Here is a 454,676-nt window from a genome sequence, read left to right on the forward strand (position 1 = left end):
CGCGCACCGGGCGGGAGTCCTTGGCGTCGGAACCGGTCACGGTGGCGCCGCGGTCTAACAGGATGTGCGCCACGCCGGACATCCCGGACCCGCCGATGCCGATGAGGTGGACGCGGGAGAGATCTGTCATTTTGTGTCCTTTCCAGCAGCCGCTGCGATGCGCGCGGCAAGGTCCTCGGCAACACTGCCAGCGCCCGAATCCTTAAGCGCCGCGCGCATCGTCGCGCGTGCCTCTGGTTCAACCAGGGGCAGCAGCTTATCGACGAGCACGTCGCCGCTCAGCGCCGCATCGTCGATACGCAGGGCCGCCCCGGCGTCGACAAGGTGGGCGGAGTTGAGCCCCTGCTCGCCGTTGCCGTGTGGCAGGGGGATGTAAATGGCGGGGATGCCGGCAGCGGAGTTTTCCGCGACCGTCATTGCGCCGGAGCGGCACACGACCACATCGGCGACGGCGTAGGCGGCCTCCATGTCGTCGATGTAGGGCACGGCCGTGTAGTGGTCGTGGGTTGCGGGCGCGTCGTTTTTGCGGCCGTAGGCGTGCAGGATCTGAAACCCCGCGCCGGTGAGCCGCTCGACGGCGTCTGCCAGTGCAGCGTTGATGCTCACCGCGCCTTGGGAGCCGCCAGTGACCAGAATGGTCGGGCGGTCCTCCTGAAGGTTCCACGTGCGCAGGCCCCGCTCGCGCTTCGCGCCGTCCGGGTCCACGCCCACGCCGGGGCGCACCGGCACGCCGACGACCTCGCCGTCCATGCCTGAATTCGGCACCGCGTTGAACCCGGTGCCGCCAATCTTGACGCCCAACTTGTTGGCCATGCCGGCCAGCGCGTTGGTTTCCAGCACGAAAAACGGCAGTCCGAGTTGTTTGGCGGCCAGGTACGCCGGGCCGGAAACGTAGCCGCCGGTGCCGAAGACGGCGGCGGCACCGCAGCGCTTCATCGCCTGCTTGGCTTGGCGCACACTGCGCGCCAGCTTGAACGGCACGGAGGCGAGCTTCCACGGCTTTTTGCGCGGGATCGGCACTGGGTCGATCAGGGAGAGCTCGAATCCGCGGGCCGGCACGATGATGGTTTCAAGGCCGCGTTCGGTGCCGAGGGCGACAACGTTGGCCCCGTAGGCGTCGCGAAGCACCTCGGCGACTGCGAGGGCGGGCTCGATATGGCCCGCGGTGCCGCCGCCTGCGATGACGACGCTGAAGTTCTGGGAAGTCATGGCTCTCCTAACGGCGCGGGGTCCGGCGGTGCGGGGGCCTATGGTAGGCCGCGGCGACCGGCTGGGTCACCGGCGTGCCGTAGCGCTCGCGGCGCGGCGCGGCGGTTGGCGCCTGGCGGCGCTGTTTGAGCGCGCGAGGCTCGGCGATGAAGAAGATGCGGTCGAACACGGGGCGACCGTAGTTCTGCATGGACGAGATCGCGTCCGGCTCGTGGCGCGCCACGGACGCCAACACACCCATCGCGCCGAGGGTGAACACAGCCGAGGACCCGCCGGCGGACAGCATGGGCAGCTGGATGCCGGTGACCGGCAGAAGGCCCACGACGTAGCCCATGTTGATGAATGCCTGGGAGACCACCGCCGCGGTCAGCGAGGCGGCCATGAGCGTCTGGTACTGCGTCTGGGCACGCAGCGCTGTGCGCATGCCGAAGAACCCGAGTAGCGCGAACAACGCGATCACCAGGGCGCCGCCCCACAGGCCGAGCTCCTCGCCGATGACGGCGAAGATGAAGTCGTTGCGCGCCTCTGGCAAGTAGAACCACTTCGCGCGGGACTGGCCCAGGCCGACGCCGAAGATGTGGCCGTCCGCCAGAGAGAGGAAGCCCTGGTGGGACTGGAACGCGACACCCCGGGTGTCGTCGAAGTGGCCGTGCAGCGCGTCGAAGTAGACGTGGAAGCGGTCGGAGCGGAAGCTACCGGAGAGGAAGATCACCACCAGCGCCACAATGCCCGAGGCGGCCACCACGCCGACGGCCTTCAAGGACACACCCGCAAACAGCAGGATGAACGCCACCACGACGGCGAAAGACAGCGCCATGCCCATATCGCCCTGCATGGCAATCAGCAGCACGCAGAGCAGGGAAACAGAGATAAACGCGGCAAACCCGTTGTCCGGGACGAACAGGCGGCGGGGGTCCTTGTTGGACAGGATCTTCGCGCCCCACATGGCGATGGCCACGCGGGCGAACTCGGACGGCTGCAGTCGCAGCGGGCCGGCGACCAGCCAGGACTGCGAGCCCACCTCGGCACGGCCGGTGCCCAGCGGCGTGAGCACGGCGATGAGCAGCAGGACAGCGATGACCATCAGCCAATTGCTCAGGCTCCGCAGCCGCTCGGGCGGGGTCTTCAGCGCCGTCCAGAAAGCGATCATGCCGAGGATGACCATCACAAACTGGCGCACGGCCAAAGACCACACGCTGGCACTGGCGGCGAACGAGGTCGCCATAGAGGAGCTCATCACCATGACCACGCCGAGGCCGGCGAGGAAGATCACGATGCTGCGGATCATGGTGTAGTCGATCAACGGCCGGGAGTCGAGCGCCTCCTGAATGCGCCTGACCCCTGCGCTGAGCTTCGATGGGGCGTCCGGCCGTGGTGCGCGTTGCCGGGGTGCGCGTTGAACCGTCATGCTGCCCTTTCGATTGGAACCGCGGAGGAAAACCTCAACCTTTAGTTGAGCTTACTTGTTGTGCGGGTTCCAGTGTCGCATTGCAGCGGCCGCGAATGCGTCGCCACGCGCAGACATGCCGGAAAACATGTCCAAGCTCGCCGCCGCGGGCGCCAAAAGCACGGTGTCGCCCGGCTGCGCCTGCGCGACCGCCCACGCGACGACCTCGTCCATCGCCTGCGACGGGTCCTGCGCGTCGGAGACGAACACGGGCACCTCCGGCGCCACCTGCTGAAGCGAGGTGCGGATCAGCTCCCGGTCCACGCCCAGAAGCGCCACCGCACGGAACTGCTCGGCGTGGGCCTTGACCACAGCGTCCACGGACGCGCCTTTGAGCTGCCCGCCTGCGACCCACACCACGGTGCCCGCGCCGGTAAGCGCCGAATCCGCCGCGTGCGGGTTGGTGGCCTTGGAGTTGTCCACCCAGTCCACCCCGCCACCGGAGTGCACGAGCGCGCCGCGGTGGCCCGCCACCTGGTATGCGTCCAGCGCGCGCTGGACGTGCTCGGGCGTGGCCCCCTGCGTCAGTGCTACCGCGGTGGCGGCCAGCGCGTCCAGCACTCCAGCGGCACCGGCGGGCTCGATGCCGTCAGCCGATGCGACATCCACCGTCGCACCGTCAAGCTTTGCGACGATGCGTCCGCCCACCACACCAACCTGACCGTCCGCCGGCACGCCGAGCGTGAACCCGACGATGTCGGTGCGTCCCATGTCGGCGGCGATCCGCGCCACCTCGGTGTCGTCGACGCCCGCCACCGCCACAGGCGCCTTGAGCACCTTCGCCTTCGCCGCGGCGTACTCGGCGAAACTGCCGTGCCAGTCGATGTGGTCGTCCGCTAAGTTCAGCAGCACGCCCGCATCCGGCACGAGCTGGGAGGACCAGTGCAATTGGAAGCTGGAAAGCTCCGCCACCAGCACATCCAGGCGCTCGGGCGCGAGCATCGCCTCCCCCACCGCGACGCCGATGTTGCCGCAGGCGCCGGCTCGCAGGCCGGTGTCCTTGCCGGCCTCAGTCATCATCTGCGCGAGCATGCCGGTTGTGGTGGTTTTGCCGTTGGTGCCGGTGACCACCAGCCATGTGCGGGGCTTGCCGAAGACTCCGGCGCGGTCCAGCCGGAAGCACAGTTCGACGTCGCCGATGACGTCGATGCCGGCGGATGCGGCGTCGACAAGCAAGGGCGTATCCGGCCGCCACCCGGGCGAGGTGACCACAAGCCCGACCTCATGGAAGCGAGCGCGCGCTTCATCGCCGGTGCAGGCGTCGTAGCCGGCAGCCGCGGCGCGGGCGCGGCCGGCATCACTGTCGTCCACGACGGTGAAGCGGGCGCCGGCGTGCTCGAGAAGCTGCGCCGCCCCAAGGCCAGACACCCCGGCGCCAGCGACCAGGCTGTAGTCCGGCAGAATCGGCTGCGTCACAGGTTCGCCCCGTTCAGCCACTCGCCGTAAAACACAGCCAGGCCGAGCATGAAGGCCATGGCGGAGATGATCCAGAACCGCACCACGACGGTGGTTTCGTGCCAGCCGCCGCTTTCAAAGTGGTGGTGGAACGGCGCCATGCGGAACACGCGCTTGCCGGTGGACTTAAACGACGCCACCTGAATGACCACCGAGAGCGCCTCGAGCACGAACAGCGCACCGATGATGATCATCAGCAGCTCCGTGCGCGAGCCCACGGACAGGCCAGCGACCAGGCCGCCAAGCGCGAGCGAGCCGGTATCGCCCATGAAGATTTTCGCTGGGGCGGCATTCCACCAGAGAAAACCCACGCAGGCGCCGAAGCCTGCGGACGCCAAGATGGCCAAATCCAGCGGGTCGCGGACGCTGTAGCAGCCGGCGGCCGCCACGGACTCGCACGAATTGCGGAACTGCCAGAAGGTGATGCCCACGTACGCCGCCATCACCAGCGCGGTGGTGCCGGAGGCGAGCCCGTCCAGGCCGTCGGTGAGGTTCACCGCGTTCGACCACGCGGCCAGCAGAATGTAGATGAAAATGAGGAAGAAGATCGTGCCGATCGTCCCGCCGCCGAAGGTCAGATCGATCGTTTCAATATCGCGCACGAAGCTTAAAAACTGCGAGCCCGGGGTCAGCCCGTTCTCGTCCGGGAAGCGCAGGATGAGCCAGCCGAAGATGAGCGAGATGGCCAGCTGCGCCACCAGCTTCGCGGTCTTATTTAGGCCCAGGTTGCGCGACATGAACAGCTTGATGCCGTCGTCCGCGAAGCCGACCAGGCCCAGGGACAGGGTGAGAAACAGCACGATCAGACCGGTGGCTGTGAACGCTGCGTGGCCTGTGACCAGGGCGACGAGGCTGCCGCCGAGGTAGCCCATGGTGATGCCGACGAGGATAGCGATGCCGCCCATCGTCGGGGTGCCGCGTTTGCGGGCGTGGGACGCCGGACCATCCTCGCGGATCTCCTGGCCCATGGCCCGCCGGTTGAAGTACCGGATGAGCGCAGGGGTGAGGAATATCGAAACCAAAAAGCTGATGATTCCGGCGCAGATAACTTGAACCATGGAAGTTGTACCTTGCTATTTCTCTACGTCGAGTGTCTACCTAAGCGTATGCCCTTGCAGGAGCGCCTCCGCCACCACCCATAGCCGGGCAGCGTTGGAAGCCTTGACCAGCACAACATCCCGGTCGTCGCGCTCGCGCCAATTCTCCTCCCCTGCTGGCGCGGACGACAACAGCTCGCGCACGGCCTGCGCGGCTTCGTCGGTGTCGGTGACGGCGGTGGTGTGGATGCCTCTGTCCCCGGCACGCTGAGTCAGCGCTGCCATCGCGTCGGACTTGCCGACGGCCACAAGGTGCGTCACCCGGTAGCGCGCCAACTCGTCCGCGAGCAGCGCATGCTCCTGCGTGGCGCCCGCGCCAAGCTCGCTCATCTCGCCGAGCACGGCCACCGAGCGCACGCCCGGACGGGCAGCGGCGGTATAGCCCAGCGCAGCGATGGCCGCGCGCATGGATTCGGGGTTGGCGTTGTAGGCGTCGTTGATCACGGTCACGCCGTCGGCGCGCGTGTTGACGTCCATGCGGTTGACGGACACCGAACTCGCCGCTGAAAGCGCCTCGGCCACGGTGGCTGCGTCCATGCCCAGCTCCGTGCCCACGGCCGCCGCGGCGAGCGCGTTGCCCACCTGGTGCGCGCCGAACACGCCAAGCGTGACGCGCTGCGGCTGCCCGTTCGGGGTGTGCATAGTAAAGGACGCGCGAGCAACCGCGTCGAGCTCGACGCCCGTAGCGTAGTAGTCTGCGGCCGTGTTGCCGGATTCGGAGAAGGTGACCACGCGCGCGTCCGTGCGGTCGGCCATGCCGGCGACGAGCTCGTCGTCCGCGTTGAGCACTGCGACGCCGGTGTCAGGCAGCGCCTCCACCAGCTCCCCCTTCGCCTTTGCGATGTTTTCGCGGGAGCCGAACTCGCCGATGTGCGCGGAGCCGACGTTGAGTACCACGCCGATCTTCGGCGGCGCGATGGTGGCCAAGTGCGCGATGTGGCCGATACCGCGCGCCGACATTTCCGCGACCAAAAAGTCTGTGTCTTCGGTGCAGCGCAGCACCGTGTACGGGTGGCCGATCTCGTTGTTAAAGCTGCCCGGGGGCGCCACCGTCTCGCCGGCGCGCGAGAGCACAGCCGCGATGAGGTCCTTCGTCGACGTCTTGCCCGCAGACCCCGTCACACCGACGATGGTCAGCCCGTGCGCGGCCGTCAGCTCTCGCGCGACAGCGGACGCCAGCTTGGACATGCCCGCCACCACGCCCGCCGCGGAGCCGTCCGGGTCATTCGCCGCCAGGTCCGAGTTATCGCCTTCGCGGGGCGGAAGCTTCTCGACGATCACCGAAGGCCTGCCCACCTCCCTCGTCGTCAACGACGCGGCGGCGCCGGCCTCGGCGGCCTTGTCCACGAAGTCGTGCCCGTCCACGCGCGCGCCCGGGAAGGCGACGAAGAGCCCGCCGGGGCCGATTTTGCGCGAATCGAACTCCACAAACCCGGTGACGTGCGTGTCCGGGTCTGCTTCCGGGCTCAAGCGCCCGCCGGTGATCTCGGCGATGCGCGCCAGCGTCATGTCGATCATGCTCGAGATTGCCTTTCTGTGATTGCCCTGCGCATCTCTTCGCGGTCGTCGAAGTGCAGTTTCTCGGTGCCTACGAGCTGGCCGACTTCGTGGCCCTTGCCCACCACGATCACGGCGTCGCCTGGTTGCGCCCACTCGACGAGCGCGTCGATGGCCTTGCCGCGGGGGCTGACCTCGACAATTTCAGCGTCCGCGTCGGCTTCGCGCGCGCCAGCGAGCACTGCGGCGCGGATGGCGGCGGGATCCTCGGTGCGCGGGTTGTCGTCGGTGACCACCACGAAGTCTGCGCTCTTGGCGGCCTCGGCCCCCATCAGAGGGCGTTTGGAGGAATCCCGGTCGCCGCCCGCGCCGACGGCCACGCCGATGCGGCCTTCAACCTGTCCGCGCAGGGTAGCCAGCACCGCGCCGATGGCGGCCGGCTTGTGGGCGTAGTCCACGACGGCGACGAAGGGCTGCCCTTCGTCGATACGCTCCATGCGCCCCGGCACTGCCGCTTGCTCCAGGCCGTGCAAAAACGGTGCAAGTTCCACACCAGCGGTTGTCGCGACCGCCGCTGCGAGTGCCGCGTTGGCCACGTTGAACGCGCCGGGCATAGGCAGGGTGAACTCGTAAGTGTCGTCGGCGGTGAGCTGGATGCGTTGGCGGCCTTGGTCGTCGATACGCACAAGCTCGGCGGTCACATCAGCGTCGCCGGTCGTGGCGACGGTGACCGGCGCCTCGGCGAGCTCGGCCATGCGCTGGCCCCACTCGTCATCGACGCAGACGACGCTGCGCTTGGCGCACATCTCGCTGCCCGGTTCGAAGAACAGCGCCTTCGCCTGGAAGTAATCCTCCATGGTCGGGTGGAAATCCAAATGGTCCTGCGAGAGGTTCGTAAACGCCGCGACGTCGAAGTCTGAACCGGTGACGCGGCCCAGCATCAGCGCGTGCGAGGAGACCTCCATGACCACGTGCGTGACGCCCTCATCACGCATCTGTGCGAACAGCCGCTGCAGCATCGGCGCCTCGGGCGTGGTCAGTTCCGTGGCCACGTCGCGGCCCATGATTTTCGTGCCGGTGGTGCCGATCAGCCCCACCTTGCAGCCGGCAGCGGTCAGCCCCTTTTCCAGCATGTACGTGGTGGTGGTTTTGCCGGAGGTGCCGGTCACACCGAGGAGCGTGAAGCTTTGCGACGGCTGCCCGTACACCTCAGCCGCCACATGCCCCAAGATGGCCCGCACGTCATCGACCACTAGCACCGGGCGGCGGTCGGCCGTCTGCTGGATAATCGCCAGGCCGGCCTCGTCGGTAAGTATGGCTCCCGCGGCGGAGTCAAACGCGTAAGTCGCGCCGTGCACCCGGGTGCCGGGCAGCGCGGCGAACAGGCCACCGGGCTCGACGTTCTGCGAATCCAGGCCCACGAACGTCACCGGCGCATCCGAGCTCGGCGGGTTAACAATGCGCGCGCCAGCGATGTCGGCGAGTTGCTGCAAGCTTGTCATGTTTTTCAAACCTCCATCTGTCTACTGGCCCTGCAACGGGTACGGCTCCGCCGGCGGGCTCAGCGGCACGTTCTCACGGTTGAGCAACCATCCCGAAATCTGCTTGAAAATCGGGGCTGCGGACTGCCCACCGTTGCCGCCCTCGAGCACGCCGCGCTGTGGCTCGTCCAGCATGATGGCGACGACGAAGCGCGGGTCGTCCGCGGGTGCGACACCGGCGAAGGTGATCCAGTAGGCGCTGTTGGAATACGCGCCGGTGTCCGGATTGACCTTCTGTGCGGTGCCGGTCTTGCCGGAGAACTGGTAGCCCTCCAGGTTGTTGCCCTGGGCAGTTCCGTTGTTGACACCTGCCGGGTCCTCCTGGAACGTGGCGCGGAACATATCCAGTGTGGTGTGCGCGGCCTCCTCGCTGATCACGCGGGTGCGCTGCGGTTCCTCCTGCGGGATCTCTTCGCCGTCCGGGCCGGTGATCTTGTGGATGATGCGCGGCTGGATGCGCTCGCCCTCATTCGCGATGGTCTGGAACACCCCGGCCATTTGCAGCGTGGTCCAGCTCATGCCCTGGCCGATGGGCAGGTTGGCAAACGTGCCGCCGGACCACTGTTCCAGCACAGGAAGCAGGCCCGCGGACTCGTTGGGCAGCTCAATGCCGGTGCCCTGGCCGATGCCGAAGCGGTTCAGGTAATCCCAAAACCTCTCCTCCCCTAGGCGCTGGGCCAGCTGGAGCGTGCCCACGTTGGAGGACTTACCGAAGATACCCGCGGTAGTGTACGGCACCACGCCGTGATCCCACGCGTCGCGCACCGTAATGCCCGCCATATCGATGGAGCCCGGGACTTGGTGCACCTCGAACGGGTCGGTCAGCCCCTGGTCAATTGCCGCGGCTGCGGTGATCACCTTTGCCACGGAGCCGGGTTCGAAGGGGTGCGACACGCTCGGGTTTTCAAAGTCCTTGCCTTGCTTCACCTGCTGGTCCACGTTGCCGTTCGGGTTGATCGTGTCGGTGTTGGCCATCGCCAGCACTTCGCCCGTGTGGGTGTCCAGGACCACCGCCTGGGCTTCCTTCGCCAGTGAGTTGGCCTTGGCCTGTTCCAGGGTCTGCTGGACGTAGGTCTGCAGGTCCAGGTCGATAGTCAGCTCGATCTGCGCACCGCCGACGGCCGGGACGACGTCGCGAAGCGAGCCCGGAATCGACTGGCCGTTCGCGGACACGTCCTCGGTGGAACGGCCGTCGATGCCTGTCAGGTCCGCGTCGCGGGAGGCTTCCATGCCGAACTGCCCCTGGCCGTCCATGGAGACCTTGCCAATGATGTTCTCGCCGACCGCGCCATTCGGGTACTGGCGGATGTCCTGGTGGTCCGCCGCGATGCCGTGGAATGCCTCCGCGACGGTTGCGGCCACGTCCGGGTCGACGTTGCGCACCAGCACCTCGTAGCTGGAGTCCGCATGCAACTTGTCCAGGATCTCCTTGGCGCTGACCTGGCCGACCTTAGTGGTCGGATCGCCGGTGGCGGTGCTCGCTGGGGCGTCACGCACCACTTCTCCGTCGCCGATCATCCCCGGGATCTCGTTCGCCATGGTGCGCAGCACGTCCTCGACGCGTGCGTCCACCTGGGCTGCAATCTCCTCCGAGGACAGCCCGTCCACACGCATCTCTAGTTCCTGCTGCTCTTTGAGCTCCCTGCGCAGTTGTACGGGGGACACGGTCAGGGAGCGGGCTTGCATGGTGTAGGCCATCTTGTTGCCGTCGCGGTCTAAGATCTCGCCACGGCGCGCACGGTCCACGTAGGTGCGGCTGCGCTGGTCGTTAGCTTGCTCACGTAGTTCGTCGCCGATAATCACCTGCACCCAGAACAGGCGGCCAATGAGCAGGGCTGCCACCGCCAAAAAAGCGATGCCGAGCCAGTACACACGCTTACCCGTAATCTGCTTCTGTGAAGCCTGCGCAGGATTCGTCCCCTTTTTCTCTGGCTTTACCTGCGCATTCGCGCTAGTGCGTGGCACTGCTCACCTCCCATGTCCACTGACTGGTACCCGCCGTTAACGTCGACAACCATCATGCCCCGCCCCCGGGCAGATACCTAGGTGCGCCACGCCAGCTGTCAGGGCCGGGCCGCAACGTTTGCCTGGTACGGCGCAAGATTGTCAATGCGCGGTGCGTTCGCGGTGCGGCCCGGGCGCTGCGTCAGCGCATCCTCGAGCTCCTTCGTCGCACGGTCGTCGGAGGATGCGCGGGAAGCCGGGCGGCCATCGCCGTTGACGTCCACCAGCTTGGAGGCGGACTCCGGGTTATACGGGCGCTGCTCCTCAGCGTGGCCCTCTTCATTGACCGCTACAACACCCGGCTCGCCAGCGAGCACCATGCCCATGGAATCCGCGCGCTGCGCAAGAGCTGCCGAGGAACGGCGGTCCTCCAGATCCCGGTTGAGGGACTCGACCTCGTTGACCAGCTGCTGCTCCTTGGCCTGCAGCTTCTGGATTGCGAAGGTCTGCGTGGTGGCGATGCCGGAGAGGATCATCGCTGCGGCGATGCCGATGACCAGCAGCGGCAACGCGATCTGGGACAGCGAGGAGAACTTCGAGCGCACCCGTGTGGTGGCCACGCGGCGTCCGCGGACGGACACCACCTGGTTGGACCCCAAACGGCCGCGGGACCGCGGGTGCTCCACATGTGGCTTCACGCCAGGCATGGTGCGGCGGGCTGTGCGGGTCTGGTTACGTGTCAGCGTTGCCGATCGCGTTGCTCGTGCGGCCATGGTGTCCGTCCTTTGTCGGGCTTAGAGGGTGGGTTGGGATGGGCTGAGTTTTTCAATGCAACGCACCCTTACGGGCGCGGCGCGGGGGTTGCGTTCGATTTCGTATGCCGGGGCCTTCTCCGCGCCGCGGGTGACGGTACGGAACTCCGGTTCGGTGCCCGGCAGATCCATCGGCAGTCCAGCCGGGGTCTTCGATGTGGTGAGCTCGTTGAACGCGGCTTTGACAATCTTGTCTTCCAGGGACTGGTAGCTCATGAACACCGCACGCCCGCCGACACCAAGCAGGTTGGTGATCACGGGCACGACGTTTTCCACCGCCTCGAGCTCGCGGTTAACCTCGATGCGCAGCGCCTGAAATGTGCGCTTGGCGGGGTGGCCGCCGGTGCGCCGGGTCGCCGCCGGGATGGTGGCGTACAGCAGCTCCACCAAACGCGCGGCGCGGTCGAAAGGCTCGCGGTCACGCTCTGCGATGACGGCGGATGCGATCTTGCCGGCGAAACGTTCGTCGCCATACGTCTTCAAAATCCGAGCCAGATCGCCGTGGCTGTAGGTATTGAGCACCTCGGCCGCGGTAATGCCCTGCGTTTGGTCCATGCGCATATCCAGCGGGGCGTCGCCGCGGTAGGAAAAGCCGCGTTCCTGCTGGTCCAGCTGCATGGAGGACACCCCTAGGTCGAACAGGGCGCCCGCGATGCCGTGCTCGCGGGCGGTGTCGAAGATCTCGCCGGTGTTGTTCGCCACCACCTCGTCGACATGGTCGAAGCGGGACTGCACTGCGGTGAAGCGATCTTTGAAAGGCACCAAACGTTCCGACGCCTGACGCAACGCGTTCGGATCCCTGTCCACACCGATCACGCGGGCGTTCGGGAACACGTTGAGGAAGTGCTCTGTGTGGCCTCCGGCGCCGAGCGTGCCGTCGATAAGCACTGCATTTGCCCCGAACGCCTCGACGCTGGGCGCGAGCAGTTCAGCCATGCGGTCGCGCATGACGGGGACGTGACCGTGCGGGTCGTCAGCGAGCGTGAAGTCCGCCATGCCATGCCCTCCGTGTCCCTCGTAGTGTCCCTAGCTCGTGCGGTGTGTCAGCGTTATCAGCGCGGGGAGCGCATAGGGCCCTGCCCGGGGCGGCTGTTCTGATGTCGGGGAAGTACACCAGAACGCTTCTCGCCCCGGACAGAGTCCGTACACGCTCTCCGTAGTCGATGCCTGCTGCCGGGTAGTCAGCCCTACAGCAGACCGGAGAGAATGTCGTCGTCATCCGCCGCGGAGAACGCGGCTTCAGTCTCTTCTTGATACTTGTTCCAGGACTCGAGGTCCCAGATCTCGAGAAAATCCACCGAACCGATGACCACGCACTCCTTGGAAAGGTTCGCGTAATCGCGGTGCGCCGGAGACAGGGTGATTCGCCCAGACCCGTCGAGCGTTTGCTCATCCGCGCTGGCGGCCAGGTTGCGGATAAATGCGCGCGCCTTGGGGTTTGTGCGGGATGCCGCTGCGGCCTTGCGGGCGCGGGCGGCGAACTCATCGCGCGGGTACACCGCTAACGAGTGATCCTGCCCCTTGGTCACCATCAGCCCGTCCGCGAGGTCCTCACGGAACTTCGCAGGGAGCGTTAATCGACCTTTGTCGTCGAGCTTGGGAGTGTAGGTTCCCAGAAACATCCGGCGACCTACCTTCCTTCGCTTTCAGACGTTGGCTGTGAAATTTTCTCGGCTTCGTTCCGTACCGCGCACGTAGTCAAGATGCGCGCCACGTCACTCCGCTGGGCCCCACTTTAGCCCACTCTCCCCCACAAACGCCACACCTCGGCGATAATTTGTTTCCTTTCGTTCTGTTATTGCAGTTCAAAGGATACTTTTCGCTGTGGGGAGTTTACCCGTAATGTCGCACACCACCACTCACACATGCCACTTGAAACTTCGTTATCCCCACACATCACGCGCTAAATGAGGCGCTGATTCCCCACTTTCGACGCCTATGGGGCGCCAGTGGGGAGAAGTGGGGGATCTGAGGAGGACACGAAAAAACGCCTTCCCGCTCTAACGGGAAGGCGTTTTCTATGCGCGAAGCTTAAGCCTTACTGACGGTCCTCAAAACGCCGACGGAAGCTCTCCTCCATGCTTGCGCTGCGCTGGGTGCGCGGCTTCGCTGGCCGCGACGCACGGGCAGACGAGGACGGCTGCTGCGTCGGAGTACGCAGGGCCATGATGCCGCCGAAGAGCATGACGGCGAAGCCGATGATGCTCAGCACAATCGTCCAGGTGCTCAGGCTCGCCAGTGCTACGCCGCCGAGCAGCAGCACGAGACCTAAGACAATCAGCGCGACGCTGCGCATGGTCAATTGGCCGGTCTTGGGTGCGGAACCGAAGCCAGATTCAGTCACGACACTGCTGCCGAACTTCGGGTCGTCCGCGAAGAGAGACTGCTCAATTTCGCGCAACGCCCGCATTTCCTGCTCAGATAGAGACACTGCTCACTCTCCAAATACCGATGGCGGACTGACATTATCCGTATAACGGCCATGGTACGCAGATTGTTCCCGTGCCCCACATCCATCCCACTAGGCAGCCATCGGCATCTCCCCTGCCCGGGTAGACAGATAGAACTCCTCCGCATCCGAGAGCAGCCGGTGCACCACAGCCGCACCTGGATCAGTTTCAATGCCGGACGCCACCCTGCCGCGTTGCGTCGAATAGCGCTTGAACACAGTGGCCCAATGCACCCCATTTTTACCCGTGAGCGCCAGTTTGTCCCACGCGCTTGTGGGAAGGCGTTTGCGCTTGCGCACGATCGGCGAGCTCACATTACGCGCCCCGGCAACCCGCAGCGCCGCACGATATGCGTTTTCCATTGCCACGTCGTGGCGGCCCGCTTCGAAGTCATCGTGCGCGAGACCGATCAGCTCCTCGGCGGCCGCCAGGAATTGGTCGGCCTTACTTATACGAGCACCCCGCCCGTACACTGCGCCGGTTGTTGCTGAAACTACGCTTCCCATCATTGTGTCCTCCTGCGGAAACATCGCTTTTGTCTAAGTGATGGGCTCACCCTAAAACACCCGTTCGACACCACCCGACACCCATGGGAACACTCGTTCGAACCAATCTTAGGGTTCTTGCCACGCCAAGGACCCGCAAGTGATTCCATAGAGGGGTGACTGCAACCATCCAGCGCCTCACGGCAGCCGAGTTCCTCATGATCACCCCGACACTCGTAGACATCTATATAGAGGCCATGGGGTACCCGAGGGCCATGCGCCGACAACGCATCCAGGTGTGGAAGGGCGAGGTGCGCTCCCCCGGTTTCACCGCGGTCGCGGCGATCGAGACAGGCCAAGTCGTGGGCATCGCCTACGGCTTCATCGGCACCCGCGAGCGCTGGTGGGACCGTCAGCTCGTGCGCGCGATGAACGCCAACGGCGGGATCACAGACCAGGACCGGGACATGCTGCGCAGCTACTTCGAAGTCGCCGAGGTGCACGTCTCCCCCGCTCTGCAAGGCAAGGGCCTGGGCTCCCGCCTGCTCACGGAACTGCTACGGGAGGCACCGACACGCTGGGCGCTGCTGTCCACGCCGGAAATTGCAGGCGAGGCGAACAACGCTTTCGCTCTCTACCGCAAATTCGGGTTCACGGACGTGGCGCGCAATTTTCTCTACGAGGGGGATAAACGCCCCTTCGCCATCCTCGCCCTCGAACTGCCCAACCGCACTGAGTAGTGTTGCGGGAAGAGGAAAGATTTCAGGCACAAGGAGCGTGGGCGTGACAGATCTTGGGCTCAAGGACGTACCGGCACAGGTAGGTCAGCACCTGGAAGCGTTTTTCAACGAGCGCGCAGCTGCTATCGAGACCATTGGTGAGCCTGTCGCCCAGGCGGTCAGCCACCTGCGGCGCTTCGTCCTCGGCGGCGGCAAGCGCGTGCGCCCCACCTACGGCTGGGCAGGCTTCGTCGGCGCGGGTGGCTTACACGGCACCGAGGACCCCGAGGCGGTGCTTCGTGCGGTGAGCTCGCTGGAGCTGATTCAGGCGTGTGCGCTGGTGCACGACGACATCATCGACGCCTCCGACACCCGGCGCGGCAACCCCACGGTGCACCGCGCGATCGAGGCGGAGCACCGCAGCGAGGGCCTGCTCGGCTCCGCAGAGGAATACGGCATAAACGCCGCGATTTTGCTCGGCGACCTCGCCCTTGCCTGGGCCGAAGACATGTGGCGCTACTCCGGCGTCTCCCAGGACGCGCTCGCTCGCGCCGCGGAGCCGTGGGTGGGCATGCGCACCGAGGTCATCGGCGGCCAGTTGCTGGACATCATGCTGGAAAGCCTGGGCAGTGAGTCGGTGGAGATGGCGAACCGCGTCAACCGGTTCAAAACCGCGGCCTACACGATCGAGCGCCCACTCCACCTGGGTGCGGCGCTTGCGGGTGCGGGCGAGCCGCTAATCCGCGCATTCCGCGGCTACGGCCGTGACATCGGCATCGCCTTCCAGCTCCGGGACGACCTGCTCGGCGTGTTCGGCGACCCAGCGGTCACCGGCAAACCAGCAGGCGACGACATCCGTGAGGGCAAGCGCACGGAGCTGTTCGCTACCGCCCTTGAGTTGCTCGACCAAGCCAACCCGGCAGCCGCGCAGGAACTGCGCGACGGGATTGGGAATACGGAGGATGAGGCGGAGCTGCGTCGATTAGCAGAGCTCATTCGCTCCAGCGGCGCAGAAGACGCGGTGGAGGCGCGCATTGAGGAACTCACCGCCTCCGGCCTGGGCTTTTTGGACGGCGCTGGCATCGACGACGCCACCGTGGAAGCGCTCACTGGGCTCGCGCACAAGGCCACCGACCGGCGGATGTGATGCGTCCGCAGAGTTTGGGCGTAGCCGCCTGCGCGCTGATTGCCGTGGGGTCCTTCGGCGCCGGCGCGACCCGCTACCGCGGCGGCCTGCTGCGCGCCGCCGGCCTCGAGCACCTGTCCTACGGCCACGGCCGCGCGCTGATGGACGTGCTGCTCACCGCCGGCATTTTCGGCCTAGTACTGTCGTGGGTGCTGCTGTGGAAGACCCGTCCCAGCCTGACGCAGGTGCGCCGCAGCGTGTGCTGGTGGGCGGGCATCCTCGCGCTGTCTGCGCCGATCCTGTCGCGCGACGTGTACTCCTACCTCATGCAAGGCGCGATGCTTCGCGACGGCTTCGACCCCTACTCCGAAGGCGCCGCCGTCAACCCTGGCCCGTACCTGTGGGAGGTCTCCCACGACTGGCGCAACACCACCACCCCGTACGGGCCGCTCCACCTTGGTATGGGCAAGGCAGTGACGTGGCTGGTCGGCGAGAACGTCACGTTAGGCCTGGTGGTCTACCGGCTGATCTCGTTGGCCGGGTTCGCGCTGATCATGTGGGCCCTGCCGCGCATTGCCAAGCAAGTCGGCGGCGACCCCGCGCTCGCTTTGTGGCTGGGCGCGGCCAACCCGGTGATGCTGCTGCACCTCATCGGCGGCATGCACAACGAGGCCGTCATGGTCGGTCTGGTCAGCGTGGGGCTGTTGTGGTGCCTGCGCAGCCGCTGGTGCACCCCCGGCATCGCGCTGATCGCGCTGGCGGTGTCGCTGAAAGCCACCGCGGCGGTGGCCCTGCCGTTCGTGGTGTGGCTGATGGTCAAGCGCCGCAGCGCAACCACCCTCGGCGCCGCCGGCATGCTTGTGGCCTGCGGCGCGTGGGCGCTCGCCGTCAACGTCGCGGTGATCCAGCTGGTCACATGGGCGTCCGGCACCACCTGGGGGTGGCTCGAAGAGATCACCGGCAACTCGAAGGTGATCAATCCGCTCGCCGGCCCCACCCTCGCCACCGAACTCATCACGCCGGTGCTCCAGCTTTTCGACGACACGTTCCGCTACAACACCGCCCTCACCTGGACCCGCACGATCTTCTCCGCGCTCATGCTCGTGGGCCTGGCTGTCGTGTGGTGGATCTTCCGCCCCCGCCGCGGCGAGGACTACGAACGCCGCGCCGTCGCCGGTACCACCGCCGCCTACGCCGTGGCGTTTGCCACCAACGCGGTGACGCTGCCCTGGTACTACGCCTCCGTCATCTCGCTGGCTGGCACGTTTAAGCCGCCGGCTTGGGTGGTGCGGGTGACCGTCGGGGCGTCGATAGTCGTGGCACTGGCGTTCAAGGGCAGCGGCAACCACCGCCTCTACGACATGTGGTTTCTCACCCTCGCCGCCATCGCCGCCGTTGTGGCGGTGGAGTGGCTGTTCCGGGACCCGGCTAAAACGCCATCGCCTGCGCGCGGCGGATCACTTCGCGCGCCTTTTGGCCGTGCAGCGCGTCCACAGGACGCCCCGGCAGAGACTCATCCGGCGTGAACAGGAACGCGAGGATCTCGGCGGCGTCGTAGCCGCCGTCGGAAAGCACGGTGATCGCGCCGGAGACGAACTTGCTCAAGCCGTCCTCGCCGAGCAGGCGCGCCGGCACGACCTTCTTGCCGTCCTTGACGTAGTGCACCAGCTTCTTCGCGCCGATGTAGTCGTGCACCTTGGTCACCGGCACGCCCAGCCTCTCGGCGACATCCGGGAACGGCAGCAGGGTTTCGTCGATAAGCAATTGCTCAAGATTCGTTTGTGCGCTCACGGTCCGCGATTCTACTCTGGTGCACATGGCAACCTTGCGCGCAGGCACGACTCTGGACGGGCGTTACGTTGTCGACCGCCCAATCGCACGCGGTGGCATGGCAACCGTCTACCGCTGCGTCGACGCACGCCTCGGGCGCGAAGTGGCGGCGAAAGTCATGCTCGAGCAATACGTGCACGACGAAGTTTTCCGCGAACGCTTCCGCCGCGAAGCACGCGCAATGGCCCAGCTCAGCCACCCAAACCTAGTCAACGTCTACGACTTCTCCGCATCCGGCGGGGAAGTATTTTTGATCATGGAACTGATCACCGGCGGCACCCTGCGCGAACTGCTCGCCGAACGCGGCCCCATGCCCCCGCACGCCGCCGCGTCCGTGATGCGCGGCATGCTCACCGGCCTCGCTGTCGCGCACGCGAAAGGCATGGTCCACCGCGACATCAAACCGGACAACGTACTCATCGACGCCTCCAGCCGCGTCAAACTCTCCGACTTCGGCCTCGTGCGCGCCGCCGCCGAAACCACCCAATCCACCGACCAAATCGTCGGCACCGTCGCCTACCTCTCGCCCGAACAAGTCGACGGCGGCGCACTAACCGCGGCCTCAGACGTCTACTCCGCCGGCATCGTGCTCTTCGAACTACTCACCGGCCGCACCCCCTTCGGCGGCGATACTCCCCTGGCCCACGCGTACGCCCGGTTGCGTTCCGATGTGCCCGCGCCGTCGTCGCTGATCGCGGGGGTGCCAAAGCTTTTCGACGAGCTCGTGGCCACCGCCACCGCCCGCAACCCGCAAGACAGGTTCCACGACGCCGCAGAATTTTTGGCGGCGCTGGACGACGTGGCCAGCGAGCTGCGACTGCCCGCCTACACCGTGCCCGCCCCACGCAACTCTGCCGCGCACCGAGCCGCCGAACACCCGACCAATTTTGGGCTGGCTGCAGGGGTTGGCGGTGGTGCCGGTGGTGCTGGCCCGAGCGCCGCCCACCAGCGCCTTTTCCCCGGCGACGACGCCCCCACCCGCGTCTCCCCCTCTCCCGCCAGGCCCGCCCAGCCAGCACCCGGCCCGGCGCGCGGCCAATGGCCCGCGGCTGGTCCCGTACCTGGCCCGGCCGCAGGTCCCACACCTGTTCAGAGACCTGCTCCGAGGCAGATCTCGCCCAACAACCCGGATGTTCCTCCCACCCGCGAGCCCGCTTCCCAGCGTCCCGTCGTTAAGCCAGTGTCGAACCGTTCCCCATTCGCCGTGGCTCTTTACACCGTGTTCGTGATAATCGCGATCATCGCCGTGGCGCTGGGGGCTTGGTGGTTCGGCTCCGGCATGTACGGCGAAATCCCCGAGATCATCGTACCCCAGGCATAGCCGGGCGACTTCCACTATGCAGCTGCATAGTGTTACTGGGTGCGAACCAACTATTGGTGCCAGCTGAATTGTCCACAAAGCGAAGTCCGCAAGCGCCCCTTCGGCCCGGGAACCTCGGCTTCTCGTAAGATCTGACGACCGCCTGACATTTCCGCAGATCGCGGAACGCCAAACTCGGCGAAATGTCAACTTTTGCGAGAGCGGCCACCCAACCACTATGCAGCTGCATAGTGTTACTGGGTGTGGACCAATTATTGGCCCCAGCTGAATTGTCCGCAATGCAGAGACCGCAAGCGACCCGCACGAATGGAAGACGACGCCGCGGGCGCCGTCAACAACTAATAGCGCAGCATCTCCGCGACAAGGAAGGACAGCTCGAGGGCCTGCTCGGTGTTGAGTCGGGGGTCGCAGGCAGACTCGTAGCGGCCCGGCAGGTCGACATCGGTGATGTCCTGGGCACCACCGAGGCATTCGGTGACGTTCTCGCCGGTGAGCTCGATGTGGATGCCGCCCGGGTGGGTGCCCAGTTCGCGGTGGACCTCGAAGAAGCCCTGCACTTCGTCGATAATTTTGTCGAAGTGGCGGGTCTTGTAGCCGTTCGAGGAGGTGAAGGTGTTGCCGTGCATCGGGTCGGACTGCCAGACCACCTTGTGGCCGGAAGCTTCGACGGCCTTGACGATGCCCGGTAGCACCTCGCGGACCTTGTCCTGGCCCATGCGGATAACCATGGTCAACCGGCCCGGCACGCGTTCCGGATCGAGCTTATCGGCGTAGGCGACGGCCTCCTCGGGCGTGGTGGTCGGGCCGAGCTTGATGCCAATCGGATTAGAGATCAGGGCGGCGAAGTTGACGTGGAAGTCGTCGATGCCGCGGGTGCGCTCGCCGATCCAGAGCTGGTGGGCGGACAGGTCGTAGAGCCTGGTGTCGCCGTTGGAGTCGGTAGCCAGGCGCAGCATGGCGCGCTCGTAGTCCACCAGCAGCGCCTCGTGGGAGGCGTAGACGTTGGAAGTGCGCAGGTTGTCGTCGCGCACGCCGCAGGCGTCCATGAAGGCCAGGGAGCGGGAGATCTCGCGGCCGAGCGCTTCGTAGCGAGCCCCCGCTGGGGAGTTGGTCACGAACTCGCGGTTCCAGTCGTTGATGTTGTGCAGGTCGGCGGTGCCGGACGCAGTCAGGGCGCGGACCAGGTTCATCGCCGCGGACGAGTTGGCGTAGGCGCGGACCATGCGGGCCGGGTCGTGGCGGCGGGCCTCCTCGGTGGGCTCGACGCCGTTGACGATGTCGCCGCGGTAGTTAGGCAGGCCGTTCGCGTCCAGGTCTGAGGAGCGCGGCTTGGCGTACTGGCCGGCGATGCGGGCCAGTTTCACCACCGGCATAGACGCGCCGTAGGTCAGCACCGCGGCCATCTGCAGCAGGGTGCGGACGTTGGCGCGGATGTGCGGCTCGGTGTTGGACTCGAAGGTCTCTGCGCAATCGCCGCCCTGCAGCATGAACGCCTTGCCGTTGGCGACGTCCGCGAGCTGGGTCTTCAGCTCCTCCACCTCGGGGCCGAGCACAACAGGGGGCACAGACTCGAGGATCTTGCGCACATACTGCGCCTGGTTGGGGTCCCAGGCGGGTTGCTGCTTCGCGTCGCGGGAGAGTGCGTCCTGGAACTGCTCATTCAGGTCGCCCGGCAGCGGGGGCAGGTCCGGCAGTACGTCTTTAGGGATGTCGATTGTCCAACTCACCCACTTAGTAGTAGCACGAATCCCCTCGCACTACAACCGTTGTCACCTGCAATTTCCCAATATATGAAGAACATATCTCACTGTTTGGACACGGAGCCGGAGGCGTCGATAGGCAATGCCTCCATGCACACGCGGAATTTACGCAGGTTGTGGCGCGCATCCACGAGCGCGTCGTGGTTGCCGTCCGGCACCTTGGGTAGACGCGGGCGCCCCGCCATCTGCCAGTACTGCTTGAGCTCGCGCGTGTAGCGCGGCAGGTCCTTTGGCAAGCCGGCCATATCGCCCCAGAGCTGGGCGAACACGACGTGATCGTAGGCGCCGACCCAAGCCCACAGCTCCGGCTTGCCGCGGCCGGCGGTGAGAAACGCGTGGGCTTCGTCGCGAATCTGCTGCAGCGGCTTCCACGCCGGGTGCGATGCGCGCGGCAGCTTGTTCAGCACGTTCTCCCGCACCCATTCGTTGGCGTTAGAAGCATTAAACTCCGTGCTCACGGCGTAATATTCGCGTCCGTCTTCGGCGACGATGCCGATGGAGACGAGCTCGATGGTGGAGCCGTCCTCGATAAATTCAGTGTCGTAGAAATACCGCATCTACTTGCGCTGCTCCGACCGGATGTCGTCGAGAAGCTCGCGTCTCGACGGCCCCTTCGGACCACCGCCGCGGCGGGGCCAGAACATCACGGCGGCCACCGCCAGCACGGCAAGAGGCCCGGCCAGTTTCGGGTACCAGCCAGCCTCGGAGGCGACCAGGTAGATCGCCACCACAACCGCCACCAGCGCAAAACGGATAATCAGCGGTTTGTTCACGGGCGTGCCTCCTCCGGGTACTCCCCCGTCTCCGCCAGCGACTTCTTCACGTCCGAGGCGTAGACGTCCACGTAGTCCTCCCCCACCATGTCCGCGAGGCGGCGCATGCAGTAGTCCGTGAACGGACGCATGACCTCGCGCGAGCCGGGGTCGAAGCCGTGCTCGGCGGCCCAGGCGTGCGGGTAGATCTGCTCGGAAACCTTGATGCGCACCTTCACCGGCCGCGGGACTGTCGTGCCAATCGGGTTCGCTTTACCGGAGCCGATCATGCCGATGAGCACGATCGGTGCGCCGGTGGCCATGGCCACGCGCGCCATGCCGGTGCGGCCCTTGTACACGCGCCCGTCCGGGGAGCGGGTGCCCTCCGGGTAGATGCCGAACAGGTCGCCTTTGTCCAGCACGCTTTCCGCCGCGGTCTGCATCGCGGCGCCGGCGTCCTTGGCCCCGCGGTCCACGGGAATTTGGCCGACCGAGGAGAAGAAGAATTTCTGGATGCGCCCGGACAGACCCGTACCGGTGAAGTACTCCTTCTTCGCGGGGAAGGCGATTTGGCGCCGCACCATCAGCGGCAGGTAGAACGAGTCCAGCACGGCCTGGTGGTTGGACGCCAAAATCGCGGCGCCTTCACTGGGGATGTTCTCCGCGCCCTCGATGGTGGGTCGGTTCCACACCAGCAGCGGCGGCCCGAAAATGACCTTGAACAGGGAATACCACTTGTTGTTCATCGTTTACTCGCCTTCTACAGCAGTTCACGGGCCAGATCAGCGACCCCGATCATACCCGCCCGGGATCCCAGCTCAGCGCACAGGATCTCCGGCTGCGGGCGGTAGCCGGCGCCGACGATGTTGGCGGACATGGACGCGCGGGCATCGTCCAGGTACAGGTCCGCGTCCTCGCTCACGCCGCCGCCGAGGACGATCTGTGCAGGGTCCAGCACGTCGGCGACGATGGCCAGCCCGCGGCCGAGCCAGGTGGAGAAGCTGTCCAGGGCGGCTTGCCCCAGCGGGTCGCCCGCGCGAGCTGCGGCCATGATGTCGTGTCCACTCGCCCGCTTCTCGACGACCGCCCGGTACACCGACGAATCCCGAAAGCTGCCCTTGGTGGCGATCTCAATCGCGCAGTCCACAAGCGACGTGCCGGAGGCGTAGCGCTCCAAGCAGCCCTGCTTGCCGCAGGAGCACACGCGCCCGCCGGGGACCACGGTGATGTGACCGAACTCGGGCGCGGTGCCGAACGCGCCGCGGTAGATCTCCCCGTGGTGCATCAACGTCGCACCGATGCCGGTGCCGACGGCGAAGAACACCCAGGTGTCCAGGTCGCGGCCGGCTCCGTAGCGGTACTCGCCCCACGCGGCGGAGTTCGCGTCGTGCTCCAGGCGCACCGGAAGGCCCAGCGCCTGCTCGAGGTCGCGGCGCACGGGCTGATCGTCGCGCCAGGCCAGGTGCGGCGCGAAGCGCACGATCTCGCAGTCCGGGTCCAAAAAGCCCGCCACGGCTACGCCCACGGCGCCGATGTCGTGGGATGCGCGCAGCTCGCCGACCATCTCTACGATCGTGCGGGTGAGCCCCTCCGCGTCGTGCGGCGTGCCGGTGCCGATCGAATCGACGATCACCCCGTCAACGTCCACCACTGCTGCGCGTGCGTTCGTGCCGCCAATGTCGAATCCGACGGTCATCGGTGAGTGAGCAACCATGGAAACGCAGTCTAGTCCCGCCGCGTTTCAGCGCCGCATAGCGCAGCCAGCCGCGCCCCGAGCACGTCCCAGGAGAAGTGCTCGGACACATGCGTGCGTCCGGCGCGGCCCATGAGTGTGCGCCTTTGGTCGTCGAGAAGCAGCTGCGAAATCGCCCTGGCGACGGCACCGGTGTCGCCGCCGTCCACCGCCACCCCGGTTGCCGTGGTGACCGTCTCGGGCGCGCCGCCGGACTCGCCCGCGACGACGGGCACGCCGCACGCCTGCGCCTCCAGGTAGACAATGCCCAAGCCCTCGACGTCGAGACCGGCCAGGCGGGTGCGCGCGGGCATGGCGAACACGTCCGCGGCCGCGACGATGTCGCGCAACCGCTCCCCCGGCACCGCGCCCGTGAATGCTACGCCCTCGCCCGCCATCGCCCGCAACTTCCGCCCGTACGGCCCGGAGCCGACGATGACCAACCGGGCGCCTTTTGCCTGTCGACGAACCTCCGGCCATCCCCGAATCAGCACATCTTGCCCTTTCCTGGCCACCAGCCGCGAGGAGCAGACCACCAGCGGGTCGTCGCCGACCCCTAGACTCTGGCGAGTGGCGGCGCGCTGAGACGCGCTGGCGGGGCGGAAGAACTCGGTGTCGACGCCGGACGGCAACGCCACAAACCGGGGTCGAGTGCCGAGTGCCGTCAGCCGACACCGGGTGTAGTCGGAGATGTAGGTGACAGTGTCAGCGCTGTGGCCGATGAAGCTCAAGACCCGGCGGGCGACGGGCAGCATGCCCCAGCCGACTTCGTGGCCGTGAGTGGTGGCGATGACGTTGGTGGCTCCCGCGCGCTTCGCGGCTGCGCCCATCAGCGCCAGCGGTGCCGCGGCACCGAACCACACCGTTGCAATACCGTGCACGCGGATCAGGCGCTGCACCTCCCGCGCCGTGGCCGGGGTGGGAAACATGACGCGGCGCGGCCAGCGAACGACCGTGTAGGGCACGGAGGCATCCCACTGGTGTGCAGCCTCGGCGTCCTGCGTGGAGGCGAACACCACGAGGTTCTCCGGGCCCACACGGTTTGCAAGCTCGGCGGCGAAGTCCCGCAGATACGACTGAATCCCGCCCACGGTGGGCGGGAAGTCGTTGGTGACCAGCAGCGTCCTAATAGCGGACTGCACCTTGGACCGGCATGGAGTTCAGCGGCACCACCTGGATCGGGATGCCGTAGTCCGAGGAATGGACCACCATGCCGTTGCCGACGTACATGCCGACGTGCGTCACACCCGGGTAGTAGCCGATGATGTCGCCGGGCTGCAGGGCGTCCATGGACACCGGGGTGCCGCCTGCGAGCTGCGCCTGCGAGGTGCGCGGGATGCCAATGCCGTTTTGGGCATAGGCCCACACCATCAGACCCGAGCAGTCGAACGCGTCCGGGCCGGCAGAGCCCCAGCCGTACGGCTTGCCCAACTGCGCCATGGCAGCGCCGACGATGCCGGAGTCCACGCCCGGAAGGGACGCGGAATCCACCGGGTTGTCCTTGTTCATCCAACGCTGGCGGTCCGCCTCGCTCAGGCTGTCCACGCGGCGCTCGATGTCGGCGACGCGCAGCTCGAGCTCCTCGCGCTCCCCCTCGAGCTGCTTGCGCTTGCCGTCCAGCTCGTTGCGGGCGTGCTGCGCCTCAGCCACCGCCATGCTGGCCACGCTTGCGCGCTCGCCGGCAGCACGGTTGGCGTCCTCCAGCTCCGTCAGCGCACGCTGCGAGTTGCGCCCGAGAGCAGCCAGGTATGCCGAGCGGTCGATCGCCTCCTGCGGGTTGCCGGAATCCAGGGTGGTCAGAATAGCGTCGGACTTCGGGATGCGGTAGCGGGACTGCGCGATGTCGCCGACATTCTTGCGCTGCGCATCGGAGACGCCGCGCAGAGACTCCAGCTGCGACTTGGCCTCAGCCGCGCGCGCATTCGCCGACCGCAGCTTCGCCTCGGACTGGGCGATCTCGTCTTCCAGTTCCTTGATCTCCTCTGATTTCGCCGTAGCGTCGTGGGAGACGGACTCCATTTCCTCAATCAACGCGTCAACGTCGTCCGCGTGCGCAATGGGAGCCACCGTTGTGGCGATGACGCCACCAGCGACGGCGGCCGCAAAAACAGCGCGGGGGCGGTTGGAGTGCAGCGAGTGTTTACCCACGTTGGACACCTCTTTAGATTTCGGCGAGACCGAACAAACTATAGCTGCTCCGGAGTCCGCAGCCAAGCAAAATGCTCAACGTGTGATTTGAGTGATCACTGAGGTAAAAGAGAAAAAATGCCCCGTCCGCGCGATGCGGGACGGGGCAAAAAGTCTGCTGTTAGAAGCGGACCACAGAGTGGATCGGCATCATGTGCAGATCGCGGTAGCCGACAGGGATACCGGAGTTCAGTGCGTCGATGATCTGGCCGTTGCCGGCGTAGATAGCGACGTGGGACGCGCCACCGTAGTAGGCAACGATGTCACCCGGCTGAATATCGCTCAGAGCGACCTGCTGGCCGGCGGCGGCCTGAGCCTGGGAGGTACGCGGAATGGACTTGCCAGCCTGAGCGTAAACCCAGGAGGTGAAGCCGGAGCAGTCGAAGGCGTTCGGGCCGGAAGCGCCGTAGACGTACGGGGAGCCGATCTTGGACTGCGCGATGGAAACGATGCGCTCGCCAGCGGACGGCTCCGGAGCCGGCGCTGGAGCAGCGACCGGTGCGGAGTAGGTCTGCTGGACCGGAGCCGGAGCCGGAGCTGCCGGGCGGACCTGCTGCTCAACGTTTGCGAGGAACTGGCTGAACCCCGGAACGTTAGCGACGCCCGGCATTGCCTTCACGGAAGCGATAGCGTCCTGAACGTTGCCGCTTGCAGGTGCGCCTGCGAGCGACGGGATCCAGGCGTCGATGCCCGGAATGGAAGTGATACCCGGGACATTCTCAATGCCCGGAACCTGGGCGGAAACCGGAGTGTTGGGAACACGGACCTCTGCTGCGGAGGATGCGGCCGGCGCGACCAGTGCAGCGCCTGCTGCGACGGCTACGGTAGCCGCTGCTGCGCGTGCTGCGGTGTTGTTCTGGCGACGGTGCTTTGCCACGATAGTTTTCTCCATATCTTCTCTTCGCCAACCGGGTTAGCTGTCGGGCGGGGTGCTGAGAAATGGCCCTGCGCCCCAAGGAAGCATTTGACTCCCCTTTGGTTCCCCGGTCCCCGTGGCGCGCGTTCCGCGGGTGCGGATCGCCGCTTCGGGTTACGGCTCATATGTTGTTTTTCGGTACATGCTGCCAACGGCTGTTGTTGCAATGTCTCGAACAGGTTACGAAACGGCAACAACGGTGTCCACCCGCCACGCCGTTACAGTTCCGTTACCAAGAAAAAATGCGTGTGACGCGTCCGCATCTCAGCTTTTTTCATCTGACACTCAGTCACCCCAAACTGCCCCATTTACCCATATTGCGCTGCATGTTCACACCGTCACGACGCCGAACATACCGGCGCCCGCAACTTGCACGCTGCCACAACCTGAAAATCTCTGTGGTCTTTGTCACATTCCCTTGTTTACGGGTTTGTAATCAAGAAAAAGCCCCTTCCCCGAAGCCGGGAAAGGGGCTAAATCGCGACCGCTAAGGCGTTATATCTACTCCGCGTTCTCGTTGGTGGCGTCGCGGTCGGAGCGGTCCTTCGTGGCCTCGAGCGCGCGCAGCGTCTCGACGGCCTCGTGGTGCTTCTGCTCCTCTGCGTCGCGCACACGCTCGGTGACACCGAGCTCTGCCGGGGAGAACTTGCCGACGGTGTCGGAGTCCGCGAAGCCGAGCTGGTTCATCTGCTTCGGCACGCGGGCGCCGGCGTAGTCCAGCGGCACCGGGTGGCCGTGCTCGTCCACCGGGCCCAGCGGCTGGTGGATCTCCACGAACGCACCGTTCGGCAGGCGCTTGATCACGCCGGTCTCGATGCCGTGCTCCAGTACCTCACGGTCGGAGCGCTGCAGACCGATGCATAGGCGGTACGTGATGAAGAAGGCCAGCGGCGGCAGCACGATCAGGCCGATGCGGCCGACCCAGGTCATCGCGTTGAGCGAGATCTCGAAGAAGTGCGCCACGTGGTCGTTACCACCGGAGATTGTCAGCAGCAGGAAGAAGGTCAGGCCCATGACGCCGACACCGGTACGTACAGGAACGTCACGCGGACGCTGCAGCAGGTTGTGGTGGGCGGTGTCGCCGGTGACCTTCTGCTCGATGAACGGGTAGGTGATCAGCAGGACAACCATCAGGCCACAGAGCAGTGCCACCCAGAATGCACCCGGGATGGTGTAGTTGCCCAGGTAGAGCTCCCACGCCGGCATGACACGGGCAGCGCCGTCAGTCCACAGCATGTAGATGTCCGGCTGGGAACCTGAGGAGACCTGCGACGGGTTGTACGGTCCGATGTTCCAGATGCCGTTGATTGTGGTCAGACCAGCCATTGCGGCCAGGACCGCGAACACGACCATCATGTAGCCGATTGCCTCGGTGGCGAACACCGGCATGATGCGCACGCCGACAACGTTGTTCTCGGTGCGGCCCGGGCCCGGGAACTGGGTGTGCTTCTGGAACCAGACAAGTGCGAGGTGAGCTGCAACCAGGGCGAGGATGATGCCCGGCAGGATCAGCACGTGGAGGATGTAGAAGCGGTCCAGCATCAGGTCCGACGGGAAGTCGCCGCCGAAGATCGCCCAGTGAATCCAGGTGCCGATGATCGGCAGGCCCAGGATGATGGCGGACATGATTCGCAGGCCGACGCCGGAGAGCAGGTCGTCCGGCAGGGAGTAACCCATGAAGCCCTCGATCATGCCCAGCAGCACGAGGGTGACACCGATGAGCCAGTTGGCCTCGCGCGGGCGACGGAACGCGCCGGTGAAGAACACGCGCATCATGTGGGCGAACATCGCCATCATGAACATCAATGCGGCCCAGTGGTGCATCTGGCGGACAAACAGGCCGCCACGCACGTCGAAGGAAATATCCAGCGCGGTTGCGTATGCGCGGGACATCTCGACGCCGTTGAGCGGCAGGTACGCACCGTCGTAGATGACCTTCGTAATAGAAGGGTCAAAGAACAGTGCCAGGTAGATACCGGTCAGCAGCAAGATGATGAAGCTGTACAGCGCCATCTCGCCGAGCATGAAGGACCAGTGGGTCGGGAAGACCTTGTTCAGCTGCGGGCGCAGGACGCCCGAGATTGTGTAGCGCGAATCAACGTTGTCCGCGACTTGCTCAAGTTTAGTGCTCATTAGGACTGACGCTCCCAGAATGCCGGGCCGACGGGCTCAATGAAGTTCCCGTTGGCGATGAGGTAACCGTCTTCGTCAACAGTCACAGGCAGCTGCGGCAGTGCACGAGCGGCCGGGCCGAAGACCGGCTTGCCGTACTGCAGAGCATCGAACTGCGACTGGTGGCACGGGCACAGGATGCGGTTGGTCTGAGCCTCGTAGAGCGAGGTCGGGCAACCGATGTGCGTGCAGATCTTGGAGTAGGCGTAGTAGTCGCCGTAGTGGAAGTCCTCCTGGCCCTCACGCTCGATCGCCTTCTTCGCGTCCTGAGAACGCAGACGAATGAGCATGACAGAGTTGCGCGGACCGTGGAGGGAGTGCATGTGGTGCTCGTAGACATCGCGCTCAGGGTCGTAGTCTTTGCCGTCGTTGACGTCCTCCGGGTAGAGCGGGAACACCGTCTCCATGGCACCGGCCGGAAGATCCTCCGGGCGCATACGCACCAGGCGGGACACACCAGCGGTGGTGTAGTGGGAACCCGTCTGGCCCTCGTGCAGCTCGGCGATAGCGCCGGTGTCGCGGCCGAGGTAGACCTTCACGCCCTTGTCCTGAATGGTCCAACCGTGGGTCCACAGGGTGCCGTCGCCGTGGTAGTCCAGCTCGTGGCGGACCTTCCACGGGTTCTTGATCATGCCGCCGAGCGGAGCGATGACCATCAGACCGGCGAGAACACCCGCGGTGCCCAGCAGACCCTTCAGCGCCGAGCGGCGGCCCAGCGTCGAGGTCTCCCACGCGTCGTTCAACAGCGCGGTGGTGGTGCGGCGGTCCAACTCGCTGGAGCGGCCGTCGTGGCGACGCTGCACCGCGATCTCTTCCGGCACGAACTTCTTCACGTATTGGATGATGGCGACGCCGAGGCCGCAGAACGCCAGCGCGGCGGTCAGGCCGAGCAGCGGCGTGTAGAGGGTGTAGATAAACAGGCCCTCATCGCCGTGGAACTTCGGCTCCCACGGCCAGAACAGGTAAACGCCGAGGAAGGCCAACGCCGAGATGATCGAGATGGTCAGCCAGATACCAATGCCGGTGGCAGCGGACTTCTCGCGCGGGTCGCCCTCGACCGGGAAGCGCTCCTTGCGGTACGCCACCGTGACGTCGTCGAGCTCGGTGCCCAGGGCGGCCAGCTCCGCATTGCTCATGCGGTCCAGCTCTTCCTTCGTGTAATTCTTCTTCACATCACTCATGAGCGAGATCCAATCCACATAGCAGCGGCAGCGACCAGGGTCACGCCGATGATCCACATCGCCATACCTTCAGAAACCGGGCCGAGGCCACCGAGGGCGTAGCCGCCCGGGGACGGGGTTTCCTTGGTGGACTTGATGAAGGCGATGATGTCCTTCTTCTCGTCAGCGGAGAGCTGACGGTCAGAGAACTTCGGCATGTTCTGCGGGCCGGTGAGCATGGCCTGGTAGATCTCCTGCTCGTTGGCCGGATCAAGCGGCGGCGCGTACTTACCGGACGACAGTGCGCCGCCGCGGCCGGTGAAGTTGTGGCAGGACGCGCAGTTCAGGCGGAACAGCTCGCCGCCGCGGGCGACGTCTGCTTCCTGGATGTTGCCGTCGTAGTCCTTGCCACGCAGCTCTTCCATGGCCAGCGAGCCGTCCTCGTTGTACACCAGCTCCGGGCCGCCGCCGTTGGCCGCAACGTAGGCGGCGAGGGCGAGAGCCTGCTCTTCGGTGTAGCGCGGACGCTTGCGTTCAGCCTGAGCGTCGTTGGACATCATCGGCATACGGCCGGAATTGACCTGGAAGTACACGGCGCCTTCGCCGGTACCGATGAGCGACGGACCACGGTCCTCGACGCCCTGCAGGTTCGCGCCGTGGCAGGTGATGCAAGCGACGTCGTAGAGGTCCTTGCCCTCCTGGATCAGTGCCTGGTCATCACGGGCCGCCGTTGCCACCTGTGAGTTCGGGGTGAGCGCGGATGCGAGCAGACCCGCACCGGTCAACCCCAGCGTCAGGGCTGCTGCGCCAGCGAGCGTGCGCTGCGTCTTGCGTCCCTGGCGCTTCTTCTTGGGTGTGTTTTCCATTGTGTTCCCTTTATCGACTTTTCAGAATTTTTCCGCTCCCCCAGGCAATCGCCTGGAGGCGCACTACTGAACGAGGTAGATGGTGATGAACACGCCGACCCAGATGGCATCGACGAAGTGCCAGTAGTAGGAAACTGCCATCGCGGCGGTTGCCTGAGCCGGGGTGAACTTCGACTTGGCCACGCGCAGCAGCACCACGATGAACGCGATGATGCCGGCGGTCACGTGGGCCATGTGGAAGCCGGTGATGATGTACACCACCGAACCGAAGACGGAGGACTGCGGCGTTACGCCGGCCATGACCATCTCGGTCCACTCAAAGGCCACCAGGCCGAGGAAGATGACGCCTAGCACAACGGTCACAGTGAACCACTTGCGCAGGCCGAACACGTCACCCCTCTCGGCGGCGAACACACCGAACTGGGAGGTGAAGGAGGACGCGATCAGCACGACGGTGATAATTCCGCCGAACAGAATGTTGAGGTGATCGGTCTGAGTGCTCCAGTCACCGTTGGCGAGGCCGTTTGCGCGCGACGTGAAGTACATCGCGAACAAACCGGCAAAGAACATGAGCTCTTGGGCGAGGAACGCAATCGTGCCCACGCTGACCATGTTCGGACGGTTCAGCGCTGGGACGCGATTCTGCGGCGTCGCCATATCTTGGTTTGTCATTGCGGTCGTCACGGATGAGATTATCCCCTATTTCGTCCTGATATTCATCTCACTCACCCCCGAGATTTTCCTGTGAACCTGTGCGCCACCAGCGTCTTTTGCATACACACGTATGACAGAAAAACTTTTTTATTTTTTCGGGAACTTTTCTGCCCCAAATCCGACTAGATCAATGCTGGTCATCGCGTCAGGCGGCGATCCCCCTCCCCCACCGAGAGATTCGGCCCGCATTTTCGCGCATTTTTCCGCGGGCGGTGAAGTTCCCAAGTGTGCCTGATCTCACACCCTCTGTGGTCCGACTCGGCGGGCTAAATGGGGGACAAACTTTCGGATGATCGGAACCTAAACTGCACCATAACGACAGAAAAATCCCCCGTCGCGACCGTTCGCGGCGGGGGAGTTTTTCTTCAGCGTCTAGTGCTTCTCACGCGGAATACCGTACTGCAGGCTCAGCATGGCGGTGGCCCAAATCAGGAACACTGCACCAAGGACGAGCAGCCACAGTTGCCAGAAGGCAATGCCCAGGCCGAGCACGCAGATGGCGACGGACATCGTGAACGGCCAGATGGAGCTCGGGGAGAAGAAGCCGAGCACGCCGGCGCCGTCTTCGATCTCCGCCTCTTCCCAGTCCTCCGGGACGATATCCATGCGACGCTCGGTGATGTCGAGGTAGCCGGCGAGCATGAAGGACATGACAGCAGCCAGCACGAGACCAACAGCGCCGACCCACTCCACACCGAAGAGGTACGCGTCCTCACCGATCCAAGCGGTGGCGAGGATGTAGAACACGGCCATCAAAGCAAGGAAGGTGCCGATGGCGTAGAAAACCTTTGATCCAGTTCCCATGGCTTCGCTCTCTCTTTCTTAAACGTTCGCGTTCGGGTCGACAGAGTTGTTGCCGTCGCGGGTGTCAGTGCGGCCCGAGACGAACGGACGGGTGGAGGTGGCGTACGGGTCCTCGCCGATGGACTTCAGCGCCTCCGAGTTCGGGGCACCCGGGTTGTCCCGGCGGAACTGGATGTACTGCTCGAACTTCTCCGGGCTCACAGCGCGGACCTCGAAGTTCATCATTGCGTGGTAGGTACCGCACATCTCAGCACAGCGGCCGACGAAGGCGCCCTCTTCCTCAATGCGCTCAATCTGGAACGCGCGCTGCTGCTGGTTGTTCTCCGGGTGCGCGTAGACGTCGCGCTTGAACAGGAACTCCGGAACCCAGAACGCGTGGTTCACGTCGCCGGACGCGAGGCGGAACTCAATCGCCGTGTCGGTCGGCAGCACCAGCACCGGCACCTCTTCGGTGGAGCCGATGGTCTCGATCTCGTTGAAGTTGAGGTAGGACTGGTCGCCCATGGACGTGCCGTGGATCGGGTTCGCGTTGTGCATGTCCTCCGGGTCGAACTTGGTCTCCTCGGCGAGCGCCTGACGTTCGGCATCCAGACCGTCGTAGTCCTGGCCGTCCGCGGTCAGGTCGCCGGCAACGTTGGCGTAGCCGAACTTCCAGTTCCACTGGTAGCCGGTGACGTCGACGGTCACCTTCGGATCCTTGTCCAGGGCGGTGGTCTTCGTCTGCGCCTGAACGGTGAAGAAGAACAGCACCATGACGATGATGATCGGCAGGACGGTCAGCCCCAGCTCGAGGCCGATGTTGTACTGCGTCTGGCGCGGGAACTCGCCGGCGCCGCTCTTCGCGCGGGCCTTAGAGTTCCAGCGGACGATGGCCATGATGAACAGCCCCCACATGATGATGCCGATAATCCAGGCGGCAACCCAGGTCCAGACCCAGAAGTTGTACATCTGGGTGCCCTCAGGGGTGACTGGGTCCGGCCAGCCCATGTCGAGGATGTTTGCGACCGCCTCCGGCGCAGCGACGTCACAGCCAGCGAGCCCGAAGCTGCCGAGCAGGAGTGCTGCCGCGACGCCGGCCTTCTTGGCGAAACCGCGGTTTACTTCCTTATCCACGTGTGTCTGCCTTCCTGTCCACACTAAAAACACTGAATGTTCATGTTCGTGACAGAACATTCCTACGGGGCCAGAATAGTTCATCCGGCCTGGCCCATCGGAATCTTGAAAGTGGAGGCTGCGGTGGGGGCCGGAGGTTTGTCGATAAGCAAGTGCTTAGCGACGATAACGCTTCGCTAAGCAAACGAGACCGCGAAAAAGTTCATCCTTAAGTTGGCCCCCTTATGGGGCACGGCGAAAGTTGGGCGGTTCCGGTTCACGAAAACGGGGTGCAAAACCTTATTGTTGAGGGGACTTCCCGCCGCGTGAAAACGGCGCACCTTATATATACGGAGAGGTTTGAGTATGTGTGGCCTTCTTGCCCTGCTAACCGCGGACGCAAACGCAGCCAAGTTCGTTGATTCTGTCGAGCGCGCCCTGCCGTGCATGTACCACCGCGGCCCGGACGCGGCCGGCACCTGGAACGACGACTCGGCCGTGTTCGGGTTTAACCGCCTGGCCATCATCGACCTCGAGCACTCCCACCAACCGCTGCGTTGGGGCCCAGCAGACAACCCGGAGCGCTACGCGCTGACCTTCAACGGCGAGATTTACAACTACATCGAGCTGCGCGAAGAACTGCAGGCCGCTGGCCACACCTTCAACACGTCCGGCGACGGCGAGCCGATCGTGGTGGGCTTCCACCACTGGGGCGCGAACGTTGTGGAGCACCTGCGCGGCATGTTCGCCTTTGTCATCTGGGACACCGAGACGCAGACGATGTTCGCGGCGCGCGACCAGTTCGGCATCAAGCCGCTGTTCTACGCCACCACCGATAAGGGCACGGTCTTCGCCTCCGAGAAGAAGTCCATCCTGGAGATGGCGCCGGAGCTCGGTCTAGGCCTGGATCTTGACCGTCGTGCGATCGAGCACTACGTGGACCTGCAGTACGTGCCCGAGCCGGAGAGCCTCCACAAGGAGATCCGCCGCGTCGAGTCCGGCTGCACCGTCACCTTGCAGCCGGGCGGAAAGGTGCACTCGGACCGCTACTTCAAGCCGCACTTCAAATCCCAACCAGTGCCGAAGGGCAAGGAGCAGGACCTCTACGACCGCATCGCGCATGCGCTTGAGAATTCGGTGGAAAAGCACATGCGTGCCGACGTCACCGTGGGCTCCTTCCTCTCCGGCGGCATCGACTCCACCGCGATTGCCGCCCTGGCGAAGCGCCACAACCCGAACCTGCTCACCTTCACCACCGGTTTTGAGCGCGAGGGCTACTCCGAGGTGGACGTGGCCGCCGAGTCCGCCGAGGCGATCGGTGTGGAGCACATCGTGAAGATTGTCTCCCCCGAGGAATACGCGGACGCCATCCCGAAGATCATGTGGTACCTGGACGACCCGGTGGCGGACCCGTCCCTGGTGCCGCTGTTCTTCGTGGCGCAGGAGGCCCGCAAGCACGTCAAGGTGGTGCTCTCCGGCGAGGGCGCCGACGAGCTGTTCGGCGGCTACACCATTTACAACGAGCCGCTGTCGCTCGCGCCGTTTGAGAAGCTGCCGGGTGCACTGAACAAGGGCCTGAACCGTTTGAGCCGCGTGCTGCCGGAGGGCATGAAGGGCAAGAGCCTACTCGAGCGCGGCACCACCCCGATCGAGGACCGCTACTACGGCAACGCCCGCTCCTTCAACTTCGATCAGCTCAGCCGCGTGCTGCCGTGGGCGAAGCGCGAATGGGACCACCGCGAGGTCACCGCCCCGATCTACGCCGCCTCCACCGAGATGGACCCGGTGGCGCGCATGCAGAACCTGGACCTGTTTACCTGGATGCGCGGCGACATCCTGGTCAAGGCCGACAAGATGAACATGGCCAACTCGCTGGAGCTGCGCGTTCCCTTCCTGGACAAAGAAGTCTTCGAGGTCGCCCAGACCATCCCGTTTGACCAGAAGATCGCCAACGGCACCACCAAGTACGCCCTGCGCAAGGCGATGGAGCAGATCGTGCCGCCGCACGTTTTGCACCGCAAGAAGCTGGGCTTCCCGGTGCCGATGCGCCACTGGCTGGCGGGCGACGAACTCTACGGCTGGGCGCAGGACACCATCCGCGAATCCCAGACCGACGACATCTTCGCCAAGGACCAAGTCCTGGAGATGCTCAAGGAGCACCGCGACGGTGTCTCCGACCACTCCCGCCGCCTGTGGACGGTGCTGGCGTTCATGGTCTGGCACGGCATCTTTGTCGAGCACCGCATCGACCCGCAGATCGAGCACAAGGACTACCCGGTCCAGCTCTAGGTAGTGCCTGCACTACCTCAAACGTAGAGCCAGGGGTGTTGTGCTGCGCCCTGCGCGCCGGTTGGATGAGATGCATGTCAAAAGCACGCAAAGTTCTTCTCACGGTCGGCGGCCTGATGGTCGCGCTCATTCTCGCAGCGGCTACCGTCTTGTACGTCTACGGTCCCGCTGCCACCGCCATGTACACCGGCACCGCTCGGTTCTTTGGCACGGACACCCCGAAGCGCTACACCTCTACGGTGCTCGACCTCGCCGGCCAGGGCATCTACGCGGATTCTGCGGAGTTTGCGGAGGCCAGCGCGGCCGCTCGAGAGGAAGCGAAGCATGCGGAGACGCTCGAGGACATCCGTCCCGCACTCAACAAAGCGGTCCACGCCGCCGGAGGCAAGCACTCCAAACTGATCGCACCGGTCACTGGCGACGATGACGAGGTTGCTGAAACGGAGGCCGCCAGCGTAGCGGTCAGAAACGGCGTCGCGGTTGCGACAGTGCCTGGAATCGACCGTCACGCTGACCTCCAGGCATATGCGGACACCCTCACCAGCGGCCTGATCCAAGCCCGGGATGATGGGGCTTGTGGGGCTATCGTGGACCTGCGCGGTAACTACGGTGGCGATATGGGGCCGATGCTCGCAGGGCTCTCGCCTCTACTTCCAGACGGTGAGGTACTCGAATTTGTCACAGCCGGCGGCTCGATGCCGGTCAGCGTCAGTGGTAACGCGGTCAACGGCGGAGGAAGCGCTGTGGAAACCGCGGGTGGCAAATGGGACGCGCCTACCGCTGTGCTTGTAGACGAACACACCGCCTCGTCCGGTGAAGCAACGATGTTGTCGTTCCGCGGCTTGGAACGCTCACGCAGCTTCGGTGCACCGACGGCCGGCTATGCCTCGGCCAACATGGTCTACGACTTTCCCGACGGAAGCAGCCTGATGCTCACCATTGCGAAGGACCGCGCCCGGACCGGCGAAACGTTCGCGGAGGATCCCATCCGTCCCGATGCTGGGGGTGGTGAAGCAGACGCGCTGGCGTGGCTCGCCGAGGAGCATGGCTGCCGGTAGGACACGAAAAAGCTCCGCACTGTTTCACGGTGCGGAGCTTTAGTCGTCGATAAGCAGGAAGTGCTTAGTTGAAGCTGTCGCCGCAGGCGCAGGCGGAACCGGCGTTCGGGTTATCGATGGTGAAGCCCTGCTGCTCGATGGTGTCCGCGAAATCGATGGTGGCACCCATGAGGTACGGCACGCTCATCTTGTCCACGACCAGGCGCACGCCGCCGACCTCGTCGGCCTTATCGCCGTCCAGGTCACGGTCGTCGAAGTAGAGCTGGTAGCGCAGGCCAGCGCAGCCGCCCGGCTGGACAGCGATACGCAGGGAAAGGTCGTTGCGACCCTCCTGGTCAAGCAGCGCCTTCGCCTTCGCTGCGGCGGCCTCGGTCAGGTTCACGCCGGTGGTAGAGGTAGGGGCAGTCATTGCAGTCTCCTTCGTGCGTCGACTTCAAGCTTCGATGTGGAGTGGCGCCCATGCTACGCGCCACTGGCTACAGACTGTGCAACCGCCCGCCCCGCCGGTCTATTCCACTTGGGCTCGCGCGCCTTGTAGCCTAAAGAGCGTGAAACTTCCCTGGCAGAAATCCGAGCACAACGCCGACGCAGCGGGCGCGGCGGGCTCCACGAAGGTTGAAATGCCCGACGCGAAGCCTGAAGCAGAGCAGGCGGAGAAGAAGCTCCCCAAGGGCTACACCCCGCCGAAGGGCCGCCCGACGCCGAAGCGCATCGACCAAGAGATCAAGCGCGGCGTGGTGCGCGACCCCAACGCCGCCACCCCGGCGCAGATCCGTCAGCGTGAAAAAGAGCTGAAGAAGACCATGTCCAAAGAGGAGTGGAAAGCGCACAAGAAGCAGGTGCGGGAGGAAAACCGCGCCCGCAACCGCGAAATCCAGGCCCGCATGGACGCCGGCGACGAGCGCTACCTCACCGAGCGCGACCGCGGCGAGGTGCGCGAGTTCGTGCGCGACTGGGTGGACTCCAAACGCTTCTTCAACAACTACGTCATGCCGGCGGCGCTCGTGCTGCTGCTGATCATGCTGATTGGCACCTGGTTGCCGCGCGTGTCTGCAGTGCTGTCGCTGCTCAGCCTGCTGTTCATGCTGACCATCTTCATCGAGGGCTTCATCATCGGCATCCGCGCCAACCGCGCGGTGCGCGAGAAGTTCCCGCAGGCCGACACCGGCTTTGGTCTGGGCATGTACGCCTTCTCCCGCGCTACCCAGCCGCGCAACTGGCGCACACCGAAGCCGCGCGTCGCCGTGGGCGAAAAGGTTTAGGCCATGCAGTTTCCGCCGGTTGAAGCCCCGAAGCAGTCCCACGGCCACGCCGTCGCCGACGCGTTGGCGGGCTCTGCCACAGGGCTGGCGCTGGGCAGGCTCGGCTCGCTGGCGTCCTGGACCGCCTCCGTGCAAGGCAAGGACATCCCCGCCCCGTTCGTCCGCCCGCGCGTTGTGGTCGTGGCGGGCAAGCACGGCGTCGCCGCGCGCGAGGTGTCCGCGTGGACGCAGGACGCGGGAGACGCCCAGGCGCAGCAGCTGCGCGCAGGCGGCGGCCCGGCCCACGCCGCGGCGCGGCTGACGGGTGCGACGGTGCGGTTCATCGACGACTACCTCGACGCCCCCACCGGCGCCATCGACGTGGAGGCCGCCACCTCCCCCGAGGTGTTCGACGCCGCGCTTGCCGCCGGTGCGGAGGTGGCCGACAACGAGATCGATTCGGGCGCGGACCTGCTCATCCCCGGCGACATCGGGGTGGGCAACACCACCGTCGCGGCGGCCGTCTACGGCGTGTTCACCCGCACCGAGCCGGTGAAGGCCATCGGCCGCGGCTCCGGCATCAACGACAAGGTGTGGAAGGTGAAAGTCGCCGCGGTGCGCGACGCGATGTTCCGCGTGCGCGGCTTCCACGAGGACACTGAGCGCGTCTGCGCCGAACTCACCGGTCCGGACTTCGCCTTCCTGGTGGGCCTGATCTCCCAGTCGGCAGCGCGACGCACCCCGGTGCTGCTTGGCGAGGTCTACCCCACCCTCGCCGCCTACGTGGCCGAGCGCCTCGCCCCCGGCACGAAGGACTGGCTCATCGCTGGCCAGTCCACCGCGGAACCGGCCCACGCCGGCTGCCTTGAGGCGCTCGGCCTCACGCCGGTGTTGGCGCTGGAAATGAAAACGGGCCAGGGCGCAGGGGCCCTGGCCGCGCTCGGACAGCTCAACCTCGCCGCGGAGTTGGCGGGTGAGGTGCTGGCCGAAGGGGCGTCGACAAGCAACTAGCCCTCAATGAGCACGGTGTTCCAGCCGTGGGTGTCCTCCACCTCGCCGGTCTGGATGCCGCGCAGGCGCTCGCGCATGGCCATGGTGATCTCTCCGGCCTCGTTGTTGTTCACCGTGAATTCGCCCTCGTTGGATTTCACGGTGCCGACCGGGGTGATCACGGCTGCGGTGCCGCACGCCAAGGTCTCGGTGATGGTGCCGTCTTCCACGCCGGAGCGCCACTGTTCGACGGTGATCCGGCGCTCCTCCGCCTCATAACCTAGGTCCTTCGCCACCTGCAGCAGCGACTTGCGGGTGATGCCCGGCAGCAGCGAACCAGTCAGCTCAGGGGTGATGATCTTCGCGTTCTCGCCCGAGCCCTCGACGAACATGAGGTTCATGCCGCCCATCTCCTCGATGTACTTGCGCTCAATCGCATCCAGCCAGACCACCTGGTCGCAGCCCTTCTCCGCCGCCTGCTGCTGCGCGAGCAGGGACGCGGCGTAGTTGCCGGCGAACTTCGCGTCGCCGGTGCCGCCGGGAGCGGCGCGAACGTAATCCTCGGAGATCCACACGCTGACCGGTTTCACGCCGCCGGAGAAGTACGCGCCGGCCGGAGAGGCGATGATGTAGAAGCTGTAGCTTGTCGACGGCTTCACGCCCAGCGTCTTTTCCGTACCGATCATGAACGGGCGCAGGTAGAGCGACGCCTCGCCGCCGGCCTCCGGGACCCAGTCGGAATCAATGTCCACGATCTGGCGCACCGCCTCCAGGAAGACCTCCTCCGGCAGCCTTGGCATCGCCATGCGCTCGGCGGAGTTGTTCAGGCGCTTCGCGTTCTGCTCCGGGCGGAACGCGGTGATGCTGCCGTCAGAGTGGCGGTATGCCTTCAGGCCCTCGAAGATGGCCTGACCGTAGTGGAACACGTTGGAGGCGGGGTCCAGCGAGACCGGCTCATAAGCGCGCACCTGCGCGTTGTGCCAGCCTTCGTCCTCGGTCCACTCGATGGAGACCATATGGTCCGTGAACTCCTGCCCAAACGCTGGGTCTGCCAGGATCTTCGCGCGCTCCGCGTCGGGGGTGGGATTCTCAGTGGGGGTGATTGTGAATTCGATCTCAGACATATGGCCCAGGGTACTCCCTATTTCAGTACGCTCCCAGGGTGTAATTGCCCGCACAACGAAAGGACATCCATGGCCTTCGAGATCAGCCTCCCTGCCCGCGGCACGACGGTGCGCACAACCCTCAGCGAAAGCGCTCCGTCCGGCGCGGCGCTGCTCGTCCCCGTCGCCCACGGCGAGGACGGCATCGAGGTTCCCGTCACCGCACTCGCCCCGAAGGGCCTGCTGGAGGCGCTGGTTGCGGTCGGCGCCAAGGGCACCGAGGGCGAGGTGACGCGCCTGCTTATCGACGGCCACCTGGTCACCGCATTCGGCCTCGGCGACGCCTCCGAGATCGACGACGAAGCTGTCCGCCGCGGCGTGGGTGCGGCCGCTCGCGCCTTGAACGACGTGGAGCGCGCCGCCATCTCCGCCGAGTTCGGCGTCGCACCTGTGGTGGAGGGCCTGCTGCTGGGCGGCTACACCTACACCGGCCTGAAGTCCCAGGCCGAGGTCCAAGACGACGAGAACTCCGATGCCGAGACGCCGCAGACCACCGAGGTCACCGTCGTCGGCGCCGACGAGGCCGAGTACAACGCCGCGGTGATTGTCGCCGAGTCCGTGAACTTGGCCCGCGACCTGGTCAACACCCCTGCGAACTACCTCTACCCGGAGTCCTACGCGTCCGTCATGGGCGAGGTCGCCTCGACAACCGGCCTGGACATCGAGGTGCTGGACGACACCGCGCTGGAAGAGCAGGGCTTCGGCGGCATCCTGTCCGTGGGCCGCGGCTCCTCGCGCCCGCCGCGCCTGGTGCACCTGACCTGGGCGCCTGAGGGCGCATCGACGAAGGTCGGCCTGGTGGGCAAGGGCATCACCTTCGACACCGGCGGTATCTCGCTCAAGCCCGGCTCCGGCATGGAGGACATGATCTCCGATATGGGCGGCTCCGCAGCACAGCTCGCCGTCATCGCCGCGGCCGCGCGCCTTAAGCTGCCGGTGCGCATCGACGCCTGGCTGCCCCTGGCGGAGAACATGCCGTCCGGCACCGCCACCCGCCCGGGCGACGTCATCACCCACTACGGCGGCATCACCAGCGAGGTCATTAACACCGACGCCGAGGGACGCCTCGTGCTTGCCGACGCCGTCGCCCGCGCCTGCGAGGATGACCCCGCCTACCTCATCGAAACGGCGACGCTCACCGGCGCGCAGTTGGTGGCGCTGGGCAACCGCACCGCAGGCGTGATGGGCTCCGATGAGCTGCGCGACCTCATCGCCGAGACCGGCCGTGGCGTGGGCGAGCAGGCCTGGGCCATGCCGCTACTGGAGGAACAGGAGGACGAACTGAAGTCCCCCATCGCCGACATCCGCAACACCCACAACGCGCGTACCGGCGGCATGTTGTTCGCCGGCCTGTACCTGTCTCGCTTCGTGCCGGAAGACATCGAGTGGGCGCACATCGACATCGCCGGCCCCGCCTGGAACGGCGGCACCCCCTACGGATACACCCCGAAACGTGCCACTGGCGCGCCTGTGCGGACGATTGTGGAGACGTTGTCGCGCCTCGTCGATAAGCAATAGCGCTCTCGCAAAACTTTACATGCGCGCCCGACAATAAGCCCCTGACCCGCAGGTTAAGATCTGCTAGTTCGGGGCTTCTGTCAGATTTTGCGAGTTTCGTTTACCTGCTGGGGTCGCCGTAGGGGTTTTCGCCGCGCTCGAACCGGGCGCGGCGCTGCTTTTGCTCCTCGCGTTTGCGCAGGATGCGCTCCTGCTCGATTTTCCGACGCATACGGTCGGGGTAGCCGGTCTCCTCGACGTCGTAGAGCATGATGCCCAGCATGTCGGCCACCTGGTCGATGCCCTTGGGCCCGCCGATGCGGCGGCGGGTGTAGTTGCCTTTTTCGTCCACGAGGACGACGGACATCTCGTTGACCATCGTTTCCGGCTCGACAAAGCCCTCCACGTACGCACGGCCGGTGACCCAGTCGCGCAGGTATTGCGCATCGTCCGGACGGATCGTCTCCCCCGGCGCGCGGGGTGGTTTAAACGTCGTGGACTTCTTGCCTTTGCCGAACAGGTTGAACACGTCCCACATCATACGGTGCGCCTCGGGCAGGAAAGGTCACCCCTTGGGCAACGTGCGGGGCCTGTTACAGGTACGCTTTGTGCCTGTATAGCTTCCAACGTTTCAATGAGGAGACTTAAGAAATGGCGCACTCAGTTGAGATGCCCGAGCTGGGCGAATCGGTCACCGAAGGCACGATCACCACGTGGCTGAAGGAAGTCGGCGACACGGTCGAGGTGGACGAGCCGCTGCTCGAGGTCTCCACCGACAAGGTCGACACCGAGATCCCGTCCCCGGTTGCAGGCGTGATCCTGGAGATCAAGGCCGACGAGGACGACACCGTTGAGATCGGCGACGTGATCGCCATCATCGGCGACGAGGGCGAGGAAGCAGACTCCTCCTCCGAAAAGAAGGAAGAGAAAGCCGAGGCTGAGGAGCCGGCCGAGGAGAAGGCTGAGGCGCCGAAGAAGGAAGAGAAGCCCGCCAAGAAGGCTTCCGGCGACGCTACCGACGTGGAGATGCCGGAGCTGGGCGAGTCCGTCACCGAGGGCACCATCACCACCTGGCTGAAGGAAGTCGGCGACGAGGTTGAGGTCGACGAGCCGCTGCTCGAGGTCTCCACCGACAAGGTCGACACCGAGATCCCGTCCCCGGTCGCAGGCACCCTGATCGAGATCCTGGCCGAGGAGGATGACACCGTCGAGGTCGGCGATGTCATCGCCCGCGTCGGCGACGCTGATGCCGCTGCAGCTTCCGACGACGCCGACGATGCTGATGACGCCGACGAGGCCGACGCAGAGGAGCCGAAGGAAGAGGCCAAGGAAGAGAAGAAGGCCGAGCCGAAGAAGAAGTCTTCCGGCGGCGCAGGCACCAAGGTTGAGATGCCGGAGCTGGGCGAGTCCGTCACCGAGGGCACCATCACCACCTGGCTGAAGGAAGTCGGCGACATGGTCGAGGTGGACGAGCCGCTGCTCGAGGTCTCCACCGACAAGGTCGACACCGAGATCCCGTCCCCGGTTGAGGGCACCATCCTGGAGATCCTCGCCGAGGAGGACGACACCGTCGAGGTCGGCGATGTCATCGTCATCATCGGCGATGCCGACGCCTCCGTCGAGGAAAACGACGCCGACGAGGCTGAAGAGGCTGAGGAGCCGGCCGAGGAGAAGGCTGAAGAGAAGCCGGAGCCGAAGGAAGAGAAGAAGCCGGAGCCGAAGAAGGAAGAGCCGAAGGCCGAGAAGGCTGAGAAGGATGAGTCCAAGAACGCTTCCGCGAAGGTGAACAACGGCGGCAACGTCCCGTACGTCACCCCGCTGGTGCGCAAGCTCGCCGACAAGCACGGCGTTGACCTGAACTCGGTTGAGGGCACCGGTGTCGGTGGCCGCATCCGCAAGCAGGACGTCCTGGCAGCTGCCGAAGGCGGCAAGGCCGAGGGCAACGCAGCTGCTGCGGCGAAGGGCGACGAGAAGGCGGCTCCGCAGGGCCCGCGCGCCAACTGGTCCACCAAGTCCGTGGATCCGGCGAAGGCGGAACTCATCGGCACCACCCAGCGTGTGAACCGCATCCGCGAGATCACCGCCGCGAAGATGGTGGAGTCCCTGCAGACCACCGCTCAGCTGACCCACGTGCAGGAAATCGACGTGACTCGCGTTGCGGAGCTGCGTAAGAAGGTCAAGCCGGCATTCGTCGAGAAGCATGGCGCAAACATCACCTACCTGGCCTTCTTCATCAAGGCCACGGCAGAGGCGCTGGTGTCCCACCCGAACGTCAACGCGTCCTACGACGCTGACGCGAAGGAGATCACCTACCACTCCGACGTCAACATCGGCATCGCCGTGGATACCCCGATGGGCCTGCTGGTGCCGGTGATCAAGAAGGCGCAGGACATGAACCTGGCCGACATCGCGAAGGCGATCACCGACCTGGCGTCCCGCGCGCGCGACAAGAAGCTGCGTCCGGACGACCTGTCCGGTGCAACCTTCACCGTGACCAACATCGGTTCCGAGGGCGCGCTGCTGGACACCCCGGTGCTGACCCCGCCGCAGGCCGGCATCCTGGGCACCGCCGCGATTGAGAAGCGCCCGGTCATCGTGACCGAGGACGGCATCGACTCGATTGCGATCCGCCAGATGTGCTACCTGCCGTTCACCTACGATCACCAGCTGATCGACGGTGCGGACGCGGGCCGTTTCGTCACCACCATCAAGGACCGCATCGAGGAGGGCGATTTCGAGGCTGACCTCGACATCTAACCCCTGAACGCGCTGAACCCGGCACCGTTTTTCGGTGCCGGGTTTCGTCCTTTTTGGCATACAGTGGTGGCATGCCTGACACGTTCAAATCATTTCGTAACGCCACCGACCACTTCATGCGGTAGGCCCTCGGCGGCCTTGTCGCCGCGCACCCGTGCGCGCAGTGGCACGACGAGGGCTTCGTGGGGCTTTTGCTTGACGACGCCACCAAAGGCGACCAACGAGTAGCCGTCATCTCCGGCGGCGGGTCCGGCCACGAGCCGATGCACGCCGGCTCTATCGGCTCCGGCATGTTGGATGCGGCCTGCCCGGGCCTGTTGTTCACCTCCCCCAACGCGGTGCAGATCGGCGTGGCCACCGAGTGGGCGGACCGCGGCAAAGGCGTGGTGCACGTGGTGAAGAACTACACCGGCGACGTGATGAACTTCACCGTGGCGGCGAACCACGCCGGCGTCGAGGTGGCGCAGGTGCTGGTGGACGACGACGTGGCAACCGAGATCGACAACGACGATTCGCCAGGCCGCCGCGGCACCGGAGCGACCGTGATTGTGGAGAAGATTGCTGGCGCGGCCGCCGCGCGCGGCGACGACCTGCAGGCGGTAGCAAGGGTTGCCCAGCGCTCGGCGGATCAGTCCCGCAGCATGTCGGTAGCGCTGCAGCCAGGCCACTCCCCGACCTCGGACCGGGCCACGTTCGACTTGGCGGACGGCCAGATCGAGATCGGCGTGGGCATCCACGGCGAGCCGGGCGTGGAGCGCCGCGACATCGCCGGCGCGCAGCTCACCGCGGCGGCGCTCGTGGAGGAGCTGCTGGACGGCATCCTCGGCTCGCATGGCAACCCCAACGGCGACGTGATGCTCTTCGTCAACAGCCTCGGCGGCACGAGCCAGCTGGAGCAGGACTTGATCTTCGGCGAGGCGCTCAAGCAGCTGACGGACCGCGGGCTGAAGGTGCGCCGCGGCATGCGCGGCGCGCTGGTGACCTCGCTGAACATGGCGGGCATCTCGCTCACGCTCACCGTGCTCGACGACGAGCTCATCGAGCTCATCGACGCCAAAACGTCCGCCCCCGCCTGGCCCGGCACCGTCAACGACCCGGAGTATGCCGAGGCGATCCTGGTGGACAACGAGACCCAGCCGGACAGCGGCGAGGAAAACGCGTGGCTGACCCGCTTTGTCGAGCGTCTCGCCGCCAGCTACGACGACCTGACTGCCCTTGACCGCGAGGCCGGCGACGGCGACTTCGGCCAGAATATGGAGGCGGCCTTTGGTGACGTCGTCACGCCTGTGCGTGGCACCGACGCGGACGTGCTGAACTTTTTCGCCCACCGCATGCTGGTGCGCGCAGGCGGCACCTCGGGCGCGGTGCTGGGCACCTTCTTCCGCCAGATGGCCGACGCGTTCGCAGGCGTGGATTCGCGCGACGCGGACGGCAGCGCATTTGCCGAGGCGCTCGCGGAGGGGCTTGAGCGCGGCGTGGACGCCATCACACAGCTGGGCGGGGCGAAGGAGGGCGACAACACACTCGTCGACGCCCTCGCCCCCGCCGCACGCGCCGCGAAGGACGCCTCCGGCAGCGTCGACGAGGTACTCGCGCAGGTCTTCGCCCCGGCGGTCGAAGGTGCGAAGGCGACCCGCGGCATGCAGGCGACAAAGGGCCGCGCTTCCTACCTCGGCGAGAGCGCGAAACACGTGCCGGATCCGGGCGCGATCGCGGTGACGTGGCTGTTCGGTGAAGCGGGTGTGGACGAGTTCTAAAACGGGCTTTCAGCGGCTGAGAACCAGCTAAGCTGTCGCGTGGTTATCACAACCCGATTTTTCAAGGAGCCCTCTTTTGGATTACATCTCCCGTCATATCGGCCCAGACCAGGCAGAACAGCAGAAAATGCTGGATGCGCTGGGCTACGATTCCATCGATGCGCTGATCACCGCGGCGGTGCCCTCCGGCATCCTGGCGCAGCAGCCGCTCGACCTGCCGGAGGCGTTGACGGAATACGAGGCCCAGGACCGCTTGCGCGAACTCGCAGACAAGAACACTGTGCTGCGCGCGTTTTACGGTCAGGGCTTCTCCTCCACCCTGACCCCGCCCGTGATCCGCCGCGGTGTGGTGGAGGACGCCGGTTGGTACACGGCGTACACGCCGTACCAGGCTGAGATTTCGCAGGGCCGCCTCGAGGCGCTGCTGAACTTCCAGACCATGGTGCAAGATCTCACCGGTCTGGACATCGCAAACGCATCGCTTCTCGACGAAGCATCCGCCGCCGCCGAGGCAGTCGGGCTGATGTCCCGCGTGGTGAAGAAGGGCCGCCGGGTGCTTCTGGATTCGCGTTTGCACCCGCAGGTGATCACAGTCGCCTCCGAGCGCGCCCGCGCGATCGACCTGGAGGTCGAGGTAGCCAACCTGGCCGAGGGCGTGGTCGGCGAAGACCTCGTCGGCGCGGTGTTCGCCTACCCGGGCACCGAGGGCGACATCGTGGACCCGCGCCCGGTGATCGAAGCGATCCACGAGCGCGGCGGCCTGGTCGCCGTCGACGCCGACATCCTGGCCCTGACGCTTCTGGAGTCCCCCGGCGAGTTCGGCGCGGACATCGCAATCGGCACCACCCAGCGCTTCGGCGTGCCGCTGTTCTACGGCGGCCCGCACGCGGCCTACATGGCGGTGCGCGAGAAGCTGCAGCGCCAAATGCCGGGCCGCCTGGTGGGCGTGTCCAAGGACACGGAGGGCTACCCCGCATACCGCCTGGCGCTGCAGACCCGCGAGCAGCACATCCGCCGCGAGCGCGCCACCTCCAACATCTGCACCGCCCAGGCACTGCTTGCCGTGACCGCGTCCATGTACGCCGTCTACCACGGCCCGCAAGGCTTGACCGAGATCGCGCGCGCGGTCCACCAGCGCGCCGCGGACTTCGCGGCGTCGCTCGAGGCCGCCGGCGTGGCAGTCAAGCACGCCGAGTTCTTCGACACGGTGGCGGTGGAGGTTGCGGGGGCACCGGAGGTCGTCGCAAAGCTGGCGGATGCTGGGTACCTGGTCCGCGCAATCGACGAGACCACCGTCGGCGTGTCCTTCGGCGAAGACACCACCGACGCCGACGTCGAGGCGCTGCTGGCTGGCTTCGGCGCTTCCGTCGCCGAGGGCACCGCGCGCATCCCCGCGGCGCTGGAGCGCACCACCGAGTTCCTCACCCACGAGACGTTCAACCGCATCCACTCCGAGACGCAGATGATGCGCTACATCCGCATGCTCGGCGACAAGGACCTGGCGCTGGACCGCACGATGATCCCGCTGGGCTCGTGCACGATGAAGCTCAACCCCACCGCCGGCCTGGAGGTGATCACCTGGCCGGGGTTCGCCAACGTGCACCCCTACACCCCCGACGAGTACACCGAGGGGTGGCGCGAGCTTATCGACGAAATCCGCGCCTGGCTGGTGGCGATCACCGGGTATGCAGAGGTGTCGGTGCAGCCGAACTCCGGCGCAACCGGCGAGCTGGCCGGCCTTTTGGCCATCCGCGCGTACCACGTGGCCAACGGCGACGCTGAGCGCGACATCTGCCTCATCCCGGCCTCCGCGCACGGCACGAACGCGGCGTCGGCGACGCTGGCGAACCTGCGCGTCGTGGTGGTCAAAACCGCGGACGACGGCTCCATCGACCTGGCGGACCTGGATGCGAAGCTGGACAAGCACGCCGACTCCGTGGCCGCGATCATGCTCACCTACCCCTCCACGCACGGCGTGTACGAGGAGGACGTGCGCGTGGTTTGCGACAAGGTGCACGCGGCCGGCGGGCAGGTCTACATCGACGGCGCGAACATGAACGCGTTGACCGGCATCGCCCGCCCGGGCGACTTCGGCGGTGACGTCAGCCACCTGAATCTGCACAAGACGTTCACCATCCCGCACGGCGGCGGCGGCCCGGGCGTGGGCCCGATCGGCGTGGGCGAGCACCTGATCCCGTTCCTGCCCGGCGACCCGACCGCGGCTGACGGCGAGGGCGGCGCGCCGGTGACCTCCACCCTGTACGGCTCGGCGGGTGTGCTGCCGATTTCGTGGTCCTACATCGCCATGTCCGGTGCCGCCGGCCTGCGCAGCGCCACCGAGCACGCCGTGTTGGGCGCGAACTACATCGCGCGCGAGCTGAACGATTCCTACCCGGTGCTCTACACCGGCAACGACGGCCTGGTCGGCCACGAGTGCATCCTGGACCTGCGCGAGCTCACTGACGCCTCCGGGGTCACCGCGGCGGATGTGGCCAAGCGCCTGATCGACTACGGCTTCCACGCCCCCACCCTCGCCTTCCCCGTCGCGGGCACGCTGATGGTGGAGCCGACCGAGTCCGAGGACTTGGCAGAGCTGGACCGCTTCGTCGAGGCGATGCGCGCCATCCGCGCCGAGATCCAGGAGATCATCGACGGCGAAGTGGAGTACGAAAACTCCGTCGTGCACAACGCGCCGTACACCGCCGAGAGCGTGATCCGCTCCGAGTGGCCGTACGAGTTCACGCGCGAAAAAGCCGCATACCCGGTGGATTCGCTGGTGCACGGAAAGTACTTCCCGCCGGTGCGGCGTATCGACGAAGCCTTCGGCGACCGCAACTTCCAATGCTCCTGCCCGCCGCCGGAAGCCTTCGACACCGAAACCGAATCCTAAGGAGGAACACACATGCCACAGACCCCGCTGCACGCCACGCACGAAAAGCTCGGTGCGAGCTTCACCGATTTCGGCGGCTGGGAGATGCCGCTGAAGTACGGCTCGGAGCTGGAGGAGCACCGCGCGGTACGCACCGACGTGGGCATTTTCGACCTGTCCCACATGGGCGAGATCACCATCCAGGGCCCCGATGCCGCCGCGTTTTTGGATTACGCGCTGATCTCCAACTTCACCGCGCTCAAGGACGGCAAGGCGAAGTACTCCATGATCGTCGCCGAGGACGGCGGCATCATCGATGACCTGATCACCTACCGCTTCAGCGAGAACCACTTCATGGTCGTGCCCAACGCCGCGAACACCAACGCGGTGTGGGCTGCGTTTGAGGCGCGCCAGGGCGACTTCGAGGTGCAGCTCACCAACAATTCCGAGGCGTTCGCGCTGGTTGCGGTCCAGGGCCCGCGTGCGATCGAGGTGTTGGAGCCTCTGCTTAGCGACGACGCCTCCGCCCTCTCCTACTACTCCGGCGCGTGGATGACCCTCGACGGCGTTGAAACGTTCGTCGCTCGCACCGGCTACACCGGCGAGGACGGCTTCGAGCTGTTCTGCACCCGCGAGGACGCGCAGAAGGTGTGGGACGCCGTCATCGATCAAGGCACCCCGTGCGGCCTGGCGGCGCGCGACTCGCTGCGCCTGGAGGCATCCATGCCGCTGTACGGCCACGAGCTGACCGCCGAGATCACCCCGGTGGAGGCCGGCATGGGCCGCGCGTTCGCCAAAAAGGAGGCGGACTTCGTGGGCAAGGACGCGCTAACCGGCCGCGAGCCGAGCGTGGTCATCGCGGGCCTGATCTCCGAGCAGCGCCGCGCCGCCCGCGAGGGCGCCGAAGTGTTCCTGAAAGACTCCGACGACAAGATCGGCGTGGTCACCTCCGGCCAGCCGTCGCCGACGCTGGGCCACCCGGTCGCGCTCGCGCACCTGGACCCGGCGCATGCTGTGGAGGGCACGGACGTGGACATCGACATCCGCGGCCGCCGCTACCCGTTTACTATTGCACCGACCCCGTTTTACTCCCGAAAGGACGCATAACCATGGAGCTGAAGCAGGACTTCTACTACTCCGAGGATCACGAGTGGATCAACGCCACCCCGGACGAGGCCGCCGGTAAGACCGTGCGCGTGGGCATCACCCACGTCGCTGCTGACCGCCTCGGCGAGGTTGTCTTCGCGGAGCTTCCGCAGGTGGGCGACACCGTCACCGCCGGCGAGACCTGCGGCGAAATCGAGTCCACCAAGTCCGTCTCCGACCTGTACTCCCCGGTCACCGGCACGGTCACCGCGGTCAACGAGGACATCGACGGCGCCTACGAGGCCATCAACAACGACCCGTACGGCGAGGGCTGGCTCTTCGAGGTGGAGGTCGAGGAAGTCGGTCCGCTGATGACCGCCGACGAGTACGCCTCCTCCAACGGCGTGTAGTTCCGGCCGGGGACTAGGGTTGAGGGGCATGACTGCCCCGCGCGATCCGTTCTTCCCCGCCGACAAATCCATCCGAGCCTCAGCCTCGCCCATTGATGTGCGCGAGCTGGGGCTCGTGGACTATCAGGATGCCTGGGACCTCCAAGCAGACATTGCTTCGCGACGGGCCAAAGGCGAAGTGCCCGATACAGTGCTAGTGCTGGAGCACCCCTCCACCTTCACCGCCGGCAAGCGCACGCAGCCGGAGGACATGCCCGACCCCGCCTACCCCGTGCCGGTGGTGCCGGTGGACCGCGGCGGGCGCATCACCTGGCACGGGGAGGGCCAGCTGGTGGTCTACCCGATTATCAAGCTCGCCGAGCCGGTGGACGTGGTCGACTACGTGCGCCGCTTAGAGGAGGCGCTCATCCAGGTCGTGCGCGACGCGGGCGTGACCACGGCGGGCCGGGTCGACGGTCGCTCCGGGGTCTGGGTGCCGGAGGAGACGAAGGCGGTGGCCCCGGAGGCGTCGTCACGCGAGCGCAAAATTGCCGCCCTGGGCATCCGCATCACCCGCGGCGTGACCATGCACGGCCTCGCCTTGAACTGCAACAACACCCTCGAGCACTACGAGCACATTGTCGCCTGCGGCATCGACGACGCGGATGTGACCACCCTGTCACTCGAGCTCGGCCGCGACATCACCCCGGCCGATATGGCCGCCCCGATGGTGCGCGAGCTGGAGCGGGCGCTGTCCGGCGAGCTGGTCGTGGCGGACCACACGTTTGCCACCCGACCGGACCCCTCGAAGGGTTTGACACGGAAGGTACGGTAAATAGCGTGACTGTAGCACCAGAAGGCCGCAAGCTCTTGCGCGTTGAGGCGCGCAATTCCGAAACACCGATTGAGAAGAAGCCGCGGTGGATCCGCAACTCCGTCAAGACCGGTCCCGAATACGAGGACATGAAACAAAAGGTCAAGGGCGCGGGCCTGCACACCGTGTGCCAAGAGGCGGGCTGCCCCAACATCCACGAGTGCTGGGAATCGCGTGAGGCGACCTTCCTCATCGGCGGGTCCCGCTGCTCCCGCCGCTGCGACTTCTGCGATATCGCCTCCGGCCGCCCGGACCCGCTGGACCGCGACGAGCCGCGCCGCGTGGCAGAAGAGGTGCAGAACCTCAAGCTGAACTACTCCACCATCACCGGTGTCACCCGCGACGACCTCGATGACGAGGGCGCCTGGCTCTACGCCGAGATCGTGCGCAAGATCCACGAGCTCAACCCGCACACCGGCGTGGAGAACCTCACCCCGGACTTCTCCGGCAAGCCGGACCTGCTCCAAGAGGTCTTCGAGGCCCGCCCCGAGGTCTTCGCGCACAACGTGGAGACCGTCCCGCGCATCTTCCGCCGCATCCGCCCTGCGTTCCGCTACGAGCGCTCCCTCGATGTCATCCGCCAGGCCCGCGACTTCGGTCTGATCACCAAGTCCAACCTGATCCTGGGCATGGGCGAGACCCGCGAGGAAGTCCTCGAGGCGCTGCACGACCTGGTGGACGCAGGCTGCGACATCATCACGATTACCCAGTACCTGCGCCCCGGCCCGACCTACCACCCGATCGACCGCTGGGTGAAGCCGGAGGAGTTCATCGAGTACCGCGACGCCGCCTACGAAATGGGCTTCGGCGCCGTCATGTCCGGCCCGCTGGTGCGCTCCTCCTACCGCGCCGGCAAGCTCTACGTCGAGGCGATGGCGCACCGTGGTCTCGAGCTGCCGGAGAACCTGAAGCACCTGGCGGAGACGTCGCAAGGCGACACTGCGCAAGAAGCCTCCACCCTGCTGGAGAAGTACGGCGCATCCGCCGACCACCCAGTGGAGACCCGCTAGGGTCTTTGGCCCGCGTCTTAGCTGTGGCATACAGTTATGTCCATGGCTAAGACGCAGGACAAGGAAGCGGCGAAAGCCGCCAAGAAAGAACAGCGCGCCGCGAAGCGCGCCAAGGGCAAAGCAACGCGGACGCAGCTCAAGCAGGCGTTTGACCTCCAGCGCAAGCGCGACAAGGCGCTCATCCCCATCATGCTCGCCTGCGTGCTGGGCGGCGGGCTGCTGTTCTTCCTCCTCGGCCTGTGGTGGGGCGCGAAGTGGTTCTGGCTGATCATGGGCCTGATCCTGGGCGCCGTGCTGGCGATGTTCATCTTCTCCCGCCGTCTGGAAAAGTCCATGTACGACGAGGTCGGCGACACCCCCGGCGCCGCCGGCTGGACGCTGGAGAACATGCGCAACACGATGGGCATCGTGTGGCAGACCAAAACCGGCGTGCAGGCCAACACCCACATGGACACCGTGCACCGCGTCGTGGGCAACCCGGGTGTCGTGCTCGTCGGCGAAGGCAACCCGAACCGCCTGAAGTCCCTGATGAGCAAAGAGCACAAACGCGTGGAACGCTTGCTTGCGGGCGTGCCCGTCTACGAGGTCTACGCCGGCGAGGGCGAAGGCCAGGTGCGCAACCGCGACCTGCAGAAGCACCTGCTCAAACTGCCGAAGAACTACCAGAAGAACGAGGTCTACAGCCTCGCCGCAAAGCTCGAGGCGATGGATTCCCGCGGCCACGGCGCCCAGGCCGCCGGCCTGCCGGGCGGCCCGCTGCCGAAGCAGGCCCAGAACATGGCGGGCATGAACCGCAAGATGCGCCGCATGCAGGAGCGCAAGGGCGGAAAGTGATCGAGCCCAACCCCGGCATGGACGCCGAAGCGAACACCTGTCTTCGCTTCGGCGTCTTGTTGTTGTCTGCCGGCGCGTCCGGCTACCGCGTGATCCGCGCGGTGAAGCGCTGCGCCCGCTCGGTGGGTTTCGACGAGGCCGATGTCATCGTCGGCTTCAACACCATCAGCTGCACGTTCCACCGCGGCCTGCAGTTCCGCACCGTCGTGTCCGACGTGCCGCTGCCGGGTGTGAACACCTCGCGCATTGAGGCGCTGGAGACCGCGGCGCACTCACTTCTGCAGAGCTACCGCACGCCCGAGGTCATCGATGCCGTGCTCGACGAGATCGAGCGCATCCCGTCTCCACGCTGGGGCCTTTGCCTATCGACGTTCGCCGCCGGACTCGCCTGCGCCGGATTCGCAGTACTGAACCAGTTCGGGCTCGCCACCGCTGCGCTGGTGTGCCTGGCGGCGATGCTGGGCCAGCTGGTGCGGGCGTTTCTGCACAAGGCGCACTTCAACCTGATCGGCATCACGATGGCGGCGTCGTTCGTCGCCTCGTCGGCGTTCTTGCTGCTTGACCGGGTGCTGCCGCTTGCCAGCGTGGTCTCCCCCGGCTTCATCGCCGCGGTGCTGTTTCTCATCCCCGGCTTCCCGCTATTTACCTCGTTTGTGGACCTCGCCCGCTTCGACTTCACCGCCGGCATCCCGAGGCTGTTTTTCGCCCTCGAGATCATCGTGGTGATCATGCTGACCGTCTCCGTGGTGGCGATGCTCTCCGGCACCCCGGAGCTGCCGTCGGCGGCGGTGCCGACGTCGGCGGAGTTCATGGTCGCCGGGGCGCTGGCGAGCTTCGTCAGTGTGGGCTGCTTTGCATTGCTGTTCAATTCGTCGAGACGCATGGCGCTCATCGCCGCCACGCTCGGGATGGCAGCCAACGTCGCACGGCTCGCCCTGCTTGCGGACGGGGTGCGCTCGTATCTGGCCGCCTTCATCGCCGCCCTGATCATCGGCGTCGCCGGCGGGCTTTTGGGCCGGGTGGCGAAGGTGCCCCGCACCACCGTGACCATCCCGGCGGCGGTGGTGATGATCCCTGGCCCCGTCATCTACGCCGCGGTGCACAACTTCGCCGAGGGCGACATTCTCAACGCGCTTTCGAAGTTCACCGAGGTGTCGTTCGTGGTGCTGTTCATCGCCGGCGGGCTCGCCGTGGCGCGCATGCTCACTGACCCGAACTGGGCGATGTACCGCTACATCGACTTCGACCACGAACTCGTCGGCGAGGAACGCCCCATCAACAACTAGGTGCGGATCACCGTCGTGGTGGTGGCGCGATCGTGCATGCCGCGCCCGTTGGCGTCCACAAGCGCCGCCGGCAGCACAAAACCGGTGAGGATTGTGCGCACCGCTGCGCGCCACAGCCCCACCGAGGCCTCCTTGTCCACGCGCGCCACACCCATGCCCAGCGCCGCCATGCCCGGAGTGCGGGAGAACAACCAGCCGCACACGATGCCCAAAACGATCCACAGCAGGTACGTCGCGGTGTAGCGGTCTCCCAACGCCGACGTGTTCGCCGTGATCAGCGACGCAGCCACCGCACACAACGCCCAGTCAATGAACACCCCGCCCATGCGGCGCAGCACCGACGCCTGCGAGCCCGTCCCCTCCTTCGGCATCCCGAGATACTGCCCCGGGTACTCAGGCAAGGTGTCCTCGCCGGAGAATTGGTTCGGGATTTCGGGGCCGTCGTGCCAGTTTTGTCGTCGAGAAGCAGCCATGCCTTCCGAGCGTAGTGTCACGCGCGCGTAGACTTGAAACCGTTATGTCCTACACACAACGAGGAGTACCACCCGTGTCCTTCGACAACATCGAAGATGTCAAAAAATTCATCGCTGACGAGGAGGTGGAATTCGTCGACGTACGCTTCACCGACGTGCCCGGCATCGAGCACCACTTCTCCATCCCGGCGTCGATGTTCGACGAAGACGTGATGGAAGAAGGCCTCGCCTTCGACGGCTCCTCCATCCGCGGCTTCACCACCATCGAAGAATCCGACATGACCCTCATGCCGGACCTCGCCACCGCCAAGCTCGACCAATTCCGCGGCTCCAAGACCCTGAACGTGAAGTTCTTCGTCAACGACCCGTTCACCCACGAGCCGTTCTCCCGCGACCCGCGCAACGTGGCCAAGAAAGCCGAGGAATACCTCAAGTCCACCGGCATCGCCGACACCTGCTCCATCGGCGCCGAAGCCGAGTTCTACCTGTTCGACTCCATCCGCTACGAAGTGGAGGGCCACTCCGCGTTCTACGAAATCGACGCCGAAGAAGGCTGGTGGAACCGCGGCAACGAAGTCGAAGCCGACGGCTCGCCGAACCTCGGCTACAAGAACCGTTGGAAGGGCGGCTACTTCCCCGTCGCCCCGCACGACAAGACCGTCGAAGTGCGCGACGCGATGGTGCACAACCTCGCCGCCGCCGGCTTCGACATCGAGCGCTTCCACCGCGAAGTGGGCAACGGCGGCCAGCAGGAAATCAACTACCGCTTCAATACCCTGCTGCACGCGGCAGACGACCTGCAGGACTTCAAGTACATCATCAAAAACACCGCCACGCTGTACGGCCAGACCGTGACGTTCATGCCCAAGCCGCTCGCCGGCGACAACGGCTCCGGCATGCACGCCCACCAGTCGCTGTGGAAGGACGGCGAACCGCTGTTCTACGACGAGTCCGGCTACGGCGGCCTGTCGGACATCGCCCGCTGGTACATCGGCGGACTGCTCGAGCACGCCGGCGCGGTGCTGGCGTTTACCAACCCGACGCTGAACTCCTACCACCGCCTCGTGCCGGGCTTCGAGGCGCCGATCAACCTCGTGTACTCCCAGCGCAACCGCTCCGCCGCGATCCGCATCCCGATCACCGGCGCGAACCCGAAGGCCAAGCGCATCGAGTTCCGCGCTCCGGACCCGTCAGGCAACCCGTACCTCGGTTTCGCGGCGATGCTCATGGCCGGCATCGACGGCATCAAAAACCGCATCGAGCCACACGCCCCGGTGGACAAGGACCTCTACGAGCTTCCGCCGGAGGAGGCCAAGGACATCCCGCAGGCACCGACCTCGCTGGAAGCCGCGCTCAAGGCGCTGGAGGTGGACCACGACTTCCTCACCGAGGGCGACGTGTTCACCGACGACCTCATCGAGACCTACATCAAGCTCAAGTACGACAACGAGATCACCCCGGTGCGCCTGCGTCCCACCCCGCAGGAGTTCGAGATGTACTTCGACTGCTAGGTTTGCATAGCCTGACCTGCGCTAAGTCAGGCCGAACTTCCTTGCGGGGGTGATCCGGCAGGGTGATGATTGGATCATGACTGATCTGATGAACCGCCCCCACCCCGACTGCCCCGCGGATTGTCCGGGTACGGCGGAACGGGGCGTCGATAGGCAGGAGCCCGGCACCGGCGAGCGGCTGAACCGCCTGCGTGCCGCGGTGTTGGGCGCGAACGACGGCATCGTCTCCACCGCCGCCGTTGTCGTCGGCGTGGCGGGCGCGACGTCCGACCAGACCACGATCGCGATGTCTGGCCTGGCCGCGGTGATCGGCGGCGCGGTGTCGATGGCGTTGGGCGAGTACGTCTCGGTCTCCTCGCAGCGCGACTCCGAGCGCGCCATGGGGCTCGCCAAGGAAATGCAGGTCAACCCGTGGTCTGCGGGCGTTGCGTCATTCCTGTCGTTCTTGCTCGGCGCCGCACTGCCCTTTGCGACGGCGCTGCTCGCCCCCGCGTCCTGGCGCATCGCCGCGATCTTCATGCTGACCCTGGTGGCACTTGCGTTGACGGGCGCGCTGTCCGCGAAACTCGGCGAGGCCCCGGTCGCACGCTCGGTGGCCCGCATCGTGGTCGGCGGCACAATGGCGCTTGCGGCCACGTTCGCCATCGGCTCGCTGTTCGGGGCGAACGTGGGGTAGCCGCGTTGGCGAGCAACACCTCGCAGGTAAACCGTGAACTTCGCGACAACTGGCGGGCCGGATGAGCACCTTTGCCAAAAAGGGATTACCATGCGCTGAGTGACTGACAAGTTCCGCCAACTGCCACCGCCCGGCCCCGCGTGGGGCGGCAGCCTCATGGGCACCTCAATCGTGTCGCGTCTGCTCGTGGAGATGGACCACCAGTTCTTCTCCGCCGCCTTCGCCGCGATCGCGTGCTTCATCCTCGTTGTGCTCGTCTTCGGGTTCGCGCGCTACCGCCACCCCAGCTTCGAGCGCACCACCATGGCGGAATGGTCGATGTTCTTCATCGGCATCCTCGCGCTCGGCGCGGCGCTTTCCGGGCTTACCGACGAGGGCGTCTACCGCCTCATCGGCTTCTGGATCGGCGCCCCCGTCACCGCAATCACCTGGGCCATCCAGCTCACCCGCTTCGACGGCGCGCCGAAGTTCACCTGGGGCCTGCCGTTGGTCGGCCCGATGATTTCCGCGTCGGTGGCCGGCTGGCTCGCCCGCGACTACGGGCAGTTCTACCACGTGCTCGGAACCGTGTTCTTCCTGATGTCCCTGTTCACCGCTGTGCCGACGTTCGCCCGCGTGTACTGGGCAGCATGGCACGGCAAGGTGGACCTTACGGGGCCGCTGTCGGCGACAGCTTGGGTGCCCCTGGGTGTGATCGGGCAATCCACCACCGCGATGCAGATTCTCTACCCGGGCAAGGTTTCGATCTACTACGGCTACGTCGCGCTCGTGTTGGCCATCCCGCTGGGCATCTGGGCGATGTGGAACTTCTACCCCAATGTCGCGCGCTGGGTGGAGTACACACCTGCCTGGTGGGCGTGCACCTTCCCACCCGGCACGGTGAGCATGGGCGGACACCAGGTGGCGCTTGTCAACGGCTCGCACTGGCTCGACGTGGTGGCGCTAACCCTCCCGTTCTTGCTCATCGTGCACTGGTCGCTCTGCTCCGGCCGCTTCCTCAGCTGGGTGCTAGAGGGGCGACGCTAAAAACGGCATGCCTGTATGGCCCGCCCGGGTGGGGCGGGGTGTTGGGGGTGGGTTTTAGTCGAAGAGCAGCTCCATCGCGCCCGGGGTGGTCATGGGGACTTGTGTGCCGTTGGGGGCGACCCAGCGGATGCGGGCGTTGGGGTTATCGATGTAGCCGAACGGGCCGTTTTTGTTGTCGGCGTTGACCCCGTTGTGGAACGGGCACAGTTCGGCGAGGTTGTCCATGTTGGTCATCCCGCCGTAGCGCCACGCGTTGATGTGGTGTGTTTGGGTGGTTTCCGCGGAGTGTTTGCAGTCGGGAAACGCACAGGCCGGGCAGAGCAGCTTCGACATGGTCTTTTGTTTTGGGTTGGCGCAGCGCTTTGCGTGGTAGAGGTTGACCGGTCCTTCTTGGGGGTGGAACGCGGCGACTTCGAGGATGTCGCCGAATTCGTGCTCCATGTATTCGGCCCCTGTCATGGTGGTCCCGTCGGTGCAGATAAGCGTGACCTCATCGCCGGTGCCGGATTGGATGCGGGCCCAGTCGGCGATCGGCACCAGGATGATCGGCCGGAAGCTCGCCTTCGGTATGCCTTTGCCGTCGCGCAGGATGCTGATAAGCGTGTGGGCCATTTGGGCGGCGGCTGGGTCGTCGGCGTCGATGAGTTTGCGCAGCAGGTGCTCAAGATCGGCCAGGTCGCGCTCGTTGTAGGTCAGGATCATGGTGCGCATGCCCGCCTTCGAGCGGGAAAACCTGCACGAGGGTGGGGCTGGTTTAACGGGCTGTTTGACCAGCCGCTTGATGCGCTTGGTCAGTGCCCTATAGGAGCCGCGGTGGCGCACCAGGTCTAAGCGGATGCGCCAGCGTTCCGCGGCCCCTTCGACGGCGAGCAGCTTCTTCTCGATGTGCACGAGCTGGTCGACCGGTAAGCCCTCGGCGGCAGCCAATGCGTCGCGTTGTTTGCGGGTGAACTGGGTCGGCCCGTAATACGCGTGGTGCACCCGCGCCAAATCGCGGACCCGGCCGGTGGACAGGCCGGCGGCCATGGCTATGTCGCGGTCGAAGTCGGCGAGCATGCCCACGCCTGCGGTGACAAAGTCGGTGAAGTTCATGGCCCAGAAGCTAAGGCAGCGCAACCCCCAAAACGAGCCCCGCGGCGAATTGTGGATAACTTAACCTGTGAAATTCACAATCCGCAGGTCAGCGCGCCAAATTTAAATCGACTTCCACCCCGTTGACGCGCCCGCGGGAGGTGAACTGCCACACCGTGGGCTTTGGGAAGCCGAGGGGGCGCGGCCAGTCCCCCAGCTCCGGCAACGCAGCAACGTCCACGACTGGGTTGGTGCCCCACTGCGCCAGCCACAGCGCGCCGAACTCGGACACAGAAGCAAACAGCATGTGCCGGCGCCAGTACCAGGCGCTCGTGTAGATCCCCGCCACTTCGACGCCTGCGGAGGTGAAGGCGTGGTGGGCGGAGTGGACGTCGAGAAGCGAAAGCCCCGCGGGGGACTCGACGTCGAGCCACATAGGCAGGCGGCGATCCCCTAAAACCTCGAGCGCAGCGGCAACTTGCGAGGCGATGGACGTGCCTTCGGACGGGGCGCGCAGGAAGTGGTACGCCGCCGTCGTGTGCGGGGCGAACGACGAAAACGCCGCGTCCTGGTAGGTGCCGTCGGTGGTGCGGGCGATGACGAAGTCGAAGCCGGAAACGTCCAGCCCGGCCTGGTGCTCGGAAACGTCGAGCCCCAGCCTCACCGCTTGGTCAGCCCCATGCGCGGCGCGAAGCTGCCTGGGTGGCGGCGCTGCGAGGCGGCGTCCGCGATGGCCAGGCGCCACTTCGGGTCCGTCACCGGCATCTGGGAGATGGGGAACCAGCCAGCCTCGGTGTTTTCGTCGTCGCCGACAACAGGATCCACGGTGGGGTCGAGCGGCTCGCAGCGCAACTGCACCGTCATATAGCTGGCCTTGTCCCCGTTCGTGTGGGTGACCGGGCCGTGCGCGCCGACACCCAAAATCGCGGCGGCGGTCACGCGCACGCCGGTTTCCTCCAGCACCTCGCGCACAGCCGCGACGTGCGGCTCTTCACCCGGGTCCGCGATGCCGGTCACGGGGGTCCACTCGCCGTTGTCGGCGCGTCGCACCAGCAGCACTTCGGGGACGGCCCACGGGGAGGCAACGGTGGCGTCGCGAAGCACGACGGCGCACACGGCCGGCACCCACATCAGGTCGGTACCGATCTTCTTGCGGGTTTCCACGATGAACTCCGGGATAGGCATGGTGGCAAGTGTACAATCCCCAGAATTATGAGCACCGCCGTTTCCGACACGCAGCCCTGGGTCAGACGCGTCCCCGCTCCCCTGTTCGTCGCGGTGTACGGCGCGCTGGTCATCCTGGTGATTTTCGGTGCGGCGATGGCGGCGAGCCGCACCACGGCGAGCACCCCGGCGGACGCGGAGTTGCCGCAGCCGGAGCGCCCGTTCAACCCGGCGCCGGCGGATCCATCCAACGTCGCGGCGAGTATTCGCCCCCACCTGATCGAGAACGTGCGCGTGGGTGAGACGAACACAGGCGCGATGATGCGCGGCGACGTCGTGGTCGGCGCCCTGGACGACTCCACTGAGATCGCGGGCCATCTGTCGCGTCTTTTGGAGCAGAATTGTTTGGACACGGTGACGTTGACGTCGAAAAGTGGTATGCGTTTTAACTTCTGGGGCTTTTGCTTCTCGACGCTCCCTCCGGAGACCATCGCCCAGTTCATCGATTTCGGCGTGGCTGAGGGCGCCGATTCCGTGTCGTTTGTCGACTACGCGTCGCACAACCACTTCCGCGTAATCACCCTGAACTGGATGGATGCGGATGACGCCGACGCGCTGTCCGAGCGCTGGCTGGACGTAGAGCGCCCCGACGAGATCGACCGCGTGACGTTCAACGGCTACACCGACGACGAAGTCGTGGTGGTGGACAACGACAAGGAAACCGGCGAGCAACTCAAGCGCTGGCCGCTGCTCACCAACGCTGAGGAATAAACTCCGCGTCCGGCACGGCGTGCCGGATCACGGCCATGACCTGCTTGACGTTGGAGTAGCTCATCAGGTGCGGGTCCTCCATGCCCTCGTAGCACTCCTCGCCCGCGCGGCCGGCTTCCGTGCCGGAGACGACGCCGATGACGGTGGCGCGGCCAGTAACGTCCGCGAACACGGGCCCGCCCGAGTCGCCGGAGGCGGCGCATACGGCGGCGATGTCGCCGAACGTTTCGTCCTCCACGCCGGGGTCGAGGTTGACTATCTGCACCCGCTCGGTGGCCTCGAAGGTGCCGCAGGTGTAGCCGGTGGTCGCCCCCGTTTTGCATAGCCTATCGACGGGCCCAAGGCCCTCCCCGATCCCAGTCGGAATCGGCGCACCGACCACATCCATGAACCGGTCGGGATCTGTGATCTCAATGATCCCCACGTCCGTGCCCTCCGTGGCCGGGGTGTGCTGGGAGTACAGCCCGGAGAAGATGAAGTGGCCGACCTCGGAGGCGTAGTCGATGGCCGTGGACGCGTTGGTGGGCCACACCAGGTCGCCCTCGCGGCCGCAGTGCCCGGCGGTCACCGCGTAAGCGCGTCCGTCCTTGCCGGTGAACGAGAACGCCGCGGTGCACGACTGCGCCGTGAAGTGCTCGCCGGGCGCCGGGCGGTGGTCCGTGGTCTGGATCTTCGTCCCCGGCGCCCACGGGGCGAACGCGGGCACGAGCACGTTGTTTTCGCTGTCCGGCGCGGGTGAGGCATCGCCAGGCGTTTGCACCTCGGACAGTGCCTCGCGCTCCTCCACGGTGCCGGTGGGCACCCTGGATGCGTTCAGGCCCAGCCACACCACGATGCCCACAATCATCGCGGTGGCGACGATCACGGTGATCCACCCGCCCGTTTGCAGCCCGCTGCGGCGCGCGGGCTGGACCGGCTGCGGCGCGGGCATGTCCGGGAACTTCAGCGGGTGCTGCGGGTACTGCTGCTGGGGTTGCTGCGCGGGCTCGCCCGGCATGTCCGGGAAGCGCCACTGCTGGCCCTGCTCGGGCTGGTAGCGCGTCGCTGAGCTGGGCCGGTGTGGCTGGTTACTCGGAGGCGTCAACCGCCGAGCCCTCGTCGCCGGACTCGTCGTCCTTTGCTTGGTGCTTCTCTTCGGCCATGATCTTCATGTCCCGGATGAACTTCTCCGGGTCGAAGTCGGTGTAGTGCTCCGGGCCTGCGAACTGCTCCTGTGCCATGGTGCGCGCGCTCCTTTCTGTCGCCCTAGACGTTAGTGCCCTCGATGGCGTCGGCGATAAACGCCTTGACGGCCTCGGCGTCGTTAGGCAGGTCGGTCACGTGGCGCTCGGCGTCCATGATGTCCGCGAAGCGCTCCGGCACCTCCGGGGCCTTCCCGATGGCCTCGGCGATGGTGTCGGCGAACTTCACCGGCAGCGCCGTCTCCAGCACCACGATCGGGGTGTCCACCTCGCCGGCGAGCTGCTCGACCACGTACACGCCGTCGGCGGTGTGCGGGTCCACCAGCACGCCGAACTCGTCGCTCACGCGCTTGATGGTGGCCACGCGGTCGGCGTGGGTGGAGGTGCCGGAGGCGAAACCGAACTCGCCGCGGATGCGCTCCATCACCTCTGGCCCACCCAGGTCGGAGGCGGAGAAGCCGCCGTTTTTCACCCTGTTCGCGAACAGCTCGGCGGTGAGGTCGGAGTTGCGCAACGTGGCGTCGAAAAGCATCCGCTCAAAGTTCGACGCCTTGGAGATGTCCATGGACGGCGACGACGTCGCGTGGGTCTCCGCGGCGGAACGGGGGCGGTACTCGCCGTTGGCGAAGAAGTCGTGGAGCACGTCGTTTTCATTCGTGGCCACGATGAGGCGGTCGATGGGCAGGCCCATCTGCTTCGCGATGTGGCCTGCGCACACGTTGCCGAAGTTGCCGGTGGGCACGCAGAACGAGACGCGCTCGTCGTTCGTCTCGGTGACCTTGAGATACGTCGCGATGTAGTACACCACCTGCGCGAGCAGGCGCGCGAAGTTGATGGAGTTCACCGCGCCGATGGAGTACTTCGACTTGAACGCCGCGTCGGCGCTGACAGCCTTTACCACGTCCTGGCAGTCGTCGAACACGCCGTCAAGCGCGATGTTGAAGATGTTCGGATCGTCCAGGCCGAACATCTGCGCCTGCTGGAACGGGGTCATACGCCCGGCCGGGGTGAGCATGAACACGCGGATGCGGTCGCGCCCGCGCATCGCGTACTCGGCCGACGATCCGGTGTCGCCCGAGGTCGCGCCGAGGATGTTGAGCTCCTCGCCGCGGCGGGCCAGCTCGTACTCGAACAGCTCGCCGAGCAGCTGCATCGCCATATCCTTGAACGCCGCAGTCGGGCCCTCGGACAGGTGGCCGATGTGCAGCGTGTCATTCAGGCGGGTCACCGGGACGATCTCCTCGTCGGCGAAGACGGGCGTACGGTACGCCCGGCGCGCGATCGCCTCGAGGTCCGCCTCGGGAATGTCGTCGACGTAGAGCTTCAGTACTTCGGCGGCGAGGGCTGCGTAGCCGTCGTGAAGCAAAAGCTCGCGCCACTCGTTCAGAAGTTCCGGGGTGATGGACGGGTACACCGCCGGCATGAAGAGGCCACCGTCGGGGCTTAGGCCCGTGAGCAGGATGTCTGTGAAGGAGCGCGGCTGCGCCGATGCGTCGCGAGTTGAGATGTAGTCCACCCCGCGAAGTCTACGTCATGGGCGCCTACCGGCGGGGCGGTTCCTGTCGACCGGTCAAAATATCTACCACCGAGCGAATCGCGGCGTCGCCGAGCGGCGGCACGGTGCGCTCCTTCTCGGGCGCCTGCTCGCGCGCGGGCGTGCGGGTAGTCGGCTCGACGGTGATGCTCAGCGTCTCGCCGTCGAGCTCCAGCCCAGTCTTGGGGTCAACGCCGGCCACGCGCGCGGCGTCCACCAGCGCAACCAGGTCTGCGAAGGTGGCGTTGTTCAGGTCGATGGTCATGTTCAGTGCCATGGGCTCGAGCATATTGCCTATCGACGCCACTCCGCCTCCCCGCTCCCCCCTGCCAGCGCCCGTGACCGCTCTTTCCGCTCCCCCCCCCATTCGCGGATCCAGCTAGTCGCACCTCGTTTTTCGCCCCCTGGGGGCGTTTAGCTGGCTCCTGATAGCTGGATCCGCGCAACGGGCCGGGCCGCCCCGCCCCCGCCCTAGTCGAACTCCAGCGACGGCACCTCGCCCCAGAACGCCTCCTCCACCACCTTGTGGGCGTGGCGGGTGATGCGCAGGTAGTCCTCCAAAAACTCCTGCTGATCGTCGGGGTCGTAGCCCGCGGAGCCCGCCACCTGCGCGAGCTGCGGGCCCGGCGCGGGCAGCTGGTCGGTGCGTTTGCCGGCAACGAGCACGATGGCGTTGCGGGCGCGGGTGGCGGTCAGCCACGCGGTGCGCAGCACCTCAGCGTCGGCGCCACGGATGACGGACGGGTCGTCGAGCTCGGCGAGGAAATCCAGCGCGTCCAGGGTGGAGGGGGTGCGCAGCTCCTCGTGGGTGTGGGCGTGCTGCATGGTCAAAAGCTGCACGGTCCACTCCACGTCCGCGAGCGCGCCGCGCCCGAGCTTGGTGTGGGTGGCGCGGTCGGCGCCGCGGGGCAGACGCTCGTTGTCCACGCGGGCTTTGATGCGGCGGATTTCCCGGATGTCGGCGGGTTTTGCGCCGCCGGCCGGGTAGCGGAAGGCATCGATGGCCTCTAGGAACGCATCCCCCACGCCGCGGTCGCCGGCGACGACTGCGGCGCGCAGCAGCGCCTGGCGTTCCCAGACTTCGCCCCACTCGCGGTAGTAGCGCTCGTAGCTGGCGATGGTGCGCACCACCGGGCCGGAGCGGCCCTCTGGGCGCAGGCCCAGATCCACTTCGAGGGGCGGGTCTCCGGAGGGCTTAGACAGGCGAGCGCGCATCTGGTCGACGATCTTCGCCGCCCAGGCGATAGCGCTGGCTTCATCGGCGGCTTCGCTCGGTTCGGCGACGATCATCACGTCGGCGTCGGAGCCGTAGCCGAGTTCGGCGCCGCCGAGGCGGCCCATGCCGATGACGGCGATGCGGGCCGGGGGCTCGTCGTGAGGCGAGGAAGCGAGATCGGCGTGCACCTCGGCGCGAAGCGCGGCCTCGAGCACGGCCTCCCACACGTAGGTCAGCTCGAGGCAGACCTGGCGCGGCTCCATGAAACCGAGCAGGTCGGCGGACGCGATGCGGGCGAGCTCCGCGCGGCGCAGCGAGCGCGCCACGGCGACGGCCTTGTCGGGGTCCGCCTGGTGGCGCTTGGCGGAGGCGATGATGGCTTTGTGCACTTGGTCGGGGGCGGCGTCGAGGAGCCGGGGGCCGTTGGAGCCGTCGCCGAGGAGTTTGACCACATCGGGTGCGGAGATGATCAGGTCGGAGGCGTACGGCGAGGTGCCCAGGATGTGCATAAGGCGTTGCGACGCCACGCCTTCGTCGCGCAGCATGCGCAGGAACCAGCTGCGGTCGACGGCGGCGTCGGAAAGCTTGCGGTAGTTCAGCAAGCCCTGGCCGGGATCGGCGGTGTCCGCGAGCCAGTGCATCAGGCTCGGCAGCAGGATCGCCTGCAGCTTGGCCTTGCGCGAGGTGCCCTTGACCAGCGCGGAGAGGTGGTCGAAGGCGCGCGCCGGGTGGCGGTAGCCAAGCGCGGCCAGCTGGGCCTTGACCGCGTCCGCGGAGAGGGTGGCTTCGCCGACGGACATGTCCGCCACCGCGCCCAGCAGCGGGCGGTAGAACAGCCGCTCATGCAGGTCGGAGACGTCGCGGCGCACGCGTTTGAGCTCGCGGTACATCGCGTCCGGGGCGGTGCCGCGGTGGTTGGCGGTGAACCCGGCGGCGCGGGCGAGCCAGCGGTTGCGCTTCTCGTCGTCCGGCTCGGGCAGCTGGTGGGTGCGTTTGAAGCGCTGCAGCTGCAGCCGGTGCTCCAACAGGCGCAAAAACTCGTATGCCTCGGTGAGCACGCGCGCGTCGTCGCGCCCCACGTAACCCGCCGCGGCCAGGGCGGACAGGGCATCGAGGGTGTTGCGGGCGCGCAGGGTGTCGTCGATGCGCCCGTGCACGAGTTGCAGCAGCTGCACGGCGAACTCGACGTCGCGAAGCCCGCCGGGGCCGAGTTTGAGCTCGCGGCGTCGCACCTCGGCCGGAACGTTTTCCAACACGCGCCGTCGCATGGCTTGGACGTCCTCGACGAAGGAGTCGCGTTGGGACGCCTCCCACACCAGCGGCGCGATCGCCTCGGAGTACGCCCGCCCCAACTCCATCGTCCCGGTCTGTGGCCGCGCCTTCAGAAGCGCCTGGAACTCCCAGGTCTCGGCCCATTTCCGGTAGTACGCCTGGTGCGATTCTAGGGTGCGCACCAGCACGCCGGAGGTGCCTTCCGGCCGCAGGTTCGCGTCCACGTCGAAAAAGCACGCGGAGCCGATGCGCATCATCTCCGCGGCCACGCGCGTGATCTTGGGCGAGGCGGGCTCGGCCACGAACACGACGTCCACATCCGAGATGTAGTTCAGCTCGCCGGCGCCGCACTTGCCCATGGCTATCACGGCGAGCTGCGCGTCCGGTTCCTCGTCGCCGTAGACGTCGCGCACCGCCACCGCGAGCGCGGCTGTCAGCGCCGCGTCTGCGAGCCAGGTGAGCCGCTCGGTGGTGTAGCTGTAGCTCATGGATTCGCCCTCGCCGTAACCCTTCACCGCGGCGAACGTGCCGGCGAGATCGGCGGCGGCGATGCGCATCACAAGGTCGTGGTGGGTGGCGCGGAGCTTTTGCTTAGCGACGTCAACTTCGCCCTCCCCCGCCTTATACAACCCCGGTCCGTCAGCGTCGACCCCCACGGCGGAAAGCATGGTGCGGTACAGCTCTGCCGCATCTGGCAGGTCTTCGAGCAGAAGCCGCCACTGCTGCGGGTGCGCGATCAGGTGGTCCGATAACGCGGTGGAGCCGCCCAGCAGGGCGAAGAACCGGGTGCGGAAGATGGGGTTGTCGCGCAGCGCATCGAGCAGCTGCACCCAGCCACTTCCGAGCGCGTCGAAGAGCCGGTGGGCGTTGTTGAGCGCCAGGTCCGGGTCGCTTGTGCCGGCGAGGGTGTAGAGCGAAGCTTCGTCGATAAGCGAAAGCTCCTCGATGTCCTCGGCGGCGCGCGGGCTGGTCAGTCCGAGCTTGGCGGGTGAAATCACAGGTCGATCCCCGTATCGATCTCCCAGGGGGTGATCTGGGCGGTGTAGTCGTGCCACTCGGCCCACTTGGCGCGCAGGAAGAACTCGAAGACCTGCTCGCCCAGAACCTCCGCCATGAACTCGGAGCGTTCCATCTGGCGCAGCGCCTGGTCCAGCGAGTTGGGCAGGTCGCGGTACCCCATCGCGCGGCGCTCGCGGCGGGTCAGTGCGAACACGTCGTCGCGGGCGGGCTCGTCCAGCTCGTAGCCCTCCTCGATGCCCTTCAGGCCCGCGGCGAGCACCGCCGCGTACGCGAGGTAGGGGTTGCACGCCGAGTCCAACGAGCGCACCTCCGCCCGGCGCGAATCCGCCTTGTGCAGGCGGTAGGTGGGCACGCGCACCATGGCAGACCGGTTGGAGATGCCCCAGGTGGCGGCGGTGGGCGCTTCCGAGCCGAACTGGAGGCGCTTGTAGGAATTGACCCACTGGTTGGTCACCGCGGAGATTTCGCCCGCGTGCTCGATGATGCCGGCGATGAACTGCCGGCCGGTTTTGGACAGACTGATCTCGTCGTCCGGGTCGTGGAAGGCGTTGGTGTCGCCTTCGAACAGGGAGAAGTGGGTGTGCATGGCCGAGCCCTCGAGGTCCTTGAACGGCTTGGGCATGAAGGTGGCGTGCACGCCGTTCATCTCCGCGACCGTTTTCACGATGTAGCGGAAGGTGACAATGTTGTCGGCCATGGTCAGCGCATCGGTGTGGCGCAGGTCGATCTCCTGCTGGCCCGGCGAGCCCTCGTGGTGGGAGAACTCGGTGACAATGCCCATGTACTCCAAGGCGGACACCGCCATGCGGCGCAGTTTCGGCGCCTCGTTGCGTTTGGCTTGGTCGAAGTAGCCGCCCTTGTCCGCAGGTGTGGGCGGCTGATCGCCCTGGCCGGGTTTGACCACGTAGAACTCGATCTCCGGACTGGCCACGAACTCGAAGCCCATGTCGCGGGCGTTGGTGATCTGGCGGCGCAGCACCTGGCGCGGGTCGGCGTAGAGCGGGTCGCCGTCGGGCATGGTGATGTCGCAGAACATGCGCGCGGTTTGCAGGCCCGCCTCTCCGTCGAAGGGCAGCGGCTGGAACGTCGACGGGTCGGGCCGCAGCAGGGTGTCGGACTCGGAGACGCGGGAAAACCCCTCGATGGAGGAGCCGTCGAAGCCCACGCCCTCCTCGAAGGCGCTTTCCAGCTCCGCCGGCGACATCATCACGGTTTTCAGCGAGCCGAAGATGTCGGTGAACCAGAGGCGGATAAAGGCGATGTCCTGCTGCTCCACCATTCGCAGCACATTGTCGGTTTGGGCGCTCATGCTGCTCAACTGTAGCGGGCCTTTGGACGCGGATAAGCAGGCTAAGCTTGGGGGTGACTAACCTTTGAAGGAGGACAACGATCATGGCTGCACAAGCACCCGAGCAGTTCCTCGAGGTGGAGATCAAACTCGCCGTGGACGAGGGCACCGGCATGCCGGACCTGACGCAACTGCCCGGCGTGGAGGAGATCGCGAGCATGCGCGAGCACAACCTCTCCGCCGTGTATTACGACACGAAGGATCTGCGCCTGACGCGTTCCAAGATCACGCTGCGCCGCCGCACCGGCGGGGCGGATGACGGCTGGCACCTGAAGTTGCCGAAGGAGGGCGGCCGCAACGAGGTGCGCATGCCTCTCGACGATCCTTCGGCCGTGCCCGAGGAACTTTTGGCCCAGGTGCGCTCGATCGTGCGCACCGAGGAGCTGACTCCGGTGGCGCAGGTGGACAACCGCCGCGTGGAGATCACCCTGGCGGGTGAAGAAGGTGCTGTCGCGGAGTTTTGCGACGACCACGTCACCGCCTGGTCGCTGCTGCCCGGCGGCGAGCGCACCAGCTGGCGCGAGTGGGAGCTCGAGCTTGCTGAGGCGCTGGCCGGCACCGACGAGGGCAACACGCTGATCAACCAGGGCACCAGCTTTTTGATCTCGGCGGGCGCGCGCAAGTCGTCCTCGCCGTCGAAGCTTGCCACCGCGTTGGGCGATTCCGTCAAAACCGCTCCCCTGCCGCCGCATATGCAGGCCGATCTGGAAGAGGACTCCCCGGCGGCGGCCGTGGTGGATTCCCTGCGCAAGCAGCGCGACGCCATCGTCGCCTGGGAGCCGCGCGTGCGCGCCGACGAGTTCGACTCGGTGCACCAGCTACGCGTGGCGACTCGCGAGATGCGCTCCCTGCTGGAGACTTTCGAGGGCATCTTGGAGGGCGAGCAGCTCACCGCGCTTGAGGACGAGCTGAAGCACGCCGCCGGGGTTTTGGGTGTGGCCCGCGACGCCGAGGTGGTGGAAGAGCGCTTCTTGGAGCTGTTGGATTCGGACGAGTCCGGGCTCGTGGACGACGCCGCCCGCGCGCACATCGCAGGCGACATGCGCCGCGACTACAACGAGGCCCACGCCGAGATCGTGGCCATGCTCGACTCAGAGCGCTTCATGGAGCTGCTGGACGCGATTGACGGGTTGCTGGCGCAACCGCCCGTCGCAAAGCAGGAGGCTTCTGAGGACACCCCGGCGGAGTCGAAGGAGGTCCTCTACGACCACCTCAAGCGCGGCTACAAGAAGCTGAAAAAGCGCCACGACAAGGTCGACGAGCACTACCACGACACCGACCTGCCGCTGCACGAGCGCGAAGACTACGTCCACGATGTGCGCAAGGCCGCGAAGAAGCTGCGCTACTCCGCCAACGCCGCGGCCGACGCGGGTTTGAAGGCGCGGCGTTTGGCCAAGGCGTGCAAGGCGCTGCAGTCCAAGCTGGGCGACTTCCAGGACGCCGTGACCTCGCGCGACCGCATCCAGCGCCTGGCAGAAGAGGCCCGCGAGCGCGGCGAGGACACCTTCGCCTACGGCATGCTCTACCAGCGCGAACTCGACCGCGGCGAGCAGGCCCTAAGCGGTTACGACAAGGCCGTGCGCGAGGTGCGCAAGGCGTTTAAGAAGATCAAGCCGTAAGCGGGTTTACTTCTCCCAGGACGGGGCCTCGCCCCAGTTGTCGTCCGCCTCGTCCTGGTTGTCGGCGCTCTTGTTGCGCTGCGCGGCGATCTGCAGCGCGGACTCCGCCTCCTCGCGGGTGGCGTACGGGCCCATGCGGTTGTCCCAGGCGGCCTCCTTGCCCTGGGTGACCTCGCCGGTGGACGGGTTGTAGTAGTACTGCTCGTCTGCCATTTTCGTTCCTTTCGGGTGTTGTTTACCCGTCCGACTGTACCGGGGCGGTTGGTAGTGTGGGTGCGGTTAAAAGGAGCGTGACATGGCACTGTTTGAATCCCCCTCAACTTCCCCTGCGGAGCGCGTCCGCGCAGCGTCCGGGCGTGTCGCATCCGCGTCCGGCACGTGGGTGCTCATCGGCGAAAACGTCGACCACTTCGGCGGCGTAACACTGGTGGGAACGTCGTCGCTGCGCGCCGCGGCGGCGGTGTCCCCGCGCACGGACGGCGTGATCTCCATTGCGGCCCGCGGCCCGCTCGGCCAGGAGTTCTCGGCTCAGTTGCCTTACAGCGACGAGCCTGCCGACGGGCTCGCCCGCCGCTGGTGGGGGCTCGTGCACACACTCGTGCAGCGCCAGGTGCTCTCCCGCGACACGTCCGGGATGGACATCACCGTGGAGTCGGACGTGCCGGTCGGCGCGGGCCTTGGCGCGCTCTACGCCGCCGACGCCGCGATCGCGCTGGCCCTGGCCGGCGGGCACGACGACGTGGACACCGCCCCGTTTCGGGCCCGGCTGGCGGAAATCTGCTCGCACGCCGTGGACACCTACTCGTCGCTGCCGGTGCTGCGCGCCCGGCACTCGGTGGCCCTGCGCGGAGCCGCGGGAGTGTCGGTGGTGGATTACGCCGACGGCTCGCTGACCCAGGCGCCGCACCCCTCGCGCCACGGCGTGCGCGTGTTTTCCGTGTCCCAAGAGCTGGGCGCGCCGTTTACGCAGTCCCGCGAGGCGATCGCCGAGCGCCGCGCGTTCATCGACGCCGCCTGCTCCAACTTCGGAGTCTCCTCGCTGCGCCAGCTTCCCGACGCCCCGGGACGCGCCGTCCAATGGGTCGAGGCACGCCGCGCCGCGGGCGACACGAACGCGCCGGAGCCGGAGGCCGCGCGGCGCTGGGTGGCGTTCTGCGAATCGGAGACGCTGCGCTCACTTGCCGCGGCGAAGGCCCTGCGTTCGCGCCGCGCCAACGAGCTGTTTACGCTGCTCAACTCGCCTTCCGAGGCCCACGACTTGGCCTCCCCCGACGCCCTGGTAGCCCTGACCCGCAAGCGTGGCGCCGTCGCCGCCCGGCCTGCCGCCATCGGCACCTCCGACGCTGTGATCGCGTTCGTGCCGGTGCAGGAGGCGGACTCGTTCGCGGCCGCGATGGCACGCGAGTTCGAGGTGGTGGAGGTCGCCGCCGGCGAACCGGCCCGCCTCGAGGGGTAGGCGGCGCTGTTCGGCCTAGTCCGCGGGCCAGGCGAAGCCGACCTCGCGGGCGCCAGGTTCCGCCCGCACGAGGGAGAACTTCGTCTCCGCACCTTCCTCCGGTGCGCCCGCGGACGGCGCGAGCACCGGTGGGTCCACGATGAACACGCGCGCGGCGTCCTCCCCGCTTTTGAGCGTCACGCCGTCGAAGTTGTGGCCCACCCACGGCTCGAGCGCGGTTGCTTCCGTTAGGTGCAGGCACGCCTTTTCCACGGTGTTGGCGAGCTGCGAGGACCGGCCCATCGTCTTGATCACCCGGGCGGCGTCGCGCTCGACCCACTCCGGTACATCCTCACTTGCGCAGATGGCGAGGCAGACTTCGTTGGCGTAGCGGTCGATCAACCGCCGCAAGGGTGCGGTGACGTGCGAGTAGAACCCGCCGATACCGGCGTGCACCTCGGCCTGCTTCTCGGATAGGTCCACGTAGCCTGATCCGCGCAGGAGTTTTTGTGCCTCTCGCATCACCGCCATGCCGCGCGGGGTGTCGGCGTCCACGCCGGCGAGGAACTCGCCGATGTCGCCGGCGACGTCGTAGCCCAAGTTGCGTGCTTCTCGACGAAACTCCGCCTCCCCTCCCTCATCCGCCGGGCCCAACGTGCGCAGGAAGCCCACCCCGGCGTCGACCATCATCCGCCCCGCGACCATGCCGGTGAGCAGTGAGATTTCCGAGTTGTAGTCCATGACCGGGTGGCGCGGCTCGATGACCAGCTCGAACGTGTCGCCGTCGCCGACCACGCGCACAGACGGCAGGCGCAGGTTGATCGCGTGTCTGCGCAGCGAGGACTGCTGCCGTAGCTGCCCCACCTCCTCCAGCTGCGCAATCGACGGGTGCACTGACCCTGCCTGCATGTCTTTGTGCACGCCCTCGTAGTCCAGCCGCGCCACGGAGCGCACCAGCGCGCGCTCCACGTGCGCCGAATCGACTTCGCCGCGCTCGTCCAGCTCGAATGTCCAGAGCACTGCGGGCCGGTCCACGTCGGGAAGCAGCGAAGCGGAGCCCTCCGACAGCTCCTCCGGGTGCAGGCGCGCGGGCTCGTCGGGCAGGTAGATCGTCTGGCCGCGCTCCAGCGATTCGTCCGCCACCGCAGAATCGGGGTCCACGAACGCCGCCACATCCGCGATTGCGTAGCGCACCACGTAGCCGCCGCCAGAGCGGGACTCGATGTGCACCGCCTGGTCCAGGTCTTTCGAGCCGGCGGGATCGATGGTGACGAAGGGCACGGAGCGGGCGTCGATACGCAACTGCGAAAAGCGGTCCTGAAGCTGCGAGGCTTCCGTGTGGAGCTCCGGCACGAACGTTGTGCGCACGTCGAATTCGCGCGCAATCGAGCGGAAGTTTAAAGGCGCGGCGTAGAGCTTCATAAGCAGCCATCGTGCCACGAAAAGGGCGAATGAGTCGGCCTATGAGCCGGATTCTGTTCCCCTTGCGGGGCGGCGACCATCCATCTGGGCCTCCCATCGCTGGGGGCCTCAAGCAGCTACCTTCGGACTGGGCGGGCAGCCTACATCCGACGACCTCCGCCGTTTCGGGCGGGGGCTCTTGCCTTGCTCCCGGTGGGGTTTACCTGGCCACCTACGTCACCGCAGATGCCGGTGCGCTCTTACCGCACCCTTTCACCCTGACCTCGTTGCCGAGGCGGTCTACTTTCTGTTGCACTTTCCCGCGGATCGCTCCGGGTTGCTGTTAGCAACCACCGTGCCCTGTGGAGTCCGGACTTTCCTCGACCCGCGCCTTCCCCGAGGTTGGGGTGGTTCGCGGTGCCGCGGCCGCCCGGCCGGCTCATTCGCGAGGTACAGCATACGCTTTCCGCCGGTTGGAACGGAACTGCCGGGCATCGTTCGAGGATGCTTACCCCAGGATGCTTATCCTTCGAGAGCGTTGACGGGCATTTCTCGTGTCCACTCGATAAGTAAGCGTTTAGGAGTAAGCATCCTCCCCCGGTAAGCATCCTGGGGTAAGCATCTAGCGCCGGAACCTACCCGCGGTGGTGTGCGACGTCGTTGACGCAGCGCACCACGCCGAAATCTCCGTAGTAGTCCACGACGCTGATGCTGGCCAGGTCCAGAAATAGGTGCTTGAACAGCTCCGGCCCGGCGCCGAGGGCCTGACGCAGGAACGACTTCACCGGCGTCATGTGCGTGACTACCAGCACTGTTTGCCCCTCGTAGCGCTCCTGCAGCTTCGACCGCGTGCGCGACACCCGGCGGTGCAGCGCGGTCAGGGACTCGCCAGACGGGGGCGCGTTGTTCGGCGAGGACTGCCACTCGTCGAACGCTGACGAATCCCGCGCTACCGCCTCGTCGCGGGTGAGCCCCTCGAAGTCGCCGAAGTCGAGCTCGCGCAGCCCCTCGTCCACCACCACGTCGAGCCCCAGCGCGCCGGCGGCGATGCGGGCGGTGCCCTGCGCGCGAGCCTGCGGCGAGGCCACAACGGCGTCGATGCGCCCGAATTTGCGCAGTGCGTCGACGGCCCGGCGCGCCTGGTCGCGGCCGGTGTCGGTCAGCTCTGGGTCGGACGTGCCGGAGAAGCGCTGCTCGGCGGAGTGCTGGGTCTGTCCGTGCCGCAGCAGAATGAACCGGGTGCGCGGGGCACCCTCGCCGGCCCAGTGCGCGGGGCTGGCGGTCTGGTGCGAGGGCTTCTCCCCCACCCACACGCCGGTGCCTTTGACGATGCCGGGGGCGTCGCCGCGGGCGGCGGCGTCCATGGCCACATTCGACAGCTCGTCGGCTTTCTTGTTCTTGGCGCGCGGGACCCAGGTGTAGGTGACCTTCTCAAACGACGACGCGAGGTCGCGCACCTCGCGCGCCAGCTTCTGCATGTCGGGGTGTTTGATTTTCCAGCGGCCGGTCATCTGCTCGACAACCAGCTTGGAGTCCATGAACACGTCCACGTGCGTCGCCCCGACCTCTCGGCACGCCTCAAGGCCGCGCACCAGGCCGTAGTACTCGGCGACGTTGTTGGTGGACTTTTTGCCCACGACGTAGACGATCTCGCCCAGGGTCTCCCCGGAAGCGTCGTAGACCACGGAGCCGGATCCGGCGACACCCGGGTTCCCCCGGGAGCCGCCGTCGCAGTACATGGATACCTGCATCAGCTACTCCGCCGGAGAAACCCGCACCAGCAGCGTGCCGCAGTTCGGGCAGGTGGGCAGTTCGTCTTCCGGCTCGCCGAGCACCTCGGCGCGCTCGGCCGGCGGCAACTGGATAAAACAACCGCCGCAGGCGCGGCCGTTGAACTTGGCGGCGCCGATGTCGTCGTAGCCGCCCAACACGTCGTCAGGCAGTTTCGCCCGCAGCGCATCCACGTCCACGTCATCTTCCTCCGGCAGGGCGTCGACGGCGCGCTGGGCGGCCTCGACCTTGCGGTTGGCTTCGTCGACGCGGGCGGCGTGCACATCGCGGTTGTTGCGCAGCGCAGCGATCTCGTTGTGCGCCTCCTTCAGCTCGGACAAAAGGTCCGCGATGCGGGATTTGGCGGCGTAGCGGTCGTGCTCGAGGTCCTTGCGGCGCTCCGGGTCGGTCTCGGCGGACAGCTGACGCTTGTCGTCCAGCTCGCGCTTCTTCAGCTTCCGCTCGTCTTCCTGGATGCGCAGAATTTCCAGCTCCATGTCGTCGACTGCGAGTTGGGCTGCGGCGGAGGCGTCGGTCAGGCGCTTGCGCTCGTCGATAAGCTTTTGAAGCTCCTGCTCCTCGGGGCGCACGCGCGGCTGGGAAGACGCGGCGTCTGCCTGCGCGAGCTGCAGGAGGACGGGCTGCAGGTCTTTGGAAAGGTGCATCGTTTCTCCTTACTCGGGGTGCGCGGAGATGGTCCACGGGTCCGTGCGGATGTGCAGGATCTCGGTGTCCACGCTCAACGGAGCCACGATACTCTCCGCCTGCTCGGTCCAGGGAAACTCGCTGGCCCAGTGGGCGGTGTCGATCACGGCCGGCCCGCCGGTGCGCAGGTGCTCGTCCACCGGGTGGTGGCGCAGGTCGGAGGTGACGTAGACGTCCACGCCGAGCTTAGCTACATCGGCGAGGAAGCTGTCGCCGGAGCCCGAGGACACCGCGACGCGTCGCACGATCTGGTCCGGGTCGCCGGCGGCGCGCACGCCCCACGCGGTTTCCGGTAGCGCGTTGGCCACCTGCTGGGTGAATTCGCGCAGCGTCATCGGCTCTTCCAGTTCGCCGATGCGGCCCAGGCCGGTCGATGTTTCGAGGTCGCGGGTGTCGGCCATCTGCACCACATCGAACGCGGGTTCTTCGTAGGGGTGCACTTCGCGCAGCTTCTCGACGATCCTCCGGCGATCCGCCGCCCTCGCCACAAACTCGACGCGGATCTCGTCGCCCGTGTAGTGCGTGCCCACGGCCCCGTCGGTAGGGTTCGCGCCCTCGACGGGGGTGAACTCGCCGGTGCCCTCGAAGGAGAAGGCGCACTCGCGGTAGTCCCCGATCGCGCCGGCGCCGGCTTCGAACAGCGCGCGTTTCAGGTCCGCGGCGGCTGCCGGCGGGACGTGCACGCCCCAGCGATCGGTGGCGTCCAGGGTGACGGGTTTGATCGGGCGGCCGGGCGTGATACCGACGAGCTCCGCCAGCTTGTCCGAGACACCCGGGCGGGCCGAATCGGCGTTGGTGTGCGCGGCGAACAGCGCGCAGCCGCCGGTAAGCAGGGTGTGGATGACCTTGCCCTTCGGGGTGTTCGCCGCCACGGTGTGCACGCCGCGCAACAGCAGCGGGTGGTGCACGACCAGCAGCTGGGCACCTGCGGCGACGGCACGCTCGGCCACCTTTTGGGTGCAGTCGAGCGCGAAGGCCACCTTGGTCACCTTCGCGTCCGGGTCGCCGCAGATCAGCCCCACCTGGTCCCAGCTTTCCGCCAGCGCAGGCGGGTAGGCCGCCTCGAGCGCGTCAACAACTGTCTGCACTGTTACGTCTGTCATGGCAGCCAGCCTACAAATTTGGAACAGTGGGCTGGCGTGAACGCTACTTTGCTTTTCGACGTCGACGGCACGCTGATCGACTCCTTCCCCGGCATCAGGCACGGCTTCCTAGCCGGGCTGGAGGCCGTTGGGTGGGACAAACCCAGCGAGGAATTTATCCGCCGCATCCCCGGCCCGCCCATGCCGGAGACGATGCGCTCACTCGGCATGTCTGCCGCGCAGGTAGAAACCGCCATGCGCGCCTACTCGGACTACATGTCCGGCGAGGGCTGGCAGCGCTTCGAGGTCTACCCCGGTATGGATGCGCTGGTGCAGCGGCTGGCTGGGGAGGGCTACCGCGTGTGCACGGCGACGTCGAAAAGCGAACGCTTCGCACGCGCCGCGCTGGAACGCGCGGGGCTTTTGGCACACATTGATTTCCTCGGCGCCGCGTCAAATGACGGAAAGCGCGCGAAGAAGGTCGACGTGATCCGGCACGTGCTGGACACTGCTGCGCCCGAGCGCCCGCTGATGGTCGGCGACCGGCTGCACGACTTCGAGGGCGCCAAAGAGTTTGGCATCCCGAGCGTGGCCATGACCTGGGGATACGGCGCCGCCGAGGAGTGGGAGTTGGCGGACTACGTGGCGCGCGACGCCGACGAGCTAGAAAGGATCATCCGTGAGTTCTAAATTGCATATCGACTTTGTGTGCACCGGCAACATCTGCCGCTCCCCGATGGCGGAGGTGATCGTCCGGGAGAAATTGGCGCAGGCTGGGTTGGGGGATGCGGTCACGGTGACGTCGTCAGGCATTGGCGGCTGGCACGTGGGGCACAAGGCCGACGAGCGGGCGCGCGCGGAGCTGGCGGCCCACGGCTACGACGGCGAGGCGCACCGCGCCCAACAGTTCGGGTTTGAGCAGGAGCAAGCCGACTTGATTGTCGCGCTGGATACGAACCACGTCTCCGAGTTGGTCGCCCGCGGTGTGGACGAGGACAAGGTGCGCCTCATCCGTTCGTTCGACCCCGCTGCTGAGGACGGCGCCGGCGTGGCCGACCCCTACTACGGCGGGCCCCAGGGCTTCACCGTCGTGCGCGAGCAGATCGAGTCCGCAGCTGACGGCATTATTGCCTGGGTGCGCAAGCGACTAGACTGACCCGGCGTGAGCGCCAACAATCAATCGTCCAAGCCGTGGTGGCGGCAGATGCTTACCCCCGGCTGGGTCATCGCGGCGCTGTTAATTGGGGTGTTCTCCTACTACGCGTTTACGTTCCTCGCGCCGTGGCAGCTGGGCAAAAACGAGGCGCTTGAAGAGCGTAACGAGCACATCTCGGCCGCCTTCGAGCATGACCCGGAGCCGTTATCGTCCCGCTTGGGCGCCGACGGTTCCCTGGGGGCGGACGCCGAGTGGTCCCGCGTGGTCGCCACCGGCCGCTACACCGGCGACGACGTGCTGCTGCGCCTGCGGCCCGTCGACGGCACACCCGCCTTCCAGGTCCTCACCCCGTTTGTGCTGGACGACGGTCGCGCGATCGTCGTCCACCGCGGCTGGGTGAAGGCCGAAAACTCCACTCAGGTGCCCGCCGTGGAACCGGCGCCGACCGGCGAGGTCACCATCACCGGCCTGCTACGCGCCGATGAGGGCGAGCACCCCAACCCGCCCATGCACGAGCAGGGCTACGACATGGTCTACTCCATCAGCCCCGCGCAGGTCGGCTCGCTGACCGGCACCGATGTGGTCTCGCCATACTTGCAGCTCCTCGGCGAAGAAGCGGGCGTGCTCGACCCGATCCCGCTGCCGCAGCTCGAAACAGGCAACCACCTCTCCTACGGGCTGCAGTGGATCCTGTTCGGCCTCGCCGCCCCCGCCGGCCTGATCTACTTCCTCTACTCCGACTCCCGCGAGCGGCGCCGCTTCGAAGCCGAGCAGGAGCAACTGCTTCTCGACGACACCACCGCCGCCGGCAGCCCCGACCCCACCGCTCCCGCTGCCCCTACTCGCCAGCGCTACGGCTCGTCGCGCGCCAACCCGTGGGCCAAGGCATACGATAAGGAAGAAGAACGCTAGCTTCGCCCGCCTGAAAGGGGACGGTTGACCGTGATTGATGCCGAACAGCTCCACTCCACCCTGTTCACGCTGGAGACCGCAGGTCTTGGTTTGGCGGACGGCATCGAAACCGACGACATCGACGACGCCGTCGCCGACCACCCCGTCACGTTTGGCAGTCGGCCCTTCGCGGTGTTGTCCCAGGTGGCGCAGCTTGCCGAGTCCGCCGACGACGAGGAGGCGCTGTTCGTCCTCGCCCACCCCGGTTCCTTGGAAACCCGCGCCGCGCGCGCCTGCGCCGCCGCCGGCGTCGAGCTGTGGGACCTCGCCGTCGTCCCCGACGCGAAAGGCTCCGTGGCAGGCTCCGCCCGGGTGCGGTTTTCCGAGTGGGACGTCGCCGACGTGCCCTTCTCCGGCCCCTCCCCCTGCTTCGAGCTGGCCATCCTCGCCGCCATCGAGTCCCGCCCCTTCGCCTGACCGGACCCCCAAAAAGACAGCGCAAACCCTGGGCACCAAACCCTGGGTTCGCGCAAAAATAGGCCGATGCCGGGGTTTGGCTCCCAGGGTTTGCGGGCGGTCAAGCCCCATCCCAGGGTTTGCGGGCGGTCAAGCCCCATCCCAGGGTTTACGGGCGGTCAAGCCCCATCCCCGCGCTAGATGCTTACTCCTAAACGCTTACTTCTCGACGAACCCCCGGCCGCGCCCGCTACTGCACTCGAGGAGTAAGCATCCTGGGGTAAGCATCTAGACCGGGTAAGCATTCTGGGGTAAGCATCCTCGGCCGAGATGAGTTGAGTTACCCAGCCAACAGCAGTTTTCGCTTCCCACACGGGCTCTGCTAGTCTGCTTGCTACGCGCGCCGTTAGCTCAGCTGGAAGAGCAACTGGTTTACACCCAGTAGGTCGGCGGTTCGAGCCCGTCATGGCGCACCAGATCGATGGTCCCGATCCGGCATTCCGGAACGGGACCATTCGCATTGCTGCCTAGCCCCGCGACGTGGCCAGCGCTGGCCAAAACCCCCGGCGCGGCTAGCGGTTGCGAGGCGTGAGGCAGGAGCCCTGCCAGGCGCCGAAGCGGTCCGCCTTCGTCTGGGTGAAGCCGGCGAGCTGGGCGGACTCGGCGATCTCGCTGGGCGGGACCACCCCGGCGGAACCGGCGGAGCCGGCCCCGGGGGTCATCAGCCAGATGCGGCCGCCGGGGCCGAGGCCGCGGGAGACGTCGACGAGATCATCGACGAGGTCGCCGTCGCCGTCGCGGAACCACAGGAGGATGGTGTCGCAGGGTTCGTCCACGTCTTCGTCGAGAAGCTCGGCCCCGATGGCGTCCTCGATGGCCTCCGAGATGGCGGAATCCGCGTCCTCGTCCCAGCCGATCTCCTGCACAACATCACCCGGTTTTACCCCCAGGCGGGATGCGTAGGTGTCCACTCCTGTGGCACTCAAAACTCCATGTCCTCCGTTTTTATCAAGATGTGGTTTGGGCGATAGCTTAACGTCGAGAAGCAAAGAATGCTTGCAAACCCGTGATTAGTCTCACCAAAGAGTACCCGCTGTAAGACCGCACGCGCGCGAGCACGTATCCTTGGGGCGTATTGCCCGACTGAAGCCAGGAGGTTGAAGTGGCCCAGAAAGAGACCAACATGGAAGACGCTCGCGCGAAGACCGCGTCCGAGGTTGACACCAACATTCTCTCGCTGCGCGAAGGCGTGGCGTCTTACCTGCACGACGCGGACCCCGAGGAAACCCAGGAATGGATGGACTCCCTCGACGGGCTGCTCGAGGAATCCGATCCGGAACGCGCCCGCTACCTCATGCTGCGCCTGATCGAGCGCGCCAACGCAAAGCGTGTGCCGCTGCCGGCACTGTCCTCGACCGACCTGGTCAACACCATCCCCACCAAGCTCGAGCCGGAATTTCCGGGCGACGAGCAGATTGAGAAGCGCTACCGCCGCTGGATGCGCTGGAACGCCGCGGTGATGGTGCACCGTGCGCAGCGCCCCGGCATCAGCGTCGGCGGCCACATCTCCACCTACGCATCCGCAGCGGCGCTCTACGAGGTCGGCTACAACCACTTCTTCAAGGGCAAGGACGCGCCGCAGGGCGGCGACCAGGTCTTCTTCCAGGGCCACGCCTCCCCCGGCATGTACGCCCGCGCCTTCATGGAAGGCCGCCTGAGCGAAGACGACATGGACGGCTTCCGCCAGGAGCACTCCCGCGAGCAGGGCGGCCTGCCGTCCTACCCGCACCCGCACGGCATGCCTAAGTTCTGGGAGTTCCCCACCGTGTCCATGGGCCTGGGGCCAATGAACGCCATCTACCAGGCACGCTTTAACAAGTACCTGCAGGACCGCGGCATCAAGGACACCGACCAGCAGCACGTCTGGGCGTTCCTCGGCGACGGCGAGATGGACGAGCCGGAATCCCGCGGCCTGATCCAGATGGCCTCCCTGTACGGCCTGGACAACCTCACCTTCGTGATCAACTGCAACCTGCAGCGTCTCGACGGCCCGGTGCGCGGCAACGGCCAGATCGTCCAGGAGCTGGAGAGCTTCTTCGTCGGCGCCGGCTGGAACGTGATCAAGGTCGTGTGGGGCCGCGAGTGGGACGAACTGCTGGAAAAGGATGAGGACGGCGCGCTCGTCCACATCATGAACACCACCAAGGACGGCGACTACCAGACCTTCAAGGCCAACGACGGCGCCTACGTCCGCGAGCACTTCTTCGGCCGCGACGAGCGCACCAAAAAGCTCGTCGAAGACATGACCGACGAGGAAATCTGGAACCTGCGCCGCGGCGGCCACGACTACCGCAAGGTCTACGCCGCCTACAAGCGCGCCCTGGACACCAAGGGCAAGCCGACCGTCATCCTCGCCCACACCGTCAAGGGCTACGGCCTCGGCCACAACTTCGAGGGCCGCAACGCCACCCACCAGATGAAGAAGCTGGCCCTGGAGGACCTCAAGCTCTTCCGCGACAAGCAGCAGATCCCCATCTCCGACGAGGAGCTGGAGAAGGATCCGTTCATGCCGCCGTACTACCACCCCGGCGAGGACGCCGAGGAGATCAAGTACCTGAAGAAGCGCCGCGAGGAGCTCGGCGGCTACCTGCCGGAGCGCCGCCAGGACTACTCCCCGGTCGAGCTTCCGGAGTTTGAAAAGACCTTCAAGGCGCTGTTCAAGGACTCCGGCAAGCAGGAAGTCGCCTCCACCATGGCGCTCGTGCGCACCTTCAAGGCGCTCATGCGCAACAAGGAGCTGGGCAAGCGCATCGTCCCAATCATCCCGGACGAGGCCCGCACCTTCGGCCTGGACTCCTGGTTCCCCACCCTGGGCATTTACAACCCGAACGGCCAGAACTACGTGCCGGTGGACCACGACCTGCAGCTGTCCTACAAGGAAGCCACCGACGGCCAGATCCTGCACGAAGGCATCAACGAGGACGGCTCTTCCGCCTCGTTCATCGCCGCGGCGACGTCCTACGCCACCCACGGCGAGCCGATGATCCCGATGTACATCTTCTACTCGATGTTCGGCTTCCAGCGCACCGGCGACAACTTCTGGGCCGCCGGCGACCAGATGGGCCGCGGCTTCATCATCGGCGCCACCGCCGGCCGCACCACCCTGTTCGGTGAGGGCCTGCAGCACATGGACGGCCACTCCCCGATCCTGGCGTCCACCAACCCGGCCGTCATCCCGTACGACCCGGCGTTCGCCTACGAGATGCCGTACATCATCTCCAAGGGCATCGAGCGCATGTACGGCCAGGGCGCCGACAAGGACGAGAACGTGATGTACTACATCACCGTCTACAACCAGCCCCACCACCAGCCGGCACGCCCGGAGAACCTGGACGTGGAGGGCCTGCACAAGGGCATCTACCTCTACGACGAAGGCAAGGACCTGGACAACAAGGTCTCCCTCCTCGCCTCCGGCGTGGGCATGCAGCAGGCACTGCGCGCCCAGGAAATCCTGCAGGAGCAGTACAACGTCGGCGCCGCGATCTACTCCGTGACCTCCTGGACCGAGCTCGCCCGCGAGGGCCAGGCCAAGGCCACCGAGCAGCTGCGCAACCCGAGCGAAGAGGTCGAGGAGGCATTTGCCACCAAGCAGCTGAAGCAGACTGAAGGGCCCTACATTGCGACCTCGGACTTCGCTTCCGACCTGCAGGAGCAGATCCGCGCCTACGTCCCGGGCCAGTACATCGTGCTCGGCGCCGACGGCTTCGGCTTCGCCGACACCCGCGAGTCCGCCCGCCGCTACTTCAACATCGACGCCGAGTCCATGGCCGTCGCCGCCCTGCTCGGCCTGGCCAACGAAGGCAAGATCGACCGCTCCGTGGCTGCCCAGGCGGCCAAGGACCTGAAGATCGACGACCCGACCGCCACCGCCGCCGACGAGGACGGCGAGGACGTCGGCCCGGAGAACGCCACCGAGTAGGGGGTTATCTCGGGCCTTAGGGCTTTAGGGTTTTAGGGGCGTTCCGGTTTCGGAGCGCCCCTTTTGTCGTGGGTTTTTGGTTGTTTGGTGGCGTTTGGTGGGTGCGGGTTGGCGGGTGCGGGTTGGCGGGTGCGCTGACAGATTACGGCGGACACTTGCGCCGACCTGGGCCGATGCGGGCCCGCTGACAGATTCCGCCGCGATCCGTCATGGAGCGCCGCCCGCTAGGCGTGTCTTGGCCGCCCGGTGCAGATTTGTTCACGGCGCGATGAATGATCCCGCACCATTCGAACATCCGACCTGGGCAGAGTGAACAAATTGCACGGGAAAGGAGATTTGTTCACTGGATGGCTGTGCGGACTTCCTGTGAACCACCGGTTGTCGGGATCGGAGTTCGAGGATGAGTTATCCACCGGAGGTGAGGCAGCGTGCCGTTGAGCTTTCAGAGCAAGGGCTTGCTGCTTCGCAGATTCGTGCGCAGTTGATTCGGGAGGACTGTAGGTCTGTTCCTTCTGCAGCTTCAATTTCGGGATGGGTACGCAACGCCCGTCATGGCAACGGCGTCGATAAGGGTTGGCGTTGCGCCGAGTTGATCGCTGAGGTCGTCCGGGTGAATGTGACAACGTCGGCATCCACCCGCGAGATTGGATGGCGTTTTCGAGTCGCTGCGAGTTCCGTGGCGGCGTGGACGCACAAGTTCGCTCCGGATGCGGGTTCGCGGCGTGGGATGACGCCGCAGGAGATAGAACAGGCGACACTGGCGCGTGTGAAAGAACACCACGAAACCCAAAAACGCAAGCGCAAGCAGACCGAGACACAGCGTCAATCACAACGCACCCCGCGCGATGAGAGTGCGCATTTGCGCAACCATGAGCAGCCAACAACTCCGTTTGATGAGGCAGCGTTGCCGGATGATGTTGAGGCCCTCAAAGACCTGTTGCGTCAAGAGCGGTTTATGCGTCTGGCGGATAAAGCGCTGTTTGAGGCGGTGATGGAATCTGAGGGAAAAGCGCAAACCCGGAGACGCTCGACAGCGTGGTCGTCGCTACGGCTGTCAGACGACTCCGGGACGTCGGATACCAAGTAACACATTGCTGCGCCTACTACGGATTGAACTACAGCACGTACAAGTCGGCATGCCGACGGTTGGATCACCCTTTGGTCGACCGCAAAGCCCAGGCCAAGGCATTGGTTTCGGCTGTTTGTGAGGACAATCGCATGACCTACGGCTACCGCCGCGTGACTGAAGTATGCAAAGCGAACGGTCTTTCACTCGGTGAAAAATCGATTCGCACGATCATGAGCCAGGAACACCTGCAGCCGAAGACAAAACACACAAAGCGCTACAGCTCATATAAGGGTGAAACTGCCCATCGTCCAGCGAATCGATGTCTGGTTGGAGATATCGATACTGTCGTCAAAAATGGCACCCACGTCTCGCAAAGATATCGTTCGCAAGCGGATCGTCGCAGGCAGGCGGGCAGGAAGGATCTGGTGCACGACTTTTACGCCGACGCACCAAACCAAAAACTCGGCACCGACATCACCGAGTTTCAATGCGCTGACGGCAAGGTCTTTTTTAGCCCGCTAATCGACTTCCACGACAACATGCCCATCGCATACACCTGCGCAACACGACCAGCGGCGTTGCTGACCAACACCATGCTTGAAGCGGGGCTCGAGCAACTACAACCGGGGCAACGCCCCGGCTTGCACACCGACCGCGGCTGGCACTACCGCCACGCCGACTGGGTCGATCGACTCACCGACACCAGCCACGACAGGCAACAATGCGAACAATGCACGCAGGAAAAACCCTGCGATAACGCCTGGTTGATGGTGCCGTCCCTATCGCGGCTTGGCAACAGCGGCGACAACGCCCGAGTCGAGGGCTTCTTCGGCACCGTCAAGCGCGAACTTTATGCCAATGGGATTCGACCTGAAAAGCTCACGACCGAGGAGTTTATGGAGTATCTTGACGACTACCTGGACTGGTTCGTCTTTGACAGACTCACCACCGGACCAGACGGGCAATACACAACCCTGGCTAAGCAAAGAAACCTAGCCAAAACCACCTAGCCAACAACACAACGGCAACGAGTGGTTCACAGGAAGTCCGCAGACCCGGATCGCTGAACCCGAGTGAACAATTTTGCGGCAGCCCCGGGCACCCGCCCCTACTGCGACGGTCCCCCTACATCTTGGGCAGGAACTGCTGCAGCTGCGGCCACGCGAAGGCCGCGGCGCCAACCAGAAGCGCGAGGACGCCGAAGATGAGGCCGAGCTTCTGCGCCGTGGACGAGCCGCCAGACCCGTCCTGTGCAGGAGCCGGCTGCGGCGCCGGGTCCTCGGGCAGCGTCACGCCCTTGCCCGAGTTCTCGATTTCGGCGTTGGAGCTGCGCTTGGACCCGTCCGCGAACGTGGTCACCACGGAAAAGCCTGCGTCCGCGTAGGAATCGGTGGGCACCTTCGCCGTGATCACGCCGGTTTTTCGTCGTGGCTCCATTCCCAGCCGCTGCCGCCGCCGGTGACATCCCACTTGGCGTCCGCGGGCAGGTCGAGCTCCCACCGGTTGAACGGCTTCAGCGTGATGGTCTGCCCTCCGTCGCCGACTGCGCTTTCGTACATGGGCTCGTAGAGGAAGGCCTCGTCTGGGATGAGGGTGATCTTCGGGGAGTACAGGTCGGTCGAGTTGTCCGGATACGTCACGCGAACGTCGATTGGCTGCGTGTTTTCCCCAGGCTGCGGCGGGTTCGCGTCGTTGTGGTTAAGCTGCACGCGTAGCTTGTCGCCGCGCTTTTCAAGCTGCATCAGTTCCCTCGAGGTGTCCCGACCGGTCAACTTCCAGGTCGCGCCTTCCGGCAGGCCGAGCAGCTCGTACTCCACCGACGTGCTGTACCCGTCGCTCGGCACAACGTTTACATGCCGCGGCGCAGGGTCGAAGTACGGCGTGTACTCGTCGACCATTGCGGCGGAGGCGGCGGGAGCGAGCAGGCCGGCGGCGACGACGACCACGCCCGGGAGTGCGAAGCGTTGCATGCGCTTATCATAACGGCATGGAACTTTCGCAGCGGTTGGACCTTGGCGGCTTGCTCGCCGACGACTCGGACGCCCAAGAGCAGGCGGAGGCGCGGGGCACGTTCGCGCGCATTGCGGAGCTCGTGGAGGATGTCTCCGGCGTCGAGCTTGAACCGGAAACAACGATTGACGGGAGCGGGATTTCGTCGTTAAGCCGTATTGAGCTCGCTGTTCGCATCGAGGAGGAGTTCGCAGTGCCTATCGACGAGCACGTCTACGCCCAATGCGCCACCGCCCAAGACCTCGCCGACTATGTGGAGGAACACCAATGATTTCGTATCTGACCGACATGGATGGCGTGCTACACCGCGAGGGCGAGATCATCCCCGGTGCCAAGGAGTTCATCAGCGCGCTGCACAGCGAAGACATCGATTTTATGGTGCTGACCAACAACTCGATCCAGACCCCACGCGACCTGTCTGCGAAGCTGAAGCGCATGGGCCTGGACATCGAGCCGGAGCGCATCTGGACCTCCGCCACGGCGACCGCGAAGTTTTTGTCGCAGCAGGCGGGCGATGCCTCCGCATACGTCATCGGGGAAGCTGGCTTGACGACGGCGTTGCACGAAATCGGCTGGATCCTCACCGACGCTGACCCCGACTTTGTGGTGCTGGGCGAAACGCGCACCTACTCGTTTGAGGCGTTGACCACTGCGTCGAACCTGATCCGCAACGGCTCGCGGTTCATCGCCACCAACCCGGATCTGACCGGCCCGGGGCCCGCGGGCGTGGTGCCGGCGACCGGGTCCGTGGCGGCCATGATCACCGCCGTGACCGGCATGGAACCCTACTACGTGGGCAAACCGAACCCGGTGATGATGCGCTCGGCGCTCAACAACATCGGCGCGCACTCCGAGAACACGGTGATGATCGGCGACCGCATGGACACCGACGTCAAGGCCGGCCTCGAGGCGGGCATGCGCAACGTGCTCGTGCGCTCGGGCATTGCCGACGACTCCGAGATAGCCAAATACCCCTTCCGCCCCACCGCGGTGCTGGACTCGGTGGCGGACCTGGTGGAGCGGATCTGGGATCCGTTCGGCGACGGCTTCTACACCGCCGAGTCGGAGCCGGCGACGTAAAAGCGCTGGTGGTTGACAAACTCGTCCATGCCCAGGGGCCCAAGCTCGCGGCCTAGACCGGATGCCTTCACGCCGCCGAACGGCAGCTCGGCGCCGCGCGCCTGGGGGATGTTCACGTGGATCATGCCGGTGTCGACCTTCGCTGCGACCTTCTTGGCGCGCTCGGTGTCCTCGGACATCACCGCGCCGCCGAGACCGTAGCGCGAATCGTTGGCCAGCTCGATCGCCTCCTCCTCGGAGGAAACCTTGTACACCTCGGCCACGGGCCCGAAGAACTCCTCGTAGTAGGAGTCGGAGCCGACCGGAATGTCGGTAATCACGGCCGGGGTGATGTAGGCGCCCTTGCCGGTGACTTCGCCGCCGACGCGCAGGTTCGCGCCCTCCTCGACGGCCAGGCGCAGCTGCTGTGCGAGTAGCTCCGCGGCGTCGCGGGAGGACAGCGGGTAGAACTCCTTGCCGTCGCCGGGGTTGAGCGGGTCGCCTTCGCTGTACGACGACGCAAGGTCCACCAACGCCTGCACAAATTCGTCGTAAATGTCCTCCATGACGATCATGCGCTTGTTGGACGTGCATGCCTGGCCCACGTTGCCGATGCGCTTGTTCCACGCGGTCTCGGCGGCCTTAGCCACATCGGAAGAATCCAGCACGACGTACGCGTCGGTGCCGCCGAGCTCGAGCACGCACTTCTTCAGCGCCTGGCCGGCCTGGGAGGCGATGGTGCGACCGGCGCGCTCGGAGCCGGTTAGGGACACGCCCTGGACGCGGTCGTCGTTGATCAGCGTGGAGACCTGCGAGTGTGTGGCGTACAGGTTCGTGTACAGGCCCTTCAGCGCGCCCGCCTCGTCGAAAATCTTGGCAATCGCGGCGGCGGAGCGGGGGCAGATCTCGGCGTGCTTGACCATCACCACGTTGCCGGCCATCAGCGCCGGGGCCGCGAAGCGCGCGACCTGGTAGTACGGGAAGTTCCACGGCATGATGCCCAGGATCACGCCGAGCGGGACCTTGCGCATGACGGAGGTGCCGCCGCGCTGGTTCGGGATCTCCTCGTCGGCACCGAATTCCGCGCCGTTGTCGGCGTAGTAGTTGAAGATCTCCACGGCGTCGTTGATCTCGCCGTCGCCCTCCTTGACCGATTTGCCCATCTCTTCTGCGATGATGCGGGTGAGCTCGGCGCGTTGCTCGTCGAAAAGCTTCGCAACCTTGCGCAGCACCTCGGCGCGCTCCTCGAAGCTCTTCTCGCGCCACTGCTTGAACGTGCCGTTTGCGGTGGCCAGCGCGGTTTCGAGCTCGTCGTCGGTGATGAAGTCGAAGGACTCGACGATCTCGTTGTTCTTCGGGTTTTGTACGCGGTATTTAGTAGACATGCGGCCCATCGTAGGAGCGTGGCGTGAGGCTCGCCACAAAATTTTTCTCGCGCGAAAGCCGGTCCATGGCCTGCGCAAACGGCTCGATCTCCTCGCGCGTGGCCAGGATCGTTTCGCGGCAGGAGTACGTGCGGTCCGCGCGCCGCTGCCAGCGGGTGAACCAGATTTCGCCGGGCGCGCCGTCGGGAAGCAAAAGCATCTGCTTCTCGACGCTCCGTCGCTCCCGCACCGGCATCCCCTCAACGCAGAATGTCCACGCGAGTCGGGTGCGCGGGGCGCGGCAGGTGGGTGCGGCCAGTGTTGTCGTCATTGGTGGGGACCCTTCTTGCGGGCGCCTTTGCGGCGTGCCCGCATCGATGGCGGCACACTCCAACCCCGGTGACTAGGCGGGAGTGCCGCGGCGGGTGACTAGCCCGCGCGGCGGAGTGTGAGACGAGAGGTTCGTCTTCCCCAACGGCCTCTGATTTCTCTCGGCCGATATTGCTTCACACCAGTTGACTCGAGCAACCCTCAACCGCCGGTTGATCCCCCTATTTGCTCGAGCTTTGGTTGAGGTTGAGGGGCTTACAGCAGCCGCGAGGCGATACTCTTGGTTCCATAGTAGGAATTTTGAATTAGCCAGTTAGAAGGTCATCTGGCACAAAAGGCGTAGCCTTGGAGCTACCCAGGTTTATTCCCCCACCCTCAGGTTCGAAAAAATCGTCTGTGCCGCTCAACCGCCTGACGTAATAGGGGCACACGGCACCCGATTTCGCTGGGGCCTTTCCCGCTAACCATTCACGTAGGATCACGAAGCTTCGCCTGAGGCAATTTCCCTCAAGACCATCGATAAAAAACTCTCGGCCAACGACAAAAACTGAGTACCCATACCTATATTCCCGCCTTTCTCCCCAGCCACGGCAGTACCATCGCGCGCGCCAATAAACCGGCATTGCATCACCGTCTAAAATCCGACTATGAACGGACCGACCAAACAAAGGTGGCTCACAGCCCACAGCGGATATTTCCCCCGAGCGTTGATTAACTCGCAAAAATGCACCGTGCCGGTTACGTAATTCGTATCCCGTCGAGGACATGTGACTTCTAATCGTTCTCGAGTAGACCCGCTTCGTTAGGTATGGAATAGCGATCGTCGTCAGTAAACAAACTAACTGCCCCGAAAAGACCTTGTTATCAATGCTGCTAGGTCGAATATCTGCCCACTCCAACTCGTTCGGCTCCGCCGAGCCTATAACTGGGTATGGCCCTAACATCCGCTGCTGCTCCAACCTCTCGACCATTGCTGAAACCCAGTTCTGATACTCCGCCGTCGCGAGTGCACTGTTCCACAGGAAAAGAACGAAGCCTACAAAAAAGATCATCAGTGGGTACAACAGCTCCCCCCAGTTGGCCGAAAGTACAGACGCCTCTTTACGCCAATCTCCAAGACGTCTAGACCATAGATGCAGCAGCCAACCGACACCCAACAGGTAAAAACAAAGGAAAAGGATAGGGTTCTGCAGAGAACCAAGCAACGTAAAAGCGTTGAGGATGAACGCAGCAAGGACTGTAAAGACAAAATCTGCTCTATCTCGGGCTTTAGACTCAGCTTCGAGCCCAGAGTAACTGGATTGCCAAACCATGGCTTCATCGAGTAATTGCAGTTTGCGACGAGTCGTCCGCTTCAACTCCAACGAGTAGGGATGGTAATCCTCCATGAACTGAAGTTGCCAGACAAATGAGCACAACAAACAAAGACCAACGACTATCCCTATTATCATATTCCCAGTCGCCGCCGCAGGATCAGTCCATTTCCCCCGGTGTTCAATTGGTAGAGAACATATAAAGGCCAACAGTATGGCTATTGGCGAAAGTCGCGCAAGGTTTCCTTTCCAACCAAACGTTTGAAAACGCTCCGGTATTGCCCTCAAACTCCAAATAAAGGCACAAATTAAGGTCAAAGTCGCTACAGTAGTAAAACCTACGGTGAGATAACCATTGCCCCAGAAACGGGTTGCCAGGACAATAGCTGGTAGCGTCATCGCAATCGACCAGAGAAACTGAGGCACACGAAATTCCGCTACGGAAGCTTTTGCCCCATTTGCCGCAACGCTCAAGCCTAAATTTCGGTCTACAAATCGATAGACCCGCTCGATACGTTCGCGCGTCCATCGAAATTCTTTCTCTACCTCCCGGACGACTGACAAATGTTCTAATTCGGGCATTTTCAACTCAGTTCTTTCAAATCGATGTATGCGGCGTAGGTTAGTCCGGTTACCATCAAACTTCGTCGCCACCTCTGCCTACAGCAACCGCACCGCCAGCACGCCGAGGAAGATCACCACCAGGCCGGCCAGGCGCGTCGCCGTCAGCGGGTTCTTCCGCGCGCCGAACGCCCCGCGCGCCTCCAGCGCCTGGCCTGCCGTGATTGTGCCGGCGTTAAACGCGATCACGGTGGTGGCGGTACCGAGCAGCGGTGCCAGGGTCGCGCCCGAGATCACGAACGTCGCGCCGACCAGGCCGCCGAGCCACATCCACCACGGCCCCGGCTCGGGACGCCGCGCGAGCTGGCGAGGGCTGGTCACCAGCGCCGCCACCAGCAGCAACACCGCCCCGACGGCGAGGTTGATCTCGCCGGCGTGCATGGAAGAGCCCGCGATGCCGCCCATGTAGCCGTTCACGGAGGTTTGGATGGCGGTACACACGCCAACGAGCACGCCGAGCACGCGGAAGATTGCCAGCTCGAGCCCCTCCGCGTCGCCTTCCAGCACCGGCCGCCTCCCCGAGCGCAGCACCACCACAATGCCGGCGAAGACCACCGCCGCGCCCAAAACGCGCATCCACGACACCGGCATCGCCGGCGCGCCCAGCAGCCCGAACCGGTCCACGAGCAGCCCCATCACCACCTGCCCCAGAATCGGCAGGACCACGGTCTCCAGCGCACCCAGGCGGGGAAACAGCAGGATGTTGCCGAGCACGAAGCACACGCCCATGACCCCGCCAAGCCAGCCCCACCAGGGCACGTCGGCAGAAAACTGCGGCACCGGGTTGCCCCGCAGCACCGTCGTCGCCACTACCGCGAAAAACAGCGCCGAGCTAAACGAGATCAGCGCCGGCATCACCGGCTTATTCCCCACGCTCGCGCGCAGGCGGGAGTTCGCCGCGGTCTGGATCGGGATCAGCCCGCCTACCGCGAGCGCCACAAGCAACAGCATGCGCCGATCTTCTCACGCCCAGCGCGTCACCGTCTGCCTAGCCCGCAACGGTAGCTACTTCAGCCCGTAGGCGCGGTACAGCGCGGCGATGAACTCCTCGTGGGTGATGTCGCCGTCGATGGCGGCGAACTCGTCGCGCACGTCCTTGCGCGTCGGGGCGGAAATCAGGGTGGGGTTGGCGGTGCGCTGCCGGTACGACACGGGCGGAAGCTTGTCGCCGACCCGGTCCTTCACCCGGGTGAAATAGCTGTCCACGGGCGCGAGCGCCTCCACGCCCGGCACCGACCAATCCAGCCAGTACGCGGCCACGCCCAGCGCAATACCGGGTAGCGCGGAAACGGCCAGGCCCACCGATTGCCAGCCGAGGTCGTAGAAGAGCTGCACGCTTATCGACGCCACTATCGCCGGGACCACGTACAACTGGCGGTCAACGAGAATGTTGGGAATCTGCCCGATCATCATCTCGCGGATGACCATCCCGCCGGTGGCGGTGAGCACCCCCATGAGGATGCAGCCGAACCACGTCACGTCCGCACGCAGCGCCGTAACCGTGCCGGTGACCGCCCACACGCCAACAATGACCATATCGCCGTGGAAGCGGAACAACTCCCAAGCCTCGCCCCCAATGGGCAGGACAAACGCGACCAGCGAGCCCACCAACGCGGTGCCGATGTACCACGGGTTCTGCAGCGCGCCCGCCGGGGTGGAGCCGATCAGGGCGTCGCGGATCATGCCGCCGGCCATGCCGGAGATGATGGAGATGACCATGAACCCGACGGCGTCGAAACGCATCCGCCTGGCCACAAGCCCGCCCATCAAAGCGTTGAGGAACACGCCGATCAGATCCATCACGGCAAACGAGAAACCCACAGGGGTGAGCACGTTGTCGAAGTACATGCGCGCCATCGTAAAGGGGTTGGCGCCGGGGTGGGGCCGGTTTAGCTTTTCGCCTCTGTGCTCTCCCGCACCTCGTTGTGCAGCATCACCCGCAGCGCCTGGACCAGCTGTTCGTCCGAGGCGCCCTCCAGCGCGTCGCGCACCTCCTTGCCGGACTCGGCCGGGCGTCGCGAGTCGGTGTCCACGCCCAACGCCTCACCGATCTTCTCCTCGAGCGGGCGCTCGATGCGCTTGGTCTGGAGCCCCAAGAGCTTGTCGCCGCCGAAGTACACCGCCAACGCAAACAGCGGCGCGGCAATCGCGGCGGCCAGCATGCCCTCCCACACCAGGTCGAAGCGGTTGAGCACCAACATGATCACCGACGCGATGATCGCCGGGAACACCGTCATCTTCTCGCTGGTAAACAGCGCCGGGATCTGCCGCAGCACAACGTCTCGGGCGAGCGTGCCGCCGGTTGCGGTGATCACGGCCAGCAGCACGCACGGCACCCAGCTCAGTTCCGCGTTGAGCCCCTTGATCGTGCCGCCGACCGCCCACACGCCGATGGTGACCACGTCCGCGTAGAACCGGAAGTTCTCCCAGAGTTTGCCGCGCAGGGGCGCAAAGTACGCGATCAGCCCGCCGATCGTGGAGGTGATCAGGTAGCCGGGGTTGGTCATGGCGGCGGCGGGGCCGTCGTTAAGTATGGCGTCGCGCATGAGGCCGCCGCTTAACGACGAAATCAACGCCACGAACGCGAACCCCACAATGTCGAAGTTCATCCGCTTGGCCACAGTCCCGCCGATGGTGGCCGCCAACAACACGCCGGTGTATTCGAGGACAAAGTAGAGAGTGCCCACGTCATCAGAGAAGTCCATGGGCGCCAAGGCTAGCTTTCCGGTGGGGGCGGCGTCTGGACGGGCGTTGGGGTTCGCTCGCCGTCACGTGGGTTTCGTTCAGATGGTGAATGGTCGATGGTGAATTTCCGCTTTCAGGGCAGAAATTCACCATCGACCATTCACCATCTGGCACCGCGGACGGAGCGGTCGGAGCCGCCGCGCCTCAGCCCAGGCGCGTCACGGCGTCGACGACCAGGTCCCAGAACCGGTCCACGTCGAGTCGGGTGGCCACGGAGGTGGTGCAGGCGGCATCCGCGGCCGAGGCCGCCGGCGCAGCGCCCGAGGCCAGCGCCGCGCCGAACGCGCGCAGGTCCGCCACGGTCCGCCCGCGCGTCAAAGTGCCCGCGAGCTCCACCGACACCGGCACGGAAACGGTCTCGACCACGGTCGGGTCGATGACGTACGCCACCGCGCACGGGTCGTGGACCGGCGGGTTGTCAAAACCCTGGGCGTTTTTGTAGTTGGAACGGAACGCGTCCACAAGCGCGGCCAGGAAGTCGCCGCTCGGCGTGCCCAACTCCCGAAAACGTTCCTGCACTGCGGGCGTCGCCAAGGCTTGGTGCGTCAGGTCCAGCCCGACCATGACCACGGGCCAGTCCTCGCCGAACACGATCGCGGCGGCCTCCGGGTCGACGGCGATGTTGAACTCCGCCGACGGCGAGAAGTTGCCGGCCCCGTACGCGCCGCCCATCAGCACAACCTCGCGCACCCGCGAGACAATACGCGGCTCCAGGCGCGCGGCCAGCGCGATGTTGGTCAGCGGCCCGGTAGGCACCAGGGTCACGGTGCCTGGCTCTTCGCGCATCAGCGTATCGACGATCCACTGCACCGCCCCGATCTCCTCCACCCGAACTGCAGGTTCCGGCAGGTCGAAGCCGTGGATTTCCATGCCGGTGTTGCCGTGGATGTCTTCGGCCGTGACGACGTCGTTAAGCAAAGGCCGCGTCACCCCGCGGTAGACGGGAACATCGCGCAGACCGGCGACCGTAAGCACCTGCTGCGCGTTGCGCGTGACGTGGTCGATGGTGTGGTTGCCGCCGACGGTGGTCAGGCCAAGCAGCTCGATGTCCGTGTTGCCGGCGGCGAGCAGGATGGCGACGGCGTCGTCGTGGCCGGGGTCGCAGTCCAGGATGATCTTACGCACGGGCAGCCAGGTCCTCCGCGGCGATGGTGTCCGGAACAGTCTCCGGCTTCGGGATGAGGAAGGACGCCGCGAACGCGCAGCCCAGCAGGATCGCGCCGGCGATCATGCCCGCGCGGTAGCTGCCGCCGGTGGCGGTGAACACGGCGAAGATGATGGTGAACGACAGGCCGGCGCCCAGGTTGAACGCGCCGCCGTTGAGCCCCGGTAGGTAGCCCTGGTTGTGCTTCGGCGCCAGCACAACGCCGAGGGAGCCGAGCATGATGTTGGCCATGCCGGCGTACGTGATGCCGGCGAGCAGCGACATCGCCAGCAGCATGCCGTGGGTGGCGCTGCCTACGACAACCAGGCCAAACACCACGGACAGCGCAGCACCCGCGATGCCGATCTGCAGGATGATCTTGTAGCCCACACGGCCCGCGAGCCAGCCGGAGATCGGGCCCATGGCCAGGCCGGCCAGGGCGTACGGGGTCAGCGTCCACCAGGACACGACGCCGGCGGACATGCCCAGGCCGGCCGCCGGGTCTTGCGCGAGGTTGGGCACCAGGCCGTTCATCACGGCGAACACGCCGGTCATGGTCAGGGTGGTGGTGAGCAGCAGCGCCCACGTGCGGCGCTGGGACAGCAGGTCGGTGGACATCAGCGGGTGCGGGCTGGCCTTCTCTGTGCGCCAGAACCACACCAGCGACGCAATGCCAATGACCAGCAGGAGGATCACCATGAACCAGTTCGCCGCGGCCAGCTCGCCGGCCATATTCAGGGCGGTCAGTACCAGGCCAACGCCGACGACCAGGCCGACAACACCCTTCCAATCCATCGGCTGGAGCTCCTCGGACTTGGTCTCGGCAACGCCGTACTGCACGGCGAACACCGCGATCAGCGCGGAGGCGCCGATGACCCAGAAGAGGGAGCGGAAACCGAAGGCGTCGGTAAGCCAGCCGCCCAAAATCGCGTCGATGCCGGCGATGCCGCCGTTGACCGAGGTGAGGATGCCCACCAGGAACGCGAACTGCTTTTCCTCGCGCACCGCCTGACGCAGCATCACCGACGTCAGCGCCACGGTCGGGCCGGACACACCCTGGATCACGCGGCCGATGAACAGCATGGTCACGTTGGTGGCCAGCGCCGCGACGATGGAGCCGATGACGGTGACGATCATCATCCACACCAGCACCTTGCGGCGCCCAATCAGGTCACCCCAGCGCGGCATGAACAGCGCAAACACGGCCGCCGCGGTGAAAAACGCCGTCTGCGTCATGCCGATCTGCGCGGTGGTGGCGTTAAGCTCGAGCTCCATCGTGTGCAGCGCCGGCGCGAGCATGGAGGCGTTGAGCTGGAACGCGAAGACGGCGACCAGCAGCGCCGTCATCAAAGGCACGACCTGGCTGGTCGGCAGCTTCCGCCCCGCTGCTGGTGGCGGGGTGTTCGTCGTAGTCATGCGTGCAGTCTAAAACACTGCGCGCCGCGCGCCTACACGAAAAAGTCGGCGGCTACACCCGAAATGCGGGGCATTTTGCCTATCGACGCCCACCTCACCGGCCCCCTACTCCCCCCGCCGAAGATTGCCGTCTACCCCAGCGCCTCCCACAGCGCCGTGTTGGTCTCCTGCCACAGCGGCTTTGCCCAGTCGCCGAATTCGCGGTCCGTGAGCACCACGCACGCCTGCCCGCCCGCGACCCACAGGTAGGTCCCCGCCATGCCGAAGTGGCCGACGGTGTCTTCGGGCATGCCGTCGCCGGTCCAGTGCGGGGATTTCTCGCCCTTGATCTCAAAGCCGAGGCCCCACTGGCAGGGTTTTTGCATGCCGTAGCCGGGCACCACGCCACGCACGTCGCCGAACTGGTTGGAAAAGGCCTCGCCAAGCGTCGACTGGTCCAGAAGACGCGGCGAGAGGAGCTCGGCGGCGAACGCAGCGAGGTCGCCGACGGTGGAGCGCCCGCCGTGGCCGGCCGAGCCGTAGATCTCGGTGGAATCCATGCCGAGGGGCTCGAACACCCCCTCGCGTGCGTAGTCCGCAAACGCGATGCCGGTGGTTTCTTCGACTTGGTCGGCGAGGATCTCGTAGCCGGCCGAGGAGTAGATGCGCCGCTCCCCCGGCGCCTTTTGCGGCTCGCGGGAATCGAAGCCGACGCCGGAGGCGTGCGCGAGGAGGTGGCGGACGGTTGCGCCGTGGGGCCCGGCGACGTCGTCAAGTTCGAAGGCCCCCTCCTCCACCGCGAGGAGCACCGCGTACGCCGAGAGCAGCTTGGTCACGCTGGCGAGCTCGAAGACCTTGTCCTGGTCGCCGAAGGCCGCCTCGGTGTCACCGACGAGGGCCGCCGCGACGTTGTCCACCGGCCAGTTGCTGAAAAACTTCTCGAGCTCCATGCCGTCCACCCTACGTGCGCCGCTGCCTCACCCACCCGCACGCACAGCCCCTGAGGAACAAACCCAGAGCACGGACCATTTTCGGCCATGCTCTGGGGTAGTTCCTCAGGGTCTGGACGGTCTAGCAGCGCGGAGCAACAATCAGGCGCTTTAGAAAGGCAGCGCCACGCCCGGGATCATGCCCGCGAACGCCGCGCCAACCCCGAGCACTGCCAACACCGCGGCGACAATGCCCGCGATTGCGCCCGGCGCGAGCTTCGAGCCCAAGCTCGACGGCGCGGCGGGCTTGGTGCGGTTGATGTCCTTGCCGCAGTCCTGGAAGCGCTGCGCGGTGTAGGAGGCGGCCGACTTGAAGTAGGCGACCTCGCCGGCGCTGAACAGGGTGTCAAAGGTGGACGGCGCGCTAGTCTTGGAACTGCCCAGGTCGTCGGCGATCACTGAGCTGGTGGTGTGCTCCTCGACGGGCCACAGCTGCAGGTCATCGGTTTGCTTCACCGAGCCCCAGCCATTTTCGCCGAGCCCGGCGCGCAGCTCGTCCTGCTCCTTCGCCCACAGCGCGAGCGCGTCGGCGCGGGATCCGGAGTGGTAGAGGATGTCGTCGGCGTTGAGGCCGGCGGCCAGGGCGGGCACCTGGTCGGCGTTGTACTCGACGACGCAGACGCGGGAGAATCCCGGGTCGACGGGCGTGTCGGGTGAATCGGGCGCGTCGGCAGCTTCGGCGACAGGCAGAACTACGGCAGCAGCGGCGGCGCAGGCGACAACGCCGGCAGTGAGGGTTTTACGCATGCAAAAAGACTACCGCGCGCTGCGCTATCGCACCTGAATTCGCCGGTTCGGGCACAGACCCCTAGTAAGCGAGCCCTATTAAGCCCCATTTTCGGCCATACTCGGGAGGGCTTACTAGGGGTTTGCGGGATCTGGCGAGCGGAGGGCAAAAGAAGCGCGCCCGAAAAGCGCACCCCCCTACCGCGTCTGCGAAACGCGCACCTCGTAGTCCTCCATGTCCGTCCCGACCACCAGTGCCGTCACGTGTGCTCGCGCGAGCTCCTCGGCGTGCTGCCCGGCGCGGTCGAGAAGCCCGGACGCGATAGCCTTCTCCCGCGCGTCGGCCTCCCGGTCGGCGATGAAGCCGGTGACGTCTTCCACGCGCAGTTGGTTGATGGGGTTCATGGTTTGGTCGTACACCTTGACGCTGTCGGCGTCGATGTGGGATTCGAGCACCTCCACGTTCGGCAGTGAGATTTCGATGGCATCGTCGGCTAGGTGGACGTCGCTAAGCGAGGCGTCTTTGATGCCGGCGGTGACGCGCCCGTCGTAGGTAACCAGGAAGTTGCGCCCGGTAAACGGCACGCGCACGCCGAGTACCTCGAGGCCTTCCTGGTCGAATTTGCCTACGTCGGAGAAGACGTATTCCTCGGTGGCAAGTTGGGCAATATCGCCTAACGACGCACCAATGGTCGTCGACGCCACCTCCCCCTCCGACCGACTGAGCAGCGCCGGGCGGGTCAGCGCCAAGACGAGCGCCACGATGGCGACCACGGCTATGACGGAGGCCAGCGCGCCGAAGCAGCCGGTTGGGCGGGTGTCGCGCGGGGAAATCTGCAATTTCGTGCTCACTTCGTTTACCTTACTTCGCCGAGAAAATGTAAGGTGGCTCTCACCTTTTCACGACGAATTTTCGCCGACCAGGAAGACCCACCATGACTGGATCAACCAAAGTAAAAAGCGGCCCGCAAGATCGCTCAGACCAGGAGCGCCACGCGGACCGTAAGGACAACAACCAGCACCAGGAGGGCATGAGCGGCTTCCTGGGCTGGATTGAAAGAATCGGCAACAAACTACCGGACCCATTCTGGCTGTTCGTGATCCTCGCCGGCGTAGTGGCGGTGTCGTCCTGGCTGGCCAGCAAGGCGGGCCTGTCCGCCACCGACCCGGCCTCCGGCGAGGAAATCCACGTCGAATCCCTGCTCACCGGCGAGAACATCTCGCGGATGGTCACCGACGCGGTGGAGAACTTCATCGCCTTCCCGCCGCTGGGCGTGATCCTGGCGGTGATGCTGGGCGTGGCCGTGGCGGAGCAAACGGGTCTGCTCGCGGCGATGGTGCGCGCGATGGTGGACAAGGTCAGCCCGAAGATGCTCACGTTCATGGTCGCGCTGGCTGGCGTGACCGGTTCCGTGGCCTCGGACGCCATCTACGTGATCATCATCCCGCTGGGTGCCATGGCCTTCCACGCGGTGGGCCGCTCGCCGGTGGTGGGTGCGATGGTGGCGTTCGCGGCGTCGTCGGCAGGCTTTAACTCCTCGCTCATCCTCAACATCACGGACCTGCTGCTCGCCGGCATCTCCACCTCCGCCGCGCAGCTGGTGGACCAAGCCTACGAAGTCTCCCCGCTCGCCAACATCTTCTTTGTCATCCCGTCCGCGGTGGTGCTGTCGCTGATCATCACGGCGGTAACCGAGCTGTTCGTGGACAAGAAGGCCGAGAACCTTGTCGACCACGACCACATCGACGAGGACGAACTGCAACTCGACGAGTCCAACGAACCCGACGATGCCCACCTCACCGACGATGACGACCTGTCGCTGACCCCACTCGAGCGCAAGGGCCTGGCCTGGGCCGGCATCACCCTCGTCATCGCACTGGCCGCCTACTTCGCCCTGCTGTTCATCCCGGGCTCGCCGTTCGCGCGGCCCGAGGAGGGCTTCATGGAGTCGCCGCTGATCCGCGCCATCGCCGTGCCGATCGCCCTGATCTTCTTCGCCACCGGCCTGGTCTACGGCCTGATCGTGGGCACCATCAACGACGCCGCAGACATCCCGAAATTCATGGCCAAAGGCATGGAGTCCCTCCTGCCGATCCTGGTGTTGTTCTTCGCCGTCTCCCAGTTCCTGGCGTGGTTCCAGTGGTCCAACCTCGGCCCCTGGACCGCCATCAAGGGCGCGGAGCTGCTGCAGTCCTGGGACCTGCCGAACGTGATCCTCTTCGCCGCATTCGCACTCATGGTCACGCTGATCAACCTGTTCATCACCTCCGGCTCCGCGCAGTGGGCACTGATGGCGCCGGTGGTGGTGCCGATGATGATGTACGTCGACGTCTCCCCCGAAGTCACCCAGATGCTCTACCGCATCGGCGACTCGCCGTCGAACATCATCACCCCGATGTCGCCCTACTTCGCCCTCGCGCTGACCTTCCTGCAGAAGTACTACAAGAAGGCCGGCGTGGGCACCCTGATGTCGCTGGCGCTGCCGTACGCGGTGTCCATGCTGGTGGGCTGGTTCATCTTCTTCATGATCTGGTACGCCCTGGGCATCCCCCTCGGCCCCGGCTCGCCGATGGGGTACCAGGTGTAGCTCGTTGTGGGCCGGTGTCCCGGGATTTCCCGGGCGCTGTCGGCCGGTCAACCGCAGATTTCGAAGTCTTCCGTTCGAATTCTTTGCCGAGGGGCACTCTTGCGTATCGACGGCTCTTCGGCCAGAACGTCTGTTCTAATCTCTGATGGGAATGTCGGCACCGTGCGCTACTTTCAGCTTCACACCCGACGAGGCCGGAAGGAGCCACCATGACAACGCCATCACCCACCGAGAACACAACGATCATCCCGTCCCGTGAAGCTAGGGAGTACCTCGCAAAACGCGATATCGATGCAGACTGCCTTGCCGTTGCTCTCACCGAGGGCCTCGCGCAGCGACAGAACTGCGAGGTGTACCACCCCGTGACTGCCCCTGGTTACTATCAGTGATCCGAGACTAACTACTCCATCCGAAAGTTCCATTGCGAAAGCAACAACTGGAAAATGGCGAACCCGGACAACCGCCCGCTCCTTGTCCACGTTGATAACCAAATGAAGTTCGTCGCAGCCGCTGGCAACTCAGCTACCGGCCTCCGAAATGCAGCACCGGGTTTGGCGCGGAGAAAAGGGGTTTCCACCATTCAATCCGTCAACGCCTCAAACCAGCTACAGATAGGGCTGGGCCCTTTTACACCCGCGTCACGTACACCTGACGCTCGCCACACTCCCCCGCCAGGTGAATGGCTGCTTCTGTACTTTTATGATGAGGAGCATGAGGAGCTCCGTAGCGAGTTCTCGCGCCCAGCCTCCATCTCCGAAGACGGAGAGGTCGAGGCGTGGGACGTTAGAGTTCTGCTCAAACCGATTCATCCGGAATTCGCTATGGCCCAGCCAGATCTTTTCGGGACCGAGGACGATGACATTGATTTCACAATCTCGCGAGCGAGCGGAAACTAACTCCGCCCGCATCTCGCCGTCCCGGATTACGGTCGCGCGACTGCGCCGAGGCCTCACTAAAGCGGAGCTGGCGGCGAATCTCGACATCGCTCCAGCAACGCTTGCCCGCTGGGAGAACGACGGCCCACCGCCTTCCCGCACAGAGTCCATCCTCGAGCGCCTCGAATCTGCGCTCGGGTTCACCGCCGGCTACTTCGTCTCCGAAGAGCTTGAAATCCCCGCGACGGATTCCACCCTCTTTCGGGCTGGCAGCCGCGCGACTCTACGGCAGAAGAGCGTCGCAGTCGCATCCGGGGCAAACGCCAGCACACTTTTGGCCTGGCTGCGACGCAACTTCGACTTCCCAGAGCCTGACCTCCCTGATTTTTCTGGGTTTACGCCTTCGGAGGCAGCCCGCCATGCGCGCACGATCTGGCAGCTCGGCGACAGGCCAGTCCCAAACTCGGTCCAGCTCGCCGAATCCCTCGGCATCGCCGTCATGGGCCTGCCGCCCGCAGCCTCTGCGGTGGACGCGTTTTCTATGTGGGACGGCGAGCAGCCGCTTATTTTCCTGGCCCGTCGTCGCACCCCCGAGGGCACTCGTTTCGACCTCGCGCACGAGTTGGGGCACCTGCTGCTTCACAGTTCCGACGATCCACGCAACGGAGCACGCGAGGAGGACGAGGCCAACCAGTTCGCCGCCGACTTCCTCATCCCGCCCGGCATAGTTCACGCACACCTTCGCCTGCATGCGAGCCTCGACGACATCCTCCGGCTCAAGACCGCATTGAAGGTGTCAGCCATGGCCATGCTTCGCGCCGCTTACCACCACGGGAAACTCAGCGAGCGAGAATACCACTCCCACCTGACCGCCCTCTCCGCGCGCGGTTTCCAGACGGACGAGCCCGGCAGCACACTGCAATACGATCGCTCGCGCATCTTCGATTACGTGCTTTCTCCCAATGGTGGCGCCAGCATCTCGAACATCGCCGATGAAACAAAGCTCCCGCCACGAGACCTGCACGCGCTCATGCTCAGCGCCCAACCCCACACGGTCTCGAGCGCTACCCGGACAACAAGCACCCCAGCCCGCCCTGCGCTCCGCGTGGTGCGCTGAAATCCTGGCTCGTTTCTGACTTCTGCCAGGGGTGAGACCAGCGAGTTCAGGGAGCGATCACTGCCTCCCCCGTCGGCGAATTCAGGTTTTCGCCTATACGCCAAAATCGAACAACACTGATCCGCCCTGGACACAAGAAAAGCCGGCAGCGCCACAGCGCGCTCCCGGCTCAACTCCCCCCCTCAGCGCTCCGGCCCCCAGCGCCCCAAAGCGCCCCAAGCGCCCCCGAAGAACTACTTCCCAATCTCCGCCGGCGTACAAATCGGCGCCTGGCGAATGAACTCCTCCGGCGCGCCCTGCTCGCGCAGAGTCAGACCGTTGTAGCATCCGCGCGACATTCCGGTCTGCTTCGTGCCGGCGGTCGGGATCACGGCCCACTTGCCGTTGGAATTCTTGAAGTACAGGATCCAGTCCGTCTGGTTCGCACCCGCGATGGCCCATTTGCCGTCGCAGAAAATCACGGACGTGCCGGTGAAGTGCGGCCACTCCGGCACCACCGCGTCAAACGCCTGCGGCGCGCAAGAGCCACCAGCAGCCGCGCCATTGTCCTTCTTGGTCAGCCCTGGGATCGCGAGCGCCGGCACGAGCGAGGACAGCCCCGCGGCCGCCGCCGGGTCCAGCCCCTCGGGCAGCTCCAGTAAGCCCTGCTGCACCGCGAAGTACCCGCCGGCGCCCACAGCGGCCAGCACGCCGAGGGCAATGCCGATAATTGCGCCCGTGCTTAACGACGAACCTTCGGCCTCCCCCGAATCCGCAGAGGAACCCGTGTCGGTAGTGTTCGCGCCCTCTTCAGCGAAGGTGGCTGGCGCAATGACGGCGGAGGTGGTGACGGCGGCGGCGACGCCGAGGGCAAGCATTGGTTTCTTCATGCCCGCCACTTTATCGCGTTATGCCCGTCACTTCGAGGGGAACAACGCAATTCCCCACACCCCCAGTGCGACGGCAGCGGCAACCAAAACCCACCACAGCACCCCACGCGGCCGCGAGAACCACTTGTCTGCAGCCAGCCAAACGACGCTCGGAACGACCAGCGCCAGACCCAGAAACGTCAGCGCCCGCCAATCCGCCAGCCGGTTCGCCGACAACAGGCACACCACGCCAAAGCCCGCGAGCCCCCACGCGACGGCGTTTACTCGGAATCCACCTACCGGAATCAACATGCCCGAAACCCTACCCCAAAACTCGGCCACATAACCACGGCCGAAAACACCACTCAACCTGCCGATTTGGGCAACACAACCAACCCGCGCTATTGTTACATCTCGTTGCACAGCGAGAGCAACGGCAACATATTCCTCCATAGCTCAGTTGGCAGAGCATTCGACTGTTAATCGAAGGGTCACTGGTTCGAGCCCAGTTGGAGGAGCAAGTTCTTTCACCCCGCAATCAGCACCAGCTGGTCGCGGGGTATTTTTCATTTCGCAGTGAGTCAACAGGAATAGCAACAGGGTTAAGGGTCAAAAAGTGTGTCTGGCCCGGCGTGTCGTGGGGGTTAGATTTGGCCTTTTTGGATGCCGATTGAGTGGGTGTAGTCGGTGTCGATAGCGTTGTCGTAGAGGGCTGGTCGTCCGGTTTCTTGGTCGGCTTGGTTCTCGTTTCGGGTCAGGGTGGATACTTTGGCGAGTTGGCCCTGGCCCCAGTCGGACTGCCTGGCGATTCGTACTGGATCGTCAGGCAGCTCCGTTTTTAAATAGAGCCACCAATCCAGCATGCGGCGTTGTCGTTCACCGGACCTGCCGCGGTGGGTTCTGGCGAGCAGTTTGATCTGGGCGTTGATCCCGCCCTCCAGGCTGTTGGTGGTGGATTTGATCCGCTCGGGCGCAAGGACTGCTGCTGGTGGGGTGAGATAGACAAACAGCAGCTCAGACCGGAATAGGTGGTTGAGGCTGTTGTAGGCCTTGCGCACGTTGTGATGCGTCCACACCCGTGTCCATGCACCGGTTTTGGGGTCTTTGACCAGGGTTTTCTCGTCCATCCATGACCGGTAGATCGTGGAGAACTCGTGCAGTTGCGCACCCCATGCGGCGGCTTCATCCAGCGTGGTGATCCGGGTCAGCTTCAGCGCAAGTCGGTAGATGGTGCGCCCGGCATCGGTGCGTGGGTTGCTGGTGGTGTAGCGGCGTACCACGCGTTGGGCGTGGACGAGGCAGCGTTGGATTTTCGTGGTCGGCCAGCACTTCTTTGATCGCGCTGTATGTGCCTTGGCCGCCGTCGATGACGGCGATGAGTGGGGCTTCGATGCGTTCAAGCAGCAGTTGGTAGTCGCGGGTGGTTTCGTGTTTGCACCAGTGCCAGGCAATCACGTGGTCGATGGTCGCCGCGACGATCAAGCAGCCGCCAGCGGTGTAGGTGCCGTCAAGGAAGATCTGGTCGTAGACCCGCTTGTCGTGGCCGGCGGTGGGGTCAGGCACATCAACGAACCAGCACCACTTGAAGCGCCGCTTCATGGTGGCGCGGCTAACACCGTTTCGTTTGGCTAGGTCGTCGAGTGATGTCGCGGTGGTGCAATGCTCGATGAACTGGGTGAACACTGCCACGTTGGTGATGTCGCCGCGGTGTTTCACGCTGGAGGCGCCGCATTGTTTGCAGCGCCATCTGGTGGTGCCTTTGCTGGTAGTGCCGTTGCGTTTCATTTCACCGCCGCAGTAGCAGCGAGGTTGGTTCTTTGACATTGCGACACCACACCACGCCGCACATAGCACACCACCGCTGCCACACCGAGGATTTCCCGTCGGGGGCTAGATATATGCTTCCGGAGCATATACTTTCCGGAAACCTACAGGTCAATCCGTGAAAATCCGCGATTCCGGACACACATTTTGACCCTTAACCCTAGCAACAGCCCTCTCGACGTTCCACCCGATGTTCCGGCAAAGACCGAACATTCAGAGAACAACGACTAAGGAGCACAGCGTGACTGCAGCGAAGCAATGGGTCCTTGCCTCCCGTCCGGAAGGCGCACCGACAAACGAAAACTTCCGGCTCGAAGATGTGGAGCTGCCGGGGCTCTCCGACGGCCAGATCCTCGTCGAGAACACGTTTTCCAGCGTCGACCCCTACATGCGCGGGCGGATGAACGACGTGAAGTCCTACATCGAGCCGTTCCAGATCGATGAGCCACTCAACGGCACCGCGATCGGCACAGTCACTGAGTCCCGCTCCAGCAGGTTCAAAGCGGGCGACACGGTCCGGCACTTCGCCGGGTGGCGCACTCACGCCGTCCTGAATGAGGACCAGGCGGAGCAGATCGACACCATCATCGCGCCTGCCGAGGCATACCTGGGCATTCTCGGCCTGACGGGTCTGACCGCCTACGTCGGGCTGACCGCCGTCGGCGAGATGAAGGAAGGCGACGTCGTGTTCATCTCGGGCGCGGCAGGCGCTGTGGGCTCCGCGGCGGGACAGATCGCGAAGCACCTCGGAGCTGCGAAGGTGATCGGGTCCGCGGGTTCCGCGGAGAAAATCGAATACCTCAAAAGCATCGGCTTCGACGAAGCCTTTAACTACAAGGACGGCGACGTCAACGGCCAGCTGGCCAAGGCGGCGCCGGAAGGCATCGACGTCTACTTCGACAACGTCGGCGGGAACCACCTCGAGGCTGCGATCCAGAACGCGAACACGTTCGGCCGCATCGCCATGTGCGGAGCCATTGCGCAGTACAACGACACGGAACCGGCGCCGGGGCCGCGAAATCTGGGCTTGTCCATCGGCAAGTGCCTCACGCTGCGCGGGTTCGTGGTGGGCCAGTACTCCCACCTTGCCAAGGAGTTCCAGGAGAAGATCGCCCCGCTCGTCGTCGATGGCTCCATCACGTTCGAGACCACGGTGCGCGAAGGCATCGACAACATGCCGACCGCATTCCTCGAGCTGTTCGAGGGCGGCAACACCGGCAAGATGATCGTCAAGGTTTAGGAGGACACCATGACCAAGGTTCTTATGATCGTTACGGCAGCAGACCACTGGACGCTTAACGACGGCACACCCCACCCCACCGGCTTTTGGGCCGAAGAACTGGTCACGCCCTAGAGCGCGCCGGCGGTCTCGCTGACAAGGCGCCGTGGCTGCTCGTGGACCGGCTCGTCACCCTCGGAACCGAGTATCAGAAGGCCGATGAGCCGTGGGCGTCTTACGTCACTGTCGACGGCAACCTTTACACCGGGCAGAACCCGTCCTCGTCCAAGGAGCTCGCGGAGCGCCTGGTAAAGGACCTCGCCTAAGCGTCACCTAGGCCCAGTTTGGACCTGGCGGGCGACAGCCCTCGCCACCGCCAGGTCCTCCCACGGCATCCCGACAGTCTTAAACACCACCCGCCGCGCCGGATCCAGCGCCACCTCCCCGCACACAACCTCAGCCATCGTCGCCACGTCGTCCCACGCAAGCGCCCCCTTCTCCACCGCGATCGCCACATCACCGGCCTCCCGCTGCGCAGCCCCCACATCCTCCACGATCACCTGCGCGCCCCGCAGCACATCCTCATGCAACTCCCGCGTGTCCACCGTGTGCGCCCCCACGGCAAGCACGGTCGTATCAGGGCGCAATTGCCTATCGACGACCACAGGTTCCCCCGCACTCGTCGCCACCACAACCAACCCGGCACGCCCCAAAACCTCATCAGCCGCAGCACTCCCCGACTGAACCCACGGGTACGGCAGATCCGCCGGCTCGCTCCGCGAGGTAAACGTCACCGACACCTCCCGCACCCCCTCAAGCACGTCCACAACCGTGCGCGCATGCGCCCGCCCCTGCACACCCGCGCCGACGATCACGCACTCCAAGGGTTCGCTCGACGCCCGCAACCGGTCCACCACCCCTGCCACAGCTACCGCCGACGTCCGTACCTCCGTCAGCGCCGCGGCATCCATCACGACCTCCGGTGTGAGCGTCTCCCCACCCATGAGCAAATACGACCCCTGCACCAGCGGCACATCGACAGTCAATCCCGCCGGCTGAATCCCCAGCACCTTCACCCCGACCGCATCATCAAGCGCCGACGGCAGCAGGTGCATCTCCCCATGCGGCAGGGCCACCTTCTGCCGGTGCGGATCGGAGGCTGGGTCGAACCCGCCCTTCAGTACCTCCCGTAACGCATCGACGGCATCACGTGGCGTGACCGTGGACAGAACCTCGTCATAACCCAGATTGCGCATGCGGCCGAGCATATAAAAAGTGGACGCGGCGCAACGCAGCCGCATCCACTCGCCTGGGAGCCTGGTTTACGGGAGCATGTCGAGGAACTGCTCGTAGTACTCCTGCAGGTTAATGCCCATGTAATCGAGCAACACGGCAATCAGGCCGACCGCACCCAGCGCACCGAGCAGGGATAGCAGGATGCCCAGCGGGGTGATAGTGACGCTCGAGCCAACGGTCACGGAGCTGCTCTCGTCTGGGAACTGCTCTTCACCACCGCTGGTCTCGGTAACGGTCTCGGTGACACGGTCGCCTTGCTTCTCGACGGTCGTGGGCACCGTCGTCGGCACCTCCACCGTCGTCGGTGCGGTGACGGTCGTCGGTGTGACCACGGTGGTGGGCACGGAATTGGTCACCGTCGTGTTCGGCGCGGTGGAGACCTCCTTTGCGGTGGAGATCACCGTGGTCGGGGTAACCACGGTCGTCGAGGTCGTCACCGTTTCGCGGTGTGTGACCGCCGGCTCGGTGTCGGTGACCTTCTCGGTCTCCGTGGCGGTCTCCTTGACGGTCTCCGTAGCGGTTTCCGTGTGGGTCACCGGGTCTGCGGACACAGACGTCGTGGTGGTCGCGGTGACGGTTGCGGTGGGCTGCTCGGCCGGGGTCTCGGGCGCCGAGGTTTCAGGCGCAGACGTCTCCGGGGACTCCTCTGCCTCCGCGGGCGCGGTGAACACGCGGAAGTCGGAGTAGCGCGGGTCGGGGCCGCCGGTGGCGGAGGCGTCGCGTTGCGCGCGTGCGTACCAGAGGTACTCCGCGCCCGGTTCCAGGTCGTCCCAGGCGAACTCGGCGGCGGTGCCGTCGGCAAGCTGAGCGGATCCTAGCTCCACCGGTGCGCCAAAGGCGGCGATGCCGGAAGTGGTCACCTGCTTGTCGTACTGCAGGTCGGCGTCGTAGACAAACTCGTCGGATTCCGGGGTGTAGCCCAGATCGCGCGGGTCGTTCTTCCACGGTTCGAAAGACTGCAGGCGCGGTGAATATGCGTTGGCCGCGACCTTCCCGGAATCCAGGTCGAACTGGTAAAGGCGCGTGTACAGGGCGTCGCGGGCGCCGTCTTCCTCGTACGACTGGTAGTCCGCAACGGTCTCGATGACGCGGGTGCCGTCCTCACGTTCGGTGATGCGCTGGCGCACACCGTGCAGGTGGCCGGAGAAGACCAGGACGACGTTGGAGTGGGGTTCGACCAGGCGGTCGAACAGCAGGTCGCCCTGGGCGGTCCAGCGTCCGTTGTCCGGGTTGGAGCGGGCGTCCTCCTCGGGACGCAGATACTCGTGGGTGGAGAAGATCACGTTGTGGTCCGGGTGGTCCGTGATGACTTTGTCTGCCCAGTCGATCTCCTCCTCGGAGGAGTCGAAGCCCATTTGCAGGAAGAGGAACTTCGCGCCGTCGCGCTCCATGGTGAAGAAGTTCGACGCGTTGCCGTCCGGCCCGTGGCCGCCCCACCAGGAGTTGGACTCGTAGCGCGAAGCCGGGAAGTACTCGTTGAACATCTCGTTGGATGCGCCCCACACGTTGTCGTGGTTGCCCGGCAGGATGCCGTAGGGCATCCCGGCATCCTCGAAAATCTTCATGATCTCGGAGGCGCGCTCAAACTCCAGCACCGCACGATCCGGCTCCTGATTGCCACGCAGCCAGTTCTGGATCACGTCGCCGGTGTGCACGGATGCGATGATGTCGCGCGCATCCTTGTTCGCGGCCAACCACGCGATCATCTGGGTATACGACGCAGGGTTCTGCTCGGTGAGGTACTGCGAATCCGTCACGTGCGCGACGGCGAGGTCGTACTCGCCCGGGGTCTTGAACATCTGGTTCGTCTCGCCGTTGGAGTCGCTGAACGGATCCGCCACGCGCTTGCCGTCCTGCACCAGCACGTCCACGGTGCCGTCGCGGTAGAAATCGGCAACAGCACCAGTGCCTACAAGAGTGACGTCGGCGCCCTCTTCACCTGCCGCCGTATCCACACGCTGCCACTGGCCAACAGTGTGGTTGAAGAAGTACATCTGCAGCTCGTGGCGGTCGCGAGAATGCCCGCGCCACGCGATCGACACCACGTTGTCCTCGGGGCGTTCCACCGCCAGCTCGAAGCGCTGGTACGGGAACGCGCGGCCGGTGTCTTGCGCCTGGTCCATCTTGCGGACGTCCGCGGCGCGGGTCTCGCCCTCGCCTACTCGCTGCTCCAGCGCCGCCCTTGGGGACGCGCCGATGAAGCCGGCTGACTTCTCCCAATCGATTGCTGCCGTCTTCGCGCCGAAGGCGGTCACGTCGGCGTCGGCGGTGCCGGTGGCGGTGAGCGAGGTGCCGACGGAAAGCGAAGGCACCCCGGTGCGAGCAGCGCGCTCGACCTCGACCGGATCGAGTGAGCCCTCTACGGGTTCGGTCACGTCGCGGTATTCCGGGCCGTCCGCCGAGCCCGGAGTGGCCGGCGCGGTGACAAAATCTGCCCAGTTGTCGCCGGTGGACTGCACTCGGTGCCAGGCGTAGTCGTGCTTCTGCGCCTCCTCGATGGAGGTATACCGCATGCGGCGATCCAGCGGCACGCCGGCGGAGGAGCACGGGCCCTCCGGCGCGTTTGTCACTTTGCCCACGTCGTCGTAGTAGACACCGACGGCGTCGAGAAGCGTGCCTGCGGCATCCGTGATCGTGGCACCGTAGCCCTCCTGCTGGAAGGTGGCGTCGGTGGTAAGCGCATCCTTCACGCCCGCCTCCGGACGCGCGACGGTGAGCACGCCGCCCGGAGTCAGCGAGAGCCCGTCCGGCACCACCGCTGCCGGCTCCAGCATGCGGCGCCCGTCGGCGGCACAGTAGTCCACACGCAGCCCGGACAAATCCGCGGGCGTGGAGCCGTTGTTAATGATCTCGATGTACTGCGCCTTCTGCCCGCCCTTGTCATCCGGGCGGCCGGCGGCGATCTCGTTGATCACCACATCGCCCATCTTGGGCTTTCGCACCTCAATGGCCTCAACGTCCGGGTCGTACTCGCCCGGGGTGCGGATCGCGCGCACGTAGTCCTTGGCGTTGTCGCCGGTAAACGCGACACGCTGGTAGGACTCGCCGGAGGCGAAATCGAGCGTGTCGCTCAAAGGCTCACCCGCCGTGCACGGGGAATCGACGCGGTCGAAAACGCCAACGGAGTCCACGACGTTGCGGTCCTTGTCCACCACCATCAAACCGAAGCCTTTGACGGCGTTGAAGGATGTGCCGTAAGTCGCGTCCGGGCGCTCCACCGTGGAGTCCACTCCGGTGCGCGCGGCGGTGAACACCTCGCCGGGTGCCATCTCGCCGTCGGGCAGATTGAGCTGCAGCATGCCGTCGTACACCCGCCCGGTGCCGGTGCAGCGGTACACCTGCCACCCGGTGACGTCCACAGGCGCATCGCCCGTATTGGTCAGCTCGAAGAAGTTGTCGCCGGCGCCGCCCGGGCCGCCGTTGGTGACCTCGGTGATCTTCACCGGCGAATCCACGCGCTGGTGCTGCGGGGCCTCTGCGTTGCGGCGCCCAGGGGTCCTCTCCGCCACCACAAAATCCTTGCGGTCATCGCCCGTGATATCCACGCGCTGCCAGGATTCCCCATGCAGTCCGTTGAGCACGCCGGGAAGTGGCTGGCCCATGGCGCAGAAACTCTCCACGTCTGCGCGTGCGGACCCGACGCGGTCCACGATCTTGCCGTCCTGGTCGAAAACGAGCAGGCCGTACTGGGTGGCAAAGGAGATACCGAACGTGGTGTCCTGCGCTGCGCGGATATCCGCGCCCGCCTGCCCGGAGCGGCCCGCTGTGAAACGCTGGCCGGGCTCCAACACCACGCCGTCCAGCTGCTCGGCGGAAACCTGCGGCACAGACGCGCGCACGCCGGTGCCGATGCAGCGGTACACGCTCCAGCCGGTCATGTCTTGCGGCGCATCACCGTAGTTCTGCAGCTCGAGGAAGATGTCGCCGTTGCCGTCTGGGCCGGTATTAGTCATTTCCGAGACCAGCACGTTCGCCCCACCGGTGGTGTGTGGCTCCTCTTGGGTGTACTCGGGTGTCTTCTCCTCGGCGGCTTCGCCCACCTCGATCGCACCCGCGGTGCGCTTCGCAGCGACGAAGTCCGCGGCGTTGTCGCCGGTATTCGAGACGCGTTGGTAGGAGATGCCGTCTGCGGCGTCCAGGCTGGCGTACGGCAGCGGCGTGCCGTCGGCTGCGGCGGAATCCTGGTTGTCCGCCCAGGCGACTCGGTCCCAGATGTCACCGGAGGCGTGGTAGAGCACCACGCCCGCGGCCCCCTCCCTGAAGTCGCGGCCGCTTTCATCGCGCGGCACCACAACCGCTTCACCGGGCTGAAGCTTCTCGACGGGCATCCGCTCCGCCCACGCATACCCCGCAAAACGGCGTCCGAACTGGTTGACCACGTCCACGCGCAGATCCGTGACGTCGACCTCTTGATCGCCGAAGTTGGCGATCTCAATCAGCCCCTCCCCATCCGCGCCCGTGTGCGCGACCTCGGAGATGAGCACGTCGCCGCGCTTCGGCGCCGCCGACGGCTCCGTGGCATTCTCCGCACCCGGGGTGCGCGGCGCGCGGATGAAATCCGCGGCGTTGTCGTCGGTGTCCTGGGTGCGCTGGAAGCTCTCGCCGGCGGCGGAGTCCGTGGTGTTGGCCAGCACAGTGCCCTCGCCGCACGCCTGGTTGGCGGTGCCCGGGAATTGGACCGCTACAGCGTCGACGTCCTCGCCCGAGCTATCGCGCAGCAGCGCGCCGTAGGACTCGTTGGCCAGCGACGTGGAGTACCGCTGCTTCACGTCCGCATCCGCGATTGTGGACTGATCGCTCTCCCGCGCGAAAAGCCAACGCTCCCCCGCACCGATCGTGCCCTGCAGCGTGTTCTGCGGCGCCGATGCCACCGAGCCCGTGCCAGTGCAGCGGAATAGCTCCCAGCCGCTGACGTCTACAGCCTCGTTGCCCCAGTTAGCAACTTCGATGAAGTTGTCGTGGTAGCCGCCAGGGCCGCCGTTTGCGACCTCACTGATGACCACCTGGCCACCCTGCTGCGCGGACACGTCCGCCGCTTTCGCCGGTGCTACCGCTGCGACGACCGGCAGCGCGATGACGACACTGGACACAAGGGCGGTGCAACCACGCACCGCCCGTTTCCGAATACCCATTTTCCGTTCCTTAGCAATACGTTGCGCCCCTTTCTGGGGCGCATGCAACGGAACCTATAGGTGAAATGGGAACTTGCGATTATCTTAAGGTGAAATGTGAATTAACTTAACTTTCTCCGGCAAACCACGCTCAAGACATCCAGTTCATTCCAGTTACAGCTGAGCCCTTTTAACCACGACAACTTAGAAACATCAAGCCGATGAAATCATTACCTGGCGACCCCTTCCACGCACCGGGAACGGAATTCATGCTTAGCATTCGCCTACGGCATGCCTGTCAAGGCCCCTTTTTAAAATTCCGGTTTTACGCCCACCCTTTAGCACGATTGATCCCCACCCGTAGGATAAAAGGTGAAATCCCCCCCTGACCCTTGGATCAGCTGATCGAAGTAAATCTACGCTAGCTGCGCCAATTCCCTGTTAACTAGTTGAATCGTCGCGTTTCTCCCTAAGGGATTATGCGCCTGCCTCCGATTCCAGTACGCATCGATACTAACCTTATTCCCGCTGTCATTCACTCTTCCAAGCCCCTCTACGAAAGGAAGCAGATGCCCCCGAAAATCCTTCTCGGAGGCTATATTTGACGCGATACGGAGATTTGGAATGTATCCTTCGCGCTCAAAGAAATCCAGACATCTAAACCTCCACGGATACAAAGCAAGGGATTCCGTACCAACTTCATCGTCTTCAAATACGTTGCGGAATAGTTTCGCTTGTGCATTCGGCCAAAATTGGGTTACGTCGGTTTGAGGATTATTCACCAAAGCCGTGCTACCGCGATCTAAACAAGCAGCCATCATCGCTTGAAATCCGCCAGCGGAACTACCGTAGTGCAACGTCTTACTTGCGCCGATCCCATTCAAGTCTTTCCTAATGAGATTCAGAATGGAAATGTAACCTGGAATTGCCCAAGCGTTTTTCGAGAGCTGACCCCATCCAATTGACATATCAGGAAAAGGTAAAATTGTTGGATCAGCGAAGTGAATCCGCGTAGCATTGAACTCGCCAACCCAGCTTGAGCGCTGAAACACAATTCCAGTGCTCGACCTCTTACGGTCCACAGCACCATTGTAGAGAACGAGAAGCCGTTCCGACTTCGGATGCCTGTTGATTAAAATCGGGAACTGGACCCCGTCAAGTTCCACCAAGAGCCTTAGATCGGCATTTGGACGCGCCTCAGACCTTACAAGCGAGGCCATCATTTCGAGCGACACCTTATGAACGCGATCTTCAACCATTTCAACTCCGCTCTGCCTTCATTTTTGATTTGGCCAGCCACATTATTTGCCCTATGGCCAGTCCCTTGTTATGTCGAATTCATTCGACCACGCATCCACGCTACTAACCATCGACAGCTAAGCTTGGAAAAATGAACTCGAGAATAAGACCTTATTTTAATGGATTCGTCCTCTCCAGCGATAGAATGTCGCCAGTCGATCAATACAGCGAAATCGCTCTCCCAAACGGCCTGTTTTTACAACGAGATTCGGCATCCACTCACGAGTTTTCCGCTTCGGACAGTGGAACTTTCGTGTACATTCAAGGCCACTGGGCTATGGGTTCTGCGTCACGAGCTGAAAACGTTTCCACCATTCTTTTGTCTGCCGCAGAAAGGTCGTTAGAGGATTTTGAGTCCATTCTGAACGAAATGGCAGGTCGACATTTCATTATCCTCGGAAAGGGTTCCGAGACGTTCATTTACGGCGACGCACTAGGCAATCGGACAATCTACTACTCCACCCAAAGCTCTTTGGTTGCCTCCCATTTAGAATTGCTGCTTGAATTCGAAACGCATCCTAAAATCGGGTCAGCGTTCAAGTCTACACGTTGGGCAGCGGACTATACGATGGCCGAAGGTGTTCGTATTTTGCTGCCGAACTTCAGATTGAATTTCACAAATCGTTCTGTCGCGCGTTTCTACCCCGTTGGTACCAATAGGTTCGTGGGTATTGATGACGACACAAAATTGTCTTTGGTCGAGGAGAAATTCGACCGAGTTGTCGCCAACTACCTAAACTCCTATGAGCAGCTCGCCATTGCTTTTTCTGGGGGGATGGACAGCAGATTCCTTCTAGCACTCCTACGGCCCTTTTGGGAGAAGTTGACAACATACACGTACGGTTACCAGAAACACTTCGACGAGCGAAAGAGTGGATACTTTCGCGCAACAATGTCCCGTGATTTCGAGCAAGCCCAGCGCGTCCTAGCATCAACCAAAGTTCGGGACAGCCTGTTTTTCGATCTGCTCGAGGACAAGCCCACCTACAACGAAGGTAGACTCGCAGAGGTTATCGAAGCCAATTCCCCGGGAAATCATGGCCGAGCGCTAGTACCACTGTACGTTTCAGCCTTCTCAGATCGTTCTACCCTTAATATTAGGGGCAACGCCGTTGAGATCGTTCGACGCGTGGAAGTACCCGATATTTCTTTTGAGACTTTAGCGCGCCGAGGCCGGAAGAACCTACCTTTTGACCCAACAGAGCGACTGCGCGAGTTGGGCTATGACGAAACTATGCCTGTGTTCGGCCGGGGTCCACTCGCACACTGGGAATTGAAGAACGGTAAATGGCTAAGCGAAATCCAGAACGAACTCGATCCCGCATTCGATACGCTCATCCCCTTCGCTAGTCGCGACATCCTTGAAATCTTTCAATCTTTTCCCGCGATTGAACGGTCAGCAGGGATTGTGTTCCGCGACCTTATCAACCGAAGAGCGCCAGAGTTAAACCTCTCACCTTCCAATACAGAACCGTCTATTTATTCTTCTTGGAGGCAGCAGAGACTTCAAGATGAAAAAGAGAAATATCCATTCACTGGTATCTTTCTCCGTTCTCGGAGCACTTACGAGGACACGCCTCTGGCAGAACCAGGTCCCCGCTCATTCTCTGTACCTTCGGGATGTTTCGATCCTAATCTCAGCGTTGTGGCTAGATTTTCGGCGCCGAAGCCGGGTAACTTTACCTTTAAGATAACTCAGCCTTATCAAGCTCAGAGAGGCATCGGTTACTTCGAATTGACTATGCATGTCAACGAAAAACTAGTACTGGAAATAGATGGAGCGAAGGTCGGTCGCCCAATCACCGCGTCCGTTTACAACCTCCAAAAAGACGAGACAGTAGAGATATCGATTCATCCCCTAAGAGCGGTGAAGAACGATCGGTCTTGGAGCGATGCCACCAGAACAAGCGTCTCCGTATTCTACGAAGAAGGTTTCAAAGATGGGAAAACAACTAGTTTTTACTCAGATTTAGATTCTTGATCCTGAGAGCACTTAGGGACAATATAGTGGTCCCTTCCTGCTAAGCCCCGTGTTCATCTAGGCCTAGACCACTGGACGATAACGTGGGGCTCAGATCTGTCATGCCTTGACATCTTTTGGATATGGAATCCTGCGCGTCATTGGACGCGGAGTCTGGTCAATTGTTGGACGCGTTGTTTGATGGCTTGTTGGACACTGCGGGTTGTGATCGGCTGCCGGGTGGCCTCCATTCTTGCACTGAGAGGCTGGGTTACCCGCTGCTCCTGCTCGAGCCAGGGACATCCACACCAAAAGCTCGAGAAACTCTCGCATCAAAGGGAGACTTAAAGATCAATACCGCAGCGACCGATCTCGTCGCCCCTTCTGCCATGAGTCCGACGAACAATCGCGGTAGATTCTTGACCGAGCATCGCCATGTGGGGTATCCGAGCGACTACCCAAACCTGGTGCATCAATCAATAGATCTCGGACTTTTCAACTGCATAATTCCCGCATCAATCGTCGAGTTTCCGGACGATCATCGAGAGCTCCTCTCCGGGGGAAAGCGTTGCACTAAAGGTAATCTGAGTCCCCGGACGCCGCTTACCATAACCACAGCCTACCCAACCAACTTCGCTGGTATTAGAGGCTTCAACCACCTCAATATCTACCGGAAACCTATAACCTGCACTCGGAACCAGCTTCACTTTGGCGTTCTTCGCGAGCAGGTAGATAGCGTCTGACATATGTTGAACATCAACACTTGGTGCAACCAGCCAGTGCTGTCGGGCCTTCCTTGGCTCAGACCCCTTAGCGGTAAACCAGTCAACCACTCTCCACTCTTGTTCCTCGTATACGCGTTGAATTATACGATGAACGCAGAGACCCTGTGAATCTTCGATACTCTTACTTACAAGCTCCACCGTCATCGCATCATGACTATCATTTGCTCTTTCGAGTAAAACGGGAGCTCTTTTGTCCCCGTTAAATCCTTCAACTTCAAAGACGTTATGAGCAGACCTAGAAAGCGTTCTCTGCCGCATAGGATTCTTTGACTGATACCCATAAAACCCTGGGTCAGTCAGCCAGTCGGTAATACCATCACTGAATATGACCGAGCCTTTGTCATGGTGGTGGTGTCCCTTACCGGGCTCACCAAATCTAACGAGCGCATAGCTCTTCTCGTCCCTCATTATTGCGTACCCTGCATCTAAGACACTCAAATCATCGAACTTGAGCCTGCTGGGGTCAACGTCCCTAAAGAAGGGCTCTCCCTCCACTTCCTTCGGGATACGCGCAGAGAATGATGTATCACCAATTGGTGGCAGCTTACCAGAAGGGGTTTCCAGCAATTTCAAAATCCGTTTGGAACGTGCTAACGATTCGTAGATCTCGACGGGTATGTCTACGCCTTCGGCTGCAAGCCGACGGAATACCTGCGTCCACCACTTAACGTTGTAGAGCAAGTACGCTGGGGCACCTTCATCATCCGTTCCTTCGGGATGAAAAGTCTCCCAAAAAAGATCATAGAGCCAAGCGACCGCCGTCTGCTTCGCCGATTCATCCTTCAAGGCGCAGCTGACTACGAATAAGCCGGCGCGCTGATGCATCCCGTGGTTACGGGGCCGCAAATTCTCTTCTTTTAATAGCCAATCCCGGTGCACGACCAAGAGCTGCCGGAACCAAGCGTCATTCGGGCCTGCGAGAGACGCCCCCAAACTCAGCTGTATAGCTCGCAACCCGTCAGTCATGTCCACCCACGCCCACTTAGAGGGGGATTTCTCTGGCACCCCGTGTACTTCAGACCATGTTCTTACCCCTTCTAGCCAGAAACGTCGTGCAGATTCATTGCCTCTCTGCGCAAGGTGCCGAACCGGGTTCAAAAACCTTAAAGTATGATGCTGGAAGTGCCAGTTATTATCGCCATTTTCAGGTCGATTCCAATCAAATGGGTCCATGCGAACACTTCTGTGGGGCTTTAGAATTAGTTCCCCTCGGCGCAGGGATCTATAGTCGCTTACGGCGGTTTCTGGGAACCTCTCGTCCGCATTAACCTCCTGACGCAAGGGGAGAGATGTGTCCAAACCATCTCGCCATGTGCCTATTGCCGCTAAATCGGCTTGCGTGTAGCTCCTCACTTCAACCTCATTGCTGGAGGCGACGGCATAGAGAGCTACCTCGGGCGGCAACGCACCGATGGATGCCGTATTAATACCCTGTATCAACGATCTCGACGCCCGGGACCACGATTCTCTACCGATCTGATTTTTCAGTGGAACAAGCCAAAACGTTACAGAATCAGCCTCAGTTACCCCGAAAATGGTCAGTTCAACATCATCTTTCGTTGCAGATCCGTCACACCTTGCAACTTCAAGGTCGCCTACTTTAATCGACCAGTAAAAGTAACCTCTGTAGCGCGATGTCCACCGCTGTCTAACGGTAAGGCTTAGCGAATTCGAAGGTCCCCGATGAGGGATAACGATGCTCGTTGCATCCCCGATCTTGAAATCTTCAGGCTCAATTTGTATTGCTACGTCAGCCAATTGCATTTTCTCCTTGGTAGGCCAATCAAAGCACAGATGGTTGGGGCTTTCCGTGAAAGTGTTCAGTCGTATTTCTGGTGTCCATGGTTCTTGTCGCGAAAGTTGCCCCTGGGGTGGGCTCGACGTGTTGACGTCTTCTTTGAGAAATTCCAAATAGTTCCAACAAGACCGTCTCGGTGCGTTGGGCCCCTTAAGCCGACCCTTCCGCTTCCGCTTCAGCCATCAAAGCTCTAAATCGCGGTTCCTCTGTTACACGGTCGCCATACATTGAAGCAATTTCATACAGAAGCGAAATGCTTTCTGCCCGGTCTGCTGGAACCACGCTCTTCAACTTCACTAAATACCACTTTTCGAGAAATGTCATGAACCGCGTACTCGAATAGTGATCGATAAGGCCGATTTCCTCGAGCCAGGTCGATCGAGACCTCTCCAAAGGAAGGTACTTCCTAAAAAAGTTCACCGAAATGTCATTCACCGTTGAATTCGCAACTTCCCCATAGTAGATATGGACAGGTGTCGGCACTGCTGCAATCTTTCCCGCGTAATAAAGCATCTGCTGGAAAAAGTAGGAATCCTGCCCGACAGCGCCCTCCGGCTGCTCAATTCCCGTGCTGCGAAGCCAAGCGGTATCAGCAATGAGTGCTTGAATACTCATCGGCTGATACTCAGCTGTGGACAGCAACTCTCGGTTGTTGCCGCCCAGATTGTAGATCCCTTCTCCGATTCGTATGACCCCAGCTGATTTAAGAGACTTCTTGAGGTGCCACGAGTTGTTGATGACACTTCGAGTTCCCTTAAACTTCACCATGTTCCCGAGAGCAAATGAAAGCGGCTCAGAGCGCATCAGCTCGAGAAGCTGGACGTAGGCATCGCCCACTTGCTCGTTATCTGGATCAAGGTAAGTAACAAACTTTGTGCGAGCGAGCTCAAGGCCCTTGTTGCGGGGGCGGGAAGCGCTGCCTGATCCTCCTGGTGGGAACCGGAAAACTGAGACATTCTCGTAAACTTGTTCAAGCACGTTTAACGCATGAAGAGTTTCCTTGTCGGTCGATCCGTCGTCAACCAGAAGAATTTCTGCTTTCGGGAAGACACTGCTCCTTCGCAGCGATTGGAAGCATTTGTGAATCAAGAACCGGCCATTGTTATAGACAGGCACAATAACGGTCAGCTCCTTCGTATCCGGCGAAGGAAAAACTGTGTCAGTAACGGCCGCGGTCCTTACCAAAATCGCCCGCTCAATGGGTGCGGTACCAAAGGTCTCCCCCGGCTCCAGCCAAACAACCTGCAGAGAAGACCTCGGCCCCGGCTCTACAAATTCATAACAGGTCCTCGGGTCATCTACTGAGCAAAGCTCTACTGCATCGGCGTCGCTGTAGCGGAAAGCAGCAACCGCGTCCGCGACCAAGAAAGGAGACTCAATAGCTATATTGTCTGCGAAGATGACTACATCGCCTCCCTCGCTGCCTTGCATTTCTGCAAGCTCAGCCCGCGTGACCCATTCAAGATCGAAATCTCCGTCCTGAGAAGCCACGAAATTTGTAAAAGATTGCTCGTCATCAGCGACTACGAGAATGCGGTGCTCGGTGCTAGCATGCGACACTCCAACCACATCGAGGATTTGATCGACTCGTTCAAAGGCAGTGTCATTGAGGAATACGTCTCGGATGCCGCTCGCTCGCCCGTAGCGGAAATGCTCCGTGCTCAAGTTATCAACGAACTGCTGAGCGTCTATCTCAGAATCGACGATTGCAACATACGGGTAAAGGGAATTTACTCCGTTGCTGTAGTTAGATAAAACGGTCGTACCGGTCGCCAATAGCTCTACAACGCGGTTGGCGAACATGGTTGAGCTCGCGGTAACTGAATTCAGGTTAACCCCAAAAGGAAGAAGCCGTTGAATGCGATGAACGTCTTCGTGCGAGATCGGTCTCCGCAAATGCGGAAGAAAGTCGTCTGGGTAATTGTAACGAGATAGATCGCTCTTGAATTCGCTCTGATCCAAATCCGCGTTTCGATCAAAGATCGAAAGTGAAAGATGGGAGTCTTGGATCCCCTTAAAAATCTTCCTTGCTGCGGTTGCTCGAGACTTGTATTTATGCGCTAGCCATGATCCCGCGAAAACTACATCGTTCCCGTCGAACCGTTCGCTTCCGATGGGGTTGGTTCGCTCAAAGTTGACCGCGAAACGCAAGGCTTCGACCGGTGTTCCTTCCCCTACTGCTTCCTGATACTTGGGCACCTTTTCTTCAGCGGACGTGAAGATGAAGTCCGCTTCCTTCGCAAGACCAAGGAACTTTGCAAAGTTTGGCGGGTCTTCCTTCGAATAAAAAACGATCGGGATGTCAAGCGACCGAGCAAGCGGAGCGGCCTTTTCGGAGAAAAGCCGACGCCCTTCAGAATTCTCGCCACCGAACCCATTCCATTCGCCCTCCAACCCCCTCCAGGCGGAAACCACGAGCAGGAGGTCCAACGTCGGAATCTCTTCGTCCAAGTTTTCTGGGGTCAGAGGCACGAAATCGGCAGCAACTCGAAGTGATTCGTAAAGAAATCTATCGGCGATGATGCCAATTCGAACGTTCCTACGCTTGTCCCAGCGCTGGTGGCTTATTGATGGCAGGGAATTAGCCTCAGCCAACATCTCGTCCAGTCGTTGCGAAAACTCGCTGTCATAAAAGTTCACGCGCTGTTCATAAGCGTCGCGAGAATTAGTGGGGTCCAAAAAAGCGTGCTTGCCCGACAGAGCATCGCGGTATGCCAGTGTGCGAGTGTACGAACGAAGGTCCCGGGACGCCGACTTGGTTGCTTCGGCTTTAGCTTCCAGCTCAGCCAGGCGATCTAACTGTTTTTGTACGGCCGCGTCCTTCACTTCTTTGCCTTCCTAAAAGTGCTTCTCATTGCCCAATACTTTTTCTTAATCTGCAAAACCCCCCGCGGTACGTCTTTGCCACGCAAAGAGTTCGGTAGGAATGGCAAGCCAGCGCGCTCTTCATCGGGGATACCGAGCTTCTTTTCTAGGACGCGGACTCGCTGTTTTAGCTCCGCAATTTTGCGATCTCGCTTTTGAATTCCGGCAAGGAGTTTTCTATCTCGATCAATCTCAAAGAGCAGAGCGTCGCAGGTCTCCTCTAGTTCGACAGTCAATCGCCGAACTTGATCAGCTACGTCTTGAGATGATTCGAAATCATCGGCCGGTCGTACTTGTTCTGCCACGCCGCTAATACTTCCTCTTTGACAATCGGGGTTGGACACACTCAACGTTATTGCTGGTCAACTTTATCCAAAATGATTTTATAGACACGCTTACTCAGACGCTCCTCAAACGATTGCTCCAGCATCGGTACGAGAATCCTCCTCGTATTAAAAGGCAATATTACATCGGCCGCCATTTCATACTCCGCATAACCTCCGGCGGCCCACGAGCTCAATCGGCTTTCCCAATAGAAGAGATCAAATGGGTGGAAAGTCGCGCGCTCACTCATATCAAGCTGGGTGTAATCAATGTATGAGTCCAGGTAGCGAACCAATTCCGCGTTCTCCGCAAAGGACGACTGCGTGAATTTCGCAGCGAGGCCGCGTGCGTTCAGAAGCGATGGGTCCCTCTCACGATAAAAAACAGTGCCAACCTCCGGCCCAAGCAGAATCGCCACCTGACCGACATGGTCGAGTTCGTTGTAGAAGTTTTCCGCCAATGCGGGGAAGCGTGCCCACCCTGTAAACGTCTTTGCATAAGCCTTTCTGAAGCGACTGGATTTATCGGACGGTTTCAAATCCATTACCAAAAACCGCAAGTCAGAATCCACGGCTAGGCGGCTAGCCGCTATCAGGTCATTTCTGGAGTGGGATGGGTTCTTATCGAAGGAGTGGTAGGTGAATGCAATCGCATTCAGTGCATGCAGTCGATGGAGGGTCGCTTTGAGAAACACTCGCGAGTCCCAGCCCGCGGTTAACCCGAAATAGAAAGGCTTTCTACTATCTATTCCGAGCTCGAGTTGGCGGTTGAGCTCTTCCTCCACCTGACGTGCTGTTTCGAACGCGTCACGTCTCTTTGGTGAGTAGCCCTCCGAAGGAAAGAACCGGGAATGCTTCGCCTCGTTCTTATTCACTGTCAAGACACAGTTCGCTGTGATCATTGAGACCGCATCGTGTGGCGCCATTGCTCCGGGCAGCCACTTTCCAGCGGGGCTCTTGTAGTCGGGGTGATTTAGAAACGAACGCGACCTGTCTGTAGCTGCCTCATCGATAGCGCGGGCGGTCAGGGTCGAATGTGACGATGCGACAAAACCACGCTCCGTTTCGGCCCAGAAACATGAACGACTTGCGGTCGCATCTCCGTAGATTCTCATGGTCTCCCCGTTGACCATGAGAATGACAAACCTCCCTCCGAGCCACGTAACGTACTCGTCCAATGCCCGAAATCCCGAGCCACTGCTCGCGGCTTCCATTAAACTGCGACAAATTTCGGACTGGTTACTCGAATGCAAATCTGAATCAATCGCTGTGCCGATGAGGATCGCAGCCCCATCGAACTCGTCTGGTGCACAGATTTCTATAGGCACCCGCTCGTCATGCCAGAGATCGAGGCCACAGATGGAAAGATGTTCCCACCCGCTAGGCACAAAATGCGGCTCCTCACCTCTAACGAAGAGGTATCCCCTACCAAACGGTGTTACCTCATCATCGACTCTGCGAGATCGTGTAAGCAACGCAGCGCCTCGAGACGATCTACCACGTTGCCGGTACGCCGAGACCTTCGTTTTCACCGGTCTCACACGCCGGTATAACGACTCGAAAGGCCACCGAGTGGCGAGCCGCTTCAAAATGCTGCGAATGGGCATTATGCCAATTTCCCCATTATGGTTTCACGGAAGACATCATAGACACCTTCAGTGTAGTGAAACGGCGCGGGCCCCCACTTGTGATGGGATTCAGCGACTGTATCTTGCATCCGCAGAACCTCAAATCCGTTTGCCTCTGCGAAGTCCCAGTACCGCCGGTAGATCGCGTTGTACGCACCAGCCTTTACTGCCTCAAACAATCCGACAGTCTCACCAGTTTCATCAACCAATGCCCAGTCAGGAGCTAACAGTAGCGTCTTTTCAACTAGCCCGTTCCTTTGGAGCACGTCCTTGAACTGGAAGAATCGCTCCTTCCATATTCGGAAGTGATCCTCTTCGCCGAAGTCTATATGGGGGACACCAGTGGTGATGCTGCTGTAGTTCTCGATCCGCCTGAACTCTCCACTGTCTGTAACAAACGTGTCCACATCGAATTGCCAAGCGCCGAGCCGTTCAACATTCAAGTCCCACAGCACCAAGTCGACTTCCGAATTCTCTTCGACATCACGAAATAACGAACCTGAAAGATCAGCTTCGAGCATTCGACGCTGAAACTGACTGCGCAGGTCGACTTTGGGAACCAGTTTCGTTGCATCAGTGCCGGCGGAGATGAAGGATTGGCGTGCTACGTACCTCTTGAGCTCAAGGGACTCTCCTAGGAGGGGGTCGACCGTGTCGCGACTAACGCAGCCGCCAATAATGAGCAGACTGTATCTCGGTGATGTCACTTCTGTCCTCACGCTCTAGAGCAAACTGAATAGATTCGAAAAAGTTTAAATAATCCTACTAGCCATCCAACTCATGCCTGCCTTTTAGGAGGATCGGCGAAGGAAGTCTAAATTATGGTCGTGAACCACAAGCACAACGAGAATTGTTAGCTGAGGAAAGAACGTGAGTACGGTGCAACCAAATCTCATCGAGGTCGATGACACCTATTTGAGGAGACTTAGCGCCAGACCAGGCCTAGGCAAATACCTCGCACAACTGTGGCAACGTCGCCATTTTATTTGGGCTGAAGCTAGAAACAAGGCGTTTTCACGCGGAAGAGACATGTACCTCGGTCGGGCGTGGATTGTGCTTCAACCTATGCTCGATAGCGCCGTATACGTCCTTGTTTTCGGTGTCATCCTAAACCTCTCAAGGAATATTGACTATTTCATTGGTTACCTGGTTATCGGCGTTGTTTTCTTTAACTTCCTAACAAGGGGGTTAACCTCGGGCTCGGGCTTGATTCAAAGCTCCAAGGGAATGATTTCATCCTTTTCCTTTCCGAAAGCAGCACTCCCCTTATCGCTAACTGTTAAGCAGCTACTGGACAACGTTGCGCCAGCGATCGTCGCTCTTCTTATCGCCTTTTTGTACCACGGGCTAACTCCTAGTTTTGCGATCCTTACAGTGCCCGTCCTGTTTGTGATGATCCATTTATTTGCCCTAGGCGCAATGTTGATCATCGCAAGAATTACGGCGTTTGTCCCCGATTTAAAAGCTCTCGTGTCTACTTTTGCTCGCGGCTTGTTTTTCATATCAGGCGTATTCTTCGACTTCCACCGGTTCGATGGGGACGAGACTCTCCAGTCCATCATGCTCGCTAATCCCGCTTACCAGTTCCTCACTGCTGTACGTGAAGCAACCATCTATCAAACCGTTCCTCCCCTCGGCCGATGGCTATACCTTGCAGCTTGGACACTGGGGCTGCTCATTATCGGTTTGATCTTCTTTTGGGAAGCCGAAGAAAGGTACGCGCGTGCCCGATAAACCAACCGTTGTAGTACGAGATCTGTCTAAAACCTACCGCCTGACCTCTTCGGGTTCGATCCGTGGACTCGGAAGAAAGACCACCTCCGTCGACGCCTTGAAATCCGTTTCGTTCGTCTCCTACCGGGGCGAATCCGTCGGCATTTTAGGTAAGAACGGCTCGGGCAAATCAACCCTGCTTCGGATCATCGCCGGAAACGAGTCTCCTACGTCTGGACTCGTACGAGTATCTGCTGAGCCACGGCTCCTGGGCGTGTCAGCCGCCCTTCAAGGCGCTTTGACTGGAAGGGAAAACGTAAGACTCGGCTTGCTTGCCATGGGACTGCATCCTGACGAAGTTGCGCAACGAGAAGACTCCGTAATCGAATGGGCCGACTTAACGGATTCAATCGATCGGCCACTGCGTACTTATTCCTCAGGTATGTCTGCCCGTCTGAAGTTTTCCATCGCAACATCAGTGCGTGCCGAAATCTTGCTCGTGGATGAAGCTCTGTCCACAGGAGATTCAACCTTCACCTCAAAAGCTAAGAAACGAATGGATTCATTCCTCGAGGAATCTGGCACTGTTTTCCTTGTATCGCACGGAGCAAAGACGATTCAGGACAATTGTTCACGTGCGCTGTGGCTTCACGAGGGCGAAATCATCGCAGACGGCCCCGCCGAGTCGCTTACGAAGCGGTACAGAGTGTGGAGTAACCGAGCAGCCACCGGAAAGGACGACGAGGCTGAGAAAATCATTCGAGAAACGGCGGCTTCCTATACCCCTCCCGCTATCCGTCTTTCCAGCGAAACTGCCTCCCGCTAACACTCGACGTTGAGTATGCCCGATCCGATCGCAATTACCCGGGCATTCGCAAAGATGACTTCGTCGTCGACTTCCCAAGTGTGTGTTACTGAAGGCGACCGCATCTGGACGAAGTTAAAGCGGTCCGCGGAATAGATGGTGTATCCGTTCTTGACCGCACCGTTGAGAAAACCCGTGTCTTCGCCCTTGGTGCGATCCGGAAACGCCAACCCTTCAGTTACCTGGCGGCGCCAGACTAGTGTCGGACCTGCCACAAAATCCGTGAAACACATTTCGTGGTCTGGATTCCTGAGCAAGAAACTGTCCGACTGCCCATGGTGCAAATACGATGCCCGCTTACCTACGATGTCGGCGCCAGAATACTCAAGTGCGTTGATCTGATCCCGCAGGTAGTTTTCAAAATAGAGGTCATCGTCATCAAACTTGGCCATGAAGTCGCCGGTTGCTCCGGCCGCCAAGTGGTTCATACATTTACCGAGGGACCAAGACTTTGGCGCCTGAAAGACCTGTCCTGACACCCCCTCAGGAAACTGCGCTCTGACGACGTCCGGTTGTTCGTCGATTCCATGAAGCATCACCATGAGCTCAACTTCGACATTACGTTGCCGCGCAACCTGTGAGAAGAGATGACTCAACTGTTGCGGGCGGTTTGTCGAAGCCAGAATCGACACTTTCGGTCGAACATCGCTTTGCTCCTCAACTAATCCAATCGAATTAAGAAGAGTGAAGGCGCGATCGGTATAGGTGTGGTTCTCCCAAATCTTCCGTTGTGCCCTGTGGCTGATTCGGTCTCTAACTTCTGGGGAATTGACGATGCGTCGAAGCAAATAGCTGCCTCCCTCCACATCGCGGATGATTGGGACCTCATCTTCGCTGAACATTTCATGTAAAGCGACACTGTCAGTTGAAACGACCACCGCACCGGACGCACCCGCTTCAAAAATACGACGGCTGCACATCGTAGGGCTTTGTGTGATCGTGTTGACGTTGAGAACAACCTTAAACCTCTTGAAGGCCGACAACATCTTGTTGTACGGCAACGCACCTTCTACATAGCGCTCGTATTCTGAGGGAAACTGGTATTTATCTTCTTTTCCTGCAAAGCGGGAAAAGACTACTAAACCGTCCTTAAGGCTTCGAGATGCTCGCACCGCAGCGTCTAAAACAAGTGCGATCTGTTGTTGGCGCGATTCAAATTTATGCGCAAAATACGTGCCAGCGAATGCGATGTCGCCCCGGCGTTCCTCCCCTGCTTTCAAAATTGGGTTATGAAGAACCGGCTGAGCAGCGAACGGTAGGACGCCCACTTTTGCACTTGGCAAAGCGGCCTCATACTGCGGGACCAAGTTCGCGTCTGTCGTGAACACGAAATCGAAGAGTTCCGCTGTTTTGATGAAGTCGTCGAAGTGAGCCGGATCTTCTTTATTCCAGAACACCGTCGGAATGCCACTAGCTTTGCACCAATCCACCAATTCCTTCAGGGCTGGAGACGGCGCGTTTTCTCCAGTCAGCTGATACTGCCACTTGCCTCCATTGCCATTCCACGCAGATTCGACGAAAAATAGCTCGAATGGCTGCTCGCCGCCTTGTGCATTGAGTACTAAGGACTCGCCGGGATTCACTGGGCGCAGGTCAAATTCGTACCCCCACGCTCGTTCGGAGAACTCGTCCAAAATCGATCCAACCGCTATTTTTTGAAAAGGTTTTCTCGGGTTGAGCGCAGGAGTGATCTCTTCAACGTCAGACCACTCACCAAAAGACCTCGGGGCAATGCGTCGCGACAGAGCGAAGGCAGCCTTTTCTGCCGCTTTCCGCGCTCCCTGCCTTCGCATGACATTTACGAAGCGCGACATGTCGTCGCCCACCGAACGCGCTTGTTCTCGAAAATTGACCATCGCGGTTACTCCTTTTCGTTTTGGCGTCTATCGTCTCATTCTGAGCTACGCGTCAGGCGAGAGTGTTTCCTCGTAAGCTTGGATCAGTCGTTCGGCACTGGACTGCCATGTCCGCATATCCAAGAAGGCCTCCAGCCGATGACCATAAAAGTGGTCTGGGTCCACAAGCACCCTCCGGATCGCTTCGCTCAATTCTTGAGGATCATCGGGTGGAACATACAAAGCCAACTCACCAGTAGCTTCTCTAACCGCAGGAAGGTCGGAGGCAACCACTGGGATATTCATTCCCATCGCAAGCATCGGTTTAAGCGGGGTGACTGCCCTGCAAACTTCATAGTCTCTTCGTGGCAACACAAACACGTCTAATGCAGCACACCACACAGGAATAGCTTGGGGGTCTTGCTTGCCTGCAAAGATAACGCGATCTGCTAAACCCTTCTCCTCTACTAAACGTTGTAGGGCAGGAAGCTCAGAGCCGCTACCGACTATCAATGCTTTGGTGTCGTCATCAAGGAACTCCAAGGCTAAAACAAGCGAATCTAGCCCCTCATAGTCAACAACCGAAGTGATTGTCCCGACTAGTTTTGTGCTCGACGGAATCCCGATTTTTTCTCTTGCGAAGTCCCTGGTGGGGGCTTCTATGGCCTCATCACGATCGAAACCATTCGGAACAACGTAGATGTTGTCCTTTGGAACTCCGCGTTCTTCAACGCGACGCCGTGATACGTCGCTGAGCACAAGGACTGCAGAAGCAGCTTGCATAGCTTGGGTTTCGCGTCGTCTGAACTCTGCGAGAAATTCCCTACTTTTTTGCCCCGAGTTCTCTAACTCCAATGTCTTATCGCGCTCACCGCGCACTTCGTAAACCCATGGGATTTCAAGGATCCGTGCGACCTCGCTAATCAAGCTCGCATTCCTGAAGTCTGTCGTAGTGTGCAGCAGGGTGATATCGAGCTGCCGCGCCATCTCTACAAGCAGATTAATGGCTATACGGCGATTCTTGCCTCTCCGCAAAGACATCCGGCTGGGCAGCAACAAGAAGTAATTGATGTCGTCAACGGTTACGGAATCCCGTGTGGGAACCACGCCAATTGTCGCCGGATATCCCATTCTTGTAGCTGGGTAAACAGCTACATCTTGCCGCCTAAGTTCGTGGAGAAGCTTTTGAGTACGCACCGTGTATCCACTAACTGTGTACGGCTGCGCACTATTGACAAAATACAGGACTCGAGCTTCGTCACTGGCCTGCCGAATAACTGATGGAAAAACTGGATCGTAAAAGTCTTGCCAGGAGGTAGTGTCCGGAACTCCCGCACGAGACATGCTCTCCAAGGGAACAGGCAATCTGAAGCCACTTTCCTGGAGTTTTCGGCCACTTTTTACGAGGACTTTCCGCAGAAACGGCTTCGGCCCCGACAAGAAGTCCGTCGCCATCGCAGATAGAAAAAGCTGGCAGTACCTAGCTGGACGCATTACCATCCGATGCTTCGATCTGCTGCAGTATTTGCAGCAATCGCACAGGTGTCATTTCTTCACGCTCCCGAATCACCCAATCACGGCCAGTGGTTCCGACACTGAGACGCTGTGGGTTGTTTCCGAGCGACACCCATAGATTTGCGAGCGCCGATGGATCCTGCGGTGGGACAACGTCTCCGCCGCCCAGGCTAGAGATAAGATCAGCGGCCTCCCCCTCCACAACCCCCGAAATATGAATCCGGTTAAAAAGTAACTCATACGTCTTGGACGGCACTGTGCGTCGCAGCGGTTCCCATTCGGCCAAATGCACCATCGCTGTGTCAGCCCAGTCGTAATACGTGTTCAAGAGTTCTGCTGGTTTCAGACGAATAAAACGCGCGTCGACACCAAACTCCTGAGCCTTCTCCTGAAGCAACTCACGGGCTGCACCTGCGCCCACAAAAATCATATGAACTTGGAGCCCCTGTTGTTTAGCCAGCTTGGCAGCTTCCAAGGCATTCTGCAGGTTTTGCGCGCGGCCTATTGTCCCTGCATACAGTACGTTTAAGTGGCCACTCTTGCGGTGACTCCCTCTATCTTCCGTCGGCTGGCTAGCTACTGGAAAGACATTTCGAATTACTACAACTTCGGGGCTATTTCCTCGCGTAGACAACTCACGGCGAGACTCCAAAGAGGCTTTCAAGGTGCTCGAGGTGACTAAAATCGCCCTTGCTCCCCGCAGGAGAGAATTCAGTGCCTTCGTGGCCACTCGAGTGACGAGCTGAAGAGGTCCGTTCTTTGCCAGCTTCTCTCGGATCGACGGATCCCCGACTTCAGCATTCCAGGACGAAGCTTGCCCCATGAGGTCTGGCCATGCATCTCGGAGGTCGATAACGTAGGGGCGATCGAAAATTCTCGCGGCCACCCACGTAACCCCCGCGGTTGGCAAAGCGGGAACCGTCCCTATAACAAGATCCGGCTCAATCTGCTTCCTGTGCCTAATGAGCGTGCGAACTTGCGAAAGAGCAATCAGGAGCTGGCTAGCAGCCTTCGACGTAATAGAATCGCCTACCCGGTAAGCGGAACTACGGAAGATAGTCTCGCCTTTTGTACCTTTATAAGGCATCTTCCACGTCTGTGTACTGTCACCCGTGGTGTCGACAGAACGACTGCTCCGCGGTGGCGGTGCAACCACGCAAACTTCATGCCCTGCATCGATGAGCATTTTTGCAAGCCAAGACCAACGTCGTTGCGGCACTCCATTTTCTGGGTACCAATACTGGGTGACGAGAAGAATACGCACGTCCTCGCCACCTCCGTTTGACTATGGGCTGAATGATTGTGGGGCCAGCGGGGCTCGAACCCGCGACCAGCGGATTATGAGTCCGCGGCTCTAACCGACTGAGCTATAGCCCCTAGTGCGGCTCCGGAACTCTTGTTCCAAGAGTCGCAATACTTAGGCGTAAAGCACGAGTGCGTTAGCGCCAAATGCCTCTAGTATCAATCACAGTCTTTCCGTTGAGCAAATTCTGGTCGATGCCAACGAACTCCCGGTGGTCAACGAGGAGGACTACAACGTCTGCGCTTTCGATGGCTGTGGTGAAATCGGCCAATTCAATGTTCTTGTGCGCGGCGAGACGATCGGGCAGGGAATCTACGTTCGGTTCCACAACAGAAACCGTGTTTTCGGGATTTCGTTCAGCCAACTTTTCAACGATACCCAGCGCCGGCGACTCTCGAAGATCGTCGATATCCGCCTTGAATGCGATACCAAGAGTTGCAACCCTCTTATTGTCAGACTTGCTGAGCGCCTCTTCTACCTTGTCCAGGACGAACGACGGCTTGCCATCGTTGATCTCTCGTGCCTGGCGAACAATCTTGGCTTCCTCCGGTACTGCGGAAACGATGAACCACGGATCGACAGCGATGCAGTGTCCACCGACGCCGGGGCCGGGCTTGAGGATGTTGACACGTGGGTGGTGGTTGGCGAGCTCAATCAGCTCCCAGACGTCGATTCCAAGACGGTCGCTAATGAGGGAAAGCTCGTTTGCGAAAGCGATATTCACGTCTCGGAAGGAGTTCTCGGTAAGTTTCGCCATCTCTGCGGTCGTCGCATCCGTCGTAAGCAATTCAGCGGTGCAGAACGTCGCGTATAAATCACGAGCAAGCTCCGTGCCCTTTGGAGTCAAACCACCGATGACGCGGTCATTGTTCTCCATCTCTTCCATGATCTGCCCCGGCAGGACGCGCTCAGGACAGTGAGCAACGAAGATGGCATTCTCGTCTTCTTCGTTCAGCGAGAGGTCAGGACGCTTCTCGATGATGTACTCCGCCATGTTGCGAGTCGTTCCCGGAGGAGAGGTGGACTCCAACACCACAAGGGCACCTGGGCGCAGGTGCGGAGCCATCGCATCGACCGCTGAGTTGATGTATTTGGTGTCTACCTCGTGATTGTCACCCTTGAACGGGGTTGGCACACAGACAATGTAGGCATCCGCCTCGACCTGGTCGAAGCGCGCGGTCAGCAGACCGCGTTCCACGACGTCCTTGAGCAGCTCGTCAAAACCCGGTTCAACGAACGGCACTTCGCCCCTATTGATGGACTCGACAAAGGTCGGGTTGACATCAACACCAGTTACCTTGATTCCCTTGGAGGCGATAAACGCTGCCGTAGGAAGACCGATGTACCCAAGGCCAACGACGCAGACATCTTTAAACGTATTTTGCACCGCGGTGTTTGCCACTTTCTTTTCCTTTCGCATGGGTCGTTTTGAGACCCGCTATCTGTGCGGCTCGGATCGTCCTATTAGAGCGTACCCTTGCCGACCTATCCCTTGTATCTAGCCTCGGCTAGTTGCCGTCAATTTCCGGTTCAAATTCTCCGATGCGTTCGCCAACACCCATTAACTCGGCGATAGCGGCCACAGCACGCTCGGCAGCTTTGCCGTCGCCGTAAGGGTTGACTGCATTCGCCATCGCTTCATAGGCCGCATCTTGGTCAAGAAGGTTCCTCGCCTCCGCGACAATTCGATCCCGGTCAGTGCCGACGAGCTTCACTGTTCCAGCCACAACGGCCTCGGGACGCTCGGTGTTCTCACGCATCACGAGGACCGGCTTACCAAGCGACGGCGCTTCCTCTTGGACGCCGCCCGAATCGGTGAGCACCAGGTATGCACGGCTCATCAACGCTGTGAACTGATCGTACGGCAGCGGGTCGGTGATGATGACGTTCGGAAGATCCTCTACCTCTGGAAGAACTGCATCGCGCACCCTCGGGTTGAGGTGCAGCGGCAACGCGAAAATGTGGTCCGGATATGACTTTGCAAGGTCCTGGACGGCCCCGCCAATCTCTTTCATCGCGTCGAGGTTCTCGCGGCGGTGGGTGGTGACGAGGACAACCTTCTTATCAGAGTTCCGAAGCGTCTCCAGCCTGGGATCCTCAAATTGAACGTCCCACTCCGACGCGGCCAACAGTGCATCGATGACGGTATTACCCGTCACAACAATGTCCTTGGAACGGAAGTTCTCTCGGCGAAGATTTTCTCGTGACTCGTTAGTCGGAGCCAAGTGAAGCGACGTAATCTGGCCGATGATCTTACGGTTCGCCTCCTCAGGGAAGGGCGAGAAGATGTTGCCGGTGCGCAGACCAGCCTCGAGGTGGACCACCTTCACTCCCTTGTGGAACCCAGCTAGCGCCGCAACCATTGCTGTGGAGGTGTCGCCCTGGGAAACGATGACATCTGGCTTCTCTTCCTCGATGATCGGATCGAGTCCCTGAATTGCGCGGGAAACCAGCTCATTGAGCGTCTGCCCTGGTTTCATCAGTGCCATGTCATGATCCGGAGTGATACCGAAGCGCTTGTTTACCTGCTCCAGCATCTCCTTATGCTGACCAGTAGAGACCACGACCGATTCAAAACGATCGTCGTTCTGGAGCGCGCTAACTACTGGCGCAACCTTAATCGCCTCCGGACGGGTGCCGTAGACGGTCATAATTTTCGGCTTAACCGACATGGTTTCCTTAAGGGTTGTTCGACACAGGGATACTCTCTACAACTTAGTACAGCACCGTCAGCCATGGGGCTGAGGGCAACCAACCTGCCCCAATTTTCCGCTGTACCCTGACCACCATGTACCAATACGTCGTCGGGGCCGCCGCCGGGTATGTGCTCGGCACGAAAGCCGGCCGGAAGCGCTACCACCAAATCGTCAACGCCGCCCAAGCTGTGGCCAACTCGCCGGTAACCAAGCAAGTTACCGCCTCCGCTCGCCGGGCGATCGCGAACAAGATTGATCCGGAGCCGCGCATGCGCGAGGTCAAAGACCTGCGTAAGGGCAAGAAGCTGCGCGGCAGGTCCGCCAAGCAAATCGAGGACACGGTCTACGAGCCGGACGAAGACTAGAGGCATCCGACTCTAGCCTTGAGTAAGGCCTGCGATGATGCCGTCGAGGATGTCCTTTTCGCTGATGATGAAGCTGGTGGCATCGGCTTCGCGCTCGAAGGCGTCCATGAACTGCTCCACCACGGTGGAGCCGGATCCGATCACGTCGGCACGGCCCGGGTGGACGACGGGGTTCTCACGACGTTGCGCTGCGGACTTGGCGCGCAGGTCCGCAGTCACCTTGCGCAGCCGGTCGAAGGGGATCTCCGACATGTGGATGCGCTCGGGGTCGTAGGATTCCAGCCCCTGCGCTAGCGCGGAGAGCGTGGTGAAGGTGCCAGCGCAGCCGACGAATGTTCGCGCATCTGCAAAAGGGACGGTGGACGCGGCCTCGGCGATTTTCGCGTCGATGAATGCACACGCCTCAGCGGTCTCCTCTGCTGTGGGCGGATCCGTTCGCATGATGCGCTCGGTGATGCGCACACACCCCATTTGGGTGGAGACGGCGTGGTCCTCCATGACGAACTCAGTGGAGCCGCCGCCGAGATCGATCACGCAGAACGGGCCGCGGGCCGGGTCGATGTCCGCGGTAGCACCGGCGAATGACAGCGCCGCCTCCTCCTCGCCGGAAATCACTTCAGCCACTGCACCCGGCTGGATCTGACCGAGGAGGCCCCGGGTCATGGCAAAGAAATCCTCGCGGTTGGCGGCGTCGCGGGTGGCAGAGGTGGCCACCATGCGCACGCGGGTGACGTGCTCGCGCTGCATCTCCTCGACGTAGTCGGCAAGTGCTGCGCGGGTGCGCTCGATGGCTTCCGGCGCGAAGTGGCCGGTCTCGTCAACACCCTGGCCGAGGCGGACGATGGTGTTACGGCGGGAGACCTCGCCGGTGCCCGTGTCGTGGATGAGCAGGCGGATGGAATTTGTGCCGCAGTCCACGGCAGCCACGCGTGTCATGCCAGCCCCTCCCCTGCCTCGGCGAGGGTGATACCGAGGTCGTCGAGCGTGGGCCAGTCGGCAGGGATGGCGGTGCCGCGCAGATCGCCGTGCTCGGCGGCCAGGGACACGGCTTCGGTGCCGAAGCGGACGCGCTCCGGGCCTTCCGCAAGCGCGTAGGCGATGAGCACGTGGAGGCACTTCACACGCTCGGGCATTCCGCCGCCGGAGAAGTCGGTACCCAGGTCCTCGATGGCGTTGCGCTCGGAGAGAAAGTGCTCGTGGGCAGCCAGGTAGTCCGCACGCAGGTCTTCGCCCTCGTCGCTGTCGGCGTTGAGACGGTTTTCCATCCACTTCATCACCTGCGCGACCTCGAGGCGGGAGGCCTCGGCGGTCAGGCGTGGGTCTGTGAGGTAGTAGAGGGTGGGGAACGGGGTGCCGTCGTCAAGCTTGGGCGCGGTTTTCACCACGGCCGGTTGATTGTCCGGGGTGGTGTACGCGATGGCGAGCACGCCACGCGGGGTGCGACCGAGCTGCTCGGCGACGATGGCGAGTTGTTCGTCAGTGGGAGGAGTGTGCATGCGGGCCATTGTCCCACACGCTGCCTACTGCGCTGGTGCGGGAGCGTCCGGCGCGGGCCCCTCCGGAGCGGCCGGTGCCGGCGCCTCGGGCGCGGGGGCGGGCGGAGCGTCGTCGATAGGCGGAAGCTCCTCCCCTGGGACCTCGCGCAGCGAATCCCACATCACTTCCGGCCAGGTGCGGGTGTCGGGGATGTCGTCCTTGCCGGTGGTGATGGCCTCGGGGGCGGTCATGCGGGGGTCGATGATGCGCCAGGCGGTCTCGCCCTCTTCCATCACGCCGAGGCGGCGGCGGGCTTCCTGTTTAAGGAAGGCGTCGTCGTCGTACATGGAGATGTCTTCCTCCAGCGCCTTCTTCTGGGCCTCCAGGCGGGCGATGGACTCGTTGGCGCGGGCGATCTCGGCGCGACCCTCGTAGAAGTTGCGAAGCGGGGCCGCGATGGCCAGCAGCACAAGGATGAGCACGGCGATGAGGATGACCACGCTGGCCATGTCCTGCTTCGGAAATGCGATGGCCCTGCCGCGCTGCTTGCGGCGCGCGGCGCGCTCGGCGTTTTCCCGGTCGCGGCTGGCAACGGGGACCGTGCTGGGGCGGCGGGTGCGGGAGCGCTTCGTCATAATCAGCAGATGATACGCCAGGGGCTAGAGGCGTTCGAGGATCTCGCGGATTGCGGCGCGGCCGGCGTAGCGGGCACGCAGGTCCTCCACCAGCTCGTTGAAGCGGGCCTGCGCTTTCGCGTCGTCGGCTACGAACTTGCGGATGTCCTTCAGTTCCGCCTCCAGGCGCTTGTAGCTGGGCAGATCGCCCGCGGCGGCGAAGTGCTCCGCCAGGCAGAACATCAGCTCGGTGCCGCGGGCGCGGTCCACGTTCACGCCGATGGCGGTGCCCATCTCAGAGATCAGCTCCGAGTCCAGCTCGTCCGGGCGCGGGTGCTCGGTGGCCACACGGTAGCCCAGCTCAAAGTCGTCGAAGTGCTCGGCGTAGAGCAGCTTGAGGTTGCCCTGAATCCAGCTCGGGGCGGCGTCGATGACCTCTTGGGCCATGGCGGGGGTGGCGCCGTCTTCGGCCAGCAGCTCGCGGAAACCCCGACCCGGGTGGGATGTGGCAAAGGCGGTGCGGAACTTAAGTAAGGCACCAGGGCCGAAGTAGCGGTCCAGGCGAGTTGTCAGCGTCTCCATGGAGACGCCGGTGCCGCCAAGGCCCAGGCGTTTCCTGCTCACGCGCTCCTTCATGGCTGCTTCGAGCAGGTCACGGGCGTCGTCATCGCGGGCGCGCTCCTCATAGAAGGCGAGCAGCTCGTCGCCTGAAAGCATCTGCTCGAGTGCGAGGTCGTCGCCGCGCAGGCGAGCGATGCCCTCGCGCAGGTACTCCAGGGCGTCGTCGTAGCGGCCGAAGGCGTCCTGCGTGTCCTGCTTGTCCAGGCGGCGCTCCAGCTCATCGACGGCCGGGATGTCCAGCCAGTCGGCGTAATCGGCCAGGTCGGGCTCGCCGAAGCCGGTTTCATCAAAGACCAGGTTGGAGATCCACTCCACCACTTCCCCCGGCGTCGGCGGCGCCTGCCGGTAGGCGGCCAGGTGCAGGATAATCGCGGTGCGGTAGGCGTCGGCAAGCGAGCCGTAGGCGTCGTCAGTGCGCAGCAGCATGTGCCCGATGCCCTCAGTAGCGGCCTCCAGCGGGCGAACCAGCTGCGCGCCCCAACCGCGGTCGATGCAGGTGGAGCAGATGTCCAGCAGCGCGAACCACTCCTGCGCCACCTCCGCGGTCAGGCGCGCAGACCAGCCGGGGTTCTTGCGGCTCAAGCGGTCCACTCGTTGGGCGATTCGCCTACCGACGGCCTCCGGTCCCCCACCGTGCTCCGCCGCCCCAACCTCCAGCACAAGGTCCACATTCGGCTGCGCGACACGCAAGTTGCGCACCAGCTGGACCAGCTGGTCGTGGCGCAGGTTGGCCACGAACGCGTCGATCTCGTCGTCGAACACGGCCTCCGCCGCGGCCGCCGCCTGCACGCTGGGGGTGAACACTTCCCCGCGCTCGTGGATCAGCTTCAGCGCCGTGGCCACGGCGTGGCGGCACCACTCGTGCTCGATCGCGCAGTCGCACTCGGCCTGCAAGTCCGCGCCGCTGAGTAAAAGGCGCACGTGGTACTCGTGCGGCGCGGTCACCGTGGAGCGCACCACGTTGTCGGTGCGCTCGGTGATGTCTACCCGGTTCGGGTCGATCTTCTGCCCACGGTCAAAACTCGCGTGGTCGGTGCGCTCCGCCAGGTAGTCCACGGTCAGCTGATCAAACATGGTGCGAATGGTCACCCGCCCAACTTTACGTGCTCTCGCCCCAACGCTGCCTGTCTGGATTCCAATAAGATTCGCCGAGATCACCAGATAGTGCCGGATCCAGCACCTCAGAGACATACGACATCGCTGCCGGGTAGTCCCTGTACTCGTCTGGCAAGCCGAAATAAGTCGCTGCATGCGCAGAAAAGTTCTTCTTCCACGACGGTGGCGCCCACATCTCCGTCGGGGTCTCAATTCCCCTTCGCCGCGCTTCGTGTTGGCAAGCGCTTCCCAGCTTTTCCGCCGATATCGATTGTGTGAGCAAAATTGCGATGATGTCCGCCAGGTCGTGGTAACGGTTGCTATCCCCACTGCGGTGTTCTTCCCTCATCGCGCAGATTTTGTCCGCGAGCTGCGACTCAATCGCAGTGGCGAAAACCGCAAACGGTTTGAGGTGCTCCGTGGAGAGTTTGCCCAGCGTCGGATCAACTTCTACCCGTTCATGTGGTTCCTGCGTATGCCGCTGCTCCGTGAGATCTAGGCTAAATGCCTAGAAGACAGCGGCCCCCATCATGGCGTCGAGCGAGACTTCGTAAGTTGGCCCCCTGTAGCCATCGTCACTACCTGTTCGCTTCTGCCGCACACTTCTTACCCTGTAACTCAGAGGCCCCTGTCCGGGCCGTCGAGCAATCTCGTGCATCTCGGCTTCGATGCTCTCAAGCGGACCAAGCCGAGGAATGCGGGCCAAATCAACATCGGTGGTAGTGCGTCCCTCACCGTTTCGCATCAACAACGACGCGCCGCCTTTGAGCAGCCACTCATCGGATCCCGCCTGAAAGACTCGCTCCAGAAACCCCTCAAATGCGATCTGGTAGCGAATTAAATCGCGAGGCAGTCCTCGGTCCCTGGACCTCTTCGCGATGGCCTGGTTGAGCTTCTTTTGCCGTTCTCTATTCTCGCGCTTACTTGTAACCATTACTCAACTGCTTCGCTATCTGGTCTAGCTGCTTCCGGTATGGCTCTAATGCCTTGTCGAGTTGTTGTCTGACAATTTCGTTGAAGCCCTCGAACATGTTGGGATCGGTCACCCAGAGCTCCATTCCCTTCGTGGTGTGAACCAGTCGTTTTCGAAGTTCATCGATGTCCTCCACGGAAGACGCTTCAGCACTCAGCTCGGAGACCAACTGCGTACCGGTTTTTGCCCCGTAGGAACGAGCTGCCGGCTCCAGTTTCTCCGCGAGGTCGTCGATGCGTACGTTTTCTTTCCGCAAGGCATCCGCGACAAGGTCGGCCAGGTATCCCCTCTCGACCTTCAGCTCAGCCAGGTCAGCGACCGTCCTGGCCACGCTCGTCACCGGCAACCCATCCACCGACACAATGTCCGTTTCGGGAATCTCGCGGCGGGTGCAGATGCGGACCCCCTGTTGCCGAGTCTGCTTTGTGCCACCAGTCGAGAACGTGAGCTCCGGCGGGATCAAACGCCCAATGCCATGGATACGTGCTGCAGACTCGTGAGAAACCACGACGGGCCAATCATCCTCCCAGCGTTCGTCGATGAACCTCTTCGGCTCGAGCGACAGCCACGCGGCACGAATCTCATCCTGGGGGCCAGCCTGGTGGGAAGGCAGCAGGTACACGCCATGCCGCGCTCGATCGAGGTCGCCCTTTTCCGCCAATCGCGAAAGTTGCAGCCTTTCGATGCCCTCCCGGCCAGCCTGTGCCGTAGTCACGATCCCCCACTGATCGGAGGCGACCATCTCCAAAGTCGCCAACACATCCGCTTGCTTCATACACCCCTCCGTCACTTTGTATCGCTTTTGACCGACGATTGTATCACCCAGAAGGATACAATCGTCAGTTTAAACTGATACAAACGTCAATCCAACCGACACGACGAAGGCCCCGCGCCGAAAACGGGCGGGGCCGAAGGTGCGTCGATAGGCAGGTGCCTACTTGAAGCGCGGGAACGCGGAGCGGCCCGCGTACTCGGCGGCCGGGCCGAGCTCCTCCTCGATGCGCAGGAGGCGGTTGTACTTGGCCACGCGCTCGGAGCGGGCCGGCGCACCGGTCTTGATCTGGCCACAGGACAGCGCCACGGCCAGGTCGGCGATGGTGGTGTCCTCGGTCTCGCCGGAGCGGTGCGACATCATGGTGCGGTAGCCGTTGCGGTGGGCCAGCTCCACGGCGTCGAAGGTCTCGGTCAGGGTGCCAATCTGGTTGACCTTGACCAACAGCGCGTTGGCGGCGTTTTTCTCAATGCCCTCGGCCAGGCGCTTCGGGTTGGTGACGAAGAAGTCGTCGCCGACGATCTGCACCTTGTCGCCCAGCTGCTCGGTCAGGGCCACGTAGCCGTCCCAGTCGTTTTCATCCAGCGGGTCCTCGATGGAGACGACCGGGTACTGCTCCACCAGGTCGGCGTAGACCTTGATCATCTCCTCGGCGGAGTGCTTGCCGCCCTCGAAGTTGTAGGCGCCGTCCTCGAAGAACTCGGAGGAGGCGACATCCAGGGCGAGCGCGACATCGTCGCCAAGCTTGTAGCCGGCCTTCTCAATCGCCTCCACGATCAGATCCAGGGCTTCCTTGGTGGAGCCGACGGACGGGGCGAAGCCGCCCTCGTCGCCAAGACCCGTGGACAGGTCCTTGGACTTCAGCACGCTCTTGAGCGCGTGGTAGACCTCAGCACCCATGCGCAGCGCCTCCGTGAAGGTCTCCGCGCCGACCGGGGCGATCATGAACTCCTGGACGTCCACACCCGAATCCGCGTGCGCGCCGCCGTTGAGAATGTTCATCATCGGCACCGGCAGCACGTGCGCGTTCGGGCCGCCGATGTAGCGGTACAGCGGCAGCGCAGCCGAATCCGCCGCGGCCTTCGCCACAGCCATGGACACGCCCAGAAGGGCGTTCGCGCCCAGCTTCTTCTTGTTGTCGGTGCCGTCGAGCTCGAGCATAAGCGTATCGACGATCCGCTGGTCGTCCGCCTCAATCCCCGCCAACTCGTCCGCAATGGTCTCGTTGACGTTCTCGACAGCCTTCAGCACACCCTTGCCGGCGTAGCGCTCGTCGCCGTCGCGAAGCTCGTGCGCCTCGTGCTCGCCCGTGGACGCGCCGGACGGCACGCCAGCGCGGCCGTGGGAGCCGTCCGCGAGCAGCGCCTCCACCTCCACAGTCGGGTTGCCGCGGGAATCCAGGATCTCGCGGGCGAAGATGTGCATGATGTCGGCCATGGTGACTCCTTGCATGGGTCGAGTGCTGTCTTACCGCGTACCAGCTTAGCCCGGGGTTGGCTAGCGGTGTGCCGGCTGGTTCAGCGCGTAGTTCGCCGCGGCGTCGCGGACTCTGGCCACGTAGTCGTTGGACTGGTTGTAGGCGAAAATCGCCTGGCGCCAGCCCTCCTCCGTGGCCAAGTCGCGCGTGGCGCCGCCGGAGTTGCACAACAGGTTGGCGGCACCCAGGGCGGCGTCGTCGATCTGCTGCGGGTCCGGGTGGCCGTCGCCGTTAGCGTCGCGCCCGTAGCGCGCCCACGACTCGGGGATGAACTGCATCGGGCCGACGGCGCGGTCGAACTCGGTGTCGTTGTCGTAGGCGCCTTGGTCGGTGTCGGTGACGCGGGCGAAACCGTCGCCGTCGAGCTTCGGGCCGATGATGGGCGGCTCCGGGTAGCCGTCCTGGTTTAGCTGGGAGTTGTCGAAGCGGCCCGTGTACGTGCCGTGGCGCGTTTCCACCCAGCCGATGCCGGCGAGCGTGTTCCACTGCAGGTTGCAGGCCGGCCAAGACTCTTTGGCGATCAGGGCGGCGTTGGCGTAGGCGCGGATGGCCTGGCCGGGGACGTTGGTGGCGTTGCCGATATCCTGCGACCAGTCAAAGAGCAGGTCGGAGGTGCGGCCGGGGCCGTGGACGTCGATAGGCGGGGGTGCTACGGCGGCCGGCGGCGGCATCGTGGTGGGCACCGGCTGCAGCGGCTCGTGGCGCTCTGGGGAGGAAAACGCGGCGATGAGCCACGCCACCAGCGCGACCACCATCACCACGGCGGCGGCCGCGACGAGGACACCCGCGCAGCCGCACCCGCGCGCTACTCGCCTGGCTGCTGACATGACCGGAGAGTGTACCGCGCGGGGGCTTGCGAATGGTGAACGCGCCGGTGATGGAACACATCTGTCACACCTGTCACTTGTTTAACATGTATGATTCTCCGCGACCTAGTTTCTTTCCCGAAAGGACCCCTCACAATGCGCCGTATCGCAACCCTTGCCGCCGCTGGTCTGATGGCCGCGGCCGCAATCGCCTCCCCCGCCACCGCCCAGGCTCAGACGCAGTCGCTCGAGCTGATCAAGCTGCTCAACGGCAACATCGCCACCGCCAACTGCGACGCCCTGCGCGTCGGCCTGACCTCCACCAACATGGTCGGCCCGGACACCACCCGCTCCCAGCTCGTTTCCAACGTAAACAACGTCGTGGGCACAGACGCCACGCTGCGCCTCGTGTCCGCATCCACGGTCGGCGCGCTTGCAGACCGCGCTTTGGAGTGCGGCATCGTCAAACCCGACCCGGCCACCCCGCTGGACAAGTTCTTCGAGATGAGCTCCCAGATGTCCTCCCAGGCCAACCTGCCGGAGATCCGCGATTATATCGGCGCGCTGCGCTAATTCAGCTCCGCGGCTAGCGCTTCTCGGCCGCCTTGCCTTCCTCCCACAACCGGTCCTGGGTGGCTTTGTCCACGGGGCCGGTTGAACCGTCGAAAAGATAAGGCGCGCGGCGGCGCATCTTCTGCACAAACGCGTCGGCCACGTCGCCGAAATCAAACGTGCCGGACTCCGAAGCGATCTCGGCATGGAACAGGATTTGGAGCAGCAGGTCGGACAGTTCGGACTTTAGGTCGTCGATAGGCAATCTGTGCTCGATTGCCTGCGCGACCTCCTCAGCCTCCTCCCGAAGAAACGGCAGGAGGCTTTCGTGCGTCATCGCCTGCTCCCATTCGCCGCGGCGGCGCGCGGCGTGCATCGTGCGGGTGGCCTCGAAGACCGGGTCGTCGAGGCTATCGACGCGCACCGTTTCCGCGCCCTCCCCCTGCCAGCGGCGGACCTCCGGGTCGTCCGGATCGGTGGAAATCAGCCAGCTTTCCGTGCCGCCTTCGACGTTGAGGGCCCAGCGGACGTCGACAGGCACCTCAGGTGTGAAGGCGACATCGCGCCTGATGCGGCCAGCGAGGTGGAGGGGGATGAGGGAGGGCCAGCGGGGGTCGAGAAGCAGGACGGTTGCGGTCATGGTGGGCAAGTCTAAGGGCTCTAAGATGGAGCGCATGACTCAGATTGCTGAAGCCCTCGAGACCGTCAAGCCCACCGCGCAGGACGCGCTGGGCGACTCCGTGACCTTCTCCCCCATCCGCTGGAAAACCGGGTGGCCGCACCACCTGCGCCGCGTGCCGCCGTTCCGCGACGACGCCACCGCTTCCATCACCCGCTCCGAAGTCTTCGCGTTCGGCGCGGACGTGCGTGAGTCCGGTTTTGCGCGCGAGCAGATCATCGACTTTTTGGGCGCCTGCTTCGCCTACGTTGCCGGCCAGTCCAACCAAGTGATGCAGATGCAGGCGTTTTTGCGCAACAAGGGCAACGCGGCTCAGCTTCTGTCTGCGGTGCGTCGTTTAGACGGCGTCGGTGCCGTTGACGCTTACGGTGCTTTGGTGGCGACTGGCCTGCCGCCGAAGTTCGCGTCCGCTGTGGCGTACTTCCTGGCCGGCGAGCAGGAGGCCGGGGAGGCGTCGAAGCCGGTGATCATCTGCTCTAACCGTGCTCGTTTGGCCGGGCTGGTCAAGGACGCCGACTGGACCGCCGAGGAGTACGGCGAGTACCTGGCCGCCCTGGCCGATGCTCGCGACGCTTACGACGCCGAGCTGCCGCTGGATGCCGTCGAGTGGGCCGCGCGCAAGTTCGCCGCCGAGCAGGAGTAGGCGGTCCGGGCTCGCGGGTCCGGGCCGGGCGAGCACGCTCCACAGCAGGCAGACGCTCCCACAAGTGGTGAAACTCAAGTGGTGAATCTGCGCGGAAACGGGAGACTTTCACCACTTGGCTTTCACCATCTGTGGTGAGGTAGCCGCCCACGGTCAGGGCCGGACGGGCCCCACCTGCCGCCACCACGCAAACCGCTGCTTTGTCCGGCGCCCCTCACGCTCTGGCTGGGTAGGGGTCGATTCCGGAATGTGGCAAATATTTGCCACATTCCAATTTCAGTACACCATGGCCCTACCGGTTGCCGCGGAAGGCGCGGTCGTTGAGGTCGCGACGGGCCTGCTCGAGCGCGACGAGGTCGGAGAACAGGCCGTTGTATGCCTATCCGTCGTCGAAAGGCCTCATGCTGTCGGCCTTGACCTCACCCCGCTCAATCACTAGCATTCGAGATAGACCGAGAGGGGCGCTACGTACCCCGCTGCAGCAATGCACTCGGTCTCTTTCTTTTATTTACTGTCGGTGTCAAACGGGGGTTAAGGGTCAAAAAGTGTGTCTGGCCCGGCGTGTCGTGGGGGTTAGATTTGGCCTTTTTGGATGCCGATTGAGTGGGTGTAGTCGGTGTCGATAGCGTTGTCGTAGAGGGCTGGTCGTCCGGTTTCTTGGTCGGCTTGGTTCTCGTTTCGGGTCAGGGTGGATACTTTGGCGAGTTGGCCCTGGCCCCAGTCGGACTGCCTGGCGATTCGTACTGGATCGTCAGGCAGCTCCGTTTTTAAATAGAGCCACCAATCCAGCATGCGGCGTTGTCGTTCACCGGACCTGCCGCGGTGGGTTCTGGCGAGCAGTTTGATCTGGGCGTTGATCCCGCCCTCCAGGCTGTTGGTGGTGGATTTGATCCGCTCGGGCGCAAGGACTGCTGCTGGTGGGGTGAGATAGACAAACAGCAGCTCAGACCGGAATAGGTGGTTGAGGCTGTTGTAGGCCTTGCGCACGTTGTGATGCGTCCACACCCGTGTCCATGCACCGGTTTTGGGGTCTTTGACCAGGGTTTTCTCGTCCATCCATGACCGGTAGATCGTGGAGAACTCGTGCAGTTGCGCACCCCATGCGGCGGCTTCATCCAGCGTGGTGATCCGGGTCAGCTTCAGCGCAAGTCGGTAGATGGTGCGCCCGGCATCGGTGCGTGGGTTGCTGGTGGTGTAGCGGCGTACCACGCGTTGGGCGTGGACGAGGCAGCGTTGGATTTTCGTGGTCGGCCAGCACTTCTTTGATTGCGCTGTATGCTCCTTGGCCGCCGTCGATGACGGCGATGGGTGGGGCTTCGATGCGTTCAAGCAGCAGTTGGTAGTCGCGGGTGGTTTCGTGTTTGCACCAGTGCCAGGCAATCACGTGGTCGATGGTCGCCGCGACGATCAAGCAGCCGCCAGCGGTGTAGGTGCCGTCAAGGAAGATCTGGTCGTAGACCCGCTTGTCGTGGCCGGCGGTGGGGTCAGGCACATCAACGAACCAGCACCACTTGAAGCGCCGCTTCATGGTGGCGCGGCTAACACCGTTTCGTTTGGCTAGGTCGTCGAGTGATGTCGCGGTGGTGCAATGCTCGATGAACTGGGTGAACACTGCCACGTTGGTGATGTCGCCGCGGTGTTTCACGCTGGAGGCGCCGCATTGTTTGCAGCGCCATCTGGTGGTGCCTTTGCTGGTAGTGCCGTTGCGTTTCATTTCACCGCCGCAGTAGCAGCGAGGTTGGTTCTTTGACATTGCGACACCACACCACGCCGCACATAGCACACCACCGCTGCCACACCGAGGATTTCCCGTCGGGGGCTAGATATATGCTTCCGGAGCATATACTTTCCGGAAACCTACAGGTCAATCCGTGAAAATCCGCGATTCCGGACACACATTTTGACCCTTAACCCTCAAACGGGAAAATGAGGTTTGGAGTCCCGTCGCTTTCCCACACCAGTTGCTGCTTCCGCGTGAAGTGATATTCCAAGTCGTGAACTTCCCTGTCTTGAGCAGTCCATGGCGCAGTACGAGCCGAAGGCATTTCGACCACGTCCAGGTTGCTGAGAACCTTGAGGCCTCTTCCGATGACCGAGTCTGGGTACCCGTCCGCAGACCGTGCGAACGTTCGTAGATACCCTGAGTCGCCGTGGTTTAAGTGCCTTGAAAAACCACCTGCCACGAGGTCTGCTATTTGGATGCCGATACTTTCCTCAGACGGCATAAATGCGATGGTGTCGGCGATTCGGTCATATTGAAAAAATGGTGAACCCTGGCGCAAGCTTTCGCGAAGGGCTTTGTCTTCCTTTCGCTCTTCGTCCATCAATACGAGCCCGGAAGTGCCATGCTTCTGGCAGTTCAACTGAACTCTCTCCAGCAGGAGCGTCAGCGCTTCCGAAATTGCGCTTTGATCGCCACCTAAGCGCTCTTTATTAACCCCAACGCAGAGAGCTTCAGCGGACGGAATAGATAAGGCTGCTCGGAGACAGGAATAGACCAAAGCCCTTCGCTGATTCATCTCCGTCAATCCCGAGCGAAGCATCCACTGAGGTTTTGTTGGCTTGTTATCCCTGAGAGTTGCAACGTGATGAAACTTCAGCTCAGTCGGGTAGCCAAGCTCCATCCCATAAAAGCGAGCTTGCTGGGTTACAGCCCTTTTCAATAAAGGCAGATCGTCGCTGTCGATCCCGAATCCCGCAAGAACGAAGAACGGTTTCCCTTTTCCTGGAACCCGTGAGCCGGAATCATCAAAGTAAAATAAACGCAAATCAAGCTCCTTGGGTACTACCGGTTGCCGCGGAAGGCGCGGTCGTTGAGATCGCGGCGGGCCTGCTCGAGCGCGACGAGGTCGGAGAAGAGGGCGTTGTATGCCTCTTCGTCGTCGGAAGGCCGCATGCGCTGGAGCTGGGACTTCAGCTGCGCGATCTGCTGGCCCACGCGGGTTTCCTGCAGGCGGGAGAGCACAGAGTCGGCGTACTCGTACAGGTCGTCGGCGTGGATGGGCTCGACGGCCAGTTCGGAGACGAAGTTGCGGCCGGCGTAGTCGCGCATCTCTCCGGCGACCGCGGCGAGGAAATTCGACGCGTCCGGAACGCCAGCGGCGGCGCTCTCGGGGGTGGCGCCAGGAGCGGTGCTGCCCGGCGCGCCCGCGGCGGCCGCGGCAGCCCCGGCGCGGGCGCAGCCGCCGGCGGCGGTGATGGCCTCGCGGACCTGGTGGTACGCGTCGTGGGTGAAGGCGTCCGGGTTGATGCCGTCGAAGTAGTTGCCGGCCGCGGCCGGGTGCTGCAGGGCAAGCTTTAACGCTTCGCGCTGGGGCCACAGCACCGGGTCGTCCGGGCGCGGCGGGATGAGGATCTCGGACTGAGCGCCGGAGCTGTCCGGGCCGGCCGCGGCGGGGTCTTTCACATCCGCTTTCGGCGCGCGCTTCTGCTTTTTGGGTTTCTTGGCCTCGGCGCGGACCTGCTCCAACACCTCGTCCGGGTTCGGCCAGCCGACCCAGCCGGCGAGGCGGCGGGCGTACTCCTGTTGGAGCACTTTGTCGGAGATGGTGGCGACGACGGGGACGGTGCGTCGTAAGGCTTGCACGCGCCCCTCGGCAGAATCCAACGAGTAGTCCTGCAAAAGCGACTCGATGACGAACTCGTACACCGGCACCCGGCTGGCAACGAGGTCGCGCAGGGCCCCGTCGCCACGCGCGAGGCGCAGGTCGCAGGGGTCCATGCCGTCCGGGGCGACCGCGACGAAGGATTGGGCGCCGAACTCCGCGTCCGTCTCAAAGGCGCGCATGGCGGCCTTGCGGCCGGCCTCGTCGCCGTCGAAGGTGTAGATCAGCTCGCCGCGGAAGAAACTGTCGTCGAGCATGAGGCGGCGGATCAGGCTCATGTGGTCGCCGCCGAAGGCGGTGCCGCAGGTCGCCACCGCCGTATCCACACCCGCGGCGTGCATCGCCATGACGTCCGTGTAGCCCTCCACCACCACCGTCTGGTGCTTCTCCGCGATGTTCTTCTTCGCCTTATCAATGCCGAAGAGCACCTTGGATTTGTGGTACAGCAGCGTGTCCTGGGTGTTGATGTACTTGCCCAGGCGGTCGTCCTCGAACAGCTTGCGGGCGCCGAAGCCGATGACGTTGCCGGCGGTGTCCTTGATCGGCCAGAGCAAACGGCCGCGGAATTTATCGATCGGCCCGCGTTTGCCCATCGAGGACAGGCCGGCGTCGATAAGCTCTTGCACCTCAAAACCCTTGCGCAACAGGTGCTTTGTCATCGGGTCCCACGCGTAGGGCGCGTAGCCGCATTCGAAGTCGTAGATGAGCTCGCGGGAAAAACCGCGCTTGAGCAGCATCTCGCGCGCCGGAGCGGCGTCTTCCGTTTCCAGCTGCTCGCGGAAGAACTCGTGCGCCGCCTTATTCGCCGCCAAAAGGCGCTGGCGGGTGCCGCGGTCCACCTTGCGGGCGCCGGTGGATCCGCCCTGGTAATTGATGTGGTAGCCGATGTGGTCCGCCACCGCCTCCACCGCCTCGGGGAAGCTCAGCTGCTCCATCTCCATGAGGAAGCTGAAGACGTCGCCGCCTTTGCCCGTGGAAAAGCAGTGGTAGTAGCCGTGCGCAGGGCGGACGTGGAAGCTCGGGGTGCGCTCGTCCTTGAACGGGCTCAGGCCCTTTAGCGAGTCGTGACCGGCAGGTTTGAGCTGCACGTACTCGCCGACAATCTCGTCGAGCGGCGCGCGCTGGCGGATAGCCTCAATATCGCTATCCGGAATTCTGCCCCTAGCCATGGCGCTCACTCTAGCGCGTGGCACGATATTGCCCATGAAGCGCCTATCCGTCCTGCTCGCGTGCCTGTTTTTGAGCAGTTGCCTATCGACGCCACCTCCGGCCCCTCCTGAGTCTTCGGCTGCGTCGTCTTCTGGGCTGCCCGCGTGCGGCTCGCTTCCCGACGAAGCCTGGGACACCGTCGACCTCATCGAAGTCGGCGGCCCCTTCCCCCACCCGGACAACGACGACCGCCGCTTCGGCAACTACGAACGCATCCTGCCCGAACAGCCGCGCGACTACTACCGCGAGTACACCGTGGACACCCCGGGCGTGCACCACCGCGGCGCGCGGCGCATCGTCACCGGCGGCGGCTCGGACGGCCACGTCGACGGGTGGTTTTACACCGCCGACCACTACGAATCCTTCTGCGAAATGGAGGTCAACTAATGCCCGCTGTTTTTGTGATGCGCCCGGTGCGCTCGATCGAGGACCTCGGCGCCGCCATCATCGCCGCCGTCTACGGCGCTGGCGCGGCTGCGTCCCCCGACGGTGCGTCCCCAGACGCCAGCCCGGTGCCGCGCAACCTCGACGCCCTGGCCGACCTGTTGCGCGAGACCCGCGTGAAGCGTGTGGTGGTGACGGATTGGGGGATGTCGGAGGCGTCGATAGGCGGGCTGCTCGAAGTGCTTGCCGACGAAGGCGTCGAGCTTTCTCGCTAGACCCCTAGTAAGGAACCCCTATTAAGGCCCAAAATGGCGCATACTAGGGCTCTGTTACTAGGGGTTTGCGGGCAGGAGGGGCTACTTCGTCTCGTTCGGGTGGCTGGTGTGCACGGCCTCGAGGTAGACCGTGCGGCCATCGACGTAGAACCAGATCCGCGCCGAGCCCTTCAGCGTCGGTTTGTGTTGCCACCGCTCGAACGACTGCCCGCCGCGCTGCACAGTCCCCAGCTCCCCCTTCCTCCCGGCCGCCATCGCTAGGGGCGCTCCACCGGTTCACTGTCGTTGAGCCAGTCGGTTTCCTCTTGCCCGAGCCCTGCCGCGACAGCGGTGGCGGTTTCTTTCCACGCAGTGAACTCAACGAGGGCAAGGTGTGGTTGTTCGGTGGCGAAGGAGGCGCGTGCTGCGTCGATAAGCTCCTGCGCACACGATTCCCTGTCTGCCTGCGACAGCGCCAACATCCAGGGGAACGCGCGGGCCATTCGCTCGCCGAGGCTGCCGACGCCTTCCGTTGCCACGGTGATGAGTTGGGCCGCGAGTTCCAGCAACTGCGCCCGCCGTTGCGCCTCCCGCGCGGACATGAGCACCAGCGACTCCCCGTCGCGGCGCGTGACCGTGACCGGGTGTTTTTCCGCTTCGGCGAACACCTCGGCGGACCGCTTGCTCAGATCAGAGGAGCGGCGGGAATGCGGTGGAGTTCCTGCTGCGAGTGTCATGCCCCTGAGGATATTCGGAATGTGTTCGGAAGTCGAGGGGCTAGGGTCTGCTTAGCATGTCGACGGCCTCCTGCAGGTCCGGCGGCAGCGCCACGTTGCGCCCCGGTCCGATCGGTGTGTAGCCCTTCGGCTTCACCTGCGCGGGGAGCAATCTCCGGGCAGCCGGCCACGCGTTGCGGATGCGTTGGATCAAATCGTCCTCGTCGCCCCAGAAGTCGTTGGTGTAGAAGTGCAAGACTTTGTATCCGCGCTCAGCGAGCCAGTCGTCACGGATGCGCTGCTTGCGCAGTACATCGTGGGGGACCTCCTCGTATTTTTCCCACCCGTCGACCTCCACGACAAGGTTGCCGCCGATGAGGAAGTCAACCCGGTACCGCCCGATCACCGCCTGTGTGCGGTACGGGACCCCGTGGGCGTCGAGGATCAGGCGCAGGAGGGATTCGTAGGGCGAATCCGAAAGCCTGCTGGCCAGCGGGAGCGCTTTCCGGGCGTTGGCGATCCCTTTCGTGCCGGCCAGACGGGCGATGGTGGCGCGGAACTGGTGCAGCAGTTCCGCGTAGAGGTGGTCGCCGTGGCCGGAGAGCACGCTGTCTATCGCTATGACGCCCTCGCGCACACCGCGTTCACGCGCGATGTCGACGGCAGTGCGAATCGCGTTGGTATAGCGCACGGGCCCGTCATAGATGATGTCGGCTTCCGGGACCTGCCGGTGGCGGTACTCGTACCCGGTCCAGCCGCCTTTGGTGGAGGCCGGGCGCCCATTCGGCACCGCAAGCGTGACTGGTTCGCCGCGTGCGATGGTCCACACACCGTTGAGCCTGGCGGCCGAGCAGTCGATGAGTACCGCACGTCTGCTTTGACACCCTGCCGCGTAGCACCGCAAAAACGCCCGCTGGTACTCCTTGAGCTTTTTCCATGTCTCGGCGCAGAAGTAGATCGACTTGGTCAGCTGCACCATCTCGCCGTCGCTGATGCGCCGGTGCGTCTCAGTGTCCACGGACGACACCCTCCGCAGGTCCACGAGCTTTTCCCGCAGTTCCTTCTTGCGCGTGTCTTTCATTAGCCCCCCTTGACTAATTACCCCGCTGCGGAGACTACCGGAGGCGCATTGTTCCCGCCGGGTATTGGGCCCGGCCGACGGCACGGCCGGCGGGGCCGCTGGCGGGGCCGCTGGCGGGGCCGGTTCCCGGCACCCGCAGGCCTGTCCCCCCTCCCGACTCCGCAGACCCCTAGCAACAAACCCCTATTAAGGCCGAAAAATGGGCATTCTCGGGAGGGCTTACTAGGGGTTTGTGGGAATGAGCGCGGCCTTCTCAGAGGCTGACGCCCTCTCACCCCATCGCTCACCTACATGTCGAACGCGCCCCGACAAAGTGTCGTATGCCATAATGCGTGAAATTGTGAACCGAAACACGATCGGAGAATACCCATGAGCTCACTCATCCTGGTGCTCGTCGGCCTGGCGATGATGGCCGCCGGCTACCTGCTGTACTCCAGGTTCCTGGGCAAACGCGTCTACCAACTCTCGGACGCCTACACCACCCCGGCGCACACGATGGAGGACGGCGTGGATTTCGTCCCCACGAACAAGTACGTCCTGTGGGGCCACCACTTCACCTCCGTGGCTGGCGCGGCACCGATCATCGGCCCGGCAGTCGCGGTGATTTGGGGCTGGGGGCCGGCGTTTCTGTGGGTCACGCTCGGCACCGTGTTCTTTGCGGGGATGCATGACTTGGGGGCGCTGTGGGCGTCGCAAAGGCATCGCGGACAGTCGATCGGCACGCTGTCCGGCCGCTACATCGGCGCGCGCGGGCGCAACCTGTTCCTCGTGGTGATCTTCCTGCTGCTGCTCATGGTGAACACGGCGTTCGCGGTGGTCATCTCCAACCTGCTCATCTCCACGCCGACGGCGGTGATCCCCACCTGGGGCGCGATCGTCGTCGCGCTGTTGATCGGCCAGGCCATCTACCGCTTCAACTGGAACCTGCCACTGGTCTCCATCGTTGGTGTGGCGGCGCTGTACGGGCTGATGATCCTGGGCGACCAGTTCCCGCTCTCCCTGCCGGAGACGATGCTGGGCATCCCGGACCGCGGCTGGTGGATCATCTTCCTGTTCACTTACGCCTTTATCGCCTCGCTGCTGCCGGTGTGGGTGCTGCTGCAGCCGCGCGATTACATCAACGGCCTGCAGCTTTTCGTGGGCCTGATCATCCTCTACGGATCGTTTTTCATCGTACGGCCGGAGGTTGTCGCGCCCTCGCTACGCGACGCCGTCCCCGCCGGCACCCCCGGCATCTTCCCGCTGCTCTTTGTCACCATCGCCTGCGGCGCGATCTCCGGCTTCCACGGCGTTGTCGCCTCGGGCACGTCGTCGAAGCAGCTGGACAAGGAGACGGACGCACGCTTCGTCGGCTACTTCGGCGCGGTCGGCGAGGGCCTGCTCGCGCTTGGCACGATCGTGGCCACCACCTCCGGCTTCAAGTCGTTGGCGACGTGGGAGGAGATCTATAACGAGTGGAACGCCGGCGGCGTCGACGCGTTCATCCAAGGCGGCGGCGACCTCATGAACGAAGGCATGGGCATCCCCACCTCCCTGTCCGCTACCATCCTGGCCACCATGGCCGTGCTGTTCGCCGCCACCACCATGGACTCCGGCATCCGCCTGCAGCGCCTCGTGGTCGCGGAGATGGCGGAGCTGGCCGGCGTGAAGCTCTCCGGCGTGGTGGCCACCATCATCGCGGTGGGCTGCGCGCTGGGCCTGACGTTCTCCATGGGCCTGGACGGCTCCGGCGGCATGCTGATCTGGCCGCTGTTCGGCACCACCAACCAACTCATGGCGGGGCTGACCCTGTCTGTCGTGGTGATCATCCTGACCCAGCTGCGCCGCCCCACCTGGCCAGTGCTGATCCCGCTGGTGTTCGTGACCGCCATGTCGCTGTGGGCGGCGGTGCTGCAGCTGCGCACGTTCCTCGAGGCGGGCAACTGGCTGCTGCTGGTGCTGGACGTCATCATCATCTGCTGCGCCATCTGGGTCATCGTGGAGGCGTTCACCGCGATCACGAAGGCGCGCAAGGCCCCGGCTGTGACCTGGCGCGACGATGAGACGATGCCGGGTGAATTGGCGGATGCGCGAACGTCTTAAAGCAATTGCCCGCGGCTTAGACGAGTTTTACAAAGCCCCCTACCGCCGCGAGTTCGCCCGCGCCGCGCGCGAGGAGGACGACCTGTTCACCCTCCTCGTCGCCTCGGAGACGCTCGGCATCCCCAACCCCGCAAGCTTCTACACCCTCGAGCTGATGCCATTGCTTTACGACGAATTCCACGCCTGGCACACCCGCATGGGCATGGAGCGCTCCCCGCTGGACGGCGTGCGATGCTGCTAGAGGCCGCGCCCGTGATGTTCTTCGGTGGCAAAGGCGGGGTGGGCAAAACCACCGTCTCGGCCGCCACGGCGGTGCGGCTGGCCGAGGCGGGTAAGCGCGTGCTCTTGGTGTCCACGGACCCGGCGCACAACTTGGGCCACATCTGGGATACGCGCCTGTCAGCCGAGCCGACCACCCTCGAGCCGGGCCTGGACGTGGTGGAGCTCGACCCCGCCGCAACCACCGAGCGCCACCTCGCGGAGGTGGAGCGCTCCATGCGCGCGATGATGCCGGAGCGCATGCACCCCGAGATCCGCCGCCACCTGGATCTGGCGCGGCACTCGCCCGGCATGCATGAGGCGGCGATGTTGGAGGCGGTGGCGGAGCTCGTGGTCAGCCAAGGCTACGACCACATAATCTTCGACACCGCCCCCTCCGGCCACACCTCCCGCCTGCTGGCGCTGCCGGAGCTGATGGCCGCGTACACCGGCGGGCTGATGCAGCGGCGCGAGCAGTCCGACAAATTCTCCCGCGCCGTGCGCGGCCTGGGCGGGACTGTCGACGACCCCGTGGAGCGCCGCAACCAGGAAATCCGCGCCACCTTGTTGCGGAGGCGCCGCAAGTTCGAGCGCCTGCGCGACATCCTCACCGACCCCGCGGCCTGCTGCTTCCACATCGTGCTCACCGCCGAGCGCCTCCCGGTCCTTGAGAGCATCGAGCTTTACCGCGACCTCACGTCCAACAACATCCGCGTCGGCTCGTTGGTGATCAACCGCCGCAGCCCTCTCGAGGCCGGCGAGTTCATGGCCTCACGCCGTGCGGTGGAGAACGACGCGCTTGAGCTACTGGACGCGAAACTCCCCGACGTCCCCCGCGTCGAGCTGCCCTGGCTGCCCGGTGAGATCGGCACCCGCGAAGCACTGGCCGCCATCGCCGGGCGGTTGTAGCGCTCTGCGCCGCCCTAGAAGTACCCCTCGAAGGCGGCGGCCTTCTTCGCGGTGCGCTCCAGGCGCGACTCGGTCATTGACGCGATCTGGTCCACGATCACCCGCTCGCGCTCTAGATCCGTCTCGGCGGCGTTGAACCACGCCTGGAACATCGTGTCCAGGGTGCCCGGCGCGCCGGCGCGCAGGTACTCGTGAACGCGGTAGATGCGGTCGCGCTGCCGGTCCTGGCGCGCCTGGTGGGACGGCTGGTCCATGACGTAGAGCACCGCGACGGTCTTGAGCAGGCGGACCTCCGCCTCCACGTCCGGCGGGACCACAAGACGCCCGTGCTGGCGGCCCAGGGTGATTCCGTCGTTGCCACCGAGCGTGGCGCGGGTGACGGCGCCGACGTAGCGGCCCACCAGCTGCGACGTCAACGCTTTCAGTCCAGTCCACGCGCCGAGGGAGTAGTCGAACTCGCTGGCGGCGGCGATGGCGGGGAGGGAGCGTAGGCGGTCGGCGGCGTCGACGAGCGAGTCCGCATCCCCGCCGAACGCCGCCGCGCCCTTCTCGGCCAAAGCTGCCAGCTCCACGAAGTCCCACAGCACGCGCAGCGAGACGCGCCCGGAGACGATGCCGTCCTCGACATCGTGGACGGAGTAGGCGATGTCGTCGGAAAAATCCATCACCTGCGCCTCCATCGGCGGCGCCCCGTCGACGTGCCCCTCACGCACCCACTCCAGCACGGCGGCGTCCTCGTCGTAGGCCGAGTACTTGCGGTTCACCGACCCGTCCGCGTTCGTGCGGGTGACCGGATATTTCACGGCCGCGTCTAACGATGCGCGGGTGAGGTTGAGGCCGAATGACGTGCCGTCGATAAGCACTTTGGGCTCCAGGCGCGCAAGGATCCGCAACGTCTGCGCGTTGCCCTCGAAGCCGCACGGCGCGACCTCGTCGAGCGCGACCTCGCCGTTGTGGCCGTACGGCGGGTGCCCGATGTCGTGGGTCAGCCCCGCCATCTCGCACAGGTCGGGGCTTAAGCCCATGCCTTCGCCGATGCCGCGCGAGATCTGCGCGACCTCCAGCGAGTGCGTCAGGCGCGTGCGCGGGGTGTCACCGTCGCGGGGGCCGACCACCTGGGTTTTGTCCGCCAGGCGCCGCAGCGCCGCGGAATGCAGCACGCGGGCGCGGTCGCGGGCGAAATCCCCGCGCGAATCCGGGGCGAGTTGCGCGCCCTTCGGCGCCTCGTCGGCGCGGCGCAGCGTATCGGCGGCGTTGTAAACGTACACGTCGCGCTACCCTAGTCGGCATGACTAGCCGTTACTTGCGCATCCTCGCCGTGTCCGGTGGCCTTTTTGTCGCCACCGCACCCGCACTGAGCTTTGCGACGGAAGCTCCGCCCGCCCTCATCCAGGCCCAAGCCACCGCCACGAAGGCGTCGCTCGAGCCAGGCCGGCTCACGCAACCGGTGACCGACGACGCCGCTGTGCTCTCGCCTGCCGAGCTCTCCGAGATCGAGGCGGCGATCCAGCAGGTGAGCCAAACCCAGGGCAAGTCCGTGCGCGTGGTGTTTTTGCGCTCGTTCGGGCAGTACACCCCGCCGGAGTGGGTGGATAAGGCCGTGGCGGCGAACGGCTCGAATACCGCCGTGCTGGCGATCTCGCCGGATGAGCGCTTGTACAACGTCGGCGGCGGCGAGGAGTGGACACAGTCCGAGATCGACCGTATGAACGAAGCCGCGCACGCGCAGCTGTCGCAGATGAACTGGTCTTCCGCGGCGTTGAATGCGGTGAATGCGGTGGCGGGCGGGGGCTCGTCGTCAGGCGATGGCGCAGGCGGTGGCGCAGGCTGGCTCGCAGGTGGCCTGGGTGTCGCGGCGCTCGCGGGCGGCGGCGTGTACGCGGCCACGCGCAAGGGCTCGAAGAAGCAGCAGGCCAAGCAGATCGAATCTGCCAAAGCCCTGGACCCGGCGGACACCGACTCGCTGGGACGCCTACCCACGCCGACACTGGAGGAGGTCGCGCGCGACGCGCTGGTCTCCGCCGACGACTCCATCACCCAAGGCAAACAGGAGCTCGAGCTTGCCACCGCTGAGTTCGGCGCGGACCGCGTGCGCCCGTTCACCTCCGCGATGAACGAGGCCACCACCACCCTGCAGCGCGCGTTTGCAACACACCAGAAACTTTACGACGCCATCCCGGAAACCGAACCCGAAAAACGCGCGATGCTGGTGGACATCATCTCCTCGTCCGGCCGCGCAGAACAGGCCCTGCGCGACAAGACCACCGAGTTCAACGAGATGCGCGGCGTGCTCATGCGCGCGCCCGAAGAGGTGGAGAAGGTCCTCGCGCGCACCGTGGACATCCGGGCGCGCCTGGAGCCCGCGCGAGCGACGCTGGCGCAGCTGCAGGGCGAGTACCCGGCGCAGATCCTGGAGTCCATCGTGGACAACGTGGACCTGGCCGAAGCGTCGCTAGACGAGGCGGAAAAGGCCCTCGGCGAGGCCCGCGAGATCGCCGACAAGCCGGCCGGGCGCCAGGGCGCGTTGCTGGACACGCTGGCCGCCGCGACCCGCGCCGTCAACGTCTCCGACACCAACCTCGCCGCCATCGAGCACGCCGAGGACAACATCCGCGCCGCCAAGGCCAACCTGCCGGCGCTGATCTCCGAGATCCGCGGCGAGTTGCGCGAGATCGAGCAGGTCAAAGGCGCGCGTGCGCAGGGTGCGCCTATCGACGTCACTTCGCTCGACACCGTCTCCTCCAAGGCCCAACGCATGCTGGGCGAGATCGGCGACCGCGACGAGACCGACCCGCTGGCCCTCTACCAGGAGCTGACCAGCATGGACGCGGACATCGACGCAGCGCTGGATCGCGCCAAGGGCATCGCCGGCGACCAGTCCCGCGCGCTGCAGCTTTTCGACCAGCAAATGCAAGTCGCAGGCGCCCAAATCCAGCGCGCCGAGGACCTGATCCTCTCGCGCGGGCGTATCATCGGCTCGCACGCGCGCACCCTACTCGCGGAGGCGAAGCGCCAGTACGCGCAGGCCCACCAGCTGCGCGTGCGCGACACCCGCGCGGGCATCGATACCGCCCGCGCCGCCACCGACACCGCGCGCCGCGCCGAGGCCGCCGCGAACGACGACCTGCGCCGCTATCGCGCCCAGCGCAACCGCCAGACCGCGGACTCGTTGGCCAGCGCCGTGCTGTGGGGCTCGATGCTCTCCGGCGGCTTCGGCGGAGGCGGCGGGGGTTTCGGCGGGGGCGGTGGTTTCGGAGGCGGCGGCGGATTCTCCGGCGGACGTCCCTCCAACCGCGGCGGCACCTTCTAGGCGGCCCCAACGCCGCTCCAGCACCGCTCCCCCGCCCCACCCGACAACCCCAGAGAGACAAAGCCAGAGTATGGCCCAAAAACGGGCATACTCTGGAGGGCTTACTCAGGGTTTGCGGGAATGGACAGCGGGTCCGCAGCGGCGCGCCGCGCGAGGCTCAGTAGCGCGTGCGGCGCGCCGGCGCGTCGACGAAGGTCAGCGCCCACGTCATGAAGGCGAGGTCCACCAGCTGGATCTCGTCGAACCCGGCGGCGCGAAGCGTCGGCTCCGCCACCTCGACGCCGAGCTCGCCGGAGGGGAAGCCCCGGGTCACGGCGATGAGCTCACCGCCGCCGTCACGGATCTCGCGCTTCGGGGTGACCGCGCCCGACAGCAGGTCAAAGCCGGAGCGGTTTAAGGTGTAGCGGCGGCCGGCGCAATCCGCGGCGTAGCGCGACACCGTGAACCCGGCTTTGCGCAGCAGGTACTCCTCGTTGGCCGCAACGTCGAAGGCGCGGAACTTCACCGGATTATCGGACGTGATGCGCAAAACGGTCTCGCCCACCGTGATCGTGTCGGGGGTGGATTGGGCGATGGACCTTTGGTCGTCGATAAGCGAAGCTCCCCGCCAAATCACAGCACTGCCACCACCACGACAAACAGCGACAGGAACACCAGCGTGGCAATCAACGCGGTGGAATTGGCCATCTTGCGCGCCTCCAGCATGCTGCGCGTCAGCCACGCCAGGCCCGCAACGTGCACGGGCGGCAGCTGCGTCTCCCCCTCGAACTCGAGAATGGCCTTGCGCACCCCGTTGTGGTCCTGGGTGAACTGGGCGACCTTCTCGCCGCCCGGCCCCTCGACCACCCAGTTCTTGGACGTCTCCGGGATCAGCGCGTACGGGGTGCCGCCCACAACCGCGTCAATGCGCTTCGCGCGCTTGAGACTGTCGGAGGTGCGCACGACCTCTTCACCGCCGCACGTGGCCACCGCGCCCGACTCGGCGTGCGCGGTCAGATCCCAGCTCTGGCCGCACACAATCGCGCGGTCGTGCTTGAACACGCCGAGGACGTCCGGGCCGTCCTCCGCCAAAAGCTTCGGCGCGTCCCGGTTCGAGCGGTCCCAGCTCACATAATGCATGAACGAGAATTTAGCAGCCGATCAGGCGGGCGGCCAGGTAGGACTCCAGCTCCGCCAGCGGCACGCGCTCCTGCTCCATCGTATCGCGCTCGCGCACGGTCACAGCCTGGTCCTCCAGGGTGTCAAAGTCGTAGGTGACGCAGAACGGGGTGCCCGTCTCATCCTGACGACGGTAACGGCGGCCGATCGCGCCGGAGATGTCGTAGTCGACGTTCCAGTGCTGGCGCAGTTTCGCCGCGAGCTCCTCGGCCGGGCCGGACAGCTCCGGCTTCTTCGACAGCGGCAGCACGGCCACCTTCACCGGCGCAAGACGGCGGTCCAGACGCAGCACGACGCGGGTGTCGGTGCCGCCCTTGGCGTTGGGGGCCTCTTCCTCGTCGTAGGCGTCGATGAGGAAGGCCATCATGGCGCGGCCGAGACCGGCGGCCGGCTCGATGCAGTACGGAATCCAGCGCTCGTTGTTCTCCTGGTCGAAGTAGCTCAAGTCCTCGCCGGAGGCCTCGGCGTGGGTGCGCAGGTCGTAGTCGGTGCGGTTAGCCACGCCCTCGAGCTCGCCCCACTTGGAGCCGGAGAAGCCGAAGGCGTACTCGATGTCCACGGTGCGCTTGGAGTAGTGGCTGAGCTTTTCTTCCGGGTGCTCGTAGAGGCGCAGGTTGTCCGGGTTGACGCCCAGGTCGACGTACCAGTTGTAGCGGTTGTCAATCCAGTACTCGTGCCACTTTTCGTCCTCGCCGGGTTTGACGAAGAATTCCATCTCCATCTGCTCGAACTCGCGGGTGCGGAAGATGAAGTTGCCCGGGGTGATCTCGTTGCGGAAGCTCTTGCCGGTGTTCGCGATGCCGAACGGCGGCTTCAGGCGCGAGGACGTCATGACGTTTTTGAAGTTGACGAAGATGCCCTGCGCGGTCTCCGGGCGCAGGTAGTGCAGGCCTTCTTTGTCGTCCACCGGGCCCAGGTAGGTCTTCATCAGACCGGAGAACGCCTTCGGCTCGGTCCAGTTGCCGGGCTGGCCGGTTTCCGGGTCGTTGATGTCTGCCAGGCCGTTTGCCGGCGGGTGGCCGTGCTTTTCCTCGTAGGCTTCCAGGAGGTGGTCGGCGCGGTAGCGCTTGTGGGTGTGCAGCGACTCAACGAGCGGGTCGGTGAACACTTCGACGTGGCCGGAGGCTTCCCACACGCGCGTGGGCAGGATGACGGAGGTGTCAACGCCGACGGTGTCGCGGCGGGATTGCACCATGTGCTTCCACCACTGGCGCTTGAGGTTTTCTTTCAGTTCCACGCCGAGCGGGCCGTAGTCCCACGCGGAGCGGGTTCCGCCGTAGATTTCACCTGCGGGGTACACCAGTCCGCGACGCTTGCACAGGTTAACGACGGTTTCAATCTTTGATGCGGGCATCAACATCTCCTGGTGGGAAAGTGCGTGCAAATTACGGTCAACAGCATAGCCCGCCTTACGCCGCCTCCGGTCACCCGCCCAGTTTGGACATAAGTCCCACTCCGTTAAGACTGTCTTGTATTCTGATGAAATAGATAGCGCATTGGCACTGAGGAAAGGGGACGTCGTGAGCGAACGCTTCCCGTTGACAGACTTTCCAAAGCTTGCGGACGAGGATTTGGACCGCGCCGCTGCGCTGGTGAAGGTGTTGGATTCGAAGACCCGGCTAGAGATTCTGCTGCTGTTGGCCGAGGAAGAGATGGTGGTCCACCAGCTGGTCGCCGAGTTGGAGAAGTCGCAGCCGCTGATTTCACAGCATTTGCGGGTGCTGCGTTCGGCCGGGTTGGTGTCCTCGTCGCGCAAGGGCCGCGAGGTGCTCTACGCGCTGAACCAGCCGGACATCATCTGCATCATCCATGAGTTGGCGTCGTTGGAGACACTCACCGAGGCCCAGGACGAGCTGGCCGAACTGCGCAAACGCAAGCGCAACCGCGACACCGGCCATGCCAGCGGCTCCAGCAGCGCGGCGATCGTCGACCCGCCTACCGCTGTGCGCCCCGAAACGGATCCTGGCCTTGCCCCGCAGACGCCAAAGCCTGTGCGCGACTAGGTAGACTGCAACCGTATGACGCAAACGAACCGCCGAGCGCAATCGCGCCCCGTGCCCAAGCTGGGCCCGCGTATGACGCGCCAGCGCGCCGCCGTCGTGGAGACGCTGCGGGGGCTGGACAAGTTCGCGTCCGCGAAAACCATTCATGAGCAACTGCTTGCCGACGGCGCGTCCGTCGGCCTCACCACCGTCTACCGCACACTGCAATCACTCGCCGAGGTCAAAGCCGTGGACGTGCTGCAGTCCCCCGACGGCGAAACCCTCTACCGCGATTGCCTCACCGGCCACCACCATCACCACCTGATGTGCGCCGAGTGCGGCCGCAGCGAGGAAATCGAAGGCGGGCCCGTGGAGAAGTGGGCCGAGGTCATCGCCGCGCACTACGGCTACGAGCTGGTCGGCCACGACGCCGAAATCTACGGCGTGTGCCGCGCCTGCCAGGCCAAACGCTAACTACTTATCCGCGAACTTGTCCACCGCGCCGCCGAAGCGGCGGTCGCGCTTCGCGTACTCAAGCACCGCGTCCCACAGGTCTTCCTTGGTGAAGTCCGGAAACAACACGTCCTGGTACACCATCTCCGCATACGCGGACTGCCAGAGCAGGAAGTTCGACGTGCGCTGCTCGCCCGACGGGCGCAAAAACAGGTCCACGTCCGGCATGTCCGCGCGGTACAGGTAACGGGCGATGGTTTTTTCGTCGACGGTGGACACGTGAGCGTCGATAAGCTTTTGCACCGCATCTGTGATCTCCGCGCGCCCGCCGTAGTTGACGCACATGGCAAGCGTGAGGCCGGTGTTGTTTTTGGTCAGCTCCTCGGCGACCTCGAGTTCCTCGATGACGCTGCCCCACAGCTTCGGGCGACGCCCGCACCACACCACGCGCACGTTTTTGGCGTGCAGCTCGTCGCGCTGGCGGCGCAGCACCTCGCGCGTGAAGTTCATGAGAAAGTGCACCTCAGAAGGCGAGCGCTTCCAATTCTCGGTGGAAAACGCGTACGCCGAAAGCCATTCGACGCCGCCGAGCTCAATGCACGCGTCGACGGCGTCCATGAGCTTCTCCTCGCCCACCTTATGCCCCTCGGTGCGCTTCAGGCCGCGCTTTTGCGCCCAGCGGCCGTTGCCGTCCATCACCAGCGCGATGTGCTTCGGGATGAACTTCTTGTCAATTCTCGGTGCGCCCATGGGTGCCAATTATGCCTGCTCCATAATCTTGAAGCTTTTCAACCCGGCTTCCAAGTTGTATTGCAAGTGCGCCACCGTTGCGCGGTGAATCTGCGCCACGCGTATCGACGACACGCTGCCGCCCCGCTCCATCAACCACATCTCGTGCAACGTTTCAGGATGGACATCCATGGAGCCCGGCGGGCGGCAGTTGTTGCACACCGCCCCGCCTTGGCTGGCGTTGAACGCCTTGTGCGGGCCGGGCGCGCCGCAGTTCGCGCAGTCGAACAGGCTCAACCCCCAGCCGGCGTGCTCGGTGGCCTTCAGGATGAACGCGTCGAGGACCATCGTCGGGTGCTGGTCCGTCTGCAGGTTCGTCAGCGCGTCCTGGACCAGGGCGAACAGGGTGGGGTCGGCCTCGTCGAAGCTGAGCTTTTCCGCTGTCTCCATCACCGCGCAGGCGGCGGCGTAGCGGTCGAAGTCGTCGATGATGCGGGCACCGAAGTAGGTCACGGTGTCGGCGGATGCGATCGTCGAGAGGCCGCGGCCCGGGTAGATCAGCGCGTCGACCTCCACGAACGGCTGCAGCCGCGACCCGAAGCGGCTCTTCGCCTTGCGCACCCCCTTCGCCACCCCGCGGACAAGCCCGTGGTTCTTGGTGAGCAGGACCACCACCCGGTCCGCCTCCCCGAAATCGTAGGTGCGCACCACGAACGCGCGGTCGCGCCAATTCGGGCGCGGAGCTCTAGAGGCAGCCTTAGAAGCCAAGCCGGCCCAGCGCCTTCGGGTCCTGCTGCCAGTTCTTCAGCACCTTCACGCGCACGTCCAGGTAGACGTTTCGCCCCGTCAGCTCGATGATCTGCTTGCGGGCGCGGTGCACGATGCCGCTCAAACGCCGCCCGTCCGGGCCTTCGATGATGCGTTTTTGGCCCGGGCGCTCCAGGTAGAGCACAGCGTAGATCATGGTGCGCTGCGGGTTGTCCGGGTCCGGGTGCATCTCGTCGATTTGGACGGCGACGGAGTGCGGCAGTTCGTCGCGAAGCCCCTGCAGCGCCTCCTCCCGGATCAGCTCCGCGATGCGCGTTTCCATGTCCTCGTCGGTGGTGTGGTCCTCGGGGTAGAAGCGCGGGCCCTCTGGGAGCTTATCGACGAGCACGTCAAGCAGCGTATCCACCTGAATCTGCTGGGTGGCCGACACCGGCACCAAATCCGCGTCTGGGCCCAACAGCTCGTGCAGCTCCAGCAGGCGCTCGCCGACGGTGTCCTTGGTGGTTTTGTCCAGCTTGGTCACGATGCCCACAATCGGAGTGTTCGGCTTCGTCTCCCGGATCTGCTCCAGAATGTAGCGGTCGCCGGGGCCGATCTTCTCGTCCGCAGGCACCGTAAACCCGATGACGTCCACGTCGGCGAAGGTGTCCTTGACCACGTCGTTGAGACGCTCGCCCAGCAGCGTGCGCGGGCGGTGAATACCCGGGGTGTCCACGACGATGACCTGCGCGTTATCGCGGTTGATCACGCCGCGGATGGGGTGGCGGGTGGTTTCCGGCTGATCCGCCATAATCGCGATCTTCTCCCCCACCAGCGCGTTCGTCAGCGTGGACTTGCCGGTGTTCGGGCGGCCCACAAAGCTGACGAACCCCGACCTGAAGCCCTCCGGGGTGTCAGTGAAGCCGCTGGCGTCGGCGCGCTCGACATCGTTCGCGCTGGCGTCTGCGGGCAGATCGTCCGGGAAATCGGGGAAGTCGTTCATGGCCTGGGATTCTACCTGTCAAGCCCTGATTGGTTTAGCTGTGGACAACCGTGTTGTGGCGGCGGCTTTTGGCGGTGCTTATCCACAGATTTTGATTTGGGTCTTGTTCGGGTTGCGTGGCCGCCATAGCTTCTGGGCCATGAACTTCACCGACTTTGTCACCGCAGGCGTGGGTGTCCTCGCCGACTTCGACCGCGACATAGCCATGGCCGCCGGCCTGTCCACCGGCCGGGTGCGCGACCTGGCACGGGTGCACCACACCTACTTTGGGCCGACCCAGTTCACCCGCAAACAACGCGACGCATTGGCTGCCGCCGAGGGCTTACCGGTCGACCAGCTCGTGCACATCGAGAAAAAGTTGCTCGCCGTTGAAGGAGCCGCCGAGCGCTGGCGCATCCGCTTAGACCTAGTGCGCCACCGCGGCTCGTATCGGGCCTTAACCAAGCGCATCAAACGGCTGATCAAACAACCCGTCAAACCAGCCCCACCCTCGTGCAGGTTTAGCCGCTCCAAGGCGGGCATGCGCACCATGATCCTGACCTACAACGAGCGCGACCTGGCCGATCTTGAGCACCTGCTGCGCAAACTCATCGACGCCGACGACCCAGCCGCCGCCCAAATGGCCCACACCCTCATCAGCATCCTGCGCGACGGCAAAGGCATACCGAAGGCGAACTTCCGGCCGATCATCCTGGTGCCGATCGCCGACTGGGCCCGCATCCAATCCGGCCACGCAGACGAAGTCACCCTGATCTGCACCGACGGCACCACCATGACAGGGGCCGAATACATGGAACACGAATTCGGCGACATCCTCGAAGTCGCCGCGTTCCACCCCCAAGAAGGCCCCGTCAACCTCTACCACGCAAAGCGCTGCGCCACCCCCAAACAAAAGACCATGTCGAAGCTGCTCTGCCCGTCGTGCGCGTTTCCCGACTGCAAACACTCCGCCGAAACCACCCAAACACACCACATCAACGCATGGCGCTACGGCGGGATGACCAACATGGACAACCTCGCCGAACTCTGCCCCTTCCACAACGGGGTCAACGCCGACAACCGGCACGGCCCGTTCGGCTACATCGACAACCCCAACGCCCGCATCCACTGGGTCGCACCCAACGGCACCAAAGTCCCCATGACCACCCCAGGCGCGATGGAGCTGCTCTTCGACTAACCACCACACACCGAAAACCCGCCCCAAAAGGGCGGGCACATCGGCATGCCCAAAAGCGGCTAGAGGGCCTCGACCTCGAATTGGAGCTGCGGGTTGGCGTAGAAGTCCTGCGCCTCCACCAGCTTGAGCTCCGGCGAGTCGGCCTCGAGGGTCACGCGCAGCAGGTCGTAGACCGAAGACGCCGTCTTGGCCAGCGCGTCCTTCGCGTCGCGGCCGCGGAGGTAGTGGCCGGTAAACAGCGCGGCAGTGACGTCGCCGGATCCGTTGCGCTTAAACGGCAGGCGCGGGGTGCGCACGATCCACTTACCGTGGTCGTCGACGGCGATCATCTCCACCGCGTCCTCGGGCGTCTCCGGGCGCTTAACCGACGTGACCAGCACGGTGGACGGGCCCATCTCGCGGGCGGCGTCGACGGCGGCCAGGGTGGAATCCAGGTCGGTGACGTCGCGCTCGGTCAAATACCCCAGCTCGAACTGGTTCGGGGTGATAATGTCCGCCGCCGGCACGATCGTGGAGCGGAACAACGGCGGGATCGTGTCGGCGACGAAGCAGCCGGACGTCGCCGAGCCCATCACCGGGTCGCAGGTGTAGAGCGCGTCGGGGTTCTCCGCCTTGATGTCGCGCACGGTGCCCACGATCACGTCGGCGATTTCGGGGGATGCCTGGTAGCCGGTGAGGATGGCGTCGATAAGCGGGAATGCGCCCCGGTCCTTAACGCCTGCGAGCACCGCGGCGACGTCCTCGGCGGGGATGATAGGCCCGCCCCACGCGCCGTAACCGGTGTGGTTGGAGTAGTTCACCGTATACACCGGCCACACCTCGTGGCCGATGCGCTGCAAAGGAAAGACCGCTGCCGAGTTGCCGACATGGCCATACGCGACAGCGGACTGGATGGAGAGAATGTTGCTCATACGAGCATTTTAGAGCTCCGGGGACACCAGGATCTTCACGGCGGTCTCGTTGCGGTTGATCAGGGTGTCGAAGCCCTCGTCAACGACACCGTCGAAGCCGATCTTGCCGGTGATGAACGGCTTGAGGTCGACCTTGCCCTCCTCGACGAGCTTGATGGTCTGCTCGTGGTCGTGGGCGTAGCCGATGATGCCGCGGATGGTCAGCTCCTTCATCACCACGGCGTGGATGTCCAGCTCGGCCTTCTTGGACCAGATGGACTCGACGACCAGGGTGCCCTTGAGCTTCAAGCAATCGACGAGCTGGTCAAGCACGACGTTGACGGAAGTGCACTCGAAGGCAGCGTCGACGCCCTTGCCGTCGGTGATCTTCTGCACCTCTTCCTTGAGGTCCTGCTTGGACGGGTCGATGGCGTGGTCGGCGACACCGGCGTCGAGGGCCTTCTGGCGGCGCAGCTCGGACAGCTCGGAGACGATCACGGTGCAGCCGTACGCCTTAGCGACGGCAGCCGTGAGCACGCCAATCGGGCCAGCACCGCCGATGAGGACCACGTCGCCCTCGCCGGCCTCGGAGGCGACGAATGCGTGGTGGCCGACGGACAGCGGTTCGATGAGCGCGGCCTCGTCCAGCGACACGTCGTTGCTGATCGGGTGGACCCAGCGGCGCTGCACCGCGACCTTCTCGGACAGGCCGCCACCACCACCGGCAAGGCCGATGAAGTTCACGTCCGGGTGGAGGTTGTACGGGCCCGGCTCCTTCGGGTCGACATCGTCCGGAAGCACGTACGGCTCGACGACGACGTGCTGGCCGACCTCAAGATCGTCCACGCCCTCGCCCAGCGCGGCGACGACACCGGAGAACTCGTGGCCGAGGGTGACCGGCGGCTCCTCGCCGGTGATCGGGTGCGGGTGGCCCGGCTTCGGGCAGAAGATCGGGCCCTCCAGGTACTCGTGGAGGTCGGTGCCGCAGATGCCGCACCAGGCGACGTCGATGAGCACCTCGCCCTTGCCTGCCTCCGGTGCGTCGATCTCCTCGACGCGGATGTCCTTCTGGCCGTAGTAACGCACAGCGCGCATGTGAAGCTCCTCTCGGTGAAAAACCTGCTTACGCGTACTATTCTACCGAAAAATAGGACTAATCGCCGGGCAGCGGCTCTGTGGGCTCGGCCACGGAGACCAGCACGGTGCGGGTCTTCACCCGGCCGCGGCGGTCGCGGCCACCCTCGGCGGTGTAGCGCACCCCGGCGCGGAGAATGGAGGCGCCCGGCAGCGGCACACGCCCCAGCTCATACGACAACAGCCCCGCCACCGTGTCGACGTTGTCGGTGACGTCCTCGGGGTACTCCAGCTCGTAATCCAGGTTGTCGGCAAGGTAGTCCACCAGGTCGTCCAACGGCAGGCGCGCCTGGACGCGGAACAGGCGCGGCTCCACCTCGGTCACCGGGGCTTCCTCGTCCTCGTCGTACTCGTCGGTGATTTCGCCGACGATTTCTTCCAGCAGGTCCTCCATGGTGAGAAGGCCGGCGACGGTGCCGTATTCGTCGATAAGCATCGCGATGTGCGTGTTCGACTGCTGCATCTCTTTGAGCAACACGTCCAGCGGCTTCGAATCCGGGAGGAACAGCGGCTCGCGCATGAACTCGGTGATTTCGGTGGCGGGGTCGAGCGGGGTGCCACGGTCGTCGAACATGTCCTTCAGGTACGCCACGCCGACGATCTCGTCGACGCTCTCCCCGATCACCGGCACGCGCGAATGCCCAGAGCGCACCATGAGCGCGGTGGCCTGGCGGGCGGTTTTCTCGCCCTCGATCCACACCATCTCCGGGCGCGGCACCATGACCTGGCGCGCGTAGCTGGACGCGAGGTCGAAGATGTTTTGGATCATGCGGCCCTCGGTGGTTTCCACCACGCCCTTTTCCTGGGCGACCTCGACCATCTCGCGCAGCTCGACCTCGGTGGAGTACGGCCCGTCGCGGAAGTCCTCGCCGGGGTGGAACAGGTTGCCAACCCAAATCAATAGCTTTGCGACGGGCCCGAGCACCGCCTGGAACACCCCCAAGCCCTGGGCCGCTTTGAGCGAAATGGTGTAGGGGTTGCGCTTGCCCGCGGTGCGCGCGAACACCCCGACGATGGAAAATTGCAGCAGCGTGACGACGACCACCGCCACCGCGATCGCCCACCCGTCGGATTCGAGCAGGTCCATGGCGAGCATCGCAGCGGTGACAGACGCGAGAACATCCAGAACCGTTTTGACCAGGACAAGCGTGTTGACGTGGTTCGCGCGGTGGTCCACCACCCGCAGAAGCGCCTCCGCGCCCGGGGTGTCGTCTTTGACCATGCCCTCGACGCGGGCGCGGGAGATCGGCGCCAGCGCGGACTCGATCGAGCCGAGCAGACCGGACAGCAACAGCGCGGCGATGGTGATGGCCGCGTAGACGAAGGTCAGCGTCACTCGGCGCCGCCAATGTTGCGCTGCATCAGCTTGTCCAGCTCATCGCGGTCCGCGGCCGACGGGAAGGCGTGCGCGCCGGTCGGCTTCGGCTGGTACTCCACGCCGCGGCGTTTCAGGTCGTCGTACCAGTCCGCCAAGATCTCGTTTTGCAGGGCGAACATCTCGCGCTCGTCTTTCGGCTCGATGTGGTCGTAGCCCAAAAGGTGCAGCACGCCGTGGACGGTGAGCAGCGCCATCTCGTGCGCCAGGTCGTGGCCGGCCATCTCCGCCTGCTTGCGGTCGTAGGCCGGGCACAGGATGATGTCGCCGAGCATCGCCGGCCCCGGCATTTCCGCGTCGGGGCGGCCGCCGCCGGGGGTCAGCTCATCCATGGGAAAGCTCATCACGTCCGTGGGGCCCTCCAGGTCCATCCAGCGCACGTGCAGATCTGCCATCGTGGCTTCGTCCACGAGCGTGATGGTGGCTTCGGTTTCGGGGTGGACGTCCATGGAGCGCATGGCGAACGACGCGACGTCGATAAGCATCTGCTCATTGACCTCCGCCTCGCCGGACTCATTTAGCACTTCAATGCTCACTGGTTCGCCTCCGCTTCCCGCTCGGCCTCGATCGCCTGCTGGCGCTTCTCGTAGCGCAGAGCGTTCTGCGCGTCGTGGCGGTCGTACGCTGCGACAATGCGCGAAATCAGGTGGTGGCGCACCACGTCGCCGGCGCCGAGCTCCTGGAACGAAATGTCGTCGATGTCCGCGAGGATGCGCCGCGCCACGCGCAAGCCAGAGACGGTGCCGCGCGGCAAATCCACCTGGGACGTATCACCCGTGACCACCATCTTCGAGCCGAAGCCGAGGCGGGTGAGGAACATCTTCATCTGCGCGCCGGTCGTGTTCTGCGCCTCATCCAGGATGACAAACGCGTCCGAGAGCGTACGCCCGCGCATGTAGGCCAGGGGCGCGACCTCGATGATGCCGGCCTCGATGAGCTTCGGAATGGCCTCCGGGTCCATCATGTCGCGCAGCGAGTCGTATAACGGGCGCAGGTACGGGTCGATCTTGTCCGAAAGCGTGCCGGGCAAAAAGCCGAGCTTCTCGCCCGCCTCCACCGCCGGGCGGGTCAAAATGATGCGCTTGACCTCTTTGTTCTGCAGCGCCTGGACCGCCTTCGCCACCGCGAGGTACGTCTTGCCGGAGCCGGCGGGGCCGATGCCGAAGGTGATGGTGTTGTCGTCGATCGCGTCGACGTAGGCGCGCTGGCCGGCCGTCTTCGGGCGGATGACCTTGCCGCGGCGCGAGATGATCTCCTCGCCGAGGATGTCGGTCACGGACCCGGGCGCCTCGGCCTCCATGATGCGCACCGCCTGGATCACCGTGTCTACCCCAAGCGGGACGCCGCGGCGCGCCATGGACTCAAGCTCCTCGACGACGCGCAACGCGTGCGCCGCCTGCTCCGCGTGCCCCTTGACGGTCAGCTCGGTGCCGCGGGCATGGAAACCCACCCCGAGCTGGTCCTCTAGAACCCGCAGGTTGTCGTCGTTGATCCCCAGGACGGACTGTGCGTACGCCGAGTCGAGTTCGACCTTGCGCGTCACCATTTCTTCCATGGGGGCCAACCCTACCAGCGGGAGGTCAACGCCCCGATGGCGCAAAGCCCCGCAAACGCCGCCGAGGCGGTGCGCAGCACCTCGGGCCCGAGCCTGACCGGGCGCGCGCCGAGGACCTCCAGTTCGTCGTCGCCGATGCCGCCTTCGGGCCCGACGATCAGCCACACGTCTTCGCCGAATTCGACGTCGCGGATTGAGTCGGTGGCGTCCTCGTGCAAAACCAACGCGCTTCCTGCCGGAAGCGCGCCGAGCAGAGCGGACAGTTGGTTCGTGGTCACCGGGTCGCGCACCTCCGGCACCCACGCCCGGCGCGCCTGCTTCGCGCTGGCCAAAGCCTGCGCGCGCCACTTCTCCACCTGCTTGGCCTGCTTGTTCGCCGGCCACCGCGCGATGGTGCGGTGCGAAATCCACGGCACGATTCGGTCGGCCCCGGCCTGCACAGCCAGGTCCACGGCCAGCTCCGCGCGCTCGCCTTTGGGCACCGCCTGCACCACCGTCACGCGCGGCGTGGGTTGCGGCACGAACTGCTGCTTTTCGACAACTCCGTCAACCCGACCAGGCCCCACCGACGTGACGCGGGTGACGGCGGTGGTCCCTTGGCCGTCGATAAGCATGATGTGCTCGCCGGGCTGAATGCGCTTGACGTGGGCGTGCTTGGCCTCCGCGCCGGTGAGTACCCCGGCGGCCGGGTCCTCGGTGAGGAAATACGGCAGGCTCATCGGCGGAAGCGGTCACGCATGCGGGAGAAGAAGCCCTCGCCGTGCTCGTCGGACTCGACGTGGACCTCCGGGTTGTCCGGGTGGCCGTCGCGCAGGTCGGTCAAGGCGGCGCGCTCTTCGTTGGTCAGGGCGGTGGGCACGGTGACCTGGACGTGGGCGATCATGTCGCCGGCGCCCTCGGCGCGCAGCCGCGGCATGCCCTCGCCGGGCAGGTGGATGGTGTCGCCGGGCTGGGTGCCGCCGGGCACGTCGATGGTGGTCTGCTTACCGGCCAGGTTGTCCACGGTGAGCTCAGTGCCAAGCGCTGCGTCGTACATCGGCACGGTCAGGCGCACGTGCAAGTCGTTGTTCTCGCGCACGAACACCGGGTGCGGTTTGACCTGCACCTCCACGTAGAGGTCGCCGGCGGGGCCGCCGCCGTGGCCGACCTCACCTTGGTCCGCCATGCGGATGCGCATGCCCGAGTTGATGCCGGCCGGGATGTTCACGGTCAGATCGCGGGTGGCGCGCACGCGGCCGTCGCCGGCGCACTGGGTGCACGGGTCCTTGATCACTTCGCCGTAGCCGTGGCAGGTGGGGCACTCGCGGGTGGTCATGACGTTGCCCAAGAACGACTGCTGCATCTCCTGGACCTGGCCAGCGCCGCCGCAGGTGCCGCAGGGCACTGGCTTCGCCTCGGTTTTGGAGCCGGTGCCGTGGCACTTCTCGCACAGCACGGCGGTGTCCACGGTGACGTCCTTTTTCACACCCGCGAAGGCTTCTTCGAGCGTGATGGCGGTGCGCAGCAGCGCGTCGTTGCCCGGCTGCACGCGCGAGCGGGGCTGGCGGGCGCCGCCGCCGAAGAACGCCTCGAAGATGTCGCCGAGTCCCCCGCCGCCGAAACCGGCAGCGCCACCCATGCCGCCGCCGGCTTCCATCGGGTCGCCGCCGCGGTCCACGATCGCGCGCTTCTGCGGATCCAGCAGCACCTCCTGGGCCGCCGCGATCTCCGCGAACTTCTCGGCCGCCTCCTCGGACGGGTTGACGTCCGGGTGGTACTTGCGCGCCAGTTTGCGGTACGCCTTTTTAATCTCCTGCTCGGTGGCTTCCTGGTCCACGCCGAGGATGCCGTAGTAATCGCGAGCCATATCTTCCCTTCTATTCGCCCCGCAAGATGCGGCTGATGTAGCGGGCCACGGTGGCAACCTTTTGCATGGTACCGGGGTAGTCCATGTGGGTCGGACCCACTACCCCGAGGCCGCCGAGTGCTTCGTCGCCCGAGCCGTACGCTGTTGTAACAATCGAGGCGTGTGAAAATTCCTCGTCCTCGTTTTCGCGCCCGATGCGCACGCTCACCCGCTCGAGCTCTTGTGCGCCGGCCAGTAGCTTCAGCACCACCACCTGCTGCTCAAGCGCATCAATCACGCCCTGCAAGCCTCCCGACGGCACGACCAAGTTCGACGAGCCCGCAATGATCAGCCGGTCCGGCGCCGCGTCCACCAGCGTGGTGATCAGCACTTCTGCGGCGCGTGAGGTGGGGTCGGCGAGGTGGGGCGGAGCTTTCGTCGATAAGCGAGAAAGCGCCTCGGAGGCGTCGCGCATGGTTTGGCCCACTAGGGCCTCGTTGAGCAGGTCGCGCAGCAGCCGCACTCCCTCCGGCCCGATCGGCGCCGAAAGCTCCACGTTGCGCTGGTCCACACGCCCCGCGTCGGTGATCAGCACGAGCAGCAGCCGCGTCGGAGTGAGCTCCACCACCTCGCAGTGCTTCACGCGCGAGACGGTCAGCGTGGGCAGCTGCACCACCGCCGCCTGGTTGGTCAGCTGTGCGAGCAGCTGCACCGAGCGGCGCAGCACGTCCTCCAAATCCACGCCGTTTTCCAAAAAGTCCAAAATGGCGTGGCGCTCGGCGGCGCTCAACGGCTTGACGTCGTGCAGCGCGTCCACGAACGCGCGGTAGCCGGCCTCGGTAGGGATGCGGCCCGACGAGGCGTGGGTCTGCGAGATGTAGCCCTGCTGCTCCAGCACCGCCATGTCGTTGCGCACCGTTGCGGACGATACCCCCATCTTGTGACGCTCCACCAGGGATTTCGACCCCACCGGCTCCTGGCTGGCAATGTAGTCCGCCACGATCGCGCGCAGCACCGCTTGGCGCCGCTGGTCCGCAGTACCCATAACGCCTCCTTACTCGGCTGCCAGGATATCGGTGATGATGCCGTCTGCAAGCAGCCGGCCGCCATCTGTCAGCCGCAGCCTGTCGCTTTGCTCCAGCAGCCCCGCGCGCACATGCCTATCGACGACCTCCCGTGCCCCCGCCCCGACCCAAGCTGCCGGGATACCTTCTTTCAGCCGCAGGCCGAGCATGACTGCCTCGGTGTGGGCCTCTTCGTCGGTGATGGCCTCGCGGTCCTGGATGGGCAGCGTGGCGCTGGCAAGCAACTGCGCATACGTTTCGGGGCGTTTGACGTTGAAGAAACGCTCGGCGCCGATGAAGCTGTGCGCGCCCGGGCCCGCGCCCCACCACTGCTGGTTGCGCCAGTAGATGAGGTTGTGGCGACACTGCCCGCCCGGCTTCGCCCAGTTGGAGACCTCGTACCAGTCATAGTCGTGGGCGGCGAGCGTGTCGGCGATGATCTCGTAGCGGTCCGCGTAGACGTCCTCCTTGGGCGCGGGCAATTCGCCGCGGCGGATCTTGCGGGACATGGCGGTGCCGTCTTCGACGATGAGCGAATACGCGCTGACGTGGTCGACGTCCGTGGCCAGGATGGCGTCGAGAGTGCGGCGGACGTCGTCGTCGGTTTCGGTGGGCGTGCCGTAGATCATGTCCAGGTTCACGTGCGCGAAACCGGCGTCGCGGGCCTCGCGGGCAGCGGCGACGGCGCGGCCCGGGGTGTGCTGGCGGTCCAGCACACGCAGCACCGGCGTAGAGGCGGACTGCATGCCCAGGGAGACGCGGGTGAAGCCGGCGTCCAGCAGTCCCGCGAAGTAGCCGGGGCTGGTGGATTCCGGGTTGGACTCGGTGGTCACCTCCGCGTTTGCTGTGAGTCCGAACGTGTTGCGGATGGCGGTGAGGATGCGCCCGAGCCCGTCGGCGCCGAGCAAGCTCGGGGTGCCGCCGCCTATGAACACGGTGTCGGCCTGGGGCATACCGCGCGCGGCGGCGAGCTCGAGTTCGCGCTCCAGGGCATCTAAGTACTGGGCGTGGGAGGAATCCACCTCAGTTGGGGTGTAGGTGTTGAAGTCGCAGTACCCGCAGCGCGTGGCGCAAAACGGGACGTGGACGTAAACGCCGAATGAATCCATGGCCTTAAGGCTAGGCGCCGCGGCGGGAACGCTTCGCGGCGACCTTGGCCACGATCCGGTCGATGCGGGCGCGCTCCTCCAAAAACTCCGGCGGGTTGGACCCGCGCATGGTGCGCACGAACGCCGGGTGGTCCAGGCAGACGGTCTCCACCCAGCCCACCACGGCCTCCTCGACGATCTCGCCGACACGGGCGTACATCTGCGGCAGCGACACCACGCCGAGCTCGCGGGCGACCATGTCGGTCTGCTCCAGGCAGTAGGACACGATCTCGCCTAAGTGCTGCACCACCAAGTCAGTGCGGCCGGTCAGCGCGTCCTGCATGGTCTGCACCGAGAACGGGGCTTTCAGGGGGAAGAGGTCGTTCAAACCGGAGGCGTCGAGAAGCTCGGGCTCCGGAATGCGCTCCTCCGGTTTCGCGCCCGCGGACAGGTGGCCGGCGGCGCGGCCCGAGGTCAGCGCCTGGCGCAAACCGATCAGCTCCGCCACCACGCGGCGGGCGTCCTGGCGCGCATCGTCGACGATCTCCACGAACTCGGCGAGGCAGTCTTCGGTGAGCTCGCCGTCGTAATCCGCGATGGCCTCAGCGAGGTGCTCGGTGTACTCCGCCACCTCGTCGCCGATGTTGTAAATCTCCTGCGTGAGCTCGCGGTGCCGCAGCACGGCGGCAGTCTTGTGCATCGCAAGCCCTCCTTGGAAACGCCTGTGGGAAGTGACAAATTGGCATGCTATGCCACAGGCTCAAAGTAGGAAGGAAGGCGCGCCGAACTAGCGCTGATACAGCTTGTCGATGTCGTCCTGGAAACGCTGGAACACCACGTTGCGCTTGACCTTCATCGTCGGGGTCATCTCGTCGTGCTGCTCGGACAGGTCGCGGTCTAAGATGCGGAACTTCTTAATCGCCTCGGCGCGCGAGACGGTGGCGTTGGCCAAGTTCACCGCGTCCTGAACCTCCGCGCGCAGCGCCGGGTCCTGGGCGAGCTCGGAGACCTTCTTGTTCGCCGGGATGTTGCGGTCGGCCTTCCAGCGCTTGAGCTCTTCCTCGTCCAGGGTGACCAGCACGCCGACGAACGGCTTGCCGTCGCCGACCACCAGCGCGTTCGCGATCAGCGGGTCCTGGCGGATGATCTCCTCCATCGGGCCGGGCGAGATGTTCTTGCCGCCGGCGGTGACGATCAGGTCCTTCTTGCGGCCGGTGATGGACACGTAGCCGTCGTCGTCCACCTCGCCGAGGTCGCCGGTGTTGAACCAGCCGTCCGTGAGCGTCTCCTCGGTGGCGGCCGGGTTGCCCCAGTATTCGTGGAACACGCCGGGACCTTTGAACTCGATCTCGCCGTCGTCGTTGATGCGCACCGAGTAGCCGTTGACCGGCCGGCCCACCGTGCCGATCTTGTTGGCGTGGGCGTTGTTCACGCACGCCGCCGCGCACGTTTCGGTCAGGCCGTAGCCCTCGTAGACCGGCACGCCCATGCCGCGGAAAAAGTGCGACAGATCCGCGCTCATCGCGGACCCGCCGGTGATGCCGTACCAGACGGAGCCACCCATGGCCTCCTTGATTTTGCCGTAGACGATCTTGTCGTAGACCGCCCGCTTCGCCTTCTGCAGCCGCGACGGGCCTTCAGCGGTGTCCAGCGCCTTCGAGTACTCGATGGCGGCCTTCTCGGCCTCCAAGAACATGCGCTTGCCAATCGCGGAGCCGTCGGCGGCCTTGTTGTAGGCGCCCTCGCGCACCTTCTCAAACACGCGTGGCACGCCCACGACCAGGTTCGGGCGCACGCGCTGCAGCTCCATTGTCAGCGTTGAGGTGTCGGACCAGTGCGACTGCGTCGCGCCCGAGATCGTCCACGCCAGCGACACCGCGCGCGCCAGCACGTGCGCCAGCGGCAAAAACGTCACCATGCGCTGGCCGGGGAAAGACACCGAGCCGATCTCGTTTTCCAGAAGCGCCCAGCACTGGTACGCCCAGTTGCCGTGGGAAATCTCCACGCCCTTCGGCCGGCCGGTGGTGCCGGAGGTGTAGACGATGGAGCCGAGGGTTTGGTGGCGGGTGGCGGCGACGCGTTCGTCGATAAGCGATTGCTCGACGTCGCGCCCCTCAAACTTCAGCGTCTCCACGCCCGCGGCGTTGAACTCGTAGATGCGCTCGAGCTTTGATGGGGAGTCCGCGAACTTCGGCTTGCCCGTCTCGTCCAGCAGAAACGGGCTCATCAGCTGGGTGTGGTCGCGCGTTTCGGTAAAGGCAATTTTCGCGCCGGAGTCCTCCAGGATCCACTGGATCTGGTGCATCGAACTCGACGGGTAGATCGGCACCGAGGCGGCGCCGGCGGCCCAGATGGCGAAGTCCACCAGCGACCACTCGTAGCGCGTCGACGACAAAATGGCCACGCGGTCCCCCGGCTGGATCCCGGCGGCGACGAGCCCCTTGGCGACCTCGTAGACCTCCTCCAAAAACTCCGCCGCCGTGACCGAGACCCACTCGTAGTTGCGCGGCCGGTAGTACAGCACCAGGTGCGGGCTCTGCTCGCAGGTGCGAATCAGCCGGCTGAGGCACGTGTCCGTGTCTTTGAGCGTGAATCCAAGTTCCGTGGTGTGCGCGTTTGAAGGCATGGTGCCCAAGACTACCCCAGCGTGCGGGCCTGAGCTTTGGCACAATGCGTGGCGTGACCAACGCTCAATTGCTGCACGCCCTCGCCGAGTCCTATGGTTTCGGCACGTCCTACCGCGCCTCGAACGGGCTGGTCGCCGAGCCTCCCGCCGAGTCCTTTATCAAGCTGCTGCGAGCCTTGGGGCTTTCGCTTCACGACGACCCGTCGGACGAAGAACTCCAATTCCACCTCGATGCCCGCCGGGAATTCTGGGCGACAAGGCCCATGCCGCCGTGCGTCGTAGCCACCGAGGGCGCGGAGGAGCACTTCAACGTGCACGTCCACGACGGGCACTACGCGCACTGCTGGATCCGGCTGGAAGACGGCTCCTCGCGCGACGCCTACCAGGACGAGAACTGGGCGGCACCGTGTACCGCCGCCGACGGTGTGGTGTGGGGCGAGGCCACGTTCCACGTGCCGGGCGACCTGCCCGCCGGCTACCACGAGCTGCACTTGGAGTCCGACAACTTGGACGAGGTCTGCCCGCTGATCGTGGTGCCGGAAACCTTGTCCACCACCGCCGAGGTTGTGCAGGACCCAGTGTGGGGTGTGATGGCGCAGCTGTACTCGGTGCGCTCGCTGGAGTCCTGGGGCATCGGCGACTTCAACGACCTAGGCGCGATTGCCGAGGCGGTGGCGGCCGAGGGCGCGGACTACCTGCTGATCAACCCGGTGCACGCCGCCGAACCCGTCCCGCCGATCGAGGACTCGCCGTATCTGCCCACCTCCCGCCGGTTTATCAACCCCATCTACATCGCGGTGGAGCAGGTGCCGGAGTATGGGCTGTTGGACGAGGGGGACCGGAGGGACGTCGAGAAGCTTGCTGCGGAATTCAAGGCGATGAACCACACCGCGCAGCCGTTGGAGCGCGACCGGATTTTCGCCGCGAAGCTGGCGGCGCTGCGCACGCTGTTTTACCTCTCGGCGGCGGACGAGGCGCGCACGCGGGACTTCGAGCTGTTCTGCCTGGACGAAGGCGAGGGGCTGCGCCAGTTCGCCGAGTGGTGCGCAGCGCAGGCGAGCGAGTCGGAGCACCACGGCGCGCCGAAGCACGCGGGGCGCGACCCGCAGGAGCTGGTGCAGTTCCACATGTGGCTGCAGTTCATCGCCGACGAGCAACGCCGCGCGGCGCAAGAGCGCGCGGTGGCGGCCGGGATGCGGCTGGGGATCATGACGGACCTGGCGGTGGGCATCCACCCCGGCGGGGCCGATGCGGCGACGTTGCACGAGGTGCTGGTTCCCGACGCCTCGGTGGGCGCGCCGCCGGACCAGTACTCGCAGCAGGGTCAGGACTGGTCGCAGCCGCCGTGGAACCCGCAGCAGCTGGCGGAGGCCGGCTACGGGCCGTGGCGCGACCTTTTGCGCACGGTGCTGCGCCACTCCGGCGGCATCCGCGTCGACCACGTGCTGGGTCTATTCCGCCTGTTCTGGCTGCCGCGCATGGACACCCCGATGCACGGCGCGTACATGAACTACGACTTCGAGGCCATGGTCGGCGTGCTCGTGCTGGAGGCGCAGCGCGCGGGTGCTGTGGTGGTGGGCGAAGACCTGGGCACGTTCGAGCCGTGGGTGCAGGACGTGCTCCGCGACAAGGGCATCCTCGGCACCTCCGTGCTGTGGTTCGAGTCCGTGCCGCCGGAGGCGCCGCGCCCGTCGCAGCAGTACCGCAACCTGGCGCTGACCGCCGTGGGCACCCACGACCTGCCGCCCACCGCCGGGTACCTGGAGGGCGCGCACAACGCGCTGCGCCACAAGCTCGGGCTGGTCAAAGAGTCGCTGGAGGAGCTCAACGCCACCGACGCGGTGTGGATCTCGCAGGTGCTCGCCGCCGCCCAGGCGGAGAGGGCGTTCAACGGCACACCGCTGGCCGAGGTGAACTTCCTCGACCGGGACCTTGGCGAGTACGACGACGTGGACACCCTCGTCGAGGGGCTGACCCGCTTTGTCGCCTCTACCCCGTCCGCGATGACCTGCACGAACCTGGTGGACATGGTGGGCGACACCCGCATTCAAAACCAGCCGGGCACCAACCGCGAGATGTACTCGAACTGGTGCATTCCGCTTTGCGACGCCTCCGGTACCCCCGTCCTCATCGAAGACCTCCCCGACGTCGCGCTGTTTCAGCGCATCGCGGCCGCGAGCGCGCGTTAGAGCGCCCCGGCCAGCGCCGCGACGACGACGAGCGCGATGAGCACCCACATCACCTGGGTCACCCGCGACTGCGGGTACTTGCGCTGCTGCTTGGGCAGCTTCTGATCCTGCTTGCGCAGCTCTTCCGGGTTGGCCATGGTGCCCAAGCCTAGCGCTGCCGGCTAGTGGCGGGAAAACAGGCGCACGGCGGCCCGCCCGGCGCCGTCGACGATGCGCAGCAGCGCGTAGCCGGCCACGGTGCACAACGGTGCCGCAATTGCCAGGATCGCCGGGACCTGCAGCCAGGGGCTTAAACCCATCACCCAGCCGAGCAACACGCTGCTCATCAGATCAGGCCCATCATGTAGCCGATCGCCGGCACGAGCGCCGCCACGGCAGCCACGATGCCGAGGGTGATCAGCAGCGCATTGGCAACGCTGCGGTCGCGGGTCTCCTCCGCGGTGTTCTCGCTGCTTTGCGCCTCGTCCTCCGCTGGGGCCTCAGGCGTGACGACGGGCGCCTCACTCGGCACACTCGACGGCGTGGCCGCGCCGACCGGGATCGGCGCCTGCAACGTCGCGGCCGGGATCACCACCGACCGCTTCGTCGGCCCAGCAATGTGGATGGTGTTGCCCGATACGGAGGTCACGGCGGGCGACGGCTCGCGGGTGACCTCCGCAACGGGGGTCACCACCGTGCTGTGCACCGGGGACGGCGCCGCCGGCGTTTTCCTGCTCGGCGAGGGCGGCGTTGTCGTCGCAGCGAGGTGGGAGCGGAGGAAGGTGTCGATGCGGGCGTCGTCGTATAGCGCGCCACTTTGCAGGGAGCTGGCGCGCTCGAAGCCGACGATCTCCTCGCCGCTTTCGTCCACGAGCGCGTTCGCCCCGGACATCACGCCGACGAGCCCGCGGCCCGGCGCGTAAACCGGCCCGCCGGAGTCGCCGTAGTCCGGCATGCCGGGGGCGTCGAAGTAGATGGTTTTCTCGATCATGCCCACAAATGGCCCGCACGAGGCTTCGGTGGTGCCGCCGTGGGAGGCGTAGCCGTGGTAGCACAGGGTCTCGCCGGGTTCGAGATCCTGGATGGGCACGTACTCGCCGCCGTAGGGGTTTGCGCCGACTTCCACGCCGTTGAACCAGTAGATCACGGCCCAGTCGTTGGCGTTGGAGGCGCCGTAGTAGGCGGCGGCCGGGTAGATCATGCCGGCAGGGGTGGACATTTCGCGGCCTTTACTGTCGGCGAGGTAGACCAGCGAGCCGGTTTGCCAGGCGTAGTCGCCGTTGTCGGCGCAGTGGCCCGCGGTGTAGCTGCGGCGCTGCTCAGGGTCGTTGTAGCCGATTGTGCAGGCGGTGAGGGTGTCGTTGTGCTGGTTGTCCACGAACATGCGGGCGCCTTGCTTGACCACGAGACGCTCCGCCGCCGGCGCCTCCACCCCACCGACGAGACCAGAAGCTGCCAGCGCGGACGCCGCGGCGAGCGCGGCGACGCGTGCGCCCGCACGGGGGCGTCGCACTGTTGCGTCCGCCATACAGCTTTCCTTGTCTTGTCTTTTAAAGGTGGTTCGACTCCGAGAACTGTACAGCACCAAACTGCGGAAACGGTAGACGAGCGCAGCTACACGGCGCTACGCATCGGTGCCGGCGAGCCCGCGGCGCTCGAGCAGCGGGCGGGTGTCCTTGTCGCGGCCGCGGAAGGCGCGGTATGCCTCCGCGTAGTCGCGCGAGGAGCCCTTGGACAGGATCGTCTCGCGGAACTTCGCGCCGGTTTCCCGGTTGATGCCCTCCTCGGCGACGAGCTGGTAGCCGTCCGCGTCCAACGCCTCGGCCCACAGGTAGGAGTAGTAGCCCGCGGAATAGCCGCCGGCGAAGATGTGGTTGAACCAGGTGGAGCGGTAGCGCGGCTCCAACCCTTCAACGTCCAGGCCGAGCTCGCGCAGGACGTCTGCTTCGAAGGCGTCAATGTCCGAAGGGACGTCGCCAGGCAGCGAGTGCCACGCAAGGTCGATCGCTGAGGCCGCGAGGTACTCGGCGGTGGTGAAGCCCTGGCCGAACTGTCGCGAGGCGTCCATCGCCTCCAGCAGCGGCGCCGGGATGACCTCGCCGGTGTCCACGTGGCGGGCGTAGTTGCGGGCGATCTCCGGGGCGAAAGCGTAGTTCTCGTTGATCTGGGAGGGAAACTCCACCCAGTCGCGCGGGACGTTGGTGCCGGAGTGCGAGGGGTAGCGCACGTCGGAAAGCAGGCCGTGCAGGGCGTGGCCGAACTCGTGGAACAGGGTGGTCACCTCGTCGATGGTGAGCAGGTTGGAGCTGATCGACATGACGTTGACCACAACCGGCTTCGTCCCGGCGAGGTGGGACTGGTCCACAAACGAGCTCATCCAGGCGCCGCCGCGTTTCGACGGGCGGGCGTTGTAGTCGGTGAGCAGCAGCCCGATGCCGGTGCCGTCTTCTTCCTTGACCTCCCAGACGTCCACGTCCTCGCGGTAGCCGGCGAGGTCGGAGCGCTTCTGAACCGTGATGCCGTAGAGCAGGTTCGCGGCATAGAACACGCCGTCGGTGAGCACCTGCTCGAGCGGGAAATACTTGCGCAGCTCCGCCTCGTCGATGCCCAGCTCCTCCTCGCGGCGCTTGGCCTGCCAGTACGGCCAGTCCGCGCCGCCGAGCTCCTCGCCGGCCAGTTCGCCGGCGAGCTTGCACTCGGCCTCGGCGTTCGCGGCCGCCGCCGGCGCCAGGTCGGCGATGAGCTGGCGCGCGGCCGCGGCGGTGCCGGCGGTCTCCTCCGCGATGACGTAGTCGGCGTGCGTGTCAAAGCCGAGCAGCTTCGCACGCTCCTGGCGCAGCGCCACCGATTCCAGCACGATGTCCGGGTTGGTGTCCTTGCCGCGGGCACGGGAGGCGTCGAAAAGCTTGTGACGCGCGGCAGACTCTTCGAGCTCCGATTGCAGCGCCTGGGTGGTGGGCAGCTCGATCGGCACCACGTAGCGCCCGCCGTCCTCGTAGGCGGCGAGCTGCCCCTCGGAGAGCCCCGCGAGCTCGTCGCGGGTGAACTCCACCGCGAGCTTCTTCGTGTCCGCCAGCAGGTTGCGGCCGAAGCGCTCGGACAGCTCGCTCAAGCGCCGGTTGATCTCCTGCAGGCGCGACTTGCCCGCGGCGTCCAGGTCGGCGCCGCGGCGGGTGAAGCGGCGCAGCAGCTCGTCGTGAAGCCTGCGCGACTCGGCGTCTTCCGGCACATCGACGCCCTTAATGCGCTGGTAGAGCGCGTCGTTCTGGTAGATCGAGTCCACGTGCGCAGACAGCTTCGGCACGATGCGGTCCGCCACCGCGTCGAACTCGTCGGTGGAATCGGTGCCCTGCAGGTTGAAGAACCAGGACATCACCCGGTCCAAGTCCTGCCCGGCCAACTCGAAGGCTTCGACGGTGTTCGCCCACGTCGCTTCCGCCGCCGTGGTGATGTCGGCGATTTCGGCGGCGTGGCGTTTGAGTGCCTCTTCAAACGCCGGCTCCACGTGCTCCAGCCGGATCGCGGCGAAGTCCGGCAGGTTGTACGGCAGGGTCGAGGGGGTCAGAAGCGGGTTTGTCATGGCGGTCAGTGTATGCGGATACGATCTGCCGCATGGGTGAAACGGAAATCACATGCGCGGCCGGCACCATCGTGGGCACCACCCGCGGCGGCAAACGCGTATTCGACGCCATCCCGTACCTCGCCGAGACCCGCCCCTTCGACGACCCGGCGCCCGTCGAGCAGGGATTGCTTATCGACGCCACCGCGCCGAACCCCAACGCCCTGGCCATCAGCACCCCGGCGAGCGCGCGGCCCGGCACGGACTGTCCCGTGATCGTGTGGCTCTCGCAGCCGGTGGAGCCGGGCGACGGCATCGTCCACGTGCACGTGCCCCACCGCCGAGGTTTCGAGGGCTTCCTCCCCTTCGCCGCGGACGCCATCGGGCACTTCCGCGGTGTGGCGGACGTCAAGCTCGCCCTGCGCTGGGTCCAGCAAAACATCGAGGCGTTCGGGGGTGATCCCACCAACGTCACCGTCGTCGGCGCCGGCGAGGAGGCCGCGGTGGCGCTGTGGCTGTGTCGGCGCGACCACTACGCCGGCGAGTTCCGCCGCGTGTGGGCCGCGGATCCGGTGTTCCCGCGCGCGCCGTACGAGAAACGTAAGTGGATCGTGCGCTACCTGCTGTCCGCGCCGCTGACGCGCGCCAAACTCAACGAGCTGGCGGAAAATCGGCCGGCGCGGCTTGGGCGGAGCTATCGTCGATACGCAAAGTGCTTCGGCCCGATGGGCCCGCAGCCTTACGACGCTGCCGAGCTCGCCGACCTCGCAACCGTGCGCGTCGAAGAAGCGCTGGACCCGCACGCGATCGCGGAATTTGCCCGCTAGTTGTTCAGGTTGCCCTTGAAGGTGACGTTGCCGATGGTGAACTCCGCGTCCCACAGGTTGCCGGTGGACACGTCGAAGGGGTACTTCGCGTTCACGGTCGCGCCCGGGCCCAGCGGGCGGTCCAGGCCCACGATGTCCACGCCGGCCTCCTCCGCGATGGGGACGAACTTCGCGTCCTTCATGTCCGGGTTCGAGGTGGAGTTGACGTTGTAGCGCAGCTTCGGCTCGAGGGCGTCCTCCGGCAGCGGGGCGTCCGACTCGTTGGTGATTGCCACCACCACGACCGAGCCGCCGTTCGGAGCGTAGGAAGAGCCCTGCCACTTGTAGGACAGCTCCATCGCCGGGTCCTTCACCCGTTCGCCGGTGGTTTCGTCGCTGACCAGCGGCTCCGCCTCGTTGACCTCGAAGGGCTTGCGCTGCACACCGATGCGGTCGTCGGCCTGACCCTGCGGGGCATCCTCGGCGGCGGTGACCTGGGTGGAGCTGACGGTGTCCTCCCCCATCTCGGCGTCCGCGCAGGCAGAAAGCGCCAAGGCGGCTGCCAGGGCTGTGGCGGCCAGGGCGGCCTTGGGGCGGCGGGTGCGGTGGGACATGTGCGCCTCTTCTGTTGTCGCGGTGGTTTTGACAGTTCTGCCCCACTTTACAGCCCTAGTAGGGTGTCGAAATTATGCAGTCTTTGATGCGCGTTATCCGCAGCGCTTCCGCCCTCTGGCCGTTCTATATCGCCGTTGTGGCGGTCTCGACGCTGGTGGCGGGTTTGGGGTTGGTCTCGCCGTTTCTGATTCGGGAGGCGACGGACACCATCGTGGCCAAGCTTGGCGACGCTTCCCTGCCCGACCCCACCCGCACCGTCATCTGGCTCGCCGTGGCACTCTTCGCCGCCGAGGCGTTGGCCTCAGTGCTGCGCAACGTCTCCGGCTACCTGGGCGACGTGATGGTCGCCCGGATCCGCCAGATCCTGTCCACCCGGTACTTTGCCAAGCTGCTGGCGCTGCCGCAGCGCTACTACGACAACCAGGTCACCGGCACGATCATCGCCCGGCTGGACCGCTCAATCGCCAACGTCACGCAGTTCATCCAGTCCTTCACCAACAATTTCCTGCCCATGCTGATGCAGGTGGTGGCGATTTTGGTCATCACCGCCTACTACTACTGGCCGCTGACGGTGCTGCTGGCCCTGCTGTTCCCGCTCTACACCTGGCTCACCGCGCTGACGTCGAAGCGCTGGCAGGTGTTTGAGAAGAACAAAAACGCCAACATTGACGAAGGCAACGGCCGCTTCGCCGAGGTCGTGGGCCAGGTGAAGGTGACCAAGTCCTACGGCGCCGAGGTGCGCGAGCTGGAGAAGTTCGGCCGCCACTACACCAACACCGTGGACATCACCCGCCCCCAGTCGCGCTGGTGGCACTCCATGGACACGCTGCGCGGCGTGGCCATGAACCTGATTTTCCTGGGCATCTACCTCATCTTGTTCACCCGCACCCTGGACGGGCACTTCACGGTCGGCGAGATGGTCATGCTCATCCAGATGGTCACCATGGCGCGCCAGCCGGTGACGATGATGAGCTGGATCGTGGATTCCGCGCAGCGCGCCATCGCCGGCTCGCGCGACTACTTCAAGGTGATGGACGAGCCGGTCGAGCCGACCGCGAACCGGCAGCTCGTCGAGGCGACGAAGGCGTCGGACATGCCGGAGGTCGTCGCTAAGCAGCAGGCTCCTTTGCAGGTGCGCGAGCCGGTCATCGCTTTCGAGGACGTCACCTTCGAGTACATGGAGGGCGAGCCGGTGCTTCACGACGTCAACTTCGCCGCCCACGAGGGCGAAACCATCGCGCTCGTTGGCGAATCCGGCGGCGGCAAGTCCACCATTGTGAACCTGCTTTTGGGGCTCTACCCCATCACCCGCGGCCGGCTGCGCGTGTGCGGCGAGGAGCTGTCCGAGCTGGACGTCGAAAAACTGCGTGCCACCACCGGCGTGGTGTTCCAGGAGGCCGCGCTGTTTTCCGGCTCGGTGTTTGAAAACATCGCCTACGGCAAGCCGGACGCCACGCTCGAGGAGGTTGTGGAGGTGGCGAAGCGGGCCAACGCGCACGAGTTCATCATGAAGTTCACCGACGGCTACGACACCGTCATCGGCGAGCGCGGCCTGCGGCTTTCCGGCGGGCAGCGCCAGCGCGTGGCCGTCGCGCGCGCAATGCTCAAAGACGCGCCGATTCTGATCCTGGACGAGGCCACCTCCGCCCTGGACACCAAGGCCGAGCGCGCCGTGCAGGCCGGCCTGGACCAGCTGATGGAGGGCCGCACCACCATCATGATCGCGCACCGTTTGTCCACCATCGCTGGGGTGGACACGATCATCACACTTCGCGACGGCCACGTCGACGAAATCGGCTCGCCTTCCGAACTGGCCGTCTCCGGCGGCATCTACTCCGAGCTGTTGCGCCTGACCGCGTCGTCCTCCGCCGCGGACCGGAAGCGCCTCAAGGCGTTCGGGTTCCACGTCGACGGCGGGGAGTAGGCACTTGCCCGCGGACGGGGCGCTTACCCCCTAATATGCCCATCTGTGCGAAAACTCATCCTTTCGGTGCCGATGATGGCGGTGGCGCTCATCCTGTGCCTGGCCAGCTTGCTGGTGGGCTGGTACCAGCACAGTTACGTGCCCTTCTACACCACGGACCGGCGCGATGTAGAGGATTTTTTGGTCTACTACCGCGGCGCGAAAGCGTTCTGGGACAGCCCGAACGTTTACGAGTCCCTGATCAACACCGGCACGGCGGGAGAGCTGCCGTACTCCTACCCGCCGTCGTCGCTGCTGTTCTTTTCCCCGCTGACGCTGTTCGGGGAGACGGTGGGCCTGGTGTTGTTTTCGCTGGTGTCGCTGGCGGCACTCTGGTGGGTAATCACGCTCACGCTGCGCAGGTGCCGCATCGACGATGCCGGCAAGTGGGCGCTGGTGGCGCTGCCGCTCGCGTTCTGGATCGACCCGATCCACAACACCTTCCACCACGGCCAGGTCAACATCGTGCTCATGGCGCTGGTGCTCACGGACCTGTGGTGGGACTCGCCGAAGCGTAAGTACCTGCCCACGGGCGTGCTCACCGGCGTCGCCGCCGCGGTGAAGATGACGCCGGCCCTGTTCGGGCTGTACTTCATCTTTACCCGCAACTGGAAAGCGCTGGCCGCGACGTTTCTCACCGGCGTGATGTCGCTGGGGGTTGCGGGTGCGGTGAAACCGGCGGCGCTGGGGTACTACTTCACCACCCAGATCGGGCAGATGTCCGGTGTGCTGGGACTGAACCGCGCGCACAACCAGTCCGCCCGCGGCCTGGTCGCCCGCTTCGTGCCGGCAGACGCGCAGACGTACTTCACCGCGATCATGTTCGCCGGCATCCTCGCCCTTGCGCTTTTGGCGCTGCGCAGCCTGCTCGCCGCGCGCGCCAACGAGGCGGCGGTGCTATGCGTCGCGCTGCTGTCGCTGCTCGTCGCCCCGATTACCTGGCAGCACCACTACGTGTGGGTGGTTCCGCTGTGCATCGTCATGGCCGTCGGCGGCATCCGCAACGCCAACCCGTGGCCGCCGTTTCTGGTGGCGGTGTATTTGACCATCTCCACGATCTTCATCCCGCACAAGCAGATCCTGAACCCGATGGCCACCACGCCGGACTCGTACACCGTGCGCGACTTGGCGCAGTCCAGCCTGGTCGTGTGGGCGATTCTGGTGGTGTTTGTGATGTGGGTGCAGGCGCGGGGCTTCGTGCTCGTCGATAGGCAAAAGCCCCTGCGTTTTACCCAGTTCGTGGCCTTTCCGCCGCTGGTGGCCTACGCGGTGCTGAGTACCTTTGCCACGGCGTGGTGGCGCAAGATGGAATCGCCGATGCTGTCGGCCTACGAGGGCGTGTTCCACCCGCTGGAGCATCTGCAGATGCTGCGCGGGGCGGGCGACGGTTTCTTCGCCGAGCCAGACATCTACTCGGTGGCGTTTAGCTACCCCGACGGGCGGCAAGACTACTTCCTGCATCCCCCGGTGACCATGCTGTTTGGCAAGCTGCTCGGCGCCGGCGAGATGGGCACGTGGGAGGCGTTGCACACCATCGCGGGCACGCTGGCGGTGTGGTGGATCATCTACCTGCTGTTCAAGCGGTTCCGGTGGCCGTCGCCGGTCGCGTGCGCGACGGTGCTGCTGGCGGCGGTGCTGTGGCTGGACCCGGTGCGGTTCAACTTCTACTACGGCGAGCTGACTATCTTCGCCGTGGCGTTCGTGGCGACGGACCTGTGGTGGACCCGCCCCGGGCAGTGGCAGCGCTGGGTGCCTGAAGGCCTGCTCACCGGCATCGCCGCGGCGTTTACCCTGCGGCCTGCGGTCTTCGCGCTGTATTTCCTCTTCCGCAAGGACTACCGGGCGCTCGGCTGGATGGCGGGCGCGTTCGCGTCCTTCACCGCGCTCGGTGCGGTGGCGCGCCCGGGCATGACAGCCGCGTATTTCACCGACTACGTGCTGCACATCGGCGAGCGCTACGACCTTTCCCAGGCACAGAACCTCACGCTGTTCGGCGCGGCCCAGCGGTTCACGGACGCAGACGGCGCGAGCGCGCTCTGGGTGCTCGCGGTCCTTGCCGCCGGCGGCGCGCTGATCTACGCCGCCCGCGTTTTTATTCAGCGCGGCGAGGCACCGATGGCGGCACTCAGCCTCGCACTGGTGGCACTCACCGCATCCTCCTGGGCCCCGCCGTACGCGTGGGCGTGGATGCTGCCGGGCGTGTTCATCATCGGCGAGTTCGCGTGGCGCCGCCGCGACATCCCCGCGCTGCTGACCACCCTTGTCTACCTGGGGCTTTCCACCGTGTTCGTGCCGCATTCGCAGTTCAAGAACATGGACACGATCGACGGGCGCGACCGGGTCATCGGCGACTGGGTCATGTCGTCCGTGGTGTGGTGGACGCTGCTCGCCGCCGCGGTGTTCGCCGTGTGGACCTCCAAGCATGTCAAGAGCGATGATGGCTACCGTGGGCCCCATGCAATTCCCCGACCTTCACACCCTGCAAGCCCGCGGCACGAGGAAGTGGACGCAGTTCAACCCTGACGTGCTGCCGTTGTTTATCGCGGAGAGCGATTTTCCCACCGCGCCCGCTGTGAAGCAGGCGATCGTGGATGCGGCCGAGCGCGAGATGTTCGGCTACACGCCCGCCCCGCACGCGCACCGGCTGGGCGAGGCGGTCGCCGGCTTCTACGCGGACCGTTACGGCTGGCGCCCGGACGCGGAGAAGATTTTCCCGGTCGCGGACGTGGTGCACGGCGTAATGCTGGCCATCCAGTACTTCACCGAGGGCGATGTGGTGGTCCCGGTTCCCGCCTACTTCCCGTTTTTGGATGTTGCGGAGGTCGCGGGGCGCAAGCGTGTCGACGTCGGCTCCGCCGGCGGCCTCAACCTGGCCGAGGTCGAGGCCGCGTTTGCCAACGGCGCGGGCAGCATCATCGTGACCAACCCGTTCAACCCGGGCGGCTACGTGTTCACCGAGGAGCAGCTCGACGAGGTCTGCGCGCTGGCGCGCAAGTACAACGCCCGGGTGATCGTGGACGAGATCCACGCCCCGCTGGTCTACGACGTCACCCACGTCTGCGCCGCGGCGAACAACCCGGACGTGTGCATCACGGTCACCGCCACCTCCAAGGCGTGGAACGTCGCGGGGCTGAAGTGCGCGCAGATGATCTTCCCCAACGACGAGGACGCCCAAACCTGGAACGCGATGTCGGGCGTGGCCAAGGACGGCGTGGGCACCCTGGGCATCGTCGCGGCGGAGGCCTGCTACGACCACGGCCGCGAGTTCTTGGACGAGGAGATCGCCCAGCTCAAGGCCAACCGCGACTGGCTGGTAGAAAACCTGCCGAAGGCGGTGCCGGGCATCGAGATTGAGGTGCCGGCGGCGACCTACCTGATGTTTTTGAATTTCAAGAACACCAAGCTTGTCGACGAAAAACCTGCCGCGTGGCTGCGCCGCCACGCCAAGGTGGCCATGAACGAGGGAATGGACTTCGGCCCCGGCGGCGAGCACCGCGCGCGGATGAACTTCGCCACCTCCCCGGAGATCCTCGAAGAGGCGGTGCGGCGGATTGGCGGAGCCGTCGCAAAGCTTTAGCGTTTCACTTTATGAAACCTTATTCCCATCTAGCGGTCGGATGGTTTAGACTCTAGGGAACTTCAACCCAATTAGAGAGGACCAACCATGGGCTCCACAGTGGTGTCACAGCCTGAAGGTGGCTCGCAGCGCTCCGCCAGCGCGATCGTTGTCACCAGCCTCGCGCTGTTTTCGATGTTCTTCGGCGCGGGCAACCTCATCTTCCCGCCCATGCTGGCCGTGGAAGCCGGCGACAACTTCTGGCCGGCGCTCATCGGCTTCCTCGCCACCGCTTCCCTGCTTCCGGTGCTGGCCGTGATCGCCATCGCGCTGTCCGGCTCGAACCTCCGCGACCTGGCGCAGCGCGCCGGCTCCATCTTCGGCGTAGTCTTCCCGGTGCTGGCGTACCTGTCCATCGGCGCGTTTTACGCGCTGCCGCGCACCGGCGCCGTCTCCTTTGAAACGGCGATCACCCCGCTGTTCGGCCTCGAATCCTTCGCGGCCTCCGCCGTGTTCAACGTGGTGTTTTTCGGCGTTGCCCTGGCGCTGAGCTGGAACCCCACCACCATCATGGAAAAACTGGGCAAATTCCTCACCCCGGCACTTCTAGTGCTGTTGGCCGTGATGATCTCGGTGTCCGCGTTCCGCTGGAGCGCCGAACCGGCCGCGCCGAACGAGCCGTACGACGACGGCCCGCTGTCCGCCGGCTTGCTCGAGGGCTACCTCACCATGGATTCCATCGCCGCACTGGCGTTTTCCATCGTGGTCATTTCCACCCTGCGCCACCGCGGCTTCAGCGAGGGCAAGCAGCTTGTCAACGGCACCATCACCGCCGGTGTGGGCGCCGGCCTGATGCTGGGCCTGGTCTACATCGGCTTGGGGCTGATCGGCCGCGTCATGCCGAACGCCAGCGAGTTCGACAACGGTGCCGGGCTGCTGGCTGAGGCCGCCAACCTGACCATGGGCGGTGCTGGCCAGGCCGTGTTCTCCGCCATCGTGCTACTGGCCTGCCTGACCACTGCGGTGGGCCTGATCACCGCAACCGGCGAGTACTTCTCCGAGCAGTTCGCAGGCTCCTACCGCCTCTGGGCCGTGATCTTCGCGGTTGCCTCCATGGTGATCGCCACCCAGGGCCTGGAGTTCGTGATGGCCATTGCCGCGCCGGTGATCGGCTTCCTTTACCCGCCGGCGATCACCTTGATCGCGTTGACGCTCATCGAGCCGGCCTTCCGCGGCCGCACCCGCTTCAGCTGGGCGTTCTTCCTGCCGCTGTGGACGGCCGTGGTGTGGTCCGCCATCGAGACGTTGATCTCGCTGGAGTGGGGCGCAGATGCCCTGACCCCGATTGTGCAGTGGGCGCCGATGTTCGACGCCGGGCTCGGCTGGGTTGTGCCGGTCCTCGTCGCCTTCGCCATCGGCCTTGTCGTGGACTTCGCCCGCCCCAAGCCCGCCATGATCCCGGGCACCATGGAGTCCGTCGAGGGCGAAGACCTGTCCGCGGAGGGCGACGCTGTCCCCGTCCTGCAAGCCAAGGACTAGTACGGTGGGGCGCATGAACGCCCCACTTTCTCTCATTGATTTCTGCACCCGCTACCCCGGCGAATCCGTCGGCGAAGCGACGCAGCGCTCCGTGGCCTTCGCCCAGCAGGCGGAGGCTTTGGGGTATTCGCGCATCTGGTACGCGGAGCACCACAACATGTCCAGCATCGTCTCCTCGTCACCGGCGGTGCTGATCAGCCACATCGGCGCGAAAACCAGCCGCATCCGCCTCGGCGCCGGCGGCGTGATGTTGCCGAACCACTCCCCGTACGTGATCGCCGAGCAGTTCGGCATGCTGGAGGAGCTTTACCCCGGCCGCATCGATCTGGGTCTCGGCCGCGCGCCGGGCACCGACCAGCAGACCCTGGGCCGGGCGCTGCGCCGGGACCCCCGCGCAGCCGAGAACTTCCCGCAGGACGTCCAGGAGCTGCAGGCGTGGCTGTCCAACACCTCGCCGCTTCCCGGTGTGACCGCGATGCCGGGTTTTAACACCAACGTGCCGCTGATCATCTTGGGCTCGTCCATGTTCGGCGCCTCCCTGGCCGCGCAGCTGGGTCTGCCGTACGCGTTCGCCTCCCACTTCGCCCCGCAGCACCTGGAGCAGGCCACCGCCTACTACCGCGACAACTACCAGCCGTCCGAGCGCCACCCGGAGCCGTACTGCATTGCGGCGGTCAACGTCACCGCCGCCGAGACCGAAGAGGACGCGAAGCGTCAGACGAAGGTGGTGCACCGCAACCGCGTGCGCGCGTTTATGGGCCGGCAGGGCAAGCAGCTTTCCGATGACCAGCTGGACACCGTGGTCAACTCCTACCAGGGCCGCCAGATCATCGACATGCTGCGCTACACCGCCGAGGGCACCGGCGAGCAGGTCGCCGAGTACCTGGAGGCGTTCCGGGAAGCCGCCCAGGCCGACGAGCTGATGATCTCCCTGCAGTCCGGCAGCCACGACGAGGTGAGCCGGTCCATGGAAATCCTCGCCGAAGCCTGGGGCTAACCGGCGGAACACCCCGGGGTTTGTGGGACAGACCTCCAACTACTAGGAGTTACGCTGTGGCTGGTTTAGTATCAAGTGTCGTTACATTCCCGGTTGTCTAAAAAGGACGTGATTCCGCCCATGGCGCAACTGCCCACCGGCCCACTTCGCCGCCCGCAGCAGCACGAAGAGATCGCGGACTACCTGCGCGACGAGATCTTCGCAGGCCACATTCCGGCCGGCGAGTCGCTGCCCAGCGAAGTCGAGCTGTGCGAGCAGTTCAACACCTCCCGCGGGCCGGTGCGCCAGGCGGTGGCCACATTGCGCGCCGAGGGGCTGTTGTCCTCCGGCCGCGGCCGCCGCTCGTTGGTGCTGTCCAGCACGCGCACCGAGACGTTCGAGGAGATTTTGTCCAACACCTCCTGGCTGTTTCGCATGGGCAAAGACCCCAGCGAGGACATGGAGCAGTTCGGCATGGACACCGCCAGTGAGGAATTGGCGGAGCACATGGGCATTAACCCGGGCGACGAGGTCTTCGTGGTCCGCCGCGTGCGCCGCGCCGACGGTGAGCCGGCGGTGATTGAGCGGATGGCATTTTTGCCGTCGCTGGCAGAGGTCATCGAAACGGTGGACACGTCCGAACAGTCAATCCACCGCGAGCTCATCCGCGCGAGCGCCGACTTCAACAACATCTCACGCGCCTTCACCATCGAGCAGGCGGACGCGGATACCGCCTCCAAGCTGGGCATTGCCGAAAATGCGCCGGTGCTGCGTGTGAAGATCAAGGCGCTGACCCACAACGGCGACGTGCTCGAAGCCGCCGAACACATCTTCCGCGTGGACAATCTCTCCTTCGGCCTGAACAACGTGCGCGGGCACTCCTCCCCGATCTGGTTCCAGACTGAATCCGAGATCCACTAACCTTTCCCTCATGCATCCAAGGACTCTGGTGGCCGCGGCCGCCTTGGCCCTCCCGTTAGCCGCGTGCGGTGATTCCGCACCGCGCGACAACGTGGTGGTGGCGGCGTCGGCGGCCCCTGCGGGGTTGGACTTCACCACCACCGGCGGCGCGGCCGCGCCCCAGGCGCTGGTGGGCAACGTGTACGAAACGCTGGTGCGTATCGACGCCTCCGGCACCCCGGTGCCCCACCTCGCCGAGCGCGTCGAGCGAGACGGCGGCGTATTTACATTCCACCTGCGCGACGGTGTGACGTTTGCAGACGGCACACCGTTTACTGCCGACGACGCGGCGTTTTCCATCCACTACGTGCAAAACGAGTGGACCAACGGGCTGAAGGCCCAAATGGATCCGGTCACACACGTCGAGGTGGTAGACGAGCACACACTGCGTGTGGCCGTCGAAGGCGGCGAGGCTGCCGAAGATGCCTGGCTGTGGTCCATGGGCACCCTGACGGGGGCGATGATGACACCGGCAGGCGTCGAGAAGCTTGCGACCGCTCCCCTGGGCACCGGGCCGTACACCGTGAAACGCTTCGATGTGGGCGAGGCCATCGAGTTCGACGCGCGCGAGGATTACTGGGGCGGCGACGTCGCGCGCGACGGGCTGATCCGCTACTTCGACGACCCGGTCTCCGCCGTCAACGCCCTGCGAGTGGGCGATGCGGACGTGGTGTGGGGCATGCAGGCGCCGCAACTGATCGACACCCTGCCGGAGAACATCCGCGTCGGGGTCGGCACCACCAACGGCGAGGTGCTGCTTTCCATGAACAACACCCGCGCGCCTTTCGACGACCCAGACGTGCGCCGCGCCGTGGCCTACGCGGTGGACCGGGCGGCGGTCAACGAGGTGGTCTACAACGGCCTAGGCACCGACACCGGAGGCGCGCCCGTGCCGCCGACGGACCCCTGGTACCCGGGCCGCGACTTCTACCCCTTCGACCCGGACAAAGCCCGCGAGCTGCTCGCCGGGCGCACTCCGGAGATCACCATCACCGTCCCCAACCGCCCCTACGCGCAAGAGGCGAGCGAGCTATTGTACTCGCAGCTTCACGACGTCGGCTTCCGCGTGCGCCTCGAGACCGTCGAGTTCCCCGCAGTCTGGTTGAACCAGGTGCTCAAGGGCCACAACTACCAGGCCTCGCTGGTGTCCCACGTGGAGCCGCGCGACGTGCCCATGCTGTTTGGCAACCCGGAGTACTACCTGGGCTACGACAACGCGGTGGTGCGCGAGCGCATCGCCGCCGGCGACATGGCCGGGGCGGTGGAGCAGATCATGGACGACGCCGCGGCGCTGACCCTGACCAACGCGCCGAACATCGTGCTCTACGCCCCCGGGGTCTCCGGCCTGGATCCGAACGTGGTCACCGACTCGCTGCCGCTGAACGAGGTGGAGAAATGATCCGCACCATCGGCAAACACATCCTGCGCTTCGTCCTGCTGCTCGCGGCCGCCAGCGTGGTCATTTTCGCACTGCTGCGCGCGGTACCCGGCGACCCGGCGCGCGTGGCGCTGGGTGTCTCGGCCACCGAAGAGGCCGTCGCGGAGCTGTCGGCGCGCCTCGGACTGGATCAGCCGCTGCCGGTGCAGTACTTCGACTGGGTTTCCGGTCTGCTCACCGGCGACTTCGGCATCTCCATGGCCTCGGGCAAAGACATCACCGACACGGTGCTCGAGCGCGCCGGGGTCTCGCTGACACTCACCCTTGTGGCCATGGCGGTCTCCCTTGCCGTGGCGGTGCCGGTGGGTGTGTACCTGGCGCGGCGCACCCACTCCCCTGACGGCGTGCTCGTCGGCGCGCTGTCGCAGGTGGGCATCATCGTGCCGTCGTTTCTGGTCGGCATCGCCCTTGTCGCCCTGTTTTCAGTGCGGCTGGGCTGGCTGCCCGCCAACGGCTGGGGCACACCTGCGCATGCGGTGCTGCCGGTGGCCTCGCTCGCGCTGGTGCAGGCCTCGATCCTCACGCGGTATGTCGCCACGTCCGTACGTGAGGAGATGAGCGCGGATTATGTGAGGACGGGCAGGTCCCTTGGTGCGTCGATAGGCAATGTGCTTTTCACCTCGGCGCTGCGAAACGCCGCGCTGCCGGTGATCACGGTCGTCGGCGTGCAGCTGGCGTCGCTGGTGGTGGGCGCTGTGGTGATCGAGCGGGTGTTCACGATCCCCGGTTTGGGCACCATGCTTCTCGACGCAGTAGGCAACCGCGACCTGGCCACCGTGCAGACCGTGATGATGGTCATCGTGGCGTTCACCCTGGTGGTGAACCTGATCGTGGACCTGACGTACGCGGTGGTGGACCCGCGGATTCGGAGGCAGGCATGAGCTGGCAGCGCAAAGCAGGCGCGATAATCGTCGCGCTAGTCGCCCTGGCGGCCGTGGTCTCGCTTGTGTGGATGCCCTACGACCCGCTGCAGACCGAAGTTGTCGCGCGTTTGCAAGGGTCTTCCCCGGCGCACTGGATGGGCACCGACCAGTTCGGGCGCGACATCGCATCGCGCGTGATGGACGGCGCGCGGCTGACGCTGACGGTGGCCGTGGGCGCCGTCGGGCTGTCCGGGCTGATCGGCGTGCCGCTGGGGATTTGGGCCGGCATGCGCCGCGGCGCCTCACGGGTGGTCATGGCCGGTGCCGACCTGCTTTTGGCCTTCCCCGCGCTGCTTTTAGCGATTGTGTTCACCGCCGTGTTCGGCGCCTCCATCTGGATTGTGGTGCTGGCCATCGGCATCGCCGGCATCCCCGCCTTTGTGCGCGTGGCGCGCGCCGGGACTATGCAGGTGATGCAGCGCGACTACATCCTGGCCGCGCGCATCGCCAAGGTTTCCGGCCCTGCGATCGCGTGGCGGCACGTGCTGCCGAACATCTGGCCGCTCGTGCTCACCCAGGTCTCCGTCGCCGTCGCCCTAGCCATCCTGGCGGAGGCCGGCCTGTCGTTCCTCGGCCTCGGCGCGCCGGCACCGTACGCCTCCTGGGGCCGCATGCTGCAGGCCTCCCAGCCGTACCTGGCCACCTCCCCGCACCTGGCGCTGTGGCCCGGAGCCGCAATCGCCCTGACCGTGCTGGGCTTCAACCTTTTGGGAAACGCTGATGATCGACGTTAACCACCTTTCCATCCCCGGCATCCTCGACGACATCACCTTCTCGGTCGCGCCGGGCGAACGCGTCGGCATCATCGGCGAGTCCGGCTCCGGCAAGTCCGTCACAGCGCTTTCCATCATGGGACTGAGCGACCTGCCGGCGGAAGGCTCCGTCACCGTCGACGGCACCGAGATGGTGGGCACCCCGGACCGGATGCGCCGGCGCGTGCGCGGCACAAAGGTCGCGATGGTGTTCCAGGAGCCGATGACGGCGCTGGACCCGCTGAAAAAGATCGGCGCACTCGTCTCCCCTGAGGCATTGCGCGAGGTCGGCGTGGACCGCCCGAACGCCTACCCGCACGAGCTGTCCGGCGGGCAGCGCCAGCGCGTGCTTATCGCGTTGGCGCTGAGCAAAAACCCGGACGTGCTGATCTGCGACGAACCCACCACCGCCTTAGACGCCATCGTGCAGGCGGAAATCCTGGAGCTTTTGGACCGCCTCGTGCGCGAGCGCGGCATGGCGCTGTTGTTCATCTCCCACGACCTCGCCGTGGTGCGCCGCATGACCGACCGGGTGCTCGTGTTCAAAGGCGGGCGCATGATGGCGCCGGACTCCGACTACGCCCAGGCACTTACCGCGGCGGCGGTGCCCGGCCCGCCCGCCGAGCCCGCCTCGCTCGGCGAGCCGGTGGTCACACTCGACGGGGTCTCGTTGCGGCGCGGGCACACCCTCGCTGTCAACGACGTGGACCTCACCGTGCGCGCCGGCGAGCGCCTCGCCATCGTCGGCGGGTCCGGCTCCGGCAAAACGTCGCTTTTGCACCTCATCGCGGGCCTGCGCGAACCGACCGCTGGCACCGTGCGCGTGCAAGGCGACGTGCAGATGGTTTTCCAGGACCCGTACTCGTCGCTGGATCCGCGGATGGCCGTGAGGACGTCGATACGCGAGGCAGGCGTCGATGCCGCCCGCGCCGACGAAGTGCTCGCGCGCGTGGGGCTCGAAGGCACCGGCGACCGCACGCCACGGCAGTTTTCGGGCGGGCAGCGCCAGCGCATCTCGATCGCGCGCGCCGCGGCACCACGCCCGAGCATTTTGCTTGCCGACGAGCCCGTCTCCGCCCTCGACGCCACCATCCAAGACCAGGTGCTGGACCTGCTGCGCGATACCGTCGGCAAGCACACGCTCATCTTTGTCACCCACGACCTGAAAGTCGCCCGCGAGCTGTGCCCCACCGTGGCGGTGATGCGGCACGGGCGCATCGTGGAACGTGGCGCGACCGAGCAGATTTGGGCGGCGCCACAGCACCCGTACACGCGCGAGCTACTCGACGCTGTGCTGTAACTGGGTGCTGTAAGTTAGCGCCCATGAGTATGTGCGTCGTCGGATCCATCAACGCCGACCTGACCGTCAACGTCGAACGCCACCCCACACCGGGCGAGACCCTACTGGGCGCAGGCGGCGGGATTACCGCCGGCGGCAAGGGCGCGAACCAGGCCGTCGCCGCGGCGAAGCTGGGCACCCCGGTCGCGCTCGTCGGCGCGACCGGCACCGACGCCAACGCCGACCCCGCCACCGCGATCCTTCGCGAGGCCGGGGTGGATCTGCGCCACGTCGAAGAAGTTGAGGAAGTCACCGGCCTGGCCGTGATCACCGTTGCGGCCAACGGCGAGAACACCGTGCTCGTGGTGCCGGGGGCGAACGCGCTGGTGGACGCGGCATTCGTAGACAGCCACGCAGACGCCGTGGAGACCGCCGAGCTGGTGCTGCTGCAAGGCGAGATCCCCGCCGACGGGTTTGCGCGCGCCGTGGAGTTGGCGCGGGGGCGCGTGGTGGTCAACCTCGCGCCCGTCGTCGACGTGCAGCAGCAGGCGCTGCTTGCGGCCGATCCCCTCATGGCCAACGAGCACGAAGCTGGCCTGATCCTGGAGCAGCTCGGACTCGACGGCGCGGGCACGCCAGAGGAGCTGGCGCGGCGCCTGCTGGACGCCGGGTTCGCCTCCGTGGTGCTCACCTTGGGCTCCGCGGGCGCGCTGGTGGCCACCGCCGAGGAGCTCACCCACATCGACTCGCCCAAGGTGGAGGCGGTGGACACCGTCGGCGCGGGCGACTCGTTCGCGGGCGCGTTCTGCCACCGCATCCTCGAGGGCGACAGTATGGCCGACGCCGCGGCGTTCGCCTGCCGCGTCGGCGCGTTCTCAGTCACCCGGCCCGGCGCGCAGCCGTCCTACCCGTCTGTGGGAGACGACCTGCCTGAGATCTAGACCGCAGTTTTGGGCCTCGGGTTCAGACCCCAGCCATGCGCCGGGGCCTGGGTCTCGCCCAGCACGCGGGCGAAGACGGTGAATCCGCCGCGGGCGATTTCGATCTCGCGCATCAGTCGAGCCGTTCAAACAGGCCGCGGGCAACTTCGGCGCCGTGCGCCCAGATGCCGTCGTGGAACCATTCGGAGTGCGTCCACACCTGCAAGTTCGGGGTCTTGCGGGCGGATTGGATGGTCAGCTCGTACGGGATGAACACGTCCTTTTCGTACAGGATCGCCGCGGCCGGAACCGTGTTTGCGGACATGTCCTGCGCCTGCGCCTTTAAGTCCGTGCGGTGATGCACCTGGTCCACCGCCTCGTAGAAGGGGGTCAGCGCCGGGTCTTCGGCGAAGTGGGTGCGGAAGAAGTGGTTGCCAAGCAGGGGCAGATCATAGAACTCCTCGCGCCAGATGCGGTCCGCGGACCAGTTCACCGCGTGGCCCGGCCGCGCCATCACGGTCTCGTGGATCACGGCCCACAGCGGCATGGTCTCCAGCGAAATGATCCTGCCGAGCTGCGCCAGGAAATCTCCGCGCAGGCGCTTCTCCCCGCCGCGGGTGGTAAACGGTGCCTCGAACAGGTTGGCCAGCTGGGCGAAGTCGTCGTCCTCGCCCAGCAGCACGCCGGCCATCTTCATCCTGGTTGCGGACAGGCGCTCCCCGGTGGGCATTCGCTCGTCGTGGTTGTCCAGGTGGTCGGCGACCTCTTCGACTCTGTCTTTCATCCACGGAATCGCGCGGAAAAGCTGCTGCTGCCTCTGCGCAAGCAATTGGAACGTCAGGCGGTTGAACGCGTCGACGTCCATCTCCGACTCCGGCACCGCGCCCGCCAGATGCACGCGGCGCAAGCCTGACGGGAAGTAGGACAGGTACGAGCTCGCGCACGCCGCACCGAAGGAATTGCCCAACAGGTCCCACTGCTCAAGGCCCAAATGCTGTCGCATCGCCTCGGCGTCGGCGGCCACATCCGGCGGGCGCAGGTGCGCGAGCATGTCCGCGGTGATGCGCTCGGGCGTGGTGCGGTCGATCTTGTGGGAGCGCCCCGTTCCGCGCTCGTCCATCAAAAACACGCGGTAGCGCTTCAGCGCCTCCGGAATCCACTCCATCAGCATCCGGGGGCCGGGCTTGCCGGGACCACCCTGGAAATACGCGATGGCCGGCAGGGAGTCGTCGGTAGAAAGCTCGCGGCAAAAGACGCTGATATTGCCTAGCGACGCATCCTCTCGGCTCACCGGCACCTCAACCTCGTGCTCGCGCACGGCGACATCCGGCAAGAAAACGGTGGAGCCCATGGGATACCCTCCAACTATGAAAGTGCGTTCTTACCAGGACATCGGACACGATTTCCTCGTCCCGGAATCGTTCAGTGCAACGATGCTACCGGAGTGGCGGTTAGCGTCCTTTTCTCTGGTGCTTCCCATCCCGGAAGCCGCAAGCCTCACTGCGGACGGAAAACCGTTCGACCTCGGCGCACACGGCTGGGCCTACGGCCGCGACAAAGGCCTTCGCACCATTGAAAACCCCATGTGGGACCATTCGCGCGGCGTCTTCCGCAAACCCGACGAGCGCGAGGGCTACTACGGCGACATCATCGTTGAAGGCGGCCGGCCCTACTACAACGACGCGCGCAACCGGTTCTTGGAGCCGATGCACGACGCCGTGGGCGCAGGCTCCGTCGATGCGGACGTGAAGCGCACCGTGGATAACCGCCCGCACGCGAACCGGGAGGTGTTCGACCACTCGGAGCTGGAAAACGTGGTGGGGGAAAACCGGAGGCGTCGCCAAGCAAACGCCACCACCACCGAAGAGAAGGACCTGGCTGATACCGGCTGGGACCCGGCGATCGCCGCGCACCACTTCGCCTTCGACGAAGTCCCCAACGAAACCGCCTTCGAGCTGGTTAACTACGACCACCAGGTGGCGTGGGAGGACCAGGTGCGCGGCACGCGCGGAAGCCACGGCACCGCGACGTTGCGTCTCATGTCGGCGGAGGTGCTGCAGTTCCACGACCTGCACCTGACCAACCTGGCCGCCAAAGTGCCGGAGCCGGCGCACGTGGTCAGCGAGTTTTTGGTGCTCAACGTTGTGGCGGAGAACCTCTCTTCGGCCACGCTAGGATTCTTGAGCGCCGCGCTGACCAAGCCGCGCAACTCGGTGCAGTTCTACGACCGCGCCGGCGACTACGACTACAGCCCGCCGCAGCTGTTCGCCCTGACCAAGTTCGTCAACATCGCCGTGCGCGAAATCGATTCCGCGCTCGGACGCGAGACCTCGATGAAGCTGTCCACCAGCGGCGGGCTCGTGGCCACCTGCGAAGGCGAGTGCTCGAGCACATTCACGTTGCCCGCCCCGCAGCGCGTGGCCATGGCCATCCCCAACCCCGCGAAGCCGAAGTCGGTGCTGGAAACCTTGAGCGAGGGCAACAACGGCTCGGTGCCTTCGCGTATCGACGCTCCGTTGGTGCTCGACGACCCAGACAGCACCTGGAAGTGGCACGAGCAATGGGCCTGGCAGATCCTCACCGGGGCGGACTCCTACCCCGAGCAGGTGCCACTGCAAACACCCGAGGCGCTAAGCGGGTTCGTGGCGGCGAAGCTGTCGTCCTGGACCGTGATGACCTCCGAGTCCGGCGTGGGCCTGGTGCGCAGCAAATCCGCCAGCCGCGAAGGCATGCGCTACTGGTCTTTGGCCAACACCCGGTTCGTGGACCTAGTGATGCTGCAGATGCGCGCCCAGGCGGGCGAGACGCACCTGCGCAAGTCGCTGAAGATCATCGGCGACTCCGCGGCGCACACCAGCCGCGCAGATGGCGCCGCCGGTACCGAGCAGGTGCAACGCCAAGCGTTGCAGTCGGACCTGGAGCGTCTGGAGAAGCTGCAGCTGGACCACATTGAGATCCGCGACAAGCTGTGGTTTAGGCGCGTGCCGGGCCGCGACATCGACACCCGCGTGCTCAAAGGGCTGCAGCGCGCCACCGGTTTTGACCAGCTACGCGACGATTTCGACACCAAGGTCAAGTCCCGCCAAGGCGTGATCCGCACCCAGTTCGAGCAGGTCTCCGGCGAAATCGCCGAGGCGGAGGCGAAACGATCCGAAGCGATGAACCTGATTTTGGGTTTCGTCGCCGCGGCAATCGGTGCCCCGGACTGGGCCCAGGCCGCCGGCTGGGAGGGCCTGTGGGGCAACCTCGGCATGGGGCTGATCATCTTCGTGCTGATGTTCGCGCTGGTGTGGGCTCTGCAGGCGGTGTTCAGGAAGGCCACGAAGCAGGGACGCCACCTCCGCTTCGTGGAGGAGTAGCTACTCCTCGCCTTCGGTGGACAGCGCCGCCACGAACGCCTCCTGCGGCACGGTGACGGAGCCGATGTTCTTCATGCGCTTCTTACCGGCCTTCTGCTTCTCCAGCAGCTTGCGTTTGCGGGAGATATCGCCACCGTAGCACTTGGACAGCACGTCCTTGCGCAGCGCGCGGATGTTTTCGCGGGCGATGATCTTCGAGCCGATGGCGGCCTGAACCGGAACCTCGAACTGTTGGCGCGGGATGAGCTCTTTGAGCTTTTTGGTCATCTTATTGCCGTACCACTGCGCCGAGTCCTTGTGCACGATGGCGGAGAAGGCGTCCACCGGCTCGCCTTGGAGCAGGATGTCCACCTTGACCAGGTCGGCGAGCTGCTCGCCGGCCTCCTCGTAGTTGAGCGAGGCGTAGCCTTTGGTGCGGGATTTCAGCATGTCGAAGAAGTCGAAGATGATCTCGCCGAGCGGCATGATGTAGCGCAGCTCCACGCGGTCCTCGGAGAGGTACTCCATGTTCTTCATCTGTCCGCGCTTGGACTGGCACAGCTCCATAGTGGAGCCGACGAACTCCTGGGGCACGATGATGGTCATGTTCACGATCGGCTCGTAGACCTCGGGGGTCTTGCCGCTGGGCCAGTCCGAGGGGTTGTGCACGAGCTGCTCGGTGCCGTCCTCGGAGACCACGCGGTAGGTCACGGAAGGCGCGGTGGAGATCAGGTCCAGGTCGAACTCGCGCTCTAGGCGGGTGCGGGTGATCTCCATGTGCAACAGGCCCAAAAATCCGCAGCGGAAGCCGAAGCCCAGCGCGACGGAGGTTTCCGGCTCCCATGTCAGGGAGGCGTCGTTAAGCTGCAGCTTCTCCAGGCTCTCGCGCAGCGTGGGAAAGTCCTCCTGGCTGACCGGGAACAGGCCCGAGTACACCATGGGCTTGACCTCTTCGAAGCCCTCGAGCGGTTCCTCAGCACCCTTGGAAGCCCAGGTGACGGTGTCGCCGACGCGGGTGTCGCGCACGTCTTTCACACCGGTGATGAGGTAGCCCACCTCGCCGGGGCCTAGCCCCTTGGTCTTTTTCATCGTGGGCGAGACAACGCCGATCTCGAGGATCTCGAGCGTCTTGCCGGTGTTCATCATCAGCACCTTCTGGTTCGGCTCGAGCGTGCCGTCCATCATGCGGATGTAGGTGACCACGCCGCGGTAGGTGTCGTACACCGAGTCGAAAATCAGCGCGCGGGCCGGCGCGTCGGCGTCAGGCGCTGCCGCGCCCGCCGGGGACGTCGGCGCCGGGATGAGATCCACCACGCGGTCCAGCAGCTCCGGCACGCCCTCGCCGGTTTTGCCGGAGACGCGCAGCACATCCTCCGGCTCGCAGCCGATGATGTTGGCGATCTCCAGGGCGTATTTCTCCGGGTCCGCCGCCGGCAGGTCGATCTTGTTCAAAACCGGGATGATCTCGAGGTCGTTGTCGATGGCCATGTACAGGTTGGCCAGGGTTTGTGCCTCGATGCCCTGGGCTGCGTCGACAAGCAAAATTGCCCCCTCGCAGGCGTCCAAGCTGCGGGCGACCTCGTAGGAGAAGTCGACGTGGCCCGGGGTGTCGATCATCTGCAGCACCATCTGCTCGCCGACGTGATCGCCGGTCTTGGGCACCCACGGCAGGCGCACGTTTTGCGCCTTGATGGTGATGCCGCGTTCGCGCTCGATGTCCATGTTGTCGAGGTACTGGTCGCGCATCTCGCGCTCGGCGACGACGTTGGACAGCTGCAAGATGCGGTCTGCCAGCGTGGACTTGCCGTGGTCGATGTGCGCGATGATGCAGAAGTTGCGGATCCGGGCGGGATCCGTGAACGTTTCCTCTGCAAAATTTGTCGATTTGGCGGCCATAGTTGCCACATCCTACTTTGCGTCACCCCGCGCTACGGTATGCACCATGCCTTATCACCGTCTCGGACTCACTGATCGCACCCGACCCGCCGCGTGGTGGCGGGCGCTGATTGAACTTCTCGTGCTGGTGGGGTTGGTCATCGCCTTCGTGGCTATCTCCGCGATGCTCCTCGGGCTGGCGGCGGGCCTGAGCGGGCGGAACTATCTTGACCTGCTGGCGGGCACGACGGATCCGCTTACCCCGCTGGTCCAGGTGCTGCTCATCGCCGCGATCCTGCCGGCGCCGTTTCTCGCAGCACTTATCGCCGGCCGCCGCCCGCGTGCGCTGCACAGCACCGCGTTGCGGCTGCGGTGGGGTGTGCTGGGGCGCTCGCTCGCTGTGGTGGGTGCGGTGTACGCAGTATCTTTGCTTATCGACGTCCTCCGGGGCGCCGCCGCCGATACCACCTTCAACCCGTTCCGGTTGACCCTGATCGCGGCCCTGTTGATCGCCGTGCCGCTGCAGTCCGCGGCCGAGGAGTACGTCTTCCGTGGCGCGCTGCCGCAGATCCTCGGGCAGTGGCGCGCGCCGGCGTGGCTCGCCTACGCGCTACCGGGCGTGCTGTTTGTGGCCAGCCACACCTACAACTGGATCGGGCTGATCGATATCGCCGTATTCGCCGTGTGCACCGCGGTGCTGACGTGGCGCACCGGCGGGCTTGAGGCCGGGATCGCGCTGCACGCCGTCGGCAACACCGTGTTCTTCTGCTCCGGCGCGGTGGACATGCTCGACCCGAACGCCACGGAGATCGGGTGGCAGCAGATGCTCGGGGCCGCCCTGATGACCATCGTGTGCACCATCCTGCTGCTGTGGGCGCTCAAAGGAGTTTCAGCCGATCAGCAGAAACCCCTTGTCCCAGCAGGCGAGACAGCTTAAGGTTGCAGATAACTGCAATGTGGAGGTGCCAACGTGGCGTTCGAGCGATTTAAGCGCAAAAGTGCGCGACCCCGCACGGCATCGCTCGACCAGGGTCTGGCTCTGCTGCACGACCGGGTGGCCAACCAGATTGAGATGCGCCGCAAGCGCGCCTCGCGCATGGACGTGCGCCCCACCGGCTCGGTGCCCCGCAACGTCTACTACGCCCCCGACATGGATGGCGGCGCCGAACCCGGCGAGGTGGTGTGGGTGACCGTGCCGTCGCACCCGCCGAAAGAGCGCTCGATGCTGGTGGTGGGCCGGGAGCACAGCGACATCTTGGGCCTGCTGATCTCCCCGGAAGCAGGCCACGCGGAAGACGACCGCTGGTTTGAGATCGGCCCCGGCGACTGGGACGCATCCGGCCAACCCTGCTGGGTGCGCTTGGACAAGACCCTCGTTGTGCCGGAGGCCGACGTGCACCGGCGCGGCACAACCGTGCCGCAGCGTCGCTTCGAGCGTGTGGCGAACACGCTGCGCGAGCGCTTCCAGTGGCTCTAAGGCCAGTTTGTCCCGGTAGAGACGGGCTGTTATCCTGCTCAAGTTGACCGTCTCCGGCCACTTTCGGGTGCGTGCTGCTACGCGGGCAGGACCTTGGGTTCGCGTTCATAGCCAAAGCAGTGCGCGTTTTTACCCGGCTGGGGCGACGACATCCGTGTTCGATTGAGAAACCAAGAGGTATTTCATAATGGCTAACATCAAGCAGCAGAAGAAGCGCGTTCTCACCAACGAGAAGCGTCGTCAGCGCAACAAGTCCGTCCGCTCCGCCACCCGCACGGAGATCCGCAAGTTCCGCGAGGCTGTGGAGTCCGGCGACAAGGCTGCCGCTGAGGCGCAGCTGCGCGTGGCTTCCCGCAAGCTGGACAAGGCTGTGACCAAGGGCGTATTCCACCGCAACTCCGCGGCGAACAAGAAGTCCAACATGGCTCGCGCCCTGAACAAGATGGACTAATTCCATCGTGTTTCGCCCCGTGCATCGTTTAACCGGTGCACGGGGCGTTTCGTGTGTAAACCCCTTTGAACCAAGAATCGATGTACCCGCTGTGAAACACTCACGCCGCGCGCTCGCAGCTGCGCTTGCCACCTCCCTATCGCTGTCGTTGCCGGTCGCGCCGGCCGAGGCGCAGCAGCTAAGTTCCTCCCCCGAGTTTGAGGCGCTATTGGCCCGCTACGCTCCGGGCGTGGACCCGGAGCAGGTGCGCGCGCTCGGGGTGCTGGCGGCGTTGTTGGCCAGCATCGCTATCGCGATTCCGATGGTGAAAAACGGCAAGGTCACCTCGCCTTCGCGCGAGCACACCCACTCGCTGCAGGTTGATGGGCGCACCCGCACCTACGACGTGGTGCTGCCGCGCGGCTTCGACGCGGAGAAGTCCTACCCGGTGGTGCTAGGCTTCGGCGGCTGGCACCACACCTCGCGCAACATGCACGACTACTCCAACCTGGAAAGCCAGTTCCCGGACGCGATCGTGGTCTACGGCCAGGGCGTGGACAATGCGTGGGGCGGCGCGCCGTACGCGGACACCAGCATCGACGAGGATGTCGCGTACACAAAAGCCGTACTTGACGACGTTGCCTCGCGCTACCACGCCGACACCTCCCGCACAGTCGCCGTGGGTCTGTCCAACGGCGGCGGCATGGTCGCCGCGCTGGCCTGCCACGCCCCGGAGACGGTACGCGGCGTGGCATCGGTGGCGGGCGCGTTCTACTCCCCCACCGTCGCCGGCTGCACGAGCGGCGAGGTACCGATGATGATCATGCACGGCACCAACGACGGCGTGGTGGGCTACAACGGCGGTTTCCGCCACGGCGCGCCTTTCGAGTCCGTGGAGAACGTGGCGCGCACCTTCGCCCGCAAAAACGATTGCACCATGGTGGCATCAACATCGCGCTCCGGCAGCATCACCACCTTCGACTTCGAGCTCTGCTCCGCACCTGTGCGCATCGAGCGCGTCGAGGGCGGCGGCCACACCTGGTTCGACTCGCCTAGCGCGACGCACCGGACGGCACAGTTTTTGCGCCGCTACCTCTAGACCACGCCGACCAGCCCGCGGGCGATGAGCACGGCGCCGACCACCATGAAAAACGCGCCCGCGGCAATGTCGATGTACGGCCCGGCGCGGAGGAACTTCCGGCGCACCCGTTCTGCCGAGGTGATCTGCGCGACCGCCCCGAACAGGGCGAATGAGCTGAGCCAGAGCGCGGCGATGACAATCACCGCGGTTGTCAGTGATGGGTTCGCGGGCAAAAGCGGCGCGATCATGGCGGTCAGCGCGACCACGATTTTGGGGTTGGCCAGGTTGGTGGCCACGCCTCGTCGATAGGCAGCTTGCACCGAGCCCAACCGCTGCACCGCTTCATCCAGGTCCGCAGGTGGATCGTGCCTGTCGTGCAACCCGCCGCGCAGGTTGTGCTGGCCCATCCAGATCAGCGCCGCACCACCGACGACCTGTATGGCGGCGACGGCCTGCGGCACCGCGTGCAGCAGCGCCGCCGCGCCGACGACGGTGAGCGTGAACCACAGGGCAGCCCCGGTGTGGATGCCCAGGTTGGTCGCCCAGGCGTGCTTTCGCGAGCGGGTCGCCGTGCGCATGAGCAGGACCATGTCCGGGCCCGGGGCGGCAGCGCCGACCAGGTTGAGCCCGACGATGACCGCGAGATCGCCCGGCGCGATCATGCCAGCTCAGCGATGCGTCGCACCGCGTTTTCGAGGGCAAACTCCGGGTCGCCGCCTTGGCCTTTCACCTCGGCGTCCAAATCGGAGACGATGATCACCGCGTGCGAGACCGCGTCCCCGCTCCACTGGCGCGCCACCTGCATGGTCTTTTTCGCCACGTACGGATGCATGCCCACGGTGCGCGCCAGCTGGTCCGGGTTGCCACGCACGCCGTGCAGTTTGGCGATGTCGCCGACCTTGCGCGCGAGCGCCGCCGCGATGGACACCGGGCTGGTGCCCAGCTGCAGCGCGCGGCGCGTCGAGGCGAGCGCCCGGTCCGCGCGTCCCGCCACTGCCTGGTCCGCGATGTCGAAACCGGCGACCTCAGCAACGCCCACGTAGTAGGCGCGCACGGACTCGACCGTGAGCTCGCCCTCGGTGTCGCTGACCAGCTGGCTGACGGCGGAGGCGAGCTCGCGCAGGTCCGAGCCGACCGATTCCAGCACCGCGGCGGCCACGTCCGGGGTGGGGCGCACACCGTGGCTGCGGAACTCCTCCATCAGCCAGGAGCGGCGTTCGTTGTCTTTCAGCGCATCAGCCTTGTGCACCTCGGCGACCTTGGCGAACTTCTTCACCATCGCCTTTTGGCGTCCGCCGCCGGTGTGCTCGACGATCAGCGTGATGCCCGGCGCGGGGTTCACACACGCCTGCAGGAGGATCTCGGTGGGTTCCTTGCCGGCAAGTTCCGCGTGCTTGACCACCACTACGCGGTCCTCCGCGAACAGCGACGGGCTGGTGGCCATCGCGATCTCACCCTCGGAGACGTCGCCGGCGCGCAGGGTGGTCACCTCCACGCCCTCGCCGGCTTGGGCGACGATGGCTTTGGTTGCGCGCTCGGCGAGGAAATCGTCCTCGCCGAGCACCAAGTGCACGGGGTTGAGCATGCGCGTCATCTTACGTCCTGCACCGCTGCCGCACAGACTGCCGTTCCACCGTGTCAGGCACCTTCTGTTTCATCGTTGGGAAAGATGACGGGGATACCCTCCCGCGTGGCTACTGGGCGGCCGCGCGGTGGGCCGCCTTCCACAACGACGACGATCTGGGCCCACTCCGGCACCGGCTCCACCGCATCGATGGTGTCCACCACGTGGGCGCGCAGCCCGGCCGGGTCCACAGGCGCGGGTTTCTCAGGTGTAGCGAAGACCACCAGGCAGGCGGCCGCTGCGCATGCGGTGGCGCGGGGGTGGCCCGCCAAAAACCCGGCGAGCACCCACCCGTAGGCCACCAAGGCCGCAAGCGGGGTCGCCGACACCGTCGCACCGGGCAGTCCCGCGCCGATGCGTGCGACCGTGTGCACCCACCACGCCATCGGCTCCACGCACCACAGCACCGGCCCTTCTAGACCGCCGGGCAATAGCGAGCACACAGCGGCGACGAGGCCGAGCACCGTCACAGGCCCGACCACGGGCGCTACGAACACGTTGGCGCCGACAGAGACCAGCGAGACTCTGCCCGCCATCAGCGCCACAATCGGCATGGTGGCCAGGTCCGCCGCCACCGCCACGGCCAGTGCCCGCACCAGGATGTCCGGCCAGGCGGTCACCGCCAGCGCGCGGTACAGCAGCGGGTAGAGCGCCATGATGCCCGCCGTCGCCGCCACCGACAGGGCGAACCCGTAGTGCACCGCAAGGTCTGAATCCACCAGCACCAACCCGACGACGGACAGGCACAGCGCGTGGATGGGCTCGGCCTGCCGGGAGGCAAGCACGGCGACCAGCCCAACAAGGCCGGACACCGAGGCGCGCAGCACGCTCGGCTCTGGCCCCACCAGCGCGGCGTAGACCAAAAGCGCAACCGCGGAGGCGGCGATCCTGCCGCGCAGCCCCGCGCCTATCGCAGCCGCCGCCACCGTGGCAAAGGTGGCCACAATGCCGATATTCGCCCCAGACATTGTGTTTAGCCTAGGTGCGTATAGACAGATGTTGATAACCAGCGTAAACTCTGTGCCGTCATCAATTCTTTTCACAAAGCCATGGTGCTAGGAGACAGTTGTCGGTGATTGCCACCGGCGAAATCTGTTCAGGCAGAGTCGGCCTTACGCTCCGCTCTGCATACGTGAAAGGAACTAGGTCCTCATCACGCCTAGTTCCGCTTGAGAATTTGGATAAAGTGATGACACGTAAGCCCGATGATGAGGCTGCTGCGGTTGCTAGATGGGCAGAGGGCGTCGCAAAAGATGCACCACCGCTCAACCGCGAGCAGCGCGCACTGTTGCAGCGAGTCCTGCAAGGGCAGCGCCCTCGCACGGCGAGATGCACGCAGTGAAGTAACACACCCCCAGTGAGAATTGATCGCACTGGGGGTGTACTCGTGTCGCGAACCCACATCGGAAGGTGTGCGGTTTTTCGCGAGAATCGGACGAACACATATCCCCTCCCTGACCAGGCGTGTTGCTAGACGTTCGTTTTCACGGGTTTTTGGCCCGAACAGCCACAAAGGTGACGTGAGCTGGGAAAATAGTGGCAAAAATAGGCCGTGTTCGCCCGTTCGCACTTTTTTTCAAAACTTTTCTAAAGTTACTACTGCTCTATATGTGTGCAAAAAGTGTATTTGTGTACCTGCGGAAAAACGAACACACAAGTACATGTCAATTTACCAGCATAAATATACGTGCGTGCGCGCGCCCGCGGGTCATACACTTCCTTGGTATACACCCGATACACTTTTGAATGTGTACGCGCCAGTCGGATGCTGTTCGCTTTCCAATGCCATGTTCGGCTTCTGTTTGAGCATCACCCCGGCGCACGTTGTTCCCCCGGTATCGGTACCCAAGGGCGCCATTGGGCCAGCTTGCAGCACATTTTACCCCTGCGAGCTGGCCCACACTGCGCCAGTGCGGGCGGATACACAAATACACATTTGCGTCCTCACATACACATCAATGTGTATTTGTGTATTACAAACGCAACCGGCAGAGCACTAGATGTACTGACCGGGGACGTTAGTTGACTTGCGTGGCATCGCCCGGGCTCTGTATCCTCGGCCGCATGTACTCAGGCATCGCCTCGATGAAGCTGCGTTCCGTCCGCTGACGGCGGCGGGACCCCTTATGACCTCTCGTCTGCCGTCCTGGCCATCTGCCGGGCGGCCGCTTCGTGGTGCCCGGCTCCATGACGAGCTGAAAGTACGCAATGCCAACCACAGAACCTTTACGATCATGTGCCTGGATCGGGACATCCCAAGGGCCCGCTGCACACATCCGCGCTGAATCACTCCACCTGACACTCGGCGACAGGCCGCTGCTGAGTGGGACTGACGTCACCGTCTCCACCGGGTCGCGACTGGCGATCGTCGGCGACAACGGCCGGGGCAAGACCACCTTGCTCCATATACTGGCGGGGATCTTGAAACCCGACTCGGGAGTGGTGACCCGGGTGGGTTCCCTCGTCCTGGTCAAGCAGGACATGGCCACCGAGGGCGATCGCACGGTCGGTGACCTCATTGCCGAGGCGACCGCCCCATCCAGGGCCGCTCTGCAGGCCCTCGACGTGGCTACCGCGGCGCTGGCCGCGGGCGATGACGCGGCCGACGCTTATTCCGCCGCACTCGAGGCGGCCACGCGGCTGGACGCCTGGGATGCAGACCGCCGTGTTGACATCGCCCTGGCGGGCCTGAACGCCTGTAGCGACCGCGATCGGGTCCTGTCGACCTTGTCGGTCGGCCAGCGGTACCGGGTACGGCTGGCGGTCGCCCTCGGATCGACCCCTGACCTGTTGCTGCTGGACGAGCCCACCAACCACCTGGACGCTGCAGGGCTGTCCTTCCTGACTGAGCGCCTGCGGGACCACCCCGGTGGCCTGGCCTTAGTCAGCCACGACCGCGCCCTGCTGCGCGACGTGGCGACCAGCTTCCTGGACCTCGACCCGACCCGCGATGGCCTTCCGCGCACCTACGCGGGCGGTTACGAGGGCTGGATCGAAGGGCGGCAACGAGAACGGGCCGCCTGGGAGCAAGACCATGCCGCCCAGGTCGCCCGGCATCAGGAACTGACCCGCGCCGCCGCCGACGCACGCTCCCGCCTGTCCCAGGGTGGATGGAGACCTGAAAAGGGCACAGGCAAGCACCAACGTGCCACACGCGCTGCTGGAGTGGTCCAAGCCTTCAACCGACGTATCGAAGACCTGAAAAGTCATGAAATCGGCGTCCCGGCGCCGCCACTGCGTCTTGCGTGGCCCGCCTCGGCAACCCGTGCCGGACAGAGCATCATGAACGCCACCCAGGTTACTGTGAAGGGCCGATTGGACGCTCCGGTTTCGGTCGACGTGAACGGCGGTGACCGGTTGGTGGTCACCGGACCGAACGGCGCGGGAAAATCCACCCTGTTGGCACTTCTCGCAGGGCGGCTGGCCCCCACCACGGGACATGTGCGAGTTAATCCGAGAGCGCGCATCGCTCTGCTGTCCCAAGAGGTCCCCGACTGGGACCGCTCCAGCCCCGCACACGAGGTCTATGAGGCCTACCTGGCGAAGCTAGGCCGTCGAGCTCAGGCGCCGTCCCTCGGCTCGCTCGGGCTGCTCGAAGCCTCCGCAACCGGCACGCCGGTGGGGCGCTTGTCGCAAGGACAGCAACGCCGTCTCCACCTGGCCATGTGTCTGGCCCAGGATCCAGACCTGCTGCTCCTGGACGAGCCCACCAACCATCTGTCATCGAGCCTCGTCGACGACATCACCACCGAGCTGCTGCAGACCTCCTGCGCGGTGATCGTTGCCACGCATGACCGTCAGATGCTCCACGACCTGGCCGACTGGCCCCACCTGAACCTTGACCTGAAGGACATGCCATGAACCCGCTTCACCCCTTGACCATCCCCACGTACCGTCAGCTGTTCGCAGCGATGGTGCTGACCATCTTCGCCCAGGGTGCCTGGGCCCTCTACCTTGCCATGCAGACCCTCGACCTGGGCGCCACGCCAGCCGCCCTGTCGGGTGTCGTAGTCTGGAGCGGCATTGGCCTGCTTGCAGGATCCCTCCCAGCTGGCGTAATCGCAGACCGGTTCCCCAATAAGTCCGTCATCGTGAGCGTGCTCACCCTGAACCTCACCATCGCGACCGCGACGTCCACGGCAGCAATCCTCGACATTGTCACCTTCTGGATGCTCGCGGTCTCCGCGTTCATCATTGGCACTTCAACCGCATTCTTCTTCCCCGCCTACACGGCGCTGGTGCCAGTCCTGGTGGACGGCGACGACTTAATGGCCGTCAACGGCCTCGAAGGCGCCGCCCGCCCGTTGGTCGGACAGGCAATTGCGCCCGCCGCCGTCGGAGCGGTCATCGGTGCCAGCATGCCCGCCGCGGGCGGGTACCTCATCGCCGGCGCGCTCGGACTCGCCCTGATCGCCGCCCTGCGGCTTCCTGCCCCTTGCTCAGCCGAGACCGACGCCGAAGCTCCGGCCACCTCTGCGCTGCGGGACCTGCTCGACGGGTTCGGCTACGTCGCCCGCACGCGCTGGGTTCGCTCCAGCGTGCTGTTGGCGGCCGCCATGGGCCTGGCCGTGACCGGTCCGCTGGAAGTTCTCCTGCCCGCGGTCATACGCTCGACCCATGACAACGGTCCGGCTGTGTACGGAGTCGTCCTCGGAGTTCTGGGCGTCGGCGGCCTGGTGGGTTCCCTCGTCGCCGGCTCATGGCCCACCCCCTCACACTTCCTGCCCGTAATGGTCGGCGCATGGGCACTCGGCTGCCTTCCACTGGCCATCCCCGCACTCACCAACAATCCGTGGATCATCAGCGCCGGACTGGCGGTCTACGGTGCGTCGATCGGAGTCGGGATGGTCATCTGGGGCACGGTCCTGCAGGAACACGTACCGCTGGAGATGCTCGGCCGAGTCGCCAGCCTCGACTTCTTCATCTCCATCGCCTTCATGCCACTGTCCATCGCACTCACCGGACTCCTCAGCCGACACATCGCCGCTGCCAGCTTGTTCATCGCCGCCGGACTCGTGCCGCTCGCCACGACGATCCTCCTTGCAGTCCTGGGGCAACTCCGAACGCCGCGGACGACGCCCGTCGCAGCAGGTGAGGAGTGATGCACGCCAACGCCACCCTGACACCTCGCCACCGGCTCAAGGTGGCCCAGCTCGTCGTCGACGACGGTTGGCCCATCAGCGAAGTCGCCGCCCGCTTCCAGGTCTCCTGGCCGACCGTGAAGAGGTGGGTCGACCGCTATCGCGCCGGCGAGTCGATGCAGGATCGCTCGTCCCGGCCGAAGACCTCACCGAACAAGACGGACAAGGCGACGACGAAGCGGTGCGTCAGCCTGCGGATACGGCTGCGTGAGGGCCCCGTGCAGCTCGCCGCCCGACTCGGCATCGCGCCCTCGACCGTCCACCGCATCTTGGCCGGTGCCCGACTGAACCGGCTCTCCTACATGGACCGCGAGACTGGCGAACCGATCCGCCGGTACGAACACCCCCACCCCGGCTCCCTGGTCCACGTGGACGTGAAGAAGCTCGGGAACATCCCCGACGGCGGCGGCTGGCGCTACGTCGGCCGCCGCCAGGGCGACCACAACCGAACGGCGACACCGGGTAAGCCGAAGAGCAAGTGGCACAACCCCAGGCTCGGGTACGCGTTCGTGCACACCGTCATTGACGACCACTCCCGCGTCGCGTACACCGAGGTCCACGACGACGAGACCGCCGTCACCGCGGTCGGGGTCCTGCATCGGGCTGTGGCGTGGTTTGCCGATCGCGGCGTCGCCGTGGAGCGGGTGCTGTCCGACAACGGTGGCGCCTATCGCTCGCACCTGTGGCGGGACACCTGCGAGGCCCTCTCGATCACCCCGAAGCGGACGCGTCCGTACCGGCCGCAGACCAACGGCAAGGTAGAGCGCTTCCACCGGACCATGGCCGACGGGTGGGCCTACGCCCGCTGCTACACCAGCGAGCAAGAACGACGCGACGCCCTGCCGGATTGGCTGCACCAGTACAACCAGCACCGCCCGCACACGGCCTGCGACAACCAGCCGCCGTTCTCACGATTGATCAACGTCCCCGAGCAGTACAACTAGATACGCTGCCGATACACTGCGATATACACTTTTCCAGATACACTTTTCGACTCATTGTGTATTTCTGCCGAAAAGTGTATATTGTGCACATGGCGAACAAACACTACTGGAACACCAAAACGTCTCGATGCGTATCGATAATGCAGTACCTGACAAACCCGGCTACTGGACAACAGCTGTGGAGTGTAGAGGCTGTACAACGTGCGCTAGATCAAATAGGCGCGGACCGTTACGTCTTCATAGTCCACAAGCCTGGTACGCCAGAGGCACACATTCACTTGGTTGTAATGTTGCATCGCTCCAAAGCCGCACGCACTCGCTCGCAATGGGCGGAGATTTTTGGCGTGCCCGAGGAGAAGGTCTGGAAGCACGCTGGTGCAGAAAAGCACTTCTACCCTGCTATCGAGTACATGCTGCACGATGCACCGCAGCATGCGAACAAGGAGCCCTACCCTCGTGAAGATCTTGTAACTTCGCCAGGGTGGGATTGGGAAACGGGCTATGAGCGGTACAAGCTTATGGGCAAGCCCAACACGCCACAAAGGCTCCCCAATGACCCCTATACGCGAGTGGTCCGAGGTGAGATCATGCCCAAGGAGGCGCTGCAGCTCGGCGCCAAGGCAGATGCAAAGCGCCTGCGGAATGCGCGACATGCCTACCTTGTTAAGCAGCGCCCACCTTCGTATCGCCTCGTGTTCTACCTGCAGGTTGAAGACAGCTTCGACGCGGCACCCTTCTGCAAAGCTGCAGCACAAGTGCTGGCTGGCAGCGAGCAAGAGGTCTTCGACTTCCGTATCCCCGACTACGGTAAGTACTGGGAGAGGAAGAAGGAGTTCGAAAAGGACACCTTGGAGGCTCTAAGCCGGTACGAGGGTGAGCGGCTGGTGATGCTGCGCGGTGTGGAGCGTGGAACCCAACGGGAAGGTTTCACCCTAGGCGCCATCAAGCACGCACTCGGTGGCAGCGAGCAGCTGGTCAGCTTCTTCAAGCGGCAACCAGATCAGTTCGATAACGCGCGGTTTGTCAAGACCTCACAGGGCGAAACAGCGTTTCTACACGATACGTGTGTAGTGATGAGCGAAATGCCGATAGAGCAGTTCAAAGCACAGCTGCTCGAAGAGTTTACCCAAGTGATCAAGGGCCAGGACGATGCAAGCCGGGAGCTTGGGCGCACCTTCCCGATTCTGGTTGAGGTCGACACCGACAGTTTCAAGGTTTCCATCCTCGAAGAGGCCCTAGGCGATGATGCTCCGGGGTCAGGCTTCCGCGCTGGAAATCGCGTCCGGCAAAACTTGCGACAGATGATGGAGACGGCGCGCCTCTACCCCAACAATGAGGTCATCAAAGCCAGCGCGGAGCGCATCCAGCACGAACAGCTTAAAGAGCTTATTGCAGCGGATGATTTGGTCCGGGAGCGCATGACACCACGTGTGGCACCGGAGGACTTCTATGCCACATTCAGTCTGGAGGCCCAAGGCAACACCGCAGAAGACCCCGAAATCATTGAGGCAGAGGTCGTAGAAGAGCCCCAAGAGACACAGCAGGCCCCCGAGGCACCAGTAGCCACTGAGAGGCCTGCAGACCCGACGGAGGGCGCCACAGCGAGTGCTAAAGCCGATGCTCCAAAGCCAATAGAGCAACTACCTTCAGCGCCACCAAAACCGACGCCCCCAGCGGTGTTCAGTGATGACCTAGGGCCATCTGGAGACATAGACGAGAACGGGAATTTCTTCATTCGAGACGACTACTCGGATCTTCTTGTAGCAAAGAAGGAACCCCTCCTCCCTAGCGTCAAAGATATTGATACCCGCTCACAACTCATTCTCCGTTCGATGTACCAATGGGGCAAGTATTCACCGGGAGATGATCTCCATGAAACCCAGGAGAAATATTATAAAATACTAGAACGGTACAATCTCACAGATTCACTATCGAATATGTGGAAGTTGTCCAAATGGGCCCCCGCATGGAATGCGTTTGAAAAGTGCGATTTTAATAAGGTCAAAGAAGAATTGTCTGCATTTCAATATGCGAACCACGATGATGCACTAATCAAACTTAAGGTTTGGGAATCATACGCACGATTGACTGGCGAGTTGGAGAAACCTATCCCTGCACTTCGTGACTCAAAGCTCGAATATGTGTAAGTCACTCCACTTCACATACGTTGTTCAAATGCAGACTATGCCATTGCCGTAATGGTAGCGAGACAGCAAGCAGCCCAAATCTGATGAACATTCTCGAGATTTTTCATCGCTTTTCTCAACATTACGTGACAGTTTCAACACAAATTGTGGCAGATCTGCGACAACAACACATTTACTGGTTGTCGTACAGGTCCTGGGGTGACCGAATGTGGTCGGTGGCAAGCTCCATCGCCCCGCCAGGATCACCCCTGCACCACTAGCGCCCGGGGCGGGCGCGGTCGGTGCCCCAATGCCCACAAAGGGCCCAACACGAGTGCGCGCAGTGTTGGGCCCGACTGGGCCCGTTTAGGCGCTCACAGCGCCACCAAGCCCCCGACACGAACACATGCAGTGTCGGGGGCGCAGTGTGGCCTGTGGGTGCCCTCCGGCGGCAGCCGGTAGCCCCCTGCAAGGGCCCCGTGAGACAAATCCAGCGGAGCGCCGATTTGTCCTACGGGGCTATCACAATTTTTCTGCACTTGGGGGCAGGCTATGCCGGGGAGGACAAAACCGCAGCGCAGCAAGGTTTTGGCCAGGGACCCGGCATAGCCTGCGAGGGGTCCCCAAGTGCAGAAAAATTGGTTCAACGCCGCAGAGGCGTTGAAATGGGCCTGAAACGGCGCAAAACGCCTTCCCCAGGGTGTGGATTGCGGGTCGAGGCCGGTACAAAGCCGATTTCAGTCCGGAGCCAAAATCGGGGTTCAGGACCTGCGGGTTTAGAGGCCGATTTCAGTCCGATGGCTCTTTTCAACGTGAAAACGGCCCGCAAGAAGGCGCCACCTCGTGCCGCAAACGGCATCAAATCTGCAGGTGACAGGATTTTTGCTCGGAAGGTACCACGCATTCCGGCTGCAATCGCGTGTTTCAAAACGCATTTCCCCAGGAACACGGGTGTACACCTCGCGGTTGTGACCCCATGTGCAGCTTCTCGTACTAGGGCCGCTTTTGCACACGTTTCTGCCCCGTCCCGATCTCATGTTTACAACGGTTACACTGCGATAATCCTTTATTCTACCAAACCCGAAAAATTGCTTGTAACAAATTTGTCAAGCCCGGTTGTTGACAATTGAATATGAGGTAGTGTAGATTTCTTTTTATGAGTGGTGCGGCTCATGTTCAATGAAGTTTTCACAGTAAGGACCATGACCGTGCAACCAGATCACGCATCACGTACCGGCTTTCACGTCGAGCACCACGCATTCGGTGAGAGGGAGTCGAAAACAACCGGCCGAAAGGCCCTTCTCGATGAATGCATGCGCCATCTCGACCCCCAGTTGGTGGCGAAGTACGCCGAGCGGAACGACTCCATCATTGCCGCAGAGACTGAGAAGAACCTTGCTTTCGTCAACGACGGTGACGGTGGGTTCAACCTCTGCATGGATTCCAGCGATGTTGTCCACTACGCAGAATGGCGCAATCTCCAAATAGATCGAGCGCCTCGTGATAATCAGAACGAATACTCGACGTTTATTGTTTACGCACCCATTTCGCTTCTGCGAGAAATACCGAACGTGTATTACCGACGTGACGAAAACGGCGACATAAAGTATGACGAAGATGGTGAGCCGTTAATGCGATCACGTTCGGTTGCAAAAGACCCACAAGCTGTAAATCAATATTTCCAGGACGTGTTGGAATACTTCGGAATGGTATTGCCTGGGGGCCAGCAAGCGATACATGGATTTGCACTGAATTTCGATGAGTCACGCCCACACATACATATTTTCGCGGATAATTTCGGTCCTTCTTCAAAATTTCCCGGAATGCTTCAATCGGCGTTTTCCAAAACATGGTCACAGCATCGTGATCTGCGTTATTCGGAGGATCACCCAAACAAGAATAAGCGCGGAAAGGTAATTAGCGGCCGTGTCAAGGTTGCTGGTCTGCAGAAGCAGATGAAGGAGTTCATGCGCGACAAGGGCTACGACATTGAGATGGAAAACTCACCCCGTGCTGGCAGTGGGCTATCCAAGGATGAGTACATGGCCCTGCAGGAGGCATGGTCAGATATTGAGCTCCACACAGAACGCAATATGCAGCGCGAACGCGAGCTTGACTCCGCCTCTGCGGATCTGGAGGATACCGGGGCCTCGCTGAAGACCAGGGCTGCTGACCTCGACAAGCGCGAGTCCAGCCTGCAAGCCCAATCGCAAAGCCTGCATACACAGCAGCGCCAGGCAGCAATGGCGCTTGCCCTGTTGCTGCAGCTGATCGTTAAGCGTCAGCGCGAGTTTGAGGAAGAAAGCAAGGCCTACATGGCCAAACGCAAGGCACAGAACCGAAAGACCAGGGACCAAGCCAGAGAGACGGGGCACAAGAAAGGCTACGCAAGCGGGTACTACAAGGGCGTTAAGGATGGAAAACCCGATGGCCACGCTATTGGCGAAGAAGAAGGCTTTTGGAGGGGCCGGGAAGAGGGTTTTACAACCGGTTACGACGATGCCTACACAGATGCTTATGTGAATGCGTATGACAGGGCGCACAAGAGGTACTCCAAGGCATTCCAGAAAGCCTGGAAAGAATTGGAGCAGCAGCGTAAGGCGTATATACGCGACTTCGAGAAGATCATCGAGGGGGTCCGCGATTACGCCGACCAGAAGCAAATTGAGGCCGAGACGAAGGTCTACCGTGATGAACTTGTGCGGCCCAAACGCCTGTCGTGGTCACCGGCACCGGAAGAACATCGCGTCGATCCGTACGCGCTGAAGCCAGACCCTGACGTCAACCGACCATCCGCCAGGGACATGGGTGAATAGGAGCGAAAATGCCTGCACAATCCACTAAGCTCCCTTGGGTGGTAACTCAGGGTGAAACGCGCCTTTCGCGCACGCAGATTCAGTCCAACCTGCAGGGCTTTGCCCACCGCTGGCACGAGATCCTCTCGAACACGGATGTGGTGCAAGCCAATGTCGAGCAGCAGTACGCGCAGCCGTTCTGGCAGGAGTTGTACTCGTGCTTCGGCATCGACGCCACTGTCACTGCGATTTACGAGAGATACGCCCAGAAGGCCTCTAGCCGTGGTCTGGGGCGCATTGATCTCTTCCAACCCTCAGTGGTCATCGGTGAGGCCAAAAGCCCGGGTGTGCCGCTGGAGAAGGCGTATACCCAGGTGCTCGATTACCTCGCTGGCGGCTCTGTCACCCAAAGCGAGATGCCCCGCTACATCCTGTGCCACAACTTCGAGTATCTGCGCGTCATTCGCTTGTCGGGCGAGAAGTTCGACGTGGAGTTCCCGCTGGCTGAGCTTCCTGAGCATGTGGACTACCTGAAGTTCTTGGCGGGCTACGACACGGTGACCTACCAAGAGCAGGTAGAGGCCTCTGTCCAGGCATCCAAACTCATGACGAACCTGTTCACTGCCATGGTGGGCGATGAGGTGGATGAGGAAGTTGGTGACGAGGCACCCACAACGATGCAGGACGAGGACGTAGCCGTCTACGAGACCTCATCGTTCCTGTCGCGCATCCTGTTTTGCCTGTTCGCAGAGGACGCTGGCCTGTTTGAAGCGGGGATGTTCACCCGCTTTGTCGAGGAAGAGTGCAACGCCGCCAACTTAGGCGCTCAGCTGCAAGCACTGTTTGCAGTGCTCAACACCCCTGTTGAGCGCAGGCGCAATGTGTCTGCGCTGCTGGCCGAGTTCCCCTACGTCAACGGTCACCTGTTTGAAGACACCCTGCCGACGCAGTTCTTCAATGAGCAGATGTACGAGGCGTTGTGCGTGGCGACGCACTTTGACTGGTCGCGCATCTCACCTGCAATCTTTGGCTCCCTGTTCCAGCTGGTGAAATCCAAGGAAGCCCGCCGTTCAGACGGCGAGCACTACACGTCCGAGAAGAACATCCTCAAGGTGCTTGAGCCGTTGTTCTTGGACGAGTTTCGCGCCGAGGCCGACAGGTTGATTGCCCTGAAAGGCACTGCAAGTGCAAGGGTGAAGCAGCTGCGTGCCTTCCAGGACAGGTTGGCCTCCTACGTCTTCTGCGACCCGGCGTGTGGATCGGGCAACTTCCTGGTGGTTGCCTACCGTGAGCTGCGCAAAATCGAGACTGATGTCATTGTCGCGATCCGTGAACTCGAAGGCCAAGAGACAATGGTTTGGGACGTGTCGCTCGAACAGAAGCTCTCCATCGGCCAGTTCCACGGCTTCGAGCTGAACTGGTGGCCTGCACGTATCGCAGAGACCGCGATGTTCTTGGTGGACCACCAGGCCAACGTGGAGCTAGCCGCGCGCATCGGTATGGCGCCAGATCGCCTGCCTATTTCGATCTCGGCCCATATCCACCACGGCAATGCACTGGTCTTTGACTGGGCTGTGGCGCTGCCAGATGCGCCGATGACGTACATCTTCGGCAACCCGCCGTTCCGTGGTGACGCTCGCTCCAAGGAGCAACAGGCTGATTTGAAGGCTGCGTGGGGCAAGAAGACTGCCGACATCTCGCGCCTCGACTTCGTTACCGGGTGGCATGCAAAGTCGCTTGACCTGTTCAAACACAGGCGTGGCGCGTTCGCGTTTGTAACCACAAACTCGATTACACAGGGTGACCAAGTGCCGCGTCTGTTTGGGCCGATCTTCTCTGATGGGTGGCGCATCCGTTTTGCCCACCGCACATTTGCGTGGGACTCGGAGGCTCCCGGTAAAGCCGCTGTGCACTGCGTAATTGTGGGGTTCGATCGCGAGCGTGCTGTGAAGCCCCAGCTCTTCGACTACCCGTCCTTGTCAGGAGACCCGGTGGTTGTTGCTGTAGAGCAACGGATTAACGCCTATTTAGTAGATGGCCCAAACATCCTTGTGGAGAAGGCATCGAAGCCCATTGCGACTGACGTCCAGCCAACACTGTATGGCTCTAAAGCCTCAGATGGCGGTCACTTGATCATCGAGGCTGACGAGTACGCCGACGTCATGGCTGATGAAGTGGCTGCAAAGTACGTCCATCGGTATGTAGGCGCTCGTGAACTGCTCCGCGGTTTAGATCGGTGGTGTTTGTGGCTGGATGGAATGGACCCTGGGGACCTGAGCCGCTCCCCGATCTTGAAGCAGCGCGTGGAGGCTGTTCGGGAATTTCGAGCTGCGTCTAAGGCTGCAACAACGCGTGACTTTGCCGCCTACCCGAATCTCTTCCGGCAGAGGGCCAAAATGGAAACGGACTACCTGTGCATTCCGCGTGTCGTGAGCAGCAACCGTAGCTACTTCACAGTCGCGCTGCTCTCGCCGGATGTGATTGCAAGTGACTCCGCATTCCAGGCGGCTGACCCAACCGGCTTGCAGTTCGCACTGATGAGCTCATCAATGTTCGTGACGTGGCAGAAGACAATCGGTGGTCGGTTGAAGTCAGACCTACGTTTCGCGTCCACGCTGACCTGGTACACCTTCCCGGTGCCGACGCTGACTGATGACCAACGTGAGCGCATCATTAAGGCCGGTAAGGGCGTACTTGAAGCGCGTGAGCGGCACCCAAAACGCTCACTTGCGGATCACTACAACCCGCTAGCCATGGACCCTGCGTTGATCAAGGCGCATGACGCTCTTGATCGCGAGGTGGACAAGGCGTTTGGTGCACCGCGAAAGCTCACTACTGAGCGGCAGCGCCAGGAGCTGTTGTTCGAGAACTACGCAGCACTGACGCGAGACGCGTAAGGCAAAACAAAAACCCCGTGAGGGCGTACCTCACGGGGTTTTATGTGCGCATCACACGCTCGCGTCGAAGACCCACACGCTCCCCACTTTCATGGTGGGAAGCACGTGGTAGTCCATCTCCAGGTCGCGCAGCCACTGCTCGTAGTCGAAGTAGCGCTCCTGCTCGTCGGTCATGCCCTCAGTGGGCTTGAGCTCGCAGTACTGCTCCCGGCCAAAGTCGGCAAACGAGCCGTATTCTCCCTGGTAGGCCTGTCTAAAGCGTGCTACCTCGGGTGGCTCGGATGCATCGAGTACGTCGTAGCACCAGCGCATATAGGCCGGCCACAGCGAGTCATCGCTGAGTTCGACGTATGCCCTGCCCCACATGGCAGCGTCCATGGGCTGCATCTCGCCGCTTTTGGGCATGTTGTTGGTGTCGAAGCACCACAGCTCGTCATGCGCGCTGTCTCGCTCGACCTGCGTGCGCAGCGTCGCCGGTAGGTAGTCGTGCAAGGCGTCGATGGTGACGTCTTCGGCGTCTTCGGCGTCGATCCATTCACCGACTAAGCGGCCGTCGTTGTAGCAGGCTAAACATCCCACCCAGACTTGCGGGTGGTTGGTGTTGTTGCTGGTCATAGTGTCTTTCTCCTGTTGTCGTGCGGGTAGGTGGTTTCTGAAGTACATTCATGTCTGCAGCCGGGTTGAGCGACCTGCTCAACGACCTCCCCGGGCAGCGTGGCACCCCCCGATGAAGTTCATCCCCCCCCAGAACTTCGCGCCTAGCGCTCCCTGGCTGCGGGCCCGCCCTGGTGAACCCAGGGCGGGTTTCCTATGTGCGCCGCCAGTGCATCGCATCTGGTGGCAGCAAGAGCTCGGCCCAGGCGCGCTGTGAGCCGCTGTGAGCCCGTGAGATGACCTCGTGGCTGCGTCCTTGGCGCAACAGCTCTCCAATGACCCGTGCAGGCGTGTAGGAGGGCATCTCAGCGCTTGCTTGGCGCAGTGCCTGCAGCGTCCAGGGGGTAATACCCTCCTGCAGCGCGATAAGCGCCCACATGCCCAGGGCGTGCGCTCGTGCTTCGCCGTGTGTGGTCTTGGCGACGTGCATCAACAGCCCTGCGGTTTGCTGCGGGTGGTCGAGCGCTTCGGTGATCAGGCAGTCGCTGATCTTGCTCACGCTCAGTGCTGCGATGAGCACTTCAAGCTCGTGCGGGTCATCGACCAGCACAATCTGCGGGCATGAGTGTGTCGGCTCGATCAGCTCGCTGGCCACAGCACTGCGCAGCACGTCACGGGCGGCGTAGACCAGATCGACAGCGCGATCAGCGTTGCCGTCGTTGAGGTCCATCAGCGCCCGGTGCGCCCTGCGCAGCGCGCTGGTTGCCACATCCACCACGGCGTTGGCGGTGGCGAACTCTTGTGTGGCTGCTTTGCTGTGCACGCCTGTCAGCGCTGCTAGGTCCTCCGAGTACTCCCAGTAGCCGGCAAACGTCGCAAGGTTCGCCGCTGGGCGCACGCCACAGCTGTGTAGCAGACGCATGTGGTCGTTGTCTTCCGGGTCGGCTACCGAACCAAACATCACAGGCGGTCTGCGCACGTCGTAGCCCAATAGCCCTGGCGTGGCGAAGACCAGCGAGAATGGCTCGCGGTGGGCGATGTCTGCCACGTGCCAGCACGCCTCGATGAGGTTGGTGCCCAGCACTTGGGCCACATATGCGTGTTCGGTGATGTCATCGACCTGCTGCGTCTCACGGTGCGGAGTCACGATCACGGCGAAGACGTGAGGCAGCCTGCGCAGGTCGCGAAACATCGCGTGCTGCCAGTTTTGGCTCAACACCTGCTCTAGGCCGATATAGGCCAGCTCCACGGGTTGCAGCGCATCGTCTAGCCAGTCCAGGCCGACCAGCACTAAGGCATCGCGTGGAAAATAGGCGAACATGCCTGGGATCTGTGCGATCATCCGGCCTGGGAAGAACCGCTGCGGTACAGCGGGCCCGCTCATAGGCCAAGCTCCTGCAGGGTCATATTCGCCCCGTCAGCGGCGCTATCGAGCAGCTGTCTGCTCAGCCCGTGCGCCATAATCTTGTCCAACAGGCGCGTCAGCCTATGCTCTGGCTCGGCGTCCACCGCAGCGTCGAGTGCGGCACGCGCTAGCCCTGCCAAGTCTTCGTTGGTGGCCAGCATGGACCACAGGCACAGCGCGTTGGCCCGCACCACGCCGTCGAAGCAGGTAGCGACAGCAAGCAGGATCTGGCTTGCACGCTGCGGGTTGTCGAGCACGACGGTAATCAGCGCGTCGCGCAGCTTGCTGCTGGTCAGACACGCCACAAAGGCGGTCAGCTCGTCGGTGTCGAGTAGCACCAGCGGATCGGGGATCTGCGCGGGCACAACCATTGCAGGCTGCGCTGTTTCGATGGTGAGCATCGCCTGTGCCACCAGCGCGCGGGCAGGGTCGTGGATACCATTTGCCCAGGCGTGAAGCACCTCGCTGCCGTGCAGCTTCGCGTCGGCTGCAACCTGGTCGTAGCTCGATGCGCGGTGCGTGGCGAGTGCAAAGTAGCCCATCATGTCATCGCGGCTCAGCTCCGGCAGCACGCCGTGTTGCGCAAGCTGCGCCATCGCAGGCGAGGCCATGATGCTTGCGACGTCGCCTTCATAAAAGCGCGGGTCATCCACCATCGACGGCTGCTGGCCGTACTCAAGGTGGTAGCGCTCGCCTTCGGCAACATCGGGCACAGACCAGATGGCGTCGATGAGCTCATCAACGTAGGCGACGTACAGGTGATCCAGTACGTTGAGCACGACCGGGTGGTGGCGGTGGCGGGTGATGATGACGCCGAGCACCACGTTGTAGTCGCCGGTGATGCGTGCAAAGCGCTCACCGAATGCGTCCTCTGTGACCTGGTCGAGGTCAAGGCGCATTGCAGGGCCGGTTGCCACATAGCCGCCGTCGCGGTTGAAGCACAGCACTACCAGCGATTCTTGTGGGTAGAACCCGAGTAAGCCGGGGATTAAGGCGATCACATCGCCGGGGGTCGAAATAGGTTGCTGCTCCATGATGTCTCCTAACACGAGTGTCGGGGGTTGGCTTACATCAGCCACGCCCGCACTCGTCCGCACCTTTTGGTGCGGATATGTGCACAACAGCACGGAAACTGGTTTACAGTGCAACCATGATCAACTTTGATGACTTGGACTTCGGCGAAATGAGCCATGAAGAGCTCGCGAAGATGCGCAAAGCGTTGCAGGCAGAGGAAAAGTCACGCAGCAATGTCACCGCAGAGCGCAAGACGGAGTTCACGTCTTTGTGGAAAGAACACCGCAACAGCATTGACACGTTGTTGGATGCGCTCTACGACGATGAAGAACAATATCTCGCTGCTGCTAAGACATTTCGAGATGACGCCATGACCAAGATCAATCAGCTGCAGGACGAGTGGGACAAGTCCAAGAACAGCGCAAAGTACACCAACGTGCTGGAGTCACTGCGCGAGTACAACGCGGAATCCGCCGCGCGCTCAGCAGCACGTAAGCGGGGTGCAGAAAAACGCAGGGAAAACGCTAAGGCACAAGAGCGCAAAGCCAACGACGAAAAATAGGCTTACTCCCCCGAAGACCCCGCCGAACACATAGGCGGAGTCTTGTTACATTTTGTCCTATATATACATAAAGGCCCATTTTTATTCATCATTTCGCCCTCCTGCCATCGCTCCCCTGCAGCACCAATCTGGGCGCGGGCCAGCAGGTGACAAGCCCGGTTCCACCGTGGCAGACGCTGGCCCGCGCAGCCGTGGTTTCAGGCGGCAGGTCATGCGGTAGTCACTGACGCTTCTTCCGCACCTTCGTTCAACGCGCGGTACACCGTCGGGCGGCTGACACCGAATTCTCTGGCGATGGAGGCAACTCTGACCCCCTCGGCGTATCGTGCCCGCACCTCGCGCTTCTGCTCAAGCGTCAGTGCCGGGGCACGCCCCTTGTACTTACCCTGCGCCTTTGCCAGGGCGATGCCCTCAGCTTGACGTTCGCGGATCAGGGCACGCTCGAACTCTGCCATCGCGGCGAGCATGTGCAGATACAACTTCGCTCTCGGATCGTCTTTGTCAGGAAGGAAGGTCATGTTCTCCTTCACAAACTCGACAGTCACTTTACGAGAAGTGAGCTCTTCGACTATCTGACAAAGGTCGATGAGATTGCGGGCAAGACGATCTGCGGAGGCTACAACCAAGGTGTCGTCGTTTCGTAGATACCGAAGGCACGCCTCTAGTTCTGGACGATGTCGATCTTTTCCTGAGCACTGATCCTCGTACCACTCGTCCACATCACCAATAGCCGCCTTTTGACGGTCCACCCTCTGGTCGTTGGTGGAAACTCTAACGTAGCCAACTCGCTTACCGCTCGACATTGCCGCTCCTTTGTATCACTAGGGTTATAGACCCAATGTTACCGAATTGTAAAACAATTGAAAAGGGCCCTAACGGACATATTTGAAATGCGGTGATGGCGGGATGAAAAAGCGTCCGCTGGGAGTACCCCAACGGACGCTTTTACAGGTGAGATTTCGGCACTGCACCGTCAGCTCAGTGCAACCAGGTGATTTGCACGCGGCCCATGTCGAGTGCGGTTGAGCCTTTTGGCAGCGTGGGCTTTGCGACTCGCACATCCATCAGTTCTCTGATCACTTGTCGCTTAGTCTCCAACGGCAATGCCTCCCACCTGGCAGCGACATCGTTTTCAGCAGCAAGCTCCACAACGAGTGGATCAATCTCCACCAGCGAGGTCAGTTCCGCCTGCAGACGCTCAAGCTTGGGCTTGATGCGCCGTTCCTGGTCGAAAAGCAGGTTCATGTCAAGCTCCTGGGCAGCACGTTGGCGAACGGCCTCTAGGTAGCTCTCCAGCTTCTCGATTTCGGTGTGGATGGCTGCTCGACGGTCTGCCACGTCATCTTCACCTCCCTCATCCAGGGTGGCGAGAAAGTCAGGCCGAGAAAGCCGGGCGATCACGGCTGCTTCCACCAGCGTGTCGAGGCTGACCTCCTTCATGCTGACGTGGAAACGCGGGCCTGTGCTTGCAGGGCCTAGCCCCTGGCACAGGTACGAGCGATACGTCTGGCGTGGCAAGACTTCGCCGGTGTCTTTATCGACGCGCTTGCGGCCTGCATTCTGCTTCGCTGTACCCATTTTTGCTCCGCAGATAGCGCACCTCGCGATGCCGGAGAGCAGATGCTTTGCCTCGAAATCTGCCTTCGCTTTGCGCGTGTCGCGTCGGGGGTCTGCAAGGATGGCGTTGGCTGCATCGAAAAGTTCCTGGTCCACCAAAGCTGGCCACTGCGCGGGGGATTCGGCCCCCTTATGGACGCGGATGCCGATATAGGACTTGTTGGTCACCACTTGCTTGATGGATTGGGAAATCCACCCCTGGCCTTCACGCTCGGGGTTGATAACGGGCCTGCGTGTCGGAATGCCGCGTATGTTGAAGTCCTTGGCGATAGCGTTGATCGGTTCGGCGTCTGCGACACGAGTGAAGATTTCACGCACGATTGCTGCCTGCTGTGGCTCTTCAACGATGTCGGTTCGCTGGCCCGTCTTCGGGTCGTAGATTCGCATGTAGCCGTAGAGATTCTTACCGTGTGGGGCACCTTCGGTCAAGTCCCGTGTAGTGGTGTAGCCGTTTGTGCTTTCGGCTCGGTATGAAGTTGGGGGGTTGTTAGGCGGTTAGCTGGTGGTGGTCACCATGATCATCTCCTGTGTGGGGGTTGGGTTGGTGCATGAGGTGTTTGGTGTGCTCGAGTGCAGATAGTGACATGTAGCGTTTTTGTTGGATCCAATCGTCGTGTTGCTCGGCAAGGACGGCGCCGACAAGCCGGATGATCGATTCGCGGTTCGGGAAGATACCCACGACGTCGGTGCGCCGGCGGATCTCCCGGTTTAACCGCTCGGTGGGGTTGTTTGACCACACCTTCGTCCAGACCGGTTTCGGCGCTGCGGTAAACGCCAGCACCTCATCGAGTGATTCCTCCAGATACGCCGCAACCTGGGGGAACTTCGGCTCCAACAGGTCAACGACTTCGCGGGCTTGTCCCCAGGTGGATTGGGCGTCGGGTTGCTGGAAGATCGTCTGGAACATCGCCGAGACCATCGGCCACTGGGTTTTCGGCACCTTTTCGTAAAGGTTTTTCGCGAAATGGGTGCGACACCGCTGCCAGGACGCGTCAGGCAGCACTTCAGATATCGCGTGCTGGATGCCCTCATGAGCATCACTGGTGATAAGGAAGACACCGCGAAGCCCGCGGGCTTTTAAGTCTTGGAAGAAGCCTTTCCACGACGCGTTGGATTCCGCAGTGGCAACGTGCATGCCGAGCATTTCGCGGTACCCGTCGGCGTTGACACCGGTGGCAAGCAGCACGGAGCATTTGACCACCCGGCCGCCTTCGCGCACTTTGATCGTCAACGCGTCGCACGACAGGTAGGAGTACCCGCCGGGATCCAGTGGGCGGTTTCTGAAGTCTGCGACCATCTCGTCGAGTTCTTCCGACATGCGCGAGACTTGCGATTTCGACAGGTGAGAAATCCCAAGGGTTGCCACCAGATCGTTCATTCGGCGGGTGGAGACCCCTTTGAGGTAGCATGTGGCAATCACAGTCGATAGTGCCCGTTCGGCTCGTGAGCGGCGCTCTAGCAGCCAGTCCGGGAAGAACGCGCCGTGGCGCAGCTTCGGCACCGCGACATCGATGGTGCCGACTCGGGTGTCGAGGTCGCGGTGGCGGTACCCGTTGCGGTGGTTGACCCGCTCGGTGGAAGCAACGCCGTATTCGGCGCCGCAGACGGTGTCGGCCTGGGCGGAGAGGATCTGGTTGATAAACCCTTGCAGCATCTGGCGCATCAGATCCGGGGAGGCTTGAGCGAGCAGATCATCCAGATAGGTTGTCGGGTCGATAGAATGCGGTGCAGCGGTCATCGTCATGTGCCTTTCGGTGAGATGTGGTAGTTGAGTCGAAAGGTTACTGACGATGGCCGCCCCTGTATTTCCCAGGGCCCACCATCAGCAAGCGTTACACCACACTAAGGGACGCAACCGCACCTTCACGTGCTCTGGCAGCGACATCGCGCTGGATGCGCATGGAGGTCCTGGCCACCTCATCTTCGCTGAGCAGGGTTTGCATGCCGGTGATCAGTGCGTCGCCGCTGTTTCTGAAGTCATGCAGTTTGCCTTGGTATCCCCAAAGCACGCCCTTGTCACAGCAGACGTTACGAAACCGTACCAAGGTGTCGAGTTTACGTAGAGCACGCGAATGCTCCCAAGTGAGGAACAGGTCATAGTCACCCGTGTCGAGAAGGTCGAGCGCGCGGTTAAATTCAGGCCGATCGTGGGCAGCATAGCGGGAGGCTGATGCTGTCTCACGCAGGATTTTCTTCACCTGCCAGCCTTCTCGCTCTGCCCACGCTGTCAGTTCATCTACCTGTTGGGTGATGGACTTCGACGTGTTATCAGCGTCCTTAGACACGCGGGCGTAAATCAAAGCAGTTGGTGGGGTTCGCACACTCCTCACTATACGCCTATTGGCTGCGCACAATGACTCCAGACACCGCCGACAAATGGGATAGGCCCGTGTCGATATACGTCTGTTGTTCGGCGGCGGGTTGCAGGGAGACGTCGCCAAGCACCATGCCCGGAATGAGGCCGCGCGCACCTTCGCCCACCTGCGCCTCCACCGCTGCGGCGAACGTGGAGCGCACGTGGTGCGCGAACGCCGCCAAGCCCTCAGGCGGGCCGAGGACTTCGACGTGGCCGTCGAGCACGAAAGGGTTCACACCCGGCACGCCGGACTCCTTGGACACGCCGCGGCACACCACGTGCGCGCCGGCGACTGCCCCGTCGGGCAGCTCGTCGGCGAACACCGGCGTCGTCGACGGCTTGCCCGGCACTCGCACACGCACCAGGTAGGCGCCTGTGTCCGTCTGCTTCGGGGTGCCGCTGATCGTGCCCACGACCTCGGAGGCGGGGGCGCTTGCGCGTGTGCGCACCGCAGCTGTGAGCGCCCCCGCCGCGCCGAGGCCTGCGGTGAGCACAGCCTGGCCCGGCTCGCGCGCGGCCAGACAAAATACGGTGAGGACCCCAGCGACGAGAAGCGCCGCCCACACCCCGAAGAGGATGCAGCACGCCGCCGCGGCCCACACCGCCAGCGCCGCCGGCACCAGCCGCAGCTCCGACACCGCTTACAACCCCACCATGTCGCGCATGGCTTCGAACTTCGCAGGCCCGATGCCGCGGACATCCGTGAGCTGCTCCACCGCGGTAAACGGCCCGTTGGCCTCCCGGTGGGCCACGATCGACGCCGCGGTCGCCTCCCCCACCCCGGGAAGCGCGGTTAGCTCGGAGGCGGAGGCGGAGTTCAGCGACACGGTGCCGGACTCTGCAGGCGCCGCTCCCGTTGCGCCGCCGGCCGGGGGTGTGGCGCCGATGGCTTGGACGTGGATCTGCTGGCCGTCCACAAGCAGTTGTGCCTGGTTGTGCGCCAACAAATCGGCGTGTGGCAGCGGCTGCGCGATCTGGAGGGCATCGGCGATGCGGGAGCCCTCGTTCAGCGTCATCAGCCCCGGGTTGGCCACCTCCCCCACCACCGCCACGACGACGACCTCGCTGACCTCGGTCGGCGACGCCACCTGCTCCCACGAAACTTCATCACCCTCCCCGCCCCCGCCGCGCAGCGCCGCCCATGCCCCCACCGCAACGAGCAGCGCGACCACCGCCGCGGCGGCCGGCTTCACCGGCACGGACACCCGCGGCGCGGGATAGCGCACGGCAAGCAGGTCCTCTTCCCCGGTGGGCCGGGTGAGCTCCTGGAGACGGTCGATGGCGTTCATGCCCGGCACGCTAAGCCCGGCAGCCACGCGCCGGAAGCCCCCAACCGAAAACCTGTGGATAACGTTGTTGCAACGTCACCGATTAGGGCGGGTTATCCACACCTACTGGGCAGATTCCCGAGAAGAAAAGACAACCGACAGGCCGATGGCGCCGGGTCCGGTGTGGACCGCGAGGACGTCGACAAGCGGCTCGCACATCACCCGCGAGCCTTCCGGCAGCTGGGCCTCAAGCGATGACGCCAGCTGGTCAGCGGCCTCCTCGGCGTCCGCGTGCTGGATCGCCGCGAACACCGGCTGGCCGCCAGCGCGCTCCACCACCAGCTCCGTGAGCTTGGCAAACGCCTTCGACTGGGTGCGGGTTTTGCCGGCGAGTTCCAGCTTGCCGTCGTGGATGCGCAAAATCGGCTTGTTGGCCAGAAGCGCCGCGGAAAGCACGGCGGTGCCGGTGGGCAGGCGGCCGGACTTGCGCAGGTCGTCGAGCTGGTGCAGGTACACCCACGTCTCGGAGCGGGCGAGTGTGGACTTTGCCATCTCCTCACACGCGGCCAGATCCCCACCCTCCTGCGCCACGGTGGCGGCGGCCATGGCGGCCGCGCCGATAGTCATCCCGGCGGCGTCCGTCTCCACCACTTTCACCGTGCCGGGAAACACCGCAGACGCGGCCACCGCCGCCGACCACGTGGACGACAGCGACTTAGACAGGTGCAGGGCGATCACGCCGTCATCGCCGCCACGCTCCAGCTGGCGCGCGTAGCAGGCCGCAAGCTCCAGAGAGGACACCCCAGAGGTGCCCTTGTCCTCACCGCTGCCGATGACGTGCATGTCGGCGACGGTGATGTCCAGCTCACGGACGACCTCAGCGGGCAGCCCCGCCGAAGAATCCACCACGACGCGCACCGCCATCTAGTTCAGCCCCCGGTTCCAAGCTTCGAGGTACCAGCGGGTCTGCGTCGGCTCGTCCAGGCGCGGCATTGCCACGAGCCGCGCCGTGTTCGCGTTGCCCAAGCCCTTGATCGCCGGGTACTGCGCCACCACGAAGCCCAGCAGCGACGCGGTCAGCGCGGCGATGGTGCCGCCGTGGGAAACCAGCAGCACAGCGGAGTTGTCCCACTCGTCGTAGTCGCGCATCAGCTCGTCCACCACGGCCTGCGCGCGTGCAGCGACCTCGAGGCGGCTTTCGCCGCGCGGGGGCGCCCATGTCGCGTCCGTGCGCCACACCGCACGTGCGCCTTCGTGTTCGGTGTCCACTTCGGTGTGGGTTTTGCCTTGCCAGTCGCCCAGGTGCGTCTCGCGCAGACGCTTATCGACGTCTACAGCCAACCCCAAATCCGCCGCCACCACGTCAGCAGTGTTTTTCGCGCGCACAAGGTCGGAAGAGATGATCTTCGAGATGCCCAGGTCGCGCAGCTCTTGGGCCGCGGCGTGCGCCTGGCTGACGCCGCGCTCGGACAGGGTCGTGTCCAGCTGCCCCTGCATGCGAGAGGTGGCGTTGTAGTCCGTTTCGCCGTGGCGCAGCAGGATTAAACGACGTTGCATGGCCTAGAACTCGTCGTCGGCGGCTGCCGGGCCCTCGCCCGCCAGCGGCAGATCCTCGATGTTCTGTGCCTCGCGCATCTCGGCTTCGTTGCCGAAGGTGGCGGGGCGTTCGTAGGGCTCCAGGCCCTCGACCTCGATGGCTGGGCAGTCCGCGTACAGGCGGTCCAGGCCGTAGAACTCGCGCTCGGCGTCGCGCTGGATGTGCACGACGAAGTTGCCGTAGTCCAAAAGCACCCAGCGGTTTTCGCGGTTGCCCTCGCGGCGCTTCGGCTCCACGCCTGCGTCCGTCAGGTCGCCTTCGACCTCTTGGACGATGGCGGCGACCTGGCGCTCGTTGTCGGCGGAGACGATCACGAACACGTCCGTGATGGCCATAACGTTGGACACGTCGATGACAGCGATGTTCTTGCCAAGTTTCTCGTCGGCCGCCTTCGCGGCAATCTTGGCCCGGTCGATGGAGATCTGCGGAGCGGTCAAGTGGGAACCCTTCGTTGGTTGGACAGACGCCGCCATTGTCCCACGACACGGCCTAAGAGTGCTACTTAGGCGTACAGGGCGTTTTTTGCGATGTACTGCACCACCCCGTCCGGCACCAGGTACCACACGGGCCGCCCCTCGGCGGCACGCGCGCGGCAGTCTGTGGACGAGATCGCCATCGCCGGAATTTCCACCAGGTGCACGCGCTTTTGGATGTCCGTCGGCAGCATGTCTTCGCGCAGGTCGTAGCCCGGGCGGGTCACGCCGACGAACTCGGCGAGCTGGAACATCTCCTCCCAGTCGTGCCAGGACATGATGGAGGCCAGCGCGTCGGCGCCGGTGATGAAGTACAACGCTTCGTCCGGGAACTGCTGGCGCAGATCCCGCAGGGTGTCGATGGTGTAGGTCGGACCGTCTCGGTCAATGTCCACCCTGGAGACGGAAAAGCGCGGGTTGGAGGCGGTGGCGATCACCGTCATCAGGTAGCGGTCCTCCGCCGGGCTGATGGTCTTACCCGCCTTCTGCCAGGGTTGGCCGGTGGGCACGAAGATGACTTCGTCCAGGTTGAACCGGTCCGCCACCTCGCTCGCGGCAACTAGGTGGCCGTGGTGGATGGGGTCGAACGTGCCGCCCATCACCCCGATGCGCCGCGCCTCGTCCAGGGAGGCGGCGTAGTGCTCAGTCATGCGCGTCTACCTCGCGGGCGGCAGCATCTGGATGTCCACGGACTCGATGAACAGCAAACCGCCGCCGAGCACCAGCGCGAGCAGCGCGCCAACTACGCCGACGATGGCGCCGATGCGCAGCTCATCAGTGGTGTCGTCCGCCCACTTGCTGGCGCTGCTGCTGGAGCCGCCGGCGACCTTCTTCTCCTCGCACACCTGTTTTCCGTCCTTGTCGGTGACGGGAATCGGGTTGCCGTCTGCGTCGATGATCGGGTTGCCCTTCTCATCCACCTTCATCTTGCAGGTTTTTTCTACCGTCACGCGCTCCTCGGTGTCGCGCGTGATGGTTTCCGCGCCCGCCGGCACGGCGGTAAGCGCAACGGCGCAGGCGGTCGCGGCGGCAGCGGAACGGATACGACGTCTCATTAGCGGTACCGTACCTGATCCACGAACCGGCCGAACGAGTCGGAGACCTGATTGTCCCAGCGGGAGTGCCAGCGGAAGTAGCGGGCGTGGTTGCCGCCGGTGGGGCGCGAGGCTTCCAGGGTCTGGCGCGACAGGTCGCACACGGCGTCCAGCGGCAGGCAGTAGTTCACGCGGTTGCGGGTCGCGGCCGCGGTCTTGGTGTTAAACGGCAGCGCGCCGAGGATGCCGCCTGCGCCGCCGCGCACGCCCACGGTGGACCAGTCGCCTCGGGCAGTGTTCGGGTTGCCGAAGTAGACCACGCCGGCGAGCTGGCCGCGGCGGGCCAGTTCACGCTCGTGCTCGAGCAGGATCATCGCGCCCTGCGAGTAGCCGGACAGGATGTACTTCGGGCGGCAGCCGGTGGTGCGCTCGTAGTCATTGACCATCTGCATCACACCACCGCGGCCGATCTTCACCGAGTCCAGGAACTGGTTCGCGGCGGTGCGCGCCATCATGAACATCGGGCTGGCCCACTGGAAGGCGAGACCGAGCGCCTGCAAAAACGTCGACGGCACGGCGACCTCGGGCACGTCGTACTCCGGGAATGTTGCCGGGTAGTAGCGCGGCTCCAGGCCGATGACTTCGACGTCCTTCATCAGGGAATTACCGCCGTGGGTGGCCACGTAGCGGCGCTCCGCATGCTGCAGGAAGGCACGGATGGTCTCCGCCTCCCAGCCGTTGGAGGTCCAGGCCGCCCCGCCCGAGTAGCGCGTGGGGTAGATCTGGTTGTTTTGGCCGGAGCCGCGGGCGGCGATGACCGCGACGGCCGGGCAGCGGGTTTGCGCGTCGGCCTCCAGAACGGGCGCGACGGGGGAAACGGTGGCTGTCACGGCGGTGGCGACAGCGGTGGCGAACAGGCCGATACGGGCCCGCCAGGAGGAACGGGATTTTTTCACGCGGATAGACTAGCGCACCTGGCCTGCACCTTCCAGGATCCATTTGGTGGTGGTCAGCTCCGGCAGCGCCATCGGCCCGCGGGCGTGCAGTTTCTGGGTGGAGATGCCGATTTCGGCCCCCATGCCGTACTGCTCCCCGTCCGTGAAGGCGGTCGATGCGTTGAGTACGACTGCTGCGGCGTCGACGGCGTCAGCGAATCGTCGTAAAGCATTGGCGTCTTGGGCCGCAATTGCCTCGGTGTGGCCGCTGGAGTAGCGCACGATGTGGGCGATCGCGCCTTCGACGCCGTCCACGACGGCGCTTGCGATGTCCATGCTGAGGTACTCCTCGGCGAAATCAGCCTCCGTTGCAGGCACAACATCCGCACTGAACGCGGCGTGCTTCTCGACGTCTCCGTGCACCTCAACCCCCGCCGCCTGCAACGCAGCGATGACCGCGCGTTTGTCCTCGTCTGCGAGGTGGGCGTCTATCAGCACCGTTTCCTTGGCGTTGCACACGCTGACCCGGCGCGTCTTGCCGTTGATGAGCATCGCGATGGCCTTGTCCAGGTCCGCAGACGAGCACCTCGTCTTTTGCCGGTGTGGGCAGCGCCGCGATCACCGGCGCTACCTCTTTCGCGCGGCGCGCCTTCGTGAGCACCTCCTCGCGCTCGGCCTGTCTTTGCTGGTCAGTCTGCATGCTAGTACCCCGCGTCGACGTCCACTTCAGTGGCCATCTTCTCGCCCGCGGCGTACAGCTCCCAGTTCTTCGCGGCCAGCCCGCCGATGCGGCGCTCCATAAACCGCGGGATGTTGGCTACGTGTGGGGTGATCACGCAGTTGTCCAGGCCCCACAGATCGTGGTCGGCGGGCAGCGGCTCGGGCTCGGTGACATCCAGGCCGGCGCCGCGCAGGTGGCCGTCGGCAAGTGCCTGCGTGAGCGCCTGCGTATCGACGAGCGGCCCGCGCCCCACATTGACCACCACCGCGCTATCAGGCATTTTCCCGATGGTCTCCGCGTTGACCATGTGGCGGGTTTCCTCGGTGAGCGGGGCGATGAGGACGAAGTAGTCGTGGTTGGCCCAGACATCGTCGGAAAGCGTCACGGTATGGTCTGCGCCCTCGACGGGGTTGCCGGAGCGGTTCACCGCAGTGATCTCCATGCCGAAGGGCTCAAGGAACCGGATCAGCGTTTTGCCGATGCCGCCTGCACCGATGATCGCGAGCTTCTTGTTGTCGAAGAGGTACTGCTTCTCCTTGAACAGCTGCGTATTGTTCCACTCGCGGTCCACGGCCTTCATGCGGTGCTCCACCGCGAGCAGCAGCGCGAGGGTGGACTCGGCGACGGTGTCGTCGTACAGCCCGCCGGCGTTGGCGAAACGCACGCCGTTTGCCGCGTGCTTGGCAAAGACATCCTGCAGGTTCTCCACGCCCGCGTACTGGATCTGCACGACCTTGACGGAATCGGGCAGCTGGTCCGGGAAGTCGCCCGGGCCGCCGCCGAAGAGGATCATGTCCGGGTTGTCCTCGAGGGCCACATGCTGGTGGCCCTCCGCCTCCAGCGCGGCAATCGGCTCGTCTTTGGGCTTGGGCAAAAACGTGAACTTCATGCCCGCCCAGACTAGCTACTACAGGCGCGAGGCGTAGTTGGACAGGTAATCCGCGTGCACCACGGCCCTGCGCTGGTGGGTGGGCAGCTCGTCGGAGTGGCGACCACACATCGCGGCAAGCTCCGCGGCGTCGTAGGCGACCTCGCCGCGGCCCACGGCTTCAGAATCCGGGCCCAGGATTTCCACGATGTCGCCGGCGTGGAATTCGCCCTCGATGCCGGTGATGCCCACCGCGAGCAGGCTGGTGCCGCCGCGGGTGGCGAGGCGCGCGGCCGAGACCTTCGCCGCCATGCCGCCGGTGCCGAAGACGCCCCCGTCGCCGGCTTCGACGTCGGTGAGGTCGTTGCCGGAACGGACTTCGTCGAGAAGCTTCGCCCCTGGATCGGCGGGGTTTTTGTTGTAGAGGCCGTCCACGTCCGACAGCAGCACGAGCGCGTCCGCGGACACCAGGGTGGCCACGATGGCGGAGAGGCGGTCGTTGTCGCCGAAGCGCATCTCGGAGGTGGCCACGGTGTCGTTCTCGTTGACGATCGGCACCGCGCCCATCTGCCGCAGCCGGTCGATCGTGCGCTGCGCGTTGCGGGCGCGCTCGCGGGACCCAGCATCGCTCTGCGTGAGCAGCACCTGGCCAACCGTCCTGCCGTAGCGCGCAAAGGAGGCGCCCCACACCTGCGCGAGGTGGATCTGCCCCACCGACGCGGCCGCCTGCTTGGTGGCCAGATCGCGCGGGCGCGCCTTTAACCCCAGCGGCCCCATGCCCGCCGCGATCGCACCCGAGGACACCACGACCACTTCGGAACCGCGCGCGATGCGGTGTTCGATAGCGTCCACGATGCGGTCGATCTTCGCCGGATCCAGCTCGCCTGAGGCGTTGACCAGGGAACTTGTGCCCAGCTTGACCACAATGCGGCGGGTGGCGGCGATCTCTTCGCGGAGGGAAGTCATGCGTTTGGAGTCTACGCGGCCCTAGCCCTGCCAGCGCTCGCGGTCGGCTTCTTCGCCGGTGCCGTAGTCGTACTCGTCGATCAGGCCGCGGCGGGCCTGGGACGCACGCTTGCGCTCGGCGGCGGACGTGCGGTCCGTGCCGCCCAGGCGGGCGTCCTGGCCGCGGCCGGCCAGCGTCGGGTCGCCGCCGATTGTCGGCTCCCAGTCGAACGAAATCTCGCCGATGGTGACCGTGTCGCCCTCGTGGGCGCCGGCCTTGCGCAGCATGTCCTCCACGCCTGCCTTGTTCAGGCGGTCCGACAGGTAGCCGACGGCCTCGTCGTTTTCGAAGTCCGTCTGGCGCACCCAGCGCTCCACCTTTTCGCCGGTGACCAGCCAGCCTTCCGGGTACATGGGGTCGCGCACGACCTCCACGCCGCCGTCCTCGCCGCGTCGGCTGAGGGCTTTGGGGCGGATGACCTGTGGTTCGTCGATAGGCATGGTGCGACGCTTTTTGCGGGTGCGCTTGACGATGTCCCACATTGCCCACTTCAGCTCGTCCAGCCCCTCTCGGGTGGCGGTGGAGATCATGTACACCGGCCAGCCGAACTTCTCCTCGATGTCCGCACGGAGAAACTCGGCGAGCTCCTTGGCCTCCGGGATGTCCATCTTGTTCAGCACCACGAGGCGAGGGCGCTCGCGCAGGTCACCCAGGCCGGAGTCCATGTCGAGGGCGTCGGCGTAGGTGTCCAGCTCGTGTTCGAGGGCCTCGATATCGGAGATCGGGTCGCGGCCCGGTTCCATCGTGGCCACGTCCACGATGTGCGCCAGCACCGCGGTGCGCTCAATGTGTCGCAAAAAGTCCAGGCCGAGTCCCTTGCCCTCGCTTGCGCCCGGGATCAGGCCGGGCACGTCCGCGATGGTGAAGGTGTCGTGGCCGACGTTGACCACACCCAGGTTCGGCGCGAGCGTGGTAAACGGGTAGTCCGCGATCTTCGGCTTTGCGGCGGACAGCACAGAAATAAGCGAGGATTTGCCTGCCGACGGAAACCCGACCAGGCCCACATCCGCCATCGACTTCAGCTCCAGGATCAGGTCGTGCGCCTCGCCTGGTTCGCCTTTCAGCGAGAAACCGGGGGCTTTGCGCTTCGCCGTCGCCAAGGCTGCGTTGCCCAAGCCTCCGAAGCCGCCCTCCGCGGCGATGAAGCGGGTGCCCGGCACGGTCAGGTCCGCGAGCACGTCGCCGTCCTCGCTGCGCACCACCGTGCCCACCGGCACCTGCAGCACGAGGTCCTCGCCGCGCGCGCCGTTGCGACAATCGCCCGCGCCGTTCGCGCCGCGTTGCGCCTTGATGTGCGGGCGGTACTGGAAGTCCAGCAGCGTGTGCACCTGGGTGGATACCTCGAGGATGATGTCGCCGCCGTGGCCGCCGTTGCCTCCGTCCGGACCGCCGAGCGGCTTGAACTTTTCGCGGTGGACGGACGTGCAGCCGTGGCCGCCGTCGCCTGCTTGCAGGTGCAGGGTTGCGCGATCAACGAATTGGGCCATGGTGGTTTGCCGCCTTTCTTTAGGACACGGACGATGATAAGCAAAAAGCGCCGTCGGCCCGAATGGACCGGCGGCGCCTACGCTTCGCGGTTACGCGGTGGCGGTTGCCTCGTCGGCGGTGCCTTCGTCGACAACGCCTGCTGCCTCAGCCTGCTCGAGGACCTCGGAAGCAACACCCTGGCCGTCGGCCGGGACGATGTTGACGATGCGGCGCTTGCGCTTGATGCCGAACTGGACGGAGCCTGCGGTCAGTGCGAACAGCGTGTCGTCGCCGCCGCGGCCGACGTTGTCGCCCGGGTGGAACTTGGTGCCGCGCTGACGGACGAGGATCTCGCCGGCCTTGACCTGCTGGCCACCGAAGCGCTTCACACCGAGGCGCTTGGACTCAGAGTCACGACCGTTCGAGGAGCTGGATGCACCCTTCTTGGTTGCCATTGTTCAATTTCTCCTAGTGGTTACTTAATGCCGGTGATCTTGACGGTGGTCTGCGGCTGGCGGTGGCCCTGGCGGACCTTGTAGCCGGTCTTGTTCTTGTACTTCAGAATGTTGACCTTCTTGCCCTTGCCGTGCTCGACGATCTCTGCGGTCACGTTGACCTTGGACAGTGCGTCGGCACCGGAGGTGACGTCTGCGCCATCTACGAGAAGGATCGGGGTGAGTTCGACCTTGTCGCCTGCTTCACCCTCAAGCTTCTCGACCTTGACGAGGTCGCCCTCGGCAACCTTGTACTGCTTGCCGCCGGTCTTGACGATCGCGTACATAGAGGGTTACCCCTTATCTCTACTCGCCCGCCCCCTGCATGCTCGGGGGCGGAAATGGAACAGTTTGAGCGCTTCGGGGCCTATTGTGGCCTGCCGTGCCCGCATGCGTAGGCAACGAGGCGGCACGCCCCGAAACAGCGACTCGGCAAGACTACACCGGCACCATGCGCTTTACCAAACCGCGTTAGCTGCTGCGGCGGGTGGCGCGCCTGCGTCCGCGCCGCGGGGAAGCCTTTGCTTCTCGACGACGCTCCGCCTCCCGACGCTTCTCCTTCTCCCCAGATCCAGCGTCGCGCTGCGCGGCTGCTGCGTTTGTTGTGGCGTTGGCTGTGGCGTTGGACTTGCGCACGGCGCGACGGCGGCCCCTGCGGCCCGCCGCCGGCTTCGCCTTCGCTACCGGTTCATCCTTCTCGGCGTCCGGGGCAGTCTCGGCGGCGGTGTCCTGGTAGTCCTGGCGGCGTGGGCGGACGTCGGAGCGGGAATTGCCGCGGGTGCGGCGCTTGCGGCGCGGCGAGTTGTCGAACTCCTCCACCGCTTCCTCGAAGCTCTGCTGCGGGACGTCCTTGTCGCTTTCCGGGCGCTTGTCGCTTTCCGGGCGTTCTTCCTGCTTGCCCTGGGTGTCTGTCTGGGGCCCGCGGCCGCGGTTGCCCCCGCGGCGGCCCCGGCGGCGCGAGGAACGGCGGCGCCCCTCGGAAGCGTCGCTGTCGCTGCCGTCGCTGCCATCCCTGTCGTCGCCGTCGTTGCTGTCATCGCTGAAGATCGAGTTGAGCAAGTTGTCCATCTCGTCTTCGTTGAGCTGCTTGCGCTTGGAGCGGCGTGGCCGGCGCGCGGTCTCGGCGTCTGAGTCGGCGGACTTGTTCCGGCCGCGGGAGGAGCGGTGCTCGCCGTCACGCGAACGGCGCTTGGAGCGCTCGTCGCGGCCACGCTCGGAGTACGGGTCGTGCTCGACGGGGTCGTCGGTGACGATGATGCCGCGGCCGCCGCAGCACTCGCACTCGGTGGAAAACGTCTCCAGCAGGCCGTTGCCCAGGCGCTTGCGGGTCATCTGCACCAGGCCCAGGGAGGTGACCTCGGAGACCTGGTGGCGGGTGCGGTCGCGGCCGAGTGCCTCGTTGAGGCGGCGCAGCACGAGATCCTGGTTTTCGGGGAGGATCATGTCGATGAAGTCGATGATGATCATGCCGCCGATGTCGCGCAGGCGGACCTGGCGCACGATCTCCTCGGCGGCCTCCAGGTTGTTGGAGGTGACCGTCTCTTCCAGCGAGCCGCCGGAGCCGGTGAACTTGCCGGTGTTGACGTCGATGACGGTCATGGCCTCGGTGCGGTCGATGACCAGGGTGCCACCCGACGGCAGCCACACAGTGCGCGACAGCGCCTTTTGCAGCTGCTCGTCGATGCGGTGGACCTCGAAGGCGTCCTTGCCGTCGTGGCTGGAGCGGTCAAACTTCTCCAGGCGATCCAGAAGGTCCGGGGCGACGGACTGCACGTAGGCGTGGACGGTGTTCCACGGCTTGCGGCCGTCCACGATGAGCGAGGTGAAGTCCTCGTTGAACAGGTCGCGCACAACCTTGACCAGGATGTTCGGCTCCTCATACAAGGTCACCGGTTTCGCGCCCTTGGAGTTTTTCTCCTTTTCCGCCTGCTCCTGGATCGCGGTCCACTGGTTGTGCAGCCGGTTCACGTCGGCCGCGATGGCTTCTTCCGGCACGTTTTCGGCGGCGGTGCGGATGATCGCCCCGCCCTTGCCGGGCACGACGTGGTTCAGGATTTCCTTCAGGCGCTTGCGCTCCGGCGCCGGCAGCTTGCGGGAAATGCCCGCGCTGCGGCCGCCCGGCACATACACCAGGTAGCGTCCAGCCAGCGAGATCTGGGTGGTCAGGCGCGCACCCTTGTGGCCGACGGGGTCCTTAGTCACCTGCACCAGCACCTGGTCGCCGGATTTGAGGGCCTGCTCAATGCGGCGCGAGCGCCCGCCCAAACCGGCGGCCTTCCAGTCCACCTCGGAGGCGTAGAGCACGCCGTTGCGGCCCTGCCCGATGTCGATGAACGCGGCTTCCATGCTGGACAGCACGTTTTGCACGCGTCCCAGGTAGATGTTGCCGATCATGGAGGACTGGCTTTCGGCGGTGACAAAGTGCTCCACCAGCAGCCCGTCCTCGAGCACGCCGACCTGGGTGATCTTGCCGTGGCCGTCGCGGCGGTCGCGCTCGCGCACCACCATGTGGCGCTCGACGGACTCGCGGCGCGCCAAAAACTCGGCCTGGCTGACAATGCGGGAGCGTTTGCGATGCTCTTCGCGCTTTTCTGTGCGGCGGCGACGCTGCGCTTCCAAACGGGATGAGCCCTTGATCGCCTTCGGCTCTTCGATCACTTCGGGCTCTTGCTTATCCGCGTCCTCCGGCGAAACCTCATCGATAGGCTCGGGCTCCTTCTCCTCGCTCGGCGCCGCGGCGCGGGTGGCGCGGCGGCGCTTGCGCTCCGGGGCCTTGAAGACGGGGGCGCGGTTGGCGGTCTCCTCCGGCACGGGGGTGATCTCCGGCTCGACGTCGGTGAGCGGGCCCTCGCGCAGGTCCGCCTCGACCTTATCCTCGATTTGGTGGATCTCGTTTTCCACGTCCTTGCGCACGCGCTGGCGGATCTTCTCGTCCGCGGCGTCGTCTGCAGTCTCCTCGTCGTCGGTGGTGGCGGCGGTGTTCGCGAGTGCGTCGAGAAGCTGCTCGCTTTCAGCGCGCGTCAGCGTCGACTGCGCAACTTTGACCACGCCGAGCTCCGACAGCGCGACCACGAGCTCCTTCGACGGCACGCCCAGCGCTTTAGCCAGCGTGAACACGCGGGTTTTCTCCGCCAGCTGGGAACGGTCGAACGCGGCGTAAATATTCTCTTCGGATGCCTTGTGACCAGCCAATGTGCGTCACTCTCCAATTTTGCTCAGCCGCAACCCGCCGGGGTGGGCCGGGCGCTGGCAAAACGTTGCCGAAGCGGCCGCACGGCGAACCCCACGGTGCGGTACATGTGAAAGTTTCCTAGCGTCGCGTCGCGGCGCTTGCGCTTACCATTGTGGCACAGCGATCCCTGGGGTGCGGGGCAAGGATTACTTCTCGGCCAGTCGCAGAAGGTCGGCCACCGCCGCAACGGGGGCGTTCTCGTGGCATTCAGTCAGCGCCGTGCCGACCACGATCTGCAGCACTCGCGCGGAGTTGAAATCCACACCGGCGCGTTGCAAAAGCTCCGCGATGAGATCTTTGAGCTCGTCGGTGGATTGGCGGACGTAGTCGCCGACTTTGCCTGTTTCGCGCTGGGCCTCGATGAACGCGGCGACCACCGCACTCGCGCGCGTCGTCTGCCCGCACGCCACAACGTCCACGACCGACTCGGCCAACTGCACCGGGTCTGAAAGCTCGACCCCTGCGCCCTTCGCGCGCTCCATCGCTTCCAGGCGGACCTGCACCAGTTGCTCGAAGCAGGTGGCCACCAGCTTGTCGCGTGTGGAGTAGTAGTACCCGATGGATCCCACCGGCACCGATGCGGCCGCCGCGACCTGCCGGTGCGTCAGCCCCTTGAGCCCCTCCGCAAGCAACAGGTCAATCGCCGCATCCAGGATCGCAGAGCGCTTCTCCACCGCCCGTACCTGCTCGCTGCGAGATGCCACCACGGTTCACCTTTCTTACTATGCGGATCACATGCGACTCTATTTATACAACAATTAGCGCGTCGCGACTGAAATTCCCCCGCCCTAGACGTGAAAAACACCGCAGCCGTGGCGGCTGCGGTGTCTGACTACGTGCGCTTAGAGGTTCGGGAACCAGATGCCGATCTCACGCTCAGCGGACTCCGGCGAGTCGGAGCCGTGGACCACGTTTTCCGCCACGGACAGAGCGAAGTCGCCGCGGATGGTGCCCGGGGTGGCCTTGGCAACCGGGTCGGTGCCGCCGGCCAGCTGGCGCCACGCCTCGATGGCGCGCTCGCCCTCGACGATGCCGGCGACCAGCGGTGCGGAGGTGATGAAGTCCACCAGTTCACCGAAGAACGGCTTGTCCTTGTGCTCGGCGTAGTGCTTCTCAGCGGTTTCGCGGTCTGCGGTGCGCAGGTCCAGCTCCACAAGCTTCAGGCCCTTGCGCTCGATGCGGGAGATGATGTCGCCGACGTGGCCGTTTGCAACACCGTCGGGCTTGATCAAGATCAGAGTACGTTCAGTCATAGCCCAAAATCTTACCCCAAAGTCGTATTTATGCCTCCCGTACGATGCGCGCTGCGTCCTCTGCGGTGGTGCCCCGGAACCACAGCTGCACCTGCTGCACCGCAAGCTGGAAGTTGCCCTCGGCTTTCATGCGCTGGACGGTGGCGCGTTGTTCGTCGTCAAGCTCGGGCGCGACGTCTTCCCGAAGCTTGTACTGCTCGTAGAACCCGAGCACCAAAAACAGCCCGGCGGCGACGATCGCCGCGGTGCCCACCCACCCGGGCAGGGTTGTGTACACGGCCACCACAGCGACGATGGAAAACACGGCGGCTAGGGCGAAACTCACGATGCGCATGGGCCATACCGTAGCCTTGTTGCCCATGGTGCACAGCTCTCCCCTGCCGGATGCCGCGCTGCCGAACACTGCGCTCGACCGCCTGGTCCCGCGCGGGGAGCTGCCCGCCATCACGGAGTACGACACCGGCCGCACCGTCACCTACGACGAGCTGTGGGCGGTAGCGGACGCGGCCGCCACCCGCCTGCGAAACCGCGGCGTGGACCCGGGCAGCGTGGTTGAGCTGCGGCTGCCCAACTCCATCGACTTCGTGGCCGCACTACTCGCCGTCTCGCGCACGGGTGCGACGACGTGCCTGATCGGGCATTCGCTTATCGACGCCGAAGCGTCGCGTCTCTCCGCCCTCGCCGGCGTCACCCACCGAATCGAGCCAGGCGATCTCGCCCCCGGCCCCGCCGACGCTTTTGCTCCGGCGGACCCCGGCTCGGTGGCGGTCATCCCGTTTTCCTCCGGCACCACCGGGCTACCCAAGGGCGTGGAGTTGACCCACCGCTCGATTACCGCCAACGCGGTGCAGTTCAACGCGGCGCTAGCCGCCAGCGGCATCGGCGAGGGCACCCGCGTGGCCGCTCCCCTGCCGTTTTCCCACATCTACGGCTTGAACACGCTGCTGCTGTCGTCGCTTGCCGCGGGCCGGCACGTGTTCACCGCCGCGCGCTTCAACCTCGCCGAGTTCGCGCGCGCCCACCGCGCACACTCCATCGAGCTCAGCTTCATCGCCCCGCCGATCGCGCTGGCGCTGGCGAACTCCCCCGCCATCAACCCGGCCGATTTCGCCGCCTGCGCCCACATGGTCTGCGGCGCCGCCCCCTTAGACGAGGCACTGGCTCGGCGGGTCGAGGACCGCCTCGGCATTGTCATGCTGCAGGGCTACGGCACCACCGAGTCCTCGCCTGTGACTCACGTCGGCATCGCCGGCCGGTCAAATCCGGGCACCATCGGGTACGCCATCCCCAACACTGAATTCCGCGTGGTGGATTCAGATACCGGCGCGGAACTGCCCGACGGCGCCGACGGCGAGCTGCAAGTCCGCGGCCCCCAGATCATGCGCGGCTACCTGGGCACCCCAGAGGCCACCCGCAACACCATCGTGGACGGCTGGCTACGCACCGGCGACATCGCGCGGGTCAACCCGGACGAGACAGTCACGGTCGTCGACCGCGCCAAGGACGTGTTCAAGTACCACGGGTTCCAGATCGCCCCGGCCGAACTCGAGGCACTTTTGTTGACGCACCCGCAGATCAGTGACGTGGCTATTGCCGAGCGCGGCGGGGTGCCGAAGGCTTTCGTCGTCAAGCATGGGCCCCTGGATGACACGGAGCTGATGGACTGGGTGTCAGCGCGCGTGACCGCCTACAAAAAGGTGCGCGCCGTGGCGTTCGTGGACGCGATCCCCCGCAACGCCGCCGGCAAGATCCTGCGCAAGGATCTCTAAGTGCCCCTCTAAGTGCCCAAGTGCTGGGTGGTGAGGTAGCCGCCACGCATACGCTGGACGATCTCCGAGCGCATGCGGATGACGAAGTACCACACGATGCCGAAGATGATGCCCACTGCCGTGACCGACCAGTGGATGAAGAAGCCGAAGATCAGCGGGATCTGCAGCGCAATATCGATCCAGAGCGCGGCCGGCTTCTTCTGGAAAAACGCCATGACCACGTGCGCCAGGCCGATCACGGTGATGTAGACCCAGTTGAAGGTGGTCCAATGTTCGCCGCCGTCGACTTTGAGGATGACGGTGAGGATGAGCAGAACCGTGATGGCCTCCATGATCAGCGTGCCGGAGAGCACGCCGGTCAGACCCGACATCGGGTCTTTGACCGGCTGCTTGCCGGGGCCGAGCGGGCCCAACTGCTGGTCGCTGCGTGTCATTGCGGGTCCTTTCCAAACATCGCGCGGGCCTCGCCGGCGGTGACCACCGAGCCGGTGATGATCACGCCGGATCCGGACTGCACGCCCACCTCGGCGAGCGCCTCTTCGGCCAGTTCCACGGCGAGCTCGTAGGCGGAGGGCAAGTGCTCCTCGACGTGCACGCGCTCGTCGCCGAACACCTCGCGGGCGGTTTCCGCCAGCTCGTAGGTGTCCGTGGCGCGCGGGGAGGTGTTCTGCGTGATCACAACCTCGGTGAGCACCGGCTCGAGCGCCTCCATGATGCCCCGGGCGTCCTTGTCGCCCAAAATGCCGAGCACGCCGATCAGGCGCGTGAAATCGAAATCGCGCTCCAGCGCCGCCGCGAGCGCCTGCGCGCCGTGCGGGTTATGGGTGGCGTCGATGAACGTCGTCGGCGTGGCGCGGACGCGCTCCAACCGGCCCGGCGAGGTGGTGGCGGCGAACCCCTCGCGCACCGTGTTCGCGTCGAGCGTGCGCTCGGCGGATGCGCCGAGGAACGCCTCCACCGCCGCCAGCGCCACCGAGGCGTTGTGCGCCTGGTGCGGGCCGGACAGCGGGATAAACACGTCCGAGTACTCGCCCGACAGGCCTTTCAGTGTGAGCGTCTGCCCGCCCACGGCCACCTCGCTGGCTGCCACACCGAACTCCTGGGCGAAGCGTGCTACCGGCGCGCCGACCTCCACGGTGCGCTCCAAGATCACGCGCATTGCGTCCGGGTCCTGCTGGCCGATCACGGCCACGGCGTCCGCGCTGCGGATAATTCCGGCCTTTTCGCCTGCGATCTCGGCGATGGTGTCGCCCAGGTAGTCGGTGTGGTCCAGGCCGACAGGCATGATCACGTCCACGTCCGCGTCGACCACGTTGGTGGCGTCCCAGGTGCCGCCCATGCCGACTTCGACCACGGCGACGTCGACAGGCGCATCCGCAAAGGCCGCGAACGCGATGCCGACCATGACCTCGAAGTAGCTCATGGGTACACCGGTGCGCTCGTCCACCATCTGGATGTACGGCTCGATCTCGCGGTAGATGCGCACGAAGTCCGCCGGGTGGATCGGCTCGCCGTCGATGCCGATGCGCTCGGTGACGGACTGCAGGTGCGGGCTGGTCGTACGGCCCACACGGTTGCCAAACGAGCGCAGCAGCGACTCCACCATCCGCACGGTGGACGTCTTGCCGTTGGTGCCGGCGACGTGGATGACCTTGAAGGATTTCTGCGGCTCGCCGAGGAAATCCATGAGCAGCTCGATGCGCTCCAGCGACGGGTCGATGTCCGTCTCCGGCCAGCGGGCGGTGAGCTCGGCTTCCACCTGCGCGAGCGCGGCTAGATCTTCCTCGCTCACGCCGCGCGGGGCGAGCTGATCGGTCTCGTTGCTCTCCCCCGGCGCGCCGAGGTTAAGCGTCAGGCCGGCGTCGGTCTGCTGGATGTCGTACTGCTCCGGAAGTTCGGGCAGTTCAAACTCTTCGTTAGCCACTTAGGCCTCCGGCAGCTGGTCCAGGCGTGCGGTGACGCGCTCGAACTCTTCCTGCGCGACCTGCTGGCGGACCTTGATCTTTTCCACCACGGCCTCCGGCGCGTTGGCCAAAAACTGCTCATTGGCCAGCTTCGCGCCGGTGGTGTCCAGCTCCTTTTGCGCCGCGGCGAGCTCCTTTTCCAGGCGCTTGCGCTCGGCGGCGACGTCGACGGTGCCGGAGGTGTCCAGGGCGACGTCGAGGTTCGCCTTGCTCAGGCGCATCTCAATGCTTGCCGACGCGCTAAAGCCCTCCCCCGGCTTTTCCACCCTGGCAATCTGGCGGACCACGTCCTCCAGCTCCGCCAGGTCCGCGGACGCGAAGTCCACGCGGGCCGGCACCTTCTGTGAGGGCTTGACACCCTGGTCGGAGCGGAAGCGGCGCAGCTCGGTGATGAGTTTGATGGCGTCCTCGACGCGGGTGCGCGCCTGGGTGTCAGTCTCAGCGCCGCCGTTGGTGTCGTCCGCGGTCGGCCACGGCGCGGTGGTGACGGTGTCATTGCCGGTGAGCGCCTTCCACAGCACCTCGGTGACAAACGGCATGGTCGGGTGCAGCAGGCGCAGCATGACGTCGAGCACGCGGCCGAGGACTATCTTGGTGTTTTCGCCCTGCTCGGTCTCGCCCTCTTTGGGGATCTGTGTCTTGGCGATCTCCAGGTACCAGTCGCACAGCTCGTCCCACGCGAAGTGGTAGAGCGCCTCGTTGGCCTTGGCAAACTGGTAGTCGTCCAGGTAGGCGTCCACCTTGGCGCGCACTTCCTCGGCGCGGTCCAGGATCCAGCGGTCCGCGTCCGTGAGCGCCTCGCGGGCCGGCAGCTTATCCACGTGCGCGCCGTTCATCAGCGCGAACTTGGTGGCGTTGAACAGCTTGGTGGCGAAGTTGCGGGCGGCGGTTGCGTGGTCCTCGCCGATGGGCAGATCCACGCCCGGATTCGCGCCGCGGGCCAGGGCGAAGCGCAGCGCGTCCGCGCCGTATTGCTCCACCCAGTCCATCGGGTCGATGCCGTTGCCCAGGGACTTGGACATCTTGCGGCCCTTTTCGTCGCGCACCAGGCCGTGCAGGTAAAGGTGCTCGAACGGAATCTGCGGGCGGCCGTCGGCGCCCTTCCCAAGGACTTCAGGGGTTTCCTGGCCGGCGAAGGTGCCGAACATCATCATGCGCGCCACCCAGAAGAACAGGATGTCGTAGGCGGTGACCAGCACGGTGGTGGGGAAGAACTTCTCCAGCTCCGGGGTCTTCTCCGGCCAGCCCATCGTGGAAAACGGCCACAGGGCGGAGGAGAACCATGTGTCCAGCACGTCCGGGTCCTGCTCGTAGCCTGCCGGCGGCTGCTCGTCGGGGCCGACGCAGACCACGTCGCGCTCGCCGTTTTCGTCCTCCGGGCCGTACCAGATCGGGATGCGGTGGCCCCACCACAGCTGGCGCGAGATAGTCCAGTCGTGCATGTTGTCCACCCAGTCGAAGTAGCGTTTCTCCATGGACTCCGGGTGGATGACGGTGTCGCCGGAGCGCACGGCGTCGCCGGACATCTTCGCCAGCTCGTCGACCTTGACAAACCACTGCAGCGAAAGCCGCGGCTCGATCGGCTCGCCGGAGCGCTCCGAGTGGCCCACGGAGTGCACGTACGGGCGCACTTCCTTGACAATGCGGCCCTGCTCCGCCAACGCCTCGCGCACGGCTACGCGGGCCTCTTCGCGGGTCATGCCGTCGAAGCAGGTGCCGGTATCGGCGATGCGGCCCTTCTCGTCCATCACGATCGGCATGTCCAGGTTGTGGCGCAGGCCCATCTCGTAGTCGTTCGGGTCGTGCGCCGGGGTGATCTTCACCGCACCGGTGCCCAGCTCCATGTCCACGTAATCGTCCGCGATGACCTCAAGCTTCAAATCCTCGCGCAGCGGGTGCTCGAAGACCTGGCCGATGAGGTGCGCGTAGCGCTCGTCTTCCGGGTGCACGGCGATAGCGACGTCGCCAAGCATTGTCTCCACACGGGTGGTGGCAACGATCAGGTGCGGCTCGTCGTCGTTGAGCGAGCCGTAGCGGATGGAGACGAACTCGCCCTCGACGTCCTTGTACACCACCTCGATGTCGGAGACAGCAGTCTCCAGCACCGGCGACCAGTTGACCAGGCGGTAGTCGCGGTAGACCAGCCCGCGGTCGTAGAGCTGCTTGAAGATGGTCTGCACGGCGCGCGAGAGGCCGTCGTCAAGCGTGAAGCGCTCGCGCGACCAGTCCACCGAGTCGCCGATGGCGCGCATCTGCGTGGTGATAGTGCCGCCGTACTGCTGTTGCCACTCCCAGACGCGCTCGATGAACTCCTCGCGCCCGTAGTCGTAGCGGTCCTTGCCCTCTTCCGCCTTAAGCTTGGCCTCCACCTTGGTCTGGGTGGCAATGCCGGCGTGGTCCATGCCCGGCAGCCAAAGCACCTCGAAGCCCTGCATGCGCTTGCGGCGCACCAAAGAATCCATCAGCGTGTGGTCGAGCGCGTGGCCCATGTGCAGCTGGCCGGTCACGTTCGGCGGCGGCAGCACGATCGAGTACGCGGGCTTGTCCGACTGCGGATCCGCCGTGAAATACCCGGCGTCGACCCAGCCTTCGTACAGGTCGCGTTCGTGGGCGCTGGGCTCCCACGACTTGGGCAGTTGGTTCGCGCGGTTCAGATCGTTCGTCTCAGTCACGCGCCCTATCTTAACCAGCGCCCTAGAACAGCTTGTCGGCGATGGCAGCTTCTGCGCGCAGGGCGGCGATGTTGCTGTCGAGGCGTGCCCTTTGGTCGTCGTTAAGCGAAAGCCCCTCGACCACATGCCAGGCGCCGTCGCTGGTGGCCGGGAAGCCGAACATGAGGCCCTCGTCCACGCCGTACTCGCCTGTCGACGGCAACGCCGCCGTCGCCCAACGCCCCTCGGTTCCCTGCACCCAGTCGCGCATGTGGTCCACCGACGCCGAGGCCGCGGAAGCAGCGGAGGACTTGCCGCGCACCTCGATGATCTCCGCGCCGCGCCCCGCCACGCGCGGGATGAACTCCTCGGTGTACCAGTCGCGCTCCACCTCCACCGGCGCGCCGTCGGCGGTGGCGTAGGTGACGTCCGGGAACTGCGTGTCCGAATGGTTGCCCCACACCGCGAGGCGCTCAATGCTTCTCGACGGCACGGACAGCCGGTCCGCCAACATCGACTGCGCCCGGTTGTGGTCCAGGCGCATCAACGCGTTGAAGCGGTCTTTCGGCACATCCGGTGCCGCCTTCGAGGCGATATAGGCGTTGGTGTTGGCCGGGTTGCCCACCACCAGGACGCGAATGCCGTCGGCGGCGCCGTTGTTGATGGCCTCGCCCTGGCGTTTGAAGATCTGGCCGTTGGCAACGAGCATGTCCGAGCGAGACTCGCCCTTACCGCGCGGCTTCGCGCCGACTAAGAAGGCCGCCTCTGCGCCGTCGAATGCCTTTAGGGCATCGTCGGTGACCTCGATGTTGCCCACCAGCGGCAGCGCGGAATCCGCAAGCTCCATCGCCGTGCCCTCCGCGGCGCGCACCGCGTCCGGGATCTCCAGCAGGGTCAGATCCACCGGCTCGTCGCCGAAGACGTCGCCAGCGGCGATGCGCCACAGCAGGGAGTAGGCGATGTTGCCGGCAGCGCCAGTGACCACGATCTTTGCCATATGTCTTTCTCCTCTTCTCGTACATCGTGTGCGTTGACTCACAGATAACCTACCCCCGGCCGGGGCGGAATTTCACGGCTATACGCCCGAGAGTGGGCATCTGGTGCACGATTGAGGGGTATTTCAAACGAAAGGGGACGGACGTGACCGACGGTGCCGACGCGACCTCCCCTGACTCCGTGGTCCACGCCGCCCTGGCCGCGTTCGCCCGCAAAGGCTACACCGGCGCGAAAGTGGAAGCGCTGGCCAAGAAAACCGGCATGACCAAGCGGATGATCCACTACCACTTCGGCGACAAGCACGGCCTCTACGCCGCGGCGCTGCGCCTCGCACTGGACCAGCTCGCGCCGCCGGAAAACATCCTCAACCGCTCGCACGCCGTGCCGGTAGAAGGGATGCGCCGCTTCGTCGACGCGCTCTACCACGCCTTTTTGCACAACCCCGACGCCGTGCGCCTGATCCTGCGGGAAAACCTGGACCCGGCTGTAGCGGCCGAAGACGCCTCGGCACTCGCCGGCTTACGCGACGTCACCCTCCACGCCGAGCGGCTCCTGCTCGCCGGCCAGGACGCCGGCGCGTTCCGCCCCGGCATCACCGCGGTAGACCTGCTCACCCTGATCTCGTCGCTGTGCCTCTACCGCGTCGGCAACGCCGCCACCGCCAAACACGTCTTCGGCGTCGACGTCGAAAGCCGCCGCAACGTCGACGGCATGCGCCGCATGGTCATCGACACCGTACTGGCGTTTCTGACCTCAAACATCTCGTACTCCGGCTACGAGTCCTACCTCGAAGCCACCCCGGCACCTACCGAGGATGCGGACCCGGACGAACTGTTCGACATCTACGGCGACGAAGGCCGGATCGTCTAGCGAGCCGAAGGTGCGCTCCTAAGCAGACTGCTGCTCTTCGGCCTCGATGTACTTCGGGTCCCCCTCGCCGAGAGCCACAGCCTCATCGACGACAACCTCCGCGACATTCTCGCGATCCGGCAACTCGTACATGATGGGGACGAGCAGCTCCTCCATAATCGCGCGCAGACCGCGCGCGCCCGTCTTGCGCTCCGCCGCCTTATCAGCGATCACACCGAGCGCCCCGTCAGTGACGGTCAGCTCGGCGCCGTCCATGGCGAACAGGCGCTTGTACTGCTTTACCAGCGAGTTCTTCGGCTCCGTGAGCACGCGCTTCATCGAATCGCGATCCAAGTCGTTCACGTGCGCGAGGATCGGCAGACGGCCGATGAACTCCGGGATGAGACCGAACTTCACCAGATCGCCCGGCTGCACCTGGGCGAGGAGGTCCGCCTCGTCGCGCTGCTCCTTCGAGTCGATCTCCGCGCCGAAGCCGATGCCCTTCTTGCCCACACGCTCCGCGACCACCTTGTCCAGCCCCGCAAAGGCGCCCGCGACGATGAACAGGATGTTCGTGGTGTCCACCTGGATGAACTCCTGGTTCGGGTGCTTGCGCCCGCCCTGCGGCGGCACCGACGCGGTGGTGCCCTCCAGGATCTTCAGCAACGCCTGCTGCACACCCTCGCCGGAGACGTCGCGGGTAATGGACGGGTTCTCGGACTTGCGCGAGATCTTGTCCACCTCGTCGACATAGATGATGCCCTGCTGCGCGCGGTTGACGTCGAAATCCGCCGCCTGCAAAAGCTTCAGCAGGATGTTCTCCACGTCCTCGCCCACGTAGCCCGCCTCGGTGAGGCTGGTGGCGTCCGCGATGGCGAACGGCACATTCAGCATCCGCGCAAGCGTCTGCGCCAGGTACGTCTTGCCCGAGCCAGTGGGGCCGAGCAGGAGGATGTTCGACTTGGCGATCTCCACGTCCTCGTCCCGCTTGCGGCTGGACACATTGGAACCTTCCGCCTTGATCCGCTTGTAGTGGTTGTACACCGCCACCGCAAGGGTCCGCTTCGCGGTGTCTTGGCCAATGACGTACTCGTCCAGAAACGCCGTGATCCCGCTCGGGCGCGGCAAGCGGTCCGGGTCGTCCGCGCCCTTATTGTTCTGCGCGCCGGCGAGCTCCTCCTCGATGATCTCGTTGCACAGCTCGATGCACTCGTCGCAGATGTAGACGCCGCCGCCGGCGATGAGCTTGCGCACCTGTTGCTGGCTCTTCCCGCAAAAAGAGCACTTGAGCAGGTTCGCGCTGTCGTGCGTAGTTGCCATATGCGCCTATCTACTCCCGTCTTCGGTCAATCCCAACCGAGTGTAGTCGTTGCGTCAAACCATAGCTTTCACGCCACAAAGGGGCCATGACGCGGTTTCCCGTAATCGCATCCGCTAGCCTGTACACGTTAAACAATCGTGCCCACCGGTGCGCCACTAAAACGCGCACCCCGAAAGGAACCGATCCGTGAATCGCAGCCGCACTTTCTCTGCCTTCGCCGCAGCCGCCCTCGCCGCGTCGCTGCTGGCCGGTTGCTCGGACTCAAACGCGGACGTAGAACCCCTGGCGGAACCCGTGCTGGACTTCCCACAGACCAGCACCACCCCCACCCCGACGCCGACGACCACCAAGTCCGACGACGATGAGGACGATAAGGAAACGACCACCTCGTCCTCCACCACGACCAAGAAGTCCTCGACAAGCTCGTCCACTAAGTCGTCCACGCGCACGTCCACAAAATCCAGCTCGAAGCGCTCCGAGTCCCGCAGCTCGAACAACTCCAATAAGGAGGCGCGCGAGCCAGCACCGGTGCGCGAAACCATCATCGACGACCGCCCGGGCGCCACCTGCGCCTGGCCAACCCAGGGTGAGGCCAGCGGAAGCCAGGAATACAGCACGTTCTGCGACCGCGAATGGGCCCGCACCGTCACCTCCGATGGACAGGACTACTATTGGGCAGCCAAGGGCCAAGGGTGGGTCTCCGTCGACCCGACCACCACCGACGACGGCGATATCTGCTGGGCACGCGAGGACTTCGAAGCCGCGCCTGAGGCCATCCGCAACGCCGTGGCATTCTGCGACCCGGCATCCGGGGATAAGGCGGAGTAGCCGAAGGTTTCGTCGCAAAGCAAAACGCGCCCGGTACGAACCGGGCGCGTTTTTCATGTGCTTTTAGCCGTTGAGCTTGCGGTAATCAAAGACCTGGTCGATGATGCCGTAGTCCACAGCCTCAGAAGCGGTCAGGATCTTATCGCGGTCGGTATCAATGCGGACCTGCTCGGAGGTGCGGCCGGTGTGGTGCGCGAGCGTGTCCTCCATGAGGCGACGCATGCGCTCAATCTCCGCGGCCTGAATCTCCAGGTCAGACACCTGGCCCTGGGTGCCCTGGGTAGCCGGCTGGTGGATCAGCACACGCGAGTTCGGCAGCGCAGCGCGCTTACCCGGCGCACCGGCGGCGAGGATCACCGCGGCAGCCGACGCGGCCTGGCCGAGGCAGACAGTCTGCACGTCCGGGCGGACGTACTGCATCGTGTCGTAGATAGCCATCAGCGCGGTGAACGAACCGCCCGGGGAGTTGATGTACATCGTGATGTCGCGGTCCGGGTCCTGGGACTCCAGCACCAGAAGCTGCGCCATAATGTCGTTCGCCGACGTGTCGTCCACCTGGGTACCCAGGAAGACGATGCGCTCCTCGAACAACTTGCCGTACGGGTCGATCTGCTTCGTGCCAAAGCTCGTTTCCTCCAGGAACTGCGGCAGCACGTAGCGGGAGTTGGGCATCTGGAAAGTCATAGTCGGTGTCTCCTTAATTCCTCGTGTGCCTTAGTTGTTCCCGATGGCGTGCTCGCCAGCCTGGGCGGCGCTATCGATGACATGGTCCACGATGCCGTACTCCTTCGCCTGCACGGCGTTGAACCAGCGGTCGCGGTCCGAATCCTTCGTAATCTGCTCGAACGTCTGGCCCGTGTGCTCCGCAATGAGCTCGGCCATCTCGCGCTTCGTCTGCGCGAACTGCTCAGCCTGGATAGCGATGTCGGCCGCGGTGCCGCCGACGCCTGCGGACGGCTGGTGCATCATAATGCGCGCGTGCGGCAGGGCGTAACGCTTGCCCTTCGTGCCGCCCGAGAGCAGGAACTGACCCATCGACGCCGCCAGGCCCATGCCGTAGGTGGCGATGTCGCACGGGGAGTACTTCATCGTGTCGTAAATCGCCATACCGGCGGTGACAGAGCCGCCCGGCGAGTTGATGTACAGGTTGATATCGCGCGTCGGATCCTCCGCCGACAGCAGCAGAATCTGGGCGCACAGCTTATTGGCGATCTCATCGTCCACCTGCTGGCCCAGGAAAATAATGCGCTCCCGGAGGAGACGCTCATAAACGGAGTCTCCCAGGTTCATGCCTTGGGTCGGGGAAGTCATGTAAGACGCTCCTTTGCTAGTTCATCCGGTAACGCCACTACCCTACTCGGGTGATTCTGTAACTCCGAGCCTGTTCGCTACCGGCGTACGGGCCGGGTTTTGGGGTGGGGGTTGGGGCCGGGTTGACGATTCCTGACAGATTCCGCCGCGAAGTGTCGGGGTGGGCGCCCCGGTTTGGGGTGGGGCTGCAAGATAGTTCACTAGACGATGAACGATCCTGCATCGGGGTTTCCGGCGGCCTGGGGAAAGTGAACTATCCATCCGTCCAAGTGGGAACTAATTCATCGCGTGCTTTCGAGGGAGTGAGCGATCCTGCAGCGGGCACGCAAAAGCGGCCGGGGCAGACACGCCCCGGCCGCTCGCTAGCGCGAGAAGTTTCTACTTCTCCTCAGCCTCGGTGGTCTCGGCCTCGTCCTCTTCGACCTCGCCGAAGTACTCGTTCGGGTCGACCTTGTTGCCGGCCTCGTCCTCGACCTGGGTGCGGGAGATGGCAATGGCCAGGGCCTTGCCGCGGCGCACGTCGGAGAACAGGTTGGCAATCTGGCCGGACTGCTGCAGCTGGGCCACGAACTGGTTCGGGTCCATGCCGTAGGACTGCGCAGTGAACAGGATGTGGTCGGTCAGCTCCTGCTGGGAGACCTCCGGCTGCTCCTGCTCGGCCACGGCGTCGAGGAACAGCTGGGTGCGCACGGACTCTTCGGCCTGCTCGCGGGACTGCTTGTCAAACTCCTCGCGGGTCGTACCCTGAGCCTCGAGCAGCTGCGCCAGCGCGTTCTCGTCGTGTGCCACCTGGCCCAGCAGCTGGTGCAGCTGGTTGTGCACCTGCTCGTCCACCACGGACTCCGGCAGGGCAAACTTGGACTCGGCCAGGGCAGCCTTGAGCACCTCGTCGCGGATGTCCGCGGCCTGCTTCGCCTTGGCGTTCTCCTCGACCTGCTCGCGGGTGGAGTTGCGCAGCTCCTCGACGGTGTCGAACTCGGACGCCATCTGCGCGAAGTCGTCGTCAAGCTCCGGCAGCTTACGCTCCTTGGTCTGCTGGACGTGGACCTTCACGGTCGCCTTCTCGCCCTTGTGCTCGCCGTACTTGATCTCGGACTCGAACTCGTTGTCCTCGTCGGTCTTCATGCCGCGCAGCGCGGTGTCCAGGCCCTTCATCAGGTCGTCGGCGCCGACGCGGTAGGTCAGGCCCTCGGCGGAAGCATCGTCGAGCTTCTCGCCGTCGACGGTCGCTTCGAGGTCAATGATCGCGTAGTCGTCAGTCTTCAGCTTGCGCTTGGTGTCCTTGAGCTCGCCAAAGCGCTCACGGAGGGTGTCCAGCTCGGCGTCGACTGCTTCGTCGTCAAGCTTAAGCTCCGGGACCTTCACGGAAATCTTGGAGAAGTCCGGCACCTCGATCTCGGGGCGGATGTCGACCTCTGCGGTGAACTCGACAACGTCGTTGTCCTCAATCTTGGTGACCTCGATCTCCGGCTGGCCCAACGGGTTAATCTCGTTTTCCGCCAGGGCCTGCTCGTAGCGAGTCGGCAGCATGTCGTTGACAACCTGCTCCAGGATCGGGCCGCGGCCGAAGCGAGCATCGATGAGCTGGCGCGGAGCCTTGCCACGACGGAAGCCCGGGATATTGACCTGCTGGGCGATGGCCTTGTAAGCCTGGTCAATTTCCTTGCCCAGCTCGTCGAACGGCACGCTGACGTTGAGCTTCACGCGGGTGTCGCTGAGCTTGTCGACGGAAGTCTTCACGGATTTCTCCTGTACTAGATCGAAACAACGATTGTCAGATGTCTATATGTGGCGGGCCCGTGAATCCACGGGCCCGCCTTGGTCGGGGCGACAGGATTTGAACCTGCGACCCCCTGCTCCCAAAGCAGGTGCGCTACCAAGCTGCGCCACGCCCCGTTGCGGTAAAACCGCACGGTATGAACCACATTCGTAGAACGTGTGCGGTTCAGGACAGTCATTGTAGCGGTGCTTGAATCACTGTCCGCATTGAGGGCACAAAAACACCGGCCCCGCAACCGGAACCGGTGTTTTTGTGTGGAGGGAATGACGGGAATCGAACCCGCGTCTTCAGCTTGGAAGGCTGAGGTATTAGCCACTATACGACATTCCCATACGCCAAAAGCGCTGTTGGGAATGTTAGCGCAGCCGGTACGGTTGAACCAAACACGTGACCAGACGCGCAAAGGAGCCACTGTGTTCGGACTACTTTTTCTGCTGTTCATCCTTGCCCCCATCCTGTTTTTGCCGATGATGGGCGGGCAACGCCAGGTGCAGCCGTCGCGCCGCCAGGTGGCGCAGCAACAGCAGCTGTCATTCGACGACGCATACGCCGACGCCAAACGGTGGACCGACCGCCTCGGCTCGCAGGTGCTGAACCTCTCCGGCAACGACACCGCATCGCAGCAGGCGATGGCTGACGCCTCGGAACGCTTCAACGCGGCATCCGCCGGGCTGAGCGACGCACGTTCCGTGAAACAGGCGATGCTGGCCCACGAATCCGCGCTGGAGGGCCTGCACTACGTCAACGCGGCCCGCGAGATTATGGGCCTGCCCGCCGGCCCGCAGCTGCCGGAGCTGGAGGGCCAGCGGCAGGCGGGGCGCGTGACCGAGCAGCGCACCGTGACCCAACAGGACGGCACGCAGGTCACGGCGTCGCCGCACGCCACTGCGCAGACGCCTCACTACTACCCCGGCGGCGCCGTTGCGGGCCGCCCGGTGCCTGCCGGCTGGTACTCCACCGCGTGGTGGGGCCCGGCGATGATGACCGGCGTGTGGGCCGCCAGCTCCATGATGTTCTACTCCACCATGTTCGCCGGCATGTCCGGCGCGGCGTCCGCGGAGGCGTTTGAGGCCGGCGGGCTCGGCGAGGGAATGGACGGCACCGGCGACATGAGCGAAATGGGCGACATGGGCGACGCTGGCGGCGGAGACTTCGGCGGCTTCGGCGACGGCGGCGGCTTTGACTTCGGGGGATTCGACTTTTAGCCGTGCGTTACACTGCACAGCGATCGCGAACCCCAGAAAGCTCAAGAGCAAGGAGTGGCCGTGCGCATTGCAGTGCTGCTGAAAGAAGTGCCGGACACGTACAGTGACCGCGAAATGAACCTTCAGACAGGTTTGACGGACCGCTCCGGCGACGTCGTCGCCGACGAGGTCAGCGAACGCGCCGTCGAAGCCGCGCTGCGCATCGCCGAAGCGGGCGAAAACGTCGAGGTGGAGATCTTAAGCGTCGGCCCGGAGTCCTCCGCCGATTCGGTGCGCCGCGGCATCGCCATGGGCGCGAGCGAGGCGTACATCGTCTCCGACGAGTCTCTCACCGGTGCGGATGTGACGTTGACGGCTGAGGTGTTGGCGAAGCTCGTCGAGAAGCAGGGCTACGACCTTGTCATCGCAGGCGCCGAGTCTTCTGACGGCGGCACCGGCGTCATCGCCCCCTTCATGGCCGAGCTGTTGGACTGGCCGGTGCTGACCAACCTCACCGAGCTGACGCTCGAGGGCGACACCGTGCGCGCCACCCAGGCTTCTGACGCCGCCACCGCCCAGCTTGAGGCCCAGCTGCCGGCCGTGGTGTCCGTGGCCGACGAGTTCGCGGACCCGCGCTTCCCCAACTTCAAGGGCCTCATGGCCGCAAAGAAGAAGGAGCTGCACGCCATCACGCTCGCCGAGCTCGGCGTGGACCCGGACGACTTCACGCATCCGCGCGCCATCATGACCAGCATCGAGCGCCGCCCGGAGCGCGAGCGCGGCGAGATCATCGACGCGAGCTCCACCGCCGCGGCCCGCCTGGTGGACTTCCTCGAATCCAAAAACCTCATTTAAGGAGCAGCCATGACCCAGATTCTTGTTGTCCCGGACCGCTCCTTCGATGGTGCGGTCAGCCCCGGTGCGGCCGAGCTCATCGGCGCCGCATCCGCCGTCGGCACCCCGGTGGTGCTGGCGCAGGACCCCGCACACGCCGAGGAGCTGGGTGCCGTCGGCGCCGCCGTCGTGCTCGTGTACAACGCCCCGCTTATCGACGCAGCTGCCGCCGCCTTCGACGAACTCTTCCCAGCAGCCGTCCTGTTCGCCCACACCGTGCGCGGGCGCGAAGCCGCTGGCCGGCTCGCGGCGCGCAAGGGCAAGGCGCTGCTTACCGACGTCACGGCCATCACCCACGACGACCAGGGCATCGTCACCAAGCACCAGAACTTCGGTGGCGTCTACACCGCTGCCGCCGCGGCGACGCACTCCGCGCCGGTGATCACCGTGCGCAAGGGCGCTGTGGAAACGCGCGCAGACGCGACCACGCCTGAGGTGCGCGAGTTGGAGGTGGCGCCGTCGGGACGTCGAGAGGCAAAGGTGCTCTCCGTGACCCCCGTGGAGCGCACCTCCGACCGCCCAGACCTGCTCACCGCCGACAAGGTCGTCGCAGGCGGCGTGTCCTTGGGTGACGAGGACATGTTCGAAAACCTCGTCGGCGGGCTCGCCGACGCGCTCGGGGCCGCCGTGGGCGCCACACGTTCCGCCGTCGACGAAGGCCAGGTCGCGTACGAGGCGCAGATCGGCCAAACCGGCGTCATGGTCAGCCCGAAGCTCTACATCGGCGTCGGCATCTCCGGCGCAGTGCAGCACCTGGTGGGCATGCAGACCGCCGACACCATCGTGGCGATCAACTCCGACGAGGACGCCCCCATCTTCGACATCGCCGACTTCGGCATCATCGGCGACCTGTTCGACCTGGTTCCGGACATCATCTCCGAGATTGAGGCGCGCAAGTAATGCAGGTAAAACTCCGCCGAGGACTGCCCCGCGTGCCGGGCGGCGAACCGTGGCCGCCCGCAGGCACCGTCAACGTTGCAGACGCGCTGGTTGAGGCCGCGCCGATTGAGGCCGCACCGACGCCTGTCTCCGCCGACACCGTTGAGGTGCCGCTGCGCCGGGGCCTGCCGCGCGTGCCGGGCGGCGAACCGTGGCCGCCCGCCGGGACCGTGAAGGTTGCCGCACCCGCCGTGCCCGCTGCCGAAACCGCCACGGTTGACGACGCAGAGCCCGCGCACACCGTCGAGGTGCCGCTGCGCCAAGGCATGCCGCGCGTCGAGGGCGGCGAACCGTGGCCGCCCGCCGGCACCGTGCGCGTCGCCGCCCCAGCACCGGGAGCTGAGCCCGAACCGCAGCCGGAAACCGAGGCAGCACCCGCGGCGCCTGTGGCGGCGACGGTGGTCGACAACGCTGTCGCCAAGACGGCGCCCGAGCCGACCCCGCAGCCGGCCCCGCAGCCGGCCCGAGAACCGGCCCAGCAGCCAACCCCGCGGCCGGCTCGGGTGGAGACGGCGGGGAAACCGGAGGGCGTCGCAAGGCAATGGCTCCCCTGGGCGATCGGTGCCCTCCTGCTGCTGGCCGCGGCCGTGTTCGGCGCGCGCTGGTACGTCGGCACCGAGGCGGGCGCCGACTTCATCGCCCGCTACAACGGCATCCAGCCGCTGCCGGACAACGCCCCCACCGGACTGCCCGGATGGCTGAACTGGGCGCACTTCTTCAACATGTTCCTCATGGCGCTGATCATCAAAACAGGCATCGACGTGCGCCGCGAGAAACGCCCCGCCGCCTACTGGCAGCCGAAGAAAGGCGGCAAGAAGATCTCGGTGACGCTGTGGCTGCACCAGGCGCTCGACATCGCGTGGGTTGTCCTCGGCGTGGTGTTCTTCGTGCTGCTGTTTACCACCGGGCAATGGATGCGCATCGTGCCCACCAGCTGGGAGGTTATCCCGCACGCGGTGTCGGCGGGCCTGCAGTACCTCTCGCTGGACTGGCCGACGGAGAACCCCTGGCTGCACTACAACGCGCTGCAGGAGTTGTCGTACTTCGTCACCGTGTTCATCGCCTCCCCGCTGGCTATCGCGTCCGGTTTCCGCATGAGCGGGATGTGGCCAGCATCGTGGAAGGCCGTGCCGATGTCGTGGGCGCGCGCGGTGCACTTCCCCACCATGATTTACTTCGTGGCGTTTGTGGTGGTGCACGTGTTCCTCGTGCTCACCACCGGCGTGCGCGGCAACATGAACGCGATGTTCGCCGCGCGCGAGGACGCCACCAGCTGGATCGGCGTGGTGTTGTTCCTGGTGGCGGCGGGTGTCACCGCGTTGGGCTGGTTCTTCGCGCGTGCCTCCGTCGTCGCGCCTGTGGCGGGCAAGACCGGCAAGGTGTCCAAGCGCTAAAGCTGGTGCTGTGGATAACCGGCGTTGTCTGTTGACGCTTCAACGCGGTTATCCACAGATTTTTCGCGGATGCTTTTCGACGTCCATCCGTTGCCCTAGCTTTCAGCCCATGAACTTCACCGACTTTGTCACCGCAGGCGTAAGCGTCCTCGCCGACTTCAACCGCGACATAGCCATAGCCGCCGGCCTGTCCACCGGCCGGGTCCGCGATTTGGCGCGGGTGCACCACACCTACTTTGGGCCGACCCAGTTCACCCGCAAACAACGCGACGCACTCGAGGCTGCTCATGGTCTGCCGGTCGACCAGCTCGTGCACATCGAGAAAAAGCTCCTCGCCGTCGAAGGAGCCGCGGAACGCTGGCGCATCCGGTTGGATTTGGTGCGCCACCGCGGCTCGTATCGGGCCTTAACCAAGCGGATCAAACGGTTGATCAAACAACCCGTTAAACCAGCCCCACCCTCGTGCAGGTTTTCCCGCTCGAAGGCGGGCATGCGCACCATGATCCTGACCTACAACGAGCGCGATCTGGCCGATCTTGAGCACCTGCTGCGCAAACTCGTCGACGCAGACGACCCAGCCGCCGCCCAAATGGCCCACACGCTTATCGGGATCCTGCGCGACGGCAAAGGCATACCGAAGGCGAGCTTCCGGCCGATCATCCTGGTGCCGATCGCCGACTGGGCCCGCATCCAATCCGGCACCGGCGATGAGGTCACGCTTATCTGCACCGATGGGACCACCATGACAGGGGCCGAATACATGGAGCACGAATTCGGCGACGTGTTAGAAGTTGCCGCGTTCCACCCCCAAGAAGGACCGGTCAACCTCTACCACGCAAAGCGCTGCGCCAACCCCAAACAAAAGACCATGTCGAAGCTGCTCTGCCCGGCCTGTGCGTTTCCCGACTGCAAACACTCCGCGGAGACCACCCAGACGCACCACATCAACGCATGGCGCTACGGCGGGATGACCAACATGGACAACCTCGCCGAACTCTGCCCCTTCCACAACGGGGTCAACGCCGACAACAGGAAGGGAAAGTTCGGCTACATCGACAACCCCAACGCGCGGATCCGCTGGGTCGCGCCCAACGGCACCAAAGTCCCCATGACCACCCCAGGTGCGATGGAGCTGCTCTTCGACTAACCACCACACCCCAACACCCCGCCCCACCCGGGCGGGGCATACAGGCATGCCCAAAAAACGGCTACATCGGGCGGCCCATGTCGGTGCGGGAAATCTCCACGGCCTTGCGGATCACTTCGGCCAGGGCTGCCTCGACGCGCACGCGCGATTCGTCGTTTTCCAGCAGGTCTTTGCGCACCTCGAACATCACGGCCAACACGGAGGTGTTCTTGTCGTAGTCCACCGGCACGTATGCCCCGGCGAAGGGGGTGTTGCGCTCCGCGTTGAAGCCGGCGGCGGTGAAGGTGCGGTCGGCTTCGTCGGCAAGCACGGCGGGTGTGTGCACGGAGTGAGTACCGATGCACACGTCCGGGAGGAGTTTGCCGGGGTGGATGCGGTACTCGTCGGGTTGGTTGTTGTAGGAGTGCACGTCCACGATCACGGCGCAGCCGCAGTCTTGGATGCGGCCGGATACCAGCTTGGACACAGCGTCGGCGTACGGGAAGTAGTACTTGGCTTTCAGGTCGGCGATGTCCATGTCCAGCGGCCGCAGCGGGTTGCCGTCGCCGAGTTTGAGGAAGATGGCGCCGCGCCCGGTGGAGTCCATGGATTCGCGTTCGTTGGAAAACCGCCCCGGGTCCGCGACCAGGCGGGAGAGGTTGTTCACGATCATCCACGGCGCGCAGCCGGATTGCTCGGCGGCGGCCGCGGCGAGGGTGTCGGTGTGGTCGTCGGTGACGCGGTCGAGCTCGCGCGCAATTTGTTCGTCGGTGGCGATGAAATCGGCGGCAACCTCGGCTGGGATCTCGCGCGACGCGTGCGGCGCGTGCACGATCACTGGGCAGTCAGTGCTTCCTTCGTGGATGGTGAAGTTCATAGTTTCGCAGGATATAGCGCTCTGGGGCTTCTTGCTTCTCGACGGCACCTTCGGCCTCAAACGCCTCCAACCAACCTTCCATGGGGAAGGTTCCCCATTTGTCGTGGAATCGGTTGGCGTTGGCGACGATGTCGTCGACGTGTTCCCACGGCGGCGACGACACGGGGTGCCACTGGTGGTAGGCGTGGGCGCCGCCGACCCAGACGAGCGGGATGCGGTGGCGCTGAAGTTCGCGGGCGAAGTCCGTGTCTTCCCCGCCGTAGCCCTCGTAGCCGGGGTCGAAGCCGCCGAAGTCCCGCTCGATGCGCGCCCACGTCTTTGCGGTGAGCGCGAACGACAGGGACCAGAACAGGTTGTAGTTGTCGGCGTCGACGAGCTCGCCGTCGGCGGGGTTGGGGCGGGCCGGGTGCGGGTCGGGGTCGGTGACGCGGATTTGGCCCTCGTCCATGTAGGTCACCGGGCCGGCGGCCACGGCGTCGGGGCGCTGCTGCAGCGCCGCAGCATAGCGCGGCACGAGCGCGTCGGAGGCGAGGCAGTCCGCGTCGAGGAACACGAGCACCTCGGCGCCGCGTTGGATGGCCACCTTCGCGCCCAGGTTGCGGGCGGCGGCGAGGTTGTCAGGCCCCGCAACCACGTGGCTTTTCGGCACGGCCTTGGCCAGCACGTCAGCATCGGCGAGTGCGATGGTGACGTGGTCGACGCCCATCGGCATGAGGTTGACCTGGTGGGTCAGGTGGTCGCGCCGGTTCGCGTCGGCAAGCGTAATCACGCAGGTCGCAGGCTGGCCGGGGTCGGCGGCCACGCCGGCGATGACCTCGGCGGCCCGGCGCGCCGCGCCGTCTGTTTGCCAGCGGCCCCAGTCGGTGTCGCGGCGGCGCAGCAGTTCGGGCCATTCTTCGGGGGCTGGGAAGGCGTTTCGTACCGTCGCTAGGCATTCGAGTGCTTTCGCGCCCGCTTTTTGCTCGGTGAAGGGGCGCGGCTGCGGCAGGATCACCGCCGGGGTGTCGGTGGCGGCCAAATCCGCCACGGAATTTTGCCCGCCGGCGGTCACGGCGATGCCCGCGGACTGCAGCAGCTCGGTCGGGTCGTCGACGTGGTTGTCCCCGCCCAAGAAGGTGAACCGGTACTCGGGGCAGGCGCGCCGCACCGCCTCCCAGTCCTCGGGCGACCACGTCGAGCCACCCAGGCCCGCCATCACGACCACGTGGTTCGGGTCGCGCTTTACCCCCGCGCGCGGGGACAGCCGCGAGATCCCGCCGACGGCGTGCAGCCGGTCGGCATGCGCCCGCAAGTGCACAGGCACCTCGACCCAGTCCGGCCAGGCCGCCACGATCGCGTCGGCCTGTGTGTACGCCAGCTGGTGCGGGGCGTCGCCGCGGTAGCCGGGCATCGCGTGCACCACCACCGGTACACCCATCAGACGCACAAACGCGGCGACCTCGTTGGACACGTCCACGTAGAACGCCTCGGGCTGGTTTTCCGCCACCCAGTCGGCGATCTGCGCGAACCGCGATGCGATCTGCGGCGCCCCGTACGGCGCGTAGTGCAGCGTGCCGCCGGCGGTCATGGCGCGTGCACTGCGTAAGGGCCGTGGGGTGTCGCTGGCGTCGTCGAGAAGCGTAACGTCCCCGCCGGTGGTGGACAGGATCTGCGCTTCGTGGCCCATCGCGCGCAGTTCGCGCTGGATGGCGCGGCAGCGGTGCAGGTGCCCGGAGCCGTGGTGGTGGGCGTAAATCCCGATCATTTTCCTACCTTTCCAAACGCCGCCACCTGGCGGAAGATGTCGGTGTAGTGCTTCGCGGTTTGGGAGAGCGAATGCCTATCGACGACCCAACGGCGCACCACGTCCCTGCCAATCCCACGCGCCTGCGTAATCGCGGCGGCGAGTGCGTCGACGTCGTCGGCAGGGGCGAGCGCCGCTGGGGCGTCGCGCAGCAGCTCGCCCATGCCGCCGCGTCGAAACGCTGCAACGGGGGTGCCGCACGCCATCGCCTCGAACGCGACGAGGCCGAACGGTTCCTCCCACCGCGGGCTGACCACGGCGACGCCGCACCCGGCAACCAGGCGCCGCAGTTCTGCGTGGGAGAGCTCGCCGATCCATCGGGCGCCGTCGCCGAGCCTGGGTTCGATCTCGTCGCGGAAGTAGTGGTGGTCCCCGTTGCGGCCCGCCAGCACCAGCGGCACGCCGGCTTTGCTGCAGGCGTCGATGGCCAGGTGCGCGCCTTTTTCCGGCACGAGGCGGCCGAACCACACGGCGATGTCGCCGCCGTCGCCGGGGCGCCACAGTTCCACGTCGACGCCGTTGGGGATGATCACCGGCTCGCTGGGCAGGCGCCAGTCGCGTGCGGTGGTGCGGCTCACGGCGGCGAACCGCCCGGCGCGCAGGCCGGCTGCGGTGATGGCGGCCTGGATGTCGTCGACCATCGGGGTGTGCAGCGTGGTCAGCATCGGCAGCGGCTCCGGCGACGCGGCCGAGGGGAAGATGTACGGGTTGAGGCTGTTGTTGTGCACCACGTCGTAGCCGCGAGCAACCAACAGTCGGTGCAGCTGCACAAACGCGGCGTTTTCCCGTTCGCGGCCGCCTTCGGGGTAGGTGGTGTCGGTGGCGTCAGCGGCGTTCGCGCCCCAGTCCACCCCGGGCAGTTCGAGTGTCTTGTCGTTGCCGTCGGAGCCTTCGGCGGCGAAGAAATCCACGTCGTGGCCGAGGTCGCGCAGCGCTGCGACCATGGTGTGGCAGAACGCTTCGAGCCCGCCGGCGTAGGGTTCGCGCACCGGGTAGCGCGCGGGCCCGACCAGCGCGATGCGCAGCTTGCCGGTGCGCGAGATCTGCAGCGCGGGTTTTGCGGCAACGGTCACTCGCTCACCACTTTCCTGTAGATCTCTTCGTGCGCCCGGCGCACCTCGTCCAGCTGCTTCACCCGGTCGCCGGCAAACGGCACCGGCCCGCGGGCGAGCAGCCGCGCCGCCGCCTCACCGGCCGCGCGCCCGTCGCCTGCAGCGTATACCTCCACCGCCTCGCGCGTGTCGGCTTGCCCGGCGTAGCAGCCACAGTCCGGCACCGCAACAGGAACGCCCAGGTCGCGGCACATTTCCAGCCACCCCGAGTGCGTGCCGCGCGTGTAGGGCAGCACGCACACCCCGGCGCGGCCCACGGCGGCGTGCAGCTCGTCGTCGGGCATCGGCTCGTGCTCGATCACCCTCGCATTGCCTATCGACGACAGCTCCGCTCCCCCATGCACATACACATCCAACGGCACCTGCGCTGCGATATCGGCGTAGAACTGCGCGTCCGCGACCACGTTGGAGCGCAGCGACTTCAAAAACACCGCCGCGCGCCGGCCCGGTTCCACCAACACTGGGTCTTCCACGATCCGCGGGTGCGGCACCACGTGCACGTCCGCTGCGCCGAAGTCGCGGCGCAACACCTCGGCGGCTTGGTCGGTGAGGGTGATCAGGGCGGATGCTTCGTCGATAAGCAATTGCAAACGTTTGTGGTGCTCGGTCTGATCCGAAAGGTGCGGGTTGTCCAGGTCGTGGACGGTGAGCACCAGCGGCACCGGCAGCGCGCGGCACAGCTCGGCGATCTGCGCGGGCGTGCGGTGCTCGAAGCCGAAGTGGATGTGCACCAGGTCCACGGCGGGCGGGTCGCGCCAATACTCGGCCTCGAGCGCCGGGTGCGGCCACCAGTTGCCGCCAATGTCCGGGTCCGGCAGAAACTCCACGCCGGCAGGGCGGATAGCCTGCGTGTACGGGTGGCCGGAGGGGATAGACAGAACGCGCACCCCACTAATATAAACGTTTTCGCATACTGTGTTGGCATGCTGCTTGTTGTCGTCGGTAACTGCCAAGCGGAGTCCACCCGCAAACTGCTCATGTCGACCGGACACTTCACCGGCGAGCGCATCGCCCCGGTCCACGAGCTGGAGGCGGCGGACATGGGGTGGTTTTTGGACCTCGTCGCCCGCGCCGACGTGTTAGTCACTCAGCCGATCCGCGACAACTACCGCGGCCTGCCCGTGGGCACCCGGCAGCTTCGCTCGTCGGCGCGGCGGGTGGTCGTGCCGGTGCTGCGTTTCGACGGGCTCATGCCCTACCAGGCCATCATCCGCGACCCTGATGATCCGTCGTTGAACCCGCCGGTGGTGCCGTACCACGACCTGCGCACGCTGGTCGCGGCCGCGGGGTACGCCCCGGCCGCGGCGCCGTCGCCGGATGCGTTGCGCCGCGCCGCCGACATGTCCGTCGAGCAGATCCGGCGCCGCGAGCAGGCCCACGGCACGGTTGTGGTGTCGGACTATCTTAAGACCAACCCGGTGTGGCACACCGTCAACCACCCCGACAACGCCACCCTTGCGTTCATGGCGTCACGGGTACTTCAAGAGCTTGGGCTTTCCGACGAGCCCTCGCCGCCGGACTACGAAATGCTCGGCGGGCTCGACGCACCCGTCGACGCCGCGGCGGCTGCATCGTTGGGGGTTACGGTGACAGGCCGCGATCAGTGGCGCGAGCGCGGCGGCGGGGTCATCGACGCCGACGAGATCCGCGCCGCGCAACTGGAGTTCTACCGTGAGCGCCCGGCGCTTGTCGCTCATGGCCTGCAGCGCCACGCCGAGCGCATTACGAATCTAGGGTTGCTTGCATGAAACATCTCATCGTCGGCCCCGCGGGCCACGGGGTGACCGAGTACGCCCTCGGGCTCGCCCGCGCCACCGCAGCCGAGGTGATCCGGGAAGAGACATTCGGCGACTCCCCGCTCACCGGCCCCGTCCACGTCACGTTCACCGACCACCTCTTCGGCGACACCGCCGAGCGCCTGCTCGCGCGCATCGACGGCCCGCTGTCCGTGAGCCTGCACGACATCCCCCAGCCCGAGGAGGGTGCCGAGCGCTACGAACGCCGCGCACGCGTCTACCGCGAGCTCGTCGAGAAGGCGGACGTCGCGGTGGTCAACTCCAACCACGAGGCGTCCTTCTTCGAGGCCGAAACGTCTGTGATCCGCCTGCCCATCCCAGTGATCGACTCCCCTTTCAACCCCGAGGAAGGAACCGTCGGCGTGCTGGGGTTCCTCTACCCCGGCAAGGGCCACGAGGACCTCATCGAAGCGCTGCCGGATAGCCGACTGCGCTTCCTCGGCGCGGTCTCGAAGGGCCACGAGGACTGGGCGAAACGCGTTGCGCGCCATGCCGAACTCACCGGCTGGCTCACCGACGCCCAGCTCGCCGCCGAAATGGGCCGCATCGCCCACCCCGTGTGCCCGCACCGCCACTTCTCCGCCTCTGGCTCGCTGATGGCCTGGCTGGGCGCGGGCCGCACCGTGCTGGTGCGCGATTCCGACTACGCCCGCGAGATCGACGCGTGGCTGCCCGGTCGCGTCACGCTGGTGGGAGATGGGGGCTGGCGCGACGCCGTCGATAGGCATGAGCCCGAACCGATAGCCCCGCCGCGCTACGGATGGGCCGAAGTCGCGCAACTGTGGGAGGAAACATGGCGTTTCGCTGGCCTGATGTGAGCGTGGTCATCCCGCACTACAACGACGCGGAAGCGCTCGAGCGGGTCGTCGCGGCGGTGCGGGCGCAGGACTACGCGGGCGAGGTGGAGATCATCGTCGCCGACGACGGCTCCACCGAACCACCCGCGATCGAGGGCGTGCGCGTGGTGCGCCAGGAGGACAAGGGCTTCCGGGCAGCCGCGGCGCGCAACCTGGGCGCGGATGCTGCGCGCGGCGAGGTGCTCGCGTTTCTCGACGCCGACACCGTGCCCGAGCCCGGCTACCTCTCGGCGGTCGTGCCGCACATCGTGGGGGATGCGCGGGCGGTGGTCGTAGGCGCGCGCCGCACCGGCGCCGAGGACACCGAACCGCAATGGCTTATCGACGCCTGGTCCGCCACCGCCAACCTCCGCGACGCCGACCACAGCTCCTGGCGCTACATCATCTCCGCGGTGCTGACGTGTTCGCGAGAGTTTTTCGACGCGGTCGGCGGCTTTGACGGCACGCTTGTCGGCTACGGCGGCGAGGACTGGGAGTTCGGCTTCCGAGCCTGGAACGCAGGCGCGACCTTCATTCACGAGCCCGTCGCTGTCGCCGTCCACGACGAAGAGGACTTCGGCAGCCGTTTCCCCGATGCCGCTGAGGAAGCCCGCGTGAAAAATGTCGAAACCACCGCACTCGCCCACCGGATTACGCACCCGATCGCCCGCCCTGCGGGCGTCCGCTTCGACACCACCGACATCAGCGTCTATCTCACCCACCACTCCGCATTCGACAACCCCGGTGTCCTCGAACTGGTGGTCAGCTCCTGGCTCGCCCTCGACGCCACCATCTATCTCAACTCCGCCCTCGACATCCCCGATCTCTTCCAGGCTGATCCCCGCGTGCGTCTTTTTCCCGCGACCGGTTACGGCCCCATTGCGGACCACCGCATCACGGTCGATGTCGACGGCGCTTTCCTCCTCGACAATGCCGCCCAGTTCCACCGAGCGCTCCGCGAGACGAAGGACGGCGTGTATGTGGAGCTGGCCGCCTCGGCTTCCTCGACGCTGACCATCCGTTCGCATCGCTCTCGTGTTCTGTGCACGCGCCCGCGCGAGCTGAACGCATCCGGTGACACCCTCGCCGAGTTCGGCCTTTCGCTCGTTGACGGACCAGTCCGCCTCGAACGCCACTTTGCCGGCTGGTAAGAATGAGCTCATGGACCTCGGCACTCTCCTCCAACTCGAACGCGACGGTTGGGACGCACTGAGCTCCCAGACCGGCGGCACCTTTTACGGCGATCTCATGACCGACGACGCGGTAATGGTGCTTGTCAACGGCATGGTCATGGACCAGCCCACCATCGCCAGCACAATGAACCAGGCGCCCGTATGGGATAGGTACGACATCCGCGATGCCCGGGTCATTCCCCTGGGCACCGATTCCGCCGCTCTGGTGTACAACGCCACTGCTATGCGCGGCGCGGATACCTTTGAGGCCCTCATGACCAGCACGTACACACTTGTGGGCGGTCGCCCCCGCCTCAAGCTCTACACCCAAACCACCACGACCCATTGACCTCCAAAAATGTGCGATAGTAGGAGTATGAAAGCACTGCGCGTCATCGGGAAAGTCTTGCTCTGGCTACTTGCCGCCATTCTCATGCTGGTGCTCGTGGTCGTCGGGCTACGCGTCTACAACGGGCAGAAGTACCCGATCACGGACGCGTCGAATAGTGGCATGAGCTCGGACAAATCCTCCTACGACACATCCGAGCGTGTCACCGCCATCGAAGGCGACTACCTGAACGGCTTCCACTTCCACCCGGTAGAAAAGAAGCACCGCGGGGTGGTCGTGGTCTACGGCGGATCGGAAGGGTCTCCCGACTACGACCGTGCAAAGCAGCTTGCTAGCGACGGCTACGAAGTCTTAAGCCTGTTCTTCTTCGGCCAGCCGAATCAGAAGCCTACCCTCGCGAATGTCCCGCTCGAGCAGTTCGACGAGGTCGCCGACTATATCGAGGAAAATACCGACAGCACGGGCCCCGTCACCGTGATCGGCACATCGAAGGGCGCTGAATTCGCAGAACTGCTCACAGCGCACGGCTACCCGGTCGACAATCTTGTCGCCTTCGTGCCAGCCCACTATTCGTACAGCGGCTTGGACTTCGCCAGGGGCGAGGAGCTGCCCTCATTCACCGACCGGGGTGAGACGGTGGGGTATGCGTCGTTCAGGGAGGCGTCGATAAGCGCAGGCGCGAAAATGATGTGGGATATGGCGACAGGCTACCCGGTGTCCTACCGCGCCACGTACGAAGCTGCGGCGGCGAATGCGGGCGGCGATGCACGAATCGAGCTCGGCGATTTCGGCGGAAACGTGCTACTCTTCGGCGGCGAAGATGACCAGATGTGGCAGTCTGCTGATGCCGCGCGTGCGCTGGCGGAGCAGGGCGGGAATATTGAGGCGCACGTCTACCCGGACGCGGGGCACGCGTTCTTCCCGAATGCCGATGATGTCCCGAACGGGTGGCAGATCATGCTCGGCGGGACGGTGGAAGGAAACCGCGCCGCCCACGACGACGCGGAAAAGATTCTGCGCGAACGGCTCGCGCAGTGGCACGGGTAGATCACGCAGCTTTGCGGTCAGCGCGGAGAAGGCGACGGATGTCGTCGATGAGCTTGCCTCCCATCACATCGCGCCACCCCGCGCGGATCACCGTGAGCCCTAAATTCTGCAACTGCTTCTGACGCTCGAGCTCAGCGAGCATCACGTCCGTCGGCGCGCCGTAGGTGCCGTCGTATTTGAGGCGGCCATCAAGCTCAACGACAAGACACCCGTTGATCAGCGCGTCCACCACTGCGGTCCGGTGCTCACCGAACGGCCCCACGCGCTCGAAACTCATCTGAAACTCGATCTTCTCTATCTCCGGGATATTCGCCCGTAGCACCGCGTCGCGGCCGATCGTCTCCAGCGGGCTTTGCGAGGTTCCCGCGCTAAACCGGATCAAGTCTTTGAACGCACGAATCCCATTTGAGCTGGGAAGACTCTCCGCGTTGTACAACAACTGCTCGACTGAGACGTTGTAGTGGAAACGGATCGCTTCCATCGGAACGAGCGCCGCTAGCTCCCCGTAGTAACGGAAAGTGTCGAAGAGCATACGGATCGGCTTCACATATGCGACCCCGTCTTTTTCCAAGAAGCCTTCCTCGACGGTGCCGCTGCGGTAGATCACCCGCGGATCCTGCAACTTCCCGTAAGCGTTGGCGCCGCTCCTGAAACGAAGATCCACGACGGTCACGCGGTCGAGCGTGGGTAAGCCAATCCAGCGCGCTGCAGCTGGGCCCGATACCGCAGCCCGTGTCCGGCCTTTCATGACCGAACAGATGAGTTCCAATTCCCCTGAGTCCCCATGCCACATAGTTTGCCGTTCGCCGCCTGCTGACACAACGCCTCAGTGCGCATTACAGTGCGCATTTTCTGTGCACCTTGCAGTCGGCGACCAAACCGTGAAAACGGCCCACTAGATGCGCCTGAAATCCAGATCACATGAATCACATAAGAAACAGATGACCTGGGGTTTTAAAAATCGATTTCAAACGCATCTAGTGGGCCGCCAAGAATGCGGCGCGCAACCAAAAATGCGGCGCGCAACGCGACAACGCTGCCGAAGCAGCGCGACTCTACAGTGTCTTCGGTGCCGGGATCTCCTCGGTCTCGCCGGTCTCCTCGTAGCGGGCGAGGATGTCGATGCGGCGCTGGTGGCGTTCCTCTTCGCTCCACGGCTGGGACACGAAGGCGTCGACAATTGCGAGCGCTTCTTCCTCGGTGTGCATGCGGCCGCCGATGCCGATGAGCTGCGCGTTGTTGTGCTCGCGGGCGAGTTTCGCGGTCTCTTCCGACCACGCCAGGGCGCAGCGCGCACCCTTGACCTTGTTCGCGGCGATCTGCTCGCCGTTGCCGGAGCCGCCGAGCACGATGCCCAGCGAACCCGGATCGTTGACCACGGCCTCAGCCGCGGCGATGCAAAACGCCGGGTAGTCGTCCGCGGCGTCATACTCGTGGGCGCCGCAGTCGGTCACCTCGTGGCCCTGGGCCTGAAGGTGGGCCTTGATCTGGTTCTTGCGCTCGAATCCGGCGTGGTCTGCTCCAAGGTAAATACGCATGGCGTTTAGCGTACCTGGGGCATCTCCGTGCGGGTGCGCTTGAGTTCGAAGAAGTACGGGAACTCGGCCAGGCCGACGGCGTGGTCAAACAGCTTGCCCGCCTCTTCGCCCTCCGGCACACGCGTGATCACGGGGCCGAAAAACGCGGTGCCGTTCAACGCAACCACCGGGGTGCCCACGTCGTCGCCGACGGCGTCCATGGCGGAGGCGTGGAAGCCGCGCAGCAGGTCGTCACAGTCGGACGTGTTGGCCACCTCGGCGAAATGCTCGGGCAGGCCGACGGCGTCAAGCGCCTTGGCGATGATCTCGTCGTAGGCGCCGTGGCCCTTCTTGCCGCCTTCGCCACCGGCGTGGATCAGCTCGCCCATCGCGGTGTACAGCTCGTCGACCTTCTCGGCCTGCTCTTCCTTGGCCTTCGCGAACACGCGCGCCGGGCCCCAGTTGGCCTCCATCATGGCGGCGTAGTCCTCGGGGATGTCGCGGCCGTCGTTAAGTACTGCGAGCGACATGGGCACCCACTCGATCTCGATGTCGCGGACCTTTTCCACTTCCTTCATCCAGCGGGAGGTCTGCCATGCGAACGGGCAGGATACGTCGAACCAAAAAGTCACTTGTTCCGTCATGGCGCCCACAATAGCGCGTGTAGGTTGGGGCAGATGAAGACAAATTTGACTCGCAAGGACGCGCAGGCGCGCGCCGAACTGATTTCCAACGTCCGCTACGACATCGCCGTGGACATCACCGGGGCGGACGAGTTCACCACTGTAAGCACCGTCCATTTCGATTCGAAGGCGGGCACGACCCACTTCGACCTGGTCGCGGCCGGGTTCGAGGCCACCCTCGACGGCGAGGAGACGGGGCGGGAGCTTTCGCTTGACGACGGCGCCCACACCCTGGTCGTCACCTCCCACGACGCCTACAACCGCACCGGCGAGGGCCTGCACAAGTTCACCGACCCGGTGGATGGCAAGGACTACCTGTACACCCAGTTCGAGCCGGCGATGGCGATGAAGGTGTTCGCCGGCTTCGACCAGCCGGATTTGAAGGCCACCTACAAGGTCAGCGTGAAGGCGCCGGAGCGCTACACGGTGATCCTCAACGAAGCCGCCACCCGCACAGACAACGGCGACGGCACCTCCACCTGGACCACGGTGATCGACTACCCGTTGTCGACCTATCTCATCGCGATCTGCGCCGGAGAGTTTGAGCGCATCTCCGACACCTACGACGCCGGCGACGGCAGGACGATCGAGCTCGGCCTGTACGCGCGCGCCAGCCTGATCCCCCACATGGATTCGGAGCGCCTGTTCCGCCAGACCAAGGACGGCTTCGACTTCTACCACGCCAACTTCGGGCGCACTTACCCGTTCGGCGACAAGTACGACCAGGTGTTCTGCCCGGAGTACAACATGGGCGCGATGGAGCACGTCGGGTGCGTGACCTACCGCGACGAGTACGTGTTCACCTCCGAGCCCACCCCGTACCGCCTGGAGCGCCGCAACGACACCATCTTGCACGAGATGGCGCACATGTGGTTCGGCGACCTGGTGACCATGCAGTGGTGGGACGATCTGTGGCTCAACGAGTCGTTCGCCACCTGGTCCGCGGCCACCGCGCAGACCGCGATCGGTGAGTACGCGGATGCGTGGACCACTTTCGCGTCCGTGGAGAAGGCGTGGGCGTACCAGCAGGACCAGCTGCCGTCGACGCACCCGATCGCGGCGGACGCGCCGGACATTGAGACCGCGGAGCAGAACTTCGACGGCATCACCTACGCGAAGGGTGCCAGCGTGCTGAAGCAGCTGCAGGCGTACGTGGGCTACGAGGAGTTCTTCGCAGGGGTGCGGCGCCACTTCGACAACCACGCCTACTCCAACGCCACCTTCGACGACCTGCTGGGCGCGCTCGAGGAGGCGTCGGGCCGCGACCTGTCGGGCTGGGCGGAAAAGTGGCTGCGCACCACGGGTCCGTCGACGCTGCGCCCGGAGATCGGCGAGGGCTTTGCGGTGCTGCAGGAGGATCCGCGCCCGCACCGTGTGCGCGTGGGGCTCTACAAGCTTGTCGACGCCTCCGTCACCCGCGTCAAGCAGATCGAGACCGACATCGACGGTGAACGCACCGAACTCCCGGAGCTCGCCGGCGTCGAACACGACCTGGCGATTGTCAACGACGACGATCTGACCTACGCCAAGATGCGCCTGACACCGGAGCACCAAAAGTTTGCGCTGGAGCACATCGGCGAGATCGAGGATCCGTTGGCGCGGACTGTGATTTGGTCGTCGCTGTGGGAGTCGGTGCGCGACGGCGAGCTGGCCGCCCGCGAGTTTGTGAAGCTGGTCGCCGCCCACGCCGCCGCAGAGACGCACCCGAGTGTGCAGGAGCGCCTGCTGGCGCAGGCAACGCAGGCGGTGCGCCAGTACGTCGACCCCGCCTGGCAGGGCGAGGGCATGGACTTGCTCAACGCCGCCTTCCGCGGCGCGCAGCCGGCCGCCATCTTCGACCGCGCGCTGGCACGCCTGACCCCCACCGAGGACACCGTCGCGTATTTCAAGGAGCTGCTTGAGCGCTCGGATAACCAGGAGGTGCGCTGGCTGGCCATCACCAACCTCATCGCCGCCGGCGCCCTGCCGCTGGAAGCGGCGGAGAAGGAGCAGGACAACACGTCGGAGGGCGCGATTTCGCGTCTGCGGGCGAGAGCTGTCGTCGATAAGCGATGGGCTTGGCAGAAGCTCGTCGAAGACGACCTGACCAACCTCGAAGCCCGCTACCTCATGGATGGCCTGACGTTCACCTACGACGGGCTCGAGGGCCTGACCGACGAGTACTTCCGCCAAGCCCCCGCGCTGTGGGATCGCCTCACCAACGAGATGGCGCAGCGCACCCTCGAGGGCATGTACCCGCGCTGGGATGTCACCGCGGCGGCCGTGGACAAGGCAAATGCGCTGCTGGGTGGCGATGCGCCGGCCGGGTTGAAGCGCGTCATCGCCGAGGGCCAGGACCGCATCGCCCGCGCGGTGCGCAACCGCGAGGTCGACGCTACAAGCGCGTAAGCGCCTGCTCGAGGTCGGCGATGAGGTCGGCCTCCTCCTCGATGCCCACCGAGATGCGCACGAGCTCGCCCGGCACCTCGAGCGCGGAACCGGCGACGGAAACGTGCGTCATGGTGGCGGGGTGCTCGAGCAGGCTCTCCACGCCGCCAAGGGACTCCGCCAGGCAGAACAGCTTGGTGGACTTGTAGAAGGTTTTGGCCTGCTCGGTGGTCTGGAACAGCACGGAGACCATGCCGCCGAAGCGGGTCATCTGTTTCGCCGCGACGTCGTGGCCAGGGTGGGTTTCAAGGCCCGGGTAGCACACGCGGGCGACCTGCGGCTGGGCGTCGAGAAACTTCGCGACGGCCTCCGCGTTGTCGCAGTGCTTGTCCATGCGCACCGACAGCGTCTTCAGGCCGCGGCCGGTGAGGTAGGTGTCGAACGGCGAGGGGTTAGCGCCAACCCAGCCGAAGAAGAAGCGCAGCTGCTCGTGAAAGCCGGGCACGCGGGAATCGTCGCCGCAGACGATGCCGCCGACGACGTCCGAGTGGCCGCCGATGTACTTCGTGGTGGAGTGCACCACCACATCCGCCCCGAGCTCGAACGGCTTTTGCAGGTACGGGGAGGCGAAGGTGTTGTCCACCACCAGCGCGGCCTGCTGCTTCACGGCCGCGATCGCCTCGATGTCCACGATGTCCAGCATCGGGTTCGTCGGCGTTTCCACCCAGATGGCCTTGGTGTTGTCCTGCACGGCGGCAGCAACTTCTTCCGGGTTGGTCATGTCCACCACGGTGTTTTCCACGCCCCACTGCGTGAACACCTGCTGGATCAGGCGGTAGGTGCCGCCGTACGCGTCGTTGGACACGACGATGTGGTCGCCGGGTTTGAGCAGGATGCGCAGGATGACGTCGATAGCCGCCATGCCCGAGGAGTACGCGACGGCGTACTCGGCGCCCTCCAAAGCGGCGACGGCCTTTTCTAAGGCGGTGACGGTGGGGTTGCCCACGCGGGTGTACTCGTAGCCGCCGCGCAGCTGAGCCAGCCCGTCCTGGGCGAAGGTGGTGGAGGCGTAGATCGGCGTGTTGATCGGCCCGTACAGGCTGTCGGGTTCGTAGCCGGCGTGAATGGCGTCGGTAGCAAATCCAGTCATGTCTGCAAACAGTAGACCAAGCGGTTCACTAAGGCTTCATTTTTATGCACTAGACTCGGGACCCGATGAAAGCGCAAACAGAAACTGCCGAAAAGGTCGACGACGCCGTCGACGGCGTCACCAACTGGTGGAACGACCCAGCCACCCACGAACTCATGGTGGAACGCCCCCTGAAAATCCTGCTGATCCTCATCGTGGCGCTGGTGCTGAGCTGGGTGGCGCGCAAAGTAATCAACCGCGCCACACGCCACGGCATTGAGCGCACGCCCTTGATCACGCCGGAGGTGGACGACACTCTCCAGTCCCGCGCACAGGAAGCCCGCCGCGCGCAACGCATGAAAACACTGGGCAACGTGGGCCGGTCTGTGGCCGCGATTGTGATCTGGACGTGGGCGGTGCTGGCCGTGCTGGATCAGCTTGGCGTGAACGTCGCGCCGCTGATCGCTTCCGCCGGCGTGGTTGGCGTGGCTATCGGTTTTGGCGCACAGTCGCTGGTGAAGGACTTCTTCTCCGGCATGTTCATTCTCATTGAGAACCAGTTCGGCGTCGGCGACACCATCCAGGTCGGCGATGTGGTGGGCGAGGTGGAGGAGATGTCGCTGCGGATTACCACGCTGCGCGACATCGACGGCGCCCTGTGGCATGTGCGCAACGGCGACATCAACCTGGTGGGTAACCATTCCGCCCGCTTCTCCACGGCGCGCCTGCAGATCCCGGTGTCTGTCATGGCAAACCCGGACAAGGTGTCGCGCGTCATCGAGGACACGGCTGTGGCGGCGTGTCAGGACCCGGAGATTCGCGATGTGGTCCTGGGCTCCCCGACTATGCTTGGCCCCAGCGAGTTCAACCCGACGTACGTGTCCTTCCGCCTTGCCGTGACCACGATGCCGGGCGAGCAGTGGGGCGTGGCGCGCCACTTGAACCACCGGATCCTCGCGGCGCTGCACGAGCAGGACGTGGTGCTCACGGCGATGGATTCTGTGCTTGTAGAGATGAAGGAGAACAATGGAAATCGGTCCTAAGCAGGAGCAAACGCTTTACGACGCCGTCGGTGGCGACCCGTTCTTCCGCCGCCTCGTCGAAGGCTTTTACACCCAGGTCAAAAAGGACGACCTCATCGGCCCGATGTACCCGGACCAGGATTGGGACGGCGCGCAGGACCGCCTGCGCTGGTTCTTGGTGCAGTACTGGGGCGGCCCCCGCCTCTTCCAGGAAAAGCGCGGCAACCCGATGCTGCGCAAGCGCCACCTCCCGTTCGCCATCGGCGAGGCCGAGGCGGACCGTTGGCTTGAGCTCATGGGCAATTCCATGGAGCAGTTTTCTGACGACGAGCTCCCGCCCGCCTACCGCGCCCAGATGTGGAACCACATGCAGCGCGTGGCATACATGATGATCAACCAGGGCCCGCGCGCCTACTAGAACAGCAGCTTGGGGCGGGTGCTGCGGTAGACGGAGCCGAACGGCGCGTCTAGGCGCACCCAGCTGCCGGAGGTAGCGACGCGCATATGGCGCGGGATCTCGGCGGGGGCTTCGAAGCCGGGGATCAGCCCCAGTGCGGTGCAGGCGAAGATCATCCGCATGGGGATCTCCACCGGTGCGTCGCTGTCGGCGTCGGCGGTGAGCACTACCCCGTCGAGAAGTGAGCGGGGTGGGCCGGCCGGGCCGGAGAATTGCCGCGCCAGGTTGCGGCCCTCGTCCGCCAAGCGGCGGGCAACGCCGATGGGGACCTCCTCGCGCGCGATGAAGCCGCTGGCCGGCGGCAGGGCCCCGGGCCAGGCGGCGTCGCGTGCGGGGCCGACCTCGGCTGCGCCAGCCTTTAACGCGTCGAGCATGGCGCGGGCGCTGACGGTGGCGCCGGGGTGGGTGGTGGAGCCGGAGGTGCGTCGAGAAGCAATGGCATCAAACGGCGTGGTGACGAAGACGTCGAGCTGGCCCTCGCCCACCTCCTGGATGCGCGCGCTCGCCTGGGCATCTAGCGCGAGCGCACGCGAAAGTAGCGCGGTGAGCCCGCGCGCGCCGCGCTCAATCCGAACCGCGACCACTTACGCCCCGGCAGTCTGCGACAGGATGCCGATCTCCTTCTGCGTGATCTCGCGCGGCGAGGTCGTGGTGGTATCCACCGTGACCTGCACGCACTCGATCACGCAGCAGACCTTGCCCTGCGCGTCCTTGATCTCCTGGCGGGTGGTGAACGAGGTGTTGCCCACGTTGGCCACCTGCGTCTCCACCGTTACGGCCGTGGTGTTGGGCAGGATCGGGCGGACGTAGTCCACCTCGAGGCGGCGCACGAACACCACGAACTCGTGGCCCTGGGAGAAGAAGAACTCCTGGGCGAACGCCAGGCGCGCCTCCTGGGCGAGCTCGATGTAGGCGGAGTTGGTCACGTGCCCGTAGCGGTCGAAGTCGCTCCAGCGCACCGGGATGGTGTGGACGTGGATCCTGTTCGGCTCAGCCATGGGGTACTCCTATCGGGTGAGCTTGCGGTGGGTGACGCGCGACGGCTTCGCGGCTTCCTCGCCGAGGCGCTCGACCTTGTTGGCCTCGTAGTCGCCGAAGTTGCCCTCGAACCAGAACCACTTGCCCTCTTCCACGTTGCCCTCCCAGGCGAGGATGTGGGTGCAGGTGCGGTCCAGGAACCAACGGTCGTGAGAGATCACCACGGCGCAGCCCGGGAAGGCCTGCAGCGCGTTTTCCAGCGAGCCGAGCGTTTCGACGTCGAGGTCGTTGGTCGGCTCGTCCAGCAGGATCAGGTTGCCGCCCTGCTTCAGCGTCAGCGCCAGGTTCAGGCGGTTGCGCTCGCCGCCGGAGAGCACCTTGGACGGCTTCTGCTGGTCCGGGCCCTTGAAGCCGAAGGCGGACAGGTAGGCGCGCGACGGCATTTCGTTCTGGCCGACGTGGATGTAGTCCAGCCCGTCGGAGACGACCTCCCAGACGGTCTCCTCCGGGTTGATGTTTTCGCGGTTCTGGTCAACGTAGGAGATCTTGACGGTGTCGCCGACCTCCACGGAGCCGGAATCGGTTTCCTCGAGGCCCACGATGGTCTTGAACAGCGTGGACTTGCCCACACCGTTGGGGCCGATCACGCCGACGATGCCGTTGCGCGGCAGGGTGAACGACAGGTCCTTGATCAGCACGCGGCCGTCGAAGCCCTTGTTCAGGTCCTCCACCTCGACGACCTTGTTGCCCAGGCGCGGCGGGGTGGGGATCTGGATTTCTTCGAAGTCGAGCTTGCGGTACTGCTCGGCCTCTGCCGCCATCTCCTCGTAGCGCTCCAGACGGGCCTTGTTCTTGGCCTGGCGGGCCTTCGCGGAGGAGCGGACCCAGTCCAGTTCCTTCTTCAGGCGCTTCTGCAGCTTCTGGTCCTTCTTGCCGGCGACTTCGAGGCGCTCGGCCTTCTTCTCCAGGTAGGTGGAGTAGTTGCCCTCGTACGGGTAGAGCTTGCCGCGGTCGACCTCGCAGATCCACTCGGCGACGTTGTCCAGGAAGTAGCGGTCGTGGGTAATGGCCAGCACGGCGCCCGGGTAGGTCTGCAGGTGCTTCTCCAGCCACAGGACACTTTCGGCGTCGAGGTGGTTGGTGGGCTCGTCGAGGAGCAGCAGGTCCGGTTCGCTCAGCAGCAGTTTCGCAAGTGCTACTCGACGGCGCTCGCCACCGGACAGGTTGGTCACCGGTGCGTCGGAAGGCGGGCAGCGAAGGGCCTCCATGGCCTGCTCGATCTTGGAGTCGATCTCCCACGCGTCGGCCGCGTCGAGCTCTTCCTGCAGCTTGCCCATTTCTTCCATGAGCTCGTCGGAGTAGTTCGTCGCCATTTCCTCGGCGATCTGCTCGAAGCGCTGCTTTTTCTCAAACAGCTCGCCGAGGCCTTCCTCGACGTTGCCGCGCACGGTCTTTTCCTCGTTCAGCGGCGGCTCCTGCAAAAGGATGCCCACGGACGCGCCCGGCTGGAGGAACGCCTCGCCGTTGTTCGGCTGGTCGATGCCGGCCATGATCTTCAGCAGCGACGACTTACCGGCGCCGTTCGGGCCCACGACGCCGATCTTTGCGCCCGGGTAAAACGCCATGGTGACGTTGTCCAGGATGACCTTCTCGCCGATGGCTCGGCGGACGTTTTTCATCGTGTAGATGAACTCAGCCACTACGAATCCCCTTTGTTGGTGAGTGCGGAGGTGAATACCGCACTTAGGGTACATCACGCGCACGCGCGCCCCGCCGCTTCCAAAGCGCGCTGGAAGCGGCGGGGCAAAAGCACCAAAATTAGAAGGGCGCGCCGGCGGCGGCGAGCTCCTCGCCTTCCGTGTCTGTGTCGGTGTCGGCGTCGGTGCGGCTCACCCCGTCGACGTCCTCTGCGCTGACGCGGTGCTCTTCCACCGCCGGAGTGTCCGACAGGCTATCCCAGCCGCTCTCCGGCTCGGGGTTGTCGTCTTCCTCGCCGTTGAGCTTCCTGTTCAGCGCCTTGGCGTCCATCGCCTGAGGCATCTCGTGGCCTTCGAGCGTGTTGCCGGAGACTGACGTGCGCACCGAGTTGACCTGGTAGCGCGCGAGATCGAACGCCACGTGGCGTGCTTTGACCATGGTCTTGGACCGCAGGACCGGCTCGCCCTTGTCGTCTTTGCCTTCCCAGTACTCGTGGACAAGCTTGCCGATGACAATCACCGGGAAGCCCTTGCGCAGCGACGCGCCAGCGTTGATCGCGAGCTGGCCCCAGCACTCGACGTCGACGTAGAACTGGTTGTAGTCCCGCCAGACCTCGTTGCCGTTGTCGTTCTTTTCTTTCTTCGCGTCCGAGGTGGCCACGCGGAAGCGCAGCACGGCGTTGCCGGAGTTGAAGGTTTTGAAGTGCGGCTCGGCGATGAGGTTGCCGAGCAGCGTGTAGTCGATGTTGGCCATGTGGTTGGCCCCTTTCTGCGTGTGTGCGGATGGTGTGCGGTTGCGGGGGCGGAGCTTTGCGTCGATAAGCAATTGCCCCCTGCGCGAGCAGAGTCGCACGAAACACACACCGGAAAAAGGGGTCGGCCAAATTGTGGATAACTTAACCTGAGAAATTCACAATCCGCAGCTAGCGGCCATGAATTTGAGAAAGCATCTCGTTGTAGCGGCGCCATTCCTCGTCGTCGGTCTCCTCCGCGCGGCGGTCCGAGGCGGCCGTTTCCGCCTTATCCTCGCGCCACCACCGGATGAACAGCTCGCCGAAGACGATCACCAGCGGGAAGGAGCCGGACGCCCACGCGATGCCGCCGCCGTCCTTCTGCACTTTGAGCAAGTCCGGGTTCCAGGGCAGCTCCAGCGAGCGGTAGAAATCCTCGCCCATCACTGAGCCGAGCTGCATGAGGTAGACACCCATGAACAGGTGGAACGGCATGGACACCCACAGCCACAGCAGGCGCACCTTCGCGGTGGGGCGGCCTTGAATCTCGTCGGGGCCGATGAGCTCCCAGAAGTAGAGGTAGCCGGAGATGAGGAACACAGCGTTCATGATCACGTGCCCGGCGTGCTCGGAGATCATGAGCTCGTAGAACGGCTGGATCACGTACATGGCGTAGAAGAACACCAAAAACTGGATGGTGGACACCGGCGAGAACGTCACCACGCGCAGGAACTTTGAACGCTGAAAGCTTTCGGCCCACAGACGCGGGTTGAACTCGCCGGCCGGGTACGCCTCGCGCACAAGTGTCAGCGGCGCGCCGAGCACCAGAAACACCGGCACGCCCATGGACAGGATCATGTGGACGGTCATGTGCGCCGAGTAGGAAGCGGGCATGTGCATGCCCATGCCGGAGCTCAGCGTGACGACGAGCGTTGCGCAGCCCAGCAACCACCACAGCGTGCGCGCAACAGGCCACCCCTCCACCCGGCGGACCAGGTGCAGGTAATAGGCCGCCAGCAGGATCGCAATCACGCTGAACAACAGCTCCGGACGCCAGGTGGTCAGCCAGTTGGTCCAGGTCAGCGGCTCGGTGAGGTTGTAGCCCATCTGGATCTGCATGCGGGTTAAGTTCGGGTCCAGCGGCGGCGGGGGCGGGGTGCGGCCGAGCGTGACCGCCAAGCCGGAAATCGCCGCCATGATGAGCACCTCTCCCGCGGCGAGGCGGGTAAATGCGCGCGGTTGGGTGTGAAGCTGCGGGATGGTGCGCTCGCGGTGGACAAAGCCGATCATGCCGAGAACGATGATGCCGACAGTCTTGATAATCAGCACCCAGCCGTAGTTGTACTGCGTCAGGTCCTGCAGGCGCACCCGCACCAGCGCGTTGACCACACCAGAGACGGCCATGGCCAGGATGGAAAACAGCGCGATGCGTGAGTAGCGCTGGGTGGCGGCGGGAAGGCCGGGGCCGCGTCGTAAAGCATGTGCGACAAGCGCCATCAGCCCGCCGACCCAAAGCAGCATGGCCACGAGGTGCCAGATCAGCGAGTTGGTGCCGAAGTCGTGCGCGCCGCCGGTGGCCGAGTGGCCCGTCAGCGCGATCGGCATGACCACCACAATCGCGCCGAGGAACAGCCAGACCTGGGACCACCAGCTGGTCGCGGCGTACCCCAACGCCGCGACGACCGCCGCAAACGCCGCGACGATGAGCCACACGCGCGCGTCCGCCACTTGGTCCAGCGCCTGCGACCACGCGGCCGCCTCGAACAGGACGGTGTTGAGGGGCTGGCCGGAGACGTCGGAAAGCACCAGCGGAATCATGACCAGGCCAATCAGCGCGATGCCCGCGCTGGCGTGGGCGCCGGTGCGCGAGGCGAGGTGCCCGTCCACGGTCAGGCGCGCGCCGTTGAGGTCCTCTTGGGTCTGCTTCGGCGGGATGAGGAAGGCCGAGAGCAGAAACGAGCCCGTCGCCAGCGCCATGAGCAGCCACGCGACGCCGCGCAGCGCTGGGAGACCCACCGTGGTGGCCGCGCCCGGGTCCGGGATGCCCAGCTCCGCGAGGGAACCGCCCGAGAACGCCTCCCCCACCGCGCCTGCGACAACGGCCGCGATGGCGAACGCGGCCAAATACAGCGGCCAAGCGGGGGCGACGGTGCGAGTGCGCGCAGGTGCATTCATGCCGCATACCCTACTTTCGCCCAGGGCTGAGCCATAACTACAATCAGCCGGTATTGCCCCCATAGCTCAGTGGATTAGAGCATCCGGTTTCTACCCGGCTGGTCGCGGGTTCGAATCCTGCTGGGGGCGCAAATTGCCGCCTTGAGCACTCAATATCGTGGGTAGATAGCCCACTGCAATAAGTAGACAATAACCATGGGCGCCCCGCAGAGACTGGCAATCACGTAAATGGTCCTAACCGTGTTGGCGGAGGTTCCGTAGGTTTCAGCTACTCCAGCACAGACCCCTGCTATGAGCTTGCCCTCTTCGACTCGGTGCCATTTTTCTCGCTGGGACATTATGAAACTCCGTACCGCGCTGCCGGTTTTCGCGAGATTTTACATGAGACGCTGGCAATAAGTCTGCAACCTGCGCGTTCATTCTCGTCCGCGAACCCCGATCGTCAACTTTTACGAGAGCACCCCTTCGCTTAACAACGTCATTCGCCCGCCCACCGCGAATTTGAGACACATTTCTCACACTGTGGTACATTCACAATCATTCAATGAGATATTTATCTCGCACAGTGGAATGAAAGGACGGGCGCTGACTACCAGCGTCGAACACCACCCCACTCCCCAACCAGCGGCACCCACCGCGCTCCGCGAGACCACCCCGGAGGAGCGCCGTCGCGTCAAGATCGCGTCCACAATCGGCACGACGATCGAGTTTTACGACTTCTACGCCTACGCCACCGCAGCCGTGGCCGTCTTCCCGTTCCTGTTCTTCCCTAAGTCGGAGTCCAGCACGGTGGCCCTTTTGTCCTCCTTTGCCACGTTCGGTCTAGCGTTTATCGCCCGTCCGCTCGGCTCGGTGCTGTTCGGCCACTTCGGCGACAAGGTCGGCCGCAAGGCCACCCTCGTCGGCGCGCTGCTGACCATGGGCATCGCCACCTTCGTCATCGGTCTTTTGCCCACCTACGCGCAGGCCGGCATTTGGGCCCCGGCGCTGCTGGCTCTGATGCGCTTCTGCCAGGGTCTGGGCCTGGGCGGCGAGTGGTCCGGCGCGGCGCTGCTGTCCACAGAAACAGCAGCTAAGGGCCGCCGCGCCTGGGCCGGCATGTGGCCGCAGCTGGGCGCGCCGTTCGGTTTCCTGCTGGCCAACGGCCTGTTCCTGATCCTGGTCACGGTACTGGGCCACACCTCCGGCGATTTCGAGGGCGCGTTCATGGCATGGGGCTGGCGCATCCCGTTCCTGCTGTCCATCGTGATGGTCATTATCGGCCTGTGGGTGCGCCTGCAGGTTGAGGAGACCCCGGTGTTCCAGCAGGTGGAACAGTCCGACCAGAAGGCCGCCTCCCCACTGACCGAGGTGTTCAAGACCGCTTGGAAGCCGCTGATCCAGGGCACGTTCATCATGGTCGGCTGCTACACGCTGTTCTACATCGTGACCACTTGGTTTTTGTCCTACGGCATCGGCTCCGCCGAAGAGGGCGTGGGCCTGGGCATCGAGTACCCGACCTTCCTCAAGCTGCAGCTGGTGTGCATCTTCGGCTTCATCCTCGGCATCCCGGTCTCGGCGCACTTCGCTGACACGTACGGCCGTCGCCCGACGCTGGGCCTGACTTCCGCGGCGATCATCGTCTACGGCCTGTGCTTCAAGTGGCTGCTCAACCCGGAGACGTTCACCATGGTTTCCTTAGGCGTTTTCCTGTTCATCGGCATGATCCTGATGGGCTTCATCTTCGGGCCGATGTCGGCGATTTTGCCGGAGCTGTTCCCCTCCAACGTGCGCTACACCGGCTCCGGCATCGCCTACAACGTCTCCTCGATTCTGGGCGCGGCGATCGCCCCGTTCATCGCGACGGCACTCAACGCCCAGTACGGCCCGAAGGCGGTGGGCTACTACCTGGTGGTTGTCACCGCGATTTCCCTGGTGGCGATCCTCTCCACACACGAGACCAAGGACCAGGAGATGCACGAAATTTAAAACCCTTGCTTTCCACCTCGGCAAGTGACATACTTGCAGACATGGAAAGCAACGCAGTCTCCCCAGAAGAGGCCCGCGCCGCCCTCGAGCAGATCGACGGAATCGAGCACAACACCCAGCACAAGCGCACACCGCCGTGGGCATACGCCATCCTCGGCACCAGTTTCGGCATCACGATCGCCGGCACGATCATCGGCTGGAAGTACTGGTGGGTGCTGTTCGTGCTCATCGGCATCGCCTGCATCGCGCTCGCTGTCTGGGACAACAACCGCAACGTGCGCCCGAGCATGAAGCAGCCGCTGCAGGAGGACCCTAAAACGAACTGGGCCGCAGCTCTCGCCCCCGCGTTCATGATGCCGCTGATCTGGTTCGTCCCCGAAGGAAGCGTGGTTGGCGGGGTCATCGCCGGCGTGGTCACAGCGATCGTGTTCACGGCTGTCATGATCCACGAAAGCAGGAACCGATGAACGACATCGACCCCGTCATTCACCCCCTGGCGCGGCTGAAGATTTGTGCGGCGCTGTACGGGGCGGGAGCCGTCGAGAAGCAAACGTCCCGGCACGAGATGCGCTTCAGCTCGCTGAAAGACAAGGCGGACCTGTCTGATTCCGCGCTGTCGAAGCAGCTAGCCACGCTGGAGGAGCACGGCTACGTCACGCGCTTCCGCGAGTACGGCTCATCCCGCGCGAAGGACACGGTGTGGGTCACGCTCACCGCAACGGGCGCGCATGCCTTTGAAAACCACACGGCCGCGTTGCGCGAGATCGCGGGCGGGTAGATTCGTCCTCATGAGTTTTCCCGCACCTGCACCCGGCGCGTTCGCGCTGATCACCGGCGCGAGCCAAGGCATCGGCGAGGCCATCGCACGCCAGCTCGCCGCTGAAGGCCACAACATCATCCTTGTGGCGAGGCGCCAAGAGGTACTGCAAAAGCTTGGCGACGAGCTCTCGCTCGCCCACGGCATCGATGTCGAAATCTTCGCCGGGGACCTGTCCAAGGCGCGCGACGTGGACGCCCTGATTGAGCACATCGCTAACCGCACTGTTTCGATCTGCGTGAACTCGGCAGGCATAGCCAGCTTCGGACCGTTCATGGCCCAGGACTGGGAGTACGAGACGAACCAGTTCAACCTCAACGCCACGGCGGTGTTCCGCATTACCAAGGCGGTGCTGGACCAGATGGTGCCGCGCGGCGAGGGCGCGTTGTGCAACGTCGGCTCCGCCGCCGGCAACCTGCCCATCCCGAACAACGCCACCTACGTGTTCACCAAGGCCGGCGTGAACCAGTTCACCGAGGCGCTGCACTACGAGCTCAAAGATTCCGGCGTGCACGTCACACTGCTCGCGCCCGGCCCGGTGCGCGAGGCGTACATCCCGGAAGAAGAGCAGTCCATCGTGGACAAGGTCGTGCCGGATTTCTTATGGACCACCTACGAGTCCTGCGCCGCCGACACGATCAACGCGATGCGCAAGAACCGTCGCCGCATCGTGCCCGGCCCGCTTTCCAAGGCCATGGATGTGGTCTCCAACTACGCCCCGCGCGGGTGGCTGCCGCCGATCATGGGCAAGTTCTACGCACAGATGGGAGAGGAATAGATGGACATCGCCGCCAAAGACAACCGCATCGTCTGGGTGGATCTGGAGATGACAGGGCTGGATCCCTCCCGCCACGTCATCGTGGAGGTCGCGGCCCTGGTCACGGACGCTGAGCTGAACATTATCGACGAAGGCGTGGACCTGGTCGTGCACGCCACCGACGCCAAGCTCGCCGAAATGGACGACTTTGTCACCCAGATGCACTCCGACAACGGGCTGCTGGACGACATCAAGGCGTCCACGGTCAGCATCGAGGAGGCGGAGGGTGCGGTGCTCGAGCTCGTGGAGAAGCATTGCGATCCCGCACACCCCGCACCGCTCGCCGGCAACTCAATCGCCACCGACCGCACGTTCATCAAGGCGCAGATGCCGCGCCTCGACGCCGCGCTGCACTACCGCATGATCGACGTGTCCACGGTGAAGGAGCTGTCGCGCCGCTGGTTCCCCAAGGCTTACTTCAACCAGCCGCAAAAAGGCATGGCACACCGCGCGCTGGCGGACATCGTGGAGTCCATCCGCGAGCTGGATTACTACCGCCGCGCGGTGTTCGTGCCCGCCCCCGGGCCGGATACGGAGGCCGCCGTTGATGCGGCCGCAGGCGCAACCGACGCCTACCAGCCGTTTTTGTGAAAACACGGTGAGGGGCTAAGGTAGTTCCCGCTGCAAAAACAGCGATGGTGGCTGTAGTTCAGCTGGTAGAGCACCAGGTTGTGATCCTGGGTGTCGCGGGTTCGAGTCCCGTCAGCCACCCCAAAGTTTAAGGCCTGGCCTGCGGATTCGCGGGCCAGGTCTTCGTCGTTGGCGCCTGGTTGGTCCCTGGTTTGGTCGCCCGGGTTGCGGCTGCGGGTGTCCCGTTTTAGCAATGTGGCAAATATTTGCCACATTCCCAAAACAGCACACCCCTACTCGTACAGCGGATCCCCCGAACCGCCGGAGCGCTGCTCCCAATCGAGGTTCCAGTAGCCCAGGCCGTCGTAAGGCGTGAGCGTGCCCCCGGCGGTGTTCTTCACCACCACCGGGTCGCCACGCTTCACAAAGTTCTGGAACCACTGCGCGTTGTCATAGGAGGCGTTGATGCAGCCGTGCGACTGGTTGTAGCTGCCCATCGCGCCGAGCGCCCACGGGGCGGAGTGCAGGTAGATGCCGGAGTAGGACAGCTGCGTGGCGTAGTCCACCGGCGTGACGTAGCCGCCGGCGTCCAGCGCTAGGCCGAAGGAGCGCGAATCCATGGTCAGCTTCTCGTGCTCGTCGCCGACCACATACACCCCGTTGGGGGTGTCGTACTGGCCGTCGGTGCCCAGCGAAATCGGGAACTCCTTGACCAGCTCGTCGCCCGAGTACACGCGCAGCATCTTGTCGGCGTTGTCCACCACGGCCTCCACCTTGTCGCCAATGGTGAAGTTGGTCTCGTTGTCCCCGCCGCCGTAGAGGCCCTTGCCCAGCTTCTCGCCGTAGATGTCCACCTTCACGCTGACTTCGGTGCCGGGCTCCCAGTAGTCCTTTGGTCGCCAGCGCACCTCGTAGGGGTCCAGCCAGAAGAACGCACCTTCGGTGTCGTTGGAGGTCTCCACATCGATGTGCTCCTCCATCGCCTTGGTGTCTTGCACGGGGCTATCGAAGCGGATGGTCACGGCCTGGGCCACGCCGACAGTCGCGCCGTCCAGCGGGCCGATGTAGGAATTCACGGTCGCGTCCGGGGTCAGCGTGGTAAACGAAGAGACCACCTTTTGGCCTTCCTTGTCCCGGGCTTCCACGGTGTAGGTGCGGCCGTAGCCGAGCGGCTCGGTGACGGACCACTCGGACTTGTCGTCGCCGAATTCGCCCTCGACCTCTTTGCCGGCCTCGTTGGTCATGGTCACCGAGGACAACCCGGCAGCGGCGGTCACCGTAATCGGATCCAGCGGCGCGACTCCGGTCTCCCCGTTTGCCACGTTGACTTTGGGCGGGCGCGGCGAGGCCTTCTCGGTGGTCTTTTCCACCAGCGAGGCGTCAGAGGTGTGCGCGGCCGGCTCTAGCCTGCCGGTGTCCCCGATGGTGCACGACGTCAGCGTCGCCGCTGCAGCTACCAGCGCACAGGCGCGTACCACTCGACGGACCACGGCTTACCCCTCAACTATCTGGACAACACTGGGTTTTCGAATCCCCCACACTCTATCCCCTTACCAGCCAAAATCCACTATTGTCATGCGTGTTTTTTACTCTCATTAACTATGGGCCATTTTTGCCCGATGACCAGCCGATTTCACGCTAAGACGAGTGGGTGATACAGTTTCTTTTCGTTGCCGAGAGCAACAGAGAAAAACAAAATACGCGCCATTAGCTCAATTGGCAGAGCAACTGACTCTTAATCAGTGGGTTCGGGGTTCGATTCCCTGATGGCGCACAATATGTGGCGAGGCCAGTGGGAATGTTACCTGCTGGCCTCGTTTTGTTCTATCCTCCCCGTCGCCCCGTAGGACAGGCGCCGGTGCAGCCACTCGAAGGGCCCTCGCCTGCCCGTCGCCTCCAACGCCACGGCGAGCGCGAGCGTGATCAACCACACCACCGTGCCGGCGAGGAGCTTGCCGGCGAGCCCGGCGTCCTGCCACAGCCCTAGCCCGGCCGGGATCACCAGCAGCAGAAACAGAAACGACTGTGCGATGTAGCCGGACATGGAGCGTCGCCCCAGTGCCACGAATGCGCGCGACCACCCGGGCACGCGGTTGTGGAGATGCTCGGTCGCCAGCGCCAGGCCCGCGATGATGCCGGGGCCAGTGAGGAAGCCGAAGCCCTGGTTGAGCATGTAGAACACCGGCTCTAGCTCGGCTGGCAGCACCCCGTTAATCGAGAGCCCCCACGGCACGCCGACGAGCAACACGACGGCCACGGCGATCCACGTCCAGGTGGTGAGGGTGCGCCGGTGCGCGTGGACGTCGAAAAGCACTCGCTCCCGCGCCCACACCACCCCGATGACGGCGAGCGCGAACAGCTCAATAGCAATGAACCAGATCCCCTGCACGTAGCCGACCGCCGAGTGCGCGTTGGTGCTGAAGTACGCGCCGAACGTGGTCAGGTCCGTGCTCAGCTGATCCCGGGTGCTGTGCGGGTCAAAGTAGCCGTAGAAGGCGCCGAGGGCGCCCGACGCGCAAAAAGCCGCGAAGCAGCCGAGGATGACGTAGGCGATGCGCCGCAAGCTTTTCGACGCCATCCGGTACACCACCGCCAGCCCCACCCCGACCAGCCCGTAAGCGAACATGATCTCGTTGTAGAAGATAAGGAACATGTGCGCCAGACCGAACACCCCGAGCCACGCGTAGCGGCGCAGCAGGATCCGGCGCGACTCGGCAGGGCCGTATCCTTTCCGCACCAGGCTAGCGGCGACCATGCCGAGGCCGATCCCCAGCAAGGTAGAAAACATCGGCAGACCGCGCACGCGCACGAACATGGTAGTAAACACCGCCGCCCAGGCGTCAAGGGCGCTGTTGGGATTGATGCCGCCGATGGACCAGCCCGGCGCGTCCGCCGCGCAGTAGGCGTTGACGATCCAGCTTTGGAGCGTGTTCGCCATCGCGATGCCGAGCAGCGCCATGCCGCGAGCGAGATCCGAGACGATGAGCCGCTGGTTTTCCTTCACACCTGTAAGTCTATTCCCGCAGGCCACATCCCACCGGGGAACGGAACGTGAAATCGGCTATTGCACCCGCTGACCGTCCGCTGAGAGTAGGCTGAAGTGCATGAAGACAGCATTAGTGATCGTGGACGTGCAGAACGACTTCTGCCCCGGCGGTGCCCTGGCCACCGCGCGCGGGGATGAAGTGGCGAGCAAAATCGCCGAAGTGATCTCCACCGCCGATAGCCGCACGCACGAGTACGACCACATCGTTGCCACCCAGGACTGGCACATCGACCCGGGCGCGCACTTCTCGGAAACGCCGGACTACGTGGACTCGTGGCCGCCGCACTGCGTGGCCGATTCCTACGGCGCGCAGATCCGCGGGCCGGTGAAGACCGAGCTGATCGACCAGTTCTTCACAAAGGGCCACCACACCGCGGCCTATTCCGGCTTCGAGGGCATTAACGGCGACGGCGAGTTGTTGGCGGACTGGCTGCGTGCGCAGGGCGTCACGCAGCTGGACATCTGCGGCATCGCCACCGACCACTGCGTGCGCGCGACTGTTCTGGACGCACTCAAAGAGGGCTTCAAGGTCAAGGTGCTGCGGGGCATGTGTTCGCCTGTCGACGATAAACGCGGCGCCGACGCGCTCCAGGAAATGATCGACGCCGGCGCGGAGCTGGTTTAGCCAGCCTTAAGGCGTGTAGCCGAGCAGCTCTTCCATTTCACCCATCTCGGCAGTTTGTACCTCGATCATTTCTTTCGCCATCTCGCGCAGCGGCTCGTACCCGCCGCGGTCCACCTCATCCTGCGTCATCTTGATCACGTGGTTGTGGTGGAAGTGCATCATCTCTAAAAACGCGGTGCGCAGCTCGTCGCCGCGAAGCGCCTCGAACTGCTCAAGCTGCTCCGGGTGAAACATGCCGTTGGCGATGTGGGTGGAGTGGTGCTCCATGTCCTTTTCAATGCCCCACTCGTCCGCCCAAGCGCGCATCTGCTCATTCTCGCGCTCCTGGCCGTCTTTGATGCGCTGTGCGAGGTCACGGACCTTAGCGTCGTCCACGTCCGAACCCAGCAGCACGTCCGACATGTCGATTGCCTGCTGGTGGTGCGGCACCATCATGCCCAGGAAGTGGACGTCGGTGCCGTTGTAGCCCGCCTGCCCGTCTGCGGAGGTGGAAGTCTCGGGGGTAAACGCGGCGCGTAGCGACGGCCCCGCGAACGTCAGCGTCAACGCCAGCGCCGCAATCACCGCAACCGCGATCCACAGCGGTTTCTTACTGGGGCGCATCTCTTCGAGTTCCGGATCATGCTCGGTCTGCGCATGCTCATTCGTCATTGGTATGCCCTTTCTGCTTTGCTTGATCGTAACCCAAAAACCGCGCCGACACACTGCGTTTTATGCAGCGTATCGGCGCGGTGAGAACGAAAACTCAGCTATACCGCCGTCGATTAGCGGTTGGCGAGAAGCTTCTGCAGCTCCTTGAGCTCGCTCTTGCGCTTGCGACCGTTGTACGCCTTGATGCTGATCAGAGCTGCGATACCGGCAACAACGCCGCCGATGACCTTCTGCACAGTGGGATCCTGCAGCCAGTTAGCGGCCTCAGACTTCGCGCTGCCGGCCAGGGTCTTCGGGTTGGTACGGTCCGCGAGCTCGTCCAGGGTGCTGGCGAGCTGGTTGCGGGTGCGCTCGAGGTCGCGCTCGATATCGTGAATGTCTCGTGCCACTTTGGGAAACTCCTACGTCTACGTTGACTTTTACAGACTCACGTCTTTTCGTCTCCACAGTAGTGTAAAACGGGGAAGCATGACTGAGTCGATGAGATTGGACAAGGGCGACACCGCCCCCGCTTTCACCCTGAAAAACGACCGCGGCGAAGACGTCTCGCTCGCCGACTTCGCTGGCCAGCGCGTCATCGTCTACTTCTACCCGAAGGCCAACACCCCCGGCTGCACCACCGAGGCATGCGACTTCACCGACAGCATGGAGCAGTTCCGCGACGCCTCTGTGACCGTGCTCGGCATCAGCCCCGACCCGGAGGACAAGCTGGCCAAGTTCCGCGCCGACCACGAGCTGGGAGTGGAGCTGCTCTCCGATCCGACGAAGGAGACGATGGAGGCCTACGGCGCCTTCGGCGAGAAGAAGAACTACGGCAAGGTGGTCCAAGGCGTGATCCGCTCGACGTTCCTGGTCAGCGTGGACGACGCCGGCAAGGGCACGATCGATCACGCCCAGTACAACGTCAAGGCCACTGGGCACGTGGGCCGCATCCTGCGCGACTGGGATATCTAACCCCCCGAAAAAGTGGTGCGCCCGGAGAGACTTGAACTCTCACGCCATAAGGCACTGGAACCTAAATCCAGCGCGTCTGCCAATTCCGCCACGGGCGCGTCAATCGTTGAATGTTACACCGCCTGCTGCGGCGGGCGGTAACCCATCGTTGCGCGGCATCAAACTTTCGTTTGGTGTTTGCGCGCTGCCGGGTAGACTGACCAGCTGTGAGCGAAGAGAACAAGGCAGTTGAGAGCGCTGAGACGGTGCCCCAACGCGAGCGCGTCCGCGTGCGCTGGTGGCACATCGTGCTGCTGATCGCAGCAGCCGTGACCTGTCTCCTGCTCGCCAACTGGCAGTGGGAGCGCTACCAGTCGGGCTCGGGAACGTTCCAAAACCTGGGATACGCCCTGCAGTGGCCGTGCTTCGCGGCGTTTTTCGTCTACGCCTACCGCGTGGGTATGCGCATGGAAAACGACAAGATCGACGCCGAAAACGCCAGCCTGACCATGGACGACCTCTACGAGGCCGACCTTGCCAAGTACGGCGAGGTGAAGGAACCCACGGCGATCGACGAGGACTTCCTCCCCTCTCGCCCCGAGCTGGACGTGGAGGAATACAACAAGCTTGTAGCCCCGCGCAGAAGAACGAACATTGAAGGTAAAGGTGAATCAGCATGACGCAGCCCGCCCCGCAGACCCAGCCCGCCCAGCCCGCGCGCATCCACCCGGAGCGCCAGCGCCGCGTGAAGCAGGCACTGCAATTCTTCACCGTCACCGCATGGATCACCGGTGTGCTGCTGCTCCTGCTCGTCGCGCGCATGATCATGCAGTACGGCTTGGACATGAACGTCGACTACCTGTCCTGGGTCGCCCGCGTGCACGGCTTCGCGTTCGTGGCGTTTTTGATGGCGTCGCTGAACCTCGGTTCTAAAGCCCGTTGGTCTGCGGGCACCTGGATCGCCACGGCCCTTTCGGGTGTGGTGCCGTTTATGTCCTTCGTCATTGAGGGTAAGCGCCGCAATGAAGTGAAAGAGAAGTTCCAGCTTTCCTAAGCACCAACAAAGGCCCGGCAGCACTCGTCTGCCGGGCCTTTTGCTTTGCGACGTCTACTTCTCGCCGGTCTTGGTCAGCACCATCACGCCGACCTTTTCAGCTGGCCCGTTGTCCGGGCTCAGCGTGAGGGTGTCGCCGCTGCGCTCGGCGTCGTATTCAAGGTCCTGGTGGGTCAGGGGATCCTCGAGCTTGAACTCCTTGTCGTCGCGCAGGCAGTTCGCCTCGTTGGTTTCACCGTCGGTCTCGGTCATCTGCCAGTCGCAGTCCTTGCCGTCGATAGTAATGGTGGCGTGGCCTCCACCCTTGCCTTCCTGGGTGGAGGTGATCTCGCCGGTCCACTCGCCGTCAAAATCGCCCTTCTGGCCGCAGCCGGTCAAAAGCGCGCCGGAGGCGAGAACAGTTCCTGCAAGTGCAATCGTCTTTTTCATCATTGCCCCACTGTAACGAATTGCGTCAGCGCAGGGCCGCAATGTGTGGGGCGAGCGCGCGAAGCGCCTTGCCGCGATGGGAGCGTGCGTTCTTCTCCTCAGGCGTGAGTTCGGCGGAGGAGCGACCCTCGGCATCGGCGGGTTGGAACAGCGGGTCGTAGCCGAAGCCGTTCTCGCCACGCGGCTCGCGCAGCAGTTCGCCCTCCCAGCGGCCCTCGGCGGTGAATTCCTGCCCGTCTGGGGCGGCCAGGGCACAGCAGGACACGAACGCGGCGGCTCGCTCGTTGATGTCCGCCATTTGGGCTAGCAAAAGGTCGTTGTTGGCCTGATCGTCGCCGTGGTTGCCGGACCAGCGGGCGGACAGGATGCCCGGCATGCCGTTGAGCGCCTTGACGGACAGGCCGGAATCGTCGGCAACGCAGGGCAAACCGGTGGCTTTTGCTCCGGCACGGGCCTTCAATAGGGCGTTGTCCACGAAGGTGAGTCCGTCTTCGACGGGGTCGGGGTACGGCGGAGCGTCGTGAAGCGAGACAAGCTCCACCCCTTCAATGTTGAGCTCGCGGAGCACCTGCTCGAGCTCGCGGACCTTACCTTGGTTCCTAGAGGCGACGAGGACTTTTACCATCCCAGCGCCGCCTTCTGCGCTGCGATGAGCTCCTCGCAGCCCTTGGCCGCGACATCCAGCATCTCACCGAGCTGCTCGCGGCCGAAAAGGCCGTGCTCGCCGGTGCCCTGAATCTCCACGAAGTTTCCGCCCTCCTGCATCACCACATTCAGGTCGACCTCGGCGCGGGAGTCCTCCTCGTAGGGCAGGTCCAGGCACACGTGGCCGTCGATAATGCCGGCGGAAACCGCGGCAATGGGCTTGAGCAGCGGTTCGCCCGGGACCACGCCGCGCTCTTTGAGCACCGCGATGGCGTCCGCGAGCGCGACATACGCGCCGGTGATGGAGGCGGTGCGGGTGCCGCCGTCGGCCTGCAGCACATCGCAGTCCAGCTGAATGGTGTTCTCGCCGAGCTGGCTTAAATCCACAGCTGCGCGAAGCGAGCGGCCCACCAGGCGCGAGATCTCGTGGGTGCGGCCTTTGACCTTGCCCTTCATGGACTCGCGCGGCATGCGGTCATGCGTTGCGGAAGGCAGCATGGCGTACTCGGCGGTCAGCCACCCCTCGCCAGAATCCTTCTTAAAGCGGGGCACACCCTCCTCCACGGAGGCGGTGCACATCACACGGGTGTTGCCGAACTCCACCAGCACGCTGCCGGCGGGGTTTGAGGTGAAGCCGCGGGTGATGCGCACGGGGCGCAGTTGATCGAAGGCGCGGCCGTCCAGGCGCGAAAAATCAGTCATGCCCCAAGCGTAACGCAGGCGCCTACAGCTCGAAGGTGGCGCCGGCGGTGCCCAGGACGATCTCGCCGTCGAACTCGGCGCGGGCGGCTGCGAGAACCTCCTCCGGGTCGGTCCACGGCTGGATGTGCACCAGCACCAGGGTTTGCACGTCGGCCTCACGGGCGATACGACCGGCCTCCTTGCCGGACAGGTGCATGCCCTCAGCCTTGCCCTCGGAGGTCGCGCCCCAGGCGGCTTCGCACAGGAAGAGGTCGGCGGCGCGGGCGGCGTCGATAAGCGTTGGCGCGAACCCGGAATCCCCGGAGAAGGTGATGACCTTGCCGGAGGCGTCCTCGATGCGCAGCGCGTGGGACTCCTGCGCCGGGTGGACCACATCAAACGGGGTGATGGTCAGCCCGCTGAGCTGCTCCGGCTGCCCGGTACGCCAGGTGGTGAACTCGAAGGTGTCCGAAAAGTCGTCCTGCTCCCCCGGCGCGTCCGCGCTCATGCGGCCCAGGTGCTCCGGCGCGTACGAGGGGCCGATCAGCCTGTGGCGCTGCTCCGCCGGGGCTGTGGGGTGGTAACGGCGCCACACAAGCAGCGACGGGAAGTCCGAGCAGTGATCGGCGTGGAGATGGCTGAAGATGACGTGCGCCGCAGACGGGTCGAACCGCTCCTGCATGGCGGCGAGCGCTCCCGGACCGAAGTCCATCACCACATCCGTTTCACCAGGCACGGAGATGACGTAGGAGGAAGCTGGGTTACCGGGCGCGGCCAGGCTCCCGGAGCACCCGAGGATGGTCAACTGCATGGACACACTCTGCCATGAATGGCGCACATTTTCCTAGTGAATTCTCAAATCGCGGCCCACGGCGTGCACCGGAGGTGCCAGGAAGCGGCGGGCAAGCGCGTCGAAGGTGTCAGGGTCTCCGGTGGATTCGAAGATGTGGGTGGGGGCGGACGTGCCGTCGTTAAGCATGTTGCCCTCAGTGAGTACTCGGAGCACATCCTTAGAGGTCTCCTCGGCCGAGGAGACGAGCGCGACCTCATCGCCGATGGCCAGCTGGATCACACCCGACAGCAGCGGGTAGTGGGTGCAGCCGAGCACGAGCGTGTCCACGCCCGCCTCGCGCAGTGGTGCCACGTAGCCGCTGGCGACCTCGAGGACCTCCCTGCCGGAGGTTTTGCCCTGCTCTACAAACGGCACGAACTCCGGGCATGCCTGGGCGGTGACCTCCAGGCCCGGGTGAATGGAAAACAGGTCCTGGTAGGCGCCGGACTTCACCGTGCCTTCGGTGCCGATCACGCCGATTTTCCTGTTGCGGGTGGTCGCGATCGCCCGGCGCACGGCCGGCTGGATCACCTCGATGACCGGGATGTCGTAGCGCTCGCGGGCGTCGTGCAAGAACGCGGCGGTGGCGGTGTTGCAGGCGATGACCAGCATCTTGCAGCCGCGCTCCACAAGCTCGTCGGCGATACGCTGAGAATGCGCGCGCACGTCCGCGATCGGCTGCGGGCCGTAGGGGCCGTGGGCGGTGTCGCCGATGTAGATCAGGGATTCGCCCGGCAGCTGGTCCATCACCGCACGGGCGACGGTCAGGCCGCCGACACCGGAATCGAAGAGCCCGATCGGTGCTGAATTTGGGTTGCCGGCGAAAGTATCCACGCCGGAAATCCTATCGCTGCCCTGGAGGCTGCAATGAACGCGCTTTGGCCTCGCGCTTCGCCACCAGCTCCGGCGGGTCGTCGGAGGTGATCACCATGCCAGCGATAAACCCGCCGATAGCGCCGAACAGGTGAGCCTGCCAGCTCACACCCTCCGTGCCCGGCAGCAGCCCGAAGATCAGGCCGGAGTAGAAAAAGCCGAGTACGACGCCGGTGATGATCTGGCTGATAGAGCGGTTGAAAAAGCCACGGATGATCAGATACGCCAACCAGCCGTACACCAGGCCGGACGCGCCGATGTGGTTCGTGCCCACACCACCCAGCAGCCAGGTGCCAAGGCCGCCGATGATCACCACAAACGTGGTGACCTCCCAGAACACCCGCTTACCCGAATACCCCACCAGGAACGCGAAAATTGCGCCGGGGATCGAGTTGGAGATGATGTGCTCCAGGTTCGCGTGCAACAGCGGCGAGGTGAAGATCAACGGCAGGGAAGACACGTCCAGCGGGTGGATGCCAAACGCCTGCAACCACGGGAACACCAGCTCCAGGATGAACACAACCCAGATCGTGGCAAGGAAGCCGCCGGCGAGCTTCAGGCCCGTGCTGCGCTGCGCCTTTCGCTTCGGCACCCGTTTGGTTCCGCGGGTTTGGTTGTATTGGGGCTGGCCGTTACGGCCCTGCTGCTGCGGGGTCGCGTACGGGTTGTACGGCTGGACGGGCTCGCTAAACGCCGGCTGCTGCCACTCCGGGTGCGAGAACGGTCGCTGGAACGGCTTCCCGTAACCCGGCTGCCCGGTCTGGCCGTAGCCCCAGCCCTCGGGGGTGTGGTTGTGTTCGCTCATCGTGGTTGGAGTCTAGCGGGTTCGCCGATTGTGGGCCGGGCTGTGGCGCGGCGGTGCTGCGCCTGTCTTTGCGTCAAACCCTGAGCATGGGATCCAGAGCATGGCCAGTTTTGGGCCATACTCTGGATCCCGTACTCAGGGTCTGCGGAGGGATGTGGGGAGGGGGTCTGCGGAGGGTCCTGCTGCGGTGGCCGACCGGAGGGCGTCGAAAAGCTGCGGGCGTACCAGCTAGCCCATGAGAGCTTCGAGGAGAGAGTCCTGGCAATAGGCCAACCAGTCGATCAGGCGCTGGCGGTCCTCGCGCGCGGCCTCGCTGCCGGAATCGTCCGCGGAGGCGTACAGGCGCATGTCGTTGAGCGCGGCGATGAACTGGTGGGCCTCGCCCTCTTCGATGGTCACTTCCACGCCGCCGGTGGGGCCGAGCGCGGCGTTGATCACCTGCAGGTTGACCAGCTTGGCCTTGATGATGTCGTTTTCGTGCAGGCTGCGCAGCAGGCCGTTGTCGCCGTCGAACTCCTCGTCGCCCTCGCGCTCGAAATCGGGCAGAAGGCGCGCCAGGCGCGGGTCCTCGGGCGCCTCGGTGTGCCCGGTGGCGACCCCGAGCATCTCCGCGAACTCGTCCTTCGGCGCGGACTGGGCGCGTGCGATCAGCGCCTCGGACACGGTGGCGGTGAGGTCGCCGATGACCTCGCGCTCCATCGGGTCGAAAACGGTGGTGTACTTCGGCGTCGAGCGCATCAGGCCCTTCTTCTTACGCCACGGCTGCATGAATCTCCCCTACCCTGCCTGCTGCATCGTGGCCCACAGGCCCGCGGTGTGCAGCTTCTTCACGTCGGTTTCCACCTTGTCCTTCTCGCCCGAGGACACCACGGCCTTGCCCTCGGTGTGGACCTGCATCATCAGCTCCGTGGCGCGCTTGCGGTCATACCCCAGCACGGTCTGGAACACGTAGGTGACGTAGCTCATCAGGTTCACTGGGTCGTCCCACACGATGCACAGCCACGGCAGGTTTTCGCTCGTGGCCACGTCCACGTCAAGGGCCTCGTCCAACTCCGGGGTTGCCAGCGGCGAACCCATGCGCTGCGCACGGCTGGCCGCAGGAAAATCGGCTGAGGAAAACATGTGCACCACCTTACCTTCTCGTACCAGCAGGGTACGCTGGCTCACCATGAACGACACTCCCACGCACTCCACCGGCACGCAGGGCTCCACCGCGTTTTTCACGGACATGTACGAGCTGACCATGCTCGACGCGGCGATAAAAGACGGCACCGCCCAGCGCGACTGTGTCTTCGAGGTCTTCGGCCGCCGCATGCCTAACGAGCGCCGCTACGGCGTGGTCGCCGGCACCGAGCGGGTGCTCGACGCGATCACCAAGTTCCGCTTCACCAAGGACCAGCTGGACACCGCGGACTTCCTCTCCCCTGAGGCGCGCGAGTACCTGGAAAACTACAAGTTCTCCGGGCAGATCGACGGCTACCGCGAGGGCGAACTGTACTTCCCGTACTCGCCGATCATGACGGTGCGCGGCACGTTCGCGGAGTGCGTGATCTTAGAGACGGTCCTTTTGTCCATCCTCAACTCCGATTCCGCCGTCGCCTCAGCAGCGTCGCGCATGGTCTCTGCCGCGGACGGACGCCCGATCATCGAGATGGGCTCGCGCCGCACCAACGAGCAGGCGGCCGTCTCCGCCGCGCGCGCGACCTACATCGCCGGCTTCAACGCCACCTCCAACATGGAGGCCTCCCTGCGCTACGGCATCCCCGCCTCCGGCACCTCCGCCCACTCCTGGACGCTGTTGCACGTGGACGAGGACGGCAACCCGGACGAGAAGGCCGCGTTCAAGGGCCAAATCGACTCCCTCGGGGTGGACACCACGCTGCTGGTGGACACCTACGACATCACCAAGGGCGTGGAAAACGCGCTCGAGGTCGGCGGCACCGAGCTGGGTGCGGTGCGCATCGACTCTGGCGATTTGGGCATCGTCTCTAGGCGGGTGCGCAAGCAGCTGGACGAAGCCGGGGCGTTCAACACCCGCATCATCGTCAGTTCTGACCTGGACGAATTCGCCATTGCTGGCCTGCGCGGCGATCCGGTGGACGGATTCGGCGTGGGCACCTCCGTGGTCACCGGCTCCGGCGCGCCCACCGCGGGCCTGGTGTACAAGCTGGTGGAGGTGGACGGCCACCCCGTGGCCAAGCGCTCCTCCGGCAAAGTCACCTACGGCGGCGGCAAGACCGCCCTGCGCGCGTACCGCTCCTCCGGCGTGGCCGTCGGCGAGGTTATCCACCCGCTCGGTGTGGACGTGCCGCGCAAGCCGAACCTGGAGTACCGCGAGATGACGGTGCCGCTGATCCGCGACGGCGAAATCGTGGACGGCCAGCCCGGCATCGAGGAGATCCGCGAGCTGCACGCGGCCGCCCGCAAGACGCTGCCGTGGGAGGGCCTGGCCCTATCGCGCGGCGAGGTGGCCATCCCGACGAAGTTCGTCGGCTTCCCGGAGCCCACCGAGTAGTCCGTGGCTGCAGACGAACCACTCACCCAGTCCACCACCGACCTGCTCGCCGCCGCGGTCGAGTCCCTCGGCGGCTCGCGCCGCCCCGGCCAGGTGAAGATGGCCAAGGCGGTGACCAACGCACTCGACTCCGAGCGCCACCTGGCTGTGCAGGCGGGCACGGGCACCGGCAAGTCCCTGGCCTACCTCGTCCCCGCCATCCGGCACGCCCAGGCGCACGGCACCATCGTGGTCGTCTCCACGGCGACGATTGCGCTGCAGCGGCAGCTGGTGGATAGGGATTTGCCCCGGCTGGCAGACGCGCTTGAGCCGCTGTTGCCTGAGCGCCCCACCTTCGCCATTCAGAAGGGCCGCAACAACTACCTGTGCAAGCACAAACTGATGCTGGATAACGCGCCTTCGGAGTCCCTCATCGAGGAAGAGGACCTGTCCTGGCTGGGTAAGCACGTCAAGCGCGTGTCCGAATGGGCGCAGGACACTGAGACGGGCGACCGCGACGATCTGGTCCCCGGCGTACCGGACATGGCGTGGCGGCAGGTGTCCGTGACCTCCAACGAGTGTCTGGGCGCGACCCGCTGCCCGCACGGCGAGGAGTGCTTCGCGGAGCTCGCCCGCGAGCGCACCAAGGACGTGGACATCGTGGTGACCAACCACGCGCTTTTGGCTATCGACGCGCTCGCGGACGTGGCCGTGCTGCCCGAGCACGACGCCGTGATCATCGACGAGGCCCACGAGCTCGACGGCCGCATCACCTCGGTCGCCACCTCCGAGATCTCCGCGCGTGCTCTGGCGATGGCCGCCCGCCGCGCCAGCAAGCTGGGGGCAGAGCGGGACACGCTGGAAAACGTCATCGACGACTTCACCGCAGCCATCGACCTGGAAGCCCCGGGGCGCTGGGAGGTCATCTCGGAGCCGGCCCGTGGCGCATTCGCCGCGCTTCGCGACGCGCTGTGGAAGACCCGCACCGCCATCTCGGACGCCCCACCCGGAGAGTCCGAGAACGACCCCGAGAAGTTCGCCGAACGCGCCAACCTGCGCAACCACCTCGAGGACCTGCACGACGCGGTGGTGCGCATCCTGGAGGTCTTCGACGAACCAGACCCAGCGAAGCACTCGGACGTGGTGTGGCTGACCCGCTCGGAGCGCTACGGCGACTCCGTGTCCGTCGCGCCCCTGTCCGTGGCGGGCCTGCTGCACGAGAGGCTCTTCGATGAGAAGACGGTGGTGCTCACATCAGCCACCTTGACCGTGGGCGGCAACTTCAACGCCATGGCCGCTTCCTGGGGCCTGCCGCAGGGCTCCTGGGACTCGCTCGACGCCGGCACGCCGTTCGATCCGCGCAAGTCCGGCATCCTCTACACCGCGCGCCACCTGCCCACCCCGGGCCGCGACGGGCTGTCCGCGGAGACGTTGGACGAGATCGCGGAGCTGATCACCGCCGCCGGCGGACGCACCCTCGGGCTGTTCTCCTCCCGCCGCGCCGCCGAGCAGGCCGCCGAAGCCATGCGCTCGCGCCTGCCCTTCGACATCCTGGCGCAGGGCGAGGACTCCACCGGCACGCTGGTGGACACGTTCGCCAAAAACGAGAACTCCTGCCTGTTTGGCACCCTCACCCTCTGGCAGGGCGTGGACGTGCCGGGCAGCGCGTGTTCGCTGGTGATCATCGATCGCATCCCCTTCCCCCGCCCCGACGATCCCCTGTTGCAGGCGCGCTCCAACGCCGCGGATGCCGCGGGCCGTTCCGGCTTCATGGAGGTTTCCGCCACGCACGCTTCCCTGCTCATGGCGCAGGGCGCGGGCAGACTATTGCGGTCTGTCGACGACCGCGGGGTCGTCGCCGTGCTAGACAACCGGTTGGTGACCAAGCGCTACGGCTCCTTCATCCGGCGCAGCCTCCCGGCGTTCTGGGACACCACGGACGCGGAAACAGTGCGCGGGGCGCTGCGCAGGCTCGTGGCTAAGCAATAGCAATCGCTGTGGTGGAGCCGGGCGCGACCTCGGTGAACCCCGCGTCGCGAACCGCCACCGTCTCGGGGCGCGCGGCGAGCTCGGCGAACTCCTCGCGGGGCAGCTCGCGAACGTTCAGCGGGAAGCCGGCTTGCGCCCACTGCTGCACCCAGGACGTCTCACGCGCGGCCGCGAGCAGCATCGAAGCGTGGCCGGCCTGCGCCGCGGCTTTGCCCGCAGACATCTGCAGCGACGTGTCAAGCGCGATAAGCGGCGCTTCTGAATCGAGCGGGAGCACCTCCCCCGGTTCTATCTCCGTGCCCTTGATCTGCAGCTTCGCAATCGAGTGCGGCACCTCAGAGACTGCCGAGGGGACAAACGCGCGCACACTGCCGACGGTGACCCCGGGCAACACCTGCACGTCGTCCCACGCCTTGTTGCGGGCGCGGCGGGCCACCTTGCGGATGCGGTGGGAGTACCAGGCGTCCAACGCGTCGCGCCAAAAGCCGTCCTCTCCCGCGCGCGGGTCCAGGCACACCGCCACGGCGGCGGGGGCGGCGTCTGCAAGCACCTGGTTGCGGCTCGGTGGATCCTGCTTGGGCAGGTTGATGGCCAGCTGCATCGCTTGCACGGTCTGCGGGTCTCTCGCGTCCTCGCTTCGGGCTTTGTAGTCGCCGGAGACTCGTTCTTGCAGGAGCTGGTGGGCGGCGGCGGTCATCTGTTCAGTCATCGGGGTCAGGGTACTCCGCAATTCCGGCTGGCTGAAACGACGAAAACCCCCGCCGAAGCGGGGGTTCGTTCAGGAGGCCGAGACGAGAATACTAGCTGGTAGCGCGAGCGTTACCCTCGACGGCGGCCAATTCGTGGTTGCCGCCCTTGCCCGAGTCGCGGTGACCGGTGTGAGCCTCGCGGCGCAGGGTCTCCACCATGTGCGGGTAGTGCAGCTCGAACGCCGGGCGCTCAGAGCGGATACGTGGCAGGGCGGTGAAGTTGTGGCGCGGCGGCGGGCAGGTGGTTGCCCATTCCAGCGAGTTGCCGTAGCCCCACGGATCGTCGACGGTGACGATCTCGCCGTAGCGCCAGGACTTGAAAACGTTCCAGATGAACGGCAGCATGCCGATGCCCAGGATGAACGAGCCAACCGTGGAAACCTGGTTCAGAAGCGTGAAGCCGTCGGTGTCCAGGTAGTCGGCGTAGCGGCGTGGCATACCCATGTTGCCCAGCCAGTGCTGGACCAGGAAGGTCATGTTGAAGCCGACGACCGTGAACCAGAAGTGGATCTTGCCCAGCTTCTCGTCCAGCATGCGGCCAGTCATCTTCGGGAACCAGAAGTACACGCCAGCAGTGGAGGCGAACACCACGGTGCCGAACAGGGTGTAGTGGAAGTGCGCAACCACGAAGTAGGAGTCGTGCAGCTGGAAATCCAGCGGCGGGGAAGCCAGCATGATGCCGGTCAGACCACCGAACAGGAAGGTGAACAGGAAGCCGACAGCCCACAACATCGGGGTCTCGAACGTGAGGTGGCCGTTCCACATCGTGCCCAGCCAGTTGAAGAACTTCACGCCGGTCGGCACGGAGATGAGGAAGGTCATGAACGAGAAGAACGGCAGCAGAACCGCGCCGGTGGCGAACATGTGGTGCGCCCACACGGCCATGGACAGACCAGCAATTGCCAGGGTTGCAAAGATCAGACCGATGTAGCCGAAGATCGGCTTACGGGAGAACACCGGAACGATCTCGGAGATCAAGCCGAAGAACGGCAGCGCCAGGACGTACACCTCGGGGTGGCCGAAGAACCAGAACAGGTGCTGCCACAGAATCGTGCCGCCGTTGGCGGTGTCGTAGATGTGGCCGCCGAGCAGACGGTCGTAGAGCACGCCCATCGCCGCAGCAGTCAGCAACGGGAAAATCATCAGGGCGATGATGGAGGTGACGAAGACAGTCCAGGTGAACGCCGGCAGACGGAACATGGTCATGCCCGGCGCACGCATTGTCAGCACGGTGGTGAGCATGTTCACTGCGGAGGCGATGGTGCCCACACCGGTGGCGCCCACGCCGACAATCCAGAGGTTGGCTGAGACGGACGGGGTGTGCACAGAGTCAGCCAGCGGCATGTACATGGTCCAACCGAAGTCGGCAGCGCCACCCGGGGTGACAAAGCCGAGAAGCATGGCAATAACGCCGATGCTGGTGACCCAGAAGCCGAACGCGTTCAGGCGCGGGAAGGCCACGTCCGGTGCGCCGATCTGCAGCGGCAGCACGTAGTTGGCAAAACCCCAGACGATCGGGGTACCGAACGCCAGCAGCATGACAGTGCCGTGCATGGTGAACAGCTGGTTGAACTGCTCGTTGGACAGGAACTGCAGGCCCGGGCTGAACAGCTCGGCGCGGATAAGCAGTGCCATCAGGCCGGCCACGAAGAACCAGACGAAGGACATGATGATGTACATGATGCCCAGTTCTTTGTGGTCAGTCGTGGTGAGTTGCTTGTAAATCTGCGAGCCCTTGCGAGCGTTGCCCGTGGGCTCTGGGCGTGTCGGCGGGACGTAATTATCCAGCCGCGGTGCCACAGCGGTCATCTGATCCTCCTGACTACGGCGCCTGCGCCTACCCCGGCCGACGCCGGATTAGGCCCAGATGCCACGAGTGATACCGGATCAGCATAACGTTCTGCACACTGTTTTTCCAGCCTCCGGCAATGCTGCCCCCGAGCGGGGTCAGCACCCGGCCAAGCCAACCCGGGCTGTAACTGGTGAGGCGCATGGGAACTGCCCGGCGGGCATGTAAAATCCCCGGCTCGCGGGCGCGAACCGGGGGTCACGGAAGGTACGTCGTAAAGTTTGTGCCTAGAAATCCCAGTCGTCGTCCTGAGTGTCCTCCGCGCGCCCAATGACGTAGGAGGAGCCGGAACCGGAGAAGAAGTCGTGGTTCTCGTCCGCGTTCGGCGACAGCGAAGCCAAAATTGCCGGCGACACCTTCGTCTCGTCCACCGGGAACAGGCCCTCATAACCGAGGTTGTTCAGCGCCTTGTTGGCGTTGTACCGCAGGAAGCGCTTCACGTCTTCGGTCCAGCCGAGCGCGTCGTAAATGTCCTCGGTGTACTGGTTTTCGTTCTCGTAAAGGTCGTAGAGCAGCTCGAATGCGTAGTCCTTCAGCTCCTCCTTGCGCTCCTCCGACTCGCCTCGCAGCGCCACCTGGTACTTGTAGCCGATGTAGTAGCCGTGCACCGCCTCGTCGCGGATAATCAGGCGGATGATGTCGGCGGTGTTCGTCAGCTTGGAGTGCACCGACCAGTTCAGCGGCAGGTAGAAGCCGGAGTAGAACAGGAAGGACTCCAGCATCACAGACGCAATCTTGCGCTTGAGCGGGTCGTCGCCCTCGTAGTAGCTCAGGATGATTTTCGCCTTGCGCTGGAGGTACTCGTTTTCCTCGGACCAGCGGAACGCGTCGTTAATTGCGGGAGTGTCCGCAAGGGTCATGAAGATGTTGGAGTAGGACTTCGCGTGCACCGACTCCATGAAGGCGATGTTGGTCAGCACCGCTTCCTCGTGCAACGAATTCGCGTCCGGCAGCAGCGAGACCGCGCCGACGGTTCCCTGGATGGTGTCCAGCAGCGTCAGGCCGGTGAACACGCGCATGGTGGCTTGCTTTTCTTCGTCGTTGAGGGTGTTCCAGCTCGGGATGTCGTTGGACACCGGAATCTTTTCTGGGAGCCAGAAGTTGCCGGTCAGGCGATCCCACACTTCAAGGTCCTTGTCGTCCGGGACGCTATTCCAGTTAATAGCCTTCACGGGCTTTTCGTGGGACTCGAGGTAACGCGCGTAATCGTCAGTCATGGCGACCATCCTACTACGGTGTCAAACGCCTCGGGAGACGTCCTGCGCCCCGCCCGGAAATCGGCTCCACGCGATGCCATAACTGGGCAGCTGCATGACTAAACTACTCGCATACTGTCGCAAACATCATCTCTTAAAGGAGGTCGCGCCGTGGCTACCAGCGGTCATCGGTCCTCTCAGCCACTACTTTCGTCGATCCTGGACACGCTCGGCGAGGAAATCGTTTCAGGCAGCCAGCCCGAGGGGCACACGTTCACCCTCCACGACCTGTCGGAGCGCTTCGGCATCTCCCGCACCGTCGCCCGCGAGGCGATGCGCGCGCTCGAGCAGCTCGGTCTTGTGTCTTCGTCCCGCCGCGTGGGGCTGAAGGTTCTGCCGCAAAGCGAGTGGAACGTGTTCGACCACGCGATTATCTCCTGGCGCCTGCGCACTGAGGAGCAACGCCCGGCCCAGTTGGCGTCGCTGCGCGAACTCCGCGACGCCATCGAGCCCACCGCCGCCCGCCTCGCCGCCGTCAACGCCACGAAGGAGCAGGCGCGCCGCCTGTGCGAGCTGGCGGACCAGATCGTGGAGCTGGCCGGCCAGGATGCCGGCAACTCGGACGCATTCCAGGAGGCGGACCTGGAGTTCCACGCGCTCATGCTCGAGGCGTCGGGCAACGAGATGTTTGTGGCGCTGACCCCGCCGATCATGGACATCATGTCCGGCCGCGCGCTCTACGGCATCATGCCGGACGACCCGCACGTGGACACCATGCAGATCCACGTGGATCTGGCGCAGGCCATTGCTTCCGGCAATGCGGATGCTGCCGAGGATGCTTCTCGACGCCTACTCCGCGGCGTCAACGACTTTATGGAGATGTAACTCTCCCCGGTGAGCCCCGCCATGCCCCCTAGAGCATGCAGGAAACGCAGCCCTCGATCTCGGTGCCTTCCAGCGCCATCTGGCGCAGGCGGATGTAGTACAAGGTCTTCACACCCTTCTTCCACGCGTAGATCTGCGCGCGGTTGATGTCGCGGGTGGTCACCGTGTCCTTGAAGAACAGGGTCAGCGACAGGCCCTGGTCGACGTACTTCGTGGCCACCGCGTAGGTGTCGATGATCTTCTCGTAGCCGATCTCGTAGGCGTCCTTGAAGTACTCGATGTTCTCGTTGTCCATGTGCGGCGCCGGGTAGTAGACGCGGCCGATTTTGCCTTCCTTGCGGATCTCAATTTTGGAGGCGATCGGGTGGATCGAGGACGTGGAGTTGTTGATGTAGGAAATCGAGCCGGTCGGCGGCACGGCCTGCAGGTAGCGGTTGTAGATGCCGTCGCGGGCGATATCTTCCTTCAGCTGCGCCCACTCCTGCGCCGTCGGCACGGCGATGTCGGAGTTGGCAAACAGCTCCTTGACCTTGTCGGTTTTGGGCTGGAAGTCCTCCGGGTTGTAGCGGTCGAAGAACTCGCCCGTGGCGTACTCGGACTTGGCAAAGTCCGCGAACGCGGTGCCCTTCTCCACGGCGATCTTGTGGGAGGCGCGCAGGCACTGGTACATCACGGCTGCGAAGTAGGCGTTGGTGAAGTCCAGGCCTTCCTCGGAGCCGTACTCGATGTGCTCGCGGCCGAGGTAGCCGTGCAGGTTCATCTGGCCCAGGCCGATGGCGTGGGAGGCGTCGTTGCCGTCGCGCACCGGCGGCACGGAGTCGATGGAGGTCTTGTCCGCCACTGCGGTCAGCGCGCGGATGGAGGTCTCGACGGTTTTGGCGAAGTCGTCGGAGTCCATCGCCATCGCGATGTTCAGCGAGCCCAGGTTGCAGGAGATGTCGTGGCCGGTCTCGGCGTAGGTCAGGTCCTCGTTCAGCACTGACGGGGAGTTGACCTGCAGGATCTCCGAGCACAGGTTGGACATGTTGATGCGGCCGGTCTTCACCGGGTTCGCGCGGTTCGCCGTGTCCTCGAACATGATGTACGGGTAGCCGGACTCGAACTGGATCTCGGCGATGGTCTGGAAGAACGCGCGCGCAGAGATCTTGGACTTGCGGATGCGCGGGTCTTCGACCATCTCCTCGTACTTTTCGGTCACGGAGATGTCCGCGAACGGCACGCCGTAGACGCGCTCGACGTCGTACGGGGAGAACAAGTACATGTCGTCGTTGCGCTTGGCCAGCTCAAAAGTGATGTCCGGGATGACCACGCCGAGCGAGAGGGTCTTGATGCGGATTTTCTCGTCCGCGTTCTCGCGCTTGGTGTCCAAAAAGCGCATGATGTCGGGGTGGTGGGCGTTGAGGTACACCGCACCTGCACCCTGGCGTGCGCCGAGCTGGTTGGCGTAGGAGAACGCGTCTTCCAAAAGCTTCATCACTGGGATGACGCCGGAGGACTGGTTTTCGATGTGCTTGATCGGCGCGCCGGATTCACGGATGTTGCTCAGAAGCAGTGCCACGCCGCCGCCGCGCTTGGACAGCTGCAGCGACGAGTTGATGGCGCGGCCGATGGACTCCATGTTGTCTTCGATGCGCAAAAGGAAGCAAGACACCAACTCGCCGCGCTGCGCCTTGCCGGCGTTCAAGAACGTCGGGGTGGCGGGCTGGAAGCGGCCGGTCATGATCTCGTCCACAAGCGCGAATGCGAGCTCCTCGTTGCCGTCGGCGAGGAAGAGGGAGGTCATGGCCACGCGGTCCTCGAAGCGCTCGAGGTAGCGGCGCCCGTCGAAAGTCTTCAGCGTGTAGGAGGTGTAGTACTTGTACGCGCCGAGGAAGGACTTGAAGCGGAATTTGTAGGAGTACGCGCGCTTGAACGTGTCCTTAATGAAGTTCCAGTCGTACTTCTCAATGGTGTCCGGCTCGTAGTACTTGTTGGTGACCAGGTAGTCGATCTTTTCTTCCAGGTCGTGGAAGTAGACGGTGTTCTGGTTGACGTGCTGGAGGAAGAACTGGTTCGCGGCCTCGCGGTCCTTTTCAAACTGGATCTGGCCGTTTTCGTCGTAGAGGTTCAGAAGCGCGTTGAGCGCGTGGTAATCCAGCTGGTCGCTTTCTTTGACCGGCTCCGGGACATTCTTACCGACAGTCTGGGTAGTCACATCTCGTCCTTCATCGTGTTCTTGAATATTTACCGGCGTATTCTTCGCGCAGTTTTGCAAGCCGCTCGGATTCGTCCGGGGCATCTTGCCTATCGACGACCTCCGGTCCCCCACGCAGCCCCAACCTTCCAGCGTTTTCGACCAGTTGGCGGCGCACGTGCGCAACGTCCTCGGCCGAGCCCATGAGCTCGAACCGGTACAAGTATGGGACCTTACACTTGTCGGCGATAACCTTCCCGGCAAGACAGTAATCTGCCCCGAAGTTGGAGTTGCCGGCGGCGATGACACCCCGGATCAGGCTCCGGTTGCCTTCGTTGTTGAGGAAGCGGATCACCTGCCCCGGCACCGGCCGCGAGTTGCCGCCGCTGACGCTCACTCCGCCACCGTATGTGGGGCAGATGAGCACGTACGGCTCGTCGACGTTGAGTTCCGGGTCGTTCCTGCGCAATGGGATGCGCTGGGACGGGAGGCCGAGCTTCTCCACAAACCGCTTCGTGTTCTCCGTCGCGGAAGAGAAGTAGACCACCAGCATGGCAGCCGCCTTTCTTCGTCTTGAGTTTTCTGTTGTGTGGCGCCCGCGCTATTTCCCGCCCCCTCCCAGAACCAAATCCAGCTACTAGGTTCCAGCTATTCGCCTTTTTGGGACCGTTAGCTGGGTCTTACTAGCTGGATCCGCGAGGAGGACGGGCGCGGGCGGCGGGGGCCGGGCAGTTACGCAGCGGCGGCGAGGCCCTTGATGCGGTCCGGGCGGAAGCCGGACCAGTGCTCGCCGTTGGCCTCAACGACCGGGGCCTGCACATAGCCGAGGGCCATGACGTAGTCGCGGGCCTCGTCGTCCATGGAGATGTCAACCGTGGTGAACTCGAGGCCGGCCTTGGTCAGGGCCTTCTCGGTTGCCTTGCACTGCATGCAGGCCGGCTTGCTGTAAACGGTGATCGACATAGTTCTTCAGGCTCTTTCTGTGCGGGTCTTCGACCGGGATTCGACAGGGTTTCGACGCTTTTTCTCGCTTCCCCGGCTCCCCCGGGGCAACACCAAGAGACACTATACCTTGGGGGAAACTTCGGCAACTGCTACTACATGTAGTAGTTACACGGGTGGTATTCCCAGGATAGAGGGAGCAAATCACCTACATGTAGTTAAAACATGGACAGCTCACTGCTCCCAAACGTGTAATTTGGCGGAAATTAGATTCGGCCGGAGGTTTCGTCGCAAAGCAAAAAGCCCCGCCACCAAACGGTGACGGGGCGGGATTCGCGCTTAGCCCTGGCGAGCCTTGAAGCGGGGATCCTTCTTGTTGATCACAAAAACCTTGCCGTGGCGGCGCACAACCTGAGCGCCCGGCTTGTTCTTCAGCGACCGAAGCGACTTGCGGACCTTCATCGGGCGCTCCTTTCTGCTCGGATTACCTGCAATTAGCGACCATCGGCGAGCTGCCGAGTCGCAACACGGGGGTAAATGTTACACACCGGACGCGCTGAATCAAAACCTCCTACCATGAGCGCCATGCAATCAGAGATCATCGCCACCCTCGGCGTGGCACCGACCATCGACCCGGCCACCGAGATCACCCGGCGCGTGCAGTTCCTAGTGGACTACCTGGACGCCACCGGCGCGAAGGGGTACGTACTCGGCATTTCCGGCGGGCAGGACTCCACGCTCGCCGGGCGTCTGGCGCAGCTGGCGGTGGAGAAACGCCGGGCGAACGGCAGCGACGCGACCTTCGTTGCGGTGCGGCTGCCTCACGGCGTGCAGGCCGACGAGGACGACGCGCAGCTGGCACTCAAGTTCATTCAGCCCGACGAGACGGTCACGGTGGACATCGAGCCAGCCACCACCGCCCTAGCTAGTGCTGTGGCGGGCGCGCTGGGAGCGGGCAGCCTCGGCGATTTCAACAAGGGCAACGTCAAGGCGCGCATGCGCATGATCGCCCAGTATGCCATCGCCGGCGAGCGCGGTCTTCTGGTGGTGGGCTCGGACCATGCGGCGGAGAACATCACCGGGTTTTTCACCAAACACGGCGACGGCGCCGCAGACCTTATCCCGCTGGCCGGGTTGGACAAGCGCCAGGGCGCGGCGCTTTTGGCCCACCTCGACGCCGAACCCCGCCTGTGGGAGAAGGTCCCGACCGCGGACCTGGAAGAAGACCGCCCCGCGCTTCCCGACGAAGAGGCGCTCGGCGTCACCTACGTCCACATCGACGACTACCTGGAGGGCAAGCGGGTTCCCGCCGAGGCCGCCGAGCGCCTCGAGCACCTGTGGCGTGTCGGCCAGCACAAGCGCCACCTGCCGCCGGGCCCGAACGACACCTGGTGGCGTTAGGGCAGGTCGCGGAGGTCCGCCATCACCCGCTCTAAGCGCTCCTCACCGCGTTCCTCTTCGAGCCATTCCTCCAGAGTGAAGTCGAGCTGGATAGGTTCCCAGGTCACTTCGAAGGGTTTGCCGCGCTGCTCGAGAAGCCCAAGTTCTTCGAGCCTATCTAGCGAATTTTTTACATTCCCCATCTGAATCTCCTCCTTTATTGCCTACTGTCTATCACGCGCAGGGTCTCCTCCGCCGCGCGCACGAGCGCGGAGCCGTAGGACGGGCCGTGCGTCCACGCGTGTACCGCCAGCGGGTGCAGCTGGTGCACCGCGATGCGTCGCTGCCAGTCGCTGCCCAACTCACCCCCAGCGTCCACATACCCGTCCACGATCGCGCTGAAGTGAGGCGCGCCGAACAGCTCGAGCATGGCGATGTCGGTCAGCGGGTGCCCGCCGTGCGCAGCCGGGTCGATAAACCGCGGCCCGTCCGCGCCGAACAGCAGGTTGCCCGCCCACAGGTCGCCGTGGATGCGGGCCAGCGGGGCGCTCTCGTCTTCTTCGAGCAGCGCATCGCATGCTTGCTTGACGACGTCCATCCCGCCGTCCCCCACATTCCCCGCCCGACGCGCCTTCTCTGCGAAAGGCAGTACTCGCTGCTCCACGTAGAACTTGGCCCAGCGCTCGGTTGGCTCGCATGCCTGCTGGCGGGTGCCGATGAAGTTGGGTCCGTCCCACCCGTCCGCGGGCGCCCCAAACGCAGCCGCTCCCATGGCGTGGATGGCGGCCAGCTCACGGCCGGCCTGACGGGCGGCGTCCACGGTCGGGCGAACGGGATCCACCTTCTCGATGGTCAGCGTGTTCGCGTCCTCGTCCAGTTCCAGCACCTCCACCACCGCGGTGGAGCCCTCGCGCAGCCAGCGCAGGTACGCCGCCTCCGCGGCTGCGGCTCCCGGCGCGCTGCCGTGCTTCACAAACGTGTCAGACATCGATGCCCTCCAATCGCAGTAAGAAACGTTTTGCCTCTGTTCCGCCACGGTAACCGCCAAGTTGGCCGTCGCTGCGCAGCACCCGGTGGCACGGGATGAACAGCGGCAACGGGTTGGTGGCGCACGCGCTGCCCACCGCGCGTACCGCTTTGGGGTTTCCCACCGCGCCGGCGAGCTGCGCGTAGGAGGTGGTCTCCCCGTACGGGACTTCCGCCAGCTCCCGCAGCACCGCAGTGCGGAAACCGGTCACGCCCTGTAAGTCCATCGGCACGGTGAACTTCCGGCGTGTGCGGGCGAAGTACTCGGTAAGCTGCTGGGTGGCTACGGGGTGGTCCGAAGGTTCGTCGATAGGCAGCTGCTCCCCTTCGAAGCACACGCGGGTGAGGCCGCGCTCACTGGCGACGAGGCACAACGGTCCGATCGGTGACGCAAACATGCAGTTCAGAGTAGCTCCCGGCCGATGAGATCGCGCTACACTCCTAGCCATGCACCGGAAACTCACCACCGCCCTCGCCTGCGCCGCGGCCCTTACCTTGGCCTCCTGCGGCAACTCATCCGACATCATCGCTGGCACCAGCCCCGCTATCGCCTCCGCAGTGTGCGACGGCGACGACGGATGCGAATCCGACATGCGCCAACTCAGCCACAAGCTCGATGCGTCCGATGACGGCGACGGCGACGGCATCATCAACCGCGAGGAGCTCGACGCCGCCCTCAAGCGTTTAGACAAGGAAGCCGAGGAGAAGGAGGCCGCCGCCGCGTCGTCTTCCGCTGCGGCCGCGTCCTCCTCCGCCGCAGCAGCGTCGAAGTCCGCGGAAGCCGAGCGCAAAGCGGCCGAACGCGAGGCAGCGGAACGTGAAGCAGCAGAACGAGAAGCGGCCGAGCGAAAGGCAGCTGAACGTGAGGCAGCGGAGCGCGAAGCAGCCGAGCGTGAAGCCGCGAACCAACAACAGCAGGCACCCGAGCCCGCGCCGCAGCAGCAGGCACCCCAGCAACCCGCGCCGGCGCAATCCGGCCCGCCGGCCATGGAGTGGGCCACCCTCGGCCCCTACGGGAGCCTGTTCACGTGCGAGCAAGCGCGCGACGTGTGGCCCGTTGATTCACACGCCTGCTACACCGGCGCTGACGGCAACGCATACTTCGAAGGCATGCGCCAGGCCGCTCAGTAGCGCCGCCCCCGCGAAACGAGAAAACTGCCCGGCCGAACAGGCGGGCAGTTTTATTTTGGTGGAGCTAACGGGATTCGAACCCGTGACCCCCACACTGCCAGTGTGGTGCGCTACCAACTGCGCCATAGCCCCATGCGGCAGCTGTGCTGCCACAGGTATATGTAGTTGTGGAGTGGAGCTAACGGGATTCGAACCCGTGACCCCCACACTGCCAGTGTGGTGCGCTACCAACTGCGCCATAGCCCCTTGGGTAACTCACGTAAATATACAACCGGGTGCGCAGGCCGCCAAATCCCCAGCGGGAAAGCGAAACCGCCCCACCCCGGGACTGGAGTGAGGCGGTGAAAACGCTGTAAAGGAACGCGCTTAGAGGCTGGCCAGTACCTCAGGCCAGTAGTTGCGCGCGGAATCCTTCTCCTCACTCATGGAGGGGTCGCCCATAATTTCCCGGAGTTCCTCGATATCGACGAGGTCTTCAACGTCCTTGCCGTCAATCAAGACGCGCGGGGTCCACGCCTCGCCGGTCTCGTCCTCCTGATACTTCATGTTCTCGGAGTTCATGCGCTTCGCGGCCTCGATGTACTTGCCGTCGCGGATATCCTGGATGGCAGCATCGGAGGCCTCGTAGTCCTTGGCCAGGTCAGCGAAGCCGTCGTTGTCGTACTTGTTGTACGCGGACTGCTGGTTCTGGAACAGGTAGTTACGGACGGTGAACGCTTGGGCCAGGTCACCGTTGGCGATTAGCGCCAGCTCAGCAGCGAGCGCCTTGGTGGAGTGGCCTTCCTGACCACTGTCCAGTACGGTCATCGGGCGCAGCTCGACGTTGATCTCGCCGGCCTTGAGCTTCTCCAACATCGCCTCGTCGGTGGCGATGTGCAGGTCCGCACAGTAGGTGCAGGAGAAATCTTCGAACAGTTCGGCGGTCTTCGCGTCGGGGTTGTTGCCGGTGAGGTGGATGGTGCTTTCCTCCCCATTCCAGGCAACGTTGATGCCCTCGACGTCGATCATTTCTTCTTTGATAGCGGCGCTGCGGTTTTCGCGGCCGTTGAAGACGATCAGGCCGATCACCACGAGGGCGATAGCCAGGACGGCGAGGACCGCCCAGATAAAGGCGGCGTTGCCCTTCTTGTTCGGGTTTTCCACTTTACGTGTGGTCACAGTTATCTCCTATTGTGCGTGCCGTATGACATGACGGGTACTTTCTACCCGCACAAGTTTAGGGGTAGACAGCGAACTTCTTAAACGGGCGCCACATCATAAACCCGGTGATGGCGATGTAGGCCAGGTCGCGCACCACGGTGACCAGCAGGTTACTCTCGCCTTCTCCGGCCTGAGACGGGTCGAAGCAGCCGCAGTCGATGACCAGACCGCGCTGCCATGCGGACACCAGGCCGATAATGAACAGCGTCAGCACAATGATGGACACCTTGCCGGACCAGTGCAGTTTGATGCCCAGAAGCAACAGCAGGCCGCCGGCCACTTCGAGCGGGCCGATGATGTGCGCCAGCAGGTAGGACCAGTCGGAGGTGAAAATCTCGTAGGCCTCGATGGTCTTGGTTACGTCGAGGGGAACACCGAGTTTCGCAATGCCGGCGTCCAGCCACACGTATGCCATGAAGAAACGCGCCAGCGCGGAAAGTACATCCAGCACCAGCGCTTTTGTGTTGCGCGGGGGCGCGGGGGTTGTCGTTATGCTCACAGGTCGTACGTTACTTCATTAGCTGTCCAACACTTCAGAAACGAGCGCCTGGGCTTCCTCCTGCACCTGCTTCAAATGCGCGTCGCCCTTGAAGGACTCGGCGTAGATCTTGTACTTGTCCTCGGTGCCGGATGGGCGTGCGGCGAACCACGCGTTTTCAGTGGTCACCTTCAGCCCACCGATGGCGGCGCCGTTGCCGGGAGCCTCAGTCAGCTTTGCGACGATAGCTTCGCCCGCCAACGCATCCGCCTCGACCTGGTCAGCCGACAGCGCCTTCAGCTTGGCCTTTTCCTCGCGGCCGGCCGGGGCGTCGATGCGCGCGTAGGCCGGGGCTCCGTACTCGGCCTCAAGCTCTGCGTAGCGCGCGGATGGAGTCTTGCCGGTCACGGCGGTGATCTCCGCGGCGAGCAGGTCCATGATCAGCCCGTCCTTGTCGGTGGACCAGACGGTGCCGTCCTTGCGCAAAAACGACGCGCCGGCAGATTCTTCCCCGCCGAAGCCGATGGTGCCGTCGATAAGCCCCGGCACAAACCACTTGAAGCCGACAGGCACCTCCACCAGCTCGCAGCCGAGCGATGCGACCACGCGGTCGATCATGGAGGACGACACCAGGGTCTTGCCCACCGCGGTGCCATCCGCCCAGCCGTCGCGGTGGCTGAACAGGTACTCGATGGCCACGGCCAGGTAATGGTTCGGGTTCATCAGGCCCGCGTCGGGGGTGACGATGCCGTGGCGGTCCGCGTCCGCGTCGTTACCGGTTGCCAAGTCGAACTTGTCTCGGTTGTGCACCAGCGAGGCCATGGAGTTCGGGCTGGAGCAGTCCATGCGGATCTTGCCGTCGGTGTCCAGGGTCATAAACCGCCAGGTGGCGTCGACGTGCGGGTTGACCACCTCGAGGTTCAGCCCGTATCGCTCGCCGATGACACCCCAGTAGTCCACACTCGCCCCGCCCATCGGGTCGGTGCCGATGCGCAGGCCGGACGCCTTGATCGCGTCCATGTCCACCACGTTGCCCAGGTCGGAAACGTAGTGGTCGAGGTAGTCGAACTTCCCGGCGCGCTCGTCCAGCACGCCGCTGACGGGGGTGCGCTTCACACCGTCGAGGCCTGCTGCGATGTACTCGTTGGCGCGCTTGGCAATCCAGTCGGTGGCTTCTGCCGGGGCGGGCCCGCCGGTGGGCGGGTTGTACTTGAAGCCGCCGTCGCGCGGCGGGTTGTGCGACGGGGTGACCACGATGCCGTCGGCCTTGCCGCCGGTGTGGGTCAGGATGGCGTGGGAGACGGCTGGGGTGGGCGTGTAGCGACCGGAGGCGTCGACAAGCACTTGCACCTCGTTGGCGATGAGCACCTCGAGCGCGGAGACCATCGCCGGCTCGGACAGGGCGTGGGTGTCGCGGCCGATGTAGACCGGACCGTCGATGCCCTCGCCGCGGCGGTAGTCCACGATCGCCTGCGTGGTGGCCAGGATGTGCGCCTCGTTAAACGCGTTGTCCAGGGACGAGCCGCGGTGGCCGGAGGTGCCGAAGGCGACCTGCTGGTCCGGGTTGTCCGGGTCGATGTCGCGGGTGTAGTAGGCGGTGATCACCTCGGCGATGTCGATAAGGTCGTCCTCGCGGGCGGGCTGTCCGGCGCGTTGGTGTGCCATGGGAATACTCCTTGTGTCTCAGGCAGAGTCCTTCCCACCATCATCGCCCGTGAATGTTTCTCCTGCCACCTATATATTATTCACTGAACTGTATGTTTTACTTCTGTTCATGGCTGACAACTTGAACAACATCCTCAGTGTTATCTCCACCTTTGTCTGGGGACCGTTCCTGCTCATCCCTCTGCTGCTGGGCACCGGCCTGTTTTTGACCGTACGCCTGCGCGGCATCCAGTTCCGCACCCTCGGCCGCGCCACCCGCCACGCCTTCGTGGACAAGTCCGAGGAAGGCGCGGGCGACATCTCCAACTACCAGGCCCTGACCACCGCCCTGGCCGCCACGGTGGGCACCGGCAACATCGTCGGCGTGGCCACCGCGATCTCCATCGGCGGGCCCGGCGCGCTGTTTTGGATCTGGCTCACCGGCATCGTCGGCATGGCGTCGAAGTACTCCGAGGCCTACCTGGGCGTGCGTTTCCGCACCACCGACAAGAAGGGCAAGCAGCAGGGCGGGCCGCACGAGTACTTAAGAACCGGTGTCGGCGGCCGCTTCGGCAAATTCCTCGCTGCGGCATTTACCCTGTTCACCATCTTCGCCTCCTTCGGCATCGGCAATCTCGCCCAGGGCAACTCCATCGCCGCGGGCATGCACGACGCCTTCGGCATCAGCGCGAACGTCGCCGGCGTGGTCATCTTCTTCGCCGTCGGCGCGGCCGTGCTCGGCGGCATCGAGGGCATCGGCAAAATCACCGCGGCGTTCGTGCCGCTGATGATCGTCATTTACGTCGGCGGCGGCATCACCGCGCTGGCGCTCATGGCGGACCGGGTGCCGGAGGCCATCACCACAATCTTCACCGACGCGTTCACCGGCACCGCAGCCACCGGCGGTTTCGTCGGCTCCGGCATCATGCTGGCCATCCAGTTCGGCGTGGCCCGCGGCATCTTCTCCAACGAGTCCGGCATGGGCTCCGCAGCAATCGCCGCCGCGGCCGCGAAGACGCAACACCCGGCGCGCCAGGCGCTGGTGTCCATGACGCAGACGTTCATCGACACCATCCTCGTGGTCACCATCACCGGCCTGGTCATCGTCACCGCCGGCACCTGGGACATGGGCCGCGACCAGGCCGCGATCATGACCGCCACCGCCTTCGAGACGGCCCTGCCCGGCGAGTGGGGCAGCCTGATCGTCTCCGTCGCCCTGATCTTCTTCGCGTTTTCCACCATCCTGGGCTGGTCCTACTACGGCGAGCGCGCCATCGTGGCGCTGTTCGGCGACTGGGCGTCCATCCCCTACCGCATGTTCTTCACCGCCCTGTCGTTTGTCGGCGCGGTGGCGTCGCTGGAGCTGGCGTGGACGTTCTCCGACCTGTCCAACGGGCTGATGGCCATCCCGAACCTGATCGGCCTGCTGCTTTTGTCCGGCATCGTGGTGCGCGAGACCCGCGAGTACCTCGCCTGGGACCCGTACCTGAAGAAGACCCCGGAGGAGGTCGCGGAGTTCGTGGAACGCCAGCAGATGGACTGGCGATAGACTCGCAGCCGTGGACACATTCCGGACAGCATTGCTGATTGGGCTCGGGGCGGGCCTTGGGGCCGTCGTCAGGCATCTTGTGCTCCTATATACCGCACCCGGGTCCACGGCGGCGCTCGCACTGACCTTCGCCGTCAACATCGCAGGCTGCTTCGCCATGGGCCTGTACAAGCCGGGTCCGCTGTGGGGCGCGGGCTTCCTCGGCGGCTTCACCACCTTCTCCGCGATTTCGGTGGCGGCGATGCAGTCGGATGCGATCGTCGCGCTGGTCATCGTTGCACTTAGCTTTGCGACGTCTATAGTTTCCTACCTTCTCGGCCACACCCTCCGGGAGCGCCGCCATGGCTAGCTGGCTCGGATTGGCACTCACCCTCGCCGTGGTGTTCGCCGGCGGCGTGCTCGGCGGCATGTCCCGGTTCGCCTTAACGAAGCTGATCGGCAACGCCCACGCCGCCACCTTCGCCGCCAACACCGTGGCCTGCGCCATCGCCGGTTTCGCCGCCACCGCCCCAATCGCGTGGCAGATCGCGCTCGGCGCAGGCTTCGCCGGCGCGCTTTCCACCTGGTCCACGCTGGCGCGTGAGCTCGGCGACCTGATCACCGCCGGGCGGTACCGTAAAGCCCTGCGCTACGCGCTGCGCACGGCGGTGCTGGGCATCGTCGCCGCCTGGTTCGGCATGCGTTGGGGCCTTCGCGCCTTCGCCGGTTAGGGCGCTAAGGTGGACAAATGTGCAGTTCGATGACCTAACAACCGGCCTTTCCGTGGCGCTGGGCGCGGGGCTTGGAGCTGTCGCACGCTACCTGGTCCTCATCTGGGTTAGCCCCACCACGCCCGAAGCCCTCGCGCTGACCGTCACCTCCGCGGTGAACCTGGTCGCCTGCTTCTCCATGGGCCTGTTCCAACCCGGCCCGTTCTGGGGCGTGGGCTTCCTCGGCGGGTTTTCCACCCTGTCCGCGGTTTCCTTGACCGCGGTGTCGGATTCGCCGGTGTGGGCCGGATTCATCATCGCGCTCAGCCTCACCACCGCCACCCTGGCCTGGATGGCCGGCGACGCCTCCCGGGGACACCGGCATGCCTGACCTGTTGCCTCTACTCATCGGAGTTGTGGCCGTCTTCATCGGCGGAATGCTAGGCGGGTTTGCCCGCTGGGTACTCATGCGCCAGATCCACAGCACGCTTGCGTCCACGTTCGCGGCGAACGTCTCGGCGGCCGCAGTCATCGGCTTCGCGGTGGCAGCGCCGGGCGTGTTGCGCGTCGGCATCGGTGTGGGTTTCGCAGGTGCCCTGTCCACCCTGTCCATGCTCGCGCGGCAGCTCGGGGAGATGGCCAAGGCCGGCGAGTTCGTCCTGGCCGCGAAGTACGGCGTGGGCACCGCCCTGGCCGCCATCGCCGCCTCCGCGGTCGGCGTGTACGGGTTCGGGTAAGCCCCCCCCCTACTCCGCGATCGCGTCCAGCGGCGGCGTCTTCGCGGCCCTGCCGGCCGGCCACACCGCGGCCAACAAACCGACTACAAACGAGCCGGCAAGCACGGTGCCGACGAGCGGCCACGGGACCACGATCGTCGTTAAGCCTTTAGCCTCAAGGACCGTAAGGAACGCCCACCCCAAACCGAGCCCCAACAGCACGCCGAGGATTGCGCCATAGACCGTCATCTGCACCGACTCGAGCGTGATCATCGTCCGGATCTGGCGGCGCTGCGTGCCCACCGCGCGCAACATGCCGATCTCCTGGCGGCGTTCAATCACCGACAGCGTCAGCGTGTTCACAATTCCCAGCACCGCAATCACCACCGCCAGCGACAACAGCGCGTACAGGATGAACAGCATCTGGTCGATCATGGCGGAGACCTCGCCCGCCATGTCCTGCGTGGAGCGCACCTGCACCACAATGTCGTGGCGCACCAGCTCCTCGAGGTTGGCGCGCAGCTGGTCCTCGCCGACGGTGCCGTCGTTGTTCACGCCGATCATGAGGATGTGCCCCGTGCCGCGCGCGCCCGTGGCGGCGGCCGCCTCGTCGGAAACCACAAACGACTGCAAGATATTTGACGGCGCAAACAGCCCGCCCAGGGTTGCCTCCACCGATTCGCCCGTCGGGCCAGCCACAGTGAGCGTGTCGCCGACGCGCCAGCCGTGCTCTTGCGCCAGCGGCTCGGGCGCGATGATGGTGTTGCCGTCCAGGCTGGAGCTGCCCTCCACCATGTCCAGGGCGATCAGGTCCGCAGGGTCGCCGCGCAGCACGTCCGTAAGCCCGAAGCCGCCGAGCTGGTAGCCGAACTGCCCGTCCACCGAGATCGGCGCCTGGGTGTAGGCGGCCGTCTCGCCAGCGCCCTCGACCGATTGCAGGCGCTCCGGCAGGTCCTCCGGCAGCGGGAACACCCCGTTCTGCGGTCCGGAGAGCACGAAGTCCGCGGACACCTCGCTGGTGGCGACGTCGTCCACCGAGCGCTTCATCGACGCGCCCAGCATGCCAATCACCGTCACCAGCGCAATGCCCAGCATCAGTGCAAACGCCGTGGTGGCGGTGCGCCGAGGGTTGCGGCGCGTGTTTGTGGAGGCGAGTGTGCCCACCGCGCCGAACGGCGCGCCGATGACCCTGCCCAGCGGCGGCACCACCGGCAAGCTCAGCGCCGGGCCGGACAAGAACAGGCCGGTAATCGCAGCCAGCGCCGCCGCCCCCACCAGGGCCGCTCGGCGCCCGGTCGGTCCGTCGTCCCAGCCCATCGCGTACACCGCGGCGGCCACGCCCGTGGCCACCAGGACAAGGCCCGCGACAGTGCGCCAACGCAGCGGCTGCGGCGTGGCGGCCTCGCTGGAACGCATCGCCTCCACCGGCTTGACCTGCCCCGCCTTGCGCGCTGGCGCCAGGGCTGAGAGCACCGTCACCAGTGTGCCCACCACAATCGGCACTACCACCGCGCGCACGGACAGGCCCGTACCCGCATCCGGTAGCGGCATGCCGTAGCGCGCCATCGCCACCCGGATCAGCGCCACCAGCCCCACGCCACCGGCGACGCCGAGCGCGGAGCCAATCACACCCACCAGGGCGGACTCGAACGCCACCGAGCGGGTGATCTGCCCGCGCGCGGCCCCCAGCGCGCGCAGCAGCGCGAACTCGCGGGTACGCTGCGCCACGATCATGGAGAAGGTGTTCGCGATGAGGAACGTCCCCACCAACAAGCACACCAGGCCGAACGCGACCAAAAAGTAGCTGACAAAGCTCAGGCCATCCCGAATCTGCTGGGAGATTTCTTCGGCCACATCCGCGCCCGCGCGCACCTCAAGGTCGCCGAACTGCGCCCCAAGCCTATCGACGACCCCCTGTCCCCCATCCACCGTCATCGCCGGCACCGACGCGCCATCCCGGTACACGTCAAGGTATGCCTGCTCCCCCACCCGCAGCACCAGCGACGTTTCCTGCGCCAGCGGGTCCTCATACAACCCCGTGACGGTGAACTCGTTGCGCCCGTCCTTGTCTACCACGATGAGCTTCTCGCCCATCTCGATGCCGTACTTCTGCGCGCCGTTCGCGTTGACGGCGATGTCGCCGGCGGCGGTGGGAGCGGAGCCGTCGATAAGCAAAGGCGCTCTTCCCACTGCCTCACCTTCGCCGTAGAAAGGCATGAGGCGCGAGGTGCCGAGTTGCGTCTGAATCGCAACTTCATCCTGCCTAGCGACGACCACAGGAACATCCACGAACACATTCACCCGATCGACGCCCTCGGTGCCCCTGATGGCGTCGAACGTGTCCCTATCGATGCTGCCCTCGGTCGGGCGCACCACCGCATCCACGTCCTCGAGCGCCGTGTCCACCGCAGAATCGAACGTGGCGGACAGCATGTTCGTGAACATCAGCGCACCCGACAGGAACGCCGTGCCCAGCACAACTGCCAGCACCGTCAGCGCGAGTCGCAGCTTGTGCGCCGCGACGTTGCGCAGCGAGACCTTCGTCAACGTGTCGGCCATCTAGTCCTCCATGCCAGCCATGACGCGGAGGATGGAATCCATGTCCGGGTCGCGCATCTCGTCGACAATGTTGCCGTCACGCAAAAACACCACCCGGTCGGCATAAGACGCAGCACGGGCATCATGCGTGACAATGACCACCGTCTGCCCGTCCTTATCCACCGCCGTGCGGAGAATCTCCAGGACCTCGCGCGACGCGTTGGAATCCAGGTTCCCCGTCGGCTCGTCGCCGAAAATCAACTCAGGGCGGCTCACCAACGCGCGGGCGCAGGCGACGCGCTGCTGCTGGCCTCCCGACAGCTCCGCCGGGCGGTGATCCAGGCGCTTGGCTAGGCCGAGGCGCGCTGTAACCTCATCGAACCACGCCTGGTCAACCTTGCCGCCCGCAATGCTCGTGGGCAGCGTGATGTTCTCAGCGGCGGTGAGAGTGGGAACCAGGTTGAAGGACTGGAAGATGAATCCAAGGCGGTCGCGCCTCAGTGTCGTGAGCTGCTTGTCATTCAGCTCCGACAGATCTGTCTCCCCGATGTACGCCGACCCCGTGGTGACGGAGTCAAGCCCCGCCATCACGTGCATGAGCGTCGACTTCCCCGAACCGGACGGTCCCATAATCGCAGTGAACTCGTTACGGCCGAACTCGATATCGACGCCGTCGAGCGCTCTGACTTCGGTATCGCCCTTGCCATACGTCTTGACCAGCGACACCGCTTGTGCCGCAGCCCCGCTCACTGCGGGTTCTGGCGTTCCTGTGCCGGGTGCACCTGTGTCGAGTGTTTCTGTCTCAAGGATCTCGTCCGAATCAGCCATCGAGGTTCGCCTCCCTGTCATTCCGTTCCTCCGGGACTATACGCACCCGGTAAGGCGGGGAAGATCGTTAGCTACTCCCTTGAAGAATTCGTGGGTGCTCCCCAATGATGGGGGTCGGCAGGTTGTCCGCAATGCGGATGTTCGCGGCGGCGGCTTTCGCAAGCGTTGACGAGCGGGCCGTTTTCGGCCGGTGTTTGCCCAGGTGGGAAATCGCGCGCTTTGTGTCAACTTTTACGAGACCGCCAGCTACGTGGTTCGTGGGCGGGCACCGGTTGTTGGTGCAGGCGCAGTTGTCCGCAATGCGGAGTGTGGCCCCCGATCTATAGTTCGTGGGTACGCACCAATGATGGGTGCCGCCGTGGTTGTCCGCAATGCGGAGTGTGGCCCGGGTGCGGAATTGGTGGGTGTGCACCAATGATGGGTGCATCTGGGGTTGTCCGCAAGGCGGAGTCTGAACCGGTCTCGGGTTGTTGTGGGTGCGTTGTTGGTCGAGTAGTGGAGGTCGAGTTCGTCGGTGTATGCGGGCGTACTCGACGTCCGGTACTCGACTTTCGTCCCACTGTCGGCGTCATCGTGGCTGCGTGTGCTGTCCCCGCGACCTCTGTGGCCCCTCGTTGACCGGTCGCGTCCCGCCGGGTGATTTCGCCCCGGGGATTTTATGGGTGTGCGCCAATGATGGGTGCCGTCATGGTTGTCCGCAAAGCGGAGTGAGGCCCGGGCACGGAATTGGTTGGTGTGCACCAATAATGGGTGCGGGTGCGGTTGTCCGCAATGCGGAGTCTAGCCAGGTGGGTTCGGGCCAGGCATAGCAAAGCACCCGCCGCACCATCAGTGTTGGTGCGGCGGGTGCTTGTGTGAAGTTGTTGGGTCGGCGGTAACCTACTCTCCCACTCCCTCCCGGGAGCAGTACCATCGGCGCGGGCGGGCTTAGCTTCCGGGTTCGGAATGGGACCGGGCGTTTCCCCGCCGCCATCAACCACCGACACACCTATTGGGGCATGTGCGGCTGATCAACGATTCAGCGTTATGCAATTATGTTGGCCAGTCCGGTGCAAACCGGGTTGGTGTGTTGTGTCAGTGACTGCACAGTGGACGCAAGCAACATGCTTTTGTGTTTCTTCGCGGTGTTTACACCATCAAACGTATTGTTTGGTGTTGGTGTTTATTGGTGTATTAGTACCGGTCGCCTCCACACATTGCTGTGCTTCCAGGTCCGGCCTATCAACCCAGTAGTCTCCTGGGAACCTCAAATGAAACCTCATCTTAAAACAGGCTTCCCGCTTAGATGCTTTCAGCGGTTATCCCTCCCGTACGTAGCCAACCAGCCGTGCTCCTGGCGGAACAACTGGCACACTAGAGGTACGTCCGTCCCGGTCCTCTCGTACTAGGGACAGCCTTCTTCAAGTTTCAACGCGCGCGGCGGATAGAGACCGAACTGTCTCACGACGTTCTGAACCCAGCTCGCGTGCCGCTTTAATGGGCGAACAGCCCAACCCTTGGGACCTACTCCAGCCCCAGGATGCGACGAGCCGACATCGAGGTGCCAAACCATCCCGTCGATATGGACTCTTGGGGAAGATCAGCCTGTTATCCCCGGGGTACCTTTTATCCGTTGAGCGACACCACATCCACAAGTAGGTGCCGGATCACTAGTCCCGACTTTCGTCCCTGCTCGACTTGTAAGTCTCGCAGTCAAGCTCCCTTGTGCACTTACACTCTACACACCTGATTGCCAACCAGGCTGAGGGAACCTTTGGGCGCCTCCGTTACATTTTGGGAGGCAACCGCCCCAGTTAAACTACCCACCAGGCACTGTCCCCAACCCAGATCATGGGCCAAGGTTAGATATCCACTACGGTCAGAGTGGTATTTCAACAACGACTCCACACACACTGGCGTGCATGCTTCSAAGTCTCCCACCTATCCTACACAAACCGCACCGAATGCCAATACCAAGCTATAGTGAAGGTCCCGGGGTCTTTTCGTCCTGCCGCGCGAAACGAGCATCTTTACTCGTACTGCAATTTCACCGGGCCTGTGGTTGAGACAGCAGGGGAGTCGTTACGCCATTCGTGCAGGTCGGAACTTACCCGACAAGGAATTTCGCTACCTTAGGATGGTTATAGTTACCACCGCCGTTTACTGGGGCTTAAATTCTCCGCTTCGGACACAATGTCCTAACGGGTCCTCTTAACCTTCCAGCACCGGGCAGGCGTCAGTCCGTATACATCAACTTAACCGTCTTCGCACGGACCTGTGTTTTTGATAAACAGTCGCTCCCCTCTCTTCTCTGCGACCCCAACCAGCTCAACACGAATGTGTGTCACCGGTTGTGGTCCCCCTTCTCCCGAAGTTACGGGGGCATTTTGCCGAGTTCCTTAACCACAGTTCACCCGCTCGCCTTAGTATTTTCTACCTGACCACCTGTGTCGGTTATGGGTACGGGCCGTACATGCACATCGCTAGAGGCTTTTCTCGGCAGTACAGGATCACCAACATCACCCACATATGGGCTACGCATCACGCCTCACACTTGATGACAACCGGATTTGACCAATGTTGTCGTGCCACACGCTTGCACCGCAATCCAATAAGCGGCTTAGCTACCTCACTGCGTCACCCCATCACTGACCTACCACGGATCAGGCCCCACGCATCACCACCAACCAACCATCCCCGAAGGGATGGCAACGATCGGCAGATCAGGGTGGTTAGTCTCACCGCTTCGATACTGGGCGCGCACATACGGGTACGGGAATATCAACCCGTTGACCATCGACTACGCCTGTCGGCCTCGCCTTAGGACCCGACTCACCCTGGGAAGACGAACTTGACCCAGGAACCCTTAGTCATCCGGCGGGCAAGATTCTCACTTGCCATTCGTTACTCATGCCTGCATTCTCACTCGCATGCAGTCCACCGCTCCTTCCGATACGGCTTCACCCCACACACGACGCTCCCCTACCCAAACAACAAAATTGTTTGCCGCGGCTTCGGCGGTGTACTTGAGCCCCACTGAATTGTCGGCGCGGAACCACTCGACCAGTGAGCTATTACGCACTCTTTCAAGGATGGCTGCTTCTAAGCCAACCTCCTGGCTGTCTTCGCGATCCCACATCCTTTTCCACTTAGCACACCCTTAGGGGCCTTAACCGGCGATCTGGGCTGTTTCCCTCTCGACTATGAAGCTTATCCCCCACAGTCTCACTGCAATGCACCACTATAACCGGTATTCGGAGTTTGGCTGACGTCGCTAAGATGATAGTCCCGCTCAACCAACCAGTAGCTCTACCTCCGGCAAGCTCACATCACGCTGCACCTAAATGCATTTCGGGGAGAACCAGCTATCACGGAGTTTGATTGGCCTTTCACCCCTACCCACAGCTCATCCCCTCAGTTTTCAACCTAAGTGGGTTCGCGCCTCCACAACCTCTTACAGCTGCTTCACACTGGCCATGGGTAGATCACCCCGCTTCGGGTCCAGGACATGCCACTTGCCACCCTATTCGGATTCGCTTTCGCTACGACTACCCCACACACACGGGTTAACCTCGCGACATGCCGCTGACTCGCAGGCTCATTCTTCAAAAGGCACGCCATCACACACAAGGTGCTCTGACGGATTGTAAGCGCATGGTTTCAGGAACTCTTTCACTCCCCTCCCGGGGTACTTTTCACCATTCCCTCACGGTACTTCATTCACTATCGGTCACACTGAGTATTTAGGCTTACCGGGTGGTCCCGGCAGATTCACAGCAGATTCCACGAGCCCGCTGCTACTCGGGAACACAAACAACACAACCACACACACCTTCACGTACAGGACTATTCACCTACTCCGGTGCACCATCCCAGATGCTTCCGCTGATGCATGCAAATTGCGCTTGCAGTCGGCAGCCTGCAACACTTGCGCCCCACAACACCGCACACGCAACCCCTGCCAGGTATCACACGCACACGGTTTAGCCTCATCCGCTATCGCTCGCCACTACACACGGAATCACAATTGTTTTCTTCTCCTACGGGTACTGAGATGTTTCACTTCCCCGCGTCAACCCCCACACAGACTATGAATTCACCTGCGGGTAACACCACACAACCGGTGCTGGGTTTCCCCATTCGGACATCCTCGGATCAACGCTTTGTTGGCAACTCCCCGAGGCATAACGCAGCCTCACACGTCCTTCATCGGCTCAGCATGCCAAGGCATCCACCATACGCCCGTAACAAAACACACGGACACACAAACAAACAGGTATAAACACCAAAACACAAAAAAGAAAGATACTCGCGTCCACTATACAGTTCTCACACAACACAACCCCACACACAACCAACCACAACCAGCGGCCAGCCGACATGAGGGCCCAACAGGAACAACCAATGCTGCCCCAGACACCCAACAGTGCACCAACGAAAAACCCTTTTGTCACGCGATATGGTGAATCCACCAACCCAACACCACGCAGCACACACCCCAACCAGGCACCACCATCACCACCTTCGATGACACGGCGACCAGCGGGTATGCCTCCACCCGGCAAAAACAACAACAGTGGCAGTCACACACTCGGCGACTCAACCACACACACCCACAACTGTGGGCACACAAAATAAAAGCTCCTTAGAAAGGAGGTGATCCAGCCGCACCTTCCGGTACGGCTACCTTGTTACGACTTCGTCCCAATCGCCGATCCCACCTTCGACAGCTCCCTTTAACAGGCCACTGGCTTCGGGTGTTACCAACTTTCATGACGTGACGGGCGGTGTGTACAAGGCCCGGGAACGTATTCACCGCAGCGTTGCTGATCTGCGATTACTAGCGACTCCGACTTCATGGGGTCGAGTTGCAGACCCCAATCCGAACTACGACCGGCTTTCAGCGATTAGCACACCCTCACAGGCTCGCAAACGCGTTGTACCGACCATTGTAGCATGTGTGAAGCCCTGGACATAAGGGGCATGATGATTTGACGTCATCCCCACCTTCCTCCGAGTTAACCCCGGCAGTCTCTCACGAGTCCCCAACCGAATTGCTGGCAACATAAGACAAGGGTTGCGCTCGTTGCGGGACTTAACCCAACATCTCACGACACGAGCTGACGACAACCATGCACCACCTGTACACCAACCACAAAGGGAAACCGTATCTCTACGGCGATCTGGTGTATGTCAAGCCCAGGTAAGGTTCTTCGCGTTGCATCGAATTAATCCACATGCTCCGCCGCTTGTGCGGGCCCCCGTCAATTCCTTTGAGTTTTAGCCTTGCGGCCGTACTCCCCAGGCGGGGCGCTTAATGCGTTAGCTACGGCACGAACCCCGTGGAAGGGACTCACACCTAGCGCCCACCGTTTACGGCATGGACTACCAGGGTATCTAATCCTGTTCGCTACCCATGCTTTCGCTCCTCAGCGTCAGTTACTGCCCAGAGACCTGCCTTCGCCATCGGTGTTCCTCCTGATATCTGCGCATTCCACCGCTACACCAGGAATTCCAGTCTCCCCTACAGCACTCAAGTTATGCCCGTATCGCCTGCAGTCCCGCAGTTAAGCTGCGGGCTTACACAAACGACGCGACAAACCACCTACGAGCTCTTTACGCCCAGTAATTCCGGACAACGCTCGCACCCTACGTATTACCGCGGCTGCTGGCACGTAGTTAGCCGGTGCTTCTTCTCCAGGTACCGTCACAAATACGCTTCGTCCCTAGCGAAAGGAGTTTACAACCCGAAGGCCGTCATCCCCCACGCGGCGTCGCTGCATCAGGCTTGCGCCCATTGTGCAATATTCCCCACTGCTGCCTCCCGTAGGAGTCTGGGCCGTATCTCAGTCCCAATGTGGCCGTACACCCTCTCAGGCCGGCTACCCGTCGACGCCTTGGTAGGCCATTACCCCACCAACAAGCTGATAGGCCGCGAGCTCATCCCACACCGAAAAACTTTCCACCACACCATCCAAAATGTGGTCCTATCCGGTATTAGACCCAGTTTCCCAGGCTTATCCCGAAGTGCAGGGCAGATCACCCACGTGTTACTCACCCGTTCGCCACTCGAGTACCAGTGCAAGCACTGGCCTTTCCGTTCGACTTGCATGTGTTAAGCACGCCGCCAGCGTTCATCCTGAGCCAGGATCAAACTCTCCACAAAAAACGTTTCAGAAAGAAACAGGCCGTGAAAAGCCCAATACCCAACCAAAAACAAACCAACCAACACCCAAACAGGCGCCGGACTGGCAAAAATCCAAAAATTACAAGGTTCAACAACCGACCCCAACCCGACGGGGCAAAACAGGGCCGATCAAAATACGTGAAACATGTTCAACCACACCCCACGCACACTATGAACCAAAAGATGACGCGATCCATCATTGGAATTCAACCACGCCACCACCGGCACACACCCAAACACAGGGCGCACACCACACAGTGCACAAAAAGAGGCAGGCAAACACACCCACGCAACAAAAGTACATTGGCACACTATCGAGTTCTCAAACAACACCAGCACACCCAACACCAACCCACACACAGTGAGCCAGCATCAAAGTGACTTTGGAATCTATCAGCGATTGTTTTCCTGCCCGCCACACAAACCAGAAAGGATCTCACCTTCCAGCGGGGCGTTGTCGGTCTCGCTGACTCGATATAAGTTACACACACCCCACACACAACACAAACCCGCAGCTAAACGCGGGTTTTAAGCGCGTTCAACATGTGCACCAAGCGCGTTTAACTGCTCGACGAAAGCCGGGTAGCCGCGGTCGATGTGGTGCACCTCGTGCACGGTGGTCACGCCGTCTGCAACCAGACCGGCGAGCACGAGGCCGGCGCCTGCACGGATGTCGGAAGACCAGACGTCGGTCGAAGACAGGTTGTTCACCCCACGCAACATGACGTGGTGGCCGTCCACATGCGCGTCAGCCCCCAGGCGCAGCATTTCGTCCACGAACCGGAAGCGCGCCTCGAAGACGTTCTCGGTGATCACGGATACGCCGTCGGCAATCGCGGACAGCGCAATCGCCATGGGCTGCAGGTCGGTGGGAAATCCCGGGTATGGCAAGGTCTGATAGTCCACGGCGCGCGGGCGGTGGTCCATGCGCACGCGGAATCCGTTGTCATACGTCTCCACGTCGGCGCCCGCGAGCTTCAGCTTCGAAAGGGCCAAGTGCAGGTGCCCGGGTGCCGCACCGGTGACGGTGATGTCGCCCTGCGTCATCGCGGCCGCGTACGCCCACGTGCCGGCGACGATGCGGTCGCCGACCACCGTGTGCTCCGTCGGCGAGAGCGAATCAACGCCATCGACAGTGATGGTGGACGTGCCGGCGCCGTCGATACGCGCGCCCATGGAGTTCAGCAAGGTGCACAGGTCTACAATCTCCGGTTCGCGCGCCGCGTTGTCCAGCACTGTGCGGCCATCCGCGAGCACGGCTGCGGTGATGATGTTCTCCGTCGCTCCCACGGACGGGAAGTCCAGTTTGATGGAGGCGCCGGTGAGTCTCTCGGCACGCGCCACCACTGCTCCGTGCTCGATATGCGTGGTCGCGCCCAGTTTCTCCAGGCCGGACTGGTGCATATCCAGCGGGCGGGACCCGATCGCGTCGCCGCCGGGAAGCGCCACATACGCCTCGGTGCAGCGGGCCACCAACGGTCCTAGCACCGCCACGGAGGCGCGGAACTGGCGCACCGCATCAAAGTCGGCGTGCGGGGAAACCTCGGCCGGGGTGTGAATGCGCACCACGTCGCCTTCGATGTCCACCTCGCAGCCCAGCCCGACCAGGACGTCGCGCATCAGCGGAACATCAAGGATCTGCGGGCAGTTACGCAGCGTGGTGGTGCCTTCGGCCAGAAGGGCTGCGGCCATCAGCTTGAGCACGCTGTTCTTGGCGCCGTCGACGCGAACTTCGCCCGCAAGCCGGGCGCCGCCTGAAACCAAAAACCGTTCTTTCACGTCCGCCACAGTACAGAACCGCAAGCGACGTCGATAGGCAAATGCTTAAGGCAGCGCGCCGATGCGACGGGCGGCATTGACCGCCTCATACCTGGTGTGAGCACCGAGTTTGCGCATCACGCTGCGGAGGTAGGACTTCACGGTCTCAGCACCGATGCCCATCTCCGCGGCAGCCTCAACGTTGGTGTGCCCAAGGGCCACGCAGGCAAGCACGTCCAGCTCGCGCGCCGACAACTTGGTGGTCTGCTTCACGGCGACCGGAGACACCAGCTGCTCGCAGAGCTGCTCCAGCTCCTTGCGCAGCTTCTCGTCCTCCACCCGGTTCGTCAGCATGCGCAGCTTCGAGTGGGTCGCGCGCACCTGCTCCCACTCCGCGCCGTTCATCGCACGCCCAGACTTCGCGCCAGCCCGGTCCCCGCCGTCGGAGGAGCGCAGCGCCGCATTGACCGCAAGCTCCTGCTCGAGGGTGCGGGCGGTCATAGCGACCTCTTCGATAACCTTGTCGCCCAGACGCACGGGCGAATGCACGCCGACGTACAAAACGCCCCGGATCTCGCGCTGCACGATCACCGGCACGGCCACGACGGAGTGCAGGCCCTCGTCCTGAATCTGCTGGTCGTACTCGTGGGAGATCACAGAAGCGCGCGTGTAGTCGGCGATACCCACGGCGCGGCGGGTAGACACGACACGGCCGCCAACGCCAGCGCCCTCAGCGATGCTGAGGTTCTGCAGTGCCGGAGTGCGCAGGCCGATCCATTGGGTGATCTGGATCCGGTTGTCCGACAAGAGAGTGCCGTACATCGCCACTGGAATGCCGGTTGCGGTCTTCAGCGCGGTCAGCGCCGCGCGAATCGCGTCATCGTCGTCCTTGATGCGCTGCGCATCCATCGTCATACGTGTCGCCTTCCACCGTTTCGGGGGCACCCATTTGGGGCACTCCCGAATCCGAACAGGACTCAAAAACCACAGTGATCATATCGCGCGAACGGGGGTAGCCAAATTTAACCCCGCTCTCAAAGCGCGAGACGCGTCCCACCGAAACCCCTTCCGTACCGGACAGTACACTACCGACAAACCATACTGTCTACTTCGGCGTGTATGCTGTCACTGGAAACGCAACAAACCAAGAAAACCCCAGGAGGGGATGACTTATGGCGAAGATCGCAAGCAACGTTCTCGACCTCATCGGCGGCACCCCGCTGGTGGAACTCACTGACATCACCGAGGCCAACGGCTCCAAGGCCCGTGTGCTGGCCAAGCTGGAGTTCTACAACCCGGCAAACTCCGTCAAGGACCGCATCGGCAAGGCCATCATCGAGGCCGCCGAGGCGTCCGGCGACCTGAAGCCGGGCGGCACCATCGTCGAAGCCACCTCCGGAAACACCGGCATTGCGCTCGCACTCGCGGGTGCCGCGAAGGGCTACAAGGTCATCCTGACCATGCCGGAAACCATGTCCAACGAGCGCCGCGTGCTGCTGCGCGCGTACGGCGCTGAGATCGTGCTCACGCCGGGCGCTGCCGGCATGAAGGGTGCCGTGGAAAAGGCCAACGAGCTGGTAGAGCAGAACGAGGGTGCCATTCTGGCCCGCCAGTTCGAGAACGAGGCCAACCCGAAGATCCACTACGCCACCACCGGCCCGGAGATCTGGGAAGACACCGACGGCGAGGTGGACATCCTCGTCGCAGGTGTGGGCACTGGCGGCACCGTCTCGGGCGCCGGCAAGTACCTCAAGGAGCAGAAGGCGGACGTCAAGGCCGTGGCCGTCGAGCCGGCTGCGTCCCCGCTGCTGTCCAAGGGCGAGGCTGGCCCGCACAAGATTCAGGGTCTGGGCGCGAACTTCATCCCGGGCACCTTGGACCGCAACGTCGTGGACGAGATTATCGCCGTGACCAACGAGGACGCGGTGTCCACCTCTCGCGAGCTCGCGGTGAAGGATGCCATCCTCGGCGGCATCTCCGCAGGCGCGAACGTTAAGGCAGCGCTGGAGATGGCCGAGCGCGAGGAGAACGCGGGCAAGACCATCGTGGTGATCATTCCGGACTTCGGCGAGCGCTACGTCTCCACCGTCCTGTACGAGGACATCCGCGACTAAGCACTTTTGCTTAGCGACGAGCTGTCGCCCCTCCCCCCCCCGGCACCGACACCATCCGGCGCCGGGAGTTTTTATCCCCAAAGAAAATGAACCGCTTGGTACACTGCGCCCCATGCTTTCCCTGGCTGCAAAGGTTGTTTCCACTGTCCGCGAGGACCTGGCGAACGCGCGCGATCACGATCCCGCCGCACGCGGCGACGTCGAAAATGCGGTGGTGTACTCGGGTCTGCACGCCATCTGGGTGCACCGCCTCTGCCACGCAATGTGGGAACGGAGCTGGAAGGGCCCGGCGCGCATCCTGGCGCAGCTGAACCGGTTCTTCACCGGCATTGAGATCCACCCCGGCGCGACAATCGGCCGCCGGTTCTTCATCGACCACGGCATGGGCATCGTGATCGGCGAAACCGCGGAGATCGGCGACGGCGTAATGCTCTACCACGGCGTCACCCTGGGCGGGCAGGTGCTCACGCAGACGAAGCGCCACCCCACCATCGGCGACAACGTCACCATCGGCGCGGGCGCGAAGGTGCTGGGCCCGGTGACCATCGGTGCCGGTTCCGCCGTCGGCGCGAACGCGGTGGTGACCAAGGACGTGCCGGAAAATTCCATCGCAGTTGGTATTCCGGCGAAGGTCCGTCCGCGTAAGACGGACGAGTGCGTGAAGCTGGTGGACCCGGACAGCTACATCGATCCGGGCAGCTACATCATCTAGTTACGCCAGCAGGTCCCGGTACTGCGGGTTCTGCTCAATGTAGCGCTCAACAGCGGGGCAGGACGGGGTGACCAACATGTCGTCTGCGCGGGCGTCGTCGAGCGCCGCCTGGATAAGCGGCTTGGACAGGCCCTGGCCGCGGAATTTGGGGTCCACCACGGTGTGCGGCAGGTCGCGCACACCGTTCGCGTCGGCGTAGGTGGCAAAGCCCGCCACTTCCCCGCCCACGAGGATTTCGTACTGGCTTTCCGTCTCGTTCTTCTGCACGGATATTTCCGGGTTCTCAGACATGCAGCCGACTATATGCGAAACCCCTTCCGCATTGCCGCGGAAGGGGTTTCGGGAGTGTGGCCAGAGCCAGGATCGAACTGGCGACCCCACACTTTTCAGGCGTGTGCTCTACCAACTGAGCTATCTGGCCGGAACTACTCGTTTGCCAAGCAATTCAGCGACCCTGACGGGACTTGAACCCGCGACCTCCGCCGTGACAGGGCGGCGCGCTAACCAACTGCGCCACAGGGCCTTATTCTGTTGTTTTCAGTGCGCCTTCCAGTGCGTTTCACACTGTCTCTTGCACGAGTTGATACATTACACAGCACCCTCACACGGCTACAAATCGCCAGCGTAAGACAGGTACCGCCCAGTTTCAGACCCGGTGCTTTCATGCCTATCGACGAGCTGCCGCACCGTGCCCGCATCCACCACTCGCCCACCCGCGGAGCCAGCCCCCGGGCCCAGGTCGATGACGTAGTCGGCGCGGGACACCAGCGCCAGGTTATGTTCCACCACAATGACGGTCGCGCCGGAATCCACCAGCCGGTCGAACAGCTCCACCAGGCGCGCGGTGTCGGTCAGGTGCAGGCCGGTGGTGGGCTCGTCCAGCACGTAGGCGGGCGCGGGCTTCTTCAGGCTGGCCGCCAGCTTGAGGCGCTGGCGCTCGCCGCCGGACAGCGTGGTCAAAGGCTGGCCGAGCGTGACGTATCCCAGACCCACGTCGATCAGGTGCCCGCACATCTTCGCGGCGGCGTTAACCTTATTCTCCTTCAGGTAGGGCTGCGCCTCGTCGGCGGGCATGGCCAGCACCTCGGCGATGTTCTTGCCGCCGAGGGTTTGCACGAGCACGGCGTCGTCGAAACGCCTGCCCTCGCAGACCTCGCAGGGCACGTCCACGCCCTGCATCATGCCGAGATCCACATAGACCACGCCCGCGCCCTTGCAGTGCTGGCACGCGCCGGCGGAGTTCGGCGAGAACATCGACGCCGGCTCGCCCGAGGCCTTCGCGAACGCCTTGCGGATCGAGTCCAGCGCGCCAGTGTACGTGGCCGGGTTGGAGCGGCGCGACCCGGAGATGGGCGCCTGGTCCACCCACACCGCCTCTTCTAGCAGCCCGGAGTCCTCCAGCGCGCGCAGCAGGGAGGACTTGCCGGAACCCGCCACGCCCGTCACCGCGGTGAGCACGCCGGTGGGGATGTCCACGTCGATGCCGGCGAGGTTGTTCTCGCTGGCCCCGCGCACCTTGAGCCAATCGACGGGCTCGCGCGGGTCCTCTTTGAGCTCGACGCCGAGCTTCAAGCTCTCGCCCGTGCGCGTGCCAGCCTCGCGCAGTTCATCGACGGTGCCCTCAAAAACAATCTCGCCACCCTCGGTGCCTGCACCGGGGCCGAGCTCGATGACGTGGTCCGCGATCTCGATGGTCTGCGGGCGGTGCTCCACCACGAGCACGGTGTTGCCCTTGTCCCGCAGCGCGGTGAGCAGGCCATTCAACCTGTCGATGTCGGCGGCGTGCAGGCCCGCGGTGGGCTCGTCGAAGACGTAGGTGACGTCCGAAAGCGCGGAGCCCAAGTGGCGGATCATCTTGACGCGCTGCGACTCGCCGCCGGAGAGCGTCGAGCTCGGCCGGTCCAGCGTGATGTAGCCCAGCCCGATAGCGACAAAGTTCGCCAGCGCCTCGCGTATGGACGCCACCAGCGGTGCCACGCCCGGCGCGTCCACCCCCTCGAACCACTCGGCCAGGTCCTCGACCTCCATGGCGCACAGCTCCGCGATGTTCTTGCCGTTGATCTTCGACTCCAACGCGTGCTGCGCCAGCCGGGTGCCGCCGCAGGCGGGGCAGTCCACCTGAGTCACGGCGCGATCCACGAACTCGCGGGCGGACTTTTGCAACCCCTCCTTTTCCTTGCTCAACAGCGAGGACTCCAGACGCGGGATGAGCCCCTGGTAGGTGGTGTTGAAGCCCATGTACTGGACCTTCTCGGGCTCGCCGTAGAGCAGGGCGTGGCGCTGCTCGGGCGTGAACTTGCCGACGGGCACGTCCACCGGGAACTTCCCGGCCTCGGCGTAGGCGCGGAACTGCCAGGACCCGGGCTTGTAGCCGGGTGCAAGGATTGCACCGTCGTCGATAGACAGCGCGTCGTCCACAACCTGCGCCTCGTCGAACTTGCTCGCACGCCCGGTACCGGCGCATTCCGGGCACATGCCGCCGGTGCGGGTGAAGTTTTTCACCACCTTCTTCTTGCCGGTCGCGTCCTTGACAGCCCCGCCGCCAGACACACTCGGCACGTTGAAGGAGTACGCGCCCGGCCCGCCGGCGTTCGGCTCCGCGATGCGCGAAAACAGCACACGCAGCATCGGAGTGACGTCCATGGCGGTGCCGACGGTGGAGCGCACATTGCTCCCAAGCGCCGACTGGTCCACCACGATCGCCGCGGTCACGCCTTCGAGACCGACCACGTCCGGCCGGGCCATCGACGGCATGAACCCCTGGACGAAAGACGAGTACGTCTCGTTGATCAGGCGCTGCGACTCGGCGGCGACGGTGTCGAAGACCAGCGAGGACTTGCCGGACCCGGACACGCCGGCAAAGACGGTGAGGCGGCGTTTCGGGATCGTGACAGAGACGTCGCGCAGGTTGTTCTCGTTCGCTCCGGTGACAACGATGGCATCGTGGGCGTCAGCTTTGTTCTTCACGGGTGCCAAGCGTAGCTGCCGTCGCAAAGCAAAAAGCCCGAGGCGTACCTCGAGCTGATGGCGACCCTGACGGGACTTGAACCCGCGACCTCCGCCGTGACAGGGCGGCGCGCTAACCAACTGCGCCACAGGGCCGTACCCCCAACGGGATTCGAACCCGTGTTGCCGCCGTGAAAGGGCGGAGTCCTAGGCCTCTAGACGATGGGGGCCTGTCATCAAAGACAGCCGTTGAATCATACGACACCGCCTCCGCAGCAACCAAATGAGCAGTACAGTGGCCACATGGCCGAAGCAATCATCTACGACGCAACCCTGTCCCCCACGAAGGATGAGCTCGTTTCTGCACACTCCCCCATCGTTGAGCTCCTCGGTTCCTACCGCGTGGTGGACCGCAACGGCGAGGTGGGCATCGAGGTCCTCATCGGCCGCGATGTCAACGGCGCGCTGCGACAGTTCGGTGTGTCCTACCGCGACGCGGGTGCCAAGCTTGACGACGAGCTCACGCCCATGGACCACTCCGTCCTCGGCGCCCGCTCCGTGGCGGCGCTGACCACGGACCCGGTGGCTGTGCGCGAGCTGATCCAGACGATCCTCACCGGCGGCGAAGGCGCGTCTTTCAGCAACGGCGCACCGATCTTCGCGGTGCGCGGCACCGGCCAGACCTCGGACGTGGCCGTGGGCGCGGTGGAGATTGAAGACCACAACGAGTACACCAGCATCGGCTCGGTAGACATCGACGGCGAGCAGCAGCGCTACCAGCTACGCATCACCCGCGAGATCCTGGACGCCCGGGTGGCGGAGCCGGAAGACCTCGCGCTCGTGCGCGCGGACGACGGCGTGATCCTCATGCGCCTCGAGGTCTGGAAGTAGCCCCCAGCTTCCAACTCGCATGAATCTGGCCTAAAGCAACAACCAGAACAGCGTCCCCATCGAGACCATCATCTACCCACTCAACAATGGCTTCATCCTACGCTGCGAAAATTCCTGCGAACTCCTCCCAAAGGGCGAATAGTGCCTTGACCTTAGGGTCATCACCGAAAATGTCACGCAGACTACCGAACACAGTTTTCACATTCTGGAGGGACGATTGCAGATAGTTGCGCGGGGGCACTGGGGGTTGCTCGAGGAACGACGAGATTCGCGCCCGAACTGCGTTGACCTCCCGGTGTATTCCTTGAGAAACAATCCCTGCGCCAGTCTCTTGGTCTTCCAACAGAAATGACAGGCGCCCTCGATTGTTTTCGAGACCGATTCCTCTCGCACGAAGCGTCTGCTCGTCCAGAAAACTCGTTTCTAACGCCAGTTGCTTGTAAGCATCGCGAATCGCAATGCGCACAGCTTCCTTTTTCGACTGGTCTAAAAGAAACTCTGACCAATCGATGAGTTCAGCATATTCACGAGCCTCATAGTTTCGAGCCCGCCGCTGCGCAACCTGGGTTGTTAACTCCATCAGTTCAAGAACGTCATCTTCAAAAGACATGAATTAAGGATATCTTCAAGAAGGTCACCTTGGCGGCCCGAGATACACGACTAGCCCGGCAAGACGAGCAGGCTCACCGCCATGACCGCCATACCTGCGATAAGGCCGTAGATGGCGGTGTGGTGCCGGCCGGTCTGGATGGCGGTGGGCAAAAGCTTGTCCAGGCTAACAAACACCATGATCCCGGCGATGGCGGCGTAGGCAATGCCGAGCGTTTCCGGGCCCAGGAACGGCCGCAGTAGTAGGAACCCGATGAGCGCGCCTAGCGGCTCGGCCAGGCCGGACAGGGTGGCCCAGCCGGCGGCCTTCCACTTCGACCCGGCGGCCTGGCGCAGCGGCACGGCGACGGCGACGCCTTCGGGGATGTTGTGGATGGCGATTGCGATAGCGATGGGCAGGCCGAGTGCCGGGTTCTCGAGCGCCGAGATGAAGGAGGCGAAGCCTTCCGGGAAGTTGTGCACCGCGATGGCCAACCCGGTGACCACGCCGACGTTGCGCATGGTTTTGCCGGTGGAGGGGTCTTCGTGCGGGTTGATGTCGTCAGGCACGAACCTGTCAATCAGCGCGATGACAGCGATGCCCGCGAAGAACGCGACGGTACCCCACAGCTGCGCGCGCTCGTCGCCGCCAAGCGAATTGACGCCCTCCGGCAGCAGCTCCACCAGCGAGATGTAGACCATCACGCCGGCGGAAAACCCCAGCGAGGCAGCGAGGAATCTGTCTGAAGGGTTGCGCTTCAGTGCCACCAGCAGGCCACCGAGGCCGGTGGACAAACCGGCGAACAGCGACAGACCGAACGCGAGGCCAAAGTTCATGCGAGCAACTCTAGCCCACTTAGCACCTTGTTTATCGGCGGATCTTTCGGCTTGGGAAGCTGCATTGAGATAATGCTTTCTCTCCCAATGACGCGTTATATCCATAGGATGTCTGTATGCATCTTTTATCCCAACCGATTGATGGGCAATTAGGCGAATACCTGAGAGAGAACCTCAAGTCACCAAAATTTAACAAGTTGGAAATAGCGGTTGCATTCGCAAAGAACAGTGGTGTTCTACGCCTCAAAAAAGAACTTGAGGAATTCCGAGAAGCTGGTGGTGAGATACGCATTTTTGTAGGCGTGGACATGAACGTCACGTCATACGAGGCTCTCATGAACCTTCTTTCACTGGCCAACAGTTTGTATGTTGTACACGACGAAAATGGGCAAACCTTCCACAGCAAAATCTTCAGTTTTTCGGGTCCAGAAGAGGGGCTCTTAATCGTCGGCTCACACAATCTCACCGGTGGGGGCTTGTGGACCAATTATGAATCATCGGTCCACCTCGAACTCGACTTCAACAATCCCAGTCACAACCAGCTACAGAAATCTACAGACTCTTATTTTGATCGACTGACCTCGTTTCAAAACACAGTTAAGTCGATTACCACCACAGCTGCCATTGACGATCTGCTCGAGAACTCATACGTGGAAAAGGAGGTCAGGACCCGCATCCAAATGCATGACCGGGAAGCCGCGTCAGCTGAGAGAGAAAGGCTATTCGGCTCATCAAAACGTTCAAAGTTGCCTTCCCTTAACCCATTTCCGACGGTGTCACCAGCACCAAAGCCTCCCCGCTCGAGCAGCCCGCAAAGCGAAATCCCGCCTGCTCCGATCACACTAGCCACTAATGCTGACGCGACCCTATGGGTTGAAACACGCAAAATGACGGGCGGATCGAGGAACATCCTTGATCTTTCGAAAACCTCTTTGCTGCGTAGCGGGGATGTAAAGAACACTCCTTACGAGCACTCTGATCCTGACTACATGCGTGGGGCAGTTGAATTTTTCGGCATCGCACCCGAAGACACTGATTCCACCAAGAAAATCACTATTAACTTTGATGGTGTAGATTATTTCGAAAATACGATTTTGTTCCCTACCGGTAAGCGAGCTAACGGGACATGGCGCGTTCAGATCCACGGGGTCTCTGAAATCGGAGATAAAATCACGTCAGCCTTTAATAGAAAAGCCCGTTCCGGGTATCTACTACCCGAGAAGATTGTCTGCTTTTCGCGAATTGAGGCCGACTATTACTACCTCTCAGTATTTGACGATGATGAGCTTCCGAGGTTCGTATCATCTTCTAAAATTACCGCCTACAACGGTCGCAGCAGCACAGCAAGACTTCTAGGAATCTTCTAAAACGCAGTGAGCCATTCTCGGTGCTTCTTGACCCTATTTCCGGAAATTCCTCCATTAGCTCCCCCCAGGATAATCTCCTTAGAATCCGGGCCAAGAGGCTTCGCTTCGGACACAAAAATCTTCGAATCAGTCCTCTGCCTCAGCACCTCAACGAAATGCTGAATATCAAATCGAAATCCGTAATCGGTGGTGCCGTCGTACGGTGGATCTACATAGATCACTGCATTTGCGGGAATTGAGCGCTCGAGAAAATCTGTTATCTCCATTCTCAGCCCTTCAACTCCGGCCATGCGATCAACCAATAGGTGAACCCGCCTTAGAAGTTCTTCAGGTTGGGGCTGCATCGTGTTGGCGGGGCTGCGACGTTTACTAGTAGGCGTAGGTTGCCAATATCTTCGAAAAAAGGCATTACGCCACCTATGCCCATCCCACCAGATCTGCTTCCCACCGAAGGCGCAAGCTTGCAAAATTGGATACAGTTCAGGCTCATCATCCGCGGAGCAGGTATTCGCCAGCTCAATAGCATGCGCCCTTACTAACGCTTTATCCTGGGGAAAATTCATTAAGTACCGGTCGAACACTTCTAGTCGAAAGGTTCCAGCGCCAATTGCCGACCAGAAAGCACCCCAAGAACTTAAGTCGAGCATTGTGATCTGCTCTGGACTAATACCACGATTTACGAGTTCTAACGTAACAGCTCCCGACCCGCAGCAAAGGTCATAGAAACGCCCATCCTTGTCAGTTTGAGCTCGCAAAAGATCGTCGGCAATTTGCGACGCTATCCGTTGCTTTCCGCCTTGATACGTACAAGGAACTCGCAAAACAGGCATCAACTCATAATCCTTCTCACAAGGATCCGCGCATACGAACGTTTCCCGCCGAGCATCGCTACGCCCCCCTTGTCCTTATCGTTCGCTTCGTATCCCACGAGGGAGAGCGTTTCGGGTGTGACATTTGTCCGCGCATTCCCATTCGCAAGCATTACGATCTCGAACTGTTTTGGGTTGTAACGGTCCAGGAAAGTTATCGGCACCCCCATCAAGTCAGGATAATTTACCGGAATGTCCATCGTTCGTGACACCTCGATAGCCGCATAATTATCAAATCGAGGGTTTCGATCCGCGTCGTAGGTCTTCTTCAAATCGATAGTTTCGTGGCGACGCGCGTTGTCGATGTTTGTGAACCATCGAACGCCTTTAACGCGTATAAAACGGCGCCCGGTTTCATCAATTCCACAATTCGAAGCGCTTAACGGGTAAGTGTCCGGTACATAGAATTTGCGGTCCCCCGACCGAATCGACTGTCCGTACCAAACTTTGTTGTCCCTGAATAGAGGAAAGACTTCTCGACAAGTTGACGCATTCATATTGCCGAGAATCAAGAAGTCTTTTTGGTGCTCAACAAGTTGGGTAATGAACTCCCGAAAAAGACTAAATGGAGGGTTTGTTACCACGACATCCGCGCTTTTTAACAGCTCGATGCATTCTTCAGATCGAAAATCGCCGTCACCTTCCAGCCAAGATATTGAATTCCCCTCCATGCTGAATACCGTCTCTAAATCAAGCGAGCCGTCCGGCAGAACTAAGTCGTCTTCCGGTACATGGTTGACTTCAGTTACATAGGGACGGTTTCCCGCTTCCAGCGGGTACTCCTGGCCAGCCAGTGGAGATGAGGCGTAGCACGTTGACTTGAGGCTCGATAACCCGAGCTTTTCAAAATTCAAGATGAAGTAGCGAAAGAACGCAGATTCAAACGGGTCATCACAGTTGCACAGCACATGCTTATTCCGAAACTTGTCGGGATAGTGAACAAGCTCCTTCTCTACATCCTCGTACAAGGTGTAAAACTCGTCTTTCTTAGCTTTGAAAGCGCGATTGAGCGACCCGTTCTTTGGCTCTCCCGACACATACGACTGGCCCTCAGAGGGTTGAGCCTCAAGCTCAAAAGGTAAGCGACCGGTCTTCGTAACGTTAACCAAGAAAGCGTTTATTGCTGCACTCATCGATAAGCCCATCTCACTAAAGACAGCGTTGGCTTCTTTCTTGAGCGATGGCGCAATTCTGACGGTTGTTGTGGGGTGGTAGTTCATAATCCTCTCCACCAAGTCAATATGTTGTAGCACAATGTAGCACAATTAGAGTCGTAGCCGTCTTATCATCGTCGGAGCATTCTTACGTTCGGGTTAAGGGTCAAAATGTGTGTCCGGAATCGCGGATTTTCACGGATTGACCTGTAGGTTTCCGGAAAGTATATGCTCCGGAAGCATATATCTAGCCCCCGACGGGAAATCCTCGGTGTGGCAGCGGTGGTGTGCTATGTGCGGCGTGGTGTGGTGTCGCAATGTCAAAGAACCAACCTCGCTGCTACTGCGGCGGTGAAATGAAACGCAACGGCACTACCAGCAAAGGCACCACCAGATGGCGCTGCAAACAATGCGGCGCCTCCAGCGTGAAACACCGAAGCGACATCACCAACGCGGCAGTGTTCACCCAGTTCATCGAGCATTGCACCACCGCGACATCACTCGACGACCTAGCCAAACGAAACGGTGTTAGCCGCGCCACCATGAAGCGGCGCTTCAAGTGGTGCTGGTTCGTTGATGTGCCTGACCCCACCGCCGGCCACGACAAGCGGGTCTACGACCAGATCTTCCTTGACGGCACCTACACCGCTGGCGGCTGCTTGATCGTCGCGGCGACCATCGACCACGTAATTGCCTGGCACTGGTGCAAACACGAAACCACCCGCGACTACCAACTGCTGCTTGAACGCATCGAAGCCCCACCCATCGCCGTCATCGACGGCGGCCAAGGAGCATACAGCGCAATCAAAAAATGCTGGCCGACCACGAAAATCCAACGCTGCCTCGTCCACGCCCAACGCGTGGTACGCCGCTACACCACCAGCAACCCACGCACCGATGCCGGGCGCACCATCTACCGACTTGCGCTGAAGCTGACCCGGATCACCACGCTGGATGAAGCCGCCGCATGGGGTGCGCAACTGCACGAGTTCTCCACGATCTACCGGTCATGGATGGACGAGAAAACCATGGTCAAAGACCCCAAAACCGGTGCATGGACACGGGTGTGGACGCATCACAACGTGCGCAAGGCCTACAACAGCCTCAACCACCTATTCCGGTCCGAGCTGCTGTTTGTCTATCTCACCCCACCAGCAGCAGTCCTTGCGCCCGAGCGGATCAAATCCACCACCAACAGCCTGGAAGGCGGGATCAACGCCCAGATCAAACTGCTCGCCAGAACCCACCGCAGCAGGTCCGGTGAACGACAACGCCGCATGCTGGATTGGTGGCTCTACCTCAAAACGGAGCTGCCTGACGATCCAGTACGAATCGCCAGGCAGTCCGACTGGGGCCAGGGCCAACTCGCCAAAGTATCCACCCTCACCCGAAACGAGAACCAAGCCGACCAAGAAACCGGACGACCAGCCCTCTACGACAACGCTATCGACACCGACTACACCCACTCAATCGGCATCCAAAAAGGCCAAATCTAACCCCCACGACACGCCGGGCCAGACACACTTTTTGACCCTTAACCCTTACGTTCCCCTCAACTACAACCAGGGGAACCAATCCAAAAACCAAACCCCCGCCACATCGCGGTGGCGGGGGTTGAAGGTGGGCCCTGCGGGGATCGAACCCGCGACCTGCGGATTAAAAGTCCGTAGCTCTACCAACTGAGCTAAAGGCCCGCGGGGGCTAATGGTAGCCCGTGGGCCCATTAGCCCGGAAATCGGGGCTGGCTTAGTCCTGCTTCAGCATGGTGCCGGTCTCTTCCATGCGCAGGTGGAAGTCGAAGGCGTGGCGCAGATCGTGCGGGGTTGCCTGGTACTTGCACTTGGAAGCGAGCTCGACGTACTCCTCCAGCAGCGGGCGGTACGACGGGTGGGCGATGGAGATCATCTTGGCCACGCGGTCACGCGATGCGAGACCGCGCAGGTCGGCCACGCCGTACTCGGTGATGAAGACCATGGCGTCGTGCTCGTTGTGGTCGATGTGGGACGCGAACGGGACGATGGCAGAAATCGCGCCGTCCTTCGCCACCGACGGGGAGATGAAGGAGGAGATGTAGGCGTTGCGCGTGAAGTCGCCGGAGCCGCCCAGCGCGTTCATCAGACGGGAGCCGTTGATGTGGGTGGAGTTGGCGTTGCCGTAGATGTCCGCCTCGATCATGCCGTTGGACGCGATCAGGCCGGTGCGGCGGATGACCTCCGGGTGGTTGGAGATGGACTGCGGGCGCAGGATGATGGACTCGCGGTAGCGCGACGCCTCGCTGTTCATCTTCTCCGCGTACTCCGGCGACAGGGAGAACGAGGTCGCGGACGCCACGGTCATCTTGCCGGCGTCGATGAGGTCGACCATGCCGTCCTGGATCACCTCGGTGTAGGCCTGGATGTTCTCAAACTTGGAGTCCATCAGGCCCGCCATCACGGCGTTGGGGACATTGCCCACGCCGGACTGCATGACGTAGCCGTCGTAGGCCAGGCGGCCGGCTTTGACCTCGTTTTCGAGGAAGTCCAGGAAGTTGCCGGCGATCTGCTCGGAGATCTCGTCCGGCGCCTTGAACGGGGCGTTGCGGTCGGGCGCATCCGTCTTAACCACGGCGACGACCTTCTCCGGGTCGATCTCGATGTAGGTGGTGCCGATACGGTCGCCGCACTTGGTGATCGGGATCGGGATGCGGTTCGGCAGCGGCGGCACGGTCCAGATGTCGTGCATGCCCTCGAGCTCCTCGGACTGCCACTCGTTGACCTCGATGATGATCTTCTTCGCGGCGTTGAGGAACTCCACGGAGTTGCCCACCGAGGAAGACGGGACGATGTTGCCCTCTTCGGTGATGCGCACGGCCTCGACGATGGCCAGGTCCACCTCGCCGAAGAAGCCCTGCTCAACCAGCATGCCGGAGTGCGACAGGTGGATGTCCTGGAACTTCATCTCGCCGGCGTTGATCTTTTTACGCATGGTCGGGTCGGACTGGTATGGCATGCGGTAGCGCAGCGCACCAGCCTCTGCCAGCACACCGTCGCACTCCGGGGCCGTGGAGGCGCCGGTGTACATGTCGATGGAGAAGTCCTGGCCCTTGTCGTGGGCGGCCTTCGCCTTCTCCGCAATCGCGGCCGGCAGGGCCTTGGGGTAGCCGGCGCCGGTGAAGCCGGAGGTGCCGACCTTGTCGCCGTGGTTGACAAACTGGACGGCCTCTTCAGCGGACATGCCCTTGTCGCGCAGCTTGGCGCTTGCAATGCGGTCGCTCATGATGCTCCCTCAAATCGTTTCGTGCGGGTAGATAACATTCCCCACAATATTGTGACGTACGCCCCACTGCCAGAATTCGGGCGGAGTGCGTCGTAAAGCAAGTGCTTATCGACGGGACCGTACCCCCGAACGGGCGTAAACCCGACGATTGGACGGGACCCATGCTGCACAGGAAGAATGGGCCGCACTATGACTGCAGTTGCCCCCGCCCTGACAATCGGCGGCATTGACCTGAGCTCCCCCGTCATCCTCGCGCCGATGGCCGGGGTGACAAACATGCCGTTTCGCGTGCTGTGCCGCGAGATCGAAGAGGAGCTCACCGGCACCTCCTCCGGCTTGTATGTCTGCGAGATGATCACGGCGCGCGCCATGGTGGCCCGCAACAAGAAAACCCTGCACATGACCAGCTTCGCCGACGTGGAGACCCCGCGGTCGATGCAGCTGTACACCGTAGACCCGAAGTTCACCTACGAAGCCGTGCGCATGATCGTGGAGGAAAACATCGCCGACCACGTGGACATGAACTTCGGCTGCCCCGTGCCCAAGGTCACCCGCAAAGGCGGCGGCTGCGCCATCCCGTACAAGCGACGCCTCTACGGCAACATCGTCGACGCAGCGGTGCGCGCTGCCGAAGGCTCCGGCATCCCGATCACGGTGAAGTTCCGCATCGGCATCGACGACGAGCACCACACGCACCTCGATGCGGGAAGGATCGCTGCCGAAGCCGGCGCGGCCGCCGTGGCGCTGCACGCCCGCACCGGCGCCGAGCGCTACTCGGGCACGGCGCACTGGGACGAAATCGGCCGCCTGGTCGAGCATATGGACGGCACCGGCGTGCCCGTTATCGGCAACGGCGACATCTTCGCCGCCGATGACGCGGCGAAGATGATGGAGCAGACCGGCTGCCACGGCGTGGAGGTCGGCCGCGGGTGCCTGGGACGGCCGTGGCTGTTCGCCCAACTCGGCGCTCAGCTGCGCGGCGAGGAGATCCCGCCGGAGCCCACCCTGGGGCAGGTTGCAAGCATCATCTACCGCCACGCGGAGCTGCTGGCCGCCCACGACGGCGAGGAACACGCCTGCCGTGACATCCGCAAACACACCGGCTGGTACCTGCGCGGCTTCCCCGTGGGCGGCGAATTCCGCAAGTCGCTAGCCCAGGTCAGCTCCCTAGCAGAGCTGAAAGAGCGCCTCGTCCCCATCGCGGACTCCGAAGAGAAGGCCCAGCACGCCGACGACGCCCGTGGGCGTCAGGGCTCCGCCGGCAAGATCGCGCTGCCCGAGGGATGGCTGGACGACCCGCAGGACGACACCGTGCCGGAAGGCGCCGAAATTGAAAACAACGGCGGGTAACACCCCCGGTTCCCGTAGCATGTAGCCATGCTACGCACCGTGTACAGGGAACATCTTCAGGCATTCAACGAAGACGTCCTCGAGATGTGCGACTCCGTGCGCGAAGTTATGGAATACGCCACAGCCGCGCTCTTGGAGCAGTCTTTAGAGGACGCCGAGGCAGCCCTCACAGCCACCGACGCGCTCAAAGAGATCGGCCAGCGCTGCGAAGAACGCAGCATGAGCCTGCTCGCGCTGCACAGCCCCGTCGCTTACGACCTGCGCCAAGTGGTCTCCGCGATCTACATCGTGGAAAGCTTCGAACGCATGGGGTCCCTTGCAAAGAACATTGCGCTGTTAGCCCGCCTGCGCCACCCCTCCCCCGTCTACCCTGAGCAGCTGCATGGCTACGTCCAGGAGCTCGTCCGCCTCGTCTACGAGATGGGTGCCGCGACGCGGAAACTGCTGGTCGAGCCTGACGCGGACGCTGCCGTGGAGCTGCACACTATCGACGAAGGTGTGGACGACATGAAGGCATTCCTCAGCACCCTGGTCACCGACCGGGAATGGCAGTTCACCAACCGGGAAGCCGTCGACGTGTCTATGCTGGCGCGCTACTACGAACGCTACGCCGACCGCTGCGTCAGCGTGGGCCGCCGCATGGTCTTCCTCATCACCGGGCTCAAACCTGAGGCGTACGTGCAGCAGCGAGACGAGGTGGACTACGACCCGGCGGAGAAATTCGCCACCATCGAGCGCAAGTTCCGCATCCAGAAATAGGTGCAAAAGGGCGACGCCCCTTACGGTGCGTGGTGCACCGTAAGGGGCGTCGAAAAGCGGAATGCTTTAGCCGAAGCGACCGGAGATGTAGTCCTCGGTCTCCTTCTCCTCCGGGTTCTCGAAGATGGTGGTGGTGTCGTTGAACTCCACCAGGTGGCCCGGCTTGCCGGTGGCCTCGAGGGAGAAGAAGGCGGTCTTGTCGGACACACGCGCAGCCTGCTGCATGTTGTGGGTCACGATCACGATGGTGTACTCGTTCTTCAGCTCGTGGATGAGGTCCTCCACGGCCAGGGTGGAGATCGGGTCCAGGGCGGAGCAGGGCTCGTCCATAAGCAGGACTTCAGGGCGCACCGCGATCGCACGCGCGATGCACAGACGCTGCTGCTGACCGCCGGAGAGGCCGCCGCCCGGCTTGTCCAGGCGGTCCTTGACCTCTTCCCACAGGTTCGCACCGCGCAGGGACTGCTCGGCGACTTCCCTGAGCTTCTTCTTGTCCTTCTCGCCGGACAGGCGCAGCCCTGCCACGACGTTGTCCTCGATGGACATGGTCGGGAACGGGTTAGCCTTCTGGAACACCATGCCGATGGTGTTGCGCACGGCGACCGGGTCGACGTTCTTGCCGTAAATGTCGTTGCCGTCGAGGCGGATTTCGCCCTCCACGTACGCGCCGGGGATGACCTCGTGCATGCGGTTCAGGGTGCGCAGCACGGTGGACTTGCCGCAGCCGGACGGGCCGATGAAGGCGGTCACAGCCTTGGACGGGATCTGCATGTTGACGTTCTGCACGGCGTGGAAGTCGCCGTAGTAGATGTTGACGTCGTTGAGTTCGAGCTTGGTAGACATCTGGGTATCTCCTGGGTGGGTGTGGGAACGCGGGTGGGTTACTTCTTGACCGAGAAGCGCTTCGCCACGAAACGTGCGAGCAGGTTCAGGGTGACAACGAGGATCACGAGCGTCAGCGCCGCGCCCCAGAGTCGGTCGTTTGCCGGGCCGGTTGCACCGGACTTCCACATGTCCAGCATGAACAGCGGCAGAGAGGACTGCGGCTTGTCAAACATGTTGAACCAGTTGGTGGTCGGGGTGGAGCCGACGAGGATCAGCACCGGGGCGGACTCGCCCATCACACGAGCGATGGCGAGCATGACACCGGTGACGATGCCGGACAGCGCAGTCGGCAGCACGATGCGCATGATGGTCTTCCACTTCGGAACACCCAGTGCGTAGGATGCCTCGCGCAGGTCCATCGGAACCACGCGCAGCATCTCCTCGGTGTTGCGGACCACAACCGGGATCATGAGCAGGATCAGCGAAAGCGACACCGCGAAGCCGGAGCGCTGCTGGCCCAGGATAGTAATCCACAGGGCGTAGACGAACAGCGCCGCAACGATGGACGGCACACCGGAGAGGATGTCCACCATGAAGGTGGTCATTTTGCCCAGCTTGTTGCCGTTGGAGTACTCCACCAGGTAGATCGCGGTGAAGATGCCGATCGGGATGGAAAACAGCGACGCAACTAGCGTCTGCATGAGGGTACCGGCGATGGCGTGGAGTGCGCCGCCGCCTTCCTTGGAGGAGCGGACGCCGACCATGTCCTGGGTCCACCAGGCCGGGTCGATCACGGCGCCCAGGCCGCGGGAGACCACAGTGATGAGCAGCCAGAGCAGCGGGATCAGCGCGAGGATCATGCACAGCCACATCAGGCCACCCATGATGGAGTTGGTGGTCTTGCGGCTTGAAGCGATGTCCGTGAACGGGCTCTCGCCGGTGCCGCGAGAGCTGCGTGCCGGAGCGGGGTTTTTGATAGCTACCTCGGAGGAGCCGTTATTCGGTACTGCAGTAGACATTTCTGCTTTCCGCTCCTTACTTGTTAACGATCGCGCGCGCGATCGAGTTGACGATGAAGGTCAGCAGGAACAGCACCAGGCCGGCTGCGATGTAGGCACCTGCGGAGACCGGGTTGCTGAACTCCGCGGCAGCGTTGGCGATCGCGGTGGCGAAGGTGGTGCCGCCGTCGAACAGGGAGCCGCGGAAGTCGTTCGCCGGTGCCACGGCCATGTACAGTGCCATGGTTTCACCCAGTGCGCGACCCAGGCCCAGCATGGAACCGGCGATGAAGCCGGACATGCCGAACGGGATCACGGTCATGCGGATAACTTCCCAGCGGGTGGCGCCGAGCGCCAGTGCAGACTCGATCTGGCCGGGAGGGGTCTGCACGAAGATCTCGCGGGCGGTTGCGGCGATGATCGGCAGAATCATGATGGCCAGGACGATGCCACCGGTCATCATGTTGCGGGCCGTGGAGAACGGCGGGGAGTTTTGGTAGGTGGCGAACAGGAAGAAGTCGCCGCCCCAGCTGTTGACCCACTTGTAAAAGTCGCCCAGCAGCGGACCGAGCACCTGCGCGCCCCACAGGCCGTAGACGATCGACGGCACGGCGGCGAGCATGTCCACCAGGGTGCCCAGCGGGCGAACCAGCTTCTCCGGACAGTAGTTGGACAAAAACAGCGCCACGCCGAGCGCAATCGGCATCGCGATGATCAGCGCGATGAGGGAGATGGTCACCGTGGAGAGGAACATGTTCGGAATGCCGAACTTCATCGCCTCCAGGTTCGCCGTCTGCCACTGGCCGCCGTAGGTGAGGAAGCCCAGCACGCCACGGTCGTTACGCATCAGGGGCGGGAGGGCCTGGATGAGCAGGAAGATGCCGATCGCCGCGACCAGCACAGTGATTAGGGTTGCGGAGATGGTGGAGAGGAACTCGAAGACGCGGTCGCCGGGGCGCTTCACGCCGGCACCTTTGCCGGATTCGCCCGTCAGGGGAGCCTTTTCCTCGTGCTCCTTGGTCAGAGTGGTGCCCGTGGAGTTCTGGTTTACAGGATCAGTGGTGTTCGCGGGCCCTGCACCGCGGTCGAGGTGATCGTTAGCAGCCATTTGCTCGAATCCTTCGAAGATGAATCATTGTGGACGGCGGAAATTGGGGCTCACGCTCCGCGTCTCCGCATAGAGAGACCCCCCGAGATCGCAATCTGAGGGGGTCTATCTGCCTACCGCGGCGTTAAAGACCGCGGAGGCCGGTTTGCCAGCGTTTACTTGATGGCGTTGATAGCCTCACGCAGACGCTCAGCGTGTGCACCCTTGACCGGGATGAAGCCCTCGGAAGCGAGCTCCTCATCCTGGCTGTCCAGTGCGACGTTCAGGAAGTCCTTGACCATCTTGGAGGTGGACTCGTCGTAGCCTGCGGAGCAGACGATCTCGTAGGTGGTCAGGACCAGCGGGTAGGCGCCAGCGACGTCGGTCTTGAACAGCTTGTCGGCGTCGACGACCATGTTGTGGCCCTCGGTCTTGAACTCAAGGTTGTCCAGGGTCTTCTCAACAGCCTCGTCGGTCAGCTCGACCGGGCCGCCACCGAAGTCGATGTTGGCCTTCTTGTCAGCGAAGCCAGCCTCAACGTAGGTGATTGCACCCTCGGTTGCGTTGACCTCCTGTGCCACACCGGAGGAGCCGTTGGCGCCGGTGCCCACAGCGTTCGGGAATGCCTTGCCGGTGGACTCCCACTTGCCGTCGGAAGCGGCAGCCAGGAACTTCTGGAAGTTGTCGGAGGTGCCGGACTCGTCGGAGCGGTAGAAGACGTTGATCGGAGCGTCCGGAAGCTCAACGCCCTCGTTGTTCTCTGCGATCTTCGGGTCGTTCCAGGTGGTGATGACGCCCTGGAAGATCTCGACGATGTTGTCGATGGACAGGTTCAGCTCGTCCACGCCCTCGAGGTTGTAGGCGATGGCGACCGGGCCGACGACGAACGGCAGGTGCCAAGCCTCGTTGCCGCCGCAGCGCTCTGCAGCAGCCTCAACCTGGTCGTCCTTCAGCGGGGAGTCGGAGCCAGCGAAGACAGCCTGGTTGGCGATGAAGTTCTTCTGGCCGGAGCCGGAGCCGGACGGAGTGTAGGCCAGCTGAGCACCCGGAACCTCGGATGCGTAGACGGACGCGAAGTAGTCCATCGCGTTCTGCTGGGAGGAAGCGCCCTCAGCAACGAGGGTGCCTTCCTGGCCGGACAGCTCGTAGTCGCCGGACTTCGCGTCGCCGTCCTTGCCGTCCTTGTCGTCGGAGGAAACAGCCTCGGTTGCGGACTCAACAGCCTCGGTAGCTGCGTTGTCCTCGGAGTCGCCGCAAGCGACGAGGGAAGCGGAAGAGAGGGCAACGACGCCAGCGATTGCGGCGGTGCGCTTGAAGTTACGGATCACGGGATACCTTTCCGGTGCTAACGGGTCAGTTTCGAGTGTCGGAGCAACTGTCCGAATACTCACAAGTGAAAACCTACGGAACCCTGGTTAATGGCCGGTAGCCAGTTAAGTGAATAACTGGTGAACTCCCGTCCATCACACTGTTTTCGCAGGTTAAGGCCAGGCTACTTGTACACGACGTGACTTTCATCAACTTTGAATCCGAGCTGCAAATACCGCTTCACGGCCGGACCATTATCCGCCTCAACATAGAGGATGACCTGCGGTGATCCCTCTACAACAAGGTGGTTCAACCCCATCTGCATCAGTGGTCCCCCCATTCCCTCCCCCCGATGCCGCGAGGCAATCCCAACCACATACACCTCACCCGTCCCATCCGGGTGCCGTTTGGTCCAGTGGAACCCAGCCAACTGTTCGCCTTCATACAGCAATTGCACACCTGCAGGATCGAACCAGTCGGCTTCCATCGCGCGGTGTAACCGCTCCAGGTCCCAGCCACCTTGCTCAGGGTGCCAGGAGAACGCGTCGTTGTTTACTTCGAGCCACTGCTTCTCGACGGCGTCCCGTCCCCAACGCTCCACCGCACCTACGTAGTCCAGTGCTTCGAACCCACCCGGCAGCTCAGGCCCGCCGCTAGGGATGTCGTCGGCGGAAATCCCCATCACCAGCAGTTCTCGAGACACGCTGAGTCCCAGTTTCGCCGCGAGCGCCTTCGCCCCCGCAAGGTTGCCGTGCGCCCACAGGCCAGCATCGGGGCTTTCCGCACGGACTTTGCGCGCCAACGCCTCGCCGATCCCCTTGCGGCGGAAGTCAGGGTGCACGACCAGCTCCGCGGAGCCGTCCTCCGCCAGCCCCGCGCAGGCCACCACGTCGCCGCCGTCTTCGACCAGGAAGTGGGTGTGGCGCACGCGCTCGTCGTCAAGCCCCTGCACAAAGCTTTCAGAAAAGGCGGCGATGCCATCGGCGTCTTCGGCGGCCTCAAGCAAGGGTCGCACGCGGTCGCCGGGCAGGTGGGCGCTTAGGATATCTGCAGTCATGGCTCCCAAGGCTACGTGCGGGAAGGAGGGCGCGGTGAAGAAAGCAGCCGTGATTGCGGTAGCGCTCGTCGCAGCCCTCGGGCTCGCGGACACCGCGCTGGCCTCGCATGTGGAGCACGGTCTCGCGCGCGAGGGCGTGGAGACGGAGGTCAGCGCCGTGCCGTTTGCGTGGTCGGGCGTCACCGGCCGCGTCCCCCGCGTCACCGTGAAACGCACCGACGCGGACATTCCCGGCCCCGGGGTGGGCACCGTGAGTGTGGAGATGTTCAATCTGAAGCTGGACAACCCTGCGGATGCGCTGCGCGGCGAGGTCGTCGGCGCAGATGCCCGCCTGGTGCGCCGCCGCATCCGCCTGGATGGCGTCGGCTTCGGCGAGCTGCTGGGCATCACCGATCTGGACATGGCCAACCCCTACGACATCTCCCCCGCCGGCGGCGTGGCCAGCGAGGCGCGCCTGACCGGCACTGTGCCCGGCGCGCGGGAGCCCGCAACGGTGGTGGTGACGCTGCGGCTTGTCGACGGCACGTTCCACATGCGCCCCAGCCAACTCATCGATGTCGCAGCTGGCGAAGAACAAACCGTGCTGGACGGGTTCACCTTCGACCTAGACACCCGCGAGCTGCCCCTGGGCGGGCCCGCGGACTTGGTGCAGCTGCGCGGCGGTTCGTTTGAACTATCCCGCGACCGCGTAAACACCGTGGTGGAACCTGCGGATCTGGAGCCGCTGGCGGGAGCGTCTACGCTGGGAAAGCATGACTGAACAGAACAACACCCCAGAACAAGTCCAAGACAACAAGCTCAACGGCAACGACGCTGTGAACCTCGCGGCGGAGCAGTCCAAAAACACCGCCCACCGCAACATCCCGGAGCTGGGTTTTGAGGACATGCCGCTCGAGGCGGACACCGCGAACCTGCGTTACGGCCCCTCGCTCCACGACGGCCTGTTGGCCCTGCTGCCGCTCGTCGGCGTGTGGTCCGGTTCCGGCCAGGCCAACGACCCTTCCGACCCGGAGGGCGAGGAGTACGCCTTTGGCCAGCAGCTCATTGTTTCCCACGACGGCGAGAATTACCTGCGTTTCGAGTCCCGCATCTGGCGCTTGGACTCCGAGGGCAACGCCACCGGCGCGGACCAGCGCGAGGTGGGTTTTTGGCGCATCTCGCTTAAGGACGAGATTGAGGTGACGTTGACCAATTCCCGCGGCCTGGTGGAGATCATGTACGGCGGGCTGGTCAACGAGCGCGCATGGCAGCTCACTAGCGCCTCCACCATCGCCACGGAGACCGGCCCGGCGGCCCACGGCCCAGGCAAGCGCCTCTACGGCCTGATGCCCAACAACAACCTGGGCTGGGTGGACGAGCGCGTCGTCGACGGCGAGTCGGTGCCCTACATGTCCGCCGAGCTGAAGCGGGTGGCGGGCTAGCCTATCGCGCCTTCGATGAGCTGCCTGATCTCCGACGCGTTGTCGGGGGCGGGCAGCTTTTCGCCGTCGAGGCGCTTCACGCGCGCGGCGATGCGGGTGGAGCTGACCAGCCAGACCGACTCTGCCTTGTATAGCTCGTTGAGGTAAATGTCTTTGGTCTTGCACTTCCAGCCCAGCTTTTCCGCGTGCTCAAAAACGGCGGCCTGAGTGGTGCCGGCCATCACACCCGCCCCGGGGGCTGGTGTGCGCAGGCGGCCGCCCTTTTTCACCATGAGCACGCTCGAAGTCGCCCCCTCAAGCACGCGCCCGGTCTCCGGGTCGACGTAGATGATGTCGTCCGCGCCCTGCTCGTCCGCCCAGCGCAGCGCGGCCATGGTCAGCGCGTAGTTGAGCGTTTTCGCGCCGTCGCGCATCCACGGCACATCGAGATCGATGGCGTAGCCGCGCGGGGTGGTCAGCACATTCACCCCGCGTTCGCGCTGGCGCAGCACCTTTTTCGGCAGCGGCCGCACGGTGATCCACGCGGTGGGCACCCCGGTGGTTTCGCGGCCGCGGGTCATGGTCCAGGTGCACTTGGCCTCGATGTCCGGGGCGTCCCCGCGCTCGCGGCAGTTGTCCGCCACGGCTTCCTCGGTCGCGCGAATCCAGTGCTCCCGGCCCGGCTCAGGCAGGCCCAAAAGTTCCGCGGAGCGCGCGAAGCGTTGCAGGTGCTTGTCCAGGTTCTGCGGTTTGCCCCCACGCACCAGGATGGACTCGAAGATGCCGTCGCCGCGCGTGACGGCCGCGTCGTCCCAGAACACGTGCGGCATGTTCGGGTTCTGGCGCCGCACCGAGCCGCCGAACGGCTCCACAAGGTAGATCACGGGCGCTGGCGTTAGCTGGGGAAAAACCATAGTGCCCCCTATGATAGGCGTCCATGGGTTACGCAACGGAGCTTTTGACACGTCCCGGCGCACAGGAGCTGCGCGGGCCTTCGCTTCTCGACGCCAAGGGTGTCCCCTGGCACTACGGCAACCCCCTCGTGGAGCAGCGTATTACCGAGCCGACGCTGGTGGACCGCTCCCACCGCGCCGTCGTTGCCGTCTCCGGGCCGGACGCGCCGGCGTTTTTGAACAACCTGCTGTCGCAGAAGTTGGACGATGTGGCCGACGGCTTCGCCGCCTCCGCCCTGGACTTGGACGCGCAGGGGCGGATCCTGCACCACGCGGACGTGGCAGTGGCAGACGGTGTCTACTACTTCGACCTGCCCTCCTACGAGCGCGAATCCTTCGTGGACTTCCTGCGCAAGATGGTGTTCTGGTCCGAGGTGACCATTGAGGAACCGGACCTGGGCGTGCTGACCATCCTGGGGCCGGTGGCGGAGCCGGACCTGGGCCAAGTGGTCACCCGCCGCCTCGACGGCTGGGGCGGGATCGGCCGTACCGACATCGCGGTGCCGAAGCAGCAGATTGGCCAGGTCGCCGACCAGTTCCCGCTCGCGGGCCTGATGGCGTTTACCGCCTACCGCGTTGCCGCAGGCGAGCCGGAAACGCGCGCGGACCTAGACGAAAAGTCCATCCCGCACGAGGCCCCGAGCCTGATCAACCGCGGCGAGGCCATCCGCGCCGTGCACCTAGAAAAGGGGTGCTACCGCGGACAGGAAACCGTCGCCCGCGTGGAGAACCTGGGCCGCTCCCCGCGCCTGCTGGTCAAGCTGCAGCTGGACGGCTCCTCGCCGAACGAGCCCGAAATCGGCGCGGAGATCACCGCCGGTGGGCGCAAGGTGGGCAGGCTCGGCACCGTGGTGCACGATGCCGACGAGGGACCGGTCGCGCTCGCGCTGGTGAAGCGTTCTGCGTTGCAGGCCCCGCTGGACATCGACGGCACGGCGGCGTCGGTGGACCAGTCGTCGTTGCCGGAGGATGAGGGTGAGCATGCGGGGCGCCGTGCCGTCGATAGGCTCAGGCGCGGACCTGAGAGCCAGCTATAAGTGCTGTTCAGCCCCCCGAAGCGCATTTTTCCTGAGAGCAGGCTATAGTGTCCTACAGGAAAATATCGTAAATAAGTATGAGGCCGCCTCTTAAGAAGGCCGCCCAAGAACCACCTCAAGGGGGTCACGCCATGGGCCGCGGACGCGCAAAAGCCAAGCAGACCAAGGTTGCTCGCCAGCTGAAGTACAACACTCCTGAAATGGACCTGGATTCCCTGCAGCGAGAGCTTGTAGGCCAGGCCCCGCGACGCAGCTGGGACGACGACGAGGCTGAGGTGGACGACCAGTACGCGGAGTACGCGGACTGGGACGACGAGGACGACGACCGCTAACGTCCACAGCCTCGACGTAAAAGCACCCCTCGCGGGGTGCTTTTCCTTTTGCCTAGTACTGCGGGTGCGAGCCGGTGAGCACGGCCCGGGCAGTGTCGCCCTCGTCCGCGGCACGGACCTCGCCTAGGTCCCACGCGTCGATGTGGCGCGCGGCCAGGATCGCCAGGGCGCGGTCCCGGTCCTCCGGGCTGACCACGGCGACCATGCCGACGCCCATGTTGAACGTCTTTTCCATCTCCTCGTCCGGCACCTGGCCGACTGATTTGATGGTGCGGAAGATCGGGCCCGGAGTCCAGGTGGTGCGGCGCATGTCCGCCACCAGGCCCTCGGGGATGATGCGCTCCATGTTGCCGGCCAGGCCGCCGCCGGTGACGTGGCAGAAGGTGCGTACGTCGCACTCCGCGGCCAGTGCCAGGCAGTCCAGGGCGTAGATGCGGGTCGGCTCCAAAAGCTCCTCGCCGAGGGTGCGGTCCAGCTCCTCTATCTCCGCGTCCAGCGGCAGCCCGGCGCGCTCCAGCAGCACGTGGCGGGCCAGGGAGTAGCCGTTGGAGTGCAGGCCGGAGGACGCCATCGCGATGATGGCGTCGCCCTCGCGGACCTTGTCCGGGCCGAGCAGCTCGGAAGCCTCGACGACGCCGACGGCGGTGGCGGAGACGTCGTACTCGTCCGGGTCCATCACGCCCGGGTGCTCAGCGGTCTCGCCGCCGAGCAGGGCGCAGCCGGCCTGGACGCAGCCCTCGGCGATGCCGGAGACGATCTCGGCGACCTTCTCGGGCACGACCTTGCCGATGGCGATGTAGTCCTGCAGAAACAGCGGCTCGGCGCCGCAGACGACCAGGTCGTCCACACACATGGCCACCAGGTCGATGCCGATGGTGTCGTGCTTGTCCATCGCCTGCGCCACAGCGAGCTTTGTGCCCACGCCGTCAGAGCCTGCCGCCAGCAGCGGCTCTTTGTACTTGCCCAGCGCGAACAGGCCGGCGAACCCGCCCAGGCCACCGCGGACCTCCGGGCGGGTGGCGCGCTTGGCGTGCGGGGCGAAAAGCTCCACGGCCTTGTCGCCGGCCTCGATGGACACGCCGGCGGCTTCGTAGGACACGGGTTGCTGTTCAGTACTCATTTAGGCTTCTGCACCTTTCTGGATGCGTCGGACAAGGTCGGCGTTGGGGTTGCCCTCCGGCAGACCCAGCGGGTAGTGGCCTGTGAAGCAGGCCGCGCAGAGGTTTTCCTTGGGCTGGTTCGAGGCGGCGATCATGTCGTCGATAGGCACGAATGCTAGTGAATCCGCCCCCACCATCGTGCGGATGGACTCGGCGATCGCCTCCTCCGAATCCGTGCGGCCGTGGTTGGCAATCAGCTCGCCGGGGCTGGCGAAGTCGATGCCGTAGAAGCACGGCCACTTTACCGGCGGCGAGGCGATGCGCACGTGCACCTCCGCCGCGCCCGCCTCCCGCAGCATGCGGATGAGTTTGCGTTGCGTGTTGCCGCGCACGATGGAATCGTCCACCACCACGAGCTTTTTGCCCTCGATGACTTCGCGCACCGGGTTGAGCTTCAAGCGCAGACCCAGCTGGCGCAGGGTGTCGGAGGGCTGGATGAACGTGCGGCCCACATAAGCGTTTTTCATCATGCCCTGTTTGAACGGGATGCCGGATGCCTCCGCGTAGCCGATCGCCGCAGGGGTGCCGGATTCCGGCACGGGCATGACCAGGTCCGCCTCCACGGGGCTGACCTTGGACAGGCGGCGGCCGATCTCGATGCGGGACGCGTTGACGGACTGGCCGTCGATGACGGAATCGGGGCGCGCCACGTAGACGTACTCGAACACGCAGTGCGCCTTCGGCGTCTCGGCGAAGCGCTCGGAGTGCACGCCGGTCTCGTCGATGGCGACCATCTCGCCCGGCTCAATGTCGCGGACGAAGGAGGCGCCGACGATGTCCAACGCGCAGGTCTCGGAGGCAACCACCCAGCCGCCGTCGAGGCGGCCCAGCGACAGCGGTCGGACGCCGTGCGGGTCGCGCGCGGCGTAAAGCGTGTGGCCGTCTGTGACCATGAAACAGAATGCACCCTTGACGCGGGGCAGGAGTTCACGTGCGGCGTCGAGAAGCGTCTTGCCCTCGGTGACCAGATCGGCCAGCAACGCCGAAACCACCGCGGTGTCCGAGGACGAGCCCTGGCCATTTACCCCGGTAGGAGAAATGAGCTTCTTCTCAATCGCCTCGTTCTGCAGCTCCAGGTAGTTGACCAAGTTGCCGTTGTGCGCCAGCGCGATGTCCGTGCCGTTGGGCGAGGTGCGGAACATCGGCTGGACGTTCTCCCACGAGTTGCCCCCGGCCGTGGAGTAGCGGGTGTGGCCGATGGCCACGTCGCCCTGCAGTGCTTCCAGCGCGGGTTCGTCGAAGACCTGGCTGACCAGACCGGTGTCCTTGAACACCACCAGCTTGTCCGGGTCTCCCACCGCGATGCCGGCGCCTTCCTGGCCGCGGTGCTGCAACGCGAACAAGCCGAAGTAGCTCAGCTTGGCCACGTCCTCGCCCGGCGCCCAGACGCCGAACACGCCGCACTCGTCGCGCGGGGTGTCGCTGTCGATATCGAAGTCCTGACTTGGTTTAGGGCTCTCCGTAAACACGCCCCTCACTGTATCCGAGTCCGCCTAGCGCAGCGCAATCACGGGAAGGCCAGCGGCGATCTCTGCGGCGCGGGAACCGGAGGCGTCGATAGTCCCCCGCTCGAGCTCCTCGCCGAAGGTGGCCAGCCCAGTAGCCAGCCGCAGCCACGTCTCCGGTTTCATCTCCACCACGTTCGGCGGGGTGCCGCGCGTGTGCCGCGGCCCCTCGACGCACTGCACCGCCACAAACGGAGGCACGCGCAGCTCCACCGAGTGCCCCGGGAGCTCCTCGGCAAGGGTGCGCGCGGTGCGTCGGCAAGCATTCGCAATCTCGCTTCTCGACGGCTCCGCCTCGCCACCTTCCAACCACCCAGCCACCTGCTGGATCGCCTCACGTGTCAGCGCCGGGTCTTGTTTCTGCACCATGACACACCATATTAAGGTGGCCCCATGCCGAATACCCGCGTCGCCGCCGAGCGCTCCCCGTCCGTGACCCTGCGATTCATGGCCTCCCCCACCGACGTGCTGCACCACGGCGCCCAAGGTGTCTCCGGCGGCCGCGTGCTGGAGTGGATCGATAAAGCCGCCTACGCCTGCGCCGCACAGTGGTCAGCCACTTACTGCGTCACCGCATACGTGGGGCACATCCACTTCACCCGCCCGATCCCCTCGGGCCACATCGTGGAGGTGCGCTCCCGCATCGCCATGACCGGGCGATCATCCATGCACATTGTCAACGAGGTGCTCTCCGCCGACCCCCGCGAGGGCGTGTTCACCCGAGCCTGCGACTGCCTCGTGGTCTTCGTGGCCAAGGACCCCGGCACCGGCAAGTCCATGGCAGTGCCCACTTTCGTGCCCACCAACGACGAGGAGCGCCGCGTCGCCGATGCCGCGAAGTCCCGCATCGGGCTGCGCCAGGCCATCGAGTCGGAGATGGAGGCGCAGACCTACACCGACGACTCCACCGCCCCGCGCATCGTGCACCGCTTCATGGCCAAACCCACCGACGTGAACTGGGGCGGCAACGTCCACGGCGGCACCGCCATGGAATGGATCGACGAGGCCGGCCTGGCCTGCACCATGGAGTGGTCCGGCGAGCGCACCGTGGCGGTCTACGCCGGCGGCATCCGCTTCTACCACCCCGTGCACATCGGCGACCTGATCGAGGTGGATGCACGCATAACCCGCACCGACTCGCGCTCCATCCACACCTCGGTGCACCTGCGCGCCGGCGACCCGCGCGGCGGGCGCGAAAACCTGAAGGACGCCATCCACGCCACGTTCACCTACATCGGCATCGACATCGACGGCAACCCCCTGCCGGCGCGCCACTTCACGCCGGTGACCGAGGAGGACAAGCGGCTGTGGGAGCACACGCAGACGCTCAAGGATCTGCGCGGGCAGTACGAGCCGGTACCGCTGGTCAAGCCGCTGCCGCCGGCGCAGCGCACGTCCTAAGTTTTCCGCACCCGTATAAGCGTTTGGGGAATGTGGCAAATAATTGCCACATTCCCCAAACGCGTTATTGGTGGTCGCGCTGAACCGTTAGACCGCCGCGTTCGGCGCCGTTGCGGCCGCGAAGTGCGACGGCATGGTCGCAGCCCACGCACCGGCGAGCTCCAGCATCTGGACCTCCTCGCCAGCGACGCGCAGCACGCCGTCGTTGGTGGTCTCGCCCAGCACCGCAGCCGGTATGCCCGCCGACGTCGCGCGCTCCACGGCGGCCTCTGCACGGTCGCTGGTCACGGCGACCAGGACGCGGGAGGCGGACTCGGAGAACAGCGCGGTGAACGCGTCCGCGTGCACGCCCTCCAGGTTCAGCTTCGCGCCCTTGTCGGAGCCGAGCAGCAGCTCGAACACCGCCTGCGACAGGCCGCCCTCGGACAGGTCGTGCGCGGCCGCGATGCCGGCGGCGTTGCCGGCGAAGAACTCCGCCAGGCGCGCCTCGTTGGCCAGGTCCACCTGCGGCGGCAGGCCGGCCAGGCCCGCGCCGGAGATGTCCTGCCACACGGAGCCGCCGAACTCGTCCTTGGTCTCGCCCAGCAGAATCAGGGTGTACTGCTCGTCCGCGGACGGCAGCGCGTGCGGGATGGCCTTCTCCACGTCCTCCATCACGCCGAGCACGCCGACCACGGGGGTGGGCAGGATCGGCGTCTCGCCGGTCTGGTTGTAGAAGGACACGTTGCCGCCGGAGACTGGGATGGCCAGCTCAGCGGAGCCGTCGGCAAGCCCGTGCACCGCCTCGCGGAACTGCCACATCACATCGGGGTTCTCCGGGGAGCCGAAGTTGAGGCAGTTGGTCACCGCAACCGGTGTGGCGCCGGTGACCGCGACGTTGCGGTACGCCTCCGCCAGCGCGAGGCGCGCGCCCATGTTCGGGTCGAGGTAGGTGTAGCGGCCGGACGCATCAGCGGAGACGGCAACGCCGCGGTTGGTTTCCTCGTTGATGCGCAGCACGCCCGAGTTGGCGTACTTGGCCTGCACGGTGTTGCCGCGCACGTAGCGGTCGTACTGCTCCGTGATGAAGTCGCGCGAGCACAGCGCGGGCGATGCGACCATCTTCAGCCATGCGTCCTTGATGTCGCTTTGCTTCTCGACGTCACCCCCGCCCTGCACACCGTCCTGCCAATCCGGGCGCGCGTAGGGGCGCTCGTAGACCGGCCCCTCGTCGATGGTTGACGGCGGGGCGTCCACCACGAGTTCGCCGTTGTGGAACACCTGGAGGCGATCCTCGTCAGAGGTGACCTCGCCGATGACGGACGCGAGCACGTCCCACTTGGCGCAGATCTCCATGAACTTATCGACGTCCTCCGGCGCCACAACCGCACACATGCGCTCCTGCGACTCGGAGGCGAGAATCTCCGCGGCGGACATGTTCTCCGCGCGCAGCGGGACATTGTCCAGGTTGACCGTCATGCCGCCGTCGCCGGACGCCGCGAGCTCGGAGGTGGCGCAGGACAGGCCGCCACCGCCCAGGTCCTGGATGCCCTCGACCACGCCGGCGGCGTAGAGCTCGAGGCAGCACTCGATGAGGACCTTCTCCGCGAACGGGTCGCCCACCTGCACGGCCGGCAGCTTGCGCTCCTCGCCCTCCTCGAAGGTGGCGGAGCCCAGCACGGACACGCCTCCGATACCGTCGAGGCCGGTGCGGGAGCCGAACAGGATGACCTTGTTGCCGGTGCCGGAGGCGAACGCCAGGTGGAGGTCATCCACCTTCAGCGTGCCCACGCACAGCGCGTTGACCAGCGGGTTTCCTGCGTACGCCGGGTCGAAGACGGTCTCGCCGCCGATGTTGGGCAGGCCCAGGCAATTGCCGTAGCCGCCGATGCCGTGGACCACGCCCGGCAGGACACGCTTGGTGTCGTCGGCGTCGATGGCGCCGAAGCGCAACTGGTCCATCACGGCAATCGGGCGGGCGCCCATGGCCATGATGTCGCGGACGATGCCGCCGACACCGGTGGCCGCACCCTGGTACGGCTCCACGAAGGAGGGGTGGTTGTGGCTTTCCACGCGGAAGGTCACCGCGTCGCCGCCGCCGATGTCCACCACGCCGGCGTTCTCGCCAATGCCGGCGAGGATCTTCGAGGCCATCTCCTCGGTCATGGTCTGGCCGAAGTAGCGCAGGTGCGTCTTAGAGGACTTGTAGGAGCAGTGCTCGGACCACATGACGGAGTACAGCGTCAGCTCCGCGTCGGTAGGCCTGCGGCCCAGAATCGCCTTGATCTTGGCGTACTCGTCGTCCTTCAGCCCCAGCTCGGCATACGGCTGCTCAAGCTCCGGGGTGTCGAAGGCGTTGTCGACGGTGTCGTTGTGCACAGTCATTTCTTCTCTACGCTCCGATCTTCGAAATCGCGTCGATGGCGGAAATGAACAAGCCGAGACCGTCCGTGGACGGGCCGGTCAGCGTCTCAATGGCGTGCTCCGGGTGCGGCATGAGGCCCACCACGCGGCCGGTCTCGTTGGTCACGCCAGCAATGCCGTTGATGGAACCGTTGAAGTTGTCCGAGTAGCGGAACACCACACGGCCCTCCTTCTCCAGCGCCTCAATGGTCTCCGGGGCGGCCTGGAACCGGCCCTCGCCGTGCTTGGCGGGGACGTAGATACGCTCGCCCAGCTGGCTGGTCCAAGCGGTTCCGGTGTTTTCCACCTCGAGGTAGGTGTCCACGCAGTGGAAATTCAGGCCCTGGTTGCGGGTCAGCGCGCCCGGCAGCAGGCCAGTCTCGGTGAGGATCTGGAAGCCGTTGCAAATGCCGAGCACCGGCATGCCCTTCTTCGCAGCCTCAACGACGGCGCCCATCATCGGCGCCTGCGCGGCGATCGCGCCGGAGCGCAGGTAATCGCCGTAGGAGAAGCCACCCGGGACAACAACCGCATCCACGCCGGTGAGGTCATTGTCCGCGTGCCACAGCTGGCGCGGCTCAGCACCGGCGAGGCGGACGGCGCGCAGCGCGTCAACGTCGTCAAGCGTGCCTGGAAAAGTAATGACTCCGATAGTTGCGCTCATCGCACAACCTCGAAGTCCTCGATAACGGTGTTAGTCAGCAGCGTTTCAGCCATGCGCTGCAGCTCGGCGTCGGAGACCGAATCATCCACCTCAATTTCAAAGCGCTTGCCCTGACGGACGTCGGTCACCCCCTCGACTCCGATCCGGCCCAGTGCGCGGAGCACCGCCTGACCCTGCGGATCAAGAATTTCGGCCTTGGGCATGACATTAACGACGACTCGTGCCATGAGAATCCTTCACGTTTCGGGAGGTTGATCGACCTTTGCGGTACGCGCGTCAGTATATCGGACGCCCCGACACGGCCCGAAACCCTAGCTGACCGGCAAAAAGTGAACGAATGGTGAATTCTTAGAAAATCCTGCCATCTCGCCGAGCGCAATCTGAGAAGGACAGTTAGTTTGTTCTTGCTATCAACCGTCTTTCTTGAGTTTCCCGAGAGGTTTCCATGTCCGCTTCCCGCAAGAGCCTCGGTGCCGCGTTCGCAATCGCGTTGGCCGCAGGCACCGTTTCAGTCGTCGCACCGACTGCATCCGCAGCCACCGACGGTTCCAATGTCGTCATCAACGAGGTATACGGCGGTGGCGGTAACTCGGGTGCCAAGTTCACCCACGACTTCGTCGAGCTGTACAACCCGACCGATGCTCCGATCGATTTGACTGGCTGGACTGTCACCCAACGATCGACCTCCGATACTGGCAATGGCTCCGCCACCCTTTCGGGGTCTATCCCGGCGAAGGGGTACTACCTCATCCAAGGCGCTAAGGGCAACGGAGGAACTGAGCCATTGCCGACTCCCGACGCAATCGGCAAAGGCCTAACCTTCGGCGGAAGCGGAGCAATTGCTCGCATTATCGACTCCAACAGCAACGTGGTCGATCTCGTTGGGTGGGGCGGTGCAAAGCCTTCTGAAGGCAGCCCCGCCGGGAAGACCAAGAACTCGGAGTCGGTGCAGCGCAAGGAGGTCGGCGTTGACTCCGACAACAACGCGAATGACTTCATCGTTGCTGAGCCGACACCGCAGAACTCGGGCAATGCTGGCGAGACTCCTGTTGACCCCACCCCGGAGGATCCGACAGATCCAACGCCTCAGCCTGAGCAGCCGCAACCGGGTGAGATTACCCCAATCGCTGAGATCCAGGGCACCAGCGCTAAGTCTCCGCTGGAAGGTAAGACGGTGACCACCGAAGGCGTCGTCACGGCGGTGTACGACGAAGGTGGCAAGAACGGCTTCTTCCTCCAGACCGCAGGTACCGGTACTGCGAAGAACCCGGGCGACGCCTCCGACGGCATCTTCGTCTATATGGGCGGCAACCAGAACTTCCCGAAGACCGGCGATTCCGTCCAGGTCACCGGTAGCGTCAGCGAGTACTACAGCCAGACGCAGATCACGGTGTCGTCGTTAAGCACGCTCGACGAAGCGCTTGAACCTCCCAAGGCCATCGAAATCGACGCCCTTCCAGCTGGCGACGAGGCTCGCGAGCCCTATGAGGGCATGCTCGTGCGACCGAAGAGCTACACGGTGACCAACAATTACACGCTGAACACTCATGGCGACCTGGGGCTCGCTCCGGGCGATAAGGCGTTCCGCAACCCGACCGACGTGATCGTTCCCGACAAGGCCGAGGTTGCTGAGATGAATGCCCAGCAGGCGGCAGAGGTCGTGTACCTCGACGACGGCCGAACCCGCGATTACTTCAGGAAGGACAAGAACACCCCTCTGCCATACATTGTCACCTCCGACGGTGGCGTGAAGTCGATCCGAACCGGCGACCAGGTGACCTTCCAAACCGATGTTGTGGTGGATTACTCCTTCGACCAGTGGCGCTTCCAGCCGCTGCAGCCGATCACCGGCAAGAACACAGCGGAGGAACTGCCGATCACCTGGGAAGATTCCCGCGCAACGTCGTACAACGTGCCGGACACCGTTGAAGGTGACAACACCATCGGCTTCTTTAACGTGCTGAACTACTTCACCTCGTTGGGCAAGGACGAGTCCGGCTGCAAGTCATACAACGATATGAACGGTGATCCCGTTGCCACAAACCGGTGCAAGGTTCGCGGCGCCTACTCCCCGGAGGCCTTCCAAAACCAGCAGGCTAAAATCGTCACCGCGATTAACAAGCTCGACGCGCACGTGCTCGGCCTGTCCGAGATCGAAAACGGTGCCCGCGTCACCGGCGATGTTGCGCAGCGCGACAACGCATTGGCCAACCTGGTTAAAGAGCTAAATGAAGCCGCCGGCGAGAACAAGTGGGACTACGTGAAGTCTCCGAGCGAACTCGGTACCGCCGAAGATTTCATCCGCGTCGGCTTCATCTACCAGCCCGCACAGGTCGAGCCGGTCGGCGAGTCCCGCATCTTCGACGACCCGGCCTTCACCCGCATGGCACGCCAGCCGCTGGCGCAGGAGTTCAACACCGTCAACCGTGACGACGATGAAAACTTCGTCGCAGTAGTCAACCACTTCAAGTCCAAGGGCTCCGTGGTCAATGGCGACAAAGCCACCGGAGACGGTCAGGGCAACAATGCCAATGTCCGCGTTGCGCAGGCGCAGGCACTGCTCGACCACATGGACAAGCAGGACGACTGGCAGGAGCTGCCGACCTTCCTCGTCGGAGACTTCAACGCCTACACCATGGAAAACGCGTTGAACACCCTGCGTGGTAACGGCTACACGCTCGTCCACCACGAGAAGGATTTCCCCCAGGAGTCCTACCAGTTCAACGGCCAGCTCGGCTCCCTGGACCACGTCTTCGCCAACGAAGCTGCGATGACTCTCGTACAAGACTCGGCAGTGTGGAACATCAACGGCGACGAGTCAGTTGCGTTCGAGTACTCACGTCGCAACTACAACGCCCAAGACTTCTTCGGCGACGGCGACGACCCGTACTACGGCTACGGCAACCCGTTCCGTTCCTCCGACCACGATCCGGTCAAGGTTGGTTTCGGCACCAAGCTCGCTGAGAAGGATGCCGACAAGTTTGCTCCGGAGGCAAGCGAGGCCGTCACTGTCACCCAAGGCGATGCTCTACCAGATGCGAAGACCACGGTGAAGGACGCTGATCAGCTGCCGGAAGACACGAAGTTCGAGTGGACCAAGCCTGCGGACACCAACACTGTCGGCGACGACCAGGAGGGTGAGATCACCGTCACCTACCCGGACGAGTCCGTGGATCATGTGAAGGTCGTTGTGAACGTGAAGCCGAAGGCTGAAGAGGAGAAGCCACGCTACATCGTCAAGGCAGAAATCAACGACGCCGGTGAACTCGTCGTCACCTACGACAACGGTGACACTGAGAACCTCGGCGAGGTCAAGGGTGCCGACGGCCAGGACGGCGAGGACGGCGAACGGGGCCCGAAGGGCGACAAGGGTGACACCGGCGCCGCAGGCAAGGACGGCGCTGACGGCAAGAACGGCGTCGACGGCAAAGACGGCAAACAGGGCCCGAAGGGCGACAAGGGTGACACCGGCGCCGCAGGCAAGGACGGCGCTGACGGCAAGAACGGCGTCGACGGCAAAGACGGCAAACAGGGCCCGAAGGGCGACAAGGGCGACAAGGGCGACACCGGCGCCCCAGGCAAGAACGGCGCTGACGGCAAGAACGGCGTCGACGGCAAAGACGGCAAACAGGGCCCGAAGGGCGACAAGGGCGACAAGGGCGACACCGGCGCCCCAGGCAAGAACGGCGCTGACGGCAAGAACGGCGTCGACGGCAAAGACGGCAAACAGGGCCCGAAGGGCGACAAGGGCGACAAGGGCGACACCGGCGCCGCAGGCAAGAACGGCGTCGATGGCCAGGATGGCAAGGACGGCCGTGGCGTGAAGTCCTTCGAGGTCAACGACGAAGGCCACCTGATGGTCACCTACTCCGACGGCGAGACTGTGGACCTGGGCAAGGTCACCGGTGACGCAACCGACGGCAAGAACGGCGTCGACGGCCAGGACGGCAAGGACGGCGAGAACGGCCGTGGCATCGCGAACCTGGAGGTCAACGAGGACGGCGAGCTGATTGCCACCTACACCGACGGAGAGACCCAGAACCTGGGCCGCGTCGTGGGCGCTGACGGCACCGACGGTACTGACGGCAAGGATGGCCAAGACGGCAAGCCGGGCAAGGATGGCGAGAAGGGTGCCGATGGCGCCGACGCCCCGGCTGGCGAGGGTTCCAGTGCGAGCGACCGCTGCCTGCCGACGGTGGGCATCATGACGCTGCCGCTGTTGGCGCTGATCCCGCTCGGTCTGGCAGCCACCATGGACATTCCGGCGCTGGCTCCGGTGAAGGAACAGCTCAACAAGATTGGCGAGCAGCTGCCGGTCCCGATGGACAAGGCTGCCCCGATCGCTGGCGCAGCATTGGCCATTGCGGCGATTGCCACGCTGGCCACGCTGTGCTCCACCGAGGGCGGCTCCTCTAAGTAGCCCCCAAGCAAGGCCGCACGGCATTCAGCGATAGCCCCGTCCCGGAAATGTTTCCGGGGCGGGGCTCGCTGCATTGAAAACAGTTTCCAGTAATGGTTGGATAGCCCTATGCGAAATCGTTTTCACTTCTCTCCCCTGGCCGCGATTGCGGCAACTGCTCTTGCTGGTGCGGTGCTGGCCGGATGCTCGTCGGAAAGCAATGATGCAAGCGGCAGCGACATGATCGCCACCACCAACGTCTGGGCGGACGTGGCCTCGGCGGTCACGGGCGAGGACGTGGACGCGATCATCACCGGTGATGCGGTGGATCCGCACCACTACGAGCCGTCCGCGAAGGACCTCTCGCGCATCAAGGAAGCGGACACCGTCGTGGCAAACGGCGGCGCGTACGACTCCGCGCTCTACACCGCCGCTGAGCAGGACCGCATCATCTACGCAATCCCGCTTCTCGACGAGCACGAGGCCCACGACCACGACCACGCGCACGCGCACATGCCCGAATCCCTGGACGAGCTCGAGCACGCCTGGTTCGCGCCGGAGAAGGTGCTGCAGGTCGCAGAGGACATTGCGGATCGCACCGGCGGGGACGCGTCAGACGTCAAGCAGCGCATCGGCGACATCCAATCCAAGCTCAACGCGGTGCCGCACGTGCACATCGGCATGACTGAGACGATCGCGGCCGGCCTGGTGTGGGGCACGGAGCTGCACGACATCACGCCCGAGGAATACGTCAAGGCCAGCCTGAACCACCAGGAGCCGTCCGCGGCGGCGGTTGCGGCGTTCCTGGAGCAGATCGAGCGCGGCGAGCTGGACATGCTGGTTGTGAACCCGCAGAGCACCAACAGCGCCACCCAGCGGTTGGCGGATGCGGCGAAGGCGCATAATGTTCCCGTTGTTGAAATTCGGGAGACGCCCCCGGCCGGCCAGAACTTCCTGGACTACTTCCAGGAGATCGTGGGTCAGATCACCGACATCGCTGCCCATGCTGAGCCGACCGGCCACCACCACTAGGAATTGCCAATTTGATCGCTGAGCTTCGCAGCGCCGCCGTCGAACCACTCTGGCGCGACCTCACCCTCACCGTCGAGCCCGGCGAATTCATCGCGGTGCTCGGCCCAAACGGCGTGGGCAAATCCACCCTGCTGGGCACGCTGATGGGCACGCGCAAGCTCACTACCGGCACGGCCGCGATCCACGGGCAGGTCGGTTTTATCCCGCAGCAGCACATGTTCCCGAAGGACTTGCCGGTGCGCGGGCGCGACCTTGTTGCGTTGGCGATGGGAAAGCGGGCGAGACCGGAGGACGTCGATAGGCAATTGGCTTCTGTGGGGGCGCAATCCTTTTCCGAGCGGCGCGTGGGGGTGCTCTCCGGCGGCCAGCAACAGCTGATCCGCCAGGCGCAGGCATTCTCGCAGAACCCAGAGCTTTTGCTTTGCGACGAGCCCCTGCTCTCCCTCGACCCCGCCCGCGCACGCGACACCGTGCAACGCCTCGCCGAGCACCCCGCGGCCGTGGTGTGCGTGACGCACTCGATCAACCCGGTGATGGGCGTTGTGGACCGAGTACTCTACCTCGGCCCCGAAGGCCACGTGGTGGGCAGCGTTGCCGAAGTTATGCGCTCCGAGGTGCTCAGCGAGCTCTACGGCACCCGCGTGGACGTCGTGGAGGTTGACGGACGGATGGTGGTCCTGTGAGTGCGTTTTTAGCAGACACTTCGTACCTGCTCAGCCAGGACTTCGTGCAGACGACGCTTGTGGCGTGCGCGCTTCTGGGAGTGTTGTCCGGGGTGATGGCACCGCTGATCGTGCTGCGCCAGATGTCGTTTTCGGTGCACGCGACCTCGGAGCTCGCGCTCATGGGTGCCTCCGCGGCGCTGCTGTTCGGGTTCAACGTCGGTTTCGGCGCCGTGGCGGGTGCGGTGGTCGCTGCCCTGGTGCTGGCGGCGCTGGGGCTGAAGGGCCAGCAGGATTCCGCGGTAGGGGTGGCCATGAGCTTCGGCATGGCCTTGTCCGTGCTGTTCATCCACCTGTATCCAGGGAATTCGAACCAGGCGCTGGCGCTGCTGACCGGCCAGATTGTTGGCGTGTCGGCGCAGAACGTGATGCTGCTGGCAGGCACAACGGTGCTGGTTGCCGTCGCCGTGCTGGTCCTGTGGCGGCCGTTGCTGTTTTCCTCCGCGGACCCCGTGATGGCCGCCGCGTGCGGCGTTCCCGTGCGCACGATGGCGCTGGTGTTCGCGGTACTCGTGGGCATCGCGTCGGCACAGTCCGTGCAGATCGTCGGCGCGTTGCTGGTGATGTCGCTGCTGATCACCCCGGGGGCGTCAGCCGCTCAGGTAACGGCGAACCCGAAGCTTGCGGTGGTGCTGTCCATCGTGTTCGCGGAAGTCGCGGCCGTAGGCGGGATGGTGCTTTCGCTCGCCCCAGGTATGCCGGTGAGCGTGTTCGTGGCCTTTATCTCGTTCGGGATCTACCTGGTGTGCCGAGTGATCGGCCGGGTACGCGGCTAGCGGTACTCCCTGTAGTCCGCCGGTGTCGCGCCCTTGCCTACCGCTGCCGCGGCGGCTGCGAGGAAGTCGCGGCGCACCTTCTTCTGCCCCAACTCGCGCCCGGAGACCGACAAACGGATCGTGTTGCCCTTCTCCGCGCCGCGCTCGGCGGCCTTGATCACGTTGCGGCGCCACCACTTCGCGGCGCCGTACCCCTCGCCCACCGACAGGTTGCGGGCCTGGGAAAACTCCCCCCGCTTGATGCGGTAGATGCCCTTGGTGGAGGCAGCGACGGTAAAGCCGAACTCGTCGAGCACCTTCAACGTGCCGTCCGACATGCGCCAGCGCGGCGGCGCGAACATATCCAAGTCGAAACCGAGCGCCGACATCTGACGCGTGGCGCCTTTGAGACGAAGCCTCGCCTCGTGCTCGCCCAAACTGGCAAACTCGCTGCGCCTTCCCTGCACCGGCTGGTCGAAGCCGTTGAGCATGAGCGCACGGGTGCCGAGCTGCTCGGCGAGCCAGGCGCGGGTGCCGTCATCCTTGGCAAGGTGCCACTTTTTGTCAATGTGGGGCGCAACCAGCAGTGAAACGGGCATCCCCTCGCGGTCCAGGTCGCGCACCATGCTGGTGACATCCTCCAACGTCGCGTCGAAGATGGAAGAAATGGAGACAAGCACGCGCCCAGGCATAGGGGAGATTATCGCACATCAAAACACTCTGCGCCGGGTGAAGTTTTTCGACACCATTAGAACGGGTGTTCTATATTGGCGGGGCTGTGTCGGACGGGGTTCTACTATGCGAAGTCAAGTGCAATGAAAGGAGGTGCTCCAATGAGTGCAGTGCTCGACCAGGCGGTCAACCAAATTGTCGACGGGCTGCGGTCGCTCGCCAACGTAATGCGCGACCCCGACACTCTCCACCTCGTCTCCACCCACGTGGCCATGGAGCGCCTCCACGCCTGCCTGCCGCTGTTGTCCAACGCGGACGCGGCGTTCGCGTTCCTCTGCGACCGGGACGGCGCGGGCGCCCTTGTCGGTGCGAACCACGCGGTGGAGTATCTGACCCGGAGCTTGGGCTTGTCTCGTCGAGAAGCGTTTGCGCTCCTGGAGCAGGGCAGGAAGCTCTACGGCGAACCCGAGGTGCCTGAGCCGGAAGTGAGCGACGACGAAGAAGACCGCGAGCGCAAAGAGCAGGAGGCACAAGCGCGACGCAAGAAGGCGCGCGAGGCACAGGAGCGGGCGCGCCGTGCAGCCGAAAAAGCCAACGCAGAGAAGAAGCGCATTATCACTGACGCGCTCAAAGACCTCAACGCGCACGCAGACCCCGGCTACGAAGAAATCCTCGCCGAAGCGATGGAGGCGGCCGAATCCCACACCGCCGAAGAGCTGCGGAAGTTCGTCCGCGACCTGGTCAAGCGCGCCAACAAGCGCGGGCGCGACTACGACGGAAAGAAGGACCCCCTCGCCGCGTGGAAGAAGCGCGGCATCTGGTTCGGGGAACCGGACGCAGACGGTGGCTCGTATTTCAACGGCTACCTCGACGCAGCATCACGGGCGAAGCTGGAGGCATGCCTCGCCGCCGGCGACCACATGGGATCCAACATGGAAGGCGAGGACGCCGCGAAGCGGGACAGCCGCCGCAAGCACCAGCGCCGCTTGGACCAACTTATGAGCGTGCTCGACCGTTACTGCGACGCCGCCGCAAAATCCCGCGGAGGGGTGGGCACCGTGGTAGTCACGCTCACCCTTGAGGACCTCATGGGTGCGGATGCCTTCACCGAGTTCACGACCAACACCTCGGTGTCAGTCACTCCGCTCGATATTGTCCGCCTGGGCCTTGCAGGAGATAGCTTCATCCTCCAACTCGACTCCGCCACCGGTGTCCCGCTCTCTCTCGGACGCACCCGACTGGCCTCCGTGGAGCAAAAACTCGTGCTGCTGGCGATGCAGAGCGTGTGCGCATGGAACGGCTGCACCAAGCCGGGCGTCGAACTCGAGGCCCACCACCTGGACTCCTACCTCAGCGGCGGGCTGACCAGCATCGACAACCTGGCCCTACTGTGCCGCGAGCACCACATGTGCAACAACGACAACAAAGACGGCGCCGGCAACAAGGGCCACTTCGGCCGCGACCCCGACACCGGCGACGTGTACTACCACCCCGCCAACGGCGACCCACCCAGGCACACCAGCACCTACCAGTACCGCAATTCACCTGGTCAGAGGCTCACGAAGAAAGTGAGGGCGCGGCACGGCGGCAACCCAAAACGCCCGCCGGACCCTGCCTTATTCGAACCGGACGGTTAAACCGCCCCGGCTTTCACCAGCGTCCACGCGTACTCGAACGCGGTCTGCTTCCACTTTGCGTAACGGCCGGACACACCACCGTGGCCTGCGGACATCTCCGTCTTCAGCAGGATCTCGCCTGCGGTGCCCACCTCACGCAGCTTGGCCACCCACTTCGCGGGCTCGACGTAGAGCACGCGGGTGTCGTTCAAGCTTGTCACCGCAAGAATGTCCGGGTAGTCCTGCGCGACGATGTTCTCGTACGGGGCGTACCTCGCCATGTAGTCGTACACCTCGGGATCGTGGAACGGGTCGCCCCACTCCTCCCACTCGCCCACCGTCAGCGGCAGCTCCGGCTTCAGAATGGAGGTCAGCGGGTCCACGAACGGCACGATCGCGAGAATGCCGGCGAAGTTCTCTGGCGCCATGTTCGCCACCGCGCCCATGAGTAGGCCGCCTGCGGAGCCACCCTCGGCTACCAGCTGCTCGTGGGTGGTCAGGCCTAGCTCCACGACGCGGTCCGCACACGCGATGAAGTCCGTGAACGTGTTTGCCTTGTGCAGCATCTTGCCGTTGTCGTACCACGCGCGGCCCATCTCGCCGCCGCCGCGCACGTGGGCGCACACCCACACCATGCCGCGGTCGAGCAGACTCAGCCGCGCCACCGAAAACCCGGGGTCCGTGGATGCCTCATACGAGCCGTAGCCGTACAGCAGGGCAGGCGCGGGGCCTTCGACGCCCTTGCGGCGCACCACCGAAATCGGCACCTGCTCCCCGTCCGCGGCGGTTGCCCACTCGCGGTAAGCCTCGTACTCGTCCGGGTTGTAACCGCCCTCGACCTCTTTTTCCTTCAGCAGGGTCAGCTCTCCGGTCGCGACCGTGTAATCCAACACCTGCGAGGGCTGGGTGTAGGAAGAATAGCCAATGCGCACCACCGGGGCGTCCCACTCCGGGTTGCCGCCGAGGCCCACGGTGTAGAGCTCCTCGGAGAACTCCAACTCTTTGAACTCGCCGAATCGGCCGTCGAGCGTTGCCACGGCCAGCTGCGGGATCCCGCCGCGCCTGTAGGCCATGAACAAGAAATCGCGGTAAGTGTCGATCCCTTCGATGCGCACGGTCTCGGAGTGCTCCACCAGCACGGGCAGCTCCCGCAGGGGCGGCACAGCACCGACCGGGGTCGTCGCCACGCAGAAGTTCGCCCCGTGCGCGTTGTGGGTGACCACCCACTGCTCCTTACCGTCGACGACGCAGAAGTCCGGGTGGTACTCGATGCCCGCTTCGCGCTCCCACAGCACCTCAAACTCGCCGGTAGGGTCAGTCAGGTCGAGCACGCGGTACTCGGAGGTCAACGACGATGACGCGATGATCATGAGGAAGCGTTCCGCGCGGTCCGCGCCCACGCCGACGCCGAACTTCTCGTCGGTTTCCTCGTACACCAGCACGTCTTCGGCAGCGGGTGTGCCCAGCTTGTGGCGCCAGATCTGGTGGGGGCGCCAGGCGTCGTCGCAGCGGACGTAGAACAGGTAGTCTTCGCCCGCCCAGGTCGCGCCGTAGAAGAGACCCTGAAGTTCGTCGTCGAGCAGTTCGCCGGTGTCCAGGTTTTTGAACCGCATGGTGAAGCGCTCGTCGCCTTCGGTGTCGAAGGAGTACGCGAGCAGGCGCCCGGATGTGGACACGGACGATGCCCCGAGTGCGAAGAACTCGTGCCCGGCGGCGAGCTCGTTGATGTCGAGAAGCACCTGCTCCCCCGGCATGTCCTCGGTGACCTCAGGCGGGGTCCAGGGCTCGTCGCCGGTCGGGACGCGGCACGAAATGCCGTAGTCCTTGCCCTCGATGGTGCGGCCGTAGTACCACCAGTCGCCCTGGCGCTGCGGCACGGACATATCGGTCTCTTTGATGCGGGATTTGATCTCGCCGTAGACGTCGTCCACCAGCCCAGACCAGGCGGACGTTTTCTCCTCCGTATAGGCGTTTTCGGCCTCGAGGTGTGCGATGACCTCGGGGTTGTCCTTGTCGCGCAGCCACTCGTAGTTGTCCACGAACTCGCGGCCGTGAAACTTGCGGACAATCGGGCGCATCGAAGCTACGGGTGGGATCATGCGTGCTCCCCCGGCCATTCGGAGAAGCGGCGGCCAGAAAGGCGCTCGTACGCCTCGATGTAGCGGTCGCGGGTGGCCTCCACGACGGAGCCGGGCAGCTCCGGCGGCGTGGTGCCTTCCTCCTGGTCCCAGCCGGACTTCGGGCCGGTGAGCCAGTTACGCACGTATTGCTTGTCAAAGCTGGGCTGGCTGCGTCCTTCTTCGTAGTTGTCGGCGGGCCAGTAGCGGGAAGAATCGGGCGTGAGCACTTCGTCGGCGAGCACGAGCTCGCCGTTTTCGTCCAGACCGAACTCGAGCTTGGTGTCGGCGAGGATGATGCCCTTGGTCTCCGCGTAGTCGGCGGCACGGCGGTATACCTCGAGCGTGGCATCCCGCAGGCGCGTAGCAAGGTCCGCGCCGAGTTTTCCTGCCATGTGCTCGAAGGTGACGTTGATGTCGTGGTCGCCCTGCTCAGCCTTGGTGGCGGGGGTGAAAATCGGCTCGTCCAGCTTGGACGCCTCGGTCAGCCCCTCGGGCAGCTTCACGCCGCAAACACGGCCGGTGGCGTCGTATTCCTTCTTGCCGGAGCCGGTGAGGTAGCCGCGGGCCACACATTCGAACGGCACCATGTCCAGCTTCTTCACCACCATGGCGCGGCCGAGGACGTCTTCGGGGATACGTTCGTCGTCGATCGGGCCGGCCAGGTGGTTCGGCACGTCGGAAAGCAGGTCGAAGAAGAACATGGAGGTAGCGGTGAGGATCCGCCCCTTGTCCGGGATCGCCGGTTCGAGGGAGAAGTCGAAGGCGGAGATGCGGTCTGTCGCGACCATGAGCAGGGTCTGCTCATCCACCTCGTAGATCTCGCGAACCTTGCCGCCGGAGATGTGTGAGTAATCTGAAAGCTCTGGACGCATGCGCGCTAGTATATGCGCCGTGAAAAACCGCGCTACCGTTGTCCTCCTCCCGCTTATCCTCGCAGCGTGCACCGCACCTTCGGAGTTCAGCGGAGAGATGCCGGATTTCTATCCTTCGCGCGATGGCGCCACATTCCGTTTCGGCCAGACCGGCAAAATCCTCACCGAGGACGTTCGTTACCACGTGCCGGTGCAGTGGGAGGTCACGGTGGACGAGCCGACCACCACCCGCGCGCCCCGCAGCGCCGAGCACGCCCGCTCCATCGTGTGCTTCCCCGTCAGCTTCACGCCGGTTGCCATCGGCGAGTTTCCCATGGATGTCACGGTTGCGTTGCCGGAGCTTTTGCCTATCGACAACGACCTCGCCGCCAACGTGGCCGACCCCAGCTACTGCGGCGACTGGGACATCACCGGCTACACCGGCGAACTCGAAGCAAACGAAACCTACACCGGCTTCGTGGCCTCCTGGGAGGGCAGTGCCGACCCAGGAATCATCGGCCGGGGCGTCGAGCTCAAATCCCGCGACGCCACCCTGACCTGGCAGTAAGCGCTACAGGATGTCGCCCGGGGTGTAGGCGGCGGCCTGCGGATGCGCGTCGACAAGCTTTTGCACCCTCGCGAGCACCCGATCCACCTGGGACTCGGCCGCGCCGATGAAGGCGTGCTTGTCCTCCAACGCCGCGTCCAGCTGAGCCTGATCCAACGGCAGGCGCTCGTCGGTGGCCAAACGCTCCACCAAGTTCTGCTCCGCGCCGCGCTCGCGCATGTCCAGCGCCATGGCGACCGCGTTTTCCTTGATCACCTCGTGCGCCGTCTCGCGCCCGACGCCTGCGCGAACGCTTGCCATGAGGATGCGGGTGGTGGCCAAAAACGGCAGGTAGCGGTCCAGCTCACGGTTGATCATGGCCGGGAACGCCCCGAACTCGTCGAGCACGGTGAGCATGGTCTCCAGCTGGCCGTCGATGGCGAAGAACGCGTCCGGCAGCGCGACGCGGCGCACCACGGAGCAGAACACGTCGCCCTCGTTCCACTGCTGGCCGGACAAATCCGCCACCATGGTGAGGTAGCCGCGCAGGATGACCTGGAAGCCGCCGACGCGCTCGCAGGAACGCGCGTTCATCTTGTGCGGCATGGCGGATGAGCCGACCTGGCCTTCCTTGAAGCCTTCGGTGACGGTTTCGTTGCCGGCCATGAGGCGGATCGTGGTGGCCAGCGAGGACGGTCCCGCACCCAGCTGCACCAGCGAGGACACGACGTCGAAGTCGAGGGAGCGCGGGTAAACCTGCCCCACCGAATCAAACACGCGGTCAAAGCCGAGACCTTCCGCGATGCCCTGCTCGAGGCGGGAAAGCTTGTCCTCGTCGCCCCCCATGAGGTCCAGCATGTCCTGCGCGGTACCCATCGGCCCCTTGATGCCGCGGAGGGGATACCGAGACAACAGCTCCTCGATGCGCTCCACCGCGACCAGGATTTCATCGGCTGCCGATGCGAAACGCTTGCCCAGGGTGGTCGCCTGCGCCGCCACATTGTGGGAGCGGCCGGCCATGACCAGGGACTTGTACTCGCCGGCGCGGTTGCCGACGGCTTTGAGCAGCGCGATCGCCTTGTCGCGGGTGAGCTCGAGCGCGCGGCGCACCTGCAGCTGCTCCACGTTTTCGGTCAGGTCGCGCGAGGTCATGCCCTTGTGGATTTCTTCGTGGCCAGCCAGCGCGTTGAACTCCTCGATGCGCGCCTTCACGTCGTGGCGGGTGACCCGCTCGCGCTCTGCGATCGAGTCCAGGTCCACCTGGTCGATGACTTTCTCGTAGTCTTCCATCGCGCCCGGTTCGACGGAAACACCGAGCTCTTGCTGCGCTTTTAGCACCGCGATCCAGAGCTGGCGCTCCAGGATGATCTTGTGCTCCGGGGCCCACAGGGTGGCCATCTCCGGGGAGGCGTAACGGTTACTTAGAACATTCGCGTTATTCGGCTTCACGGCATTCATCATAGGGAGATGGCACCCTCAATCGCGGGGCGGGCGATGTCCTTGCGGTAGAACGCCCCGGGAAGTTCGATACCTTCGATGATCTGGTACGCCTGCGCAACGGCGTCCTCGAGCGTCGCGCCTTGGCCCACCACGCCAAGCACGCGGCCGCCTGCCGCGACGTACTCACCGTTTTCTTCCTTGGTGCCGGCGTGCAGCACCCGCGAGGGATCGTTCAACGCTTCGCCGCTCACAACACCACCGGTCTTGGCAGCCTGCGGGTAGCCCTCGGCCGCCAGCACCACCATTGCGGCGAACCCGTCGCGCCACTGCAGTTCCCCGACCTCGTCCAAGCGCCCCTGGGCCACTGCGAGGAGCACGTCCGCCAGCGGGGTCTGCAAAAGCGACAGCACCGCCTGGGTCTCCGGGTCTCCGAAGCGGGCGTTGAACTCCACCACTGCCGGGCCCTGCGGACCCCAAGCGGCGCCGATGTACAAAAGGCCCTGGTACGGGGTCCCGCGGCGCACCATTTCTTCCGCCACCGGGCGCGCGATGGTGTCCACGATTGTCTGCACGCCATCCTCCGGCAACCACGGCAGCGGCGCATACGCACCCATGCCACCGGTGTTGGGGCCCTCGTCGTTGTCGTAGGCGCGCTTGTGGTCCTGCGCGGGCAGCAACGGCACCACCGTCTCGCCGTCCACGAGGCAGAATAGCGAGACCTCGGGGCCTTCCAGGAAGGATTCGAACAGTACCGGGTTGCCGGTCGCCAGCACCGCTTCCGCGTGCGCTTTCGCCTCGGCGCGGTCCTCGGTGACCACCACGCCTTTGCCGCCTGCCAGGCCGTCGTCCTTGACCACGTAGCGCGGGCCGTACTCGTCCAGCGCGGTCTCAACGTCCGACGTCTTCTCGACGCGGGTCGCCGACGCGGTGAGTACCCCCGCCGCGGCCATGACGTCCTTGGCAAAGGCCTTGGACCCCTCGAGCTGCGCCGCGGCCTTCGTCGGGCCGAACACCGGCACGCCGGCTTCGATCAGCGCGTCGGCCGCGCCCGCAACCAGGGGCACCTCCGGGCCGATCACCACAAGCTCCGCGTCGATGTCGCGGGCCAGCGCCACAATCTCGTCCGGGGAGGCGACGTCGACGGACCGTACCGTCGCTAAGCGGGACATGCCCGCGTTACCCGGTGCGACGGTAAGTTCGTGGCCTTGCATTGCGTTGAGTAGGGCGTGTTCGCGGCCGCCCGAACCGATGACAAGGATGCGCATGCGCCCCAATTTACCGGTAGCGTCGATAAGCATGAGCACCGTATTCAGCAAGATCATCGCCGGCGAGATCCCGGGCCGCATCGTGTACCAGGACGACACCGTCGCAGCCTTCCTCACAATCGAACCCGTCGCCTACGGCCACACGCTGGTCGTGCCGGTGGAAGAGATCGACAAGTGGACCGACATCCCAGCGGAGCTGTGGTCGCACATGAACGAGGTCGCCCAAAACATTGGCGCGGTCATCGTGGAGAAGTTCAACGCAGAGCGCGCCGGCTACCTCATCGCCGGCTTCGAGGTGCCGCACGCCCACATCCACGTGTTCCCCGCCAACGACATGTCGGGCTACACGCTCTCTACCGCGATGCGCCACGATGAAACCGACGCGGAGAAGATGGACGCCGCCGCGGACACCATCAGAGAAGCTCTTAGAGCGCAGGAAGCGAAATAGTAAACGTCGAGCCCTCCCCCGGCGCGGTGGTCACTTTCACGGTGCCGTGGTGCGCCTCAATGAGGGACTTGGTGATGGCCAGGCCCAGCCCCGAACCGCCGGTGGCGCGGTTGCGGGAGGTGTCGGCGCGGTAGAAGCGCTCGAAGATGTGCTCCGCGTCCTTGGCCTCCATGCCGCGGCCGTTGTCGGCGACGTCGATGACAACGCGGTCGAGGTTCTTGCGGATAGTCACGGTGACTTCCGCGTCCGGGCCGGCGTGCTTGTAGGCGTTGGTGATCAGGTTCACCAGCACCTGGTGCAGGCGGTCAGGATCCCCGTTGACCTGGGCGACATCCGGGGTGTCCGTGACGACTTCCACGGTGCGGTCCGGGAAAGCGGCATCGACGGTGCTCTTCGCGGACAGCACCCACTCCAGCACGTCCATCGGTTTCTTCTCTAGGCGCGCGCCCTCGGCGCGGGTGAGCGCCAGCAGGTCCTCCACCAAAAGCTGCATGCGGGCGGACTCTTCGTCGATTTTGCCCAGGACCATATCCGGGTCGTTCGCCATCCCCTTCCGGTACAGCTCCGTGTACCCTCGCACGCTGGTTAGAGGTGTGCGCAGCTCGTGCGAGGCGTCCCCGACAAAGCGGCGCATCTGTTCCTCTTGGGTGCGGGCGTTATCCAGGGAGTCCTGCAACTTCGACACCATGGTGTTCATGGCGAAGGACAAACTGCCCACTTCAGTCTCACGCGGCCAGGCGGGCACACGGCTGTCCGTCTCGCCGTTCGCAATAGCCAACGCCGTGTTCTCCACGATCTTCAGCGGCGCGAGCGCACGGGCCACCATGTAGTTCGCGGCCACGCCGATGCCGAACAGCGCCAGCACACCGACCCCGGCTTCCACCCAGGCGAGCGCGCGAAGCATCTTCGCCTCGGTTTCCAGCGACTTAGCCACGTACTGCACAGTGCCGTCGGACTGCTGGTGCGCCATCGCCCGCCACTTCACACCTTGGACTTTGTCGTCGACGGAGGGAATGGTGGTGGGGTGGTCGAGGCGCTCCACCTTCGAGTAGTCCGGCGGGTTCACCGATCCCCTGCGCGGCACCAGCTGGTCGTGGCCGGGGTACAGGGTGGCTTGGTTGAACTCGCTGGGCAGGCTGAGGATGTTGAACTGCCAGGCGGGTGTTTGCTGCGCCCACGTTGCCATGCCTTCGCGCAGTTGGTCGTCTGCTCGGTCGACCAGAAAGTAGCGCATGACAAAGTAGATCAGCACCGAGCTCAGCGCGATGCCGATCGTCGATGCGGCCATCACCACCGCGACAAGCTGCCGCTTGAGCGGCTTTTTCGACGGCGCCGTTAACACCGAATAGGACATTGCACTACTGACGCGGGGTGCGCAGCACGTAGCCGACACCGCGGACGGTGTGGATCAGCTGCACGTCGCCGGTGTCGACCTTGCGGCGCAGATACGAGATGTAGGACTCGACCACGTTGCCGTCGCCGCCGAAGTCGTAGTGCCACACGTTGTCCAGGATCTTCGCCTTGGACACCACCACCTCGGCGTTGAGCATAAGGTAGCGCAGCAGGTTGAACTCGGTGGGCGACAGTTCCACGATCTCGCCGGCCTTGGTCACCTCGTGGGTATCGTCGTTGAGCGTGAGATCCGCGTAGCGCAGGGTGCTGTCTTCGTTGGAATCTTCGCTGACGTTGCCGCGGCGCAGGATCACGCGCAGGCGCGTGATCACCTCTTCAAGAGAAAACGGCTTGGTCACGTAGTCGTCCGCGCCGATGGTGAGGCCGTGGATGCGGTCTTCCACTGCGTCCTTCGCGGTGAGGAAGAGCACCGGCGCGTCCAGGCCTTCGGCACGCAGCTTGCTTAGCAGCTCGAAGCCGTCCATCTCCGGCATCATCACGTCGAGGATGTAGGCGTCCGGCTTCCAAGAGTGGGCGAGCTCGATGGCTGCGGGACCGGAGTTTGCGGTCTCCACCTCGAACCCTTGGAACTTCAGGGAAACAGTTAACAGTTCCACGATGTTCGGCTCGTCGTCGACGACGAGCACCTTCAGGTTCTGCGAGTTCTCTGCCATGACAATCACTTTCCGTTTCGTTGCAAAATTCTGCGTTGCAAATTCCGTATTGCTAACAAGATAGAGCGATTAAACCGCACAAGTCTGCACGTTTCCTGTATGTCCACTGAATGGCCCTAGCGGACTTCCCCCGAAATGTCTCCCCGCACGACAAGCCCCCACAAAAGAATTGGAGCTGGAGACGGGACTTGAACCCGCAACCTACGGTTTACAAGACCGTTGCGCTACCAATTGCGCCACTCCAGCAGTGCAGCAAGATCTTACACACGCCCCGCACCTGCGACATAACTGGCCAACGGATAGTGTGAACGTGTGACAGAAGGTAGCTCATTGTGGGAGAGGATCTCCGGCTCGCGGCAGCGTGTGGCAACGATTGACGAGGCCCGCACGTCCCCGCCGCCGTCCGTCCTCGCGCCCATTAACCTGGCGGATCCCGCCGAGGTCGCGGCGGTGATGAACATCGCCGCGCGCATCGGGGAGATCCTCATTGCGAACGCGACGACGTCTGCGGATGCGGCGAAGCAGATCCATACGGTGTGTTCCTCGTACGGCCTGCACTATGTGCACGTGTCCATCACCGTGAACACGATCACGCTCAACACGATCATCGGCGTGGACCAGCGCACCCCGGTGAACGTCTTCCGCGTGGTCACAATGATCAGCGAGAACTACCACAAACTGCAGGAAGTGGACCGCCTGATCCGCTCGATCCGTTCCGGCGCGACCCCGCCGGAAATGGCGGAGCGGATCCTCAATGACATCGACACCTCGCCGATCCCCCACCGCAACACCCGCAACCTCGCCGGCTGGACGGTGATGGGTTTCTTCGTGGCGATGCTGCTCGGCGGCGACCTACTGATGATGACCGTCGGCGGCCTGACCGCGTTTCTCATCATGGGCTTCAACAAGCTGCTTTCCCGCGGCGGCCTGCCTGCGTTTTTCCACAACGTCATCGGCGGTTTCCTCGCCACGGTGCCAGCAGCAATCACGTACGACTTCTCCGCGTCGATCGGCCGCACAATTGTGCCCAGCCAGCTGATTGCGACGGGCATCATCGTCCTTCTCGCGGGTCTGACGCTTGTGCAATCGCTTCTCGACGGCGTGACCGGCTCCCCCCTCAACGCTTCCGCACGCTTCTTCTCCGCCATGCTGAACACCGGCGGCATCGTGGCCGGCGTGGCCAGCGGCGTGGCGGTTTCAGAGATGGTGGGAATGCCCTTGCCGCCGATTGAGCTTCTCCCCGGCAGCGCCGCGTATTCGAATGCGCTGCTCACCGTGGTCGGCGGCGGCATGGCTGCAGCCGCTTTTGCCGTGTGCTGTTTCGCGGAGCGCGCCGCGATCATGCTTTCCATTGTCACCGCCGCGCTCGGCTCCGCCTGCTACTACATCCTCCTCGCGCCATTCGGCCTGGGCAGGCTGTCGGCGACCGCAGCCTGCGCCATTGTGGTGGGACTTGTCGGCGGCCTGATTTCCCGCCGGTTTTTGATCAACCCGGTGATCACGGCCGTGGCGGGCGTGACCCCGTTTTTGCCCGGCTCGTGGATTTACCGCGGCATGTACGCGTTGATGAACGAGCAGATGCTGCTGGGCATGATGAATTTGTTCAACGCCATTGGCACCTGCATGGCCCTGGCCGCCGGTGTGGTGTTCGGCGAGTGGGTTGCGCGCCGCATCCGCCGGCCGCAACTGTATGTGCCGTACCAAGCGTTCAAGCGCGCCGGCCGCTTCACGTTCGAGCAGCTGCTCAGGGTGCGGCGACGCAGATAAGTTCATCGCGTAGGATGAAAGCCCTTGACGCCTGATGGAAGAAGGAGAACGTAGTGCCACCTAAGATCACCGATTCGCGCCCTACCGCCGAGGCGATGCACGCTGTTGAGGAGCAGACGGCTTCGGGTGCCCGTCGGATCGTGGCAACGTACGCCGAGGATTTCCTGGACGGCGTAACCCTGATGTCCATGTTGGGGGTTGCCCCGAAGGGCTTCGTGTACAAGCGCTACGTGGAGGACCTGGAGCAGGAGGCCGAGGAGGAAGCTCCGAAGAAGGCCACCAAAAAGAAGGCCACGAAGAAGAAGGCCACGAAGAAGAAGGCAGGCAAGAAGGCCACCAAGAAAAAGACCACGAAGAAGGCAAGCAAGAAGGCCACCAAAAAGTCGACGAAGAAGACTGCCAAGAAGGCATAAATGGGGGACAACGAGTTCGTCGTTGTGGCGAACCGCCTGCCGGTGGACAAGGTGGGAGACCACTACGAGGTCTCCCCGGGCGGCCTCGTCGCCGCCCTTGCCCCGGTTTTACGCGCCCGGGAGGGCTGCTGGGTGGGTTGGCCCGGCACCATCGGGGAAACGCTTGAGCCGTTCGAGTTCGGTGGCATTTCGCTGTTGCCAGTCGCGCTCGACAAGGATGATTTTGAAGGCTTCTACGAGGGCTTTTCCAACTCCGCGTTATGGCCGCTTTACCACGATCTGATTGTTCAGCCGGAGTACAACCAGGCTTGGTGGGACCGCTACGTCGCAGTCAACCGCAAGTTCGCGGAGGCGACCGCGAAAGCTGCAGCGAAAGACGCCACCGTGTGGGTGCAGGACTACCAACTGCAGCTCGTCCCGGGGATGCTCAAAGCACTCCGTCCCGACGTGACCATCGGCTTTTTCCTGCACATCCCCTTCCCCGCCCCGGCGTTGTTCCAGCAGTTGCCGTGGCGCGACGAGATTCTCGAGGGGCTGAAAGGCTGCGATCTGATCGGCTTTCAGCGCCACACGGACGAGGACAACTTCCGCCTGCTCACGGAGGAGATCCGCTCCGGCACTTTCCCCATTTCCATCGATTCGGGGGAGATCGCTGCCGCCACAAACGAGCAGGTCGAGGCGCTGCGAAGCGCCGTCGGCAGCCCGAAGCACCTCCTTCTTGGAGTGGACCGCCTGGATTACACGAAGGGCATCCTGCAGCGCCTGTTGGCCATCGAGTCACTGCTGGAGGAGGGCAAGCTCTCCGACATCGCCTTTGTCCAGATCGCCACTCCGTCGCGTGAGCGCATCGAGCATTACCGCACCACCCGCAAGCAGGTCGAAGAGGCCATCGGCCGCATCAACGGCCGCTTCGGCGAGGTGGGCCGGCCTATCGTGCACTACGTTCACCGCAGCGTGCCGAAAGAGCACCTGGGCACCTTTTACGCCGCCGCGGACATCATGCTGGTCACCCCGTTCAAGGACGGCATGAATCTAGTGGCCAAGGAGTATGTGGCGGCCCACCCGGACGCGGACGGCGCGCTGGTGCTCTCCGAGTTCGCGGGTGCCGCCGTGGAGCTCGACCAGGCGTACCTGTGCAACCCGTTTGACCTGGAGTCCGTCAAGGAGGCGATCCTCGAGGCGACCGACCCGGACCCTGCGCGCATGCGCCACATGCATGATTGGGTGATGGAGCACGATGTGGCCGCGTGGGCGAAATCTTTCTTGGAGGAGCTGTGAAGCGCGCCGTAGCTATCGCGCCGTTGCTCGCCTTGGCCGCCTGCGCGCCCGCTCCCACGTGGCAGGTTGTCTCGCTGCGCACCAGCGAGGACCAGCCCGCCACTGAGGCGTCGATCGCGCGCGTGCGTATCGACGACCAAAGGTTCTCCGGCACCACCGGCTGCGCCGACGTGTCCGGCTCGTTCGAGGGCGAAGACACCATCACGCTGGAAAACATCGCACTCGGCGACCCGGGCGATTGCTCCGGCTGGGCCCGCCACACCCACGATCAACTGGAACATCTCCTCACCGATAACCGAACCTTCCAGGTGTCCCACCCCGCCGATTTTGAGATGATCCTCGTGGCCGACAGCGGCGAAACCCTGAGGTTGATGCGATGAGGCTCCTGGTTTGCCTGGATTTCGACGGCACGCTCGCAGAACTCAACCCGGACCCGTACGCGGTCCGCATTCACCCGGCCGCGGAGGCAGCCATCCGTCGATTGGCGGCGCTGCCCGACACCGAGGTGGCCATCCTCACCGGCCGCCACGTCGAGGGCATCAAGAAGGTCCTCCCGCAAAACCTACCCGTCACCCTGATCGGCTCCCACGGCGCGGAGCCGGGGCCAAAACTTGCAGAGGAAGACCGCGCCTACCTGGACAGCATCGAGGGTCAGCTCAACACCCTCGCCACCGACGGCGCCTACGTGGAGGTCAAGCCGTACCAGCGCGTCCTCCACGTGGCACAAGTCCACGACCGCGACGTCGCGGCAACCATCCTCGCCGCCGCGAACGCCATCGACACCCATGGCCACCCGAAGACTCAGGGCCACAACGTGGTGGAGTTTTCTGCGGTGTCGATTACCAAAGGCACCTGGCTAAACGATTACAAGCAGGACTTCGACAGGACGATTTTCGCCGGCGACGACGACACCGACGAGCACGCCATGGCGGTCCTCGATGAGACCGACCTCGGCATCAAAGTCGGCACAAAACCGTCGCGGGCCACCCGCCGGGTACCCGACGTCGACGCCATGGCACAATTGCTCACCCAACTCGCCGACGAAAGGGAAGCATGGAGCGCCACGCGCTAGTCCACCAGGGCCACGAGCGTCGCTGGATCGAGATCGAAGGCACGACCAACGCCCTCCTTCTGGTCCTGCACGGCTCGCTGCAGTCCGGCAACGTGCTGCGCAACTTCACCGACCGCACCTTCGAGGGCCTCGGCCCCACCGTGGTCTACCCGGACGGCATCAAGCACCACTTCAACGACCTGCGCGCAGGTTTCAACGAGGATGCGCGCCGCATGCGCATCGACGACGTCGGCTTCCTCACGAAACTCGTCGAACACTACAGCGCCGACACGGTGATCGGCTGCGGTTTCTCCAACGGCGGGCAAATGATTATGCGCCTGCTTTTCGACGCCCCAGGGCTGCTCACCGGCGCCGCCACCTTCGGCGCGTCGATGCCAACCGCCGACAACACGCTGACCACCACCGACAACTACCAACCGACGAAGCTTCTGGCCGTCCAGGGCACAAATGACAAGCTCGTGCCTTACAAAGGCGGCGTGGCCGGCATCGGCGGCAACAACCGGGGAGAAACCCGGTCCGCCCTCGACTCCGCCGAGTTCTTTGCGAACTTAAACGGCTGCACCGGCCACGTAACGTCGACAAGCGAAAAGCTCCGCGTCGACGATTGGACCGGCGAGCACCCGGTCCGCCTCGTCTCCCTCGAGGGTGCCGGGCACATGGTGCCGGTGAACAAGGACCTCGACCCGCGGCTGGGCCACAACCCGAAGTCCCCTACCGGCGGGGAGCTTATCCGCGAGTTCTTCTTTGCCTAGCAAACTCGCTTAGCACCACGCCTGCCGCGACGGAGGCGTTGAGGGATTCCACCCAGTCCTCCATGGGCACGGACATGATCACGTCGCAGTTTTCGCGCACCAGGCGCGAGATGCCCTTGCCCTCGGAGCCGACGACGATGACCACGTTGTCGGTGGCCTGGTCGAAGGTGTCCAGAGTGTGCTCGCCGCCCGCATCGAGGCCGACCACGGTGTAGCCGTTGTCTTTGAACTGCTTGACGGTACGGGTCACGTTGGTCACGCGCGCCACAGGCAGCCGCGCCGCGGTGCCGGCGGATGTCCTCCAGGCCACGCCGGTAACCTGCGCCGAGCGGCGCTCCGGGATGATCACGCCGTTGCCGCTGAACGCCGCGGTCGAGCGGATCACCGCGCCCAAATTTCGCGGGTCGGTGATGTTGTCCAGCACCACGAACATGCCTGGCCCGTCCACGGACTCGAGCAAATCGCCAAAGTCGGCGTACTTGTACGGCTGGATTTTCAGCCCGATGCCTTGGTGCATGCCGTTGCCGGTCATCGCGTCGAGCTGCTGGCGCGGCACCTCGTGCACCGGGATGCCCTTGGAGTTGGCCATGCCGACCGCCTCGCTCAGCCGTTGGTCGTGGCCGGTACCAGCGACCACGTACAGCGCTTCCGCCGGCACCTTCGCCTTGAGGCATTCCACTACCGGGTTGCGGCCGACCACCATGTCGGCGACCTCTCGGTCGTGGCGCCCCTGTGCGCGGCGCTGCCGATCCAGCTTGCGCTTGTGGGCGGCGTGGTAGACACGGTCCTCCGCCTTCGGGGTCGCGCCCTTGCCGCGCAGGCCGCGGCGACGCTGCCCGCCGGAGCCCTTCGTGGGGCCCTTCTTGTTCTTCTTTTGCTTGTCAGGCCGCTCGTACGGTTTCGCCATGATCTACTCCTTCACCTGCCACTGCGGCCCATCGGCCGTGTCGGTCACCTCGATGCCGGCCGCGGCCAGCCTGTCGCGCACCTCGTCGGCGGTCGCCCAATCCTTCTCCGCGCGGGCGGTCGCCCTGCGCTCCAGCTCCGCGCGCACCAGCACATCCAGCGCGTTGCTATTGCTTGTCGACGACGGCCACGCCCCCGGATCCACACCCAACACCGCCGCCATCGCACGCACCTGCGCAGCGATAGGAGCGGGGTCCTTCGCCTTGTTGCCCTCGCGGACGAGGTTGTGGATCTCGGCGAGCGCCTTGGGCACGGAGAAGTCGTCGTTGAGCGCGTCGGCGAACCCGTCGGTCCAGGTGGTGGGCTCGGACATGCCGGCGCGCTTCACAAATTCCTCGATGCGCCGGTAGCCGGCCGCCGCCTCCTGCAGGGCCTCGGGCGAGTACTCCAGGACGCTGCGGTAGTGCGCGGAGCCGAGGTAGTAGCGCAGCTCCACGGGGCGAACCTGCTCGAGCATCGCGTCGATGGACAGCACGTTGCCGAGCGACTTCGACATCTTCTCGCCCGCCATGGTCACCCAGTGGTTGTGCATCCAGAAGTGGGCAAACCCATCACCGGCGGCGTGCGACTGGGCCTGTTCGTTCTCGTGGTGCGGGAACTGCAGGTCCAGTCCGCCACCGTGGATGTCGAACTCGGAGCCCAGGTACCAGGTGGACATTGCCGAGCACTCGAGGTGCCAGCCGGGCCGCCCCGGCCCCCACGGGGTGGGCCAGCTCGGCTCGCCGGGCTTGGCGGCCTTCCACAGCGCGAAGTCTGGGTCGTCGCCTGTCATATCTTCCAGCTTGTTGCCGGAGATCGAGCCGTAGTCCCCGCCGGCCTTAACCCAGGCGTTGACGTCGAAGTAGACGGAGCCGTCGCGGGGGTAAGCGAAGCCTGCGTCGATAAGCCGCTGCATGTAGTCGACCATCTGGGTCACATGCCCGGTCGCGCGCGGCTCCACGGACGGCGGCAGCACGCCGAGGGTGTCGTACGCGCGGGTGAACTCGCGCTCGTAGGTAGAGACCCACTCCCACCAGGGGCGATTGTGCTCGCGTGCCTTGGTCAGGATCTTGTCGTCGATGTCGGTGACGTTGCGCGCGAACGCGACGTCGTAGTCGTTGGCCAGGAACCAGCGCCGGACGATGTCGAACGCGACACCCGAACGCAGGTGCCCGATGTGGGGCTTAGCCTGCGGGGTGGCACCGCACAGGTAAATCGAGACATGCCCGGGCCGGATCGGTTCGAAGTCGCGCAGCGTGCGGGTTTTGGTGTCGAAAATGCGTTGCTTCACAACACCGCAGTCTACAGCGCCGACTCGTCCACCTTGAGCTCCGAGTAGCGAGCCTCAGGAACGGCACGTCGGTCGGCTCCCCAACCTGGCCCGCGCTGCACTTCACGTCCTGTGCGTCGCCGTCGAGCATGGTGAAGGCACCGGAAACCTCGAGGGTCTCGACCCACTTTTCCTTTACGGTTTGCTCCACCGTGGCCGTGTAGGGCACGGTGCGGTTGGTGAACTGGAGGGTGCCGTCCGCCAGGTAGCGGCGGGGCCACTATGTAGTTACGGAGTACGGAACTTTCGTTCCACCAACGCCGTCGCTATGGCCGCGCGGCCCTCGCCACTTCCGGTGAATCCCATGTGGTCCGTGGTCGTCGCCGACACAGACACAGGGGCGCCGAGCGCCTCCGAGAGGACCCGCTCCGCTTCCTCGCGCACCGGCGACATCTTCGGGGTTTGGCCGATCAGTTGGGCGGAGACGTTGACGACGGTGTGACCGTGGGCGTCGAGAAGCTCTTTCAGCTCTTGCAAGAGCTGGACGCCGCGTACCCCGTCGTATTCCGGGCGGCCGACGCCGACGAAGGAGCCGAGGTCGCCGAGGCCGGATGCGGACAATACGGCGTCGACGATGACGTGGCTGACCACGTCGCCGTCCGAATGCCCCTCGCAGCCGTCCTGGTCTTCGTGGAGGATGCCGGCGATCCAGCATTCTTTCCCGGGTTGGATCTGGTGGGCGTCGAACGCCGTACCTACTCGGAGATTTGTCATAAGTACGACGCTACTTCAGCGTCGCTGAAGTCGTAGTCGGAGTAGTACTCCTGCATCTCCTCGAGCTCAATCTCCTTCCATTGTTTTTCCAGCGCGGCGAGGATATCCGGGGTGCCCTCCGGCTTCTTTTCCGGCGGATACTCGAATGTCATGCCGAACCTGTCCTCCATCGCGCGGATCGTGGCCATGCATGCGTCGTAGTCGAAGTCGTTTTCGTACTTCTCCACCGCAGAGTGGGAGCGGTTGTAAAACTCGGCACGGTCCTTGCGTTTCTGCCGCCGTTTCGCCAGCGTTGTCTGCCACCTCGGGTTCGTCGGCTGCAGATAGTCGGTGATGAACCCTTCCGGGGCCGAGACTTGGAAGGTGCCGTCCGAGTGCAGCCACACTATTTCGCCGGTAACCGGATCGGGCACGTAGTAGACGCGGCGATCGGTCTTTAGGTTGTGGTGGTGCGCACAGAGGCTGAACAGGTTTGAGGCGGTGGTCTTGCCGCCTTCGTTGAATGGGATGCGGTGGTCCAGCTGGCAGTTTTCGGCCTTCACGTTGCAGCCGGGCCAGAGGCACACCCCGTCGCGGGCCTGCACCAGCGCACGGATGGCGGCGGTGGGCACGTACGCCTCAGTTTCGGCGCACTCCGCTTCGTCCAGGTCCACGACGTGGGGCGGGTTGTCCTCCAGCATCTGTTCCACTGCGGCGGTACCGTCCGCGTCGGTCCATCCGAAATTCGGGATGTAGTACGAGCTGCCCGGTGTCTTCGACGTGAACATGTAGAGCACGACCTTCGGTGTCGCACGAATCTCGCCGGTGAGGATGGCCTTGATCGCGTCGTCCCTTGAGAGCTTGTGCTCGCGCGCCACCTGTTCGGTGAAACGCTCCATTCGGCCGAGCGTGACGGGGTCGCCCTCCACATTCAGCCCGGCATCGCCGTCGTCCTGGCCGTAGAAGAGGCTCCGGCAGGTGCCTAACGGCAGGTCCTTCTCTTTCTTCCGCTCCTTGATTTTCTTTTGGTTCGGCGCGAGGTCGGAATCGATGCGCTGGATCCGCTCGCGCAGACGGCGACGCAGCGAGCTTGGCGACGGCAACTCCGCCCCCACCCGCCTCGGCGTGAATACCTTGACCAGATACTCGTCCATGTCCGCGAGAATGTCTGGCGTGGCCAGATCGTTGAGGCGGTTCAGCGTGGACTCGATGGCCGACAGACGTCTCACGTCCAACCGGCGGGTCTCTTCCTGCAGCGCCCGCAACTTCGGTAGATCAGCGAGCACCGAATACCCAAGAATCCCACTTTCAGCCCAACTCTGGCTTTCCCCTACTGCCATCGCAATCGAATAGGCCTCTAGTTCGAAGTCCTCCACTTCTACCAACGGCTTGGCGTAGCGGTGGAAAATCTGGAACTCTGCCTCCCGCATCGCCTGGCCTGCGGCGGTGATCGGACAGCCTTCTCTCTCCGTTGCAAAAGTTCCGTTCATGCCTCACCCTCCTCCCGGAACTAATATCGAACATAATGCCGACACATGTTCCACGTCAAGGGTTTTTCAAAACTTTTTTCGGATATGTTTTCGAACCCCTGATAAGGCGAGATCTCCCCACGCTACCTATAGCAAACGACCCCGACACGAGCCTTAGAGCGCGCCGACCACGCTTTCCGCCAACCGCAAATCCAGCGGGGTGGTGATTTTGAACGCCATGGGATCCCCCTCCACGGAAACGACCGGCACACCGAACCACTCCATCAAAGACGCGTCGTCGGTGGCGACAAACGCCGGTTTCTCAGCGAGGTACTTTTCGTTCGCCCTGCGCAGCATCCGCAGGTCAAACCCTTGCGGCGTCTGGGCAGCGCGCAACGTAGACCGGTCCAGGGTCTCTTCGACAATCTCCCCCGAAACCCGCTTCACAGTGTCCGCCACCGGCACCACGGGCACCACCGCAGGGGCGTCGCAAAGCACCGCGTCAACCACGCGCGAAACCATCGCCGCGGGGGTTAACGCGCGGGCAGCGTCGTGGACGACCACGCAGGCGTCGTCAAGCGAAACCGCTTTGAGCGCCGCGAAGATGGAGTCCGCGCGCTCCGCACCCCCATGCACGAACTGGACCTCGTAGCCGGCCAGGAGCCCGCGGGCGCGCGTTTCCATCGACGGGCTGACCACTACGACAACGTGGTCGACGACCTCGGACATCGTCGCCACGGAGCGCTCGAGCAGCGTCCGGCCACCAAGTTCCACATATGCCTTGGGCACTTCGGCGCCCAGGCGGGTCCCCAGCCCGGCGGCGGCGACGACCGCCACGGTTTCGAGGCGCAATTTACTTGCCGTCGTCCTCGTCGTCGAAGGAGAGGTCGTCCAGATCCACCTCGTCATCGTCTTCGACCTGGCCCGGGTCCACGGAAATTCCGGCCTTGACCTGCTCGTCGATGATGGCCTGGATCTGCTTGTCCATCTCCTCGACCTTCTTCTCGTCCACCGGCTCCGCCAACGCGAGCTCGCCGACGAGAATCTGGCGCGCCTTACCCAGCATGCGCTTTTCACCTGCGGAAAGGCCCTTGCCCTGGTCGCGGCGCCAGAGGTCGCGGACAACCTCCGCGACCTTGTTGATGTCGCCGGACGCGAGGCGCTCCTGATTGGCCTTGTAGCGGCGGGACCAGTTGCCCGCCTCCTCCACGTCGGTCTCGCGCAGCACGGAGAACACCTTCTGCAGGCCTTCCTCGTTGACCACGTCGCGCACACCGACTAGCTCGGAGTTCTTCACCGGAACGCGCACTTCAAGGTCCGAGTGGAGAATCTGCAGCACCAGGTAATCGAGGGTCTCTCCGCGCATCTCGCGCTGCTCGATATCGGCGATGCGGGCCGCTCCGTGGTGCGGGTACACAACCACTTCTCCGACCTTGAATTCCATTGCGGCTCCTTGCGTCGTTAGGCGAAGTTCAGACCCCAACACCCTACCACCCCGCATTTCGCTTATCGACGACCAAAGGTCGGCTCGCCCAATAGGGGGAGCAAGTGGGAAAACTTGCTGTGCAGACGCTAGAGTATTGCGGAGGAAACCCTCGAATGAGTTTGATGATGGAGGACACCCCGTGAAGTCCCTGAAGCGCGTCGCTGCCGCCGCCGTCGCTGGCTGCGCCACCCTGGCCCTCGTTGGCTGCTCCGCCGGCCAGATCACCCAAACCTCGAACCAGGTTGCGGCCGTTGACGGCGCTAGCGCCTCCACCGAGGACGGTTCCGTCGCCGTGCAGGACGTGACCGTGGTGCTCGCTGAGGACGGCCAGGCCGCCCTGAAGTTCACCGCCACCAACCAGGACACCGCGATGAAGGACCACACCCTGAAGTCCGTCGACGTGGACGGCCAGAACGTGACCATCTCCGGCAACTCCTCCATCGCCTACAACTGCGCGCTGGTTGCGGATTCCAAGGACGGCCTGGAGCGCATGCCGCAGGACAAGAACGACAACTGCATCGAGTACACCGCGACCACGCTGGCGAACGACGACTTCGCCTACGGCGGCAACGTGCCGGTGACCTTCAACTTCGACACCGGCTCCCTGGATGTCGTGGCAACCGTGTCCGCCCCGACCCTGGCTTCCGGCCAGGTGGACCGCGAGGTCTAAGCTCCCCCCCCTTCTTGCGAAACCGCTGGTTTAACCAGCGGTTTTTTCGTGTTCGAACACCGTGTCGGGGCCGTGTTATACGGTGTGGCGCATGGCAAAGAAACCCCGTGTGATCCACACCTGCACCGAGTGCGGCTACTCCTCCCCCAAGTGGCTCGGCCGCTGCCCCGAGTGCGGGTCTTGGGGCACGCTCCAAGAGGAAGCGCCGGCTGCTTCAGGCCCGGTGAAGAAGTCCTCGCTGACACCGTCAGCTCCCGCGAGCCCGATCACGAAGGTCGAGGCTACAGCGACGAAGACTGTCAAGTCCGGCATCCGGGAGCTGGACCGCGTGCTCGGCTCCGGTGTGGTGCCCGGCTCCGTGGTGCTGATGGCGGGCGAGCCCGGTGTGGGCAAGTCCACGCTGTTGCTGGAGGTGGCGTCGCGCTGGGCAAAGCAGGGGCGCAAGGCGCTCTACGTCACGGCGGAGGAATCTGCGGGCCAGGTCCGGGCCCGCGCCGAGCGCACGGAGGCGCTGGTGGACACGCTGTATCTGGCCGCCGAGTCCAACCTGGACGTGGTGTTTGGGCACGTGGAGCAGCTGAAACCTTCGTTGCTGATTGTGGATTCGGTGCAGACCATGCACGCCGCGGGCGTCGAAGGCGTCGCCGGTGGCGTGGCGCAGTCTCGCGCGGTCACTGCGGCGCTGACCACGCTGGCCAAGACCACGAACATCCCGGTGCTGCTGGTGGGGCACGTGACCAAGGACGGCAACGTCGCCGGCCCGCGCGTGCTGGAACACCTGGTGGACGTGGTGTTGAACTTTGAGGGGGACAGGCAGTCGTCGCTAAGAATGCTCCGGGGCATTAAGAACCGCTTCGGCGCCACGGACGAGGTCGGCTGCTTCGAGCAGACCTCCGGCGGCATCCGGGAGGTGCCGGACCCGTCGGGGCTGTTCCTGTCGCACCGCGGGCAAACGCCGGACGGGTCCGCGGTGACGGTGGCGATGGACGGCGTGCGCCCTATCCTCGCTGAGGTGCAGGCGCTGACCGTGGATCCGGTGAACAAGAGCCCGCGGCGCGTGGTCACCGGCCTCGATTTCAACCGGGTGCCCATGGTGCTGGCAGTGCTGCAGGCTCGCTGCGGGGAACGCACGAACGACAAGGACGCCTATGTGGCCACCGTCGGCGGGGTGAAGATCACGGAAACGGCCACGGACCTCGCGGTCGCGTTAGCAACGTGGTCGAGCCTGCACGAGAAGCCGCTGCCTGCGAAAACGGTGGTTGTGGGTGAGGTGGGGCTGGCGGGAGAAATCAGGCGGGTGCCAAACCTCGGCCGCCGCCTCCAGGAGGCGGCCCGCATGGGTTACACCAGCGCGATCGTGCCCGCCGGAGAGAAGCTGTCTATCGACGGCCTGACGGTCCGCCCCGTCTCCACCCTCGCGGAGGCGCTGTCCTTGCTAAGTTAGGTGCCATGAAATCGGGGGAAATTCAGCGGGCCATTCATGTGCTCCGCGAACACACGGCAGATTCAGACCATGTAGTTGCAGTAATTGAGACGGCGACGTTTCTTTTGCGGGGAGGGTTGCACGACCAGGCGTTGGGGCTGGTGTCCGGCACGGAGCCGTTCATTGAGCATCCGGCGGAGGCAATGGGCGCCCTCGGGGAGTTCTTCGCGGCCGCGACGGAGGCTGGGCTGGGGCAACGTTTCCTCGTGCGGTTCACGTCGCCGCGGTGGCCTGGCAGGGACCCGCAGGTGGCGTCGCTGGCGAGGGCGTTCGGGGGAAGGTCACGGGAGGTGGACGTGCCACCGCTCGACCTGGCGGTTTTTGCGGACACGGTGGTGTTTTCGTTGTCGTCCCCCGTCGGGGTGCACCTGCCGGAGCCGGACCAGCTGGTGGAGCAGGTGATGGTGCTGCAGGAGCTGGACCTGGGCTCAGAGCTGGCCCGCCAGATTTTCGATGCAGCCGGCGCGGTGGCGTTCCACCCGTCGCTGGATTACGTAGTGGTGTTCCAGCTCGCGCTGCTGGCGGACGAAGCGCGGCGGCCCCTGGACACCTTGGCGTTTCTGGATGCGCTGTCGAGGTTGCCGGAGCGAATTTGTCCTGGCATGGAAGAGATCGACCTGGCGCTGGTCAAGGCCGCGAATTACATGGACTTGGGCGCGATGCGCGACGCCGCGGCGTGCCTGCTGCTGGACACCGCTGGTGCGGACGCGGACACCGCGCTGCGCCGGTACTCGCAGGTGTTGCGCAGGCTGCTTCGCTCCGACGAGTTCGACGCCGCACTATATCTGGTCTCCCCCACCCAGGAGATTGTGGACGCTGGCGAAGGATCGCCGTGGTGGCGCCTGCAAGGGGCGTCTGCGGTGGCGCAGTGGGTCGCCTCCGCGGCCGACCCGGGGTTCGGCGAGCTGTGGCCGTCCGCGCGGGGCCGGCTGAAAAACACGTTCACCGAGTACGTGGAAAGCGGGGCAGCGGACGGTCTGGGTTCTCAGTACGTCGGCAACGTGGTTACCGCGCTGCAAAAAACACAGCGCGCGGCGGAAGCGGTGGATCTGTCGTCGTGGGCGCTGCCGGTCGCCGCGAAAACACAGGACCCGCGGGAAACCCTGTTTACGCTCTGCGACAACGCGGTGTCGCTGTTTTGCTGCGAGCGCTTCGAAGAATCCGCGCTGGTGCTGGAGTCCGTGCACCAGCGGGCGCGCGAGGCAGGCGACGCGGAGGCCATGGGCTGGGCCGTCAACTACCTGCGCGACTTCGGTGTGTTCTCGGGCTTGCCCGCGTACGCGCAGGCGCTCGAGCGGCTTAGGTGATGTTGAAGGGGCTTGCGTCGGAGGCGTTGTCCCCGATCACGCCGTGCAGGAAGTAGGAGCCGGCCTTCACTTCCGGGCGGTTGTCGCACTGTCCCGGCTGCGATGCGGTGACGGACCAGCGGGCCTCCCAGCGTCGCTTCTCGCCCGGCGCGAACTCGACGTTGCCTGCCGCCACCGGCGGGTAGCAGTCGGTGTCGGACCAGATGCGGTCGTTGGTGGCCATGTCGTAGACCTCGAAACGCAGCAGGTTGTCATCCAGGTTGATCACGCAGTCGGTGTCCGTGGGGTTTTTCACCTCCATGTAAAACACCGGCTGCACCCCGATGGCGTACGAAGGCTGGTTGCTGGAGGCGTGGGTCTCCAAGTCCGCCAGCTCGCAGCTGCCCTTCTTCACAGGAGCGGCGACGGTTTCCTCACTCGGCTGGGTGGAGCTGGGCGTGCTCTCCTCGGAAAGCTGCACCGTCGGCTCGGTGGCCAGGGTGGTGGACGGTGCTTCTGACACGGTCTCGGGGGTGTTTTCCGTCTCGTCGGTCTTGCCGCTGCGGGCGAACGCGGACAGGCCCCACACCAACAGCGCCACAATCACCAGCAGGATGACGAGGGCCGCCACGCGGCGGCGCATGTAGATCTCCGGAGGCAGTGGGCGCTGGTTCGACATGCCTATAACTTAATCGCCGAAGTTTTCGTAGGTGGTCTCGACACGGCCGTCGGACAGGCGGTAGCGCGCACCCACCACGCCCACGGTCTTGTGCGTCAGCCCGGAAATGACGGACGGGATGCGGGCCACCAGGTGCTCTGCGCCGTTGCGTGCGTGCGCCTGCTCCACCTGCTCGCCGCGGGTTTTCGCCTCGGCGACGGCCGGCGAGATCTTCTCCACGAACACGCGCGTCAAGCCGGGCGGGATGTCGCCGGAGCTGAGTGCTTCCACGGCTGCCCCCACGGCGCCGCACTTCTCATGGGCGAGGAAGAGCACGAGGTCGACACCGAGGCCGTCCACCGCAAACTCGACGGACGCCGACACCGCGGAGTCCACGCAGCCGCCGGCAGTGCGGATGACGAAGATGTCGCCGAAGCCGGCGTCGAAAAGCAGCTCAATTGGCACGCGGGAGTCGGAGCAGCCCACCACGACGACTGCCGGGTTCTGGCCGGAGGTGAGCTGCTGGCGGGTTGCGGGGTCGCGGCGCGGGTCCGCGGTGTTGCCGGTGGCGAAACGCTCGTTGCCTGCTTTCAGCAGCTCCCACACTTCGCGGGGTGTGGTGGCGGCCTGGAGATCGGTCACATTAGTCATGACCGCTATTGTTGCACGCATTGTGACGAAACTGTGCCCAAACAAGGTCATCAATTGGTACCGCTCCAACGCTCGCAAGCTGCCGTGGCGAAACTCGTCGACGTCTCCGTGGGGCGTGCTGCTTAGCGAGGTGATGAGCCACCAAACCCAGGTTGAGCGCGTCGCCCCCATCTGGCAGGAGTGGATTGAGCGCTGGCCCACCCCGGCAGCGTTTGTGCAAGCCGGCACGGACGAGATCCTGCGGGCCTGGGGCAGCCTGGGCTACCCGCGCCGGGCGCTGCGGCTGAAGGAGTGCGCGCAGGTGATTGTGGATGAGCATGGCGGGGAGGTACCGGAGGACGTCGATAAGCTGCTGGCGCTCCCCGGGATCGGCGACTACACCGCGCGGGCGGTGGCGTGCTTCGCGTACGGGAAAAACGTGCCAGTTGTGGACACGAATGTGCGGCGCGTGGTGGCCCGCGTGGAGCGCGGCGAGGCGCTCGGGGCGCCCGGCAAGAAGGAAATCGAGCAGGTTGCGGCGCTCTTGCCGGAGCAGAATGGCCCCGAGTTTTCTGTCGGGCTGATGGAGCTCGGAGCACTCGTGTGCACCGCGCGGGCGCCGAAGTGCGAGGAATGCCCGGTGCGCGCTGAGTGTGCGTGGCTCGCGGCCGGCAAACCGGAAGCCGAAGTGAAGAAGCGCTCGCAGCGCTTTGTTGGCACCGACCGTCAGGTGCGCGGCAAGATCATGCGGTTGTTGCGGGAGTCCGACAGCCCAGTGGAGCAAAAGCTTATCGACGACCTCTGGCACGACCCCGCACAGCTTTCCCGCGCGCTATTTTCACTGCTCGAAGACGGTCTGGCAGAGCAGGACGAGAAGGGTTACTTCCACCTGCCGCGGTAGTGCAGCCCGCCGGGTAGCTTCACGTACACGCCGCCGCGGGAGTTGAAGGTGACCGGCCCGATCTTCTTCGACGCGGACACACCGGACTTGGAGTAGTTGAGCCAGCTGCCGTCGCTGATCTTTTGGCGCTTGCGGTACTGAATTCCCATGGACGGGAGCTTACACTGCTTCCCATGCGTAAACGGTGGTGTCTTTTTGCTGTCCCGCTCCTGATTTGTCCCTCTGCGCACGCTGAGGATTTGAGCGCGGAATCGCTTTCTTCCCTGTCTTCGGTAGGTTCGTCGACCTTCGAGGTGATCGGTGACGCGTCGTCGCTCTCGTCTGTCCCAGAGATGTCTTCGCAGTCGCTTGACGGCGCGGCAGGTAACACTCCTGGAAAGCTCGACGCGAAAAAGTGGGTGCTGGGCACCAACGGCAAGCGCATCCGCTACACCTCCGTCAACGAGCGCGGCGAGAAGGTGCCGGTCACCGGCGCGCTATACGACCGTCCGTTTGCAAAGGGCCTGATCGTTCTCGCCCCCGGCACGCGCGGCCTGGGCGACCAGTGCGCGCCGTCGGCGGCGTCGTCGATGCTGTCCTCCCTCGGCCCGGGCGGCACGGTGAACATCAACTACGAGGTGCCAATGGTGCAGATGCTTCTCGACGACGGCTACCGCGTGGTAGTCACCGACTACATGGGCCTAGGCACCGACGGCCTGCACACCTACCTCAACCGCGTCGACCAGGGCCGGGCAGTGATTGATGCTGCCCGCGCCGTAGCCAAACGCGGCGAGAAGGTGGCGTTCTGGGGCTACTCGCAGGGCGGCGGCGCAGCTGCGGCGGCCGCGGAGCTGGTCGGCGACTACGCCCCGGAGCTCAACGTGGTTGGTACTTTCTCTGGAGCTCCCCCGGCCGACCCCCTGGGCGTGCTGCAGCAGGCGTCCGCACCGATGCTCACCGCAGTGGCGGGTTTCGCCGCCGCCAGTTACTCGGAGACCTACCCCGAGTTCCACGAGGCGATCCAGGAACACCTCACCGACGACGGCAAGGCCCTGCTGGAGGATCTGAAAACGTCGTGCGTTATCGATGCGTCGATGAACGCCCCGAAGATCACCGACGACATGTTCGTCGACGCAAAGACGTTCGCAGACATCGCGGAAGAAGACGAGCGCATCGGCAAATACCTCGAGCACAACAAGCTTGGCAAGGTGAAGCCGAACGCGCCGATTATGGTGCTGACCAACCCGGACGACGACCTCGTCCCGGAGCCGCAAGCCACCCAGCTGGCTGAGGACTACTGCGCACTCGGCGCCGAGGTGGAGTACCGCCGCGTGGTTGTACCGGGCTCGCCCACGCAGCCCTTGTCGTCTGGCCGCCGCGAGCTCACTCCGCGCGCCCCGGGTTCCGGTCACGCGCTGCCGCTGCTGCTGCAGACCGACAACGTTGCGGACTGGCTGTCCGACCGTTTCAAAGGCAAGCCCATGAAACAGGTCTGCCCCTCCGACCACCCCGAGTACGAGGTGGTGGAGGGGCTCAACGCCGTGGAGATCACCGCTATCGTGTTCTCCGTGCTGGGCACTCTCGGCGCCCTGGGCTTGTGGGCTTACGCTTACACCGGCTCGGGGCCGTTGCCGTCCTTGCCCTCGTTGCCTTCGCTGCCCTTCTGATCGTCCTCGGCGGCGTCGCGCTCATCCGGGAACTCTGATGCCTCGGACTCCGGCTGGGTGCGCTCCGGCTCGATGTCGCGGACTTCGTCCTCCGGCTCCACGTCGAAGGCCTCTGCAGGCAGCGGGCGCGGGCGCGGGGTGAAGGTGAACTTCGCGTCCGGCGCGGCCTTGCCGCGTTCCTTGCGTGCAGCCTCGACGTCGCCGTCCCAGCCCTCGACGTCCGCGGTGATGATCTCGCCGGCGCCGATTTCGCCGAACAGGATCTTCTCCGACAGGATGTCCTCGATCTCGCGCTGAATCGTGCGGCGCAGCGGGCGCGCACCCAGCACCGGGTCGAAGCCACGGACCGCGAGCAGGTTCTTCGCGTTCTCGGTCAGCTCGATGCCCATGTCCTGCGCGGCCAGGTTCTTGTCCACGCGGCCGATGAGCAGGTCCACCATCTTGACAATCTCGTCCTGATTGAGCTGCTTGAACACCACGATGTCGTCGATTCGGTTCAAGAACTCGGGGCGGAAGTGCTTCTTCAGCTCGTCGTTAACCTTGCCCTTCATGCGCTCGTACTGCGCCTCGGCATCCGTGGCGGTGTCACCCGTGAAGCCTAGGCCGACCGGCTTGGAAATGTCGGCGGTGCCCAGGTTCGAGGTGAAGATCAGCACGGTGTTCTTGAAGTCCACGTTGCGGCCCTGGCCGTCGGTGACGTGGCCCTCTTCGAGCACCTGGAGAAGCGTGTTGTAGATCTCCTTGTGCGCCTTCTCGATCTCGTCGAAAAGCACCACGCTAAACGGCTTGCGGCGTACCTTCTCGGTGAGCTGGCCGCCTTCTTCGTAGCCGACGTATCCCGGAGGTGCGCCGAAGAGGCGCGAGGCAGTGAAGCGGTCGTGGAACTCGCCCATGTCCACCTGGATCAGCGAGTCGTCGTCGCCGAAGAGGAACTCCGCGAGCGCCTTGGACAGCTCCGTCTTACCTACACCGGACGGGCCGGCGAAGATGAAGGAGCCGGACGGACGGTTCGGGTCCTTCAGGCCGGCACGGGTGCGGCGGATGGAGCGGGAGACAGCCTTGACTGCTTCGTCCTGGCCGATGATGCGTTTGTGCAGCTCATCTTCCATGTTGAGCAGACGGTTCGACTCGCTCTCGGTGAGCTTGAACACCGGGATGCCGGTCCAGTTGGCCAGCACGTCCGCGATCTGGTCCTCGCCGACCTCGGCAATTTCCTCCAGGTCGTCGGAGCGCCACTTCTTCTCCTTGGCGGAGCGCTCCTCCCCCAGCTTGCGCTCGGTGTCGCGCAGGCCGGCGGCCTTTTCGAAGTCCTGGGCGTCGATCGCCGCTTCCTTTTCCTTGCGAACCTCGGAGATGCGGTCGTCAACCTCGCGGAGGTCCTCCGGGGCGGTCATGCGCTTGATGCGCATGCGGGCACCGGCCTCGTCGAGAAGATCGACGGCCTTGTCCGGCAGGAAACGGTCGTTGATGTAGCGGTCCGACAGCGTCGCTGCCGCCTTGAGGGCGTCGTCGGTGTAGGACACGCGGTGGTGCGCCTCGTAGCGGTCGCGCAGGCCCTTGAGAATCTGCACGGTGTCTTCCAGGCTCGGCTCGTCCACCTGCACCGGCTGGAAGCGGCGCTCGAGGGCCGCGTCCTTCTCAATGTGCTTGCGGTACTCGTCCAGCGTGGTGGCACCGATGGTCTGGAGTTCGCCGCGCGCCAGCTTCGGCTTCAGCAGCGAAGCCGCGTCGATGGCACCCTCCGCGGCACCCGCGCCGACGAGGGTGTGAATCTCGTCGATGAACAAGATGATGTCGCCGCGCTGGTTGATCTCTTTGAGCACCTTCTTCAGGCGCTCCTCAAAGTCGCCGCGGTAACGGGAACCCGCCACCAGGGAACCCAGGTCCAGGGAGTAGACCTGCTTCTCCTTCAGCGTCTCCGGGACCTTGCCGTTGGCGATGTCCAGGGCAAGGCCCTCAACCACGGCGGTCTTACCCACACCGGGCTCGCCGATGAGCACCGGGTTGTTCTTGGTGCGGCGCGACAGCACCTGCATGACGCGCTCGATCTCCTTGTCGCGGCCGACAACCGGGTCGAGCTTGCCTTCCTTCGCGGCCGCGGTGAGGTTGCGGCCGAACTGGTCCAGCACCAACGAGTTGGAGCGCTCGCCGCCCTGCGGGCCACCACCAGCGCGCGGACCCGCACCGGCACCTGCGAAGCCCGGCTGGCCCTGCTGCGGGGACTCCGGGTTCTGGCCCTCGCCGCCCTCGTAGCCGGACAGCAGCTGGATAACCTGCTGGCGCACGCGCGGCAGGTCCGCGCCGAGCTTGATCAGCACCTGGGCCGCCACACCGTCGCCCTCACGGATGAGGCCGAGCAGCAGGAACTCGGTGCCAATGTACTTGTGGCCCATCTGCAGGCCCTCACGCAGGGAAAGCTCCAGCACCTTCTTCGCGCGCGGGGTGAACGGGATGTGGCCGGTCACCGGCTGGGTGCCGTGGCCGATAATGTCGATGACCTCGCGACGCACGTCGTCGAGGTTGATGCCCATGGACTCAAGCGCCTTCGCTGCGACGCCCTCGCCCTCCTTGATCAGGCCGAGCAGGATGTGCTCGGTGCCCATGTAATTGTGGTTGAGCTCGCGCGCCTCCTCCTGTGCAAGGACGATGACGCGACGGGCCCGGTCGGTAAACCGCTCGAACATGTGGCTGACCCCTTCTTTCCTAAATCAGTTGTCCACCACCATAACGCCGGGGTCCGACATCACTTCCCTGGTTTGTTCGCGCATACCCGCATGGTCGCCGATAATCGCAGGTGAGAGGCGATGTTCACCCTTAGCGAACAGGTCGGAAATACACATCCTCGTGGGCCTTGCAGCCCGGGTTGAAAGGGTGCCCGCACGAGGGGCAGGACGCGCCGTATTCTGCATGCGTCATCATGCGCCCGCACGCGCCGCACATCACGGAGGGCAGTTGCCTATCGACGGGCACGAAACCGTGATCAGCCAACTCGTCGTGGCATAGCGAGCAGGCCCACAGTTTCTCGCAGGCCCCGCACGTGTTGGCAACGACGTCGCGCTCAGAGTGCCAGTGAGCGCAACGCCCTTGCCCATCGACGGCGATTCCGTGGATCAGAGCAGATCCTGCAGCACCGGATCGGCGAGGTTCAGCACAGCCTCGCGTGCGCTCTTCGCTGTTCGGGCATCAACGGCGAAGTTGGCCATCTGACGGCAGGTGTCGAAGTCGTGCAGGCGCAGCGCGGCGCGCACGGCGTTGACCTTACCCGGGGCCATGGATAGGGACTTCACACCGAGGCCCACCAACACGAGCGCCATGAGCGGGTCGCCGCCTGCCTCGCCGCACACGCCGACCGGTTTCCCTGTGGCTTCGCCGCCACGGCAAGTCTCGCGGATCATAGACAGCACCGCGGGCTGCCACGGCGAGAGCAGCTCCGCCAGCTCGCCCTGCATGCGGTCGGCGGCCATCGTGTACTGCGACAGGTCGTTGGTGCCGATGGAGGCGAAGTCCACCTCCTCCAACACCTGCCCGGCGCGGATGGCGGCCGCCGGGGTTTCCACCATCACACCGACCTTCGTCAGGCCGGTGCCGCGGGCGCGCTCGGCGAACCACTTGGCTTCCTCCACGGTGGCGACCATCGGCGCCATGACCCAGAGCTCGGAGTCGGGCACATTTTTTCCTGCTGCGGCAAGCGCCTCCAGCTGCGTGTCCAAGAGGTCCTCGCGTGCCTGCGAGAGGCGCAGGCCCCGACGGCCCAGCGCCGGGTTCTCTTCCTCACCAAGATCCGCGAACGACAGCGGCTTGTCTGCGCCCGCGTCCAGGGTGCGCACCACCACGCGGCGGCTGCCGAAGGCTTCGAGCACCTTCGTGTAGGTCTCGGTCTGCTCTTCCAGGCTGGGCGCAGAGTCGCGGTCGAGGAAGAGGAACTCGGAGCGGAACAGGCCGGAGCCTTCGAGGTCGTAGCCCGCTGCCTTTGCGGCGTCCTCGGCGGTGCCGATGTTGGCCAGCAGTTTCACCTTGTGGCCGTCGCGGGTCGCGCCCTCGCCTGAGGAGCCAGCCAAGGCGGCTGCGCGGCGGCGGGAGCGTTCCTCGAGTTCCTCCACGTCTGATGCGTTCGGTGCGACGATGACCTCGCCGACGCCGCCGTCGAGGGCAACCAGCGGAGCGTCCACAGTCGCCTCCGCGATGCCCTTGACCTGCACAGCGCACGGGATGCCCAGCTGCGCGGCCAGGATGGCGGTGTGTGAGGTCGCGCCACCCGCCTCGGTGACGATGCCGAGGACGAGGTTTTTATCCAGCGTCGCCGTCTCCGCCGGCGCGAGGTCGTGCGCGATCAGGATGGACGGCTCGGTCAGGTCCGGAATTCCCGGCTCCGGCAGTCCCCGCAGGCGAGCTGTGGCGCGGTCGCGGATGTCGTAAAGGTCGGTCACACGCTCCGCCATGTATCCGCCAATCTTGCGCAGTTTGTTGGCGTAGAGCTCCACCGCGTCGTGGATCGCCTTCGTCGGGCCGGTGCCCTTCTTCAGCTCTTTGTCGATGCCGCGGATGAGGCCCTTGTCGGTTGCCAGCCCCGCGGTCGCCTCCAGCACGGCCTTCGCCGAGTCCGAGTTGGCGTGCTCGGCGCGTGCGGAGAGCGAAGCTGCAACGTCGTTAAGCACAGTGCGAATGCGCTCGCTGTCGGCTGTCGGATCCGTGGAGGCGGGCTCGTGCTCGTCGATACCCACTGCCGGCATGACCACGGCGATCGGGCCAGACGCGGTGCCGGCCGATACGCCAATGCCGTGCAGGACGGTGCGGTTAGACATCCGTGTTCACCTCAGTTGTGACCTCGAGTACCGGATCCCCGGCGGCGACAACTCCGTCAGCCACGTCGCTGACGCCGCCGAGCTTCTTCGAGTTCACCACTGTAGTGATAACCGTCGTGTCCACGCCGCGGCCGGCGATTGCGGCGAAGTCCACCTCCGCCAGCGGATCACCCGCCTCCACCAGCTGCTTCTTTTCTGCCAGCAGGGTGAAACCCTCGCCGCCAAGCTTGACCGTGTCCACACCGATGTGGACCAGAAGCTCCACACCATCGTCGGTTTTGATGCCGTAGGCGTGGCCCGTCTTGGCCACGGAAATCACCTTGCCGGCCGCCGGAGCGACCACGGTGAGCGTGGTGTTTTCGGGGGTAACGCCGACCGCCTGGCCGAGGGCGCCGGAGGCGAATGCTGCATCCGACAGCGCTTCCATCGCGACAACCTCGCCGGCGATGGGGGCGAGCACAGTTGCGTTCGCATTGCTATGCGACGTCAGCTCCGCCCGCTCCTTCGCCGGATCATCAACTGCCGTGACCTCGTCTTCAACCATCTCGGCTTCCTCGTCCTCATCGGCGTTCCGGGCCGCGGCAGCGCGGGCAAGCGCGTCGGCCTTCTCTTCCGGGGTGCGGTAGTCGGTGACCAGGATGATGAAGAAGGAGGTGAAGAACGCCACCGCGATGGCGAGCATGTACACCCACATCGGGTCAAACACGAACATGGTTGGCAGCGAGGTGAACACGAACGCGTTCGTCTTCACGCCGCCAAACGGGGTGCCCAGGATGGCGATGGTGAGGCCACCGGCGAAGCAACCCACCAGCATGCGCGGGTAGATCTTCTTAAAGCGCAGGTGGATGCCGTAGAGCGACGGCTCGGAGATGCCGCCAAGCAGGCCGGCCGCGAGCGCGGAACCGGAGGTCTGGCGCATGAGCGGGTCGTGGTCGCGGATGGACAGCGCGAGTACAGCGGCGGTGGCGCCGAAGCAGGCGAAGTTCCACGCACCCATCGGGCCCTGGATGAAGTCGTAGCCCAGGGTGTCAATGTTGACCAGCATCAGGGCATTGAGTGGCCAGTGCAGGCCAAGCGGCACCAGGAACGGGTACAGCATCGGGATCAGCAGGGCGAAGATGAACGGCGCATTGCCGTTCATCCAGGCCAGGCCGGTGCCGATCCACGCGCCGAGCAGGTAGCCGAACGGGCCGATGAGAAACGCGGTCACCGGGATCATGATCAGCATGGTCAAAAACGGCACGAAGACCATGTGCACCGTGGACGGGATGATCTTTTGCAGGCCTTTGTAGAGCAATGCGGCGACCGCGGCCATGATCAGCGGCACGAACACGTTGCCGTTGTAGCCGTTGAGGATCATGGGCAGGCCGAACACGTCAACGACGTCGGTCGGCGCACCGAAGAGATCAATAACCCGCGCGTCGGGGTGCTCCTTTAGGTCGATGAAATCCGGGGTGAACAGCGCCAACATGATGGCGGCAGGCACCCACGGGTCAATGTCCAGCTTCTTGCCCGCGTTGTACGCCACCGCGACCGGCAGGAAGAAGAACACGGAGTTCCACATGGCGTCCACGAACTGCCAACCCGGGGTCTTTACCTCCGCGCGGAAGTCGACGATGCCGAACGCATCCAAGAACGCCGCGAAGGCGATGATCAGCGACGCACCGAGCAACACGCCCAAAATCGGGCGGAAGGAATCCGACAAATACTCGAAGAACGCGTCCAGCCACGGGACCTTGCCCTTGGCCTTGTCGCGCTGTTGGGCTTTGAGGTCCTCGTTGGACACGTCGCGGCCGGCCATCTCCGGCAGGCGGTTCATCACGTTGTACACGCTGGCCACGTCGCCACCGACGATGACCTGGTAATGGCTGCCGCCCTGCGGGACCGCACCCATCACCTTCGGGTTTGCTTCGAGGCGGTCCTTGTCGGCCAGGGAGACGTCGTGAAGTTCGAAGCGCAGACGCGTTGCGCAGTGCGTCATGGACGCGATGTTGTCCGCCCCGCCGACGCCGGCGAGGATATCGGCAGCCTGATCCTGCAGGCTTGCCTTGGTGGTGGCCATGCTGGTGCTCCTTCCAATCACAAAAGATTGATCGCACCAAACTTTAGTTGGTTATAACCACCACACACAACTGCCCGGTTTAGGCCTCCGGCTTCACCATCGGGAAGAGGACGGTCTCGCGAATGCCCAGGCCGGTCAGGGCCATCAGCAGGCGGTCCACGCCCATGCCGCAACCGGCTGTCGGGGGCATGCCCTGCTCCATCGCGGCGAGGAAGTCCTCGTCGAGCTGCATCGCCTCGTCGTCGCCGGCGCTAGCCAGACGGGCCTGGTCCTCGAAGCGCTCGCGCTGGATCACCGGGTCAACCAGCTCGGAGTAGCCGGTGGCCAGCTCGAAGCCGCGGACATACAGGTCGAACTTCTCGGTCACGCCCGGCTTTTCGCGGTGGTCGCGGGTCAACGGCGAGGTCTCCACCGGGAAGTTGACCACGAAGGTCGGCTCGTAGAGCTGGTCGGAGCACAGCTCCTCCCAGATCTCCTCCACAAGCTTGCCGTGCAGCCAGCCGGCGTTTTCCGGCACCTTCATGCCGATGGTTTCCGCGATGCCCTTGAGCGTGTCCACGTCGGTGTCGATGGTCACTTCCGGCTGTCCCGGGAACTTGCGCTGCAGCGCCTCGTTCAAGCTCGGGTACATCTCCAGGACCTTCCACTCGCCGCCGAAATCGTACTCGGTGCCGTCCGCGAGCGTGACCTTCTGGGAGCCGAAGACTTCCTCGGCGCAGAACTGCACAAGCCCCTTCATGGTGGCCGCGCCGTCCTTGTAGGTGCCCCACGCCTGGTAAGTCTCCAGCATGGTGAACTCCGGGGAGTGGGAGGAATCCACGCCCTCGTTGCGGAAGTTCCTGTTGATCTCGAAGACGCGCTCGATGCCGCCGACCACAGCACGCTTGAGGAAGAGCTCCGGTGCGATGCGCAGGTACAGGTCAATGTCCAGCGCGTTGGAGCGGGTAACAAACGGACGTGCCGCAGCACCGCCGTGCAGCGTCTGCAGCATCGGCGTCTCAATTTCGACGAAGTCCAGACCCGTGAGGTACTTGCGCACAGCAGCGATGACCTTGATGCGGGTCATGGCATTGGTGCGCGCGTCCTCGCGCATGATCAGGTCGGTGTAGCGGCGGCGCACCCGCTGCTCCTCGTTCATGTCCGCGAACGCCACCGGCAGCGGGTTGAGCGACTTCGAGGCCATGTGCCAGGACTTCGCCATCACGGACAGCTCGCCGCGACGCGACGAGATGACCCGGCCACGCACGGAGACGATGTCGCCCAGGTCCGTATCGGCCTTCCACTGACCCAGCGCCTCTTCACCGACCTCAGCCAGAGAAAGCATGACCTGCAGTTGCGTGCCGTCGCCCTCCTGCAGGGTGGCAAAGCACAGCTTGCCGGTGTTGCGCTGGAACATAATGCGGCCGGCAACGGCGACCTCGTCCTGCGTCTCCTCGCCCGCTTCCAGCGTGCCGTCATACTTGGCGCGAAGGTCCTTCAGAGACGTAGTGCGATCGACTTCGACGGGGTAGGCGTCCCGCCCTTCGTCGATAAGCCTCTGCCTCTTCTCCCGGCGGATTTGCTGCTGCTCTGAAAAGTCCTGCGTAGTCACGGCGAATAATCGTAGCTTATTCGCACACCGGGAGGTCCAGTCGCTGGTTCTCCGCGTCGAAACCATTGACGATGAACAGGTACTCCGGCTTGTCCTGCGGCGTCATCACGTACGCCGGCGGGTTAGCCTCCGGCAGCTCGTGAGAGTAAATCGTGCACTCGCCGGAGCCCAGGACCACGGCCTCACTCGGGTCCGGCACCGCATCGTCGCGGTCAGACACGGAAGCGTACTGCGCGACTGAAACACCCAGCTCATCATTTGCGCAACGGATCTTGCCCACCTGGTCGGTGTCCAGCGAGCCCGGCTCGCAGGCAAGGTCCTTCCAGCCCTTCTGGCCTGCGCGCTCAGAGACAACCTTTGGGTAATCTTCCGCGATCTGTGCCTCCGCGCCGGACCACTCTTCCCCGCGGTGGGTGCTCCAGTACCACAGCGCCGCCAGCGCGATCAGCAGCAGCGCGAGGATGGCGATAATCCACGGCCACGGCGCAGTCTTCTGCTTCTGCTTCGTCGGCACCGTGCGCACGTAGTTGCCGTCCGTGCCGTAGGCGTAGGGCTCCGGCGGCTTGCGGTAGCCGTCCTGCGGACGCGGCGCAACGGACTGGTCGGGCGTTGCAATGGCCACGTGCTCGGCCGGGGCGGTCTCCAGTACGCCGGCGCAGGTGCGCGCCCCGGCGCGCGGTTCGTCGCCGGTCATCAGCGCAACCACGTTGGCAAACTTGTCCACGTTGCCCTTCGCTGCCGCCTCGTCGCTTTGCGCCGGGTCGGTGCTCGGCCCCACAAGGGTGAGCTTGACCGGGGTGGTGGACCACTGCGGCTGCACCAGGAGGCGCTCCGGGGTGATGGAGCGCGAGACGAAGCCGGACAGGCCCTTCAAGTCGTAATCGTCGATCGCCTCGGCCACCGGGGCGAGCAGGTCGCGCACCTCCTGCGGGGTGAACGTGGCGCCCTTCTTCGCAATCAGCTCCGACAGCGGGGTACCGGTGGGTGCCTCACGCAGGACGAACAGCTTGCCGTCCTCGGTGGTGCCCACGCTGCGCGGCTGGAAGGCGCCCGGGTGGGCAGCCAGCGCGAGGCGGGAGTTCAGGGTGTTGACTTCGTCGCTGATCGCGGAATCCACGGGGGCGCTAAAGACCTCCACTTCAACACCGTGGCCTGTGTCGTCGGTGGCGGTGTAGAGCGTGGACGTCTCGGTGCTTCCGGTTTGCGCAACCTGCTCCGGGGTGAAGGTGAACCCGAAGCGTTCTGCGAGCATTCCGGCGATGGTGGCGTTGGACATGCGCGAGAGTCTACCGGGTGTCATGCTTCAACGTGTTTGAAGCCGACCCCCAGCGGCAGACCCACGTTGTCCATCAGGTGCACCCCGCCCAGATCCACCGCTCCGAGCAGGCGCGCGTCGCCCTCTGCGGGTGCCTCGCGCATCGCTAGATCGCGCAGCTCCAGGTACGTCGGGGTGACGCCTGCGGCCTCCAGGACACCGCGGGCGGTTTCCAGGACTTTCGCTTTTCCGTGCTCCGCGGCGTGCGCGCCGGCTGTCAGCGCGGCCGAGAGCGCAAGCGCAGCTTCCCGCTTATCGACGGCGACAAGCGCGTTCCTGTTCGACAGCGCCAACCCATCCGGGGTTCGCACCGTGGGCACGCTGTGGAGCTTGCACTCCATGCGCAGCCCGGACACCGCGTACTGAGTTGCCACCAGCACCTCGAAGTCCTTCTCCCCCAGCACCACATCCGTGGCGTGGGCCGCGTTGATCGCGGCGAGGATCCGCGCAACCTCTTTCTGGGTGAGTTGCGGGTCTTCCAGCGGTTCCACGCCGGAATCCACCCGCACGGTCGTGGCCAGCTCACCGTGGAAGACCACGTCCACCTTCTCCCGGGCGAATACCTCGGGCACCTCGTCGCCTGAGAACGTGACCACCACGTAGGAGCCGAGCAGCGACTTCGCCGCGCGGATGAGCTCCACGTGCCCGCCGTGGATGTCCGCGCCCAGTGGAACCACAACCACCGACTTGCCAATCTTGCGAAACGCCCGGCCGTAGGTGGCCAAGCGCTCCTCGTCGGTGACCACCACTGCCTGGCCTGGTTCAAAAGCCATTTATCCTCCCTCGTATTTCTGAATCACCCATAGCTCGGTGTCGGTGTCCTGGTCCACCTCACCACGCCTGCGCACAAGATCAACAAACAGACGGCGAACGCCCGGATCCGACAGCGACTCGACGAGCTGATCCAGCTGCTGCGTGTCGTGCGCATGCCGTGGCGCCGGCGGGGCTTGGAAGAACTGCTGCGCCACCGCGTCGAACCCCGGTACTGCCTCAGCGAGGATCGCCTGCGCGTCGTCGCGGATGACGGATTCCATTGCCCGCAGCTCCTGGGCGGCGGCGATCGCGGGGCGTGCGTCGTCGTTAATGCGCAAGCTCACCCCGCCAATTTCCGTGATGAGCAACCCCACCACCGTCTCGCCGAGCTCGTCGGCGGCCGAGGTCACCCACACGTTGTCGAAGATGTTGTGGGCGCACATTGTGATCGCCTGGGCGGTCTCCACGTCGTCGAGCAGCTGCTGGCCCTCGTCCAGCGCGGTGTGCAGAAACATCTGCCGCGGCCGGGCGTGGTCGGCGAGGGTTTCGCAGGCGGTACGGATGTCGGCCGAAGGGGCGTCGAGAAGCACAAGGTCCACGTGCGCGATTGCGCCGGGGTCATTGTCGATGTCCAGCGCACGCACCGTGTGGCCGGCACGCTCGAAGCGCTCCGCAAGCGGCGAGACGCCGAACACCGCCCCCACCAACAGGCGAGGCGGCATCTACTTCCCCTGGCGAGCGAGCAGCTCGGCGACGGAAACCGAGCCCTCTCCCCGCTCATCGGCGCGGCGGCGGCCAGAACGACGTTCGGGCTTCGGCTCGGGCGCCGGTTCCGGGGTGGGTTCTGGGGTTGGTTCCGGGGCGGGTTCTGCCTTCGCCTTCTCCGCTTCCCGCTCGTTGATCAAGTCGGACAGCGGGTTGCGCGCCGGGCGCGCGGACGGCTGGGTACCGATGCGGCCCGCAATCGCGTCCGAGCTCGGCGCACCCGTCGGGCGGGAGGGGCGCACGCGACTGATCACAACGGTGTCGTCCGTGGAGGGGCTGTGCGCCGGCTGCGGCTGCGGCTCTGGCGTCGGTTCTGGTTCTGGAGTTGGCCCTGACTTCGACTCCAGCTCGCTGATGCGGCGCGCGCGAGCCTGCACCGCGGCGGGCTCGTACTCGAAGACGCGGCCGTTGAGCTCCTCCAGCTGAGCGCGCAGCGCCTGGATCTGCTCCTGCAGCTCGCGCAGCGTCTCCACGTCCACGGAAGACCCACTCGGCCGGGCCTCGAGCTCTTCCCGGTGGCGCCGCTCCTGCTCCTGGATGCGTTGCTCGGCGGCCGCGGCCTCAGACGTAGCGGCGTCGCGGTCACGGCGCACCTTGGAGTTGATCAGGATCCCGGCGGCACCAGCCCACAGCGCGAAGATCAGCGCGACCTTCAACGCGTTGGCGGAGTTGGTGAACAGCATGACCACGGTGCCGATGACAGCGACCACAAAAGGCACGATGACCCACAGGCTCGCGCGGTCTGGGGACGCATTCTGGGCACTCATGCCCAACACTCTAGCTAACGCCTTGGCCCTCGTTGGGCGGCGACACCTCGCAGTTTTTCTCTAACCAGATGCCAGCCACGCACAGAGCGATTCCGCCCAGGGTGCCGGCGGTCAGCGGCGGAACATCGCCGGGCGCCGCCTCGAGCACGCCAAGTTTTGTCACCACAAAGCTCAGCGTGCCGCCGTACAGGCCGCCGAAGACCGCGCCGGCCCAGGCGCACGCCTTGCCAAAGACCATGAAATTCGCCGCCTGCATGGGGTTGAGCTGGCTGCGGTCCAGCCCGACCTTGCCCTCCTTGCGGCGCTTGCGCACCACCAGCGCGAGCCAGGTGGCGATGACTGCCATCACCCACAGTGACAGCGGCACCACCATGCTGAGCGATTCCAGCAGGTTATAGAACCGGCGCACCAGGATCACCGCCGCAGCCGCGCAGAACCCGGCGACGGCGATCAACCCTTCGTACGGCGTGCGCTTCATAGCTTGCGCACCCCCTGGTCCTCGAGGTTGTCAAGCAGCTCGCTTATCGACGCTCCGTGCATCTCCGCCCCCGAATCCATCTCGAGCCAGGGCTCGAGCACAAACTGGCGCAAGTGCGCGCGCGGATGTGGAACGGTCAGCTCCGGGTCATCGCTGGTGTAGCCCTCGATCCAGACGATGTCCACGTCCAACGTGCGCGGACCCCAGCGCTGATCGCGGACGCGGTTGGCACGCTGCTCCAGCTTTTGGCAGCGGGCCAGAAGTTCGTGCGGGGTGTCGTCCACGTCCACAAGCAGGGACTGGTTGAGAAAGTCCGGCTGGTCGGTGTTTCCCCACGGCGCGGTGGCGTAGATGGAGCTCGCGGCGAGGGTCTCGCCAGCGAACTCGTCGGCCACCGTCTGCAGGTGGGCGCGCGCGTCGCCCATGTTGGACCCGGAAGACAGCACGGCACGCATCGGCTACATCCGCTTCCGGGAGCGGCGGGCAACCACCGCGACGTCGTCGAACACCGCCGGGATCGGCGCGTGCGGCTTGTGCAGAGTGACTTCCACGGCGTGCAGCGCGTCGTAGCTGCGCATGGCGGTCTCTGCGATCTCCACCGCCACCGTCTCAATCAGCTGGCGCGGGGTGCCGCCGGCGATGCGCAACGCTGTTTCCGCCAGCTCCGCGTAGTTGACGGTCTGCGTCAGGTCGTCGTCCTTAGCCGCGCCCGCGAAGTCGAGCCAGCACGTGATGTCCAGAGAAAACGCCTGCCCGAACTCGGTTTCGTGCTCGAGCACGCCGTGGTTGGCGTGGAACGCGAGGCCTTTGAGCTCAATCCGGTCAGCCATTTTTCCACCTTTCTGCCACGTCTACCGCGTCGCGCGAGACCGCCACCTCGTGCACCCGCACGCACCAGGCACCAGCCTGGGCGGCAAGGGCGGTGACTGCCGCGGTGGCCGGGTCGGCGTCGATAGGCGAATGCTCAAGGCCACGCTGCTGCCGCACCTCCATGAGGAAGCGCTTTCGCGACGCACCGACGAGGATGGGAAACCCGCTCGCGATGAACTCCGGCAGCGAGTTGAGCAGCGCCCAGTTGTCCGCGGCCGTCTTGGCAAAGCCCAGGCCCGGATCCAGGGTGATCTGGCTTTCCGCCACCCCGGCAGCGGTCGCCCTATCGACGAGCTCCGCCAGCACCTCGTGCACATCCCCCACCACGTCGCCGCCGTGATCCGCCGCGCCGGAGGCGTTGACGAAGGCGTCCGCGCGCCAATGCATCAGGCACACCGGGAGCTTCGTCTCCGCCATCACGCGGTACATGTCCGCGTCGGCGAGGCCGCCGGAGACGTCGTTGATCAGGTCCACGCCCTCCTCGGCCGCTGCCAGGGCGGTGGCGGCGCGCATGGTGTCGATGGAGGTGCGGATCCCGTCGGCGTGGAGCGCACGAATCACGGGGCGGATGCGCTCCGCCTCCACCTCCGCGGGGACACGGGTCGCGCCGGGGCGGGTCGATTCCGCGCCGACGTCGATGATGTCCGCGCCCAGGCGCACCAGCTCGTGGGCGTGCGCGATGGCGTCGTCCGTTGCGAGCCACCTGCCGCCGTCGGAAAACGAATCCTCCGTGACATTGACAATGCCCATCACACTCGTGCGCCCCGGCACGGTCAGATCGGCAACGGTAGTCATCTTCTATCCCCTAATCAGGCTCAGCACTTCCGCGCGGGAGGCGGCGTTGTTCTGGAAGCCGCCGCGCACCGCCGAGGTGGTGGTGGTCGCGCCCGGCTTGCGGATCCCGCGCATGGCCATGCACAGGTGCTCGCACTCGATGACCACGATAACCGCAGAAGCATTGAGCTTCTCGACGATCGCGTCCGCAATCTGCGCCGTCAACCGCTCCTGCACCTGCGGACGCTTCGCGTACATGTCCGCCACCCGCGCCAGCTTGGACAGGCCGGTGACCTTGCCCTCCGGGCCGGGGATGTATCCGATGTGCGCCTCGCCGTAGAACGGCACCAGGTGGTGCTCGCAGGTGGAGTAGATCGGGATGTCGCGCACGAGCACCAGCTCGCGGTGGTTCTCGGAGAACGACTTCTCCAGGTGCACCTTCGGATCCTCGTGCAGGCCCGCAAAGACCTCCTCGTAGGCGCGCGCGACGCGGGCCGGGGTTTCTACCAGGCCCTCGCGGTCCGGGTCTTCGCCGACCGCAATGAGCAGCTCGCGCACGGCGGCCTCGGCGCGCTCTCGGTCGAAGTTCGCGTTAGTCATCGTCCCTCCTGTGCTTCGGCGCGCGCTCCTCGCGCGGCAACTGGGCGGTCTCCGCATCCGGCCGCTCGTTCTCCGGCAGGCGGAAACCGATCTGTTCGGTCTTTTCCGTCGGGTAGTTGCGGGTGCCCGGGTGCTGCTGGGGCTGGTCCTGCTTCGGCGCTCCCTTGTACGTCCAGCCCTCCGGCGGCTTCGGGCCGCCGTACTGCGGCTCGTTGGGTTTCGGCTGCTGCCAGCGGGTGGAGCCCTTCTTCGGCTCCGGGTTTTGCTCAGCCTCGCGTTCCTTGCGGCGGCGCTCGCGGGTGGCCTTGGATGCCTCCAGGATGGAGAAGCGCTTCGGCGGCTCCTCGCCGCGCTCCTTGGCAATCTCCACCGGGGTCTTCACCGGCTCGCGGTCCGTCTGGCGCCCGAAGCGCGCGTCGTGCGCCGGCAGTGGCGGCCGGACCGGCTCGACGGTGTCGAAGATGGCCTCCAGATCGCCGCGGCGCAGCGTTTCCTTCTCCAGGAGCTTCGAGGCCAGGGTGTCCAGCTCGTCGCGGTAGCGCTCGAGGGTGGTGTAGGCGACCTTGTGCGCTTCGTCGAGAAGCATTTGCATCTCCTCGTCGATCTTGGCCGCCACCGCCGGCGAGTACTCCAGGGAGCCGCCAGAGCCCCGGCCGGAGAACGGATCGCCCTGCTCCTGGCCGTATTTCACCGGGCCGAGCGTGGAGGTCATGCCGTACTCGGTGACCATCGCACGGGCGATCTTCGTCGCCTGCTCGATGTCGTTGGACGCGCCCGTGGTCGGCGCGCCGAAGACCAGCTCCTCGGCGGAACGACCGCCCATGGCAAACACCATGCGGGCGAACAACTCGTCGCGGGTGTACATGCCCTTGTCGTCCTCGTCGGCGGTCATGGCGAAGCCGCCGGTGCGGCCGCGGGCGAGGATGGTCACCTTGTACACGCGCTCAATATCTTTCAGCGCCCAGGCGGCGAGGGTGTGGCCGCCCTCGTGGTAGGCGGTGACCTTCTTCTCGTGTTCGGAGATGACCTTGCTGGAGCGGCGCGGGCCGCCGATGACGCGGTCCGTGGCCTCCTCCAGGGCGTCCGCGGTGATCACGTTGCCGCCGATGCGGGCGGTCAGCAGCGCGGCCTCGTTGAGCACGTTGGCCAGATCAGCGCCGGACATGCCGGCGGTGCGCTTGGCCAGGGCGTCGAGCGAGACGTCGTCTGCAAGCGGCTTGTTCTTGGCGTGCACCTTGAGGATCTGGGCGCGGCCTGCGATGTCCGGGTTGGTCACCGGGATCTGGCGGTCGAAGCGGCCGGGGCGCAGCAGCGCCGGGTCCAGGATGTCCGGGCGGTTCGTCGCCGCGATTAGGATCACGCCTTCGCGGCCGGAGAAGCCGTCCATCTCCACCAGCAACTGGTTGAGGGTCTGCTCGCGCTCGTCGTGGCCTCCGCCCATGCCGGAGCCGCGCTGGCGGCCCACCGCGTCGATCTCGTCGACGAAGATGATGCACGGGCTGTTCTCGCGGGCCTGCTTGAACAGGTCGCGCACACGGGAGGCACCCACGCCGACGAACATCTCCACGAAATCGGAGCCGGAGATGGTATAAAACGGCACACCCGCCTCGCCTGCCACGGCGCGCGCGAGGAGCGTCTTACCGGTGCCGGGCGGGCCGTATAGCAACACGCCGCGTGGGATCTTCGCGCCGAGCTCCTCGTACACGGTCGGGTCGGTGAGGAAGTCCACCACCTCGTGCAGCTCGTCCACCGCCTCGTCGGCGCCGGCGACGTCCGCGAACGTGTTAGTCGGGTTGTCCTTGGTCAGCTGCTTCGCCTTCGAGCCGCCGATGCCGAACGGCCCGCCGCCGCCCGCCTGCATGCGGTACATGAAGTAGAAGATCAGGCCGAAGACCAGGATCATCGGCAGCATAAATCCGAGCATGGACATCAGGAAGGATTCCTGCGTCACGTTCGTCTCGTACTTGTCCGCGCCGGATTCGCGCACCGCGCCGAAAATCTCCGGGGTGGTGCGTGCCGGGTACTGGGCGGAAATCGCCTCGACGCCCTCGCGCTCGTCCACGGTGATCGGTTCGCGCAGGTCTATGCGCACGCGCTGCTCGCGGTCGTCGATCTGCACCTCTTCCGCATTGTGGTTCTGCAGCTGTTCAAGCGCCACAGAGGTGTCCACACGCTGGTAGGCGCGGGAATCGTCCCCGATCAACGTGAGCAGGTAGAGGACGATCAACGCGATGGCGCCAATGACGCCCCACCGCAAAACCTTTTTATTTTTGCTCATAAACCTTTGTTCTAGTCAGCGTCCGAGTACACGCGCGGGTGCAGCGTGCCCACATACGGCAGATCCCTGTAACGCTCGGCGTAATCCAGGCCGTAGCCGATGACAAACTCGTTGGGAATATCGAAGCCGATGTCCAGCAGATCAATCTTGGCCGTCTGCACCTCCGGCTTGCGCAGAAGAGTAACGACTTCGAGGCTCTTCGGGTTCCGGTTGCGAAGATTACGCAGCAGCCAGGACAGGGTCAGGCCGGAGTCGATGATGTCTTCCACCACGAGCACGTCGCGGCCGGCGATCTCTTTGTCCAGGTCTTTCAAGATGCGCACCACGCCGGAGCTCGTGGTGGAGTTGCCGTAGGACGACACGGCCATGAACTCCATTTCTGCCGGGATGGTCAGCTTGCGCGCGAAGTCGGTGAGGAAGAACACCGCGCCCTTGAGCACGCACACCAGGATCAGATCTTCGTCCGAGTCGCGGTACTTCTCCGAGACCATGTCCGCCAGCTCCTGGATACGCTCCTGGAGCACATCTTCCGGGATCAGAATCGCCTCGACGTCATCGCCGTAGCGGTTCGCTGGGACGTTGAAGTCCTTCTTGTCGTGCAACTCGGTCATGGGCTGGCCCTTCCCTCTCGCGGTCTTAGCGCTTCAATTTGCGTTTACGTGCGCGTAACTTCCACATCTTGCCACCTGCCAGGCGGTAGGTACAACCATCTGCGGGGTTCGGGTCAGCCGCGACGCCAGTCCAGGCAACGCAGACCTTTCACGCGCGAGAATTCACCTGTGTTCGCGGTCACCAACATGAAATCACCCGCCAACGCCTGTGCGGCGATCCAGCGGTCATTCGTCCCGATGAGTTTTCCGCGCCTCGCCAGGTCAGCGGTCACCTCCGCGTAATGGTGAGCAGCGCGCTCATCAATCTCGCACAGGCCAAAGCCGCTGACCAACATATTCACTGTTTGCCGCGCGAGGTCGGGGTCACGTGATCGAGCGGCCCCGACGTAGAGCTCACCAAGCACAACGGTGGAAAGTCGCACTGCGCCCGGCAGTACTGCGAGGAACCGCTCGATTACTTTCTCCTGCTGTCCCCGCTCGATATCGATCCAAACATTCGTATCCAGCAGGTACATCAGTCCAGCCCGGCCTCATCGTCGCTGAGCACAGCGTCATCCAAAAGCCCGTCGCAATCTTCGAGAATGCCGCCTTCAATGCCATGCGCAGCTTGAAAATCTCGAAGGCGGCGAACCACATGGCTCATCGACTCTTCAACGGGGCGCAACAGCAACCCTTCCGGGACCCGCTCGATGGTCACCTCGTCAGTGTCCAGCCGATACCGCGACGGAATTCGCACCGCTTGACTATTTCCAGACTTAAAGACCCGCGTTGTTGCCCTGACCATTCTGCACCTCCCATGTATATACGCAAAGAATATACATAGCGGATCAGTTACACAAGGGTCAGCTTCCTTTTCAGCGAACCGTTGCAAACTTTTGAGCAACCATGCGATGATCGCGTGCAGGAATTCCGAGAGAGACTCCGTTGGTTCACGACCAAGATTTCCACGAAAGAGGGAGACTCGGGTTCGATTCCCGGCCCACCTTGGTGGTGTAGCTCAGTGGCAGAGCCCCTCTTTACTTATATCCACCTTGGATTTCCCCCAAAATAGCCAGCTGTCCACCCTCACGCACGACCGCGCGCCCGCCCGCGACAGCGACGGGCCCTTGCCCGTGCCAATCGACGACCAAGGCTTCCACCGCGTCGAGCTGGTCGCCTTGCACCGGAACACCCTGCTCCAAAAGCCATGCAGCTAATCGACGCCTTCGGATCGGCCCCGCATCTTCCGCCAACTCCGCGCAGGAGGTGGTCGGCGCGAGGTCCGTCAGCGACGCAATCAGGGTTTGGTCCGCCGCAATCCGGTCAGCGGTGGCGGCGATCGCCGGCACGGCGTCACCGCCGAGAAGCTCGCTGAGCAGCGGCAGCACCTGTCTTCGCATCGCCACGCGGCGGAAGGCGGGGTCGGCGTTCATCGGGTCGTGCCACGGCTCGAGGCCGATCTCCTCGCAGGCGCCGACGGTGTCCGCGCGGCGGATCCCCAGAAACGGCCGGACGACGCGCCCGTTGCGCGGGGTCATGCCGGATGGGTTGCCGCGCAGCGCGCCAAGCAGGAGCGTTTCCGCCTGGTCGTCGGCGGTGTGGCCGACCCAGACATCAGCCCCGTACGCCAACAGCGCCTCGTACCGGGCACTACGTGCGGCGGCTTCAACGTTGCCCGGAGCTACCTCAACACGCACGACCTCCGCGACCAGGCCAAAAGCCTCAACCGCTTGCGCTGCCCGCTCGGCAACCTCGGCCGACCCGTCTTGGAGCCCGTGGTCTACCACCATGCAGCGGACGTCTTTGTTTTCTGCTGCTGCCGCGGCGGCCAACGCCAGCGAGTCAGGACCGCCGGACAGTCCGATGATGGCGGGGCCACCGAAGGGGCGGAGCGCTCGTCGACAAGCGAGAAAGTGCGGCGAGCGGCGCGGCCAGAACGGCTCCATCAGAACTCGCGTAGCGCGGAGGTGAACTCGTCCATGGCGCGGCGCGCGGCGAGGACGTCGGCGTCGTTGCAGATCAGCGCGAACGTGTAAACGTTGCCGTTCACGCTGGTCACGGTGCCGGCCAGCGACGCCGTGCCGTCGAGCGTGCCGGTCTTCGCGCGCACCCAGCCGCGGCCCGGGAGGTCGCCGTAGCGGTCCAAAAGCGTGCCCTCGCCGGCGGCCACCGGCAGCGCGGAAAGCAGGGGGCGCAGCTCGGGCATGGAGGTGGCGTCGTACAGCACCGCGTCCAAAAGTTTCGGCGCGATGAGATTGTCCGCGGACAGCCCGGAGTTGTCGCGCAGTACCAGCCCGGCGGTGTTGAAGCCGCGCTCTTCCAGCACGCTCAAGGTCGCCCCCGGCGCGTCCGTGGTGCCGCGCGCCAGCGCCACTTCGCGCCCGATGGCCTCAGCGTAGACGTTGTCGGAGTTCTTCATCATCAGCTCGAGCCGCTCCACCAGCGTCGGCGACTCCACCGCGGCGACGACTTCGCCGTCCGCAGCACCGACGCCGACGTTCTGCGCGCCGACGCGCTCGGCCAGCGCCTGCGCCACTTCGAGCGCCGGGGTGTGGGAGCGGGCCACATCCCCGGAGGTCTCGCCGTTCAAACGCCCGCCGGAAAGCATCGCCGGCTGCAGGGGTGCGACGAACCCGCCGTCGATGTCCAGCGGGTCCCAGCCCGGCATCAGCTCCGGCATGCCCTCCCAGGCGGAAGTGTCAATGAGCACCGTGTCGGCTTGCCCCACCTGCTGCGCTAGCTCGTCCATGGCGTCATCGTCCAGCCACACGTCGCCGGCGGCCTTGATCACCACCTCCCCCGGGTTCGCGCCGCGCACCACCTCGGTGGTGATGCGGTCTTGCGAGCCCAGGCTCAAAAGCGCCGCTGACGCGGTGAGCACCTTCGTCACGCTCGCCGGTGTCAGCGCTTCGTCGGAGGCGCGGTCGAACACCACGTCGCCGCTGCTCGCCTGCGTCACGTGGCCGTGGAAGGTGCCCAGGTCGGGGTTGTCGGCGAATGAGGCTAGGGCCGTTTCGAGCGAAGTGGCGTCGATAGGCGAAGGCGTCGCCGGCTCGAGCGCCTGCGGGGCCGACTGCAGCTCATACGGCGGCGCGTGCGTGATCTCCGAGAGCTGCTCGTGCGCCGCGATGCCGAAGCCCGCGACACCGCCGACCGCGGCGAGCGCGACGGCGCCTGCGGCCCAAGTCCATACCTTCATCGGCCAAGATGGTAGCCGAAGTATGATGGCGTGCGGACATTCACTGAACTCAGGCATCGAATAAAGGAGAAGTAATGGCTATCGAGGTCATCATCGAGATCCCCAAGGGTTCCCGCAACAAGTACGAGGTCGACCACGAGACCGGTCGCGTCTTCCTCGACCGCTACCTGTTCACCCCGATGGCGTACCCGGCGGATTACGGCTTCATCGACAACACGCTTGCCGATGACGGCGACCCGCTCGACGCCCTCGTGATCACCCCGGAGCCCGTCTTCCCGGGCGTGACCGTGATCGCGCGTCCGATCGGCGTGTTCAAGATGACCGACGAGGCCGGCGGCGACGACAAACTGCTCTGCGTCATCGACGACGTCCGCTACGAGTCCTACCAGGACATCTCCGACGTCTCCGACTTTGTCAAGGACGAGATCGAGCACTTCTTCGTGCACTACAAGGATCTCGAGCCGAACAAGGAAGTCTCCGGTTCCGGCTGGGGCGACAAGGCTGAGGCGGAGAAGATCCTCAAGGCGGCGCTCGACGAGTTCAAGCGCGTCGGCGACAACTCTCGCGAGGGCCTCGAGGCCGACAAGGACGCCAAAACCGTCAACTAATTTGCTTATCGACGGCTAAAGCCGGGCCCGCTCTAGGAGCCGGCCCGGCTTTTTCGTGCTTGCGCGGGTTTGAGGTTTCTGCCGGTGTTCTTTCTGCACGACTCCCCTCCCACGCTCGGATCGTCTAGCAGCACCCCCCGACTTACTAGACGATCCGCGCTTTATAGGCAATGATTCCCAACATCACCTGGGCAAATGCTTTGGCTTAGTGCGGATCGTCTAGCAGCAACCCCAGCTAGTGCGAATATGCGCGTCTAAACCAGGCGGCGACGAGCGAACGCAAAGAACCCCGCACCCAGGGCGCCAGCCAACACAAGCGCGAACAGTGCGCGGGCGACGGTGTTGGAACCAGTCTCCGCCTCCAGGCCTCGGGCAGGTGCGGCGTACGGGCTCGCGATCTGGCTCTCGACGGCAGCTTCGCCCGCAGCACGAGCCGCCTCAAGCCCCTGACGCCCGATCTCGCCCGCGTTTGCGCGAATCATCGCTTCAGAGTCCGCAGCCTCCTCCGGGCTGACGTCCGCGTTGACGCGGGTGACATCGGCAACGAAGGTGTGGCCGTCCTTGTTCAGGAATAACGTCTTGCCATCCAGGGTGAGCACCGGCGGGAACTTCACTAGGCCGTGGGCGACGGGAGTGTCGCTTGCCGGGTTCACGTCCTCGGCGCCGAGCGGCTCCTCCGGTGCGTTGTCCGGGGACGGGGCTTCGACGGGAGTCTCGGCGGAAGCTTCGGCCGGGGTCTCGGTGGTTTCCGGATCCGTCGGAACCGGCTCGCCCGTCGGCTGGTCGGCCGGCTGATCGCGGATCACACCAGAACCGATCAGCCCGGCAACGGCGGCATCCGCAACGGCGACCGCACGCTCCTGCTGGCCACTATCCAGCTGCGCGTACGGCTGCGCCGCCTCCTGGAGCGTGCGCACGTAGTGAGAGCCTTCCTCGTTGAGGAAATACTGCTCGCCGCTCACATCAGTGGTTTCGGCCGGCAGATCTTCAGCGGTTGCGGCGACCGGCACTGCAAGCAGCGCTGCGGCTGCAGCGGTGGCGACGGCGGCGGCACGGGTGGGGCGGTACATGACGGGCTCCTAGGAGACTCGGGGAAACTTGAGAGGTTGAACCTCAAGCATTGGTTGAGAGTTTACACACTTTGTCCCCACTTTTCACTCCAGTAACACGAGTTTCTCTCTGGAAAATGCAGATGAGGCCCGGTTACAGTCGCGTAACCGGGCCCCGGGGGCGGCCAGAGTTAGACCAGGAAGCGGCGGCCAGCCACGAAGGCGGCAGCGCCCAGCACGGACGCAATCACCAGCGCGAACAGGGTGCGCGCGATGGTGTTGGAGCCAGTCTCGGCTTCGACGCCACGGTTCGCGGCTGCAGCAACCTGCTGCGCGGCGATCTCGTCGGCGTGCTCAGCACGGAGCTGATCGGACTTCTCCTTCTCCTCCGGGGTCGGCTGCTGGTTCACACGCTCGGAAGAGCCGACCAGGGTCTCGCCGTCCTGGTTGAGAAAGTAGGTCACGCCAGCGATGACGACCGGGATGCCGATCGCAGCAGCAGCGATGCCCGCAATCGCACCCGGGGACAGCTCGGCGTTAACCTCGCCAGCGGCGCCGTTGGAGCTGCCCGCGCCAGCGCCGCCCAGGTTGGCATCCACAGTTGCGGAGACGGTGGTGTCCGTACCCGCCGGCACCGTAAGGGTGGTCGCGGTGGAGGTTGCAGAGGCGGTAGCCTCGCCGGTCGCCTCCGGCGCCGGGGCCTGAGGAGTGGTGGTGACCGTCGAATCGGCGGAGTTCTGACCAGCCTGGTTGAGATCCTTCTCGTTCCCCAGCACGATCGTCTCACCAGAGCCGTCCGCAAGGGTGGCGACAATGTCACCGTTGTCTGCCAGGGAAACCTTCGCGGCGTTCTCGGCGCCGGCCGGGGCGGCTGCAGCCTCCTTGTACTCGCCGTTGATCAGCTCGTAGTACGTGCCGTTCGGGGCAACGATAACGGCCGGGAAACGAGCCTCGATGATCTTCGTGGCGACCTCGGTCGGATCGATGTCGGTCTGTGCGTCGGCGGCGGGGGTTGCGGAAATTGCGATCGCGCCGGCCATTGCGGCTGCGGCGAGCGTGCGGATGGTGCGCTTCATAAGGGACTCCTATCGGGAAAGTCTAAACCTCAGGTCGAAGGTTACGCCACAACAGTAAACACCTTTCACACAAGTCTCAACTAAAACTTCAGACTTTTTGGGCAACGCCTGAAAACGCGCAGGTCAGCACCCGCAAAAGGACGTAAAAATCTTGACTACCGCGGCTCGAAGGCCATCTCGACCTCGTCGTCGGTCGCTGTTCCAGCCAGCTGCCACCCCACCACAGCGTTGCGCACACTGTCCGCCAGCAGGTTCGCCGGCTGGATGCAGGAAATGGTCAGCAACCTGCCCGGCATCGGCCCCGTCCCCCAAATCTCGGTGTTGCTCGCCAGCGCACCTTTGTCCGGGTCGTGCAGGTCGGTCGCGGTGTACTTCAGCCAGTCCTCGCCCGAGGTTTCCGTGCGCACGAACAGCGTGTCGCCGGTGGCTACGGTGTGGCGTTCGGCTTTGCCGTCGTAAAGCTTGTTAAAAACCGCGTCTACGCCCGCACCCGTATGCCCCGCCACGACCACGATGTCGCCGGCGTTTGTCCCCGGCAGCTCGTAGGGGTAGTCCTGCCCCGTCAGCGCGCACGCCTTATCCATGCTTTTCGGGTCGATCTTGCCGTCCACCACGCGGCAATCCGCTCCCTCAAACCCGGCGCGCAGCCCCAGCACCGGCACCACCATCTCCACCGGTCGCCCCTGTGTGATCGAGGCTGCAGCTTGTCGACGAGGCTCCGCCGACACCGACGTCTCCTGCTCCGGCGCCGGGTGGTCCGAAGGTTCGTCGTGAGGCAATGCCTTGAAACCGGCGCGCACAAGAAGAAACAAAATCAGCAGTGCGGCAATGCGGCGAACGTGGTACTTCACGACGGTTATCATACGAGCCATGAAGGAAGTTTCCGTAGATCAAGTCCCCGCAGATGCACAGCTTATCGACGTCCGCGAGCCCGACGAGTACGCCGCCGTCCGCGCCGAAGGTGCCGTGAACATCCCCCTGTCCGAGTTCGTCGCACGCACCGACGAAATCAACCCGGACCAGGACATTTACCTGATCTGCAAGTCCGGCGGACGCAGCGCGCAGGCCGGCGAATACCTGGAGCAGGCCCGTGGCTGGGACAACGTCATCAACGTTGCCGGCGGCACCACCGCCTGGGTAGAGAAGGGCCTGCCCCACCAGAACTAGGCAGTCTTAGGCGATCCCCATTGTTGGGCGCGTAAACGTAGTTATGATGAGGGGCATGTCCGCCCTCCCCGAGCTACCGTCCACACTGGCCAAGTCGCCCCATTTCCAGGTTGAACGCGTGCGCAGGCACACCAAAGACGAGGTGGAGCGCACCCTGGCTAAACACTCCTCCACCATGCGCGAGTACTGGATCCTCACCTGTGTGGACGGGAAGCCGATGAGCCAACGTCAGCTTTCCGAGCTGCTGTCCATCGACGCCTCCGACATGGTCCGCCTCATCGACAACCTGGAGAACAACAACTGGGTCACCCGCGAACGCGACCCGAAAGACCGCCGCCGCCAAATCGTCGCCGCGACAAAGAAGGGAACCAAAGCACTGGCGAAGCTCGCCGCGGATGTCGCGGAGGCGGAAGACCGTGCGCTCGAGGCATCTTCCAACAAGCAACTGAAGAGCCTGCGCAAGCTCTCCCAGGCCCTCGCGGCGGAGGAGTAGGGCGCTTCGGCGGCTACCCTTTCCGCCCCTGCCGCCCCTCTTCTCCGCGGATCCAGCTATCAAGCCCCAGCTAATCGGCTCCTGGAGGCGAAAATGGCAGCGCGGGCGGGCGCCAGTCGTGCTCCGGGCGGCCGCGCGGGCGGGTGCCAATCGCGCTACGGGCGGTACGGCGTCGCCGGCACCGAAACCGCGCCGCGGATGTCCGCCCTCGCCTTGGCTGCGTAGAGGCGGCGGATGCAGCCAGCCTCGTCGAAAATGATCTCAACGGGAAACAGGTGCAGCACCTCGTAGCCCTGCTCCTTCAGCCAGTTTTCCCGCCGCGTCATCTTCATGACCTCATCGTGCGGCATGTTCTCGAACTTCATGTACCCGTCGATCTCGATGATGAGGGTGCCCCATAGCAGGTCAACCCGGAAACGCCTGCCCACCCACATCTGCTCTTGCGGCTGAATCCCCAGCTCGGTGAGGATGGTGCGGAACAGCGACTCGTACGGTGACTCCGATTTCACCGAGCTCAGCTCGAGCGCCCAGCGCGCCAGGCCCACCCCTTTCTTCCCCGCCAAACGGTCGATCGTGGCCGCCAGTTCGAGCTGAATCGTCTCCTGCCCAAACGGGGTCTGTTCGCGATACAGGCTGTCCATCGCCGCCACCGCGTCGCGCACGCCGTGGAACCGGGCGATGTCGACGGCGGTGCGAGGGGCCGTCGTTAGGCGAATGCTCCCGTCGCCACCCGCGGGATCGAACGCATCGTGCTCGAGGATGTCCATGTCCGGAATCGGGATGTTGCGGTAGATCACCCCGTCGGGCCATTGGCTTTTCGACGGCGGCCGGCCGTTTCGCTGCGCCAACTCCACAAGCTCCGGCTCCTTGATGAGCATCCCGAGCCCCAGCGCCCTCGCCGCGGAACGGCCAATCAGCACCGCTTTGTGCGCGCTCACCCCGATTGCGTAGCACCGCAGGAATTCCTGCTCGTAGCGCTTCAGCCCCGCCCACTTCGCGGCAGGAACAAACTTTGTCGCAGACAGCTGCACGCACTCTTGGTGTTCCACGTCCCCGCGCGCCACGAGCAGCGCGACCAGTTTTGCCTGATCCATCGATCCCCCCCATTTTTCTTTTGTCTCCCCCGAGACCGGTTTTGACAGTAGCAGCATGCGCGAAACCTCGCAGCGCTTCCGCGGATCCAGCTACAAGGGCCCAGCTAATCGGCTCCTGGAGGCGAAAATCGAGGTGCGGTTAGCTGGATCTGACCGGGGAATGGTGGCGCGGGGGCCGGCACGAGACCCCAGACACCGCAACACCGACAACGTGGGCGGTCGCAAATAGTTGGCATCTCCCATGATTTGCGGATTTTCAACGCGCTATTAGCCTTATCCGCATGTCTCAGGCCGAAAATCCGCTCCTCCGCAGCCACCTCGCCCCGCCAGAGCGAACGCTTATCGACATCCTCACGGCCACCGCCGCCGATTACCCGGATGCCGCCGCGATCGACGACGGCGGCGCCAACTCTGCCAGCGACGGCGTGCTCACCTACGCCGAACTCGTCGACGAAATCGAGCGCCGCGCCACGGAGATGCGCAAGATGGGCGTGCCTGATGGGGGTCGCGTGGGGGTGCGGATGACGTCGGGAAGCAGGGAGCTCTACCTTGCAATCCTGTCCACGATGCGCGCGGGCTGCGCGTACGTGCCGGTGGACGCGGACGACCCGGACGAGCGCGCGGAGACCGTTTTCGGCGAAGCGGACGTTGACGCGATCTGGACCGACGACGGCCTGCGGGTGCTCAAGCCTGCGCAACCGGCCCCGTTGGGCGAGGTCACTCCGGACCACGACTGCTGGATCATCTTCACCTCCGGCTCCACAGGTAAGCCGAAGGGTGTGGCGGTAACGCACCGCTCCGCAGCCGCGTTCGTGGATGCGGAGGCGCGCCTGTTCTGCCAGGACAACCCGCTCGGCCCGGACGACCGTGTGCTGGCCGGCCTGTCCGTGGCCTTCGACGCGTCCTGCGAGGAGATGTGGCTGGCCTGGGGCCACGGCGCGTGCCTGGTGCCGGCGCCCCGCGCGCTGGTGCGCTCCGGCCAGGACCTGGGCCCGTGGCTGATCCGCCGCGACATCACCGTCGTGTCCACCGTGCCAACGCTGGCCGGACTGTGGCCGAAGGAGGCGCTGGACAACATCCGCCTGCTCATCGTGGGCGGCGAGGCATGCTCGCAGGAACTGACCGACCGCCTGGCGGAGGGCCGCGAAATGTGGAACACCTACGGCCCCACCGAGGCGACCGTGGTGGCCAGCGCGAAGCAGCTATTCCCGGGCGAGGCCGTGACCATCGGTTGGCCGCTCGACGGCTGGGATTTGGCGGTGGCCGACGACGGCGAGCTGATCATCGGCGGCGTGGGCCTGGCCCGCTACCTGGATCCGGAGAAGGACGCCGAGAAGTACGCCCCGATGGGCGATTGGGAGCGCGCCTACCGCACCGGGGACCACGTCAAACTCACCGATAACGGCCTGGCGTTTATCGGCCGCGCCGACGACCAGGTCAAGATCGGCGGGCGCCGCATTGAGCTGGGCGAGGTCGAGGCCAACGTCGCTGCCCTCGACGGCGTGTACAACTCGGCCGTCGCGGTGCAGGAGTTGCCGTCGGGTGACAAGGTGCTGGTGGGTTACGTCTCCCCCAACGAGGGCACCGAGCTGGACGTGCCGCACATGCGCGAGCGCCTCGCAGAACTTATGCCGGCGGCGCTGGTGCCGCGCCTGCACGTCATGGACGAGCTGCCCATCCGCACCTCCGGCAAGGTGGACAAGAAGGCATTGCCGTGGCCGCTGCCCGCCAGCGTGGACGCGGTTGGCTTGAGCGAGACCGAGACGTGGGTGGCGGAGCAGTGGGTTGAGGTCCTCGGCCTGGACGTGCCGGGCCGCGACGCGGACTTCTTCGAGCTCGGCGGCTCCTCGCTCGCGGCCGCCGCGCTGATCACACGCCTGCGCGAGCGTGTGCCCACCATCGCGGTGCGCGATCTCTACGACCACCCCAGGTTGGAAACGCTTGCCTCGCTTATCGACGAGCTCACGCTGTCCAACCGCACCGCCAAGCGCGAACGCGAGGTAGAGCCGGTCGGCGCCGGCACCCGCGTGGCGCAGACCTTGGCGCTGATCCCGGTGATGACGTTGAAGGCCGCCACGGCCGTGACGTGGGTGGCTATCGTGGCGAACCTGCTGGGTCTGACCGAGCTGAGCTGGTCCTGGCTAGCCGCCGCGTTCGTGGTGCTGTGCACCCCGTTCGGGCGCATCCCCATCGGCGCGCTGGGCGCCCGCATCATCCGTGGCCGCATCAAGCCCGGCGTGTACAAACGCGGCGGCGCGCGGCACGTGCGGCTGTGGGCGGCCGAGCGCTGGCTGGCGGCCTCCGGCGCGCTGAATATCTCCAGCGCCAACGCCGCGAAGATCACCGCCCGGATGCTGGGCGCGAAGATCGGCAAGGGCGTGGACATGCACGCCTTTGCACCGGTGACGGGCCTGCTTTCCATCGGCGAGGGCTCCGCCATCGAGCCGGAGGTGGACCTGTCGGGCGTGTGGCTCGACGGCGACGAGTTCCACGTCGGCGAGGTGCGCATCGGTGCGGAGGCCCGCGTCGGCGCGCGCTCCACGCTCATGCCCGGCACTGAGATCCGCGACGGCGCGCACGTGGAGGCCGGATCCACCGTCACCGGCCGCAAGCCTGTGAAGAAGCGCTCGCGCTGGGCGGGCTCCCCCGCGCGCAAGGTGGGCCGCTCCAAGCACCGCTTCCCCAACGAGCGCCCGCCGCGCCGCCCGCTGTGGGCGTTCGGCTACGGCTTGACCTCTCTGTTCCTCGCGCTGCTTCCGACTGCGGCGGCTGTCGCTGGCGCCGCCGCGACGGTGGGGCTGGCGCACCTTACGCACACCTCGTCGGTGTGGGGCCTGCTCGTGTTCGCCCCGGTCGGCGGGCTGGTCTACATCGGTTGCGGTCTGGGGTTGACGTGGCTGGCCGTGAGGTTGACGCAGATAGGCGTAAAGCCCGGCGTGTTCCCGGTGCGCAGCGTGCACGGCTGGGCGCTGTGGACCGTGACCAGGCTTATGGACGACGCCCGCACCCGCTACTTCCCCATCTACGCGGGCCTGGCCACCCCGGTGTGGCTGCGGTCGCTGGGCGCGCACATTGGCGAGCGCGCCGAGGTGTCCACCGCCGTGATGGTGCCGAAGCTGACCGAGGTGCGCGACGGGGCCTTCCTTGCCGACGACACCATGGTGGGCACCTACGAACTCGGCGACGGCTGGATCCGCACCGACCGCACCGTGGTGGGCAAACGCTCGTTTTTGGGCAACTCCGGCATGCTCGCGCCCGGCCGCAAGCTGGCCAAGCAGTCGCTGGTTGCGGTGCTGTCCGCGTCCCCGAAGAAGTCCAAGGCAGGATCGAACTGGTGGGGCTCCCCGCCGGAGCGCATGCGCCGCGTCGAGGTGGAGGCCAGCGGCGAAGCGACCTACAAGCCGTCCGCGTCCCTGATGCGCAAGCGCGGGTTGATTGAGACGCTGCGGCTTTTGGCTCCCATGACGCAGGCGGTGCTCGCCGCGGTGTTCGCCGCGGGCGTGGTGACGCTGCTTGAACACTTTGGCTTCTGGACGTACCTGCTCGGCGGCCTGGTGTGGATGGCCGTGGGCGTGCTCGCCGTGCTGTCCGCCGTGGTGGCGAAGTGGGTGCTGGTCGGTCGCCATAAGGCTGCCGAGCACCCGCTGTACTCCTGGTTTGTCTGGCTCAACGAGCTGCAGGACCAGTTCGTCGAGGTTGTCGCCGCGCCGTGGTTCTTCAACTGGGCCTCAGGCGCCGGCGAGATGAACCTGGTGCTGCGGGCGCTGGGCGTGCGCGTGGGCCGCGGCGCGTGGATCGAGTCCTACTGGTTCCCGGAGACGGACCTGTGCGTGGTGGGACGCGGGGCAAGTGTCGGCCCGGGCACGGTGGTGCAGACACACCTGTTCCAGGACCGCGTGATGTCCCTGGACACGGTGTCTATCCTGGACTCCGCAACTTTGGCCGCCCACTCGGTGTCCCTGCCGGGCTCCGTGATCGGCGCGGGTGCGACGGTGGGCCCGGGCTCGCTGGTCATGCGCGGCGACGAGGTGCCGGCCATGACTGTGTGGCAGGGCAACCCGGTGGAGCCGCAGTAGGGGTTTATTGCCCTACGATCTGTGCAATCCCTTTCATTGGGAATAGCAGGTGCAGCGGCTCCCCCGGCATCTCGCGGAAATCTGCGTGGCGGAGGTAGAAGTCCTTCGCCGACTGGTCGAGCGCGTGGACCACAACTGCTGCCGCCCCGGCCGCCGCTGCAGCTGTGAAACACCGCGCTAAAGCATCGCGCAACAGCGCTCGACCAACGCCTTTGCCCTGCGCACCCGCGTCCACAGCCAGCCGAGCAAGAATGATCACGGGAATCGGATCCGGCCGGCCTCTTGCGAAGCTGCCCGGCGTGGCCTCCTTTTCCAACCCCCCGGTACAGATCGCGTAATAGCCCGCGACCCGCTCGTTCCACGTCGACACATAGACAGCGCAGTTTTTCGCGCGCTGGTTTTGCAGTGCATACCGGTGGAACCACAAGTCCAAGGATGAGACTCCACACCGAAACGACGCTCGGTCATCGCTTTTCACCAACTGCCGTGGCGGCTGAAGGACGCCTTCAGCCGCCAAAGCTGAATTCCTTCCCGAATGGACTGTCTGCCGCAAACAGCTCAGCCAACTTCCTAAAGTCTGCGGGATGCTCTAGAAGTTTCTCCACGTGCGAGAAGTTCTCTTCACTCAGAACGAACCAACGCTGATCAGCGAGCACCATTTCAGCTCGCTCAACAGCGCTCTCCAGCACAAACTCCGAGACTGACTTATTAGTCGCCTCCGCAGCCTGCCTGAGCCGGTCATCTTGTAGCGCCGTGGTCCGAAGATTCAACCGGCGATCTTTCACTGTCATTCGCCTCCCCCCTCGATGATGTACGCACATTGTACATACGGTGCGGTGGCGTACGTCAACGGATCTGAAACGGCAGCCAGTGGATCAGTGGATCAGCTCCCGGGGCACTGCCGGCAGGCCGAGGCCACCCAAAACTTCCTGCACACGCGGCGCAAGCACCGCAAACGCCCCGCCAATCGCGGCGAGAATGCCAATAGCTACCGCGATCTTCTCGCCGGTGGAGGAACCGCCAGCGGTATCCGCGGGCGTATCCGGGTTGGGCTCTGCCGGGGGCGCCGCCACGCGCTTCTGCTTGGAAAAGTCCTGGTACTTGATCATCTTCGCCTCGCCGTCGGGGTTGGCCAGGCCGTGGCCGTCCTTGAAGTCCCATGCCTCGACGCGGATGCGGTCGTCGTAGACCTTCACACGCAGGCCGGTCGCGGCCTTGTCGTCCACGATCTCCTCGTCGTGGTCGCCGTCCGGCAGGTACTCGTTCAAGATCGCGCCCGTGTTCACCACGGGGAAGCCGATGGCGCCCTGCATGGTGCCGTCGTAACGCCTGGTGCCCCACCAGTTGTTCTGCTTCAGCGAGGAGTGCGAGTGACTGGTGAACGCGACAACGTCGTTGTACTTCGACAGAACGTCGGAGATAGCCTGCTCATCCTCGAAATCGTTCTGATACCAGGCGGAATGGCTCATGGACACAGTCCCCGGCAGCAGCGGGTGGGTGAACACCAGCGCGGTTACGCCCTGTGCGTCCCAGTGCGCGAGGCGCTCGTCCAGCCACTGCAGCTGCTCGGCGGAGATGCGCTGGAACGGCTCCTTGCCCCCGCGGTCGATGTCGGAGTAGTACTCCGTGTTGACGGAAATCAGCGGCGTGCCGTTGACCACCACCTCGTTCCACGGCTTGTCTTGCCCGGAGTATTTGAGGAAGCGCTGCGTGTGCACCTCCGAGGTTTCCTTGCCGTACATTTCGTGGTTGCCAATGGTCCACAGCTCCACACCTGAATCGTGCGGGACTTCCTTGCGCGCGGCGAGGAATCTGTCCCACTGCTCCTGGCTGCCGTTGTCCACCAGGTCGCCGTTGATCACCAGCGCGCCCGCTTTCTCCGGCATGGCGTTGAGGCGGCTAATGGCCAGCTTGTAATCCTCCGGGTCGTCCTGCGGGTCGGAGATGACGTCGATGATGGTGTTTGGCTTGTCCGCGATCTTGGTAAACGGCGCACGCACCGTGACGTTGTCCACTGCCCACCAGTAGTCGTCGTTGCCGCCGAGGTAGCCGAAGGTCACCTGCATGGTCTTGGCGCCTTCCGGCACGTCGAGCTCGAAGTACTCGTGTGAGGAGTAGCGGTCGTGCGTCAGCTTATCGACGACCTCCGGTTCCCCACCATCGTAACTCACCGCAACCTGCGCTACCTGGCCGTCCTTGCCCTGGCGGTAGTGCTGGTCAAACTCGAGGGCGACGGTGTCCTGGCCGGCAACGTCGATCGGCGCGGTGTTCATGCGCGCATCCATGGAGTCGCGTTCGGCCAGGCGCTGCTGCTTCGAGTCGATGATGGCGAACTGGTCGTGGCCTTGCGTGAAGAAGTGGCGCTCATCCGTGCTGGCGGCCCACGTCCAGTGACGCACGTCCGAGACCGTCCAACCGTTCCAGCGCGCCTCCCCGGAGGTCACGCCGGAGACCTTCTGCGACCAGCCCTCCGGCAGGTCGTGGGTGAAATGTGCGGGGTTAGCTACCCCGTCGAAGCTTTCGAAGTACAGGTACGGGCGGGTGGATTCGGGGAACGCGTCCGGCTGTGCAGCCAGCGCGTGCGGGGTGGCGGCAGCGATCGTGAAGGCGGCGACAGTAAACGTGGCGGCGGTGTGGCGTGTTGTCATGCATCAAAAATTAGCGCCAGCTTAGAGATTCCGCAGCGCAAGTTCAGACAGCAAAGTGCCCGGCTGACGGTTTCAGCCAGGCACTGTCTGCGGCTAGCCCCTCAGACGGAGCAAGAGCTCCTAGTCGCCGATCTGGTCGCGGCCGCGCTTCACAATCAGCGGGTCCGGCTCACCGACAACCTCGTGGTCCTTGTTCGTGTACTCGAACTTGGACAAGATGTAGCGCATCGCGTTGAGGCGGGCGCGCTTCTTGTCGTTGGACTTGATGGTGATCCACGGCGACTCGTCGGTGTCCGTGTAGCGGAACTGCTCCTCCTTGGCGCGGGTGTAGTCCTCCCACTTGTCCAGGGAGGCCAGGTCCATCGGGGAGAGCTTCCACTGGCGCACCGGGTCCACCTGGCGGATGGCGAAGCGGGTGCGCTGCTCCTTCTGGGTCACGGAGAACCAGAACTTGGTCAGGGAGATGCCCGAGCCGAGGATCATGTTCTCCAGCATCGGCACCTCACGAAGGAACTCGGCGTGCTGGGATTCGGTGCAGAAGCCCATGACGCGCTCGACACCGGAGCGGTTGTACCAGGAGCGGTCGAAGAAGACGATCTCGCCGGCAGACGGGAAATGCTGGATGTAGCGCTGGAAGTACCAGGACGTGGACTCGCGCGGGGACGGCTTCTCCAGCGCCACGGTGCGCGCACCGCGCGGGTTGAGGTGCTCGTTAAAGCGCTTGATGGTGCCGCCCTTACCGGCTGCGTCGCGGCCCTCGAAGAGGATGATGTGGCGCTGCCCGGTGTCCTTGGTCCAGTTCTGCCACTTCAGCAGCTCGATCTGCAGGGCGCGCTTTTCCTTCTCGTAGTCATCGCGGGAAAGTCGCTCGTCGTACGGGTAGTTCTCGCGCCACGTCTGAATGGCGGTGCCGTCCGGCATGAGCAGGACGGGATCGTCCTCGTCGGTATCGTCGACGACCCAACCCTCGGTCTCGGCGAGGTCGATCATCGGCAGTTCGTCGTCTTTATTGTCAGCCATATTTACCAGTCTATTCGGCCCGGGCGCGGTATGCCGGAGAAGTATCCAGAAATGAAAAGGCCCCGCCGCTTAGCGACGGGACCTTCGGCTATGCGCGTTACAGTTACGCGACCAGGCCCATCAGCTTGGAAACAGCCTCAGCAAGGTCACCGAGGTTGCCCAGCAGCTCAACGAGAGCGCCCGGAACCTGGGTGATGCCGTTGTCGCCGTTACCGGAGGAAAGTGCAACCCAGTTAGTCAATGCTTCCATGATAATTCTCCTTTAAAAGTTTTCTGTTGGGTGATGCGAAGGCTTACTTGGAGACCTTGTCAGCGAAGTCCTTGAGGGTCTTCGGGGTCTTGGTGAACAGCTTGGAGAGGTTCTTCGCGAAGGTGGCGAAGTCAGAGAGAGCGCTCTTAACGGTCTTGAGATCGAAAGGCATTGATTTCCCCTTTTCGATAGGTGCCAGTGATTGTCTGGCAAATCTTGACAGGTACTGACACCCGGTGGGCGTCACAGGTGGAATTTTGCCACATCAAGCAGCTGCGTCAAGCGCTTTCTGAAAATTAGATTTGCAACACACAGGCAGCTTCCAGCTGGTAGACGTTCACCGAAACGTAACCTTTTCGCGACCGGGCCGATAACCTGCCACGACCGGTCCCCGAAAGTTAACACCAATTGAATTGGTGCTGAAACGTGTAACCCATTCGGCCTTGGGGACGATGTGTACGCGTCCAAAATCCCCACACGATCGTGACTTTTTACACCAATCCGGGGGTGCACCGGAGGGGCGTCGAGAGGCATGAAAAAAGCGCGCCCCGAAGGACGCGCTTTCAACGGCTAAGGCTGATTTACATCATGCCCATAGCTTCCGGGTCCATGCCCGGGTTGGCAGCACCAGCCGGCTCCGGCTTGTCAGCCACGACAGCCTCGGTGGTGAGGAACAGCGCGGCGATGGACGCAGCGTTCTGGAGTGCAGAACGGGTCACCTTGGCCGGGTCGGCGATGCCGCTTGCCAGCATGTCCACGTACTCGCCGGTTGCGGCGTTGAGGCCCTCGCCGTCCGGGAGGTTGGCAACCTTGTCGGCCACCACGCCCGGCTCCAGGCCCGCGTTCAGCGCAATCTGCTTCAGCGGGGAGGACAGGGCCTCGCGGACGATCTTCACGCCGGTGGCCTCGTCGCCCTCCAGGCCGAGGTCGTCGACGAGCTCGTTGGCGGCCTGCAGCAGGGCCACGCCGCCGCCGGCGACGATGCCCTCCTCAACAGCAGCCTTCGCGTTGCGCACAGCATCCTCGATGCGCAGCTTCTGCTCCTTCAGCTCCACCTCGGTGGCGGCGCCGACCTTGATCACCGCAACGCCGCCAGCCAGCTTGGCCAGGCGCTCCTGCAGCTTCTCGCGGTCGTACTCGGAGTCGGAGTTGTCGATCTCGGCGCGGATCTGCTTCACGCGGCCGTCGATCTGCGCCTGGTCGCCGGCACCCTGGACGATGGTGGTCTCGTCCTTGGTAACCACGACCTTGCGGGCCTGGCCGAGCAGTTCGATGCCGGCGGTCTCCAGGGACAGGCCGACCTCCTCGGAGATGACCTGGCCGCCAGTGAGGATCGCAAGGTCCTGCAGCATCGCCTTACGACGGTCACCGAAGCCCGGTGCCTTCACAGCCACAGACTTGAAGGTGCCGCGGATCTTGTTCACCACGAGGGTGGACAGGGCCTCGCCCTCGACGTCCTCGGCGATGATCAGCAGCGGCTTGCCGGACTGCATGACCTGCTCCAGCACCGGCACGAGCTCCTTAACGTTGGAGATCTTGCCGGAAACCAGCAGGATGTACGGGTCCTCGAGCACTGCCTCGCCGCGCTCCATGTCGGTGGCGAAGTATGCGGAGATGAAGCCCTTGTCAAAGCGCATGCCCTCGGTGACTTCGAGGTCCACGCCAAAGGTGTTGGACTCCTCAACCGTGATCACGGATTCCTTGTTCACGGCACCGTTGCCCACGGCGTACATCGCCTCGGCGATCTTTTTGCCAATCTCCGGGTCGGACGCGGAAATACCAGCGGTGGAGGCGATCTCCTCCTGGGTCTCAACTTCCTTGGCCTGGTCCAGCAGGTACTTGGACACCTTGTCGGTGGCGGCCTGGATGCCGCGCTTGATTCCCACCGGGTTGGAGCCAGCTGCGACGTTGCGCAGGCCCTCGCGCACCAGCGCCTGAGCGAGCACGGTGGCGGTGGTGGTGCCGTCGCCGGCGACGTCGTCGGTCTTCTTGGCAACTTCCTTGACCAGCTCGGCGCCGATCTTCTCGTACGGGTCCTCGAGATCGATCTCCTTGGCGATGCTCACGCCGTCGTTGGTGATGGTCGGGGCGCCCCAGGACTTCTCCAGCACCACGTTGCGGCCCTTCGGGCCGAGCGTGACCTTCACAGCGTCAGCCAGGGTGTTCAGGCCGGTTTCGAGGCCACGACGTGCTTCCTCGTCGAATGCAATCATCTTTGCCATGTGAGTGTGTCACTCCTTGTATATAGGCGTTCATGGACGATCACTCAGGTCGTCGGTGCAAGCAGGCGCCCGCGACGGCACGGCTGACGAGTGGTCTCAGCCTCACCCGCTCTATTCGTATTATTTGGCACTCGGTTTACGTGAGTGCCAGCCACATTTTTAGCACTCGACGGGGTTGAGTGCAAGGAACGCAACGGGTGTGGAGGATGCCGGGGCGAGGATGCTTACTGCTAGATGCTTACCGGCCCGAGGATGCTTACTGCAGGATGCTTACTTCTCGAGTAGCACGGGCGAGAACGCCGGGGGTTACTCGAACAGTAAGCATCCTGGGGTAAGCATTTAGCCGGGTAAGCATCCTGGGGTAAGCATTTAGCCGAACAACACCGCCCAGAATCACCGCCGAACACAGCCACCGAGCCGGCCCCGCCAACGCTGCTAGCGTGGTGCCATGACTGCACAAAACGGATCACAGAACTACACCCCGCAACGCGACCGCATCTTCAACGACCTGTCCAAACTGGTCTCCTTCAATTCGGTGCACTCCACCCCTGAGCTGGCGGATCAGCACGAGGACGCCTGCGCCTGGACTGCGAACGCCCTGGGGGATCTTGGGCTGGACGTGACTCGCTACCCCACGGTGGATGACGCGGACACGATCGTCGCCAAGCGGGAGCCCAAAAACGGCGCACCGACAGTCCTGCTGTACTCCCACTACGACGTTGTCCCCGCGAACAACCCGGACGCCTGGACGAACAGCCCGTTCGAGCTGACCGAGCGAGACGGCCGCTGGTACGGCCGCGGCGCCGCGGATTGCAAGGGCAACCTGGCCATGCACTTAGAGGCACTGCGCCTGCTGGAGGAAAACGGCGGCACTGACCTGGGCCTGAAGGTTGTGGTCGAGGGCTCCGAGGAGCTCGGCGGCAAGGACGGTCTGGGCAAACTCATCGTGGAAAAGCCCGAGGTGTTCGAGTCGGACGCGATCCTCATCGCCGACTCCGGCAACGTGGCTGCCGGTGTACCTACGCTGACCACCTCGCTGCGCGGCGGCGCGCAGGTGAAGGTGACGGTGGAGACACTGGATAACCAGGTCCACTCCGGCAGCTACGGCGGCGGGGCCCCGGACGCCGCGCACGCCCTGGTGGTTATCGCGAACTCGCTTTTCGACGAGCACGGCCGCACCACCATCGACGGCGTGGACACCACCGCGAAGTGGGACGGCGACGCTTACGACCGCGAGTCCTTCCGTCAGGATGCGACTGTGCTCGAGGGCGTGCAGCTGCTCGGCACCGCGGACGACGAGCCTGCCGACCTGGTGTGGGCGCGCCCGGCAGTGACCATGATCGGCTTTACCTCCACCCCGGTGGCCGAGGCCATGAACGCGGTGAACGCCCGCGCGGAGGCCCAGTTCAACCTGCGCGTGCCGGCCGGCCAGAGCGCCGCCGAGATCGCGCAGAAGATGGAGCAGCACATCAAATCCCACACCCCGTGGGGCGCCAAGGTCGAGGTTGAGGTCAGCGGCATCAACGAGCCCTTTGCGACGGATCCTTCGGCGGGCGCCGTGGCCGCGCTGGGCGAGTGCCTCAAGGATGCCTACGGTGCCGACAAGCTGTCCGTGGTCGGCTCCGGCGGCTCCATCCCGCTGACCATCACTCTGCAAAACACCTTCCCGGACGCGGAGATCGCGCTCTACGGCGTGGAGGAGCCGATGTGCGGCATCCACGGCGTGGACGAATCCGTGGATCCGACAGAGATCGAACGCATCGCGGTAGCGGAGGCTGCTTTCCTGCAGCGTTTCGGCAAGTAGCACCAAAAATCGCTACAGTTAATTTCCAACGGCCGCGCCACCGGTGTTGACGCGTAGATACCCAGTTACCGCTGGAGTGAGTATTTTCTGTGTGAACTCAATGAGCTCCCCCGCTTGAGGCGCGGCGTGCCCCGCACGCACGCAACCAGAGGAGGGCCGCGCACCTCGTGCTGATACTGCTCATCGCGCTTACCGCCGCCACGCTGGCCGCCCCTGTGCTCATCCGCACGGTCGGCCGCGCCGCGTTTGGCCTCCTCGCGCTCGTTCCACTGAGCGGGTTCATCTGGGTGGCGCGCCTGTTCGCCGCCGGAATGTTCCGCGACGGCGGCGAGGTCAAAGCGGTGTTTACATGGATGCCGTCGACGAACCTCAACCTTGAGTTCCGCCTGGATGCCCTCGCGGGTCTGTTCAGCCTCATCATCCTGGGTATCGGCGCGCTGGTGCTGTTTTATTGTTGGGGCTACTTCAACTCCAATCCGCGGCGCCTGGCCAAGTTCGGCTTCGAGCTGACATTCTTTGCCACGGTCATGTACGGCCTGGTCATCGCCGACAACTTCCTGCTCATGTACGTGTTCTGGGAGTTGACGTCCATTTTGTCGTACATGCTCGTGTCCTACTACGGCGAGCGAGCATCTTCGAGACGCGCCGCCATGCAGGCGCTGATGGTGACCACCATGGGCGGGCTTGCCATGCTCGTGGGCATCAACCTGCTGGGCTTCAAAGCTCAGATTTGGAAGCTGTCCGAGATCCCCCAGATCACCGACATTGAAAACACCCCGGCGATCTCCGCCGCCATCGTGCTGATCATGCTGGGCGCGCTGACAAAATCCGCCCAGTCCCCCTGGCATTTCTGGCTGCCCGGCGCGATGGCCGCGCCCACCCCGGTATCGGCTTACCTGCACTCCGCGGCGATGGTGAAAGCCGGCATCTACCTGGTGGCTCGCTTGGCGCCGGACTTGTCCGCGGTGAACACCTGGCACCTGGTGGTGTTGTCCACCGGCGGTTTCACCATGCTGCTGGGCGGCTGGATGGCGCTGAAGCAGCGGGACCTGAAGCTGATTTTGGCCTACGGCACCGTCAGCCAGCTTGGTTTTATCACCACCGTCATCGGCGTGGGCTCGCGCGAGGCCACCATGGCCGGGTTAGCCATCACGTTCGCGCACTCGCTGTTCAAGGCCGCGCTGTTCATGATCGTCGGCGCGATCGACCACGCCACCGGGACCCGCGACATCCACGAACTGTCCGGGCTGGGCAGAAAGCAGCCGCTTCTGGCCACGCTGGCCGTCATCTCCGCGGCGTCGATGGCGGGCATCCCGCCACTGTTTGGGTTTGTGGCCAAGGAGACCGCGCTGGATGCCATCCTCCACGAGGAACTGCTCGTCGGTATGCCGGGCAAGATCACCCTGGTGGTGCTGGTGGCCGGCTCGATCCTCACTATGGCGTACTCGCTGTACTTTGTCTACGGCGCGTTTGCCACGAAGGGCCAGCCGTGGGCGGAGGGGCAGTCCCCGGCGGTGCGCGGCATGCACTCCCCGGGGCCGAAGCTGTGGCTTTCCCCGGCCGTCCTCACCGCCTGCACGGTGGGCTTCGGCCTGTTGCCGGCGGGGCTGTCGGCACCGATCAACGAATACCTCAACGTGCGCTTCCCGGACGTCGAGGGTGCGGAGCTTGCACTGTGGCACGGGTTCACGGTGCCGCTGGCACTGTCCGGCGTAATCATCTTCGTGGGCGCCATTATGTTCTGGCAGAGCAACGTGGTGGCCAAGGCGCAGTTCGAGCGCCCCGCACTCGGCGATGCCAACGCGGTGTGGGACACCCTCATGGACACGCTGCGCCGCTGGTCGCTGAAGTTGACGGCATCCACGCAGCGCGGCTCGCTGACCATCAACCTGGCCGTCATCTTCACCTTCCTGGCCGTGGTGCCGCTGGCCGCGCTGATCCTGGGTGATTCCAACAACATCCGCATGCAGGTGTGGGACAACGTTTGGCAAGGCTTGGCGGTCACTGTCATGGCCGGGCTCGCGTTTTTCGCTGCCGTGCAGCGCAACCGCCTTTCCGGTGTGATCATGGTGGGCCTGACCGGCTACTTCATGGCGCTGATCTTCGTGCTGCACGGTGCGCCTGACCTGGCGTTAACCCAGGCATTGGTGGAGACCATCGTGATGGTGGTGTTCATGCTGGTGCTGCGCAAGATGCCGACGGAAACAGAGCAGCGCATCGAGGACAACCGTTTGCGCGCCTGGTTGTCCATCGGCACCGGCGTCTCCGTGGTCACCGTGGCCATGACGGCCATGTCCGCACGCGTGGCCGAGCCGATCTCCAAGTACATGCCGGAACTGGCATACGAGATCGGCCACGGCCGTAACACCGTCAACGTGTTGCTGGTGGACCTGCGTGCGGCTGACACCTACGGCGAGACGCTGGTGCTGGTGGTCGCCGCCACCGGCATCGCCAGCCTGATCTTCGGCACCTTCCGTTTCGACCCGGAATCGCGCCGCCCCACCCTGTCCACCACCAAGGCGCGCTGGCTCGCCTCCGGCGTGGAGACGGAGACTGCGCAGAACCGCTCCATCCTGGTGGATGTGGTCACGCGCCTGCTCTTCCCGTCGATGATGCTGCTGTCCGCCTACTTCTTCTTCTCCGGCCACAACGCCCCGGGCGGCGGTTTCGCCGGCGGGCTCGTCGCAGCACTTGCGCTGACCTTGCGGTACCTGGCGGGAGGACGCAGCGAGGCAGAGGAAGCGCTCCCAGTGCACCCGGGCAAGGTGCTAGGCATCGGCATCATGTTCGAAACCGCGTCTGCGGTCGCCCCGATGTTCTTCGGGATGCCTCCGCTGACCTCCTCGTACGCGGAGTTCAGTGTGCCGCTCATCGGCGACGTGACGGTGCCGTCCGCCCTGATCTTCGACGCGGGCGTCTACATCATCGTCGTCGGGCTGATCATGCACGTGCTGGCCTCCATGGGCGCCTACCTGGACCGCGAGGAGGACACCCGAAAGCAGCGCGCCCGCGACCGCGCGCGCGAGTTGCAGGCGAAAAACGAGCAGCGCCGCAAGCTCATGTCCAGAAACCGCAAGGCGCGTTACGACGAGCGCAGGGCGGTGGCGGCCAGCGGGTCGTCCATAAGCAAACGCGAAAGGAGAGGCGAGTAGATGGAAGCGAACCTGTTTTTGCTTATCGGCTCCGGTGTGCTGATCGCGTGCGGCGTGTACCTGATGCTGGACAAGTCCATGACCCGCATGATCATGGGCGTGACCCTGATCGGCAACGGCGCCAACCTCCTGCTGCTGCAGTCCGGCGGGCCTGCAGGCTCCCCGCCGATCATCGGACGCGACTCCGAGGCGGCTGCCGACAGTGCGGACCCGCTGGCGCAGGCGATGATTTTGACCGCCATCGTGATATCCATGGCCATGGTCGGCTTCATGCTCGCCCTGGCCTACCGCCAATACCGCTACCGCACAGACGACATCGTCGAGCGCGACGAGGAGGATCGCGCAATCGCCGCGCGCCCCAAATCAGCCTCCCCGGACCGCGACAAATCCGACGACGCGCAAACCGGTAAAGCCAGCCCGTCCGGCCACTCGTTCGGCCCCAAGCCGTTCGAGGACCCGGTGAAGGAAGTCAAGGGAGGCCACGATGCGAAATAGCTTCATGGCCTTCGCCGACTGGGTGCTGCCCGCCATGCCGTACCTGACGGTCATGCCGATCATCCTGCCCGCATTCGCCGCCGGGCTAATCATGCTATTCCGCGGCGTGAACCTGCAGCGCTTCATCGCCTTGGGCACTTTGGCCGCGCTGACCGTGATCGCGGCGGTGCTGATCATCGTGGCCGACACCCACGGCATCCAGACAGTGCAGATGGGCGGGTGGGACGCGCCGGTGGGCATCACCATGGTGGCGGACCGGTTGAGCTCCATCATGCTGTTCGTCTCATCCATCGTGCTGTTTGCAGTGATGTGGTACGGCATCTCGCAGGGGCTTCGCGACGGCGACGAGGACGACCCCGTCGCCGTCTTCCTGCCCACCTACATGCTGCTGAGCATGGGTGTGAACCTGTCGTTCCTCGCCGGCGATCTATTCAATCTCTACGTCGGCTTCGAAGTCTTCCTGGTGGCCTCCTACGTGCTGTTGACTCTTGGTGCGTCCCCGCAGCGTGTGCGCGCAGGCATCGGCTACGTCATGGTCTCCATGGCGTCCTCCATGGTCTTCCTGTTCGCGCTCGCGCTGGTCTACGCGTCAGTGGGCACCGTGAACATGGCGCAGGCCGGCATCCGCATGGAGGAGCTGCCCACCGGCACCCGCGCGGCCATCTTCGCCACCTTCATCGTGGCCTTCGGCATCAAGGCGGCGATCTTCCCACTGGACGCGTGGCTGCCGGACTCCTACCCCACCGCCGCTTCCATCGTTACCGCCGTCTTCGCGGGACTTTTGACCAAGGTGGGCGTGTACGCCTTCATCCGCGTGCGCTCCACCGTGTTCACCGGCGGCGCCTTAGATTCCACGCTGATGGTGATCGCGCTTCTGACCATGATCGTGGGCGTGATGGGCGCGATCGCCCAGAACGACATCAAACGCTTGATGTCGTTCACCCTGGTCAGCCACATCGGCTACATGATCTTCGGCATCGCGCTCGGCTCGGTTGCGGGCCTGTCCGGCGCCATCTTCTACGCGGTGCACCACATTCTGGTGCAGACCTCCCTGTTCCTGGTGGTCGGCCTGGTGGAGCGCCAGGCAGGCTCCGCGCAGCTGCGCCGTTTGGGCTCGTTGCTCTACACCGCTCCCGTGATTGCGCTGCTGTACCTCATCCCCGCGCTGAACCTGGGCGGCATCCCGCCGTTTTCCGGCTTCCTGGGCAAAGTCATGCTCATCCAGGCTGGCGCGGAGGACGGCTCCTGGCTGGCGTGGGTGCTCATCGGCGGCGCGGTGATCACTTCACTGTTGACCCTGTACGCCATGATGAACGTGTGGTCCAAGGGCTTTCTCCGCGACCGCGCCGACGCCCCCGAAGGCGACGTCGTGTTGGCGCGCCCCGCGAACCTGGCCGCGCGCTTGGAAACCGTCGCCTCGGGCGACCGCGACGACGTCGGCCGTGTGCCCGCCGGCATGTTTTTGTCCACCGCGTTTTTGGTGCTTGCGTCCACCAGCATCACGTTTTTGGCCGGCCCGATCTCCAACATCACGGACCGCGCCGCCCAATCCGCCCAGGACCTGTCCATCTACCGAAGCGCCGTGCTTCTCGACGACCCTTCGGCCCCCACCCGCAACCTCGACGCCTTCCGCGAACAGACCGGCGCCGGCGGCGGCCGGGACTCCCTCGAACAACGGGACTCCTCCCGCCCCGCGGGTCCCACCAGCACCGGCGTGACCACCGAGAGGGTGCCGGAGCCCGCGGACGCTGAGTCCAACACAGAGTCCAACACAGAGCCGAACGAGGTGAGCCGCTGATGTTTTCCGGTATCGCCCACCGGTTCCGCCCGCTGACCGTGGCGTGGCTGACGTTCATGTGGATCCTGCTCATGGGCCAACTAAGCTGGGGCAACCTCGTCGCCGGGTTGGGCTTGGGCCTGCTCATCGTGCTGGCACTGCCCCTGCCGCCCGTTCCGCGCAGCGGCAACCGGGTGAACTGGCTCAAGCTGGCCGCGTTTGTGGCCGAGTGGTTCTTCGACCTGCTGGTGGCCTCGGCGAAAGTGGCGTGGCTGTCGCTGCGCCGCGCGCCGCAACCCCGAAACGCCGTGCTGCGCGTGCCAATGCGCCTGAGCAACGAGCTGGTGCTGTACCTAGCCACCTGCGCCTACAACCTGCAGCCCGGCGGCACTGTCACCGACATCGACCTGGCCAACCGCGAATGGACCGTGCACATCCTCGACGCCGACAGCGACGCCGCCATCACCCGCGAAATTGAAAACGTGCAGAAATTGGAGCGCCAAATGATCGCCATCTTCGAAGGAGGCCGCTGACATGCACAGCACCGCCTACACCGTCTGCCTCACCGTGGCCGCCGTGTTCCTCGTCGCCGGATTTTTCATCTTCGCCTGGCGCGCCATCGTCGGCCCCGACTCCATGGACCGCATGCTGGCCAACGACGGCATCACCGCCTCCCTCCAATGCGCCCTCGCCCTCTACATCTGCTGGACGCTGGACACCACGGTGGTCAACGTCATGATCGTCATCGCCCTGCTCGGCTTCGTTGCCACCCTGTCCGTCGCCCGCTTCCGCAAGAGGGACGGTTCCCTATGATCGCCGACGCCATTTCTCTGCTGTTTATTCTCCCCGGCGCGTTCATGGTCTTCTCCGCCGCCGTGGGCACCGCCCGGTTCAACTCCACCCTGGCGCGCGTGCATGCCATCACCAAACCCCAGACCACCGGCCTGGTGCTCATGATCACCGGCACCATCATCCGCGTCGTCACCGCCGAGGACTTCAGCGTCCACGAACGCGGCGACATCGGCATGATGGTGCTGCTCGTGATATTCGCCCTGATGACCAGCCCCGTCACCGCGCAGCGCCTCGGCCGCATCGCGCGACGCGAAGGCCTCTACGGCGACGACGAGCAGCTCACCCGCAACGACCGCCCCGCCAGCTACCACCCGCGGCGCATCAACCCTAAAGGCTAAGCTCCCACATCTCCGCGCAGGTCGCGTCCACGACGTCCTTCCAATCCCCGGTGCGCTGGTAAATCGCGCGCTGGCGCTCGTAGCCCGCGCCGCGCTCGATGATCTCACGGACCAAGTTCAGCTCGTCGACACAATCGAGGTCGGCGGCGACGGGCGTGAGCTCGTCGATAAGCAACTGCAACTCGTGTTTCACCCAGTCCTCGTCGGTGCCACGACTAGTGATGACCAGGGCGTCCATGCCATAGCGGGCACCGCGCCACTTGTTCTCCGCGACATGCCACTGCTGCAAAGTGGGCAGCTTTTCGCCGCGCTCGAGCATGCGGTCGTAGTGGACAACCAGGCAGTGCGTCAGCGCCACGACGGCCGCGAGCTCGCGCAAGTTGCTCGTGGCGTCCGAGATGCGAACCTCGACGGTGCCCCACTTCGCGGCCGGACGCACGTCGAAATGCATGGAGCCGGTGTGGTTGATCACGCCCGACGTCTGCTGGTCACGCATGAAATCGACCCACTCGTCCCAGCTTTCGAACTGATACGGCATGCCCGCGGTGGGCAACTGCTGGTAGAGCATCGTGCGGTTCGACGCGTAAGAAGTGTCAATGCCGTCCCAGCCCGGGCTCGAGGCGGAAATGGCGAGCAAGTGCGGGTACTTAGTCATCACCGCGTTGATGATCGGCCACACCTTGTCCTCGTGACTGATGCCCACGTGGCAGTGAATGCCCCACAACAGCATGTGCTGGCCCCAGTACTGCGTGCGGTTGACGATTTCCTCGTACGTGTGCTTCGGACTCAGCGGGTTCGTGCGGAAATCCGAAAACGGGTGGCCTCCCGACGCCCACAGCTTCAAGCCCTTCTCATCCGCGACCTCCTTGACCGCGTTGAGGTCTCTTTGCAGCGCGCGCACCGCCTCTTTGGTGTTGGCGCAGATCGGGGTGACCAGCTCCATGGTGTTCTGCAAAAACTCCGGCTCGAGGTGGATGTCCGGGTAGCGGGCCTGCACTTCCTCTATCACCTCGGCGGCGCGGGGCACCAAGTCGCGTGTAACCGGGTCGACGAGGCAGATCTCCCACTCGACTCCAAGGGTGGGGCCGTCAGACCTGGAAAAATCGCGGAATGGATCCATAGACGACGAGCCTATCCCCTGCCGGGCCCTGGGCGGGTGCCAAAAGCTGTTTTATATGCGCGGGTGGCGTGGGGTGTTGGGGCGTTTGTGCGCCGCTAAGGCCGCCCCAAACCGTCCATGCGCCGAAACCGGCTACCTAGATCCGGTTGCCAGCTTGATTTTCGCTTGGTAGTCGGTTCTAGGTAGCCGGTTTTGTGGGAGGGAGCACTCTGGGGCAGGCGACGACTTTGCAGATGGTGAAAGGCAGATGGTGAATCCGCGCGGATTTTGCGGATTTTCACCACCTGCCTTTCACCATCTGTGGGCAGCGGGCCTCAATCGGGCCGGCGTCCCCGGCGCGGAGCTAGCCCGCCAGGACCACCGCCACGGCGGCGCTGTTGTTCGCGGCCTGCTCCGGGATGCTCGTCGCGCCCTCGGGGAGGTCGCCCTTCGCGCGGGCGGCACCGCCGACTCGGCGGGCAATGTCGGCCGCAACCTGCTCGGCGCCCGGCACGGCCGGGTCGAAGAAGACGTAGGTCTCCGGGAAGATGCCGTAGACCTGCTCCGGCATGTTCATCACTGCGGCGTCGGCCGAGTTGTTGGCCACGTTGTACTGGCCCTTCAGCTGGTCGGCGGTGCGGCTGGCCAGGTCCGGGGTGCCGGAGTTGTTGTAGACGTACACCTGGGCCGACGCGTTGTCGAGGCCGGCGCCCGCCGGAGCGGGTGCCGGTGCCGGTGCGGGCTGGCCGTTCTCGCCCTGGCCCTCGGCGCCTTCCGGACGCTGCGCGTTCGGGTCCTGCGCGTTGGGGTCCTGGGCGTTCGGGTCGCCTGCGCGGTCGCCCTCCTGGCCCGGCTGGCCTTCAGTGTCCTGGGCGTTTTGGTCGGTGCCTGGCTGACCTTCGGCCCCCTGGCCATCCTGGCCGTTCTGACCAGCACCGTCGCCGGCGGGGGCGGCCTGGGAGGTGCCGACCACGGTCGACGAGGTCGGCGCGGCGCCTTCGCCTTCACCGTCGCCGCCGTTGCCGTCCTGCGTCATCTTCCAAATGCCCCACAGCGCCAGCAGCGCCGCAACGGCGATCAGGATCATCGCCAGGCCGCGCTTCGGCAGGCCGCCTTCCGCGGCGCCGCCAGCAGCTGCTGCCTTACCGCGTCCCTTCGGCTCCTCGTAGGCGCCGTCGTAGGGCTCCTCGTAGATGGCGTCGTCGGCGCTGCGGGAGCGGGAGCGCGCACCAGCACCAGCGGCGCCAGCACCAGCGGCGCCAGCACCAGCGGCGCCAGCACCAGCGGCGTAGTCGACGTCCTCGATGTACTCGGAATCGTCGTCGCGGCGGTGGGCACCGCGGTACTCGGTGTCGGCACCGGAAGCGGGGTAATCGTCGACGATTTCGGCGTCGATCGGCTCGGCGTCGTACGCGCCGTCGTAGGAGTCGGAGTTCCCTGTGTAGCGCGTGGAGCCGGAGTCGGGGCGGTTGTTGCCAAAGTTGTCGTTAGTCACATCGGCAACTCTAACCACACCAACGCGGGAAGCAGGGGCAACACACCGTAAAGTTGAACTAGAGGTTGGGGGACCTTTGGTCGTCGCGAAGCCTTTGCAAACGTCTCACAAGCTGAGGCTCGGCCACGAGCGCATCGGGCGAGTCCAGCAACCGATTCAAATGCTGGTAGTAGCGGATGGGCTGCATGCCCAGCTCAGAGCGCACCGCGTCCTCGCGCGCACCGATCGACCTGGGGGCGCGCGCGGCGAAGCGGAGCACGGAAAGGTCGGTGTCTGAAAGCATGCCTAATATATTGGCATGACCATCCGACCCATCGTTATCCACGGCGACCCGGTGCTGCACGAACCGACCAAGGAAGTCACGCAGCCCGTTGAGGAGCTGCAAGAGCTCATCGCCGACATGCACGAAACCATGGACGCCGCCCACGGCGTGGGCCTGGCCGCCAACCAGATCGGCGTGCCGCTGCGCATCTTCGTCTACCACTGCCCGGACGGCGACCAGATGCGCCGCGGCACCGTGATCAACCCGGTGCTTGAGACCTCCGAGATCCCCAAGACCATGCCCGCGGACACCGGCGAAGACGACGAGGGCTGCCTGTCCGTGCCGGGCTACGGCTGGCCCACCGGCCGCGCGGACTGGGCGAAGGTGACCGGTCTGGACGAAAACGGCAACGAGATCGAGGTCGAGGGCACCGGCTTTTTCGCCCGCTGCCTGCAGCACGAGACCGGCCACTTGGACGGCTTCTTGTACACCGACGTGCTCACCGGCCGCTATAAAAAGGAAGCCAAGCGCGTGATCCGCGACAACGGCTGGAAGGAAGCCGGCCACACTTGGCTTCCGGGCACGGACGAAGATCCGTTCGGCCACGACGACTAACGCGCTAAGATATCGCCATGCGTATCCCCGCCGCCATCGCCGCCGCGTCGCTCACCCTCACCCCCGCGACGCCCGCGGAGCCAGTTGAGCAGTTGCTTGACAGCGTCTCCGCCACCCACGAGTCCTCCACCACCGCCATCAACAGCGCGGAGACGGACGACGAGGTCCGAGACGTGCTCATCGCCTGGCGCAAGGAGCTCATCGCAGCCGCAGACGAGCTGACAGAGCTGCGCGAGGAGGCCGCGGAAGACGGCCTGACCGAGGAGGAGAAGGCCACCTTCGACGAGGCTACGAAGACGCTCAAGCGCGAGCGCGCCGGCGTACGCGAGCTGCGCGCGGAGCTTCTGCCTGACGACGAACCAGTGGTCGTACCCTCCCCCATCGAGGGCCTCGACGGGATCCTGGGCACCACCGCGTTTGACGCGTTCGAGCGCTCTGAGGCCGGCGACGCCCCGATCGTGTACGGCATCCCCGGCAGCGACGCGGATCGCCCTGAGCCGACGGTGGTGACTTCGGCGACACCGGTGACCAAGCCGACGGTGGTCGAGGATCCGACCACCCCAAGCAGCACGACCACCACCCCGCCGAGCACCACCTCCGCCACGTTCGACCCCGAGGTGACCCACCGCGTGGAACGCCTCCAGGACAGCGACACCACCACGACCGAGACCACCACCACGGAAACGATGTCGGAAACGACGTCGGAAACTACGTCCACCACCACGGAATCCGCAACGTCTACCACCACCGACGCCTCTGCGACCACCACGGCCACGACGTCCTCCTCGTCGACTTCGAGCAGCTCCACCCGCTCGGTGCTGGAAAACCGCACCACGTCGGCAACGTCCAGCTCGACGACCTCCTCGTCTTCGACGACCTCGTCCTCCTCAAAGACGTCGTCGACCACTACAACCGAGGATGACGACGAGCGCGACGGCGACCTCGCCGACACCGGCACCCCGATGCGCGCCCTGATCGCCATCGGCATGCTGTCGCTGATGATCGGCGCGGCCCTGGTTCTCACCGGCGCGATCCGCCCGCGCGGGGCCCGCAAGTAGCCGTGTCCCGGATTTTCCGCTCCGACGAGGTGGCGGTGGGCGACCGCGTCGTGGTGCGCCAGCGCCGCGGCGAGCACGCCAGCGACATCATCGGGCACGTGCTCAGCCTCGACCCGCTGGTGATCCGCCCGCAGGAGGTCGGCGGCTTTCCCTCCTCAAAGGAGGCGATTGAGGTCACGGACCCGCACATCATCAAGAAACTCTCGCCGCGCACCGTGCGCAATTCCGAAATCCGAGAGCTGGAAAAACGCCTCGCAGACCGCCTCAACGTGCGCGACTGGGCGTGGGCCGGCGGCTGGCTTATGCGCACCGGCGACACCGAGGAAGCCAACTCGGCAGTCCCGCTCGGCCCTTCGGCGGGCTTCGGGCCGTTGCCTATCGACGCCATCCGGTCCTTCTACGACCAGCGTGGCCTGCCGGTGCGGCTGACCATCCCCGAACGTATCGGCAAACCGGCGTTGAAAGTGCTCGACCACGCGTGGGAGCTCCAGGACGAGCAGGTTGTGTGGGTTGCGGGGGATGCCTTTGGTGTGACGTCGATAGGCAATGTGCCCGAAGGGGCGCTGGAGCACCACCGTAGGCGGCTGGCGCTAGGCTAGGCCGCATGCGAATCGCCACATGGAACGTCAACTCGGTGCGCACGCGCGCCGAGCGGATCGCCGCCTTCCTCGAACGCGAGGACGTGGACGTGCTGGCGATGCAGGAAACCAAAACCGCAGACGACAAATTCCCCTACGCCACCTTCGAAGCCGCAGGCTACGAGGTCGCACACGTGGGGGTCAGCCAATGGAACGGCGTGGCCATCGCCTCGCGCGTGGGGCTGGACAACGTCCGCGACAGCTTCGAACGCCAACCCGCGTTTGCCAAAAAGGGCGCCCCGTCTGTGGAGGCGCGCGCCGTGGGGGCGGTGTGCGGCGGGGTGGACGTGTGGAGCCTGTACGTGCCCAACGGTCGCGAAATCGGCGACCCGCACTACGACTACAAACTGCAGTTCCTCTGGTCCCTGGCCGATCAAGTCCAGCCCGGGGAGCTGCAGGTGTACATGGGCGACTTCAACGTCGCGCCCCGCGAGGAGGACGTGTGGGACGTGTCGTGGTTCGAGGGCAAAACGCACGTGACGGAGCCCGAGCGCGCCGCCTTCCAGATGCTGCTCGAAGCCGGATTGCATGAGGTCACGCACGAAAACCAGTACTCGTTCTGGGACTACAAATCCATGCGGTTTCAGAAGAACGAGGGCATGCTCATCGACTTCCAGCTGGCCACCAAGCCCATGTTCGAGCGGGTCCAGCGCGCGTTCGTGGACGTGGAGGAGCGCAAGGGCAAGGGCGCGTCCGACCACGCACCCGTGATCGTGGACTACGACACACGCGGCCTGGCCTACGACGAGGTGCGATGAGCCTGGATTTTTCCTGGTGGCAGTTCGCGGCGATGGTCGTGGACTACGCCATCAAGTTCGTGATGATCGGCGTGGTGCCCGGCGGGCGCAAGCCGTCCTCGGCCAACGCGTGGCTGCTGCTCATCCTGCTCCTGCCGGTGGTGGGCCTGCCGCTGTACCTTCTGTTCGGTTCCACGTTCGTCTCCCGGCGCCGCCACCGCATCCAGGTTGAGGCGCGCCGCGCGCTGGACGGGGCGTGGGCTGGCCCCGACGGCACCATCGCGCACCTGCCGCCCGAAACCGCCTCGCTGGTCCGCCTCAACCGCCAGCTCACCGGCTACCCCGCCGTCCGCGGCGAGGTGCGCGCACTGTGGGCGGATTACCGCAAGACCATGCTTCGCATTGCCAAGCTTATCGACGAAGCATCCGCCTCCATCTCCATCGAAATCTACGCCGTCGCCTGGGATGACACGACGGACGTGGTGTTCCGGGCGCTGCAGCGCGCCGTGGCACGCGGCGTGCACGTGCGTCTGCTTTTCGACCACATCGGCTCCGCCAAATACCCCGGGTTCCGGACTTTGAAGAAGCGGCTGACCGAAATCGGCGTGGACTGGCACATGATGCTGCCCCTGGCTCCCCTGCGCGGACGCTGGCGCCGCCCCGACCTGCGCAACCACCGCAAGGTCGTGGTCATCGACTCGAAGGTGGCGTTCGTCGGCTCGTTCAACCTCATCGACCGCGGCTACCTCATGCCCGGGCATGTGAGGGCGGGCCGCCAATGGGTGGACACGTTTGCGGAGCTGGAGGGGCCGATCGTGGAGTCCATCGAGTCCATGTTCGCCGTGGACTGGTACACCGAATCCGGCGAACGGTTGGATGTGGTGGGGGCGTCGGGGGAAACGTCGATAAGCGATGGCGATGTGCTCCAGCTCGTCCCCTCCGGGCCCGGCTACCTCACCGAGCCGAACCTGCGCATGTTCAACTCGATCGTCCACAACGCGAAAGAGCAGCTCACACTGTGCTCGCCGTACTTCGTGCCCGAGGAATCGCTGCTGGAGGCCATTACCTCCGCGTGCTACCGCGGGGTGCGCGTCGACCTGTTCGTCAGCGAACAAGCCGACCAGTTCATGGTGCAGCATGCGCAATCCGCCTACTACGAGGCGCTGCTGAAAGCCGGGGTGCGCATCTGGGAATTCCCTGCGCCGTATGTGCTGCACAGCAAGTTTGTGCTGGCGGATCCGGGGCGCGAGGGCGCAGTCGGTGTGCTCGGGTCCTCCAACATGGACATCCGCTCGTTCTCGCTGAACTACGAATCCTCCCTGCTCGTCGCCTCCGGCGAGCTGATTACGGCGTTGGAGCAGCTGGGCGCGAACTACCAGGCCGTCTCGCGCGAGCTGACGCTGGAGCGGTGGTCGCGCAGGCCCTGGTACCGGCGGTACGTGGACAACGTGTTGAAGCTGACGTCCGCGCTGCAGTAGGGGTTTCGCGCTTTATCCCCGCAGATGGTGAATCTCAAGTGGTGAATTCGGCCCTATTTGCCGACAATTCACCACTTGAGATTCACCATTTACGGTTAGATACCCAGTCTCTTAGCCAACGCCTCTGGAAAGAACTCCTGCCGGCTCGGCCCCTTCGGCTGGTAAAGGCGCGGGACCTCCCGTAGGGTGCGCGAATCCTCCTCGAGCGCATCCAGGACGCGGCGCACTACAAGCACCTCGTTGCGGTTGATCTCTCTGGGGGTCACGCGCAGGATCTTGAAGCCCTGCTCCTTCAACCAATTCTCGCGGGCGATCTGTTTCGCATACGCTTCCTCTGGTCCCTCCTTCATCTTCCCCCAGCCGTCAACTTCAATGATCAAGTCTCCGATAATGAGATCCACCCGGTATGGGCCGATGAGCACCTGGGCGTGACACGTGACGCCGTGCTCTTCCAAAATGAGGCGCAGCAGCGTTTCGTACGTTGATTCTGAACGGTTGGTTGCTTTTGCCAGCGCGTGTCGCGTCCTCCCGATCCCCTTCGTTCCCCTCATGCGCTGCATCATTGCGGCGCATTCCTCACGGATGAGGTCGGCCTCGGAGTCTGAGCACCGCGTTAAAAGGCTTTCAAACGCGATGATGCCGGATCGCTCGCCAGCGCTGCGGGCGATGTCAATGGCGGTGCGGATTGCGTTGGTGAACCTTACACCCGCACGATCGAACACGTCCTCATCCGGGACGGCCATGCGTTTGTACTCGATGCCCGGGCTCTGGGCTTTCGCCGATGGCGGTTTTCCGCTCGGGAGCGCGACTTGCACGCCTGGCCTGGTGTCGTAATGCACCCACACTCCACAGACCCGCGCCGCGGAAAAGCCGACAAGGACGGCCTTGGTGCTTTGCCTGGATGCGGCGCAGCACCGGAGAAACTCCTGCTCGTAGGGCTCTAACGTCTTCCACTCTGCTGCGTCGACGTAGAGCGATTTGGTCAGTTGTTGTAGCTGTCCACTTCTGATGCGGGAATGCGTGGTGATGTCGTGGGCGGTAACCCTGCGGACGTCGACAAGCATCTCCAGCAGCTCATTCTTGCGAGCCCCATCCATTTCGAACCCCCCGTTCGTCGTATCCCACGGTGATGGTAACCGAGGATCACGCGCCCCGCACAGATGGTGAA

Annotated in this window: 418 protein-coding genes, 17 tRNA genes, 3 rRNA genes, 1 other RNA gene, 6 pseudogenes and 1 riboswitch (1 of these 446 only partly in view); of the genes and pseudogenes, 164 read left to right on the plus strand and 281 right to left on the minus strand. The window is 64.3% G+C overall.

Annotation, left to right across the window (positions count from 1 at the left end):
- From murC to CIHUM_RS07505, 13 genes are all read right to left on the minus strand, one after another.
- On the minus strand, window positions 1-130 hold the 5' end (the start) of the coding sequence (gene murC, locus CIHUM_RS07445) for a UDP-N-acetylmuramate--L-alanine ligase (protein ID WP_273680172.1). 1,292 nt of this gene lie to the left of the window's left edge; only the first 130 of its 1,422 coding nucleotides appear in the window; the start codon lies at window positions 128-130; the stop codon falls past the left edge of the window.
- A complete protein-coding gene (murG, locus tag CIHUM_RS07450; RefSeq protein ID WP_034998539.1) occupies window positions 127-1,209 on the minus strand; it encodes an undecaprenyldiphospho-muramoylpentapeptide beta-N-acetylglucosaminyltransferase in 1,083 nt (360 codons plus the stop codon). The genes murC and murG overlap by 4 nt, the downstream gene beginning before the upstream one ends.
- Window positions 1,210-1,216: 7 nt before the next feature.
- Entirely contained in the window at window positions 1,217-2,617 is a 1,401-nt protein-coding gene (locus CIHUM_RS07455) for an FtsW/RodA/SpoVE family cell cycle protein (RefSeq protein ID WP_081634410.1), read from the minus strand.
- Window positions 2,618-2,668: 51 nt separating this feature from the next.
- Window positions 2,669-4,072, minus strand: coding sequence for a UDP-N-acetylmuramoyl-L-alanine--D-glutamate ligase (gene murD / locus CIHUM_RS07460; RefSeq protein WP_034998537.1), 1,404 nt, complete (start codon window positions 4,070-4,072; stop codon window positions 2,669-2,671).
- Window positions 4,069-5,169 carry a phospho-N-acetylmuramoyl-pentapeptide-transferase gene (mraY, locus tag CIHUM_RS07465; protein WP_034998536.1) on the minus strand — a complete coding sequence of 367 codons (1,101 nt, stop codon included), beginning with the start codon at window positions 5,167-5,169 and terminating at the stop codon, window positions 4,069-4,071. The genes murD and mraY overlap by 4 nt, the downstream gene beginning before the upstream one ends.
- A 36-nt stretch (window positions 5,170-5,205) precedes the next feature.
- Window positions 5,206-6,726, minus strand: a complete 1,521-nt coding sequence (locus CIHUM_RS07470) for a UDP-N-acetylmuramoyl-tripeptide--D-alanyl-D-alanine ligase (protein WP_034998534.1) — start codon at window positions 6,724-6,726, stop codon at window positions 5,206-5,208.
- Window positions 6,723-8,207 (minus strand): UDP-N-acetylmuramoyl-L-alanyl-D-glutamate--2,6-diaminopimelate ligase, encoded by a 1,485-nt coding sequence (locus CIHUM_RS07475; protein ID WP_034998532.1) that lies wholly within the window; start codon window positions 8,205-8,207, stop codon window positions 6,723-6,725. The genes CIHUM_RS07470 and CIHUM_RS07475 overlap by 4 nt, the downstream gene beginning before the upstream one ends.
- Before the next feature lie 21 nt (window positions 8,208-8,228).
- Window positions 8,229-10,211 (minus strand): peptidoglycan D,D-transpeptidase FtsI family protein, encoded by a 1,983-nt coding sequence (locus tag CIHUM_RS07480; RefSeq protein WP_081634409.1) that lies wholly within the window; start codon window positions 10,209-10,211, stop codon window positions 8,229-8,231.
- A gap of 98 nt (window positions 10,212-10,309) precedes the next feature.
- Window positions 10,310-10,963: a cell division protein FtsL gene (gene ftsL, locus CIHUM_RS07485; protein ID WP_126857008.1), complete on the minus strand. Its 654-nt coding sequence runs from the start codon at window positions 10,961-10,963 to the stop codon at window positions 10,310-10,312.
- A 21-nt stretch (window positions 10,964-10,984) separates the two neighbouring features.
- Window positions 10,985-11,998, minus strand: a complete 1,014-nt coding sequence (gene rsmH, locus CIHUM_RS07490; protein ID WP_034998529.1) for a 16S rRNA (cytosine(1402)-N(4))-methyltransferase RsmH — start codon at window positions 11,996-11,998, stop codon at window positions 10,985-10,987.
- 191 nt (window positions 11,999-12,189) lie between these two features.
- A complete protein-coding gene (gene mraZ, locus CIHUM_RS07495; RefSeq protein WP_034998527.1) occupies window positions 12,190-12,624 on the minus strand; it encodes a division/cell wall cluster transcriptional repressor MraZ in 435 nt (144 codons plus the stop codon).
- A gap of 416 nt (window positions 12,625-13,040) precedes the next feature.
- Window positions 13,041-13,433 carry a DUF3040 domain-containing protein gene (locus CIHUM_RS07500; protein ID WP_034998525.1) on the minus strand — a complete coding sequence of 131 codons (393 nt, stop codon included), beginning with the start codon at window positions 13,431-13,433 and terminating at the stop codon, window positions 13,041-13,043.
- 90 nt (window positions 13,434-13,523) lie between these two features.
- Window positions 13,524-13,961, minus strand: coding sequence for an SAV_6107 family HEPN domain-containing protein (locus CIHUM_RS07505; RefSeq protein ID WP_262360365.1), 438 nt, complete (start codon window positions 13,959-13,961; stop codon window positions 13,524-13,526).
- A 152-nt stretch (window positions 13,962-14,113) separates the two neighbouring features.
- Between CIHUM_RS07505 and CIHUM_RS07510 the strand changes: the two genes are divergently transcribed.
- The 3 genes from CIHUM_RS07510 to CIHUM_RS07520 are packed head-to-tail and all read left to right on the plus strand — an operon-like array spanning window position 14,114 to window position 17,308.
- On the plus strand, window positions 14,114-14,677 hold the full coding sequence (locus CIHUM_RS07510) for a GNAT family N-acetyltransferase (RefSeq protein WP_034998523.1): 564 nt from the start codon (window positions 14,114-14,116) through the stop codon (window positions 14,675-14,677).
- Window positions 14,625-15,803, plus strand: a complete 1,179-nt coding sequence (locus CIHUM_RS07515) for a polyprenyl synthetase family protein (RefSeq protein WP_392389861.1) — start codon at window positions 14,625-14,627, stop codon at window positions 15,801-15,803. Before CIHUM_RS07510 ends, CIHUM_RS07515 begins: the two co-directional genes overlap by 53 nt.
- Window positions 15,803-17,308 (plus strand): alpha-(1->6)-mannopyranosyltransferase A, encoded by a 1,506-nt coding sequence (locus CIHUM_RS07520; RefSeq protein ID WP_074431993.1) that lies wholly within the window; start codon window positions 15,803-15,805, stop codon window positions 17,306-17,308. Before CIHUM_RS07515 ends, CIHUM_RS07520 begins: the two co-directional genes overlap by 1 nt.
- On the opposite strand, the gene CIHUM_RS07525 is transcribed toward CIHUM_RS07520, so the two are convergent.
- The gene (locus tag CIHUM_RS07525; RefSeq protein WP_051106346.1) at window positions 17,211-17,600 is read right to left on the minus strand and encodes an Rv2175c family DNA-binding protein; all 390 of its coding nucleotides are present in this window, start codon (window positions 17,598-17,600) and stop codon (window positions 17,211-17,213) included. The genes CIHUM_RS07520 and CIHUM_RS07525 overlap by 98 nt on opposite strands.
- Between CIHUM_RS07525 and CIHUM_RS07530 the strand changes: the two genes are divergently transcribed.
- Entirely contained in the window at window positions 17,599-18,933 is a 1,335-nt protein-coding gene (locus tag CIHUM_RS07530; RefSeq protein ID WP_034998517.1) for a protein kinase domain-containing protein, read from the plus strand. The genes CIHUM_RS07525 and CIHUM_RS07530 overlap by 2 nt on opposite strands.
- Window positions 18,934-19,271: 338 nt before the next feature.
- Here the strand turns inward: CIHUM_RS07530 and CIHUM_RS07535 are convergent, their stop codons facing one another.
- The 14 genes from CIHUM_RS07535 to ctaC form a co-directional block, all read right to left on the minus strand.
- Window positions 19,272-20,660: a class II 3-deoxy-7-phosphoheptulonate synthase gene (locus tag CIHUM_RS07535; RefSeq protein WP_034998515.1), complete on the minus strand. Its 1,389-nt coding sequence runs from the start codon at window positions 20,658-20,660 to the stop codon at window positions 19,272-19,274.
- 77 nt (window positions 20,661-20,737) lie between these two features.
- The gene (locus tag CIHUM_RS07540; RefSeq protein WP_034998513.1) at window positions 20,738-21,250 is read right to left on the minus strand and encodes a polyadenylate-specific 3'-exoribonuclease AS; all 513 of its coding nucleotides are present in this window, start codon (window positions 21,248-21,250) and stop codon (window positions 20,738-20,740) included.
- Entirely contained in the window at window positions 21,251-21,466 is a 216-nt protein-coding gene (locus CIHUM_RS07545) for a hypothetical protein (protein ID WP_034998511.1), read from the minus strand.
- Window positions 21,463-22,191 carry a lysophospholipid acyltransferase family protein gene (locus CIHUM_RS07550; protein ID WP_034998509.1) on the minus strand — a complete coding sequence of 243 codons (729 nt, stop codon included), beginning with the start codon at window positions 22,189-22,191 and terminating at the stop codon, window positions 21,463-21,465. Before CIHUM_RS07550 ends, CIHUM_RS07545 begins: the two co-directional genes overlap by 4 nt.
- A 14-nt stretch (window positions 22,192-22,205) precedes the next feature.
- Window positions 22,206-23,159 (minus strand): ROK family protein, encoded by a 954-nt coding sequence (locus CIHUM_RS07555; protein ID WP_034998507.1) that lies wholly within the window; start codon window positions 23,157-23,159, stop codon window positions 22,206-22,208.
- An 11-nt stretch (window positions 23,160-23,170) separates the two neighbouring features.
- A complete protein-coding gene (locus CIHUM_RS07560) occupies window positions 23,171-24,319 on the minus strand; it encodes a glycosyltransferase family 4 protein (RefSeq protein WP_207875245.1) in 1,149 nt (382 codons plus the stop codon).
- Entirely contained in the window at window positions 24,303-25,325 is a 1,023-nt protein-coding gene (locus CIHUM_RS07565; RefSeq protein WP_051106410.1) for a C40 family peptidase, read from the minus strand. Before CIHUM_RS07565 ends, CIHUM_RS07560 begins: the two co-directional genes overlap by 17 nt.
- Window positions 25,326-25,485: 160 nt before the next feature.
- Complete coding sequence (locus tag CIHUM_RS07570) at window positions 25,486-26,241, minus strand: C40 family peptidase (protein ID WP_034999203.1); 756 nt, start codon at window positions 26,239-26,241, stop codon at window positions 25,486-25,488.
- 10 nt (window positions 26,242-26,251) lie between these two features.
- A riboswitch (cyclic di-AMP (ydaO/yuaA leader) is annotated at window positions 26,252-26,383 on the minus strand.
- 398 nt (window positions 26,384-26,781) lie between these two features.
- Window positions 26,782-28,413, minus strand: a complete 1,632-nt coding sequence (gene qcrB, locus CIHUM_RS07575; protein WP_034998505.1) for a cytochrome bc1 complex cytochrome b subunit — start codon at window positions 28,411-28,413, stop codon at window positions 26,782-26,784.
- The gene (gene qcrA / locus CIHUM_RS07580) at window positions 28,413-29,633 is read right to left on the minus strand and encodes a cytochrome bc1 complex Rieske iron-sulfur subunit (protein WP_034998503.1); all 1,221 of its coding nucleotides are present in this window, start codon (window positions 29,631-29,633) and stop codon (window positions 28,413-28,415) included. Before qcrA ends, qcrB begins: the two co-directional genes overlap by 1 nt.
- Window positions 29,630-30,478, minus strand: a complete 849-nt coding sequence (gene qcrC / locus CIHUM_RS07585) for a cytochrome bc1 complex diheme cytochrome c subunit (RefSeq protein WP_034998501.1) — start codon at window positions 30,476-30,478, stop codon at window positions 29,630-29,632. Before qcrC ends, qcrA begins: the two co-directional genes overlap by 4 nt.
- Before the next feature lie 63 nt (window positions 30,479-30,541).
- Window positions 30,542-31,162 (minus strand): aa3-type cytochrome oxidase subunit III, encoded by a 621-nt coding sequence (gene ctaE, locus CIHUM_RS07590; protein WP_187370380.1) that lies wholly within the window; start codon window positions 31,160-31,162, stop codon window positions 30,542-30,544.
- Between the two features lie 402 nt (window positions 31,163-31,564).
- The gene (gene ctaF, locus CIHUM_RS07595) at window positions 31,565-31,996 is read right to left on the minus strand and encodes an aa3-type cytochrome oxidase subunit IV (RefSeq protein ID WP_034998497.1); all 432 of its coding nucleotides are present in this window, start codon (window positions 31,994-31,996) and stop codon (window positions 31,565-31,567) included.
- Window positions 31,997-32,014: 18 nt separating this feature from the next.
- Entirely contained in the window at window positions 32,015-33,109 is a 1,095-nt protein-coding gene (gene ctaC, locus CIHUM_RS07600) for an aa3-type cytochrome oxidase subunit II (RefSeq protein WP_034998495.1), read from the minus strand.
- A 345-nt stretch (window positions 33,110-33,454) separates the two neighbouring features.
- Between ctaC and asnB the strand changes: the two genes are divergently transcribed.
- Both asnB and CIHUM_RS07610 read left to right on the plus strand, forming a co-directional pair.
- On the plus strand, window positions 33,455-35,377 hold the full coding sequence (gene asnB / locus CIHUM_RS07605; RefSeq protein WP_034998493.1) for an asparagine synthase (glutamine-hydrolyzing): 1,923 nt from the start codon (window positions 33,455-33,457) through the stop codon (window positions 35,375-35,377).
- A 74-nt stretch (window positions 35,378-35,451) separates the two neighbouring features.
- Window positions 35,452-36,435, plus strand: a complete 984-nt coding sequence (locus CIHUM_RS07610; protein WP_034998491.1) for a S41 family peptidase — start codon at window positions 35,452-35,454, stop codon at window positions 36,433-36,435.
- Between the two features lie 64 nt (window positions 36,436-36,499).
- Here the strand turns inward: CIHUM_RS07610 and CIHUM_RS07615 are convergent, their stop codons facing one another.
- Window positions 36,500-36,844 carry a HesB/IscA family protein gene (locus CIHUM_RS07615; protein ID WP_034998489.1) on the minus strand — a complete coding sequence of 115 codons (345 nt, stop codon included), beginning with the start codon at window positions 36,842-36,844 and terminating at the stop codon, window positions 36,500-36,502.
- Window positions 36,845-36,983: 139 nt separating this feature from the next.
- On the opposite strand from CIHUM_RS07615, the gene CIHUM_RS07620 reads away from it, so the two are divergent.
- Window positions 36,984-37,697, plus strand: a complete 714-nt coding sequence (locus CIHUM_RS07620; protein ID WP_034998488.1) for a DUF3043 domain-containing protein — start codon at window positions 36,984-36,986, stop codon at window positions 37,695-37,697.
- 3 nt (window positions 37,698-37,700) lie between these two features.
- Window positions 37,701-38,687 (plus strand): nicotinate-nucleotide--dimethylbenzimidazole phosphoribosyltransferase, encoded by a 987-nt coding sequence (locus tag CIHUM_RS07625; protein ID WP_034998487.1) that lies wholly within the window; start codon window positions 37,701-37,703, stop codon window positions 38,685-38,687.
- On the opposite strand, the gene CIHUM_RS07630 is transcribed toward CIHUM_RS07625, so the two are convergent.
- Complete coding sequence (locus CIHUM_RS07630) at window positions 38,684-39,790, minus strand: branched-chain amino acid aminotransferase (RefSeq protein WP_034998486.1); 1,107 nt, start codon at window positions 39,788-39,790, stop codon at window positions 38,684-38,686. The genes CIHUM_RS07625 and CIHUM_RS07630 overlap by 4 nt on opposite strands.
- 69 nt (window positions 39,791-39,859) lie before the next feature.
- Here CIHUM_RS07630 and CIHUM_RS07635 point away from each other — a divergent pair, with 69 nt between their 5' ends.
- Window positions 39,860-41,347, plus strand: coding sequence for a leucyl aminopeptidase (locus tag CIHUM_RS07635; RefSeq protein ID WP_034998485.1), 1,488 nt, complete (start codon window positions 39,860-39,862; stop codon window positions 41,345-41,347).
- A 100-nt stretch (window positions 41,348-41,447) separates the two neighbouring features.
- Here CIHUM_RS07635 and CIHUM_RS07640 read toward each other — a convergent pair whose 3' ends face one another.
- Window positions 41,448-41,855 carry a hypothetical protein gene (locus tag CIHUM_RS07640; RefSeq protein WP_034999201.1) on the minus strand — a complete coding sequence of 136 codons (408 nt, stop codon included), beginning with the start codon at window positions 41,853-41,855 and terminating at the stop codon, window positions 41,448-41,450.
- A gap of 122 nt (window positions 41,856-41,977) precedes the next feature.
- On the opposite strand from CIHUM_RS07640, the gene sucB reads away from it, so the two are divergent.
- The 9 genes and pseudogenes from sucB (at window position 41,978) to CIHUM_RS07685 (ending at window position 54,188) form a co-directional block, all read left to right on the plus strand.
- Complete coding sequence (gene sucB, locus CIHUM_RS07645; protein WP_034998484.1) at window positions 41,978-44,083, plus strand: 2-oxoglutarate dehydrogenase, E2 component, dihydrolipoamide succinyltransferase; 2,106 nt, start codon at window positions 41,978-41,980, stop codon at window positions 44,081-44,083.
- A 140-nt stretch (window positions 44,084-44,223) separates the two neighbouring features.
- Window positions 44,224-45,840: pseudogene (locus CIHUM_RS07650) on the plus strand (dihydroxyacetone kinase family protein); the annotation flags it as partial.
- Window positions 45,841-45,916: 76 nt separating this feature from the next.
- Window positions 45,917-48,730: an aminomethyl-transferring glycine dehydrogenase gene (gene gcvP / locus CIHUM_RS07655; protein WP_034998483.1), complete on the plus strand. Its 2,814-nt coding sequence runs from the start codon at window positions 45,917-45,919 to the stop codon at window positions 48,728-48,730.
- A 12-nt stretch (window positions 48,731-48,742) separates the two neighbouring features.
- On the plus strand, window positions 48,743-49,816 hold the full coding sequence (gene gcvT / locus CIHUM_RS07660) for a glycine cleavage system aminomethyltransferase GcvT (protein WP_034998482.1): 1,074 nt from the start codon (window positions 48,743-48,745) through the stop codon (window positions 49,814-49,816).
- Between the two features lie 2 nt (window positions 49,817-49,818).
- Window positions 49,819-50,205 (plus strand): glycine cleavage system protein GcvH, encoded by a 387-nt coding sequence (gcvH, locus tag CIHUM_RS07665; RefSeq protein ID WP_034998480.1) that lies wholly within the window; start codon window positions 49,819-49,821, stop codon window positions 50,203-50,205.
- Window positions 50,206-50,233: 28 nt separating this feature from the next.
- Complete coding sequence (gene lipB / locus CIHUM_RS07670) at window positions 50,234-51,019, plus strand: lipoyl(octanoyl) transferase LipB (protein WP_034998478.1); 786 nt, start codon at window positions 50,234-50,236, stop codon at window positions 51,017-51,019.
- A 5-nt stretch (window positions 51,020-51,024) separates the two neighbouring features.
- On the plus strand, window positions 51,025-52,068 hold the full coding sequence (gene lipA, locus CIHUM_RS07675; protein ID WP_034998476.1) for a lipoyl synthase: 1,044 nt from the start codon (window positions 51,025-51,027) through the stop codon (window positions 52,066-52,068).
- A 42-nt stretch (window positions 52,069-52,110) separates the two neighbouring features.
- Complete coding sequence (locus CIHUM_RS07680) at window positions 52,111-52,902, plus strand: DUF4191 domain-containing protein (protein ID WP_034999200.1); 792 nt, start codon at window positions 52,111-52,113, stop codon at window positions 52,900-52,902.
- Window positions 52,899-54,188, plus strand: coding sequence for a threonine/serine exporter family protein (locus CIHUM_RS07685; RefSeq protein WP_051106345.1), 1,290 nt, complete (start codon window positions 52,899-52,901; stop codon window positions 54,186-54,188). Before CIHUM_RS07680 ends, CIHUM_RS07685 begins: the two co-directional genes overlap by 4 nt.
- On the opposite strand, the gene CIHUM_RS07690 is transcribed toward CIHUM_RS07685, so the two are convergent.
- Complete coding sequence (locus CIHUM_RS07690; protein WP_034998474.1) at window positions 54,185-54,661, minus strand: RDD family protein; 477 nt, start codon at window positions 54,659-54,661, stop codon at window positions 54,185-54,187. The two genes, CIHUM_RS07685 and CIHUM_RS07690, sit on opposite strands and share 4 nt — an antisense overlap.
- 44 nt (window positions 54,662-54,705) lie before the next feature.
- Between CIHUM_RS07690 and glnA the strand changes: the two genes are divergently transcribed.
- From glnA to CIHUM_RS07705, 3 genes are all read left to right on the plus strand, one after another.
- The gene (gene glnA / locus CIHUM_RS07695) at window positions 54,706-56,172 is read left to right on the plus strand and encodes a type I glutamate--ammonia ligase (protein ID WP_222859740.1); all 1,467 of its coding nucleotides are present in this window, start codon (window positions 54,706-54,708) and stop codon (window positions 56,170-56,172) included.
- Window positions 56,173-56,248: 76 nt separating this feature from the next.
- Window positions 56,249-56,848, plus strand: coding sequence for a VIT1/CCC1 transporter family protein (locus CIHUM_RS07700; protein ID WP_081634408.1), 600 nt, complete (start codon window positions 56,249-56,251; stop codon window positions 56,846-56,848).
- Window positions 56,849-56,947: 99 nt separating this feature from the next.
- Window positions 56,948-57,874 (plus strand): SLAC1 family transporter, encoded by a 927-nt coding sequence (locus CIHUM_RS07705; RefSeq protein WP_074431992.1) that lies wholly within the window; start codon window positions 56,948-56,950, stop codon window positions 57,872-57,874.
- A 54-nt stretch (window positions 57,875-57,928) separates the two neighbouring features.
- On the opposite strand, the gene CIHUM_RS07710 is transcribed toward CIHUM_RS07705, so the two are convergent.
- The 3 genes from CIHUM_RS07710 to CIHUM_RS07720 form a co-directional block, all read right to left on the minus strand.
- Entirely contained in the window at window positions 57,929-58,966 is a 1,038-nt protein-coding gene (locus CIHUM_RS07710; RefSeq protein ID WP_034998470.1) for an HNH endonuclease signature motif containing protein, read from the minus strand.
- Between the two features lie 88 nt (window positions 58,967-59,054).
- Entirely contained in the window at window positions 59,055-59,609 is a 555-nt protein-coding gene (locus tag CIHUM_RS07715) for a GH25 family lysozyme (RefSeq protein WP_034998468.1), read from the minus strand.
- On the minus strand, window positions 59,606-60,130 hold the full coding sequence (locus CIHUM_RS07720; protein ID WP_034998466.1) for an NUDIX hydrolase: 525 nt from the start codon (window positions 60,128-60,130) through the stop codon (window positions 59,606-59,608). Before CIHUM_RS07720 ends, CIHUM_RS07715 begins: the two co-directional genes overlap by 4 nt.
- 27 nt (window positions 60,131-60,157) lie before the next feature.
- Here CIHUM_RS07720 and CIHUM_RS07725 point away from each other — a divergent pair, with 27 nt between their 5' ends.
- Window positions 60,158-60,880: a hypothetical protein gene (locus tag CIHUM_RS07725; RefSeq protein ID WP_034998464.1), complete on the plus strand. Its 723-nt coding sequence runs from the start codon at window positions 60,158-60,160 to the stop codon at window positions 60,878-60,880.
- On the opposite strand, the gene CIHUM_RS07730 is transcribed toward CIHUM_RS07725, so the two are convergent.
- The 6 genes from CIHUM_RS07730 to CIHUM_RS07755 all read right to left on the minus strand — a co-directional run bounded on the left by CIHUM_RS07730 (window position 60,861) and on the right by CIHUM_RS07755 (window position 68,412).
- Window positions 60,861-61,964: a S1 family peptidase gene (locus CIHUM_RS07730; RefSeq protein ID WP_243427137.1), complete on the minus strand. Its 1,104-nt coding sequence runs from the start codon at window positions 61,962-61,964 to the stop codon at window positions 60,861-60,863. The two genes, CIHUM_RS07725 and CIHUM_RS07730, sit on opposite strands and share 20 nt — an antisense overlap.
- Entirely contained in the window at window positions 61,948-62,100 is a 153-nt protein-coding gene (locus CIHUM_RS07735; protein WP_187370379.1) for a hypothetical protein, read from the minus strand. Before CIHUM_RS07735 ends, CIHUM_RS07730 begins: the two co-directional genes overlap by 17 nt.
- 25 nt (window positions 62,101-62,125) lie before the next feature.
- A complete protein-coding gene (gene thrC, locus CIHUM_RS07740; RefSeq protein ID WP_034998461.1) occupies window positions 62,126-63,577 on the minus strand; it encodes a threonine synthase in 1,452 nt (483 codons plus the stop codon).
- Between the two features lie 25 nt (window positions 63,578-63,602).
- On the minus strand, window positions 63,603-63,872 hold the full coding sequence (locus tag CIHUM_RS07745) for a hypothetical protein (RefSeq protein ID WP_034999193.1): 270 nt from the start codon (window positions 63,870-63,872) through the stop codon (window positions 63,603-63,605).
- Window positions 63,873-64,066: 194 nt separating this feature from the next.
- The gene (locus tag CIHUM_RS07750; protein ID WP_243427136.1) at window positions 64,067-67,081 is read right to left on the minus strand and encodes a bifunctional [glutamine synthetase] adenylyltransferase/[glutamine synthetase]-adenylyl-L-tyrosine phosphorylase; all 3,015 of its coding nucleotides are present in this window, start codon (window positions 67,079-67,081) and stop codon (window positions 64,067-64,069) included.
- Complete coding sequence (locus CIHUM_RS07755; RefSeq protein ID WP_034998459.1) at window positions 67,078-68,412, minus strand: glutamine synthetase family protein; 1,335 nt, start codon at window positions 68,410-68,412, stop codon at window positions 67,078-67,080. Before CIHUM_RS07755 ends, CIHUM_RS07750 begins: the two co-directional genes overlap by 4 nt.
- Before the next feature lie 83 nt (window positions 68,413-68,495).
- Here CIHUM_RS07755 and CIHUM_RS07760 point away from each other — a divergent pair, with 83 nt between their 5' ends.
- Window positions 68,496-70,070, plus strand: a complete 1,575-nt coding sequence (locus CIHUM_RS07760; protein ID WP_034998457.1) for a CYTH and CHAD domain-containing protein — start codon at window positions 68,496-68,498, stop codon at window positions 70,068-70,070.
- Between the two features lie 6 nt (window positions 70,071-70,076).
- Here CIHUM_RS07760 and CIHUM_RS07765 read toward each other — a convergent pair whose 3' ends face one another.
- Window positions 70,077-70,283 carry a hypothetical protein gene (locus CIHUM_RS07765; protein ID WP_034998455.1) on the minus strand — a complete coding sequence of 69 codons (207 nt, stop codon included), beginning with the start codon at window positions 70,281-70,283 and terminating at the stop codon, window positions 70,077-70,079.
- Between the two features lie 82 nt (window positions 70,284-70,365).
- Here CIHUM_RS07765 and CIHUM_RS07770 point away from each other — a divergent pair, with 82 nt between their 5' ends.
- Window positions 70,366-71,526 (plus strand): galactokinase, encoded by a 1,161-nt coding sequence (locus CIHUM_RS07770; RefSeq protein ID WP_034998447.1) that lies wholly within the window; start codon window positions 70,366-70,368, stop codon window positions 71,524-71,526.
- Window positions 71,527-71,541: 15 nt separating this feature from the next.
- Here the strand turns inward: CIHUM_RS07770 and CIHUM_RS07775 are convergent, their stop codons facing one another.
- The 5 genes from CIHUM_RS07775 to CIHUM_RS07795 all read right to left on the minus strand — a co-directional run bounded on the left by CIHUM_RS07775 (window position 71,542) and on the right by CIHUM_RS07795 (window position 76,484).
- Window positions 71,542-72,927 carry an RNB domain-containing ribonuclease gene (locus CIHUM_RS07775; RefSeq protein WP_034998445.1) on the minus strand — a complete coding sequence of 462 codons (1,386 nt, stop codon included), beginning with the start codon at window positions 72,925-72,927 and terminating at the stop codon, window positions 71,542-71,544.
- Window positions 72,928-72,953: 26 nt separating this feature from the next.
- Window positions 72,954-73,348: RNase P RNA component class A (gene rnpB / locus CIHUM_RS07780), an RNA gene on the minus strand.
- 193 nt (window positions 73,349-73,541) lie between these two features.
- The gene (locus CIHUM_RS07785) at window positions 73,542-74,657 is read right to left on the minus strand and encodes a bifunctional RNase H/acid phosphatase (protein ID WP_034998444.1); all 1,116 of its coding nucleotides are present in this window, start codon (window positions 74,655-74,657) and stop codon (window positions 73,542-73,544) included.
- A gap of 3 nt (window positions 74,658-74,660) precedes the next feature.
- Window positions 74,661-75,341, minus strand: a complete 681-nt coding sequence (locus CIHUM_RS07790; protein ID WP_034998442.1) for a zinc ribbon domain-containing protein — start codon at window positions 75,339-75,341, stop codon at window positions 74,661-74,663.
- A 9-nt stretch (window positions 75,342-75,350) separates the two neighbouring features.
- Window positions 75,351-76,484, minus strand: coding sequence for a Nif3-like dinuclear metal center hexameric protein (locus CIHUM_RS07795; protein WP_034998441.1), 1,134 nt, complete (start codon window positions 76,482-76,484; stop codon window positions 75,351-75,353).
- 36 nt (window positions 76,485-76,520) lie between these two features.
- On the opposite strand from CIHUM_RS07795, the gene CIHUM_RS07800 reads away from it, so the two are divergent.
- The 5 genes from CIHUM_RS07800 (at window position 76,521) to CIHUM_RS07820 (ending at window position 79,442) form a co-directional block, all read left to right on the plus strand.
- Window positions 76,521-77,153, plus strand: coding sequence for an HAD-IA family hydrolase (locus tag CIHUM_RS07800; protein WP_034998434.1), 633 nt, complete (start codon window positions 76,521-76,523; stop codon window positions 77,151-77,153).
- Window positions 77,143-77,619: a low molecular weight protein-tyrosine-phosphatase gene (locus CIHUM_RS07805; protein ID WP_034998432.1), complete on the plus strand. Its 477-nt coding sequence runs from the start codon at window positions 77,143-77,145 to the stop codon at window positions 77,617-77,619. The genes CIHUM_RS07800 and CIHUM_RS07805 overlap by 11 nt, the downstream gene beginning before the upstream one ends.
- A gap of 6 nt (window positions 77,620-77,625) precedes the next feature.
- Window positions 77,626-78,531, plus strand: coding sequence for an SURF1 family cytochrome oxidase biogenesis protein (locus tag CIHUM_RS07810; RefSeq protein WP_243427135.1), 906 nt, complete (start codon window positions 77,626-77,628; stop codon window positions 78,529-78,531).
- 30 nt (window positions 78,532-78,561) lie between these two features.
- Complete coding sequence (locus CIHUM_RS07815; protein WP_148363840.1) at window positions 78,562-78,987, plus strand: hypothetical protein; 426 nt, start codon at window positions 78,562-78,564, stop codon at window positions 78,985-78,987.
- Between the two features lie 379 nt (window positions 78,988-79,366).
- Window positions 79,367-79,442, plus strand: a tRNA-Val gene (locus CIHUM_RS07820).
- A gap of 96 nt (window positions 79,443-79,538) precedes the next feature.
- Here the strand turns inward: CIHUM_RS07820 and CIHUM_RS07825 are convergent.
- A complete protein-coding gene (locus CIHUM_RS07825) occupies window positions 79,539-79,952 on the minus strand; it encodes a DUF3052 domain-containing protein (protein ID WP_034998424.1) in 414 nt (137 codons plus the stop codon).
- Between the two features lie 197 nt (window positions 79,953-80,149).
- On the opposite strand from CIHUM_RS07825, the gene aceE reads away from it, so the two are divergent.
- From aceE to CIHUM_RS07840, 3 genes are all read left to right on the plus strand, one after another.
- On the plus strand, window positions 80,150-82,945 hold the full coding sequence (gene aceE / locus CIHUM_RS07830; protein ID WP_051106407.1) for a pyruvate dehydrogenase (acetyl-transferring), homodimeric type: 2,796 nt from the start codon (window positions 80,150-80,152) through the stop codon (window positions 82,943-82,945).
- A 400-nt stretch (window positions 82,946-83,345) separates the two neighbouring features.
- Window positions 83,346-84,032: a hypothetical protein gene (locus tag CIHUM_RS07835; RefSeq protein WP_148363865.1), complete on the plus strand. Its 687-nt coding sequence runs from the start codon at window positions 83,346-83,348 to the stop codon at window positions 84,030-84,032.
- Between the two features lie 71 nt (window positions 84,033-84,103).
- Window positions 84,104-85,024: a DDE-type integrase/transposase/recombinase gene (locus CIHUM_RS07840; protein WP_187370399.1), complete on the plus strand. Its 921-nt coding sequence runs from the start codon at window positions 84,104-84,106 to the stop codon at window positions 85,022-85,024.
- 115 nt (window positions 85,025-85,139) lie between these two features.
- Here CIHUM_RS07840 and CIHUM_RS07845 read toward each other — a convergent pair whose 3' ends face one another.
- Together CIHUM_RS07845 and CIHUM_RS07850 are read right to left on the minus strand one after the other, a co-directional pair.
- Window positions 85,140-85,427, minus strand: a complete 288-nt coding sequence (locus CIHUM_RS07845; protein WP_034998422.1) for a hypothetical protein — start codon at window positions 85,425-85,427, stop codon at window positions 85,140-85,142.
- Complete coding sequence (locus CIHUM_RS07850; protein ID WP_034998420.1) at window positions 85,424-85,984, minus strand: hypothetical protein; 561 nt, start codon at window positions 85,982-85,984, stop codon at window positions 85,424-85,426. The genes CIHUM_RS07845 and CIHUM_RS07850 overlap by 4 nt, the downstream gene beginning before the upstream one ends.
- Before the next feature lie 17 nt (window positions 85,985-86,001).
- On the opposite strand from CIHUM_RS07850, the gene CIHUM_RS07855 reads away from it, so the two are divergent.
- Together CIHUM_RS07855 and CIHUM_RS07860 are read left to right on the plus strand one after the other, a co-directional pair.
- Entirely contained in the window at window positions 86,002-86,295 is a 294-nt protein-coding gene (locus tag CIHUM_RS07855) for an acyl carrier protein (protein ID WP_051106342.1), read from the plus strand.
- Window positions 86,292-87,104: an HAD-IIA family hydrolase gene (locus CIHUM_RS07860; RefSeq protein WP_034998417.1), complete on the plus strand. Its 813-nt coding sequence runs from the start codon at window positions 86,292-86,294 to the stop codon at window positions 87,102-87,104. The genes CIHUM_RS07855 and CIHUM_RS07860 overlap by 4 nt, the downstream gene beginning before the upstream one ends.
- On the opposite strand, the gene CIHUM_RS07865 is transcribed toward CIHUM_RS07860, so the two are convergent.
- The 11 genes from CIHUM_RS07865 to CIHUM_RS07915 form a co-directional block, all read right to left on the minus strand.
- On the minus strand, window positions 87,074-88,468 hold the full coding sequence (locus tag CIHUM_RS07865; RefSeq protein WP_034999184.1) for an NAD-dependent succinate-semialdehyde dehydrogenase: 1,395 nt from the start codon (window positions 88,466-88,468) through the stop codon (window positions 87,074-87,076). The two genes, CIHUM_RS07860 and CIHUM_RS07865, sit on opposite strands and share 31 nt — an antisense overlap.
- Entirely contained in the window at window positions 88,458-88,778 is a 321-nt protein-coding gene (locus CIHUM_RS07870; protein ID WP_143313355.1) for a hypothetical protein, read from the minus strand. Before CIHUM_RS07870 ends, CIHUM_RS07865 begins: the two co-directional genes overlap by 11 nt.
- Before the next feature lie 304 nt (window positions 88,779-89,082).
- A complete protein-coding gene (locus CIHUM_RS07875; RefSeq protein ID WP_148363839.1) occupies window positions 89,083-90,672 on the minus strand; it encodes a hypothetical protein in 1,590 nt (529 codons plus the stop codon).
- A gap of 78 nt (window positions 90,673-90,750) precedes the next feature.
- Complete coding sequence (locus tag CIHUM_RS07880; RefSeq protein WP_273680185.1) at window positions 90,751-91,662, minus strand: DMT family transporter; 912 nt, start codon at window positions 91,660-91,662, stop codon at window positions 90,751-90,753.
- A gap of 54 nt (window positions 91,663-91,716) precedes the next feature.
- Window positions 91,717-92,559 carry a trimeric intracellular cation channel family protein gene (locus CIHUM_RS07885; RefSeq protein WP_074432019.1) on the minus strand — a complete coding sequence of 281 codons (843 nt, stop codon included), beginning with the start codon at window positions 92,557-92,559 and terminating at the stop codon, window positions 91,717-91,719.
- Window positions 92,560-92,600: 41 nt separating this feature from the next.
- On the minus strand, window positions 92,601-93,416 hold the full coding sequence (locus tag CIHUM_RS07890; RefSeq protein ID WP_051106340.1) for a trimeric intracellular cation channel family protein: 816 nt from the start codon (window positions 93,414-93,416) through the stop codon (window positions 92,601-92,603).
- Between the two features lie 184 nt (window positions 93,417-93,600).
- Window positions 93,601-94,581, minus strand: coding sequence for a uridine-preferring nucleoside hydrolase UriH (uriH, locus tag CIHUM_RS07895; protein ID WP_034998408.1), 981 nt, complete (start codon window positions 94,579-94,581; stop codon window positions 93,601-93,603).
- Entirely contained in the window at window positions 94,574-96,016 is a 1,443-nt protein-coding gene (gene uriT / locus CIHUM_RS07900) for a uridine transporter UriT (protein ID WP_034998405.1), read from the minus strand. Before uriT ends, uriH begins: the two co-directional genes overlap by 8 nt.
- A gap of 131 nt (window positions 96,017-96,147) precedes the next feature.
- Window positions 96,148-96,945, minus strand: coding sequence for a serine hydrolase domain-containing protein (locus CIHUM_RS07905; RefSeq protein ID WP_034998403.1), 798 nt, complete (start codon window positions 96,943-96,945; stop codon window positions 96,148-96,150).
- Window positions 96,946-97,095: 150 nt separating this feature from the next.
- On the minus strand, window positions 97,096-97,731 hold the full coding sequence (locus tag CIHUM_RS07910) for a hypothetical protein (RefSeq protein ID WP_051106339.1): 636 nt from the start codon (window positions 97,729-97,731) through the stop codon (window positions 97,096-97,098).
- 177 nt (window positions 97,732-97,908) lie between these two features.
- Window positions 97,909-98,562, minus strand: a complete 654-nt coding sequence (locus tag CIHUM_RS07915; RefSeq protein ID WP_051106338.1) for a DUF4230 domain-containing protein — start codon at window positions 98,560-98,562, stop codon at window positions 97,909-97,911.
- A gap of 179 nt (window positions 98,563-98,741) precedes the next feature.
- On the opposite strand from CIHUM_RS07915, the gene CIHUM_RS07920 reads away from it, so the two are divergent.
- Both CIHUM_RS07920 and CIHUM_RS07925 read left to right on the plus strand, forming a co-directional pair.
- The gene (locus CIHUM_RS07920) at window positions 98,742-100,298 is read left to right on the plus strand and encodes an AbgT family transporter (RefSeq protein WP_034999175.1); all 1,557 of its coding nucleotides are present in this window, start codon (window positions 98,742-98,744) and stop codon (window positions 100,296-100,298) included.
- Window positions 100,299-101,159: 861 nt separating this feature from the next.
- On the plus strand, window positions 101,160-102,290 hold the full coding sequence (locus CIHUM_RS07925; protein WP_158293370.1) for an XRE family transcriptional regulator: 1,131 nt from the start codon (window positions 101,160-101,162) through the stop codon (window positions 102,288-102,290).
- 233 nt (window positions 102,291-102,523) lie between these two features.
- On the opposite strand, the gene CIHUM_RS07930 is transcribed toward CIHUM_RS07925, so the two are convergent.
- Together CIHUM_RS07930 and CIHUM_RS07935 are read right to left on the minus strand one after the other, a co-directional pair.
- Window positions 102,524-103,159 carry a hypothetical protein gene (locus CIHUM_RS07930; RefSeq protein WP_148363838.1) on the minus strand — a complete coding sequence of 212 codons (636 nt, stop codon included), beginning with the start codon at window positions 103,157-103,159 and terminating at the stop codon, window positions 102,524-102,526.
- A gap of 27 nt (window positions 103,160-103,186) precedes the next feature.
- Complete coding sequence (locus tag CIHUM_RS07935) at window positions 103,187-103,450, minus strand: hypothetical protein (protein WP_034998396.1); 264 nt, start codon at window positions 103,448-103,450, stop codon at window positions 103,187-103,189.
- Between the two features lie 133 nt (window positions 103,451-103,583).
- On the opposite strand from CIHUM_RS07935, the gene CIHUM_RS07940 reads away from it, so the two are divergent.
- Window positions 103,584-103,656, plus strand: a tRNA-Asn gene (locus CIHUM_RS07940).
- Between the two features lie 126 nt (window positions 103,657-103,782).
- Here CIHUM_RS07940 and CIHUM_RS07945 read toward each other — a convergent pair.
- Window positions 103,783-104,962 (minus strand): annotated as a pseudogene (locus CIHUM_RS07945) (IS1249 family transposase).
- 241 nt (window positions 104,963-105,203) lie between these two features.
- On the opposite strand from CIHUM_RS07945, the gene CIHUM_RS07950 reads away from it, so the two are divergent.
- The 3 genes and pseudogenes from CIHUM_RS07950 to CIHUM_RS07955 all read left to right on the plus strand — a co-directional run bounded on the left by CIHUM_RS07950 (window position 105,204) and on the right by CIHUM_RS07955 (window position 106,507).
- On the plus strand, window positions 105,204-106,202 hold the full coding sequence (locus tag CIHUM_RS07950; protein ID WP_034998392.1) for an NADP-dependent oxidoreductase: 999 nt from the start codon (window positions 105,204-105,206) through the stop codon (window positions 106,200-106,202).
- A 9-nt stretch (window positions 106,203-106,211) separates the two neighbouring features.
- Window positions 106,212-106,313 (plus strand): annotated as a pseudogene (locus tag CIHUM_RS11060) (type 1 glutamine amidotransferase domain-containing protein); the annotation flags it as partial.
- Window positions 106,289-106,507: a type 1 glutamine amidotransferase family protein gene (locus tag CIHUM_RS07955; protein WP_392389857.1), complete on the plus strand. Its 219-nt coding sequence runs from the start codon at window positions 106,289-106,291 to the stop codon at window positions 106,505-106,507. The pseudogene CIHUM_RS11060 and the gene CIHUM_RS07955, both read left to right, overlap by 25 nt.
- Window positions 106,508-106,510: 3 nt before the next feature.
- Here the strand turns inward: CIHUM_RS07955 and CIHUM_RS07960 are convergent, their stop codons facing one another.
- The 3 genes from CIHUM_RS07960 to CIHUM_RS07970 form a co-directional block, all read right to left on the minus strand.
- A complete protein-coding gene (locus tag CIHUM_RS07960) occupies window positions 106,511-107,437 on the minus strand; it encodes an ornithine cyclodeaminase family protein (RefSeq protein ID WP_034999169.1) in 927 nt (308 codons plus the stop codon).
- Between the two features lie 66 nt (window positions 107,438-107,503).
- The gene (locus CIHUM_RS07965; protein ID WP_081634405.1) at window positions 107,504-112,609 is read right to left on the minus strand and encodes a lamin tail domain-containing metallophosphoesterase family protein; all 5,106 of its coding nucleotides are present in this window, start codon (window positions 112,607-112,609) and stop codon (window positions 107,504-107,506) included.
- A 395-nt stretch (window positions 112,610-113,004) separates the two neighbouring features.
- The gene (locus tag CIHUM_RS07970; RefSeq protein WP_148363837.1) at window positions 113,005-113,847 is read right to left on the minus strand and encodes a hypothetical protein; all 843 of its coding nucleotides are present in this window, start codon (window positions 113,845-113,847) and stop codon (window positions 113,005-113,007) included.
- A gap of 131 nt (window positions 113,848-113,978) precedes the next feature.
- Between CIHUM_RS07970 and CIHUM_RS07975 the strand changes: the two genes are divergently transcribed.
- Complete coding sequence (locus CIHUM_RS07975) at window positions 113,979-115,868, plus strand: asparagine synthase-related protein (RefSeq protein WP_148363836.1); 1,890 nt, start codon at window positions 113,979-113,981, stop codon at window positions 115,866-115,868.
- A 494-nt stretch (window positions 115,869-116,362) separates the two neighbouring features.
- Here CIHUM_RS07975 and CIHUM_RS07980 read toward each other — a convergent pair whose 3' ends face one another.
- The 5 genes from CIHUM_RS07980 to CIHUM_RS08000 form a co-directional block, all read right to left on the minus strand.
- On the minus strand, window positions 116,363-118,390 hold the full coding sequence (locus tag CIHUM_RS07980) for a heparinase II/III domain-containing protein (protein ID WP_158293369.1): 2,028 nt from the start codon (window positions 118,388-118,390) through the stop codon (window positions 116,363-116,365).
- A 190-nt stretch (window positions 118,391-118,580) separates the two neighbouring features.
- Window positions 118,581-121,256, minus strand: coding sequence for a glycosyltransferase family A protein (locus CIHUM_RS07985; protein ID WP_034998385.1), 2,676 nt, complete (start codon window positions 121,254-121,256; stop codon window positions 118,581-118,583).
- Window positions 121,253-121,600 carry a hypothetical protein gene (locus CIHUM_RS07990; protein ID WP_148363835.1) on the minus strand — a complete coding sequence of 116 codons (348 nt, stop codon included), beginning with the start codon at window positions 121,598-121,600 and terminating at the stop codon, window positions 121,253-121,255. The genes CIHUM_RS07985 and CIHUM_RS07990 overlap by 4 nt, the downstream gene beginning before the upstream one ends.
- Before the next feature lie 47 nt (window positions 121,601-121,647).
- Complete coding sequence (locus CIHUM_RS07995) at window positions 121,648-123,006, minus strand: hypothetical protein (protein ID WP_148363834.1); 1,359 nt, start codon at window positions 123,004-123,006, stop codon at window positions 121,648-121,650.
- 218 nt (window positions 123,007-123,224) lie between these two features.
- Entirely contained in the window at window positions 123,225-123,965 is a 741-nt protein-coding gene (locus CIHUM_RS08000) for a DUF6270 domain-containing protein (protein ID WP_148363833.1), read from the minus strand.
- A 151-nt stretch (window positions 123,966-124,116) separates the two neighbouring features.
- Here CIHUM_RS08000 and CIHUM_RS08005 point away from each other — a divergent pair, with 151 nt between their 5' ends.
- Entirely contained in the window at window positions 124,117-124,980 is an 864-nt protein-coding gene (locus tag CIHUM_RS08005; protein ID WP_034998380.1) for an ABC transporter permease, read from the plus strand.
- Window positions 124,970-125,785, plus strand: a complete 816-nt coding sequence (locus CIHUM_RS08010) for an ABC transporter ATP-binding protein (RefSeq protein ID WP_199397427.1) — start codon at window positions 124,970-124,972, stop codon at window positions 125,783-125,785. Before CIHUM_RS08005 ends, CIHUM_RS08010 begins: the two co-directional genes overlap by 11 nt.
- On the opposite strand, the gene CIHUM_RS08015 is transcribed toward CIHUM_RS08010, so the two are convergent.
- The 6 genes from CIHUM_RS08015 to wecB form a co-directional block, all read right to left on the minus strand.
- Window positions 125,782-127,680, minus strand: a complete 1,899-nt coding sequence (locus CIHUM_RS08015; protein WP_034998379.1) for a glycosyltransferase family protein — start codon at window positions 127,678-127,680, stop codon at window positions 125,782-125,784. The two genes, CIHUM_RS08010 and CIHUM_RS08015, sit on opposite strands and share 4 nt — an antisense overlap.
- A 45-nt stretch (window positions 127,681-127,725) precedes the next feature.
- The gene (locus tag CIHUM_RS08020) at window positions 127,726-129,114 is read right to left on the minus strand and encodes a glycosyltransferase family 4 protein (protein WP_074431990.1); all 1,389 of its coding nucleotides are present in this window, start codon (window positions 129,112-129,114) and stop codon (window positions 127,726-127,728) included.
- 25 nt (window positions 129,115-129,139) lie between these two features.
- Window positions 129,140-130,438 (minus strand): glycosyltransferase family 4 protein, encoded by a 1,299-nt coding sequence (locus tag CIHUM_RS08025; protein WP_034998377.1) that lies wholly within the window; start codon window positions 130,436-130,438, stop codon window positions 129,140-129,142.
- A gap of 39 nt (window positions 130,439-130,477) precedes the next feature.
- A tRNA-Ile gene (locus CIHUM_RS08030) sits at window positions 130,478-130,551 on the minus strand.
- 62 nt (window positions 130,552-130,613) lie between these two features.
- Window positions 130,614-131,879, minus strand: coding sequence for a UDP-N-acetyl-D-mannosamine dehydrogenase (gene wecC / locus CIHUM_RS08035; RefSeq protein ID WP_243427134.1), 1,266 nt, complete (start codon window positions 131,877-131,879; stop codon window positions 130,614-130,616).
- 106 nt (window positions 131,880-131,985) lie between these two features.
- The gene (wecB, locus tag CIHUM_RS08040) at window positions 131,986-133,128 is read right to left on the minus strand and encodes a non-hydrolyzing UDP-N-acetylglucosamine 2-epimerase (RefSeq protein WP_392389856.1); all 1,143 of its coding nucleotides are present in this window, start codon (window positions 133,126-133,128) and stop codon (window positions 131,986-131,988) included.
- A gap of 137 nt (window positions 133,129-133,265) precedes the next feature.
- On the opposite strand from wecB, the gene CIHUM_RS08045 reads away from it, so the two are divergent.
- Window positions 133,266-133,538: a hypothetical protein gene (locus tag CIHUM_RS08045; RefSeq protein WP_034998374.1), complete on the plus strand. Its 273-nt coding sequence runs from the start codon at window positions 133,266-133,268 to the stop codon at window positions 133,536-133,538.
- Window positions 133,539-133,550: 12 nt separating this feature from the next.
- Here the strand turns inward: CIHUM_RS08045 and CIHUM_RS08050 are convergent, their stop codons facing one another.
- The 8 genes and pseudogenes from CIHUM_RS08050 to CIHUM_RS08085 form a co-directional block, all read right to left on the minus strand.
- A complete protein-coding gene (locus tag CIHUM_RS08050; protein WP_034998372.1) occupies window positions 133,551-134,474 on the minus strand; it encodes a Ppx/GppA phosphatase family protein in 924 nt (307 codons plus the stop codon).
- Window positions 134,471-135,034 (minus strand): DUF501 domain-containing protein, encoded by a 564-nt coding sequence (locus CIHUM_RS08055; RefSeq protein WP_034999163.1) that lies wholly within the window; start codon window positions 135,032-135,034, stop codon window positions 134,471-134,473. The genes CIHUM_RS08050 and CIHUM_RS08055 overlap by 4 nt, the downstream gene beginning before the upstream one ends.
- Before the next feature lie 24 nt (window positions 135,035-135,058).
- Window positions 135,059-135,649 (minus strand): septum formation initiator family protein, encoded by a 591-nt coding sequence (locus CIHUM_RS08060; RefSeq protein WP_034998371.1) that lies wholly within the window; start codon window positions 135,647-135,649, stop codon window positions 135,059-135,061.
- A 24-nt stretch (window positions 135,650-135,673) separates the two neighbouring features.
- A complete protein-coding gene (locus CIHUM_RS08065) occupies window positions 135,674-137,338 on the minus strand; it encodes an SWIM zinc finger family protein (RefSeq protein WP_034998369.1) in 1,665 nt (554 codons plus the stop codon).
- A 10-nt stretch (window positions 137,339-137,348) separates the two neighbouring features.
- Window positions 137,349-138,278: pseudogene (locus tag CIHUM_RS08070) on the minus strand (nucleotidyl transferase AbiEii/AbiGii toxin family protein).
- Entirely contained in the window at window positions 138,265-139,092 is an 828-nt protein-coding gene (locus tag CIHUM_RS08075; RefSeq protein WP_051106329.1) for a type IV toxin-antitoxin system AbiEi family antitoxin domain-containing protein, read from the minus strand. The pseudogene CIHUM_RS08070 and the gene CIHUM_RS08075 overlap by 14 nt, the downstream one beginning before the upstream one ends.
- Window positions 139,093-139,251: 159 nt before the next feature.
- Window positions 139,252-140,526, minus strand: a complete 1,275-nt coding sequence (gene eno / locus CIHUM_RS08080; RefSeq protein WP_034998367.1) for a phosphopyruvate hydratase — start codon at window positions 140,524-140,526, stop codon at window positions 139,252-139,254.
- 60 nt (window positions 140,527-140,586) lie between these two features.
- A complete protein-coding gene (locus CIHUM_RS08085) occupies window positions 140,587-141,393 on the minus strand; it encodes a lytic transglycosylase domain-containing protein (RefSeq protein ID WP_074431988.1) in 807 nt (268 codons plus the stop codon).
- 135 nt (window positions 141,394-141,528) lie between these two features.
- On the opposite strand from CIHUM_RS08085, the gene CIHUM_RS08090 reads away from it, so the two are divergent.
- A complete protein-coding gene (locus tag CIHUM_RS08090; RefSeq protein WP_034998365.1) occupies window positions 141,529-141,945 on the plus strand; it encodes a hypothetical protein in 417 nt (138 codons plus the stop codon).
- 13 nt (window positions 141,946-141,958) lie between these two features.
- Here CIHUM_RS08090 and CIHUM_RS08095 read toward each other — a convergent pair whose 3' ends face one another.
- On the minus strand, window positions 141,959-142,564 hold the full coding sequence (locus CIHUM_RS08095; RefSeq protein WP_034998362.1) for a MazG nucleotide pyrophosphohydrolase domain-containing protein: 606 nt from the start codon (window positions 142,562-142,564) through the stop codon (window positions 141,959-141,961).
- A gap of 34 nt (window positions 142,565-142,598) precedes the next feature.
- Here CIHUM_RS08095 and CIHUM_RS08100 point away from each other — a divergent pair, with 34 nt between their 5' ends.
- Window positions 142,599-143,246, plus strand: coding sequence for an 8-oxoguanine DNA glycosylase OGG fold protein (locus CIHUM_RS08100; protein WP_034999157.1), 648 nt, complete (start codon window positions 142,599-142,601; stop codon window positions 143,244-143,246).
- A 573-nt stretch (window positions 143,247-143,819) separates the two neighbouring features.
- Here CIHUM_RS08100 and CIHUM_RS08105 read toward each other — a convergent pair.
- The 3 genes and pseudogenes from CIHUM_RS08105 to dnaG all read right to left on the minus strand — a co-directional run bounded on the left by CIHUM_RS08105 (window position 143,820) and on the right by dnaG (window position 148,020).
- A pseudogene (locus CIHUM_RS08105) lies at window positions 143,820-144,999 on the minus strand (IS1249 family transposase).
- Window positions 145,000-145,153: 154 nt separating this feature from the next.
- Entirely contained in the window at window positions 145,154-146,014 is an 861-nt protein-coding gene (locus tag CIHUM_RS08110; protein WP_273680191.1) for a DUF3800 domain-containing protein, read from the minus strand.
- A gap of 17 nt (window positions 146,015-146,031) precedes the next feature.
- Complete coding sequence (gene dnaG, locus CIHUM_RS08115; protein WP_273680192.1) at window positions 146,032-148,020, minus strand: DNA primase; 1,989 nt, start codon at window positions 148,018-148,020, stop codon at window positions 146,032-146,034.
- A 34-nt stretch (window positions 148,021-148,054) separates the two neighbouring features.
- On the opposite strand from dnaG, the gene CIHUM_RS08120 reads away from it, so the two are divergent.
- Window positions 148,055-148,447 carry a guanyl-specific ribonuclease gene (locus CIHUM_RS08120; RefSeq protein WP_243427133.1) on the plus strand — a complete coding sequence of 131 codons (393 nt, stop codon included), beginning with the start codon at window positions 148,055-148,057 and terminating at the stop codon, window positions 148,445-148,447.
- The gene (locus CIHUM_RS08125; protein ID WP_034998349.1) at window positions 148,447-148,719 is read left to right on the plus strand and encodes a hypothetical protein; all 273 of its coding nucleotides are present in this window, start codon (window positions 148,447-148,449) and stop codon (window positions 148,717-148,719) included. Before CIHUM_RS08120 ends, CIHUM_RS08125 begins: the two co-directional genes overlap by 1 nt.
- Window positions 148,720-148,800: 81 nt before the next feature.
- Here CIHUM_RS08125 and CIHUM_RS08130 read toward each other — a convergent pair whose 3' ends face one another.
- From CIHUM_RS08130 to CIHUM_RS08140, 3 genes are read right to left on the minus strand one after another with little or no spacing between them, the layout of a single operon-like run.
- Window positions 148,801-148,974 carry a hypothetical protein gene (locus CIHUM_RS08130; protein ID WP_158293368.1) on the minus strand — a complete coding sequence of 58 codons (174 nt, stop codon included), beginning with the start codon at window positions 148,972-148,974 and terminating at the stop codon, window positions 148,801-148,803.
- 2 nt (window positions 148,975-148,976) lie between these two features.
- The gene (locus tag CIHUM_RS08135; RefSeq protein WP_034998347.1) at window positions 148,977-149,435 is read right to left on the minus strand and encodes a prevent-host-death protein; all 459 of its coding nucleotides are present in this window, start codon (window positions 149,433-149,435) and stop codon (window positions 148,977-148,979) included.
- Between the two features lie 40 nt (window positions 149,436-149,475).
- Window positions 149,476-150,495, minus strand: coding sequence for an endonuclease domain-containing protein (locus CIHUM_RS08140; protein WP_034998344.1), 1,020 nt, complete (start codon window positions 150,493-150,495; stop codon window positions 149,476-149,478).
- A gap of 369 nt (window positions 150,496-150,864) precedes the next feature.
- Between CIHUM_RS08140 and CIHUM_RS08145 the strand changes: the two genes are divergently transcribed.
- From CIHUM_RS08145 to CIHUM_RS08155, 3 genes are read left to right on the plus strand one after another with little or no spacing between them, the layout of a single operon-like run.
- Complete coding sequence (locus CIHUM_RS08145; RefSeq protein ID WP_034998342.1) at window positions 150,865-152,577, plus strand: carbon starvation CstA family protein; 1,713 nt, start codon at window positions 150,865-150,867, stop codon at window positions 152,575-152,577.
- The gene (locus CIHUM_RS08150; protein ID WP_034998339.1) at window positions 152,561-152,818 is read left to right on the plus strand and encodes a cory-CC-star protein; all 258 of its coding nucleotides are present in this window, start codon (window positions 152,561-152,563) and stop codon (window positions 152,816-152,818) included. Before CIHUM_RS08145 ends, CIHUM_RS08150 begins: the two co-directional genes overlap by 17 nt.
- The gene (locus CIHUM_RS08155; protein ID WP_034998336.1) at window positions 152,809-153,744 is read left to right on the plus strand and encodes an ArsA family ATPase; all 936 of its coding nucleotides are present in this window, start codon (window positions 152,809-152,811) and stop codon (window positions 153,742-153,744) included. Before CIHUM_RS08150 ends, CIHUM_RS08155 begins: the two co-directional genes overlap by 10 nt.
- 14 nt (window positions 153,745-153,758) lie before the next feature.
- Here the strand turns inward: CIHUM_RS08155 and CIHUM_RS08160 are convergent, their stop codons facing one another.
- Window positions 153,759-155,012 (minus strand): deoxyguanosinetriphosphate triphosphohydrolase, encoded by a 1,254-nt coding sequence (locus CIHUM_RS08160; RefSeq protein ID WP_034998333.1) that lies wholly within the window; start codon window positions 155,010-155,012, stop codon window positions 153,759-153,761.
- A gap of 20 nt (window positions 155,013-155,032) precedes the next feature.
- Here CIHUM_RS08160 and CIHUM_RS08165 point away from each other — a divergent pair, with 20 nt between their 5' ends.
- Window positions 155,033-157,054 carry a TPM domain-containing protein gene (locus CIHUM_RS08165; RefSeq protein ID WP_034998331.1) on the plus strand — a complete coding sequence of 674 codons (2,022 nt, stop codon included), beginning with the start codon at window positions 155,033-155,035 and terminating at the stop codon, window positions 157,052-157,054.
- A 157-nt stretch (window positions 157,055-157,211) separates the two neighbouring features.
- Here the strand turns inward: CIHUM_RS08165 and CIHUM_RS08170 are convergent, their stop codons facing one another.
- The 3 genes from CIHUM_RS08170 to CIHUM_RS08180 are packed head-to-tail and all read right to left on the minus strand — an operon-like array spanning window position 157,212 to window position 159,566.
- Window positions 157,212-157,670: a hypothetical protein gene (locus CIHUM_RS08170; RefSeq protein WP_034998328.1), complete on the minus strand. Its 459-nt coding sequence runs from the start codon at window positions 157,668-157,670 to the stop codon at window positions 157,212-157,214.
- On the minus strand, window positions 157,667-158,173 hold the full coding sequence (locus CIHUM_RS08175; protein ID WP_034998327.1) for a hypothetical protein: 507 nt from the start codon (window positions 158,171-158,173) through the stop codon (window positions 157,667-157,669). Before CIHUM_RS08175 ends, CIHUM_RS08170 begins: the two co-directional genes overlap by 4 nt.
- Window positions 158,174-158,183: 10 nt before the next feature.
- Window positions 158,184-159,566: a glycine--tRNA ligase gene (locus tag CIHUM_RS08180; protein WP_034998324.1), complete on the minus strand. Its 1,383-nt coding sequence runs from the start codon at window positions 159,564-159,566 to the stop codon at window positions 158,184-158,186.
- Between the two features lie 166 nt (window positions 159,567-159,732).
- Here CIHUM_RS08180 and CIHUM_RS08185 point away from each other — a divergent pair, with 166 nt between their 5' ends.
- Both CIHUM_RS08185 and CIHUM_RS08190 read left to right on the plus strand, forming a co-directional pair.
- A complete protein-coding gene (locus tag CIHUM_RS08185; RefSeq protein ID WP_243427132.1) occupies window positions 159,733-160,215 on the plus strand; it encodes an ArsR/SmtB family transcription factor in 483 nt (160 codons plus the stop codon).
- A 15-nt stretch (window positions 160,216-160,230) separates the two neighbouring features.
- On the plus strand, window positions 160,231-160,668 hold the full coding sequence (locus CIHUM_RS08190; RefSeq protein ID WP_051106328.1) for a Fur family transcriptional regulator: 438 nt from the start codon (window positions 160,231-160,233) through the stop codon (window positions 160,666-160,668).
- Here the strand turns inward: CIHUM_RS08190 and CIHUM_RS08195 are convergent, their stop codons facing one another.
- The 3 genes from CIHUM_RS08195 to era are packed head-to-tail and all read right to left on the minus strand — an operon-like array spanning window position 160,669 to window position 163,126.
- Complete coding sequence (locus CIHUM_RS08195; RefSeq protein ID WP_034998321.1) at window positions 160,669-161,397, minus strand: isoprenyl transferase; 729 nt, start codon at window positions 161,395-161,397, stop codon at window positions 160,669-160,671.
- 9 nt (window positions 161,398-161,406) lie between these two features.
- A complete protein-coding gene (recO, locus tag CIHUM_RS08200) occupies window positions 161,407-162,144 on the minus strand; it encodes a DNA repair protein RecO (RefSeq protein ID WP_034998319.1) in 738 nt (245 codons plus the stop codon).
- A complete protein-coding gene (gene era, locus CIHUM_RS08205; protein ID WP_034998316.1) occupies window positions 162,134-163,126 on the minus strand; it encodes a GTPase Era in 993 nt (330 codons plus the stop codon). Before era ends, recO begins: the two co-directional genes overlap by 11 nt.
- Window positions 163,127-163,265: 139 nt before the next feature.
- On the opposite strand from era, the gene CIHUM_RS08210 reads away from it, so the two are divergent.
- A complete protein-coding gene (locus CIHUM_RS08210; RefSeq protein ID WP_051106327.1) occupies window positions 163,266-164,303 on the plus strand; it encodes an HNH endonuclease signature motif containing protein in 1,038 nt (345 codons plus the stop codon).
- 59 nt (window positions 164,304-164,362) lie between these two features.
- Here CIHUM_RS08210 and pdxY read toward each other — a convergent pair whose 3' ends face one another.
- The 11 genes from pdxY to CIHUM_RS08265 form a co-directional block, all read right to left on the minus strand.
- Window positions 164,363-165,214 carry a pyridoxal kinase PdxY gene (gene pdxY, locus CIHUM_RS08215; protein WP_034998311.1) on the minus strand — a complete coding sequence of 284 codons (852 nt, stop codon included), beginning with the start codon at window positions 165,212-165,214 and terminating at the stop codon, window positions 164,363-164,365.
- A 9-nt stretch (window positions 165,215-165,223) separates the two neighbouring features.
- On the minus strand, window positions 165,224-166,288 hold the full coding sequence (locus CIHUM_RS08220; RefSeq protein WP_034998309.1) for a 2,3-butanediol dehydrogenase: 1,065 nt from the start codon (window positions 166,286-166,288) through the stop codon (window positions 165,224-165,226).
- A gap of 58 nt (window positions 166,289-166,346) precedes the next feature.
- On the minus strand, window positions 166,347-167,663 hold the full coding sequence (locus CIHUM_RS08225; protein WP_034998307.1) for a hemolysin family protein: 1,317 nt from the start codon (window positions 167,661-167,663) through the stop codon (window positions 166,347-166,349).
- A complete protein-coding gene (ybeY, locus tag CIHUM_RS08230; RefSeq protein ID WP_034998305.1) occupies window positions 167,660-168,238 on the minus strand; it encodes an rRNA maturation RNase YbeY in 579 nt (192 codons plus the stop codon). The genes CIHUM_RS08225 and ybeY overlap by 4 nt, the downstream gene beginning before the upstream one ends.
- Window positions 168,235-169,257 (minus strand): PhoH family protein, encoded by a 1,023-nt coding sequence (locus tag CIHUM_RS08235; RefSeq protein ID WP_034998303.1) that lies wholly within the window; start codon window positions 169,255-169,257, stop codon window positions 168,235-168,237. Before CIHUM_RS08235 ends, ybeY begins: the two co-directional genes overlap by 4 nt.
- Before the next feature lie 11 nt (window positions 169,258-169,268).
- The gene (locus CIHUM_RS08240; RefSeq protein WP_034998301.1) at window positions 169,269-169,976 is read right to left on the minus strand and encodes a 16S rRNA (uracil(1498)-N(3))-methyltransferase; all 708 of its coding nucleotides are present in this window, start codon (window positions 169,974-169,976) and stop codon (window positions 169,269-169,271) included.
- Window positions 169,973-171,103 (minus strand): molecular chaperone DnaJ, encoded by a 1,131-nt coding sequence (dnaJ, locus tag CIHUM_RS08245; protein WP_273680195.1) that lies wholly within the window; start codon window positions 171,101-171,103, stop codon window positions 169,973-169,975. Before dnaJ ends, CIHUM_RS08240 begins: the two co-directional genes overlap by 4 nt.
- A 10-nt stretch (window positions 171,104-171,113) precedes the next feature.
- On the minus strand, window positions 171,114-172,127 hold the full coding sequence (hrcA, locus tag CIHUM_RS08250; protein ID WP_034998299.1) for a heat-inducible transcriptional repressor HrcA: 1,014 nt from the start codon (window positions 172,125-172,127) through the stop codon (window positions 171,114-171,116).
- A 9-nt stretch (window positions 172,128-172,136) separates the two neighbouring features.
- Window positions 172,137-173,255 (minus strand): radical SAM family heme chaperone HemW, encoded by a 1,119-nt coding sequence (hemW, locus tag CIHUM_RS08255; protein ID WP_034998298.1) that lies wholly within the window; start codon window positions 173,253-173,255, stop codon window positions 172,137-172,139.
- Between the two features lie 10 nt (window positions 173,256-173,265).
- Window positions 173,266-173,934: a hypothetical protein gene (locus CIHUM_RS08260; protein ID WP_034998297.1), complete on the minus strand. Its 669-nt coding sequence runs from the start codon at window positions 173,932-173,934 to the stop codon at window positions 173,266-173,268.
- Window positions 173,935-174,021: 87 nt separating this feature from the next.
- Window positions 174,022-175,860 (minus strand): AMP-dependent synthetase/ligase, encoded by a 1,839-nt coding sequence (locus CIHUM_RS08265; protein WP_034999149.1) that lies wholly within the window; start codon window positions 175,858-175,860, stop codon window positions 174,022-174,024.
- A gap of 53 nt (window positions 175,861-175,913) precedes the next feature.
- Between CIHUM_RS08265 and malQ the strand changes: the two genes are divergently transcribed.
- Window positions 175,914-178,049, plus strand: a complete 2,136-nt coding sequence (gene malQ / locus CIHUM_RS08270) for a 4-alpha-glucanotransferase (protein ID WP_034999148.1) — start codon at window positions 175,914-175,916, stop codon at window positions 178,047-178,049.
- Here the strand turns inward: malQ and CIHUM_RS08275 are convergent.
- The 4 genes from CIHUM_RS08275 to CIHUM_RS08290 form a co-directional block, all read right to left on the minus strand.
- Window positions 178,046-178,186: a hypothetical protein gene (locus tag CIHUM_RS08275; protein ID WP_034998295.1), complete on the minus strand. Its 141-nt coding sequence runs from the start codon at window positions 178,184-178,186 to the stop codon at window positions 178,046-178,048. The genes malQ and CIHUM_RS08275 overlap by 4 nt on opposite strands.
- A gap of 24 nt (window positions 178,187-178,210) precedes the next feature.
- Window positions 178,211-178,375 (minus strand): hypothetical protein, encoded by a 165-nt coding sequence (locus CIHUM_RS08280; protein ID WP_158293367.1) that lies wholly within the window; start codon window positions 178,373-178,375, stop codon window positions 178,211-178,213.
- Entirely contained in the window at window positions 178,375-179,556 is a 1,182-nt protein-coding gene (locus CIHUM_RS08285) for a chymotrypsin family serine protease (RefSeq protein WP_034998294.1), read from the minus strand. The genes CIHUM_RS08280 and CIHUM_RS08285 overlap by 1 nt, the downstream gene beginning before the upstream one ends.
- A 96-nt stretch (window positions 179,557-179,652) precedes the next feature.
- Window positions 179,653-181,608: a M3 family metallopeptidase gene (locus CIHUM_RS08290; RefSeq protein ID WP_034998293.1), complete on the minus strand. Its 1,956-nt coding sequence runs from the start codon at window positions 181,606-181,608 to the stop codon at window positions 179,653-179,655.
- A 32-nt stretch (window positions 181,609-181,640) separates the two neighbouring features.
- On the opposite strand from CIHUM_RS08290, the gene CIHUM_RS08295 reads away from it, so the two are divergent.
- Window positions 181,641-182,414 carry a carboxylesterase family protein gene (locus CIHUM_RS08295; protein WP_051106326.1) on the plus strand — a complete coding sequence of 258 codons (774 nt, stop codon included), beginning with the start codon at window positions 181,641-181,643 and terminating at the stop codon, window positions 182,412-182,414.
- On the opposite strand, the gene CIHUM_RS08300 is transcribed toward CIHUM_RS08295, so the two are convergent.
- Window positions 182,411-183,007, minus strand: coding sequence for a hypothetical protein (locus CIHUM_RS08300; RefSeq protein WP_034998292.1), 597 nt, complete (start codon window positions 183,005-183,007; stop codon window positions 182,411-182,413). The genes CIHUM_RS08295 and CIHUM_RS08300 overlap by 4 nt on opposite strands.
- A gap of 74 nt (window positions 183,008-183,081) precedes the next feature.
- On the opposite strand from CIHUM_RS08300, the gene CIHUM_RS08305 reads away from it, so the two are divergent.
- From CIHUM_RS08305 to CIHUM_RS08355, 11 genes are all read left to right on the plus strand, one after another.
- Entirely contained in the window at window positions 183,082-184,932 is a 1,851-nt protein-coding gene (locus CIHUM_RS08305) for an ABC transporter ATP-binding protein (RefSeq protein ID WP_034998290.1), read from the plus strand.
- Window positions 184,933-184,977: 45 nt separating this feature from the next.
- Entirely contained in the window at window positions 184,978-187,494 is a 2,517-nt protein-coding gene (locus tag CIHUM_RS08310) for a glycosyltransferase 87 family protein (protein ID WP_148363831.1), read from the plus strand.
- Window positions 187,427-188,548, plus strand: coding sequence for a MalY/PatB family protein (locus CIHUM_RS08315; RefSeq protein WP_034999146.1), 1,122 nt, complete (start codon window positions 187,427-187,429; stop codon window positions 188,546-188,548). Before CIHUM_RS08310 ends, CIHUM_RS08315 begins: the two co-directional genes overlap by 68 nt.
- 87 nt (window positions 188,549-188,635) lie before the next feature.
- Window positions 188,636-190,066, plus strand: coding sequence for a branched-chain amino acid transport system II carrier protein (gene brnQ / locus CIHUM_RS08320; RefSeq protein WP_034998284.1), 1,431 nt, complete (start codon window positions 188,636-188,638; stop codon window positions 190,064-190,066).
- A gap of 13 nt (window positions 190,067-190,079) precedes the next feature.
- Window positions 190,080-191,063, plus strand: a complete 984-nt coding sequence (locus CIHUM_RS08325) for an LLM class flavin-dependent oxidoreductase (protein WP_034998282.1) — start codon at window positions 190,080-190,082, stop codon at window positions 191,061-191,063.
- 120 nt (window positions 191,064-191,183) lie between these two features.
- Window positions 191,184-191,963: a GntR family transcriptional regulator gene (locus CIHUM_RS08330; protein ID WP_034998280.1), complete on the plus strand. Its 780-nt coding sequence runs from the start codon at window positions 191,184-191,186 to the stop codon at window positions 191,961-191,963.
- A 10-nt stretch (window positions 191,964-191,973) separates the two neighbouring features.
- Window positions 191,974-193,401 (plus strand): ABC transporter substrate-binding protein, encoded by a 1,428-nt coding sequence (locus CIHUM_RS08335; RefSeq protein WP_081634400.1) that lies wholly within the window; start codon window positions 191,974-191,976, stop codon window positions 193,399-193,401.
- Window positions 193,398-194,321 carry an ABC transporter permease gene (locus tag CIHUM_RS08340; protein ID WP_034998278.1) on the plus strand — a complete coding sequence of 308 codons (924 nt, stop codon included), beginning with the start codon at window positions 193,398-193,400 and terminating at the stop codon, window positions 194,319-194,321. Before CIHUM_RS08335 ends, CIHUM_RS08340 begins: the two co-directional genes overlap by 4 nt.
- The gene (locus CIHUM_RS08345) at window positions 194,318-195,097 is read left to right on the plus strand and encodes an ABC transporter permease (RefSeq protein ID WP_034998276.1); all 780 of its coding nucleotides are present in this window, start codon (window positions 194,318-194,320) and stop codon (window positions 195,095-195,097) included. Before CIHUM_RS08340 ends, CIHUM_RS08345 begins: the two co-directional genes overlap by 4 nt.
- A complete protein-coding gene (locus CIHUM_RS08350; protein ID WP_034998273.1) occupies window positions 195,084-196,415 on the plus strand; it encodes an ATP-binding cassette domain-containing protein in 1,332 nt (443 codons plus the stop codon). The genes CIHUM_RS08345 and CIHUM_RS08350 overlap by 14 nt, the downstream gene beginning before the upstream one ends.
- A gap of 23 nt (window positions 196,416-196,438) precedes the next feature.
- Window positions 196,439-197,335, plus strand: a complete 897-nt coding sequence (locus CIHUM_RS08355; RefSeq protein ID WP_034998270.1) for a ribokinase — start codon at window positions 196,439-196,441, stop codon at window positions 197,333-197,335.
- A 112-nt stretch (window positions 197,336-197,447) separates the two neighbouring features.
- Here the strand turns inward: CIHUM_RS08355 and CIHUM_RS08360 are convergent, their stop codons facing one another.
- Window positions 197,448-198,665, minus strand: coding sequence for an alpha/beta fold hydrolase (locus CIHUM_RS08360; protein ID WP_034998268.1), 1,218 nt, complete (start codon window positions 198,663-198,665; stop codon window positions 197,448-197,450).
- 16 nt (window positions 198,666-198,681) lie between these two features.
- Here CIHUM_RS08360 and CIHUM_RS08365 point away from each other — a divergent pair, with 16 nt between their 5' ends.
- On the plus strand, window positions 198,682-200,673 hold the full coding sequence (locus CIHUM_RS08365) for a hypothetical protein (protein WP_034998266.1): 1,992 nt from the start codon (window positions 198,682-198,684) through the stop codon (window positions 200,671-200,673).
- Here CIHUM_RS08365 and lepA read toward each other — a convergent pair whose 3' ends face one another.
- Window positions 200,674-202,548: a translation elongation factor 4 gene (gene lepA / locus CIHUM_RS08370; RefSeq protein WP_034998263.1), complete on the minus strand. Its 1,875-nt coding sequence runs from the start codon at window positions 202,546-202,548 to the stop codon at window positions 200,674-200,676.
- A 46-nt stretch (window positions 202,549-202,594) separates the two neighbouring features.
- On the opposite strand from lepA, the gene CIHUM_RS08375 reads away from it, so the two are divergent.
- The 4 genes from CIHUM_RS08375 (at window position 202,595) to CIHUM_RS08390 (ending at window position 205,533) form a co-directional block, all read left to right on the plus strand.
- On the plus strand, window positions 202,595-203,464 hold the full coding sequence (locus CIHUM_RS08375; RefSeq protein WP_158293366.1) for a CPBP family intramembrane glutamic endopeptidase: 870 nt from the start codon (window positions 202,595-202,597) through the stop codon (window positions 203,462-203,464).
- 33 nt (window positions 203,465-203,497) lie between these two features.
- Complete coding sequence (locus CIHUM_RS08380; protein ID WP_034998261.1) at window positions 203,498-204,004, plus strand: type II toxin-antitoxin system PemK/MazF family toxin; 507 nt, start codon at window positions 203,498-203,500, stop codon at window positions 204,002-204,004.
- Window positions 204,005-204,191: 187 nt separating this feature from the next.
- Window positions 204,192-204,455, plus strand: coding sequence for a 30S ribosomal protein S20 (rpsT, locus tag CIHUM_RS08385; RefSeq protein ID WP_034998260.1), 264 nt, complete (start codon window positions 204,192-204,194; stop codon window positions 204,453-204,455).
- A 91-nt stretch (window positions 204,456-204,546) separates the two neighbouring features.
- Entirely contained in the window at window positions 204,547-205,533 is a 987-nt protein-coding gene (locus CIHUM_RS08390) for a CE1 family esterase (RefSeq protein ID WP_034998259.1), read from the plus strand.
- Here the strand turns inward: CIHUM_RS08390 and CIHUM_RS08395 are convergent.
- From CIHUM_RS08395 to CIHUM_RS08405, 3 genes are read right to left on the minus strand one after another with little or no spacing between them, the layout of a single operon-like run.
- Window positions 205,530-206,177 (minus strand): LysE family translocator, encoded by a 648-nt coding sequence (locus CIHUM_RS08395; RefSeq protein ID WP_034998257.1) that lies wholly within the window; start codon window positions 206,175-206,177, stop codon window positions 205,530-205,532. The two genes, CIHUM_RS08390 and CIHUM_RS08395, sit on opposite strands and share 4 nt — an antisense overlap.
- Window positions 206,174-207,109: a DNA polymerase III subunit delta gene (gene holA, locus CIHUM_RS08400; RefSeq protein WP_034998256.1), complete on the minus strand. Its 936-nt coding sequence runs from the start codon at window positions 207,107-207,109 to the stop codon at window positions 206,174-206,176. The genes CIHUM_RS08395 and holA overlap by 4 nt, the downstream gene beginning before the upstream one ends.
- A 44-nt stretch (window positions 207,110-207,153) precedes the next feature.
- The gene (locus CIHUM_RS08405; protein WP_051106324.1) at window positions 207,154-208,107 is read right to left on the minus strand and encodes a ComEC/Rec2 family competence protein; all 954 of its coding nucleotides are present in this window, start codon (window positions 208,105-208,107) and stop codon (window positions 207,154-207,156) included.
- 1,240 nt (window positions 208,108-209,347) lie between these two features.
- Here CIHUM_RS08405 and CIHUM_RS08410 point away from each other — a divergent pair.
- The 6 genes from CIHUM_RS08410 (at window position 209,348) to CIHUM_RS08435 (ending at window position 221,042) form a co-directional block, all read left to right on the plus strand.
- Complete coding sequence (locus CIHUM_RS08410; RefSeq protein WP_049193109.1) at window positions 209,348-211,000, plus strand: ABC-F family ATP-binding cassette domain-containing protein; 1,653 nt, start codon at window positions 209,348-209,350, stop codon at window positions 210,998-211,000.
- Window positions 210,997-212,241, plus strand: a complete 1,245-nt coding sequence (locus CIHUM_RS08415; RefSeq protein ID WP_034998252.1) for an MFS transporter — start codon at window positions 210,997-210,999, stop codon at window positions 212,239-212,241. Before CIHUM_RS08410 ends, CIHUM_RS08415 begins: the two co-directional genes overlap by 4 nt.
- Complete coding sequence (locus CIHUM_RS08420) at window positions 212,238-213,224, plus strand: IS481 family transposase (RefSeq protein ID WP_034998251.1); 987 nt, start codon at window positions 212,238-212,240, stop codon at window positions 213,222-213,224. The genes CIHUM_RS08415 and CIHUM_RS08420 overlap by 4 nt, the downstream gene beginning before the upstream one ends.
- A 287-nt stretch (window positions 213,225-213,511) precedes the next feature.
- A complete protein-coding gene (locus tag CIHUM_RS08425) occupies window positions 213,512-215,371 on the plus strand; it encodes a hypothetical protein (protein ID WP_034998249.1) in 1,860 nt (619 codons plus the stop codon).
- A 1,181-nt stretch (window positions 215,372-216,552) separates the two neighbouring features.
- Window positions 216,553-218,166 (plus strand): hypothetical protein, encoded by a 1,614-nt coding sequence (locus tag CIHUM_RS08430; protein WP_148363830.1) that lies wholly within the window; start codon window positions 216,553-216,555, stop codon window positions 218,164-218,166.
- Between the two features lie 8 nt (window positions 218,167-218,174).
- Window positions 218,175-221,042, plus strand: a complete 2,868-nt coding sequence (locus tag CIHUM_RS08435) for a DNA methyltransferase (RefSeq protein WP_051106323.1) — start codon at window positions 218,175-218,177, stop codon at window positions 221,040-221,042.
- Between the two features lie 51 nt (window positions 221,043-221,093).
- Here the strand turns inward: CIHUM_RS08435 and CIHUM_RS08440 are convergent, their stop codons facing one another.
- From CIHUM_RS08440 to CIHUM_RS08450, 3 genes are all read right to left on the minus strand, one after another.
- Entirely contained in the window at window positions 221,094-221,657 is a 564-nt protein-coding gene (locus CIHUM_RS08440; RefSeq protein WP_034998243.1) for an antirestriction protein ArdA, read from the minus strand.
- Between the two features lie 193 nt (window positions 221,658-221,850).
- Window positions 221,851-223,020 carry a DUF4192 family protein gene (locus CIHUM_RS08445; RefSeq protein ID WP_081634397.1) on the minus strand — a complete coding sequence of 390 codons (1,170 nt, stop codon included), beginning with the start codon at window positions 223,018-223,020 and terminating at the stop codon, window positions 221,851-221,853.
- Window positions 223,017-224,075 (minus strand): DUF4192 domain-containing protein, encoded by a 1,059-nt coding sequence (locus CIHUM_RS08450; RefSeq protein ID WP_034998239.1) that lies wholly within the window; start codon window positions 224,073-224,075, stop codon window positions 223,017-223,019. The genes CIHUM_RS08445 and CIHUM_RS08450 overlap by 4 nt, the downstream gene beginning before the upstream one ends.
- Window positions 224,076-224,191: 116 nt before the next feature.
- Here CIHUM_RS08450 and CIHUM_RS08455 point away from each other — a divergent pair, with 116 nt between their 5' ends.
- Entirely contained in the window at window positions 224,192-224,617 is a 426-nt protein-coding gene (locus CIHUM_RS08455) for a hypothetical protein (protein WP_034998236.1), read from the plus strand.
- A gap of 209 nt (window positions 224,618-224,826) precedes the next feature.
- On the opposite strand, the gene CIHUM_RS08460 is transcribed toward CIHUM_RS08455, so the two are convergent.
- The 22 genes and pseudogenes from CIHUM_RS08460 to CIHUM_RS08565 all read right to left on the minus strand — a co-directional run bounded on the left by CIHUM_RS08460 (window position 224,827) and on the right by CIHUM_RS08565 (window position 243,272).
- On the minus strand, window positions 224,827-225,420 hold the full coding sequence (locus CIHUM_RS08460) for a recombinase family protein (protein ID WP_034998234.1): 594 nt from the start codon (window positions 225,418-225,420) through the stop codon (window positions 224,827-224,829).
- Window positions 225,421-225,595: 175 nt separating this feature from the next.
- Window positions 225,596-226,621: a recombinase family protein gene (locus tag CIHUM_RS08465; protein ID WP_034998233.1), complete on the minus strand. Its 1,026-nt coding sequence runs from the start codon at window positions 226,619-226,621 to the stop codon at window positions 225,596-225,598.
- 100 nt (window positions 226,622-226,721) lie between these two features.
- Window positions 226,722-227,972, minus strand: coding sequence for an IS256 family transposase (locus CIHUM_RS08470; RefSeq protein WP_187370376.1), 1,251 nt, complete (start codon window positions 227,970-227,972; stop codon window positions 226,722-226,724).
- Window positions 227,973-228,066: 94 nt separating this feature from the next.
- On the minus strand, window positions 228,067-228,555 hold the full coding sequence (locus CIHUM_RS08475) for a recombinase family protein (protein WP_158293365.1): 489 nt from the start codon (window positions 228,553-228,555) through the stop codon (window positions 228,067-228,069).
- 16 nt (window positions 228,556-228,571) lie between these two features.
- Window positions 228,572-229,228 (minus strand): hypothetical protein, encoded by a 657-nt coding sequence (locus tag CIHUM_RS08480; protein WP_034999136.1) that lies wholly within the window; start codon window positions 229,226-229,228, stop codon window positions 228,572-228,574.
- A gap of 3 nt (window positions 229,229-229,231) precedes the next feature.
- Window positions 229,232-229,879: a ComEA family DNA-binding protein gene (locus CIHUM_RS08485; protein ID WP_034998228.1), complete on the minus strand. Its 648-nt coding sequence runs from the start codon at window positions 229,877-229,879 to the stop codon at window positions 229,232-229,234.
- 102 nt (window positions 229,880-229,981) lie between these two features.
- The gene (locus CIHUM_RS08490) at window positions 229,982-230,782 is read right to left on the minus strand and encodes a DegV family protein (protein WP_034998226.1); all 801 of its coding nucleotides are present in this window, start codon (window positions 230,780-230,782) and stop codon (window positions 229,982-229,984) included.
- On the minus strand, window positions 230,783-231,415 hold the full coding sequence (locus CIHUM_RS08495; RefSeq protein WP_034998225.1) for a histidine phosphatase family protein: 633 nt from the start codon (window positions 231,413-231,415) through the stop codon (window positions 230,783-230,785).
- Window positions 231,416-231,418: 3 nt separating this feature from the next.
- The gene (rsfS, locus tag CIHUM_RS08500) at window positions 231,419-231,892 is read right to left on the minus strand and encodes a ribosome silencing factor (RefSeq protein ID WP_034998223.1); all 474 of its coding nucleotides are present in this window, start codon (window positions 231,890-231,892) and stop codon (window positions 231,419-231,421) included.
- A gap of 65 nt (window positions 231,893-231,957) precedes the next feature.
- Window positions 231,958-232,578, minus strand: coding sequence for a nicotinate-nucleotide adenylyltransferase (nadD, locus tag CIHUM_RS08505; RefSeq protein WP_051106322.1), 621 nt, complete (start codon window positions 232,576-232,578; stop codon window positions 231,958-231,960).
- 6 nt (window positions 232,579-232,584) lie between these two features.
- Window positions 232,585-232,983, minus strand: coding sequence for a hypothetical protein (locus tag CIHUM_RS08510; protein ID WP_034998222.1), 399 nt, complete (start codon window positions 232,981-232,983; stop codon window positions 232,585-232,587).
- On the minus strand, window positions 232,983-233,918 hold the full coding sequence (locus CIHUM_RS08515) for a cutinase family protein (protein ID WP_101494230.1): 936 nt from the start codon (window positions 233,916-233,918) through the stop codon (window positions 232,983-232,985). Before CIHUM_RS08515 ends, CIHUM_RS08510 begins: the two co-directional genes overlap by 1 nt.
- 9 nt (window positions 233,919-233,927) lie before the next feature.
- A pseudogene (locus tag CIHUM_RS08520) lies at window positions 233,928-234,479 on the minus strand (aldehyde dehydrogenase family protein); the annotation flags it as partial.
- A 119-nt stretch (window positions 234,480-234,598) separates the two neighbouring features.
- Window positions 234,599-235,507, minus strand: coding sequence for a D-isomer specific 2-hydroxyacid dehydrogenase family protein (locus CIHUM_RS08525; protein ID WP_034998220.1), 909 nt, complete (start codon window positions 235,505-235,507; stop codon window positions 234,599-234,601).
- 18 nt (window positions 235,508-235,525) lie between these two features.
- The gene (gene proB, locus CIHUM_RS08530) at window positions 235,526-236,452 is read right to left on the minus strand and encodes a glutamate 5-kinase (protein ID WP_034998218.1); all 927 of its coding nucleotides are present in this window, start codon (window positions 236,450-236,452) and stop codon (window positions 235,526-235,528) included.
- A gap of 21 nt (window positions 236,453-236,473) precedes the next feature.
- A complete protein-coding gene (obgE, locus tag CIHUM_RS08535; RefSeq protein WP_034998212.1) occupies window positions 236,474-237,979 on the minus strand; it encodes a GTPase ObgE in 1,506 nt (501 codons plus the stop codon).
- Window positions 237,980-238,069: 90 nt separating this feature from the next.
- Window positions 238,070-238,414 carry a 50S ribosomal protein L27 gene (gene rpmA / locus CIHUM_RS08540; protein WP_034998211.1) on the minus strand — a complete coding sequence of 115 codons (345 nt, stop codon included), beginning with the start codon at window positions 238,412-238,414 and terminating at the stop codon, window positions 238,070-238,072.
- Window positions 238,415-238,434: 20 nt separating this feature from the next.
- The gene (gene rplU / locus CIHUM_RS08545; protein ID WP_034998209.1) at window positions 238,435-238,740 is read right to left on the minus strand and encodes a 50S ribosomal protein L21; all 306 of its coding nucleotides are present in this window, start codon (window positions 238,738-238,740) and stop codon (window positions 238,435-238,437) included.
- A 184-nt stretch (window positions 238,741-238,924) separates the two neighbouring features.
- Window positions 238,925-241,645, minus strand: coding sequence for a translation initiation factor IF-2 N-terminal domain-containing protein (locus tag CIHUM_RS08550; RefSeq protein ID WP_273680203.1), 2,721 nt, complete (start codon window positions 241,643-241,645; stop codon window positions 238,925-238,927).
- 186 nt (window positions 241,646-241,831) lie between these two features.
- A complete protein-coding gene (locus CIHUM_RS08555) occupies window positions 241,832-242,389 on the minus strand; it encodes a TetR/AcrR family transcriptional regulator (protein ID WP_158293364.1) in 558 nt (185 codons plus the stop codon).
- Window positions 242,390-242,527: 138 nt separating this feature from the next.
- Window positions 242,528-242,938, minus strand: a complete 411-nt coding sequence (ndk, locus tag CIHUM_RS08560; protein ID WP_034998207.1) for a nucleoside-diphosphate kinase — start codon at window positions 242,936-242,938, stop codon at window positions 242,528-242,530.
- Window positions 242,939-242,966: 28 nt separating this feature from the next.
- On the minus strand, window positions 242,967-243,272 hold the full coding sequence (locus tag CIHUM_RS08565) for a hypothetical protein (protein ID WP_034998206.1): 306 nt from the start codon (window positions 243,270-243,272) through the stop codon (window positions 242,967-242,969).
- Between the two features lie 25 nt (window positions 243,273-243,297).
- Between CIHUM_RS08565 and CIHUM_RS08570 the strand changes: the two genes are divergently transcribed.
- On the plus strand, window positions 243,298-244,707 hold the full coding sequence (locus tag CIHUM_RS08570; protein WP_034999123.1) for an AMP-binding protein: 1,410 nt from the start codon (window positions 243,298-243,300) through the stop codon (window positions 244,705-244,707).
- An 8-nt stretch (window positions 244,708-244,715) separates the two neighbouring features.
- On the opposite strand, the gene CIHUM_RS08575 is transcribed toward CIHUM_RS08570, so the two are convergent.
- Genes CIHUM_RS08575 through CIHUM_RS08590 form a run of 4 tightly spaced genes read right to left on the minus strand, consistent with a single transcriptional unit; the run spans window position 244,716 to window position 250,319 of the window.
- Window positions 244,716-245,141: a DUF4233 domain-containing protein gene (locus tag CIHUM_RS08575; protein ID WP_034998204.1), complete on the minus strand. Its 426-nt coding sequence runs from the start codon at window positions 245,139-245,141 to the stop codon at window positions 244,716-244,718.
- Window positions 245,138-246,631, minus strand: a complete 1,494-nt coding sequence (folC, locus tag CIHUM_RS08580) for a bifunctional tetrahydrofolate synthase/dihydrofolate synthase (RefSeq protein WP_034998202.1) — start codon at window positions 246,629-246,631, stop codon at window positions 245,138-245,140. Before folC ends, CIHUM_RS08575 begins: the two co-directional genes overlap by 4 nt.
- Complete coding sequence (locus CIHUM_RS08585) at window positions 246,632-249,343, minus strand: valine--tRNA ligase (protein ID WP_034998201.1); 2,712 nt, start codon at window positions 249,341-249,343, stop codon at window positions 246,632-246,634.
- A 22-nt stretch (window positions 249,344-249,365) separates the two neighbouring features.
- Window positions 249,366-250,319 (minus strand): malate dehydrogenase, encoded by a 954-nt coding sequence (locus CIHUM_RS08590; protein ID WP_034998199.1) that lies wholly within the window; start codon window positions 250,317-250,319, stop codon window positions 249,366-249,368.
- A 143-nt stretch (window positions 250,320-250,462) separates the two neighbouring features.
- On the opposite strand from CIHUM_RS08590, the gene CIHUM_RS08595 reads away from it, so the two are divergent.
- Entirely contained in the window at window positions 250,463-251,188 is a 726-nt protein-coding gene (locus tag CIHUM_RS08595) for a TetR/AcrR family transcriptional regulator (RefSeq protein WP_051106320.1), read from the plus strand.
- Between the two features lie 18 nt (window positions 251,189-251,206).
- Here CIHUM_RS08595 and clpX read toward each other — a convergent pair whose 3' ends face one another.
- Entirely contained in the window at window positions 251,207-252,487 is a 1,281-nt protein-coding gene (gene clpX / locus CIHUM_RS08600) for an ATP-dependent Clp protease ATP-binding subunit ClpX (protein ID WP_034998198.1), read from the minus strand.
- A 187-nt stretch (window positions 252,488-252,674) separates the two neighbouring features.
- Between clpX and CIHUM_RS08605 the strand changes: the two genes are divergently transcribed.
- Window positions 252,675-253,316 (plus strand): hypothetical protein, encoded by a 642-nt coding sequence (locus CIHUM_RS08605; protein ID WP_034998196.1) that lies wholly within the window; start codon window positions 252,675-252,677, stop codon window positions 253,314-253,316.
- A gap of 63 nt (window positions 253,317-253,379) precedes the next feature.
- Here the strand turns inward: CIHUM_RS08605 and CIHUM_RS08610 are convergent, their stop codons facing one another.
- From CIHUM_RS08610 to CIHUM_RS08630, 5 genes are all read right to left on the minus strand, one after another.
- Complete coding sequence (locus tag CIHUM_RS08610) at window positions 253,380-254,000, minus strand: ATP-dependent Clp protease proteolytic subunit (protein WP_034998194.1); 621 nt, start codon at window positions 253,998-254,000, stop codon at window positions 253,380-253,382.
- Window positions 254,001-254,030: 30 nt separating this feature from the next.
- Window positions 254,031-254,627: an ATP-dependent Clp protease proteolytic subunit gene (locus CIHUM_RS08615; protein ID WP_034998191.1), complete on the minus strand. Its 597-nt coding sequence runs from the start codon at window positions 254,625-254,627 to the stop codon at window positions 254,031-254,033.
- Window positions 254,628-255,005: 378 nt separating this feature from the next.
- A complete protein-coding gene (gene tig / locus CIHUM_RS08620) occupies window positions 255,006-256,367 on the minus strand; it encodes a trigger factor (RefSeq protein ID WP_034998177.1) in 1,362 nt (453 codons plus the stop codon).
- A gap of 79 nt (window positions 256,368-256,446) precedes the next feature.
- Window positions 256,447-256,523: transfer RNA gene (locus CIHUM_RS08625), tRNA-Pro, on the minus strand.
- Window positions 256,524-256,662: 139 nt separating this feature from the next.
- A tRNA-Gly gene (locus CIHUM_RS08630) sits at window positions 256,663-256,737 on the minus strand.
- A 140-nt stretch (window positions 256,738-256,877) separates the two neighbouring features.
- Here CIHUM_RS08630 and CIHUM_RS08635 point away from each other — a divergent pair.
- The 5 genes from CIHUM_RS08635 to CIHUM_RS08655 all read left to right on the plus strand — a co-directional run bounded on the left by CIHUM_RS08635 (window position 256,878) and on the right by CIHUM_RS08655 (window position 261,965).
- Window positions 256,878-257,612, plus strand: a complete 735-nt coding sequence (locus tag CIHUM_RS08635) for a DUF1542 domain-containing protein (protein ID WP_243427153.1) — start codon at window positions 256,878-256,880, stop codon at window positions 257,610-257,612.
- A 60-nt stretch (window positions 257,613-257,672) separates the two neighbouring features.
- Complete coding sequence (locus CIHUM_RS08640; RefSeq protein WP_034998175.1) at window positions 257,673-258,446, plus strand: electron transfer flavoprotein subunit beta/FixA family protein; 774 nt, start codon at window positions 257,673-257,675, stop codon at window positions 258,444-258,446.
- 9 nt (window positions 258,447-258,455) lie between these two features.
- Window positions 258,456-259,385: an electron transfer flavoprotein subunit alpha/FixB family protein gene (locus tag CIHUM_RS08645; RefSeq protein ID WP_034998172.1), complete on the plus strand. Its 930-nt coding sequence runs from the start codon at window positions 258,456-258,458 to the stop codon at window positions 259,383-259,385.
- Complete coding sequence (locus CIHUM_RS08650; RefSeq protein WP_034998169.1) at window positions 259,385-260,818, plus strand: cytochrome b/b6 domain-containing protein; 1,434 nt, start codon at window positions 259,385-259,387, stop codon at window positions 260,816-260,818. Before CIHUM_RS08645 ends, CIHUM_RS08650 begins: the two co-directional genes overlap by 1 nt.
- Before the next feature lie 109 nt (window positions 260,819-260,927).
- On the plus strand, window positions 260,928-261,965 hold the full coding sequence (locus tag CIHUM_RS08655) for an HNH endonuclease signature motif containing protein (RefSeq protein WP_034998166.1): 1,038 nt from the start codon (window positions 260,928-260,930) through the stop codon (window positions 261,963-261,965).
- Between the two features lie 61 nt (window positions 261,966-262,026).
- On the opposite strand, the gene CIHUM_RS08660 is transcribed toward CIHUM_RS08655, so the two are convergent.
- From CIHUM_RS08660 to CIHUM_RS08675, 4 genes are read right to left on the minus strand one after another with little or no spacing between them, the layout of a single operon-like run.
- Window positions 262,027-262,821, minus strand: a complete 795-nt coding sequence (locus tag CIHUM_RS08660) for an N-formylglutamate amidohydrolase (protein WP_074431986.1) — start codon at window positions 262,819-262,821, stop codon at window positions 262,027-262,029.
- Window positions 262,790-264,565, minus strand: coding sequence for a glycosyltransferase (locus tag CIHUM_RS08665; protein ID WP_273680204.1), 1,776 nt, complete (start codon window positions 264,563-264,565; stop codon window positions 262,790-262,792). Before CIHUM_RS08665 ends, CIHUM_RS08660 begins: the two co-directional genes overlap by 32 nt.
- Complete coding sequence (locus CIHUM_RS08670; RefSeq protein WP_243427130.1) at window positions 264,562-265,677, minus strand: glycosyltransferase; 1,116 nt, start codon at window positions 265,675-265,677, stop codon at window positions 264,562-264,564. Before CIHUM_RS08670 ends, CIHUM_RS08665 begins: the two co-directional genes overlap by 4 nt.
- Window positions 265,674-266,603, minus strand: coding sequence for a glycosyltransferase (locus CIHUM_RS08675; RefSeq protein ID WP_243427129.1), 930 nt, complete (start codon window positions 266,601-266,603; stop codon window positions 265,674-265,676). Before CIHUM_RS08675 ends, CIHUM_RS08670 begins: the two co-directional genes overlap by 4 nt.
- Before the next feature lie 36 nt (window positions 266,604-266,639).
- On the opposite strand from CIHUM_RS08675, the gene CIHUM_RS08680 reads away from it, so the two are divergent.
- From CIHUM_RS08680 to CIHUM_RS08700, 5 genes are read left to right on the plus strand one after another with little or no spacing between them, the layout of a single operon-like run.
- The gene (locus CIHUM_RS08680; RefSeq protein WP_034999113.1) at window positions 266,640-267,464 is read left to right on the plus strand and encodes a WcbI family polysaccharide biosynthesis putative acetyltransferase; all 825 of its coding nucleotides are present in this window, start codon (window positions 266,640-266,642) and stop codon (window positions 267,462-267,464) included.
- Window positions 267,461-268,330, plus strand: a complete 870-nt coding sequence (locus tag CIHUM_RS08685) for a glycosyltransferase family protein (RefSeq protein ID WP_034998164.1) — start codon at window positions 267,461-267,463, stop codon at window positions 268,328-268,330. Before CIHUM_RS08680 ends, CIHUM_RS08685 begins: the two co-directional genes overlap by 4 nt.
- A complete protein-coding gene (locus CIHUM_RS08690; protein ID WP_034998161.1) occupies window positions 268,306-269,499 on the plus strand; it encodes a glycosyltransferase family 2 protein in 1,194 nt (397 codons plus the stop codon). The genes CIHUM_RS08685 and CIHUM_RS08690 overlap by 25 nt, the downstream gene beginning before the upstream one ends.
- A gap of 10 nt (window positions 269,500-269,509) precedes the next feature.
- On the plus strand, window positions 269,510-269,869 hold the full coding sequence (locus tag CIHUM_RS08695; protein ID WP_034998158.1) for a nuclear transport factor 2 family protein: 360 nt from the start codon (window positions 269,510-269,512) through the stop codon (window positions 269,867-269,869).
- A 27-nt stretch (window positions 269,870-269,896) separates the two neighbouring features.
- Complete coding sequence (locus CIHUM_RS08700) at window positions 269,897-270,916, plus strand: dienelactone hydrolase family protein (RefSeq protein ID WP_034998156.1); 1,020 nt, start codon at window positions 269,897-269,899, stop codon at window positions 270,914-270,916.
- 1 nt (window position 270,917) lies between these two features.
- Here the strand turns inward: CIHUM_RS08700 and CIHUM_RS08705 are convergent, their stop codons facing one another.
- From CIHUM_RS08705 to CIHUM_RS08715, 3 genes are all read right to left on the minus strand, one after another.
- The gene (locus tag CIHUM_RS08705; RefSeq protein ID WP_148363829.1) at window positions 270,918-271,589 is read right to left on the minus strand and encodes a hypothetical protein; all 672 of its coding nucleotides are present in this window, start codon (window positions 271,587-271,589) and stop codon (window positions 270,918-270,920) included.
- A 382-nt stretch (window positions 271,590-271,971) separates the two neighbouring features.
- A complete protein-coding gene (locus tag CIHUM_RS08710; RefSeq protein ID WP_034998151.1) occupies window positions 271,972-272,454 on the minus strand; it encodes a ribose-5-phosphate isomerase in 483 nt (160 codons plus the stop codon).
- A 5-nt stretch (window positions 272,455-272,459) separates the two neighbouring features.
- Window positions 272,460-273,077, minus strand: coding sequence for a mycothiol-dependent nitroreductase Rv2466c family protein (locus CIHUM_RS08715; RefSeq protein ID WP_034998149.1), 618 nt, complete (start codon window positions 273,075-273,077; stop codon window positions 272,460-272,462).
- A gap of 33 nt (window positions 273,078-273,110) precedes the next feature.
- On the opposite strand from CIHUM_RS08715, the gene pepN reads away from it, so the two are divergent.
- Window positions 273,111-275,504, plus strand: a complete 2,394-nt coding sequence (gene pepN, locus CIHUM_RS08720; protein WP_034998146.1) for an aminopeptidase N — start codon at window positions 273,111-273,113, stop codon at window positions 275,502-275,504.
- Here pepN and CIHUM_RS08725 read toward each other — a convergent pair.
- Entirely contained in the window at window positions 275,491-276,633 is a 1,143-nt protein-coding gene (locus CIHUM_RS08725; RefSeq protein WP_034998143.1) for a cystathionine gamma-synthase, read from the minus strand. The two genes, pepN and CIHUM_RS08725, sit on opposite strands and share 14 nt — an antisense overlap.
- Before the next feature lie 65 nt (window positions 276,634-276,698).
- Between CIHUM_RS08725 and CIHUM_RS08730 the strand changes: the two genes are divergently transcribed.
- Both CIHUM_RS08730 and CIHUM_RS08735 read left to right on the plus strand, forming a co-directional pair.
- Window positions 276,699-277,655, plus strand: coding sequence for a mechanosensitive ion channel family protein (locus CIHUM_RS08730; RefSeq protein ID WP_051106318.1), 957 nt, complete (start codon window positions 276,699-276,701; stop codon window positions 277,653-277,655).
- Window positions 277,639-278,052 carry a globin gene (locus CIHUM_RS08735; protein WP_034998141.1) on the plus strand — a complete coding sequence of 138 codons (414 nt, stop codon included), beginning with the start codon at window positions 277,639-277,641 and terminating at the stop codon, window positions 278,050-278,052. Before CIHUM_RS08730 ends, CIHUM_RS08735 begins: the two co-directional genes overlap by 17 nt.
- On the opposite strand, the gene CIHUM_RS08740 is transcribed toward CIHUM_RS08735, so the two are convergent.
- The 5 genes from CIHUM_RS08740 to CIHUM_RS08760 all read right to left on the minus strand — a co-directional run bounded on the left by CIHUM_RS08740 (window position 278,049) and on the right by CIHUM_RS08760 (window position 283,672).
- Window positions 278,049-278,675, minus strand: a complete 627-nt coding sequence (locus tag CIHUM_RS08740; protein WP_034998138.1) for a DUF8185 domain-containing protein — start codon at window positions 278,673-278,675, stop codon at window positions 278,049-278,051. The genes CIHUM_RS08735 and CIHUM_RS08740 overlap by 4 nt on opposite strands.
- Window positions 278,676-279,089: an acyl-CoA thioesterase gene (locus tag CIHUM_RS08745; protein WP_034998136.1), complete on the minus strand. Its 414-nt coding sequence runs from the start codon at window positions 279,087-279,089 to the stop codon at window positions 278,676-278,678.
- A gap of 9 nt (window positions 279,090-279,098) precedes the next feature.
- Entirely contained in the window at window positions 279,099-280,769 is a 1,671-nt protein-coding gene (gene ettA / locus CIHUM_RS08750) for an energy-dependent translational throttle protein EttA (protein ID WP_034998134.1), read from the minus strand.
- 118 nt (window positions 280,770-280,887) lie between these two features.
- Window positions 280,888-281,520 carry a single-stranded DNA-binding protein gene (locus CIHUM_RS08755; RefSeq protein ID WP_051106317.1) on the minus strand — a complete coding sequence of 211 codons (633 nt, stop codon included), beginning with the start codon at window positions 281,518-281,520 and terminating at the stop codon, window positions 280,888-280,890.
- A gap of 169 nt (window positions 281,521-281,689) precedes the next feature.
- Complete coding sequence (locus CIHUM_RS08760) at window positions 281,690-283,672, minus strand: bifunctional copper resistance protein CopD/cytochrome c oxidase assembly protein (protein WP_034998133.1); 1,983 nt, start codon at window positions 283,670-283,672, stop codon at window positions 281,690-281,692.
- A 55-nt stretch (window positions 283,673-283,727) separates the two neighbouring features.
- On the opposite strand from CIHUM_RS08760, the gene CIHUM_RS08765 reads away from it, so the two are divergent.
- Window positions 283,728-283,801: transfer RNA gene (locus tag CIHUM_RS08765), tRNA-Arg, on the plus strand.
- Between the two features lie 20 nt (window positions 283,802-283,821).
- Here CIHUM_RS08765 and CIHUM_RS08770 read toward each other — a convergent pair.
- Window positions 283,822-284,010, minus strand: a complete 189-nt coding sequence (locus CIHUM_RS08770; protein ID WP_074431983.1) for a PspC domain-containing protein — start codon at window positions 284,008-284,010, stop codon at window positions 283,822-283,824.
- 232 nt (window positions 284,011-284,242) lie between these two features.
- Between CIHUM_RS08770 and CIHUM_RS08775 the strand changes: the two genes are divergently transcribed.
- From CIHUM_RS08775 to CIHUM_RS08800, 6 genes are all read left to right on the plus strand, one after another.
- Window positions 284,243-285,640 (plus strand): MFS transporter, encoded by a 1,398-nt coding sequence (locus CIHUM_RS08775; protein WP_081634391.1) that lies wholly within the window; start codon window positions 284,243-284,245, stop codon window positions 285,638-285,640.
- A gap of 41 nt (window positions 285,641-285,681) precedes the next feature.
- Window positions 285,682-286,107: a hypothetical protein gene (locus CIHUM_RS08780; protein ID WP_051106316.1), complete on the plus strand. Its 426-nt coding sequence runs from the start codon at window positions 285,682-285,684 to the stop codon at window positions 286,105-286,107.
- Complete coding sequence (locus tag CIHUM_RS08785; RefSeq protein WP_034998125.1) at window positions 286,104-286,418, plus strand: transcriptional regulator; 315 nt, start codon at window positions 286,104-286,106, stop codon at window positions 286,416-286,418. Before CIHUM_RS08780 ends, CIHUM_RS08785 begins: the two co-directional genes overlap by 4 nt.
- Before the next feature lie 10 nt (window positions 286,419-286,428).
- Window positions 286,429-287,235: a mycolate reductase gene (cmrA, locus tag CIHUM_RS08790; RefSeq protein WP_034998122.1), complete on the plus strand. Its 807-nt coding sequence runs from the start codon at window positions 286,429-286,431 to the stop codon at window positions 287,233-287,235.
- Window positions 287,236-287,865 carry an oligoribonuclease gene (gene orn / locus CIHUM_RS08795; protein WP_034998119.1) on the plus strand — a complete coding sequence of 210 codons (630 nt, stop codon included), beginning with the start codon at window positions 287,236-287,238 and terminating at the stop codon, window positions 287,863-287,865.
- Between the two features lie 47 nt (window positions 287,866-287,912).
- Window positions 287,913-287,988 (plus strand) — tRNA-His (locus CIHUM_RS08800).
- A 149-nt stretch (window positions 287,989-288,137) separates the two neighbouring features.
- On the opposite strand, the gene CIHUM_RS08805 is transcribed toward CIHUM_RS08800, so the two are convergent.
- Window positions 288,138-289,334, minus strand: a complete 1,197-nt coding sequence (locus CIHUM_RS08805; protein ID WP_034998117.1) for a L,D-transpeptidase — start codon at window positions 289,332-289,334, stop codon at window positions 288,138-288,140.
- 211 nt (window positions 289,335-289,545) lie between these two features.
- Here CIHUM_RS08805 and CIHUM_RS08810 point away from each other — a divergent pair.
- A tRNA-Lys gene (locus CIHUM_RS08810) sits at window positions 289,546-289,618 on the plus strand.
- A 27-nt stretch (window positions 289,619-289,645) separates the two neighbouring features.
- On the opposite strand, the gene CIHUM_RS08815 is transcribed toward CIHUM_RS08810, so the two are convergent.
- Window positions 289,646-290,848 carry a DUF418 domain-containing protein gene (locus CIHUM_RS08815; protein ID WP_034998114.1) on the minus strand — a complete coding sequence of 401 codons (1,203 nt, stop codon included), beginning with the start codon at window positions 290,846-290,848 and terminating at the stop codon, window positions 289,646-289,648.
- Window positions 290,849-290,948: 100 nt separating this feature from the next.
- Between CIHUM_RS08815 and CIHUM_RS08820 the strand changes: the two genes are divergently transcribed.
- Window positions 290,949-291,515, plus strand: a complete 567-nt coding sequence (locus CIHUM_RS08820; protein WP_034998107.1) for an isochorismatase family protein — start codon at window positions 290,949-290,951, stop codon at window positions 291,513-291,515.
- Between the two features lie 6 nt (window positions 291,516-291,521).
- Here the strand turns inward: CIHUM_RS08820 and CIHUM_RS08825 are convergent, their stop codons facing one another.
- Both CIHUM_RS08825 and CIHUM_RS08830 read right to left on the minus strand, forming a co-directional pair.
- Window positions 291,522-292,166, minus strand: a complete 645-nt coding sequence (locus tag CIHUM_RS08825) for a DUF305 domain-containing protein (protein WP_243427128.1) — start codon at window positions 292,164-292,166, stop codon at window positions 291,522-291,524.
- 113 nt (window positions 292,167-292,279) lie between these two features.
- A complete protein-coding gene (locus CIHUM_RS08830; RefSeq protein ID WP_034998105.1) occupies window positions 292,280-292,555 on the minus strand; it encodes a DUF3618 domain-containing protein in 276 nt (91 codons plus the stop codon).
- A 79-nt stretch (window positions 292,556-292,634) separates the two neighbouring features.
- On the opposite strand from CIHUM_RS08830, the gene bcp reads away from it, so the two are divergent.
- Window positions 292,635-293,120, plus strand: coding sequence for a thioredoxin-dependent thiol peroxidase (bcp, locus tag CIHUM_RS08835; RefSeq protein ID WP_034998103.1), 486 nt, complete (start codon window positions 292,635-292,637; stop codon window positions 293,118-293,120).
- A 13-nt stretch (window positions 293,121-293,133) separates the two neighbouring features.
- Here bcp and CIHUM_RS08840 read toward each other — a convergent pair.
- Window positions 293,134-293,218 (minus strand) — tRNA-Leu (locus CIHUM_RS08840).
- A gap of 108 nt (window positions 293,219-293,326) precedes the next feature.
- On the opposite strand from CIHUM_RS08840, the gene CIHUM_RS08845 reads away from it, so the two are divergent.
- Window positions 293,327-293,779 (plus strand): hypothetical protein, encoded by a 453-nt coding sequence (locus CIHUM_RS08845; RefSeq protein ID WP_187370374.1) that lies wholly within the window; start codon window positions 293,327-293,329, stop codon window positions 293,777-293,779.
- Entirely contained in the window at window positions 293,776-294,153 is a 378-nt protein-coding gene (locus CIHUM_RS08850; RefSeq protein WP_051106315.1) for a DUF3817 domain-containing protein, read from the plus strand. Before CIHUM_RS08845 ends, CIHUM_RS08850 begins: the two co-directional genes overlap by 4 nt.
- A gap of 54 nt (window positions 294,154-294,207) precedes the next feature.
- Here CIHUM_RS08850 and lptM read toward each other — a convergent pair whose 3' ends face one another.
- The 8 genes from lptM to clpS form a co-directional block, all read right to left on the minus strand.
- Window positions 294,208-294,585: an LPS translocon maturation chaperone LptM gene (gene lptM / locus CIHUM_RS08855; protein ID WP_034998101.1), complete on the minus strand. Its 378-nt coding sequence runs from the start codon at window positions 294,583-294,585 to the stop codon at window positions 294,208-294,210.
- Window positions 294,586-294,607: 22 nt separating this feature from the next.
- On the minus strand, window positions 294,608-295,207 hold the full coding sequence (gene rdgB, locus CIHUM_RS08860) for an RdgB/HAM1 family non-canonical purine NTP pyrophosphatase (protein WP_034998099.1): 600 nt from the start codon (window positions 295,205-295,207) through the stop codon (window positions 294,608-294,610).
- Window positions 295,201-295,929: a ribonuclease PH gene (gene rph, locus CIHUM_RS08865; protein ID WP_034998096.1), complete on the minus strand. Its 729-nt coding sequence runs from the start codon at window positions 295,927-295,929 to the stop codon at window positions 295,201-295,203. The genes rdgB and rph overlap by 7 nt, the downstream gene beginning before the upstream one ends.
- 22 nt (window positions 295,930-295,951) lie before the next feature.
- Window positions 295,952-296,719 carry an MBL fold metallo-hydrolase gene (locus tag CIHUM_RS08870; protein ID WP_034998094.1) on the minus strand — a complete coding sequence of 256 codons (768 nt, stop codon included), beginning with the start codon at window positions 296,717-296,719 and terminating at the stop codon, window positions 295,952-295,954.
- A gap of 33 nt (window positions 296,720-296,752) precedes the next feature.
- Window positions 296,753-297,574, minus strand: coding sequence for a glutamate racemase (gene murI, locus CIHUM_RS08875; protein WP_034998091.1), 822 nt, complete (start codon window positions 297,572-297,574; stop codon window positions 296,753-296,755).
- A 10-nt stretch (window positions 297,575-297,584) separates the two neighbouring features.
- Window positions 297,585-298,418, minus strand: a complete 834-nt coding sequence (locus CIHUM_RS08880) for a rhomboid family intramembrane serine protease (RefSeq protein ID WP_081634390.1) — start codon at window positions 298,416-298,418, stop codon at window positions 297,585-297,587.
- A 228-nt stretch (window positions 298,419-298,646) separates the two neighbouring features.
- The gene (locus tag CIHUM_RS08885; protein WP_034998088.1) at window positions 298,647-299,186 is read right to left on the minus strand and encodes a DUF2017 domain-containing protein; all 540 of its coding nucleotides are present in this window, start codon (window positions 299,184-299,186) and stop codon (window positions 298,647-298,649) included.
- Between the two features lie 9 nt (window positions 299,187-299,195).
- Window positions 299,196-299,495, minus strand: coding sequence for an ATP-dependent Clp protease adapter ClpS (gene clpS, locus CIHUM_RS08890; RefSeq protein ID WP_034999101.1), 300 nt, complete (start codon window positions 299,493-299,495; stop codon window positions 299,196-299,198).
- A gap of 91 nt (window positions 299,496-299,586) precedes the next feature.
- Here clpS and CIHUM_RS08895 point away from each other — a divergent pair, with 91 nt between their 5' ends.
- A complete protein-coding gene (locus CIHUM_RS08895) occupies window positions 299,587-300,933 on the plus strand; it encodes a nicotinate phosphoribosyltransferase (protein ID WP_034998085.1) in 1,347 nt (448 codons plus the stop codon).
- A gap of 3 nt (window positions 300,934-300,936) precedes the next feature.
- On the plus strand, window positions 300,937-302,901 hold the full coding sequence (locus tag CIHUM_RS08900) for an ATP-dependent DNA helicase (RefSeq protein ID WP_034998083.1): 1,965 nt from the start codon (window positions 300,937-300,939) through the stop codon (window positions 302,899-302,901).
- On the opposite strand, the gene CIHUM_RS08905 is transcribed toward CIHUM_RS08900, so the two are convergent.
- The 3 genes from CIHUM_RS08905 to nrdF all read right to left on the minus strand — a co-directional run bounded on the left by CIHUM_RS08905 (window position 302,891) and on the right by nrdF (window position 306,716).
- On the minus strand, window positions 302,891-303,610 hold the full coding sequence (locus tag CIHUM_RS08905; RefSeq protein ID WP_034998080.1) for a peptidyl-tRNA hydrolase: 720 nt from the start codon (window positions 303,608-303,610) through the stop codon (window positions 302,891-302,893). The genes CIHUM_RS08900 and CIHUM_RS08905 overlap by 11 nt on opposite strands.
- A gap of 91 nt (window positions 303,611-303,701) precedes the next feature.
- Window positions 303,702-305,459, minus strand: coding sequence for an aa3-type cytochrome oxidase subunit I (ctaD, locus tag CIHUM_RS08910; RefSeq protein ID WP_081634389.1), 1,758 nt, complete (start codon window positions 305,457-305,459; stop codon window positions 303,702-303,704).
- Between the two features lie 267 nt (window positions 305,460-305,726).
- Window positions 305,727-306,716, minus strand: a complete 990-nt coding sequence (nrdF, locus tag CIHUM_RS08915; RefSeq protein WP_034998077.1) for a class 1b ribonucleoside-diphosphate reductase subunit beta — start codon at window positions 306,714-306,716, stop codon at window positions 305,727-305,729.
- Between the two features lie 150 nt (window positions 306,717-306,866).
- On the opposite strand from nrdF, the gene CIHUM_RS08920 reads away from it, so the two are divergent.
- Entirely contained in the window at window positions 306,867-307,580 is a 714-nt protein-coding gene (locus tag CIHUM_RS08920; protein WP_034998075.1) for a FadR/GntR family transcriptional regulator, read from the plus strand.
- A 28-nt stretch (window positions 307,581-307,608) separates the two neighbouring features.
- Here the strand turns inward: CIHUM_RS08920 and nrdE are convergent, their stop codons facing one another.
- From nrdE to ykgO, 4 genes are all read right to left on the minus strand, one after another.
- Complete coding sequence (gene nrdE, locus CIHUM_RS08925) at window positions 307,609-309,774, minus strand: class 1b ribonucleoside-diphosphate reductase subunit alpha (protein WP_034998072.1); 2,166 nt, start codon at window positions 309,772-309,774, stop codon at window positions 307,609-307,611.
- 10 nt (window positions 309,775-309,784) lie between these two features.
- Complete coding sequence (nrdI, locus tag CIHUM_RS08930; RefSeq protein WP_074431982.1) at window positions 309,785-310,306, minus strand: class Ib ribonucleoside-diphosphate reductase assembly flavoprotein NrdI; 522 nt, start codon at window positions 310,304-310,306, stop codon at window positions 309,785-309,787.
- A 179-nt stretch (window positions 310,307-310,485) separates the two neighbouring features.
- Entirely contained in the window at window positions 310,486-310,716 is a 231-nt protein-coding gene (gene nrdH, locus CIHUM_RS08935) for a glutaredoxin-like protein NrdH (RefSeq protein WP_034998070.1), read from the minus strand.
- A 318-nt stretch (window positions 310,717-311,034) separates the two neighbouring features.
- Window positions 311,035-311,157: a type B 50S ribosomal protein L36 gene (ykgO, locus tag CIHUM_RS08940; RefSeq protein ID WP_012732041.1), complete on the minus strand. Its 123-nt coding sequence runs from the start codon at window positions 311,155-311,157 to the stop codon at window positions 311,035-311,037.
- A gap of 114 nt (window positions 311,158-311,271) precedes the next feature.
- Between ykgO and nadE the strand changes: the two genes are divergently transcribed.
- Complete coding sequence (gene nadE, locus CIHUM_RS08945; RefSeq protein WP_034998064.1) at window positions 311,272-312,096, plus strand: ammonia-dependent NAD(+) synthetase; 825 nt, start codon at window positions 311,272-311,274, stop codon at window positions 312,094-312,096.
- Here nadE and CIHUM_RS08950 read toward each other — a convergent pair.
- Genes CIHUM_RS08950 through CIHUM_RS08960 form a run of 3 tightly spaced genes read right to left on the minus strand, consistent with a single transcriptional unit; the run spans window position 312,093 to window position 313,499 of the window.
- Window positions 312,093-312,278, minus strand: coding sequence for a hypothetical protein (locus tag CIHUM_RS08950; RefSeq protein ID WP_034998061.1), 186 nt, complete (start codon window positions 312,276-312,278; stop codon window positions 312,093-312,095). The two genes, nadE and CIHUM_RS08950, sit on opposite strands and share 4 nt — an antisense overlap.
- A gap of 14 nt (window positions 312,279-312,292) precedes the next feature.
- A complete protein-coding gene (locus CIHUM_RS08955) occupies window positions 312,293-313,063 on the minus strand; it encodes a fructosamine kinase family protein (RefSeq protein WP_034998058.1) in 771 nt (256 codons plus the stop codon).
- The gene (locus CIHUM_RS08960) at window positions 313,056-313,499 is read right to left on the minus strand and encodes a methylated-DNA--[protein]-cysteine S-methyltransferase (protein WP_051106312.1); all 444 of its coding nucleotides are present in this window, start codon (window positions 313,497-313,499) and stop codon (window positions 313,056-313,058) included. Before CIHUM_RS08960 ends, CIHUM_RS08955 begins: the two co-directional genes overlap by 8 nt.
- A 49-nt stretch (window positions 313,500-313,548) precedes the next feature.
- Between CIHUM_RS08960 and CIHUM_RS08965 the strand changes: the two genes are divergently transcribed.
- Window positions 313,549-314,232 carry a hypothetical protein gene (locus CIHUM_RS08965; protein WP_051106311.1) on the plus strand — a complete coding sequence of 228 codons (684 nt, stop codon included), beginning with the start codon at window positions 313,549-313,551 and terminating at the stop codon, window positions 314,230-314,232.
- Between the two features lie 56 nt (window positions 314,233-314,288).
- On the opposite strand, the gene CIHUM_RS08970 is transcribed toward CIHUM_RS08965, so the two are convergent.
- From CIHUM_RS08970 to pgm, 5 genes are all read right to left on the minus strand, one after another.
- A tRNA-Ala gene (locus tag CIHUM_RS08970) sits at window positions 314,289-314,364 on the minus strand.
- Between the two features lie 41 nt (window positions 314,365-314,405).
- Window positions 314,406-314,478 (minus strand) — tRNA-Ala (locus tag CIHUM_RS08975).
- A 120-nt stretch (window positions 314,479-314,598) separates the two neighbouring features.
- On the minus strand, window positions 314,599-315,390 hold the full coding sequence (locus CIHUM_RS08980) for a thioredoxin domain-containing protein (protein ID WP_074431981.1): 792 nt from the start codon (window positions 315,388-315,390) through the stop codon (window positions 314,599-314,601).
- Between the two features lie 58 nt (window positions 315,391-315,448).
- A complete protein-coding gene (locus CIHUM_RS08985) occupies window positions 315,449-315,931 on the minus strand; it encodes a MauE/DoxX family redox-associated membrane protein (RefSeq protein WP_337956122.1) in 483 nt (160 codons plus the stop codon).
- Between the two features lie 18 nt (window positions 315,932-315,949).
- Window positions 315,950-317,575, minus strand: a complete 1,626-nt coding sequence (gene pgm, locus CIHUM_RS08990) for a phosphoglucomutase (alpha-D-glucose-1,6-bisphosphate-dependent) (RefSeq protein ID WP_273680205.1) — start codon at window positions 317,573-317,575, stop codon at window positions 315,950-315,952.
- Window positions 317,576-317,684: 109 nt separating this feature from the next.
- Here pgm and CIHUM_RS08995 point away from each other — a divergent pair, with 109 nt between their 5' ends.
- From CIHUM_RS08995 to CIHUM_RS09015, 5 genes are read left to right on the plus strand one after another with little or no spacing between them, the layout of a single operon-like run.
- Window positions 317,685-319,103, plus strand: a complete 1,419-nt coding sequence (locus CIHUM_RS08995; protein ID WP_034998040.1) for an alanine/glycine:cation symporter family protein — start codon at window positions 317,685-317,687, stop codon at window positions 319,101-319,103.
- Between the two features lie 10 nt (window positions 319,104-319,113).
- Window positions 319,114-319,452 (plus strand): CrcB family protein, encoded by a 339-nt coding sequence (locus CIHUM_RS09000; RefSeq protein WP_034998038.1) that lies wholly within the window; start codon window positions 319,114-319,116, stop codon window positions 319,450-319,452.
- The gene (locus CIHUM_RS09005; protein ID WP_051106310.1) at window positions 319,445-319,813 is read left to right on the plus strand and encodes a fluoride efflux transporter FluC; all 369 of its coding nucleotides are present in this window, start codon (window positions 319,445-319,447) and stop codon (window positions 319,811-319,813) included. Before CIHUM_RS09000 ends, CIHUM_RS09005 begins: the two co-directional genes overlap by 8 nt.
- A gap of 19 nt (window positions 319,814-319,832) precedes the next feature.
- Window positions 319,833-320,183: a CrcB family protein gene (locus tag CIHUM_RS09010; protein ID WP_034998035.1), complete on the plus strand. Its 351-nt coding sequence runs from the start codon at window positions 319,833-319,835 to the stop codon at window positions 320,181-320,183.
- Window positions 320,176-320,529 (plus strand): FluC/FEX family fluoride channel, encoded by a 354-nt coding sequence (locus CIHUM_RS09015; RefSeq protein WP_034998032.1) that lies wholly within the window; start codon window positions 320,176-320,178, stop codon window positions 320,527-320,529. The genes CIHUM_RS09010 and CIHUM_RS09015 overlap by 8 nt, the downstream gene beginning before the upstream one ends.
- 9 nt (window positions 320,530-320,538) lie before the next feature.
- Here CIHUM_RS09015 and CIHUM_RS09020 read toward each other — a convergent pair whose 3' ends face one another.
- From CIHUM_RS09020 to ramA, 7 genes are all read right to left on the minus strand, one after another.
- Window positions 320,539-323,067, minus strand: a complete 2,529-nt coding sequence (locus tag CIHUM_RS09020) for an ABC transporter permease (RefSeq protein ID WP_034998029.1) — start codon at window positions 323,065-323,067, stop codon at window positions 320,539-320,541.
- Window positions 323,068-323,874 carry an ABC transporter ATP-binding protein gene (locus CIHUM_RS09025; protein ID WP_081634388.1) on the minus strand — a complete coding sequence of 269 codons (807 nt, stop codon included), beginning with the start codon at window positions 323,872-323,874 and terminating at the stop codon, window positions 323,068-323,070.
- Between the two features lie 866 nt (window positions 323,875-324,740).
- Window positions 324,741-324,858, minus strand: a 5S ribosomal RNA gene (gene rrf, locus CIHUM_RS09030).
- Window positions 324,859-325,026: 168 nt separating this feature from the next.
- A 23S ribosomal RNA gene (locus CIHUM_RS09035) occupies window positions 325,027-328,111 on the minus strand.
- A gap of 391 nt (window positions 328,112-328,502) precedes the next feature.
- Window positions 328,503-330,019: ribosomal RNA gene (locus CIHUM_RS09040) — 16S ribosomal RNA — on the minus strand.
- The 16S, 23S and 5S rRNA genes sit together here, the layout of an rRNA operon.
- 549 nt (window positions 330,020-330,568) lie before the next feature.
- Window positions 330,569-331,819, minus strand: coding sequence for a UDP-N-acetylglucosamine 1-carboxyvinyltransferase (murA, locus tag CIHUM_RS09045; RefSeq protein WP_035000286.1), 1,251 nt, complete (start codon window positions 331,817-331,819; stop codon window positions 330,569-330,571).
- A 45-nt stretch (window positions 331,820-331,864) separates the two neighbouring features.
- Window positions 331,865-332,707, minus strand: coding sequence for an acetate metabolism transcriptional regulator RamA (gene ramA, locus CIHUM_RS09050; protein WP_035000287.1), 843 nt, complete (start codon window positions 332,705-332,707; stop codon window positions 331,865-331,867).
- 263 nt (window positions 332,708-332,970) lie between these two features.
- On the opposite strand from ramA, the gene cysK reads away from it, so the two are divergent.
- Both cysK and epsC read left to right on the plus strand, forming a co-directional pair.
- Window positions 332,971-333,912 (plus strand): cysteine synthase A, encoded by a 942-nt coding sequence (gene cysK / locus CIHUM_RS09055; protein WP_035000021.1) that lies wholly within the window; start codon window positions 332,971-332,973, stop codon window positions 333,910-333,912.
- A gap of 112 nt (window positions 333,913-334,024) precedes the next feature.
- Window positions 334,025-334,624 (plus strand): serine O-acetyltransferase EpsC, encoded by a 600-nt coding sequence (epsC, locus tag CIHUM_RS09060; protein WP_063937287.1) that lies wholly within the window; start codon window positions 334,025-334,027, stop codon window positions 334,622-334,624.
- Here the strand turns inward: epsC and CIHUM_RS09065 are convergent, their stop codons facing one another.
- The 6 genes from CIHUM_RS09065 to CIHUM_RS09090 form a co-directional block, all read right to left on the minus strand.
- On the minus strand, window positions 334,625-334,915 hold the full coding sequence (locus CIHUM_RS09065; RefSeq protein ID WP_035000024.1) for a GNAT family N-acetyltransferase: 291 nt from the start codon (window positions 334,913-334,915) through the stop codon (window positions 334,625-334,627).
- A 57-nt stretch (window positions 334,916-334,972) separates the two neighbouring features.
- Window positions 334,973-335,045: transfer RNA gene (locus CIHUM_RS09070), tRNA-Phe, on the minus strand.
- Window positions 335,046-335,073: 28 nt separating this feature from the next.
- A tRNA-Asp gene (locus CIHUM_RS09075) sits at window positions 335,074-335,147 on the minus strand.
- 86 nt (window positions 335,148-335,233) lie between these two features.
- Complete coding sequence (locus CIHUM_RS09080) at window positions 335,234-337,591, minus strand: ATP-binding cassette domain-containing protein (RefSeq protein ID WP_035000026.1); 2,358 nt, start codon at window positions 337,589-337,591, stop codon at window positions 335,234-335,236.
- A gap of 58 nt (window positions 337,592-337,649) precedes the next feature.
- A tRNA-Asp gene (locus CIHUM_RS09085) sits at window positions 337,650-337,726 on the minus strand.
- A 1-nt stretch (window position 337,727) separates the two neighbouring features.
- Window positions 337,728-337,800: transfer RNA gene (locus tag CIHUM_RS09090), tRNA-Glu, on the minus strand.
- A 73-nt stretch (window positions 337,801-337,873) separates the two neighbouring features.
- Here CIHUM_RS09090 and CIHUM_RS09095 point away from each other — a divergent pair.
- Window positions 337,874-338,461: a CG0192 family protein gene (locus tag CIHUM_RS09095; protein WP_035000027.1), complete on the plus strand. Its 588-nt coding sequence runs from the start codon at window positions 337,874-337,876 to the stop codon at window positions 338,459-338,461.
- Window positions 338,462-338,558: 97 nt separating this feature from the next.
- On the opposite strand, the gene CIHUM_RS09100 is transcribed toward CIHUM_RS09095, so the two are convergent.
- A complete protein-coding gene (locus CIHUM_RS09100; RefSeq protein ID WP_035000028.1) occupies window positions 338,559-339,071 on the minus strand; it encodes a hypothetical protein in 513 nt (170 codons plus the stop codon).
- Window positions 339,072-339,121: 50 nt separating this feature from the next.
- Window positions 339,122-339,886 (minus strand): zinc transporter ZupT, encoded by a 765-nt coding sequence (gene zupT / locus CIHUM_RS09105; RefSeq protein ID WP_035000029.1) that lies wholly within the window; start codon window positions 339,884-339,886, stop codon window positions 339,122-339,124.
- 116 nt (window positions 339,887-340,002) lie between these two features.
- On the opposite strand from zupT, the gene CIHUM_RS09110 reads away from it, so the two are divergent.
- Entirely contained in the window at window positions 340,003-341,253 is a 1,251-nt protein-coding gene (locus CIHUM_RS09110; RefSeq protein ID WP_074432064.1) for a phospholipase D-like domain-containing protein, read from the plus strand.
- Here CIHUM_RS09110 and CIHUM_RS09115 read toward each other — a convergent pair.
- Together CIHUM_RS09115 and CIHUM_RS09120 are read right to left on the minus strand one after the other, a co-directional pair.
- A complete protein-coding gene (locus CIHUM_RS09115; protein ID WP_074432066.1) occupies window positions 341,250-342,083 on the minus strand; it encodes a DNA adenine methylase in 834 nt (277 codons plus the stop codon). The two genes, CIHUM_RS09110 and CIHUM_RS09115, sit on opposite strands and share 4 nt — an antisense overlap.
- Window positions 342,083-343,342 carry a type II toxin-antitoxin system RelB/DinJ family antitoxin gene (locus CIHUM_RS09120; protein ID WP_051106540.1) on the minus strand — a complete coding sequence of 420 codons (1,260 nt, stop codon included), beginning with the start codon at window positions 343,340-343,342 and terminating at the stop codon, window positions 342,083-342,085. The genes CIHUM_RS09115 and CIHUM_RS09120 overlap by 1 nt, the downstream gene beginning before the upstream one ends.
- Before the next feature lie 251 nt (window positions 343,343-343,593).
- Here CIHUM_RS09120 and CIHUM_RS09125 point away from each other — a divergent pair, with 251 nt between their 5' ends.
- The gene (locus CIHUM_RS09125; RefSeq protein WP_273680206.1) at window positions 343,594-344,772 is read left to right on the plus strand and encodes an IS1249 family transposase; all 1,179 of its coding nucleotides are present in this window, start codon (window positions 343,594-343,596) and stop codon (window positions 344,770-344,772) included.
- Window positions 344,773-344,897: 125 nt separating this feature from the next.
- Here the strand turns inward: CIHUM_RS09125 and CIHUM_RS09130 are convergent.
- Window positions 344,898-344,970, minus strand: a tRNA-Lys gene (locus CIHUM_RS09130).
- 52 nt (window positions 344,971-345,022) lie between these two features.
- Window positions 345,023-346,531 (minus strand): succinate CoA transferase, encoded by a 1,509-nt coding sequence (locus CIHUM_RS09135; protein WP_035000030.1) that lies wholly within the window; start codon window positions 346,529-346,531, stop codon window positions 345,023-345,025.
- Window positions 346,532-346,720: 189 nt separating this feature from the next.
- Between CIHUM_RS09135 and dusB the strand changes: the two genes are divergently transcribed.
- Complete coding sequence (gene dusB / locus CIHUM_RS09140) at window positions 346,721-347,881, plus strand: tRNA dihydrouridine synthase DusB (RefSeq protein ID WP_035000031.1); 1,161 nt, start codon at window positions 346,721-346,723, stop codon at window positions 347,879-347,881.
- 27 nt (window positions 347,882-347,908) lie between these two features.
- Window positions 347,909-348,640: a phosphate signaling complex PhoU family protein gene (locus CIHUM_RS09145; RefSeq protein WP_035000032.1), complete on the plus strand. Its 732-nt coding sequence runs from the start codon at window positions 347,909-347,911 to the stop codon at window positions 348,638-348,640.
- 66 nt (window positions 348,641-348,706) lie between these two features.
- Here CIHUM_RS09145 and pstB read toward each other — a convergent pair whose 3' ends face one another.
- The 5 genes from pstB to mshD all read right to left on the minus strand — a co-directional run bounded on the left by pstB (window position 348,707) and on the right by mshD (window position 353,915).
- Window positions 348,707-349,483: a phosphate ABC transporter ATP-binding protein PstB gene (gene pstB, locus CIHUM_RS09150; RefSeq protein WP_035000033.1), complete on the minus strand. Its 777-nt coding sequence runs from the start codon at window positions 349,481-349,483 to the stop codon at window positions 348,707-348,709.
- A 38-nt stretch (window positions 349,484-349,521) separates the two neighbouring features.
- A complete protein-coding gene (pstA, locus tag CIHUM_RS09155; RefSeq protein ID WP_243427189.1) occupies window positions 349,522-350,349 on the minus strand; it encodes a phosphate ABC transporter permease PstA in 828 nt (275 codons plus the stop codon).
- A 151-nt stretch (window positions 350,350-350,500) separates the two neighbouring features.
- Window positions 350,501-351,571 carry a phosphate ABC transporter permease subunit PstC gene (gene pstC, locus CIHUM_RS09160; protein ID WP_035000034.1) on the minus strand — a complete coding sequence of 357 codons (1,071 nt, stop codon included), beginning with the start codon at window positions 351,569-351,571 and terminating at the stop codon, window positions 350,501-350,503.
- Between the two features lie 155 nt (window positions 351,572-351,726).
- Window positions 351,727-352,878 carry a phosphate ABC transporter substrate-binding protein PstS gene (gene pstS / locus CIHUM_RS09165; RefSeq protein ID WP_035000035.1) on the minus strand — a complete coding sequence of 384 codons (1,152 nt, stop codon included), beginning with the start codon at window positions 352,876-352,878 and terminating at the stop codon, window positions 351,727-351,729.
- A 164-nt stretch (window positions 352,879-353,042) separates the two neighbouring features.
- Window positions 353,043-353,915 (minus strand): mycothiol synthase, encoded by an 873-nt coding sequence (gene mshD, locus CIHUM_RS09170; RefSeq protein ID WP_035000036.1) that lies wholly within the window; start codon window positions 353,913-353,915, stop codon window positions 353,043-353,045.
- On the opposite strand from mshD, the gene CIHUM_RS09175 reads away from it, so the two are divergent.
- Complete coding sequence (locus CIHUM_RS09175; RefSeq protein WP_051106504.1) at window positions 353,914-354,675, plus strand: LmeA family phospholipid-binding protein; 762 nt, start codon at window positions 353,914-353,916, stop codon at window positions 354,673-354,675. The two genes, mshD and CIHUM_RS09175, sit on opposite strands and share 2 nt — an antisense overlap.
- The gene (locus tag CIHUM_RS09180) at window positions 354,668-355,336 is read left to right on the plus strand and encodes a heme-binding beta-barrel domain-containing protein (protein WP_035000038.1); all 669 of its coding nucleotides are present in this window, start codon (window positions 354,668-354,670) and stop codon (window positions 355,334-355,336) included. The genes CIHUM_RS09175 and CIHUM_RS09180 overlap by 8 nt, the downstream gene beginning before the upstream one ends.
- Here CIHUM_RS09180 and CIHUM_RS09185 read toward each other — a convergent pair.
- Window positions 355,333-356,229, minus strand: a complete 897-nt coding sequence (locus tag CIHUM_RS09185; RefSeq protein ID WP_035000039.1) for an aminodeoxychorismate lyase — start codon at window positions 356,227-356,229, stop codon at window positions 355,333-355,335. The genes CIHUM_RS09180 and CIHUM_RS09185 overlap by 4 nt on opposite strands.
- A gap of 23 nt (window positions 356,230-356,252) precedes the next feature.
- On the opposite strand from CIHUM_RS09185, the gene ygfZ reads away from it, so the two are divergent.
- Both ygfZ and CIHUM_RS09195 read left to right on the plus strand, forming a co-directional pair.
- Window positions 356,253-357,305, plus strand: a complete 1,053-nt coding sequence (gene ygfZ / locus CIHUM_RS09190) for a CAF17-like 4Fe-4S cluster assembly/insertion protein YgfZ (RefSeq protein ID WP_035000040.1) — start codon at window positions 356,253-356,255, stop codon at window positions 357,303-357,305.
- Window positions 357,306-357,436: 131 nt separating this feature from the next.
- Window positions 357,437-357,637, plus strand: a complete 201-nt coding sequence (locus CIHUM_RS09195) for a DUF3073 domain-containing protein (protein ID WP_035000042.1) — start codon at window positions 357,437-357,439, stop codon at window positions 357,635-357,637.
- A gap of 52 nt (window positions 357,638-357,689) precedes the next feature.
- Here the strand turns inward: CIHUM_RS09195 and purM are convergent, their stop codons facing one another.
- Genes purM through CIHUM_RS09210 form a run of 3 tightly spaced genes read right to left on the minus strand, consistent with a single transcriptional unit; the run spans window position 357,690 to window position 360,671 of the window.
- Window positions 357,690-358,757 (minus strand): phosphoribosylformylglycinamidine cyclo-ligase, encoded by a 1,068-nt coding sequence (gene purM / locus CIHUM_RS09200; RefSeq protein WP_035000043.1) that lies wholly within the window; start codon window positions 358,755-358,757, stop codon window positions 357,690-357,692.
- Entirely contained in the window at window positions 358,758-360,266 is a 1,509-nt protein-coding gene (gene purF, locus CIHUM_RS09205; protein WP_051106505.1) for an amidophosphoribosyltransferase, read from the minus strand. It lies immediately after the preceding gene.
- A 24-nt stretch (window positions 360,267-360,290) separates the two neighbouring features.
- A complete protein-coding gene (locus CIHUM_RS09210) occupies window positions 360,291-360,671 on the minus strand; it encodes a sterol carrier family protein (protein WP_035000044.1) in 381 nt (126 codons plus the stop codon).
- Between the two features lie 24 nt (window positions 360,672-360,695).
- Here CIHUM_RS09210 and CIHUM_RS09215 point away from each other — a divergent pair, with 24 nt between their 5' ends.
- Window positions 360,696-361,703 (plus strand): acyl-CoA thioesterase, encoded by a 1,008-nt coding sequence (locus tag CIHUM_RS09215; protein WP_035000046.1) that lies wholly within the window; start codon window positions 360,696-360,698, stop codon window positions 361,701-361,703.
- Window positions 361,704-361,790: 87 nt separating this feature from the next.
- Here CIHUM_RS09215 and purL read toward each other — a convergent pair whose 3' ends face one another.
- From purL to purS, 3 genes are read right to left on the minus strand one after another with little or no spacing between them, the layout of a single operon-like run.
- The gene (purL, locus tag CIHUM_RS09220) at window positions 361,791-364,067 is read right to left on the minus strand and encodes a phosphoribosylformylglycinamidine synthase subunit PurL (protein ID WP_035000047.1); all 2,277 of its coding nucleotides are present in this window, start codon (window positions 364,065-364,067) and stop codon (window positions 361,791-361,793) included.
- A gap of 7 nt (window positions 364,068-364,074) precedes the next feature.
- Complete coding sequence (gene purQ, locus CIHUM_RS09225; RefSeq protein WP_035000048.1) at window positions 364,075-364,749, minus strand: phosphoribosylformylglycinamidine synthase subunit PurQ; 675 nt, start codon at window positions 364,747-364,749, stop codon at window positions 364,075-364,077.
- Complete coding sequence (gene purS, locus CIHUM_RS09230) at window positions 364,746-364,976, minus strand: phosphoribosylformylglycinamidine synthase subunit PurS (protein ID WP_074432067.1); 231 nt, start codon at window positions 364,974-364,976, stop codon at window positions 364,746-364,748. The genes purQ and purS overlap by 4 nt, the downstream gene beginning before the upstream one ends.
- Before the next feature lie 218 nt (window positions 364,977-365,194).
- Between purS and CIHUM_RS09235 the strand changes: the two genes are divergently transcribed.
- From CIHUM_RS09235 to CIHUM_RS09250, 4 genes are all read left to right on the plus strand, one after another.
- Window positions 365,195-369,169 carry an ExeM/NucH family extracellular endonuclease gene (locus tag CIHUM_RS09235; protein WP_273680207.1) on the plus strand — a complete coding sequence of 1,325 codons (3,975 nt, stop codon included), beginning with the start codon at window positions 365,195-365,197 and terminating at the stop codon, window positions 369,167-369,169.
- Window positions 369,170-369,277: 108 nt separating this feature from the next.
- Entirely contained in the window at window positions 369,278-370,180 is a 903-nt protein-coding gene (locus tag CIHUM_RS09240; RefSeq protein WP_081634483.1) for a metal ABC transporter solute-binding protein, Zn/Mn family, read from the plus strand.
- 11 nt (window positions 370,181-370,191) lie between these two features.
- Complete coding sequence (locus tag CIHUM_RS09245) at window positions 370,192-370,863, plus strand: metal ABC transporter ATP-binding protein (RefSeq protein WP_035000051.1); 672 nt, start codon at window positions 370,192-370,194, stop codon at window positions 370,861-370,863.
- A complete protein-coding gene (locus CIHUM_RS09250; RefSeq protein ID WP_035000052.1) occupies window positions 370,860-371,678 on the plus strand; it encodes a metal ABC transporter permease in 819 nt (272 codons plus the stop codon). Before CIHUM_RS09245 ends, CIHUM_RS09250 begins: the two co-directional genes overlap by 4 nt.
- Here CIHUM_RS09250 and CIHUM_RS09255 read toward each other — a convergent pair.
- A complete protein-coding gene (locus CIHUM_RS09255; protein ID WP_035000053.1) occupies window positions 371,675-372,349 on the minus strand; it encodes a DUF2334 domain-containing protein in 675 nt (224 codons plus the stop codon). The two genes, CIHUM_RS09250 and CIHUM_RS09255, sit on opposite strands and share 4 nt — an antisense overlap.
- A 141-nt stretch (window positions 372,350-372,490) precedes the next feature.
- Between CIHUM_RS09255 and CIHUM_RS09260 the strand changes: the two genes are divergently transcribed.
- Complete coding sequence (locus CIHUM_RS09260) at window positions 372,491-373,966, plus strand: DUF222 domain-containing protein (protein ID WP_051106507.1); 1,476 nt, start codon at window positions 372,491-372,493, stop codon at window positions 373,964-373,966.
- Here the strand turns inward: CIHUM_RS09260 and CIHUM_RS09265 are convergent.
- Window positions 373,963-376,044 (minus strand): S9 family peptidase, encoded by a 2,082-nt coding sequence (locus tag CIHUM_RS09265; RefSeq protein WP_101494264.1) that lies wholly within the window; start codon window positions 376,042-376,044, stop codon window positions 373,963-373,965. The two genes, CIHUM_RS09260 and CIHUM_RS09265, sit on opposite strands and share 4 nt — an antisense overlap.
- A complete protein-coding gene (locus tag CIHUM_RS09270) occupies window positions 376,041-376,937 on the minus strand; it encodes a phosphoribosylaminoimidazolesuccinocarboxamide synthase (protein ID WP_035000055.1) in 897 nt (298 codons plus the stop codon). The genes CIHUM_RS09265 and CIHUM_RS09270 overlap by 4 nt, the downstream gene beginning before the upstream one ends.
- 19 nt (window positions 376,938-376,956) lie before the next feature.
- Here CIHUM_RS09270 and CIHUM_RS09275 point away from each other — a divergent pair, with 19 nt between their 5' ends.
- Window positions 376,957-377,484: a hypothetical protein gene (locus CIHUM_RS09275; protein WP_148363859.1), complete on the plus strand. Its 528-nt coding sequence runs from the start codon at window positions 376,957-376,959 to the stop codon at window positions 377,482-377,484.
- A 3-nt stretch (window positions 377,485-377,487) separates the two neighbouring features.
- On the opposite strand, the gene purB is transcribed toward CIHUM_RS09275, so the two are convergent.
- Together purB and purD are read right to left on the minus strand one after the other, a co-directional pair.
- Window positions 377,488-378,921: an adenylosuccinate lyase gene (purB, locus tag CIHUM_RS09280; protein WP_243427190.1), complete on the minus strand. Its 1,434-nt coding sequence runs from the start codon at window positions 378,919-378,921 to the stop codon at window positions 377,488-377,490.
- A complete protein-coding gene (gene purD, locus CIHUM_RS09285) occupies window positions 378,921-380,168 on the minus strand; it encodes a phosphoribosylamine--glycine ligase (protein ID WP_035000295.1) in 1,248 nt (415 codons plus the stop codon). Before purD ends, purB begins: the two co-directional genes overlap by 1 nt.
- Window positions 380,169-380,199: 31 nt before the next feature.
- On the opposite strand from purD, the gene CIHUM_RS09290 reads away from it, so the two are divergent.
- Window positions 380,200-380,616, plus strand: a complete 417-nt coding sequence (locus CIHUM_RS09290) for an HIT family protein (RefSeq protein WP_035000058.1) — start codon at window positions 380,200-380,202, stop codon at window positions 380,614-380,616.
- On the opposite strand, the gene CIHUM_RS09295 is transcribed toward CIHUM_RS09290, so the two are convergent.
- The 3 genes from CIHUM_RS09295 to CIHUM_RS09305 all read right to left on the minus strand — a co-directional run bounded on the left by CIHUM_RS09295 (window position 380,594) and on the right by CIHUM_RS09305 (window position 382,928).
- Complete coding sequence (locus CIHUM_RS09295; protein ID WP_051106508.1) at window positions 380,594-381,970, minus strand: sensor histidine kinase; 1,377 nt, start codon at window positions 381,968-381,970, stop codon at window positions 380,594-380,596. The two genes, CIHUM_RS09290 and CIHUM_RS09295, sit on opposite strands and share 23 nt — an antisense overlap.
- Before the next feature lie 4 nt (window positions 381,971-381,974).
- Window positions 381,975-382,682 carry a response regulator transcription factor gene (locus CIHUM_RS09300; protein WP_035000297.1) on the minus strand — a complete coding sequence of 236 codons (708 nt, stop codon included), beginning with the start codon at window positions 382,680-382,682 and terminating at the stop codon, window positions 381,975-381,977.
- A gap of 170 nt (window positions 382,683-382,852) precedes the next feature.
- Window positions 382,853-382,928, minus strand: a tRNA-Thr gene (locus CIHUM_RS09305).
- Between the two features lie 66 nt (window positions 382,929-382,994).
- On the opposite strand from CIHUM_RS09305, the gene thrE reads away from it, so the two are divergent.
- Genes thrE through CIHUM_RS09335 form a run of 6 tightly spaced genes read left to right on the plus strand, consistent with a single transcriptional unit; the run spans window position 382,995 to window position 387,964 of the window.
- Window positions 382,995-384,449, plus strand: coding sequence for a threonine/serine exporter ThrE (thrE, locus tag CIHUM_RS09310; protein ID WP_051106509.1), 1,455 nt, complete (start codon window positions 382,995-382,997; stop codon window positions 384,447-384,449).
- Between the two features lie 53 nt (window positions 384,450-384,502).
- Entirely contained in the window at window positions 384,503-384,862 is a 360-nt protein-coding gene (locus tag CIHUM_RS09315) for a hypothetical protein (protein WP_035000060.1), read from the plus strand.
- Window positions 384,863-386,140, plus strand: coding sequence for an alpha,alpha-trehalose-phosphate synthase (UDP-forming) (locus tag CIHUM_RS09320; RefSeq protein ID WP_035000061.1), 1,278 nt, complete (start codon window positions 384,863-384,865; stop codon window positions 386,138-386,140).
- Window positions 386,137-386,520 carry an META domain-containing protein gene (locus tag CIHUM_RS09325; protein ID WP_035000062.1) on the plus strand — a complete coding sequence of 128 codons (384 nt, stop codon included), beginning with the start codon at window positions 386,137-386,139 and terminating at the stop codon, window positions 386,518-386,520. Before CIHUM_RS09320 ends, CIHUM_RS09325 begins: the two co-directional genes overlap by 4 nt.
- Window positions 386,517-387,212, plus strand: coding sequence for a trehalose-phosphatase (locus CIHUM_RS09330; RefSeq protein WP_035000063.1), 696 nt, complete (start codon window positions 386,517-386,519; stop codon window positions 387,210-387,212). The genes CIHUM_RS09325 and CIHUM_RS09330 overlap by 4 nt, the downstream gene beginning before the upstream one ends.
- Window positions 387,194-387,964, plus strand: coding sequence for a CE1 family esterase (locus tag CIHUM_RS09335; RefSeq protein WP_035000064.1), 771 nt, complete (start codon window positions 387,194-387,196; stop codon window positions 387,962-387,964). The genes CIHUM_RS09330 and CIHUM_RS09335 overlap by 19 nt, the downstream gene beginning before the upstream one ends.
- Here CIHUM_RS09335 and rlmB read toward each other — a convergent pair.
- The 6 genes from rlmB to CIHUM_RS09365 all read right to left on the minus strand — a co-directional run bounded on the left by rlmB (window position 387,939) and on the right by CIHUM_RS09365 (window position 393,845).
- Window positions 387,939-388,871, minus strand: coding sequence for a 23S rRNA (guanosine(2251)-2'-O)-methyltransferase RlmB (gene rlmB / locus CIHUM_RS09340; protein ID WP_035000065.1), 933 nt, complete (start codon window positions 388,869-388,871; stop codon window positions 387,939-387,941). The genes CIHUM_RS09335 and rlmB overlap by 26 nt on opposite strands.
- Window positions 388,872-388,874: 3 nt before the next feature.
- The gene (cysS, locus tag CIHUM_RS09345) at window positions 388,875-390,200 is read right to left on the minus strand and encodes a cysteine--tRNA ligase (protein ID WP_035000067.1); all 1,326 of its coding nucleotides are present in this window, start codon (window positions 390,198-390,200) and stop codon (window positions 388,875-388,877) included.
- 267 nt (window positions 390,201-390,467) lie between these two features.
- Window positions 390,468-390,953 carry a 2-C-methyl-D-erythritol 2,4-cyclodiphosphate synthase gene (ispF, locus tag CIHUM_RS09350; RefSeq protein ID WP_035000068.1) on the minus strand — a complete coding sequence of 162 codons (486 nt, stop codon included), beginning with the start codon at window positions 390,951-390,953 and terminating at the stop codon, window positions 390,468-390,470.
- On the minus strand, window positions 390,950-392,422 hold the full coding sequence (locus CIHUM_RS09355; RefSeq protein WP_051106510.1) for an HNH endonuclease signature motif containing protein: 1,473 nt from the start codon (window positions 392,420-392,422) through the stop codon (window positions 390,950-390,952). The genes ispF and CIHUM_RS09355 overlap by 4 nt, the downstream gene beginning before the upstream one ends.
- A 153-nt stretch (window positions 392,423-392,575) precedes the next feature.
- Entirely contained in the window at window positions 392,576-393,310 is a 735-nt protein-coding gene (ispD, locus tag CIHUM_RS09360) for a 2-C-methyl-D-erythritol 4-phosphate cytidylyltransferase (RefSeq protein ID WP_051106511.1), read from the minus strand.
- Window positions 393,255-393,845 carry a CarD family transcriptional regulator gene (locus CIHUM_RS09365; RefSeq protein ID WP_035000071.1) on the minus strand — a complete coding sequence of 197 codons (591 nt, stop codon included), beginning with the start codon at window positions 393,843-393,845 and terminating at the stop codon, window positions 393,255-393,257. Before CIHUM_RS09365 ends, ispD begins: the two co-directional genes overlap by 56 nt.
- A 181-nt stretch (window positions 393,846-394,026) precedes the next feature.
- Between CIHUM_RS09365 and CIHUM_RS09370 the strand changes: the two genes are divergently transcribed.
- From CIHUM_RS09370 to CIHUM_RS09380, 3 genes are all read left to right on the plus strand, one after another.
- Window positions 394,027-394,557: a hypothetical protein gene (locus CIHUM_RS09370; RefSeq protein ID WP_035000073.1), complete on the plus strand. Its 531-nt coding sequence runs from the start codon at window positions 394,027-394,029 to the stop codon at window positions 394,555-394,557.
- A 91-nt stretch (window positions 394,558-394,648) separates the two neighbouring features.
- Window positions 394,649-396,001, plus strand: a complete 1,353-nt coding sequence (radA, locus tag CIHUM_RS09375) for a DNA repair protein RadA (RefSeq protein WP_035000074.1) — start codon at window positions 394,649-394,651, stop codon at window positions 395,999-396,001.
- A gap of 104 nt (window positions 396,002-396,105) precedes the next feature.
- The gene (locus CIHUM_RS09380; protein WP_273680208.1) at window positions 396,106-397,347 is read left to right on the plus strand and encodes a hypothetical protein; all 1,242 of its coding nucleotides are present in this window, start codon (window positions 396,106-396,108) and stop codon (window positions 397,345-397,347) included.
- On the opposite strand, the gene CIHUM_RS09385 is transcribed toward CIHUM_RS09380, so the two are convergent.
- Window positions 397,340-398,005, minus strand: coding sequence for a hypothetical protein (locus CIHUM_RS09385; RefSeq protein WP_035000076.1), 666 nt, complete (start codon window positions 398,003-398,005; stop codon window positions 397,340-397,342). The genes CIHUM_RS09380 and CIHUM_RS09385 overlap by 8 nt on opposite strands.
- Before the next feature lie 9 nt (window positions 398,006-398,014).
- On the minus strand, window positions 398,015-398,635 hold the full coding sequence (locus CIHUM_RS09390; RefSeq protein ID WP_035000077.1) for a carbonic anhydrase: 621 nt from the start codon (window positions 398,633-398,635) through the stop codon (window positions 398,015-398,017).
- Between CIHUM_RS09390 and CIHUM_RS09395 the strand changes: the two genes are divergently transcribed.
- A complete protein-coding gene (locus CIHUM_RS09395; RefSeq protein ID WP_035000078.1) occupies window positions 398,634-399,515 on the plus strand; it encodes an HhH-GPD family protein in 882 nt (293 codons plus the stop codon). The two genes, CIHUM_RS09390 and CIHUM_RS09395, sit on opposite strands and share 2 nt — an antisense overlap.
- Here CIHUM_RS09395 and CIHUM_RS09400 read toward each other — a convergent pair.
- The gene (locus CIHUM_RS09400; protein ID WP_074432070.1) at window positions 399,494-399,664 is read right to left on the minus strand and encodes a DUF4236 domain-containing protein; all 171 of its coding nucleotides are present in this window, start codon (window positions 399,662-399,664) and stop codon (window positions 399,494-399,496) included. The genes CIHUM_RS09395 and CIHUM_RS09400 overlap by 22 nt on opposite strands.
- A 90-nt stretch (window positions 399,665-399,754) precedes the next feature.
- Here CIHUM_RS09400 and CIHUM_RS09405 point away from each other — a divergent pair, with 90 nt between their 5' ends.
- Window positions 399,755-401,161 carry an alpha/beta fold hydrolase gene (locus CIHUM_RS09405; protein ID WP_158293379.1) on the plus strand — a complete coding sequence of 469 codons (1,407 nt, stop codon included), beginning with the start codon at window positions 399,755-399,757 and terminating at the stop codon, window positions 401,159-401,161.
- On the opposite strand, the gene CIHUM_RS09410 is transcribed toward CIHUM_RS09405, so the two are convergent.
- From CIHUM_RS09410 to dacB, 20 genes are all read right to left on the minus strand, one after another.
- Window positions 401,104-403,845: an ATP-dependent Clp protease ATP-binding subunit gene (locus CIHUM_RS09410; RefSeq protein ID WP_035000080.1), complete on the minus strand. Its 2,742-nt coding sequence runs from the start codon at window positions 403,843-403,845 to the stop codon at window positions 401,104-401,106. The two genes, CIHUM_RS09405 and CIHUM_RS09410, sit on opposite strands and share 58 nt — an antisense overlap.
- A gap of 130 nt (window positions 403,846-403,975) precedes the next feature.
- Entirely contained in the window at window positions 403,976-404,275 is a 300-nt protein-coding gene (locus CIHUM_RS09415) for a CHY zinc finger protein (RefSeq protein WP_074432071.1), read from the minus strand.
- The gene (gene ptsP / locus CIHUM_RS09420) at window positions 404,272-405,963 is read right to left on the minus strand and encodes a phosphoenolpyruvate--protein phosphotransferase (protein WP_035000081.1); all 1,692 of its coding nucleotides are present in this window, start codon (window positions 405,961-405,963) and stop codon (window positions 404,272-404,274) included. The genes CIHUM_RS09415 and ptsP overlap by 4 nt, the downstream gene beginning before the upstream one ends.
- The gene (locus CIHUM_RS09425) at window positions 405,956-408,025 is read right to left on the minus strand and encodes a glucose PTS transporter subunit IIA (protein ID WP_051106513.1); all 2,070 of its coding nucleotides are present in this window, start codon (window positions 408,023-408,025) and stop codon (window positions 405,956-405,958) included. The genes ptsP and CIHUM_RS09425 overlap by 8 nt, the downstream gene beginning before the upstream one ends.
- A gap of 79 nt (window positions 408,026-408,104) precedes the next feature.
- A complete protein-coding gene (gene lysS, locus CIHUM_RS09430) occupies window positions 408,105-409,616 on the minus strand; it encodes a lysine--tRNA ligase (RefSeq protein WP_035000082.1) in 1,512 nt (503 codons plus the stop codon).
- Between the two features lie 16 nt (window positions 409,617-409,632).
- A complete protein-coding gene (locus CIHUM_RS09435) occupies window positions 409,633-410,892 on the minus strand; it encodes a protein kinase family protein (protein WP_035000085.1) in 1,260 nt (419 codons plus the stop codon).
- Window positions 410,893-410,912: 20 nt separating this feature from the next.
- Window positions 410,913-411,704: a pantoate--beta-alanine ligase gene (locus CIHUM_RS09440; protein WP_035000086.1), complete on the minus strand. Its 792-nt coding sequence runs from the start codon at window positions 411,702-411,704 to the stop codon at window positions 410,913-410,915.
- Complete coding sequence (locus tag CIHUM_RS09445; protein WP_051106514.1) at window positions 411,705-412,406, minus strand: 6PGD fold domain-containing protein; 702 nt, start codon at window positions 412,404-412,406, stop codon at window positions 411,705-411,707.
- Complete coding sequence (locus tag CIHUM_RS09450) at window positions 412,407-413,216, minus strand: DUF6779 domain-containing protein (RefSeq protein WP_035000303.1); 810 nt, start codon at window positions 413,214-413,216, stop codon at window positions 412,407-412,409.
- Between the two features lie 10 nt (window positions 413,217-413,226).
- Window positions 413,227-413,694 (minus strand): DUF3180 domain-containing protein, encoded by a 468-nt coding sequence (locus tag CIHUM_RS09455; RefSeq protein WP_035000089.1) that lies wholly within the window; start codon window positions 413,692-413,694, stop codon window positions 413,227-413,229.
- Window positions 413,691-414,149 (minus strand): 2-amino-4-hydroxy-6-hydroxymethyldihydropteridine diphosphokinase, encoded by a 459-nt coding sequence (gene folK / locus CIHUM_RS09460; RefSeq protein WP_035000091.1) that lies wholly within the window; start codon window positions 414,147-414,149, stop codon window positions 413,691-413,693. The genes CIHUM_RS09455 and folK overlap by 4 nt, the downstream gene beginning before the upstream one ends.
- 3 nt (window positions 414,150-414,152) lie before the next feature.
- Window positions 414,153-414,524 carry a dihydroneopterin aldolase gene (gene folB, locus CIHUM_RS09465; protein ID WP_035000092.1) on the minus strand — a complete coding sequence of 124 codons (372 nt, stop codon included), beginning with the start codon at window positions 414,522-414,524 and terminating at the stop codon, window positions 414,153-414,155.
- Window positions 414,517-415,359, minus strand: coding sequence for a dihydropteroate synthase (gene folP / locus CIHUM_RS09470; RefSeq protein ID WP_035000093.1), 843 nt, complete (start codon window positions 415,357-415,359; stop codon window positions 414,517-414,519). The genes folB and folP overlap by 8 nt, the downstream gene beginning before the upstream one ends.
- A 3-nt stretch (window positions 415,360-415,362) precedes the next feature.
- Complete coding sequence (folE, locus tag CIHUM_RS09475) at window positions 415,363-415,938, minus strand: GTP cyclohydrolase I FolE (protein ID WP_035000094.1); 576 nt, start codon at window positions 415,936-415,938, stop codon at window positions 415,363-415,365.
- Window positions 415,931-418,216 carry an ATP-dependent zinc metalloprotease FtsH gene (ftsH, locus tag CIHUM_RS09480; RefSeq protein WP_051106515.1) on the minus strand — a complete coding sequence of 762 codons (2,286 nt, stop codon included), beginning with the start codon at window positions 418,214-418,216 and terminating at the stop codon, window positions 415,931-415,933. Before ftsH ends, folE begins: the two co-directional genes overlap by 8 nt.
- An 11-nt stretch (window positions 418,217-418,227) precedes the next feature.
- Window positions 418,228-418,827, minus strand: a complete 600-nt coding sequence (gene hpt / locus CIHUM_RS09485; protein WP_035000096.1) for a hypoxanthine phosphoribosyltransferase — start codon at window positions 418,825-418,827, stop codon at window positions 418,228-418,230.
- 113 nt (window positions 418,828-418,940) lie between these two features.
- On the minus strand, window positions 418,941-419,342 hold the full coding sequence (locus CIHUM_RS09490) for a type II toxin-antitoxin system VapC family toxin (RefSeq protein ID WP_035000097.1): 402 nt from the start codon (window positions 419,340-419,342) through the stop codon (window positions 418,941-418,943).
- Window positions 419,342-419,611, minus strand: coding sequence for an antitoxin (locus tag CIHUM_RS09495; RefSeq protein ID WP_035000098.1), 270 nt, complete (start codon window positions 419,609-419,611; stop codon window positions 419,342-419,344). Before CIHUM_RS09495 ends, CIHUM_RS09490 begins: the two co-directional genes overlap by 1 nt.
- 232 nt (window positions 419,612-419,843) lie before the next feature.
- Window positions 419,844-420,752 (minus strand): tRNA lysidine(34) synthetase TilS, encoded by a 909-nt coding sequence (gene tilS / locus CIHUM_RS09500; RefSeq protein ID WP_273680209.1) that lies wholly within the window; start codon window positions 420,750-420,752, stop codon window positions 419,844-419,846.
- On the minus strand, window positions 420,752-422,005 hold the full coding sequence (dacB, locus tag CIHUM_RS09505) for a D-alanyl-D-alanine carboxypeptidase/D-alanyl-D-alanine endopeptidase (protein ID WP_035000101.1): 1,254 nt from the start codon (window positions 422,003-422,005) through the stop codon (window positions 420,752-420,754). Before dacB ends, tilS begins: the two co-directional genes overlap by 1 nt.
- Before the next feature lie 74 nt (window positions 422,006-422,079).
- On the opposite strand from dacB, the gene CIHUM_RS09510 reads away from it, so the two are divergent.
- Entirely contained in the window at window positions 422,080-422,613 is a 534-nt protein-coding gene (locus tag CIHUM_RS09510) for an inorganic diphosphatase (RefSeq protein WP_035000102.1), read from the plus strand.
- 254 nt (window positions 422,614-422,867) lie between these two features.
- Here the strand turns inward: CIHUM_RS09510 and CIHUM_RS09515 are convergent, their stop codons facing one another.
- From CIHUM_RS09515 to CIHUM_RS09525, 3 genes are all read right to left on the minus strand, one after another.
- On the minus strand, window positions 422,868-423,683 hold the full coding sequence (locus CIHUM_RS09515) for a hypothetical protein (RefSeq protein ID WP_051106516.1): 816 nt from the start codon (window positions 423,681-423,683) through the stop codon (window positions 422,868-422,870).
- A gap of 170 nt (window positions 423,684-423,853) precedes the next feature.
- Entirely contained in the window at window positions 423,854-424,738 is an 885-nt protein-coding gene (locus CIHUM_RS09520; protein ID WP_035000103.1) for a hypothetical protein, read from the minus strand.
- 155 nt (window positions 424,739-424,893) lie between these two features.
- Window positions 424,894-425,589: a sortase family protein gene (locus CIHUM_RS09525; protein WP_238635385.1), complete on the minus strand. Its 696-nt coding sequence runs from the start codon at window positions 425,587-425,589 to the stop codon at window positions 424,894-424,896.
- A 19-nt stretch (window positions 425,590-425,608) separates the two neighbouring features.
- Here CIHUM_RS09525 and CIHUM_RS09530 point away from each other — a divergent pair, with 19 nt between their 5' ends.
- Complete coding sequence (locus tag CIHUM_RS09530) at window positions 425,609-425,905, plus strand: rhodanese-like domain-containing protein (protein WP_035000105.1); 297 nt, start codon at window positions 425,609-425,611, stop codon at window positions 425,903-425,905.
- Between the two features lie 55 nt (window positions 425,906-425,960).
- On the plus strand, window positions 425,961-426,398 hold the full coding sequence (locus CIHUM_RS09535; RefSeq protein ID WP_035000106.1) for a MarR family winged helix-turn-helix transcriptional regulator: 438 nt from the start codon (window positions 425,961-425,963) through the stop codon (window positions 426,396-426,398).
- Between the two features lie 155 nt (window positions 426,399-426,553).
- Here the strand turns inward: CIHUM_RS09535 and CIHUM_RS09540 are convergent, their stop codons facing one another.
- Complete coding sequence (locus CIHUM_RS09540; protein ID WP_035000107.1) at window positions 426,554-427,492, minus strand: PDDEXK family nuclease; 939 nt, start codon at window positions 427,490-427,492, stop codon at window positions 426,554-426,556.
- Window positions 427,493-427,773: 281 nt separating this feature from the next.
- Here CIHUM_RS09540 and CIHUM_RS09545 point away from each other — a divergent pair, with 281 nt between their 5' ends.
- Window positions 427,774-431,568: a Pls/PosA family non-ribosomal peptide synthetase gene (locus tag CIHUM_RS09545; RefSeq protein ID WP_035000109.1), complete on the plus strand. Its 3,795-nt coding sequence runs from the start codon at window positions 427,774-427,776 to the stop codon at window positions 431,566-431,568.
- Between the two features lie 4 nt (window positions 431,569-431,572).
- Here CIHUM_RS09545 and CIHUM_RS09550 read toward each other — a convergent pair whose 3' ends face one another.
- From CIHUM_RS09550 to groL, 7 genes are all read right to left on the minus strand, one after another.
- Window positions 431,573-432,001, minus strand: coding sequence for a GNAT family N-acetyltransferase (locus CIHUM_RS09550; RefSeq protein ID WP_158293380.1), 429 nt, complete (start codon window positions 431,999-432,001; stop codon window positions 431,573-431,575).
- A gap of 73 nt (window positions 432,002-432,074) precedes the next feature.
- Window positions 432,075-432,359 carry a type II toxin-antitoxin system TacA family antitoxin gene (locus tag CIHUM_RS09555; protein ID WP_035000111.1) on the minus strand — a complete coding sequence of 95 codons (285 nt, stop codon included), beginning with the start codon at window positions 432,357-432,359 and terminating at the stop codon, window positions 432,075-432,077.
- 84 nt (window positions 432,360-432,443) lie between these two features.
- Window positions 432,444-434,216: a metallophosphoesterase family protein gene (locus CIHUM_RS09560; protein ID WP_051106517.1), complete on the minus strand. Its 1,773-nt coding sequence runs from the start codon at window positions 434,214-434,216 to the stop codon at window positions 432,444-432,446.
- A 120-nt stretch (window positions 434,217-434,336) separates the two neighbouring features.
- Entirely contained in the window at window positions 434,337-435,236 is a 900-nt protein-coding gene (gene ppk2, locus CIHUM_RS09565; protein WP_035000112.1) for a polyphosphate kinase 2, read from the minus strand.
- Window positions 435,237-435,339: 103 nt separating this feature from the next.
- Window positions 435,340-435,486 carry a hypothetical protein gene (locus tag CIHUM_RS09570; protein WP_158293381.1) on the minus strand — a complete coding sequence of 49 codons (147 nt, stop codon included), beginning with the start codon at window positions 435,484-435,486 and terminating at the stop codon, window positions 435,340-435,342.
- A gap of 43 nt (window positions 435,487-435,529) precedes the next feature.
- Entirely contained in the window at window positions 435,530-435,658 is a 129-nt protein-coding gene (locus CIHUM_RS09575) for a hypothetical protein (RefSeq protein WP_262360376.1), read from the minus strand.
- A 409-nt stretch (window positions 435,659-436,067) separates the two neighbouring features.
- Window positions 436,068-437,708 carry a chaperonin GroEL gene (groL, locus tag CIHUM_RS09580; protein WP_035000113.1) on the minus strand — a complete coding sequence of 547 codons (1,641 nt, stop codon included), beginning with the start codon at window positions 437,706-437,708 and terminating at the stop codon, window positions 436,068-436,070.
- A 448-nt stretch (window positions 437,709-438,156) separates the two neighbouring features.
- Between groL and CIHUM_RS09585 the strand changes: the two genes are divergently transcribed.
- The 7 genes from CIHUM_RS09585 to CIHUM_RS09615 all read left to right on the plus strand — a co-directional run bounded on the left by CIHUM_RS09585 (window position 438,157) and on the right by CIHUM_RS09615 (window position 446,126).
- A complete protein-coding gene (locus tag CIHUM_RS09585) occupies window positions 438,157-439,512 on the plus strand; it encodes a dipeptidase (protein WP_273680210.1) in 1,356 nt (451 codons plus the stop codon).
- 167 nt (window positions 439,513-439,679) lie between these two features.
- On the plus strand, window positions 439,680-442,664 hold the full coding sequence (locus CIHUM_RS09590) for a Na+/H+ antiporter subunit A (protein WP_035000115.1): 2,985 nt from the start codon (window positions 439,680-439,682) through the stop codon (window positions 442,662-442,664).
- Window positions 442,665-443,159 carry a Na(+)/H(+) antiporter subunit C gene (locus CIHUM_RS09595; protein WP_035000116.1) on the plus strand — a complete coding sequence of 165 codons (495 nt, stop codon included), beginning with the start codon at window positions 442,665-442,667 and terminating at the stop codon, window positions 443,157-443,159. It begins immediately after the preceding gene.
- A complete protein-coding gene (locus tag CIHUM_RS09600) occupies window positions 443,149-444,957 on the plus strand; it encodes a Na+/H+ antiporter subunit D (RefSeq protein ID WP_035000117.1) in 1,809 nt (602 codons plus the stop codon). The genes CIHUM_RS09595 and CIHUM_RS09600 overlap by 11 nt, the downstream gene beginning before the upstream one ends.
- Window positions 444,957-445,469, plus strand: coding sequence for a Na+/H+ antiporter subunit E (locus CIHUM_RS09605; protein WP_035000118.1), 513 nt, complete (start codon window positions 444,957-444,959; stop codon window positions 445,467-445,469). The genes CIHUM_RS09600 and CIHUM_RS09605 overlap by 1 nt, the downstream gene beginning before the upstream one ends.
- 1 nt (window position 445,470) lies before the next feature.
- Window positions 445,471-445,749 (plus strand): monovalent cation/H+ antiporter complex subunit F, encoded by a 279-nt coding sequence (locus tag CIHUM_RS09610; RefSeq protein WP_035000119.1) that lies wholly within the window; start codon window positions 445,471-445,473, stop codon window positions 445,747-445,749.
- On the plus strand, window positions 445,746-446,126 hold the full coding sequence (locus CIHUM_RS09615; RefSeq protein WP_035000120.1) for a monovalent cation/H(+) antiporter subunit G: 381 nt from the start codon (window positions 445,746-445,748) through the stop codon (window positions 446,124-446,126). Before CIHUM_RS09610 ends, CIHUM_RS09615 begins: the two co-directional genes overlap by 4 nt.
- Here the strand turns inward: CIHUM_RS09615 and CIHUM_RS09620 are convergent.
- The 3 genes from CIHUM_RS09620 to CIHUM_RS09630 all read right to left on the minus strand — a co-directional run bounded on the left by CIHUM_RS09620 (window position 446,116) and on the right by CIHUM_RS09630 (window position 449,003).
- Window positions 446,116-447,246 (minus strand): glutamate--cysteine ligase, encoded by a 1,131-nt coding sequence (locus CIHUM_RS09620; RefSeq protein WP_035000122.1) that lies wholly within the window; start codon window positions 447,244-447,246, stop codon window positions 446,116-446,118. The two genes, CIHUM_RS09615 and CIHUM_RS09620, sit on opposite strands and share 11 nt — an antisense overlap.
- 343 nt (window positions 447,247-447,589) lie before the next feature.
- Entirely contained in the window at window positions 447,590-448,720 is a 1,131-nt protein-coding gene (locus CIHUM_RS09625) for a LytR C-terminal domain-containing protein (protein ID WP_035000123.1), read from the minus strand.
- 58 nt (window positions 448,721-448,778) lie between these two features.
- Entirely contained in the window at window positions 448,779-449,003 is a 225-nt protein-coding gene (locus tag CIHUM_RS09630) for a DUF3263 domain-containing protein (RefSeq protein ID WP_035000124.1), read from the minus strand.
- Between the two features lie 15 nt (window positions 449,004-449,018).
- Between CIHUM_RS09630 and CIHUM_RS09635 the strand changes: the two genes are divergently transcribed.
- Genes CIHUM_RS09635 through CIHUM_RS09655 form a run of 5 tightly spaced genes read left to right on the plus strand, consistent with a single transcriptional unit; the run spans window position 449,019 to window position 453,508 of the window.
- Window positions 449,019-449,597 (plus strand): peptide deformylase, encoded by a 579-nt coding sequence (locus CIHUM_RS09635; protein ID WP_035000125.1) that lies wholly within the window; start codon window positions 449,019-449,021, stop codon window positions 449,595-449,597.
- A 17-nt stretch (window positions 449,598-449,614) separates the two neighbouring features.
- Complete coding sequence (locus CIHUM_RS09640; protein WP_035000127.1) at window positions 449,615-450,655, plus strand: hypothetical protein; 1,041 nt, start codon at window positions 449,615-449,617, stop codon at window positions 450,653-450,655.
- A gap of 2 nt (window positions 450,656-450,657) precedes the next feature.
- Complete coding sequence (locus CIHUM_RS09645; RefSeq protein ID WP_051106518.1) at window positions 450,658-451,254, plus strand: GNAT family N-acetyltransferase, cg3035/Rv0428c family; 597 nt, start codon at window positions 450,658-450,660, stop codon at window positions 451,252-451,254.
- Window positions 451,255-451,259: 5 nt separating this feature from the next.
- Window positions 451,260-452,051 (plus strand): exodeoxyribonuclease III, encoded by a 792-nt coding sequence (locus CIHUM_RS09650; RefSeq protein WP_035000129.1) that lies wholly within the window; start codon window positions 451,260-451,262, stop codon window positions 452,049-452,051.
- Window positions 452,048-453,508, plus strand: a complete 1,461-nt coding sequence (locus CIHUM_RS09655; protein ID WP_035000130.1) for a phospholipase D-like domain-containing protein — start codon at window positions 452,048-452,050, stop codon at window positions 453,506-453,508. Before CIHUM_RS09650 ends, CIHUM_RS09655 begins: the two co-directional genes overlap by 4 nt.
- Window positions 453,509-453,603: 95 nt before the next feature.
- On the opposite strand, the gene CIHUM_RS09660 is transcribed toward CIHUM_RS09655, so the two are convergent.
- On the minus strand, window positions 453,604-454,572 hold the full coding sequence (locus CIHUM_RS09660) for an endonuclease domain-containing protein (protein ID WP_158293382.1): 969 nt from the start codon (window positions 454,570-454,572) through the stop codon (window positions 453,604-453,606).
- Window positions 454,573-454,676 lie beyond the last annotated feature (104 nt).

The sequence above is a fragment of the Corynebacterium ihumii genome, assembly GCF_028609825.1.
Lineage (GTDB): Bacteria > Actinomycetota > Actinomycetes > Mycobacteriales > Mycobacteriaceae > Corynebacterium > Corynebacterium afermentans.

Bases quoted from the DNA above. Each gene is read 5' to 3' on its own strand.
- murG (WP_034998539.1), bottom strand. From the start codon at position 1,209: ATGACTTCCCAGAACTTCAGCGTCGTCATCGCAGGCGGCGGCACCGCG.
- CIHUM_RS07455 (WP_081634410.1), bottom strand. From the start codon at position 2,617: ATGACGGTTCAACGCGCACCCCGGCAACGCGCACCACGGCCGGACGCC.
- mraY (WP_034998536.1), bottom strand. From the start codon at position 5,169: ATGGTTCAAGTTATCTGCGCCGGAATCATCAGCTTTTTGGTTTCGATA.
- CIHUM_RS07470 (WP_034998534.1), bottom strand. From the start codon at position 6,726: ATGATCGACATGACGCTGGCGCGCATCGCCGAGATCACCGGCGGGCGC.
- CIHUM_RS07475 (WP_034998532.1), bottom strand. From the start codon at position 8,207: ATGACAAGCTTGCAGCAACTCGCCGACATCGCTGGCGCGCGCATTGTT.
- ftsL (WP_126857008.1), bottom strand. From the start codon at position 10,963: ATGGCCGCACGAGCAACGCGATCGGCAACGCTGACACGTAACCAGACC.
- rsmH (WP_034998529.1), bottom strand. From the start codon at position 11,998: ATGGCGGACTTCACGCTCGCTGACGACCCGCACGGTCACGTCCCCGTC.
- mraZ (WP_034998527.1), bottom strand. From the start codon at position 12,624: ATGTTTCTGGGAACCTACACTCCCAAGCTCGACGACAAAGGTCGATTA.
- CIHUM_RS07505 (WP_262360365.1), bottom strand. From the start codon at position 13,961: ATGATGGGAAGCGTAGTTTCAGCAACAACCGGCGCAGTGTACGGGCGG.
- CIHUM_RS07520 (WP_074431993.1), top strand. From the start codon at position 15,803: ATGCGTCCGCAGAGTTTGGGCGTAGCCGCCTGCGCGCTGATTGCCGTG.
- CIHUM_RS07530 (WP_034998517.1), top strand. From the start codon at position 17,599: ATGGCAACCTTGCGCGCAGGCACGACTCTGGACGGGCGTTACGTTGTC.
- CIHUM_RS07525 (WP_051106346.1), bottom strand. From the start codon at position 17,600: ATGTGCACCAGAGTAGAATCGCGGACCGTGAGCGCACAAACGAATCTT.
- CIHUM_RS07540 (WP_034998513.1), bottom strand. From the start codon at position 21,250: ATGCGGTATTTCTACGACACTGAATTTATCGAGGACGGCTCCACCATC.
- CIHUM_RS07550 (WP_034998509.1), bottom strand. From the start codon at position 22,191: ATGAACAACAAGTGGTATTCCCTGTTCAAGGTCATTTTCGGGCCGCCG.
- CIHUM_RS07555 (WP_034998507.1), bottom strand. From the start codon at position 23,159: ATGGTTGCTCACTCACCGATGACCGTCGGATTCGACATTGGCGGCACG.
- qcrB (WP_034998505.1), bottom strand. From the start codon at position 28,413: ATGAGCACTAAACTTGAGCAAGTCGCGGACAACGTTGATTCGCGCTAC.
- qcrA (WP_034998503.1), bottom strand. From the start codon at position 29,633: ATGAGTGATGTGAAGAAGAATTACACGAAGGAAGAGCTGGACCGCATG.
- qcrC (WP_034998501.1), bottom strand. From the start codon at position 30,478: ATGGAAAACACACCCAAGAAGAAGCGCCAGGGACGCAAGACGCAGCGC.
- ctaF (WP_034998497.1), bottom strand. From the start codon at position 31,996: ATGGGAACTGGATCAAAGGTTTTCTACGCCATCGGCACCTTCCTTGCT.
- asnB (WP_034998493.1), top strand. From the start codon at position 33,455: ATGTGTGGCCTTCTTGCCCTGCTAACCGCGGACGCAAACGCAGCCAAG.
- CIHUM_RS07610 (WP_034998491.1), top strand. From the start codon at position 35,452: ATGTCAAAAGCACGCAAAGTTCTTCTCACGGTCGGCGGCCTGATGGTC.
- CIHUM_RS07615 (WP_034998489.1), bottom strand. From the start codon at position 36,844: ATGACTGCCCCTACCTCTACCACCGGCGTGAACCTGACCGAGGCCGCC.
- CIHUM_RS07625 (WP_034998487.1), top strand. From the start codon at position 37,701: ATGCAGTTTCCGCCGGTTGAAGCCCCGAAGCAGTCCCACGGCCACGCC.
- CIHUM_RS07630 (WP_034998486.1), bottom strand. From the start codon at position 39,790: ATGTCTGAGATCGAATTCACAATCACCCCCACTGAGAATCCCACCCCC.
- CIHUM_RS07635 (WP_034998485.1), top strand. From the start codon at position 39,860: ATGGCCTTCGAGATCAGCCTCCCTGCCCGCGGCACGACGGTGCGCACA.
- sucB (WP_034998484.1), top strand. From the start codon at position 41,978: ATGGCGCACTCAGTTGAGATGCCCGAGCTGGGCGAATCGGTCACCGAA.
- gcvT (WP_034998482.1), top strand. From the start codon at position 48,743: ATGCCACAGACCCCGCTGCACGCCACGCACGAAAAGCTCGGTGCGAGC.
- gcvH (WP_034998480.1), top strand. From the start codon at position 49,819: ATGGAGCTGAAGCAGGACTTCTACTACTCCGAGGATCACGAGTGGATC.
- lipB (WP_034998478.1), top strand. From the start codon at position 50,234: ATGACTGCCCCGCGCGATCCGTTCTTCCCCGCCGACAAATCCATCCGA.
- CIHUM_RS07680 (WP_034999200.1), top strand. From the start codon at position 52,111: ATGGCTAAGACGCAGGACAAGGAAGCGGCGAAAGCCGCCAAGAAAGAA.
- CIHUM_RS07690 (WP_034998474.1), bottom strand. From the start codon at position 54,661: ATGGCTGCTTCTCGACGACAAAACTGGCACGACGGCCCCGAAATCCCG.
- glnA (WP_222859740.1), top strand. From the start codon at position 54,706: ATGTCCTACACACAACGAGGAGTACCACCCGTGTCCTTCGACAACATC.
- CIHUM_RS07700 (WP_081634408.1), top strand. From the start codon at position 56,249: ATGACTGATCTGATGAACCGCCCCCACCCCGACTGCCCCGCGGATTGT.
- CIHUM_RS07710 (WP_034998470.1), bottom strand. From the start codon at position 58,966: ATGAACTTCACCGACTTTGTCACCGCAGGCGTGGGCATGCTCGCCGAC.
- CIHUM_RS07720 (WP_034998466.1), bottom strand. From the start codon at position 60,130: ATGCCTATCCCGGAGTTCATCGTGGAAACCCGCAAGAAGATCGGTACC.
- CIHUM_RS07725 (WP_034998464.1), top strand. From the start codon at position 60,158: ATGAGCACCGCCGTTTCCGACACGCAGCCCTGGGTCAGACGCGTCCCC.
- CIHUM_RS07735 (WP_187370379.1), bottom strand. From the start codon at position 62,100: ATGGCACAGGAGCAGTTCGCAGGCCCGGAGCACTACACCGACTTCGAC.
- CIHUM_RS07745 (WP_034999193.1), bottom strand. From the start codon at position 63,872: ATGGCACTGAACATGACCATCGACCTGAACAACGCCACCTTCGCAGAC.
- CIHUM_RS07755 (WP_034998459.1), bottom strand. From the start codon at position 68,412: ATGAGCGCCCAAACCGACAATGTGCTGCGAATGGTGGAGCAGCAGGAC.
- CIHUM_RS07760 (WP_034998457.1), top strand. From the start codon at position 68,496: ATGGCTGCACAAGCACCCGAGCAGTTCCTCGAGGTGGAGATCAAACTC.
- CIHUM_RS07765 (WP_034998455.1), bottom strand. From the start codon at position 70,283: ATGGCAGACGAGCAGTACTACTACAACCCGTCCACCGGCGAGGTCACC.
- CIHUM_RS07770 (WP_034998447.1), top strand. From the start codon at position 70,366: ATGGCACTGTTTGAATCCCCCTCAACTTCCCCTGCGGAGCGCGTCCGC.
- CIHUM_RS07775 (WP_034998445.1), bottom strand. From the start codon at position 72,927: ATGAAGCTCTACGCCGCGCCTTTAAACTTCCGCTCGATTGCGCGCGAA.
- CIHUM_RS07785 (WP_034998444.1), bottom strand. From the start codon at position 74,657: ATGCAGGTATCCATGTACTGCGACGGCGGCTCCCGGGGGAACCCGGGT.
- CIHUM_RS07790 (WP_034998442.1), bottom strand. From the start codon at position 75,341: ATGCACCTTTCCAAAGACCTGCAGCCCGTCCTCCTGCAGCTCGCGCAG.
- CIHUM_RS07795 (WP_034998441.1), bottom strand. From the start codon at position 76,484: ATGACAGACGTAACAGTGCAGACAGTTGTTGACGCGCTCGAGGCGGCC.
- aceE (WP_051106407.1), top strand. From the start codon at position 80,150: ATGGAAGACGCTCGCGCGAAGACCGCGTCCGAGGTTGACACCAACATT.
- CIHUM_RS07835 (WP_148363865.1), top strand. From the start codon at position 83,346: ATGAGTTATCCACCGGAGGTGAGGCAGCGTGCCGTTGAGCTTTCAGAG.
- CIHUM_RS07850 (WP_034998420.1), bottom strand. From the start codon at position 85,984: ATGCAACGCTTCGCACTCCCGGGCGTGGTCGTCGTCGCCGCCGGCCTG.
- CIHUM_RS07855 (WP_051106342.1), top strand. From the start codon at position 86,002: ATGGAACTTTCGCAGCGGTTGGACCTTGGCGGCTTGCTCGCCGACGAC.
- CIHUM_RS07860 (WP_034998417.1), top strand. From the start codon at position 86,292: ATGATTTCGTATCTGACCGACATGGATGGCGTGCTACACCGCGAGGGC.
- CIHUM_RS07865 (WP_034999184.1), bottom strand. From the start codon at position 88,468: ATGTCTACTAAATACCGCGTACAAAACCCGAAGAACAACGAGATCGTC.
- CIHUM_RS07870 (WP_143313355.1), bottom strand. From the start codon at position 88,778: ATGACGACAACACTGGCCGCACCCACCTGCCGCGCCCCGCGCACCCGA.
- CIHUM_RS07875 (WP_148363839.1), bottom strand. From the start codon at position 90,672: ATGCCCGAATTAGAACATTTGTCAGTCGTCCGGGAGGTAGAGAAAGAA.
- CIHUM_RS07880 (WP_273680185.1), bottom strand. From the start codon at position 91,662: ATGCTGTTGCTTGTGGCGCTCGCGGTAGGCGGGCTGATCCCGATCCAG.
- CIHUM_RS07885 (WP_074432019.1), bottom strand. From the start codon at position 92,559: ATGTACTTCGACAACGTGCTCACCCCTGTGGGTTTCTCGTTTGCCGTG.
- CIHUM_RS07890 (WP_051106340.1), bottom strand. From the start codon at position 93,416: ATGGACTTCTCTGATGACGTGGGCACTCTCTACTTTGTCCTCGAATAC.
- uriT (WP_034998405.1), bottom strand. From the start codon at position 96,016: ATGACTACGACGAACACCCCGCCACCAGCAGCGGGGCGGAAGCTGCCG.
- CIHUM_RS07905 (WP_034998403.1), bottom strand. From the start codon at position 96,945: ATGGAGCTCGAGAAGTTTTTCAGCAACTGGCCGGTGGACAACGTCGCG.
- CIHUM_RS07910 (WP_051106339.1), bottom strand. From the start codon at position 97,731: ATGCGTAAAACCCTCACTGCCGGCGTTGTCGCCTGCGCCGCCGCTGCT.
- CIHUM_RS07920 (WP_034999175.1), top strand. From the start codon at position 98,742: ATGAGCGGCTTCCTGGGCTGGATTGAAAGAATCGGCAACAAACTACCG.
- CIHUM_RS07930 (WP_148363838.1), bottom strand. From the start codon at position 103,159: ATGAAGAAACCAATGCTTGCCCTCGGCGTCGCCGCCGCCGTCACCACC.
- CIHUM_RS07935 (WP_034998396.1), bottom strand. From the start codon at position 103,450: ATGTTGATTCCGGTAGGTGGATTCCGAGTAAACGCCGTCGCGTGGGGG.
- CIHUM_RS07960 (WP_034999169.1), bottom strand. From the start codon at position 107,437: ATGCGCAATCTGGGTTATGACGAGGTTCTGTCCACGGTCACGCCACGT.
- CIHUM_RS07965 (WP_081634405.1), bottom strand. From the start codon at position 112,609: ATGGGTATTCGGAAACGGGCGGTGCGTGGTTGCACCGCCCTTGTGTCC.
- CIHUM_RS07970 (WP_148363837.1), bottom strand. From the start codon at position 113,847: ATGGTTGAAGATCGCGTTCATAAGGTGTCGCTCGAAATGATGGCCTCG.
- CIHUM_RS07975 (WP_148363836.1), top strand. From the start codon at position 113,979: ATGAACTCGAGAATAAGACCTTATTTTAATGGATTCGTCCTCTCCAGC.
- CIHUM_RS08015 (WP_034998379.1), bottom strand. From the start codon at position 127,680: ATGGTCAATTTTCGAGAACAAGCGCGTTCGGTGGGCGACGACATGTCG.
- CIHUM_RS08020 (WP_074431990.1), bottom strand. From the start codon at position 129,114: ATGGCGACGGACTTCTTGTCGGGGCCGAAGCCGTTTCTGCGGAAAGTC.
- wecB (WP_392389856.1), bottom strand. From the start codon at position 133,128: ATGACCGTCTACGGCACCCGTCCGGAGGCGATTAAGGTTGCGCCAGTA.
- CIHUM_RS08045 (WP_034998374.1), top strand. From the start codon at position 133,266: ATGTACCAATACGTCGTCGGGGCCGCCGCCGGGTATGTGCTCGGCACG.
- CIHUM_RS08050 (WP_034998372.1), bottom strand. From the start codon at position 134,474: ATGACACGCGTGGCTGCCGTGGACTGCGGCACAAATTCCATCCGCCTG.
- CIHUM_RS08055 (WP_034999163.1), bottom strand. From the start codon at position 135,034: ATGCACACTCCTCCCACTGACGAACAACTCGCCATCGTCGCCGAGCAG.
- CIHUM_RS08060 (WP_034998371.1), bottom strand. From the start codon at position 135,649: ATGACGAAGCGCTCCCGCACCCGCCGCCCCAGCACGGTCCCCGTTGCC.
- CIHUM_RS08075 (WP_051106329.1), bottom strand. From the start codon at position 139,092: ATGAAGCAAGCGGATGTGTTGGCGACTTTGGAGATGGTCGCCTCCGAT.
- eno (WP_034998367.1), bottom strand. From the start codon at position 140,526: ATGGCCGACATCATGCACATCTTCGCCCGCGAGATCCTGGATTCCCGC.
- CIHUM_RS08085 (WP_074431988.1), bottom strand. From the start codon at position 141,393: ATGTCAGCAGCCAGGCGAGTAGCGCGCGGGTGCGGCTGCGCGGGTGTC.
- CIHUM_RS08090 (WP_034998365.1), top strand. From the start codon at position 141,529: ATGCGCCGTATCGCAACCCTTGCCGCCGCTGGTCTGATGGCCGCGGCC.
- CIHUM_RS08095 (WP_034998362.1), bottom strand. From the start codon at position 142,564: ATGACCGCAACCGTCCTGCTTCTCGACCCCCGCTGGCCCTCCCTCATC.
- CIHUM_RS08100 (WP_034999157.1), top strand. From the start codon at position 142,599: ATGACTCAGATTGCTGAAGCCCTCGAGACCGTCAAGCCCACCGCGCAG.
- dnaG (WP_273680192.1), bottom strand. From the start codon at position 148,020: ATGGCTAGGGGCAGAATTCCGGATAGCGATATTGAGGCTATCCGCCAG.
- CIHUM_RS08120 (WP_243427133.1), top strand. From the start codon at position 148,055: ATGAAGCGCCTATCCGTCCTGCTCGCGTGCCTGTTTTTGAGCAGTTGC.
- CIHUM_RS08125 (WP_034998349.1), top strand. From the start codon at position 148,447: ATGCCCGCTGTTTTTGTGATGCGCCCGGTGCGCTCGATCGAGGACCTC.
- CIHUM_RS08130 (WP_158293368.1), bottom strand. From the start codon at position 148,974: ATGGCGGCCGGGAGGAAGGGGGAGCTGGGGACTGTGCAGCGCGGCGGG.
- CIHUM_RS08135 (WP_034998347.1), bottom strand. From the start codon at position 149,435: ATGACACTCGCAGCAGGAACTCCACCGCATTCCCGCCGCTCCTCTGAT.
- CIHUM_RS08140 (WP_034998344.1), bottom strand. From the start codon at position 150,495: ATGAAAGACACGCGCAAGAAGGAACTGCGGGAAAAGCTCGTGGACCTG.
- CIHUM_RS08145 (WP_034998342.1), top strand. From the start codon at position 150,865: ATGAGCTCACTCATCCTGGTGCTCGTCGGCCTGGCGATGATGGCCGCC.
- CIHUM_RS08150 (WP_034998339.1), top strand. From the start codon at position 152,561: ATGCGCGAACGTCTTAAAGCAATTGCCCGCGGCTTAGACGAGTTTTAC.
- CIHUM_RS08155 (WP_034998336.1), top strand. From the start codon at position 152,809: ATGCTGCTAGAGGCCGCGCCCGTGATGTTCTTCGGTGGCAAAGGCGGG.
- CIHUM_RS08165 (WP_034998331.1), top strand. From the start codon at position 155,033: ATGACTAGCCGTTACTTGCGCATCCTCGCCGTGTCCGGTGGCCTTTTT.
- CIHUM_RS08175 (WP_034998327.1), bottom strand. From the start codon at position 158,173: ATGCATTATGTGAGCTGGGACCGCTCGAACCGGGACGCGCCGAAGCTT.
- CIHUM_RS08180 (WP_034998324.1), bottom strand. From the start codon at position 159,566: ATGCCCGCATCAAAGATTGAAACCGTCGTTAACCTGTGCAAGCGTCGC.
- CIHUM_RS08190 (WP_051106328.1), top strand. From the start codon at position 160,231: ATGACGCAAACGAACCGCCGAGCGCAATCGCGCCCCGTGCCCAAGCTG.
- CIHUM_RS08195 (WP_034998321.1), bottom strand. From the start codon at position 161,397: ATGGGCGCACCGAGAATTGACAAGAAGTTCATCCCGAAGCACATCGCG.
- era (WP_034998316.1), bottom strand. From the start codon at position 163,126: ATGAACGACTTCCCCGATTTCCCGGACGATCTGCCCGCAGACGCCAGC.
- CIHUM_RS08210 (WP_051106327.1), top strand. From the start codon at position 163,266: ATGAACTTCACCGACTTTGTCACCGCAGGCGTGGGTGTCCTCGCCGAC.
- pdxY (WP_034998311.1), bottom strand. From the start codon at position 165,214: ATGAGCAACATTCTCTCCATCCAGTCCGCTGTCGCGTATGGCCATGTC.
- CIHUM_RS08220 (WP_034998309.1), bottom strand. From the start codon at position 166,288: ATGCGCGCTGTGCGTTACTACGGCCAGAAGGACATCCGCGTCGAGGAG.
- CIHUM_RS08235 (WP_034998303.1), bottom strand. From the start codon at position 169,257: ATGGAAGAAATGGTGACGCGCAAGGTCGAACTCGACTCGGCGTACGCA.
- CIHUM_RS08240 (WP_034998301.1), bottom strand. From the start codon at position 169,976: ATGAGCCTGCCGTATTTCCTCACCGAGGACCCGGCCGCCGGGGTACTC.
- dnaJ (WP_273680195.1), bottom strand. From the start codon at position 171,103: ATGGCTCGCGATTACTACGGCATCCTCGGCGTGGACCAGGAAGCCACC.
- hrcA (WP_034998299.1), bottom strand. From the start codon at position 172,127: ATGGGTACTGCGGACCAGCGGCGCCAAGCGGTGCTGCGCGCGATCGTG.
- hemW (WP_034998298.1), bottom strand. From the start codon at position 173,255: ATGGATTCATTCGGCGTTTACGTCCACGTCCCGTTTTGCGCCACGCGC.
- CIHUM_RS08260 (WP_034998297.1), bottom strand. From the start codon at position 173,934: ATGCACAAGACTGCCGCCGTGCTGCGGCACCGCGAGCTCACGCAGGAG.
- CIHUM_RS08265 (WP_034999149.1), bottom strand. From the start codon at position 175,860: ATGCCTTCAAACGCGCACACCACGGAACTTGGATTCACGCTCAAAGAC.
- CIHUM_RS08275 (WP_034998295.1), bottom strand. From the start codon at position 178,186: ATGGCCAACCCGGAAGAGCTGCGCAAGCAGGATCAGAAGCTGCCCAAG.
- CIHUM_RS08280 (WP_158293367.1), bottom strand. From the start codon at position 178,375: ATGAGCAGCGTGTTGCTCGGCTGGGTGATGGGTTTAAGCCCCTGGCTG.
- CIHUM_RS08285 (WP_034998294.1), bottom strand. From the start codon at position 179,556: ATGGCGGACGCAACAGTGCGACGCCCCCGTGCGGGCGCACGCGTCGCC.
- CIHUM_RS08290 (WP_034998293.1), bottom strand. From the start codon at position 181,608: ATGACAAACCCGCTTCTGACCCCCTCGACCCTGCCGTACAACCTGCCG.
- CIHUM_RS08295 (WP_051106326.1), top strand. From the start codon at position 181,641: ATGGGTGAAACGGAAATCACATGCGCGGCCGGCACCATCGTGGGCACC.
- CIHUM_RS08300 (WP_034998292.1), bottom strand. From the start codon at position 183,007: ATGTCCCACCGCACCCGCCGCCCCAAGGCCGCCCTGGCCGCCACAGCC.
- CIHUM_RS08305 (WP_034998290.1), top strand. From the start codon at position 183,082: ATGCAGTCTTTGATGCGCGTTATCCGCAGCGCTTCCGCCCTCTGGCCG.
- CIHUM_RS08315 (WP_034999146.1), top strand. From the start codon at position 187,427: ATGCAATTCCCCGACCTTCACACCCTGCAAGCCCGCGGCACGAGGAAG.
- brnQ (WP_034998284.1), top strand. From the start codon at position 188,636: ATGGGCTCCACAGTGGTGTCACAGCCTGAAGGTGGCTCGCAGCGCTCC.
- CIHUM_RS08325 (WP_034998282.1), top strand. From the start codon at position 190,080: ATGAACGCCCCACTTTCTCTCATTGATTTCTGCACCCGCTACCCCGGC.
- CIHUM_RS08330 (WP_034998280.1), top strand. From the start codon at position 191,184: ATGGCGCAACTGCCCACCGGCCCACTTCGCCGCCCGCAGCAGCACGAA.
- CIHUM_RS08335 (WP_081634400.1), top strand. From the start codon at position 191,974: ATGCATCCAAGGACTCTGGTGGCCGCGGCCGCCTTGGCCCTCCCGTTA.
- CIHUM_RS08340 (WP_034998278.1), top strand. From the start codon at position 193,398: ATGATCCGCACCATCGGCAAACACATCCTGCGCTTCGTCCTGCTGCTC.
- CIHUM_RS08345 (WP_034998276.1), top strand. From the start codon at position 194,318: ATGAGCTGGCAGCGCAAAGCAGGCGCGATAATCGTCGCGCTAGTCGCC.
- CIHUM_RS08350 (WP_034998273.1), top strand. From the start codon at position 195,084: ATGATCGACGTTAACCACCTTTCCATCCCCGGCATCCTCGACGACATC.
- CIHUM_RS08355 (WP_034998270.1), top strand. From the start codon at position 196,439: ATGAGTATGTGCGTCGTCGGATCCATCAACGCCGACCTGACCGTCAAC.
- CIHUM_RS08360 (WP_034998268.1), bottom strand. From the start codon at position 198,665: ATGGGCTCCACCGTTTTCTTGCCGGATGTCGCCGTGCGCGAGCACGAG.
- CIHUM_RS08365 (WP_034998266.1), top strand. From the start codon at position 198,682: ATGAAAGTGCGTTCTTACCAGGACATCGGACACGATTTCCTCGTCCCG.
- lepA (WP_034998263.1), bottom strand. From the start codon at position 202,548: ATGGCCGCCAAATCGACAAATTTTGCAGAGGAAACGTTCACGGATCCC.
- CIHUM_RS08375 (WP_158293366.1), top strand. From the start codon at position 202,595: ATGCCTTATCACCGTCTCGGACTCACTGATCGCACCCGACCCGCCGCG.
- rpsT (WP_034998260.1), top strand. From the start codon at position 204,192: ATGGCTAACATCAAGCAGCAGAAGAAGCGCGTTCTCACCAACGAGAAG.
- CIHUM_RS08395 (WP_034998257.1), bottom strand. From the start codon at position 206,177: ATGATCGCGCCGGGCGATCTCGCGGTCATCGTCGGGCTCAACCTGGTC.
- holA (WP_034998256.1), bottom strand. From the start codon at position 207,109: ATGACGCGCATGCTCAACCCCGTGCACTTGGTGCTCGGCGAGGACGAT.
- CIHUM_RS08405 (WP_051106324.1), bottom strand. From the start codon at position 208,107: ATGTCTGGGGCGAATATCGGCATTGTGGCCACCTTTGCCACGGTGGCG.
- CIHUM_RS08410 (WP_049193109.1), top strand. From the start codon at position 209,348: ATGCCAACCACAGAACCTTTACGATCATGTGCCTGGATCGGGACATCC.
- CIHUM_RS08415 (WP_034998252.1), top strand. From the start codon at position 210,997: ATGAACCCGCTTCACCCCTTGACCATCCCCACGTACCGTCAGCTGTTC.
- CIHUM_RS08425 (WP_034998249.1), top strand. From the start codon at position 213,512: ATGTTGCATCGCTCCAAAGCCGCACGCACTCGCTCGCAATGGGCGGAG.
- CIHUM_RS08430 (WP_148363830.1), top strand. From the start codon at position 216,553: ATGACCGTGCAACCAGATCACGCATCACGTACCGGCTTTCACGTCGAG.
- CIHUM_RS08435 (WP_051106323.1), top strand. From the start codon at position 218,175: ATGCCTGCACAATCCACTAAGCTCCCTTGGGTGGTAACTCAGGGTGAA.
- CIHUM_RS08440 (WP_034998243.1), bottom strand. From the start codon at position 221,657: ATGACCAGCAACAACACCAACCACCCGCAAGTCTGGGTGGGATGTTTA.
- CIHUM_RS08445 (WP_081634397.1), bottom strand. From the start codon at position 223,020: ATGAGCGGGCCCGCTGTACCGCAGCGGTTCTTCCCAGGCCGGATGATC.
- CIHUM_RS08450 (WP_034998239.1), bottom strand. From the start codon at position 224,075: ATGGAGCAGCAACCTATTTCGACCCCCGGCGATGTGATCGCCTTAATC.
- CIHUM_RS08455 (WP_034998236.1), top strand. From the start codon at position 224,192: ATGATCAACTTTGATGACTTGGACTTCGGCGAAATGAGCCATGAAGAG.
- CIHUM_RS08460 (WP_034998234.1), bottom strand. From the start codon at position 225,420: ATGTCGAGCGGTAAGCGAGTTGGCTACGTTAGAGTTTCCACCAACGAC.
- CIHUM_RS08465 (WP_034998233.1), bottom strand. From the start codon at position 226,621: ATGCGAATCTACGACCCGAAGACGGGCCAGCGAACCGACATCGTTGAA.
- CIHUM_RS08470 (WP_187370376.1), bottom strand. From the start codon at position 227,972: ATGACCGCTGCACCGCATTCTATCGACCCGACAACCTATCTGGATGAT.
- CIHUM_RS08485 (WP_034998228.1), bottom strand. From the start codon at position 229,879: ATGAACGCCATCGACCGTCTCCAGGAGCTCACCCGGCCCACCGGGGAA.
- CIHUM_RS08490 (WP_034998226.1), bottom strand. From the start codon at position 230,782: ATGGCGGTGCGCGTCGTGGTGGATTCTTCGGCGGGGCTGCCCGCTGAG.
- CIHUM_RS08495 (WP_034998225.1), bottom strand. From the start codon at position 231,415: ATGCAACGTCGTTTAATCCTGCTGCGCCACGGCGAAACGGACTACAAC.
- nadD (WP_051106322.1), bottom strand. From the start codon at position 232,578: ATGACTGAGCACTACGCCGCCTCCCTGGACGAGGCGCGGCGCATCGGG.
- CIHUM_RS08510 (WP_034998222.1), bottom strand. From the start codon at position 232,983: ATGAGACGTCGTATCCGTTCCGCTGCCGCCGCGACCGCCTGCGCCGTT.
- CIHUM_RS08525 (WP_034998220.1), bottom strand. From the start codon at position 235,507: ATGAAGTTCACGTTTTTGCCCAAGCCCAAAGACGAGCCGATTGCCGCG.
- proB (WP_034998218.1), bottom strand. From the start codon at position 236,452: ATGACTTCCCTCCGCGAAGAGATCGCCGCCACCCGCCGCATTGTGGTC.
- obgE (WP_034998212.1), bottom strand. From the start codon at position 237,979: ATGGCCCAATTCGTTGATCGCGCAACCCTGCACCTGCAAGCAGGCGAC.
- rpmA (WP_034998211.1), bottom strand. From the start codon at position 238,414: ATGGCAACCAAGAAGGGTGCATCCAGCTCCTCGAACGGTCGTGACTCT.
- rplU (WP_034998209.1), bottom strand. From the start codon at position 238,740: ATGTACGCGATCGTCAAGACCGGCGGCAAGCAGTACAAGGTTGCCGAG.
- ndk (WP_034998207.1), bottom strand. From the start codon at position 242,938: ATGACTGAACGTACTCTGATCTTGATCAAGCCCGACGGTGTTGCAAAC.
- CIHUM_RS08565 (WP_034998206.1), bottom strand. From the start codon at position 243,272: ATGCGCATCGTGAGTTTCGCCCTAGCCGCCGTGTTTTCCATCGTCGCT.
- CIHUM_RS08570 (WP_034999123.1), top strand. From the start codon at position 243,298: ATGGTGCACAGCTCTCCCCTGCCGGATGCCGCGCTGCCGAACACTGCG.
- CIHUM_RS08575 (WP_034998204.1), bottom strand. From the start codon at position 245,141: ATGACACGCAGCGACCAGCAGTTGGGCCCGCTCGGCCCCGGCAAGCAG.
- CIHUM_RS08590 (WP_034998199.1), bottom strand. From the start codon at position 250,319: ATGGCAAAGATCGTGGTCACTGGCGCTGCCGGCAACATCGCCTACTCC.
- clpX (WP_034998198.1), bottom strand. From the start codon at position 252,487: ATGGCAACTACGCACGACAGCGCGAACCTGCTCAAGTGCTCTTTTTGC.
- CIHUM_RS08610 (WP_034998194.1), bottom strand. From the start codon at position 254,000: ATGACTTTCCAGATGCCCAACTCCCGCTACGTGCTGCCGCAGTTCCTG.
- CIHUM_RS08615 (WP_034998191.1), bottom strand. From the start codon at position 254,627: ATGACTTCCCCGACCCAAGGCATGAACCTGGGAGACTCCGTTTATGAG.
- CIHUM_RS08635 (WP_243427153.1), top strand. From the start codon at position 256,878: ATGGGCGGGCAACGCCAGGTGCAGCCGTCGCGCCGCCAGGTGGCGCAG.
- CIHUM_RS08645 (WP_034998172.1), top strand. From the start codon at position 258,456: ATGACCCAGATTCTTGTTGTCCCGGACCGCTCCTTCGATGGTGCGGTC.
- CIHUM_RS08650 (WP_034998169.1), top strand. From the start codon at position 259,385: ATGCAGGTAAAACTCCGCCGAGGACTGCCCCGCGTGCCGGGCGGCGAA.
- CIHUM_RS08655 (WP_034998166.1), top strand. From the start codon at position 260,928: ATGAACTTCACCGACTTTGTCACCGCAGGCGTAAGCGTCCTCGCCGAC.
- CIHUM_RS08660 (WP_074431986.1), bottom strand. From the start codon at position 262,821: ATGAACTTCACCATCCACGAAGGAAGCACTGACTGCCCAGTGATCGTG.
- CIHUM_RS08665 (WP_273680204.1), bottom strand. From the start codon at position 264,565: ATGATCGGGATTTACGCCCACCACCACGGCTCCGGGCACCTGCACCGC.
- CIHUM_RS08680 (WP_034999113.1), top strand. From the start codon at position 266,640: ATGCTGCTTGTTGTCGTCGGTAACTGCCAAGCGGAGTCCACCCGCAAA.
- CIHUM_RS08685 (WP_034998164.1), top strand. From the start codon at position 267,461: ATGAAACATCTCATCGTCGGCCCCGCGGGCCACGGGGTGACCGAGTAC.
- CIHUM_RS08690 (WP_034998161.1), top strand. From the start codon at position 268,306: ATGGCGTTTCGCTGGCCTGATGTGAGCGTGGTCATCCCGCACTACAAC.
- CIHUM_RS08695 (WP_034998158.1), top strand. From the start codon at position 269,510: ATGGACCTCGGCACTCTCCTCCAACTCGAACGCGACGGTTGGGACGCA.
- CIHUM_RS08700 (WP_034998156.1), top strand. From the start codon at position 269,897: ATGAAAGCACTGCGCGTCATCGGGAAAGTCTTGCTCTGGCTACTTGCC.
- CIHUM_RS08710 (WP_034998151.1), bottom strand. From the start codon at position 272,454: ATGCGTATTTACCTTGGAGCAGACCACGCCGGATTCGAGCGCAAGAAC.
- CIHUM_RS08715 (WP_034998149.1), bottom strand. From the start codon at position 273,077: ATGACGGAACAAGTGACTTTTTGGTTCGACGTATCCTGCCCGTTCGCA.
- pepN (WP_034998146.1), top strand. From the start codon at position 273,111: ATGAAGACAAATTTGACTCGCAAGGACGCGCAGGCGCGCGCCGAACTG.
- CIHUM_RS08725 (WP_034998143.1), bottom strand. From the start codon at position 276,633: ATGACTGGATTTGCTACCGACGCCATTCACGCCGGCTACGAACCCGAC.
- CIHUM_RS08730 (WP_051106318.1), top strand. From the start codon at position 276,699: ATGAAAGCGCAAACAGAAACTGCCGAAAAGGTCGACGACGCCGTCGAC.
- CIHUM_RS08735 (WP_034998141.1), top strand. From the start codon at position 277,639: ATGGAAATCGGTCCTAAGCAGGAGCAAACGCTTTACGACGCCGTCGGT.
- CIHUM_RS08745 (WP_034998136.1), bottom strand. From the start codon at position 279,089: ATGGCTGAGCCGAACAGGATCCACGTCCACACCATCCCGGTGCGCTGG.
- CIHUM_RS08755 (WP_051106317.1), bottom strand. From the start codon at position 281,520: ATGGCCAACATCGACTACACGCTGCTCGGCAACCTCATCGCCGAGCCG.
- CIHUM_RS08760 (WP_034998133.1), bottom strand. From the start codon at position 283,672: ATGAATGCACCTGCGCGCACTCGCACCGTCGCCCCCGCTTGGCCGCTG.
- CIHUM_RS08770 (WP_074431983.1), bottom strand. From the start codon at position 284,010: ATGTCCCAGCGAGAAAAATGGCACCGAGTCGAAGAGGGCAAGCTCATA.
- CIHUM_RS08775 (WP_081634391.1), top strand. From the start codon at position 284,243: ATGAAAGGACGGGCGCTGACTACCAGCGTCGAACACCACCCCACTCCC.
- CIHUM_RS08780 (WP_051106316.1), top strand. From the start codon at position 285,682: ATGGAAAGCAACGCAGTCTCCCCAGAAGAGGCCCGCGCCGCCCTCGAG.
- CIHUM_RS08785 (WP_034998125.1), top strand. From the start codon at position 286,104: ATGAACGACATCGACCCCGTCATTCACCCCCTGGCGCGGCTGAAGATT.
- cmrA (WP_034998122.1), top strand. From the start codon at position 286,429: ATGAGTTTTCCCGCACCTGCACCCGGCGCGTTCGCGCTGATCACCGGC.
- orn (WP_034998119.1), top strand. From the start codon at position 287,236: ATGGACATCGCCGCCAAAGACAACCGCATCGTCTGGGTGGATCTGGAG.
- CIHUM_RS08820 (WP_034998107.1), top strand. From the start codon at position 290,949: ATGAAGACAGCATTAGTGATCGTGGACGTGCAGAACGACTTCTGCCCC.
- CIHUM_RS08825 (WP_243427128.1), bottom strand. From the start codon at position 292,166: ATGACGAATGAGCATGCGCAGACCGAGCATGATCCGGAACTCGAAGAG.
- bcp (WP_034998103.1), top strand. From the start codon at position 292,635: ATGACTGAGTCGATGAGATTGGACAAGGGCGACACCGCCCCCGCTTTC.
- CIHUM_RS08850 (WP_051106315.1), top strand. From the start codon at position 293,776: ATGACGCAGCCCGCCCCGCAGACCCAGCCCGCCCAGCCCGCGCGCATC.
- lptM (WP_034998101.1), bottom strand. From the start codon at position 294,585: ATGATGAAAAAGACGATTGCACTTGCAGGAACTGTTCTCGCCTCCGGC.
- rdgB (WP_034998099.1), bottom strand. From the start codon at position 295,207: ATGGTAAAAGTCCTCGTCGCCTCTAGGAACCAAGGTAAGGTCCGCGAG.
- rph (WP_034998096.1), bottom strand. From the start codon at position 295,929: ATGACTGATTTTTCGCGCCTGGACGGCCGCGCCTTCGATCAACTGCGC.
- CIHUM_RS08870 (WP_034998094.1), bottom strand. From the start codon at position 296,719: ATGCAGTTGACCATCCTCGGGTGCTCCGGGAGCCTGGCCGCGCCCGGT.
- CIHUM_RS08880 (WP_081634390.1), bottom strand. From the start codon at position 298,418: ATGAGCGAACACAACCACACCCCCGAGGGCTGGGGCTACGGCCAGACC.
- CIHUM_RS08885 (WP_034998088.1), bottom strand. From the start codon at position 299,186: ATGCAGCCGTGGCGTAAGAAGAAGGGCCTGATGCGCTCGACGCCGAAG.
- clpS (WP_034999101.1), bottom strand. From the start codon at position 299,495: ATGGGTTCGCCGCTGGCAACCCCGGAGTTGGACGAGGCCCTTGACGTG.
- CIHUM_RS08895 (WP_034998085.1), top strand. From the start codon at position 299,587: ATGAACGACACTCCCACGCACTCCACCGGCACGCAGGGCTCCACCGCG.
- CIHUM_RS08905 (WP_034998080.1), bottom strand. From the start codon at position 303,610: ATGACTGAACAGATGACCGCCGCCGCCCACCAGCTCCTGCAAGAACGA.
- ctaD (WP_081634389.1), bottom strand. From the start codon at position 305,459: ATGACCGCTGTGGCACCGCGGCTGGATAATTACGTCCCGCCGACACGC.
- nrdF (WP_034998077.1), bottom strand. From the start codon at position 306,716: ATGACTGACGATTACGCGCGTTACCTCGAGTCCCACGAAAAGCCCGTG.
- nrdI (WP_074431982.1), bottom strand. From the start codon at position 310,306: ATGCTGGTGGTCTACTTCTCTTCCGCGACGGAGAACACGAAGCGGTTT.
- nrdH (WP_034998070.1), bottom strand. From the start codon at position 310,716: ATGTCGATCACCGTTTACAGCAAGCCGGCCTGCATGCAGTGCAAGGCA.
- ykgO (WP_012732041.1), bottom strand. From the start codon at position 311,157: ATGAAGGTCCGCAAGTCGCTTCGGTCGCTGAAGAACAAGCCGGGCGCT.
- nadE (WP_034998064.1), top strand. From the start codon at position 311,272: ATGAGCGCCATGCAATCAGAGATCATCGCCACCCTCGGCGTGGCACCG.
- CIHUM_RS08950 (WP_034998061.1), bottom strand. From the start codon at position 312,278: ATGGGGAATGTAAAAAATTCGCTAGATAGGCTCGAAGAACTTGGGCTT.
- CIHUM_RS08955 (WP_034998058.1), bottom strand. From the start codon at position 313,063: ATGTCTGACACGTTTGTGAAGCACGGCAGCGCGCCGGGAGCCGCAGCC.
- CIHUM_RS08960 (WP_051106312.1), bottom strand. From the start codon at position 313,499: ATGTTTGCGTCACCGATCGGACCGTTGTGCCTCGTCGCCAGTGAGCGC.
- CIHUM_RS08965 (WP_051106311.1), top strand. From the start codon at position 313,549: ATGCACCGGAAACTCACCACCGCCCTCGCCTGCGCCGCGGCCCTTACC.
- pgm (WP_273680205.1), bottom strand. From the start codon at position 317,575: ATGGCACACCAACGCGCCGGACAGCCCGCCCGCGAGGACGACCTTATC.
- CIHUM_RS08995 (WP_034998040.1), top strand. From the start codon at position 317,685: ATGGCTGACAACTTGAACAACATCCTCAGTGTTATCTCCACCTTTGTC.
- CIHUM_RS09005 (WP_051106310.1), top strand. From the start codon at position 319,445: ATGGCTAGCTGGCTCGGATTGGCACTCACCCTCGCCGTGGTGTTCGCC.
- CIHUM_RS09015 (WP_034998032.1), top strand. From the start codon at position 320,176: ATGCCTGACCTGTTGCCTCTACTCATCGGAGTTGTGGCCGTCTTCATC.
- CIHUM_RS09020 (WP_034998029.1), bottom strand. From the start codon at position 323,067: ATGGCCGACACGTTGACGAAGGTCTCGCTGCGCAACGTCGCGGCGCAC.
- CIHUM_RS09025 (WP_081634388.1), bottom strand. From the start codon at position 323,874: ATGGCTGATTCGGACGAGATCCTTGAGACAGAAACACTCGACACAGGT.
- ramA (WP_035000287.1), bottom strand. From the start codon at position 332,707: ATGGATGCGCAGCGCATCAAGGACGACGATGACGCGATTCGCGCGGCG.
- cysK (WP_035000021.1), top strand. From the start codon at position 332,971: ATGGCGAAGATCGCAAGCAACGTTCTCGACCTCATCGGCGGCACCCCG.
- epsC (WP_063937287.1), top strand. From the start codon at position 334,025: ATGCTTTCCCTGGCTGCAAAGGTTGTTTCCACTGTCCGCGAGGACCTG.
- CIHUM_RS09065 (WP_035000024.1), bottom strand. From the start codon at position 334,915: ATGTCTGAGAACCCGGAAATATCCGTGCAGAAGAACGAGACGGAAAGC.
- CIHUM_RS09095 (WP_035000027.1), top strand. From the start codon at position 337,874: ATGGCCGAAGCAATCATCTACGACGCAACCCTGTCCCCCACGAAGGAT.
- CIHUM_RS09100 (WP_035000028.1), bottom strand. From the start codon at position 339,071: ATGTCTTTTGAAGATGACGTTCTTGAACTGATGGAGTTAACAACCCAG.
- zupT (WP_035000029.1), bottom strand. From the start codon at position 339,886: ATGAACTTTGGCCTCGCGTTCGGTCTGTCGCTGTTCGCCGGTTTGTCC.
- CIHUM_RS09110 (WP_074432064.1), top strand. From the start codon at position 340,003: ATGCATCTTTTATCCCAACCGATTGATGGGCAATTAGGCGAATACCTG.
- CIHUM_RS09115 (WP_074432066.1), bottom strand. From the start codon at position 342,083: ATGCCTGTTTTGCGAGTTCCTTGTACGTATCAAGGCGGAAAGCAACGG.
- CIHUM_RS09120 (WP_051106540.1), bottom strand. From the start codon at position 343,342: ATGAACTACCACCCCACAACAACCGTCAGAATTGCGCCATCGCTCAAG.
- CIHUM_RS09125 (WP_273680206.1), top strand. From the start codon at position 343,594: ATGTCAAAGAACCAACCTCGCTGCTACTGCGGCGGTGAAATGAAACGC.
- CIHUM_RS09135 (WP_035000030.1), bottom strand. From the start codon at position 346,531: ATGAGCGACCGCATTGCAAGCGCCAAGCTGCGCGACAAGGGCATGTCC.
- dusB (WP_035000031.1), top strand. From the start codon at position 346,721: ATGACTGCAGTTGCCCCCGCCCTGACAATCGGCGGCATTGACCTGAGC.
- CIHUM_RS09145 (WP_035000032.1), top strand. From the start codon at position 347,909: ATGCTACGCACCGTGTACAGGGAACATCTTCAGGCATTCAACGAAGAC.
- pstB (WP_035000033.1), bottom strand. From the start codon at position 349,483: ATGTCTACCAAGCTCGAACTCAACGACGTCAACATCTACTACGGCGAC.
- pstA (WP_243427189.1), bottom strand. From the start codon at position 350,349: ATGGGTGGCCTGATGTGGCTGTGCATGATCCTCGCGCTGATCCCGCTG.
- pstC (WP_035000034.1), bottom strand. From the start codon at position 351,571: ATGGCTGCTAACGATCACCTCGACCGCGGTGCAGGGCCCGCGAACACC.
- CIHUM_RS09175 (WP_051106504.1), top strand. From the start codon at position 353,914: ATGGCTCCCAAGGCTACGTGCGGGAAGGAGGGCGCGGTGAAGAAAGCA.
- mshD (WP_035000036.1), bottom strand. From the start codon at position 353,915: ATGACTGCAGATATCCTAAGCGCCCACCTGCCCGGCGACCGCGTGCGA.
- CIHUM_RS09180 (WP_035000038.1), top strand. From the start codon at position 354,668: ATGACTGAACAGAACAACACCCCAGAACAAGTCCAAGACAACAAGCTC.
- CIHUM_RS09185 (WP_035000039.1), bottom strand. From the start codon at position 356,229: ATGGTTTTTCCCCAGCTAACGCCAGCGCCCGTGATCTACCTTGTGGAG.
- ygfZ (WP_035000040.1), top strand. From the start codon at position 356,253: ATGGGTTACGCAACGGAGCTTTTGACACGTCCCGGCGCACAGGAGCTG.
- CIHUM_RS09195 (WP_035000042.1), top strand. From the start codon at position 357,437: ATGGGCCGCGGACGCGCAAAAGCCAAGCAGACCAAGGTTGCTCGCCAG.
- purM (WP_035000043.1), bottom strand. From the start codon at position 358,757: ATGAGTACTGAACAGCAACCCGTGTCCTACGAAGCCGCCGGCGTGTCC.
- CIHUM_RS09210 (WP_035000044.1), bottom strand. From the start codon at position 360,671: ATGGTGCAGAAACAAGACCCGGCGCTGACACGTGAGGCGATCCAGCAG.
- CIHUM_RS09215 (WP_035000046.1), top strand. From the start codon at position 360,696: ATGCCGAATACCCGCGTCGCCGCCGAGCGCTCCCCGTCCGTGACCCTG.
- purL (WP_035000047.1), bottom strand. From the start codon at position 364,067: ATGACTGTGCACAACGACACCGTCGACAACGCCTTCGACACCCCGGAG.
- purQ (WP_035000048.1), bottom strand. From the start codon at position 364,749: ATGAGCGCAACTATCGGAGTCATTACTTTTCCAGGCACGCTTGACGAC.
- purS (WP_074432067.1), bottom strand. From the start codon at position 364,976: ATGGCACGAGTCGTCGTTAATGTCATGCCCAAGGCCGAAATTCTTGAT.
- CIHUM_RS09235 (WP_273680207.1), top strand. From the start codon at position 365,195: ATGTCCGCTTCCCGCAAGAGCCTCGGTGCCGCGTTCGCAATCGCGTTG.
- CIHUM_RS09240 (WP_081634483.1), top strand. From the start codon at position 369,278: ATGCGAAATCGTTTTCACTTCTCTCCCCTGGCCGCGATTGCGGCAACT.
- CIHUM_RS09255 (WP_035000053.1), bottom strand. From the start codon at position 372,349: ATGCCTGGGCGCGTGCTTGTCTCCATTTCTTCCATCTTCGACGCGACG.
- CIHUM_RS09260 (WP_051106507.1), top strand. From the start codon at position 372,491: ATGAGTGCAGTGCTCGACCAGGCGGTCAACCAAATTGTCGACGGGCTG.
- CIHUM_RS09265 (WP_101494264.1), bottom strand. From the start codon at position 376,044: ATGATCCCACCCGTAGCTTCGATGCGCCCGATTGTCCGCAAGTTTCAC.
- CIHUM_RS09270 (WP_035000055.1), bottom strand. From the start codon at position 376,937: ATGCGTCCAGAGCTTTCAGATTACTCACACATCTCCGGCGGCAAGGTT.
- purB (WP_243427190.1), bottom strand. From the start codon at position 378,921: ATGAATGCCGTGAAGCCGAATAACGCGAATGTTCTAAGTAACCGTTAC.
- purD (WP_035000295.1), bottom strand. From the start codon at position 380,168: ATGCGCATCCTTGTCATCGGTTCGGGCGGCCGCGAACACGCCCTACTC.
- CIHUM_RS09290 (WP_035000058.1), top strand. From the start codon at position 380,200: ATGAGCACCGTATTCAGCAAGATCATCGCCGGCGAGATCCCGGGCCGC.
- CIHUM_RS09295 (WP_051106508.1), bottom strand. From the start codon at position 381,970: ATGTCCTATTCGGTGTTAACGGCGCCGTCGAAAAAGCCGCTCAAGCGG.
- CIHUM_RS09300 (WP_035000297.1), bottom strand. From the start codon at position 382,682: ATGGCAGAGAACTCGCAGAACCTGAAGGTGCTCGTCGTCGACGACGAG.
- CIHUM_RS09320 (WP_035000061.1), top strand. From the start codon at position 384,863: ATGGGGGACAACGAGTTCGTCGTTGTGGCGAACCGCCTGCCGGTGGAC.
- CIHUM_RS09330 (WP_035000063.1), top strand. From the start codon at position 386,517: ATGAGGCTCCTGGTTTGCCTGGATTTCGACGGCACGCTCGCAGAACTC.
- CIHUM_RS09335 (WP_035000064.1), top strand. From the start codon at position 387,194: ATGGAGCGCCACGCGCTAGTCCACCAGGGCCACGAGCGTCGCTGGATC.
- rlmB (WP_035000065.1), bottom strand. From the start codon at position 388,871: ATGGCGAAACCGTACGAGCGGCCTGACAAGCAAAAGAAGAACAAGAAG.
- ispF (WP_035000068.1), bottom strand. From the start codon at position 390,953: ATGACAAATCTCCGAGTAGGTACGGCGTTCGACGCCCACCAGATCCAA.
- CIHUM_RS09355 (WP_051106510.1), bottom strand. From the start codon at position 392,422: ATGAACGGAACTTTTGCAACGGAGAGAGAAGGCTGTCCGATCACCGCC.
- ispD (WP_051106511.1), bottom strand. From the start codon at position 393,310: ATGACGAGGTGGATCTGGACGACCTCTCCTTCGACGACGAGGACGACG.
- CIHUM_RS09365 (WP_035000071.1), bottom strand. From the start codon at position 393,845: ATGGAATTCAAGGTCGGAGAAGTGGTTGTGTACCCGCACCACGGAGCG.
- radA (WP_035000074.1), top strand. From the start codon at position 394,649: ATGGCAAAGAAACCCCGTGTGATCCACACCTGCACCGAGTGCGGCTAC.
- CIHUM_RS09385 (WP_035000076.1), bottom strand. From the start codon at position 398,005: ATGTCGAACCAGCGCCCACTGCCTCCGGAGATCTACATGCGCCGCCGC.
- CIHUM_RS09395 (WP_035000078.1), top strand. From the start codon at position 398,634: ATGACCGCTATTGTTGCACGCATTGTGACGAAACTGTGCCCAAACAAG.
- CIHUM_RS09390 (WP_035000077.1), bottom strand. From the start codon at position 398,635: ATGACTAATGTGACCGATCTCCAGGCCGCCACCACACCCCGCGAAGTG.
- CIHUM_RS09400 (WP_074432070.1), bottom strand. From the start codon at position 399,664: ATGGGAATTCAGTACCGCAAGCGCCAAAAGATCAGCGACGGCAGCTGG.
- CIHUM_RS09410 (WP_035000080.1), bottom strand. From the start codon at position 403,845: ATGTTCGAGCGGTTTACCGACCGGGCCCGTCGCGTCATCGTCCTTGCA.
- ptsP (WP_035000081.1), bottom strand. From the start codon at position 405,963: ATGTCTAACCGCACCGTCCTGCACGGCATTGGCGTATCGGCCGGCACC.
- CIHUM_RS09425 (WP_051106513.1), bottom strand. From the start codon at position 408,025: ATGGCCACCACCAAGGCAAGCCTGCAGGATCAGGCTGCCGATATCCTC.
- CIHUM_RS09435 (WP_035000085.1), bottom strand. From the start codon at position 410,892: ATGTCCAACGCCACCATCGCCGGAATGCTCGCAGAACGCTTCGGGTTC.
- CIHUM_RS09440 (WP_035000086.1), bottom strand. From the start codon at position 411,704: ATGGCTTTTGAACCAGGCCAGGCAGTGGTGGTCACCGACGAGGAGCGC.
- CIHUM_RS09445 (WP_051106514.1), bottom strand. From the start codon at position 412,406: ATGCCGCCTCGCCTGTTGGTGGGGGCGGTGTTCGGCGTCTCGCCGCTT.
- CIHUM_RS09450 (WP_035000303.1), bottom strand. From the start codon at position 413,216: ATGAGTGCCCAGAATGCGTCCCCAGACCGCGCGAGCCTGTGGGTCATC.
- CIHUM_RS09455 (WP_035000089.1), bottom strand. From the start codon at position 413,694: ATGAAGCGCACGCCGTACGAAGGGTTGATCGCCGTCGCCGGGTTCTGC.
- folK (WP_035000091.1), bottom strand. From the start codon at position 414,149: ATGCGTGCCGTGCTGTCTTCCGGGTCCAACATGGGCGACGCGCGCGCC.
- folB (WP_035000092.1), bottom strand. From the start codon at position 414,524: ATGGCTGACCGGATTGAGCTCAAAGGCCTCGCGTTCCACGCCAACCAC.
- folP (WP_035000093.1), bottom strand. From the start codon at position 415,359: ATGACTACCGTTGCCGATCTGACCGTGCCGGGGCGCACGAGTGTGATG.
- folE (WP_035000094.1), bottom strand. From the start codon at position 415,938: ATGACTAACGCGAACTTCGACCGAGAGCGCGCCGAGGCCGCCGTGCGC.
- ftsH (WP_051106515.1), bottom strand. From the start codon at position 418,216: ATGAGCAAAAATAAAAAGGTTTTGCGGTGGGGCGTCATTGGCGCCATC.
- hpt (WP_035000096.1), bottom strand. From the start codon at position 418,827: ATGACCGAGTTGCACGACAAGAAGGACTTCAACGTCCCAGCGAACCGC.
- CIHUM_RS09490 (WP_035000097.1), bottom strand. From the start codon at position 419,342: ATGTACCTGCTGGATACGAATGTTTGGATCGATATCGAGCGGGGACAG.
- CIHUM_RS09495 (WP_035000098.1), bottom strand. From the start codon at position 419,611: ATGGTCAGGGCAACAACGCGGGTCTTTAAGTCTGGAAATAGTCAAGCG.
- tilS (WP_273680209.1), bottom strand. From the start codon at position 420,752: ATGGAGCCGTTCTGGCCGCGCCGCTCGCCGCACTTTCTCGCTTGTCGA.
- dacB (WP_035000101.1), bottom strand. From the start codon at position 422,005: ATGAAGGTATGGACTTGGGCCGCAGGCGCCGTCGCGCTCGCCGCGGTC.
- CIHUM_RS09510 (WP_035000102.1), top strand. From the start codon at position 422,080: ATGGCTATCGAGGTCATCATCGAGATCCCCAAGGGTTCCCGCAACAAG.
- CIHUM_RS09515 (WP_051106516.1), bottom strand. From the start codon at position 423,683: ATGTACCGCCCCACCCGTGCCGCCGCCGTCGCCACCGCTGCAGCCGCA.
- CIHUM_RS09520 (WP_035000103.1), bottom strand. From the start codon at position 424,738: ATGAAGCGCACCATCCGCACGCTCGCCGCAGCCGCAATGGCCGGCGCG.
- CIHUM_RS09530 (WP_035000105.1), top strand. From the start codon at position 425,609: ATGAAGGAAGTTTCCGTAGATCAAGTCCCCGCAGATGCACAGCTTATC.
- CIHUM_RS09535 (WP_035000106.1), top strand. From the start codon at position 425,961: ATGTCCGCCCTCCCCGAGCTACCGTCCACACTGGCCAAGTCGCCCCAT.
- CIHUM_RS09540 (WP_035000107.1), bottom strand. From the start codon at position 427,492: ATGGATCAGGCAAAACTGGTCGCGCTGCTCGTGGCGCGCGGGGACGTG.
- CIHUM_RS09545 (WP_035000109.1), top strand. From the start codon at position 427,774: ATGTCTCAGGCCGAAAATCCGCTCCTCCGCAGCCACCTCGCCCCGCCA.
- CIHUM_RS09555 (WP_035000111.1), bottom strand. From the start codon at position 432,359: ATGACAGTGAAAGATCGCCGGTTGAATCTTCGGACCACGGCGCTACAA.
- CIHUM_RS09560 (WP_051106517.1), bottom strand. From the start codon at position 434,216: ATGACAACACGCCACACCGCCGCCACGTTTACTGTCGCCGCCTTCACG.
- ppk2 (WP_035000112.1), bottom strand. From the start codon at position 435,236: ATGGCTGACAATAAAGACGACGAACTGCCGATGATCGACCTCGCCGAG.
- CIHUM_RS09570 (WP_158293381.1), bottom strand. From the start codon at position 435,486: ATGGAAGCATTGACTAACTGGGTTGCACTTTCCTCCGGTAACGGCGAC.
- CIHUM_RS09575 (WP_262360376.1), bottom strand. From the start codon at position 435,658: ATGCCTTTCGATCTCAAGACCGTTAAGAGCGCTCTCTCTGACTTCGCC.
- groL (WP_035000113.1), bottom strand. From the start codon at position 437,708: ATGGCAAAGATGATTGCATTCGACGAGGAAGCACGTCGTGGCCTCGAA.
- CIHUM_RS09585 (WP_273680210.1), top strand. From the start codon at position 438,157: ATGACTGCACAAAACGGATCACAGAACTACACCCCGCAACGCGACCGC.
- CIHUM_RS09595 (WP_035000116.1), top strand. From the start codon at position 442,665: ATGGAAGCGAACCTGTTTTTGCTTATCGGCTCCGGTGTGCTGATCGCG.
- CIHUM_RS09600 (WP_035000117.1), top strand. From the start codon at position 443,149: ATGCGAAATAGCTTCATGGCCTTCGCCGACTGGGTGCTGCCCGCCATG.
- CIHUM_RS09605 (WP_035000118.1), top strand. From the start codon at position 444,957: ATGTTTTCCGGTATCGCCCACCGGTTCCGCCCGCTGACCGTGGCGTGG.
- CIHUM_RS09610 (WP_035000119.1), top strand. From the start codon at position 445,471: ATGCACAGCACCGCCTACACCGTCTGCCTCACCGTGGCCGCCGTGTTC.
- CIHUM_RS09615 (WP_035000120.1), top strand. From the start codon at position 445,746: ATGATCGCCGACGCCATTTCTCTGCTGTTTATTCTCCCCGGCGCGTTC.
- CIHUM_RS09620 (WP_035000122.1), bottom strand. From the start codon at position 447,246: ATGGATCCATTCCGCGATTTTTCCAGGTCTGACGGCCCCACCCTTGGA.
- CIHUM_RS09630 (WP_035000124.1), bottom strand. From the start codon at position 449,003: ATGCTTTCAGACACCGACCTTTCCGTGCTCCGCTTCGCCGCGCGCGCC.
- CIHUM_RS09635 (WP_035000125.1), top strand. From the start codon at position 449,019: ATGACCATCCGACCCATCGTTATCCACGGCGACCCGGTGCTGCACGAA.
- CIHUM_RS09640 (WP_035000127.1), top strand. From the start codon at position 449,615: ATGCGTATCCCCGCCGCCATCGCCGCCGCGTCGCTCACCCTCACCCCC.
- CIHUM_RS09650 (WP_035000129.1), top strand. From the start codon at position 451,260: ATGCGAATCGCCACATGGAACGTCAACTCGGTGCGCACGCGCGCCGAG.
- CIHUM_RS09655 (WP_035000130.1), top strand. From the start codon at position 452,048: ATGAGCCTGGATTTTTCCTGGTGGCAGTTCGCGGCGATGGTCGTGGAC.
- CIHUM_RS09660 (WP_158293382.1), bottom strand. From the start codon at position 454,572: ATGCTTGTCGACGTCCGCAGGGTTACCGCCCACGACATCACCACGCAT.